Source organism: Marinobacter daqiaonensis (genome assembly GCF_900115285.1).
GTDB classification, from domain to species: Bacteria; Pseudomonadota; Gammaproteobacteria; order Pseudomonadales; family Oleiphilaceae; genus Marinobacter; species Marinobacter daqiaonensis.
Map to the genome: position 1 here is coordinate 1,318,156 of NZ_FOYW01000001.1, position 367,703 is coordinate 1,685,858.

Consider the following 367,703-nt stretch of genomic DNA (forward strand, 5'->3'; position numbering starts at 1 on the left):
GCGCCCTAATCAAGCATCTGCAGATACTGACGCAGGACCACTGCGTTGTTGTGCTCCTCATCCTTGGAGCTGAACAATAACGTCACCGTCGATGAGTCAGCCCGCTTTGCCAGGGGCCGTAGTGTCTCGCGATGCTCCTTGAGCTCCATGAGATAGGCCCTCCGGAACTCGTCCCAGGACAGGTCGCCGGCATGGAAGTCCTTGCGAAGCTCGTCAGAGGGGGCAACGTCCTTCAGCCACTCATCCGCCTTCAGTTCGTCCTTGGCGACACCCCTCGGCCACATACGGTCCACGAGTACCCGGTACCCGTCACTCTTCGAGGGTTCTTCATAGGCTCGCTTGGTTTCTACCGTCATTACTGCCTCCGATTCCTTCAGGTGATTCTCTCTACCTTGGCCATCAGCTTGGGCCAGGCAACCGGCAATGCCTGTTCCAGGTCGTTCAGCCGCGGCGATTTCGGGTCCATGGGCGCCACCGGCTGCCGCGACGCATAAAGAACAGTGTTGTTGGTCTTGCTGGTAAACGCCATCAGCGTAGCAAACCGGCTCGCCAGATAGCGGATCAGGCGACTGTCACGGTCCGGTGGCCGGTGATAGTTCAGCACCAGCCAGCCATCATCGGACAGGGCCCGAAGGCAGAGGTCCATGAAGTGGCGCCTGGACTGGGCAGGACTCATCCGGTCCGCGCTGTACAGATCCGCGAGAATCAGGTCGGTACTGCCTGGCGGCAGCTCCTCCAGGGCACGGCGTGCGTCATTCACCCGGGTTTCCACGCGGGATGACTCCGGGAGACTGAAAAACTCGCGGGCGACCTGCAGAACCGCCTCCCGCAGATCAACCGCCAGCAGCCTGCATCCCGGCAGCAGGTGGTGAATGGCGCTTACCAGGGTTCCCCCACCCACACCAAGTACCGTAGCGTGAACCGGGGTTTGCCATGCCAGGGGCAGGAGCATCGCGCGGTTGTATTCATGAACCGGAAGCCAGGGCCGGCGGCGGTCGATCTTGCTCTGCTCGAACACCGAATCGAAACTCAATACCCGGTGCCTGCGATGGTCAATGACCATGATCGGACCCAGCCTGTCCCGGGTATGAAACACCACATCACCGGATATGGAAGGTGTCAGCATGTAAACATCCGCCCCTCATGGTGGAATGACGGCCGATGGCCTGCGGCCATAATTCGACCGTATATGGGGTTTAATTGCTACGCTTCAGTACAACATAGGGCATGAGAGAGAGCCAGGTTCCCTCTCACCCCCCTTCATTTACCAGCAGACAGAGCACGGAGGACACCATGAAAGTCGTTCACCTCAGCAGTCCCGGCGGCCTCGAGAAGCTCCGCGTTGATAACGAGGACGAACCGGGCACCCCCGGTGCCGGGGAAATCCGGGTACGGATCCACGCCAGCTCCCTGAATTTCCACGATTACGGCGTGGTCAGCGGCCGGATGCCCACGGAAGACGGTCGCATCCCCATGTCCGACGGCGCCGGGGTGGTGGAAGCCGTGGGCGAGGGCGTGACGGAATTCAGGACCGGCGACCATGTGGTGTCCACCTTCTTTCCCCAGTGGCTGGATGGCCCGGCGCGAGTGGCGGACTTCACCACCACCCCTGGCGATGGCGTCGATGGTTATGCCCGGGAGCAGGTGGTGCGGCCCGCCACCTGGTTCACTCACGCCCCTGAAGGCTACAGCCACGCCGAAGCCGCCACCCTCACCACGGCGGGGCTGACCGCCTGGCGTGCACTGGTGGTGAACGGCGGCCTGAAAGCCGGGGATACCGTGCTCACTCTCGGCACGGGCGGGGTTTCCGTATTTGCCCTGCAATTCGCCCGCATGATGGGAGCCCGAGTCATTTCCACCTCCTCTTCGGACGAAAAGCGGGACCGGTTGCTGGAGCTGGGTGCCGAGCACACCATCAACTACAAGGATGACGAGGAATGGGGCGCCACCGTCCGGAAGCTAACCGATGGCCGGGGTGTTGACCATGTGATCGAGGTGGGTGGCCCGGGCACCCTGCCCCAGTCCATCGACGCGGTGCGTATCGGCGGCCACATCGCCCTGATCGGTGTGCTGACCGGTCGCGAGGGGGAGATTCCCACCGCCAGGCTGATGGCCAAACAGGCCCGCCTCCAGGGCCTGATCGTTGGCAGTCGCGCTCATCAGCAGGCAATGGTCCGTGCTATCAACGCCACCGGCGTGAAGCCCGTGCTGGACCGCTCCTTCGCCCTCGAGGAGATCGCTGACGCATTCAACCACGAGATCGCCGGCAAGCACTTCGCCAAGATCATCCTGGAATACTGATACCGGGGAGGCAATGGTGCCTCCCCCTGACCTCCAAGGGAAGCCTCATGACGACTCTCAAGATCGACATTGTTTCTGATATCGCCTGCCCCTGGTGCGCCATTGGCTACGCCAGGCTGAGCAGGGCCATGGAAGAACTGGAAGGAGAAATGGATTTTGACATCGAGTGGCACGCCTTTGAACTGAACCCGGACAAGTCCGGTCAGGGCCAGCCGATCATCGAAGCCCTCAGCCAAAAGTATGGCCGCAGTCCCGAAGAGATGGAGGCGGCCCAGGCCGACATGATCCGGATCGCCACGGAACTGGGCCTTAACTTCGGGAAAATGCAGGAGCGCTACACCCATAACACCTTCGACGGCCACCGGCTGGTGAAATGGGCCGGCGAACAGGGCCGCCAGACGGACATGAAAATGGCCCTGTTCGACGCCTATTTCGGGCATGCCGAAAACATCGCGGACCATGACGTCCTGATTCGCTGCGTGGAGTCCACCGGGCTCGATGGCAACGACGCCCGCGAGGTCCTCGAATCCGGCCAATACGGCGAGGCGGTAAGGGAAGACGAAACCCGCTGGCAGAATGCCGGTGTGTCCGCTGTGCCAGCCTTCATCCTCAACGGCAAATACATGATCCCGGGAGCCCAGGAACCGGACACGCTGGTCCAGGCCCTGCGCAAGGTCGCCGCCGCCTGAACGGCATCCGGGGGACGATCAGGCCTCATCTGCGGGGAGCAAAAAGGTTTCTATGAAACCAGTTGCACGTTTATCGGGTCCTTGGTAATTTTATGCAACTGGTTGCTGATCGCCAACCACCCTTTGTCTGATCGACTCGACCCCCCTTCCCCTGCGGCCGGGGGGTCTTCTTTCACCAGGAGCCACCATGTCATTACCGGATATACTCAAAGGCCTGTCACTGCCGGCCGTCGCCTCGCCGCTGTTCATCATTTCCAACCCGGACCTGGTCATTGCCCAGTGCAAGGCCGGCATCGTGGGTTCTTTCCCTTCCCTGAACGCCCGGCCGGCCCACGTTCTGGAGGAGTGGCTGGAGCGGATCACCACCGAGCTGGCAGAGTACAACGCCCAGAACCCGGACAGACCCGCGGCTCCCTTTGCGGTCAACCAGATCGTCCACAAGTCCAACGACCGGCTTGAGCACGACCTGGAGCTCTGCGCCAAATACAAGGTACCCATCATCATCACCTCCCTGGGCGCCAGGGAAGACCTGAACGATAAAGTCCACTCCTGGGGCGGCATCACCCTCCATGACATCATCAACAACCGCTTCGCCCACAAGGCCATCGAAAAGGGCGCCGACGGCCTGATCGCCGTGGCGGCCGGTGCAGGCGGGCACGCCGGAACCCAGTCGCCCTTCGCTCTTGTCCAGGAAATCCGGGAATGGTTCGATGGCCCGCTGCTGCTGTCCGGCTCCATTGCCAATGGCAATGCCGTGCTGGCCGCCCAGGCCGCTGGCGCCGATCTCGCCTATATCGGCTCAGCCTTCATCGCCACCCGCGAAGCGAATGCCGACCAGGGCTACAAGGACATGATTGTCGACAGCACCGCGGAGGACATTGTCTACTCCAACCTGTTCACCGGCATTCACGGCAATTACCTGAAGAAGAGCATCGAGAAAGCCGGTCTGGATCCCAACGCCCTGCCGGAATCCGACCCCTCCAAGATGAATTTCGGCTCTGGCAGCGGATCTGAGAGCAAGGCCTGGCGGGACATCTGGGGTGCTGGCCAGGGTGTCGGCGCGGTCAAGGAAGTGGGGGATGTGCAAAGCCTGGTGACGCGGCTGAAGAAGGAATACGCCGAGGCCCGGGCCCGACTTGGTCTCACCGAAACCCGCAAGGACGCCCAGCCGGCCTGATCGGTCGGGCGTCCACAAACCACTGCCGGGCGACCATCCTCCGCACGGCAGTGGCCTTCACAGCTGGCACCGGCAAACTCCGGCCATCAGACCATCGGCAAAGTCTCCCGCGCCCACGCCAGCCACTCTTCCTCGGAGGAGATGCCCTTGAGCAGTACCCGATGTTGCAGACGCTGGGCCCGGCTCGGACTGTCGGTGGAGAAATCCCGCGCTTCGATATCGCGATAGGTCGCCAGCCGCTCCTCGTGCCAACGGATAAGGCGCTGCAGCTCCCTGCGGACACCAATGGGTCCCAATACCGCTTCCGCACGGATCTTGACCATGAGTGCCTCGTTGCTCTCCCCGGAGCTTCCCGGTTCCTCTACCCACCGCACCAGCTCGTCCCTGCCCGCCGGTAATACGTGGTAGACCTTGCGCTTGCGTCCACCCTCCTCACCTTTTTCCTCAATCTCCACCCAGCCGGACGTGGCCATGCGTCGCAGCTCCCGGTAGATCTGTTGATGGGTCGCCTGCCAGAAGTGGCCAATGGAACGGTCAAAGCGTCGGGCCAGCTGGTAGCCGGTGGAGGGTTTTTCCAGAAGCGAGGTGATCAGGGCGTGTTGAATGGACATGGGGAGGATTCTATCCCCATTGGCCCCAATCGCCAATTCGCCATTACCGGACTGCTCATGGAAAAGACAGCAGATGCCTTAATCCCGGTCCTGAGGCGCGCCGGGTCATGCCGCCGGCCAGGCGGAGTGAACCGACACCGTTAAAGTGCTAAAACATGAAAGCGGTCTTTCGGCCAGAGAAATACAATAGTGGACCCGTGCCGCTTCAACCCGCCGGAAATGTCTTCGGGCCGAGCAATGACAAACAAGAACAATGCAATCAGTGGATGCCTGAGGACACCCAGGCTTTTGGTCCATAGCCGTGAACTGCTCTTCCTGGGGACCTGCTTCGGACGCCAGGAGGCCCACCGGCGGACCCAGGACGTGCTCTATGTCGCTCTCAAGGGAAGCCTGAGGCTGCGGACGGGCCGTGGCCGCCCGACAACCGTGCGCACCTGTCTGGTGCCCACCGGCTTGTGGATCGACGAGTCCATCCTCAGCACCAGCCAGGCAGTGGTTGCGGTGTACTTCCTCGCGCCCTTTTCCCAGGACCACCCGGCACTGGCCAGCCTGATGGCGGAGGCGCTGCCGGGAATATTCTGTAACCATCCCCATGAAGACGACGTTGTCTCCGCCATGGTCGAGGTTCGACGGCAGCCCGATATCAGCGTGGGAACGGCCCTGTCCCGGGTCCGGGAACCACTCTTCCCGGACCATGTGAGAAACCTGGAATTCCGCGAGTACGATCCCCGCGTTGTCCACGTCGCCAGGCGCATCCGGGAATCCCTGACCGCCAACATGACCCTGGCTGAACTGGCGGAGGAGGTGCACCTGTCCGAATCCCGCCTGGAGAAGCTGTTCAAGGAGCAGGCGGGGCTTCCTGTCACCCAGTACCGCATGCGCTACCGGGTCTTCATCAGTACCATCATCATGGCATTGGGTTACTCAGTGACCGAAGCGGCGCTGCTGGCCGGCTTTTCCAGCTCGGCCCATCTTTCCCGCTGCTACCGTGCCATCAACGGCATCACCCCCTCGGCCACCTTCCTGCAACCTCCCTATGTGCACGCCGTTCTGGCGCCCTCGGCCTACCGCCTTGTCGAGCCCCTGCTTGAGAGCCAGTCGGTGGTTTGAAACCCTGACACCCGGTTACCAGGGCAAGGCATCGCCATTGCTGTGCCAGAACGAGCCGGTATTTTCCAGGCTCAACTGGTCAATGCGTTCCGCCAGCCCCCGGGCGGCCTCCTGGGGCGTGATCAGGCCACCGAAGTTCACCATCCGGGTCTTGACGTAGCCGGGATGGAGCTGGGCCACGGCGATACCCCGGGGCTTCAGGTCCATGGCCGATGCCCCGGTTCGCCCCCGTGATAACCAAGTGTTGCATACCGCCTCCTGTGTGCTGCTAAGGTTAGAAAGACAACATGCAGGATAGGAGACGAATGTGGAGGATCCAACCGTCATATCGGGTGACCTCAGTCCGAAACAGGCTATTCAACTGCAGAAAGACGCGGCCAGCCAGGTGATCACCTACGACGACCTGCCCACCGTAAAAACGGTTGCGGGGGTGGATGTGGGTTTTGAGAACAGGGACGTTGCCCGCGCCGCCGTCGTGGTGCTGCGACTGGATGACCTGACACCGGTGGAATACGCCATTGCCCGCCAGCCCGTACGCATGCCCTACATTCCGGGCCTGCTGTCGTTTCGGGAGTGTCCGGCCATTCTTGATGCCCTGAACCAGCTCAACCGGAAGCCGGACCTGCTGCTGTGTGATGGTCAGGGTATTGCCCACCCCCGCCGGCTCGGCGTTGCCTCCCACCTCGGCATTCTCACCGGCATGCCCACCATCGGCGTGGGCAAGAGCCGCCTGACCGGTACCCACGGGCCAGTCCCGGACATCAAGGGACAGTGGACGCCCCTGGAGGACGACAGCGAGGTGATCGGCGCTGTACTGCGCACCCGTCAGGGGGTAAAACCCCTCTACATTTCGTCGGGCCATCGCGTCAGCCTGCCCACGGCCATCGAATACGTGATGGCCTGTGTTACCCGCTACCGGCTGCCGGAAACCACCCGCTGGGCGGACGGCATCGCCTCGGACCGGGGGCAGAACTGGCTCAGGGCAATCAAAACTGACCGTTCCTGACCCGGCGTTGCCTGACGTAGCCACCTCGTCTCACTGACCCGCCTTTCCCGGCCTTTCCAGCCATTCCAAAAGCCGACTCCGGGAGGAAACCGGAAGGGCGGGTGCAACACTGCTCAAAACCTGACCTGCCAAATACCCTCTCCGGGAAGCTTTCGTGACATACCTTGCGGGCGCGTTCGTGACCCACGCACGAAGGAGTGCCATTTCGTGAAAGCCGCGGGAGATTCGGGAGACTAACGTTCGGGTGAGGGCAAAGAGCCTCCACAACACTTACAACAAAAGCACCAGAACAGGGAAAAACAACATGTTCAGAATCCTTGGCAAGAAAACAGCACTTTCTCTCCTGGCGGCCGGCAGCCTTATGGTCTCCGCGTCCGCTTTTGCCATCAGTGGCGGCGGCGACGATGGTGGCGGCGACAACGGCGGCGGCTGTGAAACCGATTGTGGCTACGAGCGCGGCCCGGATCCGTCAGTCTCCCTGCTGGAATCCTCCAGCGGCCCCTTCAGTGTTCGCACCAGCAACGTATCGAGCTTCGTTTCCGGCTTTGGCGGTGGCACCATCCATTACCCCACCGGCACGACCGGAACCATGGCCGCCATCGTGGTCATCCCGGGCTTCGCATCGGCTGAGTCCTCCATCGCCTGGTGGGGGCCGAAACTGGCCTCCCACGGTTTCGTGGTGATGACCATCGACACCAACAGCGGCTTTGATCAGCCGGGCAGCCGGGCCACCCAGATCAACAACGCCCTGGATTACCTGATTGACCAGAACAGCAGCTCCAGCAGCCCCATCAACGGCATGGTCGATACCAGCCGCCTGGGCGCGGTAGGATGGTCCATGGGCGGTGGCGGTACGCTCCGCGTCGCGGCCGAGGGTCGCCTCAAGGCGGCCATCCCCCTGGCGCCCTGGGATTCCTCCAGCACCCAGTTCCGCAGCATCACCGCGCCGACCCTGATCTTTGCCTGCGAGAACGACGCCATAGCGCCAGTGCGCAGCCACGCGGATCCGTTCTACAACGCCATTCCGTCCAGCACAGACAAAGCCTTTTTCGAGCTCAATGGCGGAAGTCATTACTGCGCCAACGGCGGCAACAGTTACAACGATGAACTGAGCCGCCTCGGTGTCTCCTGGATGAAGCTGCACCTGGACAAGGACCAGCGCTACAACCAGTTCCTTTGTGGCCCGAATCACGAGTCCGACTGGAACATCTCCGAGTACCGCGGCACCTGTCCTTACTGAGGTAGCAGGTTGACCTGAAAACAGAACGGGGTGCCCGCCTGCCGGCACCCCGTTTGTCATTCACCGGCCCCGTCGCCACCCCCCTGGCCGACCGATACACCGTGTTACCCGGCGAACGCCTGATATAATGCCGGCACCGTTAACCGGCGAACAGATAACCTCCCATGAAACTCTCCCGCATCCTAAGCAATCAGGCCGACCTCAGCCGGCAGCAGGCGAATCAGCTGATTGCCTCGGGAAGAGTTCGCGTGGATGGCGGGGTCTGTCGGACAGCGGCAACCGAGGTTTCCCGCTTCCAGGCAGTGACCGTTGATGATCGAATCCTGCAGCCCCCTCAACCGGCCCATTATCTGATGCTGAACAAGCCCGGGGGTTATCTCAGCGCCACCCGGGATGATGTACACGCAACCGTGATGGATCTGGTTCCCCGGGAATTCGGTGAAGACCTGCACATCGCCGGCCGCCTCGACCGGGCCAGTACCGGCCTGCTGATCCTGACCAACGACGGCCACTGGTCCCGGCGCCTTACCGAGCCGGTGATCAGGGTGCCCAAGGTCTACCGGGTGACCACGGCGGCTCCCATCGCGGGACATACGGCACAACGGTTCGCGGAGGGGATCTGGTTTGCCTATGAAAAACTCACCACTTCACCCGCCATACTGGAGCAGCTGGGCGCCTGCGAAGCCCGGGTAACGATCTTTGAAGGCCGCTACCACCAGGTAAAGCGGATGTTCCACGGGGTCGGCAACCGGGTCACCAGCCTGCACCGTGAACGCATTGGCGAAATCGCCCTGCCGGTGGACCTCGCACCGGGCGACTGCAGGGCGCTGACCGCCCGGGAAATTCAGTGGGTACCCGCGGCCTGAGAGAAGTGCTCCAGGATGTTGTCAGCCACCCGCTGGCCCATGGCAAGGCGGGTTTCAATGGTGCCGCTGGTGTAATGGGGGGTCAGCACCACGTTTTCCATGGCCAGCAGCTCCTCCGGCACGTGGGGCTCGTCCTCAAGCACATCCAGGGCCGCCGCCCGGATCCTGCCCTGCTGGAGCGCGCGGATCAGTTCCGGCTGATCCACGGTACTGCCACGCCCAACATTGACCAGGATTCCTTCCGGGCCCAGGGCATCCAGTACATCGCCGTTCACCATGTTCTCGGTAGCAGGTCCGCCGGGTACCACCACGACCAGGAAGTCGCTGGCGGCAGCCAGGCCAATCAGGGAGTCGTAGTAGCTGTAGGCCACGTCGGGGTTACGGTTACGCTGATGATAGGCGATGGGCATGTCGAAAGCCTCGGCCCGCTTCGCCACCGCCTGCCCGATCTTACCCAGGCCGAGGATGCCCAGACGCTTGCCGGTGACACGATTGCCCAGGGGCATGTCCTTCAGCCAGCGGCCGGCCCGGACGTTGCGTTCGGCCTGCATCAGGCGCCGGGACGAGGCCAGCATCAACGCGATGGCACCGTCAGCCACATCCGCTGTCAGCACGCCGGGGGTGGTGCCGACGACAATTCCCCGGGGTTCCGCTATGGGCACGTTCAAAGCGTCGGTGCCAACCCCGGAGGATGAGATTATTTCAAGGTTTGGCAGGGCGCGGAGCAACCACTCCGGCGCGCCCTGGGCCGCATTGGTGAGCAGGCCGCGGATAGAGGGGCCGATGTCCGCCAGCAGGGCCTCGGCTTCCCGCTGATCGGCGGGAAGTGTATGCAGGGCAAAGCGATTTTCGAGCTGTGGCACCACATTGGGGGGCAAACGTCCGGCGATCAGAAGGTTGATGGCCATTGCCGGTTTTTCCTCTGTGTTGTTTCAGGGGGAGATTCCGTGCTTCAGTCTAGACTGAAATCCGCCGGAGCGCAGGCTAATGGACCTGCACTCCCGGAACCGCTCTTTTCCACAGCGCTGCCACCTATTCCTTATGCCCGTCCCAGGAACCTCCGCTCCTCGACATTGACCTTGATACGGTCGCCCGTGGAAATATGCTCCGGCACCTGGACAACCAGGCCGGTGGACAGTTTCGCCGGCTTGGTGCGCGCGGTGGCCGAGCCACCCTTCACTGAAGGGTCCGTCTCCGCTATGTCCAGATCCACCGTGGGCGGAAGGTCCAGAGCGACCGGAGCATCGCTCAGGAGAATCACCATGATGCCCTGGGTTTCTTCATCGATGAACAGAAGCTCATCCTCGATGCTCTCCCGGTTCAGGCTGTACTGGGTATAGTCCTCCGTATCCATGAAGACGTATTCCTCGCCGTCCGAGTACGAAAAGGCCGCCGGACGGCGCACCAGATCGGCCAGGTTGAGCATGTCGGAGTCTTTGAAGGTCTCGTCAAGCTTGGCATTGGTGACGACATCGTACATGCGCATCCGATAGAGGCTGCCACCAGCCCTGCCCTGGGGCACGGAGCGCTCGATGTCCTTCACGAAATACACGCGGCCATCATACTCAATGGCCTGGTTCTTCTTGATTTCACTGGCTTTTGGCATTGCACTTCATCCTGACAGAAAAAGGGGTGAAAACAGGGAGCTGATATACCACGTTGGCCAGGAACAAGCGATAGTGCAATTTCCCATACCGGGCGTAATTCACCCTGATTTTACAAACCCGCAGCGGTTACTCCGCTGGGCCCTCAGCCGACCGGCATGTCCGGGCCTTCCTGGAAAAGAGCCGCCACCACGCCGGGCTCAGAGACTCGCGAGTGCCTCGGCAATACCGTCCTCGCCGGAGAGCACGTCAAAAGTGACCCGACGGGTATTATCGGCGTCGAGCGCGTACAGCAGTACAGTGGCCACGTCCTCCCTGGGAATCGACCCGGTGCGTTCAAGCTTGCCGCTGATTTCGACCCGTCCGGTACCCGCATCGTTGGTCAGCGGTCCCGGACGGACGATGGTGTAATCGAGGCCACTGGCACGCAGGTGCTCATCCGCCTTCTGCTTCGCCCGAAGGTAATGGTGGATCTTCTCGGGGGCATTCTCCGGGTTGTCCGCCCGCATGCTGCTCACCATCAGAAAGCGGGATACGCCGGCGGCCCGGGCGGCGTCCACCAGGCCAATCGCGCCATTCTGATCGATGTCGATGGTCTTGTCCGGACCGGTATGGGGACCGGAGCCGGCAGTGAAGACCACCGCGTCGCAGCCCCCGAGAGCATGACTGCAGTCACTCTCCAGATCCGCAACCACCGTCTCCCCTGCTCCCAGCTCCTTCATCACCGAAGCCTGGGATTCGTCCCGGATCATGGCCCGGGCCGTGTGGGGACTTTCCGCCATCTGCCTGACCAGGTGCTGGCCAATCTTGCCGTGGGCTCCCGCGATAAGAACGCGCATAAGTCATCTCCTTCAGGTTTGGTGACGTTGTTCTCCTGACCTGTGTCCCGAGACCCGTGCTTTCAAGCCTTTCCCGGGGGAGCAGGAACACTTCCCCGGGAAATCCTCGCCCGCAGGACTATTCACGAATGCCATCTATAGTGGATCGTAAAACCCACTCCGGTCAGAATAGCTCAATCCTATGCGAGGCAGTCAGGGGGCAGTATGAAAGTATCGGTAATCGGTCTGGGGAGTGTCGGCTCCAGCCTTGCTTTTGTTCTTGCGATCAGGAACTTCGTCAGGGAACTGGTCCTGGTCGGCCGCACCCGGGAGTCCGTCATGGGGGATGTGCTGGACCTTCGCCACGGCCAGCTGTTCGTGGAAAGCCCCACTCAGATAACCGCCGGCACCGTCACCGAGACGGCGGGTTCCGACATCATCGCCGTGTGCGCCTCGGTTCCGACCCCGAAAGGCCTTCGTAACCGGCTGGACCTGGCCAAAGGCAACGTCGCACTCATTCGTGACCTGATGCCCGAGCTGGCAAGGCTGTCGCCGGACAGCAAGATCGTCATGGTCTCGAACCCGGTGGATGTGCTGGTGCACTATGCCCTGGAGTTCACCGGTTTTCGGGCAAATCAGGTCCTGGGTACCGGCACCCTGGTGGATTCGTCCCGCTTTCGCCAGCTTCTCGCGGAGGAAGTCCGCATCCACTCGGAGGATATACGGGCCTACATCCTGGGCGAGCACGGCGACAGCCAGTTCCCGGCCATGAGTTGCGCCGAGGCCGGTGGCGAACCCCTCGATCCCACCCCTGCCCGGTACGCCCTGGCTGACCAGGCTTCCCGCGCGGGCTATGAGGTAGTCCTGCACAAGGGCCATACCAATTACGCCATCGCCCTGGCCGCTGCGGAGATCATTCACTGCATTGCCCATGACGACAAGCGCACGATGCCGGTAAGCCTGCGGGTGGACGGGTTCCTGGGAGTGAATGATGTGTGCCTGAGTCTTCCCGCCGTCATCGGTGGCAATGGCATCGAGCGGGTGCTTCACCCCCGTCTTGACGAGCGCGAACAGCAGGCCTTCCTCGCCAGTGCCGAGGTGGTCCGCAAGGCTATTGCCTCTGCCAGACCCGACTGAAGCTCTCCGGAAACAGGCTGACTCCGAATCAGTGTCCCTCCGACAGCTTTTTCCGGGTCGACAGACGCCCTTCCCGGCGGATCTCGGCATTGTCGAAACGCCGCTTCTGCTCATCGGTTTCCGGCACCACTGACGGCACTTCGACCGGTTTGCCGTCGTCTCCCAGCGCCACAAAGGTGAAAAACGCCGACAGGATGTGGCGGACCTCGCCGGTGTAACTGTTCTCCGCCTCCACCCTGGCGCCTATCTCCATGGACGAACCCCAGCTGCGATTGAGGGAGAGGTTGAACAACAGCGTGTCGTTGCCTTTGGCCGGTGCCCGGAAATGGATCGAGTCCACCGCCGCGGTCACGCAGACATGGGCCGAATGTCGCTCCGCCACCACAAGGGCCAGGCGATCACACTTGGCCATGATCATGCCGCCAAACACCGTATTCATGGCATTCATGTCGTTGGGAAAGACCTTGTAAACGTGCTTATCAATAGCCGACGCCGACACGGGTCTGGATTTTCTGGCTTCCATGGCTCGTTTCTCCCGGGGGTGTCCAGTGGTATTTCGTTACGCTAAGGGAGTAACCCTTTAAAAGCCAGAGCATGCACACAAAAGGTGATCACGGATAAGAGTGCCTGCCCAACGTCGCCGGGGGGGGGGGGGTGAAAAGGCTTCCGCCAGCACGGAGTCGCCATTGCCACCACACCGCCCCGTTTGCCGGGGCCGGGTGCAGGAACTACGCTTCTTGGAACACACATTCAAGTCAAGGAGGCAAACATGGCTTCTAACGATCCTGTCACCGCGATTGAGGCCGCCCTGGAGCGGAATCCGGATATCAACCTGCACCAGTTCCCGGTGGAGGTCTCCCACGACAGCCGCAACGACGCCATCCGGCTTGAGGGTACCGTCGAGGATATCATCGCGCTCCGTAAGATCATGGAGCTGGCAAAGGCGGAGGCGGGTACAGCCCGTCTGGTGGAGGACCTGCACATCCAGACCAGCGTCGATGTCACCGATGACCAGCTGCAGGACAAGGTGGTTGAAACCCTGTCCGGAGAACGTCTCTTCCGTGACGTCCGGATCGGTTCCGGCTCCGAAGGGGCACCCGCCAGCACCGCCCCGGAGGCTGACTGGATAGTGGTGAGTGCCTCCGGCTCATCCGTGCACCTGGAGGGCAGGGTCCACAGTCTGAGCCACCGGCGCCTGGCGGAAGCACTGACCTGGTGGATTCCCGGTACCTCCCGGATCGAGAACCGCATCCAGCTGGAACCGGCGGAAGAGGATTCCGACGACGAGCTTTCCGATGCCATCGGCCTGGTACTGGAGCGGGACCCGTCCCTGGACGCAAGCCAGATACAGGTCACTGTCAAGGACAAGGCCGTGGTACTGGAGGGTGGCGTCACCAGCGATGTCAATCGGACCATCGCCGCCCGGGACTGCTGGATGGTTCCCGGCGTCCACTGCGTGGAGAACCGCATCCAGGTACTTGGCTGACAGAGGATTTGTTATCCCTCATCAACGGCACCGGCTCAGGCAATCATCTGAGCCGGTCCGGTTCGCCGGTCATATCGAGTAGTCGGCGGCGAGTGGTATCCCGCAGCCTGGTGGCTGAAGACCAGTCATCCCCCTCCGGATCAATCGCCTCACCGACAATCACCTCTATCGGCCCCGGCCGGGGATTCCAGCGGTCTGCGGGCATCTTCTCCCGGGAACCGATGATCGCCACCGGAATCACCGGTTCATCCAACAGCGCCGCGGTCATGAAGGCGCCCATATGGAAGGGACGCAGCCCCGGAGCCGCATCGAAGCTGCCTTCGGCGAAGTACACCAGGCGCTGACCCCGGGCCTGTTCCGCAACCTTCCTGGAACCCCGGACGCTGCTCTGCTCACTGGAGCGATCAATGGTGTGCACCCCCATCAGCCTGAGAAACCGGCGCAGAACAGCAAACCGGTTCAGCTCGGCCTTGGCGACGAAGTGAACGGGTACGGGCATCAGCGCGGTCATTACCAGGGCGTCGGTATAGCTGGAGTGGTTGGCGACAATCACGCAGCTTTCCGGCAGTTCCCGCAGGCGCTGCTGCCCTTCGATGTGCAATCCCGTTCCGGTAAGCAGGCCCAGCAACCGGGCGCCTCCATGGCACAGTTGCCACCGCCAGCTCAGGCGGGGCAGCAGGTTGACCAGCACCACCACCGGCAGGCTGACCAGGCCCAGCGCCGTCCAGGCCCAGCCGGCATAGAGCCAGCGGCCAGCCTGTACGCCCATGCGCCGGATCTGCTGGGGCCAGCTGCTGCGGGCCAGGCGGGCCAGCTGTCGCCAAACCGGTACCTCCTTTCGCTCCAGCTCTCCCCGCTCGTACCGAAGGCGGCAGTCATTCCGCCGGAGCTTGCCACTGGAGGTCTTGGGAACGGTGTGGGGCTTCGCGATAACCACCTCGTCCACATCGATACCCAGGGAGTCCCGGGTGATGCGGGCGATCTCCTGTTTCAGCCGGTCGTGAACCGTTTCATCGGTTTCCCGCGTCTCCGCGACCACCACCAGCTTTTCTCCCTCCCGTTCCCCCATGCCGGCGGCAAAGGCCGCCACGCAGCCGCTGCGAATCTGGTCCAGTGCGCCCACCGTTTCCTCGATTTCCCCGGGATAGATGTTCCGGCCGCCGCGAACAATCAGGTCCTTGTTACGGCCGCTCAGATAGAGTTCGCCGTCGGCGATGTAGCCCCGGTCGCCGGTATTGAGCCACTCGCCGTCGAACAGCTCTTCGGTTTTCTCCGGGCTGCGGTGATAGCCCCGGGTGGCGGAGGGGCCGGTGAACTGCAGCGAGCCCTCTTGCCGCTCCGGCAGCTCTTCACCCCGCTCATCCACAATCCGGATCCGGTGGTGGGGAATGGGCTTGCCACAGGAAACCATACGCAGTGCGCCGGACTGGTCGGCGTCCACCGGCCTGGCCTCCCCCTGTTCCTGGAAGCGGTCCCGGTCGATGGTGTCGATAACGGGTTTCCTGGGCTCCTCCGGCAAGGTCAGGGCCACGCAGTTTTCCGCCAGGCCATAGACCGGCGCCATGGCCTCCGGTCGGAACCCCAGGGATTCGAAACGCCCGGTGAATCGTTCCACCGTATCCGGACTGACCGCCTCGGCGCCATTGAAGGCCACCCGCCAGGAACTCAGGTCCAGTCCTTCCAGGTCCTCATCCTCCAGCCGGTTGAGACACAGCTCGTAGCCGAAGTTGGGGGACGGTGACAGGGTGCCACCGAACTGATGGATGGCCCACAGCCAGTAACGGGGCTTGGTCAGGAACAGCAACGGCGACATGATGACCAGGTGCAGGCCATACCAGAGGCTGGACAGGCAGGTGCCGATCAGGCCCATGTCATGATAGAGCGGCAGCCAGCTCACAAAGACATCGTCCTGGTCCACCTTCAGCACCTCATTGCCGGCGCCCATGTTGGCGAACAGGTTGGCATGGCGCAGCTCCACACCCTTGGGGGTCCCCGTACTGCCGGAGGTGTACTGGAGGAAGGCAATATCATCGGTCTCCGGACCACTCACAGGGCGGTCCATGGGCTTGGCCCAGAGTTCGTCGGGGGTCACTACATGCTCGAGACCGGGCACCAGCCCCTTGATCAGCGACGACAGCCTGCATACCTCCGGAACCGTAATCATGACTTTTGCCCGGGCGTTATTGAGAATACTGGCCTGGCGCCGGAGATGCTCTTCCAGCTGGGACATTCGCATAGGCGGGTACATGGGAACAGGAATGGCATTGCCATAGAGTGCGCCGAAGAAGCCGTAAAAATAGTCATGGCCGGTGGGCAGCATCAGGGCTACCGTATCCCGCTGCTGGAGATCATGCTGGAACAGGCCATTGGCGACCCTCAGGGCGCCCTTGTGGAGATCGCCGTAGGTCAGGGGCCTGATCTCGTCGTAGGACTTGACCCAATGCAGGTAGGTCCGTCCCGGATGCTCCCGGTTATGCCACTGGAGCGCCTCCTGGAGGGTTTCGAAATCCGGGACCTCGAAGCGCTCCCGGTCCGCCTCGGTGTCCTCCAGCCCTTCCGAAGAACCGCGGTCGCGGTCTGAAGTGGGCTGCTCACCCCGTTGCCGGGCAACGGCATCGAGTATATCCCGGGGGGTGTCGGCCTCGCTCAGCAGCTCCTCGGGCAGCTGCACACCAAAGCGCCGCTCCGCGTTCACCAGCAGCTCCGCCCGGCTCAGGCTGTCCAGTCCCAGGTCCATGTCGAGACGACTGTCGAGGGTGATCTCGGGCTGCTGATCGCCGTCTTCCGAATCGCCATGGCGCAATGTTTCCTTGACCGCTGCCACCATGGTTTCAGTCATCGGGTCGTTATTGTCTGATTCCGCCATGGATACCCCTGTTCCCGGATTCGGGCTGGAACTCTCTTACTTCCCGGCTCTCACCGGACTCATCCCTCCAGGGTTTTCTTCAGCTCCCTGAGCAGCGACGCATAAATGTCGTGGCAGAAGTCCGCGGCGTCCTCGTCGTTGCCCTGCCAGCTGGAGTACCACTCCACAAAGCTGCCCTCTTTGCTTTCGGTCACCGGTCTCACCCTGACAACACCCTGGTAGTTGCTCACCTCCTTGCTGGAGACCGGCGAGGGGCCGTCGTCAATGCTGTATTCCAGTTCGGATTCGGCATCGTTAATTTGCCGCAGTGTTTCATGGAAGGCGTCGTTCAGTATCCGCTTCGCTCCCACCGTATCGCCCGGCGTGTCGCCGACGGCCTCCGCCTTCTCGATGCTTTTGGGCGCCCAGCTCAGGTCGTGGAAATTGCGCAGCTTCTCCCAGACCTGTTCCGCCGGCTTATCAATAACGATGGATTGGTAGGTTTTTCCCATGGCGACCTCCTCCTTTTCTGTTGCCTGAATATCCAGTCTGGCAACGGCATCGGTATCGTTCAATTTTCAGCCTGAAAAAACCGCTCCGTCGGAACCTCCTCGTCCACCCGCCTGGGCCTGATCCCCAGGCTGTCGAAACCCGGCATCCCCGGATGCACAACGTTGTCCTCCTCCATAAGTATCAGCTGGTCACGGGTCAGGGGCGGCGAATCCATAAAGGAGACCAGGGTGGCCCCCAGATACCAGAGCGCAAAGGGCACCGGCAGCATGGGCCGTCTGCGGCCGCAGCGCCGCAGGACCAGACGCACGAGTTCACGGTAACTCACAACCTGGCCTCCCCCCAGTTCGTAAAGGGTTTCCGAGCTGTCCGGGTTTGCGATCACCGTTACCACCGCCTTCGCCACGTCCTCCACGTGGGTGGGCTGAAGCCGTGTCAGACCCCGACCGAAAAGCGGTACTACCGGGAAACGACAGAGGACCTCCATGGTGGAGAGTGTGCCTCCGTCCGCGCCGAAGAGGGTGCTGGGCCGCAGAATGATGGCGCCAGGGAAGGCTTCACGGACCCGATGTTCTCCCCGCCCCCGGGCACTGACATAGGCCGAGGGGGAGCGGGGGTCCGCGTTGATGCCGGAGATATGCACCAGGGCAGACAGGCCCGCCTCACGACAGCACCGGGCCAGGCGTTCTGCACCCTCGACGTGGATGGTATCGAAGGTCAGGGGCGGCTTTTCACTGTAGAGGCTGACCGCATTCACGGCGCCGTGAGCGCCTTCCAGGGCGCGCCGGACGTCGTCCCTGTTGCGGATGTTTGCCGGTTGTTTCTCCACCCTCGACGCGAGCCCGGGCGGTATCCGCACCTCCGGCGTGCGGGCGACCACCCGCACCCGGTTGCCCGCCTCAGCCAGGGCCTGGACGATGTGGGACCCCAGGTAGCCACTGCCGCCGAATACCACGATCAATGAATCACTCATGGCCCAAAGCGTAGCCGGTGATGCCCCCACGGCAAGGCCGGACACGGTTTTCGGTGCCTGTGGGCAGGCCGGTACGATGTTTTCCCTGGCCAGCCCTCAGCTGAGAAACCGCCCCTCAAACCGTTTGGCCGTGACCGGCTTGCCAAAGTAAAAGCCCTGGGCATATTCGCAACCGTTTGCGCAGAGGTAGTCCACCAGGCCACTGGTTTCCACGCCTTCGGCAATGACCCTCAGGTTGAGACTCTGCCCCATCCGGATGATCGCATTGACGATGGCCGCCTTGTCAGGATCCGACGCCAGGTCGTGAACAAAGGTCTGGTCGATCTTCAGTTCGTCCACGGGCAGGTCCTTGAGGTAACTCAGTGACGAGTACCCGGTACCGAAGTCGTCGACGGAAATCCGCACGCCCATCTTCTCCAGGGACCGTATCCGGTCCGCGGCACCGGCGACATCGCTCATCAGCACGGATTCCGTCAGCTCCAGCTGCAACTGGTTCGGAGGCAGCCGGAATCGGTCCAGGACATCGGCAACATGATCCACCAGGCTGTCACCCCGCAGCTGGACCATCGACACGTTCACCGAGACCCGCACAGGCGGGTACCCCGCATCGAGCCAGGCTCTCGCCTGGCGGCAGGATTCCTCAAGAACCCAGTCACCGATACTGATCATCAGCTCCCGGCGCTCCTCGGCCACCGGAATGAAGCGATTGGGTGAAACCGAGCCCAGCCGGGGATGGCGCCATCGCAACAGGACTTCCGCCGCCAGCACCTTGCCGGTGGCAAGTTCAACCTGGGGCTGGAAATGCAGGGAAAGCTGCTTCTCCGCAAGGGCCTTGCGCAGCTCCCTCTGAAGTTCCCGGCGTTCCCTGGCCCGTCGGTTCATTGCCGGCGCGAAGAACTGCATATTGTTGCGGCCCAGGGCCTTGGCCTGGTACATGGCCGTATCCGCGTGGCGGATAAGACTGTCCGGATCGTGGCCGTCGTCAGGAAAGACACTGATACCGACGCTGGTGGATATCTCGACGGTGTGACCCTCCAGTTCGAAAGGCTCCCGGAGGGTGTCGGACACTTTGCTTCCCAGTTCATTCAGGCTGGCCATCTCGCCAAACTCGGTCAGCAGCAGGATGAACTCATCGCCACCCACCCGGCATACCGTATCGGAGCGTCGCACGCAGTTCTTCAGTCGTTCGGCCACCTCCACCAGAAGATCGTCGCCGGCGGTGTGGCCAAGCATGTCGTTGACCTCCTTGAACAGATCAAGATCCAGGTACATGAGGGCCAGCCGCTCACCATGGCGCTCGGCGTGGGCGACCTCCTGCATCAGCCGGTCCTTGAGCAGGGCCCGGTTGGGGAGACCGGTCAGCGGATCCCGGGTGGCCAGGTAACCAAGCTGGGCCGTCAGGGCGCGGACATTGCTGACATCGCGAATGGTGACCACGACTCCCAGGAACTCACCGCCGGAATCCCACAGGGGCGCGGCAGCCTCTTCCACCGGAACCTGCCTGCCGTCCTTGCGCTCCAGCAGGATGTCACTTCGGTGCGCGGACTGATCCCGGGTCCTCAAGGTCAGTTCGCTCATGCTTTCGACCGGCTGGCCGCTGGCTTCATCAAGTACCGCCACGACCTCCCCGACCGGTTTGCCAATCGCATCCTCCCCACTCCAGCCGGTGATTCGCTCGGCTGCCGGGTTGAGGTAATGGGTCAGGCCGTCCGCGTCCGTGCATATCACACCGTCACTGATGTTTCGCAGGGTAACCTGGAGTCGTTCCTGCTCGGACTCGCGCTCCTGGTTGGAGATGGCAACATAGGTGCCGACGCTCTCGACAATGGCGCCATCGAGGGACTCGAACAGAAACCTCAGCTCCTTTTCCGAGAGCTCGGAAATGCGGTCCGATAATGTCTGGACGATGGCGCTGCGCAGTATCCCGTACTCGCGGGCAACTTCCTTGAGGCTGTAGCCCCGGCGCCAGCGAAGTTGGGCATGGTTCCTGGCGGCATTCACGGAAAGCTTTGCAATACTTTGCCCACTGAGGGCCTCGTCCGCATGATCGGCCATGGTCTTCAGGAGTTCCGGCAGGTTATTGCGGAGCTCCCGGCTGGGCAGCCTGCTCGCACAATCGGCGGCTTTCCTCGCGTCGACTTCCCAGACCTCGAAAATGGACTCCGCCTCCCGGCGGAAAAATTCCGAAAGGGTGAACGATGACTGTTCTCCCGAGGGGGCTCGCGTCATGGGCTGACTTCCTGTTAGCTCGGCGATAAAGGAAAAGCGGAACCCTGAATTACCGTTATCTGGTATCCACCTCTTTTCAAGCAGTGTAGTCCGAATTTCCGGCCCTGCCCGAACCGCTGGCGGGGTACCACCTTGAAATCACTACCGGCTGGCATAAGCTCTGTAAGTGGGTAAGACACTTTTCCATCATGAATTCACCACCTATCCATTGCGGAGAAAAACATGGCAGGGGCAAGCGAGAGTTACCACGAGCCTATTGAGCAACTATCGGAAAAGACCCGGGACATGCATCGCGCCCTGGTCTCGGTCCAGGAAGAGCTTGAAGCCGTCGACTGGTATCAGCAGCGCGCGGACGCCACCGACGATGAAGAACTCAAGGGCCTGCTGCTTCACAACATGCGGGAGGAAATCGAACACGCCTGCATGGTGCTGGAATGGTTGCGGCGCAACCATCCGGATTTCGCCGAACAGATGAAGATCTACCTGTTTACCGAAAAGCCGATTCTCGAGGCGGAAGAGGAAGACGCGGATCTCAGCGACGCCTCCCGGTCCGGCCCCACCAAAAGCCTGAACAAATTCACCATTGGTTCTATGAAGGGTGAGTCAAAATCATGAGCTATCTCAATCGTGGAAACGCCTCCTTCTCCAAAGACATCTGGGAAAACATTGATCAAGCGGCGGTCGGAGCCGCCCGGGAAGTTCTCACCGGGCGCCGGTTCCTGGAAGTGGACGGCCCCTATGGTGTGGGCCTGACGGCCATCGAGGCGGGCGAAGAAGGATACTGCCGCCAGCCGAAGCCGGATGAGGCCGGTGCCGTGCTCAGCCGGGCCAGCGCGATTCCGATGCTGCGCAAGGGCTTCGGACTGAGCGTGCGCCGCATCGAAGGCTACGAGTCCATGGGCCAGCCCCTGGACCTGCGGTCGGTTGAGGACGCGGCGGAGGCCGTGGCCCGGCGTGAGGAAGAGTTCATCTACTACGGCCAGCCGGATTTCGGTCTGGAGGGACTGCTGACGGCAAAGGGCCGCAATGAGGTCCAGTGCGAGGACTGGAGCAAGATCGAGCAGGCCCTGGAGAACGTACTCACCGCGGTCAATCATCTGGATGACAATGGCTTTCACGGGCCTTACGCCCTGGCACTGTCACCAACCTGGTACAACCTGCTGTTCCGCCGTTACGAAGGCACCGACATGCTGCAGCTCGAGCATCTCAAGCGCCTGTGCGAACTGGGCGTCTTCAAGGCGGAAATCGAGGGTGCCGTACTGGTGGATGCCCGGGTTGGCCGCATCATTATCGGCCAGGACCTGATGACCGGATACTCCACCAACGACGGCATCCACCACCAGATGTTCGTCAGCGAGAGCCTGGTATTGCGGGTCGAGGAACCCGGCGCCATCTGCACGCTTACCAAGAAAGCGTAAGCCGTTATGGCCGCCGATTCCGATATTACCCGGACGCGCCAAAGCGCCCGCCAGTCCCTGGTGGAACTGGAGGATCTGAGCCGGCGCCAGCGGGAGTGTGGCGATCAACAGCTGCGCTCCACCCTTGCTGGCATCAACCGGCGCAAGTCTGCCCAGACCTGGCGACTGCTGGAATGGCTGCGGCGACAGGAAACCGGTGCCGGTGCCGGTGCCGAAGCTCCGCCGCTGACAGGCGGGTCAGATCCGGCCAGCGCAGATGATGGCAACGGTGAGGCGGCGCCCGCGCCGGAAGCCGAACCCGGGCCGTCACAGACCGGCGCCCTCACCCGGCCGGCAACCACCGCCGAAGGCGTGGCGGTGATGGAACGCCGGGATGTGACTCCGGATCTCATCATTTTCAGGGTGCCCCGGCCCCAGGACTTCCAGTTTGTGGCCGGCCAGTCGGTCAAGGTGGGCCTGGGCGGCATCACCCGTTCATACTCCATCGTCTCCGCGCCCCACGAACCGTTCCTGGAGTTTTTCGTGGAGCTGGTGCCCGGTGGCCGCATGTCCGAGAAGATGCGCCAGATGCGGGCAGGAGACCCCGTGACACTGGGCACGCCGAAGGGCGGCCTGCGGTTTGATGAAAGCTACCCCCATCAGCTGATGGTGGCCACAGTGACGGGCATCAATCCGTTCGTGAGTATGCTGCGGGACTACCTGCACCGGGGGAAGAGCGGCCACCATTTTCACCTGCTGCACGGGGCCAGCTACCAGAGAGAATACGGCTACCGGGAAGAGCTCGAGGCACTGGCCGCGGCCCACCCCGACCTGCTGACCTACGTGCCCACCGTGAGCCGGCCGGAGGAGGCCGCCAACCAGGGCTGGACCGGGGCTACCGGGCGGGTGGACACCCTGGTGGAAGAGTATCTGTCCCGACACAACCTGACCAGTGGCAACACGCTGATCTACGCCTGCGGCCATTCCGGCATGCTGGCCGCCGTTGGCCAGTATGTGGCGCCTCTGGAGTTCCAGCTGAAAACGGAAAGCTATGACTAGTGTAGTGTCCCGGACGGGATACTAGTGTCCCGGCCGGTTAATTCGCTGACCTATTGCTTGCCGCTGGCGACTCTGGCCAAGGCGTCAGTCCGCAGGTGTGGTGGTTCCACATCAAGGGCTGACAACACAGGTCCAGAGTCGCCAGCGGCAAGCTTTCAGGGGCTCAGTAGGTCAGCGAATTAACCGGCCGAGACACTAGGGCAACGATGCAGACGACGGGTGCGGGTCAGCCAGCAGCAGCTCACTCACCGGCTGCTCAAGGTAGCACCCGTCGAAACCCGCCACTGTCTCCAGGCCCTCGATGTCCAGCAATACCACATGGGAGTTGCCGGTTTCCAGCAACCCTTCCGTCCGGAATTCCTGGAAAGTACGGCTCACGTGCACCGCGCTGAGCCCGAGGGCATCCGCCAGCACACCCTGGCTCAGAGGCAGGGAAAGGTGATTCTCCACCTGGGCGTTGGTGCGCTGCAGGCGATGGGAGATTTCCACCAGGAAATGGGCCAGCTTCTCCCGGGCGGAACGGCGGCCGAGGTTCACGAGCCTCTCCAGCAGAATCGCCTGATCCCGTGCGGTAATCATGAAGATGGTGCTGCACAGCGTCACTGAGCTGGCGAAAACCTGGGCCAGATGGGACTTTGGAAAGGGGCAGAGTTCGGCATCACTGAGGGCGATCATACTGGAGATGCGGGTCTGGAAGGCGAATTCCCGCAGGCCCACGATGTCGCCGGGCACATAGACATCCAGCACCTGGCGGGTGCCGTCCTGCAGGTCACGGAAGGCGCAGACCCAGCCTTTCCTGATGGTGTAGAAGCCGTCGGATTCGTCTCCCTGGCTCCAGATAATGGCGTTCTTGGTCCAGGTGCGCGGGCCGTCCTCCAGCGAGAGTAAAAGTCGCCTGTCCTTTTCGCTCAGTTCTGCGTAAGACTCAAAATGCCTGACGATGCAACTCTCTCCAACACCACTGCTCATTTCCACTCCCTTAAACACACCCGGCAGGATCGCCGCGCCCGTGGGAAGTGTGAATGCTTTCGCGCTCTTACTCCTACAACCTAAGTTATCGCTTATCAAAACTCCCGGTAGTTACTTTCTCGGAGCATTCAGGAGGACCGGAACAACCTGTCCGGGCCACTCTGGAGTCAACCCTGCAGTTTCTCAAGAAACCAGTCAGCGGCGAGCCTGGAGACCTCCTCCAGTTTACCGGGCTCCTCGAACAGGTGGGTGGCCCCGGGAACAATCTCCGTCTGCACGTGACACTGCATCTCCCTGGCGGCGCCCCTGTTCATCTCGATAACCGGTGTGTCTTCGCCGCCCACAATGAACAGGGTGGCGGCTTCCACCCGGGGCAGGGCCTCCCCGGCCAGATCCGGTCGCCCGCCTCTCGAGACCACGGCGGAGGCGCGCTCCGGGCGATCGGCGGCGGCAATCAGGGCCGCGGCTGCACCGGTGCTGGCGCCAAACAGACCCACCGGCAGGCTTTGCAGCTGCGAATCCCCACCCAGCCAGTCCACGGCATCCGTCAGGCGACCGGCCAGCATCGGGATATTGAACCGCAACTCCCGGGTGACCTGGTCTTCCCTCTCCTCCTCTTCCGTCAGCAGATCCAGCAGCACCGTGGCGAGGCCTCGGTCAACCAAAGCCTGGGCCACCTGGCGGTTACGGGGGCTGAGCCGGCTGCTGCCGCTGCCGTGGGCAAAGAGGACGACGCCGACGGGCTGATCTTTGGGCATGGTGAGATCCGCATTGAGACGACGCCCGTCCGCTTCAATGACAACGCTGTGGGATTTTCCGGGGGCATAGGAGGAGTCAGCCATCGATACCTCGCGCTTTTACCGTGAGTGCATGGTGAAATACAGTCCTTTCAGCCTAGACCCGGAAGCGTCCCCAGGCCAGGTGCAGACACCGGCACACCGATTCTGGCGCATTCAGTCAGCACGCTGTCTGTCTGTCTGTCTGTCTGTCTGGGCCAGTAAGCAGGCCGGCGGTTGATTCCAGGTAAAAATCATCAAAACCCGCCACCGCTTCCAGACCTTTGATATCCAGCAGCTTGACGTGAGCGTTGTCCGTGCTCACCAGCCCTTCCAGGCGAAACTCCCGGAAGGTACGGCTTACGTGCACCGCGCTGAGGCCGAGGGCGTCTGCCAGTACCCCCTGGCTCAGGGGCAGGGACAGGTGACTCTCCACCTGGGCATTGGTGCGCTGCAGGCGGTGGGAAATTTCCGCCAGGAAATGGGCCAGTTTCTCCCGGGCGGACCGGCGGCCGAGATTCACCAGCCGCTCCAGTAAAACCGCCTGGTCCCGTGCGGTAATCATGAAGAAAATGCTGCTCAGTGTCCGCGACCTGGAAAAAATCTCGGCCAAATGGGACTTTGGGAAGGCGCAAAGCTCGGCCTCCCTGAGGACGACCACGCTGGTGATGCGTTTCTGAAAGGCAAATTCCCGCAGGCCCACTATGTCACCCGGAACATAGATATCCAATACCTGCCGGCTGCCGTCCTCCAGGTCACGGAAGGCACAGACCCAACCCTTTTTCAGGGTGTAGAAGCAGTCCGATTCCTCGCCCTGATTCCACAGGATGGCATTTTTTGACCACTCGCAAGGCCCATCTTCAAGGGAAAGTAAAAGTCCCTCGTCTTTTTGGTCAATCTCGCCATAGGATTTGATGTGTCTGACGATACAGCTTTCGTCTGAATTATTTGTCATTTCACTTCCCTCAAGGGAACACGTCGGTATCGCCGCGTTCATCGGGCAGTGTGAATGCTTCCGTGCTCCGCCCCTATAACCTGCGTTATCTCTTGTTGTAACTCCCCATGATAGCGTCGTTGGAACATTCACCGTAGCAAGTTTATTGGGAGACTGAAAAGACAGTTGCTGGCCATGGCTGTAGTTGCCCCCGCCCCCTTTTGTATCCTTACACGGCCCAGCACTTGGAAAAAGCGCCGATAAGACCTACACCTATAGGTGACAATCAGCGAAAGGGATCGATATGCCACGAAAGAAAATCAAGCTTGAGCATTCCATCGAGTATCTTTCGATTCTTGATGAAAAGGGCAAACCCGACAAGGACCTTGACCCCAAAATCGATAAGGACACCCTGCTTCGCATGCATCGGACCATGCTGCTGAGCAGGCGCTTCGACGAATACCAGTTGCGATGGCAGAAGCAGGGACGCATCGGCACCTTCGCCCCGGCCAAGGGCCAGGAGGCGAGCCAGGTCGGCTCCATCGCCGCGGTGGAAGACGACGACTGGATGGTGCCCAGTTTCCGGGAGACGTCGGTGGCACTCTGGCGCGGCACGCCCATGAGCGGCCTGCTGCTGTTCAATGCCGGCTACAACGAAGGCGGCGAAATCCCGGAAGGCCAGAACGACCTGCCCATCTCCATTCCCGTGGCCTCCCAGATCACCGAAGCCGTGGGCATTGCCTATGCCATGAAGATGCAGAAGAAGGACCGTCTGGTGGTGTCCTACTTCGGCGATGGCGCCACCTCGGAAGGGGATTTCCACGAAGCCCTGAACTTTGCCCAGGTCTTCAACACCCCCAACATCTTCATCTGCCAGAACAATCAATGGGCGATTTCCGTTCCCCGTGAACAGCAGACCGAGTCCCGGACCCTGGCACAGAAGGCGCTGTCCTACGGCATGCCCGGTATTCAGGTGGATGGTAACGACCCCCTGGCGGTCTACACCGCGACCCGTGAGGCGGCCGAACGGGCCCGCAAGGGCGATGGCCCGACACTGATCGAATGCGTCACCTACCGTCTCTCGGTTCATACCACCGCGGACGACCCGGGCAAGTACCGGGACGAGGAGGAAGAGGAAAAGTGGGAGGAGTGGGATCCGATCCCCCGCTTCCAGCAATATCTGAAGGACCGCAGGATATTGCGCAAGAAGGACATCGATTCCCTCGAGGAGGAGATCGACGACGAAGTAAAATCCGCGTGGGACGAGGTCGAGGAGCAGATCGAATCCCTCGGTGACCCTCTGGTCATGTTCGATCATCTGTTTGAGGAGCGACCTGCCTACCTGGAGGAGCAGCGGCAGACCATGAAGCAGTACCGGGAGGACAAAAATGGCTGAGTTGACGATGGTGCAGGCCATTAACCTGGCCCTGGAACAGGAAATGGAAAAGGATGACAGCGTCCACGTGCTGGGCCAGGACGTCGGGGTTGACGGCGGTGTCTTCCGGGTGACCGATGGTCTACTGAAGAAATTCGGCGAAGACCGTGTCATGGACACACCACTGGCGGAGTCCGCCATCGTGGGCATGTCGGTTGGCATGGCCATCGCGGGCCTGAAACCGGTGTGTGAACTCCAGTTCTCCGGGTTCAGCTACTTTGCCTTTCACCAGCTCGAAGGCCAGGCCGCGAGGATGCGCTGGCGTACCCGGGGACGCTACAACGTGCCCATGGTGTGCCGCATGCCCTATGGCGGCGGTGTACGGGCCCTGGAGCACCACTCCGAAAGCCGGGAAGCCTACTACGCCCATACCCCGGGCCTGAAAATGGTGATTCCCTCCGGGCCCCGCAATGCCCGCGCCCTGCTGGTGAGCGCCATGCGCGACCCGGACCCGGTGATTTTCTTTGAGGGCAAGGCCATTTACCGCGCGTTCAAGGAGGAAGTGCCGGACGAGGAGGAGACCATTCCCCTGGGGGAGTCACAGATTGCACGGGAAGGCGATGATCTGACCATTATCACCTACGGCGCCATGACGCATCGGACCCTGGAGGCGGCGGAAAAGCTGGCTGAGGAAGATGGCATCGAGGCGGAAGTCATCGATCTGCTGTCCATTTCGCCCCTGGACGACGAAAAGCTGAGCGAGTCGGTCCGCAAGACCGGCCGCGTGGTCATTGTTCATGAAGCCCATCGCAGCTTTGGCCCGGGCGCGGAAATCATCGCCCGTATCAACGAGAAATCCTTTTATTACCTGGAAGCGCCGATCCAGCGGGTTACCGGTTACGACGTGATCACCCCGTATTTCGCCCGGGAGCAGGATTACATTCCCGATGTCGCCCGCATTGTCACAGGCGCACGCCAGGCCATGGCCGACTAGGAGTCATTGTTCATGTCGAAAGAGTACAGGCTTGAAGACCCCGGCGAGGGCATTACCGAAGCGGATGTTGTCGAGATCCTGGTGAGCGAAGGCGACAGGGTCGAGGACGGTGACCCATTGCTCACCGTGGAAACCGACAAGGCTGCCAATGAGATACCGGCCAACTTCGATGGCACGATCGAGTCCGTTGAGGTCAGCGAGGGAGACACCATCAAGGTGGGCCAGGTGCTGGTCACCTACAGTGATGGTGAAGACGACGACGGCAAGGATTCCTCCGACGGGGAAGACGTTGAGTCCGGCAGGGAAGACCGCAAAAGCAAAAAGTCGGACAGGAAAAAAGAAGACAGCAAGTCTCGTGGAAAGTCCCGGGAAGAGTCCGATGAAGATGCCGGGAAGGAGTCCGAAGAAGATGGCGAAAAGGATGAGGAGAACTCAGCAGAGGACGATGAAGAGTCTTCTCATGAAACCCGGGAGAAGTCCGGTGACCGGAAGAAGCACGGAAAGAAACGGCAAAAGCCCGGATCGAAAGACCGGGACACGTCATCGGAGCAGCCGGTGCCCGCCGCCCCCGCCACCCGCAAGCTGGCAAGAGAGCTTCACGTTGACCTCCACGAGGTGGAAGGCTCCGGCCCCGACGGCCGGGTAACCAAGGAAGACGTTGAGGAGTTTTCCGAGGAGGCGGCATCGAAGGAATCCTCAAGAGCCGGCGGGGAGTCGCCGGAACTGCCGGACTTCAGCCAGTGGGGTGAGACCCGGAGGGAGCCCCTGGAGGCCATCCGCAAGGCCATCGCCCGCAACATGAGTTTGTCATGGCAGGAGATTCCCCATGTCATGCACCAGAGCATTGCGGATATCACGGAGCTGGAACGTTTCCGCGGCCGTCACCAGGACGAGGTGGCAAAGCGCGGGGGCAAGCTGACCATGACGGTGCTGGCAATCAAGGCCCTGGTGGCGGCGCTGAAGCAGTTCCCGAGGTTCAACTCGAGCCTGGATGTGGACAACGACGAGCTGATCTACAAGGACTACTACGACATCGGCGTTGCCGTGGCCACCGACGCGGGTCTGCTGGTACCGGTGGTTCGCGGGGCGGACCGCAAGGACACCATCGAGCTGGCCACCGATCTGGCCCGCCTGGCGGACAAGGCCCGGGAGGGAAAACTGACGAAGCAGGAAATGGAGGGCGCCACCTTCAGCCTCACCAATCCCGGACCTATCGGTGCGACCAGCTTCACCCCCATTATCAACCACCCCGAAGTGGCCATTCTCGGCATGGGCAGTGCGCAGCTGGAGCCGGTGGCGACGGGAAATATCGACAACTACAGGCTGGAAGCCCGCCTGCGCATGCCCCTGTGCCTGGGCTATGACCACCGGGTCAACGACGGCGCCGATGCCGCGCAGTTCCTTAAAACCATCGTCGATATTCTGGAAGATCCGGAGACCCTGATGCTCTCGTCCTGAACGGAGCGATGCATTGGAGGAAGGTTGGAGAAATAAGCGGAAGAAAAGGATACGCCGGGCTGTCACCAGCCCGGCTTTTTTCTGGCCTGATCAGCACCAGCCCCGGGCGAGCACAGCCTCCTCGATACGCTTGAGGGCGTGAATCCACGCGCCCAGGCGCACGGACTTGATGCCATGCTCCTCGGCGATCTCCGCGGCTTTCTGGTAACTGTGGACCAGCCGCCTGCGACGCTGCTCGCTGATGGTTTCCGCGCCCCAGTAGTCGTCAGACAGCCCCTGGGTGCGCTCCATCTGACACAGGTGCACACTGCCGGCATTGGCCAGCACGTCCGGCACGACGGTCACACCCCGCTCCAGCAGAATCTCGTCCGCCTCGAGGGTTGTTGGCGAGTTGGCGGCCTCCACAACCATCCGCGCCTTGACGTTCTCAGCGACTTCTTTGGTAATCACGCCCTGAAGGGCAGCCGGCACGAGTACGTCGCAGTCACAGGTCAACAGGTCCTCGTTGGAGATGGAGTCCGCATCCGGGAAGTCTTCCAGTGAGCCGTTTTCCTCCCGGTATTCCAGCAGCTTGTCGATGTCCAGGCCATCCTCCGAATAGACGCCGGCATCGATTTCACGAATGGCTATCACCTTGCAGCCGGCATCCTGGAAAGCCTTTGCAGCCACTGACCCGACCTGCCCGAAACCCTGGATGGCGACACGGGCGCCTTCCAGCTTGAAGTCGATTTGCTCCGCCGCAGCCTCGAACACCTCGAACACACCGAGACCGGTTGCCTCGTAACCGCCCAGAGTGCCGCCGAGAATAGGCGGCTTGTCATTGACCGCCGCCGGGGCATGGTGGCCGGTGATCTGCTCGTACTCGTCCAGCATCCAGGCCATGCTCTGCATGTCGGTGCCCACATCGGCGCCCGGCACGTCGCAATCGGGACCGGAGGGCCGCAGGTAACGGATATAGGCGCGGCACAGGCGTTCAAACTCCTGCTTGCTGAGCTTCCCCGGATCCGCCGCAATGCCCCCCTTGCCGCCGCCCGCGGGTATGCGCCCGGCAGCGTGCTTGATCGACATCACCAGGGCCAGGGCCTTGCATTCGTCGAGGTTCAGGTCTGGTGAGATACGGGTACCGTCCCGGGTCGGGCCTAGGGCGTCGGTATGACAGACCCGGTAGGCGTCGAACACACGACTGCTGCCGTCGTCCATCTTCAGGGGAATGCGAAAGGCAATGAGGCGCCCCGGCCCCGACAGTAACTCGACGACATCCGGGTTGATCTCACCGATCTCGGCGGCCTGTTTCATCAGGCGGGTACTTTGCTCGAGAAAATCGTAGGCCATAAGTCTCCCTCTGTCGGTTTACCAAATCGTTACCTCAAGCTTGGTAGAACATCGGGCTCCCTGCAAACCGGGCTGGGTTTCCATCCGTCGGGGCGACAGGAAAAGCGGCGTCAGCCGGCACGGCTTTAACGACTGGATTCCGCTGCATTTTTCCCATCGGCACGTTTTCCATCCGCACTTCTCGCCTCAGCACTTCTCCCATCAGCACCTTCCCCGTCCTTACTCTCCTCACTGACGCTCCCGCCGCTATCCACCAGGCGGGCCCGCAGACGGGGCAGCTGAGCGGGATAGTTCTGCTGGATAAAGGTCACCAGCCCCTCCCGCACGGCACATCTCAGCTCCCAGTTCCGGCTCGAGTCCGGCGCACTCATCAGGAAACGGACCTGCATGGCCTGCTCATCCGAATCCGTCACCTGCACCAGCTCCACCTTCCCGTCCCAGTGGGGTGAAACCTTCAGCAGGCGGGAGAACTCCTGGCGAAGTGGCTCCACCGGCATGGTGTAGTCAACCCAGATAAAGACGGTTCCCAGCAGGTCCGCATTTTTGCGGGACCAGTTCTGAAACGGATTTTCGATAAACCACTGCAGCGGCACAATGAGTCGGCGCAGGTCCCACACCCGCAGCACCACGTAGGTGGCGGTGACCTCTTCCACCCAGCACCACTCCCCCTGTACAAAAAGCACGTCATCAATGCGGAACGGCTGGGTCAGGGCAATCTGCATTCCCGCCAGCAGGTTGCTCAGAACCGGACGGGCCGCGAACCCCAGGATGATGCCGCCGACACCCGCCGAAGCAAGCAGGCTGGCGCCCAGTTTCTGCACCGGCTCGAAGGTCATCAGGGCCGCGCCGAGACCGATAATCACCACGAGGATGTTCAGGCAACGGACCAGGAAACGGGTCTGGGTCTCCACCTTGCGGGCCCGTTGCCACTGCCCTTCCAGGACGGGATTCAGCAGCACGATCACCTCGCCGATCACCGAGGTCAGGCGGACCACGGCCCAGGTCAGCGAGAGTATCAGCAGCAGTGTGACCATCTGCCTGACCGCTGCAAGATAGGGCAGGTCCTCTGGCGCGGCGGCAAGTGTGCCATTGAGCACCAGCAATGACAGGGCAACGCCCAGGGCGCGGGCGGCGGCATCCAGGAACAGCCGGGGGACGGTCCTCGACTCGGAGAAATGGCGGACCAGCGCCAGGGTGAAGCGGTAGATGACATAGGTCGCGGCCACGGCGAGAAGCGCCGACAGTCCGGGTATCAGCCATGCTTTAAGGCCAGCCTGCAGAGATTCCAGCATTGTGGGTTCCCGATATGGTGAATCAATACCATCAAAACTAACCGATGGGGACTCCCGGCGAAAGACTCAGACCTGAAGGAACTCCGCTGGCCAATCGCCCGGGTTGCAAGCCTAAAACCGGATGCCAGCGCGACGGGTTTCGGCGTCGGTCAACTAAACACATATTTTCCGGTCCCGCTTTGTCGATACCTGGCCACCAGGGGCCGCAGCCCACAGGCCGCTGATCTGGGAGCCTGAACCGGCGGGCCCCCACCGATCGTCATGGCGCCTGCCAACCAACTCAAGCGACATAGCCAGCACCCCAAAGTTTTCAAGGAACTAGGTCACATCATGAAAATCGGGGGCGTCAGCCTTTGTCAAGAATAGCAGCCAGGGTCCTTACCCCTGTGGAGGCGCTGGTCTGCTGCCGGTCCCCGGGGTCGACCGACGCCCCCACCTACACGTAAAGCGAATAACGCTGTCGATCAGGTTTGCCCGACGCCCCTCCCCCGCCAGAGAAGGCTACTGTTCTTTCGTTTATTTCACTGTCGGCATGATTATCGCTTCATGAGGGGTGTCGCCAGGGTCCGGCGCGCAAACGCCGGCCCTGGATGGGAACAATTACCAAGGATCTCAGACGTGATGATGTTGAGACAGCCTGGACGAGATGGAATTTGTGCCAAACAAGGGGAAGAACATCATGAATATGAAACTCATCGTCACAGCGGTTGCCCTTGCCTCCTGGGCAGGCTCCGCCAACGCTATCTTTGTCAGCGATGCCACTGGTAACGGGCTGCAAACCGTACTGGACAATATCACGGTTGGACCGGTGGCCGGTGATTCGTCGGTGGACGTCAATGCGGATCAGATTTCTGACGATTCGGACACGTACTGGGAGACATTAGGGGCTGGTAGTGCAACCACTCTGGTGTTCGAACTGGCGAACAAGAAAAACAGCAACACCTTCGGTATTTACGATCAGGCGGATCCGACCAACTACGTTCAGCTTTTCGCTGGTGGCGATTCGCCAGATACCCCGGAAGCCCAGCGCCTGTTATCAGTGGCCGGAGATGGCACCGTCTCCATTGATGGGTTCGATACCGGCGTTCAGTTCAGCTCGAGCTCCTTCGGCCTGTACCTTGGTCGTGCCGAGCCACTGTTTTACTCGGACAGCAGTCTGAACAGAGCCGGGGCCGACCAGATGGCGGCCCTGAAGGGTAAGGGAGACACCGTCAATCTCGCGGGACTCGGTGAAACGACCTGGGACGAGAACAGCCACATCATCGCCTGGGAAGACCTCGCCTATGACCGGTCGGACAGGGATGTCAATGACCTGGTGTTGTTCGTCAGTTCCATCACCAACGTTCCCGAGCCTGGCACTCTGGCTTTGCTGGGTCTGGGCCTGGTGGGTCTCGGTGCGGCCCGGCGGCAGAAGGCCTGAGATATCGGCAGCAAAATCCTGCCATGTCCCTGAAGAATCATAGAGCCCAGCTCTATGGTTCTTCTGTTCAGGACGCATCGGCATCAGTGGTGGTTTTCCCCGGTGAAAACCGAAGCGGGCCGGATTGTTCAACACCGAACTGACGCTCCAGATCCTCCTTGAGCAGTCTTGTGTTGCGGACATTGGCCTTGTACATCACATCAAAGGCGTCCCCCAGCACCGGCACCGAGCCGACAAGGGCGTCAATCAGGAAGTTCTTGATCATGTGGGCCTTCACCCGGCGGCTGGCCCCCGCCCGCTGCGCTTCCGCAAGGACGTAACCCGAGATCAGCAGACCAGCAAAGTCGCCGACCACGGGAATCAGGCCAATCACCGGTTCAATACCCACGGAAATGCGGGTGAAAGGGATCCGCACCGCACTGTCGGTCAGCCGGCTGAAGCGTTCCAGCCGCTTCAGGATCGCCTGCCGGTCCTCATTGGTAACGGGTTTTCCCTCTGGTGAGCTCATTGGCCGACCTGACTCCGGTCTATTTCTTCGCAATGACCCACACGGCGTGGACGATACCGGGAATATAGCCCAGCAGTGTCAAAAGGATGTTAATCCAGAAATGCTTGCCAATGCCGACCTGGAGAAACACGCCCAGCGGCGGCAGCAGAATCGCTATCAGTACTCGTATCAGATCCATCGTCCACTCCTTCGTCCGTAACAACTGTACCCCACAGGATAGCAGCTCCCCCGGAAACGGGGGTTACAGGACGGACAGGCCCGGACTTTCCTCCGCCCCAACTGTGGATCATCGGCTGTCGTGCTAGGCTGTAATGGATTGCCCTGTCCTGTAAGCTCCAACCCGATGACCATGCCCTGGCATGCCGGGTGCGGGAGCAGACCGACCATCAGAGGAGAGAACCCTTATGACGCTTCACCTTGACCTCGCCCCGCTGATCAGTATCGCGGCCGGTATCGGCATCCTGGTGTTTCCCCGCCTGCTGAACTACATCGTCGCCGGTTACCTGATCATCTTCGGTGTCCTGGGCCTGCTGGGTCACGTCTGACCCCATGCCCTGCCCCCGGTGACCGGAAGTGGCCAGAGCCATCGTATAGTTCCGGGGCCGCTCCGGAATAACCGGGGACAGGTCCGACCCTTCACTTACCCAGGTACGCTGTATGACCGAGGACAGACACTTCTACCAACCCGCCGAGGGCCACGGCCTGGCCCACGATCCGTTCAACGCCCTGGTGGCGCCGCGCCCCATCGGATGGATATCGTCCCGTGACCGGAACGGCGTGCTCAACCTGGCACCCTACAGTTTCTTCAACGCCTTCAACTACCATCCCCCAATCGTCGGATTCTCCAGCATCGGCTACAAGGATTCGGTGCGGAACGCCGAGGAAACCGGTGAGTTCTGCTGGAACCTGGTGACACGATCCCTGAGTGAGGCGATGAATGAAACCTGCGCCCACGTCGGGCCGGAAGTGGACGAATTCACCCTCTCGGGACTGACTCCGAAGCCATCGCGGGTCATCTCAGCGCCCCACGTTGCGGAGAGTCCGGTTACGCTTGAGTGCCGTGTGTCCCAGGTATTCCAGCTTACCGGTGCCGACGGGCAGAAGGCAGACACCTGGATGGTGTTTGGCGAAGTGGTTGGCGTTCACATCTCCCGCCACCTGATCCGGGATGGAATCTACGACACCGCCGCCGCCGAACCGGTGCTCCGCGGTGGCGGGCCGGCTGACTACTTCACCGTGGGGCCGGAACAGAAATTCCAGATGCACCGGCCGAAACCCTGATCCCGTCATGCCCCGCTGTCCGGAGCCTCCTCCTTGATAAGTCCGTGTGACGCCCCTAGTGTCAGAAGGAAGTCACTGCACAAAGTGCACTCGTTCTTTACTGTCCAGACGACAACCAGACGGGGGTAACATGGACACCGACACCATCAGTGATCACATCGCAGCTGTCTCCATCCCATTCGAGTCGGCCACATCCCTTCCCCTGGAAGGGATTCTGGAACGCATCGGCGACGCCCGCGTGGTACTGATTGGCGAGGCCTCTCACGGCACCTCGGAGTTCTACGTGGCCCGGGAGCGGATCACCCGGGCACTGATCGAGCAGAAGGGCTTCTCCTTCGTCTCCGCCGAGGCGGACTGGCCCGACGCGTCGCGGGTTGACCACTACGTTCGCCATGCCGAGTACCCGCCCGGGGAATGGACCGCCTTCGCCCGCTTCCCCACCTGGATGTGGCGAAACCAGGAGACCCTCGATTTCGTGGAGTGGCTGCGGCGCCATAACGCGGAACTGGACTTCGACGACCGGGTCGCCTTCCATGGGCTGGACCTTTACAGCCTTTTCAGCTCCATCAACGAAGTTCTTTCCTATCTCGATCAGGTGGACCCGGAGACCGCCGCCATTGCCCGGCAACGCTATGAATGCCTTGCCCCCTACCGCCATGAGCCGGTGGAATATGCCAGGGCGGCCCTGAGCCCCCGCTTCCAGGACTGTGAGCCGGATGTCCTGCGCATGCTTTCGGAGCTTTACGAGCGGAGGGCGAAACTGGAAGCAAAAGACGGCACCCGCTTTTTCAACGCCATGCAGAACGCCCGCCTGATTGCCAACGCCGAGGAGTACTACCGCACCATGCTGTTCGGCACCCACAGCGGCTGGAACCTGCGGGACACCCACATGTTCGAGACTCTGGAAAGCCTGCTGGAACATTATGGAGAAAACAGCCGCGGCGTTGTCTGGGCCCACAACTCCCATATCGGGAACTCGGCCGCCACCGACATGAGCCGGCGGGGCGAATTCAATATCGGGCAGCTGTGCCGGGAAAAGTTCGGCAGCAAGATGTACAGCATCGGCTTCGGCACGGACAACGGCACCGTCGCCGCCGCCGACGACTGGGGCGACCCGGTGGACATCAAGCAGGTGCGGCCATCCAGGGAGGACAGCTACGAATACCTGTGCCACCGCTCCGGGGTTCCGAACTTCACGCTGCCCCTGCGCGGTGGTGACCCGTCACTGGTCAAGGCGCTGGAAAAGCCCCGCCTGGAGCGGGCCATCGGGGTGATTTACCGGCCCCTCACCGAGCGCCAGAGTCACTACTTCGGTGCCAGCCTGCCTCGCCAGTTCGATGAATACATCTGGTTCGATACCAGCCAGGCGGTCAGTCCGCTGGGCACGCAGCCTGTGGATGGCGTGCCGGATACCTACCCGTTCGGAGTCTGACCTTCCGCTCTACAGGGGGAGCCGGCGGATCAGCGCCGCGCTCCTCCGCCGAAGTCCTCAGGTTCAGAAGTTCGACAGATCCTCCTGCAGATCCCGCTTGAGTTCTTCCGGTTCGGTAATCCAAAGGGTATCGTCCAGACCGGGGAAAACGCCCACCTCCAGACCGTCTTTGCTGAGGCCCGGCACCCACTTCCGGAAGAAGTCGGGCAGGGAAATGCTTTTCGGAGAGAGGTCGTCCGAACCCACCCCATACTGGGCGGCAAAATCCGCCGTGGGCCATACCGGCACGTATTCGATATCACTGTCCTCGGATACGATCTTCAGGAAGCGATTATCGGTGTTGACCAGTATCCAGATCTCCCGGTCTTCAATCACCTGGCTCAGGAAGTAGTCGTATCTCTCTTCCCCATTCAGCTCAAGCACGCTTTGCAACTGGTCGTCGGTCATAGTCTGGCTCACTGTTCCGCTTGTGTTTCCGGCCGGTCCGGCCCATGAGTGCCATTCTACAGAAAGCGGGCCATTCACCCTGCATCGGACTATGCGTACTAGTGCTGCTATGGCGATTGTGGCGGCCTGCTATGCTGCTGTTCGCGCCAGGGGATAGGCCCCCAGGTGGCGCATCATCATCACGAACTGATGGGTCCGGACATGAGTAAAGAGCAGAAGCGCATCAAGGAAATCAAGAAAAAGCCACTGTTAACCCCGAAAGAGAAAAAAGCCGCCAAGCGCGAGAAGCAGAACGCGACAGGCTGACGGGACAGCTCGACGGGCCCCTGCCTGCGACCCGCCGGCAGGGGCCAGGGGCGTCACGACTTCTTCGCCATGGCATCCCGGAGCCCGGCGAACGGATTGTGAGTGGCCGGCTCCCGCTTTTTCTCGGCAACACTTCCGTAACGCACGTCGTTTACCGCCTTGCGATGCTCCTCGTCATGACAGTACACGCACAACAGCTCCCAGTTGCTGCCGTCCGACGGATTGTTGTCGTGGTTGTGATCCCTGTGATGCACCGTGAGTTCCCGCAGATTGGCACGGGTAAACTCCCGGGTGCATCGCCCGCAGACCCACGGATACATCTTCAGGGCCCTCTCCCGATACCCTGCCTCACGCTCGGCGATATACTGACGCTGGGCGGCCAGTACCTTGTCCAGCTTGCTTCTGTCCCCGTTCACGAACCTTCCCTCAGCTGTTGTGGCGCTTTGACTGTATCAGTATAGCCTGCTGGCCAGCCATGGCGACGAGGCCCGGGCAACCGCTCCGGACACAACCCTCACTCCCGAACAGAGCTATCCCACCAGATAGCGGACCAGCCCGGCGGCGGCAATACCGACGGCGATGGCCGGCAACGTCTTCTGCGTGGCAAGCATGATCACGGCCGTGGTTGCCAGGGCGGCGATCGCCCCCGCATCGCCACTGAATGCCATGGGGACGATGATCGCAATAAGCACGGAACTGGCCATGGTATTGATAAAGCTCTCGATCCGAGGGCTGATCCGTACGAAGGACATGGCAAAAACGCCGCCAAAACGGGTCACCACGGTAACCAGTGCCATCAGTGCAATAATCACCAGAATGCCGGCGGTGGAGGTTTCCACGGTCATTGGTCGTTCTCCCCGGATGCGGGCTCAGGCCCCTGATGGCGCTCCAGCCAGAAGAAGCCGACCGCACCGCCCGCCAGTGCTCCGGCCACCACGTGCATGTTGGCTGGCAGCCACCGCCACGCGGCCAGCGAGGCAATCGCGGCCACGGCCCAGGCCAGGAGCGTGCGGGGGGATTTCTTTCCGCCCAGGGCCATGGCCAGCAGGAAGCATCCCAGCACCATGTCCAGCCCCAGGCTTCGTGGGTTCTGCAGCAGACCGCCGAAGTAGACGCCTATTCCTGTCCCCAGCACCCACGCCAGCCAGAGCACCAGCCCGCCCCCGAGAATCACCTCCAGATTTTTCCGGCCGCTCTGATATTGCTGGGCGGACACCGCCCAGTTGGCATCGGTAAGCAGCAGCAACAGGCCGTAACGCCTGCCCGGGGGCATCTCCCGCAGCATGGGGTAAAGCGAGGCGCCCATCAGCAGGTGCCGCGAGTTGATGGCGAACACCACAGCCAACAGCGGGACCAGCGATACCTGGCCTCCCCACATATCGACGGCCGCGAACTGCGATGCACCGGCAAACACAACCGCACTCATCAGCAGTGCCTGCAGGGGCTCCAGCCCTTTCTGTACGGCCGCCAGACCGAAGGCAGCACCAAACGCCACCACGAACAACGAGATGGGCAGTAACCGGAAAAACTCAGCACGCACTCTGGCGGGCTGAAACTGGTAACGATGGGCATCGGCAGGCATCGTAGGAATCTAACAGAATCTGACGACCTGATGCGAGACCCATCTGCGTTTCGCCAGGGTCCGGGGAGGAACCCTGACGAGGCCTTAGAAACTACCGGAAATACGAAAAACGACCGTCCGGTCGGATCACCGGCATCACGGCCCTCCCCTGACACCTTTCTCATCTCATCATGGAGGACCTGGTCTTCCGTGAGCGCTTTGCCGGTAATCCGGCCCCCGGGGCCCGCCCCCCCGGGGATGGCATTTTCTAGCGGTTCGCTTTCCTGGCAGGCGGCATCGTTCTCAACGTGCAGAAGGAGGAACTGCCGGAAGAAAGAAAAAGCCGTTTCTGGCCCTTCGTCTTTGGCATCATTGGCTACTCCGGCCTGCTTCTGGCAATCTGAGGAAAGGCGGACACAAACCTTCCGGGCGGCGTCGACATGTACCACCAGCCGGCCGGTGCCACTGGCCTGCCGAAGCGTTGAAAACTCCAGGGTGACCAAGGCAAATGATCCTTCTTTCCAAACGACGCCATGTATCCTTCCGCAATCTTCTGCTCCTGACCCTAGCGGCCATGGCCCTCGTGGGGTGTGCGAGCTATAACCCTCCGGCCCCTCTCACCAGCGCGGGCTGCACCACCTCATGGGTGGATGTCGGGCAGCGGCTGGACCAGGCTGGCATCAGGGACGCCCAGGGAACGGAAATTCCCGGCTACCCCTACCTCAGAGTCAATCGCACACTGATGGATTTCGACCTGGACACTCTCACCCCGGAACAGAAGCGGGAATGGCTCGAACATGCCCTGGATAACGGTGAACGGGCACTGCGCGCCCGGCTGAAAAGGCTCGACAGTCATCACGGCTTCGACCCGGCCTGGCTGATGCATTGCGCCCGCCAGCAGGTGGATGCCCTGGTTTCCGATTCAGATCAATGGCAATCACTGGCAGCCTGGGCCCATCAACCGGACGCCTACCTGGACTGGCGCCGGGTGGTCGGGGCCTATCCCCTGGTGCGCCCGATACTGGCTTACCAGGTAAGGCAGCTTCAGGAGGAGCAGGCGGAGCTTTTCGGTACCCCGGTGGACGGACCGGAAGCCCGCCTGTTCGCCCCGGCTTTACCGGCATCCGACCCGGCGGAAGCCGAGGCCATTCTCGGTCGTGAGGGGGCATGGGGCCCGCTGGGGTTGCCTTCGTTGACTCCTCAGGAAACGGCACGGCTGCTGGCCCGGCACGCACCCTACCTGATGATGGCCAGTGGCGAGCGGTACGACCAGCCAGGCACCCCCTTCTGGAAAAACGGCGAGTGGCGGATCGAGCCTCCCGCCCGGGCCTACACCCTGCTCTCTCAAGTCCGTTGGCAGGACCAGTGGCTACCCCAGCTGGTCTATGTCTTCTGGTTCGACAAACGCCCGAAGCCCCATCCCCTGGACCTTTACGGCGGTCGCCTGGACGGGCTGATCTGGCGGGTGACGCTGGATCATGATGGCGAGGTGGTCCTGTACGAAAGCGTGCATCCCTGTGGCTGCTACCTCCAGTGGTACCCCAACCCGGACCGGCTCCAGCTCAACCCTGACGCCGTGGGCGACGAGATCATGACCGTTCTGCCCCTGGAACCGCCGTCCGGTGACGCCGACGAGGCCCGGCCCACCATCCACCTGGAAAGCGGCACCCACTACGTCAGCGATGTGCGTTTCGGGTCTGCTCCGGAGCCCGGAAAAGCCGCAACATCCTACGGGATGGTTCACTATGACCGGCTTCGGGCACTGCCGGATGGCACCGGAAAGCATCGCAGCCTGTTCCTGCCCAACGGCCTGGTGCCCGGCACCGCCCGCCTGGAGCGGTTCCTGCTCTGGAACACCGGGGTACTGTCGCCCGGAGGAATGCGTCAGTGGGGACACCATGCCACCGCCTTCATCGGCAAGCGCCATTTTGACGATCCGGACCTGCTCAACCGTTATTTCAACCCGGCTCCGTAAACATCGGTAGTGGCCCGGCTGTGGTACCAGGAACTGAACGCCTCCGGATCCAGCGGCCTGGAGATGGCGAAGCTCTGGGCCTCGTCGCACCCCAGCTCGGAAAGCGTCATTCCCATGTCCGGGGGCTCGAACCCCTCGGCGACGGTCTGGTAGCCCATGCCATGGGCGAGGTCGATCATCGCCTTGAGCATCATCGTCTGTGATTCCCGTCGCTTGCTGCGGCGGGCTGACGTGAATGCCCGGTCGATTTTTATGATGTCAGCCGGAACATTGAGAAGGTAGGCAAGGTTACTGTAGCCGGTACCGAAGTCATCGATCGCCAGGCGGATACCTGCACCGGAGAGCGCCTTGAGCTGCTTGCGGACGGCCAGGCTGTTACCCACCAGGGCGCTTTCCGTCAATTCGAGTTCAAAGCGGTCGGCTGGTACTTTGTCCAGATGCAGCCGGCTGATCAGATGATCGGTAAAGCCGGCCTCCTCGAAGTTCGAGGCCATGACGTTGGCGGACACCCGCAGCGGCATGCCCTGATCGAACCAGGTGGACGCCTGCGCAATGGCGGCATCGAGTACCCAGCGGGTCAGGTGCTTCGCCACGGGTGTATTTTCGATCAGGGGGATAAATTCCGAGGGCGAAATATCGCCAAGTTCCGGATGATGCCATCGCACCAGGGCTTCGGCGCCGACGCAGCGGCCTGAAGCCAGCGCCACCCGGGGCTGGAAAACCAGGCGAAGCTGCTCCGCGCCGTCCTGAAGCAGGTGGTGCATGTCGTTCAGCAACCGGAACCGGCGTTGCTGCTCGGTATCCATGGAGGGCGTGAAAACGGCGAGGGAGGATTCCCGAAAACGCGCGGTCTGGCAAGCGCTCTGGGCGAGACGGATGATATTGTCGGCCACCGCGTCTTTCGGTAAAAACGAGGCGATGCCAATGCGTGGCCTCACGATTATGGCCAGGTTGCGCCACAATGAAGAGCGGCTTAACTGGCGTCCCAGTTGCTCCGCCTCGGCCTTCAGCAGTTCTTGGTCCTCCGTGTCACGCAGGAAAAGATACTGGCACATGCCGACGGAGTACAGATCTCGATGCCTCCCGACCAGTTCCTCCAGTTGCCGGGCTCCCTCCCGTGCAAGCAGGTCCACCTGGCCACCGCCCAGAACACGAGTCACCGTGTTGAGCTGGACCACACTGGCCAGCTCGACAAAAAGCCCATGGTACGGCCGGTCGGGATGGTCCCGGGCGAGGTCTTCCAGATCATCGCCAAACTGGCTCCGGTTTGGTAGCAGGGTCACCGGATCGGTACGCCCCAGGGCATGGCGCAACTCAATCTGGGCCATCACCATGTTGCTGAGATCCATCAGGCTTTCGAGCTCGTCCTCGGAGGCGGTCCGCGGCTCCGGGCCCAGTACGCAGAGCGTGCCGAGGGTATATCCGTCCCGGGTTGTGAGGGGCGCACCGGCATAAAACCGCATGCCAAGCTTCGCCTGGGGGCTATCGCGATAGAAGTCGGTGGCCAGCAGGTCCTCCACCACCTCCAGTTCCGAAGTTGCCGATACGTCGCTGCAGGGGGATTTGTAGCGGGCAACCTCGGTCACCCCGGTGCCAAGGCGGGACTTGAACCACTGCCGGTTTTCATCGGTCAGGGACACGGCCGCCACGGGCAGGTCAAATATCCTGCAGGCCATGCGGGTGATGCGATCGAACGCCTCGGAGGGCGGTGTATCCAGTATGTCCAACTGCCGCAGCGTGTAAAGCCGTTGGCGCTCATACTCTGACATGGGAGCTATCCTTTTCCCACAATGAAGACCGGCACTCCCACGATGGGACCGTGCGGCGTTCACAACAAGTGGACTGTTCCCCCAAAGCGTAGACGAAGCTTCCGGTTAATGCGCGGGCCTACCCACCCCACGGCTCTTGGGTTATCGTATCAACATGACTGGCAAGGCAAAGATTCGTAAACAGCTGGAACAACAACTCGCCGAAGCCCTCTCCTTCGAGCAGTGGTACGAGGTCGCCCAAAAACTGGACGAACTCGACGGCGGGTTGCGATGGCGTGAGGAAGGCGAAACCCGGATGTTGCACGAGTCGTTGATTCGCGAGCATATCCGGCTCATGAGGCAGTACCGGGAGCGGGGCCGGATCGCTGATCTGACCCAGGTGCTTCAGGAAAGCCTTTACCGCCACCTCGGTGAGCTGTCCAATCCCGACCTCTACGGCGTCGCCCGCACTGGCACCAAGCTCATCGTGTCTGAGTTCCTCGATGAAGTCCGGTACAGCATGAACTACCTCTGCGATCAGAGGGAGCCGGATGTCTCCGCGGAGCAGAAGCTGCAGATGTTCCGGGATGCGGAGAAGGTATTCGGCCATCCGGCGCTCATGCTCAGCGGTGGGGCTGCCTTTGGCATCTACCACGTGGGCGTCACCCGTGCGCTCTGGCGGCGGGGTCTGCTGCCGGAAGTCATTGCCGGCTCCAGCATGGGAGCGATTGTGGCGGCATCGATCTGCTGCCGGAACGACGCTGAGCTCCAGGAATTCTTCGAACATCCGGGCCGGGCCCATCGTGATGCCCTGCACTGGCTCAGCCCCGCGGATATGTGGCGCAAGGGCTATGTCATGGACCAGGACCGGCTTCATCACCACATTCGTGTCAATATCGGCAACCGCAGTTTCCGCGAAGCCTACGAGCACAGCGGCCGGACCCTGAACATTTCCGTATCCCCCACCCGAACCCGGCAGAAACCCCGCCTGCTGAATGAACTGGCATCACCCAATGTCACGATTGATTCCGCCGTGCTGGCGTCCTGTGCCGTACCGGGCATATTCCCGCCGGTCACCCTCAAGGCCCGGGACCGTTCCGAGGGGGGCGACGATGAAATCCCCTACATGCCCACGGAAACATGGATAGACGGCAGCCTCCATGGCGACCTGCCTCAGATGCGCCTGGCACGCCTCCACAACGTCAACAAAACCATTGTCAGCCAGGCGAATCCCCACGTACTCCCCTTTATAGGCCACCGCTTTGAACAGGGTTATCGCGCCTCCCTCAAGCAGGCGGCTTCCTCGATCGTCCATGCCCATGTCGCCAGTCTCCTGGAGCTGACCCGCAATACCTGGTCCTCATCCGTGGTCCGGCCTCTGATCGAACAGGCCCACGCCATGGCCACCCAGACCTACATCGGCGATATCAATATCCAGTTTCCCTTCCAGCCGTCGCTCTATCGCAAGGTCCTCTCCAATCCCACCCTGGAGGACCTGGACATGTTCCTTCGCATCGGGGAGCAGGCCACATGGCCAAAAATGGCAATGATCGAGGATCAGACCCTGGTAAGCAGAACGTTCCGGGAATGCATACAGCGGCTGAAGGAGCGGGCCGGGGCCGAGCGGCAGCAGGTGGAACCCATTGACTCCCGGCAAGTCTGAAGCACCACTGTACCGGTTCAGGGCCCGGCGACTGTACTTCCCGTGCTGCAAGTGGTTATGGCATGCTGCCCTCCTCTGCCACGCCACCCGACAGTGAACCACCCATGACCACCACCGGAGACAGTATCTGGATACGGCTGATGCCGGCCACCTTTGTCCTGCTCTGGAGCACGGGATTCATCGGCGCCAAGTTCGGGCTGCCCTATGCCGAGCCGTTCACCCTGCTCTTCTACCGAATGCTGCTGACCCTGATGTGCCTGGGACTGCTGGCGCTGGCATTGCGGGCCCGCTGGTCCGGAAGCTGGCGCCAGGCCGGTCACCTGGCGGTGACCGGCCTGCTTGTCCACGGTGCTTACCTTGGCGGGGTCTTCACCGCGATCAATGCCGGCATGCCGGCGGGCCTGACAGCTCTGGTGGTGGGCCTGCAACCTCTGATCACGGGGGTGCTTGCCGTGCTGGTCCTGAAGGAAACGGTTTCCGGACGGGTCTGGACCGGCCTCCTGCTGGGCCTTGCGGGCGTGGTTCTGGTACTGGCGGAAAAGCTCGCGCCGGGATCCGGCAACCTGTTCGAGGGCTTCCCCCTCTGGGCCGTGTTCGCAGCCGTGGCCTCCCTGTTCGGTATTTCCATGGGCACCCTTTACCAGAAGCGCTTTTGCGGCGGGACAGACCTGATCAGCGGCGCCTTTATCCAGTACTGCGCTGCCGCAACCGCTTTCGGGATACTCTCATTCAGCATCGAAACCCGGCAGGTCCACTGGACGCCGGAGCTGATCTTCGCCCTTGGCTGGCTGGTGCTGGTGCTGTCCCTCGGGGCCATCAGCCTGTTGCTGGCTCTGATACGCCGCGGGGCCTCCGCCCAGGTGGCCAGCCTGTTTTACCTGGTAACCCCCGTTACCGCCCTGGAGGCATGGCTGCTGTTTGACGAGCGCCTCGGCCTGATCGCCGTGGCGGGCACTGCGGTAGCGGTGGCCGGGGTATACCTGGTGATCACCCCCGGCCGTGCGGGCCGCGCCAGTTCCTGAACAACCAGCAACCGTGCCTTCACTTGCGGGCCGCGGCCACCAGCATCTCGCAGGGCCCCTCGAAAGCGCCATTGCGTTCGAATTGTCCCAGGGACTCCTCTATTTCAGCCCAGGCGTCGGCCTGCTCGACAGGTGAGAGAGCGCTGAGCATCTGGTGCAGTGCACCAAAGGACTCTTTCTCGAACTGCAGGCACTCATGGGCCGACGTCATCTTGAGCGGCGCTGCCACTCGTTCGATTTCAACATCACGAAAGCCCGATTCCCGGAACAGAGCGGAAAGCACGTCAGGATTTCCCAGACTGAATGGTCCCGGCTGCCCTGGAAGGGGCGGCGGCAGTGCCGCACGACGTCTTATGATGCCAACAGGCAGCGAGAAGAAAGGATTGGCTTCTGCACTTCCATACACCATCGCACCGACATATCCCCCGGGTTTGAGCCGGGAATGCATGCCTTTCAGCGCTTTTACCTGATCAGGGAAATAGATGAGACCCACCCTGGAGATAACCGCATCGAAAGGCTCCGTTTCCAACTCTCCCAGCTTCTCGCCATCAACAACTTTGAACTCAATCTGGGAGTGCCCTGCCCTGACAGCGTTCTCGGCAGCCAGAGCCAGTATCTTCGGTGAAAAGTCGGTAGCCAGGACGTAGCCGTCCGGGCCGACCCGACGGGCAGTAGCGAGGGTCTGTTCACCAGCACCAGCGGCAACGTCCAGCACACGGCTGTTTTTTGACACATGGGTCATGTCCAGCATGGTTTCCGTCGCCGGACCGAGCCAGCGGGTCAAAAATGCTCCCCACTGATTCCAGGCGGCAGCGGCATTATCCCACTGCTGCAAAGTGGTGGCCTTGAATATCGCCGGATCAAATGCTGTCAGGGGTTGAGATTGGGTAAGGGGCATGGTCGTTTCCTCGTCAGATAAGCAATATTTGCTTGTCTCCAGCATGCTCCGGGACTACTGTTGACTCAATTCGCAAAAAATCGACACCTGATGTGCAGGAATGCGCGCAAGGGGAGCTCGTGATGCACTGGGATGACCTACGGGTATTCCTGGCCGTCGCCCGGGAAGGGTCCATTACCGGTGGCGCCAGGCGTCTGAATGTTCAGCATTCAACGGTTTCCCGACGCCTGATGATGCTCGAAAAATCCCTGGGCACCCGACTGCTGGAGCGAAAATCATCCGGTTACGAGCTCACCGACGCGGGAGCGGAACTTCAACGCTCCGTCTCGCGGATCGAGATGGAGCTCATTGCCTTTGAAGGAGCAATGGGCAATCAGGAAAGCCAGCTTGCGGGCGACTTGCATGTGAGCGCCATCAACAATATGGCCTCCAGTGTCCTCATGCCACTGTTCGCCCGTTTCAGCAAGACATACCCTGACATCAAACTTCACGTCCAGGTTTCCAACAAGTACGTCAGCCTGGCGGATCGACAGGCTGACGTAGCCATTCGACTGACCAATACCCCGCTGGACACCCTCATTGGAGCCAGGCTGACAACGGTCGCTTCTGCCGTCTACGGGAGCAAGACCTACTTGGCGGGTCTGACCGGCACCACAACACCACCGAGATGGCTGGGCGTGGATTGCTGCGACTTCCACCATGCCTGGACCGATAAAGCCTGCCCGACGCACGATCACTGTTTCTTCGTTGATGACACTCTGCTTACTGTCGCCGCTCTGGAACAAGGGCTGGGGCTGGCCTATCTGCCCTGTTTTATGGGCGATTGTAACCCACTACTTGCCCGCTTCAGCGCGCCCGAGCCGGAGCACGACCTGGGCCTCTGGCTGCTTTATCACCCAGACCTCAGGGAATCCCGGCGGGTACGGGTATTTCGGGACCACATGAAGCTGGAGGTTGCGGCCCAGACTGCCCTGTTCCTGGGGGCTCTAGCCGCTCCGGCAGCCGGTGGATGATATCGATGCGGTAACAGGCCTGGCCCTTTCAGATCGTCTCCACTACCTTCACCAGATAACCACCCGGAATCTTTTTGGGGCTATCATCAGGAGACAACCATGATCGACGAGACCGACATGAAACACCTGGACCGCTGCGTCGAGTTGGCCGCCGCGGCCCTGGAAACCGGTAACCCACCTTTCGGTTCGGTACTGGTGGATGAGGCCGGGGCGATCAGGTACGAAGGCCACAACGAGACCTCCGGTGGTGACAGTACCCGGCACCCCGAGTTCGAAATCGCCCGCTGGGCGGCCGCCAACATGACCCCGGACGAGCGGGCCGCAGCCACTGTCTACACCTCAGGGGAACACTGCCCGATGTGCGCGGCGGCCCACGGCTGGGTGGGGCTTGGACGGATCGTCTACGCCAGCTCCTCGCAGCAACTGGCAACCTGGCTCAACGAGATGCACGCAGAGCCGTCACCCGTGGCCATGCTATCGATCAACGAGGTGGTGCCCGGCCTGCCGGTGGAGGGACCTTTCCCGGTTCTGGCCGAAGCCGTTCGCGAACTGCAGAAGCGGTATCACAGGCGCCAGGCCTAGCGTCCCTTTGTACAACTTTCTCGGCTGTCAGCCCCCTTACTGGGCGTTTGCGGAGGTGCGTCACCACCTCTGCATAAATCCTCCGTCTTGGGCGCCCCATCGCTGACACCGAACCTGGCCCCACTGCGCTTTGACATTATTTTGCATTCTTCTTACCAAAAGAAACATTTCCGATACCCATCCTCTCGATCTCACTTGTCCCGACTCACGTATAAGCCTTTCAAGATACCAATGGGTTGCATGATGATCACGGCGATTCCCATGCGGCTCCGAACTGCCGGCGACCCCCGCTGAGTAGGGGCGTCATTTCAGAACAATAAGACGCTAACAGAGAATTTGACCACTATGCTCCTACTACTATCCCGTTTGTTTTCCGGTTCCCGACCCGCCCTGACCCTGGAAAAGGCCCCCCACGCTGTTCTGATGGTCAATCAGCGCAACCAGATCACCTTTTTCAATGCCTGTGCAGAGCGCCTCTGGGGATCCGGCCGGGACAGGGTGCTGGGCCAGCCGGCCTCGACGCTGCTGCCGGAGTCCGTGATGAACCGGATAACCTCAGGCCAGGAGGAGTCACTGGAAGTTCAGCTCAGAACCGCCGATGGCCGTGAGTTCTGGGCTCACCTGACGACCGCCAGCGTCCGGGCCGGGGGCACCACGGAAACCACCGTTTTTATTCGTGATATCAGCGAGGAGCGGTACGCCCGTGAAATGATGAACCAGACCCTGGAACAGGCCATGGACGCCGTCGTGTCCATCGACCAGCACAACAACGTCACCTTCTTCAATAAAGCCGCTGAAGACATGTGGGGTTACCATCGCGACGAGGTTCTCGGCCGGAATGTAAAAATGCTCGTCCCCGAAGCCCTGCGCAGCCAGCACGACGGCTTTATCAATCGCAATCGGGACACCGGCCAGAACCGGATCGTTGGCAGTTACCGTGAACTCACGGTGGAACGCAGGGGCGGCACCCGCCTCTGGGGCCAGGCCGCCATCAGCAAGATAGAATTCGACGGCCGCATAACCTACACCGCGTTCATCAAGGACGTCACCGAGGAAGTGGAAAAGCGGGAGAAGATGGAGATGCTGTCCATGGTCGCAGACCATGCCAACAGCGGCATCATCATTACCGATGGCGACGGCAGGATCGAGTACCTCAATGCCGGTTTTGAAAAGCTGACCGGGTACACCCTGGACGAGGCAAGGGGCAAAAAGCCGGGCCCCATGCTCCAGGGGGAGGGAACAAACCCGGAAACCGTCCGCCAGATCCGGGATGCCCTGAATCGTCAGGAGCCGTTTTACAGTGAGATCCTGAACTACCATAAGGACGGCACGCCTTACTGGGTATCACTCTCGATCGCACCGGTTTTTGATGAGAACGGTCGGGTGAAGCGGCTTATTTCTGTTGAGGCGGACATTACCGAGAGCAAGCAGCAAACGGTGGACTTTACCCGTCGCATGGAAGCCATCGAGCAGTCCATGGCCATCATGGAGTTCAATCCGGACGGAAGCTTCCTGGCCGCCAACAAGCTGATCCAGGAAAAATATGGCAGCGGCGACAAAGTTGCCCAGAGCGCCCGGGAGGTCTGGTCCCGGCTGAGCCGTGAAGACCTCGAAACACTCCGCTCGACCGGGGAATTCAGCGGCAAGGCGTCAATTGAACTCCAGGGCATGCCGACGCTGGCCCTGGATTACCAGATCGTGGCCCTGAAGCAATTCAACGGCGATGTCCGCCGCTATGTGCTGTTCGGCATCGACATCACCAACCGTCACGTTGCCCTCAGCGAAACCCAGCAAGCCATGGATTCCGTCCTGCAGGTCAGCAACAGGATCAGCGGGATTGTCTCCACCATCAACGACATTGCCGACCAGACCAACCTGCTTGCCCTCAATGCCGCCATCGAAGCCGCAAGGGCCGGTGAGGCAGGCCGCGGGTTCGCAGTAGTCGCCGACGAGGTTCGCTCCCTGGCCCGGAAATCCAGCACCTCCGCGGGGGAGATCGACAACCTGGTGGGGGAAACCAATCAGCGGGTGGAAGCGCTGGCGAAGTCGCTCAGTAAAATCGAGGGCTGAAGAATGCTAGGCGGCTTTGCGCCGGGCCTGCTTGACGCTGTACATATCGGCATCGGCGCGGGCCAGCAGGGCTTCGCTGCCGGATTCGTCCGCAGCTGAAGTGGCGACCCCAACGCTAGCCCCGACGTAGTTGATGGTCCTGCCGTTGACGTCAAAGCTTCCCGAGGTGAGGCTCTCCAGGCGTTGGCGAATGGCCCGACGACTGGCCTCCGGATCATCTGCACAGGCGGGACCAAAGACAACGAATTCGTCACCACCACAGCGCGCGACGAAGTCTCCGTCCCGAACACCCCCTCTGAGCCTTTCGGCAACCTGGATCAGGAACCGGTCTCCGGCGTCATGACCATATCGGTCATTGATTTCCTTGAATCCGTCCAGGTCGATGAACGCCAGATTCACGCGCCGTCCATCGCGGCGGCAATTGGCCAGAGCCCTCGCCAACTCCTGTACCAGCGCCCGTCGATTGGGGATGCCGGTCAGGGGATCGGAGAGAGCGTAATGGCTGTAAACCCTGTTTTCATGCCGCAACTGCTCCAGCAGCCTTTCGCGCTCCAGCTGGCGGGCAATAATCTGGGCCAGCATGGCGAGCAGTCGCCGTGCCTCCGGACTGACCGGAACCCGTGACCCACTGGCACCGCAAAGGGTTCCGAAGAGCTCACCATCGCCGACGCGAACCGGTTCGCTGAAATAGGTGGCGATACCCAATGCCCTCGCCGCTTCCGAGTCACCCCAGCAGCTGGCCACGTCGTCGGTGTAGGTGCGCTGTTCCTCCAATGCTCGTTTGCAGAGCGTATCGTTCCAGTCAACCGACAGTCCTTCGGGGATATCGAGGTGGCTGGTGTTATGAGAAAACAGGATCCGCTGAACACCCTCGTCCTCGTCGACACGGGTCAGGTAAGTCGATTCCAGCCCCGTCACCGCTTCGAGAATCTCAAGAAAAGGCCGAACCATGCCCTCCAGATCATCGCTTTGGGTTACGGCTGTTGCCAGCCTGTCGAGGACATTGTCGATCCCCATCGTCATCGAGTCACCTTTCATGAGCTGCGTATACCGGCGAATATACTGAGAGAATGCAACTATATTGACAGACTAGCAGATGGGCCCGCTCGGGACCATTAGGCGGGTCGTTCGTTTGCGCCCGCATGATACCGATGATGTGAGGGATGAGAAAGAGGCCGCTGCCCCGTGTCAGGAATTGTCGTTCCTGAGGATGACGCTGATATTGCCGCTGCGCTCAAGGCATGCCTCCCTGACCTGGGACACGTCGTTGACGCTGGAGGTTTCCCGCAGGGCGCTCATGAGATCCTTTTCGCTGATATGGGTTTTCTTCATGGCATCCCACTGGATATCGCCATCACGGACCAGTACGCGTGCCTTGCCCTTCACCAGAGTACCAAACGGGTCCCAGTGAAAGGCGGCGCCGGCGAACAGTGAGTGCATCAAGGTAAGGGCAACTGCCGCGACGAGGTGGGGAATAAAGTCTTCCGGCACCATGATGGCGCGGCTGAGGATCGACCCGATCATGATCGCCATGATGATATCGAAGGCCGAGAACTTGCCTACGAAGCGTTTTCCACCCAGGCGCACCAGAATGATGCCCAGGATGTAAACCAGAACGGCCCGCAGGATCACGCGCCATATGGTGAGGTCCTGCCCTTCCAGGCCAAGCGCCCAGCTCGCCCAATACCAGATGGATTCCATCGCTTCCTCCCTGGAATGCTTAGTCTATGTCCGGTCACCGGCGGTGCCGGTTTCTCTGCTTCCAGCCATCCTAGCCCATGGAGCGTGTCATTGCTGGCGGAGGGCCATGGATCTTTTACGGTGAACGTCAGAATTCCAGATAATGCTGGCCCGCCCGGAGACCCTGCCGGTACCCCAGCTCAAGCTTGTCCGGATCTGTCGTCAGGCGACTGACGGGAAAATCATGGGGCGGCGCGATAACCCGGACACTGCAGTCAGCCGGCGGGTTATCGATAAAGGAAAGCGCCTGGTTATATTGCTCGCCCCGGGCCATCACCGCCTGGGCCAGAGCCGGGCGGTCCCGGAACAGCGTACGGATCAGGGGCGTGAAGGTGACTGGGGCCTTGCGATAACGGGCAGGCCGTGAAAGCACTACGGTGATGTCACGGGCACCCCGCCGGTAGGCTTCCTGTACCGGAATCGAGTCCGCAATACCGCCATCACTCATGGCCTCTTCCCCCACCATCGGGTAATCCCGGTACGCCAGAGGAATGGAGCAGGACGCGGTGAATACATCGTGGAGATTGTGGTCGTCCACCATGAAGTAGCGGGGTTCGCCGCTTTCGGCGGAGGTGGTCGCAACCCACAGGCGGGTATTGCCCTCCATGTAGCGATCCAGCCCGAGGGGAACATCCCGCCAGGACTGGTGCCACAGCCAGTGCACGTCGCACAGGTGACCGCCGCCGAGGAATCGCTTCCAGTTGATGAACTCGGGCCGGCAGGCATGGTCGGTAATCACCTGGCGATTGCGCCCATAATCCCCGCAGAGATATCCGATCAGGGTGGTGGACCCGGCGGAGACACCCCAGGCCGACGAGAACGGCTGAAAGTGCGCTTCCAGAAAGGCATCCAGCACGCCCGCCGCAAAAATGCCCCGCATCGCGCCGCCCTCAACCACCAGGGCCGGATTCGTATTCGTCGAATTCTTCTCAGGCATGGCGAGCCGCCTTTCAGACGATTGATAACCTCACCCCTAATGATCGGAAAGGCTGTGGGTTTTTACAAATCGCTGATGGGGCCGTGTTGCGCTACTGCGAACCAGTAAAAAACGGATTTGGCTCTCGACGGGATTGATCAGTATCGGTGTCAGGTCCGGCCATCGACCAGCTTGCCAGACCCGGAAATAGCAGAACCGTTCAACTCCCCTTCTACTTGCCAGGTGGCAAGCAACGTCCCAGGCTGACTCCGCCCGCTGCGACCGTCCATCAGTCCCCCCGGCACGAGCTCAGCCTGGTCTACATCTGATCTGACAGGTTGCGTCAGCCTTTGGTGGACTTTTCAAATTTTTCCACCTGCTTTTCGGCTTCATCACGGCTGATGCCGTAGGCCTCCTGGATCTGTCCCACCAGCTTCTCGCGCTTCCCGGATATAACATCCAGATGATCGTCAGTGAGCTTGCCCCAATGGCTTTTTATGTCACCCTTGATCTGCTTCCAGTTGCCTTCAATGGTATCCCGGTTCATATCGATACTCCTTCTGTGAGGTGATAACGGTCTTCCGGTCGTCTCACAGGACGGCCAGAAGAAACCCCTGCCGTGCCCGCCTGCGGCAGCACGCGACGGCAAGAAAGCCCGATCGGCTGCTGTAAGCAAAGATGATCAACTGAGGCTAGTCAAGGCGGCACACCACCCCGGAAGGTTCCGGCACGGCTGTCTACAAAACCACCCCGCGGCCGCGCAGACCGGGAATCTGCTCCGGTGGCAGTGGGCGGGAGAACAGAAAGCCCTGACCGTACGTGCACTGATGGCCGTGCAGAAATGCCAGCTGCTCCGGCTTTTCAACACCCTCGGCAACCTGATCCAGCCCCAGGGCCCGGGCCATCTCGATAATGGTGCGGGTAATCGTCGCGCCGTCTTCCCGGGCCGGCAGACCGTCCACGAACGAGCGGTCGATTTTCAGGCTGCTCACAGGCAAGCGGCGAAGGTACGACAGGGACGAGTAACCGGTACCAAAGTCGTCGATATTGATCTCAATGTCACGGGCCTTCAGCTGTACCAGATTCTGTTCCACGGCCTCATTGTCCCGCACCAGGGAATGCTCGGTGATTTCAACCCGCAGCAGCTGCTCGGGGACCTGCGAGGACGTCAGCTGGTCGAGCAGTTCCTCCGCGAACGTCGGCTGTGCCAGTTCAACCGGAGAGACATTCATCGCGACGGTGATATCCCAGTCAGGGTCCGAACACCAGACCTGTAACTGCCTGCACACTTCCTCGCGAACCCATCGGCCGATGGGCACGATCAGGCCACTTTGCTCTGCCAGAGGAATAAAACGATCCGGGGAGACCTGGCCAAGCTCGGGACACCGCCAGCGCAGCAATGCCTCGACGCCTGTCATCCTGCCAGTGCTCAGGGAAAATATCGGCTGGTAGAGCATATAGAGTTCATCTCCCGCCAGCGCCCCCTTCAGACAGGACTCGATTTTCAGTATCTCGGCGAACGCATCCGAGTGGGCAAGATCGAAATAGTGCACCGGCTCTGCCAGGCTTTCGGGGCTCACCCGAATCGCGGCGGACGCCTGTTCAATCAGGGCCTCGGCACTGTCTCCCTGGTCGGGAAACAGGCTTCCGCCGATCTGGACCCTAAGGTAATGCTCCCGGCCCTGACAGTGATAGGGCCGCTCGAGGGCCCCGTGGATCCGGCGGGTGGCCTCCTGACGCTGGCTCTCACAGTGGACCGGAAACACCAGCACCAGCTCATCGGCCTGCAGGCGTGCGGCCGAACCACCTTCGGGACAATTCTCCCGCAGCCGCCCCGCCAGTTGCTGCAGCAGTTCATCGCCTCCCCGGGTACCCAGACTCTGGTTGATCAGGCGCAGCCCTGTCACGTTGAACAGCAGCACCTCCACCTGCATGGACTCCATGGCTGCCAGCCTGACCAGTTGGCCCAGACGGTCCATCAGCAGCTGCCTGTTGGGCAGCTGGGTCAGGGGGTCGTAATAGGCGAAACGTTCGATGGAGCTTTTCAGGGCCAGCAGATCAGCAATGTGAGCAATTTCATTCTCGACCAGGTCGGCAAACTGGCGAAGGTGGGCGCGGTGCGCCTCATCGAAGTGTCGGGGCTGGTGATCCAGCACGCAGAGGGTACCCAGTGGCTGCCCTGTCGGGCCCCGCACGACGGCGCCGGCATAAAAGCGGATGTGAGGGTCCCCGGTGACCAGGGGGTTACCGGCAAATCGCGGGTCCTCCAGCGCGTCGGGCACAACCAGCATTGAATCCTGGTTTATGGCATGGCCGCAGAAGGAAATGTCACGGGGGCACTGGGTCTGATTCCAGCCGAGCCTGGACTTGAACCACTGCCGGTCCCGGTCCAGCAGCGTGATCAGGACGATAGGAAATCCGAAGATGCCCGCCACCAGGCTGGTATAGCGATCAAACCTCAGCTCCGACGCCGTGTCCAGAAGCCGAAGGCCGTACAACTCCTCCAGGCGCGCCGCTTCACCCTCGGTCACCTCTGGCGGTATGTATGCGATCTGATTCATGTCGGTCCGCCCCGTCCCGGAACTCCCTTTTTTCCCCATTGTAGAGGATCAGACAGCTGTTACCAGACCGGAAACATCAGGAAACAGATTCTTGCGGAGGCCCGGGGGGCAGGCCGCCCTCTGCCCGCAGGTCCGCGCGGCCACCAGAAGATGGCGGCTTCTGGCAGTTTGGTCCAGACTGGGATTTGAACGGGAGTTTCACATTCAGCCGGGCATCAAGGACCAGCCATGATAAGGATGCATGGAGAGTATCGCCGGCATTTGAGATCCGGGATCAGGGTCCCGGTAGTCCTGAACTATGCCAACCACACCATCGAAACCAATACGCTGAACGTATCCGCCAGCGGGTTACGCCTGAAAAGGCCGGATGGGGTGTATATCCGCCCTGGTGAGGTCATCGATGTGGATTTCCCCGACAGGGCCGATCTGGACGTTGCAGCAAAGGTAACGCACACCGGCAGGTCCCATATTGGTGTGCAGTTCCATCGACGGCGTTTTTCCGAAACCGAACTGAACACGCTCTATCGTGCTGCCCCCGCCTGGCAGCGCCTCACCGCCAGAAGCAAACGTGCGCTCTGGAAGAACAGTCGCCGGATTGCGGTGTTTTCGGCCAACACCTATCTGCGCCCCCTCATTCATGCCGCGGCCAGGCCGCATTTTCTGTTTGCCGTGTACGGCAACCAGCAGCAGGCCGGCTCCTATTTCACACCCCGCATGGCAAAGCGCATGCCGTCCAATCTGGTGCTTGGTTTCATCCGCAACCAGGACATGCGGGGCCTGCTGGTGGCGTCGCAGTTCCTTGAGCATGAACTGGAGGAGGACTCCGAAAAGGTCCGCCTTTACCTGGACCAGTTGCAACGGGATTACCCGAATGTGCGGAGAATAGCTCTTGTCGGACGGCTCCCCAATTTCGCTATGAAGGCGGGTGTCGAGATGACCGGACCGCTGGTGGAGGGGAGTCTGGGAACGCGATATATGATCTGGGACGTGGCGCGGCAGATGGGCGAACGACCCCAGTACTGCCAGCAAACCAGCATTGTCGTGCTGGGCGGCGCCGGACGCATTGGCAACGCGGTATGCCGGGATCTAACGGGCCTGTATGACAGGGTGATCGGGTTTGACCCACGCTATGAGGCCGACCGGGAACTGACCACCGAGCAGGGCACGGTGCTACAGACCTCTTCACTGTCCCATCTGAAGGACGAGAAGCTCTACATTGGCTTGACCCACCAGGGCGATGCGGTGCTGGAGCTCCGGGACCATATAACCCCGGGCGCCCTGATCGCGGATGACACCCATCCCTGCATCAGCCTGGCGGCCCGGGAAAAACTGCAGGAAAGGCAGATCGCGGTGGAAAAGGTGGTCCTTTCCCACGAGGAGTTCCTGATGTGGCCACGCATGCCGGACTGGAGCAACCGGGACATACCAGGGTGTCTCGTCGAAGCCCTGGTTCTGCTTCGCCAGCCAGGCGTCGGGGAGGGCAACTTTTCCGAGTTTTGCCAGGAAGCCGAATTTCTCGGCTTTACCGGCCGCCTGATCAGACCCCTGGACGAATAGGGGGCAGGAATGGACCATGATAAAAGGCAACCAATGGACAGCGGGGTTACTGGCGATATCGCTTTTATTCGCCCTTACCGTCAGTGGCAGTGAGCTGACGGTTAAGGGCGACGCTGGTCATTATCGCCTGAACAGTCAGATCGAGTATTTCCTGGACGGGGCACTCAACCTTGACGAGGTACGGCAACGGGAACAGTGGCGAAAAAAGCACGACGACAGCGTGCTGAACCTGGGGTTCACCGACCGGTCGGTGTGGGTCAGGACCTCCCTTGCCATCACGGAACCCCTGACCCGCCAGTGGTACCTGGTGATTCCCTATCCACTTCTGGAGGAGGTGGATCTCTACATCGTGCGGGACGGGCAGGGGCCGGCAATCTACCACACCAGCCGCCGGGAGACCGAAATCCGGCGGGACCTGGCCCACAGCTACCAGGTGGCGCTGCCCTTACCCCTTGACCTTAATGGCCAGGTGGAACTCTTCCTGCGGGCTCAGTCAACGACTTCACTGCAGGTGCCGGTTGAGCTTTGGCGCGAGGACCAGCTGCTGATCCGGTTTTCCCAGAGGAGTCTCTACTGGGGCGCGTATTTCGGTGTGATGTGCGCGCTGGTTATCTACAACCTGTTCCTGTTCCTCTCCATCAGGGACCTGGCCTACGGCTATTACGTGCTGTACATCGGCTCGATCAGCCTGCTGGTACTCTGTATCTCCGGGGTGGGGAACGCCTGGCTCTGGGCCGGGCAGCCGTTACTGCCCCGTTATGCGCTGCCCATCAGCACCGCACTTGGGTCCCTGTTTGCCCTGATGTTCACACGCAGCTTTCTCAAGTGGCAGGACATCTCCCCCCGCTGGGATCACAGCATGAAGATCGCGGCTGGCCTGGCGGGCGTGCTCATTGTCTACACCTGGGCCGATCCCATAAACGGGACGCTGTTCGCCGGCCTGCTGGGTTTCCTGGTGATTCTCCTGCTCATCGCGGTGGGGCTGGCAGGCCTTAGGGCCGGTGTCGTCATTGCCCGTTTTTTCGTGCTGGCCTGGACGACCTTTGCCCTGGGGGCCGCCGTGTATTTACTGAGTGTTTTCGACCTGCTGCCGGTAAATCTCATCACCAATCACGCCATGCAGGTCGGCTCTGTCGCCGAGGTGCTGCTGCTCTCCTTTGCCCTCGCCCATCGCATCAAGGATGAACGGTCACGCAAGCTGTCTGCGCTGCGGAGTCAACAGATGGCCGAGCGGCAGGTCCGGGACCTGGAAATGCAATCCCTCGAACAGGCCATGTACGATTCGACCACCAGGATGCCCAATGCCGCCCTCCTCAATCAGCAGTTACAGACAATGATGGGTCAGAGCAGGCGGGTCGCACTCGTGCTGGTCCACTATCCCCAGGTCAAGGACATTGCGTCCAGCATGGGCCACCGGCTGGCGGAGGAGATGTTCTGCCAGCTGATGAACAAGCTCAACCATACGCTGGCGGGACTTGACGGCGTGGTCCGCCTTGAAAGCCGGCAGCCCGCCTACCTTGCAATTCCCGAATTCGGTTCGGCCTCATTCCTGATTGAGGTCGAACAGCTGGAAGGCCCGCTGACCCCCTTTATCGAACAGACAGTGGGGCACCATGAAATCTTCGTCCAGGCCGTCCGCCTACGTGTGTTCATGAATCTGCACTGCGGCGTGGCGATCGCCCCGGAACACGGGGAAACCACGGAACTCCTGTATCAGCACGCCTCGGCGGCACGGGACCGTAGCGAATCCCGCAAGGTTCCGGTGCAGGTCTATAACGAGGAGATCTCAGGTTTCGCCCGACGCCGCCTGGATCTGGTGACGGCCCTGCCGCCAGCCATTGAGGCCGGGGAACTGGAGCTTTACCTGCAACCGCAGATGAACAGCGACGGCCAGAAGCTGGTGGGTGCGGAGATACTGTTGCGGTGGCACAGTCCGCGTTTCGGACCTGTACCCACCGGGGAAGTAATCGAGATCGCCGAGCATGCAGGCCTGATGGACCTGCTATCGCGCTACATCCTGATCGAGGCCTGGAGAATCATGCAGGTGCTTCAGGAACGGCAACTGAACATCACCTGCAGCATCAACCTGTCGGTCCAGAACCTCACGGATAGTCACTTTGTGTCCTTTGCTCTGGCGGGAATCAGGAAACACGCCATTCCAATGAACCGCGTGATCTTTGAAGTGACGGAAACCTCCATGATGCACAACATGGAAGCGGTGATCGGATCCCTGCTTCAGATTGCCAACAGCGGCTGCAGGATCGCCCTGGACGATTTTGGCACGGGTTACTCCTCCCTGGCCTATCTGAGCCGCCTGCCCATCCACGAGCTGAAGGTCGACCGTTGTTTTGTAAGCCAGATGTATTCCAACCAGAACGACCTGGGAATCGTCCAGAACATCCTGAAACTGGCACATACCCTCAACCTGGAAGCCGTCGCCGAAGGCGTGGAGGACAATAACACCCGGGAGCTCCTCACCCAGCTGGGCTGTCACCGGCTGCAGGGTTATCTTTTCGCGAGGCCGATGCCCCTGGACAGGTTCTGCGACTGGGCGAAGGGGTAAGTTATCGGAGCAGATGCAATCATCAACCGGTCCACCCTATTTCGCCATATGCCCCACGTAGGCGGTGATAAAGGCGGTCTCCTGAAAGGCCTTCAGGCCGGTCTCGGCAAACGGTACCGGCAGCGGATGAGCGGCCAGGGTGGACTTGATCAGCGCCGATGGCAGCAACCGCACCTCCAGCCCGTCATTGTCGATCAGCTGGATAGCCGCCTCCAGCTTGAAGCTGATGGCACCACCGGCGAATTTGCCCTTCGGCATCCGCTCCTTGATGGCAACACCGGTCACCCCATACTCCGCCATCAGGCCGGCAAAATCAGACTGGAACCGCTTCAGGTCTGCCCGGGTGTGGTTCCTGCTCAGCGACAGCTTGCGTATCTTGCACTCCGGCAAGCTGAACTGTCCCCGGTCGAGATTCAGTAGGCACACCACCGCGTCGCTGCCGGTGAGTTCAACTCCGCAAATAATCATCGTACTCCTGGCCTTGAGCCATCCGTAATACCTGGAACAGGTCCCGTCCCAATCCGCGCACCTTACAGCATCAGCCCGTTGCGGCGTTATACCAGCGAAACACCCGCATGGGTGGTATGTTCCGCATTTCCAGGGTGCAGCTCTCCGGGGGGCCCATGACCGGATTGGTGAACCGGGCCACATCGCCGCGAAACTGATAGGCGATGAAACGTCCGTTCTCTGCGAGGTTGTCCTTCACCGCCTTGGCAACCCTGGTGGCGACGGGTTCCGGCATTTTCGAGAAGGGGATGCCGGAGATCACCACGTCTGGTTGCTCCATGTGATGCAGCGCCAGAATATCCGCCAGGTCTTCCGCACTCCCCAGGTGATTGGTGAAACGGGGGTCCGTGATATCACCGAGCAGTTCGTGGAAAAAGGGACTCAGTTCGATGGAGATCAGGCGTGCATCCGGGCTGAGGTGCCGCAGGAAGGTCTGCGTCGTGCCGCCGGTGCCGGGTCCCAGCTCCACTACCCGGCGGGCGCCAGCCAGGCCGGCTGCATCCACAATCCGACGCTCGAGGAATCGGGAACTGGGGATGACCGAGCCAACCTGGCGGGGCTCACGCAAAAATCCACGGAAAAAGGCTGCCGGACTGGTTCTCCGGTTTGTACTGTCTTCCGAGCCAATACTTTCCCCGCCCATATTGCTCCCTCAACCTGGTCGTATGAATTATTGATCAGACCTAACAATGAGACCTGTATGCACCGCCGTCAATCACTATCCGCCTCCACTGACCGGATTACAGGCCCGGCCCTGAATGACCGGAGGTCCATGACGAACTCGTGCGGTGCTATCAGGGACATGACGATCTGCTTTGTACTGATGGGTCCACGTTCCAGAATAGCAGTGCCCCGGGTGTCATCCCATGGCATCTGGACTTACGTATTCATCCCCTGCATCCTGCATCCATCCAGCTGACTTGCGAGGCACACTCCCGATGACCGACGAAGACACTCTCAACGCCCTGAAAACCGCCTTCACCTTCATGCCCCAGCCGGTGGAAATAAATCGCTTTGAGTACGGCGACGATGCGGACAGAATTCTCGCCCAGGTAAATTTCGTGAGGGAGGTTCTGGTAAGCCACGGCATTGACCCAGACGAAGTGGCCGGCGAAATCAATCCGGATTCGTCACCGAATTCCTGCTACTGAAACGGAGCGACAGACTTCTCCGCCGGTCAGTAGTCCGGTATACCGGGACGGGCGTATTTCTGCAGCGTCCTCCAGCCATTGGCAGAGGACTCTGCTACCCTGCCTATTCCACGGATGCGAACGGAGTACCTGCATGATCACAGTCCATCACCTGAACAACTCCCGCTCACAACGCGTTCTCTGGATGCTGGAGGAGCTGGAAGTGCCCTACGAGATCCGGTATTACGAACGGGATCCCAAAACCATGCAGGCGCCTCCAAGCCTCAAGAAAGTACACCCCCTTGGCAAGTCACCGGTGATCACCGACGGCGACCTGGTGGTGGCGGAATCCGGCGTTATTATCGACTACCTTGCCCGCACCTACGGCAAGGACACCATGCCCCCGCCGGGCAGCGGCCAGGCGTGGCTTGACTACACCTACTGGCTGCATTATGCCGAGGGCTCCCTGATGCCGCCACTGCTGATGCGCCTGGTGTTCGAAAAGGTAAAAACCAGCCCGATGCCGTTTTTTGTCAAGCCAGTGGCAAAAGGCATCGCGAACAAAACCAATCAGACGTTCATCGGACCGATGATCGACACCCACATGGATTTTGTCGAATCCCACCTCTCGAAGAGCACCTGGTTCCTGGGCGACAACCTCAGCGCGGCGGATTTTCAGATGAGCTTTCCGCTGGAGGCCTCCGTGGCCCGGGGAATTGTCGGTAAAAACCGGCCTCACATCACCGAGTGGGTGGAACGGGTGCACGCCAGGCCCGCTTACCGGAGGGCCCTCGAGAAGGGCGGAGAGTATGCTTTTGCGGACTAGTCTCCGGTCCGGTTGATTCGCTGATCCACTACGAATCAACTGGACGGGGCACTGGGTTGCCGAGCGGGTTCATGCCCGGGCGTTTGCGATGAGAGCGCAACCACGGATGTCGAGAAGGCATCAAGCGCCGCCTCCGCCATCTCGTCGTCACGATCTGCCAGCCAGCCCAGAACCAGCCCGTCCATCCCGCTGCTCAACAGCCGGGCGAGTACCGGCCGCGGAACCGTCCAACCGGTACCGGTAGCCGCTTCAATGGCCTGAGCCAGCCTCTCGCCCTGCTCCGCATACTGGCGGTACTGCCATGACGCCAGGTCCCTCAGGTCCTTATCCCGAAGCATGAAAGTGGTCAGCTCATAGGCTGCGAGCTGCCGGTCGGGGTTTTCCGTGGCATGTTTCCACACCCGTAAAAGGCTCATCCGAATGCACTGTTCCGGGTCACCGCCAAAGTCGGGAACGGTCACCGCGGCATCCACCATGTCGACCACCATTACCCGGATCAGCTCCCGGTACAGCTCCTGCTTGGACCGGAAGCAGTAGTGGAATATCCCCTGCTGCATGCCAGCTTCCCCACAGATGGCGCGGGTTGTAGCCCGACGTATTCCCAGTCGGGCGATGGTGCGAAAAGCGGCCTCCACAAGTTCCTGGCGTCGCTGATCCACTGGTACTGGAGCCATTTCCGTCCCCTTTTCACTCGGTAACGATCCGAGCCTTGATCACTTTTTTTACCGGAAACCGGGATGTTGCCGCTTCGGACCTCATCCAGTCTACAGCATCTTATTGGTCAATCGACTTGGTCAATTGACAAACTTCTGCCCGCAACCTATGTTCAAGGACAGGCTTGCGACGTCCGGAGGGGACAGAGCGCAGGCACTATTCCCTGATCGCAAGAAGGAGAACCCATGTCTGTCATCGACCGCAGTGACACCGTTTGTGTCGTTGGCGCCGGGCCCGCGGGCCTGGTCGTCGCCCGCCAGCTTCGCCAGGCCGGCATCCCATTCGAGGTTTATGAACGCCACAGCGATGTTGGCGGTATCTGGGACCCTGAAAACACCGGCAGCCCGATGTATCGGAGTGCCCACTTCATCAGCTCCAAGTACAGCAGCGGATTCGTGGGGTTCCCCATGCCGGAGGAATTCCCGGACTACCCCTCCTGGCGGCAGATACTCGGATACATTCGCGATTTTGCCCGGGCCGAGGATCTCTATCAGCACATCACGTTCGACACAGAAGTTGAACGCGCCGTCCCCCTGGAAAATAACCTCTGGCGAGTCACCATCGGCAATCAGCAGTACGATTACCGGGCTCTGGTAGTGGCACCGGGTGTGACCTGGCATCCGAGCCGGCCAAGGATAGCAGGAGAAGAGCGGTTCACTGGTGAAATCATTCATTCATCGGAGTACTTTGAGCCTTCCACCTTCAGGGACAAGCGGGTTCTCATCGTTGGTGCGGGCAACTCCGGTGTCGACATTGCCTGCGACGCGGCAGCAAATGCCGAAGCTGCTTTCCTGAGTGTGCGGCGGGGTTACCGCTTCCTGCCCAAGCATGTGTTCGGTGTTCCCCTCGACGTCTTCATCAACCATGGCGGTCAGCCCCCCGCAGGCATCACCATACCGGAGGACCCGAACGAACTTGTCGATGCCCTGGTCGGCGACCTGACACGCTTCGGGTTACCGGCACCGGACCACGACGTTCTGAGTTCTCACCCGATTGTTAATGACCGGATCATTCATCACTTCAACCATGGCGATATCAGTGCCAGGCCCGACATCACCCGTCTGGACGGTCAGGACGTGGTGTTTGCCGATGGCAGCCGGGAGTCCATTGACCTGATTGTGTTGGCGACAGGTTATGAGTATCGCGTTCCGTTCATCGACGAGGACCTTTTCGAGTGGTCAAGCGGGCATCCACAGCTCTACCTGAACATTTTCCATCGCAACCTCCCCACCCTGTCGATCGTCGGCTTTATCGAGTTTGCCGACGCCGCTTACGAGCGCTTTGAGGAAATGGCACAGCTGGTTGCCATGGATCTTTCACTGAAAGGCAGTGACCTGGAAAGGTTCACCGAAATGAAGCGCAGCCACCGTCCGGATTTACGTGGCGGCGCGGAATACATCGATACACCACGGCACGCCAACTATGTGGAGACTCATACCTACCAGGCGGTGCTCGCCGGTATCCGTGAGCAGTTTGGCGTGGCTTCGCTTTCGCCCACTCGGGCCAACGCAGCGTGAGGTAGCTGGTCACTCAAGGAGGGTTCCTGGGTTATCAGAAGCCCCGAAGACCGGATCGACATCCAGCCTTCGGGGCCCGGTTCTGCGGCGCGGGACTGCCTTCCCTGGCGGACCGGAACCTCAGCGGTGGAGGTCGAAGCGGTCGTTCTCCATGACCTTGACCCAACCCTTGACGAAGCGGTCGATCATTCTCTCCTCACCGCCGCTGGCGGCGTACTCCTCGGCGATGGCGCGAAGCTGCGAGTTGGAGCCGTAGACAAGATCGACCCGTGACGCGGTCCACTTCTTCTCGCCCGTCCCACGGTTACGGCCCTCGAACCGCTCCTCGTTCTCATCGATCGGTTCCCAGACGGTACCCATGTCGATGAGATTGACGAAGAAGTCGTTCGTCAGCTGGCCCGGGCGATCAGTGAGGATCCCTGACTGGTCATCACCGACATTTACGCCCATGGCCCGCATGCCCCCGAGGAGCGCCGTCATCTGCGGTACGCTGAGGTTCAGCATGAAGGCGCGATCAACCATCAGGTGCTCGGCCGGAATGGCGGTCGTCTGGGTCTGCGCGTAGTTGCGGAACGCGTCGTGCTTCGGCTCGAGGTGGGCCTGGGTATCCACCTCGGTCATTTCCTGGGTCGCATCGGTGCGGCCCGGAGTGAACGGCACCGTGATATCGTGGCCAGCCGCCCTGGCCGCCATCTCGACCCCGACACTGCCGGCCAGAACGATCATGTCCGCCAGCGAGATGTTGGCCTCGGAGGCGCTCCTGATCTGCTCGAGCTGGTCGATCACCTCGGGCACGCCTGAGCGCACGTTAACGTCCCAGCCGGCCTGCGGCTCGAGACGAATGCGCGCGCCGTTGGCGCCGCCGCGATGGTCGGTCTGGCGGTAGGTGCAGGCCGCGGACCAGGCGGTTCCCACCAGTTGCCTGACCGTGAGGCCGGAATCGGCGATCTGACTCTTGAGTTTGGCAATCTGCTCATCGCTCACCAGCGGCCCCTGGTGCTCGGGTACCGGATCCTGCCAGACAAGAACCTCATCGGGCACCTGCGGACCGAGGTAGCGGGCGCGGGGCCCCATATCGCGATGCAGCAGCTTGTACCAGGCCCGGGCGAATTCGTCGGCGAGAACGTCGGGATTCTCGTGATACTCCTTCGAAATCTTGAGGTAGTCCGGATCGGTGATCATGGCGATGTCCGCAGCGGTCATGACCGGCGGATTCTTCTTGCCTTTAACGTGGGCATCGGGAACCCAGTAGCCTTCCTTCACCTCCACCGGTTCCCACTGGTTGGCGCCGGCGGGGGATTTCTTGACCTCCCACTGGTGGGCGAAGATTGTGTCGAGGTACTTGTTGTCCCACTTGGTCGGCGTCGGAGTCCACGCACCTTCAAGGCCCGACGTGATGGTGTACTCACCGAGGCCGGTCTCGTGCTTGTTGGCCCAGCCCAGCCCCATCTCATGGACTTTCGAACCCTCGGGGGCCTCGCCCACGGCGTCCGCGGGGGCATTGCCGTGCATCTTGCCGAAGGTGTGACCGCCAACGGTCAGGGCGACGGTCTCACGGTCGTTCATCCCCATGCGGCCGAAGGTTTCCCTCACATCCTGCGCGGACTTCATCGCGTCCGGAACGCCGTTGGGGCCCTCCGGGTTCACGTAGATCAGCCCCATCTGCACTGCGGCGAGTGGGTTGTCGAGGACACGGCTGCCATCTTCCCAAGTGCCGGTGTAACGCTCTTCGTTGGTCGAGAGCCACTCGGTCTCGGGCCCCCAGTAGATGTCATCCTCGGGCGCCCAGATGTCGGAGCGACCGAAACCGAAACCAAAGGTGCGGAACCCCATCGTTTCGAGGGCCCGGTTACCGGCGAAGACCATCAGGTCCGCCCAGGAGATCTTCTCGCCATACTTCTTCTTGATCGGCCATAACAGCCGGCGCGCCTTGTCCAGGTTGCCGTTGTCCGGCCAGCTGTTCAGAGGCGCGAAGCGCTGGGCACCGGTGCCGCCACCACCGCGGCCGTCCATCGCCCGGTAAGTTCCGGCCGCGTGCCACGACATGCGAATGAAAAACGGGCCGTAATGACCCCAGTCCGCCGGCCACCAATCCTGTGAATCCGTCATCAGCGCATCCACATCAGCGGAGAGTTCGTCGACGTCAAGCTGCGAGAACGCGTCGGCGTAGCTGAAATCGGGTCCGAAGGGGCTGGCGTCCGGGTGCTTCTGGTGCAGCACATTGAGGGTAAGCTGGTCCGGCCACCAATGTTCGTTACCCTGCAGTTTCGGTGTGGTTCGTGCGCCCCACTCCGGGCGTTGAGGCTTGATATCAGACACATTATCCTCCTAGGCGAAATAGTGGCCTAAAGAGCGTTTTCAGCCGGCGACTCTGAATCGCCCCGTGCTTTGCAAACACCTTCGGGCCCTGGCGGAACGCGTTATGGGAACCATAAGCGTCAGGAACAGGGAACCGTTCCTGTCGAAGCCGTCAAGCAGGCAGGTACACCGACGATTTGGCCTCGCTTCAGGAATACGTATAGTCTTGTTAGCGAACCTTGGCCAATAGAGACCTGCCTATAGCCTGCATAGATTTAACGAATTACAGAGGAGCTGAGGTTCGACGACCCCGTCTTTTCGCAGGGTTGCTCATGGACAGCCCCCGCCACAGGGCGAACATCATCGAGCAGAAACGACAGCCCCATTTGACATGGCCTGAGCTTCGCCGAAGAATAAGACAGTATGACCAAAGCCAACAACGAATCCGAAAATCCCGATAAAGGCGCGCCAGATGAGCTCTTGGCGGCACTTGACGGGGCGATCGACCGCCTGGCTGAAATCAATGCCATTGAGGGCGTCTCGCCGGTATTCGAGGTGATCGACGCGGCCAGACCCCTGATGTTGAGCCCTGCAGGCCTGGAGGCGCTCTACGAACGCGTTCCGGCCATTGAATCAGCCGGATTCTTTCGTGGGAGCGACTGGGACTACCCCCAGACACTGGTGCCCTCCCTGGCTGCGCGCACGATTCGCCACGGCGAACCGACCGCCACACTGGTTGAAAGCCTGAGCCAGATTCGCCTTCTGGCGGTGGCCAAAGGCGATTACACCCACGTTTCCATCTCGGCGGAACATGCCCATCACTTTCTCGCCCAGGTACTGGCGATGAATCTCGACCTGGTGGTCGGTGATCTGCATGAGAGCGACCGGCTGCGGCCCGAACAGATCGGCTACGCCGTTCAGAACCTGTATCACTACCTGCTGCGGCATCTCGGCTACGAAAACCTCCTGGAACACCTGGTGGCCGAGGTCTGGCGGATTCTCGAGCAGCGCCCTGTCCAGGTAGAAGGTGTCAAACACATGGTGACCCAGATAGCGGTCTGCCTGGAAAAACCGGACGCGCTGGGTGGCGAAGCCAGCGACGACGCCGTGCAGCTGATCCATGCCGTGTTCAGCCCCACCGAGGGGTGCCGTGAAGACCCCGGCCTGGATGTCTATGGGGAACGACTGGCGGAAATGGACGATGCCACCCTGCTGCAGGAAGCCATCGCTTTTGCCCGGGCCATGCACAGTACCGGCCTGGTATCGCCGTACATGCCGGTATTCATACGCTACCTGCGTGGCCGTTGGAACGAGCTGATTCCCACCGCCCTGGGGCTGAGCTACACAGGTGCCGATGCTTTTCACTGCTACCCCGCGTTGATCCATCGCCTGATTGACGAAGCTCTGTTTCCGGAGACCAGTCAGTGTGCCTATGGCCTGGCCATGATGCTCGAGCGGGGCATTCTCTACGCGCCTCCCGTGGCGCCGTCCCTGTGGCGCCAGATACGCCTGACGCTGTGCGACGCCGCGGCCGAGAAAATCGTGACCGTCTTCGGGAGCAGTCGTCCCCCCGAATGCTTTTTGCTCGCCGACGTGCTCAACGTACTCGGGCGCCCGCTGGGCATCGGTCAGGGGAACTACCCCACCTGTCAGTCGACGCGCGCCCTGTCCATGTGGGCCTACAACATGCCGGCGGAACTGCTTCGCATCCTTGCCTGGGCGGCACGGGACGATGAAATCGTGATGCGCTTTGAAGGTAACAGCATATCGTCGCGGGAACTGGGCACCGGGCTGGCGACCGAGCCTCCGGTGGATGTGGATGCGGTATCCCTGCTGACCGTGCCGCACCTGGATCGCATCTATTTTGAAATGGGCCGGCGCAGCATCGGGCGCGGAGAAGATCCACACAAATGGGTCAACGCAGAATTCCATGGCGATCATGTCGGTCACGGATTCCGCATCGCCGTGGATGTGTTCACGGGAGGCCTCAAAGACTTCGACGGGTTTATTCGCGATTTCTATGCCGCCTATCACCCTTTCTACAACGGCGACATCCCGGTCATCAATCCGCAGCCGGCCGGTATTGCGGTGACAGACAGCGCCACCCGCTTTCTTGGCTGGCACGCCATCACAATCCAGCGGCTTGCGCTGGACGCGGACAAAACCATGCGGGTCTACTTTTTCAACCCGAACAACGACAGCGGGCAGAACTGGGGCCAGGGGATCGTCACCTCAACCCACGAACACGGCGAGCGTTTTGGTGAAGCCTCGTTACCCGTGGCCGAGTTCGTCTCCCGCCTGTATGTATTTCATTATGACCCCATCGAAAAGGGTGACCCGAGTGCCATTCCGACCGAGGAAGTCAATCGGGCCAGGGAATTGGCGAAAGGCAGTTGGGCGGCGGGGCGCTAGAGGTTTCATGATACCGGATCCAGGTTGAAAGCCATTTCCATCAGCCGACCGAGCTGAAGCCGCAGGTGCTTGGGCGGGTGGATATGGGGCATTTGAGCAAGAGAGTGCGGGAGATACTGGCCGGCTGATCGGAAACCTCTGCTCCGGCGATCGCTACACCTACGATATAAGCCTACAGATACCGGCCGCCAGCCCCGATCGCCACCACGATCAGCCCAAGAATCAGGTTGGTGCCCACCAGCTTGCGGATCTGGCCCACCTGGCGGCCGCCCTCCTGCGGATCCTGATTGGCAACGGCCTGCTTCAGCCTCCGGAAGGGGGCAAAGTAGACGTGAAAATAGAGCAGGATCATTACAATCCCCAGCCCCTGCATGGCGTGGATATGCCAGCCGGCACCGGCCATGCCACCAAACACGCTGAAGATCATCCAGTAACCGGTCACCAGCAACAGGATTACGGCCGCCCATACCCACCGGAAAAACCGGGACAGGGTGTGACACCAGAGTGCGCCCCGCTGGGACGCATCAATCACCTCGACCACCGCCGGACGCATGGCCATGTAGGCGAAAAACATGCCGCCAACCCAGATCACGGCAGACAGAACATGCAGTGCGACAGCCAGACTCATAATGCGACTCCTGGATGGGAAATGGGTGTGATCAGCATAGGCTAAACGACAGGGCCTGTTGCAAATCGTCGTGTCCAAATGCGCAAGCCGTTTCCAAGGTCTCCCTATTGCTCAACAGGCCAGACAGGCTGATCGGCCCCGCTATCCCCGGGAATGGAGTCACAGAGTTGCTCAAGCCTTATATCATTTTCCACGGCGATCAAGGGCTTCGATATTACCTCCCCTGTTTCGCGATCTACCGCGTCGACAGAGAGAATTGATTTCAACGGAGTATAGTCGGCGTTCTTCTTTTCATACACGAAATACTCCCTCCGGGTGGCCGACGACACGCCAGTCTCCACGTGGGCTTTTACAACGGGAATGGCATAGTTTCCGTGCCTGCAGGAAAGAGCGATAACTTCCTCCAGGTCGAGATCCTTTGCACCGTCCAGGTAAACATGGACGCCACCCGTATCCTGGTCAGGGGGCGTCAGAATAAACTCGTCACCTTCATCAAAACTCAAGTCAAACGAGCCGGTGCAGGCACTGGAGGGCACTGCCAACAAACCAATCAGCCCCGCCATGACCAGCCTAGAAAACACCATCAAAGACTCCGTTCTTCATGAATTCCGAAAAGTTGTCGTGCCTGACAGAGTAACTCGAGGTATGCCGGTTAACGACCCGGGTAATGGCATCGGTGACATCTCGATCGATGCCCCGATCCGCCACCTGGTAGAGGCCGTTATCGACCCAGAACGCCAAAGCGGACCGCAGGCTATATTTTGGCTGCAGCAGGAGATCGGGATTTTCGAGACAGTCCGTACCATCCGGCCAGAGCCTGCTGTATACAGACTGGAACCTGGTGTAGTTGGCCCGCCCCGTCAACTGGATCATGCCCCTGCCCCGATAGCGCCAGCCGTCACCAGAAGAGGCGTTGCCGTTGCCTATGCGGTTGGCATAAGCGTGATTGGCTATGGCTTCTTTGTCTGCGCTTTTCCCCTTTGCCCGATCGTATCCATGTGCATCGGCCAAGGCAGGATTGTTCTTGTAAAAGAGGAAGATTTTTTTGAGAACGTCCGGCCGGTAATTGAGATTCTCCTCCAGCAGAAACCGGGGGCCGACCTCCTGCCTTACCTGGGCAAAGAAATGACAGATTCGTAGCTCGGAATCTATCTTTCCAACGGCAAGGCTCGAAGTTACTTCGTTTGCGATCTCTGTCAGAAAATCATCGCCAACCCACTGACGGTTTGACCAGATTTTTCTGAGGTGCTGAACATCGATTTTCCCTTTCATTCGGTTCCTCCTTGGAGAAACGGCGAAAACCTCCGGCTTTTTCTTGCTTCCGGGGGGAACAGGTCACCATTCCATGCCTTCGGGTGCTCCCTGGTTATTCCTGTTATTAATGATGCTCCGATTCCTTACCGCGGGAAACCGGAAAAGATCCATTTTTCACCGATCTGTTTTTACCTCAGATGTTGCGGCATTTCGTCGCCCGTTCAGAAGTACCCCAGGAACCTGCCTAAGATCAGCACACTGATCCAGACGCCCAAAGACAACGCGGCCCCTGCCCGTAAAGCCAAAGGCATGCGGGCCCTCATCGGGAGGCTCTGTATATCCATGCGCTTGAACGTCCGGCCGAGAATCAAGGCGTTCAACACACCCAACAGCACAAGCGAGATCTTCGCCTGGAACAGCGGCGACCCGACGTAGTCCACGGCCGCTGTGGCAAACAGGAGTGCGCCAAAGAGAATGGCCAAACCCAGACCAACCGCCGATGTCACTCGAAGCACATCGACAAACACCATCACAGGGTAGTTGCGCCAGAGACCCAGCAAACGCAGATCCAGTGGCACAATGCCGCCAATCAACATCGAAATCCCGAGAATATGCCCGGCGTTTACTAGCGGATACATGAATGTGGAGTTGCGCAGGGCCGAAACAAAGGCCAGCTCCTCGACGAAGACCAGCAGCTGCTCAGTCATCGCCGGGATCAGGAATCGCGACCCGGATACAGATTGTAGTCCTTGCCGTCGATCACGACCCGCTCAGCCTTGACCTTCCGCATGTCCTCTTCGGCAGCGCGATGACCGTGCACGGTAATTTCCCGGCCCGGGCTCAACATCTCCTTGGTGAGCCCGACACGGTCGTTACGCCAGGGCTGACCCACTTCCACAACCCATTCCTCGCCATCCACGGTTATGGTGACCCTGCCGTGGGGATTACCCAGGCGCACAGACTGGATGACGCCTGTGATTTCAAACTCCTCGTCCGATGCCCAGGCCCAACCGTGATGAGCGTGGACCGCAGAGGTGGCGAGGAAAGCGGCAAAAACCGCAAAACAGAGCAGACAGGTAAAACGAAGCTGAAGCATATCCAATTTCCTTATCGCGATTTTGTCGGGGCAATCACCCAAGCACTCTTCAAACTCATGGAAATGTACGAGCTTTCCATTACACCAGTCTAGAACAGGTCAACCAGAGAAGCCTGGCATCACGTCGACCACTTCCTGGTCAACGCAGAAACGTTTAGGTCGCTGAAACAGGCCTTTCCTTCTTCATCAACTCACTTAAAAATCGTTGCATGACCCGAGTTCACTACGATCATAAACAGCGAAAAAACAAAGGCCGGGCTGAGTCCCGTATACTCGTGGCTGGCTGGCGAAACCAAGCCAGAGTCGATCCTTTTATTGACCCATACCAGAGCCCACTGACTCATCCGCACCTTCCGCGACGCCACCCGGCTGGAAATTGATTTCTGGGAGATGGGGCTAATGCTGAGCGATTGATTCAGTGGGCCGCTACCTGGGTGAAACCGGGGCTCGGATCTTGCCCTTTGCCCGGTTCAAACCGGCAGTTCGATGATTTCACCCGCCACACGGTCCTCGTTCACCTTCAGCCGCCCTACCGTGATCGGCAGAGTAAAGCGGCGGGGCCCGGCGCCACCCGGGTTGAAGTAAAGCACGTCGCCGATCCACTCGTTACGGGGTTTGTGGGAGTGGCCCGCGATCACCACGCGGTAGCGACCTTGTGGGTCCGTGTCGAGGGTTTTGACGTCGTGGAGCATATGGAAAGCGTGGCCGAGGAATTCCAGATCCAGAACATCGGGAAGATTCCCAGCGCGGCCTGTCTTGTCGATATTGCCGCGAATCGCAACCACCGGCGCAATCGCCTCCAGCGCATCCAGAACCTCGTCCCGCCCGACGTCACCGGCGTGAAGGATCAGGTCCGAGCCTTTCAACACGTCCAGGGCTTCGGAACGCATTTTGCTGTGGGTGTCTGCAATGACGCCAATTTGCATGCTTCAGCCTTATATCGTTCTTTCCCATGAAGAATGAGTCTTTGACCTTCAATACACCTCATTCGCCTTACGATAGTGACCCTGATAATCGAAAATCCGTTCCTGCACCCGCCAATAGTGCTTTTGCTTTCGGGCAATCTCAAAATCCGGTGCAGGCAGCAAGGCCTGCATCTCCAGCACCTCGTCAAGCCTGCTGAACGCTTTCGGGGCCTGACTGTTGGCAAAACGGCGCCCGAACAGCCGGTTAAAAACGGAGCGCTGCGCCGGCTTGCCGAAATCAAACGACTCGCTGAGCTCTTCCCCATCCTCACCGTGATAGGTGATCTCCAGTTTGCTCCCGTTCACACTCGACGTGATGCCGGCGCAACGGATCACCATGGCATCCTTGAGTTTGAGTGCATCCCTGAGCTGATCGTCCGGGTCGATGATGGCTTTCCGACATTGCTGGCAGTTACGGGCAGCAATATCGTTCTCGCCACCGCAGTGGGGGCACTCCTTGAACCGGAAGCGGTAATCGCACTGTTGAGGGCGCCCATTCTGCGCTGCAGGTTCACCCCCTTCCCCAGGCTCCAGCAGCCCCTGGCAACGGCGGCCGAAGTGCTCGATCACTCGGCCCTCACCGTCGGTTTTGCCCCAGAAGATATTGGCAAAACCACAGCCCGGGCAGAATACCTGCACCGGCTCACTGTCGGAATTCGGTTTCGGCTCCCCCACTTCCGGGTGATGCAGATTCACATGGTTGCCCGCATAATCTACCACCAGACAATCCTGTTTATCGTCATCCAGACGAAGACCGCGGCCCACAATCTGCTGATACAGACTGACCGACTGGGTAGGGCGGAGAATGGCGATGAAGTCCACATGGGGCGCGTCAAAGCCCGTGGTGAGCACGGATACGTTCACCAGATACTTTAACTGCCGTAGCTTGAAGCGCTGAACCAGCAACGCCCGTTCATTCAGGTCGGTCGCACCGGTCACCAGGGCTGTCTCGTGGTCTGGCAGATAGCCGGCGATTTCCCGCGCGTGATCCACCGTTGCCGCAAAGATCATCACCCCCTTGCGCTCAACGGCCAGCTCCATCACCTGCTCAATGATGGCCCGGGTGACACGCCGATGTTTGCTCAGCAGCTGGTTGACCTCTCTCTCGGCGTATTCGCCAAAGCGGTCCTGAGACAGCGCGGAGAAATCGTATTGCGTCACCGCCGCATTCACCAACTCAGGCTTGGTGAGATACCCCCGGTTGATCATATAGCTCAACGGCAGTTCGTAGATGCAATGCCTGAAGGGTTTGTCCTGCTCTTCACTGGAGCCACGAACAAAACCCCGGTAGTGATAGCGGTAGATCCAGCCCATGGCCAGACGATAGGGTGTGGCGGTCAGTCCGAGCACTTTCAGGGAGTCGTTCTGCTGTCGCAGCAGTTCGATGATCCTTTGATACTGACTGGTTTCATCACCGCTGACCCGATGGCACTCATCAATGATGACCAACGAGTATTCATGCCTGAAGTGATCCAGGTTCGCCGATACGGACTGCACGCTGGCGAAGGTCACCTGATGGCGGTTTTCCCTGCGCTTCAGCCCGGCGGAGAAGACGCCGGCCGTTAACCCATAGCTCTGGTATTTGGCGTGATTCTGCTCCACGAGCTCTTTGACGTGGGTGAGTACCAGAATCCTGCGCCGGGCAAGACGGGCCAGCTCGGCAATGACCAGGCTTTTACCCGCGCCGGTTGGCAGCACGATAACAGCTGACTCGTCAGATTGGCGAAAATGCCTCAACGTGGCATCAACCGCTTCCTGCTGGTAAGGCCGCAGCTTGAAAGGCGCGTTCATTTGCAGGGCTTGATCGTTCAGTGATGCCCGCCCGGTCCATGGGCGTGGCCATGGGCGATCTCTTGCGCATCGGCAGCGCGTACTTCAATGATGTCGATATCGAAGGTCAGGGTTCTGCCGGCCATAGGGTGGTTGGTGTCGACATCGGCAAACTTGTGGCCGACCTTGGCGACAACCACATGGCGTGGGCCCTGCTCGGTTTTCACCTGGGCGATCATGCCCGGCTTCCAGCGCTTGGCGCCCATCAGGTGCTTGATCGGCACGCGCTGGATGGCATCGGGATTGCGCGGACCGTAGGCTTTTTCGGGCGTGACGGTAACACTGAAGCTTTCGCCGGCGTCACGACCCTCCAGAGCTTCTTCCAGGCCCCGGATAATACCGCCATGGCCATGCAGGTAGGCGTTCGGCTCGCCGTCACGGGAGTTTTCAACGACGTTGCCCTGTTCATCACTGACGCTGTAGTGAAACAGGACCACTTGATTCTTTTCGATGGGCATAGGGTTCTCTGCGATGGATTAAAGACCACCATTATAACCGGGGGAGGCTCTGGCTGCAGTGGCCCCTGCGGTCAGGCCGGCTCGAACCGTTCCTGCAGCCACGCCTTGATCTCGGCAGACTCGTACAGCCATTGCACACTGCCATCATCCTGACGAATCTTCAGGCAAGGTACCTTGATGCGACCGCCGCCAGCCTCCAGTGCTGCCCGATGCTGTGGGTCATGCTGGGCATCGCGGGTTTCGATATTCAGACCCAGCCGGGCGATTTCCTTGCGCACCTTGATGCAGAACGGGCACGCGCTGAACTGGTACAGAGCGAGATCTTTGCTGGCCTCGTCGACCAGGGCCTGGTCTTCAGCGGCGCGGGTCATGCCCTTTGGTGTGCTGAACTTTTCGCTGAGCAGCATGAAGGGTGTCAGGACGAGGCGCAGGGTGCGGAAAAAATAACGAATAATTACTCTCATGGGTAAGACTCAAACTCCGGATTGAAGTGATTTGCCGGGCGGCGATGTTGTGGATTGAATGGCGTATTTGACAGCGGGGTGTGAGGATATCACTTTACAGGAACGGGCGAACCCGGCGCGACTGGCCCTGGTTCTGCCGAAACGTCACCGGGAGCGGATGGAGACAGGAGCGCTGGCACATACTCAGCTTAACCAGAACCAGACGGCAGCAAGCGCAACAAGCATTACCAGGACATGGACCATCAGGCTTTTCCGGGACGTTGGAGCGGGCGTTTCAGGAAAACGGAAGTAATCCTCATCAAACAAACCTGTCCCACAGCGCTCACAGTAGTTTCTTGAGTACGAAACCCTGAGTGCAGAGGGCTCAAACCTTTTCCGGCAGCTGTAACAACTGGGCTTGATCATAATGACTGGCGCATGATGTGTTCAATGGTATCCGCTGGCAGAACAACGGGATTGGCTTTTACGGAGAAGAAGCTCACCGCTACCCGGGAGGCTTCCCTGGTCATCGAACCCGCTCCAGTCGGGTCACCTGTACCGCCACAGTCAAGGTCAGTTCGGTCAGGGCCGCGGCCCGGGCACGACCCTCGGCATTTGCGCGATAGAGGTGGGGCGTCATTGCCAGCAGGTCGGCAATGGCGCCACTGTCGTCTAGCACCAGCGGAAAATCGACCGCTTCGGTCGCCAGCTCCCGGAATCCTTCCGGCGCCTCCGATCGTTGCTGACGTTCCGGTTTCAGCTCGGGGTAGACGATCTCCCGCAACTGCCGCAGGTGCTCCGGCCCCGCGCCCACCCGCAGTAGCTGCCCGCCCGGTTTCAGGACCCGGGCAAACTCAGGATACACCGGGAACCCGAACAGGCAGAGCAGCCGGTCCAGGGAGCCACTTTCCACCGGCAGGTTGGCGTTACTTCCCACCACCCAGCTGGGCCGCTTGTCCTGACCGGCGGCCGCCTGCACCGCCCATTTGGAAATATCGAGCCCCAGCAGTGACAGGTCGGGCCCCTTGGCGGCCGCATCGGCCAGCTCCCGCAGGTAATAGCCTTCGCCACAACCCGCGTCCAGGCAGCTGAGGGCATCTCCCCCTCGCGCATCAGCCAGTACAGCCTTCGTCACCGCAAGGGCAATGGGCCGATAATACCCTGCATTGAGAAATCGCCGGCGGGCCGCCACCATGTCCTTGCTATCGCCGGGATCCCGGGAGCGCTTTTTCTGAACCGGTAACAGATGGACATAACCCTGACGGGCAATGTCGAAGCTATGGCCGTCGCTACACCGCCAGGAGCCCTGCTCCTGGCGCAACGGATGGTTGTCGAGGGGACAGCGAAGGCGGTCGAAAGGGTGGATAGCCATTTACGTCTTCTACAGCTCAGGGAAATCGAAAGCGACCGTTCCCTCAAGGAGTTTCAGCCGCAGCACTTCTTGAACTTCAGGCCACTGCCACAGGTGCAGGGGTCATTACGGGAAGGCGCTTTTGAGGTGGTCACCGTCGCCCCTTTGCCCGAGAGTGCAGTCAACTCGCTGATGGACTCCACCGCCCCGTCGCGGGTATCCACCGTGATGTTCGCATGCAGCCTGGCCCTGGTCACCTGGGCTTCAAGTTCCTGCTTGCGCGCCTCGCTAGTGACCACCAGCGTCAGCGGGTATTTCCTGCTGCCCGCCTTCTTGCTGGCCCGGGTGTCGAAGCCGCCGTAAGCGGTGTGGTGCTGGCGCGCGTCCTGCCGGCCCTTGTAGAAAAACTTGTCTGACATGCTGACATCCTGATGAACGAAAGAATACCGGGGGCGGCTCGACTGCGGCCCACTGGGCGGCGACGTTTTAGCATGCTTCGGGGATCGGCGATATAGGGAGAAACGGAAAAGCCAGGCGGAAGGCCAGTTCCGCCAAAAACCAGCCCCTTCTTTCCCTGGGCTACCTGTCGCAATCCCCTTCGTAATGGTTGCCAGATCCGGATCGATGCCATCCGTAACAAATACGAGTGTTCAGTGTCTCAGAGTTAGCCTGTTACCCGAAAAGGAAGGTGCCATGGACCGACTTCTCACATTCATCACGATAACACTGCTTTTTGTTGGCAATGCATTGGCGGGAGAACCGCCCGTGTATACCAGTCTGCTGAGCAATACCGGTGCCGGAGGATACGACACCGTGAGCTACTTCGAATCCGACGCTCCGGTGAAAGGCTCTGCCCGACACACGACGGAGTACAAGGGCGCAACCTGGCGCTTCGCCAATGCCGATAACCTGGCAAGATTCGAGGCAGATCCGACACGCTACGCTCCGGCTTACGGAGGTTATTGTGCCTGGGCGGTAAGCCAGGGCTACCTGGCCAAAGGCGATCCGAAACACTGGGCCATCAGAGACGGACGGCTTTTCCTGAACTACGACGAGGCAGTACAGCAAAAGTGGCTGAAAGACCCTGAAGGCTTTATTCGCCAGGCAGATGCGAACTGGCCGACCGTGCTGGAGTGAGGCCGGCAACGATCAGGAATATCTCCTGTCGTTAAGGCCCTGATGCCGGAAAAGAGGATCTGAAGTCCGGAGTTGCTCAGGGCCGGTTGCCGAACCCTTACTCCTGCGCGGTCGCACGACCCGCCTCAAATAGCGCACGGTAAGGTCGCTCCACCGCGCCTCGTATCTCGCCAAGGGAGAACACCCGGACAAACTCTGCGAACCGCTGCCCCTCGAACCAGAGCTGTACTACCGGCAACGAGAAGATGCCCCGGCAGGCGCACAGGACGCCAGCGGTTTCCTGGCAGTCGATATAGGCAGTGACCAGCCCTGGAAACTCACCGGTGGCCAACGTTTCGAGCTGGGGTTTGACAGCCTGGCAAACGCCACAGTGCCGGCCGCCGAAAAACAACAGCACGGCGGCCTCGGTTTGTAGCAACTCCGTCAGGCTTTCTTCAGAGGTTATGTTTTTCATCCAGCCTCATAGCGAAACATCCGCCGCTCTATTCCCAAACCGCAAGTAGAAAAATGCCGCGTCCCTGTCCATCAGCTCAGCGTCAACGGCTTTCCGTAACCTTTTCCAAAACCGGGAGATTTATCTGCGATGAGGGAAATCAATCTGCCCCGGTTTTCAGCAAACGCCAGCCGGTGACAATCCCGTTAGCAGGAGTAAATCTTTTTACTTTCTCTCCGGAAGACTCAAGCAGTCTGCGCTGGCATCGCCCAGTTCAGTGCCACCGTCCACCGTCAGGATGGTCCCATTCACATAGGCGCCAAGATCCGAGCATAAATAGATCGCCGCATCGGCAATGTCCTTCTTCTCGCCAACCCGGCGCGCAGCGATTTGCTGAATCATGCGCTCCCGAGCTGGGCCTTTCGGGGCCAGACGGTCCAGCCCTTCCGTCTCATCGATAGGGCCCGGGGAAATGCCGTTGACTCGGATACCTGCCGGCCCCCACTCAAGAGCCAGGCATTTTATCAACATATTGATGCCTGCTTTGGCGGCACACACGTGGGCCTGAAAGGCCATTGGATTTACCGCCTGAGGCGCGGTAATCGCGATCAGTGAGGCGCCCTTGTTGCAGTGTTTAAAGCCGAGGTGAAATACGTTGTAAGTGCCGAGGAGGTCGATGTCCACCACACTTTTAAACCCTTTCGGAGAAATTCCTATCGCCGGCGCGGGGAAATTTCCCGCTGCACCCGAGATCAGTATATCCAGCTGACCCAGTTCCTTGACGGCATCGGCGAGGGCCTGCTCGACCTGCTCCGGGTCACGCACGTCAGCGGAGAAGGCCAGGGCTTTCGAGCCCGTTTCGTCACTTATTTCTTTGGCGGCAGCTTCAGCCTTCGCTGAGTCCCGGCCGAGCACCGCGACTTTCGCGCCGACTTTTGCAAGGCCCTTGGCAATTCCCAGGTTGATGCCGCTGGTGCCGCCTGCAATGAACGCCACTTTGCCACTTAGAGTGTCATCTTTGTACATGTCCGATCCCTCGTAATACAGTTCTTTCGACTCGAGCGGTTGCTGCAAGCAGCCGTCTTCTCAGGTCATCGTGGCCAGGGGCGCCTGACGGCATTGCCAAACCCGAGGATTCGACCTGCCTGGCTGATTTCAGGAAGCTTAGCAAAACCAGAAGAGTGTAGCTCACGATTTAATCGATATTGTCGCAGTTGGCAATGCCTCTCCCGACTCCTGCGAAACGTTATCGCCCGGTTAGCGCCGGTACTATCGCGGGGGTTTATAGCGGTTTTTGTGCTTTAGCCATCGCCCTGGTCGGTATGGAAACCGTAAAAACCGGGACAGACCTGTTTTTTGTCCCGGATTTCGAAGGTTGCCGGAGTGACCAGCTTTCAGTGTAGCGACATCAGTTTGTCTGCCACCTCAACAAGAGTATCGCCAGTGACGTCGGGGGCCAGAAAGACATCGCCAGGCTCGTACTCAAGTCGCGAACACCAGCCCGTAAGTGCACCAGCCCGTTTCGCACCATGGCAGTCCCACGCATGCACGGCCACCAGCGCCAGGCGATCGATCGGCGTACCCAAACGTTTTGCCGCGAAACGGTAGATTTCCGGGTGAGGCTTCCAGACGCCCGCCTCCTGGGAGGTGACTACGTGATCAACCAACCCGGCAAGCCCTGCACCCTCGAGGAAGCGGCGTGTCTTGTCGGGACTGTTGACGGTAAGGCATCCAACGGATGCGCCGGCCTGAGAAATTTTCTTCATGGCCGGCGCGGCATCGTCGAAGGCAGGCAGCGTGGAGAACCCTTCCACCACATACTCAATATCACCTTCACTGAGAGTATGTTTCGTTTCCGTGCGGAGTGATTCCCGTGCTACAGCGTCGAAGGGTGCCGTTTCACCGGCAAGGGTCAGGGCCATGGCATCCCGTTGAAAGCGCAGAAACCAGGGCTGTAGAACAGTCGCGGGCTGGCCAACCTCTTCCAGCCGAGCCGCCAGCGGATCCAGATTGATCAATGTCTCAAGGACATCAAATAAAACTACGTTCGGTCGGACAGCCATTTCGAGAGCCTCCCTATACCGGTGTCGGTTCACTGGAAGTATAGTTCAGGTCATTGCTGCGTGCTGATTCGTGGAATATCCAGTACCAGAGCCGGGGCAGATGTATATTTCTAAAGGTGACGAATAGATCCGTCCCGGTTTTCGGTCTTTAATGGCGGTCAACAGGAGGTTCCGATGAAGCTGATGATTCTTGGAGCAACAGGTGCCGTGGGCAGCCAGGTTTTGGCACAGGCCCAGAGGGATGACAGGTTTGAAACCATCTTCGTTCCCACCCGTCGGCCTCTAGGGTCGCCCGGAAAGGCCCATAACCCGATCATTCCCTTTGATTTGCCGTTGCCGGAGACCGACTGGTGGGCGGTGGATGCCGTTATCTGCTGCCTTGGCACAACCCTCAAACAGGCCGGCTCAAAGCAGGCCTTCTACCGGGTTGATCACGACCTGGTGCTTGCCTGTGCAGAGCAGGCCCGAGGGGCAGGCGCCAGCGTATTTGTCCTGAACTCGGCCCTCGGGGCCAACCCGCAAAGCCGGAGCTTTTATTTGCGGACCAAGGGAGAGGTGGAATCCGCTGTAGCCCGGATGGGCTTTGAGCGAGTAGTACTGGCAAGACCGTCGCTGATTGACGCCGAACGGGAGGAAACCAGGCCAGCCGAGAAACTGGGCCTGATGGCCGGCCGTCTGCTGGCACCCATTATCCCGAAACGTTATCGCCCCGTTAGCGCCGATACCATTGCGGCCACCCTCTTACGGGAGGTGACGGGCAGGCCCGGCGTGATCACTTTGGAATCCGAACAGATGAGGCACGACTAGGCTCCGCAACACTTGATGATGCTCTTTCTACCCTATGACGTCCCGCAAGGACTGCTCAATCTGACCACCACAGTAGGCCTTGCCCAACTCCCTTCGCTGATTGTCAAGAAAGAGCCTGATCGACGGACGATCTTCCACTCTCCGGCAAAGACTCGCGACTCGGGGAGCGTTGTGTTCCAGGTCCGCGGCGAGTTCCGGAAAGCTGTGGACCAGTGTGCCAAACAACGCGGTAGTCGCGATATCGGCCGCCGTAAGGCTGGAGCCCAGCAGATAGCCCGCGTCCGGTTTGAGGCGATGCGCCCGGCCGGTCTTTTCGAAAATCGCCATCCAGTCGGCCAGGCGATGAGTCCGGAATTCGGTCCATGAATCCTGATCCCACATCACGGTGCCATTGTAGTTGGTGATTTCCATGAGAATATCATGGCAGTCCAGCACCACCTTCAGGGCCAGAGTGTGTTGCTCGGGCTCGTCGGGAAGAAAATGGCAGGCCTTCGCCAGATGCATGAGAATCGCCGACATCTGTGCGAACCAGACCTGGGCCCTGCAGTCGTAAAGATACGGCGGTGCCATGCCCGGGTACTGAATGTTCAGGTTCCTGCCAGGGTAGAGCTCGCTGGCATCCAGCTTTCGGTAATCCGCCCGGACCTCCTCCAGAAAAAGCTGGATAAAATTCCCTCGAAAGGGCAGGCCCCAGTAATAGAGTTCGTAGTCCTGCATTGTGGTTCTCCCCTACTGACGGGTGAGTTTGTGGGTCACGTAGAGTCTCCTGCACCAGACTCGGCCGCTGCGGTCGCTGGACCGGTTGTTGGCCTTTCACCACCTGTGATGTCGTGCTGGCTGGTGACCACCACCTCCCTCGGCCACCATTCGGGGTGGTTGTCGCGGATGAATCCCAACAGCTTTTCACGGACATTCATTTCTGCTTCCCAGCCGGCAAAGGGTTCGGAGGTCATGAGGTAGAAAGACATCGTCTGGGCCGCAGCGGTCTGCGCGGTGACGTAGCAGCAGAGCTTGTGGTGCTCGATGACGTTTTCCTCTGCCTCGGCGAACTCTATGAACTTCTCCCTCAGGCATTGGATATCCGCATTCAGGTGAAGCGCCAGCTCTATCATTCTGTACATCTTGGCAGTCTGGACCGACAGATTCTCGAAGGGTTTGGAGGTGAAGTACTGGACGGGTACGACGAGACGGCGTTCATCCCAGGTTCTCAAACGAATGAACGTATAAAAGATGCCGTCCACGTAACACCATTGATCCTCGAAGATGATCAGGTCACCGATGCGTATGGGCTTGGCGAGCGATACCTGAAATGAGGAGAAGATATTGCCCAGCACAGCCTGACCGGCGATACCCAGCAGGACGGTGAGAACACTGGCCGACGCCAGCAGAGTCAGGCCCAGCGTCTCGAAGAGCTGGATCTGCGAGAGTATGTAAATGCCGACCGCGACAACCGTCACCAGAATGATGCCCCGACGCAACGCCTGCAGCGTCGTCAGGAGCTGGCGTTCATCCCGGGGTTTGGTGTCATCGATTTCGCCCACGAGACGTCGCTTCACCTTCAGCAAGATGACGTCCACAAAACGCAGCGCGATCAGTCCAACGCTCCAGGCCATGCCGGTGATCAGCAATATGCGGAAAGACGTCGTCGCCACAGCCGAGAAGGAGACCACGTAATTGAGCAGAATCTGGGCCACAACCGTCATGAGCGCCAGGGCCAATGGCAATTTAATCTCGGAGGCGAAGATGCTGGGAGAGCCGGAAGGTAACCAGCGTGCCACCAGCCCGACCAGACCATAGACGAGCCAACCCACCAGGCCCGTCCCCAGCAGGAAAACAGGAATGGCGATCCACTCCCAGATCTGGAGCATGCCGAAGTTTGATTTGAGACTTTGCGGTAGACGCTCTTCCAGCCAGGAGGGCCCGTATTTTTCGTAGAGCAGAGGAGCTGGAGTCAGACTGTCCGGCGTGAACAACCAGACGGGATCCTCATCGCTCACACGATAACGGGCCAGACGAATAGCATAGGCTCGACCTTCGGCCTCCAGGGATGCGATCCGGAGGTTGCGTCTTGGCCGCCCTGCCTGGGGATTCTGCCCCGACGGATCTTCAATCACGGCATCCTGTCGTGCCGGCAGGTCGGAGATATCCATCCACTCGCCACGCCTGAGCACCGCGGCCAACTGCCTGGCTAACTCAGCCCCCTTCTCACGCTGTTCTGCATCGCTCAGCTCGGAAAGATTGAGAAGATGGGCCGCTGCCGAGAACTTCCGCTGCTTGGTAAGCTCGAGAAAACTACGGACCGAATCCCGTGGCGTCTTTCGACTGACCGCCTCGGGGGGCGTACCGAGCCCGGTGTTCAGGGAATCGATGGAAAACCATCGCATCTCTTTGTCTTCCGACTCTCCCGAGGTCTGCGCCATGCACAGACTGGAAAACAGCAGGAGAATTGCCCACAACCCCCTTGTCGTGTGTTTTGTCATTCGTGCCTCCCTGACATCTGCAACACCACGCTCTTCACATCGGTGAAGCCGTCGTTTTTACAGGTAAAGCATAGGAGGCCGGGAGGCACACAGCCAAGGGTGAGTATGTTTACTTCGCAAGGGTGCGTGGATCAGGGGCCCGCCTTTGCCCCCCTCCTCGCAGGCGGAAACGGCTCAAATAGTGGGGGCTTTTTTGCCTATACCTGTCCAGAATGCCTAGTTGGATAGATTTTTGCTAAGTGCTACATTCCGAACTCTGAAAGTGAACTCCAAGGATGAAGTCACGCTCGACCCGAGAAGTGAGTCTCGCCGGTTAAGCCCACGAAAAGGAATTTATTATGCCAGATATACTGCTCTCCAGTACCTCCTCTGACGCTCGTACTGCACTCAACCAATGTGACTCGACAAACGCCCTGCTCTACGACCGGAGCTGCCAGCCTGCGAGCAACGGGCCAACAAAAAAACCCGCCCCAGCCGGAGCCAGGACGGGCAAAACCGTCAAAACAGTTTTAAACGAAACAGGCTGAGCTGAGCCCAGCCTTATTCGTCCCGATTCCGCTTATAGAGAACCAAGCCGTACACGGCTGCAACAACGACAGCGCCGGCGGCAAACAGATACTCAACATGCAGCCCATCGCCAATGGCTTCGTGGCCGGGATGACCCGGGGCAACGCCGGAGGCGGCCAGCAGGGCGGCAGTGGTAAATAACTTGGATGTCAGTGTCATGGTGTTACTCCTGGTTATCTGAATTCGTATCCCGGCTTACGCGGAGGCGGTCAGCTTTTCCGGACGCCGCTCGGGCAGCATGCCCCGGTCCAGAATGAAGCTGATGATCGTCTCCAGCCCTACCCCGTCGTACAGATTGGTGAAGACGAAGGGGCGCTCACCGCGCATTTTCTTGCTGTCCCGGTCCATGACTTCCAGGGAGGCGTGCACCTGTTCGGCGATGTCGATCTTGTTGATGATGAGCATGTCGGATTTGGTGATGCCGGGGCCGCCTTTGCGGGGGATCTTGTCGCCGGCGGAGACGTCGATGACGTAGAGGGTCAGATCGCTGAGTTCAGGGCTGAAGGTGGCGCTCAGGTTGTCGCCGCCGGATTCCACCAGTACCAGTTCCAGGTCCGGGTGGCGGCTCTGGAGGTCGTCGATGGCAGCCAGGTTCATGGAGGCGTCCTCACGGATGGCGGTGTGGGGGCAGCCGCCGGTTTCTACGCCGAGGATTCGGTCTGCCGGCAGGGCCTCGTGTTTGAGGAGGAAGTCGGCGTCTTCTCTGGTGTAGATGTCGTTGGTGACTACTGCGATGTTGTAGTGGTCTCGCAGGGCCAGGCACAGTTGGCGCAGCAATGCGGTTTTGCCGGAGCCTACTGGGCCTCCTACTCCTACTCTCAAACAGTGTTTCATGGTTGTTGCTCCCAATAATTATGGTGATCGTTGTTCGAGCTTCGGGGGCGGAGTCGATCGGGTAGGTCCTTCCGGGACACGCCGTGAATACGTCCCTGTAGGCTCGAAAAAAACATCCCTGTTTTTTACGGTTCCGGAAAGACCTACCCGACCGCCTCCTTTCATCCCCAGTGCGGCCCTCTAGGGCTTAACTCCTGAAAAGCCGCGAATACTGTGTTTCATGCAGGGCGCTGGCCAGGGCCAGGCCCGGTAAAATTGGTCCGAGTTCTTCGTCGGTTCGTGCCAGTGCCTCGTCTACAGCCACCACCAACTGAGGCCGTAACCGTTCTGTTAACCGTTGGGCTGCCGTGTGGCCCAGGGGTAGTGCTTTACAAGCGACCGCCAGCTGGTTTTCCAGCCAGGACCAGGCGAAGCCGAGCATTGTCTGGCGAACCGGGACCTGCCGCTTGTGGCCGGCCCAGGCGAAGAGGGTGACGTAGCCCGGGGTGGCCGGCAGTGTGTCTGGTGCCGTGGCCAGGTCCAGGCTTTTCAATAGTGTCAGGAGCGCGGCGCCCAGGCGGGTGTCTTCGTCCACCAGTTCGGCGGTTTCCCGGGTGGCGTGGAGCCACTGGTTCCAGTGGGCTACTGCGCCTGCGTCCCCTTCCGCCCAGGCGGCCTGTAGCCGGATAAGTAGCGGCAGTTCGCAGCGGCTTAGGCCGTCGTCCAGTACGCCTTCGAGCCATTCGCCCAGCTCAGCCTCGTTGTTGACCCAGCCCAGTTCGAAGGCGCTCTCCAGGCCCTGGGACCAGGCGAAGGCGCCGATGGGTAATGCCGGGCTGACCAGTTGCATCAGGCCCAGCAGTGCCAGGTCGGACTGGTGGCTGGTGTCAGTGGGCATGTTCTTCACCCGGCTCATGGCTATGGCTATGGGAGTGCCCGTGGCTGTGACTAGAGTGCCCGTGGGAATGGCCGTGGTTGTGGCCGCTCTCCCGGCCCGCCTTGTCGTAGGCGCCGGGTTCGGGGTCGAAGGGGGCTTCGTGGTGTTCCAGCGTGGCGCCCAGGCGTTCGGCCAGTTCTTCCAGCACGTGGTCCGGCGGGAAACGGACCCAGCCTTTGCTGGCGCCCTCAACGCCGATGGACAGCTGCACGTGGCGGTTGCCCAGGTGGTAGCAGAGTTTTGCCAGGGGCAATCCTGTCTCGATGTGAGCGGTTACTACCGGCTCGTCCGCTGCTTTTACGCGGATGATTTCGCCGGTGTTGGCCTGCAGGCAGTCGCCGCTGCGCAGGACCGGGCCGCGGTCGAGGAACAGGCCGACGTCGTGGCCGGTGTCGGTGGTGGCCCGCAGGCGGCCGCGGATGCGCAGTTCCAGGGGCAGGGTCAGGGTGTCGTGGATTTCTGCCTGCTCCGTGGGTTCGATGCGTTGTGTCAGTTCCAGCATGGTTCTCTCTTCCTCACTTCCTCAGAACAGGTGGTAGCGCTGGGCCAGGGGCAGTTCGGTGGCCGGTTCGCAGGTGAGCAGTTCGCCGTCGGCATGCACTTCGTAGGTCTGCGGGTCCACGGTGATGTGGGGGCAGGCGTCGTTGAGTTTCATGTCGCTCTTGCGGACGCCGCGCACGTTCCTGCAGGCGGACAGTGGGCTGTGCAGGCCCAGTTCCTTGCCGATGCCGGCATCATAGGCGGCCTGGCTGACGAAGCTGACCCGGGTGGCGCTGGCGGCCCGGCCCAGGGCGCCGAACATGTAGCGATAGTGCACCGGTTGCGGCGTGGGGATCGATGCGTTCGGGTCACCCATGGGGGCGGCGGCTATCATGCCGCCCTTGATGATCATGGCGGGTTTGACGCCGAAAAAGGCCGGGTCCCACAGCACCAGGTCGGCCATTTTGCCCACTTCCACGGAGCCGACGTCGTGGGCAATGCCGTGGGTGATGGCGGGGTTGATGGTGTACTTGGCGATGTAGCGTCTGGCGCGGTAATTGTCGGCGCCCCGCTCTTCGTCTTCCGGCAGCAGGCCGCGCTGCACTTTCATTTTATGGGCGGTCTGCCAGGTGCGGCAGATGACTTCGCCCACCCGGCCCATGGCCTGGGAGTCGGAGGCGATCATGGAGATAACGCCCATGTCCTGGAGGATGTCCTCGGCGGCGATGGTCTCCCGGCGGATGCGGGAGTCGGCGAAGGCCACGTCTTCCGGGATGTTGGGGTCCAGGTGGTGGCAGACCATGAGCATGTCCAGGTGCTCGTCGATGGTGTTGACGGTATAGGGCCGCGTCGGGTTCGTTGACGACGGCAGTACATAGTCCTTGGAGCAGGCGGTGATGATGTCCGGTGCGTGGCCACCGCCGGCGCCTTCGGTGTGGTAGGTGTGGATGCACCGTTCCTTGAAGGCGGCCAGGGTGTCTTCCACGAAGCCGGACTCGTTGAGGGTGTCGGTGTGGATGGCGATCTGGACGTCGTACTTGTCCGCCACGGTCAGGCAGTTGTCGATGGAGGCCGGGGTGGTGCCCCAGTCTTCGTGGAGTTTGAGGCCCATGGCGCCGTATTTGAGCTGCAGTTCCAGGGCTTCCGGCAGGCTGGCGTTGCCCTTGCCGAGGAAGCCGATGTTCATGGGCATGTCGTCCACGGCCTGGAGCATTTTGCCGATGTGCCAGGGGCCCGGTGTGCAGGTGGTGGCGTTGGAGCCTGTAGCCGGGCCGGTTCCGCCGCCTAGCATGGTGGTGATGCCGCTCATGAGGGCTTCTTCCACCAGCTGGGGGCAGATGAAGTGGATGTGGGCGTCGAGGGCGCCGGCGGTGAGGATTTTGCCTTCGCCGGCGATGATTTCAGTGCCGGGGCCGATGACGATGTCGACATCCGGCTGGGTGTCTGGGTTGCCGGCTTTGCCGATGGCGGCGATTCGGCCGCGCTGGAGGCCGACGTCGGCCTTGACTATGCCCCACCAATCAAGGATCAGGGCGTTGGTGATGACGGTGTCCATGACGGTGTCATCGGCCCTTTGGCTCTGGCCCATGCCGTCGCGGATGACTTTGCCGCCGCCGAATTTGACTTCATCGCCGTAGTGGGTGGCGTCGCTTTCCACTTCGATCCACAGTTCGGTATCGCCCAGGCGGACGCGGTCCCCGGTGGTGGGGCCGTACATGTCGGCGTAGGCCTGTCTGCTGATTTTCATGTTAATGCCTCACGTTCTGGATTCCGGGGAAAGGGAGCCGGCCGGGTAAGGCTTTCCGGGACACGCCGTGAATACGTCCATGTAGGCTCGGAAAAAACATCCCTGTTTTTTACGGTCCCGGAAAGCCTTACCCGACCGTCTCCCCCGGTCTTAGTTGCTGGCCTCACAGCTTTCCCATTACTTCAGCTCTAAAGCCGTAAATTTCTCTTCCGCCGGAGTACGGGATTAGCGTGACTTCCCTCGTCTGGCCGGGTTCAAACCGGATGGCGGTGCCTGCGGCGACGTCGAGTCGATAGCCTCGCGCCTTTTTGCGGTCGAACCGGAGGGCCGGGTTGGCTTCCGCGAAGTGGTAGTGGGAGCCGATCTGGATCGGGCGGTCGCCGGTGTTGGCGACTTCTACCGTGATGCGTTCGCGGCCTTCGCAGAGTTCGATGTCGCCGTCTTTGAGCTGGTATTCGCCGGGTATCATAAATAGCCTCCTTGAAAGGCCTTTGAGAAGCGTTGGCGAGGCAGCCGATGCAAGCGGAACGCCGCCCGGGCAAAAGAAACCGAAAAAAGCGCAGTTTATGTATGAATAAATGAGCATTTTGAGGTTTCTTTTAACGCCGCAGCGGCAACGCAGGTAGCTTCTCATAGGTCTTTCACACGATTGGGTTGTGGACCGTGACTAGCTTCGTGCCGTCCGGGAATGTCGCTTCCACCTGTACTTCGTCCACCATTTCCGCCACGCCTTCCATGACGTCATCCCGGGTGAGAATTTCTCGGCCGGCGCTCATCATGTCGGCGACGGTGCGGCCTTCCCGGGCACCTTCCATGATTTCGGCGCTGATCAGGGCGACGGCTTCCGGATAGTTGAGTTTCAGGCCCTTGGCTTTTCGCCGTTCCGCCAGCAGGGCGGCGGTGAACAGCAGTAGCTTGTCTTTGTCTCTAGGTGTGAGTTCCATTGGCCTTCCTTCTGTGTGTTCGTTACTGGTCGGGTCTGGTGCCCGGGCCTGTGGTTCTGGTGGTGCCTTCTTCGCCAGCAGGCTGGCTCCTACAGGGACTCCCCGGGCCCGCCAGGTTTCTGTAGGAGCTTGCCTGCAAGCGAGGACCTGGACTCCGGTGCCTGCCTTCTTCGCCGGCAGGCCGGCTCCTACCGGTTTTGCTCATGTCAGCCAGATTCTTGGTACGTGGGCTGGCTGGCCGGTCAGTCCTGGTCTGAGGATTTCCCAGGCCTGCTGGCAGATGGCCCAGGCTTCGTTGCGTTCGTTGCCCAGGTAGCGCAGCAGGATAACGCCGCCCCGGCGGGTGACGGCCCAGCGGGGGTTGTCCGGGAGGTCCGCTCTCAGTTGTTCGATGGCGTCCGCTTCGTCTTCCAGGCCGACGGTCCAGAGGGTGGCCTGGACGGTGTTGCCGCCCTGCCCCCATTTGCCGCGGAAGCGGCGGTGTCCGGGATCGAGGATCTGTTTTTCCTGCCACACGGGCTGGCCGTTGCGGGTCAGGCGGAAGCCCTGTTCCAGGTGGCCGGTGGCGAACGGCAGTTCGCTGGCGGGGCGGCCAAGGGCGAGGATTTCCCAGCTGATGGTGCGGGCGTGGCTGCCCAGTTCGATGGTTGTGGTCTGCTGTCCCCGGGAGCCGTCGAAGGCGAGGGTTTCCTGGGGGAGGTATTCCAGGGTGCCACCGTCTTCCACCCTCAGCTTTGTGTGCTGGGCCCAGGCGACACCGTGGCTGTCGGCTTTGTAGAGCTTTGCCGCCGCTGGCGTGGTGAGCAGGGCGTGGGCGCCGGGACCGACCTCCGCGCTGATGGCCAGGGCGTCGCCGCTGACCAGTCCACCCGGCGGGTGCAACAGGTAGACGTGGCAGCAGCCGTGCCGGCCCTCCGGATAGAAGGGCCTTTGCACCCGCAATGGTCCACTGTGCCGTGCCCTGGTCAGACGTGTGACCGGTCGGCCATCCTGCTGGCGGCCTTCGAAGGCCAGGTCCAGGCTGGCAGCCCAGTGGCGGTTCTGGTCGAAGCGGTGGCCGGAGTCGGCCACTTGCGGTAGCGGCTGATAGATGGTCATACCGTCAGGTACTGCCGGATGAGTTGGTCGGACAGCTCGCTGATCTCGCCTTCGGCCATGCGGCGGCCCCGGTCGATGATGGCGAAGCGGTCGGCGAATTTGCGGGCGAAGGGCAGTTTCTGCTCCACCAGCAGCACCGTCAGGCCGTCTTCGGCGATCAGCCGGCGGATGACTTCGCCGATCTGGGTGACGATGTTGGGCTGGATGCCCTCCCCCGGCTCGTCCAGGATCAGCAGCCGGGGTTCCAGCACCAGCGCACGGCCAATGGCGAGCTGTTGCTGCTGGCCACCGGAGAGGTCGCCACCGCGGCGGTTCTTCATTTCCTTGAGCACCGGGAACAGTTCGTAGATGCGCTCGGGGATGGTTTTCAGGCCATCGCCCCGGGATGCGAGACCGGTGCGCAGGTTTTCCTCCACGGTGAGCAGCGGAAAGATCTGCCGGCCCTGGGGCACGTAGCCGATGCCCAGGCGGGCACGTTGTTCCAGGGGCTGCTTGGTGAGTTCCACGTCGCCGGCGAATCGGATGGAGCCATCGGCGACCTTTTCCTCGCCCATGATGCATTTCATGAGGGTGGTCTTGCCCACGCCGTTACGGCCCATCACGCAGGTGCACTGGCCCTGGGGTACGTCCAGGTCCAGGTCCCACAGGGTGTGGCTCTCGCCATAGTACTGGTTGAGCTTTTCGATCTGCAGCATTCAGGCTTCCTCCCCCAGGTAGACCTTGATGACTTCCGGGTCGTTGGAGACCTGGTCCATGGTGCCTTCCGCCAGCACGCTGCCCTGGTGCAGTACCGTCACCTTGCGGGCGATGGAACGGACGAAGCCCATGTCGTGTTCCACCACCACCACGGACTGCTTGCCCGCCAGGCTGGTGAGCAGCTCGGCGGTGCGCTCCATCTCCTGCTCGGTCATGCCGGCCACCGGCTCATCCACCAGCAGCAGACGGGGCCGCTGCATCAGCAGCATGCCGATCTCCAGCCACTGCTTCTGGCCGTGGGAAAGGATGCCGGCGGGGCGGTGCATCAGGTCCTTGAGGCCGATGGTTTCCAGTACCTCGCCGATGCGGTCCCGGTATTCCGGCTTCATGGTGGCGGTCAGGGTGGGAAACACCCGCTTGTCGGTGGCCATGGCCAGTTCCAGGTTCTCGAAGACGGTCAGGGCCTCGAATACCGAGGGCTTCTGGAACTTGCGACCGATGCCCAGGCTGGCAATCTCCGGCTCGCTCATGGTGAGCAGGTTGTGGCGGCTGCCGAACCAGACGGAGCCGGTGTCCGGTGCGGTCTTGCCGGTGATGATGTCCATCATGGTGGTCTTGCCGGCGCCGTTGGGCCCGATGATGCAGCGCAGTTCGCCGTCGTCGATGGTCAGGTTCAGGTCGTTGATGGCCCTGAAGCCGTCGAAGCTGACGGTGACGTCCTCCAGGTACAGAATGGGCCCGTGGCGGACGTCCACCGGGGAGTCCGTCGGGGTCAGGAAGTTGAAGACCCGGTCCCGGTTGGCCAGTTCGGTCATGATGCTCATGCAGTGGCCTCCGCAGTGGTTGGGGCATCGGACGGCCCGGAGCCGTCATCGGTGGTCTTACGGCGCTTCCTGAGCAGGCCGGCGATGCCCTGGGGCAGGAACACGGTGACCAGCACGAACAGGGCACCGAGGGCGAACAGCCAGGCGTCCGGCATCACGCCGGTGAAGACGGTTTTGGCGTAGTTCACCAGAATCGCGCCGATCACCGCGCCGTACAGGGTCGCCCGGCCACCCAGCGCCACCCACACCACGATCTCGATGGAGAAGATGGGGGAGAACTCACTGGGGTTGATGATGCCCACCTGGGGCACGTAGAGCGCACCAGCCACACCCGCCAGCATGGCGGACACCACGAACACGAACAGTTGCACCCGTTCCACCCGGTAGCCCAGGAAGCGCGTACGGGCCTCGGCATCGCGGCAGGCCACGCTGACCCGCCCCAGCTTGCTGGTGACGATGCCCCGGCAGACCACGTAGCCAATGGCCAGGGCGATGCCGGTGGCGATGAACAGACCCAGGCGGGTGGCGTCACTGCGCAGGTTGAAGCCGAGGATCTCCCGGAAATCGGTAAGGCCGTTGTTGCCGCCAAAGCCCATCTCGTTGCGGAAGAAGGCCAGCATCAGGGCGAAGGTCAGCGCCTGGGTGATGATGGACAGGTAGACCCCGGTCACCCGGGAGCGGAACGCCAGCCAGCCGAACACCAGTGCCAGGGCACCGGGCACCAGCAGTACCATGGCGAAGGCGAACCAGGCCATGTCGAAGCCATACCAGTACCAGGGCAGCTCCTGCCAGTTCAGGAACACCATGAAGTCCGGCAGCACCGGGTCACCATAGGTGCCCCGGTCGCCGATCTGGCGCATCAGGTACATGCCCATGGCGTAACCGCCCAGGGCAAAGAAGGCGCCATGACCCAGGCTGAGAATGCCCAGGTAACCCGAGACCAGATCCACGGCCACCGCCAGCAGGGCGTAGCACAGGTACTTGCCCAGCAGGGTGACGGTGTAGGCGGACACATGCAGCGGGTGCCCTTCCGGCAGCGCCAGGTGCAGCGCCGTTACCGCGATCAGTGCAAGGAACAGGATACCCAGGAACAGTTGGGTCGAGCGCTCCTGTAAGGGTCTAGCAAGCCACATAACGTATCCCTTCAATCGGTTTTTCAGATCCACTGGGGGTTACGGAATCCACAAGGTGCAACACGCCTAACCCTCCGCAGCCCGGCCCTTCTGGGGGAACAGTCCCCGTGGGCGCTTCTGGATGAACAGGATGATGAATACCAGAACGATGATCTTGGCCAGCACGGCGCCCGCCCAGGGCTCCAGCAGCTGGTTGATGGTGCCCAGGGTCAGGCCCGCAACGAGGGTGCCCCAGAGATTGCCGACACCGCCGAAGACCACCACCATGAAGGAGTCGATGATGTAGTTCTGGCCCAGGTTCGGGCCCACGTTGGTGAGCTGGGACAGGGCCACGCCCGCCAGCCCGGCCACACCGGAGCCCAGGGCGAAGGTCATGATGTCGACGCGGGTGGCCTTGATACCCATGGAACGGGCCATGGCCCGGTTCTGGGTTACTGCGCGCACTTCCAGGCCCAGGCGGGTCCTGCGCATGATCAGCATCAGGCCGGCGAACACCAGCAGGGCAAAGCCCAGCACGTACATGCGGTTCAGGGTCAGGGACAGGGCGTCGTTGATCACCAGGGAGCCGCTCATCCACTCCGGGGTCACCACGGTGCGGTTCAGGGGCGATATCACCGTGCGCACCAGCTGCTGGAGGATCAGGCTGACGCCAAAGGTGGCCAGCAGGGTTTCCAGGGGGCGGCCCTTGAGAAACTGGATGACACTGCGCTCGATGGCAATGCCCGCCAGGGCCGCCACCAGGAAGCCGGCGGGTATGGACAGGATCAGCGCCAGGCCTGGCTGGCCCGGCAGCAGTTGCTGCATGCCCCAGGTGGTGTAGGCACCCAGCATGATGAGTTCGCCATGGGCCATGTTGATCACACCCATCACGCCGAAGGTGATGGCCAGGCCGATGGCGGCCAGTACCAGCACGGAACCGAGGGAAAGGCCGAAGTAGAGGGTTTCGGCGGCCCGGTTCATTTTCAGTTTCTGCTCCACCGAGAGCAGGGCTTTCTGGGCCGCGGCCTTCAGGGCCGGGTTTTCTGAAGCCACTGCGGAGTTGAGGGCGGCTCGGGCGCGGGGGTGAAGGCTGCCGGCGAGCACGTCCACGGCCTCGATACTGCCCTCCTGCTCCACCCGATAGATGGCGACCGCCTGCTCAAGGCGATTGCGCACGGCGGCGACAGGCTCTTCGTCCAGGCGTCCGATGAGAGGATCCAGCACCGCTTCATCCACCTTGCCCATCAGGTCGCGGGCAGCCTCTTCGCGCACCTCCGGGTCTTCCGCGTAGAGATCCAGCATGGCCAGTACACCGGCCAGTTGTCGACGAACGGCGTTGTTGATGGCGATGCGGTCCAGGTCACGGCGGGACATCTCCCCGAGATTTTCGCCGGTGACGGCATCGGCCACGGTCCAGTCGCGGCCACGGTTGTTCAGAACGATGACGATTTCGCCGGTGTCTTTCACCCGGCTGAGACGGTTATTGCCGTAGGCTTCCAGCCAGGCCCGGGCCCGTTCGTGGCCACTGGCGGCGATGGCCTGGAGGGCTTCTTCCGTGCTGGCGGGCGACGCATCGGCGAGCTGCTCCAGCAGTTTCTCGCCGGAGCCGTCGTCCTGCTGGGCCATGGCGGTGCCGACAGGCGCCATCAGCAGGACGAACAGAAGCATTGTGAGCAATCGCGGGATGCTCATGATCGGGTCCTGTGGTATCGGAATGAATGGAAGGTCGGGGAAAGGTAACCGGGGGCCAGCTCCAGGCACCCCGGTCACCGGTCTTCTTACTCGGCGGCGGCCTTGGCCTGCTCGCCAGCGGAAGCACCACACTTGCCTTCCTTGACGTTGAAGTTGCCGCAGCTCATGGGCGCACGCCAGTCGGCGATCAGGTCACGGGAACCCGGCAGGAAGTCGGACCAGGCATCACCGGCCACGGTGGACGGCGTCTGCCAGACGATGGCGAACTGGCCATTGTCCTGGATTTCCCCGATCAGCACCGGCTTGGTGATGTGGTGGTTGGGCATCATGGCGGCGTAACCACCGGTCAGGTTAGGCACGGTCACGCCGATGATGGCGTCCTTGACCGCGTCCACATCGGTGGTCTCGGCCTTCCTGACCGCCTCGACCCACATGTTGAAGCCGATGTAGTGGGCTTCCATGGGGTCGTTGGTCACCGCCTCTTCGTCACCGGTGTACTCGATCCACTGGTCGATGAAGTCGTAGTTGGCGTCGGTGTCCACGCTCATGAAGTAGTTCCAGGCAGCCAGGTGGCCAACCAGGGGGCCGGTGTCGATACCGGAGAGCTCCTGCTCACCCACGGAGAAGGCCACCACCGGAATGTCCGTGGAGGAGATGCCCTGGTTACCCAGTTCACGGTAGAAGGGAACGTTGGCATCGCCGTTGATGGTGGAAACCACCGCGGTCTTCTTGCCGGCGGAACCGAAGCGCTTGATGTCGGAGACGATGTTCTGCCAGTCGGAGTGACCGAACGGGGTGTAGTTGATCATGATGTCTTCTTTCGCCACACCCTGATCCATCAGATAAGTCTCGAGGATCTTGTTGGTGGTGCGGGGATAGACGTAGTCGGTGCCCGCCAGCACCCAGCGCTCGACGCCGATGCTGTTCATCAGGTAGTCGACGGCGGGAATCGCCTGCTGGTTGGGGGCGGCGCCGGTGTAGAAGACATTCTCGGAGGACTCCTCACCTTCGTACTGAACCGGGTAGAACAGCAGGCCGTTGAGCTCTTCCACCACCGGCAGTACCGACTTGCGGGAGACCGAGGTCCAGTTGCCGAAGATGACATCCACTTTTTCCTGGGCCAGCAGCTCCCGGGCCTTCTCCGCGAACAGCGGCCAGTTGGAAGCCGGGTCCACCACCACCGCCTCCAGCTGGCGCCCAAGCAGGCCGCCCTCGGCGTTCTGCTTTTGAATCAGCATTTCGACGGTGTCTTTCAGGGCGGTCTCACTGATGGCCATGGTGCCGGACAGGGAGTGGAGAACGCCGACCTTGATGGGACCTTCCTGGGCAAGCGCCACGGTAGCTCCCGTACCCATTGCAGCAGCCAATACAACACTAGCCAGACGATTCTTGAATGTTGTCACGTGTATTTCCTCGCTTTTCAGATGTTTGATGCGCTTCTTTGGCGCGGGGCGATTAATGTGCGTTCGCCTTGTGCACTGAGTTTTGCAAGGGGTGTGCCAGGAAGGGACACCAAATTTTCTTCATTTAAATTCAATATGTTAACGGAGTGCATAGAGCAATATGGGGGGGGCGCAGAGCTATTGTGGTGCGTCGGCAACAAGGACATGCACTTATCGGGCGCACGCTTTCACGGGAACGGGCACTTTTGGTGCGCTAAACCAGCAGCGTGTATCAGAGCGGTGCTTTCCCCTAAAACCACACGTCGTAAATTGAATTTACTTTAACAACATAGAGTTAACTGCACGACAGCAGCCTCCGCCGAAGAAGCTTGCCAAGGCACCGACGCTTGGATAGTCTTTTTTTGGCATATGTCCGTATTTCATGGATGAGGTGAGAGTACAGAATCCGTTGACTCGGTAGCCCGCACCCAGCGGGCCTTGAACGGAGTGCCAGTGCCCTATGTTGCTAGCGGTGTTATCCGGATTCCTGCTTGCTGTCCTGACGCCAGCGATCCACCGCGTCGTCGGACACACTGTGGGCTGGGTCCTGGCGATTCTGCCCGCCAGCCTGGCGGTCTACTTTGCATCGCTGATTCCGCTTATCAGCGATGGCGGGGCCGTGGTGAAGGAGTTTGCCTGGCTGCCAGGGCTCGGTGTCACCCTGGGTTTCCTGGTGGATGGCCTTTCCCTCGTCTTCGCGCTGCTGATCAGTGTAATAGGCACCTTCATCCTGATCTTTGCCGGCGCCTATCTCAGGGGGCATCCGTATCTGGGGCGCTTCTTTGTCATCATGCTCTCGTTCATGGCCTCCATGCTGGGTCTTGTCCTGTCGGATAACCTGCTGACGCTGTTCATGTTCTGGGAACTGACCAGCATCACCTCCTATCTTCTGATCGGCTTTGACCACGAAGACTCGAATGCCCGCAAGTGCGCCCTCCAGGGCCTTTTTGTCACCACCGCCGGCAGCCTCGCGCTGATGGCGGGACTGATCCTGCTGGCGGTCATGACTGGCACTTACTCGCTCAGTGGGATACTGGCATCCAGCGACCCTCTCCATGAGCACGCGTTCTATCTGGGCGCAGTGATCTGTGTACTTGCGGGCGCATTCACCAAGTCCGCCCAGGTTCCGTTCCACTTCTGGCTGCCCAATGCCATGGCCGCGCCGACACCGGTTTCTGCCTATCTCCACTCGGCGACCATGGTCAAGGCCGGGATCTACCTGATGGCCAGGCTCAATCCGGCTCTGGGCGAAAGCATGCTCTGGAGCACACTGCTGGTGCTCTTCGGCAGCGTTACCATGGTGGTGGGGGCCTGGTTCGCCTTCAGCAGCTCCGGCATCAAGAAGGTGCTGGCCTACTCCACCGTCATGACGCTTGGCACGCTGACCATGCTCATTGGTGTCGGCACCGAGCTGGCGCTGACGGCGTTTGTCTGCGTTCTGGTCGCCCACTCTCTCTACAAGGGCGCTCTGTTCATGATTGCCGGTATTCTGGACCATGAGACCGGCACCAAAGACCTCCGCCGGATGGGCGGTCTGGGAAAGACCATGCCGCTGACGGCTCTGTTCGCCTGCCTTGCCGCCCTGTCCCTGGCCGGGATGCCGCCACTGTTTGGATTCATTGCCAAGGAGTTGATGCTGGAGGCACTGCTGAAGGCTTCGTTCTGGTCGCTGGGTCTGACCGTGGCAGCGGTGGTAGCGTCCATGCTGGTGGTCGGCGTTGCCGGACTGGTGGCGGTCAGGCCCTTCTTCAGCGCGTTCTTGGAAACGCCCAAAAAGCCCCACGAAGCGCCACCGGGCATGCTCGCCGGTCCCGCCTTCCTGTCAGTGGTCGCACTGGTGTTCGGACTGGCACCATATCTTCCTGAAACCGCTGTTCTACAGGCGGCCATGACCAGCGTCGCGGGCACGCCAGTGGACTCCTACCTCGCCCTCTGGCATGGCGTTAATGCGCCACTGGTCCTCTCGGGACTGACCCTGGTAACGGGTATTACCCTGTACCGTCTGTGGCCGACGCTTCAGCCCAACCTGTCCGCCGTCAATACCGCGGCTGCCCGGATCGGGCCTGAAGCCATCTATTTCAGATTCATGGAGGGCATCACGCACATTGCCGGATGGCAGACACGGGTTCTGCAGAATGGTGTGCTGGGACATTATCTTCTGGTTCTGGTCGCCGTTACGTTTGGCCTGGCGGGTTTCACCCTGGTGGCCCGACACGAAGTCCACCTTGCCCTGGACCTTTCAGGAAGTCGTTTTTACGAATGGGGCATCGCCGCGTTGCTGGTGGCCGCCGCCGTCTTCTCGAGCATCACCCGCTCGCGTCTGGGGTCGGTGGCGTCCCTGGGGGTACTGGGGTTTTCGGTCGCGCTCATTTTCATTCTGTTCAGCGCCCCTGACCTGGGCATCACCCAGCTCCTGGTGGAAACCCTGACGGTTGTTCTGCTGGTGCTGGTGCTCTTCAAACTGCCGGAATTCGTCAAACTTTCTTCTCCTCTGGAGCGATTCCGCGATCTTGCCGTTGCGATCGTGGCGGGCACTGTGATGACCCTGCTGATACTGGCGGGACTCGAGGTCCAGTACTTCGAATCCATCTCTGCCTACTACAGCGAGAACTCGGCACCCCTGGCCCAGGGCCGCAATATCGTCAATGTCATCCTGGTGGACTTCCGTGCCCTTGACACCCTGGGCGAGATCTTCGTGCTCGCCCTGGCGGCGATCGGCATTCACAGCATGCTCAAGCTCAAGGCGGAGGACCAGTACAAGCCATGAAGTCCAACACCCTGATCCTCCATACCGCAGCTCTGTTCATCGTGCCGCTGCAGCTCATGTTCTCGGTTTTTCTGTTGCTGCGAGGCCATGACGAACCCGGGGGCGGCTTTATCGGTGGTCTGGTTGCGGCCAGTGCCTTCGTCATCCATGCCTTTTCGTTCGGCTCGGAGGCAACCCTGAAGGTCATGCGGATATGGCCCGGGGACTTCCTGGCCGCGGGATTACTGCTGGCGCTGGCGTCCACCCTGCCGGCGATTGTCGCCGGCCAGCCCATTCTCACGGCGCACTGGTGGCAGATTCCCCTGCCGGGGGGTGACTATTTCAAGATGTCGTCCGTCCTGATTTTCGACGTCGGAGTCTACCTGACGGTCCTGGGCACCATATCCATTTTCGTGATCGGGTTGATGGAGGCGGAAGATTGAATCTCCGTGGCAGGCGACCCTCACCGGGGAAACGCCACGTCATCGACCGGTACAGCTGGAGGTATTCATGGAAAGCCTGATGGCCTATGTGGTGGGCATACTTTTCGCTGCCGCCATCTACATGATGCTACGTCGCTCCATCGTCAAGCTGGTTATCGGACTGATTCTGCTGAGCAACTCTGCCAATCTGCTCATTTTCGTGATGGCGGGCATGACCCGCGGCGCTCCGCCGCTGATTCCGGATGGAGCCCAGGCACCATTGGGAGCGGTGGCCGACCCCCTGCCCCAGGCATTGATTCTGACAGCCATCGTGATTGCCTTCGGTGTTCTGGCGTTCTCCGTGGTGCTGATTCGCCGCGCCTACGAGATCGTGAAGACGGATGACCTGGACCAGATGAAGGATACCGATACTTGATTCCGGAACTTGCACTCCCGATCCTGATACCCCTGGCGGCAGGCGCCCTGTCGCTTGCCCTGTGGCGGTCGGTCCGCTTTCAGCGCCTGTTGGCGGTACTGGCCACCCTTGCCATGTTCGCCAGCGGTATCTGGCTGCTTCGCAGCACGATGGACCACGGGTTCCTGGTCATGGAGATGGGCAGCTGGCCGGCGCCTTTCAGTATCGTGCTGGTGGCGGATGTGTTCGCAGCCATCATGGTGGTGCTCAACGGCATTATCGGGCTTGCCATTGCGATCTACTCGCTGGCCTCAACGCCCCGCGGACATGAGAAGTTCGGTTACTATCCGCTGATGCACCTGTTACTGGCGGGCGTTGGTGGCGCCTTCCTCACCGGTGACATCTTCAACCTGTTCGTGTGGTTCGAGGTGATGCTACTGGCGTCCTTCGCCCTTCTGACCCTGGGTGGCGAAAAGGCGCAGATGGAGGGAGCGATAAAGTACGTCACCCTGAACCTGTTCTCTTCAGCCATCTTCCTGTCTGCGGTGGGTCTGCTGTATGGCACCATCGGCACACTCAACATGGCCGATATCGCCCGCAAGGTCGCGACACTCGAAGATGCCGGCATGATTACCGTCATTTCGATGATGTTCATGGTGTCGTTCGGCATCAAGGCAGCCGCGTTCCCGCTTTTCTTCTGGTTGCCGGCCTCCTATCACACGCCCCAGGTGGCGGTGTCGGCACTTTTTGCGGGACTGCTCACCAAGGTGGGGGTCTATGCTCTGTTCCGCGTATTCACCCTCATCTTCACCCAGGATACCGGCTATACCCACACTATTCTGCTCTGGGTCGCGGCGCTGACGATGGTCACAGGTGTACTGGGGGCGGCAGCACAGTTCGAGTTTCGCCGGATCCTGTCATTCCACATCGTCAGCCAGATTGGCTACATGATACTGGGGCTGGCGCTATACACCCATCTGGCCATAATCGGTGGCATCTTCTACATCATGCACCACATCATTGTGAAGACGAACCTGTTCCTGGTGAGCGGTATCGTCTATCGCATATTCGGCAGTTACGAGCTCAGGGACCTGGGCGGTGTCTACCGCCACAAACCACTGCTGGCGGTGCTGTTCCTGATTCCTGCCCTGTCACTGGCGGGTGTGCCGCCATTGTCGGGTTTCTTCGGCAAGCTCATTCTTATTCGCGCCAGCCTGGAAAGCGGGGAGTGGGTGGTCTCCGGCATCACGCTGCTGGTGGGGCTGCTGACCCTCTACTCCATGATCAAGATCTGGGCGGAGGTCTTCTGGAAGCCGGTACCTGACCACATCACCGACACCGCCAGGCTCGAGGGGTCGGAGAAACTCGCCAAGCATTCCTGGGCCTACTATTTTCCCGTGATCGCCCTGGCGACCTGTACCGTGCTGATCGGCGTCTGGGGACAGCCCATTTATGAACTGGCGGAAATGGCCGCGGACCAGCTCACGAATCCCGGGGGCTATATTCAGGCGGTCATGGGCGAACAGGGGATTTCCGGAGCGATGCAACCATGATTGGCTTTTTCTGCAATGTCATGCTGGCACTGGCCTGGGTGGCCCTGAGCGGGTCTTTGACAGCCATGAACTTCCTGGCAGGTTTCGTGTTCGGCTTCCTTGCGCTGATGGCCCTGCAGAATCAGGTGGCGGTTCTGGACGGATATGGCAGGCGCCTGCTCCGGTTCATTGCTTTCATATTCTATTTCATCATTGCCCTGTTCAAGGCCAATTTCCGTGTTGCCTATGATATCGCCACCCCGGTCTGGTATATGAAACCAGGCGTTATCGGCCTGCCCCTGGCGGCCCGCACCGACACCGAAATCATGTTCCTTTCAAGCCTGATCTCGTTGACCCCCGGGACGTTGAGTCTGGATGTATCGGATGATCGAAGAGTGCTGTTTATCCATGCCATGTTCCTGCAGGATGAGGAGGCTCTGCGGTCAGAACTGAAGGATCTCGAACACCGCCTGCTCAGGATCATGCGCTAAGGGGGCCGCCAGTGCTGACCATTACCATCAACATCGTCTACATCATGCTGTCACTGTCCTTGCTGATGGCCTTTGTCCGCCTGACCCGAGGGCCCTCGTTACCGGACCGGGTGGTATCCCTTGAGCTGATTGCCTCCATTGTTGTGGCGTTTGTCGGTGTGCATGCCGTTGATACCGGCGTGGCCAACCTGCTCGATGTAGCCATCGTGATTGCCCTGACATCGTTCCTGGCCGCAGTGGGATTCGCCCGCTTCCTTGAAAGGGGAGGACCGAGATGACTGACGGAATCGTAGCCATCTTTTTACTGGCCGGGGCCACCTTCGTTCTGCTGGCGGCGGTTGGAATTGTCCGTCTGCCCGACCTGGCGACCCGCATGCATGCCTCCACCAAGGCGGGGGCCCTCGGTGCCATGATGATCATGGCCGGTGTTGCGACCCACTTCTTCGAGCAACCGGAGGTCATTACCCGCGCCATCGCGATCGTCGTCTTCATCCTTCTTACGGCCCCGATAGCCGCCCACGTTATTGGCCGGGCAGGCTATTTCCTGGGAATACCCCTGTGGGACGGCACCATCAAGGATGAGTTGCGGGATAGTTACGACCAGAAGACCCACGTTCTGAAAAGCGGTTTTGAAGACAACTCCCCAGGCAAACCCCCGTCAGAGCGGGGCGATACCCACAAAGACCGGACCGAAAACTGATTCAGTGGTGGCGCCCCTGAAGACCTCGATCACCCACCCTCCCGGAGAAAACTTGACCTGTGCCGGTCGCCACGTATGATCGGTGGCTTCAGTTTTTCGTGGAGCCCTGATGTTTCTCAAGCCCCGTTCTGCCATCCTCTGTTCACCAGGTAGGAACCCGGCCCTGGCATTTGTTCCCGCTGCCTGCAGAAGCGATCGCCTGCCCTATTTCCCGGACCCGCCCACCTGGCTCTGACCCGTGCAGTCGGTGGAGAAACTGCTCCCGGGCTGTAATACTGGCGTTCAAGATGCGCGCAGAGAGTACCAGGCGGGGGAGCCTACTGCTGCCCCACCAAATCCAAAAGAACGAAAGACGAGGTTGCGATGACACTGTCGCTGGTGGTGTTATTACCATTTCTGGGTGCCATAGCCGCACCGCTGTTCGCTCAGGCGGGGCGAACAGCAATCGCCATAGCCTCATCGGTGCCTGCCCTGATTGCCCTGGCCATCCTGTTTCCCAAGTGGGGCACACTGGCAGATGGTGGCGTCATCGTCCAGAGCCTGGAATGGCTGCCCCAACTGGGCATCAACCTGAGCTTCCGTCTGGACGGCCTGTCGCTGATGTTCGCGCTGCTGATCCTGGTGATCGGCCTGCTGATCATTCTCTATGCCCGCTATTACCTGAAACCCCAGGAAAACATTGGCAAGTTCTACGCCCTGCTGCTGTGCTTCAAGGGCTCCATGCTGGGCATTGTGCTTTCCAGCAACCTGTTGGTTATGATGGTGTTCTGGGAGCTGACCAGCCTGACCTCGTTCCTGCTGATCAGCTTCTGGGATCACAAACAGGACGCGCGCCGCGGCGCACGCATGGCCCTGGCGGTCACCGGTGGAGGTGGCCTGGCCCTGCTTGCCGGTATTCTGATGATAGGGCAGATCGTCGGCTCCTATGAGCTGGATGATGTCCTCGCGGCCGGCGACCAGATCAAGGCCCACGCCCTTTATCCCTACGCCCTGACGCTGGTTCTGCTGGGCGCATTCACCAAATCGGCGCAGTTTCCGTTCCATTTCTGGCTACCCCATGCCATGCAGGCGCCGACCCCGGTCTCCGCCTACCTGCATTCCGCCACCATGGTGAAGGCGGGCATTTTTCTTATGGCACGGCTGTACCCGGCCCTGGCCGGCACCGAGCAATGGTTCTTCATGGTCAGCTTTACCGGCATGATCACCTTGCTGGTGGGGGCCTATGTCGCCCTTCTCAAGCATGACCTGAAGGGGCTGCTGGCCCACTCCACCGTGAGTCACCTGGGCCTGATCACCCTTCTCCTCGGCATGGGGACCAAGCTCGCGGCGGTCGCTGCGCTGTTCCATATCATCAACCACGCCATTTTCAAGGCCTCCCTGTTCATGGCCGCCGGGATCATCGACCATGAGACCGGCAGCCGGGACATGCGGCAACTCAACGGTCTCTGGCACTACATGCCTCACACCGCGACCCTGGCCATGGTGGCTGCTGCCTCCATGGCCGGGGTGCCGCTGCTGAACGGCTTCCTGTCCAAGGAAATGTTCTTTGCCGAGTCTCTGAGCCTGAACCTGCCGGGCATCTGGGCCTGGGTGCCGCCCATTGTGGCCACCCTCGCGGGGATCTTTGCGGTCGCCTACTCGGCGCGATTCATCCACGACGTCTTTTTCAATGGCAAGCCCCGGAACCTGCCGATCTACCCGCCCCACGAACCGCCCCGGTACATGAAGATACCGGTGGAAATCCTCGTCGTGGCCTGCATCCTGGTGGGTCTGTTCCCGGCCTTCTCCGTGGGCCCGCTTCTGCACGCAGCCGCCTCAGCGACCCTCGGGGGACAGGTGCCCGACTATGGCCTGGAGGTATTCCATGGTTTTAACCTGCCACTCATGATGAGTGTCGCGGCCTTCGTTGGTGGCCTGATCATGTACAGCCAGCGCCAGAGGTTTTTCGACTTCCATGCCAGGTTCAGGGAAATGGACGAGAAAGCCATATTCGAGCGTGCAATCACCTGGGTGGTGGATCGGGCCAACGGCCTCACCGGACGCCTCGAGAACGGCTCCCTGCAACGGTATACCATGCTGTTGATGGTCAGTGCCCTGGTGGTTGCAGCGGCACCCATCGCCAGCCTGGGGATCTCCATTGGCAGCAATGGCCTGACCCCGGTTGACCTGCCCACCGCCATCGCGGCCGGCATCCTGATCTTCAGCGCCTTTGCCACCGTCTACGTCCACCGGGAACGGCTGACAGCGCTTATCCTGCTGAGCGTGGTCGGGCTGATGGTGGCACTGACCTTCGCCCGGCTTTCCGCACCGGACCTGGCCATGACCCAGCTTTCCGTTGAGGTGGTGACCATCGTGCTGATGATGCTGGCACTGTTTTACCTGCCGCCCTGGACTCCCAGGGAGATTCCCAGAACCCGCCTTGCCCGTGATCTGTTGATTGCGGGGGTCGCGGGCATTGGCATGACAGTGGTCACCCTTGCCATGCTCACCAGCCCGTTCAGCTCGATTTCCGACTATTTCCTGGAGAACAGCAAGCCCGGTGGCGGCGGCACCAACGTGGTCAACGTCATTCTGGTGGACTTCCGGGGCTTCGACACACTCGGTGAAATCACCGTGCTGGCCATAGCGGCCCTCGGCATCTTCGCCATGCTCCGTAACCGTAATCTGCAGGCGCCCCCCACAGACGGCCAGGGCCATCCCTGGGCGTTCGATGCCCATCCCACCATGCTCAAGCAGATGTCACGGGCACTGCTTCCGCTGGCCCTGATGGTGTCGGTGTACATCTTCCTCCGGGGCCACAACATGCCGGGTGGCGGCTTCATTGCCGGGCTGCTCACCGCGATTGCCCTGTTGATCCAGTACATTGCCAGCGGTGTCCACTGGGCGCAGGCGAGAACCAAATTCCGTTACCACGGTGTGCTGGCTCTCGGTCTGCTTTTCGCCACGGTCGCCGGAACCGGCAGTCTTCTGTTTGGCTACCCGTTCCTGACCTCCACCTTCACCTACCTGGACTGGCCCCTGGTCGGTAAATTCGAAGTGGCCTCCGCCCTGGTATTCGACCTGGGGGTCTACCTGGCCGTGGTGGGTGCCACCCTGCTGATACTGGTGAGCCTCGGCAAACTGACCCCGGAAGGTCGGCCGCTCACCCGAACAGAAGCGCGGGAGGAGTCGTAAATCATGGAAATCACCTTTGCACTGGTTATCGGTTCACTGACATTCTCCGGCGTCTATCTGATGCTGCGCGCCCGAACCTTCCCGGTAGTGATGGGTCTGACGATGCTCTCCTATGGCGTCAACCTGTTCCTGTTCTCTTCCGGAAGACTGGTGAGCGGGGGCCAGCCCATTATCGGCAGTACGGACACCTATGCGGATCCCCTGCCTCAGGCATTGGTGCTGACCGCCATTGTCATCGGTTTTGCCATGACCGCTTTCCTGGTCGTGCTTTCCCTGCGAGCCAAGGCGGACACCGATGAAGACCATGTCGACGGCAGGGACCACGGTGAGAGACCGGAAGATCCGCCCGGCGCTGAACGGCTTCGGGAGGAGTCCAACTGATGAATCATTGGCTTATTGCCCCGATCCTTATCCCGCTGATTGGCGGATTTCTTCAGGTGTTCATGGGCTATGCCCCGCTGAACCTGCGGAGAACCCTCGGCCTGGCCACCACCGCGATGCTCGTGGTCACCACCTTTTTCCTGCTGATGATGGCGGATGACGGCAACTACCGGGCCTACGCGTTCGGCAACTGGGCTCCGCCCTTTGGTATCGTGATGGTGCTGGACCGGCTGGCGGCCCTGATGCTGTTCGTGACCGCCGTGCTGGCGCTGTTTGCCCACCTGTATTCCATCGGCCGCACCGACGTCAGCAGCCGTCAGTTCCATGCCCTGTTTCTGTTCCAGCTGCTGGGTCTGAACATTGCGTTCCTCACCGGCGACCTTTTCAACCTGTTCGTGGCCTTCGAGGTGCTGCTGATTGCCTCCTATGGCTTGCTGCTCCACGGTGAGGGTACGCGGCGGACCGTTCCGGGGCTCCACTACGTGGTGCTCAACCTGGTGGGGTCGGCCCTGTTTCTGATCAGTGTGGGGATGATCTACAGCGTAACCGGCACTCTCAACATGGCCGATCTTGCAGTCACGGTTCGGCAGCTTCCCGCTGAAGACCTGCCCCTGGTGGAAGCGGGCGGAATGATTCTGCTGGTGGTGTTTGCCCTCAAGGCAGCATTGCTGCCCCTGACCTTCTGGTTGCCAGCGGCCTATGCCACGGCCACGGCTCCGGTGGCCGCCCTGTTTGCGGTAATGACCAAGGTGGGGGTCTACGCCATTATCCGGGTTTACACCCTGATCTTTGGGGAGAACGCCGGAGCCCTGTCCAATCTGGGAATGGACTGGGTGTTTCCGCTGGCCCTTCTCACCATGGTCATGGGCATGATCGGTATGATCGGGTCCGGTGGTGTGCGGACCCTGATTGCCTGGCAGGTGGTGGTGTCCGTAGGCACGATCCTGGCGGCGTTTGCCTTGATGAACGAGGCCGGACTGTCTTCCGCCCTGTTCTACCTGATCCATACAACCTGGGTGGCTGGTGGCCTGTTCCTGGTCGCCGACATGATTGCCGGTCAGCGCGGTTCGGTCGAGGATCGCATCGTTACCGCCCCGCGCATGCGTAACCGCACCTTCATCAGTGTGATGTTCATGCTCGGCGCCGTTGCCGCGGCAGGACTCCCTCCTCTGAGCGGGTTCTTCGCCAAGGTACTGATCATGAAGTCCGCGGTACCGGGCGTGGAAATGGCCGCCCTCTGGACGGTGATTCTCCTGTCGGGATTCATTTCATTGCTGGCGTTCAGCCGTGCCGGCAGCATCGTATTCTGGCGTAATGTGGAAGGCCATATCGAGCAACCGGAGCGATTGATCTTCCCCCACACTGTGGGTGCCGGCGCGCTGATTGCCCTCAGCGTGGCAATCGTGGTGGCGGCCGGGCCGGTCAGCGATTACACCGACGCCACCGCCAAACAGTTGCGGGACACGTCGGCCTATACCAGCATCCTGGAAATGACAATGGTCGGGGAGGAATAATCATGACAGCTGAACGCTTTGGCTTTCCACAACCCTGGCTGTCCCTGACCCTGTTCGTGGTGTGGCAGGCACTGTCGGATGGTGTATCGGGTGGGAGCGTGGTGCTCGGCGCCATTCTCGCCATCATCATCCCCCAGATCACTCACCGGTTCTGGCCGGACAGCCCCACCCTCCACCGGCCCTGGGTTTTTATCCGCTTCCTGGCAATTGTCTTCTACGACATCATCGTGGCCAGTTTTGCGGTGGCCGTGCTGATCATCAACACCCGTGAACCACGGCCGGCATTCGTCTCCTACCCCCTGACGCTGAAACACCCCCGCGCCATCACCATGCTGGCCAGCACGATCTCGCTGACACCGGGTACAGTGAGTGCGGATGTCAGCGACGATGGCAAGCTGTTGCTGATCCATGCCCTTGACGTTGACGACGATGCCGAACTGATCCGCAACATTCACCATCGCTACGAGAAGCCGCTGCTGGAGGTGTTCCAATGATGATCTTCGCCCTCTACATCTCCATTGCCATGGTCATGGCTGCGGCAGTGCTGAACATGTACCGGCTGATAATCGGGCCCGACGCGCCGGACCGGGCCCTGGCGCTGGACACGCTGTACATCAATGCCATCGCACTGATCATTCTGCTGGACTTGATCCTGGGGACGCGCTTATACCTGGAATCCGCCCTCCTGCTGGCGATCATGGGCTTTGTGGGCACTGTGGCCCTGGCCAAATACCTCAAGCGCGGCAGCGTGATCGAATAAGGAGCTGACACCATGGAATCCCTGCATCCCATAGCGGAAGTCATTATCAGCGTGTTGCTGGTCACCGGCGGTTTCTTCACCCTGGTGGGAGCCCTGGGCCTGGTCCGCCTGTCGGATTTCTATTCCCGGCTCCATGGCCCCACCAAGGCGACCACCGTGGGCGTGGGCAGTATCGTCGGCGCCTCCATGATCTACTTTTCCATGAAAGACTGGAAACTGGCCATTGCCGAGATACTGATCATGCTTTTCCTTTTCCTGACCGCGCCCATCAGCGCCAACATCCTGGCCAAAGCGGCGATGCACCTGAGGGTTCGGCGCTCCGAAAACACCCGCGGCCAGCCCTGGGACCAGTAGCCATATGCCAGCAGGCCTTCGCCGGCGCCCAACAACCCCTGTAGGAGCTTGCCTGCAAGCGAGGACCTGGACTCCGGGGGAGCCCTCTTCGCCGGCAGGCCGGCTCCTACAGGGACTCCCGGGGCCCGCCAGGACTCTGTAGGAGCTTGCCTGCAAGCGAGGACCTGGACTCCGTGGATGGCCTCTTCGCCGGCAGGCCGGCTCCTACAGGGTTACGAGTGGCTACAGGTTGGTGAACTCGAAATCCAGTTCCGGGCGCTTTCCGGTCATTATGTCCGCCAGCGCCGCTGCCGAACCACAGGAGTGGGTCCAGCCCAGGGTGCCGTGCCCGGTGTTGAGGTAAAGATTATTCAACGGGCTGCGGCCGATATAGGGCACGTTGGAGGGTGTGGCGGGACGGAGGCCGGTCCAGAATTCGGACTGGTCCCAGTAGGCACCCTCCGGCATGATCTCCGCGGCACGGCGAACGATGGCGTTGCAGCGCACCAGGTTCAGGTCGCGCTCATAACCATTGAGTTCCGCCGTCCCCGCCACTCTCAGGCGATTGCCCAGGCGGGAATAGACCAGTTTGTACTCGTCGTCGGTCAGGCTGACCTGAAAGGCGGCTTTCTCGTCCTTTACCGGGGCGGTGATGGAATAGCCCTTGGCCGGATAGATGTTGAGGAAGAACCCCAGCTTGCGGGCATACCAGGGAGAGTAACTCCCCATGCTGAGGACGTAGCTGTCCATCCTCAGGGTCCTGTGGCCGCCGTCCTCGCCAATAATGCCCACACCAAGCACACGGTCCCGGGTATTCTCGAAGCCCACCACTTCGGTGTTGTAGAGAAATTCCACACCGGCTTCTTCCGCCTTCCTGGCGAGGGCCTGGGTGAACTTGCGGGCATCTCCGGACTCGTCCTCGCGGGTATAGGTGGCGCCGGCGATACGGTCGCGGATGGGTTCCAGGGCCGGCTCCAGCTTCAGGGCCTCCGCCGGCTCGATGATCTGGCGGTCACAGCCCAGCTCCCGCATGATCCGGGTCGGTTCGTGGGCCGCCTCGAACTCCTTGTCGCTGGTGTAGAAGTGGAGGATACCTTTTCCCAGGTAATCGTAGTCCAGGTCGAGGTCCCTCCGCAGGGCCTGCAGCCGCTCGCGACTGTAGGTGCCCAGGTTGACCATCTGGCGGATGTTCCAGGCGGCCTTGCCGGAGGTGCACTGGGTAAGGAACTTCAGCCCCCAGAGCCACTGGGCCGGGTCCAGGCGCAGGCGGAACAGCAACGGCGCATCGGGCTGCGCGAGCCATTTGATGAGCTTGAAGGGTGCGGAGGGGTTGGCCCAGGGCTCGGCATGGGATACGGAAATCTGGCCCCCATTGGCGTAGCTGGTTTCCAGCCCTGCCCGGCTCTGGCGGTCCACCACGGTCACTTCATGGCCGGCCTGTCGCAGGAACCAGGCGGAGGTAACCCCCACCACACCGGCACCCATCACCAGTACATGCATTGCCATTCCCCTGTGTGCGTTGTCGCGCTGAAAAATCGGAGTTGTGCGGGCGTGCGGCGCTCAGCCGCCGGAGCGTTTCACTGTCCAGCCCTTCTCTTGCAGGATCGGGACCAGGATGTCGCGCTGGTCCCCCTGAATCTCGATGGTATTGTCCTTGACCGTGCCGCCAGTGCCGCATTTGGCCTTGAGCACCTTGGCAAGGGCCTTGAGTTCGGCCCCTGACAGCGGCACGCCGGTCACCAGGGTGACACCCTTGCCCTTGCGCCCCTTGCTCTCCCGACTGACCCTTACAATGCCGTCCCCCGCGGGGGCGGGCTGCTCCGAACAGGTGCACTGGTCAACCGGGTTTCTGCAATCGGGACACATTCTGCCCTGTTCGGTGGAAAACACCAGACCACCCGTTCCACGTTTCTTCACTGGTTCTCCTTTGCGCAATTCAGGTCATTTCCCGGGAGGGTAACGGCTGAACATTTCCGTAACCACCTCGTTGATGAGTTTCTTGCGGGTCTCCGGTGACTGGTCCTGGTTCAGGTAGCGCTTGCTGGCTGCCCGCCAGACGACCCGGTCGGTTTCGCTGTCCACCAGTTCCAGGACCAGCTGGCCTTCCTGTATCTCCCGCGCCGGAGGTCTGGTGGCAAGGCCCCAGCCAAAAGCGCCGCCCCCGAAGCCAAGGCCGTAGGAAAAGCCGCTGGTATCCAGGCGCTCCACCTGCTGTATGCGGTAGCTGAGCAGCAGGTCCGCCTCGTCCTGACTTGCCTTCGTCAGCGCCTCACCGGCCAGCTCCCTCTCGACCGCCGCTTCGATACGGGTCGCATCCAGGGACTGATAGTCCTTGTCGTCCCGGGGCGCGAAGGCCCAGGTGTCGTACTGGCCAAAGGCAACACTTTCGTCGTAATCAGTGACCACATTGGCGGCACACCCACTGAGCAGCAGTGCCATTAACAGTAATGGGCCCAGTGGGCCGGTAACAGTCCGGTTCATGATGCACCTCCGGGTCAACGGGAATTCAGTGGCCATCTATCCAATACGTCGTCAAAACGCTACGGTTCTGCGCTAACCGCCGGCCTTCCCGTAATGGTAATTCAGTTGATTGGCCTCACAAAATGCGACCAGGGGCCCGATGGCCGCCTCCGGCAGCTGAACCCTCATGGTCACACCCTCACCATAGCTGGCCTGGGCCGGGTCTGCACCGTGCTGTTCGCACCAGTGCCTCAGGGGCTGCTCCATGGCGAAGGGCAGTTCAACAATCACTTCCTCCATGGGCTGGTTCACTACACGCCCGACAGCTGACAGCACGGACTCGGCGGCGCCGGCATAGGCCCTGACCAGGCCACCCGCCCCCAGCTTGATGCCGCCGAAATAGCGGATCACGATCACCGCCACATCCCCCATGTCCTTATACTGGATGACATTGAGAATGGGCTTGCCAGCGGTACCGGATGGTTCGCCATCATCGTTCATGGCCGCTTCGGCGGCCGAGCCGGGCGGACCGACCTGATAGGCCCAGCAGACGTGGCGGGCATCCGGATGATCCGCCCAGGCCTGGCTGACCAGGGCCCTGACGTCATCCCGGCTGTGAACCGGTGCGACCCGGGCGATAAACCGGCTCTTGCGAACCTCTGTTTCCCGTTCGAGCTGGCCGGCCGGCACCGGATAGGCCCGGCTCACCGGCCTCTCCCCGCTTCCGCCTCACCCAGGGAGGGATCATCCGGACCCGTGAAGACCGGTAGCCAGAGGGTCACCTGCAGGCCGCCCCCGGGAGCGTTGGCGGCGTCAATACGGCCGTCGTGGGCGAGTACGATGTCTCGGGCAATGGCCAGCCCCAGGCCCCAGCCCTTGCCGCTGCGGGCCTTGTCGGCCCGGTAGAAGGGCTCGAACAGGTGCGGGATCTCCGCTTCCGGAGCCCCGGGACCCTGATCCGTGATACGGCAGCGCAGCCAGTCCCCCTCGCGCTGCAGCCCGACGGTGACGGATTTGCCCGGCGGGGTGTAGTCCAGGGCATTCTGGAGGATATTATCGAGGCCACGGCGAAGCAGCTCTCCATTGGCCAGCACGGTGACCTGCTGGCAGTCGGGACCGGCCTCGAAATGGCAGTCCACCCGCTGGTGTTCGGCGTAGTCGGCCGCGTCCAGCAACACATCGTGAATGGCCCGGATCACCGGAACCGGCTCCCGGGTGATGCCATCGCCGGCGGATACCCGGTACAGGGTCAGGATCTGCCCGGTCATCTCTTCCAGGCGCTCATTCTGGCGCTGGATGCTTCTGATCAGCTCGAGCTCGACGCCGTTATCGGCCGCCAGCTCGATGGCAACACGCTGGCGGGCAAGCGGCGTCCGCAGGTCGTGGGAGATGTCCCGCATGAGCTGGGTCTGGCGATCCAGCAGATTGCACAGGCGTTCCGTCATGGCGTTGAAGGAGCGCGCCATCAGCCCGATCTCGTCACGGCGGCGGGCGATCCTTTCGTTGACCCGCAGGCTCAGGTCACCGCCGGCAATGGCCTGGGCGGTGCTTTCCATGTGCCTGAGCGGGCGTGACACCAGCCGGGCTATCCACCAGCAGGCGATGGTCAGCAGGATCAGCCCCAGGGACAGCTCCAGGATCCGGGCCATGGCCGGTGATATCCTGCCATCCCGGTCGGAACGCGGCCAGGCCACCAGGCGCTGGGTGTCGCTCACTTCAATCACTGCCGGTTTGCGGTGGTACCAGGACCGCATCCGCTCCCGGACGGAGTCCGGCAGCTGTTCCCGGGCATCGTCCACATCCACCAGCATCAGGTGCAGGTCCAGGCGCTCACCCTGGCTTCGCAGGTAGCGCCAGAATTCCCCCTGGTTATCGCCGCGACGCAGTCGGGCTGCTTCCACCGCCACATCACGCAGTCCTTCCAGCCGCTCGATTGCCTCCCGCTCCCGGTCCATCAGTTCCCGCGTGGCCAGGTTACTGACCACGATGGCGGTCGCCAGAGCCAGCCAGATCAGCAGGAATATCCGCCAGAACAGGGGAAAGGTGACCCTTTGTTTGTCCGATATCTTCAAGTGAACTCCTGAGGCTCAGCGAACGCCGGTGATGCGGTAGCTGTAGCCCAGTCCGCGAATGGTTTCGATCCGGGAGGGATCTTCCGGGCCCAGTTTTCGGCGCAGGTTGCTGATGTGCATATCGAGCGTACGGTCATGAGCGGCCAGACGGCGTCCCAAAGCCCATTGCATCAGGTCGGTCTTGCGCACCGCGCTGCCGGCGTGGGCCAGAAGCACCTGCAGCACCTCGTACTCGGTGGCGGTGAGGTCCAGTGGCTGTTCCCGCAGAAACACGCGACGCTGATCCTGCTCGACCCGCAGGTCTCCGAAGACCCCGTCGGGCGACGCCTCCGCCTGATGATCCCAGGCTACCCGCCGCAACACGGCGTGGATTCGCGCCACCAGCTCCCGGGGATTGCAGGGCTTGGGAATGTAGTCATCCGCCCCCACCTCGAAACCGACAATCCGGTCGGTCTCGTCACCTCGGGCGGTCAGCAGGATAACCGGCAGATGATTGCGACCCCGCAGCTTCCGCAGGACCTCAAGCCCGGAAACATCCGGCAGCATGATGTCCAGCACCACGATATCCGTCAGCCCCTCGGCGGCCAGGGCCAGGCCATCGCCACCGGTGGCGGCTTCCCGCACCTCGAAACCCTGTCCGCCGAGATAACGGGCCAGGAGCATACGCAACTCGTCATCGTCTTCAACCAGTAATACCCGGTTCTGCATCCGGAGATCCTTAGTCAACTTTCAGCCATTGCATGCAACCATACCAGCCGGGGACGTGATCGGGCGACGCTTTCTGTCGTACAGTAGCAGCACATTCCGAACCAACGCCGTGGCCGTATGGCCGCCGCTTTCATGTTGCTGGATCCTATGGCAGAACACCCCGCGCCCATCGGGCTCGATATTACCACCGTCAACGACATCCGCGAGATCGGCCGGGAGGACTGGCAGCGCTTCGCCGGTGAGACCAACCCGCTGGTAGGCTACGACTTCCTTGAAGCACTGGAGGCCAGCGGCTGTGTCACCCGTGAAACCGGCTGGCAATCGAGTCACCTGAAGCTCTACCGGGACGGTCGCTGGATTGGCGTCGCCCCGGCGTATCGCAAGTACCACTCCATGGGCGAATACGTATTCGACTGGGCCTGGGCCGATGCCTGGCAGCGTCACGGCGTGCCCTATTATCCCAAGTTACTGATCGCCGTCCCTTTCACGCCCTGCCAGGGCCCCCGGCTGCTGTTATCCGACGCCGACCGTGACAGTCTGGATGGCCAGCAGCTGCACCAGGTTCTGGATACCCTGCTGGAGCGCCTGCAGGTGCATTCCTGGCACCTGCTGTTTCCGGACCAGCGGGATCAGGAAATCCTGGCAGCACCCGGAAGCCTCCGGCGCACGGGCTGCCAGTTCCATTGGTTCAACGACCACTATCGTTCGTTCGATGACTTCCTGGCCCGCCTCACCTCCCGCAAACGCAAGTCCATCCGCAAGGAGCGTCGACTGGTGGCTGAACAGGGGATCGGTTTCCGGGAATGGCGGGGCGACGAGCTGCCGGATGACGTGCTGGATGACTTCTTCCTGTTCTACAGCGCCACTTACCTCAAACGGGGTCAGCGGCCCTACCTCAACCTGCTTTTTTTCCGCCTGCTGGCGGAACGGCTGGGTCCGCGCCTGCGAATCCTGACGGCGACCAGGGGCGGCCAGCGGATTGCCGCCGCTCTTTTCATCATGGGAGAGGATACGCTGTTCGGCCGTTACTGGGGCTGCCTTGAGGAATACAGCCACCTGCACTTCGAGACCTGCTATTACCAGGGCATCGACCTGGCCATCCGGGAGGGGCTGGCGCGGTTCGATGCCGGCGCCCAGGGCGAGCACAAGCTGGTTCGCGGGTTTGAGCCGGTGATCACCCACTCCTGGCACAATGTTGCCCATCCCGGCTTCCGGGAAGCGGTCGCCCGGTTCTGCGAGGAGGAGGCATCGGAGGTCCGGGCCTACCGCGAGGCCGCCCTGGAGGCGCTGCCGTTCCGGCAGGAAGACAGCTGAGGCGGCTCCAGCGGCCTGCCCTGCTATTTCTTTCTGTTCTCTTCCTGTATACGCTCGATCCGGCTCAGGGTCTGCTTCTGGGCCTCGGTGAGCCGGTCGCTGAAGGAAACAGGATAGGGCTCGTCCGGCTCCTCCAGGCTCTGGATCCGGTCCGGCAGTGACCCGAAAGCCCGCCGGGCATGCTCCACCTGGTCTTCCAGGGGAGCAATCGCCCCCTCCACCAGGGCGCCGTTCTCCATCAGGGGCTTGAGCAGTGGATCGCCTTCGGCGGTTTCCTCTTCAAGTGTGATGATGTCCCCCGCCATGCGACCGGTGTCGTCGTAACGCCGGAAAACCTGCTTCGGGCACGGCCAGGAGGTCTTGCCGGTGGACTTTTTCATCCTGGGCTCGCCGTCGTAGGCGGTGAGCTTGAAGGCCAGTTCGATGGCAGGAGAGTCCTTGGCCGCACCGATGGCGGTGCCCACACCAAAGCCATCGATGGGCGCGCCGGATGCGACCAGCTCCTGAATCTCGTACTCGTCCAGGCCACCACTGGCCATGACCTTGATATCCTTGAACCCGGCTTCATCGAGCATGGCCCGGCAATCACGGGCTTCCTCGCCTAGGTCGCCGGAATCCAGGCGGATACCACCGATGTCCACATCGGGATTTTCCTTCATCCAGCGGATGATGTTGCCAACCGCGGTCCGGGTGTCGTAGGTATCCACCAGCAGGATGGTGCCGGGGTACAGCTCGGCGTAGAGCCGGAAGGCCTTCATTTCATCTTCACAGGCCTGGATGAAACTGTGGGCCATGGTGCCTTTTATGGGCAGTCCGAAATCGCCGCCGGCCAGGACATTGCTGGTACCGGCCAGCCCGGCGAGCCGGTAGGCGCGAACGCCACGCCAGGCGGAATCCAGGCCATGCATGCGCCGCATGCCGAAATCCACCACGGGGCGGCCGTCCGCGGCATGCACCAGGCGCACGGCCTTGGAGGCCAGGGTCGATTCCAGATGCACATAGTTCATCACCAGACTTTCAAGGATCTGGGCCTCCGCCACCGGTGCGCAGACTTCCAGCAACGGCTCCTGGGGAAACACCGGCGTACCCTCGGGCACGGCCCGCACGGTGCCACTGAAGCGGAAGTCGCGGAGCCAGTCCAGGAAACCGGAGCTGAACTGGTCGAGTTCCTCCAGGCGCTTTATGTGGTCGTCGCTGAAACGCAGGGACTCGATGACCCTGGCTAGATGCTGCTGGCCGCAGGCCAGTACGAAGTTACGATGATCCGGCAGTTTGCGGAAAAACAGGCTGAACACGGCATCCCGGTCCATACCCGCATGCCAGTAGGCCTGGGCCATGGCAAGCTCGTAAAGGTCGACCATTAACGAGAGATCCTGCTCCCCCGGTATCAAAGGCTGATCTTTCATGGACATACTGCTCCCGTCAATTCCAGTGTCACTCATGCCTGCGCCGTTGCTTGAGCTGCTGTGGGCTACGCGGCCTCGCGGACAAGGTTAGCGCCCTTTTCCTCCAGCTCGGACAGCACTTTCGAGCCCTTGTCCCTGTCCACAGCGCGGGTGCCCTCAACGAGCAGGTCAACCTCGAAACCGTGTTCCAGGGCATCCCTGACCGTCGCCTGGACACAGACATCAAGCGCCAGGCCGGCCACCACCACGGTGCGGATGCCATGACGCTTCAGGTACTGGTCGAGTTCGGTGCCGTCAAAGGCCGAATAGCGGTCAGTCTCAAAGGCGGTGCCCTTGCTGACCCGGACCGCCTCGGCGGGAAGCTGCATCCTGGGGTGGAACGTTGCCCCGGGGGTATCCTGCACACAGTGCTCGGGCCAGGGGCCGCCGCGCTCCTCGAAACTGCAGTGCTCTTTCGGGTGCCAGTCGCGGCTTGCGATAACGGGCCAGGCGTTATCCTGAGCACGTTCTATCCAGCGATTGACGGTGTCGAAAATGGCGTCGCTCTCCGGCACCTCCAGGGCGCCGCCTTCACAGAAATCATTCTGTATGTCCACAAGCAGCAGGGCTGTGTTCTTATCCTTCACGGAACCTCCTATCCGGCAACAGCCGGCATCAGCGCGTTCGGGTTTTATCAACTGCTACCCTCAACTCTGGGGATGCAATCCAGTATAGACAAGGCCATTTCACCCCGAGGACAAAACATTAAGATTGCGTTATTCTTGCGTCAGTGAGACAACGAACAGCTTGCCGCTGAGGCAAAAACCAACAACCAGAATCCATAACCCGGCACGCTCCAATGACGCTCCAGCCCAGCAAATGTGGCCGCTTCCTGACTGCAATGACAGTGCTGTGCATGCCCGCTTTTGGCGCGGCGCAGACCCAGCCGGACGCAGCTTTTGATCTTGCCCTCGATTCCGAAGAAGCCATGCCCCAGGTCCTCACCACCACCAAGCTGCGCCAGCCCAAGTCGCGGGTCCCAGCCACAACAACGGTGCTGACCGGCGAGCTGATTCGCGACCTGGGCATTCGACACCTCTGGGAAGTGTTCCGACTGGTTCCGGGCATGACTGTGGGCTATGTGCAGAGCAACAAGCCCGTGGTGAGCTATCACGGCACTGTGGCGGATGAGCAGCGGCGGCTTCAGGTCCAGGTGGACGGCCGCACCGCGTACCGCCCCAACATCGCCGACATGGACTGGCACGCCATGCCGGTAGCCATTGAGGATATCGAACGGATCGAGATCACCCGGGGCCCGAACTCCGCCGCCTACGGCATCAACGCCTTCCTGGCGACCATCAACATTATTACGTTTTCCCCGGAGGACACTCACGGTTCGCGGGTGTCTCTGCGCGCCGGAGACCTCGGCTACCGTCAGGCCTATGGCTCCGTGGGCGGGGGAGCGGACCAGCACGACTGGCGACTGTCGGTTCAGCGCCGGGAGTCCGATGGCTTTGACTACAGGTTTGAGGATGAGGGCGACTCTCAGGACAAGTCAGAGGTCAGAAAGCCATTTGATGACAGCTACCGCTTCAACATCATCAATTACAGCTCCACTTACGATCTGACCGATCAGGATGCCCTGGACCTGCGGCTGGGGTATGTCGAAGTCTACGATGAGGAGGATGCCGCCCAGTACGGCAAGGCCTTCGGTATTGTCGGCGTACCGGCGGAAACCGGAGACGACTTCTACGGCCAGCTCAAGTGGACCCACAGCTTCAGCGACTCCCACCAGGTTCACATCCAGGCGGGCCACCAGACCTTCAACCGGCGCCAGCGATGGCGCAGTCTTGTGGATCCCGAGGACCTGGGACAGCCAGAGGGACTTCCCGAGCTCGGCACTGATGTAAACCAGGACATCAAGGAACAACGGCTGGAATTCGAAATCCAGGACACCCTGTCGGTGACCGAGGATCTGCGGATGGTCGCGGGGGTTGGCTACCGCGAGGACCGTTTCGAGTCAGACACGTTCTTCAACGGTTCCGGCAGCAATTACCAGACCCTTGTTTTCGGCAACCTGGAATACACTCCCTGGCACCGCCTGACCCTCAATACCGGCGCCAGCTGGGAGAAGACCACCAGCGTCGACGACAGCTTTTTCTCTCCCCGTGTGGCGGCCAACTTCCAGCTCACTGACTACCAGACCCTTCGGCTGGTCTACTCGAGAGCGGTGAGGACACCGGACGCCTTCGAGCAGAACGCCGACTGGGGTTACCGTGGCAGCAACGTCACACCGGAAGCCCTGTACGGTGGACTGGAAGGCCAGCGACTCCTGGAGTTCGTTGCCCCCGGCAATCTCGACGAGGAGCACATCACCTCGCGGGAAATCAGCTATCTGGGGCAGTTCCGGATGGGCCAGGGAATGCTCTTTACGGAAGTGAAGCTGTTCAGCGACAAGCTTCGCGATGTCATCAGCGGCCGCATTGCGGTGGATCGGGAGACCGTGGAGCTGCCCGACGGCAGCACCGTGACCCAGCCCCGCTGGAATCTGGACAACGTCCTGGCCATTGACCAGAAGGGCCTGGAAATCGAGGGCATGGTGCAATATCCCGACACCACTGTCCGGCTTACCTATGCCTACCTGGACCAGGACACCGAGTACCGGGGACCAGCCAACAAGCCGGCGAACGAGATCCGGCTATACAAGCGGCTGCAGGGTCGTCTCAGCGCCGAACATTCCGGCAGCCTTGCCTGGATCCAGCGCTATCCGGGGGATATATCGTCAGCCGCGGCCTGGTACACAGCCCATGACCTTGGGGAGTACCCCTATAATCGCGTTGACCTGCGCCTCGCCAAGGCGTTCTACCTGCCCCGCTTTAACTGGGAAGTGGCCGCCCGCCTGGAACATTACCCCAACGGTGGCCCTATCATGTTCTACGACAACAACTACAACGACGACACTCACTACTTCTTTGATATTTCGGCGAAATTCTAGCATCCGGACACGATTCCGGGCCTCCTCCGGCAGAGGCTTACAGGTTTGTAAGCCTTATCTCACAGGCCGCAGCAACAATGTCTGATTTCCCCGCATCTCCCGATCCGTAGAATGGCTCCTGTACACGGAAGTCACCAAGGGAATGCAATGGACTGACCAGCGTAGGGAAAGCGTAGTCAAGGAGTGAGGGCTACTGCAGGGAGTGTGGCAGCGGATTCATCAGGGATTGTGGTAACCGGTGGCCAGGACGCCCAATGGTACAGGGATGCTTCAAGGGAATACTGGCAAGGATGTCGCCCAGGGAATGGGCAGTGTCGAAGGAATCGGCATCGGGTCTGGTCGCGGACAAGGGGGCTACAGGGAACAGTAGCCCCAGCCCGTGCACCTGACCACTTCTTTGTTGCCCATCGGTTTGATCTGCACGTTCTCTTCCCGTTTAGATGCACATGGTTGGCAGCCTCTTGAGGCGGTTTTTGTCGTGGTTCCGTGGTTTCTGGCCCAGGGTAATCTGCCTGGGCCGCTGGTCAGCCCGCATTAACGTAACCAACAAACCAGCGACAGAGAAACCATGAAAAAGACACGACAGTTTTTTACTTCACTTGCACTGATTCTGAGCCTGTTTCCGGTCACCGCACAGGTCTGGGCCGAGGAACCCGCGCAGCAGGAAGCCAGCGTAGTCAATATCAACACCGCCACCGCAGCTGAGCTTGCGGTACTGGACGGCATTGGCGAAAGCAAGGCCCTGGCCATCGTGGCGGACCGTAATGCCAACGGTCCGTTTGAATCCGAGGACGATCTGACTCGGGTGCGTGGAATTGGCGATGCGACCGTGGAAAGCAACCGCAATCGCATCACCACCCGCTGACCCTTCCGCCCCGCCTGCCGGTGGGGCTTTTTTCGATTCTCCGGAGCGTGGCAGCTCCCCTCCCACCAAAGTCGTCTGGACACAGCCACCCGCTACCCCTATCGTTACCTTCAACGATTCCCTGATTCTGTACCGGATCCCATGGCTGACACCATCAAGCTCTATCCGCCAAAGCCCGACAAGGTCTATTTCTACGGCACCTGCCTGATCGACCTGTTTTATCCGGATGCCGGCATGGCGGGTATCCAGCTCCTGGAACGGGAAGGTATCGAGGTCGTGTTTCCGGAGGACCAGACCTGCTGCGGACAACCGGCCTGGACCTCTGGCTACCACGACGAGGCCCGGAAGGTGGCCCGCAGCCAGCTTTCCCTCTTCCCGGAGGACTGGCCCATCGTAGTGCCATCGGGCTCCTGTGGCGGCATGATGCGCAAGCACTACCCCCAGCTGTTCCGGGATACCCCCGAGGCACCCCTGGCCGCGGAAGTGGCCGGCCGGGTCTGGGAATTGACCGACTTTCTCCTCAACGTCTGCCACATCAAGCTGAAAGACCTTGGCTCACCTGCCACCGTTGCCATGCACACGTCCTGCTCCGCGCGGCGGGAGCTGGGCCTTGCGGAAACCGGGCCCAGGCTGCTCGCCCAGCTGGAGCAGGTGACTCTGGCGGAACAGGTGCGCCCCGAAGAGTGCTGCGGCTTTGGCGGCACTTTTGCGGTTCGTCACGGCGACATATCCGGTGCCATGGTGGCGGAAAAAGTGGAAGCCCTGACGGATTCCGGCGCCAGCACCTTCGTAACCACCGATTGCGGCTGCCTGATGAACATCTCGGGCTACGCCGAAAAGAACCGAAAGCCCCTCCAGGGCCAGCATATTCTCAGTTTCCTGTGGGAACGCACCGGCGACAAACCCGAGGGATCATCATGAGCCAGCAGACCGGGGCATCCCCCTCCGACGTCCGCCAGTTCCACCCCAGGGCCAGGGCGGCGATCGAGAACCCGAAGATCCGCAGGAACTTCCGCAGTGCCATGGATGGCCTGATGAGCAAGCGCCGGAATGCCTTCTCCGGGTGGGACCTGGAAGCGCTCCGGGATCTGGGCGCCGCCATTCGCCAGAATGCCCTTGCCCAACTGCCGGACCTGCTTGAACAGCTGGAGGCGAAGCTCACGGAAAACGGGGTCAGGGTTCATTGGGCGGAGGACGGCGAGCAGGCCTGTCGCATCGTTCTGGATATCTGCCAGGCCAGGAAGGCCAGAAGCGTGATCAAGGGAAAGTCCATGGTCTCCGAGGAAATGGACCTCAACCATTACCTGGAGGCGCGGGATATTGAAGCCCTGGAATCCGATCTCGGTGAGTACATCGTCCAGCTGGCTCACGAGACACCGTCCCACATCATCATGCCGGCCATCCACAAGAATACCGGTGAAATCTCGGAGCTGATGCACGAGAAAACCGGCACCGAGCGCTCCGATGATGTGGAGTACCTTACCGCCAGCGCCCGCCAGCAGCTGCGGGAAAAGTTCATGGCGGCGGATGTCGGCATTTCCGGAGTCAACTTTGCGGTAGCCCAGACCGGTACCCTTTGCCTGGTGGAGAACGAAGGCAACGGCCGCATGACCACCACGGTCCCGCCCTGCCACATCGCGGTCACCGGTATCGAGAAAGTGGTGCCGACCCTTGAGGATGTCACCGCCCTCTTGGCACTGCTGACCCGCTCGGCCACGGGCCAGCACATCACCACCTACGTCAACATGATTTCCGGGCCCCGCAAGACCGAGGAACTCGATGGTCCGGAAGAAGTACACCTGGTGCTGGTGGATAACGGCCGTTCCGGCATTTACCAGGACGATCAGCTGCTGGATACCCTGCGCTGTATCCGCTGTGGCGCCTGCATGAACCACTGCCCCGTGTATACACGGATCGGCGGCCACGCCTATGGCACCACCTATCCGGGCCCCATCGGCAAGATCCTGATGCCCCACCTGCTGGGCCTCGATGAAACCCGGCACCTCCCGTCGGCATCCAGTCTCTGCGGCGCGTGCGGGGAAGTCTGTCCGGTAAAGATCCCCATACCGGATCTGCTGGTACGCCTGCGCCAGGAGTCGGTGAACGGTGACCAGCTGCATCCGGCGCGGGTCCGGGGCCATGGCAGCAAGCGACACGCCGGAGAGGCCCTTGCCTGGAAAACCTGGCAATGGGTTCACGCCCATCCGGCGGCTTACCGGATGGGTACCGCCCTGGCCAGTCGCTTCAATCGCCTGCAGCCCGGCAAACTGGGCGCCTGGACCCGGTTTCGCACCGCCCCCCGGCTCGCCTCCAAAACCCTTCACCAGCGGTTGAAGGAGCGCGACTCATGAGCGCCCGGGATGCCATCCTCAACCGGCTCCGGCATCGCTCCGGAGGCGAGCTGACGGCGCCGGCAAGGGACTTCTCTGTGCTGGAACGGCCGCAATGGAGCACCGGGGAGAAGGTCCGAAGGTTCCGGGAAGCGATCGAGCCGGTTCATGGCGAGGTTCACCAGTGCCCGGCGGATAACTGGATCGATTGCCTGGCGGAGATACTTGCGCAAAAGGGGACCCGCAAGTTGCTCGTCGGCAACGCCGGCGATCCGGGCGACAGCCTGCGGCAGGCGCAGCGGGGTGACCTGCCGGAACTGATGATCTACGACGAGCCGATTTCCAGCTGGCAGGCGCACCTCTTTGAGGAAGTCGACGCCAGCCTCACCTCGACCCGGGGCGGCATTGCCGAGACCGGCTCGCTGATCCTCTGGCCAACCGTGGCGGAGCCGCGTCTGATGAGCCTGGTGCCTCCGGTTCATATCGCCTTGCTACGGGCGGACCAGCTCTACACCACCCTGCACGAAGCGATACGGGAACAGGACTGGTCCGCCGGTATGCCCACCAATGCCCTGCTGGTCTCAGGCCCCTCCAAGACCGCCGATATTGAGCAGACGCTGGCCTACGGGGTTCACGGCCCCAAAGAGCTGATAGTGCTGATACTGGAATGATCCGGGGCGTCCTGCTGATTGCCCTGGCCTCCATGCTCTGGGCCACCACCGGTATTGTCGCAAAATTCCTGTTCGCCACCACGGAACTGGAGGCCATTACGCTCGCCCTGCTGCGGCTGGTTGTGGCCCTGCCGTTTTTCTGGCTGTTGATGGTGCGGGAACTGAGACAGATAAGTGCCGGTGGTGCCGGCCAACCCGGACGCCACCTGCTGCCCCGGCCCGGACCCACTGCGCTGCTGGTACTGGCGGGGCTGGGGATGTTCCAGGCTTTCTATCAGGGCAGCTATCTGCTTGCCGTTGATCTGACCGGCGCCGGCATCGCCACGCTGATATCCCTGTGCCTGCCCCCGGTGTTCGTGGCCATCCTGGCGGCACCGTTACTGGGGGAGAAGCCCCGCCTGATCACGGTACTGAGTCTGGTCTCCGCCATCGCCGGTACCGCCATGCTGGTGGCCAGCGATATGGACACCACCGGTACCCTGCGGCTGACAGGCATACTGATGGCATTGCTGGCCGCATTGGTGTACACCGGCTTCACCCTCACCAGTCGTTACAATTCCGCCGGCACCCCGGTTTATACCACTGCCTTTATCTGCTTTCTGGTGGCAGCACTGCTGTTGTTGCCGGTGGCCTGGCTGTCCGGCGGTTTTGCGGGTCTTGGCACCCTCAAACTGAAACATTGGCTGATGGTGACCTATATTGGGGTAGTGCCCACCTGTGTGGGCTACCTGTGCTTTTTCACCGCGATGAAGACCACACCGGCAACGCTGTCCAGTATCATCGTCACCCTGGAGCCTCTGTTCGTGGCCCTGCTGGCCTGGCTGATCCTCGGAGAAGTTCTGGCCAATATCGGCATTGCCGGTGCTATCATCCTGACGGTGGCGGTGATCATCGCGTCCGTCAGCAGCCAGTCCCAATCCGCAAGCAAGGAGAATCAGTCCTGACCATGCAGGCACAACCTGAGAAGGAAAACCAGGCCCTGGGCATCGCCTTTCCCCGGAAAGCCGGCAGTGGGCGGCGCAGCACCTCGGAAGCATCACGGGTCATTCTTACCGCCGCCGCCGGGGCCGTGTCGGAAGACGCCGCCAATGCTGTCCAGGGCACCCGCAACTGGCGCAAGGAGTACGTCACCCATTTCCACCACCTGGTGGAGCTCGGCCTGGCAAGCCCGGAGAATGCCCTGGGCATCGCCCGGACCGGTCTGGCGGAGACCCATCGGCAGTTCGTGTTCAGCACACAGCAGGGGGATGCGTCCCTCGATGAAGCCATGGCCCAGCCGGACACCCCCTTCGGGACGCTGACCATCAACGGGCGCAGTCCCGATGGCCCCGCGCCCTGGGCGGTCCCCGTCAATGGCGAGCAACTTTCCGGAGAACGGCTGAGGGTCCAGCTGGAACGCTGGGTGGTTCGTGGCGTCATGGAGCCATCCGCGGCGGATGCACTACACCGCTGCCTGGACAACCCACACTGGTTCGACCTGTCCGATCGCACCTTCGCCCTGCTGGGTGCGGCTTCCGAAGCGGGACCGCTGAGCTGGCTGACCCGGTGGCGGGCCCGCATTCTTGCGGTGGACGTGCCGGCCTCGGCGCCCTGGCAGCGCATTCTGCAACTGGTCCGTGAGGGCAATGGCGTGCTCCATGCGCCGGTGGAGGCCGACAGCGAGCTGACGGAAGCCAGCATTGAGAGCGGATGGCAACCGGGACTCGGGGCCAATCTGTTGACCAGGACGCCGGATATTGCACACTGGCTGGCCAGCTTCGGCAAACCCCTGGATGTGGGCTGCCTGGCCTACCTCCATGGTGAAAAGCATACCCGGGTTTCCGTCGCCATGGATGCCATCGCCAGCCGGCTGCAGCAAGCAGACCCGGCAACCAGCATTGCCTACATGGCCACCCCTACCGACAGCTTCGCCGTGCCTGAACAGGTGGCGGAACGGGTAATGAGCGCCTGGCAGAACCGGTCCCTGCTGACCCGCGCCTGCCAGTGGCCGCTCGGTCCCCATGCTTTCGCCCCGGGTGTCACGCGCCTTTACGAAAGCGACAACGGCAAACGCTACGGCATTGTCGACAGCACCATTCCGCAACAGGGGCCTAACTACGCCCTGGCCAAGCGCCTGCAGCAGTGGCGGGCCACGGTATCCCGGGCTGAGGGTCGGTACGCGGTCATGAATATCGCGCCGTCAACCACGACCCGTTCGGTTGTCAGCAACCTGTCACTGGCAGCAGGATTTGCCGGCGCCGACCTGTTCGATGTGGAGGTGTTCGCGCCGGAAACCACCAATGCTCTGATGGCGGCTCTCTGGGTGCATGAACTGCGGTACGACAAGGCCTGTTCCCGGCCTGACACGCCACTGGATCACCCCTACGAGCTGTTCATGGACAATGCCATCCATGGCGGCCTGTGGTCGGTTCCGTACCTGCCCCGCACCGCTTTGCCCTTTGCGGCCGCGGCCGGCTTCGTCCGCCGCTTCCTGCCCGGCGGGAAACGCTGATAGCGTCCCGTCCGGGTAATTCGCGGACTACTGCTTGCGCTGCTTTTCCAGCATGTCCGGCTGCAGGATCTCGATCCAGTAGCCATCCGGGTCCTTGATAAAGGCCAGCCCCTTCATCTTGCCGTCGTCCGGTTTCTTGACGAACTCCACGTCCAGCTCCGCAAAGCGGTCGCAGGCCCCATAGACGTCCGGGACCGCCACGCCGATATGACCGAAGCCCTGAGGCTCGTCGTTGCCATTGTGGTAAGCGAAGTCCGGGTCGTTTTCGGTGCCCCAGTTATGGGTCAGTTCCAGCATGGCCTCGCGGCCGAAGGTATAGGTGGTGCGGTGAGCGTTGTCTTCCGGAACCCTCTGGGCCTCGCGATCATCCAGGTAACCCAGGAAATAGAGGGTGAACTTCATTTCCGGAAATTCCAGCTTGCGAACCAGGCGCATGCCCATCACCCGGGTGTAGAAATCCAGTGACCGCTCCGGGTCCTTGATGCGCATCATGGTCTGGTTGAAGACGTAGCCTTCGGTTTCGGGTACCGCGGCGTCATACAGACCCGGGGCCTGCTCAAAATGTCGGGGCATTGGGGGAGCTCCTCTGCGGTTGAAGAAATGCATTTGCCACAACCGGTATACCTGCGTGCCGTCCGGTCGGATTTCAAGACCGTGAATATTCGGTTTCCCGGTGGCAACTCGCCTTCACGCAAGGATAAACTGTGGCCTGTTTTCAGCGGGCAACAGGATCACGATGAAATCTCAGCGATGGGCATCCACTTCAGGCAAGAGACTGGCGCTCTTTTCGCTGTTGTTTGTTGGCCTGACCGCCGCGGGCCTGTGGGTGGTCTATCGACAGTTCGCTGACCGCAGCCTGACCTTCGACTGGCGCCTGCTCGACCCCGGAGCCATCGCCGCAATCGCCGGACTGCTGCTTGTCTACTTCTCCAGCGACGGTCTGCGCCTCTATTTCACGCTCCGCGCCCTGGGCTACCGGGTGCGGCTGAAGGCAATCGCCCGGCTGGTTTTTATCAATATTTTCTTCTCCAATATCACGCCCATGGCCACCGGTGGGGGATTTGCCCAGATCTGGTATCTTCAGCGGGAAGGTGTGCCGGTGGGCTATGCCACGGCCGCCACCACCATCCGGACCGTACTGGCCGTGATCTTCATATTTTCCCTGGCGCCGATTTTCCTGGTTACCCTGCCGGCTCTGCAGGAGCAACCCCTGCTCGGTGACATCAGCTGGATCCTGGCCATCCTGATTGTGCTGTACCTGGGGTTCTTCACGGTGGTTCTGTTCCGCGCCCGCTGGCTGATCCCGCCTCTCAGTGGCTCTCTGACCCTGCTGGATCGCTGGCACCTGATCAGCCCGCAGCGCCACCGGCGCTGGCAGTTCAAGGCGCGGAGGGAGATGATGAGGTTTTCCCGGAGTTTCGGCTATTATATTCGGGGTGAACGGCGCTATGTCGGGCTATCGGTCGTGTTCACCGCCCTTTTCCTGACCAGCCTGTTCAGCTTTCCCTGGGTGCTGATCACATCCCTCGGATACGACGTTTCCTGGCTGAACACGCTTGGGCTGCTGGTGGTCACCACCTTCATCATGTACTTCTCCCCAACGCCCGGGGCATCGGGCATCTCCGAAGGGGTCTTTGGCAGTTTTTTCCGGGGTCTGCTGGGGGGCGACCATCTGGTGCTGGTAACCGTCGCCTGGCGGGTGGTCACGATCTATCTCGGCATGCTGATCGGCCTGTTGCTGTTGCAGAGGGACCTCACCAGGAGTCACAAGCGATGACCCGCAATCCACTCAAAGTCCTGTTCTACCTGAACGTCATCGTGGTTGTCCTGTTGCTGGGCTACAAGGCGTACCTGAATTATGTCCTGCCGGAATTCGAAGGCGTTCATACAGACCAGCTCGAACGGATCCATGAGCGCCTGGAGGGCGATGAGAGTTTCCGGTTCGCTGTGGTGGGCAATATCAGTAACTCGGTGGGCATGTTCGAAAAACGCATCATTCCCCATATCAACAACAGTGATGCCCGGTTCATGGTCTCCGCGGGTAACGCCGTCAGTAATGGCGGTGAAGACAAATACCAGGCACTCTACGGCACGCTCCAGCACCTCGACATTCCCTACCTGCTCACCTTCGGCGACAACGAGCACAGCACCTTTGGCAGTTATCGCTTTTACGAGCACTTCGGTCCCCATTTCTTCAGCTTCCGGACCGGCGATACCCGCTTCATCTTCCTGGACAGCACCGGAAAGACGCCCTGGCAGTGGCAGGTGCGCTGGCTGAGCGACCTGCTCTCCCAGGACAGCTCCGGGCACCGCGTGGTCTTCCTGGGTCATCCACTGTTTGAGGTGGATGACCCCCTGCTGTTCGAGGCGAGGGATGACTACGTTCAGCCGGAAGCCTTCCGCAATGCCCTGCTGGAGCTTTTCAGGCAGTATCGGGTGGATATGGTGTTCTCCGCCAACCTCGCCACCTGGGCGGAACGGGAAGTGGCCGGCACCCGTTTCATCACCACTGGCGGGGCCGGCGGCCTGGTACTCAATACCGACAGCAGTTTCTACCACTACGTCATGGTCACGGTCACGCCGGAGGAGATCCGCGCCGAACTGGTGCCACTGGAGAGCAGGCAGCATCCGGTACTGCGCCATCTCGAAAGCCTTTGGTTTGTCGTCTACTCCATCTTTTACACCGGCTTTCTGAACTTCATCCTGGTCGTCAGCGTGCTGACGATACTGGCGATCAAACTGTACACGCGGGTTTTCAAGGACCGGGATTACTATCCCAACTACGACCTGGACCCCACCCCCTGGCTGGACAGGCCGCTGCGGGTGGCGATGTTCACCAACAATTACCTGCCCTTTATCGGCGGGGTGCCCATTTCCATCGAGAGGCTGAGGCAGGGGCTGGTGAAACTGGGCAATCAGGTCCTGGTGATCGCTCCCCGCTACCAGAACCAGCCGGAAGAAGAGTTTCACGTGGTTCGGGTGCCCTCCCTGCTGTCGGTGGGCGCGAAGCGCGAGTTCCGCATGGCCAACATATTCCTCCGGCGCATCCGTACCCAGGTACGCAAGTTCCGGCCGGACGTGATTCACCTTCATCACCCTTTCTGGCTTGGTTCCCTGGGGCTGTTCCTGGCCCGCTGGCTCAACGTGCCCGCCGTGTACACCTATCACACCCGCCTGGAGCACTATGCCCACTTCGTGCCACTGCCGGGGCTGCTGTTCCGTAACCTGATTTCCCATGCCCTCATCAAGCGCTTTGCCAACAAGTGTGACGGTGTCATCGTGCCCACCTACTCCACGGAGGAATACCTCAGGATGATCGGGGTGAAAACACCCACGTTCGTCCAGCCCACGGGCATCGAATTCGGGAAATTCCGGGAGGTTCCCGATGCGGACATTACCGCGTTGCGGGAAAAACTCGGCATCAGGAAAGAGGAACGGGTGTTCATCAGCGTGGCCCGGCTCTCCAACGAGAAGAACATCGACTTCATGATCGAGTCCCTCAGTGAGCTTCGCTTGAAGACCGAGCGGCCCTTCCGTTTCCTGATGATTGGTGACGGGCATCAGCGTGACCGGCTGCAGGACCGCATAAACGAGCTTGAAATGGCCGACTGCATCACCCTGGTGGGGGCCGTTCAACCCGGAGACATGGCCACCTGGTATCGCCTCGGCGACGTTTTTCTGTTTGCGTCCAAGTCCGAAACCCAGGGCATGGTTATCCTGGAAGCCATGGCGGGAGGCATGCCCGTGGTGGCGGTGCGCTCAAGCGGTATCGACGATGTGGTCCAGCAGGGGCACAACGGCTACAAGACGCCGGAGCGGGAAGATCTCTGGCGACAGCGCGTCCAGATGCTTCTGGAGGACGACACCCTGCGCAAGGAACTGTCAGCCAATGCCCTGGCCTTTGCCAGGGATCATTCCGTGGAAAACTTCGCCGGCAGGGTGAAGGAAATCTACGCCCACCTGCTCGCAAGCCGGGCCGATAACAGCTCCTGAAGTTGCCTTCGGGAGTCATCGATAACCGCCGGACTGTCGTATAAGGTAGAGTATAAAGGTTCATCAGGTTATCCACGGGAGCCCGCACCCATGAGTCAGATCCCTGTAGGCATCAGCACCTGTCTTCTCGGCAGGGAAGTTCGCCACGATGGTGGCCACAAGCACTCCCGCTTCTGTACCCAGGTGCTGTCCCGCTATTTCGATTTCCGCTCCATCTGTCCGGAACTGGAGGCCGGGCTGGGTGTGCCGCGACCGGCCATCCACCTGCGGGAACATACCGATGGCCTGCACCTGGTGGAAGTCAAAGGCGGCGAAGACCACACCGGCGCCATGCAATCGTTCATCGATGATATCCTGCCCTCCCTGAGAAATCTCCGGGGCTATATCCTGATGGCCAAATCGCCGTCCTGTGGCATGGAGCGGATCAAGGTGCACAATCCGGAGGGCAATGTTACCCGTCGGGATGGACGCGGCATGTTTGCGGAGGCCCTGATACGCCACTATCCGCTGATGCCAGTGGAAGAGGAAGGCCGCCTCAATGATGACCAGCTCAGAGAAAACTTCATCGAGAGGGTCTTCGCCTATGACGACTGGTTACAGAATGTGGCCGGGGAAAAACTGGCGCCCCAGGCCCTGATCGAGTTCCACACCCGCCACAAGTTCCAGCTTCTGGCCCACTCGGAGCGGATCTACCGCCAGCTGGGGCCATTACTGGGAGACCTGAAGGCGGAGCCCCTTGAAGATATAGCGGAGCGTTACATCACCCTCTTCATGGAGGCCATGACCAGGCGCGTCACCCGGGGTTCCCACGTCAACGCCATGCAGCACCTGATGGGATACCTGCGGGATTCCATGGGCGAAGAGGACCGCAAGGTCCTCATGGAGCAGATCGAGGCCTACCACCGGGGTGAGGTGCCGTTGATCGTGCCCATGACGCTACTGAGAATGGCCCAGCGCCGCGAGCCCATCGATTACCTCGACACCCAGCATTACCTCGCACCCTATCCCGACGACCTCGGCCTGAGGAATCGGATCTAGTGTCCCGTCCGGGACACTGGAATTCCTTAAGCGGGAGGCAGAGACTATAGTAGTGGCGTAAACGCCGCCACGAGCCCCTCCAGATGCCGATAATTCGCGCTCTCGCTGCCCTGGTGCTGATGGTCGGACTCAGTCCGGCCCATGGCGAGGATGCGCCGATTCCGGAGACACTGGTTTTCAACATCAGTACCGGTGGGTACCCGCCCTTTACGATCATTCATGCCGACGGCCGGATTTCAGGGATTTTCTGGGACGTTCTGGCGGCGATCACGAACCGCCACGACATCGGACTTCAGGCCATCCAGTTACCACCCAAGCGCGTCGACAGCCTGCTCCACGAGGGCCATGCGGATGTCACCATGCGCGCCATTGAATGGACCGACGACCCGGACGCGTTTCTGTTCACGGAACCCGTCATGATGACCCGCGACGCTCTGTTCGTTCACAAGGACAGAGCCAGAGAGATCGATTCCGTCCACGACCTTGAAGGTACGCTGCTGACACGACTGGGCTTCCACTATCCCTGGTTGCAACAGAAACTACGGGAAGGCTCTGTGGATATTATCCCGCTGCAGGAACAGCGCGCCCTGTTCAAACGGCTTTACCAGGGCGGGGACCGGTTTACAGGAGCGGTCAGCAACCTCCACGCTGGCTACTGGGTTCTGAAGAATAACCCCCGCTGGGCCGACAGCCTGGAGGAAGCGCCCATCCGTTTTGATGAGGTCGCCTATCGCCTGATGTTCCCGCCCCGTCACGCCCCTATGGCAGCCCTGGTCAACCAGGAGCTGGAGCGCATGCGGATCTCGGGGGAACTGGAGCGGATCATCCAGGCCTACCGGTGACAAAGCGGCAGCAATAGCCGCTTTGTCACCACCGGATCAGAAGCCGTAGAGCAGGGAAAGCGAGGTTTCAGTGTCGGTCTTTTCGGAAGCCGGGGGCGCGTCGGAAACGTGGTACACCCGGTAGGCCGCCTTCATGGAGAGGTTACCGGCAATGCCGGCCTGCACCGACGTCGCCGATTCGGTGATCACGTTATTCTCTGTCAATCCGAATTCCGTGCTCAGCTCCTGGCGAAACAGTGCGTTTTCCGACAGGGCGTAGTCGAACTGGCCCGCCAGCCGGCCGATAACCGCATCTTCATCCCGGTTACCATCCTGATCGGGAACCTCCAGCTTGTTGAAGCGATAACCCACACCGGCGGACAGGTCCAGGAATGAACGGTCGCCGGATTCCCAGACCCGGTGGCCATAACCCGTGGTGACGGATGACTGGAAGTCGTAGCCGGAGAACCGGTCATCCTCGAAGTAGCCACGGACAAACCAGTACTGGAACTCGGAAAACTTGTAGTCGGTCTCGCCTTCAATCCGATAGCGCTCCGAAGTGGTTTCATCATCCGCTTCGGTATAGGCCGTGCGGAATTCCCCGCTATTGCGCCACTGGCTGGTTTCCTGGAGCAGGCCAAGTCGGCTCTTGAGATTGGTTTCCTCAGAGTTGCCAGTGGTCACCAGCAGCCCCAGTTCGGCCTCGCCCGTCCAGTTACGGTCCTGTGCGGTGACGGCCACGGGCAGCAGCAGCGCCGCTGCCATCGTATATCGGGTAAGACCCATTCTACCTCCGGGCTATGAGTGGTCTGATGTCGCCTCGCCTTGCCGGCTCTGAAGGGCCTGGCGGGCGCGCTCGGCTTTCTTGCGGGCCTTTCGCTGCGCAATAACCCGGGCCGCTTCACCTCCCACGTGAACCTCGCCCCGCTCCCGGGCCAGGCGAATCTGCCGCTCTCGCTCCGCAAACCGGGCCTTTTGCTCTTCGGTCATAAGGTCCGCGCAGTGGTGACAACTCACTCCCTGTTCGTATTCCGGCCTTTGCTTGTCTTCCTCGGTAATGGGGCGACGGCAGGCATGACACTGATCGTATCCGCCCCGTTCGAGGTTGTGGTTGACGGTCACGCGATCATCAAAAACGAAACACTCGCCACGCCACAGGCTTTTCTCGGGGGGCACTTCCTCCAGGTACCTGAGAATGCCGCCCTTGAGGTGATAAACCTCCTCGAAGCCCTGTTCCCGAAGGAACGCTGTGGATTTCTCACAGCGAATGCCGCCGGTGCAGAACATCGCCACTTTCCTGTGTTTTTCCGGGTCCAGCTGCTTCGCGACATAGTCGGGAAATTCACGGAAGGTGTCGGTTGCCGGGTTCTTCGCGTTCTCGAAGGTTCCGATTTCAACCTCGTACTGGTTCCGGGTATCAATCAGCAATACGTCGGGGTCGGAAATCAGATCGTTCCAGTCCCCGGGTTCCACATAGGTCCCTACGATGCGCTTGGGATCGATTCCCTCCACGCCCATGGTGACGATTTCCTTCTTGAGCTTCACCTTGGTGCGTTTGAACGGCTGGATATCCACATGGGATTCCTTGTAGTCGATACCGTCAAAGCGTTCATCCCGGCCAAGCCAGGCCCTGATCGCATCGATTCCCCCGCGGCTTCCGGCGATGGTGCCATTGATACCTTCCCGGGCCAGCAGCAAAGTGCCGTGGACGTCCCTGTCGAGCATCAGGTCCAGCAGGGGCTGGCGTAACTGCTGGTAATCATCCAGCGCTGCGAACTTGTAGAGTGCGCAGACAACAATGTTCTGGGTCATGGTGTCTCCTGCGGGCCGGAGCGTAAATCCGGAGCATGGTTCTGAAACAGGGCGGCACCAGCTTCGGAAAGCCGGTGCCGCGAAATCGGGCGGATTTTAACCAAATGGCGGCGCGATGGCCAATCAGCGACTCAGCTCACGCTCCACCACGGCCGACAGTTGCGCCCAGCCGGGGCGATTGAGGGGGATGTTGTTCACCAGCACGGTGGGTGTGCTGGCAACCTTCAGCTGCATGGCGACCTGGCGGCTGTTCTCGATATCTTCGAGGTGGAGCTCGGAGTCCATGCAGCGATTGAACCGGCGCGTATCCAGTCCCAGGTCCTCGGCGTATTCCGAGAACATCTGCTGTGGGTTGTCACTGGTTTCCCAGGCCGACTGTTCGGCGAACAACCGGTCATGCATCGCCCAATACTGGTCCTGGTCGCCCGCACAGCGCGCCGCCATGGCGGCTGGCACCGCATTGTTGTGCTGACGAAGGGGCAGATCAAAAAACACGAACCGCACCTTGCCGGGCTCCACGTACTCTTCCTTCAGGCGCTGAGCGGCCTCAGCGAAGCGGGCGCAGGCGGGGCACTGATAGTCGGCGAATTCACGGACCACCACCTTGGCGTCTTCCGGCCCCACTGAAACTCCGAACCGGTCCAGCTCCTGGGGGAACGATGGTGTGTCTGCAGACACCTGCGGCAGTTCTCCCGAACCCGGCGCCGGGGGCCTGGTCAGGTAATACAGGCCTGTCACAATAGCGACCAGCAGGAAGGCCAGCCCGATAAGTACCGAGACCTTGCGAGACGGCTTTTCCTTTGGCGCCGGTGCCCCCTCTTTCTTTCTTCGCTTGGCTTCGCCCATGATATCTCCCTGGTCAGTCGCAGTTGTGTGGATGGCACTTAAAGAAGGCTATTGTGAGGTGTTTTGGAGCGGCGAACAACGGTGACACCAGCAGCAACCCGGCGGGCTTGTGAACCCGACGTGAAACCCAACGTAGAAGATAATGAACCAGAGGAATACCAAACACACAAAACCTGGAAACGATCATGTTCGGATTTCTCAAGAGCGACCCGAAGAAGAAACTGCAGAAAGCCTACGAGGAAAAGCTCGCCAAGGCCCTGCACGCCCAACGCAACGGCGACCTGCGGACCCACTCGACCCTGATGGAGGAAGCGGAGGCGCTGTACCGGGAGATACAGGCCCTGGAGAAGAAATGACGGGGGTTTGCCGCGGAATCCGCGGAAGGACGCGGAAGAAAAGATAAGAGACGGATTGGCCACGGACGACACGGAAAAGGACGGACGAAAAGACAGAGTCAATCTTTTCCAGTTGTCCGTGCAAGTCCGTGAGTGTCCGTGGCTGAAGTTCTTTCTTTCCGTGTCCTTCCGTGGATTCCGTGGTAAAAAACGTCAGTCGGTAATGAACTGATCCAGCAGGCGGTTCAGCCGGTCGACTTCCCGGCGCATGTCGCGCACCTCGTCCAGCAGGTCCAGGGACATGGCCAGGCCCGGCAGGTTGATCTCCAGGTCGCGCTGGAGCCGCCGCGCCCGTTGCAAACGGGCAAGGTTTGGCAAGTCGAAGGTCCAGTCCAGGGCGTTGGGGCTGTCCTCGATAGGGGAGATGACCCCGTGACTCACCAGCTTTATCACAAACTCCGCGTGGCATTCGCCGCGCTCGCAGATTTCCCGGAGGGTGAAGGTGCCGGCCGGGTCATCCAGTTCTACCGTCACAATGGTTTCTTTTCTGCTCATCCTACCCTCTGTCACACATCAAGCTTGCTGCGTGGATCAAAATGCTCTTCGGCTTCCGCAAGCTGTTTATAAAGCTTCTCGGCCTCTTCACTGTGGCTCTCCGGCATGACTACCTGCAGGACCACGATCTGGTCCCCCGGCTCTTTGCCTGGCAGCCCCTTGCCCTTCAGGCGCAGCTTCCGGCCACTGCTGGATCCCTTGGGAACCTTGAGACTCACCTTGCCGCCCACAGTGGGAACGGTAACGCTGGCCCCCAGTGCCGCCTCCCAGGGGGCGACGGGTACGGTAATCAGGAGGTCCCGTCCATCCACACTGAACTGCGGATGGGGCGCAAGTTCCACCTCAATCAGGAGGTCGCCGTTTTCGCCGCCACCAATGCCCGGTGAACCCTGGCCCTTCAGGCGAATATGCTGGCCGTCCCGCATGCCGGCAGGAATCTTCACCTTCAGGTTTTTCGGCCGGGAGATCACACGGCCGTGATCGCCCACTTCCTGAACGGTGTATTGAACCTGCTTTTCACAACCATGATAGGCCTCCTCCAGGAACAGCGCCAGCCGGGCATGAACGTCTTCGCCGCGCCGGCGCATACTCTGACGAGAGCCGCCAAAACCGCCACCACCGAATCCGCCGGCCCTTCGGCCGCCCCCGAAGATTTCCTCGAAAAAGTCACTGAAGTTACTGGAGTCGGCGCCGGTATAACCACCTCCGCCAAAACCAGCGCCACTTTGCCAGCCGGGTGGCGGTTCAAAAGAGCCATCGCCCCGGGCCCCATACTTGCGCAGCTGATCGTATTCAGCCCGTTTTTCCGGGTCTTTCAGAACTTCGTAGGCCTCGCCCACATCCTTGAACTTCGTGTCGGCGTCCGCCTCCTTGCTGACGTCCGGGTGATATTTACGAGCCAGCTTCCGGTAGGCTTTCTTGATTTCCTCGGGCGTGGCGGATTCGCTCACACCGAGAACGGCATAATAGTCCTTGAAGTCCATCGAACTCCTCGCATCTGGTCAAAGAGTGATCTCTGACTCTATATTTGACGCGAAAAACAAAATTACAAGGTGGTTAGGGGGGAGAATTGACGGGGATCAGCGGTACTGAGGAAAAACGTTGTTGGCCACGGAATCCACGGAAGGACACGGAAAGAAAGAGCTTCAGCCACGGACACTCACGGACTTGCACGGACTTGCACGGACAACTGGAAAAGATTTTCTCTGTCTTTTCGTCCGTGCCTGTCCGTGGCTGATCTTTTTTCTCTTTTCTCTTTTCTTTTTCCGTGTCCTTCCGTGGATTCCGTGGCCAAAAAAGGCGTTACCGGACCTTGGGATCCAGCTCTCCCGCCTCGTAGCGCAGGTACATGTCCTCCAGGTTGATCGGCTTGATCCGGCTGGCGTTGCCGGCGGTGCCGAAAGCTTCGTAGCGGGCCACGCAGATTTCGGTCATGGCCTTTACCGTCTCCTTGAGGAACTTACGCGGGTCGAACTCGGCCTTGTTCTCGGCCAGGAAGCGACGCACGGCACCGGTGCTGGCCAGGCGCAGGTCGGTGTCTATATTCACCTTGCGAACGCCATGCCTGATACCCTCGACGATTTCCTCGACCGGTACGCCGTAGGTTTCAGGGATTTCACCACCATATTTGTTGATGATTTCCAGCCAGTCCTGGGGCACGGAGCTGGACCCGTGCATGACCAGATGAGTATCCGGAATACGGGCGTGGATCGCCTTGATCTGGTCGATGGCCAGGATGTCACCTGTCGGGGGACGGGTAAACTTGTAGGCGCCATGGCTGGTGCCGATGGCAATGGCCAGGGCATCAACGTGGGTCCTCTTGACGAAGTCCGCCGCTTCCTCCGGATCCGTCAGCATCTGGCTGTGATCCAGGGTACCTTCCGCACCAATGCCGTCCTCTTCACCGGCCTGACCGGTTTCGAGGGACCCAAGGCAGCCGAGCTCGCCCTCTACAGACACGCCACAGGCATGGGCCATTTCAACGGTACGGCGGGTCACATCCACGTTGTACTCATAGTCCGTGGGAGTCTTGCCATCCTCGCCGAGGGAGCCGTCCATCATGACCGAGCTGAAGCCCAGCTGGATGGAGCGCTGGCACACGGAGGGGCTGGTACCGTGGTCCTGGTGCATGACCACCGGTATATGGGGCCACTCCTCCACCGCCGCCAGGATCAGGTGGCGCAGGAAGGGCGCTCCGGCGTACTTGCGGGCACCGGCGGAAGCCTGGACGATAACCGGGGAGTCGGTCTTGTCCGCCGCTTCCATGATGGCACGCATCTGTTCCAGGTTATTCACGTTAAAAGCGGGTACACCGTAACCACGCTCGGCGGCATGGTCCAGCAGCTGCCGCATCGAAATCAGAGCCATGGATTTTCTCCTTGATAATATGTATTCGTCGAGGCCGGTCACATTGTACCGGAGCCAGGGAGGGGGGAGGCTTTCCGGGACCTTCGAAAACAGGGACGTTTTCGAAGAGCCTCCATGGACGGATCCACGGCGTGTCCCGGAAAGCCTCACCGCTCCCTGGCGGCTGGCACCAAATCAGGCGCCCCGTTCTTCCAATACTGCTACTGCAGGCAGAGTCTTGCCTTCCACGAACTCCAGGAAGGCACCACCGCCGGTGGAAATATAGGAAATCTTGTCAGCTACACCATACTTGTCAACCGCCGCCACAGTATCACCGCCACCGGCAAGGGAGAAAGCGTCGCTCTCGGCTATCGCCTCGGCCAGGGCCCGGGTGCCGTTGCCGAAGTTGTCGAACTCGAAAACACCCACCGGGCCGTTCCAGAGAATGGTCTTGGCGTTTTTAAGCAGCTGGGCAAATTCGCCTGCGGTTTCCGGGCCAACGTCAAGAATCATGTCGTCTTCCGCCACATCCGAGGTGTTCTTGACCGTCGCCGTGGCGTTCTCGTCGAATTCCGGCGCGACCACCACGTCCACAGGAAGGGGAATCTCAACCCGTGACGCGATTTCCCTGGCGGTATCCACCAGGTCATGTTCACACAGGGACTTGCCTACCGGCTTGTTCGCCGCCGCCAGAAAGGTGTTGGCGATACCCCCGCCGACAATGATCTGGTCGCACACTTTCTCAAGCGCGTTGAGCACGTCCAGCTTGGTGGACACCTTGGAGCCGCCCACGATGGCCACTACCGGTTTGGCGGGGTTGTCCAGGGCCTTGCCCAGGGCGTCGAGCTCCGCTGCCAGCAAAGGGCCGGCACAGGCTTCGGGCGCGAATTTCGCCACACCGTGGGTGGAGGCCTGGGCACGGTGGGCAGTGCCAAAGGCGTCCATTACATAGACATCACAAAGTGCGGCGTATTTTTTCGCCAGCTCTTCATTGTCCTTCTTCTCGCCCTTATTGAAGCGGACATTCTCGAACAACACCACTTCCCCTTCGGCCACATCAACACCGTCGAGGTAATCCCTGATCAGGCGGACCTCCTGACCGAGCAGCTCCGAAAGATGCTCCGCCACCGGTTTCATTGAGGAAGCCTCGTCGTAGACGCCCTCCTCCGGCCGGCCCAGGTGGGACATCAGCATGACTTTAGCGCCGGCGTCCCGTGCTGCCTTGATGGTGGGAAGAGAGGCGCGGATACGGGCATCACTGCTTACCTTGCTGTCCTTGACGGGCACGTTCAGGTCTTCCCGGATCAGCACCCGCTTACCGGCAAGATCCAGATCGGTCATTTTCTTGATGGCCATAGTCTGTTTCCGTTGTTTCAGGTTAAAGACAGAGATTTTTTGCCGCGGAATCCGCGGAACGACGCGGAAAAAACAAAAGAAAAACTTGCCACGGAAGACACGGAACGCACGGAAAAAAGAAGGAAAACATTGGTTGCGGGCACCCGCCGCACCAGAGGCATTCCGCAACAAAGAGCTCTTTTCTTTTTTCCGTGTCCTTTCGTGTCTTCCGTGGCTAATCCGTCTTTTTATCCTTTCTTCCGCGTTCTTCCGCGGATTCCGCGGCCAATAAATTCTTTATAAAGACAGCCATCGCCGGCTGACATCCAGCATGCGGTTGGCGAAGCCCCATTCGTTGTCGAACCAGCACAGCACTTTTACCATGGTACCACCGGTGACGCGGGTCTGGCCGCCGTCCACGATGCCGGAGTGGGCGTCGTGGTTGAAGTCGGAGCTGGCAAGCAGTTCGTCGGTATAACCGAGGATGCCTTTCAGCGGTCCGCGGGCGGCGCGGGCCAGCAGCTCGTTGACCGCCGCCACCGTGGTCTCCTCCCGTACATTTACCACCATATCGATGGCGGAGACGTTCAGGGTCGGCACCCGCATGGCCACGGAGCTGAAGCGCCCTTCCATATGGGGCAGCAGCCTCTCGATACCCTTTGCCAGGCCCGTATCCACCGGCACAATGTTGTGCAGGGCACTGCGGGTACGGCGAAGATCCTGGTGATGGTAGGCATCGATCACAGGCTGATCATTCATCGCCGCATGGATCGTGGTCGTGCTGCCCTGCACCACCCCGAGCGCATCATCCAGAGCCTGGATCACGGGAACGATACAGTTGGTGGTGCAGGAGGCCGCCGCGACAATACGGTCGCCGGTTTCCAGGCTCTGATCGTTGATCCCGAAGACCACCGTGCGATCCACGTCCGCCTCCGCCGGCTGGGAGAACAGCAGCCGGCGGGCGCCGGAGGCCAGGTGCTGCTCCGCTGTCGCCCGGTCGCTGAAGGAACCGGAGCACTCCAGTACCAGATCGATGTCCAGATCGCCCCAGGGCAACTCAGCCGGGTCGGCACAGCGCAACACCTCGATCCGGTCGCCGTTCACCACCAGCGCCTCCCCATCCGCCCGGACATCGCCCCGGAACCGGCCGTGGGTGGAGTCGTAACGGGTCAGGTGGGCGATGGTGTCCAGATCCGCCAGCTCGTTAATCGCCACCACCTGCAACTGGTCGCGGTAGCCGTTTTCGTAGAGTGCGCGCAGCACACTCTGACCAATCCGGCCATAGCCATTGATCGCGACTCGCGCAGGAGCACCCGGTGCCATCAGTTATCCAGCAGGTCGAGGGCTGTTTCGACAATGTTCTCGACGGTGAAGCCGAACTCCCGGAACAGTTCGCCGGCCGGTGCGGATTCGCCAAAGCTGCTCATGCCGATCACCCGGCCGTCGAGACCCACATACTTGTACCAGTAGTCCTCGATGGCGGCCTCAATGGCAACCCGGTTGGTGACATCCAGCGGCAACACCTTCTGCTTGTACTGGGCGCTCTGGGCATCAAACACATCCGTGGACGGCATCGACACTACGCGCACCTTGTGGCCTTTCTCCCGCAACTTTTCCGCGGCGTCCTGGGCCAGTCCAACTTCCGAACCGGTGGCGATCAGGATCAGATCGGGTGTTCCTTTGCTGTCCGAGAGGATGTAGCCACCGCGGGCGATATTGGCCAGCTGCTTCGCGTCCCGCTCCTGATGGGGCAGGTTCTGCCGGGAGAACACCATCGCAGTGGGGCCATCCTTACGCTCAAGGGCCGTTTTCCATGCCACCGCGGACTCCACGGTGTCCGCCGGACGCCAGGTGCTCATGTTGGGCGTGGTGCGCAGACTGGCCAGCTGCTCGATAGGCTGGTGGGTGGGGCCATCCTCGCCCAGGCCGATGGAGTCATGGGTGAAGACCATGATGGCCCGCTGCTTCATCAGTGCAGCCATGCGCACGGCGTTGCGGCAGTACTCCATGAAGATCAGGAATGTGGCGCCGTAGGGAACGAAACCGCCATGGAGGGCGATGCCGTTCATGATGGCCGCCATGCCGAATTCACGCACGCCATAATAGACATAGTTGCCGCTGGCGTCGTCCCGGGTCAGCCCCTTGCTGCCTTGCCAGATGGTGAGATTGGAGCCCGCCAGGTCGGCGGAGCCGCCCAGCAGTTCCGGCAGCAGCGGGCCATAGGCGTTCAGGGTGTTCTGGGACGCCTTGCGGCTGGCGATGGTCTCGCCTTTCTCCTGACACTCACGGATATAGGCATCGGCCTTATCCGCGAAGTCCGCCGGCAGGTCACCCGCCATGCGGCGTTTGAACTCAGCGGCCAGTTCCGGCTCGGCTTTCTCATACTCAGCGAAGGCATCGCTCCAGGCTTTCTGGGCGGCGGCGCCCTTCTCCCTGGCGTTCCAGGCGGCGTAGATGTCCTCCGGCACCTCGAAGGGCCCATGATTCCAGCCCAGCTTCTCCCGGGTCAGCTGGATCTCGTCGTCCCCCAGGGGGGCGCCGTGGCAACCTTCGGTGCCCTGCTTGTTGGGGGAACCGAAGCCGATGATGGTCTTGCAACAGATGAGGGTTGGCTGCTCCGTATTGGCGCGGGCACTCTCGATGGCTGCCCGGACCGCGTCGGCGTCATGGCCATCTACCGCTGGAATCACCTGCCAGCCGTAGGATTCAAAGCGCTTGGGCGTGTCGTCGGTAAACCAGCCCTCGACTTCACCGTCGATGGAGATGCCGTTGTCGTCGTAAAAGAAGACCAGTTTGCCCAGACCCAGGGTGCCGGCCAGGGAGGCCACTTCATGGGAGATGCCCTCCATCAGGCAGCCGTCGCCCAGGAACGCATAGGTGTAGTGATCAACAATGTTGTGACCCGGACGGTTGAACTGGGCCGCCAGCGCCTTCTCCGCCAGGGCGAAACCAACCGCGTTGGCAATGCCCTGACCCAGCGGCCCCGTGGTGGTTTCCACCCCCGGCGTGTAACCGTATTCGGGGTGCCCCGGGGTGCGGGAGTGCAACTGACGGAAGTTCTTGAGGTCGTCGATGGAAACGTCGTACCCGCTCAGGTGCAGCAGGGAATACTGCAGCATGGAGCCGTGCCCGTTGGACAGCACGAACCGGTCGCGATTGGCCCACTGGGGGTCGGCCGGGTTATGGCTGAGGTAATCGTTCCACAGCACCTCGGCGATATCCGCCATACCCATGGGCGCACCCGGGTGGCCGGACTTGGCTTTCTGAACCGCATCCATGCTCAGCGCGCGAATGGCGTTGGCGAGATCATTACGGGACGGCATTGACGTTTCTCCAGTATTTGTCAGCAAACATGAGGTCAAAAGGAAAGGCGCGTATTTTCGCCGATTAGTGGCCATGGGAGCAAATCAGCTTCGGCCTTTTGCGAACGCTACAAATCGCCTCGCCCAAATCCTATATCAATATTTTTTGATATAGATCTTGATCAAACCCCGGACAGCCACTAATATCCGCTCCATGACCAGCCTGACCACTACGACTCCACATCAGGGCCTCGACGCCCTCGCTCCGCTCTACAAGGCCTGCGGCGACCCGCTGCGCCTGGAGATTCTGAGGGTGCTGCGCCGTGACACCTTCGGGGTGCTGGAGCTGAGCCAGCTTTTCGACATGCGTCAGTCAGGAATGAGTCACCATCTCAAGGTGTTGCACAAGGCCGGGTTGCTGGAGCCCCAGCGGGAGGGCAATGCGATTTTCTACCGACGGCCGCTGCACCTGGAATCGGAGGCCGCCGGGTTGCCGGACGCTGCTGTGCGACAGATCTTCCAGACCATTGACAGGGTGCCGGTCACCGGTCAGCTGCAGGAGAGGATCGAAGCCATTCGGCAGCAGCGGGCGGATCAGTCACAGGTCTTTTTTGCCCGCCATGCCGAGCAGTTCCGGGAGCAGCAGGAGCTGATTGCGGCGTTTGATCTCTACGCACAGCCAACCGCCGAGCTGATCCAGGCCCGGGCGGCCCGGAATCACTGGCGGACCGCCCTGGAGATTGGCCCGGGTGAAGGAGCTTTCCTGCCGGTACTCGCTGACATCTGTGAACGGGTTGTGGCAGTGGACAACTCCGCCGACATGCTGCGAAAAGCCCGCCAGACCTGTGAGGAGCTGCGACTGGACAGCGTGGAATTGATCGAGGGAACGACAGCCGCCCTGAAGGGTCGGCCCGAACGCTTCGACCTGGTGGTGGCCAACATGGTGCTGCATCACCTTCCCAGCCCGGCAGACGTCTTTCTGGAAGGCAGCGAGCTGCTCCGACCCGGGGGCTACCTGGTCATCAGCGACCTGCGCAGCCATGACCAGGACTGGGCCCGGGAGAACTGCGGCGACCTGTGGCTGGGCTTTGAGCCTGAGGAACTGAATGCCTGGGCGGCCGACGCTGGCCTGGAGACCGGCGAATCCCTGTTCATTGGCCTGCGCAACGGCTTCCAGGTCCAGGTACGGGAGTTCCGGAAACCTGAAAATACTGCCCGGGAAAAGAACCCGGGGAAGAATATCAAAAGTTTTTGATATAAAATCCGATACCATTGCAAAACGTATTGTAAGACAACGAATACCAACCAACTCTATCAATGAATACGGGCACGACTCTGCCCACCCAGCTCAAGAGGAGCCTGCGCATGTCTGACTACAGCATCTTCACGTCCGAGTCGGTTTCTGAAGGCCATCCGGACAAACTGGCCGACCAGATCTCTGATGCGGTGCTGGACGCCATCCTGACCGAGGACCCCCACGCCCGTGTGGCCTGCGAAACCCTGGTAAAAACCGGCGTCGCCATCGTCGGTGGTGAAATCACCACCAGCGCCTGGGTGGACCTGGAAGACCTGGTGCGCAACGTGATCAAGGACATCGGCTACACCTCCTCGCGGGTCGGTTTTGACGGTGATACCTGCGGCATTATCAACATCATCGGCAAACAGTCCGTGGACATTGCCCAGGGCGTCGACCGTCAGAAGCCCGAAGACCAGGGTGCCGGCGATCAGGGCCTGATGTTCGGTTATGCCAGCAACGAGACCGATGTTCTGATGCCTGCCCCGATCACCTTTGCCCATCGTCTGGTGCAGCGTCAGGCGGAAGCCCGCCGCAGCGGTCTGCTGCCATGGCTGCGCCCGGACGCGAAGAGCCAGGTCACCTGCCGCTACGAAAATGGCAAGGTCGCCGGCATCGACGCCGTGGTGCTGTCCACCCAGCACGATGAGGACGTAACTCAGGAAGACCTGAGGGAAGCGGTCATGGAGCTGATCGTCAAGAACGTGCTGCCGGCCGAACTGCTGCACAAGGACACCCAGTTCCACATCAACCCGACTGGCAAGTTCGTCATCGGGGGCCCCGTAGGCGACTGTGGCCTGACCGGTCGCAAGATCATCGTCGATACCTACGGTGGCATGGCCCGCCACGGCGGCGGCGCCTTCTCCGGCAAGGATCCGTCCAAGGTGGACCGCTCCGCCGCCTACGCCGGTCGCTACGTGGCCAAGAACATCATTGCCGCCGGCCTGGCGGAGAAGTGTGAGATCCAGGTGTCCTACGCCATCGGCGTGGCGCAGCCCACTTCCATCTCCATCAACACCTTCGGCACCGGCAAGATCAGCGACGACAGGATCATCAAGATCGTGCGGGACCAGTTCGACCTGCGGCCCTATGCCATCACCAACATGCTCGACCTGCTGCACCCCATGTACCAGCAGACCGCCGCCTACGGCCACTTCGGCCGCGAGCCCTTCGAGATGACCTCCCGGGGTGACAGCTTTACCGCGTTCCCGTGGGAGAAGACCGACCGGGCGGCTGCACTGAAGGACGCGGCTGGGATCTGAAGACCTTTTTTAGCCACGGAATCCACGGAAGAACACGGAAAAAAGAGAAAGAAAGGACGAGGGACAAAGAGGCGCGAACAACACGGACGAGCACGGGCAATGATTAAAGAACAAAGATTTTAATCTTTTCTTCCGTGTCCTTCCGTGGATTCCGTGGCTGAAACAGTCTTTCTTCCGCGTTTTCCGTGGATTCCGCGGCCAAACCATCTTTACGAATTGACAGGAGAACACCATGAGCACTCCGGCAGAGCAACTGAACAGCTTCGATGACTACAAGGTTCGCGACATGTCCCTGGCCGACTGGGGACGCAAGGAAATCAACATCGCTGAAGGCGAGATGCCCGCCCTGATGGCTCTGCGCAACAAGTACAAGGCAGAGCAGCCCCTCAAGGGAGCCAACATCATGGGCTGTATCCATATGACCATCCAGACCGCGGTTCTGATCGAGACTCTGGTGGAGCTGGGTGCCAACGTGCGCTGGTCCTCCTGCAACATCTTCTCCACCCAGGACCAGGCAGCGGCAGCCATTGCGGCCAAGGGCATTCCGGTCTTTGCCTGGAAGGGCGAAACCGACGAAGAGTACGACTGGTGCCTGGAGCGCACCGTGGGCGCTGACGTGGAAGGCTGGGCGCCCAACCTGATCCTGGACGACGGCGGTGACCTTACTGCTCTGCTGCATGAAAAATATCCGGACATCCTCTCCAGGTGCCATGGCGTTACCGAGGAGACCACCACGGGTGTACATCGCCTGCAGGAAATGCTGCGGGAAAACACCCTGAAAGTACCGGCGATCAACGTCAACGACGCCGTGACCAAGTCCAAGAACGACAACAAGTACGGTTGTCGCCACAGCCTGAACGACGCCATCAAACGCGCCACCGACCACCTGCTGGCCGGCAAGAAAGCCCTGGTCATTGGCTATGGTGACGTCGGCAAGGGTTCCGCCGCCTCCCTGCGCCAGGAAGGCATGATCGTCAAGATCACCGAAGCCGACCCGATCTGCGCCATGCAGGCCTGCATGGACGGGTTCGAAGTGGTGTCCCCTTACCACAACGGCGTCAACACGGGCTCCGGGGAAAGCATCGACAAGGGACTGCTGGGCAACACCGACCTGCTGGTCACCACCACAGGCAACATGAACGTGTGCGACGAGCACATGCTCAAGGCCCTCAAGAGCGGCGCCGTGGTCTGTAACATCGGTCACTTCGACAATGAGATCGACACTGCCTTCATGCGCAAGAACTGGGAGTGGGACGAGGTCAAGCCGCAGGTGCACGTGGTGTATCGCGACAAGGCCAGCAACGACCACCTGATCCTGCTGTCCGAAGGTCGCCTGGTGAACCTGGGCAACGCCACCGGACACCCTTCCCGGATCATGGACGGCTCTTTCGCAAACCAGGTCCTGGCCCAGATGTATCTGTATGAACGCCGTTTCGGCGAGCTGCCCACCGCCGAGAAAGCCAACGGCGTCTACGTCAAGGTCCTGCCCAAGAAGCTGGACGAGGAAGTGGCCCGTGCCATGGTGGAAGGCTTTGGTGGTGTGATCACCCAGATGACCCCGGAACAGGCCAAATACATCGGCGTACCGGTCGAAGGCCCGTACAAGCCGGAAAGCTACAAGTACTGATCGGATCGTAAGATGGAATCGCAAAAACAGTTCAAACGGCGCTTCAGCTTCGAGTTCTTCCCGCCCAAGACCGACCAGGGCAAGGAAAAGCTCCAGGTGGTGCGTGATCGTCTGGCGGAGGTCAATCCGGATTTCTTCTCGGTGACCTTCGGCGCCGGTGGCTCGACCCGTGATCGAACCATCGAGACGGTGCTTAGCCTGCACGGCCAGGGCATTTCCACCGCTCCCCACCTGTCCTGCGTGGGGGGAACCCGGGAGAAGATCGCCGAGCTACTGGATATCTACAAGGAGAGCGGCGTCAGCCGCATCGTTGCCCTCAGGGGTGACATGCCCTCGGGCATGGGTGCCGCCGGTGAGTTGCGCTACGCCAACGAACTGGTGGCCTTCATCCGGGAGTACAGCGGTGACGCTTTCAACCTGGAGGTGGCCGCCTATCCGGAGTTCCACCCCCAGGCCCGCAACGCCGAGGAAGACCTGAAGAACTTCGCCCGCAAGGTGGAGGCTGGTGCCAACAGCGCCATCACCCAGTACTTCTTCAATGCGGACAGCTACTTCTATTACATCGACCGGCTCGAAAAGATGGGCATCACCATACCGGTGGTGCCGGGCATCATGCCCATTGTCAACTTCTCCAGCCTGGTGCGCTTCTCCGACATGTGCGGCGCAGAGATCCCCCGCTGGATCCGCAAGCAGCTGGAAGCCTACGGGGATGACTCCGACAGCATCCGCAAGTTCGGCGAGGAAGTGGTAACCGACATGTGCGAGAGGCTGCTGGCGGCCGGAGCACCGGGACTTCACTTCTATACGCTGAATCAGGCGGAAGCGAGCCTGAATATCTGGAACAACCTGGGCCTGGCCAATCGGGACAAGATTTCGTTTTAGGGACTGGTTGGCCACGGAACGACACGGAAAGTAAGGAAGGGCGGGCGGACACGGATGGTGCGCCCTCATCTATTCAAAAGACCTGGTCCACGGTACTGCCCCCATCCCCTCTGCAAAGGACGCGTCTTCACCCCTTCGGATGCCCTGAAGAGTTCCACCCGGGGCCCTTTCCCTCTCTGTTCATGAAAATTCTCCTCACTTGGTCTATGCTCAAATTCGTATGTCCCTAATCTGAAAGGAGATCCCATGAACACCAACTGGCTGAGAACCCTTGGCGTCGCGGCTGCGCTGACATTTACTGCCAATGCGGCGTCCGCGGAAGAGCTGAAAGTGGTGACTGACCCGAGCTTTGTGCCCTTTGAAATGATGGATCAGGAAACCGGCGAGATGGTCGGGTTCGACATGGATATCATTGCCGAAGTCGCCAAGCGGGCCGGTTTCGATTATGACCTCCAGACCATGGACTTTAACGGTATCATCCCGGCCCTCCAGACGGGCAACGTGGATATCGCCATCGCCGGCATCACCATTACCAAGGAACGGGAGGAGATCGTGGACTTCTCCGACCCGTACTACGACTCCGGTCTGCGCATCCTGGTGCGTGCCGACAATGAGGATATCAAGACGCTTGAGGATCTTGAGGGCAAGAAGATCGGCACCAAGATCGGCAGCACAAGCTACGACTTCCTGGTCAGTGAACTGGACAAGGATGACGGCGTGACGCCCTATCCGGGCAGCTCCGACATGTACATGGCCCTGATGAGCCGCGCCATTGACGCGGTATTCTATGATGCCCCGAACGTTGGCTACTTTGCCAAGACCAAGGGCGAGGGTCGGGTGAAAACCGTAGGTCCACTGTACGAGGGTCAGGAGTACGGCATTGCTCTGAAAGAAGGCAGCGAGTGGGTGGACGACGTCAATGAGGCACTTGCCGCCATGAAGGACGACAGCACCTACGCCGAGATCTACAAGAAATGGTTTGGTGAGCTGCCGAAAGAAATGTAACCGGCTCGGGTAAACCAGAACCAGCGTCGGGGTCGCACACGGGCTCCGGCGCTTTTTCATTGAACTGAACGGAGAAGCAGAACGTGGAGTTCCAGTTCCAGTTCGATTGGCAGGCAGCCTTTGATGCCATCCCTTTCCTGCTCAAGGGCCTTCCATACACCCTCCTGATTTCCTTTGGCGGCCTTGCCATTGGTTTTGTGCTGGGTATTTTTTTCGGGCTGTTGAGCATCAACAAGCACTGGTTCCTGCGCTGGCCCGCGACGGCCTATATCGAGGTTTTCCGGGGTACGCCTATCCTGGTGCAGGTGCTGTTCATCTTCTACGGCCTTCCCGACCTTGTGGGTGCTCCCATCGACCCACTGACCGCCGGCATTGCCGCCATTGCCCTGAACTCCGGAGCCTACATCTCCGAAGTGGTTCGCGGTGGCGTGCAGTCCATCGACAAGGGGCAGAAAGAGGCGGGCCTTTCCCTGGGCTTGTCCCGCACCCAGACCTTCTGGACCATCATCTGGCCTCAGGCATTCCGCCGCATGATTCCGCCCCTGGGCAACCAGGCCATTGTCTCCATCAAGGACACGTCCCTCTTCTCGGTGATTGGCGTGGGGGAACTGGTTCGTCAGGGCCAGGTTTATATCGCCAACACGTTCACCGCTTTCGAGGTGTACTTCGTTGTGGCGATTCTGTACCTGATCATCACCCTGTCCCTGTCACTGATTCTGCGCCTGATTGAGCGGCGCGGGCTGACGTCGGTTTAAGGAGCGGAAATCATGAGCCAGATTGTGAAGATGCAGGGCATGAACAAATATTTCGGCAAGCTCCATGTCCTGAAGGATATCAACCTGACGGTGGAGACCGGCGAAGTGGTGGTGATTATCGGCGCCAGCGGTTCCGGCAAGTCGACCCTGATCCGCTGCGTCAATGGCCTTGAAGGATTCGAGTCGGGAAAACTGGAAGTAGACGGCCATCCCCTTGAACCCAGCCGCAGCAATCAGAAATCCCTGAATGAGATCCGCAAGGAAGTCGGCATGGTATTCCAACAGTTCAACCTGTTCCCTCATCTGACGGTGAAAAAGAACATCATGCTGGCCCCGATGAAGGTGAAGAACGAATCCCAGGTCGTCGCGAATGGCACGGCGGAACGCCTGCTACAGCGAGTGGGCATCGCCGATCAGGCGAATAAATATCCCAGCCATCTCTCCGGTGGCCAGCAGCAGAGGGTGGCCATCGCCCGGGCGCTGGCCATGGAGCCCAGGCTAATGCTGTTCGACGAACCCACATCGGCCCTGGATCCGGAGATGATCGGCGAGGTGCTGGATGTGATGCGGGAACTGGCGAAGGAAGGCATGACCATGATGGTCGTCACCCACGAAATGGGCTTTGCCCGGGAGGTGGCTGACCGGGTTATCTATATCCACGAGGGCCAGATTGTGGAGGAAGGAAAGCCTGAAGATGTGTTCGATAACCCCCAGAATGAGAGAACACAGTCCTTCCTTTCCCGGGTACTGAAACACTAGAGGAGTTCGGTCTTGCTTGCCCTCAGCTTATGGGGGCTGGACCGGAGGTGGGTGACGATTTCTCCGCTGCAATTCACGGTCCTTCCCTGGACCGACCTTGCACCGCGCCATCCATGGCGCTGCTGCGAAAGCGTCACCCACCCCCACCCCACACGGCCAGACTGCCAAGCCAGAAATCCTCTTTCGATGCACTTTCACTATATCCGCTGTTAACTGTATCATCCTCTCTGGTTAACAGAGACCCGCAAACAACCAAACCGGAGCCCCCAATGCGCAATGCCGACCTGATCGCCCGTGACCTGAAATCTGTCTGGCACCCCTGCACCCAGATGAAGGACCATGAAAGTCTGCCACTGATTCCCATCAAGCAGGCCAGAGGCGTATGGCTGGAGGACTTCGAGAACAATCGCTATATCGACGCCATCAGCTCCTGGTGGGTCAATCTGTTCGGCCACGCCAACCCCCGCATCAATGGCGCCATCCGGGACCAGATCGAGAAGCTGGAGCACGTCATTCTGGCCGGGTGCACTCATGAGCCGGTGGTCAACCTGTCGGAACGTCTGGTGGAAGTGACGCCCGAGGGCCTGAACAAGTGCTTCTACGCGGATAACGGATCGTCCGCTATCGAAGCGGCCCTCAAGATGAGCTACCACTACTGGAAAAACCACGGCAAGCCCAGCAAGAAGAACTTCGTCAACCTGTCCAACAGCTACCACGGCGAAACACTCGGCGCCCTGGCACTGGGCGACGTGGCGCTTTACAAGGACACCTACCAGCCACTGCTGATGGAGGTTCTGACGGCCCCTTCCCCTGATGCCTACAACAAGGAAGCCGGCGAGACCGACGAAGCCTACGCCCTGCGCCAGTTCGAGGCCATGGACAGACTGCTGGCGGAAAAGCATGATGAAATCTGCGCGGTGGTGGTGGAGCCATTGATCCAGTGCGCCGGCGGCATGCGCATGCATCACCCCATCTATCACACCAGGCTTCGCGAGGCCTGTGACCGTTATGGCGTGCACCTGATCGCCGATGAAATCGCCGTCGGCTTTGGCCGTACAGGGACCATGTTCGCCTGCGAGCAGTCCGGCATTACCCCCGACTTCATGTGCCTCTCCAAGGGCCTGACCGCTGGCTACCTGCCGCTGTCCGCAGTGGTCACCACCGATGATGTCTACAACGCCTTCTACGACGACTACGAAACCCTGCGGGCGTTCCTGCATAGCCATTCCTACACCGGCAACCCTATTGGCTGCGCGGTGGCACTGGCAACCCTGGACATCTTCCGGGATGATGATGTGATCAACGCAAACCGGCACCTCTCACGCGTCATGGCAGACTCCGTCGCGCACCTGGCGGATCACCCCAACGTGGGGGATATCCGCCAGCACGGCATGACCCTTGCCATCGAAATGGTGAAGGACCGCAAGACCAAAGAGGCTTTCCCCTGGCAGGAGCGTCGTGGCATCCGGGTCTACCAGCATGCCCTGACCCGCGAGTCCCTGTTGAGGCCCCTGGGGAATGTGGTCTACTTCATGCCGCCCTACGTGATCAACGAAGAACAGATCCGTCATCTGGCCCAGGTAGCCTCCGAGGGCATTGATATCGCCGTGAAGGACTGATCAGGACCCGACACCGTGCGCAATCCGAGAATCTACACCGAGGCCTCCCTCCAGGCAGGCCAGACAGTGCCCCTTGATGAAAATGCCGCCCATCATGTGGGCAAGGTGCTGAGAATGCAGCCGGGGCAGCCACTGGTCCTTTTCAACGGCGATGGCCACAATTACCCCTCTGAACTGGAAGAAGTCGGTAAGAAGGCGGTGACGGCAAGGGTTCTTGACTGCCGGGAAAGCGGTTGCGAGCCGTCCCTCAGGATCGTGCTCGGCCAGGTGATTTCCAAGGGCGACCGTATGGATTACGCCGTCCAGAAAAGTACCGAACTGGGAGTGGACACCCTGGTTCCCCTCACCAGTGAACGCTGTGATGTAAAACTCCGGGGCGACCGGGAGGACAAGCGCGTGCGGCACTGGCAGCAGGTGGCCATAAGCGCGGCCGAGCAATGCGGCCGGGCCACCGTGCCGCGGGTGGCCGGTCTGGCCAGCCTGGAGGAATGGTTCGGGCTGGCCGCCGACTGCGACCTTCGACTGGTACTCCACCACCGCACCGATCAGCCCCTGGACACTCTGCAGCGACCCCATGACGGCATCGCCCTGCTGATTGGTCCGGAGGGTGGACTGACCGGCGACGAAATTGCCGTCGCCCGCGAGGCGGGTTTTCATCCGGCGGCGATAGGGCCGCGGGTGTTACGCACGGAAACCGCTCCCGTTGCCGCTATCACCCTCTGCCAATGGCTCTGGGGAGACTTCAGGGGCTGATCACCACCCCACCCTCCTACTTTCCTCCACCTTGCCTTTAATAAGGTTAGCAAGGCATTATATCCGGCAGTCTACTCATCAGCATGGCTGAGTCCTGATTGACCCCTCCCGTCAACCAGCTGTTTTCAAGGAGCAACACCGGATGTCAGGTATTCTGGCCTGGATTTCAGGCAAGCTATTCTCCGGCCGGCATGCGCCCCCTGACACGGTGAGCCGCAAGACCCCTGCTCCGGTGCCAGATTCCGGAACGAGGGGAGACACAAAGGATCAGGGCCCTCTGGAAAAGCTGGAGGACCACCTCTACTGCTGGCTGCTCGATACAGGCCCCAGGCAGCTGAATGAGCCATCAGACCTGACGGCCAGAGTTGTCCGTGAGATCGAGTCACGGCTTGAGAACAACGCCCTTGAAGAATTGCCCCGTCAGCCCCTCACACTGCCAACCCTGATGCGAACCCTGGGTAACGAGTCCACTACCCGAAAGGAAGTTGCCGGCATCATCCTCAGCGATTCCGCCCTGACCAACCAGGTGTTATCGGTCGCCAACAGCCCGTTTTTCAAGGTGGGCGACCAACCCGTCGAGACCGTCGAGCAGGCGGTTTTCCTGCTGGGCCTGGATGGAATCCGAAATGTGGCGTCGGCCTCGGTCATGCGTCCCATGCTGGCTGCGCGCAACTCGTCAGAGGCGCTGTTTACCCAGCGTGTATGGCGATGGGGACTGACCTGCTCCCGGGCCTCGGAGCTGATTGCCCTGACCCGCCACGAGGAAAGCACCAGCTACTTCATGGTCGGGCTGCTGCCGGCGCTTTCCTACCTGATCCTTCGCCGGGAAGTTCAGCGGATTTTCAAGCGCAAGTTTCCGGACAGGACGCCATCCGCCCACACCTATCACGAGGTGATGCGGACGTTCCAGTGGCAAACCGCCCGGAAAGTGGCCAGGGCCTGGCACCTGCCGGCACGGTATCATGCGCTGCTACTGAAGAACCCGGGGTATCCGGATCCGGATGCGGCGAATTCACCCCTGAGGGATGGCATCATCCTGGGTACCCGGGAGGCCCTCAGGGACGCGCACCAGCGCAATCTCGGCGACGATGAGTTGCGGGCCCTGCTGTCCCTGGAACCGAAACAGCTCGAGAAAGTACGCCACATTCTGGTCCGGCTACTGTCGGAGGGGCTGGGGAGCCGCTGAAGCGAGCCGATGTTACTCAACGAGTTCCTGAGGAGCCACTGAAGCCGACGAGGGTTTCAGCAGTTCGGCGAAAGTCCTGTCCCGGGCGCCGACAACGTAGGCGGACAGTTCCTTGGGCAGAACGTGGGGGAGGCTGGGCACAAGACCCTCCTCGTCTTTGCGGGCCGCATCCAGCACGTCTCCCACCCGGATAAGCTCCAGGGCGCGCCCCGGCACCAGCCGGTCCCCGGAGGAGCCCGCGAGGTTCAGCAGCCCCTGGCGAATCAGCTTGTCGGAAATACGCCGGGTGACTTCTCCCGGGACCCGCATCTCCTGCTCCAGTTTCTCCTGCTGAGGTGCCTTGTTGCCCTCACTGAAGGGTTTACACACTTTCCACATCAGCACCAGCGCCACCTGTTCCTGGAGTTCCGGCGACAGATCCACCTCCCGTCGTTTGGACACGCTGCCCGGGTTCTGGAGATAGAACGCAATGCTGGAGCCCAGCAGCAGAATCATCCAGTTGATGTAGAGCCAGATGAGCAGGATGATACCGATGGCAAAGCTGGAATAGATGGCGGCGTACTTGGCGGAGCCCGCCACGAATGACGCGAAAACCAGGCCCGCGGTCTGCCATGCCACCCCTGCGATAAGCCCGCCAATCAACGCATATCGCAGTTTCACATTGGTGTTGGGAATCAGGACGTAGGCGAAGGTGAACGCCCCCACCACCAGCAGCACCGGCATCAGCCGGCTGATCATAAGCACCGCGGTACCAAAGGGTTCGATCGCGATCAGTTGCTGAACCACCGCCGAGGAAAAGATGGTGGCGGAAATCCCGATGGCGGACACCATCAACAGCGGACCAATCATGATCACGCTGAGATAATTACTGAAGCGCTCCCCCAGAGAGCGCATGTCCGGTACCCGCCAGATCATATTGAACGAGCGCTCGACCTTCTGCACCAGAGCAACCACCGTGTAGACCAGCAGCGCCAGGCCCACGGAACCCAGCACCCCAACCTTCACATTGTCGACAAACGTCAGCACCTTATCCGCCAGCTCCACGCCTTGCGGGCCAAGTGGCTGAAAGAACTGATAAAGAAAAGGCTCGATCCGCTCGTGAACCCCCAGGGCCTTGAGTACTGAAAAACTCAGGGCCATCAGCGGCACAATGCTGAGCAGGGTGGTATAGACCAGGCTCATGGCATGGAGGGTGAGCTGGCCACTGACGACGTCGCGACCAACCGCGTAGAGGGTCCTGGCTGACGTGTACAGCCAGGTCCAGGGCCGGCTTTTCGGGGGGTCGGGGTTTTCGAGAATCCAGCGCTCAGTCTGGCTTAGCCGGTCTTTGAGTTGAAGTGAGGCCACACACGATCCTTTTCCGATGCCAGTTTTCAGCAGGTTACCGACAGTATGGTCGAAACGGGCCAGCGGGGAAAATCATTCGCCCGGACCACCCTATGCTGTAGCCCCTGTTATTGCGCAACCGCCGACAGATTCCTGGCGGTGATCTCCACAATCCGCTGCCTTGCCTCCCGACTCGCCCAGGCGCTGTGGGGGGTGACGATCAGGTTGGGGATATCATCCTCCAGCAGCGGGTTACCGTTGCGGGGTGGCTCTTCGGTCAGCACATCGAAACCGGCGCCACCGATAGTACCGCTGCGCAAGGCGTCGGCCAGGGCCTGCTCATCCACCAGGCCCCCACGGCTGGTATTGATGACAAGTGCGGAATCCTTCATCTGACTGAGTTGTACGGCGCCGATGAGGTTGCGGGTTTCATCCGTGAGCAGACAGTGAAGGGACAGCACATCCACCTGCGGCAGCAGATCATCCAGAGGCAGCCGTGGATAGCCATCCACCTCCCCGGGCTCCTGCCCCGGCCGGCAGCCGAGCAGGATCTTCATGCCGAAGGCCTTCGCCCGTTCGGCCACACCCTGTCCCAGGTCGCCGTAGCCGATGATACCAAGGGTCTTGCCCTCGAGCTCCATTATGGGATGATCCATGAGGCAGAACATGTCGCTCCGGGCCCATTTGCCGTCCCGCACATCCCGGTTGTAGTCCAGCAGCCGGGTGGCCAGGGCGAGGATAAGGGCCAGGGTATGCTGGGCCACCGTGGACCGGCCGTAGTGGGTAACATTGAGCACCCTGATGCCCTGGGCCTCGGCGGCTTTCCGGTCAATATTGTTCAGGCCCGTGGCGACCACTGCGATGGTTTCCAGTTCAGGGCAGGCCTCGAAGTGCTCCTGACCCAATACCACCTTGTTAACCAGTACTGTGTCAAAACCACGGATCCGCTCGATCACCTGGTCCGGTGTGGTACGGGGATGGCAGGTCAACGGCCCGGTGACCCTCTCGATGGGTTCCAGGGTGACATCACTGCCCAGGGTACTGGCATCCAGAAACACGGCTTTCACTGGCGACACTCCTGTTTTATCCTCAATGATCTGCATATCGAACAACGGGGACACGCATTATGGAGCATGAATTCTGGCACACCCGCTGGCATAAGGGCGAGATCGGATTCCACGAAGGCACTGTGAACCAGTACCTGTATGACCACTGGCCGGAATTTGCAAAAGACAGCACCGAAACCGTTTTTGTACCGCTCTGCGGCAAGGCCCATGACATGTGGTGGCTCCACGATCGCGGCCATCCGGTGATCGGGATCGAATTGAGCGAAGTCGCCTGCAAGGACTTTTTCGAGGAAGCGCAGGAAAAGGCCAAGGTTCATCCGGGCGAGCCTTTCACGACCTTTCAGCACGGCGAACTGGAGATCCTGTGTGGTGACTTCTTCCAGCTGGTGCCGGATGACCTCAGGCATGTCCGGCTGGTCTACGACCGCGCCGCACTCATCGCCCTGCCCCCGGAAATGCGCCGGGACTACGTGGAGCATCTTACCGCGGTGATTCCGGACGGAGCGCGCATGCTGTTGATCACCCTCAACTATGACAACGGCGAGATGAAAGGGCCTCCTTTCAATGTCAGTGATGCGGAAGTCTTCGACCTGTACCAGAACGACTACGAGATCCGCCATATCCTGACCCAGGACCTGGCACCGGACAGCCCCTTCGCCAAGCGCAAGGGCCTGCAGAAAGGGGCTACCGAGAGCATTTTTTATCTCAAAAAAAACTAAGCTGAGTCCGCCCTGAATTTGTTTTTTGTTTTTATGATGTTACCTTCGCAAATGGACGTGCCTCCATCGGGCCCCGTCCATTTGCGTTTGTTTTTCGTACATGTTTGACCATGCTGGTGGTTGCACCCCCGTAACAAAAATTTACATAGAGGGAACTAACCATGCCAGCACGACTGTTATACCTCCCTGTTGTTTTTTTCATTGCCTTGCTTGCCCTGCCATACCAGGCACTGGCCGAAAACCCCCATTACTCACTGGAGATTCTGTCGAGTGAACCCGATCAGGTTTCGGGTGACGATGTCCTAGTCCAGGTCCAGTTCAAGGATCGCGCCATCAAGTCGAAACCTGCACGGGCCTCATCGCTACGGCATCTCGAGTTCTGGCTCAATGGTCAGCCGATAGAGCCCGAGATACGTTACGGCCGGGCCGGCCATGAGGTTCTCGTCAGCGGGCTGACTCTGGGACCAAACCGCCTGGAATTGCACCACCGGCGCCAGGGGCCACTGGCCTCCCTTGAGCTGGTTTCCCACCCCATCACCGGACCCATATTCTCCGGCCCACAGCAGTATCCGTTTGTCTGCACCGTCACGACGGAACTGGGCAAGCAGCCGCTGGTGGACACCGACGGCGACACCGGCTTTCCCGTCATGGATGATCAGGGCAACCAGATCGGCCTGAGCCGGGACTGCTCTATCGAGCCCTACGTCACCTTCGTGTACCGGACCACGGACGGGAACTGGGCACCCCTGCCCGGTGATGGCAGCCGCCCGGCGGATATGGCCACCACCGAGCTGACCGATGGCCGCACCGTGGACTTTATCGTGCGCCAGGAGCGCGGCACCATCAATCGCTTCATCTACAGCTTCGCCACCCTGGCTGAACAGGGGGACGAGCCGTGGGAAGCATCCACCAATAACTGGAACGGCCGCCTGCTGTTCCACTTTCAGGGCGGTGTCGGCATTGGCCACTCACAGGGGCGCATCAGTAACGGCCGGGCGCTGCAGCCGGACACGCTACAGAAAGGCTATGCCGTAATCTATTCCACCGGCACCCGCACCAGTCCCCACTACAATCTCCAGGTTGGCGGCGAAACCGCACTCATGGTCAAAGAGCATTTCATCAAGCGCTTTGGGGTGCCGGACTACACGGTAGCGATCGGCGGTTCCGGAGGGGGCATCCAGCAGTATGTCTACTCCCAGAACCACCCGGACCTGCTGGATGGTGGAGTCCCCCAGTACTCCTATCCCGACATGGTCACCCAGACCATCCACATCGGTGACTGCGAGCTGCTTGAGTACTACATGGACGCCACTGACCGAAGCAATACCAGGTGGCAGACCACTGCCAACCGGAGCCTGCTGGTTGGCCTCAATTCTACCGCGAGATACCCCGACCCGTTTGCCGGGCTCAAGCAGATGCTGGGCTACAGTACCGCTCCGGGCATGACCGAGTGTGTTCCCGCCTGGCGCGGGCTGACGCCCCTGGTGATGAATCCGCTCTACGGCAGGGCCCGCAATCAGGAGCTGATGCAGCCTGACGGGGTCATGGACGATGTGCGATGGACCCATTACTCAGACGCCAAGAACATCTATGGCGTGGATGAAAACGGGGAGCCCCGTACCCTGTTCGACAATGTCGGCGTACAGTACGGCCTCAGGGCCCTGGTGGAAGGCAACATCACCAAGGAGGAATTCCTCAAGCTGAACGCTCAGGTGGGGGGCTGGAAGCAGCCTTCGGAAATGGTTCAGGAGGGATTTCCGTTCCTGGGCTCACTCTCCGATGTGCTGGCGGACCCGTCATTCTTTGACCCCTGGAGTTCACGCAATATGAACCTCAGCCCGGATGGCGGCACCACACCAGCGCCCAGAACCGAAGGTGATCTTCTCGCCATACAGGCGGCTTACACTTCGGGCCTGGTATTCGACGGCCAGTTGAACATGCCGGTCATCGATTGGCGGCACTACCTGGAAGAGGTGCTGGACATGCACAACAGCCACCAGTCCTTTTCCGCCCGCCAACGCATCATCAACCGGATGGGGGATGCGGGCAATCAGGTGATCTGGTTCACGGATGCCCGGCCGACGGACTATTCCGATCCGGATGAGCCCGAACCACGGGAGGAGTACAACCAGACCTGGATGGCGCTGGAGGTGTTGCACGAGTGGATCACCAACATCCAGCAGAATCCGGAACTTGGCATCGCCGGGAATCGGCCAACTGAGGCGGTAGATGCCTGTTTCAACACCGATGGCTCCCTGATCGATGCGGGGGAAGGGGTATGGAACGGTATTCTGGATGATGGCGCCGAGGGGGCCTGCACCCGGAAATTCCAGACCTACACCACCTCCCGGATAGAAGCGGGCGGACCCATTGAAGGCAGCATCTTCAAGTGCAGCCTGAAACCGGTGGCGGCCGCATTGGCAGACGGCACCTACGGTCACACTTCCTTCACTGAACAGGAGGTTGGCCGCCTGAATGAGATTTTCCCGGACGGTGTCTGCGATTACAGCCAGCCCGATCAGGGCAGGCCTGCAGGCTGAGCTCCAGGACAGTCGCTGCGGCGCCCTTGCCGGGTGTCGCGGCGATTGCTTTACTGCGGCGTGCCTGCCGGTACAGTCCAACAGGGCTGAGTTGATGAGTACGTCGCGAAACGGTGCACAACATCCCGCTACGGGTTACAAAATCCCCCCCAAAAAACCAAAGAATTTAACCGAACTGTGTGACACCTCGCCTGTCCAACCTCCAAACCGTGGGCTAAGCTGAAAATCAGAGGGTCCGAAACAGGACTCCGCCGGAAACCGGAAACAGCTCCCCGGCGTATATCCGGCAAAACAGCAGTATCCACTTCCATCCAACCATTAACCTGAAACGTCCACCCGCGGCGTCCAACAACGGGGAAATTTGTGTGTAGTTTGAGCTGATTCATTAGCAAGCGAGGGTCACCCATGAGCATATTGCAGCACTTCAAAGACCGGTATGACCAAACCCAGGAAGAGGAATACTCCCTGGAGGAATATCTGGAGATCTGCAAAAAGGATCCATCCGCCTACGCCACCGCCGCCGAGCGGATGTTAATGGCCATAGGCGAGCCCACCTTTATTGACACGTCGAGAGACCCGCGCCTGTCGCGCATTTTTTCCAACAAGGTCATCAAGCGCTACCCCGAGTTTTCTGAGTTCTACGGCATGGAAGACGCCGTGGAAAACATTGTCTCCTTTTTCCGCCATGCAGCTCAGGGCCTGGAGGAGAAAAAGCAGATCCTGTACCTGCTGGGGCCAGTGGGTGGCGGCAAGTCCTCCCTGGCGGAAAAGCTCAAGTACCTGATGCAGAAAGTGCCCTTCTACGCCATCAAGGGCTCGCCGGTGAACGAATCCCCTCTGGGCCTGTTCGATCCCAACGAGGACGGTCAGATACTGGAGGAGGAATATGGCATCTCCCAGCGCTACCTGAAGTCGATCATGTCGCCGTGGGCGGTCAAGCGCCTGCATGAGTTCGGCGGTGATATCAGCCAGTTCCGGGTGGTGAAGAAGTACCCCTCCGTGCTGGACCAGGTGGCCATCTCCAAGACCGAGCCAGGGGACGACAACAACCAGGACATCTCCGCCCTGGTGGGCAAGGTCAACATCCGCATGCTGGAGGATTATTCCCAGGACGACCCGGACGCCTACAGCTTTTCCGGCGGTCTGTGCAAGGCCAACCAGGGCCTGATGGAGTTTGTGGAGATGTTCAAGGCTCCCATCAAGGTTCTGCATCCGCTGCTGACGGCCACCCAGGAGGGCAATTACAACACCACCGAAGGCATGGGGTCGGTACCCTTTGACGGTATCATCCTGGCTCACTCCAACGAGTCGGAATGGCAGACCTTCCGCAACAACAAGCACAACGAGGCTTTCCTCGACCGGGTCTACATCGTCAAGGTCCCGTACTGTGTTCGGGTTTCGGAAGAAATCGAGATCTACAGGAAACTCCTGCAGAACAGCTCCCTGGCCGGTGCCCCCTGTGCGCCCGACACCCTCGACATGCTGTCCCAGTTTTCGGTGCTGTCCCGCATGAAGGAGCCGGAAAACTCCTCGGTCTACTCCAAGATGCGGGTGTACGACGGCCAGAACATCAAGGATACCGACCCCAAGGCCAAGTCCATCCAGGAGTACCGGGATGCCGCGGGGGTCAACGAGGGCATGGAAGGACTCTCCACCCGCTTTGCCTTCAAGATCCTGTCCAAGGTCTTCAACTTCGACACCACGGAAGTGGCGGCCAACCCGGTCCACCTGCTGTATGTGCTGGAAAAGCAGATCGAGCAGGAGCAGTTCCCGGCTGAAGTGCAGGACCGTTACCTGCGCTACATCAAGGAGTTCCTGGCCCCCCACTATGTGGAGTTCATCGGCAAGGAGATCCAGACCGCCTACCTGGAAAGCTACAGCGAGTATGGCCAGAACCTGTTCGACCGCTACGTGACCTATGCCGACCTGTGGATCCAGGACCAGGAGTTCCGCGACCCGGAGACCGGCGAGATCCTGGACCGGCCAGCCATCAACGACGAACTGGAGAAGATCGAAAAGCCGGCGGGCATCAGCAACCCGAAAGACTTCCGCAACGAAGTGGTCAACTTCGTGCTGCGGGCCCGGGCCAACAACCAGGGGGAAAACCCTTCCTGGCTCAGCTACGAGAAGCTGCGTAGCGTGATAGAGAAGAAAATGTTCTCCAATACCGAAGACCTGTTGCCGGTGATTTCCTTCAATCCGAAGGCCAGCCAGGAAGACCAGAAGAAGCACAAGCAGTTCGTGGAGCGGATGGTGGACCGCGGCTACACCGAAAAGCAGGTGAGATTGCTGGCGGAATGGTATCTGCGGGTACGCAAGTCCCACTGAGCCTGTTCTGACCTGACTGGAGTGACACTATGGGTATGACCCACATCGTTGACCGTCGTCTGAACGGCAAGAACAAGAGCGCGGTGAACCGGGAACGGTTCCTGCGCCGGTATCGCCAGCACATCAAGAAAGCGGTGGCGGATGCGGTGCAGAGGCGATCGATAACCGATATCGAGCGGGGAGAGAGCGTAAGCATTCCGTCCCGGGACATCGAGGAACCGGTGTTCCACCATGGCCAGGGCGGCAAACAGGAAATGGTCCACCCCGGCAACGAGGAGTTCGTGACCGGTGACGAGATCGCCAAGCCCCCCGGTGGCGGGGGCGGCGGCTCTGGCTCCGGCCAGGCCAGCCCCGATGGTGAGGGCATGGACGAGTTCGCATTCCAGATTACCCAGGAAGAGTTCCTGGACTTCCTGTTCGATGACCTGGAGCTACCCAACCTGGCCCGCAAGAAGCTCAAGGATACCGAAGCCTTTACCTACAGCCGGGCGGGCTTCACCTCCCAGGGCGTGCCGGCCAAGCTGGATGTGGTGCGTTCATTGCGGGGCGCCCACGCCCGGCGCCTTGGTCTTGGCGGTTCCAGGCGCAAGAAGATCCGTGAACTGGAGGAGCAGCTCGCGGCCCTGAAAAGTGCCCCGGAGGATCTGGACGCCGCCTTCAGCCATGCCGACCAGATCGAGGCTCTGGAAGCGGAAATTGCCAGCCTGAAGTCCAACATGCGGCGCATTCCGTTTATTGATGAGATCGACCTGCGGTACCGCCAGCACATCAAGAAACCCAAGCCGGCCACCAGCGCGGTCATGTTCTGCCTGATGGATGTGTCCGGGTCCATGACCCAGACCCACAAGGACATCGCAAAGCGTTTCTTTATCCTGCTGTACCTGTTCCTGAGGAAGAATTACAAGAAGATCGACGTGGTCTTCATCCGCCACCACACCAGCGCCAAGGAAGTGGACGAGGAGGAGTTCTTCTACAGCCGTGAAACCGGCGGAACCATTGTATCCAGCGCCCTGAAACTGATGAACAAGATCATCGAGTCCCGCTACTCACCGGATGAGTGGAACATCTACGCCGCCCAGGCCTCTGACGGCGACAACTGGAACGACGACTCCCCGGTCTGTGGCAAGATCCTGGCGGAGCGCATTCTTCCCCTGGTGCAGTATTACGCCTATGTGGAGATCACTCCACAGGACCACCAGATGCTCTGGTATGAGTATGAAAAGGTCATGGAGCACGCTCCCCAGAGTTTTGCCATGCAGCAGATCGCCGACCCGGGGGAGATCTACCCGGTGTTCCGCCAGCTGTTCGAGAGGAAAGCCGCATGACTGATACCATCGACCGCCCCAACCTGCCGGACACCGAGCCCGCGAAACGGATACCCATTTCCACGGGCTCGGAGTGGACCTTCGAACTGATCGGGAAATACGACGAGGAAATTGCCAGGTGCGCCGCGGAATTCGGTCTGGACACCTACCCCAACCAGGTCGAGGTGATCAGCGCCGAACAGATGATGGATGCCTACAGCTCGGTGGGCATGCCTGTCGGCTACCATCACTGGTCCTTCGGCAAGCAGTTCCTGAACACCTCCAAGGGGTACCAGCGGGGCCAGATGGGGCTGGCCTACGAGATTGTCATCAACTCCGACCCCTGCATCGCCTACCTGATGGAGGAAAACACCCTGCCCATGCAGGCGCTGGTCATCGCCCACGCCTGCTACGGCCACAATTCCTTCTTCAAGGGCAACTACCTGTTCCGCACCTGGACCGACGCCAGCGCGATCATCGACTACCTGGTGTTTGCCCGGAACTATGTTGCTGAATGCGAGGAGCGACACGGGGTGGACGCAGTAGAAGAGATCCTCGACTCCTGTCATGCCCTGATGAACTACGGTGTTGACCGTTACAAGCGCCCCGCCCCCATTTCCGCCGCCGAGGAACGGCGCCGGCAGAAGGACCGGGAGGAATACCTGCAGAAGCAGCTCAATGACCTCTGGCGTACCATCCCCAGGATGGGAGAGGACGAGGAGACCGTTCGCCGCAAGCAGCGCTACCCGGCCGAGCCCCAGGAGAACATTCTCTACTTTATCGAGAAGAACGCCCCCCTGCTGGAAACCTGGCAGCGGGAACTCATCCGAATCGTGCGCAAGCTGGGCCAGTATTTCTATCCCCAGCGCCAGACCCAGGTGATGAACGAGGGTTGGGCCTCCTTCTGGCACTACACCCTGCTGAACCGGATGTACGAAAAGGGACTGGTGACCGACGGTTTCATGCTGGAGTTCCTCCAGAGCCATACCGCCGTGATTTACCAGCCCCCCTTCAACAGCCCCTGGTACTCGGGCATCAACCCATACACCCTGGGTTTCTCGATTTTCTCGGACCTGAGGCGCATCTGCGAGAACCCGACGGACGAGGACCGGGAATGGTTCCCGGAGATCGCCGGCAGTGACTGGGTGGAAACGCTTCACTTCGCCATGCGAAATTTCAAGGACGAGAGCTTTATCCAGCAGTTCCTGTCGCCGAAGGTGATGCGGGACATGAAATTCTTCTCCATCGAGAACGACGACCAGGAAGACGTCTACCGGGTGACTGCCATTCACGATGATCCCGGCTACCGGCCCCTGCGGGAAAAACTCGCCCGCCAGTACAACCTCAGCTACCGGGAGCCGAACATCCAGGTCTGGAATGTGGATGTGCGTGGAGACCGGTCACTGACCCTGAGGCACATACCCGTGGACCGTGTCCCGCTCGGGAAAAGCGCCGACGAGGTCCTTCGGCATGTTCACCGGCTCTGGGGGTTCGACGTTCATCTGGAGAGCGCCGACGACAGCGCCGTAATGGCGGCCTATCACTGCCCGCCACGTGACCCGGAAGGTGAATAGAAGACGGCCGGCGGGGCTCAGGCCCGCTGGGTGACCTGGGTCTCGCCGTACAGGGCCCAGGTATTCTTGCCCTTGTCCTTGGCAACGTACATCGCCAGATCCGCGGCCTTCATCAGCGCCCGCTGGTTACGCCCGTGTTCCGGGTAAAGACTGATACCGATGCTGAGAGTTACTGTGAATGGCTGCCCGTCCACTATGACGGGCTCACTTGAAGTCGCCAGCAGCTTTTCTGCTACTCGAACCGCGAGTTCGGGGCTGTCGATATTCTGAACCAGCACCACGAATTCGTCGCCCCCGAGCCGGGCCAGCACATCGTGTTCCCGCAAAACCTCCCGCAACCGATTGGAGACCTTTTGCAGAACCCCGTCTCCGGTATCGTGCCCCCAGGTGTCGTTGATTTCCTTGAACCGGTCCAGATCAATGAACATGATGGCCGGGTTGTGACCGGTGCGGCCGGCCGAGGCGATGGCCTGCTCCAGCAAGGCCGATAACAGGTTACGGTTCGGCAGTCCGGTCAGGGCACAGTGGGTGGCCAGGTAGTGGGCACGTTCCTCTGCCTGACGTCGCTCCTCCTCGTGTTCGAAGTTTTGCAGGGCAAAGGCAAGATTGTCAGCCATGCGTACCAGAAGGCCAATAATCTCATCGTCGAACGCTCGCCGCTCCCGGGAGGAGAGATATAGTGCACCCACCGAGCGGCCATCGCGGACGATGGGTACGGAAGCAGCTGACTTTATCTGGGTGCGGTCCCGCACCAAAGTGTGCCAGTGGGCAGTGCGTGAGTCCTTGAGATAGTCGTCGGTGACACAGGGCTTGCCGGTGCGGAAAGCCTTGCCGATGAGTCCGCGACCCTCCGGTCGCTGAGGATCGACCGAGATCACTGCGACCTCCATAGTCTCGCGCCCGAGACCCGCCATGGCCTTAAGCTCCATCAAATCGGAGCCGGCTCCGGGCATAACCATGGCTGCCGTGGTCATGCCCCCACTCTCAATCGCTGCGTCGCAAACCGCCTGGAACAGTTCTTCCGGGGATGTGCTGCGCATGATCGCTTCATTGGTCGCGCTGAGAGCAGCATAGATCTTCATGGCCCGGCTCGCGGCCCGCTCGGCCAGGACCCGGCGGGTTACCTCACGGGAGACGATCACCACCACGTCACGCCCGCCGATCACCTTGAACCTGAAATGGCCTTCCCACCATCCCCGCCGGGACCTGTCCTTGCTGAACATCAGCCGGGGCTCGTCGGTATAGCCGGCCTCACCGGCCGCACGAGCCAGTTCGTGGATTTCGCTGACTGCCTCCCGGCTTTGCTCCGTGAGCTCGGAGGACTGCATGGACAGCAGTTCCCGGCGGTCATACCCGGTCATGAGACAGGACGTATGATTTACATAGAGGTAACGGTGGGTCCTGAAGTCGCAGACCAGAATGCAGTCCGGCGAGGAGTCGAGGAACTCCCGGAAATCCCTTTCCAGATCCTTGCCGAAGTCTTCCTCAACCATTCAAGCCTCCAGTGAGCACTGAACTGCCCTTTTATTATGTTTTGGCAAGACTAAAGGTTAGCTTGGTTAACTCTCTAGTGAAATACAAAGATGTTCTTTTGACACCCTTTTACAGTCTGGCCGTCGCGGCAGCGGTCGTCCGGCACGAAAGCCGGAGTACCAGCCCGTCGGGGCCATGGAAAGCCGTCAACGGAACAAAGTATAGTTCAAGGGAACAAAGTAAATCGTCCATCTCGGTCACACATGTTCGGGCAAGCACCAAGGGGATAAAGGACAATCGGGTCTCCCCTGGACGGAGAGAGCAATGTCATTTCCACCATCACAAACGGTCGCCGTGTACGGCACACTGAAACGGGGACAAACCAATCACGCGCTGCTGGCGGACAGTCGGTATCTGGGCAGGGATCGGTTGGAGGGCGTGGCCCTCTACCATCTGGGCGGATACCCGGGCGCAGTCGAGGAGCACTCCGGCAGCGTTGCGGTCGAGGTGTACGAGGTCAGCGCCCGAACTCTTCGGTCACTGGACAGGCTGGAGGACTTTGATCCGGAAAACCGCCGGCAGAGTCTGTTCCTGAGGAAGGAACGGAAAACCCGGTTCGGAGCCACCTGGGTCTACCTGTACAATCGTCCGGTTTCCCATAAACGACGCCTTTCCGGAAACTGGCCTCCATCGTAGGAGAGAAAAGAGCTTAGGTTATTCGTACCGCAACAAATTACCCCCCGAGCCTAAACCTGAAAACAGGCCTACGGAATGCGCGCGAGAACTTAAACCGGACCTAGAGCCCCATCAGCGCTACCAGCCAGGGCAGGATCAGCGCTGTCGCAAAGGCCGACAGAGCCATTGCCAACCCCGAAAAAGCCCCCATCTGCTTGCTGACCTGAAACGCCCTCGCGGTACCGATGCCGTGGGCGGCAACGCCCATTGCGATACCCCGCACGCTTTCGTCACGAATGCCGAACAGCTCGAACAGCCGCGTTCCCAGCACCGCGCCAACAATGCCAGTCACCACCACCAGTACCGCCGTCAGGGACGGCAACCCTCCGATGGTATCGGAGATTCCCATGGCCACCGGCGCTGTGGCGGACTTGGGCGCCAGGGACAGCTGGGTTTCCACCGACGCCCCCAGGAGCCAGGCCAGGCCAATGGAACTGCCTGCTGCAATAATGACTCCGGACACAATGGCGATGCTTACCGGCAACCAGAGCTGGCGAAGACGGGACAGTTGCTGGTAAAGAGGCACCGCCAGCGCCACGGTGGCGGGGCCGAGGAGGAAGTGAACGAACTGGGCCCCCTCGAAATAATCCTGGTAGGGGATGCCGCTGAGCAGCAGTACCAGAATGATCATCACAACCGCCACGACCACGGGATTGACCAATGGCGACGAACCCGCCCGCTGATACAGGTTAAACGCCAGGATGTAGGCGGCGAGGGTCATGGTCAGGCCAAGCAGTGGCGACGCGGACAGATAGACCCAGATGTCGGTGAGGTCCGGCTCAATCATGGTTCTGCTCCCGGCTACGGTAGTCCGGCACCAGCCACCGGGTCGCGATCATCATGATGCCGGCGGTCGCCACCATGGTAAGCAGGGTGGTTACCAGCAGGACCGCCACGATGGGCAGCCACTCCGCCATCAGACGGTCAAAATGCACCATGATGCCCACTCCGGCCGGTACGAACAGCAGTGACAGATGGCCGAGCAAGCCGTTGGCGGCGGTATCGAGAAACACCGGCACCCGCCTGAAGGCCAGCAACAGGGTGAAAAGCAGGATCATCCCCAGTACCGGGCCGGGGATCGGCAGCCCAAGCAGTCGTGTTATCACCTCACCAATAAGCTGGCCTACCAGCAATAACGTGATGCCATTGAGAAACGTCATAAAGAGCACCCATTACAAATGAGAAGAACTTCTACTATCCCGTTGATTAAACATGTGCGCAAGCGCGCTTCAACCTGAGGATTCCCCTACCTCTGAACGGACACATCTCCTCCAATAACCCCCCTAACAAAATCGATAACCATTACCATTTAGGTTGATTAATGAGAATCATTATTGTAAATTTTGCCGATCCTTTTGGTTCAGGTTGCCGGATGATCAGCTCGCGTGAATCTCGGCAGTATTACTAATTTTCAGGAGTTTTCTTTATGAGCATGCGCAAGGGCATAACGGCGGGGTATCTTGTGGCCGCCTGTTTCAGTGGCACGGCTATCAGCGCTGAGCAGAACCCTTCTGACAGTGACAGCCGGGAGAATGCCGCCAGTCTACCAACTCTGGAGGTTACCGGCGCCGAGCTTAAAGACTACCAGGATACCGACGAGACCTATCTTCCAGAGACGAGCAAGGCCGCTACCGGACTCACCTTGTCACAAAAGGAAACTCCACAGGCCATCTCTGTCGTCACGCGTGAGCGTATAGAGGATTTCCAGCTCAACAACATCAACAGCGCCTTCAGGGACGTCAATGGCGTGACGGTGGAAAGCGTCGAAACCGATCGTACCTATTTCACCTCGCGCGGCTTTGATATCCGCAATTTCCAGTTCGATGGCGTCAACATGCCACTGGTCCGTGACAATATCGTGGGTGACCTCGATACGGCCCCCTATGACCGGATCGAGGTTGTACGTGGGGCGACCGGCCTTCTCACCGGCACCGGTGACCCTTCGGCGGCGGTCAACTTCGTTCGCAAGCGCCCGACCGGGAAGAACGAAGGCGGAATTGACCTGACCTATGGCAGCTGGAACGATGCCCGTATCGAAGCCGATGCCTCTGTGGGTACTGGCGCCGTACAGGGCCGCGTGGCCGTCGCCAGTCAGGACAGGGACTCCTACCTGGACCGCTACGAAATGAAGAAGGACGCCTTCCATGCGGTTATTGAGGGCCACCTGAGCCCCCAGACCATCCTGACGGCCGGTTTCACCTACCAGGAATCGAACGCCGACAGCCCGCTATGGGGTGCTCTGCCTCTCACCTACGTGGACGGCAGCCAGGTCGACTATAGCCGTGACACCAGTACCTCCGCGGAATGGTCCTTCTGGAACACGGAGCGCCGCAACGCTTTTGTCGAACTCGTTCACACGCTGGACAATCAATGGCAGATCAAGGGCGTCATGACACGGATCGAGAACACCTCCGACGCCAAGCTGTTCTATGTGTATGAGGATCTCACAACACCGGAACCGGAACTGCTCGCCTATCCGAGCCTTTATGAGTACGACAACGACATGCGGATCTTCGACCTGTCCGCCAGCGGCCCCTACCAACTTTTCGGCCGCACCCATGAGGCGGTTATCGGCGCGAACTATTCCCGGTCCGACCTGTTCGACCTGTCACATTACGGCCGCGGCATAGGCACCGAGCTCGTAGGCGATCAGCCGTTTGACGGCAGCTACCCCGAGCCCCAGTTCGATGCTTTCCAGAACGGCAGTGACTGGAAGGACGAGTGGAAGTCCCTCTACGGCGCTTCCTGGTTTAATGTCACCAATCGGTTCAAGGCCATCGCAGGTGCGCGACTGACATCCTTTGACAGCGAAGGGGCCAGCTACGGCGTCTCAACGAACACTTCGGTGGACGACGAGGTTACCCCCTTCCTTGGCCTCGTCTATGACGTTACCCCTAATATTTCAGCTTATGCCAGCTATGCCGATATCTTTGAGCCACAGACCGAGGTGGACCTCAGCGGCGATCGCCTGGACCCCATTACTGGCCAGACCGTTGAGGCGGGCCTGAAAAGCGAGTGGTTCGGCAACCGCTTCTATGCCGCAATGGCGGTATTCCAGACTGAGGAAGACAATGTCGCTGAACAGGCGGGCCTGATCCCCGGAACCGCCCTGCCTTTCTTCACCGGCGTGAAGGGACTGGAAAGCGAAGGATTTGAAATCGACCTCGCAGGCGAGCCACTGCAGGGCCTGGAACTGGCAGGAGGTTTCACTTACGTAAACATCGAGCAGGACGGCAACGACGCCCTCACATACATCCCCAGCCGGATGGCTCGTGTCTCTGCGGTTTACGAACTTCCACCGGTCCAGGGTCTGAAGGTTGGCGCCAGCGTAAACTGGCAGGATGACATCGAGGAAACAGCCCCTGCGGGTGGCCGGGTCGAACAGGAGTCTTACGCTCTGCTTGACCTTATGGCGCGTTATGAATTCAACGAAAACTGGGCTGTCCAGGCCAACGCTTTCAATGTCACGGATGAAAAGTATCTGGCGAGTCTGCGTTGGGCCGGCAGCAGTGGTCAGGGATTCTACGGCGCACCGGCTAACGGCAGCGTCACCCTGAGCTGGAACTACTAGTTCCCCGATGAAGCCGGACCAAGGCAAAGTAGCAACTTACTGACCCGATAAACTCCGGTCGCCATCCAAAAAAAACCCGCCAGTCCGGCGGGTTTTTTTGTTTACAGGGCAGAACCGCCTCACACAGAAGGCAGCCCCGACAGTGCCATGCCAAGCTCGGCATCATCGTACTCGTAATCCCCCAGCTCACCGGCGAAGTAAGAGGTGTAGGCTGCCATGTCGAAGTGGCCGTGGCCACACAGGTTGAGCAGGATGACCTCAGAGGTACCCTCACGCTTACAGCGCAGGGCTTCCTCTATGGCGCCCTTGACCGCGTGGTTCGCTTCCGGTGCCGGCACAATGCCCTCGGCCCGGGCAAACAGCACTCCCGCCTCGAAACACTCCCGCTGGGTATAGGCCGTTGCTTCAAACAGGCCAAGCTCCTTGGCGTGGGACACCATGGGTGCCATACCATGATAGCGCAAACCGCCGGCGTGGAAGCCCGGCGGGGTGAATTGCGAGCCCAGGGTGTGCATCTTCGTCAGCGGGGTCATTTTGGCGGTGTCGCCGTAATCGTAGGCAAACTTGCCCCGGGTCAGGGTCGGACAGGCCGAGGGCTCCACCGCTACAATCCGGGATTTCTGACCGCCGCGGAGGGCATGCCCCATGAACGGAAATGCTATGCCGGCAAAGTTGGAGCCGCCGCCGGTGCAGCCCACGATGACGTCCGGCCATTCATCCGCCATCTCCATCTGCTGCATCGCTTCCAGCCCGATGATGGACTGGTGAACCAGCACGTGGTTGAGGACAGAGCCCAGGGCGTATTTGGTATTCGGATCCTGCACCGCCAGCTCCACGGCTTCGGAAATGGCAATGCCGAGGCTCCCCGTATGGTCCGGGTTCTCCGCAAGCACCTTGCGGCCAAACTCGGTCATATTGGAGGGTGAGGCCACGCATTTCGCACCGTAGGTTTCCATGACGGCCCGGCGATAGGGTTTCTGGTCGTAGGAGACCCGGACCTGAAACACGTTCACGTCCATGTCGAACAGGGAACCGGCAAAAGCCAGGGACGTACCCCATTGGCCTGCCCCGGTTTCGGTGGTCAGTCGATTGATGCCTTCCTGCTTGTTATAGAAAGCCTGCGGAATGGCGGTATTGGGCTTGTGGCTGCCCGCCGGGCTGACCCCTTCGTACTTGTAGAAGATCTTGGCGGTTGTGCCGAGGGCCTTTTCCAGGCCGTGAGCCCGATACAGTGGCGCCGGGCGCCACATCTTGTAGACCTCCCGCACGGGCTCCGGGATCTCGATCTCCCGCTCAGTGCTGACCTCCTGTTCGATCAGTGCCATCGGGAACAACGGCTCAAGGTCGGAGGGTCCTACCGGCTCCTTGGTCACCGGATGAAGAACGGGCGCCATGGGCTCGGGGAAGTCGGCCTGGATGTTGTACCAGGTTTTGGGCATCTGGGTTTCGTCAAGGAGGTATTTTGTTGTCATTTGGTTCGCATTCCTTCAAACACATCATTGGAGAACAGGAACATTACCATACTGGCTGTTTTACGAAACGGATTCGTATCAAAACCTGGCCTGCCGACGACCGTGAACATGGCCGCTTCATTAACAATCTGTCGGGCCTTCCCGGTTTTGCTTCTGTTAACATTTGTTTCAGTTTCCAAGGGGAAACCGGAACCCAATTGATAACCCAACAGGTGCAGTATGAAAAATGGAATTCGTGGGCTGACAGCAGCCGCAATGCTTCTGCCGGTTGCGGCCATGGCAGAGAGCCTCAGTTACTCTTACCTTGAGGGCGGCGTGGCACTCTACCCCGACTTCGAGTCCGAGGACTTTATCGGTCTCGATACCCGTGGTTCGCTGGCCCTCAACGAGAACGTGTTCGTTTTTGGCGGCCTCAAGTACCTCACCGATGATGTGGACCTCACCGCGCTCCACGTCGGCGGCGGCTATCGCCATGGGCTGGACGCCAGGACCGACCTGTGGGGTGGCGTGACCCTGGAGTATCAGGAACTGGACTGGAACAGCGCCGAAGTGGATGACACCGGCCTTGGCATTCGCGGCGGATTGCGTCACCAGTTGACCAATGAGCTTGAGGTTGGCGTCGGTGGCCGGGTTATCACCGGCGACCTGGATTACGTTGGTTTCACCGGCACGGCCCGGTACGCCATAGAGCGCGACTTCAAAGTGTTTGCAGAGCTGGATGTGTACGACGGTGAGCCCGGCATCATCGGTGGTGTGACCTTCGAGTTCTGAGTAAATCCCGGCCAGGAACCTCCCTCTGCCAGGGAGTCCTGGCCTTAAGGCCCCGCCTTCTTCACCGCCCTTCCAGCCACTGCCAGTCCATGGCCTGACGTTTTTTTGGACAACCTGCGTCGCCCAGGGGCCTCAGGCATGGATTTTTCCCGCCGCCAGGGCGTAAACTGCAGAACAGGGTTTCACAAAACAACCACAACAAGGCACCCTCAACGCAGCGCCTACCCCCAGGTACCATGGGCTGCGAAATGAGGTGCCACCGTCTGCTGATGGGGAGTTCAGACATGAGTGACATGACCATGGGCGCCAGTGACCGCGCCACCTTTACTGACATGAAGGAAAGCACCCAGGAAGACTGGGAGAAGATCGGCGGCTGCTACCGTGAGTTTGCCAAGGGCCACCCGGACCGCATCCTGGAGCACCTGAAACTTCTTGCCGGTGACTTCGGCGGTTTCAAGGTGGACCGCCTGACCCACTGCCTGCAAACAGCCACGCTGGCCCACCAGGATGGCAAGGATGAGGAATACGTGGTGTGCGCACTGCTGCACGACATCGGCGATACGCTTGGCGCCTTCAACCACGCCGACATCGCCGCCGCAATCCTTGAGCCCTTCGTCTCCGAGGAGAACCATTGGCTGGTCAAGCATCACGCCATTTTCCAGGGCTACTACTTCTTCCATCACCTGGGCATGGACCGGAATCTGAGGGAACAGTACCGGGATCACCCCTACTACGAGCGCACCCTGGAGTTTGTCAGCAAGTACGACTCCCCGGCTTTCAACCCGGATGGCGAGATCCTGCCTCTGGAGTTCTTCGAGCCCATGGTGCGGCGGGTGATGGCCAAGCCCAAGCGCTCCCTCTATAAGAACATTTCCAGTGAGGCGGAAGCCTGAGGCGGCGGTCGCTGTACAGTTAAAAAAAGCCCGGCCAACAGGCGTTGACCGGGCTTTTTTATGAGCTGAGGTCCGTCAGGCTATCTGCAGCAGCCTCAATAGCTGGGGCTTATGCCGTTCAGGCAGAATATCCTCGAGGGTATATTCGTCGAGGGCCTCAAGAAATGCCTGCAGGGCATGGGCGAAAGCCCCTTTCAGTCCACACACCGGAGTGATTGCGCAGTTCCCCTCCGAAGAGAAACACTCAACCAGATTCAGGTCCTGCTCTGTTTCCCGAACCAGTACGCCAATATTGATGGTGCGGGGGTCCCGGTGCAGCCTCATGCCGCCGCTCTTGCCGCGAACCGTTTCGATGTAGCCTTTCCGGTTGAGCTGGTGAACGACCTTCATCAAATGGTTCTTGGAAATCTGATAGCTATCGGCGATTTCCTGAATGGTGGACAGGCGATCTCTCTGGACCGCAAGATAAATCAGCACCCGCAGGGAGTAATCTGTGTAACGCGTAATATGCATCTGGGACTCCTGAACCCTTACTTCAGGGGCGGTACCCCTGTAACTTCATCCTGTGGGCCGTGTCATCAGAAATAACAACAGGCCCGAAAAGAACACTCCCGCCACAACCAACAGGATCGGGGGGGACCCCAACATCAGCAACATCGTCCAGCTGGACGTGAGCAGCACCGCCGCCGCCAGCTTGGCCCTCATGGGCACCGCCCGCCTTTCACGCCAGTTCTCTATGATCGGCCCAAAGGTACGATGCCCCAGAAGCCACTCATTGAACGCCGGCGAACTCCGGCTGGCCAACCATGCCGCCAGCAGCACAAAGGGCGTCGTGGGAAGCAGTGGCAAAGCAATGCCCGCAACCCCGAGTCCTAGGCTGCAATACGCCAGAATGCGGTAAACGGTTCTGCTCAACGGCCGCCTCCACCGTAAAGATGTGAAAAAAACACCGCACTGCCTTTCCTGTCGTGGGGTCTCAGGCCCCGCAAACCTAGTGGGGGGCGTAACTCCGCGAATACCGCCTGAAATCTGGTTCGGTAATGCAACTAATATCGTACCGGATTTCAATGCACAGGTCTCCCCAGATTCTTCAGGGATATCAGTCTGGTCACATAGGAGAGCTTGAGCCCGGTGGCAAAAACCAACGTGCCTATGTGGGCGGCGATCTGGGCCGGGAGGGTCAGCCAGTCGGCCAGCGGATAGGCCAGAGCCACCGTCATTACCGTACCCAGCACGCTCAACAGCAACGCGGTATTGGCGAAGCGCAACAGTTGTTCCATGAGCGGATCTGTCGTTCCCATAACTTCCTCCACTTAAACATCTATTTCACATAAATCTACTAAAGCACAGCGTAAAGATTTATTCAATATGATTGTTATGTCCTGACTCCAACCGAATCAGGCTCTGATACCCTTTTGGGGGTACCCACAAATTCTTGATCCATTTCAATGATTTTTAAAGATTCATTTTTTATACTTGTTTTTGAAAAAAACCAACCTCCTATCAACGGAAGCCCACGGAGACCCAACACATGGCAAACTACCGCCGACTCTGGCTTACCCTGATCGCCATACTGGCGATCACCTTTGTCCTGCTCGGATATTTTGGGGCGGAGGTCTATCGGGCAGCCCCCCCGATTCCCGCAAAAGTCGTCACAACCGACGGCGAAACCCTGATGACAGAAGACAGCATCCTCGATGGCCAGACAGCCTGGCAATCCGTTGGCGGCATGCAGCTGGGATCCATCTGGGGCCATGGCGCCTACCAGGCCCCGGACTGGACTGCTGACTGGCTCCATCGAGAGCTCACCACCTGGTTGGAGATTGCCGCCCGGGAGGAGTATGGGAAAAACTGGCACGATCTTTCCGGCCAGCAGCAGAATGCCCTTGAATACCAGCTGAAACAGGCCTATCGGACCAACGGCTACACGCCGGAAACCGATACTCTCGTGGTGGAAGAGCGCAGGGCCCTGGCCATTGCCGAGACCGCTGACTACTACAGCCGTCTGTTCAGCGACGACCCGCAACTCCAGCCAACCCGCGAAAATTACGCCATGAAGGAGAATACGCTGCCCAGCGCAGAGCGTCGTGAACGCATGACCGAGTTCTTCTTCTGGACCGCCTGGGCGGCTGCGACCGAGCGTCCCGGTAGCGATGCCACTTACACCAACAACTGGCCTCACGAACCGCTGATCGACAACAAGCCGACTGCCGAAAACGTTGTCTGGTCAGTCATCAGTGTCATCCTGCTGATCGCAGGGGTGGGGGGCCTGATCTGGGCCTGGGCCTTCCTGCGCAGACATGATGAGGAGGAGCCCGCCGCACCAATGAAGGACCCCCTCACCAGCTTTGCTCTTACGCCCTCACAGCGGGCCCTGGGCAAGTACCTGCTGCTGGTCGTTGGTCTGTTCACGTTTCAGGTGATGCTCGGTGGCTTTACTGCTCATTACACGGTGGAAGGCCAGAGCTTCTACGGTATCAATGTATCGGAGTGGTTCCCCTACTCCCTTGTCCGCACCTGGCACATCCAGGCGGCGCTGTTCTGGATCGCCACCGGTTTCCTGGCCGCGGGCCTGTTCCTGGCGCCCATTATCAACGGTGGCACGGACCCGAAGTTCCAGAAACTTGGTGTGGACATTCTGTTCTGGGCGCTCTTCGTGGTTGTCGCCGGCTCCTTCATCGGCAATTACCTGGCCATCGCCCAGATCATGCCGGAGCACCTGAGCTTCTGGCTCGGCCACCAGGGCTATGAATATGTCGACCTGGGGCGTTTCTGGCAGATTGGCAAGTTCATCGGCATCGTGCTCTGGCTGGTGCTGATGCTCAGAGGCATCGTGCCCGCGCTGCGCCAGCCCGGGGACAAGCACCTGCTGGCCCTGCTCACGGCATCGGTGGTGGCCATCGGGCTGTTCTACGGCGCCGGCTTCTTCTATGGCGAACGCACCCACATTTCCATCATGGAGTACTGGCGCTGGTGGATCGTCCACCTCTGGGTTGAAGGCTTCTTCGAGGTATTCGCCACCGCCGCACTGGCCTTCATCTTCTGCAGCATGGGCCTGGTCTCCCGCACCATCGCAACGTCCGCCAGCCTGGCCTCTGCCAGCCTGTTCATGCTCGGTGGCGTGCCCGGCACCTTCCATCATCTGTATTTCTCCGGCACCACCACCCCGGTGATGGCCGTGGGCGCCACCTTCAGTGCCCTGGAAGTGGTCCCGCTGGTGGTCCTCGGCTATGAGGCCTGGGAAAACTGGCGCCTGAAGAACCGCGCCCCCTGGATGGAAAACATTCGCTGGCCGTTGACGTTCTTTGTCGCGGTGGCCTTCTGGAACATGCTGGGTGCTGGCGTCCTCGGCTTCATGATCAACCCCCCGATTGCGCTCTACTACATCCAGGGACTGAATACCACGCCGACCCACGCCCATGCGGCTCTGTTCGGAGTCTATGGTTTCCTTGCACTGGGCTTCAGCCTGCTGATCCTGCGCTATATCCGTCCCCAGATCGTGTTCGACGAGCGCCTGATGAAGATCGGTTTCTGGTGGCTGAACATCGGTCTTGTGCTGATGCTGTTCACCAGCCTATTGCCTGTGGGTCTGATCCAGTTCGTCGCCAGCGCCAGCGAAGGCCTGTGGTACGCCCGCAGCGAAGCCTTCATGCAGAGCGATCTGCTGCAGTTCCTGCGCTGGTTCCGCACCGTGGGCGATGTGGTCTTCATTGTTGGCGCCCTGGCTGTTGCCTGGCAGGTGGTGAAGGGCGTTCTCTCTCCCACTCTTGTCACTCCGGTGATCGGCGAGTCAGACGAAGCGCATGGCAGCCAGTTACAGGCCTGAACGAGAAATGGCCGGTCAGGGACGACCTGCCCCACCCCGAACCGATAACCAGTGAAACCGGAGTTTGATCATGACGACACAAGCATCCCTCGAAAGCACCAGCAATGAAGAGCTGATCGAGCACATCCTGACCCGTTTCCACGACACTCATCGTGAGCAGCTACCCGAGCTGATCCAGCTTTCCGAGCGTGTGGAGCGGGTCCACGGTGGCCACCCGGACTGCCCGGCCGGGCTTTCGGCACACCTGCGCAACGTCAGCGAGGAACTGGAGACCCACATGGCGAAGGAAGAAAAAATCCTGTTCCCCATGATCACCCGCGGCATGGGTGCCATGGCTGCAGGTCCGGTATCGGTCATGCGGAGCGAACACGAAGAGCACTCAGCGGCCCTGGAGAGACTCCACACCCTCACCAACGGACTGACCCTCCCCGAGGGGGCCTGCCGCAGCTGGCAGCGACTCTACTCCGGTCTGACCGCATTTTGCGATGATCTCAGGGAGCATATCCAGCTGGAAAATGGCCTGCTGTTCAGCCGCATTGACGGTCAGAGCTGATCGGGATACTCCCGCAGGGGTATCGGATTCGATGCCCCGGTTTGCCATACTTGCACTATCCTCTAGGGACAGATACGCACACCGAAGCAACAGGAACGACGCCAATGCCCAACTCCAAGCTGACAGACCGTTTTGGTCGCACCGTCAACTACGTGCGCCTGTCCGTCACTGACCGTTGCGACTTCCGCTGCGTCTACTGCATGGCCGAGGACATGACCTTTCTGCCCCGCCAGCAGGTACTGACCCTGGAAGAGATAGCCCGCCTGGCCCGCACCTTCACGGAACTGGGCACCGAGAAAATCAGGCTGACCGGCGGCGAGCCGCTGGTACGCAGAGACATCCTGGAACTGGTCAGGGAAATCGGCAGCTACGGCCTGCGTGACTTCGCCATGACCACCAACGGCAGCCAGTTGCCCACCATGGCCGATGACCTGCGCCGGGCGGGCATGCACCGGCTCAACATCAGCCTGGACTCACTGGATCCGGACAGGTTCCGGCGCATTACCCGTACTGGCAAGCTGTCCCAGGTACTTGATGGCATCGACGCATCCCGGGAAGCGGGCTTTCGCGGCATCAAGCTCAACACGGTGGTGCTGAAGGGCCGTAACGATGACGAGGTGCCTGAACTGGTGGATTTTGCCCGCCGCAAAGGGGTCGACATCACCTTCATCGAAGAGATGCCCCTGGGAGAGATCACCGAGCATGACCGGAGTGTGGCTTTCTGCAGCAGCGATGAGGTCCGGGGTATTATCCGCCAGCACCATGACCTTGTTCCCGCCACAGAGGACTCGGGAGGTCCGGCCCGTTACTACCGCATGCCCGGCAGCCAGAGCCGGGTTGGTTTCATTTCTCCCCATTCCCATAACTTCTGTTCCACCTGCAACCGGGTCCGGGTGACCGTTGAGGGCCGGTTGTTGCTTTGCCTCGGCAATGAGCATTCGGTGGATCTGCGGCGGGTGCTGCGGGGCAACCCCGTTTCCGACGACAAGCTCAGGCAGACCATTATTGACGCCATGGAGCTGAAGCCCGAGAAGCATCACTTCGAGGTTGGGGGGGATGTTCAGATTCTTCGGTTCATGAATATGACTGGCGGCTGAAGCCTGCTGGTTCTGGTGGCTGGCGGTGGGGTAAGGGGGAGCTTTCTCCGCCGCAATTCACGGCCCATCCATCGGCCGGCCTTGCTAAAGCGACATCCCTGTCGCAGCTGCGAAAGCTCCCCCTTACCCCACCGCCGACGTGCATTTCTGCCAGCCTCCTGTCGACAAAAAACAACTACTCAACAGCTTAGTCAGGATAAGGCCAGACCTGAGTTCGAGCGAATCTTGCGGTGTCGGAAAAGTCTGAGGTGGGCTGTCCCTGGGAGGTCTTTCAGAGCAGGGCCATGGATGGCCCGGTAGCAAGCCCGGCCAGGGATGGCCGTGAATTGCGGCGGCGAGAGACCTCCCAGTGCCAGCCCGCCACCACCAAACTCACCAGGCCCGCTCAAAAAACTACATGGCAGCCCCGAAACTAAGGTGCTCCATGGTAATCCCATCAAACGGCACCACCTCGCCACCGTACTGCCCGGCAAAAGTCTCGGCATCCGACTGAGCCGCAAAAGAGGCCAGGGTGGGGCCCATGGCGCCGGTCCGCTCAGAACCCACAACAAACCAGGCCTCCCGGGCATCAATCAGGGCCGTATCATCCGGATGCTCCCAGTCAGTCTGGGCCATGTCATGGACATAGAGTGTGTAATCCCGATTGATGTTCTCCGGCTGCATTGCCCACGAGAACATGTCGCGAGTGGAGCAGAATTTACGAACCTGCGACTCCTCACCCGAAATCGCCTGGCCCTTTGGGCCGGGGAAGCGGGTAATGGCCATGCCGCAAACATGGCATTCATCGCCGGACTCGAAATGAACCGGATCTGGCCTGGCCTGCGCCGTCTCCTCCGAACCCGAGCAGGCCACCAGGATGCTGGTCAGAATCAGGATCAGACCGGTACGTATAAGGGGTAACATATTCATCGACAGACTCCAGATCAGATACGACGGTTTCGGAAAAGGGCCCAGGCGCCCGCCAGGGGGACCACGAACCAGACCACCAGGGCCGCCCAAAGGCCGGCGGGGCCCATGGGCAGGTCCGCGCCCAGGCTCAGCACACCGGTCAGCCGGGCACCCCCTTCAAAGGCGACAATGTTCAGCAGACGGTAGATATCCGTGGGGTTGAGCAACAGCAGCCAGGGCAGAAGGTCGGGGTTCAACCTGCCCTCGCTGGCCACGAGGATGCCCAGCAACACCAGGTCGAAAATCAGAACGAAGAAGAACCAGATCGCCAGAGCCAGACCCGCGGCCAGGGGCTTCTCGCTCACCCGGACGCTGACGAGGTACGCGAGGGCGATAAAGCCCCAGCCCAGCAGGATTGTCGACAGGATGAACCGGAACATGGCCACCGCCAGAGCGCCGACAGCCACTTCGTTAACAAGGAGGGCGATCGCCACTCCAGCCACACCGAAACCGATCAGGGTCGCCAGTGCCAGGGTCAGGCCATGGCCCAGGAACTTGCCGAACAGGAGCTGACCCCGGCTCAGGGGATAGGTCATCAGCAACAGCAACGTGCCGCCCTCTTCCTCCCCTACAATCGCATCGTAGGCCAGCAGCAATGCAATCAACGGGATCAGGAAGATACCCAGGCTGGCCAGACTGGCGATGGTCGCAGGCGTGGATGCGTAACCCACCGTACCCGACGCCGCCGCACCGAACCATGCGATGCCCAGGGCCAGGGTGGCGAAAACGATGGCAATGGCGATCAGCCAGCGATTGCGGAGGCTGTCAGCCAGTTCCTTGCGGGCGATGGTCCAGATACTGTTCATTGGACACCTCCCCGATGAGCCAGACCACCGGATCCGATAAAATGCACGTAGATGTCCTCCAGGGTGGGTTCCGAGATATCCAGATCCCGTACTTCGCCGGTCGCCAGCAGACGCCGGACCATCGCCATTTTCTGCAGCGGGGCCACTTCGATCCTCAGGCTGCCATTCCTCTTTTGGGTCACACTGGCGTTCAGGCCGGAACCCATGACGGCCGCTTCCAGCTGATGGTTTCCATCCGCCGGAATAACCGAAAGCACCACCGGCATGTTGGCCTGGCGTCGCAACGCCGTCAGGTTACCGGCGGCCTTGAGCGTGCCTCCGGTCAGGATGGCAGCGCGATCGATATAGGGCTCCACCCCTGGCAGCACATGGGAGCACAGCACGATGCCGGTGCCGGCGTCCCGCAGGGTGCGCAGCAGACGATAAAGATCGGCGGTGGCCACGGGGTCCAGGCCGACGGTCGGCTCGTCCAGCATCAGCAGCTTTGGTTTTCCCAACAGGGCCTGGGCCAGGCCAAGTCGCTGTCGCATGCCTTTGGAGTAGGTCTTGACCCGCGAGTGGAGTGCGTCCGCCAGGCCCACCTGCTCCATCAACCGGGGCACCTGCTCCAGGGAGGCCCCTTTGAGGCGGGCAAAGTGGTTGAGGATCTCGCTACCGGTCAGTTGCGGGTAGAACATGACATTCTCGGGAAGGTAACCGATGTGCTGGCTGACCTCCGGGGCACCGGCCGTGCCGCCCAGCACAGAAACCGTGCCCTGCTGTGGTGTCATCAGGCCCAGGATCAGCTTGATGGAAGTGGTCTTGCCGGCGCCATTGTGACCAAACAGCCCAAGGATTTCTCCGGGCTCCAGCGCCAGGTCAATGCCGGTCAGCACCGGCGATCGACTGTAACGATAACTCACGTTTTCAAGACGAAAACAGCTCATGGCTTCTCCCCACGCAGGGTTTCAGGTAGGTGCATCAGGGGATAGGAGTCACTGACGCCGGCGGCCTTGACCACCGGGAAGGCCTCCTGCACCCAGCGCAGCGTATCCACCGCCGGGCTATGCATCAGAATCCGAGCCTCCGGATAGGTCCACAGGAGCCGGTCCACATTGTCGTTGGGTTCATAGGGCACATCCCCCAGACCATCCTGGTCCCGGTCCCAGCCCAGGTAATCGCTCCAGTAGTTGCCGCGGCCGTCCTTCGACCACTCCTGGGTGCGGGTGGCCACGTATTTCACCTGGTGCTGGTTATTCACGAAGGCGTTGCCGAATACCTCGTTCTCCTCGGAACCGGCGGTCAGATGGATACCCAGGTTGCTGTCCGCAAAGACATTGTTTTCAAAGGTGTTGTAGAGAGAATTGTAGATAAACACCGCCTTGCCCTCAGCCCCGGAAATGGCCACCCCGCCGGTCTGTCCCTGGGACACGCCGGTGACCACGTTGCCCCGCAGGGTTGAGTGGGTGATGAAGTTCATCAGAATGCCGTAGTTCTGGTCATTCTCGGATCGGTTGTTGATCACCTTCAGCCGCTTGCTCTGCATCAGCGCATAACCGGTCCGGGTGCCAGACGTGACGTTGCCTTCCAGCAGATTGTCCATCGAGTACATGTAATGGATGCCATAGCGCAGGTCCGCCATGGTGTTGCCACGAATGATGTTGTTGTTGGCAGTCTCGATGTAGATGGCATCGCGGGTCTGCCGGATGTCATTGTCTTCGATGAGAGCACCGGTGGTGTTGAACAGGTGGATGCCATTGCCCCGGTCCTGGGACCGCAGGCGGACATCGCCCCGCACCAGGTTATTGCGCACGACCACATCCGGGGCTGCATCCAGCCAGACACCAAAGGCCGGGCCATGCAACCGGTTGTTCTCCAGAACCGCGCCGGTGGCCTCCCGGGCCACAAAAACTCCCGCATCCAACTGATTCAGATCCCTGCCCCAGTTACGGATATCACAATCCGCCAGGGTAATGCCCGGTGCCCGGATATGGACGGCGCTACCAGAGCCACCGCCATCAATCACGGTTTGCGGAGCACAGGTTACCGTTACATCCGGCACTCTGATGGTCAGTGGGGGGAGCTGATCCGCTGGCAGCTCAAACGATGCGCCGGACTCCAGCGCATCAAGCTCCTCCTGCAGGTCCGCGTTGGCGGTCAGAGCGAACAGAGCGACTGTCAGGGCCACTCCATAACGCGATAGTTGAAGCATCAGGGTTTCTCTGGAAATAACTGTGTGGCGACTTGCACCAAAGCCGGAACAAGCCAAGGGGAGAGGGCTTTCCTGGACCGTGCGGAGCCATGGATGGCGGAGCCCGAGCGACACAGGGACGTGCCTTTGGGAGCGTGTCCAGGAAAGCCCTCTCCACTTGGATTGTGGCTCCCAAGCAGACAGGCTGGGGCCCAAATAAGGAACCCCAGCCAATTCAGCGCATCAGGCCTTCTCAACCAACATCCGTCCGCCCATCTCCATATGCAGAGCGTGGCAGAACCAGTTGCAGTAGTACCAGTACACCCCGGGCTTACCGGCGGTAAAGGTCACGGACGCCGTCTGCTGCGGGCTGATTTCCATGGAGACGCCATGGTTTACCATACAGAAGCCGTGGGTCACGTCCTCGATGGTGTCCAGGTTGGTCACGTACACAGTCACCTCGTCCCCTTCCTTCACCTTGAACTCGGTCACGCCGAATTGAGGCGCCACCGAAGTCATATAGACCCGCACCTTGTTGCCATCGCGGATCACCGTGTTGTCGGCCTCAAGGGTGACGCCGTCCTGCTCGGCCTGCTTGCGGCAGCTGGCAAAGTACGGATCGTCACGATCATAGATTTTCTTCGTCTTGATCTGGTCACGGCGCACCAGGATGCAGTCATGGGGCTCGGCATACGTGGGGCCATCGTGAACCAGCTTCATCTCCTCACCGGAGATGTCGATCAACTGATCGTTCTCGGGATGCAGCGGCCCCACCGGCAGGAAGCGGTCCTTGGAGAACTTGGAGAGCACGACCAGCCACTTGCCGTCAGCGTCCCGGGACTCGGTCAGTGACGCGTGGTTGTGGCCGGGCTGATAATGTACGTCCAGCTTCTGGCGGATGTAGTTGACGTCTTCGCCGTTGTAATGTCGGATGGCGTCGGCAATGTTCCACTTGCACACCTGGCTGTCGATGAACAGCGTGGTGTAGCCATTGCCACGACCGTCAAAGGTGGTGTGCAGCGGACCGAGGCCCAGCTCGGGCTCGGCTACAATGGCATCACGCAGCTCGATCCTGTCCGCAAAGATATCGTCCAGTTTCTCGATGGCGATCACCGAGACTGTCGGTGACAGCTTGCCGTTGGCGATGAAGTATTTACCGTCCGGAGAAGTGTTCAGGCCATGGGGGTTCTTCGGAACCGGGATATAACGGGTCAGCTCAGAACCCTTGCGCCCGTTGACCACTGGCACCTTCGAATCGCCGATCGTCCTGAAGTCACCATTACGTACAGCTGCTTCAATTCGTTCGATATTGAACACCACGACCCAATCCCTGTCATTACGCATGGTGCCGGCAAGATCGACGGCCTTCTCGGAGTTGTAACAGGTGGAGGCGGCGTACTTGCCCGTGTAGTCGGCGTCGGCGTTGTCCAGGTTACCGTCCACAAGCACCTGCCACGCAACCTCCATGGTATCCGCATCAATGGCGCTGAACATGGTGTAGCTCTTGTCCAGGCTGTATTCACTGCCATCATTGGGCTGCGGAATCACGAATTCGGCATTGCAGAACACGTAATTGGTGCGAGGCACCTTCTGCAGGCGCAAACCATGAATCGCCTGGACGTTGGGCACGTGGGTCACCTTGTCGGTCTTCATGATATCCAGACGGATACGGGCAATCCGGGTGTTGGCCTTGTCGTTGATGAACAGGTACTTGCCGTCGTAGCGACCGTTTTCCATGGAGACATGGGGGTGATGGCAGTCGCCGTTCAGGTACTGCCGGTCACCACCAAGGATTTCCTTGCTCTCATTGGTGATACCCCAGCCGCTGGCGGAGTCCACGTTGAACACGGGGATACGCATCAGTTCCCGCATGGAGGGCACACCGAGGACACGCACCTCGCCCTGGTGACCGCCACTCCAGAAGCCGTAGTACTCATCCAGTTCACCGGGGGCAATGTGGTACTTGCTCTTGGCCTCGTTGACCGCTGCCGCCCAGGACTCCCGCGTCATGACCGCGCCGCCCAGTCCCGTCGCGCCGACAGCACCCGCCAGGGCCGTGGCACCGAGAAACTTGCGACGACTCAGGCCGCTTTCCGGGATGGCTGATTCAAGTTCTTCTCTTTTTTTCATAACATCCGACTCCGTCATTGGTAGTGGCAATCTCATTACTCTTTTCACTGCTTTTTTCACGTCACCTGGGTCACTGGAATCTGATCCGGCCGGCCCGGGGAATTCTGGCCACGACGCTTGCCGCGGCGCTTGACGATCAGTGGCGGACACTTGTGGTCGTCGAAGTAGGTCATCTGGCAGTCCAGGCAGTAGTGGCACTCCTGGTAATTGATGGTGCCGTCGGGATGGATCGCCTGAACCTCACACTCTTTCTCACAGAGACGGCAGGGGTGGCCGCACTCCTTGCGTCTCTTGAGCCAGTCGAACACCCGGATCTTGGTGGGCAGGGCCAGGGCGGCACCGAGAGGACACATGTACCGGCAGAACACCTTGCGTGTGAAGATATTCACCGCCACCAGCAGCACCGCATAGGTGACAAAGGGCCAGCTGCGATCGAAGCGCAGGGTTATGGCTGTCTTGAAGGGCTCCACTTCCGCGAGTTTTTCGGCGGTGGCCATGGAGTCCAGTGAAACCCCGAACAGCACCAGCAGAATGATGTACTTGATGGCCCAGAGCCGCTCGTGGATTGCAAACGGCACCGTGTACTGGGGCACTTTGAGCTTTCGGGCAATCTCGTTGACCAGCTCCTGCAGGGCACCGAAAGGACACAGCCAGCCACAATAGACCGCCCTTCCCCAGAGCAGAATGATGCCGGCCACCACCGCCCACAGCACAAAAATGACCGGATCAATCAGGAAGGTTTCCCAGGTGAAGCCGCTGAACAGGCTGTGCACGAAAGTGAGCACATTCACCACCGACAATTGCCCCAGGGCATACCAGCCGATAAAGAACAGGGTGTAGGTCAGAAAAGCGTGTCGGATCCAGCGGGTAACCTTCGGCTTTTTTACCAGCCAGTCCTGGAAGAACAGGATGAATAACAGGAAGATCAGGCCTGCACCCAGTACCGCCACCTGGAACCGCTTTTCGTACCAGACCTGCACCCACATGGGCTGTTCCTCCAGCCACTGCTCACGGCTGAGCTCAACTTCCGGGCGTGTGAAATACCTGTCCGGCAACTGGTAGGAGAGCGGGAAAACCTGGAATTCGCTGTCCAGGGGGCCGGTCTGGCGCTTGACGGTCAACTCAAGGGTCCACTCGGTGCCCGGGTCGAATTTGTATTGCTGGCGGATGATGAAAATTGCCAGTTCCGAAAATTCCGGCATCCCCCGGGCATAGACATCGCTCAACCGGTAGTAGTCGAGGTCCCGGAAATTGAAGGTATCGCCGAACTGTCGGATCTGGATCCGGTCGAAAATACCCCCCCGGACATAGCCGGATCCCTTGAAGGAGTATTCGCCCCTGGCCATTACGGCAATGGCGTGCTCCCCTTCCTTCAATTCGTCCATGAGCCACTGGTACTGCTTCTCGCCCAGCAGGTTACGACCGATGGTGGGTACATTGAGATAGGTGGTATAGAGGTCGATCAGAGGCTCGTCGCGCTGATCCGCCGGGACGGTGTCAACCCCCTCTGCGTCGGTGCCCTCGAAGGAATCATCCACCTGGCCGTGGGTGAGCAGCAGGCGCCGGACGGATCCGTCACCGGTGAGTTCCTGCCAGCTCTTCTCTTCAAAGGTATCCGTTTTCACCTCCGACACGGGCGGGCGGGCATCTCCGGCACCTTCCACAAGGCCCAGTTCGTTTCCGACCCGGTGGGCACTCTTCATGATGACTTCGTTGATCACCATGACGGTGACCGTCGCGCCGGAGAGTCCATCCACCGATACCCGGGTGTCAGAGGATTTGCCCCCCACAGTGACCCGCTGATCGGCAGCAAGCCCGGTATACTGGTCTGTGAACTCGTGCATCTCACTTTCGGGGATGCCGATCAGCAGGATGGGTTCGTCGTGGTGAATGACCCGGGTGGCGCGGATTTCGCCTTCGGTGTCCAACACGACGGTGGCGTCCAGAGGTTTGCCGGAGTACGCCGGTGTCTGCAGGAAGTCCAGTGTCTGGTAGGTGTAGCCAACCAACTCATCGCCCGCCCGAAGTTCCTTGATGGCCCGGTTACCGTCGACCGGGGTGACGTCGGTTACCGCCGGGAAGGCGCTGGTGATCACCTGACGGGCCTTGACGGGCTCATAGCTGCTCAGGGGCATGGCGGCCACCGCTCCAGCCGCAAAGGCCCAGAGCCATAGGACAACGCGGATCATTCGTTCGACTTCCCGGGTAAAACGGTGCTTTGGCACAACCCCTCCGAACATCGATGCCACAACATTCATTTATATGACATATATGTTATAAGTCATCCCGAAGAACGGATTTGATATTGTTCAAGTTCGAAGCTCTGTTGGAAAAAAAACCGGCGGACCGGCAGCAGGACCGGGCTCTATCAGCCCAGGTCAATCCCATTGCCGGCGCGATCGAGAGGCAGGTAGCCGCCCACATGCCCCAACCGGATGGACTCCACCATCATGGTCAACGGCTGCTGGGCTTCGTCCGAGGAAGGCGACACACCGCCCCGACCGGACATGGCCGCTACGAACACCATGTCCCAGTCCTGGCCGGTCTCCTGGGATTCCTTCACCAGGGCTCCAAAACCCGATACCTCGTCAGGCGCCTTGTCGACGCAGATCACCGGGGTCAGTGCACCACCTTCCCCACGCTCGAACGCCGCCTTCTCCTCCGCACTGGCGTCATCCGGCAGTTCGGAACGGCAGAACACGAACAGTAGTCGCTGGGGCTCGTCCTGTTGTTGAACGGCCTGCATCAGGTCGGCGTAATTTGTAATCATCGGAACATCCTTCAGGGAGCAGGTAAAACTGAAAAAGAGCCGCCCCGCGGGGCGGCCAGGTCAGGGAGAAGCGGGCTCGTCACGGCGGGCCAGGACGGTCCGGCAGACCTCATCTACCGAGTCGTCGTCATAACTCTTGCCGTAGCGTTTCTTGAATCCGTAGTCATACAATCTGACGTGATCGTCCGGTTCCACGCCAATATTCTCCAGACACGCCTGGGCACAATGCAGGGGGCAGCCATCGATCACCGTGATGTGCCGCCCGGAGCGGGCAGTCTTCACCAGGGCCGGTACCCTGCCGCCCACGCCCGAGATGCAGGACATCTCGTACTCACCGGCATGATCCAGGCGGACAGCGGCGTTGTTCGCCAACTGGGCCACGTCGGAGCAGCCGGAGCAGGAGTAAATCAGTGGTCTCTGCTTGCGTGCGGTCACGGTTACCTCCTTCGAGGTTTCCAGGCAGTTGATTACTGGCTGATCTGTGTCAGTCGAATCGGATCCGAGATGAACAGTTTGCTGCGGTTCACCCGCACCAGGCCGTTGGACTTCAGGTCTGCCAGAATCCGGGAAAACGTCTCCGGCTGCATGGCCAGGCGCGATGCCACCAGGCACTTGGGCAAAGGCAGTTCCACCTCGCCCCCCTGGTTGCGTGACTCCTCCGGCAACAGGTCGATCAGGTAGCGGATCAGGCGATCACGGGCGTTCTGCACGGTCATGATCTCAAGGTCATGGAACCGGCTGACGGCCCGCATGGCATAGTGCTGCAACGCCGCCCGGGCGTAGACTGGCTTGCGATCGAGCAGGTCCTGATAGACGCTCACGGGAATCATCAGCACTTCACTGTTCTTGAGGGCCTCGGCGTAGCAGGCGTAACGGGGTGGATCCGCATAGATCATGACTTCTGCGAAGCAGTCTCCCGGGAGCAGGCTGTCCAGGGTGCGATCGATGCCCGACGCATCAAGGCGATAGAGACGCAGACGACCGGAGATCACGAAGAAGAAGTGGTGTGCCGGCATATCCTGGCGGTACAGCAACTGGTGGTGCCCCAGCCGGACCCGGCGGGAATGCTGAAGTACATGGTCCAGGTCCTGGGGCTCCAGTGATGAGAACAGGGCGTGATCCTGCAGAGATGCCAGCTCGCCATCTGCCTCGAAAGGCCGGTTGGCGGCGAGTAGAACCGGTTTCTCATAACGCTTCTCTGAAGCCTGTGCGAGTGCCATGGTCAGATCCTCATTTATTCATTCTATATGATGATTTAGATGGTAGATCTGCGGGGCCTGAATTGCTGTCCCCCTATGGGGGTATTCGGAAGGTTCTTGGTGAGTAATTGATTTACCTCAACGGGTTTGAGGCTAACTATCTTTGCGGTTCTAATTGGGAGTTAAGGCCGGGAGCGGGGACCTCCCGGCACTGGAGTTGCTCTCATTGCCAAAGTTAATGGTGGGGGAAGTAATTACTGCATCAAAGGTGAATCCGGCAACTCCAGATCAACACCTTCCACTCCGGTTTCTGCGGCGAGTACCTGGAGGTACTGCCGGAAGGCCCGGCGGGTGACGCTTTCGCTGAGGTACTGGCGAATCTGGGGTTTGACGTACTCGTAGGGCAGCTCCTCGCCGTCGATGCGCTGGTCCACCCTCACGATGTGCCAGCCGTAGCGGCTTTCGATGAGTTCCGGATTAAGGCCTTCCTGCAGATTCAGCACGGGCCGTTCGAATTCCTCCACGGTCTGCCCCTTACTGATCTGGCCGAGGCTGCCGTTCTGGTGGCGGGACTCGCAGACGGAATACTGCTTTGCCAGAGCCGCGAACTGGGCACGACCGTCCAGCAGCGAGGACAACAGCTGACGACCGACCTCCTCCTGACGGATGCGCTCCTGGACATCGTCCGGGGCGGCGGCGAGCAGGATGTGGCTGACCGCCATCAGGGTGGGGCTGCGGAAGCGGGCCGGATTGGCGGCGTAGAAGCGTTCGCAGTCTTCCTCGGAAGGATCGGGGATGTCCAGTTCCTGTTCCAGGATGCGGGCTATCCGGTCTTCCTCGTCCAGGGACTCAGGCAGCTGCATGCGCCTGGCCTGCTGCAGCAGCAGTTCACGAATGACCAGGCTGCGGGCAGCCTCGTGCCATGCCTCGGCCACTTCCTCCGCCGGGTGGTGCTGCATTTCCCGGGCGATATCGTCTTCCGGGATCAGCGTGTCGCCGACATAGACCGGCGGGAACTGGTTCCTGGGCTTTCCGGCGTCGCCGGTTGGGATCAGTTGCATGGTGATGGTCTCCAAAAGCATTTTTTTGCCACAGAATCCACGGAAGGACACGGAAAAGAAAAGCGTAAAAGCGCTTGTGGCGGCGGGTACCGCCAGGTCCGGAGATTACCCGCCACCCTATTTTTTGGTTTTTCTTCCGTGCGTTCCGTGGCTAATCCTTGTCTTTTCTTCCGCGGCTAACCAAAATCAGGCGCGCTTGCGTACCACCTGGTAGCTGCGGGTGAAGTACTCCACCGGTACGCTCAGCATGTGCACCAGCCGGGTGAACGGGAACAGCACGAAGATGGTCAGGCCCAGGAAGATATGGGTCTTGTAGATCCAGTGCACGTCCGCGATGTAGCCGGCAACACCCCCCTGAAGGGTCACGATACCTTGCGCCCAGGCGGAGAACTTGAGCATGGTGGCGCCATCCAGGTGGCCCATGGTGGGCAGGATGGTGAGCAGACCCAGGGCCAGCTGGGCCACCAGGATCAGGATGACCAGGTTGTCGGCTATGGTGCTGCTGGCCTTGACCCGGGGATCCGTCAGCCGGCGCCAGGCGAGCATGCTGCCGCCAATCAGGGCCATGATTCCGGCAATACCACCCACCACGACCGCCAGTACCTGCTTGGTGCCAGGCGTCATGAAGGGTTCATAGAGCGCATGGGGGGTCAGCAGACCCACCAGATGGCCGAAGAAGATCACCAGGATACCCACATGGAACAGCACGCTGGCCATCACCATGTTCTTCTTGCGAAGCATCTGGGTGGAGTGGGCCTTCCAGGTGAACTGGCCGTGGTCATAGCGCGCCCAGGTGCCGATTACCATGATGGCAATGGCAATGTAGGGATAGACTCCAAACAGTAACGTATTGAGATAGGACATTTTCATTTCCTCCTGCGCCCTCAGGCGCGCCCGGCCTGACGGGGCGTAGCATCCGTCATCAGCTGATCACTCAGGTGAATGGTCTGGATCTGCTCCAGCTCCCGGCGGCGTTGACCAACCACACCGCCAGTACTGCAGGAACCGCCCTGGTCATCCACGAATTTCACCATTTCCTCTTCCCAGACTTTATCCAGCGCCTCGGGCGTATCGTCGCGCTCCTCGGAAGCCACGATTCTGGCCAGCTCCTGCCGGTCGGCATTCCGGCCGGAAAGTACCAGCAGTGCATCCATCACCACGTGATAGAGGCTCTCCCGCTGGTAGAGTCGCTCACCGAGCAGGCCCAGGATGTGGTGGATATCCTCCAGCCAGCTGCGGACTTCATCCCAGGGTCGTGTGGACAGATACTCCAGAAACAGGGGCAGGTAATCCGGCAGTTCACGGGCATCGATCTCCAGCCCATTTCTGCTGTATTCCTCCATCAGGTCCACCATGGCCTGGCCGCGGTCCCGGGATTCCCCGTGAACATGTTCGAACAGCAGCAGCGAGGTTGCCCGGCCCTTGTCGAAGGTACCCACGTAGCTCTCCTGCAGATCCATCAGATCACCGCTGCAGAGCAGGTCAACGCACCGAAGCAGCTGTTCCTTGTTCTTCAGCGGCAGTCGATTGTCCTCGAGGACAATCGCCACCAGAGCATCCTTGGAGGCCTGGAGGTCTTCCGTGGGGTATTCGAGAACTCTTGCCATTACCTTTAGAAGTTGCATCTTGGCCTCCTCATTCCTGCAGCTGTTTCGGGTCAACCTGCTTCACGGTGGTCAGCTTCTGCACCATGGTGGTGGTCTGCTTGCGGCCACCGAACAGGCTGAAGTCGCTGTCACCGCCGTTGCAGCCATCACCGAAGCTGAAGCCGCATCCGCCACGCTCGGCGTAAGCGGTGATGGTGGCGTCCGGGAAGGCTTCCTTCGCCAGCTCACGATGGCTGGTGGGGATAACGAACCGGTCCTCGTAGTCGGCAATGGCCAGGTAACGGTACATCTCGTCAGCCTGGGCCTTGGTCAGTCCACACTCCTCCAGGGCCCGAAGGTCTTCCCTGCCCTCCACGGTCTCGGCGCGCTTGTACAGGCGCATGGCCATGATCCGCTTGAGGGCCCGGACAATGGGCTTCTCGTCACCGGCGGTCAGCAGGTTGGCCAGGTACTTGACCGGAATCCGCAGGCTTTCGATCTTGGGCAGCACGCCGTCAAACTCCACCTTGCCAGCCTCGGCGGCGGACTGGATCGGGCTCAGGGGCGGCACGTACCAGACCATGGGCAGGGTGCGGTATTCCGGGTGCAGCGGCAGGGCCAGTTTCCAGTCCACCGCCATCTTGTAGACCGGGCTGCGCTGGGCCGCCTCGATCACGTTCATGGGAACGCCATCCTTCTTCGCCTGCTCGATCACTTTCGGATCGTTCGGGTCCAGGAAGATCTCCAGCTGCTTCTCGTACAGTTCATGCTCGCCCGGTGTGCTGGCCACTTCCTCGATGCGGTCAGCATCGTAGAGCAGCACGCCCAGGTAGCGGATCCGTCCGACACAGGTCTCGGAGCAGACCGTGGGCATGCCGGCCTCAATGCGCGGATAGCAGAAGATGCACTTCTCGGACTTTCCGGTCTTCCAGTTGAAGTAGATCTTCTTGTAGGGGCAGCCGGAAACACACATCCGCCAGCCACGGCACTTGTCCTGGTCGATCAGGACAATGCCGTCCTCTTCCCGCTTGTAGATGGCGCCGCTTGGGCAGCTGGCCACGCAGGTGGGGTTGAGGCAGTGCTCGCACAGGCGCGGCAGGTACATCATGAAGGTGTTTTCGAACTGCCCGTAGATGTCCGCCTGCACCTGGTCGAAGTTCTTGTCCTTGCGGCGCTTGGCGAACTCTGTGCCCAGGATTTCCTCCCAGTTGGGACCCCATTCGATCTTCTGCATGCGCTGGCCGGAGATGACCGAACGCGGCCGTGCCACCGGCTGGTGCTTGCTGTCACCGGCGGTATGCAGGTGCTGGTAGTCGAAATCGAACGGCTCGTAGTAGTCGTCGATCTGCGGCAGATCCGGGTTGGCGAAGATGTTCGCCAGAATCCGGAAGCGGCCGCCGATTCGTGGACGGATCTTGCCGGAGCTGTCCCGCATCCAGCCGCCCTTCCACTTGTCCTGGTTTTCCCATTCCTTCGGGTAGCCGATACCGGGCTTGGTCTCGACGTTATTGAACCAGGCGTACTCCATGCCTTCACGGCTGGTCCAGACGTTCTTACAGGTGACTGAACAGGTGTGACAACCGATGCACTTGTCCAGGTTCAGCACCATGCCGACTTGGGAACGGATTTTCATTTTACAGCCTCCTGAACAGTGTCGTTGCCTTCACCATCGAGCCAGTCGATGTTGTGCATCTTGCGCACCACCACGAATTCGTCGCGGTTGGAGCCCACGGTGCCGTAGTAGTTAAAGCCGTAGGAATACTGGGCGTAGCCGCCAATCATATGGGTCGGCTTGGGGCACACCCGGGTGACCGAGTTATGGATACCACCCCGGGTACCGGTGATCTCGGAGCCAGGCACATTCACGATCCGCTCCTGGGCGTGGTACATCATCACCATGCCGGGCATGACCCGCTGACTCACCACCGCCCGGGCCGCGATGGCGCCGTTGGCGTTGAACAGTTCGATCCAGTCGTTATCCTCGATGCCCATTTCCTTGGCGTCGTCCTCGCTCAGCCAGACGATGGGACCGCCCCGGGAAAGCGTCAGCATCAGCAGGTTGTCGCTGTAGGTGCTGTGGATACCCCACTTCTGGTGAGGGGTGATCCAGTTCAGCGCCTTCTCCGGATTGCCGTTGCTGCGCTGATTGAGCATGCTTCCCACCGCCTTGGTGTTGATGGGCGGCCGGTAAACCAGCAGGCTCTCGCCAAAGGCGCGCATCCACTCATGGTCCTGATAGAACTGCTGGCGACCGGTCAGGGTGCGCCAGGGGATCAACTCATGGACGTTGGTGTAGCCGGCGTTGTAGGACACGTGCTCATCTTCAAGGCCGGACCAGGTGGGGCTGGAGATGATCTTCCGCGGCTGAGCCACAACGTCCCGGAAACGGATCTTTTCCTCTTCCTTATTGATGGCCAGGTGGGTGTGATCCAGGCCCGTGATGTCGGACAGCGCCTGCCAGGCTTTCACAGCTACCTGGCCGTTGGTTTCCGGCGCCAGGGAGAGGATGACCTCCGCCGCATCGATGGCACTCTCGATCTTGGGACGGCCTGCGTTGGCACCCTCGAGATGCCTGTGGTTCAGGTCTCCGAGGAACTTCACTTCCTTTTCGGTGTTCCAGTTGATGCCCTTGCCACCGTTACCCAGCTTGTCCATCAGCGGACCGAGCGAGGTAAAGCGGGCGTAGGTGTTGGGGTAATCCCGCTCAACAGTAACGAAGTTGGGCGCGGTCTTGCCCGGAATCAGCTCGCACTCGCCTTTCTTCCAGTCCTTCACGTCAAAGGGCTGACCCAGCTCGGCCGGCGCATCGTGCAGCAGTGGCAGGGTAACCACGTCCTTCTCAACACCCAGATGACCTTCCGCCGCCTTGGAGAACGCCTTGGCGATCCCCTTGTAGATTTCCCAGTCACTGCGGGCTTCCCAGGCCGGGTCAGTGGCCGCGGTCAGCGGGTGAATGAACGGGTGCATGTCGGATGTATTCAGGTCGTTCTTCTCGTACCAGGTAGCGGTCGGCAGAACGATGTCGGAATACAGGCAGGTGGTGGACATGCGGAAGTCCAGGGTCACCAGCAGGTCGAGCTTGCCTTCCGGCGCCTCGTCGTGCCATTTGACCTCTTCCGGCTTGGCGCCGCCTTCGTGTCCCAGGTCCTTGCCCTGCAGGCCGTTGGTGGTTCCCAACAGGTACTTGAGCATGTACTCATGGCCCTTGCCGGAGGAACCCAGCAGGTTGGAGCGCCAGATGAACAGGTTGCGCGGGCAGTTCTCGGGCGCTTCCGGATCCTCGCTGGCGAAGGCCAGGGTGCCATCCTTCATGGATCTGGCCACGTAATCGGCCACTTCCATGCCGGCTTTTTCGGCCTCGGCGGCGATACCCAGGGGGTTGCGGTTCAGTTGCGGTGCGGACGGCAGCCAGCCCATGCGCTCGGCGCGGACGTTGTAGTCGATGAGGCTGCCACCGAACTTGGACTTGTCCGCCAGGGGCGACAGGATTTCGTCCACGCCCAGCTTCTCGTAGCGCCACTGGCCAGAGTGGGCGTAGAAGAAGGAAGTCGAGTTCATGTGGCGCGGCGGACGCTGCCAGTCCAGGCCAAAGGCCAGGGGCTGCCAGCCGGTCTGCGGACGCAGTTTTTCCTGGCCGACATAGTGGGCCCAGCCGCCACCGCTCTGGCCGATACAGCCACACATGATCAGCATGTTGATCAGGCCACGGTAGTTCATGTCCATGTGGTACCAGTGGTTCATACCGGCACCGACGATGACCATGGAACGGCCTTTTGTCTTGTCGGCGTTGTCGGCGAACTCGCGGGCGATGCGGATCACTTTGTCGGCGGGTACGCCGGTGATCTTTTCCTGCCAGGCCGGGGTGTAGGGCTTCACTTCGTCATAGGAGGTGGCGCCATCGTCATCGCCCAGGCCACGGCTGATGCCGTAGTTGGCCACCATCAGGTCATACACAGTCACCACACGACCTTCTGAGCCATCCGCCAGCTGAACCTTGCGGCTGCCCAGCTTGTGCTTGAGGATGTCGTTGATCTCGACGTGGTTGTAGTGCTCGTGCTCGATACCACCAAAGTACGGGAAGGCAACGTCGACGACTTCGTCGTGCTTCTCCACCATGGACAACTGCAGGTTGACGTCCCTGGTGTTGGCGGTCTGCTTCAGGTTCCACTTGCCCTTCTCACCCCAGCGGTAACCGATGGAGCCGTTCGGAGCTGTCAGTTCACCAGAGGCCTCATCAATGGCGATGGTTTTCCACTCGGGGTTGTTTTCCTCGCCCAGGCCGTCCACCAGGTCGGCGGCACGCAGGAAGCGGCCCGGTGCGTAGCTGCCATCGTCGCGCTGCTCCAGCATGACCAGGTAGGGCATGTCGGTGTAGCGGCGCACGTAGTCGGTGAAGTACTCGCTGGGCTTGTCGACGTGGAATTCCTTGAGGATCACGTGCCCCATGGCCATACCCAGAGCGGCATCGGTGCCCTGCTTCGGGTTCAGCCACTCGTCGGAGAGCTTGGAGACTTCCGCGTAGTCCGGGGTAATGGCGACGGTCTTGGTGCCCTTGTAGCGCACCTCGGTGAAGAAGTGGGCATCCGGAGTCCGGGTCTGGGGCACGTTGGAGCCCCAGGCGATGATATAGCCGGAGTTGTACCAGTCGGCGGATTCCGGCACGTCGGTCTGCTCACCCCAGGTCTGCGGGGAGGCCGGCGGCAGGTCGCAGTACCAGTCGTAGAAGCTCATGCAGACGCCACCGATCAGGGACAGGTAGCGGCTGCCGGCAGCGTAGGACACCATGGACATGGCGGGGATCGGCGAGAAGCCAATGATGCGGTCCGGGCCGAACTTCCTGGCGGTGTAGACGTTGGAGGCGGCGATCAGTTCGTTGACCTCGTCCCAGCTGGAGCGCACAAAGCCGCCCATGCCGCGACGGGGCTTGTACTCGGCGGTCTTCTTGGGGTCTTCCACGATGGAGGCCCAGGCATCCACCGGGTCGTTATGCTGGGTCTTCGCGGCCCGCCAGAGTTTCATCAGATGCTTGCGCATCAGCGGGTACTTCAGACGGTTGGCACTGTACATGTACCAGGAATAGCTGGCGCCACGGGGACAGCCACGGGGCTCGTGGTTGGGCAGATCCGGGCGGGTACGGGGGTAATCGGTCTGCTGGGTTTCCCAGGTGACCAGACCGTTCTTGACGTAGATTTTCCAGCTGCAGGAGCCGGTGCAGTTCACGCCGTGGGTGGAGCGCACGACCTTATCGTGCTGCCAGCGGTGGCGATAGCTGTTTTCCCAGTCGCGGTTGACGTTATGGGTCTCTCCATGGCCGTTGGCAAACGGCTCCCGCTTTTTCCTGAAGTAGTTCAGTTTGTCGATCAAATGACTCATGGTCTCTCTCCGCTTGCCGGATCGTTGTTCCGATTTGAGACCATTGTGTGGGAGACAGGCCCTGAAATCTGCGTGGTTACCCCGTCATAACCCTTCTCTACCACCCCCGGGGTAGATGGCTATATCCCCCCGCGGAGCAGGGTCAGGCGTTCTTCACGACGGCAGGCGCTGGCGAAGAGGATCAGGCTGCAGGCGAGCAGCAGGAAGAGGATCATGAACACGGCACTGCGAACACCGAGCCACTGGTTCACCGCACTGAACAGCACGGGCAAAATAAAGGCGACGGAACAGGCGCTGACAAGCAGGATACCGGCGGCGAAGCCGGCCAGACGCCGGTTCTGGACCACCATCATCCGTTGCAGGCCCGCCATGGCACAGCCAAGGGCAACTCCGAGCAGCACCATGAAGCCTCCGGCCAGCAACAGAGGCAGCATAAACTCAATCTCTATGCGACCGTTTTTACCCTCCACGTACAGGGTCATGGGCGGGTAGGAAAGCACGAACAGCGCCACCAGGCAGACTCCCAGCGCCCAGGTCACCACCCTTGGCGATCCGTGCCGGTCCGCCAGGTATCCGCCAAGTACCTGAGCGGCGGCACCAGGGAGTACGAACCACTGCGCCATGCCGGCACCATGTCCGACCGGCAGATCGTAGTGAGAAGCCAGGTAATCCGGCAGCCACAGTGCCAGGGCGAAAAAGCTTCCGGCCACTACACCGAACCAGCCTGCAATCTGCCACAGGCGAAAACGAACAAGCGCATGCAACGCCCCAAGGACGGTTGTTTCAGGAGACGCTTCGGATGACGGATCTTCGCGATCGGTCAACAGCACCAGCAGCACGAGAATCAGCAGCAGCACAATCAGGTAGGCAAGCGGAACGACGCGCCATGCGAATGCCTCCAGGATCAATGGCACCAGGTAATAACTCAGGCCTATTCCGGTAATACCGCCCCCAAAGATCCCTAGCACCCGACCCATGTGTCGCGGCGAAGCGTGTTGGGTAACAAACTCCAGCCCGGCACTGTAATAACCCGCCGCCAGTCCGAGACCGGCGCCGGCGAACAGAAAACCGGCGAAGGTGTCGGCCTTCATAAGCAACAGCATGCTTACCGCCAGCCCGCCCAGACAGAGGATCATGATGCGCACCGAGCCGAACTTCTGGGCGGCCAGGCCCGCTGGCACCGCCAGCAAGGCTCCGGATGCCATGGGCAGGGCAAGCATCAGGCCGAACTGCACACTGGTCAGCGCCAGGGCATCCCGGATATGGACACCGGCTACCGCGAACAGTGACCAGCAGCCGGCCGCCACGATGAAGCCGGCAAGCGCCAGGGGCAACGCGATCGCCAGTGAATTCAGATTGTCTTCTTCGTCCGGGGGCACCCAATGAACCATAGTGAAGTCCTGCAAAAGGCAACTTCTAGTGTCCGTCTTTGCCCGGGAAACCGTCAAAGATTACAATGGAAGATAACCCAATGGGGTAATCCACTATCCTTAACGGGGTATACGTTCCGGCCAGGTTAGCGCAGAATAGTCCCGTTAAGCCGATCTCATCTTGGGCCCTTATGACAACCAGCAGTCCTCTTGTCAGACGAATCGCCATTGTCGTCGGCGCGATTGTGCTTACGGCTGTCGTCAGTATGGCGACGACACTGGCCGTTTCCCAAAGCATTGAAGGCAATGCCACCGCCATTAACCAGGCCGGCGCATTGCGCATGGGGGCGTTCGAGTTGCTGGCAGGCTCGGCCAGCATTGGAGGTGAGGAAGCCCGGAGTTTCGCCAGCCAGATGGAAGATTATGAGCGCCGGCTCTCCCAGACTTCTCTGATCCGTACCATCCCCAGCGCCAAGGATCACCCGCTCCACCTGCAGTACCAGACCGTGATGGAGTTCTGGTCGGACCGTCTTCGCCCGGTACTCGAAGCCCATACCGAAGGCCGGCCGGTATCGCTGGCATTGCTGGACACAACAAAAGCCTTTGTCGCCGAAGTCGATGCTCTGGTAAGCATGCTTGAGGCGAGGACCGAGGCCAGGATAGACCTGCTCCACGTTATCCAGATCATCAGCCTGGTGTTTTCCATCCTGATCGCACTGGCTCTGTTCGTCGACCTGAAGAAGCGGGTACTGCAACCGCTGCGCAAGCTGGTCGGCATTGCCACCGCGGTTGGTGAAAAGGACTTCTCCCGGAAGGCCAACCTCCAGGGCGCGGACGAACTCTCCCGTCTGGGCGCCGCCTTCGACCAGATGACCACCGAGCTGGCCCTCAGCTACCACGAACTGGAAAGCGAGGCCCGCACAAAGACGCGGGAGCTGGAAAAAAGCCACCAGGCTCTGGAACTGCTCCACAGTGCCAGCCGCACCCTGTTCGCCAGTCACGACCTTTGCAGTGGCGCCATTCCGATGCTTCAGGACCTGGAGCAGCTCCTGGGCGTCGGCCCCATCCGGCTGTACCTGCATGACAAGAACAGTAATGGGCCGGTGGAGGCCGTGACGACCTCCACTTTGGAGCGCCCTTTCTATTGCCGGGACCACCACTGCACCGCCTGCCTGGTAACGCCCGAGGTATACGACGAACTACCGGTGGAAGAAAACGACGGTCGCCGCCTGCTGCTGCCGATCCGGACACCCGGTCAACTCCTGGGCACACTGGAAGTCTGGTATCCCGCCGACAAGGGCCTTTCCGACACGGCGCGCCGGCTGCTGGAGACTCTGAGCGACCAGCTGGCCACTGCGATCTTCCTGGAAAAACAGATTACCGAGGAACAGCGCCTCACCCTGGCGGAAGAGCGGGCCGTCATCGCCCGGGAACTGCACGATTCCCTGGCCCAGTCCCTGTCCTATCTGAAAATGCAGGTGGCCCGCCTGCGCCGTCTGGAGATAACCGGCGAGCAGGAAAAGGCCCATAACGCCATCCTCGAAGAGCTCAGCACCGGCCTCAACAGCGCCTACCGTCAGCTGCGGGAGCTGCTTACCACCTTCCGCCTGAAGCTGGATACACCGGACCTGGCCACCGCGCTGCGGCAAACCGTGACAGAGTTCAGCGAACGTCTCGGCGAAGACGTACGTCTTGACTATGATTTGCCGCCCAACACATTATCCCCGAACGAAGAGATACATACTCTGCAGATCGTGAGGGAGGCGCTTGCCAATGCCGTCAAGCACTCGCAGGCTACCGAGGTGCGGGTGCAGGTTCTGTTCGAATCCCCGAAGGTACAGGTGCGGGTACTCGACAATGGTATCGGACTTCCCGGAGGCGACCAGCCATCCCAGCACTACGGGCTGATCATCATCCAGGACCGGGCCCGCACGCTCGGTGGCAAGGTCAGCGTTCAGAACCGGCCCACCGGCGGCGTGGAAGTGGCCCTGAGCTTTATCCCCAAGAGCCGCCACATGATTCTGACCCAGCAGGCCAGCGCCGGTTAGGCGCTGATCTGCTGACTATTTCAGCATAACGACGGATTGAGAGAGACCATGTCTGACGCACCCGCAAGTATCCTGCTTATTGATGACCACCCGCTGCTGCGCCAGGGCATCAAGCAACTGATTGATATGGAAGACGACATGCAGGTGGCGGGCGAAGCCAGCAATGGCCCGGATGGCATCCAGCGTGCCGTTGAGCTGGAGCCGGATCTGATCCTGTTGGACCTGAACATGCCGGAGATGAACGGCATCGAGGTTCTCAAGAAACTCCGGGAGCAGGGAGTCGCTTCCCGCATTATCATTTTCACGGTGTCCGACCACGAGGATGATGTTGTGGATGCCCTCAGAGCGGGCGCGGATGGCTACCTGCTGAAGGACATGGAACCGGAGGACATGATCGCGCAGCTGCAGCAGGCCGCCGTCGGCAAAATGGTCATCAGTGATCGGTTGACGGCGTTGCTGGCCCAGGCGCTCCGCTCCCAGAAGCCCCAGCAGTCATCCCGCCCCGACTTCGACAGCCTCACACCCCGCGAGAAGGATATTCTCCGACTGATCGCCGAGGGCCTCTCCAACAAAATGATCGGCCGCAAACTCGATATCAGTGATGGCACGGTCAAGGTGCACGTCAAGCACCTGCTGAAGAAACTGAACCTTCGCTCCCGGGTCGAAGTGGCGGTCTGGGCTGTGGAGGAAGGCCTCCACAAGGCCTGAATCCGGTAGGGCGCTTGCCGGCGAACAGTCAGGTGCCGGGAGGGAAATTGACAATCAGATCAACCATGTCGAAGGACTCCAGGGCTATCCACAGGATGAACGCCGCATAAATCATGAGAAGGCTCCAGGATTCCTTCCGGCTCAGTATCATGTGGGTGCGCATCATCAGGAAAAGAATGATCGTACCCAGCGTCAGTACTGCCATCATCGGAGCTGCAACGGAGTAGTTGATTACAACGGTGCCCGCGATCAGCACACCGATCGGAATGCAGCAAAGAAGATCGAAGATATTGCTTCCCAGCACGTTGGCGGTACTGGTTACGCTTTTGCCATTACGGGCCGCGCGGACAGACACAAAAGCGTCCGGAACCGAGGTGCCCGCGGCCACGACGGTGATGCCCCAGAGAAAGCTGGGAGTGCCGAGGATATCGCCGAAATTGACCGCCGCCCGGACCAGCCCCTCCACGCCAATCAGGATAAGCCCGAGACCCGCCGCCAGCCGGCCCCATTCCCGGGCGGGCCGGACATGGAAGACATCGGCATCGGACTGATGGTCCTTGGTGTCCTGGTACTGGACGAAGACATAGACCCCGTACAGCAGCAATGGCGCAAGGGCCATCCCACGGGTCAGTTCCCCCCGGAGCTCACCTCCGTTTGTTTCGACCGGGTTGTAGATAACCGCGAACGAAAACATCAGCAGCAACGCTGCCACTGAGATCATGTAGAACTGCGCTTCCTTGTAGACCAGGTCCCGGTTGGTGGCCAACCGATTCCTGACAGCGAGGCCGCAAAGCGCCGGAATGATCAGGATATTGAACAAGGCCGAACCGACGATGGCCGCCACCCCCAACTCGAACTCACCGTGAATCAGAGTGGACACGACCACTGTGGCGAGCTCCGGGAAACTGGAGCCGATCGCCACAACGATCGCTCCCTGAACGATGTCGGGTAACTGGTAATACCGGGATAGCCGCTCACTGGAGCGTTCCAGCAGACCACTACCTTTCCACACCACAGCGGTGCCGGCAACAGCGATCATTACCCAGAACAGAAACTGAAGAATATGCCCTCCTCAGGCAATCCCTGAACAGGGATGCCGACAAGCCGGAAAACGAAATTCGTCGGCCTGGTTCCTTACCGGCGCCACCACCGTTCTTCAACCGCCAGCAGATTCATGGATCTGCGCGAACATTGGCTTAAGTCAATCCGTTGGCAGGCCGTAACCCTTAGTATAGTTGCGAGATTCCAGTCTGGAGATGGCCATGGCCTTTGCATTGCTCCGCGCACCTCATCTTCGCCCCGCGCGCCTTCTGCCCACACCGGGCCCACTCGCCCGGCAATGCCTGGACGTCGTGCGGGACCTCGCCCCACCCCCTCGCCCGTTCCTGGAAGCCGTCGAAGCGAGCGTCCCCCTTCCCCTCAAACAGCTGGTCGCCGAGGCTCCCCTGAACCACAAGTTCCGGCAGGCCATTTCAGAAGGCGAATTCGATGACTTTGAAGGCCGTCTTATCCGGCTTGAGATCGAAGGCGGAGGGCCCGGCATCACCCTGGGCTTCTGGCAGCGCCGGCTAAGGGTGGTGAACGGTCCCGGCGAAACCACCATCCGCGGCTCCTGCGGCGCTTTCAGGGCCCTGGCTTCGAAAGAACTGGACCCGGACCAGCTGTTCTTCCAGCGGCGGCTGATGATCGAGGGTGACACCGAACTCGGGCTGGCTATCAAGAACCTACTTGACAGCCTGGCCTGACCAGGCAGGAGAAGAGACCTCAGGAATCCCATTGCTCCATAACAACAAACTCAAGAGGATTGAGCATGTCGGGTGCAAGCCAGCTACCGCCCGCTGTCCCGTCGCCGGAATCAGTCTCGCATTACCGGAAACCTGTCCGGAGGCCCCGCCTGACCCTGGGTCGCAAGCTGCTTCTGGTCACCCTGGGCTTCGTGCTGATCTGGTCGGCGTTTATCGGCCTGAGTCACCTGAGCCGCACCCATACCGCTGCTTTCACCATCCAGATAAACGAAGCGGGCAAGCTGCGCATGTTCAGTCAGCGCATCGCGTTCATCATCTCCGTCTGCCACGCCGGGCCGCCTGATTCAGGACGCTGGCAACTCTGCGATGCTGCGACCCTCGAAAAGACGATCAATGACTACAACGCAAGCCTGGAACAGGTGGAGAGAACTCCCTTTTCGCTGTTCCTGGAGGAGGATCGCAAGGAACTGAGACAGGCCATTCGTTCGGTCCGGCAGAGCTGGGAACAGTACAGCACGTCCGCGCGCCTGGTGGCGGGCCTGGTAACGGGACCGGAGACGGCGGCCCTGGAGTACGTTGAGGAGCAGGCGGAGCCGTTGCTGAAGGAAACCCGGGCCATGGTCCAGCTGCTGGTCGACAGCCAGCTTCGTGCCCAGGCATGGCGGGATTCCGCCCAGAATGCCCTGCAGATCGCCGCTGCACTGCTGTTGGCTGGCGTGGCCACTACGGGGTACCGGCACGGCGTCAGGCCCTTGCGTAACCTGGTGGAACTGACAAGACTCGCCGGGCGTGGCGATTTCCAGGGGCGGATCGACTATCACTCCCGTGACGAAATCGGCGAACTGGCGGAGGCCTTCAATGAAACCAATGCCCGCACCCAAAGGCTGATTGCCGATCTCCAGTCGGAAGCGACGGCTGCCCGCCGCGCTGAGGAGGTATCCGAAAGCCTGTTTGAGGCGGCCGCGGACGGGATTCTCATCAGCGACCCCGGGGGCCAGATCATCAAGGTCAACCGGGAAGCGGAACAGATATTTGCCTACAGGCGGGAAGAGCTGCTTTCCCGGAACGTGGATGACCTTCTACCCGAACCGCTTCGCCAGCAACATCGCCGATATGTCGACAGTTATTCACTCGATCCCAGGTCACGCTCCATGGGGCGCGGATCCATCGTGCTTGGCCGCCGCAGCGATGGCAGCGAAATTCCCCTCGAGATCAGCCTTAGCCCGGTTCTGATCGATCCCGACCAGCGGGTCATCGCCGTGGTCCGGGATGTCTCCGCGCGAATGCGGGCCGAGGCGGATCGCCAGCGCCTGATAACGATACTCGATATGACACCGGACGTGACAGCGACCTTCGCCACCAACGGTGCCCTGATCTATCTGAATCCGGCCGGACGCCACCTGCTGGGCATAACTGACGAGGCCCCACTGGCGGGATGGGAGTTTGAACAGCTGCTCACGCCTCTGGCCGGCAAGATTCTGAGATCAGAGGCCATCCCCACTGCCCTGGAATGTGGCCTCTGGCATGGCGAGATGAGTCTCAGGGACCGCAAAGGGACGGAAGTGCCTGTCTCCCAGCTGCTGATCGCCCACCCGGAGAATGGCGAGGACCCACAGGTCCTTTCAACGATCGCGCGGGACATCAGCGAGCGCAAGGAGCATGAGGCAGAACTGCTGCACCGTGCCACCCACGACTCCCTTACGGGGCTCGCCAACCGTGTTCTGTTCAAGGACAGGCTGAAACAGGCCATCCGTCATGCCGAGCGGGACGGTCACCTGGTCGCCATCATGTTCATCGACCTCGACAACTTCAAGCTGATCAACGATACCATGGGCCACGGCACGGGTGACATGTTGCTGTGCGAGGTTGCCCGACGGCTTCAGGTCAGGCTGCGCAGTATCGACACCAAGGCCCGACTCAGCGGCGACGAGTTCGCGGTGATTCTGGAGAACCTGAAAAAACCGGAAGATGCGGCCTCCATAATTCAGGGACTGGCCGAGGCCCTTCACGAACCCATCAAGTTGCCGGGCCGGGATCACGTTATCACCAGCAGCATGGGCGTCAGCCTCTACCCGACCAACGGAACCGATGCCGAAACCCTGCTGATGCAGGCGGACAGCGCCATGTACCAGGCCAAGGCCTCGGGAAAGGCCTGCTACCATTTCTATAATCGGGAAATGAACCTGCGGGCAACACGGCGCCTGGAGATCGAACGGGAGTTGCGGCACGCCCTTGAACGGAACCAGCTCACGCTTTATTACCAGCCCATCGTCAATGCTGTGACGGCGACTCTCGAGGGCTGCGAGGTGTTGTTGCGCTGGCAACACCCGGATCGGGGTCTGGTCTCCCCCGCTCACTTTATACCGGTGGCCGAGGAAACGGGACTGATCGTTCCCATCGGGGAATGGGTGCTCAGGCAGGCCTGTAAGCAGGCCCAGAAATGGCGAACCGCGGGACTGGGGCTCAATTTCATTTCAGTGAACATTTCCGCCAATCAGCTTCGGGGTCACTCCCTGGTATCACTGGTGCGTGGGGCACTGGAGGAGAGTCAACTCCCTCCCGGGGCTCTGGAGCTGGAACTGACCGAGGGCAGTCTGCTGCCCAACACCCTCACGGCCAGGGATGTGCTCGAGGAAATCCGGGCCATGGGCGTTCGCCTGGTCGCCGATGATTTCGGTACCGGCTATTCGAGCCTGAGCTACCTCAAGATCTTCCGTTTCGACAAGATCAAGATTGACTGTCAGTTCGTCCGGGACATGCTGGAAGACGCCGGCGACGCCGCCATTGCCCGGGCCACCATTGCCATGGCCCATGCCTTCGATGCCAAGGTGGTGGGCGAAGGGGTCGAAACCCCCCGCCAGGCGGAGGAGCTGGCGAGATATGGCTGTGACCAGCTTCAGGGATATCTGTTCGACAAACCCCTGCCCGAACCGGAGTTTTCTCAACGGCTGCCGGGGCAGAGGGGCTAAAAGTCCATGCGCCGGCGGGTCAGGTCAGAGAAGTGGTACCACATGCCGGCACTGGTGATGATCCAGGTGCCCCAGGCCAGCCAGATGGTGACGCCGGGTATGACCAGGAGGAAGTTCAGATCCAGGGCTTCCACCAGACGGGTGGTGCCAGTGGTGTACATGGCAAGGGGGAAGACCACACTCCACAGCTGGGGGTCGTAACTCAGTCTGTGGCGCTGGATGAGATGGCGCCACAGCGTGAGTCCGATCAGCAACGGAATCCACCAGCTGGCGACGGACCAGAAGAACAGGGTGAACCCCCGCAGGAAAGGCAGGAAATCCGCCAGCAGGTTACCCTGCTCTCCCCTGATAATCAGGGTGGAGCCCGCCAGAGTGGCGATGGCCACCGCGCCCATATTGATCCAGTAGGGCGGGCTGAGGGTCTCGGCGCTCAATCGCAGGAACGTCAGCCGGTAGAAGATCAGGGTGATGATGGCGAGATACAGCATGCAGCCGATCATGAACATGCACAGGCCAAGGAACAGGCGAAGGTCCTCCGGGCCGCTCCAGGGCACCAGCGCAGTGAGCACGGCCAGAGACTGGGTACTGACCGACGCCAGTAGCCATGCTCCGTTGATACCGGCATCCAGCGCCGGCTTCTCCCGACGGGTGGTGACCGCGATGAAGAACAGATACATGATGATCGACCAGAGCGCCAGACCGGCCCACCAGAACGCAATGGCCACGCCGGACCAATCGAGCAGAACCTGGAACTGGGACCCCAGGATGCACGTGCCGGCCACCAGCGTGAAGAAGCCGGGCCCGCGGGCATGGTCCACCATGTCGTTGACAATGGACCGCGGAAAGCGGATGACCCGTACCAGTGTCAGTACGCACAGGAGAAGATACGCCAGGCAGTTGGCAATCAGCAGAAACAGCGCAATATACCGGTATCCCAGAAGGCTGGAGGCAATGGAAGTGGCCCCCGTGGCCATGACCACGGCGAAGTAGCCGGGGAACAGACCCTTGGCAGCGGTGGCGAGCAGGGCCACCAGTTGGCCCGGGAGTGCCTTCAGGTTTGACATTGTTCACTCATGGGAGTTGCTCCGAACCACAACAGCGTCTGTCAGTCTGCATTCAGGTTAGCATGCCCGCCGGCTCTCAGGCCCAACCGCCTGTCAGCGAATCGTTGGAAGCCTCGGCAAGCGGCTTCCCCACGATTTTTCTGATCAAGAACCGGGCCCGCTGCCGATCCGGTATTTGATCACAACATTTGCAAGTCCCGCATGTTGCCGCCACAATAAAAGTAATCAATTACTTTCTTTAAAGAGATACCATGGCAACCCGGGCGAATGGAATCAAACGTACCTACCAGAATACCGAACAGCGACAGTCCACTATTGTTGAAGCGGTAGTTCATCTGTGTGGGGAGCAGGACCCCTCCACCCTCACCACCGCCCGAATCACTGAAGAAGTAGGACTATCCCAGGGCGCCCTGTTCAAGCACTTTCCCAGCAAGAGTTGCCTGTGGGAATCAGTCGCACGCTGGGTCTCCGAGCAGCTTGACCAGCGGGTTTTCAGTGTTGCCGACGAACATGAACGAGCGGATAAAGCACTGGAAGCCATGTTCCTGGCTCATATCCGATTCATTGCCCGGAACCCGGGGATTCCCCGCCTGATGCTGGGGGAACTCCAGAAGCCGGGTAACCGTCCGGCCAAACGCATCGTCCGTCAGACCCTGTCCAACTACCGCCAGAAAGTCATCACCCTGATTAACCGTGGTGTCGGACAACAATGCATTACCGCAACCATCGATACCGAGGCGGCAGCGGTCCTTTACCTGGGGGCCATCCAGGGTCTGGTGGTTCAGGCCATGATAGGGGGCGACATTCAGAGCCTCGAGCAAACCGCGCCACGCATTTTCAGGCTTTATAGTGCCAGTTTTCAGGAGGTTTCCGATGCACCGCAGGCGTAAGCTCATCCTCATCCTGACCCTGATTGCCGGCATCGTCTTTGTGATTGTCATGGTAAAACTCAGGCAGCCGCCGGAGCGTATGACGGAACAGCTAACGGCAACACCGGTCAGGTTTCTTGATGCCAGGCCCCTCACTGTGCACACCGAAGCCCGTGGTTTTGGTCAGGTATTACCCGCCCGAACCTGGCAGGCCGTGGCCAGCGTCGGAGGCCGCATTGTCTGGAAAAATCCGGACCTCGAAAGCGGTAGGCTGATCCCTGAAGGAACCCGCCTGCTGCAGATTGACCCGACCCGTTACAAGCTGGCGGAAGCCTCAGCCAAAGCCGATATCGCTGGTGTCGAGGCGGAACTGAGACAACTGGACCAGGAGAAGCAGAACACGGAGGAGTTGCTGAAGCTGGAGAGCCGCAGGCTCACCCTGGCCCGGCGGGAACTCGAGCGGGCACGGGTGCTCGCAGACCGGGGCGCCCTGTCCGAAACCCGGCTGGATGAACAACAGCGGGCAACACTGCAACAGCAGCAGGCAGTGCAGTCCCTGAGAAACCAGCTCAACCTGATTCCGGCGAAGCGGGATATCCTGAGGGCCCGACTGGCCCGGAGTGAATCCACCCTGGCGAATGCCCGGGAAGACCTTGAAGATACCCGTTTTGAAGCCCCATGGGACCTGCGTATCCACCGATCCGACATTGAAACCAGGCAACAGGTAAGTCCCGGACAGACCCTCTTTGTGGCCGACAGTATTACCGGCGCCGAAGCTACCGTTCAGCTGGAGATTTCCGAACTTCGCAATGTGCTGTCCCAGATACCGGACGCGCTGGACCCGGCAGGTGATAACGATGCGGCCACAGGCTTTACCGATTTTCACCGGCGACTGTCACTGGATACCTTGACCATATGGGTACAGCCGACGAACGTTCCTGACAGCCGCTGGGAGGGCAAGCTTAGCCGGGTGACCGGCAGCCTTGACCCGACTACCCGTACGGTTCAGGCGGTGATCACCGTAGATGAGCCCTACCGCAAAGCCAATCCGCCCTCCCGGCCACCGCTGATCCGGAACATGTTCGTGCAGGCGACTATCTCAGCACCAACACCGGAGCCGGTGCTGATAGTACCCGCCAGTGCCATCCATCAGGGAGTGATATATCTTGCCGATGACAGTGATCACCTGAAACGCCAACCGGTCAGTATAGGCTGGGAACAGGGTGAGCTTGCGGTCATCAGCGATGGCCTGGAGCCCGGAGACCGGGTGATCCTGGATGACCTGGTTCCCGCTATGGCGGGCATGCCCCTGAACCCCCGATACGATGAGCAAACGGCTCAATGGTTGCAGGAAATGGCCAGAGGAGAGCAGCCATGATCCGCTGGTTTGCCGGTCATCCCACCGCCGGCAACCTCCTGCTGATTCTGATTCTGGCTGCGGGTTTGTTCGCGGCGCCAAACCTGATCCGGGAAACCTTTCCGGATTATCTGCCGCCGGAAGTCAGCATCACGATGGAATACCGGGGTGCCACTGCAGCGGATGTGGAGGAAACCATCTGCCAGCGCCTGGGAGAAGCCCTGCAGCGGGTGGACTACATGGAGGAAATTTCGTGCACGGCCCGGGACAACCAGGCCAGAACGATCGCAAGCATGGCGCCCCAGGGCGATATGGGCCGCTTTCTGGATGACATACGCACTGAAATCGAAGCCCTGACCGACCTTCCGGACGAGGCTGAGGAGCCAATTATCCGAGAGATGTACCGCTCTGACCTGGTGGCAGCCATCGCGGTATATGGCCCTATGAGCTTCCCTCACCTGGAATCTTACATCAACGAACTGGAAGACCGGCTTTTCGCCCTGGGTACGGTCGCCGACGTGATCCCGGCTGGATTGTCCCAGCGTCAGTGGCACGTTGAGGTACCCCGGGACCTGCTGCGTCAGTACGGTCTCGGAGTGCAGGATATTGCCCACGCCATCACCAGCCAGAACCTGGACATGCCTTTGGGCACTATTGAGGCCAGCCACCAGGATATCCAGTTAAGATTTGTGGATGAACGGCGCTCGCTGCAGGCCCTGGCGAAACTTCCGGTAATAGGCGGGGAAGCCGGTGCCGTGCTGACCCTCGGAGACCTCGCGACCATCACCGAAGCCTACGAACGGGAAGAGGAACGGGTGGAATTCAACGGCCAGCGCGCCATCGTTCTCGAGATTCACAAGAACAGCAGCGAGGATGCCCTGCGAGTGATGGACTCGCTGCAGGCTTTTGTGGACAAAGAAAAGGCCCGTCTCACCGGCACTGTGGAGCTGAAGATCACCCAGGACAGGACCTCAATCGTCGAGGATCGGCTCCGGATGCTGGTGGGCAATGGTATTACCGGCCTGGTGTTGGTGGGTCTGGTGATGGCACTGTTTTTCCGGCCCCGGCTGGCATTCTGGGCCCTGTTCGGCCTGCCCGCAGCCTTCGCCGGGGCTTTCGTAATGATGGCCCTGACCGGTCTCTCGCTCAACATGATCACTCTGGTTGCACTGCTTATGGCTATCGGCATTGTCATGGATGACTCTGTAGTGATAACAGACAACATTGCCCAACGGGCTGCCGAGGGCCAGGCCCCCCTGGAAGCTGCGGTAACAGGTACCCAAGAAATTCTGCCCGGGGTGCTGTCGTCCTTCCTGACCACGGCCACGGTGTTCACGCCCCTGGCATTTCTTGCCGGGGAACTTGGTTCGGTTCTGGAAGTGTTGCCGGTGGTTCTTATTGCCGCCCTCGTTGCCTCCCTGGTCGAAGCCTTCTGGGTACTGCCGCACCATCTCAAAAACGGCCTTGGCAAGAAACAGGAAAAAGCACCGTCACGGTTTCGTGCCTCGTTCGACAATGGTTTTGAAACAGTCCGTGAAAAAGTCGGGCAACTGGCCGATATCGCCATCCATTTCCGTTACGGCGTGCTGGCAGTCATGATTCTGGTATTACTCGGCTCGGTGGGGCTGATGGCTGGCGGGCATGTACGTATGGAAGCCATGCCGGAAATCGAAGGTGACGTACTGGAAGCACGGGTTCTGATGCCCCAGGGTACGCCTCTTCACCAGACCAAGGCTATTACCGACCGCATTACCGAGGCGATGCAGAGACTCAACGGAGAGTTCACTTCCGAACAGCCAGGCGAGCAGACTCTTGTGCGAAACATCCAGACCCGCTTCAACCAGCACGCCGGCACCGGGGAACAAGGTGCACACGTTGCCACAGTGATGGCGGACCTGCTGACCGCAGAGGTCCGCACAGTTGGCCTGGAGCTTCTCACCGAACGCTGGTATCAGGAAATCGGGGACATTCCCGGCCTTATTACCCTTAACATCCAGGAACCGGGTTTCGGCCCCGCGGGCATTCCAATAGAAGTCCGTCTGCAGGGCACCAATCTGACCGATCTGAAGGCCGCGGCACGTTATCTCGCCAGTGAAGTTGCCAGCTATAAAGGCACCTTCAACGTGCTGGACGACCTTCGCCCCGGCAAACCCCAGCGTATCCTGAGGCTGAATGAGCATGCTCTGTCTCTGGGCCTGAATGCGGCCGACGTCGCCAGTCAGATTCGTACCGGTCTGCTCGGCGACATCGTGGACACGGTTCAGATCGGTGACCAGCATATCGAAATACTGGTTCGTCAGACTGGCGCCGAGCGCAACACCCGCCGGTTTCTGCAGGATACGGTGATCACCACCGCGAAGGGCCGGATGGTTCCCTTGAGGGAAGTGGCCACAATTACCGAGGACCGGCAGTGGTCACAGGTTACCCGGATTGACGATCTCCGCACGGTGACTGTCTCCGCAGACGTGAGGGGCCAGAACACCAACGCAAATGCCATCGTCACCAACCTGCAGAACCGTGTGTTTCCCGAGCTTCACAAGCAATGGCCTGGTATCACAATACAGGTGGAAGGCCAGACCGCCCGCTCCCGGCAAACCGGACAGTCCATCGTTCGGGGGCTGCTTATGGGCCTGCTGGGAATTTTCCTTATCCTGTCGTTCCAGTTCCGCAGTTACCTTGAGCCGATCATTGTAATGTTGTCGATCCCGGTGGCCTTTATGGGTGCGGTCTGGGGGCATTTGGCAATGGGCTACAACCTGTCCATGCCCTCGTTAATCGGCGCAGCCTCACTGGCGGGCATCGTTGTTAACAACGCCATTCTGCTAATGCAGTTCATAAAAAACTTCCGGGCACAGGGCATGAGCGCTCAGGAGGCAGCGGGGGCTGCCAGCCGCGCCCGCTTCCGAGCCATCCTGATCACCACCAGTACCACCGTCGCCGGCCTTTTGCCGCTATTGGCCGAAACCAGCACCCAGGCCATGGCAGTCATTCCGCTGGTGATCTCAGTGGTATTCGGTCTGCTGGTGTCCACCATTCTGATACTGCTGGCGTTGCCGGCTCTCTACATCATTCTTCAGGATCTTGGCTGGACGAAGGCACCTGTTCGGGCAAAGCCCTAGTGTCCCTTAACCGGTTGGATTTACATTCGTTGCTTACAAGCTCCAGCCATCTCAGGTGCTGATTCCAGATCTCGTCTTTAATATGCTCAGGCTTGCTGCAAGTCATTACGACCTCCGTATTGCCAAGAAAATGAGAACAGTTCTTGACACCCATTAAAATGTATTTTATATATATCTTAAGGTAAAGAAGGAGGATCAGCAATGAACTATCAGGACATTCTCGGCAGCTGTCATGAAACCACGCTCGGCCAGTTGGCCAGCCGATGCCCGAAGACTCTGGAGGTATTTCGCCGGTACATGCCCGAAGCGGAAAATCACCGCCAGGCGACCCTTGATATGGTTGCGTCCATCGCTGGTGTCGATCAGGAAGCCCTTTGCCGGGAGCTTTTCGATACCGTGATGGAACAGACACCGCTGGAGGAACTGGATACCGATGTGCTCATCGAGCTCATATTGCAGGGTTATGATGCAGGCCATCTCGAGCAACTGCCGAAGCTTCACCGCCTGGCCCGCAAGATCGAGGCAATTCACCGGGCACATCCGGCCGTTCCCAAAGGAATCACCCTGGCGATCAAGGAACTCGAGCACAGCCTCAGTGACCATATCGAGAAAGAGAACGCCTACGTCCTCAAGCGCATGGAGCATGACCCGCCGCCAAACCCGGACACGCCCATTGCCCAGATGAATGAAGAACACACCATGATCAAGAGTCAGCTCCATCGGCTACGGGAAATGACCGGAAACTACCGGTTGCCCGAGTCTGCGTGCCGCTCCTGGCGCCGGTTTTATCGGGAACTCAGGAAACTCGATTTCAGGTTGTCGGAGCAGATCTACCTGGAGCGGGACATTCTGTTTCCGAGGTTCCAGTTCTGACGGGCCCTGCCCCCGCATCCGCCGGGGGCTCAGCCTATGGTGGGCAGGAGGTGTCCACCAGAAAGCGGCGCTACCCCGGCAAACCATCCTCTCGGGCGGAGAGCAGAAACCGCGCATAGCCGGCCACATAGAGCAGGTAGGTTATCGTCCATAGCAGGAAGGACAACCCGACACTGGCCAGCAGGTAATGTTCGGGCCACCAGACAGGCACCAAGGTACGTAGTGCGACAGTCGTCATGATGCACCTCATCCAGCGTAGCGAAGGCGCGCCTCCAGGGGCAAGGGTGTTGCTGTCGCCATTACCGGTATCGAAGAGGAAACCCTGAAGGGAGTTGTTGGATATTCGGGGAACGACTAACTTTTTAGGAGACGTCTTGACGGAATTTGCGGCGACAGCAGCCAACAAACCACCATTTCCGGAGGTATGTTATGGCACAACGTTTCAAGGTAGGGGATCACGTCACCTGGAATTCCGAAGCCGGACACGTGAGCGGCCGAATTATTCGGGTCCATACGAGCGATACCACCTATAAAGGACATAACCGTCGCGCCAGCAAGGAAGAGCCGCAGTATGAGATTAAAAGCGACAAAACAGACCACATCGCCATGCACAAGGATTCGGCACTGAGTCAAGTCGACGAGTAGTCCCCCCGAAAACTGCCCCGTGACAGTCGCGAGCTGTTTTTCCAGATGCTCCGCCTTGGCGGGAATGCTGTGGGAAATGACAGGCAGCTCTGTGAGCTCGAGCAGCGCTTGATCGAACACTGGAATATTGGCGGGCCAGAAGAAAACACCCGCAAGGTCGAACTCCAGACGGGTGAAGATGATCTGGATCCGGATGATGAATCCGGCCAATGATGACCGTCAGGCCAATTTGAACCTCCTCAAAAAAACGACGCCTCCCATGAGTGATATTCTGTATTTAAAATGATACTTTCGGAAAAATACTGATGAGAAGCTGTCACAAGTGAGGAGGCCCGTCATGTCCGATTTCATGGTTCGGCTGTTCCGCTACAACCCGGAACAGGACGACGTACCCTACAGCCAGGACGTCCAGGTAGACGCTGACTTCCGCAACCGGATGGTACTGGACGTACTGGAACATCTGAAAACCCGCGACCCCACTCTCAGCTTTCGACGGTCCTGCCGGGAAGGAGTGTGCGGTTCGGATGGAATGAACATCAACGGTCGCAATGGGCTGGGGTGCATCACGACAGTAGAGGAAATGCTGGGTAAGAACGATGTGCTGGAAATACGGCCACTTCCCGGCATGCCGGTAATCCGTGACCTGGTGGTGGACCAGACCCTGTTCTTCGAGCAGTACAAGCGGATCCAGCCCTGGCTGATCAATGACAGTCCGAGACCAGCAATCGAACGCCTGCAGAGCCCGGAAGACAGGGAAAAACTGGACGGGCTCTATGAGTGCATCCTGTGCGCCTGCTGCACGTCCGCCTGCCCATCCTGGTGGTGGAATCCGGAAAAATACGTGGGACCTTCGGGGCTGCTGCAGGCCTACCGCTTCCTGCTGGATTCAAGAGATACCGCGACACAGGAACGACTGCAAAGTCTGGAGGATCCCTTCAGCGTTTTTCGCTGCCGCGGCATAGGCAACTGCACGGCTTACTGCCCCAAGGGCCTGAATCCCATGAGAGCCATCGGCCGCATCAAGGCCATGCTGTTCCGGGCCGAAGTCTGATGGCCGCCGCTGCGACTAATTGACCGGGCAGCTCGGGGTGGCCGGACGCCACCGTGCCTCCCCCGGGAACCCATAGGCCCGGCAACCGGTGGCAGTCCCCATGAAAAGAGCCTGCCACCACTCTCCTTACTTCCAGTAATTGTTGGCCGCAGCCACTGTCTGGAAATGAATCGCGACAACCTCTGAGGCATGAATCAGCGCCTCGCCATCCTGAGAGTATTCCGCGCGTTCGCGGAACAACACATCCTTGTCAGGCTGGGTACTTTTCACGCCCATCCGTGAGAGTTTGAGGGCAAGCTCGAATCCTTCCTTGGGAGTTTCCGTCTGAAGACTGGGAAGCCAGCTCTCGGATTTTTGACCTTCTTCGGCCTGCGCAGCAAGAGGCAGTCCGATGAGGGTAACAGCCAGAATCACCAGTATCCTGCTCGTTATGGAACTCATTTTCTCCTCCTTTTCCCATCAGGTATTGTCTTCCGGACCTCGTTTATCGGATTCGGAAAAATTCGATAAACCTCCAACCGGAGGTTTATCCATTTAGGACCATTAATCCATTATTTTCAATGAATCTTTAGAAGGAAAGTGTGGTCAGCAGCCCGGCAAAAAGCCGGGCCAGGTCTCTGTAGATAGTGATTTCGGAACCTGATCAGGACTGAACCAGTGCCATGCCCGGCTCGCCGTACCAATAACCGTTGCAGGGGGGAGCTTCCACCAGATGGAGAGGGTCAGTAGCGGGTATCTCGCCCCGGCGAACCTGGTCGAAGCGGTCAACCACGTCGTCCATGCCCTGGTGTTCCGGGCTCAGCCGGACGGTGGAGACGCCCATCCGCTCCATATCCGGCATTTCCCGCATCAGGTCATAGCGGGAGCCCGAGAGGGTTGAAATGCCGTTCAGCCGGAACAATTCCTGGGATTCCCTGGAACGCACCTCCATGCCATCGGGGTGCTGGAGGCAACGAAACTCGCAGTTGTCTTTCGGCAAATTGTAATGGCGGGCGGTAAAGCATCGGGATGACCACGCCAGAGGCAGAAAACCCCAGCCAAACACTTCCGCCGGCAGATCGAGACCCTCTTCATTCAGGCCCCTGATGAGCTGCTCCAGGGTTTCCCTGCCCAGCTCCACGGGCAGATTCCAGCCCTTCAGCCCCTGCTTCGCCAGTACCTTTAATGTGGCGACGTTGTAGACATTCATTGAGGGGCCCGTGACGAAGGGAATCTCGTTACGGATGGCAACCTGCAGGGCGCTCTGGTCGTTGGCTTCCACCATGAACTCGTGCTGGTCACAGATCCGGCGCAGGCGTCGCAGATCTGCTTCTGACTCGATCAGGGTCTGGGTTGAGAGCACCACGTCCTTGCCACAGGCACTGAGATCGCGGGCCAGGCTGAACCAGTCGTCGGGTTTGAGCTCCCGGCGTCGGGAACACACGGCTTCGCCCAGGTAAATGGTATCCACCGGCCAGTCGGCGGCATTGCCATAGAAGTCAAAGACGGTTTGCTTGGACCAGAACCAAAGGATCGGTCCCAGGGACAGTTTCATCATACTTTGTTGACCCTTATTTCCACTTGCGGTGATAGGCGCCCAGGGTGGTTAGCCCTCCTTCGGAGAGGCCGGAAAGCGTTGACTGCCAGGCGGGGTCCACCGAGAACCCGGAAGAACAATCCACCCGGTCCAGCGCCTGGCGCCAGGTGCGGGCCACATCGGCGATATAGGCAGGACTGCGCTGGCGGCCCTCGATCTTGACGGCGCTGATCCCCAGGGCCTTCAGCTCCGGCAGAAGGTCCAGGGTATTAAGGCTGACCGGCTCTTCAATGGCGTGATACACATCCCCTTCCACTTCAAATCGCCCTTTGCACAAGGTCGGATAGCCGGCTGCCTCGCCCCGGCTGTAGCGGTCGATCAGCACACCATTGAGCCGGGATTCGAGGGCACCGTCGGCGGTCTCTTCCCAGCGGACGGCCTTGGCAGGCGAGCAGGCGCCCTTGCTGTTGGGAGACTCATCGGTGAGATAGGAGGACAGGTAGCACCGACCCTCGGCCATGATGCAGAGGCTGCCAAATGCAAAGACCTCAAGCTCTACCGGGCTGTGTTTCGCGACGCCCCGCACCTGATCCAGGGACAGCACACGCGGCAGAACGGCGCGGCGGATGTCGAAGTTGTCCTTGTAGAACTGCAGGGCCTCGTAGCTCGTGGCCGATCCCTGCACAGAAAGATGGCGGGGAATATCGGAATGGCGGTTGGCGGCGTATTCCAGCAATCCCATATCCGCCAGGATGATCGCATCCACGCCCAGAGCGGCGGCCCGGTCCACGGCGGCTGTCCATTGTTGCCAGCCCTGGGGCTGGGGATAGGTGTTTATGGCGCAGAAAACACGAACGCCATGCCTGTGGGCATATTCGATACCCTCGGCGGCCCGCTGATCATTGAAGTTCAGGCCAGCAAACTGACGGGCGTTGGTGCTATCCCGGAACCCGAAATAGACCGCATCGGCACCGTTATCCACGGCTTTTTTCAGGGCCGGCAGGCTGCCCGCGGGACATACCAGTTCCATAGCTTTCCTCCGGAGATTGAGTCAGCCAGCCTATCGCTCTACTCGACTGCGTGCCTTGACCGTTATCAGCACCCTCGGCCCGCCGGAGCCAATACCCCTTTCGCAGTACTCATCAGTAATTCCCGCACTTCAGAAAAAACACCAACAAAACAATAGATTAACATGTAAAAACATATTGTTACAGGTTGCCACTTACCTCTTTTTTACCCCGTAATGTCAATGGTGGGGCCCGGTCGTCTTCGTCAGACTACAACCAACAACTTTCCCAGCGAGATCCACCCATGCCTTTTATCAATCACCTTTCCATGCGAGGCAAACTTGCCGTTCTGTTGCTGCCGGCGTTGCTGATGCTGCTCTACTTTGCGGCTGCAAGCATCACGGACAGCTACCGGGATTTCAGGGACATCCGTTCGCTGCAGGAACTGGCCAGACTCGCGGCCGCAGGTGATCCGCTGATTGAATCCCTTCAACGGGAACGCGGCCGGACAGCGGTGTATCTGGCCAGTGGACGGGCAAATGACGCCCGCAACACGCTCACTGCACAACGTCAGCAAACTGACAGCCAGATCGATCAGTACCGTAAGCGGGTATCGGCGCTTCTGAATAACACCTCCATGGACCAGGGTTTGCGAGCATCAGCCAGCGCCGTGGACCGGGCGCTGGGTGAACTCCCGTCCCTGAGAAAGTCGATTGACGGCGGCCAGGTGGACTCGAAGCAGGCCATGGCCCGATACACCGGCACAGTCCGCGAATTACTGGACCGCATCACCCTGATCGTCCGCCGGGCCAGCGAGCCGGAGCTGGTACGGCAGATAAATGCCTACTACGCCCTGGCTGAAGCAGCCGAAAGGGGCGGCCTGGAACGGGCCGCCGGCGCGGCCCTGATCCGTAGGGGTGAATTCAGTCTGCCAGGCCTCCAGCGGATCGCCGCACTCGCAGGCGCCCAGAAAGCAGATATGGATATCGCCCTCGCCATGCTCTCCAGAGAGAACCAGCAGCGCCAGTCCCTCGAGCGCCTGGTCAGCACGAGCTATTCTTTAAGCGGGCTCCGTGAAATCCTGTTCAGCAGCGAATCAGGCCTGAACTCCCTCAAAGCCACTGACTGGTTCGACCAGGCAACGGCCCGCCTCGGCGACCTGAATCAGACGCGGACGACCCTGTTGAGCGGCGTGCTTGCACTTACTGAAACCCTGGCCGCTGATGAGCAACGGGGGCTCATCGTGACCGCCACCGTGGCGGCATTGGCAGTGGTCCTGGTTATTGTTCTCGCCCTGATCATCATGAGTTCCATCAACCGTCAGGTCTCCGGGTTGCTGACCACCGTCCAGGAGGCCATGGACAACAAGGACCTCAGCCGCCAGATTCCGGTGACCTCCAATGACGAACTCGGCCGCATCGGCCTTGCCATCAACCAGCTCTTTGACCGCTTCGGCCAGGCGCTGCGGCAGATCGACCGGTCCAGTGTGCAGCTGGCCACGGCGACGGAAGAAACCAGCTCTACCGCGAACCAGAATGCGGCCCAGGTCCGGAGCCAGCAGCAACAGATCGAGCAGGTGGCGGCCGCTAGTGAGGAAATGTCCGCCACCTCGGAGGAGATTTCAGGCAATACACAGCAGGTGGCGGGCGCGGCCCGGAGCGCGACCGAAAAGAGCCGGTCCGGTGAACATGTGCTTCACTCCAGTGTGAGCCGGATTCGTGAACTGGCCACATCGGTTCAACAGGTGAACGATGTGATCACGGAGCTGGAGGAGAAAAGCGGCACCATCAGCGAAGTGGTGGATGTTATCCGCAAGGTCGCCGACCAGACCAACCTGCTTGCACTGAATGCCGCGATCGAGGCCGCGAGGGCCGGCGAACACGGGCGGGGCTTCGCGGTGGTTGCTGACGAGGTTCGCTCCCTGGCCCGGCAGACCCATGATTCCACAACGGAAATCGAATCCATCGTCAACGGCTTCCGGGAGATTACCGGCCAGGCCAGCCGCTCCATTATCACCAGCCACAAGCTGGCCCGGGAAACCAGTGATCAGACCTCGGAACTGGAGCAGACCTTTGCCGATATCCTCTCCGATGTCGGGTCCATATCGGACATGGCCACCCAGATAGCGGCTGCCTCGGAACAACAGGTGGCAACTACCCGGGAACTGGCGGGCAATATGGAAAGCGTCAGCGAGGCGGCCATTCTTACCCTTACCGGCTCCCAGGAAATTACTCAGGTTACGACCGAACAGGCCCGCCTTGCCCGGGCACTGCAGGACCTGGCGAACGAATTCCGGGTTGCTTCCTGACCGGCGGTGTGTTCGGGTCTGTTGCCTTGGGAAGCTCGCAAAACCTGAAGAGGACTTTTGGACTGGGAGTCTGGCGGTGGGGTAAGGGGGAGCTTTCTCCGCCGCAATTCACGGCCCATCCATGGGCCGGCCTTGCTAAAGCGACATCCCTGTCGCAGCTACGAAAGCTCCCCCTCACCCCACCCCCGACGAGCACTCTGCTGGCCGCAAGTAAAAAGCCATGCCTGGAAAGGGCGGGGTGTAAGGGACTTTAGCGATATCGCCCGAATCGGGGAGCGCGGGATCCCTGGATGGTCTTTCAGAGCAAGGCCATGGATGGCCTGGTAGCAAGGCCGGCCCAGGGATGGGCCGTGAATTGCGGCGGCGAAAGACCACCCAGGGGTCCCGTGCCGCCCCCTGAGTGACAGGCTAGCGAGTTCAGGACCAAGGCCTGGTCTTTTTAAAAGTGGATCGTCGGATGAATCAGATAATGCGTGAAAATCGCTGGGAAGCCCCTTCCTTGCGGTACAGATCGAAAATCTGACAGATCGCCCGAATCAGCAACCGGCCAGCAGGTTGGACCTGAAGAACCTGCCCGTCATCCGCAATCAACTCGTCCTGTATCATGGGCCGCAACCGGCGCAGCTCGTCGGCGAAATAGCCATCAAACTCGCCACCCCACGCCATCTGGAATTGCTTCCGGTCAAGCCGGAACTGGCAGATCAGCTGGCCGATGACCCAGCGGCGAACCTGGTCATCACGGGTCAGCTCCACACCTCGAACGGTGGCCAGCTGGCCGGCGTCGATAGCCTGCTCCCAGGCCGGCAGGTCGTGATTGTTCTGGAAGTAGGCGTCGTCGGTCTGACCGATGGCGGATACGCCAAGAGAAACCAGGTCACAGTCCGAATGAGTGGTGTAGCCCTGGAAGTTCCGGTGAAGGCGTCCTTCCCTCTGGGCAATCGCCAGGGAGTCATCCGGCTTGGCGAAATGATCCATGCCGATGTATTCGTAGCCGGCCTCAAGCAGGCGGTTAATCGTATTGTGGAGAATCGTCAGCTTCTGCTGCGGCGACGGCAGGGTATCACCCTGGATACGGGTCTGGGGATAGAACCGGTCCGGCAGGTGCGCGTAGCTGAACACGGACAGCCTGTCCGGCGACATTTCGATCACCGAGTCCAGGGTTTCCGCAAAGCTCTCGGGAGTCTGGTACGGCAGGCCGTAGATCAGGTCCAGATTAATGGAGCGAAAGCCGATCCGGCGAGCTTCGTTGAGTACGCTCTCCGTCATTTCCCGGGGCTGAATCCGATTGACTGCTTTCTGCACCTGCGGGTTCACATCCTGCACACCCAGGCTGATGCGGTTGAAACCCAGCTGCCAGAGGGTGGGCAGGGTGTCCTGATCCACCTCCCTCGGGTCAATCTCAACACTGTAATCCCGCTCGTCGCCGGCCTGCAGATTAAACAGTTCACCGTAACCTGCCATCAGGTATTCCATCACATCCTTCGGCAGGAAGGTGGGAGTTCCGCCGCCCCAATGCAGTTGCTGAACCGGACGGTGGGCACCGAACAGCTCCGACTGCATCGCCGCTTCCCTGAGAACCCTCTCAACATAGGGCATGGCCTTGTCACGCTTCTTGGTGATGACCTTGTTGCAGGCGCAGTAGTAGCAGAGGTGGGCGCAGAATGGCAGGTGGGTGTACAGGGACACAGGGCCACCGGCGACCCTGCTACGCTCCGCTGCCTTTATCATGTCCCCGGGCCCGAAGTCCGCGGTGAATTCCACGGCCGTAGGGTAGGAGGTATACCGCGGTCCGCTCAGGTCATAACGCCGAATTAGGGTTTCGTCCCAGATAAAGGCGGGGAGTGTGGTATCGGCAACAGCCAGGGGAGAAGACATAGCAGGTACTCGGTTCAGGCAGATTCGCGCGCAGTGTAATACAGTCAGGGGCGCCGGCTTTTGATTCTGATCAGCCTCATTGTATCCGATGCCCCCGTGAACCACCCTTGCGCCGATGGCGTACCTCCCCTATCACCTTTGAGATACCCGGAACGACACCATGGCCAACCTGATTCTGATTCTTGGGGACCAACTCTCCCACCACATAAGTGCCCTGGAAGGTGCCAATCCGGACGAAGACAGAATCGTCATGGCCGAAGTTCATGACGAAGCGAGCTATACCAACCACCACCAGAAGAAGCTGGTGCTGATTTTCAGCGCCATGCGACATTTTGCCCGGGAGCTGGAGAAGGCCGGCTGGCAGGTCTGCTACCACCACTATAACCGGGACAGCAGGTGCACCAGCCTGGAACAGGCCGTGGCTGAGCAGGTGCGGGAATTCCGGCCAGACAGACTGATCACCACCGAGTGTGGTGAATGGCGACTGGACTCGCAGATACGCCAGTGGCACAAGGGCCTCGACATTCCCGTGGAGATTCGTCCGGACAGCCGCTTTTTTGCCAGCAAAAAAGAGTTTGCCGACTGGGCGAAAGATCGCAAGCAGCTACGCATGGAGTTCTTTTACCGGGAAATGCGTCGCAAGACCGGACTTCTCATGACGGCCGATGATGAGCCCGAGGGCGGTCAATGGAACTTTGATGCCGACAACCGCCGCAAGTGGACCGGCAAGCCCCCGGCACCAGCGCCCTTTCGGGTGGAGCCGGACGAGGTCACGCGGGAAGTCATCAAGCTGGTGAATGAAGAGTTCGGCGAGCACTTCGGCACCACCGACGATTTCCACTTTGCGGTCACCGCCGATGACGCCCGGGCAGCCCTGGAGCATTTTATTGAATTCGCCCTGCCCTGTTTCGGTGACTACCAGGACGCCATGTCAGACACCGAGGACTGGCTGTTCCACTCTATTCTTTCCCCTTACCTCAACTGTGGTTTACTGGAACCGTCGGACGTCTGCGAGGCGGTCGCCCGTGCCTGGTATACGAACCAGGCACCAATCAACGCCGTGGAAGGCTATATTCGCCAGATACTCGGGTGGCGGGAGTTCGTGCGGGGCATTTACTGGCTGAAAATGCCGGATTACGCCCGGGAGAATCGTCTGGGCAATGAGCGCTCACTGCCGGAATTCTACTGGAGTGGAGACACCGGGATGCGTTGCATGCAGCGCACCATCGGCAGCACCCGGCGCAACGGGCACGCCCACCATATCCAGAGGCTGATGGTCACTGGCAACTTTGCCCTGCTGGCAGGCGTCCGCCCTGAAGAGATTTGCGACTGGTATCTGGCGGTTTACGTCGACGCCTACGACTGGGTGGAGTTGCCGAACACCCTGGGCATGGTGATGCACGCCGATGGTGGTTACCTGGGCTCGAAACCCTATGCCGCCAGTGGCAAGTACATCCACCGAATGTCCGACTATTGTGGCCAGTGCCGGTACAACGTCAACCGCACCACCGAGGAGGATGCCTGCCCCTTCAACTCCCTGTACTGGCACTTTATTGACCGTCACCGGGATGATTTCGCACGCAACCCCCGAATGGCTCTGATCTATCGAAACTGGGAGCGGCAGGACAATAGCCGCAGGAAGGCCACCCTTGAGCGGGCATCCCGGGTTCTGGAAAATATTGAGAAACTTTAGGGCCTCGCGAACAGCTCGCATTCGCGGAACGATCTTACAATGAATCATCGACATCGCCAGAGGGGACACTAACCGGGCTTGTCGGCTTTCTCCAGCCGCTGCACGCGGCCGTTGCGAAGAATCACCACGCGGCGGTAGCGGTTGTCGCCGAATTCGTACAGCCATTCCTGGACTGGCACAATGCCCTGGAGGGGAGCCGTTATGTTGCCGGCCTCGCCGGCAGACAACACCCTCCACTCCACCCTGCTGCCCAGCGGTTCGCCACAGCGGGCCACCAGCTCGAATTCACTGGTGCCAGGGCCAATGGCCTCCGGCGAGCAGGGGCCCGGAGTAGTACCGGCGAAGCCGTAACCAAGCGTTTCCACCCGCTGGAGCCTGTCATTACGAAACTCGAGGCGGCGAATGAACTGTTGTGGCCCCCGGTTGTAGTACCAGTGCTCGATCTCCTCCACCACTCCCACCCCGGGTATGGTGGTCCCGGGATAGGAAGCGACGTAGTCCGGCTCTCCGCAACTTTCCTTTACTTCCAGCGGCCACTCACCGATCTCCACCAGGGAGCTTCCGCAGCGAACACCCGCGCTCGCCATGGTGGTCCCGGAAAGCCCGATTAGCACCAGGCATATCTTCGCCAACCATTCCATGGACCTTCCTCCTTGATCAGGCCTCAGGGTTTCGCCTGACCGCCCCCGGCAGGGCCTTCAATGGATGCCCTCTCGGCCGCCGCCTTTTTCTGTTCATCGTCGGGAATGGCCATGCCGCGCTGCACGGCTGGCCTCTCTCCGACCCGGGCGAGCCAGTCCAGCAGAGGAGCCAGGCCGGCAACGGCTTCGGCATCCTCATTCGCCAGCTCGTCGCTCGCCGCCTTTGCCCAGGCATAGCTGGCCACATCGGCAATGCTGTAATCCGCGCCGCCAAGATAAGGCACCTCACCCAGCCGGCCATTCATGACCTCCAGCAAGCGCAGGGATTCCTCCCGGTAGCGGGAGATGGCCATGTCGCTTTTTGCCGGGGCGGCATTCTTGAACCAGTGCCATTGCCCCACCATCGGGCCCAGGTGGGCCATCTGGAAAAACAGCCAGCCCAGGGTCTCGGTTCTGCCCTCGCCGGAGGCCGGCAGCAGCATTCCGGTCTTTTCCGCCAGATAGACCAGTATGTTGCCGGATTCGAATACCCGTCGTGGCCGGCCGTCAGCGCCCTCTGCTTCGTGGTCCACAATTACCGGGATCTTGCCGTTGGGACTGAGGGCCCGATACTCCGGATCATGCTGCTCTCCCTTGCTGATATCCACGGCCGTGACCCGGTAGGAGAGGCCCACTTCCTCCAGCATGATGGACGCTTTTCTGCCGTTTGGCGTGCTCCAGGTGTACAGATCGATGGTCATGAATTCCCCTCCTGTCGTCGATTGGGTGCCAGTATGCTCTCAAGGGTCCGAGCGAATACCGGAAGTCAGGTACCCCTGAGCGTAGCAGTCACCACCGACTTCTGGTGTGGCAAAGATCGGGCGGTGCTCACGGCGGGCCTTCCTCACAGGCCAGTACCAGGGCCCAGAACTCCGAGAAATCGTTCACCACCACATCCGGCTTGTCCGGGTGCTTGTGGGTGCCGGGAAAAATCTTGTTGAGCCAGGGCTGGTCCCATTGGGCGCCGTTGAAGAAGACTGCCGTCATGCCCGCCCGCTTGGCAGCAATAACATCGGTGGTGCTGTCGCCGACATACCAGACACTGGGGTCCGGCGGGTAATCCAGCTTCTGGATGGCCAGCAGCAACTGGTCCGGATGAGGTTTGCGCAGAGGCGTGTCGTCACCGCAGACATCCACCTCAAACAGTTCGGTCCAGCCGGTACCATCCACCGCTGCAAGCTCGTGCTCGAAGAACTCCCGGTCGCGGTTGGTGATCACTCCCACCTGGATGCCCATTTTCCCCAGGCCGACGAGCACATCCCGTACCCGGGGTTCGAAAGCCTTCACGGTTCCGAAGTGCTCCCGGTAATGGCGATTGAAGACGGTATGGGCAATATGCTTGGCCTCCTGGTCCTCGCCAAACAGCACCTCGAAGATATCGGTGCGGGAAATCTTCCTGTCCGCCCGCACCTTCGGGTGCAGGCGGGCAAACTCCCTCACATAGCCCACCAGCCGGGCATCTTCCGGGGTTTTGCTGTCTTCCGGGGAAAGCATGCGCTCCATCAGGCCCAGTTCCTCGAACTCCGGCAGCATGTCGTCCACGGCGTGGTACATGGCGTCCAGGGTGTCCACCAGAGTGGCATGCCAGTCGAACAGCACCACCGCCGGCCGGATCAGCTTCACCACCGCCGGGTGCCAGTCCGGCTCGATTCTAGGTGCCGGCCGCTCAGGCGGCGGAAAGGGCCGGGGCCGGGTTTCCGCGGGGGTGGCACCGAAGTCTTCAGGGTGACTCCGCTCCAGAAGGGCCAGCAGGTCCATCAGATCCTCGAAACTGTCCAGGATCGCCGCCGGCGCGTCCCGGTGGCTGAACCAGCTGTCAATGCGGCCCGACTCCCAGCAGGCGCCGTTGTAGAAGACCCCGGACACACCGGCCCTGTTGGCGGTCAGCATGTCCACGTAACTGTCCCCCACGTACCAGGCCCGCCCGTCCACCGGGAGGTCGAGCTTCTCCAGAACCTTCAGAATCACCTGGGGGTCGGGCTTGTACTCGGTCACATCGTCGGCGCACACGGTCGCGTCGAACAGATTGGCCCAGCGGCCTTCGTCAACGGTCCTCAGCTCCTTGTCCAGGAACTCCCGGTTGCGGTTGGTGGATACCGCCAGCCGTATACCCATGGCCCGCAGGGCTGACAGGTACTCGTAAGCGCCGGGCTGGAACGGTTTCACCTGGCCGAAGTACTTGCGGTAGCAGGCGTTGTAGGCCTTGTGGGCAATCAGTTTGGCATCGCGGTCATCGCCAAATATGGCGTTGAAGATATCAGTGCGGGACACGCGGCGCTCCGCCAGGATTCTCGGGTGCAGACGGCGGAAGATGCGAATATAACGAACCAGACGGGCATCCTCCGCGGTACGGCAGCGATCCTCCGGCAGCAGCCGGTCCACCAGTTTCAGGTCCTCCAGCTGCGGCAGCACCTCTTCCATCGCGCTGAACATGGCATCGTGGGTGTCCACCAGTGTGCCGTGCCAGTCGAATATCAGTACCAAGGGTGGTGGCAGGCAGTCGCTGAATCGCGCCATCGAAAAAATCTCCTTGCTGCGGTTCTACAGACCCGTTGCCGGGAACTGAACGTAAGGGACTGTTGTCTCTCAGTAAAACCTATTGCAGGGCCATGCACAAAAAAACCGGATTACCCAGCAGGATCTGTCCCGTGTGTCAGCGACCTTTTAACTGGCGAAAGAAATGGGCCCGCGAGTGGCACCGGGTTCGCTATTGCAGCGAACGCTGCCGCCGTCAAAGAACGATCGTCAGGAACACGACCCCATGACCACTGTTGTCTGGTTCAAACGCGATCTGCGTACACACGACCATGGGCCACTGCTGGCGGCCGCTGCAAAGGGTCGCCCGGTGATTCCCCTGTACGTGGTGGAGCAGGAGTACTGGGGATTGCCGGATACCAGCGCACGGCACTGGGATTTCATCCGCGAGTCCCTGGAGGATCTTGACCGTCAACTCCGCAAACTGGGGACCAGGCTGGTGGTGCTGCACGGTCGGATCCTGGATGTGCTGGCAACGCTCCATGCCCACTACGGTATTGGCCGGATCTTCTGCCATCAGGAGACCGGTGGGCAATGGACCTACGACCGGGACCGCACCGTGACCGGGTGGTGCCAGAGCCACGGTATAGAATTCCGGGAATGGCGTCAGTTCGGCGTTGTCCGGCGGCTGCCCGACAGGGACCTCTGGGACGGGGCCTGGAGCGAGCTGATGGCACAGCCGGTTCTGTCGCAGCCGGAGCAGTTACCGATGCCCCAGGACCGGTTCGCCGGCTGGCCGGACTGTCATTCTGTGGCCAGACCGGATATCTCCCATGACGAGGCGTGTCCTGACCGCCAGAGTGGAGGCAGCGCCCAGGGTAACAAGTTGCTGTCTTCGTTCCTGGAACGTCGGGTGGTCGGTTACCAGTACAACATTTCCAGTCCCAACACGGCTCCCCATGCCTGCTCCCGCCTCAGTCCTCACCTGGCCTATGGTACCGTAAGCCTGCGGGACGTCTATCAGCGGTCCAAAGCCGTTGGCGCCCACAGGAACACCCTCCCCCGCCGACAGAAGAGCCTGACCAGCTTCCGTTCCAGGCTTCACTGGCACTGTCACTTCATCCAGAAGCTGGAAGACGAGCCGGAACTGGAATGGCGGGCGATCCACCGGGATTTCGAGTCCCTGAAAACCGGACTGGACAACAGCGAGCGCCTGCAGCGTTGGCAGGAGGGCCAGACCGGCTGGCCCCTGGTGGATGCCTGTATGCGAAACCTGCATCACACCGGCTGGATCAATTTCCGGATGCGGGCAATGTTGATGGCGGTGGCAAGCTATCAGCTGTGGCTGCACTGGCGCGAACCGGCGCTGCACCTGGCCCGGCTGTTCACCGATTTCGAGCCCGGCATCCATTATCCCCAGGCCCAGATGCAGTCCGGGCTTACCGGTATCAATGCCCTTCGTATCTACAATCCGGTTCTCCAGAGCCGGAAATTGGACCCGGAGGGAGCGTTCATCCGTCGCTGGATACCGGAACTGGCGGGCGTTCCAACCGATCTGATCCATACGCCGTGGCTGATGACACCTGCCCAGCAGCAGCGCTTTGGCGGCAATACCTACATCAGCCCGGTGGACGACCATGAACGGGCCGCGCGGCGGGCGCGCAAGGCCGTTGGAGCCTTCCAGGCGCAGCACGTGCGGGCGGAGGAAACCGCCCGTGTCCTCAAGCGGCACGGCAGCCGCAAGGGCCCGAGACAGACCCGGCCCGGCGCCCCGAAGTCCTCGGACACCGATACGCAGCTGTCTCTCTTCTAGTGTCCCGTCGACGTCAGGGTTCCGGTGGGCTCCCGTTGTTGTTATTCTCGATCATCCGATGGATCGCTGTTCCAGACAATTCAGACAAAGAAGGCAGGCACCGATGCATGAAACCATGCCGTTCCAGAAGCATTACACAACGGTTGACGGCAAGCGCATTGCCTATGTCGACGAGGGTTCCGGCGAGCCCATCGTGCTGCTCCACGGAAATCCCACATCGTCTTTCCTCTGGCGTAATGTCATCCCGGAACTCACCGGGTCAGGCCGCGTCATCGCCCCGGACCTGATCGGCCAGGGGGACTCGGAAAAACTGCCCGCCAGCGAGGGCCCCGACCGTTACGGTTTCCAGACCGCCTACCATTACCTGGACGGCCTGCTGCAGGCCCTGGATCTGGGCGACCGGATCACGCTGGTCATCCATGACTGGGGCAGCGCCCTGGGATTCCACTGGGCGCGCCAGCATCCGGAGCGGGTCAGGGGTATCGCCTACATGGAGGCCATTGTCATGCCGGTAACCTGGGACGACTGGCCGGAGAGTGCCCGGGGCATCTTCCAGGGCTTCCGCTCCAGCAAGGGCGAGAGTCTGATTATTGACCGGAACATGTTCATTGAAGCTGTTCTGCCCGGCTCGATCATCCGGTCCCTTACTGACACGGAAATGGAGGAATACCGCCGACCGTTCCGGGAACCGGAGGACCGTCGGGTCACCCTGAGCTGGCCCCGGGAGCTGCCCATCAACGGGGAGCCTGAATCCGTGGTAAAACTGGTGGAGGACTACGGCCAGTGGCTGGCCTCAGAGCAGTCGCCGCCCAAACTCTTTATCAACGCCGACCCCGGCTCGATCCTTGTAGGGCGGCAGCGGGAGTTCTGTCGGAGCTGGCCTAACCAGACCGAGGTCACCGTCAAGGGCACCCATTTCATCCAGGAGGACTCTCCCCGCGAGATTGGCCGGGCGGTCGCCGACTGGCTGAAGACCCCTGGCTGAACCCCTCAGATAACCAACCCTGTCTGAGCCGTAATTCCAGAATGGCCACCGGTAGTCCACAATAAAAGCTGAGTGTCCCGCCTGGTTAATTCGTTAATCCACCGCGCCCCGTAAGGCGAGGCGCAGGCGCCTTGCAGCAAATCAACGAATCAACCAGGTGCGACACCAGATGCCCAGGCCGCATTCGAGAATTACAGGGAGGCTGTCTCACCCATGCGCCGCTCCATCCGATCCAGTCTATTGATGCTTGTGGGGCCTTTCGCCCTGACTTTCCCCCTGGCGGCCTGGGTGATTCACAGCCGGCTGGGGCCGGCACTGGACAGGCCCCTGATTTCCAATTGTACGGAACGTGGCTATTCCGCGACCCTGTGTGCCATCCAGGCCGACATCCTGCCATGGGCGGTTCTCGGGGCCGGCATTCTCGTCCTCTTGCTGGCCACCACATTCCTCGGCCTGGTATCGGTCCGCACAGCCCTGAGGGGCCTGCAGGCAGACCTTCTGGATTACCAGAAAGGTCACCGCAGCAGCCTCTCCCAGGATGTGCCGCGGGAGATGGAGCCCCTGGTCCAGCAGCTTAACCGGATCCTGGCGGCAAATCACAGAGCCCCCGGCATGACCATGAACACCACCCTCAAGAGCTCCGGCGAGGCCCCGGCCGGCACGGTAACCGCGCGCCAGCAGCCGGAGGAAGCTCCGGAGGATTTTGACTCCGCACTCTTTGAGCTGGACGCTGTCCTGGGGTCCCGGGAAACGGAATCCGCCGTCCTGACGCCCTCCCCCGAGCCCCGGTACACCCCACCAGAGCCCCCGGCGAAAGAACCAGAGAAACCGGCCGCTCCGGAAGCGCCCCAAGTGCCGGAAACGGACGCCGAAGAGCCTGCTGGGACACCGACGCCCGCCCCCTCCCGCAAAAACATTGCCTTCCCGGTCCGTAAATGCCGGAAGATCATTGCCATGCTCGAACAACGGCACCCGGACGTGAACTTCGAACTCATCACCGATGTGGGTGAGGATGTATCCTGGAGCATTCGGGAAGCGGAACTGACCGGAATCTTCGGCCAGCTGCTGGACAATGCCGGCAAATGGGCCAACTCCCAGGTCAATGTCTTCCTGGCCATCAAGGGCAACATGCTGGTGTTCGGGGTCGCCGATGATGGCCCCGGCGTTCCGCCGGAGCTCACCCCAAAACTCGGCGAAGCGGGATTCCGGGGTGACGGGGAAAAGTCTGGCAATGGCGTGGGTCTTGCGCTGGTCAGAAGGGTCATGGACAGCCACGGTGGCTCTCTGGCATTCGACCGCAGCCGGCTGGGCGGCCTGGAAGCCATCATTGCCCTGCCGGGAGCGCCCGTGCCGAGGCATTCCATGGAAGCCGGCCTCTATCACTGAAACGGGCTCTTACCTCCGCACTCAACCGCCGACACATTCCGTCAAAGTGGATGGGCTCCTCCTGAAAACCGCGCTAAGCTTATAAAACGGAGTTACCGCCCACCAGCCTCCTGTGGACACTCTGCTTCTGACAGTTTTCGACAGTATCCAACAGACGAAGGAGGTCATGCATGGCCTTTCGCAAGCTGCTGATCGCTAACCGCGGCGAGATCGCGGTACGTATCGCCCGCGCCTGTCACGAACTGGGGGTGAGATCCGTTGCCATCTACTCGGAAGCGGACAAGTACTCGCTCCATGTCAAAAAAGCCGATGAAGCCTATCGGATCAGTCAGGACCCCTTATCCGGTTACCTGAACCCCCACCACGTCGTGAACATGGCCGTGGAAACGGGGTGTGATGCACTCCACCCGGGTTACGGCTTCCTGTCGGAAAATGCCGAACTGGCCGCCATCTGCGCCCAGCGCGGGGTTGCCTTTGTCGGGCCCTCCGCCGAGGCTATCGCCGCCATGGGCGATAAGACCCGGGCCCGGCAAACCGCCATCGCCGCCGGGGTGCCGGTTACCCCGGGCTCCGAAGGAAATCTCGAGAACGTGGAGGATGCCGTTCACCAGGCCGGCGAAATCGGTTACCCCGTCATGCTGAAAGCCACGTCCGGCGGCGGTGGTCGCGGCATTCGCCGTTGCGACAATGAGAAGGAACTTCGCCAGAACTACGACCGGGTGATTTCCGAGGCCACCAAGGCCTTTGGAAGTGCCGAGGTTTTCCTCGAGAAATGCATCATTGACCCCCGCCACATCGAAGTCCAGATCCTAGCGGACAACCAGGGTAATGTGGTGCACCTGTACGAAAGGGACTGTTCCATCCAGCGACGCAACCAGAAGCTGATCGAGATCGCCCCTTCCCCGCAGCTGGAAGACCAGCAGCGTGAGTACATCGGTAATCTGGCGAAGCGGGTGGCGGAAGGCTGCGGCTATGCCAACGCCGGCACCGTCGAGTTCCTGCTGGACCATGACGGCAGCTTCTATTTCATGGAGATGAACACCCGGGTCCAGGTTGAGCACACCATCACCGAGGAAATCACCGGCATCGACATCATCAAGGCCCAGATCCGTATTGCGGCGGGGGAGACGCTTTGGCTCCGGCAGGAGGATATCGCCTACCGTGGCTTTGCCGCCCAGTTCCGGATCAACGCCGAGGATCCGAAGAACGGCTTCCTGCCCAGTTTCGGCCGTATCAGCCGTTACTACTCGGCCGGCGGCCCCGGTGTACGCACCGATGCCAACATGTACACCGGCTATGAGATACCACCCTACTACGACTCCATGTGCGCCAAACTGGTAGTCTGGGCCACGGAGTGGCCGGAGCTGATTGCCCGCTCCCGCCGGGCGTTGAACGACATGGCCATCTATGGCGTGAAGACCACGATTCCCTACTACCAGCAGATTCTGGGTCACCCGGATTTCCAGGCGGCCAGTTTCAACACCGGCTTCGTGGAGCGTAATCCCCAACTGCTGGAATACAGTACCAAGACCCGCCCCGAATCCATTGCCACGGCCATCGCCGCCGCCATTGCGGCCCAGGCGGGCCTGTAGGCGAAGTCCGGAGAGACGCCATGACCAAGCGCAAGATCCACATCACCGACGTTATACTGCGGGACGCCCACCAGTCGCTCATTGCGACCCGGCTGCGCACCGAAGACATGCTCCCGGCCTGCCAGTGGCTCGACCAGGCCGGTTACTGGTCCCTGGAATGCTGGGGTGGCGCAACCTTCGACGCCTGCGTGCGCTTCCTCAAGGAAGATCCATGGGAACGGCTGCGAACCCTGCGCAAAGCCCTGCCCAACACCCGCCTGCAGATGCTGCTGCGGGGCCAGAATCTGCTGGGTTACCGCCACTACGGCGATGATGTGGTGGAGGCCTTCGTAGCAAAAGCCGCCGAGAACGGAATGGACGTGTTCCGCATCTTCGATGCCCTCAATGACGTCCGCAACCTGGAAACCAGCATCAGGGCTGTGAAAAAGTCCGGCAAGCATGCCCAGGGCACACTCTGCTACACGGTAAGCCCGGTGCACAACACCGACGCCTACCTGGCCCAGGCCAGGACCATGGCCGATATGGGGGCCGATAGCATCGCCATCAAGGATATGGCCGGTCTGCTGACACCCGCGGTCACCGCAGAGCTGGTTTCCGGCCTGAAGGACAGCCTCGACCTCCCGGTTTTCCTGCACTCTCACGCCACCTCCGGCATGGCACCCATGTGCCAGTGGGCGGCCATGGAGGTCGGCGTGGACCATATCGATACGGCACTTTCCGCCTTTGCCGGCGGCACCAGTCACCCGCCCACCGAATCCCTGGTCGCCGCACTTCATGATGCCGGCTACGAAACCGGGCTGGACCTGGCATTGCTGGACAGGGCCACACATCACTTCCGGGAGGTGAGAAAGAAATATCACCAGTTCGAAAGCGAGTACAACGGCGTGGATACCGGCGTCCTGCTGTCCCAGGTGCCTGGCGGCATGATGTCCAACCTGGCCAACCAGTTGAAGGAACAGGGCGCGCTGGACCGCATTCAGGAAGTATTCGAGGAGATACCGAGGGTACGGAAGGACCTGGGCTTCCCACCCCTCGTCACTCCGACCTCACAGATTGTGGGCACCCAGGCGGTGATCAATGTGTTGTCCGGAAAACGCTATGACACCATCACCAATGAGGTGAAGAAATACCTCCAGGGCTGGTACGGCAAGGCACCTGCCGAGGTCGACCAGGAGCTCCAGAGACGCGCGGTGGGCTCCGAGGACCTGATAGAGGAACGACCGGCGAACCTGATTCCCAGGGAACTGGATGATCTGCGTAAACAGGTGGCGGATTTGGCGGAAACAGAAGAAGATGTACTCACCTACGCCATGTTTCCGGACCAGGCCCGCAGCTTCCTGCAGCAGCGCCGTGATGGCACGCTCCAGCCCGAACCGCTGGAGCCGTTGCCAGGCAAAGGCTCCACGGGACCGGTATCGACCCAGTTCCGGATCACGGTGCACGGTGAAAGCTACGACATCCACGTCACGGGCGCCAACCCGGCCGATGAAAGCAAGCGCCGTTTCTACATGACCGTGGACGGCGTGCCGGAGGAAATCGATCTGGAATCCACCGGCCAGGAAGGCGGGGCCTCCGCCAGTGGCCGTGGCCGGGCCACCAGCCAGGGCCATGTCACCACGAGCATGCCCGGCAACATCGTCGATGTGATGGTGAACGAAGGTGACAGGGTGTCCGCCGGCGACCCTGTTTTGATCATCGAAGCCATGAAAATGGAGACCGAAGTCAAGGCAACGGTGGCCGGTCTGGTTAAAGCTGTCCATATCAGGAAGGGCGACCGGGTAACTCCCGGTGAAACCCTGATAGAGATCGAGTAATTCCCCCCGGCTTCGGCCGGGGTTCCCCCCTACCCCCGGAGCAAAAAAAAGGAAATGAGAAAAGCACTGTTGTTGCCAGCAGCGGGACTGTTGTCGGCAGCTGGCCCTGTATGGGCCGAAAGTCAGGGACAGACGTTAAACCTGATCCACCACCCGGTGGGTTACCTGGCCATCGCCATTTTCGTAGCCGCCTACATCCTGGTGATGATGGAAGAGAAAATCCACCTCCGCAAGTCCAAGCCCATGCTTCTGGCCGCGGGCCTGATATGGGTGCTGTTGGCCATTGTTTACCGGAATTCCGGCGCGGAAGGCGAGGTGGAAGATGCAATCCGCCACAATTTTCTGGAATACGCAGAGCTGTTTTTCTTCCTGCTGGTGGCGATGACCTACATAAACGCCATGCTGGAGCGGGGCGTATTCGATCAGCTTAGAATCTGGCTGCTGGGCCGGGGTTACGGCTACCGGCGGCTGTTCTGGATTACCGGCACGCTCGCCTTCTTCATCTCGCCGGTTGCCGATAACCTCACCACGGCACTGATCATGTGTGCCGTCGTCATGGCGGTGGGCCGGGACAGTCCCGCGTTCGTGTCACTGTCGTGTATCAACATAGTCGTGGGAGCCAATGCCGGTGGCGCCTTCAGTCCCTTCGGTGACATCACCACACTGATGGTATGGCAAAAGGGCATCCTGCCCTTCCAGGATTTCTTCCAGCTTTTCCTGCCCAGCGTTGTGAATTTTCTGATTCCCGCTTTCCTTATGCACTGGGCCCTGCCAAAGGGATACCCCATGGCACCGGAGTCCCACGACAATGTGCTGAGGCCGGGTGGCCTGGTGATCTGCGGCCTGTTCCTTGCCACAATTGTGACCGCCATCAGCTTTCACCAGTTCCTGCACATTCCGCCGGTGTTCGGCATGATGACCGGGCTGGCCTACCTGAAGCTCTTCGGATACTTTCTCAGGCGCCAGGAGGAGTCTCAATGGGACGAGAGCTCAGAAACTCCTCCCGGCGATGCGTCCCAGGGCCACGGCTTTGACGTCTTTGCCCATATCGCCCGCTCCGAGTGGGATACCCTGTTCTTTTTTTACGGGGTCATTCTGGCCGTAGGCGGCCTGGGTTTTATTGGCTACCTGGGTCTGGTGTCCAACATTCTCTACGTTGACCTCGGACCCACAGCGGCCAACGTCATGATCGGACTCATCTCGGCGCTGGTGGATAACATTCCGGTGATGTTCGCTGTGCTGACCATGAACCCGGACATGCCGGACGTGCAGTGGCTGCTGGTAACCCTGACCGCCGGCGTGGGCGGCAGCCTGTTGTCGATAGGCTCCGCGGCGGGGGTTGCCCTCATGGGGCAGGCCCGCGGCCAGTACACCTTTTTCAGTCACCTGAAGTGGACCCCGGCCATCGCCCTGGGCTATGGCGCCAGTATCTGGGTACACTTCCTCGTCAATGGATAAAGAGGCGCCTCGCGGAGGAGCAGGGTATGAAAATCGGCGATATGGCGGAACAGACCGGTATTCCGGTGGAAACCGTGCGCTACTACGAGAAGATCGGCCTGCTTCCGGCCCCGGACCGGCAAGCCAATGGCTATCGGCGTTACCGGCAGTCCCATCTGGACCGCCTGCTGTTTATCAGGCGCTGCCGCAACCTGGACATGGCCCAGGACGAAATTCGCGAGCTGGTTCGCCTGGCGGACCAGCCCGAGGCAGACTGTACCCAGGTGGATGCCCTGCTGGCACGCCACCTAGAACATGTCAGGCAGCGGCTCGCGGAACTGCGGCAGCTGGAACGGACCCTGAGCCACTTGCAGCAGGCCTGCTCGGAGGGCAGAACCGTGGCGGAGTGCGGCATTCTGGGCGGGCTGTCCGATGATCTGCCTTCGGAACCGGCACCGACCGGCCATAATCACATACCGGGTAGCCATGGCACGCGATAGGGGGCGGAAGGCGTAACGAGGGGGCTCGCAAAAAAACACGGACCGGAGCTTGACCCTGTAGCAACTACAGGCATGGTAATGACTTCACTCAGTCAGGAGGGAGTGATTATGAGCTGCTGTTCCGTACCAGACCCAAAAACGCCTTCACCAGGGTTCAAGCAAGCCCTATGGATTGCCCTTTGGGTCAACCTCTCCATGTTCCTGGTGGAAGGCGTTGCCAGCTTCCAGTCCGGCTCGGTCTCCCTGATGGCGGACGCCATAGACTTCTTCGGCGACAGCGCCAACTACCTGTTATCCCTGTCCGTGCTATCCATGGGTATGGTCTGGCGGGGGCGTGCCGCCCTGGTTAAAGGCGTCACAATGACTGTCTTCGGGCTGGCGGTACTCGGACGGGCCGTCTGGGTTGCCCAGAGCGGAATGATCCCGGAAGCAATGACCATGGGCGTAATCGGGTTCCTCGCCCTGGCCGCCAACATGGGTGTGGCCTGGATGCTTTTCCGTTTCCGCAGCGGCGACTCCGATATGCGATCCGTGTGGCTGTGCAGCCGAAATGACGCCATCGGCAATGTGGCAGTCATCGCAGCGGCTCTGGGAGTCGTCGGCACCGGTAGCGCGTGGCCGGACCTCACCGTCGCCGCGGTCATCGGAGGCCTGGCCGTCACCTCTGGCATCAGCGTGATGCGCCACGCCCGAAGCGACATTGCCAGCGCCCGGGTCCTCGACGGTCACTGCCAATAAGCCTGCACCGCAAGCCAGCCCGCGTTCATTGCCGTATGATGGGGTCTTACCTACTGTCATACATAACAAAAGGTGAACGCCCATGAGCAATGCCATACGTTTTTCCCGGACCGGCGGCCCGGAAGTACTGGAGTGGACCGAGGTTTCCACTCCCGAGCCCGGCAAGGGAGAGATTCGCGTACGCAATCACGCCATCGGCCTCAACTACATAGAGATCTATTTCAGAGAAGGCGTCTACCCGGTGCCCTCCTTGCCCTCGGGGCTGGGTACCGAGGCCGCCGGCGTCGTTGATGCCGTTGGCCCCGGCGTTTCGGAATTCCGTAAGGGTGACCGGGTGGCTTACGCCCAGGCCCCCCTGGGAGCCTACGCAGAACTCCACGTTCTGCCTGCCGAGAAGGCCATCCACCTACCTGAGGATGTGGACTTCGAGACCGCTGCAGCCACCATGCTCAAGGGGCTGACGGTGCAATACCTGTTGCGGCAGACCTACCCGGTGATGTCGGGCCAGACCATTCTGTTTCATGCCGCCGCCGGCGGCGTCGGCCTGATTGCGTGCCAGTGGGCGAAGGCCCTGGGCGTAAAGCTGATCGGCACAGTCAGCACCCCGGAGAAAGCCAGGCTGGCCATGAACAATGGCGCCTGGGCCACCATCAACTACAGGGAAGAGAACATCGTCGAGCGGGTTCGGGAGCTGACCGATGGCGAGATGGTGCCGGTGGTCTATGACTCCGTGGGCAAGGACACCTGGGAAACCTCCCTGGACTGTCTGCAGAAACGCGGCATGATGGTCAGCTTCGGCAATACCACCGGCCCGGTGACCGACGTCAATATCGGCATCCTGAACCAGAAGGGCTCCCTGTTCGTCACCCGGCCAAGCCTCGCGGGCTACGCCGACACCCGCGGCCGCTTCGAGGCCATGTGTGGCGAACTGTTCGAGATGCTGAGCAGCGGCGCCATCAAGGCCGATATCAACCAGCGTTACCCATTGAAAGACGTCGCCAAAGCCCACGAGGCGCTGGCAGGCGGAAAAACAACCGGGTCAACGGTATTGCTGCCCTGACTCAAAAAAATGGCGGAAGGGTATGGGAGTCGAACCCACCAGGCACGCGTTGCGCGCCTCACCGGATTTGAAGTCCGGGCGCTCCACCGGGAAGCGATCCCCTTCCGTGTTGAACTGAGTGATAACGCTCAGGCAGTGTAACCGGTTTCCTCCGGTTTGCGGAGGGCGGCCGCTGCGGCCCGACGGTAGGCGGGCTGCAGTCGGCGCTCGTCGTTGATGAAGGCGGTGACCCCCGCCCGGTCCAGGTACTCCAGTACGCTGACGGTGAGGCGACGGCCGATGCCGGAGCGATCCCGGTAGGCGCGGGCGTCGAAGGCGCCGGTAGGAGACTCCTCCGCCAGGTCCACGGCTATCGCCACCAGTTCGGTTACGGTTTCCGGCCGGTAGAAGCGATTGGGCGCCACCGCCACCAATACACCCCTCCGGTGCATGCGTCCCAGGAATGCCAGCATATCTTCACGATCCTGCCCCAGGGATTCAGCCAATTCGCCGACGATGGGCGGCTTCAGGCCAGTGCCTTCCAGCGCCGCCATGACCCGATCCAGCAATCCCTGATCGTCCGCAGCCAGCCGGGGCTGATGCCCGGGCAGGTGAACACAGAAGCCGTGCCGGACTATGCACCGGCTGTCGATCAGCGACTGCAGCAGCAGATGGCGAAGTGCCTGATCCAGATGAACGCCCCGCAACTGGGGCAGATCCTGTTCGCCGGGACCCAGGCTGTCGGGATGGTCGACATGCCATTGCTCCAGACGCTCAAGCAGCGCGACTTTCAGGCTTTCCCAATGATCGCTTCGAACCGCCACATCACCATGGCTGCCTGGCAAAATCATCAGCCCCCGGTCCGCAATCAGGTTGGTCACTGACTCCGGTTGCAGGTTGTAGACGCGGGCAAGCCGCTCCAGTGACACGCCCTCAGGCTGCGCCTCAATCAGCACAGTCAGCTGGTCGTTCAGGCTATCCAATTCGGTCAGCTTCTCCAGCACGGCTACCCGCGCCTGCCGCGAACGACCGCGCCTGAGTCCAAACGGATCCAGCACCCGGCCACCGGCCAGCGTCCGGTTCGAGGCCGGGTCCCTCAGGATAAGCCGGTCACCGGCACAGGCCTGAACGGGCTGGTCCAGCATGAGCTGCGCCAGAGGCGGGCTCCCTTCCCTTGCCGTGCCATCCAGGACCACGGCCCGGCAGTTACGAACCGCCGCCCCCAGGTGTACCTGCAGGTTGCCGCGGTGCAGGCGGGCGGAGGGCAACAGCGTCAGCACCACATCAAGCCGGTCAGTGGGATGGTGAAGCGGTGCCGCCACCAGCCAGTCACCCCGGCCCACCGAATGGCGGCTGATGTCGCCTGCCAGATTGAGGGCGCAACGTTGGCCGGCCTCCACCGACTCCACCCCAGTCCCGTGAATTTCCAGACCCCGCAGCCGAACCCGGTGGCCCGCCGGGCAGGCGACCAGAGTGTCATGCCGGCTGAGGGTGCCGGCGATCACTGTTCCGGTGACCACACAGCCGGATCCGGTGATGGAAAAGCTTCGGTCCACGATCATTCTGGGATAACCGCTGGCCCTGTCCTGTGGTTGCCCGGAGCCAGCAGTGCTCTCAAGCCATTGCCTGAGGGCGGGCACCCCCTGGCCCGTCAACCCTGAAACCGGAAACACCGGCGCCCCGGCGAGCCCGGATTCCTGCAGTAGCTGGTGTACTTCTTCGGTAGCCTCGCTGCACCTCTCTGCGCCGACCCGATCGGTTCGGGTCAGCGCCACGATGCCCCTGCGAACACCCAGCAGATCCAGGATTGCCAGATGCTCCCGGGTCTGGGGCATCGGGCCATCATCCGCCGCCACCACCAGCATCACCGCATCCACCGCTGATACACCGGCCACCATATTGCGGATGAATTTCTCGTGGCCCGGCACATCCACAAAACCCAGCCAGTTCCCCTGCTCCGTATGGGTCCAGGCGAAGCCCAGGTCGATGGTCAGGCCCCGGCGCTTTTCCTCCGCCAGCCGGTCGGTGTCCTCACCGGTCAGGGCATGAATAAGAGTGGTCTTGCCATGGTCCACGTGGCCGGCGGTGGCAATGATCACGGCTCGCTCTCCGCCACGTCGAGCTGGGCGATAAAGGGCGCGGAATCTTCCAGGCAGCGGCAGTCCAGTAGCAGGGCATCCTCTGAAATTCGCCCGACGACCGGGACGGGTAACCGGCGCAGGCGGGCAGACAGCGCCTTGAGTTGCCGGCCGCGCTGCCGCTTGTTTCCGGTAAGCGGTGTCAGGCGTACTGCGGCGCTGGCCAGCAGGTCCAGGGGCAGCGATCCGCTGCCAATCTGGCTTTTGGCCGGCGTCACTGCCACTTCCCAATCTGCCCCCACCCACAGAGCCAGGGGCCCGGCGATGTCTCCGGCGGTCTGATGGATGGCTGATTCCGGGCGGGTCAGTAACCGCAGGGCCGGCACACGCTCGGCGACGCTGTCCGGGTTGCTGTAGAGCCGCAATACCGCCTCCAGCGCGGCCAGGGTCTGCTTGTCACAACGAAGGGCCCGTTTGAGGGGATTTTTCCGGATACGCCGGATCAGGTCGGCACGGCCGGCGATAATGCCGGCCTGGGGACCGCCCAGCAACTTGTCACCGCTGAAGGTAACCACATCCGCCCCCTTTTCAAGGGTTTCCCGGACAGTAGGCTCCCGGGGCAGGCCCAGGGCGGTCATGTCGATCAGGCTGCCACTGCCCAGATCAACCACCAGCGGAAGCCCGTATTCACGGGCGATATCTGCCAGCGCCGGCTCCTCCACCTCCGCCGTGAAGCCCTCGATCCGGTAGTTGCTGGTGTAGGCCTTCATCAGCGCGGCGGTTTTACTGCTCACCGCTTCGCCGAAATCCCCTGGATGGGTCCGGTTGGTGGTGCCCACCTCCCGCAGTTTGCAGCCGGCGCGGGCCATGATGTCCGGCAGCCGGAAAGCGCCCCCGATCTCGATCAACTCGCCCCGGGAGACAACGACCTCCCGGCGCAGGGCCAGGCTATTGAGAGTGAGGAGAACAGCGGCGGCGTTGTTGTTGACCACAGTGGCTGCCTCGGCACCGGTGTGCCGGCAGACCCAGGCCTCCACATGATCGTCCCGGTCCCCCCGCTTACCCTTGTCGAGGTCGAATTCCAGGTTGGTTGCCCCTGCCGCCACCGCGACCATGGCCTCAATGGCTTCCCGGGGCAGCGGAGCCCTGCCGAGGTTGGTGTGCAGTACGGTGCCTGTCAGGTTGTACACCGGCCGGATGGAGGGAGCGACCATGGCCAGCACCCGCTGCTCTACCCCTTCGGTAAATGCGGTCGCGTCAAAAGGCGCGTCGACCTCACGCCATTGCTCGAGCCCGGCCCTGACCGAATCCAGAACAAGTGAGCGGCCGTGGATCGCCGACAGCCGGGAAAGAACCGGCCACGCCAATATGCGATCCACCGATGGAGGACGCAGGCTTGTGGCCCGGTCCGGAAAAACTTCTGGAAGATTCATGGGTACCGCCATCCCTGGCGGCGCCAGGGTTCAGTCCGTCTTTGTCAGAGCGTCGACAACGGCCGCCAGGGCCTCATCCGCCAGGGCCCGCATCTCGTCATCGGTACGGTCCTGTATGGGGTGAGCCACGAACACCATGGCAGGCTCAAAGCCAAGGGTCTTCGACTGGGCCGCGGCCGCCTGGATAAATTCCGTGGAGGCGACACCTACGCCCGGGATATTCCGACCTTCAAGGTCTGCGATGTCATGTGTACAACACGACGTGCAGGAGCCTCAGTCGGCCAGGCCTTCCACCACCAGGTCCACTTCACCGGCGATCTGCTGCTTCAGCTCGGTGGGGGCGACCCGGGTGAATGTGGGTTTGCGGTAGCGCTTGACGGTTACCTCCATGGCCGTCAGCCGTTCCTCGAGCCGGTCGAGGAACACATCGCCCCGGGGTTTGGAGATATCCAGCAACCCGACGGTTTTGCCCGCCAGGCTATCCGGCCGGGCCAGCCGGGCCCGAATTGCCGGTGACAGCTCGCCCGTTGGGTCGAGCATCACATTCGTCTGGGTCATACCTTTACCTCTCTGGTTACAGAAGTGGAGCCCACCGGGCCGGAAGCGGCCCAGCCGGCAATCACGGCGGAAAACAGGCCAGCCGTACCGCCAGCCCGCACAATCAGCAAACCGCCGGGGCGGAACTTGGAAACGGTCTTGTCCCGGAACTGCTCCGGGATACCCTCGGCAATACCACCGGCGCCGGCCACCATTTCCTCGCCCGGGAACTTCAGCAGGCTCTCCAGTTCCTCCAGCAGGCGGGCCTTGGACCAGCCCGCCTCAATGAATACCCGGCTGTGCTCCGGCGATACAACCAGTACCGCGTCACCTGCCATCGCCATCTTGGGATGGTCCACTGCCCGCAATGCCAGGGCAAAGGATTTCGCCAGGGACTCGGGATCGCGGGATTTCTGGTCGACGATGCCCTGAACACCCTCGGCGGCGAAGAGAGTGACCGCCGACCTGCCGGCGGCAATTCCACGCTCCTGGGCCAGGGGCATCCATTCGCTGTCTTCCGCCTCGGCAAAACAGAAGGTGTACTTTCCCGGCGTGCCCAGGGTGGCCCGGTCGATCTCGCCGGGGCGGCCACCGCCGACATTGCGGACGATCAGTTGCAGAGCCCGGCCAATGGTGGCATTGGCCCGGTTGCCCTGGCCCAGGGCATTGCCGCCGGAATTCATCCCGATGGCTTTCGTCACGGGGCCGTTGGCAATGATCATGGGGCCGGCAAACATGGTGGTACAGAGCAGGCCATGCAGACCGAACTCATCCGTCAGAGCCGCCTCCAGGGCTGCCAGCACCACCGGCATGTATTCGGGTTTGCACCCGGCCATGACGGCGTTGATGGCGACTTTCTCAACGGTACAGGGTGCCAGGTCGGGAGGCACCAGCCCCACTTCTTCCGCCGGATCCCGGTCGGTACCCTTGAGCATTCGCAACACCCGTTCCGGTGTCGGCGGCACCACGGGCAGGCCGTCACTCCAGCCACGCTCGTAACAGGCCTCGATCAGGTCGTCGGCATCGGTCTCGATGGATCTGGCGCCCAGGCGGGTATCGCCGAACTTCAGTTCGAGCTTTTCAGCCACCCCCGGCTCCAGGGTCTTCGAGCCACACCCCGGGCGCATCAGAGGCAGGTCGGCGCCAAGATCATCAAGGCCGGTCAGCCGCTGCCAGTCCTCCCGGTGCCAGCCGTAGGTGCGCTCCACCTCCTTACCGTTTTCCATGCGGATCAGCGTGGGCACGAACTCGGCGTTCAGGCGGAAAGAGTGTTCAAGGGAGTTATCGTAGTGGGAGTCCCTGACTTCCGAGCCGAAGCCGGGATCATCCTGGGAATAGACCGTCAACGGGCCGCTTCGCCGGTCGATGTCCGCCAGCAGGGGCTCGATCAGCTGACAGGTGGGGCAATCGCGCTTGGCGATGACGATCAGACCATGTGGCAATGCAGTCATAAGAGGATTCCGCCCGCTTTCCGGATCTTGTTTTCGATTCTGAGGGTAGGCTCAGAATAGCAGGCGTTCCGGAAAAATCGAGCATGCGCCCGAAAAACAGCATTCAAGGCCGGTGCCCATCCGGGCTATTCGGCCCTCTCCGAGTCCGCCCGCGTCCAGGTCGATGTGCGCCCGAACAGGGGAGCTCCCACATACCCTCTCAGGGACAGGGTATCCTGATCTTCCAGGGTGATTCTGGCGTTGTAGGTCTTGCCACTCTCCGGATCGTAGACCTTGCCGTCTTTCCAGGACTCACCGTCACCGGCGCCCTGCAGGCCCCAGACGATCTTCAGGCCTTCGATCGGACGGTCACGCAGTTCCGGCTCCGGGTTTTCGGCATCCGCGACCGGGTTGCCCTGGTCATCGGTGGGGTTCTCGAGCCAGACAATGCGACCGCACAGCTCGTCGCCGCAGGACTCGAGTTGAACCTGGGCGCTGTCGTCTTCGGTGTTCCACAGGCCACGGGGATCGGCGTAAGCTTCACGGACCGCCAGAAAAGAAAGGACAACCGCCGTCGCGGTCAGCAGGTTAAGCTTGGTTCGCATGGATCAGTACTCTCTTGTTGTTGTTATGCCGCGTTTCCGGCGCGGTACCTTGAAAGCATATCGGTACCGCGCCTCCCAGGCCAGAGCCTGTGCCATCAATCGTGAATAAACTCCCGGTAGAGAAGCTTACTGCAACGATGCCCTTACCACGGTGTTGGTGTCGGTACCAAACCAGAAGCTGCGGGTTTCCGGGTCGAACACCATGTGACGGACGGTGCCACCACCGCTGGGAACGGCTGCCGGATCGGAGAAACGTTCCGACTCAGGATCAAAGCCGATCAGCCGGTTGGGGCTGGGGCCGGTTTCCACGAACCAGGGCCGGCCCTGGTCATCCAGCGCCATGGCATAGGGATAGGCGTTCGGGCCGCCGGGCACGGGCCATTCCAGGATCTCCCCGCTGTTCGTGTCCAGGCGCCCGAGAAAACCTCCGGAGTAGTCCACGTACCACAGGATTCCCTTATCGGTGATATCGAGCCGCCTGGGACGGGCGTCATCCCTTGGCAGGCGAATTTCCCGAAGCTGGCCTTCCCGGTCCACCGTAGCCAGCCTGTTGGTACCGAACAGGGTTGCCCAGGGACGATCGTCGGGGCCCACCACCAGGCCATAGGGCCTCGCCGACTCGCTCTTGACCGGATACATGCGGAAATCGTATTCGTCCACTTCCAGCCTGCCGATCCGGTTGCCGGCCTGCTCGGTAAACCAGATGTCGCCGTTGCTGTCGAACGCCATGGTATGAACATCCCTCGGGCCGTCCCCTTCCAGCCTGAACTTGCGGGTGTTGCCGCTGTCCGGGTCAATCAGGCCGATATGGCCATCCAGATTCCCGGCGTAGAAGGCACCGCGCTCATCGGCAATCACATTATGGGGCCCGGTCCCCGGATCAAGCCGGTAGCGCTTGAGACCGCCGGTTTCCGGGTTCAGGGTCGCCACATAATCGCCGGCCTGACCCACGAACCAGACGCTATTGCCCGCCGGGCCGACGAAGGGATCCCGGGGGCGGGTGTTCTCCCAAGGGACCTTCCACTCCTTGAGGCCTGGTTTTGCCGGAGCGTCCGCATGGACCGGGGTTGATGCCAGGGCCAGCAGCAGAGCGGCAAGGAGTGGGTAGAGAGACTTCATGACGGTGCTCCTTGAACAGGGTTCGGCGTTGCAGGTCCACTATAGTACGACAGTTCTGCCTCAGGACAGGATCATGGCAACCATGAAGGGAATGTAAACCAGTGCGAACAGGGTACTGAGCAGTGCGGTGCCCGCCGCCTGCCGGGGAGCGGTATCCAGCAGGGTGGCAATGACCACCGTATTGGCGGCGATCGGCGTGATGGAGATCAGGAAGATGGCCTTGTGAACCGCCGCGTCGTAGATACCCAGGACGGTGGCATCCAGCCACCAGAGCCCCAGAGCCACCAGCGGCCAGACCAGGAATTTGCCGGCGAAGGCCAGGGCGGTGAAGCGGACATTGCCCGCCAGGCCCCGGAAACTGAGAATCCCCATGCCGATGATCATCATGCCGAGGATGCTGTAGGCACCACGCAGGTTGTCAAACAGGGGTGTCAGAACCTCCGGAATGTGGAGGCCGGACAGATTGAGCAGCACCGCCAGCAGGAAGGCGTAAACAGACGGCAGCCGTGCTACCCGCACCAGCGCATCGCGGATACTGTATCGCCCTCGTGCGGCCAGGTAAAAGCCCACGGAATTCTCGAACAGGGTGGTACCCAGCATGCAGACGATGTACAGCGCCAGCCCCTCTTCACCGAAAAGCAGCAGCGCCACCGGGATGCCGAAGTAGCCGGTGTTGCCGGTGCCCACCGCCAGCGGAATGATGCTGGCACTGCCATCATGGAGAAGCCGCCGCGCCAGCCAGAGGTGGGCCACACCGATCAGTGAACACAGGGCGAAGGTCAGGAATGGCAGCAGGATCACTTCCGGCGTCAGCGGCGCCGCCATCACCCCGGCAAAGACCACCGAGGGGGTGACGATGTAGAGCATGATGCCGGCTATGTGCCGGCCGCTGGCTTCCAGGTAACGCCCCGCTATCCAGCCCAGGATAACGGTGATGTAGAGCGGCAGAAGCTTGTACAGAAAGGCAAAGGCGGCGGTCATGGCGTCTCCTGGTTGCGCGCCATTGTACCTTCACCCGTCCTTTACAGACACCGGCGGGTCAACCCTTCGTGTTGTCTCCGTCGCGGGCGGCCTTGAGCTGTCGCAGTTCTTCTTCAGCGGCCCGTCGTGCGGCCCGTTCCTTCATCAGTTGCACTGCACTGTTGGAGAGCTTGCCGTAGATCTCCAGGATGGCCTGCACCATCACGGCGGAACCACCGCTGAGGGTCTTGTCGGCCTCATCAGCGGCTTCTTCAATGGAATGGCCGGTTCTGATGGAGAAGGTCATCATGGCCATACGCCGGTCGGATTCCAGAATATGAAACGCCAGCCACCGGGTCAGGAAGTCGAACATATCCGGCAGAGTGTGGGTATCGCCCTGTTGCCGACGGGCTTCGTAGTGACGGATCTGCTCAAAGAAATGCTCGTGGCCTTTATGGTGGTTGGCCTCAATGCTGCTACCGGCAAAGAACTGCTTCCAGATGGCCTCTTCGGAACGGAAGTGGTAGCTGGCGTAATCCAGTAACTCCTGCAGGATTTCACCAGCCTGCAGTTCGTCGTCCTCCGCGGAGAGGTGCCAGGCAAGCCGGTTGAGTATTTCCACCAGCTTCTGGTGCTGAACGTCGATCTGCTCAATGCCGGTCTCGAACTGGCTGTTCCAGGGAAACAGCTCGAAGTCCGGCTGGCTGCTGTGGGGACCAGACATGACACCCCCTCTTATCCAGTGGGAACGTTCAATTTAACAGGGCACATCAAGTGCCTCCTTGAGATCGGACAAGTACCACGCCGGGTGGCGATGCAATTGTGGCAATGACCTGAGGACCTTTTCCCACTATTGGTGCCGCCTGGAGCCGAAGCAACCCAGAGGACTCTGGATGACTTATGTCATTTAACAAATATTCTGAATAATGGAATAATGATTACCTGTCCAAAAGCAGGGTGATGTCCACTATGAGCAGCTATTCAGAACGGATCGGGCCCAATCTTCCGGCTTCATCGCCGTGCCTCCTGGACTCACTTGAGCCGGAGATTCTGCCGCGACCGGAGCCGGCGCCCTCATTGGCTTTATTAAACGGATTGAGCCGGGTATTCGGAATCCGCTTTGACAGCGAGCGGGGCGACACGCCCGAAGCCCGTTTTCTTAAGGAACTGGCCCAATTGTTCCAGCCGCGCCGGGTAGAGGCGGAAGCCACCCTGGAAGCCCACGACAGACCCTGGGGACAGGTCTATCTGATACAGTATGGAGTCATGCGCCTTTATCGCGAGGCACCAACCGGTCGGATCGCCATCCACCACTTCTTTTCCGAGGGCGACCTGGTATGGCCGGTGTTCGGCCGGACCCGCACCAAGCGCAACACCCTGTGCCTGACGGCCGTCACCAATTGCACCGTGTGGACGGCGAATTTTTCGGCCTTTCGGGCAGCGGTCAGCAGCCGCGGTGAGGACACCTGGGCGCGCTTTGCCCTGTCCCTCATCGAGGAACTGGCGGAACTCACCAGCATGCGGGAATTCCGCAAGCAGACCATGCCGGCGAAGGAACGCTACCACCTGATGCTGGAAGAGTATCCTGAACTGGTGAAACGTGTACCGGACAATCAGCTGGCCGCCTGGCTGGGTGTGGTGCCGGCGACGTTTTCCCGTCTCAAGAACGGGAAAACGAATTAACCAGAATGAACGTGTTCAGGCTCTCTTACGCTGGAGGTGGGTCCGGAGGCGTCCAGGGTATTTTCTTCACCGGCATTCACGGTACCTCCTGTACCGGCCTGCCTCCGCGCCATCCATGGCGCTGTTGCGAAAATACCCTGGACGCCTCCGGACCTTCGAACTTCTTGCCGTCCGAACGTCGGTATCGCAAACAGGGGTTCTCGTTATTTGCGTACAGGTGTACGCTCAATACCCTGATACTCTTGTTCTGAGCCAGTCATAATCAGCGGGCAAAGCCCCAGGGACGACAATTTCTGATGACCACAGCGGAATCCAGCGCCATCTCGGGCCACGCGCGTATTGAAGAATGGTTGAACAGTATCACCCACGGACTCGGCGCACTCCTGAGTGTGGCGGGCACCATTGCCCTGATCGTCGGCGCCGGTCAACTGGGCGATGCCTGGAAGATCGTGAGTTTCAGCATCTTCGGTGCCTCACTGATCCTGCTATACCTGGCATCCGCGCTTTATCACGGCAGCCGCACCCCTCGCCTAAGGGCCGCCTTCAAGACCCTGGACCATTGTGCCATCTTCCTGTTGATTGCCGGCACCTATACGCCGTTCCTTCTGGTGAACATGCGGGGGACCGTGGGCTGGACCCTGTTCTCCATAATCTGGTCACTGGCGTTTACCGGGGTCGTGCTGAAGGCGATCTTCGGGCACCGCTTCAGGCTGGCGCGGGTAGGCATCTATCTGGGCATGGGCTGGCTGATCGTCTTCGCCTCTGCAGATCTGATGAACAACCTGAGCGAACCCGCACTCCATCTGACCATCGCCGGCGGCCTGGTGTATACGGTGGGCGTGATTTTCTACCTGATGGACCGGATCCCCTATATGCACGCCATCTGGCACCTGTTCGTGATTGGCGGAAGTGCCTGTCACTTCGCCGCCATCTACTACGGCGTACTGCCCTACGCGGTGCAGGTGTAAGGCACGAAGCTCACCGGCACTGTTATCCGGCTGGCACAGAACCACCAGTGTTTTTTTGATGGGCAATACAAAACCATTCCATTCATTCTGGCTCTTCTTCCCGGCGGCCGCGATCTGGGCGGCCCTCGTCGTTCCCTTATCCCTTTACGCAGCGCTTTCTGGTTCCGGCTGGCCGCCCGGTCTGCTGGGGGCCGGTCACGGCCATGAACTGATCTTCGGCTTTGCCCTGGCCCTGATTGCCGGTTACACCCTCGGGCCTCAGCCCTGGCGCATTCTTGCCCCGCTTTTCCTGCTCTGGCTCAGCGCCCGATTAGGCTGGATGTTCGCTCCGGAAAACACAGTCGCACAGCTCCTCAGCCCGGCTTATGCCCTGTTGCTTGCCCGCCACGTTGTGCCGCGGTTCCAGGCCGCCAAGAAGTGGCGAAACAAGGTCGCGGGGCCCCTGATCCTGGTCCTGTGCCTGTTATCCGTGGTTTTCTGGTTTGCCAACACCACGTGGCCATTTCCACCGATGCCAGGCAGCCGTCGCATCATGGTGGCCGCGATCATTGGCCTGTTACTGCTCATGACCTTCATGGGCGGCAGGATCATCGCTCCGGCAGTGGCGGGAACTCTGGAAAAAAGGGGGGTTCCCCTCGAAGCAAGGGTGCAACCACGTATCGAGGGCACTCTCCTGGTATGCCTTCTACTGGCAATGTTCCTGTCGCTCGCGCCGTCCGCGGATATCGGGACTGGCGCTGTGCTGATGGTCTCAGCGGCGCTGATAATGATCCGGTCCATTCGCTGGAAGCTGTGGCATTGCGGGCACCGGCCGGACTTGCTGGTTCTGTCGGCCGGTTATCTCTGGCTCGCCATCGGTGCGGGCATGACAGGCCTTTCCTTTGTCGGTGGAACCGATCCGCTGCCCTCACTCCACGTGGTCACCATCGGCGCGCTTGGTACCCTGTCCGCCAGTGTGATGCTGCGCCTGGGCTGGCAGCGGGCACGTCGCTCTTTTCCACCATCCTGGCAGGTTCTCGCCATCGCCATCGCCGTGGCAGCGGCAGCCATGCTTCGGCTATCGGCGGGGCCCACACCTTTTGCTCACCCCGAGGCGCTCTGGACGTCCGCCCTCCTCTGGTCTTCCACCTACGTACTGGTCGCAATACAGCTTATCGGCCTGTTTCGACACAGGCCGGCCCCCCGGAAATGATTGGCTACCTCCACTGCGCCGAACGTTAAAAGATGTACTCACTTAGAAATACAACCATTGCATCCGCTTGATTATAAAGGACTTTAAAGCCAGTCTCGCCCACCCGGAACAGAGCGTAAATCCGACTCCCATCATCCCGCAAATGTCCTTGATAAACATCAGGAATGAACTGCCCCCCTACTTTGCAAAATGGTCCCGAAATGTCCGGGGCTGCGGCTCACGCAGTGCAGGACGTATTAACCGAGGGAGTCAAAACCATGGCCAAAACAAACGCCGACATCGAACACTGGGATGTCGAAAACGAAGATTTCTGGGAACGGAAAGGCAAGCGCATTGCCACCCGCAACCTCTGGATTTCCATTCCCAGCCTGTTGATGGGTTTCGCGGTCTGGCTGATGTGGGGAATGATCACCACCCAGATGAAGAACCTGGGCTTTCCCTTCACAATTGATCAGCTGTTCACTCTGAGCGCCATCGCCGGCCTGTCGGGTGCCACCCTGCGGATCCCCGCCTCGTTCATGATCAAGATCGCCGGCGGTCGCAATACGGTGTTCCTGACCACCGCCTTGCTGATGATTCCGGCGGCGGGAACCGGCATCGCCCTGATGAACCCGGATACACCGTTCATTGTTTTCCAGGCACTGGCCCTGCTATCCGGCATCGGCGGCGGCAACTTCGCCTGCTCCATGAGCAACATCAGCACCTTCTACCCCAAGAGCAAACAGGGCTATGGCCTGGGCATGAACGCGGGCCTTGGCAACTTCGGGGTAACCACCATGCAGGTGGTGATTCCCCTGGTGATGACTGTCGGCATTTTCGGCGCCATCGCCGGTGATCCCATGCAGCTGCAAAGCCCCAGCGGGACCCTGATCGGCCGTATTGAGGCGGGGACTGACACCTGGATCCAGAATGCCGGCTTTATCTGGCTGGTCTTCCTGATCCCCCTGGCGATCGCCAGCTGGTTCGGCATGAACAACCTGAAGGTTGTGACCCCCAACCCCGGCCACCCGCTGTCGGCCTTCGGCAGAATCCTTGGCCTTTATGGCGTTGGCCTGCTGACATCCATTGCCGGTGTCTGGGCTCTGCAGGTGCTGAACATGTGGCTGGCGCTGCCGCTTACCATCATCATCACCCTGGCCCTGCTTCGGCTGATCCCGGGTGACATCAGGCCGAACATCAAGAATCAGTTCGCCATTTTCAGTAACAAGCACACCTGGGCGATGACGGTACTGTACATTCTTACCTTCGGCTCCTTCATCGGGTTTTCTGCCGCGCTGCCACTGTCGATCAGCGTCATCTTCGGCAACATGATGGAAGCAGGCGCGGACGGGACCTTCGTTCGAGTCGTCAATCCGGATGGACCCAGTGCTCTCACCTGGTCATGGATCGGACCCTTCGTGGGCGCCCTGATCCGGCCCGTGGGTGGCTGGATCTCAGACAAGGTTGGCGGTGCCATCGTTACCCAGATCATCTCGGTCGTGATGGTGGTAGCTTCTGTGGCCACCGGCTACGTCATGATGCTGGCCTACAACAGCACTGACCCGAACGCCTACTTCGCGCCCTTCCTGACCCTGTTCGTCATCATGTTCGCCGCCAGCGGTATAGGTAACGGTTCCACCTTCCGCAGCATCGGCTTTATCTTCAACCAGCAGCAGAAGGGACCCGTTCTGGGCTGGACCTCTGCGGTCGCCGCTTACGGCGCCTTCATCGCCCCACGGGTCATGGGTCAGGAGATCCAGGCGGGCACACCGGAAATCGCCATGTACGGTTTTGCCGTCTTCTATGCGGTCTGCCTGGTGGTGAACTGGTGGTTCTACCTGCGCAAGAACGCCTACATCAAGAATCCGTAAATCCTGCTCATCCAGCGAGGCCTCCTACGGGAGGCCTTTTTTGTGCTTTGTCTTTCGGGGGCTGGGACAGGGGCGGTACCCCCTGTTCTCAGACAATGGCCCGAGACGCCTGGCCCCGAATAATGAACTCGATCACAGTATCGCAGGGGAATAGCCTGAAAATATCTGCTTGAGTAATTCTCTTGGCAAGGAGCCACACGTCATGGAATGTCCTTCAATCACCAACCTCAGACTCAACAAGCGCGATATCGAGACACTGGAACAACCCCGGAAGAAGATCCGCAACATGGACTGGATCTCTTTGGTTATGGCCACTAGCGTCTCGGCCGGTTAATTCGCTGACCTACTGAGCCCCTGAAAGCCTTGAGAGCAAGGCGCGGTGTCGAAGGTTTGGTGGTTCCAAATCGAGGCGCCGCAACACAGCTCTCAAGGCTTTCAGGGGCTCCCGGAGGGCTTGCCGCTGGCGACTCTGGACCTGTGTTGTCAGCCCTTGATGTGGAACCACCACACCTGCGGACTGACGCCTTGGCCAGAGTCGCCAGCGGCAAGCAATAGGTCAGCGAATTAACCGGCCGAGACACTAGCGTACTGAACAATATTTTCACCAAAAACAATATCGTCGGCGCTTCGTATAACGTTTCCACGTTCGAATGGCGGGGTTTTGCCAATGCAATGGCACATATTCCGTCGGTAAAACGGGGGCTTCGTCCAAAGAGCGGCCGGCCTTCGGGCAATGGATGTCGCGATCACCTATCAGCAGAAACAGTTCTGGAAAGCAGTATACGAAGGATGTGAAGTGGAGGAGGTTTTGTGACTGCCTTTAGAACTTCGCTTCTACCAGGCCTTATGGTATTGGCCATCCCGGTATTCGCCGACAGCTCCTACCACGCCCACTTCCTGCGCACTTTCGCTGATTATGGCAAGTCAGTCGAACGTTGCCAGACTATTCGCGCCAATGCTGCCCCCCAGGCCAGGAGGTTATCGCACAGATAAAGGACAAGGATCCTGCTCGCTTACGGGTATTCCTGATATATCACGAGTTCGCCCGGCAGGACGAATGTGCCAGCGAGGAAACGGCGGCGATGCTTTATGCACTCGGCTCTCTCTCCCGCGCGGAAAATGTACCGGCCGAAACCCTGGAAGCCGTTGAAGCGCTTAGCGAGAATATGTTCAGTGGCGATCACCCGGCGATGGAAATGCGATACCGTGATCTTCCCTCCGACTTCATAAAAGAGCTGGAGAACATCACTTATTTCCACTCACCTTTCAGCGCATTTGAGGTAATGGAAAAGCTTGAAAGAGCGGACTGAAAGGAGGCTAGAATTCCCGAGCGCCGAACACAAAAAAACCGGCCAGGGTTGCCCCTGGCCGGTTTTTTTAGACAAAATCGTTGTCAGCTGACGGCAGGGCCAGCCTGCCGACGACGCTCCTCCTCTTCGATCTGAAGGTCCACGGAAGAAACATAGTACTCCTCCGAAAAGCCGCTTTCTGGCTCCTTCAGCCACATCACACACAGCAGCCAGCTGATAAAGGCACCGCCTGCGATGATGTAGAAAAACTGCGTTGGGGTGACAAAGGTGTAGATGGTGAGGTAGACCACCGCCCCGACGTTGCCGTAGGCCCCGGCCATACCTGAAATCTGGCCGGTCAGCCGGCGCTTGATGGAGGGAATGATGCCGAAGGTGGCGCCCTCGGCGCCCTGTACGAAGAAAGAGGTGAACACGGTAATCGCCACCGCGATAATCAAAGGCCAGTTTGAGTTCAGCAGGCCCATCAGAGCAAAGCCCACAGAGATACCGAACATATAGCTGAGCATGACAAAGCGGCGGTTACCCATACGGTCAGACACCAGTCCACCCATGGGGCGTGCAACCAGATTCACGAACGCGAAGGAAGCGGCGATCAGTCCGGCAGCGGTGGCGCTCAGACTCCAGGTTTCCTCAAAAAACATCGGAAGCATGGACACAACCGCCAGTTCGGCACCGAAATTGGCGAAATAGGTACTGTTAAGGGCGGCCACGCTGTTGAAAGGATACTTATCGTCCTCCGGCACCCCTTTTTTCAGGATGGGAATGTTGACCCGCAGGATCTGGACAATCTGGTAGCACACAATGGCGACGATAACACCGTAACAGACCAGTGCCCAGGTAGTGCTGAGGTACCCCATGACCTGGATACGCCAAACCAGGATACCCAGAACCCCCACCAGGGGAATGGTCCACAGGATCAGCTTGATCATGTCACCCCAGGAGCTGACTTCCAGGGCTACCGCCTTGCGGGGCTTGCGGTGCACAGTTCCCTCTGGGCCGTCGGTCATGGCAAACCAGTAGTAGACCCCGTAGCCGGCCATCACGATGGCGCTCTGGGCGATGGCCCAGCGCCACCCGTCTTCACCACCATACATGTGCAGTGCGATGGTGGGCAGGGTGATGGCGGCGGCGGCCGAGCCGAAATTGCCCCAGCCGGCGTAGAACCCCTCGGCAAAGCCAATGTCCTTGGGCTTGAACCACAGGGCGGTCATGTGAATACCCACCACGAAGCTGGCACCGATGGAACTCAGAACCAGGCGGCTGACCAGCAACTGGGTCATGGTGTTACCGAAGGCGAAAACCAGTGCGGGAATGGCCATCACCACCATAAGCACCGAGAACACCCGGCGGGGACCAAACCGGTCCAGGGCCATGCCCACCACGATGCGGGCGGGGATGGTCAGAGCCACGTTGCAGATGGCGAACAGGCGCAGGTCATCCGCCGTCAGCCAGTTCACGCTCTTGAGCATGCTCGACGCCAGTGGCGCCATATTGAACCAGACATAAAAGGTAATGAAGAAAGCAATCCAGGTCAGGTGTAACGCCCTGATTTCCGGATTGCGGACGCGGAATACGTCAGCGACTTTCATGGCAGCCTCCTCGGGCTATCAGCAAACATGGGGCCGCATTTTCAGCGGCTGGGAAGAATCAGGAGCGGGCACTGGACCCGGCGTGCAAGGAACGAACTCACACTGCCGAAGGTCATGTAATCCAGCTCATCAACGAAGTAGGTCAGGGAGCGGGCGATGAATCCGCCATCCGGCTCGTTGCTGTGGCGGGCGATCACCAGCATGTCCGGCTGAAATTTCTTCTCGGTGGCGTAGAGGAGCATCTTGCGGGCATCCCCTTCGAGCAGCAGGCTTTCGGAGACTATTCCCTCGCTCTCGCACACCTCCAGCGCCTCCTTGAGGTGCTGCTTGAGATCCGCTATCTCCTGCTGGAACAGATCCTCATTTCCCGACGTGATATCGCGGGGATTCTCGGCAACCGCCACCAGCGCCAGCTCGGGCTTGAGGTCGCGGAACATGGTGATGGTCTGGGCAAGGGCAAGCTTTGCGTTCCTTGATCCATCGTAGGCAAGCATGATTTTCATGGCGGACTCCAGGTAACTGAGGTTCATATATGCGACCATTACCCCATACCCGATGAACCCCATAATTGACTGAAATCAAAGGATCTTTCCCATACCCCAACAGAGGAATGGCAAGCTACCACCGTTCCTGACCACTCTATCGGGCAGGTACCCCTGTTGCGCCACGGAGAGTACCTCCAATGCGCCGCCAGCCCGTGCAGGCTTCTGATAGGCTTGTCCGGAAAGGACTATTGGCAGGCAGAGACCCTGCCTGGCCGGACAGATTTCCGAGATGACGAGGGAGCCCCCATGACCTCCATTGCCTCCAGGGCAGAACAGAACAGAGCACTGGGCCTGTCGACCCTTGCCTTCACCCTGTGCTTTGCCGCCTGGACAATTTTTTCCATCATCGGAATCAGCATCCGTCAGGAGTTCGGGCTGTCGGACACCCAGCTGGGCTTGCTGATGGCCACCCCCATTCTGACCGGCTCCGTCAGCCGGCTGTTTCTCGGCCTGTGGACGGACCGGTTCGGAGGCCGCTGGCTGTTTGGCACCCTGATGCTGACCACCGCGGCGTTCGTGTACCTGCTGACCTATGCCGTTTCCTATCAGATGCTGCTGCTGACAGCCCTGGGAATGGGGTTCGCCGGCGGGGCTTTCATGGTTGGTATTGCCTATACGGCAACCTGGCTGGAGCCGGAACGTCAGGGCAGAGCCTTCGGCATTTTTGGGGCCGGCAATGTGGGCGCCGCAGTCACTCATCTGGGCGCGCCCTTTCTGCTGGTTTCCATGAGCTGGGAAGATACGGCGAGGGTTTATGCGGCAGTGCTGGCGATCATGGGGGTGCTGTTCATCCTGCTCGCCAGGGAAAACCCGGCGGGTCGGTCCCGGACCGGAACCCTGCCGTTTATTGAGCAGATGTCGCCAGTAAAGGACCTGAGGGTGTGGCATTTCGCGCTTTACTATTTTTTCGTGTTCGGTGCCTTTGTGGCCCTTGCGCTGTGGCTTCCGTATTACCTCGTCGGGGTTTATGGGCTGGATATGACAACCGCAGGTCTGATCGCCGCGTTCTACAGCATTCCGGCCTCGCTGCTCCGCATCCTGGGAAGCCGTGTATCGGATCGCTATGGGGCCCGCCGGGTCATGTACTGGACCTTTATCGCATCGGTTATCTGTACGTTTCTGCTGAGTTATCCGCCGACGGCGTACGTGGTGCACGGCATCGACGGCGACGTGCGTTTCGTTCTTGAAGTGGGGCTGATTCCCTTCGTGGTGCTGATGTTCGTCCTCGGGTTCTTCATGTCACTGGGTAAGGCTGCGGTCTACAAGCACATCCCGGTGTACTACCCGGGGGATGTGGCCGCCGTCGGCGGGGTAGTCGGCATGATTGGCGGGCTGGGCGGTTTCTTTCTTCTCCTTGCCTTTGGAATACTCACCGACCTCACCGGCGTCTGGCAAAGCAGCTTCATGATGCTATTTGCGATTGCATCTGCCGCACTGCTCTGGATGCACCATGCCATCCGCAAGGCGGAGCGGAATGAGTGGGCCAATCACCAGACCAGGACCGACCTCCCGGAGCTGGCCTCTCCACAACTGTTTCATCCGCAAAAAAAACCTCCGGAGCGCAATGCCAACATGGCGGACAAAAACAGCTATCACCATTCCTGACCGGCCGGGGGAAGCGGAAGCGTTTTCGGTATACTGGAGGTTCAGAAATCGACAGGAGAGCAAAGCGTGGCACGGTGGCTGGTGAAAACAGAACCGGATGAATGAAGTCCACAACGGCGCTGCAGAGCATGCCACTGGTACGCAAGGGCAACCGCCTGTCAGTCATGCCGGTGGACGATGCCGAGTGGCAGACCATCCGTGGTCTGTGTGAACAGTAAAGGTGCGAGCTCAGAACAGAACGGGCTTGGCCATGGCCAGATGGAAAATGGCGGTAATCTGAACCAGCGCAAGGACGGCAGCCAGTACCCGCCAGTGCCGGGCCACCGTCTGCCTCATGGCGAACACGCCCGCCACGATGTAACCGATCAGCAAAAGGATCTTCAGCGTTATCCAGCCGTGAACGAAAGGCATCCAGGGGGTGACGAACAGCAGGCCGATGGCAGCAGCCAGAAGGATGGTGTCGTTGGCATGGGGGATCCAGCGCAGAGGCGTCCGGCGCCAGCCTGGCCGCCCGACCAGGTCAAGCAGCAGCCTCAGGGCGAAAAGCACCACCGTCAGATAGGCTGTGGTCATGTGAAGGTGCTTGAGCAGTACGTAAGCCATGGTTTTCAGTCCTTTTTGCATCAGCGTGACGGCGGCATTGTACGTCAATCACCGCGCAAATACCTCCACACGGGTATGGTGTGACGCCTCCCCCTGACGCTAAGATACACTTCAAATATATTTTTATCGGAGGTCAGCCATGCAGGCCACACCCACATCCCATCAGGAGACATCCGCCAGCATGGGCCAGCTGTTCAGCTACCCGTTCAGGATATTCTTCCTCTCCATGACCGTGCTCGCCTTGCTCGCCATCCCCCTTTGGGTGATGCAGCTGACGGGCATGACGCAGCTGCCACTGGCACTGCCCGGGCTGTTCTGGCACCAGCACGAGATGCTGTTCGGCTTTCTCTCGGCAGCCATTGCGGGCTTCCTTCTGACAGCCGTGTGCGTCTGGACCGGTACCGAACGCACCCACGGACTCAGGCTGCTCCTGCTGTGGGGCGTATGGCTTGCCGGCCGGCTGCTTCTGGCTACCGGTGAGGGCCTGCCCGGGTGGCTGGTCCAGGGCATTAATCTGGCGTTCCTGCCCCTGGTTATGCTGGATGCCGGTTGGCGAATCTGGCATGCCCGGCAGAAGCGTCAGTTCATGATCCTGATGGTGCTGGGGCTGCTCTGGCTGATGCAGGTCGGATTCGTGCTAAGGCTGGACCCGCTATACGCCAAGGGCGCCCTGATCATGGCCATGGCCCTGATCAGCATCATCGGCGGCCGTATCACGCCCGCATTCTCGACAGGCTGGCTGCGTCAGCGGGGACTGGAGTCAGACCGGATCCGCATGGTACCCGCGCTGGACCTGGCGAACCTCGCTGCACTGGTATTGCTGCTGGCTTCGTTTCTGGCAGGGCCGGATATCGCCACTGCGGCACTCGCCCTGCTGGCAGCTGCGCTGATGCTGGTCAGGCTCTATAACTGGAAGGGCTGGCTGGTTCGCCGGGAACCCCTGCTCTGGATCCTGCACCTGTCCATTCTGTGGGTACCGGTTTCGCTGCTGTTGCTGGCGGGCAGCCTGCTCGCCGGCTGGCCCACCTCGGCATGGAGCCACGCGGCCGGAACCGGTGCCGTCGGCGGGCTGATCCTGGGTGTGATCGCCCGGGTGTCCCTGGGCCATACCGGGCGGCCACTGATCCTGCCCAAAGGCATGGTTCTGGCCTTTGTCGCCATTCACCTGGCGGCGGCGGTACGCGTCGTTACAACCTTCGATCTGCTGCCCTGGCACGCCGGGGTGCTGGTCAGCGGCCTGCTCTGGGCTACGGCGTACGCGGTCTTCCTGGCAAGGTACACCGGCATCCTGGCAAGCCCCCGCGCTGACGGCAAACCCGGATGATCCAAATACTTTTTTGTTAACCTGTCACAACTCATCATGACTTTCCGGAGCCCGCTATACCGGGCTCCGGAGGTTACCCGAGCAACCAGCAGTCAAAAAACTACAACCATCGGTCAATAGCTTTTTCCTGAGTAAACGGTAAAGTGTAAGGTACATGCAAAAACGGAACTACCCTCAACCATGAAGCCAGACCATTTTGACAAAGCCGACCTGATCGAATGCGGACATGGTCGCCTGTTCGAGGGCGACATGCGCCTGCCGCTCGATGAGATGCTGATGCTGGACCGCATCATCCACATCAACGACACAGACGGTGCCTACGGCAAGGGCAGCCTTGTCGCGGAACTGGACATTGACCCGGACCTCTGGTTCTTCAAGGTTCATTTCGAAGGGGACCCGGTAATGCCCGGATGTCTGGGGCTGGACGCCATGTGGCAGCTGGTGGGTTTTTTCCTTGCCTGGTCCGGTGGTCAGGGCAAGGGCCGGGCGCTCGGCGCCGGCGAGGTGAAATTCTTCGGCCAGGTACTCCCCGAAAACAAGCTGGTCCGCTATCATCTTGATATCAAAAGAATGGTCAAGCGCAAGCTGACCATGGCCATTGCCGATGCCCGGATGGAAGTGGACGGTCGTGAGATCTACACTGCCAAAGACCTTCGGGTTGGCCTTTTCACTTCAACCGATAATTTCTAGGAGCCCGGACCATGCGTCGAGTCGTCATCACCGGGATGGGAATAGTCTCAAGCCTCGGTAACAACAAAGAGGAAGTCACGCAGTCTCTGCGTGATGTGAAGCCCGGCATTCGTTTCAGCCAGGAAGCCAAGGACGCCGGTCTGCGCAGCCATGTCTGCGGAGACATCGATCTGGACTACAAGGAACTGATCGATCGCAAACTGCTTCGCTTCATGTGTCCGGCTTCAGCCTACGCCTACCTGTCCATGAAGGAAGCCATCGAGCAGTCCGGTCTGACCGACGAGCAGATCAAGGCCGACAGCACCGGTATCATCATGGGCACCGGTGGCGCTTCAACTGTCGAGCTGATGGACTCCATCGACACCCACCGTGATCGCGGCATCCGTCGCGTCGGTCCCTATCGGGTTCCGCGCACCATGGGCAGCGCTATCAACGCTTCCCTGTCCACCGCCTACGGCATCCGGGGCGTGAACTACAGCATCACTTCAGCCTGCGCCACCAGTGCACACTGCATCGGCCACTCCGCTGACCTGATCGCCATGGGCCGCCAGGACATCATGTTCGCCGGCGGCGGCGAAGACGTCCACTGGAGCCTGAGCCTGCTGTTCGATGCCATGGGCGCCCTGTCCACCAAGTACAACGACACGCCGGAAACGGCATCCCGCACCTACGATGCCAATCGCGACGGCTTCGTGATCGCCGGCGGTGGCGGTGTCGTGATCCTGGAAGAACTGGAACACGCCAAGGCCCGCGGCGCCAACATCATTGCGGAACTGGTCGGCTTCGGCGCCACTTCCGATGGCGCGGACATGGTTGCCCCGAGTGGCGAAGGCGCCGTGCGCTGCATGCAGCAGGCGCTGAAAAATGTCGACGGCGAGCTGTCCTACATCAACACCCACGGCACCTCAACCCCGGCCGGTGACGTCACCGAGCTGAAGGCCATCAAGCAGGTGTTCGGTGACAAGATCCCGCCGCTGGGGTCCACCAAGCCGCTGACCGGTCACTCCCTGGGCGCCGCCGGCGTGCATGAAGCCATCTATACCCTGCTGATGCAGCAGAACGACTTCATCACCCCGTCCGCCAATATCGAGACTCTCGATGAAGGCGCTGAAGGTTACCCGATCATTCGCGAGCTGCAGAATACACCGACCGAGTTGGTCATGAGTAACAGCTTCGGGTTTGGTGGGACCAACGCTTCTCTGGTGTTCAGAAAGTACAAGGGCTGATCCTTGGCCTAAGCGCCTGGCAGCTTTCTGGCTTGGTGCCAGGAGCGCCAGGCCGGGATTGTTTTTCCGGACACGCCCCGCAAGTACATCCCTGTAGGGCTCGACGAATGCCATCCCTGGCATTCGACGGTCCGGAAAAACAACCCCAACCTACCGCTCTCGAACTTTGTCGATATATCAGCAAACCCTATCCCTTGAGATAAAGCACTGCCGTCAGAGTTCCAAACCTAGCGCTATCGAATAGCTAGAGGGGCAGATGAGCCGGGGGAACTTTTCTGGACCGTCGAAAACCAGGGACGGTTTTCGTCGAGATCTATGACCGCCAAGGATGGCGGAAATGCCGGTTTTGCAGGAGAAAAAACCGGCCAGGGACGTACTCGCGGGCGTGTCCAGAAAAGTTTCACCGGTTCAGCTGGCCCTGCCCCCAAAATTCAGGTCAAAGCCATGTATAAACGGCAGCGTCAACAGGCTGCCCGAAATTCCGCCGGCGACTTACCCATCCAGCGCTTGAACGCCCGACTGAACGCACTCAGCTCGGAAAACCCCAGCAGCTCCGCCACCTCCGACAGGGTCCGGTTCCGGTCCCGCAGGTATTTCAGCGCCTGCTCACGCCGGACATCCTCCAGCAGACCGGCAAAGGTCAGGTTTTCCTCCTTGAGTTTCTTGTACAGGGTGTGACGGCTCATATTCAGTTCCGCCGCCACGGTTTCCACCTTCACCTTGCCCCGGGCGAGCTGCCGCGCAATCAAAGGCCGAACCTGACGACTGAAGGCGATGGAGGGCAGAAGCCGGGTCTGGATCAGCTGCCAGAGGCGCTGCATCTGCGAGGGCGACAGCCGGGTCTGGGGCTCCGCGAGCTCCTCTGCTGACAGTCCCGCATAACGGGCCAGCTCCCCCCGGGAGAATCCGGAGGACTGAAGATATTGCATCATGGCGACGACAAGCGCCCCCAAAGCATCCGACCTCATGGGCTGGAAACCTCGCTTCGTTTCGGTTGAGTTCCTGATATTTTTGAGCGCACAGATGTTAGCTCAAAATTTATCGCATTAACATTGAGGCGGGTCAATGCTTTCTGCCCGTCAGGGCGGCAAACTCCCGCCGAACCTGTAACAGCCGGATGCCCTACCCATGCCCACGCCCGAACTGCTTGCCCCTGCCGGCACTCTCGACCACCTCAGGACCGCATTCGCCTACGGCGCCGACGCCGTGTATGCGGGGCAGCCCAGATACTCGCTGAGAGTGCGCAACAACAGTTTCAAGGATGTGACAGCCCTGGCCGAGGGTATAGCCGAGGCTCACAGACAGAACAAGGCGTTCTACCTGGTATCCAATATCGCCCCGCACAACGACAAGGTACGCAGCTACCTCCGTGACCTGGCTCCGATCCTCGAGCTGAAGCCCGATGCCCTGATCATGTCGGACCCGGGGCTGATCATGCTGGTCCGGGAAACCTGGCCGGACCAGCCGATTCATCTCTCTGTACAGGCCAATGCCGTCAACTGGGCTACCGTGGAATTCTGGCGCCGACAGGGCATCAGCCGGGTCATCCTGTCCCGGGAGCTGGCCCTCAGCGAAATCCGGGACATTCGCGAGCACGTGCCCGAGATGGAGCTGGAAGTCTTCGTTCATGGCGCCCTGTGTATGGCTTACTCAGGCCGCTGCCTGCTGTCGGGCTACATGAACCACCGGGACGCAAACCAGGGCGCCTGCACCAATGCCTGCCGCTGGAACTATCGTCCGGTGGCGCACCAGCATGATCACACCGGCGACCTGATCGCCAGCAGCTGTGGGACCGGGACAAACACTGAAGAGCCAAAGGAAATCCTGCTGGAGGAACCCAACCGGCCCGGGAGTTTCATACCCGCCTACGAGGACGAGCACGGCACCTACATCATGAATTCCCGCGACCTCCGGGCTGTGCAGCATGTGGCGGAACTCTGCAGAGTGGGGGTCCACTCCCTGAAGATCGAAGGCCGTACCAAGAGCACCTATTACGTCGCCCGCACCACTCAGGTATACCGCCAGGCCATTGATGACGCCATGGCCGGAAGGAAGTTCGACATGGGCCTCATGGATCAGCTGGAGGCGCTGTCCAATCGCGGCTACACGGAGGGCTTCCTGCGCCGGCACCTGCCCCAGGAATACCAGAGCTACGAGCAGGGCTCGTCCTTTCTTGGCACCCAGCAGGTGGTCGGCTCGGTGGTGGATCGCTCCGACCGCTGGCTCACCATTGACGTGAAGAACCGCTTTGCGCCGGGGGATCAGCTGGAACTGCTGACAACCAGTGGCAACCTTCGCTTTATCGCCGAACGCATCGAATCCGCGGACGGCAGGCCCATGGGCCTGGCTCCCGGTAGCGGATACGTCGTTCGCATTCCCCGTCCGGACCAGACTCCCGGGGATCTCTCTCACAGCTTCCTGACCAGGGTTGATCATCCCTGAGCTTCGACTCCGGAATCAGCCACATATCGCCGCGGTTGTCGCCCTGATAGCCGCCACTTTAGTGCCCCACCCCTTGATTGGGGTATAATCCAGCCAGTCACGAAATAATACCTGACTAAAATACTCTGATATTGTACAATCACTCGTCATAAGCATGATGGTGAGGCTCCAGCCAGAGCACTATTTCCGACGCGGAATGGCTGACCTGTCATCCAACAATCGATTGCGGGGCGTACTCAACGGAAGAGCGACCACCGCAACAGCCGAGTCGAAATACCGCCTCCCGGGCCGGACCCGGTCGAAGGCAACACCAATGGGCCAGGTGCCCACGATGAGAGAATTACGGAGCGACGATCATGGCGACCACCGATAAAGAGGTGAAAGAGCTGATCAAACGGGAATACGAACACGGCTTTGTGACTGAAATCGAAGCCGATACGTTCGAGCCCGGACTGAACGAAGATGTTATCCGCCGCCTGTCAGCGATCAAGCAGGAGCCGGAGTTCATGCTCGAGTGGCGTCTGAAGGCCTATCGTCGCTGGCTGGAGATGGAAGAGCCCGACTGGGCCCACGTGGGTTACCCCAAGATCGACTATAACTCGATCTCCTACTACTCCGCGCCCAAGCGCAAGGAAGACATGCCCCAGAGCCTGGACGAAGTTGATCCGGAGCTGCTGAAGACCTACGAAAAGCTGGGCATTCCCCTCCACGAGCGGGAGAAACTGGCCGGTGTCGCCGTGGATGCGGTGTTTGACTCCGTCTCCGTGGCCACCACCTTCAAGGAGCCACTGGCCAAGGCCGGTGTTATCTTCTGCTCGATTTCCGAGGCGGTTCGTGATTACCCGGAACTGGTCCAGAAGTACCTGGGCTCTGTGGTACCCGCTGGTGACAACTTTTTCGCCGGCCTGAATGCTGCGGCCTTCTCCGATGGCACTTTCGTATACGTGCCCAAGGGCGTGCGCTGCCCCATGGAGCTGTCCACCTATTTCCGCATCAATGCGGCCAACACCGGCCAGTTCGAGCGCACCCTGATCATTGCCGATGAAGGCTCCTACGTCAGCTACCTGGAAGGCTGCACCGCCCCCATGCGGGACGAGAACCAGCTTCACGCGGCGGTGGTCGAACTGGTGGCGATGGACGATGCCCAGATCAAGTATTCCACGGTCCAGAACTGGTATCCCGGTGACGAGGAAGGCAAGGGTGGCATTTTCAACTTTGTGACCAAACGGGGCACATGCCTCGGCAGGAATTCGAAGATTTCCTGGACCCAGGTGGAGACCGGCTCTGCGGTCACCTGGAAATACCCCAGCTGCATCCTGCGGGGTGATAACAGCGTGGGTGAGTTCTATTCGGTGGCGCTGACCAACAACTACCAGCAGGCGGATACCGGCACCAAGATGATTCATCTGGGCAAGAACACCTCCAGCACGATCATCTCCAAGGGCATTTCCGCCGGCCGCAGCTCAAATGCCTATCGCGGCCTGGTGAAGTTCCAGCCCGGCGCCGAGGGGGCCCGTAACTTTACCCAGTGTGACTCACTGCTGATCGGCGATCAGTGCGGGGCCCACACCTTCCCCTACATCGAGAGCCGGAACAAGTCGGCCATCGTGGAGCATGAGGCGACCACGTCCAAGGTTTCCGATGAGCAGATGTTCCTGTGCCGGCAGCGGGGAATCGACCCGGAGCAGGCGGTGTCCATGATCGTGAACGGCTTCTGCAAGGAAGTGTTCAAGGAGCTGCCGATGGAGTTTGCCGTGGAGGCCGGGAAGTTGCTTGAGGTTAGCCTTGAGGGGTCTGTTGGCTGATCGGTTTGACCTTATTGTCTGCTGGCTTGGGTGAAAGGCCAGCACTCGGGTGGGACTTTCCGGGACACGCCGTGAATCCATCCGTGGAGGCTCTTCGAAAACGTCCATGTTTTCGAAGGTCCCGGAAAGCCCCACCCGATCACTGGCCCCCGGCTCCGAGTAAATTCCGGTGAGGCCAGACGCAAATGAATATGAACGTCTTGACGAGAGAGAATCCGACAAATGCTGAGTATCAAGAACCTGCACGCATCCGTTGAGGGCAAAGAGATCCTCAAGGGCATTAACCTGGAGATCAAGGCCGGGGAGGTCCACGCCATCATGGGGCCGAACGGTTCCGGCAAGAGTACCCTGTCCCAGGTGCTGGCGGGTAACGAGGCATTTGAGGTTACCGAGGGGGAAGTCACTCTCAACGGTCAGAATCTGCTTGAGCTGGAAACCGAGGATCGGGCGCTGGAAGGTATTTTCCTGGCGTTCCAGTATCCGGTGGAGATTCCCGGCGTGAGCAACCTGCAGTTCCTGCGCACCGCGGTGAACGCCGCGCGCCAGCATCAGGGTCAGGCAGAGATGAATGCCGCCGAGTTCATGAAGCTTGCCAAGGAGGTCTCGAAGCAGGTGGACCTGGATCCGGCATTTCTGAAGCGGGGCGTGAATGAGGGCTTCTCCGGTGGCGAGAAAAAGCGCAACGAGATCATGCAGGCCCTGCTGCTGCAGCCGAAACTGGCCATTCTGGACGAGACCGACTCCGGTCTCGACATCGATGCCCTGAAAGTGGTTTCCGATGGTGTCAATGCCCTGCGGGCGGAAGACCGCGCGATCCTGATGGTGACCCACTACCAGCGTCTGCTGGATTACATTGTCCCCGACTACGTGCACGTGCTGGCCGGCGGCCGGATCATCAAGTCCGGCGGCCGCGAGCTGGCGCTGGAACTTGAGGAGCGTGGCTACGGCTGGCTGGGCATCAAAGACGAAGAAGCAGCAGCCAACTGATCGAGGAGGTCGCGGAATATGAAATCAGCACCGACGCTTTCCAGCGCCTTCCTGAAGCCGGCCGGGGAATCCCTGCCGCAACCCCTGCTGGCACTTCGCAAGGAGCGCGGCAAGGCCCTGGTGGACATGCCCCTGCCGACCCGAAAGACAGAGAACTGGAAATATTCCAGCCGCCATCTGAAGTTGTCGGATGAGCTGGCGAACTCGCTACCCGCCGGCGGCGCCACCACCGACGCCGCTGCGGGCGGCTACCGGATTGTTATTCGCAATGGCGTGGTGGATGCCAGCACCAGTGTGCTGCCCCAGGTCGAGGGCCTCTCTGTCCAGCGGTTCGCGGACCTGACGGATGAGGACGCGGCTGAGCTTGCCAGGTCGCTGGACAGCACCCTGGATACCAGGGCAACCCAGATGGCGAGGCTGAACTCGGCGCGGTTTGAAGATGGCCTGCTGATTCGGCTCAAGCCTGACACTGTGGTGGACCAGCCACTGTTCGTGATTCACGAAGTGACCGCCACCGCCGCCGGCTCCGCTTTTCCGCGGATTTACGTGGACGCAGGTCGTCACAGCGGGATGACCCTGGTGGAAGAGTTCCTGTCCAGCGGTGATGAGTCCGCCATGGTGGATGCCGTTACCGAATTCACCCTTGCTGACGGTGCCCGGATCACTGGCGTCCGGCTCGTTGCGGAAGGCCAGAATATTCAGCACATCGGCGCCACTGGTGTCCGCCAGCTCCGCAGTTCGCGGTTTGAAAGCCATTGCGTGGGCTTTGGCGGCCCGCTGCGGCGTCACGATCTGCGGGTGCGCCTTGAGGGGGAAGGGGCCGAGTGCAAGCTCAATGGTGTCGTGGTGACCCAGGACAAACAGCACTACGACAACCATACCTGCATCGACCACATGGTGCCCAACTGCAACAGCGAGGAGACTTACCGCAACATTGCAGCGGATGAGTCCCATGCGGTCTTCAACGGACGTATTCATATTCACAAGGACGCCCAGAAGTCCAACGCGAACATGAACAACAAGAACCTGCTGCTATCAACCGGCGCTGAAATCGACACCAAGCCGGAACTGGAAATCTACGCCGATGACGTCAAGTGTGCCCACGGCGCCACCATCGGCCAGCTCGACGACACCTCGCTGTTCTATCTGGTGTCCAGGGGGATCGCCCGCCGTGAAGCCAGCGTATTACTGACCATGGCGTTCATCAACGAACTGGTGGCGCAGATTCCGGTGGAGCAGGTTCGAAACAGCGCCAATGAGCGCCTGAACCAGTTCTTTGACGACGCATTCAGGGAGGCCTGATCCGGTATGACCGATCTCTCCGTGGCAAACAGTGCCAGTAAAGCCAGCTTCGACGTTGAGGCCGTGCGCCGGGACTTTCCGATCCTGTCCGAACAGGTCAACGGCAAGCCCCTGGTGTACCTGGACAATGGCGCCTCGACCCATAAGCCTCTGGCGGTCATGGAAGCCATGGATGGTTATTACCGTCATATGCATTCCAACGTTCACCGTGGCTCTCACACCCTCGGCGATCGGGCCACCATGGCCTTTGAGGGTGCCCGGGAGACAGTGCGGCGGTTCCTGAATGCCGGCAGCACCCGGGAAATCATCTGGACACGGGGCACCACCGAGGCCATCAACGTGGTGGCCAATGGCCTGGCACCCAGGCTGAGGCCGGGCGACGAGATCCTGGTCAGTCATATGGAGCATCACTCCAACATCGTGCCCTGGCAGATGGTGGCGGAACGCACCGGCGCCAAAGTTGTGCCGGTTCAGGTGACGCCGGAGGGGGAACTGGATCTGGATTCCTTCAACAGCCTGCTGGGCGAGAGAACCCGGATACTGGCCATCACCCATGTGTCCAACGTACTGGGTACAGTGAACCCGGTGGCGGCTCTCATCGAGCAGGCCAGGGCCCGCGGGGTGATTACGGTTCTGGATGGTGCCCAGGCGGTCCCCCATTTCAAGCCGGATGTGCAGGCGCTGGGCTGCGATTTCTATGCCTTTTCGTCCCACAAGCTGTTCGGGCCCACCGGCATTGGTGTCCTCTACGGCAGGGAGCAACTGCTCGAGGAAATGCCTCCGTTCCAGGGCGGCGGCGAAATGATCGAGCGGGTCTCCTTCGAGCGCACCACCTGGAGCACCCTGCCATACAAGTTCGAGGCCGGCACTCCGGCCATCGCCGAGGCGGTGGGACTGGCAGCAGCCATTGACTACCTGGACAGGCTCGACCGCCGGGCCATGGAAGCCGCGGAGAATGCCCTGCTCGTGCGGGCCAATGAGCTGGTAGCGACGGTGCCTGGGATGAGCGTGATCGGCACCGCGGTCCGAAAAATGCCAGTGATGTCCTTTAAAATCGAGGGATTACACCCCAGTGATATAGGAACCCTGCTGGACCAGCAGGGCATTGCCGTGCGCACTGGTCACCATTGCGCCATGCCGCTGATGGATTTTTACGGGGTTCCCGGTACAGCCCGGGCGTCCTTTGCGTTCTACAATACGCTGGAAGAGGTGGACACCCTGTTCGCCGCTCTGCAGAAGATCCAGCGCCTGTTTGCCTGATGGAGGTGGACCCATGAAAACTGAAACCTTCACGCCGACCATTGGCGTCACAATGACCCCTACTGCGGTCAACCATGTACGCAAACAACTGGCGAAAAAGCCCGAAGCCCGCGGCATCCGCCTCGCCATCAAGAAAAGCGGCTGCTCCGGTTTCAAGTATGAGACCCAGTGGGTCGAAGATACCGGCGCGGACGACGAAGTGTTTTCCGTGGACGGCGTGGACATCTACGTAAAGAAAGAACACCTGCCCATGGTGAACGGTACCGAGATCGATTTTGTCACCCAGGGCGTCAACTCCATGTTCGAATTCCGCAACCCCAACGCCACGGCGGAGTGTGGGTGTGGTGAGAGCTTCACTACGGCTTAAAAGACCTTTTTTGCCACGAAATCCACGGAAGGACACGGAAAAAAGAAAAGGAAAAGGGAAAAGATAAAGAGCTTTAGCCAGGGACGACACGGATAATCACAAATGAAAAGATTGAAAACCGAAAGAATCTTTTGTTTTTTGTCCGTGTCGTCCGTGGCTAGATTTTTCATTTCTTTATTTTTCCGTGTCCTTCCGTGGATTCCGTGGCTAACCAAACGAAAGCGAGGCCAGTACAGGCATGCAAGAACGGGAAGTGGTCCTGACCAAACGCGAGGTGGAAGCGCGCCTTGTTCCCACCGGAACGGAAATCATGATTCCGTCGGATACCTTCGTGACCATTACCCAGTCACTGGGTGGCACCTTCACCGTTGCGGTCAACGGCAACCTCGCCCGCATTGAAGGCCACGATGCTGACGCCCTGGGCAAGCAGCCCCTGGAAAGCAGCTTTGAGACCCCGGCGGACGGCACCATTAACGAAAACCAGGTGTGGGAAGCACTGCGCAACTGCTACGACCCGGAGATTCCGGTGAACGTCGTGGACCTGGGCCTGATCTACAACTGTCGGATAGAGAACGACACCGAAGAGGGCAACCATGTCTACATTCTCATGACCCTCACCGCCGCCGGCTGCGGCATGGGGCCCGTGATTACGGATGACGTGAAGCGCAAGGTGGAGCACGTCCCCAACGTGGACAAGGTCACCGTGGAACTGACCTTCGATCCGCCCTGGAACAATGACATGCTCACCGACGAAGCCAAACTCGAATTGGGCATGCTTTAACGGCTATTTTTGGCCACGGAATCCACGGAAGGACACGGACAATCACAGACGAAAAGACTAAGTACTAAACGATCTTTTTGTATTCGTCCGTGTCGTCCGTGGCTAAACTGTCTTTAAAGAAGTCGCCCAGCGGCCAAACCCGAACCACAGACCTTGCAGGTTTATGACAGCGACCAAACAGCAGTTCCTGGAAAACCCCCTCGGCACCGATGTCACCCTGGACGACGTCAGGGAAGCCTTCGAACTCCTGGGCGACTGGGAGGAGCGGTACGCCTACATCATCGACCTGGGCAAGCAATTGCCGACGTTCCCCGATGACGAGCGACTGGAAGAGAACTTTGTTCACGGCTGTCAAAGCCAGGTCTGGCTCATCCATCATTATGACGAAGACAGTGGCAAACTGTTCCTGCTGATCGACTCGGACGCCATGATTGTCCGTGGCCTGGCCGCCATCATCCTGGTGGCCCTGAATGGCAGGACACCCCGGGAGCTGCTTGCCACCGACGTGGACGAGCTCTTTGAACAACTGGACCTGTTCCGACACATCTCCCCGACCCGGGGCAACGGCCTGAGGGCCATGGTGGGCAAGATCCGCGACATTGCGGCGCAGTATGTAACTACCTGATTTTTGCCACGGAATCCACGGAAGAACACGGAAAAATAAAGAGCTGAAAAAAGATTAGCCACGGACTTGCACGGACAAAAACAAAAGATATTTTCAGGTCATTAATCTTTCGTCCGTGATTATCCGTGGCTAATAATTCTTTTCTCTTTTCTCTTTTCTTCCGTGTTCTTCCGTGGATTCCGTGGCAAACCCTCTTCTTTTCAGTACTTACCAGACAATCGCAATATCCCCCCGCTGGATATTCTCCAGAGAGCCGTACTCCGGCATCAGGCCATTGGCATACTCCGGGAATACGCTGTCCAGGGTGACCCTGGCGTCCGCGTTCAGCAGTTCGGGGGCCGCGCCCGGGCTGTCGAAGTGGGTATAGCTGCGGTACAGCGACAGCTTGTCACCAGGGCGCAGACCAGCGGTGGCGCCGGATTCAAGGGTAACCTTTCTCCCCTCCACCCGCATGACCCGGGTCATGAAGGGCTGGCAGGCCAGTGCCTGCTGAATGTCTGAACGCATGGCGTCAATCACCCGCCCGACCTCCTGGCCGAACTCGGTTTCCTGGAAGCCCACGGAGCCGAAGCCCACAGAAGCCCCCTTGCCTGCATTCCAGCGACCCTGGGTCTGGAATCGCTTCTGGTAGACCGGCGAGCCACTGAAACCGTCAAAAACCATAAGATCGGCAACGAATCGCCGGTTCTGATTACTGGTCCCTATACCCCGACCAATCCTGTGGAGAACCGAACTGCCCCAGGCAGAGGGATCTTCCACTGCAATATCCCGGATAACACCCGTCACCACGAACTGGGCGCCCATTTCGCTGGCAATCCGGGTTACGTTGGTCAGCCGGTTATCGAACTGCTGATGGGTGGGCGCGGTCGTCACATTATCGAACAGCTGAAGATTGGAAGCGCCAAGAGTCTGGAGGTTGCCCTGGGCCTGAAGCCGGGCCTGGAGCAACTGCGGCAACACCTGTCCAGCATCCTCGAGGCGGCCATGGCGGGCCTGTCCGGGATGCTCCAGGGTGAATCCGGCTATGGCGACCCGCTTCTTGAGACCCGCGGCATCCCCAACCTGGCATCGGCCCGCGCCTTCGGACACGTCGGCCCTGAGGGTCAGCCGCAGGGTATTACCCAGTTGGCGCTCATCCAGAATCTCCACGTGCCGGGCCCGCGCGCTGGATGCCACGGTCAGGCGTGAGTCCGTCACCACGCCATTCTCCATGGTGTCCTCACTGCTGATGTGGGCGTCATATTGCAGCGCCAGATCCCGCATAGCAGCCTGGCGGGCATCCTCTCGAGCCGCCTCAATATCACCGGCGCGGATCGTGGCCATCCCCGTGCCCTCCAGAACCACGCCATGAATCTGGCCCAGGGAAAGCATCGACAGGCCAAGAAGCGCCGCCAACCTGAAAATTCCTCTGCTCATGGAAATACCCGGTCAATCGAGATAATAAAGGGAGTCGGTGCCTTCACCGGCGACCACATCGCCCATGGAATCGTTGACGCGAGGCATGGGCATCGGACAAAGGGCGCCGACATCCCGGTCACTTACCCGCGAGACACACTGACGGAAACGGGGCTCGAGTTTCAGCTCCATCACGGTTTCCACCACGCCGTCGCTGTGTTCATTCACCGCGACCAGCTTGGCGCCCCGCAGGTAGCTGTCAACGTAGGTACGGAACATATCGTTCCGGGCCACGAAATCGTTGACGGTGGAGCTGCCATAGACCACCGTGCCGTATACCCGTTCCGCCAGATTGCGGTAAGCGTCCAGTTGCGAGGCCCGCCGGGCCATCAGGCGCTTGCGCGTATCCAGGCGGTCGCCCCGGGCGTCCTCATAGGTACCGAAACCGCTGACCCTCACCACAATGGGATCGAACTTCCCGTCCGGTTTCTCCAGCTGCCCCTGTTCTTCATAGCGGTAATAGCCGGTAGGCGCGCAACCGGCCAGGGCTACGGCCAGCAGAATTAGGATCCAGTATGACTTCATGGGTTTCTCCGACATTCACGAACGGCGATTCAAACATTTCCGGTTACCATGAAAAAAACGCGCCAACAATTCCATCCATCTGTTTCTGCTTTGGTTTCCCTCCCCTGCAGCTTGCATATTCTCAAGAACGGCAAGAATCCGCCGCCCTTAGGATGCCCTTGCGCCGGTTTTACAAATCTCGAACAGTCCGTTACCCGATCAACGCAGAACTGCGTCACATTATCCAATACCCTGCTTCCCTTCCCCTGATTTTTCTGGCCGCTGAGCCATCAACAACACCCGTACCGGAAGTCTGATCCTATGAAGCTGTCTCGCCTCGCACTGGCCATTGGCCTGTCCACCGCATCCACCGTTGCCCTGGCCGCGCCCCAGTCATTCAACACGGCCCGCTCCTTTGCCATGGGCGGCACCGGGGTTGCCATCGCCCATCCGACAACGGCCAACAGCGCCAACCCGGCCATGCTGGCTGCCGATCACCATGAATGGTCCGACGATCTGGGACTGATCCTCCCCTCGGTCAACGCGCGCTACGCGGATGAGGAGGAAGTGATCGATCAGGTTGATGGTATCCAGACAGTCATTGATGAATTCAACAGCCTCCAGCAACAGCTTGAGACGAATCCCACGGTCGAGAATGCCGACGCCCTGGGCGATGCGGCGGGAGACCTCCGCGACCGACTGCTCGCTTTTGACCGGGACACCGTCCGGATCGATGCGGCAGCGGGCCTGAGTCTCGCTGTACCAGGCCAGAAGCTGGCGGTGGGGGTATTCACCAACGGCAACCTGCGCGCCACGGTGCGGGGCGAGCTGTCTGACGATGACATAGCCTTCCTTAACGACGTGGTGGACGCGGCCCGGAATCAGGATCCGAACGCCATTGATAATCTCCTGGCGACGCGCACGAACAGCAATGGTGATATCGAGTTTACCTCCCGCGGCAGAGTCCTGGCGGCGGGTGTGGTTGAGGCAGGGGTCAGCCTGGCCCGTCCCTTCAATCTGGGCCTTGAACATCCGGTACAGCTGGGCGTTGCCCCGAAGTACGTGCAACTCCGAACCTTCCAGTACACCGCCATCGTCAATGATTTCGACGAAGAAAATGCGTCCGAGGGCAACTACGAAACCACCAAGAGCGGCTTCAACCTGGACCTGGGGGTCGCCTACGCTTTTGGCTCCGAGCGCCAGTGGAACTCAGCCATCGCCGTCAAGAACGTGATTCCGATGGAACTGGATTCCGCCTACGACCTGACCAAAGGCGAGGAAGAGCGTACCCTGGAGCTGAACCCCAAGGTCACCGTCGGCATCGCCCACACCGGCAGTTTTCATGTGCTGACGGCGGAAGCCGACCTGACCAAACAGGAAGCCTTCGGCTATGAGGACGACACCCAGTGGATCGCCGTAGGCGCTGAACTCGATGCCTGGCGCTTCGCGCAACTTCGCCTGGGAGCCCGTCACAACATTGCCAGCAATGACGATAGCAACGGCATTGAAGAGAAAACACAATTCACCGCCGGCCTTGGTCTTTCGCCGTTCGGTGCGCGCCTGGATGTTGCTGGTCTGGTGAGCGACGCCGACGTAGGCGCCGCCATCGAGCTTGGTTTCGCTTTCTGAGCGCCATCCCGTAACCGAAAAGCCCGCCTGACTTCCCTCGGCGGGCTTTTTCTTTGCCCGAACGCCACCCGACCCGGATAATCACCCGCACACACTCTGGCAGGCTGACGAGGCTATGGAAATCTATCTGGTGGGCGGTGCGGTTCGGGACGAGCTTCTGGGCATTCCGGTGAAAGACCGGGACTGGGTAGTCGTCGGTGCAACCCCGGAAGACATGCTTGCCCGCGGTTTCAAACAGGTGGGCGCGGACTTCCCCGTATTCCTGCACCCCAGAACCAAAGAGGAATACGCACTCGCCCGCACCGAACGCAAGCAGGGCCATGGTTATCATGGTTTTACCGTCTACAGCGCCCCGGATGTCACCCTGGAGGACGATCTGGTACGACGGGACCTTACCATCAACGCCATGGCAAGGGCTGAGGATGGCTCACTTGTGGATCCCTTTGGCGGACAGCGGGACCTTGAAGACCGGTGCCTTCGCCATGTATCCGAGGCCTTTGCCGAAGACCCCCTGCGCATCCTGCGCACCGCACGCTTTGCCGCCCGGTTTCACCACCTGGGTTTTGGGGTGGCCGGGAAAACCATGGCTCTCATGAAGCAGATGGTTGCTGACGGGGAGGTGGAACACCTGGTGCCGGAACGGGTCTGGCAGGAAGTCCAGCGGGCCCTGCATGCAACCACGCCAAGGGCATTTTTCGAGGTGCTTCGCGATGCCGGAGCGCTTGCGGTACTGATCCCGGAACTGGGCGATAAACACCATTTCCGGACGGCGATGGCTGCCCTCACCTGTACCATTGAACGAAATCTGGCAACGGCGGGCCGGTTTGCCGCCCTGCTCTCGCCTCTGGCTTCGGACGTAGCCGAAGCCAGAGCAGGCGCACTCAAGGCCCCTAATGACTGCAGGGAACTGGCTCGACTGGTTGGCGAGCTTTTCCCGAAGTTCCATGAAGGCGAGTTATCGGCCAAAGAGGCCCTGGAGATATGCAACCAGGCGGATGCCTGGCGCCGGCCAGGCAGGTTCCGCGAGCTACTGGTCACAATGAGGTGCCTGCAGGGAGGACCTTCCGCCAAGGAAATTCAGGACCTCGGCGATGCCGTGGCCGATGCCCGGTCGGTGGATGCTCACACATTGATGGCCCAGGGGTTCAAGGGCAGGGAGCTGGGTGAGGCCATCCGGCGGGAGCGACTTCGCTGCTTCGAGGCGCGGTTTCCAGACGAATCCGATTAAAGCCTTGCCCCGGGGCCCGGAGGCGCCAGGGGTTTTCCCTGGCCTGAGGGTGAAGATGCCATGAGGCGCTGGATGGTCCTGTTTTCCCCACCGCAATTCAGGGGCCTTCCCTGGCGGCCGCCTTGCTCCGCGCCATCCTTGGCGCTGTTCCGAAAACAGGACCATCCAACACCTCCTCATTGGCTTACGGGATATCGCCTTTCGGGCGGTTCGGTCTCTCTCGGGCTGATATCAATGCTTGCGATGCTACGGCTGGGTTGGGTCAACAATTTCGGATAGAATTGTCAGTCCTCTCAGTGCGGATACCACACAGGTCTGACCGGTATCCGGTGGGGGTGCTTCCGCAGCAGCGCCAGGGATGTCGTGGTACAAGGTCGGCACAGGATGTGCCGTGATTTATGGCGGAGGAAGCGGCCCCTCCGGATACCGAGCCCCCAGGTTCGATATCCGGGGGCAACAAACATTCAACCGGAGATCCCCCCATGCAAGACGTAGTCATCGCAGCCGCTAAACGCACCGCCATCGGCACCTTTGGCGGAGCCCTGTCCAGCCTGCGGGCGGACCAGCTCGGCAGTGCCGTCATCAAGGCCCTGCTGGAGGAAACCGGCGTCGCGCCGGAGCAGATCAACGAAGTCATCCTCGGTCAGGTCCTGACCGCCGGTAGCGGTCAGAACCCCGCCCGTCAGGCATCCATCAATGCCGGCATCCCCGCCTCCGTGCCGGCCATGACCATCAACAAGGTCTGCGGCTCCGGCCTCAAGGCCGTGCACATGGCGGTCCAGGCGATCCAGCTTGGTGATGCCGACATGATTCTGGCCGGCGGCCAGGAGAGCATGAGCCAGTCGCCCCACGTGGTACCCAACAGCCGCAATGGTCAGCGGATGGGCAACTGGACCATGATCGACACCATGATCCATGACGGTCTCTGGGATGCCTTCAACGACTATCACATGGGCATCACCGCCGAGAACATTGTCGAGAAGTACGGCATCACCCGGGAGGAGCAGGACGAATTCGCCGCCGCCTCCCAGCAGAAGGCCGCAGCCGCACGGGCTGAAGGGCGCTTCAATGCGCAGATCGTCCCGGTTCACGTGCCCCAGCGTAAGGGAGAGCCCGTGGTGGTGGCACAGGATGAAGGCCCGCGCGACGGCACCACTGCCGAAGGCCTGAGCAAGCTCAAGGGAGCCTTCAAGAAGGATGGCACCGTTACTGCCGGCAATGCCTCAGGGCTGAACGACGGCGCTGCTGTCGTTCTCGTCTGTAGCGCGGCCAAGGCAAAGGAACTCGGCCTGACACCGCTTGCCACCATCAAGGCCCATGCCAGTGCCGGGGTGGACCCCCAGATCATGGGCACCGGGCCAATCCCCGCAAGTCAGCGCTGCCTGGAAAGAGCTGGCTGGACGGTGGATGACCTGGACCTGATTGAAGCCAACGAGGCTTTTGCCGCCCAGGCCATTTCCGTGAACCGGGACATGGGCTGGGACACCAGCAAGGTAAATGTGAACGGCGGCGCCATCGCCCTGGGTCATCCCATCGGCGCTTCGGGCTGTCGGGTGCTGGTCACGCTACTCCACGAGATGCAGCGCCGCGACGTGAAAAAGGGCCTCGCCACCCTCTGCATTGGCGGAGGCATGGGCGTCGCCCTGGCTGTCGAGCGCTGATACCCCGGTGTTCAACATCGTGCTCTATGAGCCGGAGATACCGCCGAACACCGGCAATATCATCCGGCTCTGCGCCAATACCGGCTGCCTGTTGCATCTGATCGAGCCCCTGGGGTTCACCCTGGAGGACAAACAGATGCGGCGGGCCGGTCTGGACTATAGCGAGTACGCCCGGGTGAAGGTGCACCCCGACTATGCCGCCTTCCTGGAGACCGAGCAGCCGCAGCGGCTGTTCGGCCTGACCACCAAGGGAAGTCGGCCCTACCATGAGGTCAGCTACCAGGCTGGCGACTACCTGATGTTCGGCCCGGAAACCCGCGGTCTTCCGGAGAATGTTCGAGAGGGTCTCGCAGAGGGCCACCGCCTGCGCATCCCGATGCTGCCCCACAGCCGCAGCCTGAACCTTTCCAATTCCGCTGCGGTGGTCGTCTACGAAGGCTGGCGACAGCTGGGATTCCCAGAAGCAACCTGAAACAGGATTGGCTGTAGAGTCGGCCTGCTGGCAAGTAGGATAGCCGCATCAGCGGAGGTGTATTCTTCGCTGGCAGGCCAGCTCCTACAGGGGGGGGGGCGTGACCGGAATTTCGGGGGTGGCCTGATAACTGACCGCTATTTCTCGGATAGCCTGATAACTGACCGGAATTTCCGGGGCTGCCTGGCAACTGTAGGAGCCAGCCTGCTGGCGAGGACCGGACCTCACCATATGAGGCCGCCTCTTCGCTGGCAGGCCAGCTCCTACAGGGGAGCGTAACCGGAATTTCGGGGGGTGACCGGATAACTGACCGCTATTTCCCCGGTGGCCTGACAACTGTAGGAGCCAGCCTGCTGGCGAGGCGGTCAGCCGCAGAACTGGCGGGTGCCATCTTCGCCAGCAGGCTGGCTCCTACAATGTATGACTGAGCGTGAGCTCCGGGATCAGTGAGTCTGCTGACCCTCAGGGGAGGCATCGCCCTGGGCCTTGCCCTCCTGCTCCTGCTGCTTGCGCTTCACCGCCTGGGCGAAGATGGCGTCGAAGTTCACCGGCGCCAGCATCAGGGCGGGGAAACTGCCCTTGGTGACAACGTTGTCGATGGTTTCCCGGGCATAGGGGAACAACAGGTTCGGGCAATAGGCGCCCAGCATCGGAGGCACCTGCTGATCCGGGAATCCGTTCAGCAGAAAAACGCCGGCCTGCTGGATTTCCACCAGGTAGGCAACCTTCTCCTCCACCTTCGCGGTGATGGTAATGGACAGCACCACCTCATACTGGGTGTCGCTGATCTTGTTGTGGGAGGTATTCAGGTCCATGTTGACCTGGGGCTTCCACTGCTCCTGGAAGACCAGGGGAGCATTCGGTGACTCGAAGGACAGGTCCTTCACATAGATACGCTGCAGCGCGAACTGAGGCTGGTTTGCGTTCTCGTTGCCGGCAGCGGCCTGCTGATTGTTCTCAGCCATGATCTTTCCCTTTTGTGTTCAGAGTGTGTCGTTATTTTTTCACCAGCGGAAGGTTGGACGCCCTCCAGTCGCCGATACCACCGCTGAGGCGCACCACATTGTCGTACCCTTCAGCGTTCAGCTGCTTCACCGCCATGGCGGAATGCTGGCCCATCTTGTCGACCACGATAATGGTCTTGTCCTTGTGCTTTTTCAGCTCACCGGCACGGTCCTTGATGGCATTCAATGGAATGTGGACGGAGCCGGTAATGCGGCCCTCATTGAAGTCTTTCCGATCCCGGATATCCACCACCACGGCCTCGTCACGGTTGATCATGTTCACGGCCTCCTGGGCGGAAACCTTTTTTCCGCCGCGGCGGCTTTCCAGGAGCACCAGTGCTATCAGCAGTGCAGCGAAAACGGAAACCAGAATGTAATGATTTACAACGAACTCGAACAACCGTTCCATGAACCTGTCCCGAAAAAATAATTTGGGCGGATTATACACACCCTCCGCCGGTGACAGAAGGCGCGTTCCGTAGCCCAAGGTGCCTAAAACAGGTTAGAATCCTCGTTCAAATTTCCAGGCGCCTCCGCAGACCCGGGGCTCCGCAACCACACCGGATTGAGCAATGACCAGCACTCGCAAGACGACGGCACTGATCATACTGGACGGCTGGGGACATCGCGACCCGGCGGACGACAACGCCATCAGCAATGCCAATACCCCGTTCTGGGACAAGGCCTGGGCCGAGCAGCCCAAAACACTGATCAACACCTCAGGCATGTTTGTCGGGCTGCCCCAGGGGCAGATGGGCAATTCGGAGGTCGGTCACATGAACCTGGGGGCCGGCCGGGTTGTCTACCAGAGCCTGACCCGGATCGACAAGGATCTTGAGGACGGCACCTTCCAGCAGAACCCCGCCATGTGCGCGGCGGTGGACAAGGCGGTGGCCAATGGTGGCGCCGTTCATCTGCTGGGACTGCTGTCACCCGGTGGCGTTCACGCCCACGAGGATCACATCCTGGCGGCTGCCGAGCTGGCGGCCCACCGGGGCGCCAGACGAGTCTACATCCATGCCTTCCTGGATGGTCGTGACATGCCACCGCGCAGCGCCCGCCCTTCCCTGGAAAAGGCGGATGCCAGGATGAAATCCCTCGGTGTCGGGCGCGTCGCGTCCATTGTGGGCCGCTACTTCGCCATGGACCGGGACAACCGCTGGGACCGTGTCGAGCAGGCCTACAACCTGCTGACCCTTGGAGACGCGGAATACACGGCACCGAACCCCCTGGCGGCCATTGACGAGGCCTATGAGCGAGGCGAGAACGACGAATTCGTCAAAGCCACCCGCATTCAGGGCGACAAGGAGCCGGACGCCACCATAAACGATGGTGACGCAGTGCTCTTCATGAACTTCCGCGCGGACCGCGCCCGGGAGATTACCCGCTGCTTCGTGGACGAGGATTTCGACGGTTTCCGCCGCCGGAAACATCCTCGCCTGGCGGACTTCGTCATGCTGACCCAGTACGCAGCGGATATCGACACCTCCTGCGCCTATCCGCCGGAGCAGCTGGCGAATGGTCTCGGCGAGTACGTTTCGGCCCAGGGCAGGACCCAGCTGCGAATCGCAGAAACCGAAAAGTACGCCCACGTCACCTTCTTCTTCAATGGCGGGAAAGAAACGCCCTTTGAGGGTGAGGACCGCATCCTGGTGCCCTCACCGCAGGTGGCCACCTACGACCTGAAACCGGAAATGAGCGCCCCCGAGGTGACCGACAGGCTGGTGGAAGCCATCAGGAGCCGCAAGTATGACCTGGTGGTGTGCAATTATGCCAACGGCGACATGGTCGGCCACACCGGCAAGCTGGATGCCGCCATCAAGGCCGCAGAGTGCGTGGACCAGTGCGTTGCCCGCATCGCAGAGGCTCTTGAGGAAGTGGGTGGTGAAGCCCTGATCACCGCCGATCACGGCAACTGCGAACAGATGACCGATCCGTCCTCGGGACAGGTCCATACTGCCCACACCATTGGCCCTGTTCCTCTGGTCTATCTTGGCCCGCGCGAGGTTTCCCTCAGGGATGACGGCAGTCTCAGCGACGTGGCACCGACACTGCTCAGTCTGATGGGAATGGACCAGCCCCGGGAAATGACCGGCCACAGCCTGGTAGAGCTCAGCAACCGCTGAGCGATATAGCCGGCAATGTCTCCGACGTCTCCAGTCGCCACGCTGACCAGAAGCGCCACCGGAATTCTCCGGCTGGCGCTTTTTTGCGTTCTTCTGCTGGCAACGGGAATGGCCGGTGCCGAGCAGCAGGTGACTCCGGCGCAGGTGGAGGCCCTCAAAAAGGAAATTGAAAAGATTGACCGCTGGCTGTCCGATGCCGAAAAGGACCGCAGCCAGCTGGAACGCACCCTGGCTCAGACCGAAAAGGACATCAGCCGCCTGACCCGGGAGCGCAGGGAGCTACAGGACCAGCGCCGGCAACAGGAGCAGGAGCTGGCGACGCTGCAAAAAAGCGAGAAGATCCTCGAACAGACGCTCAGCCAGCAGAAAACCGCACTGAAGAAACAGCTGCGGGGCGCCTGGATGGAGGGCAAGGCGCCCGCCATCAAGGTACTGCTCAACGAAGCCAGTCCGGAAGAAATCGCCCGGACCATGACCTACTACGAGTACCTCAGCGGCGATAACCTTCAGCGCCTGGAGACCTTCAATGCCACCCTGGCGGAACTGAAGCAGACCCGCCAGCAGAAGCTGGAAGCCAGGAGCAACCTGGTGCGGCTGGAAGAGCAGGTTGCCAGTCGACAGAAGGAGCTGAAGGGTCAGCAGGCGAACCGGGAGCGAACCCTGGCGGCCCTGAAACAGGACATCGATGAGCGCCGCACCGAGCGGGGCGTCCTCGAAGCGGACCGCGAACGCCTGGAAAAACTGCTCCGGGAAGTGGAAGAGGCCATAGCAAGCATTCCCTCCCCCACCGAAACCGAGCCCTTCCAAAAACGCCGGGGGAGCATGCCCTGGCCGGCGAAGGGCAACCTGGCGGCAGCCTTCGGCGGTGCCATGGCCCAGGGTCATCTTCGTCGCAACGGTATTCTGCTGAACACCGCCGAAGAAGCTGACGTTCAGGTGGTCCACTACGGCCGTGTCGTCTTTGCCAACTGGCTGAGGGGGTTCGGCATGATGACCATCGTCGATCACGGTGATGGCTACATGACGCTCTACGGCCACAGCTCGAGCCTGCTGACGAGTCCCGGCGACTGGGTCCAGGCCGGTGAGACCATTGCCCTGGCCGGTCGGTCCGGAGGCACCGAGGATCCCGCTGTATATTTTGAACTGCGTCACAACGGCAAGCCAAAGAATCCCATGGGGTGGTTCGGCAAACGCTAACTGACCGTTTCTGCGGCAAAACCGTGGCTGACAAACACAGTGCGTGACGCCATACTGGCAGCAATGCCAATGAATCCAAGCCTTCAAGACAGGAATGCTGAATGAAACGGGTTATCCAACGTCGTAAATCCAGAGTGCTCGGCGGTGTACTGTTTTTTCTTTGCCTGCAGGGAGCCGTTGCCCAGGGCCAGGAAGCCGTCAGGGCTGAGTCCGCTCCCGGTGCTGCCGTAGACGAACAACCGGCCGCCCTGCCGCTGGATGACCTGCGCAAGTTCACGGAAGTGTTCAGTCGTATCAAGGATGCCTATGTCGAGGACGTGACAGACCAGCAGCTGCTGGAGAGCGCCATCAAGGGCATGCTCTCCGGGCTTGATCCCCATTCCGCCTACCTCGAACCTCAGGAATACGAGCAGCTGGAGGAAAGCACCACCGGCGAGTTTGGCGGCCTTGGCATCGAGGTGGGCACCGAGGACGGCTTCGTCAAGGTCATTGCTCCCATCGATGACACCCCGGCAGAGCGGGCGGGCGTTCAGGCGGGGGATCTGATCATCAAGCTGGATGACGAACCCGTAAAGGGCATGTCGCTGCAGGATGCGGTCAGCCGGATGCGCGGCAAACCCGGCACCACCATTACCCTGACCATCATCCGGGATGGCGAGAGCGCGCCCCTGGAAATCGAAGTGGAACGGGCCGTCATCCAGGTTACCAGCATCAAGTCGCGGATGCTTGAGCCAGGCTATGGCTATATTCGCATCACCCAGTTCCAGGACGAGACCGGCAGACAGTTCATTGACGCGATAAAGGCCCTGATGTCAGAGCACGGAGGCACCCTCGACGGCCTCATTGTCGACGTTCGCAACAACCCGGGCGGGATCCTGCAGGCTGCGGTGGCAACCTCCGACGCACTGCTGGATGAGGGCCTGATTGTCTACACCGAGGGTCGCATACAGAGCTCCCGGCTGCGCTTCAGCGCCAAGGCTGGCGATGTCTCCGAGGGAACCCCCATCGTCGTGCTGATCAACGGCGGCTCCGCCTCCGCTTCCGAGATTCTTGCCGGAGCATTGCAGGATCATGAGCGCGCCGTGATCATGGGCACACAGTCCTTCGGCAAAGGTTCGGTTCAGACCGTTATTCCCCTGGACGAAACTCATGCCATCAAGCTGACCACGGCCCGCTACTATACGCCGGACGGACGCTCCATCCAGGCCCGTGGCATAGCGCCGGACATCGAGGTTCGCCCCGCCACCCTCACTGAAATGGAGGGCGGCCCCATGTTCAGCGAAGCGAGCCTGAGCGGTCACCTGGAGAATGGAGAAGATGGCGCTTCCGGGAAAGGGCGCCAGCAAGGCGGTAACACCGAAGTGAGAAACGACTATCAGCTGCGCTCGGCCCTGAACCTGCTCAAGGGCATGAACATTCTGGGCAAGCGGGGAGCCGACATCGAGTGAGTCTTTTTGCAACGCTGCTGGGGCTTGCCCTGCTGGCCCCGGCCCTGGCACTGGCGGATATCAGCGCAGAAGGGGAAAGCGCCCTCCAGCCCACCATCGCCATCATTATTGATGACATGGGCCACAACCCGGTGGAGGGCGCTCGGCTGATCGGACTGGAACAGCCCCTGACACTCGCCTTCCTGCCCTACCGCCGATACACCACCCGCCTCGCCACCCTGGCCCATCGCCATCACAAGGAAGTCATGCTCCACGCGCCCATGGACAACACCCGGAAGATCGGCCTGGGGGCCGGTGGCCTGACAGCGGAGATGGACAGGGACGACCTGATCCGGACCCTACGGCGCTCCCTGCAGTCCGTCCCCCATGTCCGGGGCGTCAACAACCATATGGGCAGCCTGCTGACGCAAATGCCGGAGCCCATGGCCTGGATCATGGAAGAACTGCACAATTACCCGGTCTATTTCGTGGACAGCCGGACCATTGCCAGCTCCGTCGCCGGCCGGACCGCCGCTCTGAATAACATCCCCACGGTCACACGGGATGTCTTCCTCGATCACGAACAGACCGAAGCCTACATCGACGCCCAGTTCAGACTCCTGGTCGAGAAAGCGCGCAAGAACGGGACGGCAATCGGTATCGGCCACCCCCACACGGTTACGGTGGATTATCTGGAGAAAACCCTGCCGGAACTGGATGAAGAGGGCATCGCGGTGGCCACGGTGAGCGCGGTCTGGGCGATACGCAACGGAAACCGCCGTATGTTTGCGGAAGGCGAGAAGCAGGAGATCGTGCCTGCCATGGCGTCCAAACAGGACTGAATTTTTTGCCACGGAATCCACGGAAGGACACGGAAAGAAAAGATAAAAAACGGTTGGCCACGGACGACACGGATAAAGCAAAAGATTATTTTGATAATTGATCTTTTTCGTCCGTGAATGTCCGTGGCGTTCTTTGCTGTTTTTTCCGTGTCCTTCCGTGGATTCAGTGGCTAACCGGAAATCAGTCCCGCACTTCAATGCCCTGGGCTTTCATGAAGGCCTTGGCCTCGGGAATGGTGTGCTGACCGAAGTGGAAAATGGACGCCGCCAGGACCGCATCGGCGCCACCCTGAAGTACACCGTCAGCCAGGTGCTGCAGCTCCCCCACCCCGCCGGAGGCAATCACCGGAACAATCACTGCGTCACTGATGGCTTTTGTCAGGCCCAGGTCAAACCCTATCTTGGTGCCGTCCCGGTCCATGCTGGTGAGCAGCAACTCGCCCGCACCCATGGCGACCATCTTACGGGCCCACTCCACGGCATCCAGGCCGGTGGGCTTGCGGCCGCCGTGGGTGAAGATTTCCCAGCGGGGTTCTTCATCCCCCTCACTGACCCGCTTGGCGTCGATGGCGACCACGATACACTGGCTGCCGAAACGCTCTGCCGCTTCCTTCACGAACTCGGGGCTGAACACCGCGGCGGTGTTGATGGACACCTTGTCGGCACCGGCGTTGAGGAGTTTGCGGATGTCCTCGACGGTTCGCACCCCGCCCCCCACGGTGAGGGGAATAAACACCTCCGCCGCCATGCGCTCGACGGTTTCGTAGGTGGTGTCGCGGCTTTCGTGGCTGGCGGTGATGTCGAGGAAGGTAATCTCGTCGGCGCCCTGCTCGTTGTACTTGCGGGCCACTTCCACCGGGTCACCGGCGTCGCGGATATCGACGAAGTTGACGCCCTTGACGACACGCCCCTTGTCCACGTCCAGGCAGGGAATGATTCGTTTTGCCAGTGCCATGGGTAGCTCCTCAGGATCTCTTCAGGCTATCGCAGTAGGCCTGGGCTTCGGCCACGTCCAGGGTGCCTTCGTAGATGGCGCGGCCGGTGATGGCACCCAGAATGCCTTTGTCGGCCACTGTGGCGAGGCGTTTCAGGTCGTCCATGTTGGTGACACCGCCGGAGGCAATCACCGGGATGCCGCAGGCTTCCGCCAGGGCGGCGGTGGCTTCCACGTTGACGCCCTGCATCATGCCGTCGCGGCTGATGTCGGTATAGACGATGGCCTCCACTCCGTCATCCGCGAAGCGTCTGGCCAGGTCGGTGGCCATGACTTCAGAGACTTCCGCCCAGCCGTCGGTGGCAACCCGGCCGTCTTTGGCGTCCAGGCCAACAATGATGCGTCCCGGGAACTGCTTGCACATCTGGGTGACGAAGTCCGGCTCCTTGACCGCCTTGGTGCCGATGATCACCCACTGCACCCCTGCCCGCAGATAGGCTTCGATGGTGTCCGCGGAGCGGATGCCCCCACCGATCTGGATGGGCAGGTTGGTATACCTGGTGGCGATGGCACGAACGATTTCGCCGTTGACCGGCTCGCCGGCGAAGGCGCCATTAAGATCGACCAGGTGCAGGCGGCGGGCGCCGGCCTTTACCCAGCGTTCGGCCATTTCCACCGGATCGTCGCCGTATTGGGTGGAGTCGTCCATTCGCCCCTGGCGGAGGCGAACGCATTTGCCGTCTTTCAGGTCGATAGCGGGGATGATCAGCATGGATTTTTTCCTTTGGCTCTGGGCCTTTAACCTTGGGGCTTTTGCCGCCCGTGCTCTGGCAGGTGGAAGCCCTTTCCGGGACACGCCGTAGATACGTCCCTGTAGGCTCTTCAAAAACATCCCTGTTTTTGAAGGTCCCGGAAAGGGCTTCCACCCACCAGATCACTACCTTTGGCGGGGCCCGCTTGATGGTCGGATCAGTTTCCGGACCAACCAGCAAAGTTTTTCAAAAGCTGCAGTCCCGCCCGGGCACTTTTCTCCGGGTGGAACTGCGCCGCAAAAATGTTGTTTCTTGCCACTGCGGCGGCAAGGTCGACCCCATAGTGGGTGCGGCCGGCGATGTCTTCGTTGCCGGCGGATTCAACGTAGTAGCTGTGAACAAAGTAGAACCGGTCGCCATCGTCGATGCCGTGCCACAGGGGATGATCGATGGTCTGCCAGACCTGGTTCCACCCCATATGGGGCACTTTCAGGCGTTCGCCGTTCTCGGTCAGGTTATTGCCGAAGAAGCGGACCTCGGAGTCAAACAGGTTGATGCAGTCCACGCCGTTGTTTTCTTCGCTGCGGGACATGATGGCCTGCATGCCCACGCAGATGCCGAGGAACGGGCGGTCCACGGAGACCTCCCGTACCAGCTCGTCCACGCCCAGGCGGCGGATTTCAGCCATGCAGTCACGGATGGCGCCTACGCCGGGCAGGATGACCCGGTCCGCCTCGCGGATTTCGTTGGCGTTGCCGGTGACCAATACTCTTGTGCCCGGGGCGACATGCTCCACAGCCTTGCGGGCGGAATGAAGGTTGCCCATGCCGTAGTCGATTATGGCGACGGTGTTCATAACGGAGTTATCGGTCCAAGAAGGTTCAGGGCCGCTTACAGCGACCCTTTGGTGGAAGGCATGATACCTGCCATGCGCTCGTCCATTTCGATGGCCATGCGCAGGGCGCGGCCGAAGGCCTTGAACACCGTTTCGACCTGGTGGTGGGTGTTCTGGCCCTTCAGGTTGTCGATGTGCAGGGTCACCATGGAGTGGTTGACGAAGCCGTGGAAAAATTCCGAGAACAGGTCCACGTCAAAGCCACCGACCGAACCACGGGTGTAGGGCACGTCCATAACCAGTCCCGGGCGACCGGAGAGGTCGATGACCACCCGTGACAGGGCTTCGTCCAGTGGTACATAGGCATGGCCGTAGCGGCGGATACCTTTCTTGTCGCCGACAGCCTGCTTGAAGGCCTGACCCAGGGTAATACCGATATCTTCCACGGTGTGGTGGTCATCGATGTGCAGGTCGCCAGTGGCCTTGATGGTCAGGTCCACCAGGCCGTGGCGGGCGATCTGGTCCATCATGTGCTCAAGGAACGGCACACCGGTATCGAAACTGGATTTGCCGGTACCGTCGAGGTCGATTTCAACGGTAATCTGGGTCTCAAGGGTATTACGCTCTACCCGAGCCTTGCGGTCGGCCATGGAAACTCCGGAAGTTGCAACGAGTGCTCAATGAAAACAGAGCGCCATTATACCCGCAAAGGATGGCGCCGTCCTGCCTCTGGGCCTATGACGTTCATAGCAGGCTCCGACACGGAGCTGGTCAGAACGCCTTTTTGAGATTGTTCATGTAGGTGTCCACCAGGCCGTTGAACTCATGCTTGACCACCGGGCTGATGGCCAGCTTGAGCAGGCCTGGTAGCGGCAGGCTCAGTTCGGCACTGGTCTGGAATCTGGCCCGGGTGGTGTTATCGTCCACGGAGGTTATGGTCCAGCTGCCACGGACCAGACCGTTACCTTCACCCCTGACCGGTTCCCAGGTCACCTTTCCAGCGTCTTTGTCTGCACGATATTTGCAGGCGTAGGCTGTCTGGATGGAGTACTTGTCGACACCGATCTTTTCCATTTCCCAGCGATAGGTGTTATCGCCCAGGTCCACGAGCTGGTCGACCTTGGGAAAGTGGCTGACCGACCTTGGCACATCGGAGAGCAGCTCAAACACCTCATCATAGGAAGCGGCCAGCTCGATTTCTCGATTCAATTCGATGGATACCGTAAAAGCCACGCCATTGTCCTCCAGTCTTCAACCACCGGTTTTGTTTTTGGTTCCCCGGTAAGCGGTCTATTGTGGCGAAACCCTGCCATTTTGTCATACTTGTCGCGCTTTTATTTTGTAATCTGTGCGTTAGGCTTGGTGTAAGAACTCTGCCGTGCCGGCACCGATTCCCGAACCGGACGACTTTAAAAGGACCCTTCACCATGAAAGCTGTTCGCTACATCATTCTGGCTATTATAGGTCTGATCGTGCTGGCCGCTATAGCGGTCGCGGTTGCCATCTTCGTTATCGACCCGAACACCTACAAGCCCCAGATTGAGCAGGTGGTGGAGAGAGAGACCAACCTTGAACTGGAGCTTGCCGGAGATATCGGCTGGTCTATTTTCCCCCTTGGGCTGGAGCTCAACGACGTCGGCGCCACGCTCGACGGCGAACGCTTTGTTGCGCTGGATCAGCTGATCGCCAGGGTGGACTTCTGGTCGCTCGTTGCCATGTCGCCGCAGGTCCACACCTTTGTGCTGGACGGCCTGGATGCGCGGCTGGTTGTTAACAAGGATGGTTCCGGCAACTGGACCCGGATCATGCCTGAAGGCGACACCGCCGCCACCGGGGCTGCTGCCGAAGAATCCCCGCAGCCTGCCGCCGAGGAGACCTCCGGCGCGGCGCTGGAGTTCGCGGTTGAGAAAGTACAGATCACCAATGCCAGTGTTCAGTACGAGGACATGCGCACAGGCCAGAGTGTGGTTCTTCAGGATTTCAGCCTGCAGGCCAGCCAGATTGCCCTGGGCACGGAATTCCCTCTTGAGATCGCTTTCCTGGTGAATACCGCCGAGCCCGAGATGGCCGTGGATGGCGACATCAGCATGCGAATCAACGCCAATGAGACCCTGGACCAGTTCGCCGTGAATGGCCTGGACGCCCAGTTCGCCCTTTCCGGTGAACCGTTCAGCGGAAAAACCGTCCAGGCCCGCATTAACGGTAGCGCCAAGGCGAACCTCGAGAACGAAACCGCCACACTCGAGAATCTCAGGGCAACCCTGGCCAACCTGGAACTCACCACCAACCTGACCGTGGAAGGTTTTGGTGACAAGCCCAAGCTTACAGGCGACCTGAAAGTGGCGGAGTTTTCGCTGCGGGGATTCCTTGAGACTCTCGGCATGGGTGCAGTAGAGACAGAGGACTCCGACGTACTTACCCGTCTGAGCCTTGAAACCAGACTCACCGGCCCTGCCGGCGTTGCCGAGCTCAGCGACCTGCGCATCGTGCTGGACGAGACCACCTTGAAGGGCGGAGGCCGCTACAATCTTCAGTCCGGGGCCCTTGTGTTCAACCTGGAGGGCGACGCTATCAACGCCGACCGCTATCTGCCCCCCGCCAGCGAAGAAGACGGGCAGCAGCAACAGGCAGAGGCCGGTGCCGAGGGCGACCTGCTGCCCCTTGAAACCCTTCGCGGCCTGGACCTGGACATTGACCTCGGCCTGGGCGAGCTGATCATCAGCAACCTGACCATCACCGACATCAAGACCGCCATTGACGCCAACGGCGGTCAGCTGAAACTGAGCGACTTCAGCGGCAAACTCTACAACGGTGGCTTCCAGTCCAACGTGACCATCGATGCCCGCACCGACAACCCGGCCTGGAACATGCGCGCTGACGTCAACGGTGTCGAAACCCGGGCACTGCTCAACGACCTGGCGGAGCTGGACATGCTCGCCGGTGCTGCGAACATCAATGTAAATGCCAGCACCCGGGGCAACCGGATACCGACTCTGCGAAGCAACGCCGATGGCGAGGTCACCTTCAATCTCGCGGAAGGGGAGTTTACCCGCATGAACCTCACCCGCATGGCCTGCCAGGGTATTGCCGTGGTAAACCAGGAGCAGTTGACCGCCAGTGACTGGACCAGCACCACGCCCTTCAACGACATGAAGGGCACTCTCAAGATCAATGGCAATACGCTCAACAACACCAGCCTGGTTGCGGCCATGGCCGGGATGCGCCTGGAGGGCAGCGGCACGATAGACCTGGCCGAATCCCAGCTTGATTACGAGGCGGGGCTTCGCATCGTCGGGGAGGTCCACCGGGACGAGGCCTGCCGGGTCACAGAGATTGTGGAGAATGTGGTGATCCCTGTGGAATGTCGCGGTGACTTCGCGGAAGACCCCGCGGGGCTGTGCTCCTTCGACGGTTCCCGTTTCAAGGACACCCTCAAGGACATCGCCGCCAATGCCGCCCGCGCCAAGGTTCGCGAGGAAACCGACGAGGCCAGGAAAAAGGTGGAGCAGAAGGCCCGGGAAAAGGTTGAGGAGCGGCTCCAGGGCGAGGGCGGTGAAAAGGTCAAGGATGCCATAAAGGGCCTGTTCGACCGATGAGTGACCGCTTTGCCGAGCGGCTTCTGGCATGGTATGACAAGCACGGCAGGCACGACCTGCCGTGGCATCACAACCGCAACGCCTACCGGGTCTGGGTTTCGGAGATCATGCTGCAACAGACGCAGGTGACCACCGTCATCCCCTATTTCCTGGCCTTCATGGAACGCTTCCCCTCCGTCAGGGAACTCGCCGGGGCCCCCGTGGACGACGTGCTGGGCCATTGGTCGGGGCTTGGCTATTACGCCCGGGCCCGCAACCTGCAGAAGGCGGCGATCCGGGTTGTGGAGGATCACGGCGGTGAATTCCCGGTCGACCAGGAGGCACTGGAAGGCCTGCCCGGCATCGGTCGTTCCACCGCGGCGGCCATTATCGCCCAGGCCCATGACAAACGCGCTGCCATCCTCGACGGCAACGTCAAGCGGGTGCTGGCCCGCTACCATGCCATACCCGGCTGGCCGGGCCAGACCAGCACCCTGACCCGGCTCTGGCAATACGCCGAGGCCCATACCCCCGATGAACGGGTGAGGGACTACACCCAGGCGATTATGGACCTGGGCGCCATGGTCTGCACCCGCTCCCGACCGGTGTGCGAACGCTGTCCTCTCAATGAAGACTGCATCGCATTCAGGCGCGGCGAGACTCACCTCTATCCTGGCCCCAAAACCAAAAAGGAAAAGCCGGAGAAAACCACCTGGATGGTGATACTCGAGGACGAGAACGGTCGCATCATGCTGGAACGCCGCCCACCCACCGGGATCTGGGGCGGCCTGTGGAGCCTGCCGGAACTGGACCCTGCCTATGGGCCGGAGGAACTCCGGGAGGCCTGTGAACAGACACTGGGGCTGGACTGCGGTGAACCGGACCTGATCAGTGGCTTTCGTCACACCTTCAGTCACTACCACCTGCACATACAGCCTGCGCGTCTGCCGGTCGCCAAAGGGATCCTGATCCAGGACCGCCCGGACCGGCGCTGGGTCCACCGGGACGAGGCCCTTGGCCTGGGGCTGCCCGCGCCTATCCGTACACTGTTGACCCGGCCCGGACAAACCACCCTGCTCTGATCTGTTATCATTTCCCCGAAACCAAGACCCAATGGCGAGAGGAGCCGACATGAGCCGCACCGTGTTCTGCCGCAAATATCAGAAAGAAATGGAAGGCCTCAACCATCCCCCCATGCCCGGCCCTAAAGGCCAGGACATCTACGAGAACGTCTCGAAGCAGGCCTGGGAGGAATGGCAGGCCCAGCAGACCATGCTGATCAACGAAAAGCACCTGAGCCTGATGGACCCTAATACCCGCAAATACCTGCAGGCCCAGATGGACCGGTTCTTCAACAACGAGCCTTTCGACAAGGCCGAAGGCTACGTGCCACCGGAGAATTAACCCTGCCTGATCAAGGTTTAGCCAGCCTTGAGAGGCTCATAATTTTTTCTCCGGCAGCCTTGACTCAACATCCCTAAACCGGTTTAATAGCGCCCCGTTGCAGCGCACTACCGCAACGATGCCCGGATAGCTCAGTTGGTAGAGCAGGGGATTGAAAATCCCCGTGTCGGTGGTTCGATTCCGCCTCCGGGCACCATCAGATTCAATGACTTAGCCCGCCCCGTGCGGGCTTTGTTGTTTCTGGAATAGCGATTTGTAAGCAACATGTAAGCAGATTCTAGAAATGCTGATTCTCTCCCAATGGAGCTATCGGTCTACCGGAAATCCCGAGGAAGACCAGTAAGCTTCTGCACCGCCCATGGGGCGAACCTTAAACATCGAAAGCGTAGTGTCTTCTGTCTCGACGGATGGGAGATGGCCCTTTTCAATCATGCCCCTGACCTGCCCTTCGCTGACTCCGGTCAGTTGAGCGAATCGCTCCTGGGTCATAACCGAGGTTGCTGACAGGAAGATTTGTTTCTTCTCGTCCACTGTTTTGCACTCTGCTACACTATTGAACACAAGATGCTTCTGATTATGTGCATTGCACTATCTACAATCTCAGGCTAGATAGCAATATTAACAAATTACTCATTGCAATGATAAGAGAGCGCCTGATTAATTTCTTTAATGCCTGTAACGTAACTTCAAGAGAGATGGAGAAATTGACAGGCATAGATCGAGACAAGTGGAATGCTGTTCGCGCGCGTAGACGACGCGTAAACGAAGATGACATTGAAGCCTTCAATGGGGCCTTCCCACAATTTGCCTATTGGCTAACAACCGGGAAAACAATTCCATCAGCAGGGCAGATAAAGCCTGAAAGAAAGAATTCAGGAATAGACGTACCTAAAGAATAGTCATGAGGTGACCGTGCAAATACTTGGGAATGATGCCTGGAGAGAATTCAGGGGGATACCAGGAGAAAAAGGGATAAACGATAGCTCTCATCTCGCTAAAGTAGAAGACAGCTCAGGGAGATTGCATAGTTGCTTTGTAAAACTACTTAATCCAGGTTGCCCTGCTCTCATCTGCGAGGCAATTGGGTGGATTTTGGCCAAAAATTCCGGAACTCCAACTGTTTCATTTGCGGCAATCACCCCTATTCCCAAGGAAAAGCTTAAAGGAAAGGTTCCCCTGCCCGACTGGACTGAAAATTTCGATTTTTGCCCAGCCTGGTGCAGTGAAATAGTTGATGGGAAGTCCGTAAAACAAATTTACACTTGGAAATTCTTCACGGGACGACTGGCTTGCCTCAAAAGCAAAACAACGAGACAAATCGCAGCACTTGATGTATGGACCGATAACAAAGATAGAAACTATGGAAACGTCATCAAGTCAAAATCAAACGAATATATTGCTATAGACCACGAGACCTTGCTCCATGACTTACTCTGGCTACCAATGGGCATCTGCTACTCGGAACGGAGTCTCTTAAAAGAAGCAGAGGCACACCTTGGTCCAAAAGAACATGAAGCTTTCGTCTCCGATGTGGTCGGTTACGGTGAAGGCCATAAAAATGCCTTCAATAACTCGAAAAGTCAGATAGAGAATTTAATCAATACATTATACCCGGGAAATACTAGCTTATCCGATGCCGTCATCAGTCACCTAGACACTAGATCTGACAAAGACTGGATCAACAACCAGCTAGGATTAATGATATGAATTTTTTCACCCAGGAAATCGGTGACCTAGCAGTAAACTCATTAATTAGTTCCGGAACCCAAACTCAACGAGATGGTTTTGAAGGCATCTGGTACTCCATTGAAATTCAGCCAGATGTGTTTGTTCCGCAATGGTTCAACGTTGGAGTAGCAGTTCAAAACGTCAGCGGAAAACTAGAATTCCAAATCCTTGATTATTTCAAAAAATTTGAGTGCATTTACGGTAAAAAATTTAACAGGAATTCTTTTTTCGAAATAAGAAGTCATGCCCAAGAAATTCTAAGGAATGCTGAGAGAGACCGAATCCCTCTAAATTGTATTCACTTCGAAACTACAGCTCTTCGTATTTCCGAACAGGGATATACGTCAGGAATGGACATTACATCAACAACTAATAGACTATTCCGAGAAATCGTAGCACTAGAAAAGAACGAAAGCGACTCAAAAAGCAATTTTGAATCAATAGATACGTCTAAAGCACGAAAGCTCGTTTCTAAGGAACTGAAACGCATCGCCAATATGGACTACGAAAAAATAGTCAACAAAGAAAACACAAAGCGCGGCTTCGAGATTGAATACAACGAAGAGAAGCATTTTCTAGATGTCGAGCTACTCACCAGAAAAGCTTGTGGGAATATAGTCTCCGCTGTTTATAAATCCCCTCAAACTATTGAGCTAAATCTGTTAAAATCGAGCAGGGACCTAACCACGTTCTCAAAAATAAGAGGCATCAACGACATAGGGTTATTTTTACTCTTGCCCCACGAAGGCACAATGTCTGAAAAAGAGTTTAGGTCGATCGATCAGCTCCTTAAAGAACAGGAGTGGAAACTTGAAAGAGATGGTTTCAGAGTGGTCAGTCTGCCATCGGAACAAGATCTCGCGAAAGAAATATATGATTGGGCAAGACCATCTATCGTGTAGCTGGCCCAAAAAGATTCAGGTAACCAGAAAAAATCATCAACTAGGGGGAAACTTATTTTCTCAAAGAACACTACACATCCAAACAAATCGGCGCTGGAGAAATCAAAGGTCTTTAAATTTGAGTGCGCTCTGAGCTGGCCTTGTATTTAAATACTTACACTCTTTCTCGATCAGGCGTATTTTATGATCGTTTGGAACCACCTTACAAACCGATCTTGCGATCTCACAGATGATGAGGCTTTGCAATGGGACCTCTCCTGCACAGCCTGGACCATCGTAAAGCCTAGTATCAGCAGGTCAACCATCAATCCTTCAGATTATAAGCTAGAAAACGTTGTGCCTGAATCACTGAACCTTTTCTGGAATAACAATCTTGCTTTTACTAGATCAGTAATGATTGCAAGAGCACTGGCATCTTCACTACATCAATTTGAAATATCAAACATCATCTGGACGCAGTCTGTAAATAATTCCTATATGATGGCTGTAATCGAATGGTGCAAGGCTTTCGGTTCAAACAATGAAGAGGTCCACTGGAAGCGAGTCTTCGGCGAAAACTCTCCGTACATGAGTGATCTTCTATCTGAATTAGACCTAAGCCACGACGAATACGAGCAGTACTGGAAGAAAATGACAGATGCGCGTTCTAAGAGAATCGCGCACTCAAATCTTGACGGAGAAAAGGTTATTGAGTTGCCTGAACTTGATACAGCAATCTTCATGGCCCGGTCCACTCATCGGATTCTAAACCTGCTTTTGCCTCATCTCTCCAAGGTAAAAGGCGAACTATTCACACTAAACCCCATCTGCTTTGATGTTTGGAAAGACAACTTCGAAAATTCGTTGGGGGAGACGATTTCACCCGCTATAGCGACTGCTAAAGGCCCAGATTATCCCAGTTAGACCCTAAAACCTTTTGAAACCTGGTTACAGACCTATAGCCAATCAGATCGAAGCGTTTGGTAAAGCAGCTCACAATGATTCGATGACTAACGAGGAGTGACAATAGATCAGTCAGACTCCGAGCGTTCAGTCTTCAACAGTTGCAAAATCTCTTCCTGACAAGTCACACCATTGGGCAGGTATCGCTTTCGCTTGGTATCCGTTACGAGCGAAGCCCTAGCTTAAACAGGGTTTTTAGAGGTGAGAAGCGCCATGGTTGACGACACAAAACCAAAGGCAAACCGAGTACGTTTTAAGAGAGAAGTGCCTTTAGCTCATCCATCGAAAGTGTCTGATTGGGTCTGCGATGGACCATCGCATGACAGTTGGCACAGAGCGGAACGAGATCCATACTTGGGTCTACCTGCTTCTTACCATTGTATTCAGAAACAGGCACAACGTGATGAACATGAATGAAACCCTGACCATGTTGCCCGTAGGCCTCACCGAAGTTGAAACCGCAGGCTTTGCAGCTATCACCGTGAATCTGTATCGCCGCGTCTCGGAGTTTTTTGTCTCGTTCGTAGCGAGTTGAATAGACCTGTTTCTTACCTCCCTCCTCCCGGAAAGACGAAAAAGAATAGTCGTCACCCAACTGGCCTTTCTGTTCGATTCCTGGAAGCCCGGCTAAGCCAACAATTCGCTCATAAACTGACTTGGAGGTGGGCCGCACACCATCTCGCCAATGATTACTAACGCGATTCGGCAATACTTCCTCGATGTAATCGCCGGTCTCTGGGTCTTTGATGTTAATCGGTGTATCGAATGGCGTGAAGTTCTCGATTTTGACGAATAAATCACCTTTGTCGCTGCTATTATCTTCAAAGGGTGGTGTTTCTATAGTAGCCACACCGAAGTAGTGAGGCGCGTCAGACAGACGGTGTGGGCGAAAGGAAGTGTCTTTAAGCTTGCCCTTGTAGTACACCACCACCGTTTCCGGTGTGAGGTGCTTGGCATAGCGTTTGGGAAAGTGATACTCAGCGCCGGTCTTGTCTAACCATTGGGAAACGTCGTTTTCAGTGATGACTGTATAATTCATTTACCTTCCTCTTCATTTTCTAATCACTCGCCTCCTCGGGCACCTCATCTTCTTTACAATAAGCAGCCTATATAGTTTGAAACAAACGTAAATCCAATATAAAGACTTCAAAGAGTGAGCCGGCATAATTAGCCATTCTGCTGCAGGATAGCGGAATCACCAATCGGTAGAAGTTTTCGGCACTTCGGGTATCGAGAGCAAGCTAGGATTTCTGTTCCTGCATACTTTCCGGAACGAACCCGTTTTTTTACCATCGGAGCATAGCACCGTGGGCAAAGCGTTCGCCCCTCCTGTTGGTCGGAGTAAGCAGTAATAGACTCTTGCTCTCTCTCTGTCGCTGGCCCATCGGAGGAAATAGCCCCATCACTAGCGCTAGGAATGCCGTCCAGGCCCAAAGCTGCTTGTATGTCGGACCTGGTATAGCTCCGCTTAGTTTTGAAACGTAAGAGAGGAAGGCCTGCAGCGTCAAAGGCATTATCCAGAAATAAGTCTCGTTCCTTCCTCCTGGTCGAGTTGTGAGATTTATCGTCCAGCTCGATCGCCCAAACTGGCTTAAAGGTTTTGCGTTCAACTACAACAATATCAATGTGTCGGCTTTTGATTCGATTACGGGACGACTGCCAGGTTTGACGATCCAATCCCCTCTTCACGGAGATGAGATCTTCGACCCGAACCTTACCAAAAAGCCTGTAACGACCTTCCGGTAACGCGAGTTCAAGGACCTGGTAAAACGATCCCTCAGCTTCTGTCATCAGACGGTCGCAGCGCTGATAGGGGAACTCGATTACCACCTTTTTCGCAAGAGGCGAATTAGGAGAAACGAGCAGAAAAAATAATGCCACAAGCACTATTAGCGGAATCACATACATTAATCCGTCGAACACAGGAGCGCCTAACCCTCTTCAGTTCATCAAGGCTTCGATAGTACCCTATATTTCTTCTTGATCGCCACCCGAACCGAGCAGGTGTCAACATTGCGTCCACCGTTTTGCGGTGGCCTGTGGTTTTTAAGTGGGGTTCTACTTTTGCGAGTCTATGTTTCGACTTTAATGTTTTTTCTGCGTTGCTTAAAAAGCGTGAGTCATCAGGTTCAATTCACGCGAGCGCAAGAAAGGCGATGTCCACAGTACAGGGCGCGCAACACTTAACCGCCGCGCCCTACATCGGCAAGGCCTCGTATCGACACCATAGTGTAATTCTGTCGAGCAATAGCTTCGGGTCCTTCCCAGCACAAATTCATCACCGCGGGGATCGCTGAGCGCGGTTTTCATCTAATTTCACATTCGCTCTGACGCCACAATTCCAGGAAATAGCACCGATGGGTATGCCCCCTGAAAAAGTAATAACTGGTAAAACCATAAAAACCGGTAAAAGTGATCAGACTCCGCAGCTCCAACGGCTCCCACCGGTGGCACGTCCCATTTGAGGCAGAATCAGGTTTCACTTTTACCGGTATGTTCGCTATTCACTTTTTCAGGGGGCGAATAAGATGGGTAAAAGTGCTGAAACACAGAACGACTTCCTTCTGGGATTTCCACAGTCCATACAGGCCATCAAAAGGAGTATTTACATACCCACCAGATTGACGTTCGCCTCCCCCCGCGCCAGGGCTTTCACACGGAATTAACACGTCCCCTAAAAACTAGGCCTCTTTTTTTACTCTTACGCAAACAGAGATGGTCGCCGTTTTCTCGCCTGGGTGGCCTTCAGCGGCATCGAGAAAAATTCACAAGGCCTACGAGATCGTTCTTCGTTTGCTGCTTGCCAGGCACATTTCGCAGGTCGTATTTTCTCTGCCAGCTTTCGTGACGGAAGATTTTCCTGATCAACGATCACATCCACTTCCACCTCTTGGTCTGTGAACTCACCACGCCGACTAGGCCCGAACTTTTCCAAAAATCGATCAAAATATTCTAAACTTTGATTCACTGCGGCCAGCCCTCGGCCCTGTCCTCTCAGCTTGGGAGCAACCGCGTAACCCAAAGTGAATCGAAGCGGCATCATAAGGTTGACGTTGGTAAAAATCACCAGCGTTTGGACTTCCTGCTTTCCGCCTAGTTCAAAAAACACCACTGCGGTATACAACTCTTCATGCGGATCACCAACAGCGAAAAATCCGTTCGTAGGGTCATCTGCCATAAACTCGTACGACAAGCTTTTGTCATCGATCCTCTGTTGAGTCTCCTTCAGAACACTCTCCATATCATTAAGGTCTCGAAACAGGTCGTCTTTGCCATGCTCTAGTAGGTTAAGCCAATTTGGGAGGTTAATTGCCATTCTGGTGCCTCTCGAAGAGTTCATTCATCGGTTTAATAACGACGCTTCTTGCCATTGTAACCATCCCCTAAAATCGGTGCATGCGTAATTAGAGTTCTCCGGCCTACAATGAGGCAAACGGAGAACAGCATGAAGAAATCACGGTACAGCGAGTCACAGATCGTCAAGATCTTGAAGGAGGTCGAGGGCGGTCGCCTGGTCAAGGAAGTGTGTCGGGAGTACGGCATCTCCGATGCGACCTACTACAACTGGAAATCCAAGTACGGCGGCATGGAGGCCTCTGATGTGAAGCGCCTCAAAGAGCTTGAAGAGGAAAACCGCCGGCTGAAGCAGATGTACGCCGAGCTGAGCCTGGATCACAAATTGCTGAAGGACGTGATCAAAAAAAAGCTGTAAAGCCAGCCGTTCGACGAGAACTGGTGGATTACCTCAAGCAGGCTCACGGCGTCAGCATCCGCAGAGCCTGCCGAATCGCTGGCATCAGTGACTCTGTGTACCGGTATCGGCCGGACACCTCCCGGGATGAACCGGTGATTGCAGCACTTCAAAGCGCGACTGAACGCTATACCGCCTACGGCTTCAGCAAGCTGTTCAAGGTGCTGCGACGCTGGGGCCATGGATGGAATCACAAGCGGGTACACCGGCTGTATTGTGCACTCAACCTGAATGAACGACGACGGGGCAAGAAACGACTCCCGACACGAAACCCGGAGCCATTGAGCGTGCCAGCCACCGTTAATCGATGCTGGTCCATGGATTTCATGAGCGACAGCCTGTTCTGTGGTCGCCGGTTCCGGACGTTTAACGTGGTGGACGACTTTAACCGGGAGGTACTGGCTATCGAGGTTGACCTGAACCTGCCAGCACCGAGGGTCATACGGGTTCTGGAACGCATCATCGCTTGGCGAGGCTACCCGGCCAAACTACGCATGGATAACGGTCCTGAATTCATCTCGATTGCCTTGGCAGATTGGGCTGAGCAACACGGTATCGAGCTGGAGTTTATCAAGCCGGGCACACCAACTCAGAATTCGTATGTTGAGCGCTTCAATCGGACTTACAGGGACGAGATCTTGAATATGTATGTCTTCCGGAATCTCACCGAAGTCCGAGAACTGACCGAATCCTGGATGACGGAATACAACGATGAGCGCCCCCACGATTCACTGGAAGACTTGACGCCATGGGAATACCTGGCGAAACACCAACGGGCGGAAAACTCTAATCAGCGGTGCAACTGAAACAGGGGTGTTTCCAGTGACGACTTGCCCAGAAAATGCCGGTCCATTCTGACGAAGCATCGCAATATACCAGCCGAGAGTTGCGGGACCTCCTTGCAGATCATCGTCTCAAACCCAGCTGAAGCCACCGAGGTTAATGCCGTGAGAATGCGGTTGCTGAAGGGCTCTTGTCGTAGCTGAAAACCGAGCGAGTGAGGCGAAAAATCTACGGACATCGAGAAGCCGCTCGGCGGGATATCTTCGACTACATCGAGAGGTTCTATAACCCGGTTCGCCGCCATGGGAACAATGGCGGACCGTCCTCCGTGGAAATCGAAAATAGATTTTTGTACAGCTGGCAGGCGCCTATAAAGTCGAAAACTTGCCAATGGGTCACTTGGCGTTTATCTTTGCTGCTGGGTTATCTACTGCCACCTCGGCCCAGATGATGCTTACCCAAATGGACTGTTACTCAGGATTTTCAAAAAAATGGATAGGGATCACATAGAGCGATAGAAGAATAAGATCTTCATTGCAAGCTGGAGGCATTAATGAGGGCAACAGCAAACCTATCGGTTAAAGGAACTCGATACTACAGGGCCTCTGAACTATTTCAGAAAGGATCCCTATACTCGGGATTACCAATAAGGATGGAGCATCAACCACATAACCCCCACGATAGCAATGCTGTCGCCTTTAAGATCCGGAGCAATGGAGCAATGCTGGGGCACGTAGCCCGGGACTTGGCACCGAAGTATGCCCGGCTCCTCAAAGAGGATATGATTATCGGTGCCAAAATTTTCTCTATCAAAAGAGATGGTGCCGACATAAACATCGATGTCCAGGTCGCATATGAGCTTTCGGATAATGCGCTCTCAGAAAAACATCGATCGCGCCTTTGGCGGTCTTCTATGTCCATGCCAATGGGTCCAGGTATTTACGCAATAACAAACAATGTTACTGGCAGACAATATATTGGTTCATCCTATAACTTAAAAGATCGAGCTCGAGATCACATCAAACAGTTATCCCAAGGATGCCATGCAAACCACCTTCTTCAATCAGACTTTTCCGGTCTCGGCCCAAATCAGTTTGAGGTGCGTGTCCTTGAATCGCCAGTACGGCCATCGGAGACTGCCATACTCGAGGAAAAACACATTGCCTCATTACTGCTCTCTGGCGCTAAATTATATAACCTCACCGGCGATGGACAAGGTATAGGTTACCGGCCAACTAGACATATTAGGTCAGAATCGGTTTCAGATCGATTGATTCATCAACCCTTGGAAGAGGAGCAAAGGTTAAGAGATCGAACGCTTGCCGAGAAAAAAAAGATCGTTGCCGATTACTTCGATCCAAAACTTGAAGCGATGCTTCCGCTGGATAGCTTCTGGGTTTATTTGGTAACCTGCTTTTTCGGCGCCTTAGCAATTTGCGCCATTTTTTTTCCGGATACAATTAAAGGGGTCGGACTGGTTGTATCAGTGATCACTGCAATTGTGGTTGCACCCATCCTCATTGATTACCGAACGCGGAAGGTACAGCGCTCTGATAGCTTTCAGCAATTGCTCAAAGAGCGTAGCAAGCAGTTAAGTGCAATAGAATCTGAGCATCAAGCCTCTCGCAATCTTTAGTGTATGGCTCATAGGGAGACTCCCGGTCAGTACAGAGTCGACCCAGCAGGTAGTTAGAGCTAATATGGGTTCGTTTGTTATCTGGAGAATTGTATGGAACCAATTGAAAAGCTTCAGGAAAAGCTCAGCGCTTTTGCGAAAGATAGAGACTGGGAGCAATTTCATAGTCCTAAGAATCTCGCAATCGCTCTGTCTGTGGAAGCGTCCGAATTACTTGAACACTTCCAATGGTTATCTACGGATGCTTCAGAGCGAAAATGTCTGAGCGATGCCACAATCAAAGAAGTCGAAAACGAGATCGCGGATGTCTTTCTCTACCTTCTAAGACTTTCTGACCGGTTAGAAGTTAATATCGTGGACGCAGCAGAGAATAAGCTTGCCATTAACGCCAAGAAATACCCTATCTCTCTATCCAAAGGTAACGCTGTTAAGCACTCACGTCGTATCAGAGAAGAAAAATGACAAGAATTGCGTATCAACCATGTTCTGATCCAGATTCACAAAAAAATCTTATTGCATCGATTCATACACCAGTTTCGCTTGAGCACCTATCAAAGTTCTTGTCTGATGCCGACATGACGGTGTTACATGCCAAGTATCCAGAAGGCAAAGCGTATGTTTGGGGTGTGACTCCCAATCAGAACGCATTGCCAGCCTGGGATCAGCTCTCGGAAGGCGACATTTCGATCTTCAACATCAAGACGCTATTTTCTATAGCCGGGGTTGTCACTCACAAAACGCGAAACAAAGATCTGGCCACCAATCTCTGGGGCTGGAAAGACAAAAATGCGTCATACACTTGGGAATGTCTGTATTTCCTAGATCAAGTAACCCGCATTTCTGTTCCTTATGGCATTGCGATGGATGGTTCGTCTTCCCAACCTAAGATGGCCTTTAACCTTCTAAATGAAAGTAACAGCGAGATCGTCCTCGATAATATGGATATAGGTAGCCTTATCGCTGGCGCTTGGAGTACCCCAGATATTAGCACCGTGCGTTCTGAAATAGAGGACGACACCGAGTCAGTAGACGGGTCGACAGAAACCCCAACCCGAAAAGAGCACCGTTACATCGTAAATCATATTTTTGGAACGAGGACTGAGGCAGAATGTTCAATGTGCGGTAGAATGTTTCCCCGGGGGTATCTCGTAGCAGCGCATATTAAGAAGCGCTCACGATGCACCCTCAAAGAAAAGAAAGATATTGAAAACATTGCCACACCCATGTGTGCGTTCGGCTGTGACACACTATTCGAGAACGGTTTTATCAGCGTCAATGATAGTGGAAACGTAATGACCCATCCTTACAAAATCGAACACGATGCTATTTTTGATTACGTCAGAAAAATAGAAGGCAACAGTTGTCCTGCCTTTACGGAAAAAACCAAGAACTACTTTAAATGGCACAGAAAAGAACATGGGTTTGAGGCGATCTGACCAGTTCCCGGATTTCTAATCCATCCTAATTTTAGAGAGATTCGGGCTCAATTGGCTTGTCTGGTCTACAGTCAACCGGAATCTGAGTTGGCTATCGAGCTTTGCAATCGGACTTATCTTGTTGACAGAGCATGAGAGCTACTCATTATGTGCGGTGATCCTAGAAAATTAACTGCTTGGCGATTTAAACTTGGTGTTTTCGTAGCGTTAAACTCTTAAATCAACCGCGGTGTTGTGGAGAGAGCTTACGGACAACCCCATCAGGCCGCAGCTCACAGTTCTACGTTTAAGGAGAGTTACGTGGATGAACATAAAGGTGCGGACCATGTCATTCGAGGCTTCAACCCATCCACAATATTTGCAAATGGCTTTAGCCTAGGCTCTGCCGATCTGATCCAGGGTGGCTCACTTCGGGTAGTTGGCCGCACCGTTTCCGCTCTCCTTCAGCACGTTGTCGACGAAGAGGGAGGTCGCGCTTTCACGGGCGCAACGATAATCCTCCCTCCAATCTCTGCGACCAAGGACACCGAAGTGTCGGTGTTCAATGCCTTGATTCAAGCAACAGAAGAGCTTCGGGGCTACGAACTTGATGAACTAGAAAGGCCCATTCTCCCTCGGCTTGTGCGTATCCTACATAGCCCGTCGCTCAACATTGACGACCTGTTAGCCACTGCTCAAAAGCAGGGGAAGCGACGGCTAGTCGCGATCGCTAGTGCCAGCCAGTATCGAGATCCCAAGCTCGAGCTAATCCCGACCTTCGGCATTTCCTCAGTCCGGATGAACGAAGACCGGTGGACTCCTCACGTCACTTCGCTTTGTCGGTTACTAGTTCCTATTGTTGAAGAACTGGATGGTTATGGTCTGGTTCACGTCATGGAAGCACCCGCGAAAAGACCGTCTAATTCAGAGCAGCTCGTTTCTGTGGACAACTGCTATGTCACAGCCCTATTTAGCGAAACTGATCTCGAGGGGGAGTTTAATTTCCAAACGCAGAAATTGAAGACCATGATTCTCCAAGACAGACTGCTTGAGGTGATCACTGAACTTGACGACTTAGGATTGGCAAAGGGAGCGCAACTTCATGCTCTCGCCCAACTACTAGCGGGGACGGGAAGAGATAGAGAAACGCTCAAGATTATTGAGGAGTTGCTCCTCTAAATTTGAAAAGGTTAAAACCTATTCAACGGCTGGTCATCATACGGGCACCTTAATAGTTCAGCTTCATCAAACTGTCCAAATTCCTTCAATCTCTCGGCTAAAGTCTCGCTCTCCCATTCCTCGATTTCTTCATCCTCCCTCGTTCTCATGAGCACAAGGCCCACTTGCTGCAGGCAAAACGTACTGAATGACGTTGGGCGCCGGCCGGCACTGCGACATGAGTCAACCAAAATACCGTAGCTCCGAGTCATTTCACGCTCAATATTCAAAAGCGATGAATTGTCGCGGGCAAAAACCTGCCGCATGTGGCTGCTAACGGTTTCATCGTAGAGTGTTTTGAATTCTTTATCGATAAAGATTGGGAAACCAATTTCTTGACAGAGGTCAGCGTTGCGGTGGATGAACCAAGCTTTGACTTGCTCCCAAATTTCTTGCCTATGTTTTTCGTAGAGTTGGAGGCAATAACCCCTGATCGCATCGCCGTGAGACAGCTGTTTAAAACTCTTATATGCGGTGGACGCCCATTCTTTCAAAGAAATTTCTCGAACAGTAGCGGTGTTTTCCGTAAGTTCCACAATTAGTCGGTAGCTGCACTCATCACTTTTTTTATCCAGAAAACGCGGATTTCTGACAATGTATGTTCCTTGTCCATTCACACCTGCCCACAAAGTGCTGACGTCACTATCATCGAGCGAAGACGCCAAATCTATATCCCATACACGAGATCGTTCAACTGATTCATGATAGACCTCGCGCACACTTCTTTTAGTATTTAGGTCAACAAAGGCACGTAAAAGATTTTCTGGTTCCGCAACCACTTCTAATCTTTCAATTAGGCAACTTCGTCCTAGCGACAGAAAGTGGCTTAGAACTCGCTCGTTAAGTCGTGGCCGAACTCGCTCAAGAATCTCTCCGTCTATTACCAGATGTATGGCACGCTGATCGGATTCTGGCAGAGGCAACGAAGCAAACCGTAACCGTTTTTTACGCCACTCCTCTAACTGGCGCTTCAGATCGGTCAAAGACGTCCCGTTAATTAAAGTCATGTAGAATGGCAACGGTTTCTCCATCGTCCGGGCTAGGCAAGAATGACTACGAAAATCTTCCGTACTAACGCTAAAAGTGACACCATTCAATAATACGACTGCAGATTCCTCTAGCTCTTTTTCATTAAAATTTTCGTAGTCGGCGGATACGGTTTGGGGATTTCTAAGGAGTTCATTAGCTGGCACCCTCGTCTGTGTTTCCCTAGGACTTTTAACAGTGTCTTCAATGGAACCATCGTCGCGTTTAGTTCTGGAAAACGCGCCTAGGATCCAATCTAGCCCCACAACCAAAATCAGAATTACTAAAATAGGAACGATGGCATCCATGACTAATATCCTTGCCTCTTATTTTATCAACGCGGCTAAACGGAGCAAGCCAACTGCATCCAGTGTAATAGAATCTGGTTAAAGCATAGAAGGAAACACCATTAGTAGCCAATCTCACAACCTAGAGCTCCAATAAGAATAGGTCCCTAACGGACTACAGTGTCACCGAAGCACAGCAACGACCCATGCTCTCTATGGCAGTCGACTATGCCGGACGTAGTTTTGGTTTTTTCCTGACGCCACAATTTCAGGAAATAGCACCAGTGGGTATGCCCCCTGAAAAAGTAATAACTGGTAAAACCATAAAAACCGGTAAAAGTGATCAAACCTTACAGCCCCATCGGCTCCCACCGGTGGCATCTCCCATTTGAGGCAGAATCAGGTTTCACTTTTACCGGTTTTTCCACTTTTCCAGGTTTGTTCGTTATTCACTTTTTCAGGGGGCGGACTTGCATTACACGCTCCCTATGCGGGGACTTCGTCGAACACGTCTACCAGACGATAGATTTTCGCGTTGTTCGTCTCTCCCTCGGATTCCAACCACAACACGGTGCTGATTGTTCGATTCTTTTGAGAGTATCTTTGGATGCAACGCCGCACTCGTCGATGCGAAAGACCATGCTCCTTGCAGTAGCTGAGTAGCTCAGACTGTTTCGCCTCGCCTTGCTGCAACCGTTCTTCAATCCGTTCAATCACATCCTGATCCGTAGCAATCTGTTCCCGCTCTTTGCGCCGCGTCAGCACGTCTTCATAGCTTTCATGCAATCGGACATTCCGGTGCTGATCAATTTCCCAGGTGATCTTATCTATTGCCGCCCTTGTCTTATTTGGAAGCGTGGAAACAACCATAGAGCCGTCTGACCGTTTCTCCGGCAGCAAGTAAATCAGTTCATCACAGTCATTCCGCAGGTCCACAGTGCCTTCATATACCGGCAACCCGTCATCCCCTTTGTATTTGTTGGTATGAGCCAGGAGAATGATAGTCATCCCTCTGGCGGTGAGCGCCCTCAGCGTCATAAACACGTTCTTTGCATCGCGCTTGCTGAGAACATCACACATCTTCTTCCAGGTATCGAAAATGAACACGTAGTCGGAATAGTCACCCTCCGCCAGTCTCATTTTTTCAAGCATTTTCACTACATCATCCATGGACTTGCCGACCTTCATGTCTGGCAACAACAACCGAATACCCTTTTCTTTCGCCATAGCGTGATAGGGTTTGGCATCACCACCCGATACATCAGCATTCACGTAAACCACGGTGTAACCTTTCTGGACCATCTCCCCGGCGAGATGGAAAAATATAGTGGTTTTCCCCCCGTTGGCCTCCGCCACCACTGCTACCAAATGACCGCGCACGATCAGCCCATCAGCAATGAACTCAGAATTCTGAATCTCGTCCATTTCGTCATCACTCACCTCGAAGCCTCCTATCCAGCCCAACGGATCATCACCAGAAACCGAAACATCATCATCAAACTCATCAGCAAGCCCCCGACTTTTCGCCAGCACTTTTGCCAGAGTGTATTTCCACACCCACTCCATTGCGGATTTCTTATCGTCTCCCCGCCGGTCTATGGCAGCGCTTGCCAGAAAGAGCTCCTTATCAGTGAGCACCGTCAGGATTGATTCAACGTTCACCCCCGCACTCACCATTTCCTGACACACCGCAAACAGTGCTTTAGAGCGGTCAGGGTTGCCCTCTGAATCGAGGTATTTCTCCATCCCTTCACCGTCCCTGACCAGGGCTTTCATATGCCCGCTTACTCCCATATCATCCAATGACACCAGCGGTGCATCATCATCCCAATCCAGATCACCGACAGTGAGACTTGCGTCAGTGCTGGCGGATTCTCCGAACCAATCCGAATACAATGTATTGAGGGCGGCGCCGCCTGCCTTAACGGTGCCCAATCCTTCCACCACGTCAGCCGTTATCGTGAAGAACCGGCCTTCCTGATACATTTCCCTGCCTGCCTTGCTGTCGCAATGGCCTTTGCCGGGCAGCTTCCCCTTGCAGATAATGTGCAGCCCTTTTCCAGACGGTGATCTTTCGGTGAATGATTGCAGCTCATCCACTGCCCGCCGTACGTCATCCCGCAGGTTCCCCGACTCGTCAAAGCAGTTATCCAGGTCCACCCCTACGAACGGGTCATCCGCGGTGAAGACAAACCCGATTCCGGCATAACCTCCCATCATGTAAGCCATGCAAACATCGTCAAAGGTGCCCCAGTGTTCCCGCTTGCTGGTACTGGCCTTCTTTCTAGTCTTAGGGTTGTAGGGGACCTTGGTGACTTTCTTGGTGCCATCCCGCTTTGTGATCGTTACGGCCTTCCAGGGTACCCATTGCGGGTACTCCTGAAGCTCCATTGGCACCGCTGACCACTTTGGTTCTGGTACCTCCGGTGGTATATCCGGGACCATCTGTTCAGTGCTTGCCGAAGACATCGGGCACCCTCCTTATCACTTTTATCTGCACCAACTTGCCGGGCAGCTTTTCCGCCATTCCGGTGTAAAACCTCACAGGTACATCCGCGGGAATTATCTTCCTGATGTTCGGTAAACACGCATCAGGCCAGGCATCAGAGAACAACCAATTCAGGCTTATGAATATCCGTCCGTGCAGTTCATACACCGGCTGACCATCCGCCTCTGCCTTCCTCATAGCGCGGGTATCTGAGACACACGCACCACGGGGTGTAATGAACAAACGGCCTTCCTGGTCCCTCAGAACAAGCCGCATGCTTTCCGACAACGGCCAGGACAGCGGCGCTTCAAACGCTTCAACTTGAATGACAGACATGATCGATCCTCCCTCACGCTTGCTGGCTTTCGGTAGTGTTTTGCGGCTGAGCCAGCAACTGATCTACAGCGTCAGCAGGCCAAGCCAGAAGGCGGTTCGGAAGCTTTATCGGGCGGATACCACACCAGTGGCCTTTCCGACAAAGGGAGGCTCGGATTGAGCCAGGCTGGACACCGTGACGGAAAGCAACTTCCTCGGTGGAATACGCCGAAACAGCGTCACGGGCACGGTTTAGGATTTCACATTGTTGGTTTTTGACTCGCATGGTTATACCCCTTCGTTTTGGTCATCGCGAGTCACGATGATAGAAGGGGTATTTTCAGAAATAGGACAAAAAGTATTTGCCCCTATTCGTCTGTCTTCTTCCCTTTCGGTCTACCTCTTTTGATGGTCCACCCCTTGATATCGGCAGCATCTTTACGGTCATTGTTTACAGCCTTCAGCAGTGCACCGGAAGTTTTCCACTTATCAGGCCAAGGCAACGAGGCATCATCGGAAAAATGGAAACCGTCCTTTCCCTCAGCCAGCGCTTCAACAACCTGTTCAATGGCGCCGGGCACAGTCAGTTCCTCCCCTTCTTCCTGTTCGTGCAAATACCGCAGTCCGTGAACCGTGTTCACCAGGTAGTCTTTATCCCCCCGGTTTTTCTCTCTCCCGCGCGTACCATCGAATGCCCGGTATCCAAACATAAAGGCCAGCCAGTCATCCGTTACCTCAGCCAATTTGAGAGTCTTCCGCGGCGTGGATGATGCCTGCCAGGCTTGCTTCCAATCCTCCGGCACAAACGACAGCGGTTTCCCATCGGTGAGAATGAACCGAATCCCCTCCGGCGAGAACTCGACATCAGACACCAGGAAATAGCCCTCAGGTGTGCGGCTCTGCTTTATCGAATCCGCAGTGCCGTATAACGCAGCATCGGCAGGGAGCGTAAAAGTTAGAGGGCGGTGACGGGAAGCCCACTCGTCGTTCATCACAATATGGATGGGCTTACCCATCAAACGCAGGAACCAGGTCACTATTACCCCCGCATCCCTTCCAGGCGATTCACTGCTGCTTCCATAAGATCAGCCACCCTCCGGTGTGCTTCCAGGGCTTCCAGCAGATCCGCCAGCGAGTCGGTCTTATACAGCGGGTCATGCTTCGTTTCTTCCTGAATATCACTGTCGGTCTGCATCATCACGGTGAAGGCACCGAGTCTGCCTGACCGGGTTTCCTGCATTGCCTGTTCAAGCTGGCGGGCTTCCTGTTCGGTGATAACACCGGCTTTGGTGTACTGCATCATCGGTCCTTTCTCCCATTGTTCCCGGCTGGCAGGTTCACTGTTTCACGGCTCGCAGGCGCTGGCCTGCCACCGGTGGTTCAAACTTGATTCCGGCCTGTTCCAGAATCCAGCTTTCTATTTTCGTGTGCCACTGCTTCAACAGGTCTAGCGGTCTCTGGCGGTAGTGCTTTTCAACGGTGGCGCTGGGCTTGTGCCCCTGGATTTGTGCTACGATTCCGGCGGGCACCTCTACCCATTCCGACAGAGTTCCGAATGACCGCCTGAGACCATGCAGGGTTAGCCCCTCAATGCCTGCCACCTTTAGGGCGCGGGTATGTTGTGCCCGTGGCTCGACAAGGTGCCCACTCTCCGCAGTGGGGCTGGAAAATACCCATTCATTCCGGCGGGGCAACGATTCAATCAGGAAGGCTACATAAGGAGTCAGCGGAATCGCCCGTTCTCCTTCAACCTTGTCACGGATTGCCAGACTTCCCCACCTTGTATCAACGTCTGCCCATTGCAGGGTTGATAACTCTCCCCGCCGGGCACCGGTGAGCAACAGGATTTGCAGGTAAGCAGCAATGACCGGGTTATGGATTTTCTGGACAGCATCAAACCAGACGGGCAACTGTTCCCGTTGCAGGCAATCCGCCTTCACTCCTTTGCGAGGTAGGGTTTGTTTCGCCAGCCGGGTAGAGCAGGCATCAGGCCTCGCCAATCCCCGATAACGGGGTTGATCGTCGCACCAGTGCAGGAAGGCCCGCAGAAGTGCAAATGCTAACCGGGCTTGTGTGGGCCGGTCCTTCGCTTCCTTCTGCAACCACTGCCCCACGGTGTGACTATCTATGTCCGCCAGCTTCACGGAAAGCAACGGGGTCAGCACTCCGGGTTGTGTTTTTCCCTTTCCACGTTTGCGGGGTTCGCCACCGGGCTTGCTGATCTTCAGGTGGTCTTTGCGGTGGTGCTCACCCCAACGGGGCGTCCGGGCTTCAATGTAGTCTGACCAGGCATCAGCCACGGTGGCATCAGCCCGCTTTGATTCCTTCTGGGCTTCCCTGACCTCCGCCAGCCTTTGTTTCTTTTCCAACCGGGGGTCTATGCCCTGATCCACCAGCGTGCCAAGCTTACGGGCTTCAGCGCGGGCATCATCAATGCCCCAGGTCTTCACGTCACCGATAGTCACCCGCAGGGCTTTACCGTCTATCCGGCCCTGATAGATGAATGCTTTGGTCTTTGCGGTGGCACGAACTGCTAACCCTGGCACCGTGGAATCCCACAAGAACGCTTGCTTGCCATCAGCACCGGGGGTAAACCCGTCTACCCTGCCCGCTGTCAGATTTACCCTCATCCCTGCCACCCCTCGAAACGTGTAAGCAATATGTAAGCAGATTTCGAGAATACGAGTAAATTTCGATCAATACAATAGGAAGACAGAAATTCAACTAATAGTTGAATTTAAAGGGTTTTAGTGGGTTTTTGGAAGGGTCGATCAATGCGGAAAAACGCAGATTTTTAGGGATTGAAAATCCCCGTGTCGGTGGTTCGATTCCGCCTCCGGGCACCATCATATTCAATGACTTAGCCCGCCTCGTGCGGGCTTTGTTGTTTCTGCACCGTCATCAGCCGTTCAGGCAGGGAGCATACACGCGGAGGTGCGCTCAAACTGTTTCACTAATCGCTGTCCTCCTCATTTATCTATGGCAGCCGGTCCAATCTTAAGATGTGCTTTGTCGGTGGGGCTCCACACAAACAAAAAAGGCCAGGCACGAGGCCTGGCCATAAGGTGCGGGAGACCGCTCCAAGCCTTCAGTCCCCAAGATTTCCGAGACGGCCTGCCTCAACAATTTCAATCCAGTAACCGTCAACATCCTTGATGAACGCTACATCCCTCATCTTGCCATCTTCCGGACGCTTCACGTAGGTGACCTCGTTGGCGTCAAACCAAGCGATGGCAGCGTCCAGATCCGGCACTGAAATGCAGATGTGACCGAAGCCCTGAGGTTGGGCGTTGCCATCGTGATAGCTGAAGCCCTCCTGATCTTCCGTTCCCCAGTTATGAGTCAACTCAAGGATGCCTGTCTGACTGAAGGTCCAGACCGTCCGATCGCTTTTGTTGTCCGGCACTGAGTGCTCTGCGGCTAATGGAGTCAAAAAGTACAGTGAGAACTGCATCTCTTCAAAGTCGAGACGTCGCAGCACGGTCATGCCCAGAACATGCGTATAAAAGGCCAGGGATTTCTCTGGATCTTTTATCCGGAGCATCGTGTGATTCAAACGGAAACCTGCCGAATCTTTCGTTGGTGACTTCACGCCTGGGTAGTTTTCACCGGAAAAGCTCATACTCTATTTCTCTTGCTGGTTGGTGGTTCGCTTAGCGGGAGCGACTCAGACTGCTCCCTGCTTTAACATCTGCCCCATCTTCTCGGACTGCCTCAGTGCCAGGGCGACGATTGTCAGAGTCGGGTTTTCCGCCGCCGAAGTCGTGAACTGGCTGCCGTCAGAAATAAACAGGTTCGGGATATCATGGGTCTGGCCAGTGCCATTGCAGACCCCATCCTCGGCCTTCTGGCTCATCCGGCAAGAGCCGAGGTTGTGAGTGGACGGGTATGGCGGGGTACGGATAGTCTCCAGAGCACCCACAGCCCCGTATATGGCTTCGCCCCTCTCGAAAGCATGCTCGCGCATGGCAATGTCGTTTGGATGGTCGTCGTAATGCACGTTGGCAACCGGCATGCCATAGGCGTCCTTGACCTCCGTATTGAGCGAAATGCGGTTGGATTCACGAGGCATATCCTCGCCTACAAGCCACATCCCCGCCATATTGTCATATTGGTCCATTGCCCGCGTGAAGTCCTTTCCCCAGGCTCCAGGGTTGAGAAACGCAGCCATGAACGGCAGTCCGAGTGAGAGAGTTTCCATTTCATAGCCGCCCACGAATCCACGGGAGGGATCATGATGGGCCTCGTCCGAGATGATTCCGGCCATGGTAGTACCACGATACATGTGAACCGGCTTGTCGAAGGTGGCGTACACCGAGCCCGTCATGTGTCGCATGTAGTTTCTTCCCACCTGGCCTGAGCTGTTGGCCAGACCATCGGGGAACATCGAAGAAGCGGAGTTCAGCAGAAGCCGCGGAGTCTCGATGGAGTTCCCCGCAGCAGCCACAACACGAGCTTTTTGACGCTGCTCTTTGCCATTTTTATCAAAGTAGACAACGGCATTCACCCGACCTTTCTTGTCGTGTTCAATCCGGGCCACGTGGGACTCGGGCCGGATCTCGAGATGCCCCGTAGCAATACCCTCAGGTAGTTCGGAATAGAGTGTTGACCACTTGGCTCCGAAGCGACACCCCTGAAAGCAGAAACCACGCTGCTGGCAGGCCAGTCGACCGTTCCGGGGCTGACTGTTGATGGCCATGTGGCCGGTGTTACAGTTGTAGCCCAGCTTCTTTGCGCCCGCGTACATCACTTTGAAGTTATTGTTGCCGGGCAATCCGCCAATGCCGTTCGTCCGGGTAACACCCATCCGGTCTTCGGCAACTGCATAGTAGGGGGCCAGCTCGTCATAACCGACGGGCCAGTCAAGCAGGTTGGCGTCTTTGACCGGGCCGTAGTGGGTCAGCGCCTGGAACTCATGAGGTTGGAACCGCAGACTCGCGCCCGCCCAATGAATGGTGGTACCACCCACTGCTTTTACAATCCAGGCCGGAAGCCCGGCAAAGTCCGTAGCCAGGCGAAAGCTGCCTGAAGTTGTTCTGGGGTCGAGCCAGGCGAGTTGGGAAAATGACGCCCACTCGTCTGCCAGAAAGTCGGCCGTGGTGTGTAGTGCACCCGCCTCCAGAACCACAGTGTTGATACCCTGTCGGGCAAGGCCGTTGGCCAGGGTGCCGCCGCCGGCACCGGATCCGATGACCACTACAACGTCGTCGTCATCATGGGAGAAGGTTGCCTGTTTTTCAGTCAATGACATGGGATTTCTCCAGACTGTTTTTTATAGGAATTATCAAATGGAGCAATTTAGAATCAGCCTGGTAAGCGTGGCTTGATTCCGCTGTCTGCCGGCGCAGGGTCTGGCAACCACTCAAGATCGTTAAAACCGGCATAGAGGTAACCACCATCACCCTTGGCACCCTCATAGCCGAAGTGTGCGAAGGCCAGTTCATTGTTATAAAGTGAGACCACCGCAGTGCTACGGATGGTTTCGAAGAACTGGGTACCGGCAATTGCCTCGACATGGCGGAATTGTTCCTCAGAGTCTAAAGCAAGCCAGTCACCACCAGCCCGCCGGTTGAGGTCCTTCAAGCCAGTGTCCATTAGTGAATGCGTAGCCGGGTTTTTGTCGAGATCTCTGACCACAAACGCATAGACCGCGTCTTCAAGAGTCTCGTGTGGAAAGATGTGCCGGGTAAGTTTGAGGAGTGTCTCGGCCTCGGTCGTGGTGAGCATTTGCAGCGGCAACGACCAGGCTCTCGATGGAGCGAGTAACGCAATGGCTCCATTGCTGAATGCCAGGGCTCCGATCAGGGCGTTACGGCTGTTTCTGAGAAAGTTTCTGCGGGATAATGACATGGTGACTCCCCCAAAAGGCGTACGACCTCCTAATGTTCAGCAGTTCGGCGCCTTCATCTTGTTGTTGTGGTTTTATTGCGCTTTCGGCAAGTAGAGTCAGGGTAATCAGGCAGAAGCCTGCCTGGTAGGAAAAATTCTGGCTTTCTAAATTCCGGAAAATGGAACAATGTCGTCTATGCTGACGAGACCGTGCCCCCGGAGAGATCCATGTACGATCGCTTTCGCCTGCTCAAGATCTTTGTTACCACAGCCCATTCCGAAAGTTTCCGGGATGCCGCTTTCCAGTTGGGAACCTCGCCCCAGACCATCAGCCGGGCCGTGAAAGAGCTCGAGGACCAATTGGGAGAGCTGCTTTTCCATCGAAGTACGCGACAGATCCAGATCACGAAATTTGGCGAGCAGTTTCTGAGTGAATCCAGCAGCCTGATGGCTGAGCTGGAGCTTTTATTCGAACAATCGGACACGTCGGACAATCAGCGATATGCAGGGCGGGTCGGAATTACAGCACCCCACTCAGTGGGCAGGAGGCACATTCTCCCTTTGCTGGAACCGTTGATCAGGGCCGCGCCCGAGTGCCTGATCGACCTGCGTCTTGAAGATGAGGTGACCGACACTGTCGGAGCACAGATCGATATAGGAATCCGGGTTGGAGCCCTCCTCGACAATCGGTTTGTCGCCCGGGAGGCGGCAAAGGTCCCTCTTATGGTGGTGGCAACTCCAAAACTGATCGCTAGGGTTGGGGAGCCTAAGCGAATTTCGGACTTGATGACACGCCCTGTTTCCGGACGGATCGACCGTAACTCTGGCCGGGTCTGGCCGTGGCGATTCAATGGCTTCACCCATACGCCACACGCTCCAAGGTTTTTATCGGACGATCCTGAGGCCGAGCTGCAGGCGGTAATGAATGGCTGGGTATTTGGACAGATTGCAGCGTTCCTTGTCATTCCCTATATCCGCGAAGGCTTGCTTGTGCCCGTCCTGAGGGAATTTGAACCCCCACCACTCTCGCTTTTCGTTTACAGGCCACAGCGGGGACCGGTGCCACCCAGGGTCAGGCGAGTCTTCGACACGCTGTCAGAGAGCTTTGCCGATGAAGAGCAGTTCCCCTCCCTGCTTTAAGCCGATGAAGACCTCATGTAGCCTTTGGGCTCAAGAGAATTGCATAGACAAATGCGCGTTCGCGGTTACCAGCAGGTATGAGTCGTCGATGGAGGCTATGCCTTGTTCTGCAAATAGCACTCAAGATCGGCCAGGCCTAGCGGATAACTGAACCAGTAACCCTCTGCGAGCTGGCAGGACTGTCGCCGCAAAAACTCTAGTTGCTCGGCGGTTTCTATACCCTCCCCCACAACCCGGAGGTCCAGCATCCGGGCCAGCCCGACCAATGCCGAAACAATAGTGGCCGCTTCCGTCGTGGTTGGCGCGGCCTGGATGAACTGGCGGTCGATCTTGATCGCATTGACCGGCAACGAACTGAGATAGACCAGGGAGCCATAGCCGGTACCGAAATCATCGATTGAAATGTGGACACCAAGTTCGGCAACGTCGTGAAGCGCGAGATGCGGGAGGTCGTCCTCGCGAGCCTGCCTGCGCTGAATTTCCTGCAAAAGCCTTTCTGGAAAGCATCGGTAACGATATCCAGCGACCTCTGCAATCTGCAATCCAGCTAATCTTCGCCTGACGGCGAACCCTATGCTGCCCTTGCCTGCTACCGGTGGTTCGATTTCCTCTCCGGTCACCCTTGAGGGGTACGGGCCATTTGCTCACAATAATGATGCAATCTTTCAGGTAGATCCGTCGGACATACACCACACTGTTTATTCCCCGGAACCGCATAGTCGATGAATTTGGGATACGCGAGATCGAGCCTGTCCATGATCTCCCGAAACTCCTCAAGGCTTTTTCCCTGACCCAATCGGATATTGCGATCCTTCTCCTGACCAATTTTCGAAATGCGCCGTTGCTTGTAATCATGGGCCGGATAGACCAGATAGTCCTCCGGTAGGGTGAAAAGCTTTTCAGTTACGGACCGATAGAGGGCATCAGTACTGCCGTTCTGAAAATCCGTTCTGCCGCAACCTTCGATCAGGAGAGCGTCGCCCGTAAAAATACGGTCGTCCAGGCGGTAGGCGAAATGGCCGTCGGTATGGCCCGGCGTATGAATAGGCTGCAGGCTGAGCCGGCCTACCTGCAACGGTTTCCCCTCTTCAACTCCCAGGTCCGTGCAGGGCAGGCAGTCCATGGCGGGTGCCGCGATTTTGCTGCCCGTTTTCTGTTTCAGCTCTCGGGCGGAGGTGATGTGATCGGCGTGGATGTGGGTGTCCAGAGTGTATTCCAGCTTAAGCCCCAGCCTGGCCAGCTCTGCAAGGTCACGCTCGATCGAGTTGACGACCGGATCGATCAGGACCGCTCGCCCGGTTTCCTCGCAGCCCAACAGATAGGTGTAAGTGCTGGATACGGGTTCAAACAGCTGTCGAAAAATCATCGGCTACTCCCTGTCGGCGTGTGTTTCTCCTCAAACTCTAGCCTAATTTCCGGGACAACCCCCAACTCAAACTTCAGGTGAAACGGTCTCCCCAGCCATCACCGCCACCCGGTTACGGCCATTCGCTTTGGCATGGTACAGAGCCTGATCCGCCTCTTTCATCACTTCAGTAATATCCATCTCCGTCTTCAGGGTTGCAACACCAACACTGACCGTAAAGATGATCACGTCGCCATCATGCGTGACGCTGGCATGCTCCACGGCCTGTCGAAGGCGCTCGGCAAGTATCTTCGCACCGTCCCCTGTGGTGTAAGGAAGAACAGCAACGAATTCCTCCCCACCCAGACGGCCGAAGATATCCCCGGTCCGACAGGTTTCACGAATAATCCCGGCGAGTCGCCGCAGCACCTCATCGCCGCCGGCATGTCCGAAAGTGTCGTTGACCTTCTTGAAGTGGTCACAGTCGATCATCAGCAGCGAGAGCGGGTGATGATGGCGGCGGGCGTTGGCAATGTGGCTCTCCGCCTGTTCGATTACGGCGCGCCGGTTATTCAGGCCCGTCAACTGATCCGTGTTGGCCGCAGTCTTGAGTGCGGCCTCAGCCTGCTTGAGTTCCGTGACCGACTCATGACTGACCACCACTCGACCGCTACCATCGCTCATTGGCAGCACCTTCATCCGGTACCAGCGCTCGCCACCCGGGCCAGGGCAGGGATAGACGTGTTCGAACTCCTTACTGGTTCCGGTGATCACCGCGGACAGGCCCTCAGCGACCAGGTCCGCACCTTCGGCATGGTCGCCTTCGGCACCCTGGCAGGTACTGAGGTAGTTCTGTCCGATATGGCTGGTCGAGTCGCTGGCACCATTTTCCTGGCCAAACCGGCGCCACGCGGCATTTACACTGATAATCTCCCCCGTGGGAGATACGATCGCAATCGCCGGCGAAACGGAATCCAGCACCCCCTGGGCAAATCGCTGACTCTGACGGACCCGGTCATAGGACAACGCTGTTCGCTCCAGCGCCCGCAACTGAACGAGCATCATCGTCGCCATCAATGCAAGGACCAACGCCAACACCCCCGTCGACTGCACAAATCGGCGCTCGAAAGGCATGATCACACTGTTCATTCCCATCACGGTATTGATCACGAAAGGAAGACTGTCAGAGGCGAGATAGTAGGCAAGCTTCTGCTCGCCATCATAAGGTGAGTACCCCACGAAAGTTCCCGCAGGGCTCTGGTGGATGAGGCTGGTGTAGATGGGATGCCGGGTGAGATCCTGTTCGGCAATATCCGGCAGCAATGGCGCCCGCATCAGGAGCTCGCCGTCACGCCGGAACAATCCGACCGCCGCCCCCGGGCCCAGGTCGAGTGACCGGTAGAACGCCTGGAAATAGCCGATCTCCAGCGATGCGAGCACCACCCCTGCGAAGTTCCCATCACTATCATCGAGACGACGGCTATAGGTGAATATGGGCTTGCCGGATGTACCTGCGGCCACCAGTTCACCCAGATGCCGCGTTGCACCGGCTTTATGGGCCTCAAAGTAGTCGCGGTGGCTGTAATTGCCGCCAGGTGGCGGAAACTGACGGCTGAACAGGCGGAAGTCGCCCTGGGCGTCAAGGATTATCAGGGCACTGACCTGAGGGAGCGATTCGGCGGTTGCCCTGAGGTTTCGCCACTCCTCTCGGGACTCAGTGATCGAACCAAGGCCACTGGTCCTGGCTTGCCTCGCAACCTCACCGAAAACCAGGTCGATGGGATCGAAACTCCGGTAGACATGCTCCTCGAGTACGCGGGAAAGGTTCGCCGCCAGCTGCTCGGCATCCTTCCGGACCGCCACGCTTTCCTCATGGTTGAAGTGGGCCCATCCCAGTATGCAGATCACGACCATGAGACCGTACGAGCCAAGGACCAGGCCGGGAGCCTTGCCTGGAGGTTTTTTGAGCCTGTGAACGAGGTGGCCAAGCAACGCCAGGGCAAGGAGCGCCTGAAGAGCCGCACTCTGTGGAGGCATGGAAAGCAGCAGCACGCGGCCCGAGGGGTCCTGGAACCAGTAGGCATAAACCACGAGCTTGTAAATGCAGACCAGAAGGGCGCACAGCGCCGCCACACCTGTCGCTACCACCTGCAACTGGCGGGTGGCGCGAAGGCTCAGCATGCCGACGGCCAACAGCAGGAAGGTGGCAGCTGACGGCAATGATAACGGCGCGGCATCCAGCGGGAGCCCTTTCGGAAACCCACCGACCAAGCCCCACAAGGCGAGGACCAGGACAACGGTTCCTGCAGCGGGCGATAACCACCGCCACTGACCGGACATGAACACCGTCGCCGTCGATATTCCACCGAAGAGCAGAGCAAAGCCTCCGATGGCCCCCACATCCGAACGGTCGGGCAGCGGTACGGGCAGGATCGGTATGGAACCCCACCACCCGAGTACAATCAGCAAGCCTCCGGCCGCGGCAACGAGGGAAAGAATGACCGCCAGGCGGAATGCGAGTTGCCGGATTTTCGGAGCAGGAGACATGGGCAGGGCTACGGGAATCACAGAGCTATTGGGATGGGCGTTTCAGACACACGATCCATGCGGGCCGTGGGCAAAAATTGGCAACGTCCCTGAAGCGACGCGGGAGTCTATACAAGACTGTTCCGAGCTACAAGCCTCAGGGAAGTAAAGAAAGGATGATGGCGATGCGTGATCAGAGCTCCCGGGCTGGCCGCAAAGCCTCCCGGTCAACAGCACCAGGTGCCCCCACCGCCAGAACCACCGCCCCCAGTATACAACCGGCCATGATCAGCACGATGGGGAGCAGGGCATCGCCGGCGTAAATGGCCGACAGGGCACTGACAATACCGGCAACAGTAAACTGTGTAGCGCCCAGCAGCGCCGAGGCTGTTCCGCCGAGATCGGGAAAGTACTCCAGGGCATTGGCCATGTTGTTGGGAATGATGGCCCCCATGCAACCAACGGCCAGAATAATACAGCCGGCAACCACCCAGTAGGGCGCCGCCAGCGCCGCACTTGCCAACAGCGCGAGCATGGCAGCGAACTGCACCATGACGCCGATCCGCAACAGCACCACGGACTGGATTCTGAGCAACAGCCGCCGGTTGAGCACGTTCAGCAGGGCCATCATGCCGACGTTGGCGGCGAACAGAGCTGAAAAGTGGGCGCTGGAAAGACCGAACCACTCCTGATAGATGAACGAGGCATGGGTAATGAATACCAGCATGGCGCTGAAACACGCCACCTGGATGCCAATAAAGCGCATGGTCGTGGCGTGCCTGAGAACCAGGCTGTAATTGGTGATCAGTGTCTTCACCGGAGTGGAGGCCGGAGTCCAGGGTGGCAAACGGCTGAAAAGCAGCAACTTCAGGACCACCCCGAGCAGCATCGCGTAGCCGGTCAGCATCAGGAAAATGGCAGGCCAGTCCCACGTGGCCAGTAACAGAGCCCCCATGGACGGCGCCACGGCAGGGGCGATGAACATAATAAGCCCGATCAGGCCAAACAACCGGGCGGCATCCTGGCTGCGGGTCGTATCCCGCACAATGGCCGGCACCGATACCGCGCAGAAAGCACCGCCTATGCCCTGAACCACCCGCCACAGCAACATCTCGTCAAGGCTCGCTGCCCTTGACACCATGAAGGCAGCAGCCCCGAAAATCAGTAATCCCCCCAGCAGGATGACCTGGCGGCCATACCGGTCGGACAGGGGCCCGCCTACCAGCTGAGCCAGACCGAGCGCCCCAACATAGGCACTCAGGGTCAGCCCGACGTCACCCATGCCAACCCCGAGATCAGCCGAAATCGCCGGAAAAGCCGGCAGGTACGCATCCAGTGCCAGTGGGCCCAGGGCGACCGTCATACCGAGCAAAAGCGCAAGCTGGAAATGGGACAAGGGCAACCTCCTGAAGAAGGTAGACAGCTAACCGTATTTCAAGCCGATGCGCAACTGCGGTGAGGATGGAACATATCAGAAAGTCGAAAGTTGGCGGCCTGTCACCTACCCTGAAGAAGATGGTGTCTGAAGCCGGCGGCCGATTAACGGCTCCACCGGGCCGGAAAAGTCTGTTCAGGGAGTGGGTAGACCATCGACACGGTCGCTTCCCCTTCGAGGGCGCCGAGATTCACCCGGAATTACCTGTCGAAATAAAGGAGGAACGGATGATCAGACTAACGATACTCACGAGTCTGGCTTTTATGCTCTCTGCCTGCGCCGGCATGATGCAGGAGGAAAAGTCCCTTGAAGAAGTTGAGCAACAAACGTTCACTTACGACTATCAGGTGGCGGGAGCGGACCGGCAAGAGCTGTGGCGCCGTGCCAGGAATTACTTCGATGCTACCCTCGATGACCGGCAATCCGAATTTGAGATTGAGAACCAGGAGGCAGGCACCCTGACCGGCCGGGGGCTGGCCAGCTGGCGGATTGCCAGAGAGTACTGCTCCGCCGAATACCACATCCGGTTTCAGAGTCAGGACGAAGCGGCCCGGCTGGAACTGCAACTGATCGAAGATATTACCCCTTTCCGTGAATGCTCCGGTTTCGGCTGGCCCAGCAAAGATGCGGAAGATGTCATTGTTTCCCATTTCAACGACCTGTCGGCAGGTCTTGAGGAGGCGCTCAGGGAAGACTGATCAGCCCTCACGCAGGGGAACACAAACGCTGCGGATGTGTCTCAGGGAAGAGGCATATTCCTGCCCTGAGAGGGCATCTTTGGCTGAGTATCGATTTGACAGGCACAACTCCCCAGCAGGTTCCCACCCGTTGCTGGCACGGGCTCGACGACGGCCGCATCCAGTGTGATCTTTGCCCCCGGCACGGCAAACTGAAGGAAGGCCAGCAGGGCCTCTGCTTCGTCCGGGCCCGCCATGATGACCAGGTCGTGCTGACCACCTGGGGCCGCTCCTCGGGCTTCTGCATCGACCCGGTGGAGACGAAACCCCTGAACAACTTCCTGCCGGGCGTCATTGAGGCCCAGCCGGGGCGGTGGGGAAGAAAGCGCCGGCCAATCGCCATCCGTGCCGCCTGACAGGCGCCGACAGCCCCATCGCCGGGATGCCACCCCGGCCTCAACGCCGCCAGCCCAGCCAGCCCGGTATCCGGCTCAGCAGATACACCAGGAAAGCAGCCGCCAGCCCGGGCAGCAGCTTGAAGATGTCATCGTTAAAGGGCGACAGATGCCACGCCAGTACGGTGCCAAACCCTGTGAACATCATCGCGACCGCGGTTCCGGTGGAAAAGGGCAGCTTGAAAATCCGCAGCAACAACACCGAGCCAAGACTCGCGGCGAGGGCCGACCAGGCAATCAGAACCAGCCCGAAGACGCCTTCCGGGGCGTACAGCGCCACCAGTAACGCCAGGGTCGCGATGGAAATGGTGGCCACCTTGGAGGCAATGTAGGAGTCTTTCCAGCGCGGCTGCACATCCTGTGTGACGGAGCCGGAACAGACGATCACCTGGGAGTCCGCGGTAGACATGGTCGCGGCAAAGAGACCGGCGAGGGAGATGCCCACGAAAAACGCCGGCAGCATTTCCATGGTCATCAGGGGCAACGCCAACTCCGTGGGCTGGGTGACGCCTTCGGCGATCTGCATATTGGGCAGGTCGGGGAGGATTGCACGACTGTACAGCCCTACCCCCACCGAAGCCGCGAAAAACGGTACGAACCAGACGAAATACCAGACCCGTGCCCGCTTGATGGCCTCCACTGATTCGATTGCCATGAAACGGACCATGATCTGGGGCTGCCCCATGGACCCGAAGCCCCCTGACATCATGCCCAGCAGGTAGAAAAGGATTCCGAACTCAAGATTATCGGGAAAAAGCGACATCAGGGCCGGATCCTGCTCCCGGAGATTGTCGAACAGAGCCGGCAGCCCGCCAATGGTCTGCCAGGACATGATCAGAATCATCCCCATGGACCCGATCATCACCAGGCTCTGGGCCGCATCGGTCCAGATGGTCGCGCGGATGCCCCCGGCAAAGGAGTAGATGATGACAACGATCATGGCGATAACGATACCGACCCACATGTCCCACCCGAACAAGGCGTGAAGCGCCAGGCTGCCGGCCTTGAACTGACCGGCGGAATAGACCCCTAGGAATATGAAGGTGATGACACCACCCAGGACAATCAGTACCCGGTCTTCCTTGCCGTTATGAGTGCCGACGAGAGTCGCAAGGGTCTTGGCCTTGATGCGCCCGGACTGCTCCCGCACCCTGGGATGGACGAACAGCCAGGCGGTCAGGTCCCCGAGGATCCAGCCGATGGCCATCCAGATAGACTCAAGCCCCACCCGGTAGGAAAAAGCGATCATGCCGATGAACATGAAACCGCTGTTGTTGGTGGCAACCGCCGAAAGGGCCGACAGCCAGGGTTTTACCTGGCGGCTGGCCACCAGATAGTCACCAGTGGTGCGGCGCCTGCGAACAAATGAGAATGCGCCCGCCAGGGTAATCAGAATAAGCAGAATGCTGAATGACCATATCGCTGGCTCCATAGGGAATCCTTGATTGTCGGTACGTTCGCTGTCTTATCTGTCCGCGCCGGCGCCTCAACGCAACCGGCCTTTATAATCAGGGAAATTCAATCATTTGCCGATGTGCCTGCCCCTAACTGTAGCAAGCCGGGCCGAAACTTTCCTGACGGCCTCCCCGCCTGTCAGCCAGCGACACGCTCTGAAGCTGCTAGAATCTAGCCAGAACAGTAGAGCCAGGAGCGTATTTTTGGACCAGCTGGAGTCATGGCTTCGAAAGACATCGGATTTTCTCTGGGGCGCGCCCCTGATCTTTATCATCGTGGGTGGGGGTCTGTTCTTTGTGGTTTACTCCCGGGCCCTCCCCTACCGCTATTTCGGCCACGCCATCAACATTCTGCGGGGCAAATACGACCGTGACGACGACCCCGGCGATATCACCCATTTCCAGGCCCTGTCGGCCGCCCTGTCGGGCACGCTGGGCCTTGGCAACATTGCCGGCGTGGCATTCGCCGTCAGTTACGCCGGTCCCAGCGCGCTACTGTGGATGTGGATAACCGCGCTGCTCGGCGTGGCCACCAAGTTTTTCACCTGCACGCTCTCGATCATGTACCGCGGCCAGGACAGTCGCGGCAATGTCCAGGGCGGCCCCATGTATGTCATCCGGGAAGGTCTGGGCGGCCGATGGATGCCCCTGGCGGTTTTCTTCTGTCTGGCGGGGCTGATTGGTACCCTGCCCGTATTCCAGATCAACCAGCTTACCGAGACTATGCGCGAGTCCGTCCTGCTCCCCTTTGATGTTATTTCGGGGGATCAGGTGGCGACCTTCAACCTCTGGTTCGGACTCGCCATCGCCGCTCTGGTGGGCCTCGTCATTTTTGGCGGGGTGCGGCGGGTGGGGTATTCCGCCGCCAGGCTGGTGCCGTCCATGGTTGTGCTTTACCTGTTCTTCGTGGTGGTCATTATCGCCATCAATATCGAACAGGTGCCGGCAGCCCTGGCCTCCATTTTCACCCATGCCTTTGAGAGTGACCTGTCCGCCGTGGCTGCCGGTGGCCTGATGGGCGTGGTGATAACCGGGGTCCGCCAGGGGGCATTTTCCAACGAAGCCGGTGTGGGCACGGAAGTGATGGCCCATGGTGCCGCCCGCACGGATGAGCCGGTGCGGGAAGGCCTGGTGGCGATGATGGGGCCGGTGATCGATACGCTGGTGGTCTGCACCCTCACCGCCCTGGTACTGATCACCACCGGCGCCTGGAAAGCCGGCACCGATGTGGCCGGCGCCGCGCTGACCGCCAGGGCGTTTGAACAGTCCCTCGGTCCAATCGGGCCCTGGATCATCATGCTGCTGGTGACCGTGTTCAGCATGAGCACCATGTTCACCTTCTGGTACTACGGCGCCAAATGCCTGGGCTTCCTGATCGGTGCCGAGCGCCAGCACTGGTACAAGTATGTCTATGTCGCCCTCATTGTCCTGGGCGCGGTGATCTCCCTTCAGGCCGTCATTTTCCTGATCACCATCGGCTATGCCCTGATGGCGATTCCCACCATGATTGCCAGTTTGATACTGGCGCCAAAGGTGATGGAGGCGGCTCGGGAGTATCTCAAACCCTGAGGCCGTGGCGGAACCCGCCCTCACGACAGAAAGGCGCGTCACCACCTGATACCAACACCCCGCCCACGTTGCACTTCGGGAGACCACTTCTAGACTGTCAGCACTGGCAATGGGGGAGGACGGATAACATGGCTGAGGCCTCTACAGAGCAGCGTACATCCTGGCATGCGCTTCCCACGGATGAGGTCCTTGACCATCTTGACAGTTCGTCCGACGGACTGGAGGACGCCACTGCGAAGGAACGTCTCAGGGAAACCGGACCCAACCGACTGGAAGACTCCGGCGGACGGCCCTGGTGGCGCCGGCTTCTGGACCAGTTCAACAACATCCTGATCATCATCCTCCTGATCGCCGGCATCACCGCGGGCATACTGGGGCAATGGGTCGACGCCGCCGCTATTTTCGCGGTCGTCCTGATCAACGCCGCCATCGGTTTCATCCAGGAGGGCAAGGCCGAGAAAGCCCTTCAGAGCATCCGCAGCATGCTGTCGCCTGAAGCCACCGTTCGCCGTGGCGGAAACCGGAAAACCATACCCGCCGAAGAGCTGGTCCCCGGCGACGTTGTCCTCCTTGAAAGTGGGGACGGCGTACCGGCGGACCTGCGTCTCCTGTCCGCCAGGCGCTGTCGTATGGAAGAAGCGGCACTGACCGGGGAGTCCGAGCCTGTCGGCAAGCAGACCGACGCCCAGCCGGAGGACGCTGACCTAGCTGACAGGAGCAGCATGGCCTACGCCAGCACCCTTTGCGTGCATGGCACCTGTGAGGGTGTGGTGGTGGCAACCGCCATGGACACCGAGATTGGCCATATTTCCAGGCTGATAGAAAGCGTCGACACCACCCAGACCCCCCTGCAGCAACAGCTGGACCAGTTCGCCAAGGTGCTCGCCGGCGGCATCCTTGCGTTGGCGGCGGCCATGGGCGCCTTCGGCGTACTCGTCCACGAGCGGGGAATCCAGGACATGTTCATGGCCGGGGTTGGCCTTGCCGTGGCCGCCATCCCCCAGGGACTGCCGGCCATCGTCACCATCACCCTCGCCCTGGGGGTCCAGGCCATGGCCCGTCGGAATGCCATCATTCGCCAGCTCCCGGCGGTCGAAACCCTGGGTTCCGTATCCACCATATTCACTGACAAAACCGGCACCCTTACCCGCAACGAGATGACGGTCAATGCCATCGCCATGGCCGACAACGACTTCCATGTCAGCGGAGTGGGCTTCACACCCGAAGGCCGCTTTTCCCGCGGACGAAACGCCGACGAGGATGGCACCCCCGTCGAACCGGAAAATGAGGATCTTCTTGGCCGCCTCCTGACCGCCGGCGTGCTCTGTAACGACGCCGCCCTGCGCCAGCAGGATGATACCTGGACCATCGATGGTGACCCGACCGAAGGCGCGTTGCTGGTGGTCGCCGCCAAAGCCGGACTGGCACCGGACGATGTCCGCCAGGAGTACTGCCGGGTGGACGACATTCCTTTCGAGTCCGAGCGTAAGTACATGGCAACGCTGGACGAGCCGGTGGATGGCGGTGACCCGGTCATTCACGTCAAGGGCGCGCCCGATGTCCTGCTGGACATGTGCGACCGGGCCGTAGGCGGGGACAACAATGGCGAGCTCGACCGGGACCGCTGGCATGAGCGAATCGAAGACCTGTCTTCCGGCGGTCTCAGGGTGCTGGCCCTGGCCAGCAAGCCGGCAGACACAGCCGATACGCTGGAAGAAGCGGATGTCGAGAGTGGATTGACCCTGCTGGGGCTGGTCGGGATCATGGACCCGCCCCGGGACTCGGCGGTCTCCTCCGTTCGGGAATGCCAGGACGCCGGTATCCGGGTCAAGATGGTGACCGGTGACCATGCTCTCACCGCCCAGGCCGTGGCCACAGAAATCGGTATCGCCGGAACCGGCGGCACTCTTACCGGCCACGACATCGAAGAGGCCTCCGACGAGGAGCTTCGCGACAGGGTGCTGGACATCAATGTGTTCGCCCGGGCGGCCCCGGAGCATAAGCTGCGCCTGGTTGAAGCCATCCAGGACCACAAGCAGGTCTGCGCCATGACCGGCGACGGCGTTAACGATGCGCCCGCCCTCAAGCGAGCCGATATCGGCGTTGCCATGGGCGTCCAGGGCAGCGAGGCATCCAAGGAAGCGGCGGAGATGGTGCTGGCGGACGACAACTTTTCCACCATCGTGGCGGCTGTCAGGGAGGGCCGCCGGGTGTATGCCAATATCCGCAAGACGATTACCTTCCTGCTGCCCACCAACGGCGCGGAAAGTCTCGCCATCATGATCGCCATCCTTGCAGGCACCCTGCTGCCCATCACGCCGGTGCAGATACTCTGGGTCAATATGGTCACGGCGGTAACCCTGGGCCTGGCCCTGGCCTTTGAACCAGCCGAGCCCGACATCATGCAGCAGCCACCGAGGGACCCGAAGGAACCCATCCTGAGCCTGTTCCTGCTGTGGCGTGTGCTGTTCGTGTCGGTCCTGCTGGTGGCACCGGTCTATGGGCTGTTCCTCTGGCTGCAGCAGTGGCAGGGCGCGTCCGTGGAACTGGCACGAACGGCGGCGGTGAACATGCTGGTGATCGGGGAAGTGGTCTACCTGCTCAACACCCGCCGCCCCCTCGCCAGCGCGCTGTCCTGGAACGGCCTGTTCGGTAGCCGGAGGGTGTGGCTGGCCATTGGCCTTGTTCTGCTGATCCAGCTGCTGTGGACCTATACGGGGCCCATGCAATGGCTGTTCGCCAGTGATGCCCTGAGCCTGGCCCATTGGGGGCTGATCTGGCTGGCCGGCGGCATCATTTTCCTGATGGTTGAGATCGAGAAGGCGATCTTGCGAGCCATGAAGACCTCAAAATCGGAGTCCGTCACCTCAGCCGCTGCCAGGAGAGCTGATTGAGCCGACGGCCGGTTCAGCGGTCGGACCAGGGCCGCAGCCGGAACCGGCCGTCTGCACCGGCACGTGTCAGATGGCGTTCCGAACGCAGTCCCAGGTAAAGGCTGAAGCAGATGGCGATCAATAGCATGGACATGAAGAAGCCCAGGGAAATGGATGCGTTCTGGATGGCCTTCAGGCCCCCGACAATGAGCAGCGTCGCCGCAACAGAACCTTCGGAGACAGCCCAGAAAATCCGCTGGATCCGGGACGGATTGGGATGACCGCCCGAGGTGACCATATCATCCACCAGGGATCCCGAGTCCGATGAAGTAATAAAGAAGATGACCACCACCAGGGTGGCCCACATCATCGTAAGCCGCGCCAGTGGCAGTTCCTGCAACAGCGCATGGAGGGACACCGAGACGTTCTCCTGTACGGTTCTGGCCAGCCCGCTTTCTCCGAAGAGCTCGATGTTCAGGGCGGTGCCACCAAATACCGCCATCCAGGCAAAGGTTACCAGAGTGGGCACCAGCATCACCGAGACAACGAATTCCCGGATGGTCCGCCCCCGGGAAACCCTCGCCACGAATATGCCCACAAACGGCGACCAGGAGATCCACCAGCCCCAGTAGAACAGGGTCCAGCTCGCCTGCCAGTCACTATCCCGGGAAAAGTCCACAAACAGACTCATCTTGGGCAGGTTCTGCAGATAGACCCCCAGCGAGCCCACCAGCACCTCCATGATGTAGACGGTCGGTCCGGCCACCAGGACAAAAAGCATCAGTATGAAGGCCAGTGAGATGTTCAGCATGCTCAGCCTGCGGATACCGGCCTTGATTCCTGCCACCACCGAAATCGTGGCCACCAGGGTGATTGCGGCGATGATCGCCACCTGGATCGAGACGTCCTGAGGCACGTCCATAAACTGGGCGATACCGCTATTGATCTGCATGGCGCCAAGGCCCAGGGAGGTGGACACCCCAAGCAGCGTTCCAACCGTACAGAGGATGTCCACGCCGTGGCCAATGGGGCCGTGTATGCGTTTACCGATCAGAGGGTGAAGAATCGACCTGGGAGCCAGGGGCAGCTCATGCCGGAAATGAAAGTACGCAATCGCCACCCCGAACAGGATGTAGATCGCCCATGGATGCAGCCCCCAGTGGAAGAAGGTGTACTGCATCGCCTCCCGGGCGGCGTGAGGAGTGTTCGCGTCGGCGAACAGCGGGTTGCCGTAATGGTAGAGGGGCTCCGCCACCCCCCAGAACACCAGCCCCGTTCCCATGCCCGCACTGAACAACATGGCGAACCAGGAGGCGTAACCGAATCGTGGGCGGGCATCAGGGGGCCCGAGCCGGATACTGCCGTAGGGACTCACCAGCAGCCACAGGGCGAACACCACGAAGGCGGTTACGGCAAGCGAGTAATACCAGCCGAAGTGGATGGTGATCCAGCTTTGCAGCCCGGTAAAGGTCCGTGTAGCCGTCTCGGTAAAGACACCACCAAAGACACAGAAGGCGATGACGCACAGTGCCGATCCGAAAAAGACCGGGGGCGACATCCTGCTGGTCAGTTTGCGCCACCCCTGAGATAACCATCCAGACAAAGGCTTCATGTCTACCAGCGTAGTAGCCGAGGGCCGAATGAAACAGCGTCCGATTCCACTAAAGGACGCGAAGACCCCAGATCCGGCTCATCATGTCGGGTCCGATAAGGCAGGCGGTTATTCATCCTCACGGACGGACTGGTCGGACTCCTCCGACTCCGTGCTGCCCCCGCGCTGCGGATGGAGCTCTCCCTCCAGCCAGCGACGGACCTCGTGGCGGTCCCGTCGGCGGGTCAACTGCTCACTGTGAATGTTGCGCGGGAAAATCCTGGTTTCCCCTTCATGCTGCAGAAGAAAGCGCCGCCTTACCCCCACCGGATAGCGGCTGGGCCCGTGTATCACGGCGGCACGAAGCACAATGTCGGTAATGTCCTCGAACAGGTAGTCGGTCTCCTCTTCCTCTTCATCCTCGCTGCGCCGCCCGAGAATGATATTGCGAAAGGAGCCCAGCACCAGGTAGCCGCCAGGTTCAAGGGGCCCCTGGCGCAATACCTGATGGATGTTCTGGTCGTCCGGCCCCAGGCGCCGGTAATCGGTGACGGTCAGTATCCGTTGCTCGCCGTCCCTCGAGAAAACCACCACCTGGACACACTGGACATGCACGGTCTCCTTGCTCATGTTCACCAGCAGGCAGAGGGCGTCCGGATTCTCATTCTGGGCGTGATGGATGACGAGGTAGGGCCGGCTGTTGCGCTTGTACTGAAAAAAAAAGACCTGGAAATAGATAACCCAGACAAGTGCCATGATGGCCGTGCTGATTGCTCCCAGGTACTCCATGCCCCCTCCACCTTGGTCTGAATGCAGACAAGTCTAGCCTGCCCCGGACCAGGGTAAAGGAGAAATCCTCCCGAAGACGAATGGTCGACCACATAGCGGTCTTTTCACGGCCAAGGTGGCTTTAAACCGGTTCGACGCCTGCGGGCCGCCATCGATCGGGTTCGACAAATCCTCCCTGATTCATGCATTATTCCAGCACACTACCGCCGACGCTTATAGCGTGATTTTTTTACACAGATCATACAAGCCGTCTTCGATGCCTCCCTGCTAACGAACTGACTTTCAGGAGTTTTTATCAGTGGAGCAACCGGGACCGGCAAACAGGCTGCCGAGATTTTCATTGAATATCTTCACGGACACACCCATGACACCGAAATCGCTTTTCCTCTCCCTCCTTGCCCTGACAGCGCTGACACTCACCGGCTGCAGCGATCCGGAAACGCCGCAGGAGGTCACCAGGGCCTTCTGGGACGCTGTTATCGAGGGCGATGCGGAAACCGCCGCCGAACTCTCCACCCTGGTGGAGGAGTCCGGATTCGATGCCTATTCACTGAACTGGGAGGGAGCCAGCGTGTCCTGGGGGCGGGTAACCGTGGACGCCGGACAGGCCCGGATCGCCACCGAAATCAACGGCCTGAAGGCTCTGGACGGTTCCGCCCTGGAGACCACGACCCATGTCATACAGATAAACGATCAGTGGCTGGTGGATTATCACCGCACCGGGGATGAAATCGCATCAGATGCAAGCATCGGACGCCTCATGGGTCAGTTCCGTGACTTCGGCGAAAAACTCCGCTCCCGGTTTGCCGACGAATCGGACCGCGCCGCCCGGGAACTGAATCGGCTTGCCGATGACCTGGCGGCTCTCTCGGACCAGGCGGAGAAGGAGATGTCGGGGCTGATACGGCAGTACGGGGAAGATCTGGAAGCGAAGATGGAAGAGCTGTCCCGCTCCCTGGACGAGGCCCTGGAACAGAACCGTGACGCCAGCCCCGAAGACCGGAAAAAACTTGAGGAAGCCAGGAAGGAACTGGAACGCCAGCAGGAACGGCTGGATGAGTCCGAGGCGGATTCGGTGGCGGGTGTGAGTCAGCAACTGGCCCGTATCCAGCAGCAGCTGTCGGAACTCTCCGGCCAGACGTTCGAAGCCTTTCAGCAGGAATGGCAGCGCTGGTCGGAGAATCTGAGCCGGGACCTTGAACAGCTGAACAGGGAGTCCCGCAAACATCATCCGGACAGCATATGAGAGGGCAGGAAGATCAGGGGACTTTCGTAAAACCGCCTCAGGCGGCCTTGCGGAAATCCTCTGACCTTGCCTGGCCGTCGCGGCTGCGCTTGTACTTCGTCCTGTCCTCGACAATTCGCATCTGGTACTTGGGTGTTCTAAGGTCCCGCTGCACCGCGCTGTGATTCGTGGGCTTCGCCCGCTTTTTCGCCATGAGGCCTCCCATTGGCTGGTGATTTAACACCCATTAGTGTATCACCCCCCTGTTAAACGAGAGGGTAAGGAATGTCACTGACAGTCTGGTTAACGTTCCTGGTGGCGCAGTTCCTTGTTGCGGGCGCGCCCCACGACCAGAAACGCAGGAGCCGTATCTTCGGCGGCCTGTTCGTGGCCGCAGCTACCGCCCTTGCCAGTTTTCGCAGCGCGTAAAAAACCGGGAGCCTCTACTCCGCAAGCTGGTAACCATGCAGACTTTCGCTATCATGGTGCCGCCGTTTCTGTCCTGGAGCCTGCTGTGAATCTGAGTCGCATCGTCATCCTGTCGCTGCTGTGTCTGACGACGCCCCAACTGTCAGCCGAAGGCATTCCGGCGGTGGATATCAGTGTGACCGGCGGCGCTTCCCCGGAGCTTCTGGCGGACTTCCGGCAGGCACTGAAGCGGGCTGCCAGCCGCCAGCCGGCGACGGGATCTGGTGAGGCCACCGGGCCGGAGATCACCCCGGAAAGAGTGGACCTGGATCAGTTCTGGAAAGTGGACAGGAATGTACCCTACACCAACAGCAATAACCCCAGGCAGCGGCTGGATATTCTTTACCCTTTTGAAGGTGAGCCCCCTTACAGGACGGTGGTCAACTTTCACCGCGGTGGTCCGACCGACCGCAGGGACACCGCCTCAAACGCCGCTGTTTTCCGGATCATCTATCAGGGGTATGCCCTGGTGACCGTGGATTACCGTCCTCCAGAGGAGGCCCTCTGGCCGGCGCAACTTTACGATGCCAAGGCCGCCATCCGCTTTATCAGGGCGAACGCCAACCAGCATGAGCTGGACGCCGACAGCCTGGTGGCCTGGGGCAGCTCCGCCGGGGCTCACCTTGCCCTGATGCTGGCAGCCACCAATGGCGACAGTGGCGCGGAGGACCCGGAAATGGGGCAGCCAGCCAGTTCCTCCGAAGTGCAGGGTGTGGTCTCCTGGGCCGGCATATCCGATATCACCACTCTCGCCCCTCTTGGCCAGCCCCTGGCGGACAGTCTGATGGGCTATCCGGCCTATGAGAGCGACCTGGCTCTCGAGGCCAGCCCGGTCGAACATATCACCCCCGCCTACCCGCCCGTCCTGCTGGTGCACGGAACCCATGATGAAGTGGTGCCGTTCGAGCAATCAGCGCGAATGGCCCTCCGGGTAAACGCCATCACCGGCGAACCACGGGCGCGGCTGAAGCTGCTGATCAATGTTGGCCATGACGGCGACTGGAGCAGGAGCCCCGACAATCTGGTGGATGTCCTGGATTTCGTGGATTCGATCCTGTTCCCGGAAACGGGAAATCCCAACAGGTCCACTTTCTTCCCCCCCATACAGACCCGGCCGGCGGAGTGACCGCTCCTTTCCTTTCCGTTTCCCTCACTCTTGTTCACCCCAGGATGCATTCCCGACTGAGCCGGCCGCTGAGATCGCGCCGTCGGGCCCGCAGCCGGTTTCCGTGGGCATTGCTGTACCCTGCCCTGAGCTGGCTCTGGATTTTCTCCAGCTTTTCCCGGTACTGCTCGCAGCGTTTTTGCTGACGGGCCCTGTTTACGTCTCTGGCTCGGGCTGACGGGCCATCTCTCTGAGGGGTCCCGAGGGATTTCCGGATGGCCTCGGCGGCTTTTACATTGGAACCCATGGGCATCACGGAGGGTGCCGGCGGGGAGACCGTATCCGGCCGTTCGCCAGCAGGGCGCCGGTCCGTGAAATGGACAACGCCGTCACCGTCGGTCCAGGTAAAGATTTCCGCCATGGGGGCAGTGGTGGCAAGCGTGAAGAGGAAAAACAGTGCAACCGTCCTGGTTGGCATCCTATGACATCCTGTGCTGGTGATTCGCCGGATCCGATGAAAGCTGCCCTGCATCACTGTCAGGACGAAAACCGTCACATTCCGGGCGTCGTGATCATTTTTTTACTGAATCTGTTATCCATTGACGATGTTTTGATCTATTCTCGGGAGAAGCCGTATTTCTTGACATACATCAAAACAACAAGCGAGAGCAGGCTATGAGAGTGGTAAAACGTATGGATCTGATCGTTCCCGCCTGGTTACTGATCCTGACCGGATCGGGTGCATTCCTCTATTGCGCCTATGCGGGGCTGCTGACGCCCTGAACGGGATCACCCCTGGTCAAGATATGGGGTTCAGGGGGCGCCCGGAGCGGGCGGCTCCGGAGTTTCCGGCCCACCTTCACCGTCGGCCCCGGAGGAACCGCCGTCATTCTGAGCCTGCTGCATGAAGGCAGCACCACTCTGCAGGATCATTGCCCTGACCTTGGGGTCGGTCTGTCCAAACAGGCCCAGCGCAAAGGCCCCCAACGCCGCTTCCAGGGGGTTCTGTCGAATCATATCAGCCAACCGGTCCTGCATTGATCTGGGCTCTGCGCCTCCCTCATCACTATGGGATGACGAGGTTTTCAGCAGACGCCAGAAGAACAGCCCCAGCAAGAGGAAACACAGGCCGCCGGAAATACCCAGCGCCCCCGCCTGCCCTACATGGGGTGTAAGACCCTCTGTCAGCGCCCACAACAACAGAACAATGCCACCTAGAAGAAGGGCTGTCAGCAAGGCCATTGTCAGCATAAAGCCGATAACGGCTGCGACGGCCTTGCGCGCCAGCCCTTCCAGTTCCTGCTTGGATACCATACTCAGCGGTCGAGAAGCTTACCGACCACCAGACCGGCCAGGAACATGATAATGACCGTCAGGAAGGGGCGCTCCTCAATACGGTGCTCCACATCCTGCACCGCCTTTTCCCCGGAGGCTTTGGCGTAGTCCAGGTATTCGTCGCCACGCTTGCGCGCCCGCTCCAGGGCTTCCTGGCTTTCCCGACGGATTTCGTCCCGAAAGCTGGTAATGTTGCTCTTCTGGCCGTCCGCCACGGATTTGCTGAGTTTGGCCAGATCCTCCCTCAGCGCCTTCAGATCCGCCTTTACCTGCTCGTAATCGTCCTTCTGTGCTTTGGCTTCCATATCAGCCTCCTACGCTCGGTGTATTTACTGAACATTCTTCAGTCAGGCTCTTTCACTGTAGCACAAACAATCAACTCTGCAGGTTTCACAGGGGTCAGGCCCGGTCAAGCAGCTCGATCCAGTGGCGGACAGGCACCGGGGAACGGGTTTCCAGATGAAGCTGGCAGCCAACGTTGGCTGTTACGATCTCGTCCGGCTGGTCAATGGTCAGGGCCTCGAGCTTGTTGGTCAGTAAGCGCTGACTCATCTCTGGCTGGAGAATCGAGTAGGTACCAGCGGAACCGCAGCACAGGTGCTTGTCGGTTGTGGCTGCCATGGGAACGCCCGCCTTCTCGAGAACCTGCTCCACCACACCGCTCTGCTTCATGGCGTGCTGCAGGGTACAGGGGCAGTGGAACGCCACCTTGCCGGCATTGCCCTCAAGCTTCAGCTTGCCAAGGTCCTCTCCCAGCATAAAGGTACCGATATCCACGGTGAGTCCGCTCACCCGCCTGGCCTTCTCGGCGTAGGCGGGGTCGTCCTTGAGGGCATGCCCGTAATCCTGCACCATCGCACCACAGCCGGACGCGGTCATCACGATGGCTTCTGCCCCATCCTGAATCGCCGGCCACCAGGCGTCGATGTTCCGGCGCATCTGGTTGAGACCATCGTCATGCTGGCCCAGGTGATAATTCACGGCGCCGCAGCAGCCTGCCTGGGGGGCTTCCACCATGGTAATGCCGAGACGGTCCAGCACCCTCGCCGCCGCCGCATTGGTGTTGGGGGTTGCGGAAGGCTGCGCGCAGCCCGCAAGGGCCAGGACCCTGCGATTATGGCTGCCGGACGGCCAGGGACTGGCCTGCTTCCTTGGTGGAATCTTGGTGCGCAGTGGTTCCGGCACCATGGGTCGCAACAGCTGACCCGTGCGCAGCAGCAACCCGAACAGGCGCCGGTTGGGCAACACCCGGGTCAGTCCCCAGCGTAGCCACCTCTCACGGGCGGGGCGGGGCAGGCGCTCCTCCATCAGGCCACGGCTGATGTCCACCAGTCGACCATACTGCACGCCGGAGGGACAGGTGGTTTCACAGGCACGGCAGGTCAGGCAGCGGTCCAGGTGAGTGCGGGTTTTCTCGGTGGTTTCCTCGCCCTCCAGGAACATCTTCATCAGGTAGATGCGCCCGCGGGGCCCGTCGCGCTCATCCCCCAGCTCCTGGTAGGTGGGACAGGTAGCGGTACAGAAGCCACAGTGCACGCAACTGCGAAGGATGGCTTCCGCTTCCTCGCCTTCAGGGGTGTTCTTGAATTGTTGAACAAGGTTGGTCTGCATAGAATTCCTGCTATCACATCCAGGTATAGAGTCGGCCCGGGTTGAAAATGGCATCGGGGTCAAAGGCGTGCTTGAGGCGCTGCTGAACGGCCTTCAGGGGTGCCGGCTGCCGGTGCATGACTTCACCGCTCCGATCACCGCCGCGGAACAGGCTGACCTGACCGCCGGCCTGGACTGCCAGGGCCTCCATCCCCGAGAGCTGAGCCTCGCCACGGTACCAGCGCTGGGCGCCGCCCCAGTCCACAAGCCAATCGCCCTTGATGTCCGGGTTAGCGGCGGTGGGATTGACCGAGAAGCGCCAGAGGGGTTCGTCGCCGGCAAAAAAATCACTGGTGTGATCCCGGAGTTCCGCCCAGAAACGATCGCCGTCTTCCAGCAATTCTCCCTGCCATTGCCTCGCGGTTGCGTCCACCGCAGACCGGGCTCCGGAGAGCCGCAGGTAAAGCTTGCCATCCAGCCAACAGGCACCTGTCAGGGGCTTTGGTTCGGCAGCACGACGGTTCATCACTTCAATGGCGTCGACAAGGGGCAACTCACTGACCAGCGTGGCCGTTGCCGCAGGCCGGGGCAGTACCTTGAGACTGATCTCGGTAATCAGGCCAAGGGTGCCCATGGCACCGGCCTGCAGCCGGGACACGTCGTAGCCCGCCACGTTTTTCATCACCTGTCCGCCAAACCGCAGGTGTTCTCCCTTGCCGTTGATGACGCGGGTCCCCAGTACCTGGTCACGCACAGAGCTGGTCCATGGCCGGCCGGGGCCGGACTGGTTGCAGGCCAGGGTGCCGCCAATGGTTGCCTTGTCCGTAAATCGCGGCGGCTCGAAAGACATCATCTGATTGTTTTCGGCCAGGGCGGCTTCAATATCGGTCAGCAGGGTTCCGGCACGAGCAGTGAGCACCAACTCAACTGGCTGGTATTCCACAATGCCGCTATGCTCACCAACATGGAGGTCATCGGCATTTACCTGACGACCCATGAAGGCCTTGCTGCCGCCGCCGACAATTCTGAGTTTACGTTTTTCATCACGCGCCGCGAGAATCTGCTCCTGCAGGCGTCCGGTAATATCCGCCATATCAGGCTTCCACCTTATTGGGTTCGGATTGGTTTTGTGGCTGGCGCTCCAGCGCCCGGTATTCCTGGCACTGGCGCAGAGTGGGTACGCCCTTGCCCGGATTCAGAATGCCTTCGGGGTCAAAGGCAGCCTTGAGCGCATTGAACTGCTCCAGTTCCCGGTCGTCGAACTGCACCGCCATCTGACGGATCTTTTCGACCCCGACACCATGCTCGCCGGTGATGCAGCCTCCCACCTCGACACAGAGCTTCAGGATGTCGCCACCGAACTGCTCCGTGCGTTCAAACTCGCCCGGTACGTTGGCATCGAACAGGATCAGGGGGTGCAGGTTGCCATCTCCTGCGTGGAAGACGTTGGCCACCCTCAGACCGTAGCGCTCGGACATCCGCTGCATCTCGATCAGTACATGGGCCAGCTGCCGTCGCGGAATGGTGCCGTCCATGCAGTAATAGTCCGGCGAAATCCGGCCTACGGCGGGAAAGGCCGACTTGCGACCCTTCCACAGGAGCGCCCGCTCATGATCGGTCTGAGAGGTGCGCACAGAAGTGGCCCCGTACTTCCGGAAGAGGTTCTCTGCCTGCTCGATGTGTTCCTGCACTTCTTCGGCGGTGCCATCCACTTCACACAGCAGCAGTGCTTCGGCTTCCCTGGGATAGCCGGCCTGGGCAAAATCCTCGGCGGCAGCAATGGCGAAGCCATCCATCATCTCCAGACCACCGGGAATGATGCCCTCACCAATAATTCCACCCACCGCATCGCCCGCGTTCTGAATACTGTCAAAGCCCGCCATGACCACCTGAGCCTTCTCGGGTCTGGGCAGGAGCTTGACCTGGACTTCGGTGATGATACCAAGCAGGCCCTCCGACCCGGTCATCAGCGCCAGCAGATCCATGCCGCAGCTGTCGAGGCCATCACTGCCCACCGTCACCCGATCACCCTCGACGGTCACCATCTCCACACTGAGAATGTTATGGACGGTCAGGCCATACTTGAGGCAGTGGACGCCACCGGAATTCTCCGCCACGTTCCCACCGATGGTGCAGGCGATCTGGGACGAGGGATCGGGACCGTAATACATCCCGTACTGCAACGCCTTTTCGCTGATGGCCAGGTTGCGAACGCCGGGCTGCAGACGCGCGGAACGGGCTTTGGGGTCTATGCTGAGGATCTTGTTGAACTTGGCGAGGGACAGCACCACTCCCTGGGCATGGGGCATCGCGCCCGCGCTCAGACCCGTACCGGCCCCCCGGGCGACCACCGGCACATGGTGGCGGTGGCAGATCCGCATGACCTGCTGCACCTGGGCCACGGTTTCAGGCAGCACCACGAGCATCGGCATTTCGCAGTACATGGACAGGCCGTCACACTCGTAAGGCCTCATGGTTTCTTCATCCGAGATGACGTACTCGGGATGGATGAACTCCCTGAGCTTTTCGGCCAGCTCGGATTGGCTGATGTCCGGGGCTGCAGTCTGATTCATAACGTTGCTCCGTAACAGGCGGGGTACACAGTGATATGGCTATGACTGTGGTCAGGCCTGCTGGTTCAGAAAATGGTCGATTCCGGCCTGGGCGCATTCCATGTCCTGCTGTGGCGTTCCGGAACTCAGGCCGATACCTCCGACCACCTGTCCGTCCACTGTCACTGGCAGGCCACCGCCAACAACACAGAGCCTTCCGCCCATCGAGGTGTGTATGCCAAATACAAGGTTACCCGGAACGCAGGCCTGGTTGTACTCGTGAGTGGCCTTGCGGGCAGCCGCGGCTGTAAATGCCTTGTCCTGGGCCACGGTGACACTGGTAATCTTGCCGCCGTCCATACGCTCAAAGGCGATCAGGTTGCCGGACTCGTCCGTTATCGCAATGCACATGGGCACGCCGATCTCCCCGGCCTTGCGGGCCGCACCTTCGATCAGCAGACGGGCATCATCCAGGGCCAGACGCTTGATGGATAACATGATGATTTCTCCTTACAGACGCTTTTAATAATGTCAGCCGGCGACACCACAGGGCGTCGCCGGCACATGATCAGCCATACACCAGGTTTGGCAGCCAGGTGATGATGCCGGGGAAGACGACGCACAGTGTCAGGCCAATCGCCTGCATGGCCAGAAATGCCAGCGACGACTTGAAGATGGTGCCCATGGAAATCTCCGGCGGGCACACTCCCCGGATATAGAACAGTGCGTAGCCGAACGGCGGACTCAGGAACGACATCTGCATGTTCACCAGGTAAAGCACACCGAACCAGAGCACCACATCTTCGCCCGGCACCGCCGGCAGGCCGAACAGGCCATCGAAGGTCAGCGCCTCGACGATAGGGATGAAGATGGGCACCGCCAGAAGCAGGATACCCACCCAGTCCAGGAACATACCCAGCACCACCAGCAGCAACATCAGCAGCAGAAGCACCATGTACGGTGACAGGCCAATACCCAGGATGGTTTCGGTGATGAAATCCTGTCCGCCCTGGAGAATGTAGAAACCCACGAACACCGACGCGCCAAACATGATCCAGAGCACCATCGCCGATGCCTTGGCGGTGGTGACCGATGCTTCCCGCAGCGACTTGATGGAGAAAGCCCGGTGCTTCATGGCGACGAGGATAGCGCCGAAGGAACCGATGCCGGCGGCTTCAACCGGTGTGGCGATACCTCCGAACAGCAGACCGAGCACCAGTCCCACCAGCACCAGCGGGGCAATCAGGTCTTTGAGCAGCAGGAGCTTTTCGCCAAGGGAAATGCGGTCCTCCTTCGGTACGGGCGGTCCGAGTTCCGGCTTGAGCCAGGTCCGAATCAGTACATAGGTGATGTACATGCCCGAGAGCAGCAGACCGGGAACCAGCGATCCCAGATAGAGCTCGCCAACGGATTGCTGAGCCACAACGGCATAGAGAATGGCCAGTATCGAGGGTGGAATCAGGATACCCAGGGTACCGCCGGCCATGATGGAGCCCAGGGCAATCTGAGGATCATACTTGCGCTTGAGCATGGCAGGCAGCGCGATGATGCCCATGGTCACTACTGCTGCCCCGATAACTCCCACCATCGCCGCCAGGATGGTCGAAGCGAGGATGGTCGCGGTCGCCAGGCCACCGCTCAGCCCCCCCATCCATTTGTAGACCACCGTAAACATCTCCTCGATCAGGCCCGCGCGCTCCAGCATGGCCGCCATGAAAATGAACAGTGGAATCGCAGCCAGGTCCGAGTTGGTCATCATCGGGAAGATGCGGCTTGGCACGATGTTGAGCATCATGCTGTCGCCCACCAGATAGATGAACACCACACCCAGGCCCCCGGTCACAAAGGCAAGGGGCAGGCCCATCATCAATGCCACCAGCAGGGAACCGAACATGAGGTACGTCAGCGGACCGATGTCGACCTCACTGAGGCTGCCGGACAGGCGAAACAGGAATCTGTCATCGCTCCAGGGGTCATAGAAAAGGATGTTGACGACTTCAACGAAGATGATGAACCCAAGCGACACCGTGGCCAGGATCATAAGCCAGGTGCCGAGCTTGCCGATCATCGCCTTCGCAGTGCCCGGAGCGGACGCGGAACTGACAGTATTGGTGGTCATCTTGCGCCCTCCTGCCCCAGGCGGATGAACAGGGCGATGTCCTTGATCAGCTTGGAAACACCGGCCAGCAGGATCAGGGCCGAGCCCAGCACCATCATGGCCTTTACCGGCCAGTACTGGATGCCCCAGGTCTCAACCGTGGTTTCGTTCATTGAGTACGAGTTCATGAAGAAGGTCCAGGAAGTAATCAGAAGCGCGAGCGCGAAGACGAAAAAGAACATGGACGTGAAGATATCCATGCCCACGCGGCCGCGCAGGGGAAGCAGGTTGTACATCACATCCACCCTGACATGGGCACCGTGGAGCATCGCAAAAGCACCGGCCAGCAGGTACTGCATGCCCAACAGAAGAAAACTGGCCTCATGGACCCAGATGGTGGGCATGTTGAAGACATAACGCATGACCACCTCGAAAAAATAGAAGCAGACGGCGTTCACGGTCCAGAAAGACACAAACAGACCGGACTTGTCGCTGATCCAGTCAATGGCCCGGGTGAACCAGTTCACGCCGACATCCTTGTACCGCATGAGGGGATCTTCTTGCTCGGACTGGAATTCACCGACGGTTGTGGCCGCTTCCTCCTTGACCGGCTCTGAGGTTGAGGCACGCCAGCGATCGAGCGCCATCATGATCAGGGGCATCACCGCCAACCAGCCCCAGTAAGCCCAGTGGGGCAGAACGAAGCCGAAGCCTTCGAGATCAGACATGTTGATTTACCTTTGCCATTGAGAAGGGAGAGCCGAAGCTCTCCCTGTTTTTGATGCTGTCGTGGCTTACATGCCTTCGATGTCTTCCGGCTCGATATAGCCCACCGTCTCGTTCATCATGTAGTCCAGTTGCATATCAAAAATGGCTCGGGCGTCCTCGTCCTTGTTGGCCCACTTGAACCAGATCGGGATGGCGGCCTTGCGGAAGGTCTCCAGGTCTTCCTGGCTCAACCGGGTAACCGTGTCGCCGGCCTGCTTGAATTTCTCCATGGCTTCGATGTTGCGCTTCTGGATAGTCAGGTAATGCTTCTGGGAGAAGATACGGACTTCGTCCTCCACCAGCTGCTGCAGTTCGGGCGAGAGCGCCCGCCATGCACGCAGGTTCACCGTCAGGTCCATCAGATCCACCGGCTGGTAGATGGACATCACACCGGGAGGTCCGAACATGATGTAGTCGGTCACCTGGGAAAAGCCGAGCTCGTAGTTCACGGCCGGACCGACATAGTCCGCCGCGTCGATGGTGCCTTTCTCCAGGGCCGGGAAGATATCCGAGCCAGGCAGAGAGACCGTTGATACCCCGAATTGCTGGAACACCTCGGCTACCATGCCGCCGGGCACCCGGATCTTCATGCCCTTGAGGTCTTCGAGGCTGTTGACCGGTTTCTTGGAGTGGATGATGTTGGCATCGTGCTGGATCGGGCCTACGTAGAAGAGGCCGACTTTCTCATAGATCTCCCGGGTTTTTTCCAGCATGCCCAGGGAATAGAACATGGTGTCCCACTGATGGGGCTGGTCGGGACCCGCAGGATAGGATGACAGGAACACGGAGGCTGGAATCTTGCCTGACCAATAAAGCGTGAAGGGATTCATACCCTGGAGCACGCCATTGCGCACCGCATCAAAGAGGGCGTTATTATCGGCAGCCACCGCCTTGGCGGGGAAACAGCGGAACTTCAACTCGCCGCCGCTCTTGGCTTCAATACTGTTACACCATTCCTCGAACAGGTCGTAACCCACGGTACCGGCGTCCCACACCGACTGGATCTTCCAGGTCGTGGCAGCGGCTGCCTGACCAGCCCCCAGGGCAAACGCCCCTGCAAGCGCGGTGGACATCGCCAGGGTTTTGAGGAATCCACGCCGTGGGCGTGCCTTACCGATGTTGCTCTGTATGTGGTGCATCGATCAGTCTCCAGCTTATTTGTTTTTGTTTAGCTTTTTTCGTAACACATGAACTTGGTGTTTCACTATCGTCGGAGAGCAGCAGGGGCGCGGTTGCGCAAGGAATGAGCTGTCCCCGTATTGCCGGATGATCGTAGCGCCATGATTTCAAGTCCAGCAAAATGGCAACTGGTCAGACCACTTTATGAAGCCATTTCTATGGACCTTGAACAGCCAATACCTGATAGTTACCGGAACTTGCAGAGGAAAATCCCCCGATGCCAACTTCACCAGCGAGGGGCTGGTCTGACCAGTAAAAACCGATGAATCAGAAATCCGTGCCCGTGGCAAAAGCCATCGCCGATCGGATCGAGCGCTTGATCCTCGACGGCGGTCTTGCCCCCGAAGAAAAGATCCCCTCCGAGCGTCAGCTGGCCCTGCGAATGGGGGTTTCCCGTTCCATTGTCCGCGAGGCGCTGCATGAACTGCACGGGCGGGGCGTGATTGAGACCCAGCATGGAAGGGGCTCCTTTGTCGCCCACATCGTGCCGGAACCGGGCATGGAAACGCCTTTGATGCGGCTATTCACCGGTCACACCCGTACCCTCTATGACCTGCTGGAAGTGCGCGAACAGCTGGAGGGCCAGGCGGCCCGACTGGCAGCGCAACGGGCCACCTCCAGGGACCGCCATCGTATAACGAAGGCCTACGACGCCATGCAGGCGGCCGATCCCCTCACCAACGCCGGACTCGACCATGCGTTTCATCTTGCAATTGTGGAAGCCTCCCACAACCCGGTACTGGTGCATGTGCTCGACAGCCTTAAAAGCCTGATGCTGATGACGGTACAGGCCTCTGTGACGAACCTGAGTCCCCGGGAACCCTTCAAGAAACAGATCGATCAGCATCATCGCAAGATCTATCAGGCGATCATGAAGGGTCAGCCACAGGCCGCGCAGCGCGCAGCCACAGCCCATGTCCGCCATGTCTCGGAATCCATGCGGGAGATTGAAGAAAATGAACACCCTATTATCCGGTCAGGGCCGGTAAGCCGTCATAGCCACCAAAATGGTTGATTTAAGGAAGCCTCTCCGTAAAACTGTGCGCCACCGTGACGGCCACCGGGTTGGTGCCAATCACAGGCGTTCACTTTATAGCGACACAGGGTGACCGGGACGGACTCCCCAAAACCCGTCAGCCGTTTACCAAGTTCCGGGAGTGCCAGATGGCGGATATCGCCCCCCTTATCTGCAGGGACATCCACAAGACCTTCGACCAGAATGAAGTGCTCAAGGGTATTTCCCTTGAGACCCGTAAAGGCGACGTGGTGTCACTGATCGGTAGTTCGGGATCCGGCAAGAGCACCTTCCTGCGATGCATCAACCTGCTGGAAACCCCCACGTCGGGCGACATTATCGTGCAGGGCGACCCCATCCGCTTCAAAACGGATCGCAGGGGCGAGCGTGTTCCCGCGGACAACAGGCAGGTGGAACAGATTCGCGCGAAACTTTCCATGGTGTTCCAGGGATTCAATCTCTGGTCCCACATGACAGTGCTGGAAAACGTCATCGAGGCGCCGATCCATGTGCTGAAAGTGCCCCGGAAGGAGGCAATCGAGCGCGCAGAGGCCTATCTTTACAAGGTAGGCATCTACGAGCGCAAGGACTATTATCCGGCTCAGATGTCGGGAGGACAGCAACAACGTGCCGCCATTGCGCGGGCCCTGGCCATGGAGCCGGACGTCATGCTGTTCGATGAACCGACCTCCGCCCTGGACCCCGAGCTGGTGGGAGAGGTGTTGAGGGTCATGCAGGGGCTGGCCGAAGAGGGGCGAACCATGATTGTGGTCACCCACGAGATGGCCTTTGCCCGTGACGTGTCCACCCAGGTCCTTTTCTTGCATCAGGGTGTGATCGAAGAACAGGGAAGCCCTGACAAGGTCTTCGACAACCCGGATTCGGAGCGCATGCAGCAGTTCCTTGCGCCCCGGTTCTGAAAACCGGAAAAAACCGACAAACGATAACCCCTGAAATCGCAACCACTGGAGAAACCCGATGAAAAAACTGATTGTTGCAGCGGGATGCGCCCTGGCCATGATGGCCGGCACGTTACAGGCCAAGGAATGGGACACGATCCGAATCGCTTTTGACGTGCCCTACGAGCCCTTTGAATACCGGGACGAGGACGGCAACCTGACCGGCTTCGAAGTGGAGCTGGCAGAAGCCATGTGCGACGAACTCAAGGCCGACTGCGAATTCGTGATCCAGGCCTGGGACGGCATGATTCCCGGCCTGCTGGCACGCAAGTTCGACGCCATCATGTCCTCCATGTCCATCACCGAGGAGCGGGCCGAGCGGGTTCTGTTCTCGGAGCCCTACTACAACACCCCGGGCGGATGGTTCGGCCGTGAGGGCTTCGCCGTTGACGTGACCGACAAGTCCGCGATGGAAGGCAAGACCGTGGGCGTGCAGCGTGGCACCACCATGGACACCTACGTCACCGAGGAGCTCGGCGGCACTGTGACCATCAAGCGTTATACCACAGCCGATGACATGGTTCTCGATCTCGAAGGTCAGCGCCTGGACGTGGTCTTCGTGGACTACCCGGTCGGCGAGCAGACCATTCTCACCAAGGAAGGCTTCAAGGAAGTGGGCGAGCCAGTCAAGCTGGGACAGGGCGTTGGCGTTGCCATGCGCAAGCGTGACCAGGGCCTGGCGGACATGGTCAATGGCGCCCTGCGCAAGCTCAAGAACGATGGCACCTACGATGCCATCATGCAGAAGTATTTCGAATACGACATCAAGATGTAAGCCATCTGGGGTGGCCGGCAACCTCGCCGGCCACCGATGACTGGATTTCCCCGCATGATCGACCTGAAAGGCTACGGCCCGGCACTCGCCGAAGGTGCCGTTGTCACTATTGAGCTGGCTCTGCTTTCACTGCTGCTTGCCCTTGTTCTTGGGTTGGCCGGAGCCGTCGCCAAACTCTCCCGGAACCGACTCGCCAAGGGCATCGCCACCACCTACACCACCATCATACGTGGGGTGCCGGACCTGGTGATGATGATGCTTTTCTACTATGGCGGCCAGGTCGCGGTGAACATGCTGTCCGACTGGCTCTATATCCAGTTCCAGATTGACTGGTTCCTGCAGTTCGACCCGTTCATTTCCGGCGTACTCACCATTGGCCTGATCTTCGGCGCCTACATGGCGGAAACCTTCCGCGGCGCCTTCCTGGCGGTGGAAGCCGGGCAGATCGAAGCGGCCAGGGCTTATGGATTCAGCCGCTGGCACACCTTCCGCCGGATCATGGTGCCGCAGATGCTGCGCCATGCGCTGCCCGGTCTCGGCAATAACTGGCAGGTACTGCTCAAGACCACGGCGCTGGTGTCCATTATTGGTCTGACCGACATGGTCCGGGTTGCGGAGGAAGCCGCCAAGGCGGAGCGCTCCCCCTTCCTCTTCTTTATCCCGGTGGCCGCGGTGTACCTGGCCCTCACCGCGGTATCCGAACTCTTCATCAAGTGGCTGAACCGGCGCGCCAACGTCGGTGTGGTTCAGGGAGGTGGCTGAGATGCTGGAGACCATCACCTCCTGGCTGGACCAGAACGAGATTTTCACCACCATGACCATGCTGGAGTACTGGCAGGGGCTGGTGAACACGGTGCAACTGGTATTCCTGTCCCTGGTGATCGGGCTGGTGGTGGCCATACCCCTGGCAATCCTGCGCACCAACCGGCATTGGTGGATATCCGGGCCGGTGTGGTGCTACACCTACCTGTTCCGCGGTACGCCGCTGCTGATTCAGCTGTACATCATCTATTACGGCCTGGCCCAGATTCCCGGCATCCAGGAAACCTTCTGGTGGGCGATCTTCCGGGAACCGTTCTACCCGGCCCTGCTGGCGTTCACACTCAACACCGCCGCCTACACCACGGAGATTTTCCGCGGTGCCATCGCGGCAACACCCCAGGGTGAAATCGAGGCCGCCAAGGCCTATGGCATGAGCTGGTTCCTGCGACTGCGCCGCATTGTGCTCCCCAGTGCCGCGAGGCGGGCGGTGCAGGCCTATTCCAATGAGGTCATCTTCATGCTCCATGCCAGCGCCATTGCCAGCGTGGTCACCATCGTCGATCTGACCGGTGCCGCCCGCAACATCTACTCCCGCTTTTACGCTCCCTTTGAAGCCTTTATCGCCGTGGCACTGATCTACATGGCCCTCACCTTCCTGCTGGTCTTCGCCTTCCGCAAGCTGGAGAACCACCTGCTCAGGCACCAGCGGCCAGCGGGGAACTAGAGTGATGGACCGGGCCAGGGATCTGTTTGACGGCCAGCCCGACTGGCTGGCTCACACCCTTGCCCTGGGAGCTGCGGATTGTTCCGTTCTAACCGTGACACTCTCCCAAGGTGACCAGGTGCACCGGCTGGGCACCGGCCTGCTGGAGATACGCCCGGCCGCGCTGGTACAAAAGGGCCCTGCCCTGATTCTGTCCGCCGGCATCCACGGCAACGAAACCGCCCCCGTCGAACTGCTGAACCGCTTTGTGGGCGAACTGCTGCAGGGCGCGTGGTGTCCATCGGTTCCGGTACTGCTGGTCCTCGGCAATCCGCCGGCCATGGTGGTGGAAGAGCGCTTCCTGGAGCACAACCTGAACCGTTTATTCACGGGCGCCCACCGGCAGGCAGCAGCCGGGTATGAAGCCCGGAGGGCAGCACGCCTGGAAGGGGCCTGTCTCAGCTTTCACAAGGCCTTCCCCGGGCCTGTGCAGCATTACGACCTGCACACAGCGATACGCCCGTCGAAGCGCGAGAGGTTCGCGCTCTACCCGTTTGTTGAAGGTCGCCGGGTTCCGGAAACGGAGCTGGCCTTTCTCGGGGAGGCAGGGATAGGCACTCTGGTGCTGCAACACAGGCCGGCCACCACGTTTTCCTCCTTCACCGCCGCGGCGCTGGGGGCAGAGAGCTTCACCCTGGAGCTGGGCAGGGTAAGGCCGTTCGGTCAGAACGACCTGTCCGGCCTGGACGCCCTGGGAACAGCGCTGGAACGGCTGGCAAGCGGCCAACCCTCACCGCGGATTCCCGAGACTGACTGGCCGGAGAGGTTCGAAGTGATTCACGAAATCCTCAATACCGGAGAGGGGTTCCGCTTCCACATCGCCGACGATGTGGCCAACTTTACCCTCTACCCTCCGGGCACCCTGATCTGGGAAGACGACACCACCCGGTACCGGGTCGGTGCCGAGCCGGAGGCCATTGTCTTCCCGAACCCGAGAGTGCCGGTGGGGCACCGTGTCGGGCTCATGATCCGCTCGTGTACCTGTGACCACTAATGCTGGAAATCGTAAATGGACCCCAGCCCGAGAATGCCCGTCAGTTCGTCCAGGGCGTGGCGGGATTCCTGCAGTAGCGCGGGGTCGGACAGGTCCGCCGGTAAAAGCTGCTCCCTGTAGTGGCCCTGGACCCAGGCCACAAGACGGTCATAAAGTTCGTCGGTCAGCAGTACCCCGGGATTCATGGCAGCCACGGCTTCACCCGGCAGGGCCACCCTCAGCCGAAGGCAGGCGGGGCCTCCGCCGTTTCGCATGGACTGGCGCAGATCAAACGTCTCGATAGCCGTCACCGGATTGTCCGCCGCCAGCAGACGGTCGAGATAACGGTTCACCGAGGCCACCTCCCGGCACTCCCCCGGCACCACCAGCAGCATCCCCGCCTCCGTCGTCAGCAGCTGGCTGTTGAACAGATAGGAAGAAACGGCGTCATCCAGAGGCACCTCCGCCGACGTCACCCGGATGGTTTCCAGGGGGACCTCCCCCAGCTTTTCCCGGATTTCTGCCAGTAGGGGCTGCTCGTTCAGAAACGCCTGCTCGTGGTAGAACAGCAGGTTCTCATTGCCCACCGCAATGACGTCGTTATGGAACACCCCGGCATCGATGGCGGCGGGGTTCTGCTGGGCAAACACTGCCCGCCCCGGCTTGAGCCCGTTCAGCCGGGCCACGGCCCGGGAGGCCTCCAGTGTCTGGCGCGCGGGATATCGCTTCGGACGGGCAGCCCGGCGGTCAAACGCCACCTGGCCGTAGCAGAACAGCTCCACACCCGGCGAACCATGACTGCCACACAACCGGGTGTGGTTGGCGGCACCCTCGTCCCCGAACTGTGGCATCGCTGGCAAGGCCGGATGATGGGTAAACCACGCCTCGTCGGTAAACACCGAGCGCAGGATGCGGCCGGTCGTTTCCGCCTCGAGGGAGCGATGAAAACTCGATGCGAGATTCGCAGGGGTGAAATGTACCCGGTGGTCCACGGTATCCGGCACCGGCGACACGGTCGCTGCATTGGCGGTCCACATGGAGGACGCCGAACTTACCGCCGCAAGCAGCTCGGGGGCTTCGCCGTCCACCTGGGCCAGGATCATCCTGTCCGAACCGCTATAGCCCAGTCTGCGCAGGGTCGGCATATGGGGCCTTTCCTGGGGCGGCAGCACGCCCTGCAGGATGCCCCTGTCCGAGAGTGCTTTCATTTTTGCCAGCCCCTGCAGGGCAGCTTCCCTGGGGCTGGAGGGCTGGTTCGCGTTGGCGCCGGAGGCAAGGTTCCCCCGGGCGAGCCCGGCGTAATTGTGGGTGGGCCCGACCAGACCATCGAGGTTGAGCTCGCGGGCGGGCATCTCGACATGCCTGGCCGCAGGCGGATCAAACATATCCATACAACTCCACTCCCGGATGGCCTCAGAGAAAGTGACTGCGAAGGGGGCCCTGTTCGACCGACAGGGTCATCAGAGCTCGACCCCCGGAGCCAGTGCCTCCGGCAGGGCCACCCGGTCTGACTCCAGCGAAGCCATGGGCCATGCGCTGTAATCCGCGGCGTAGTATGCACTGGGGCGATGGTTTCCTGAATCGCCGATACCTCCGAAGGGAGCCTCGCTGCTGGCACCTGTAAGGGGCCGGTTCCAGTTTACGATGCCGGCACGGGCCTCCTCCAGCAGCCGGTCGTACAACTCGCGGCGATCCGACAGGATCCCTGCCGCCAGGCCGAACCGGGTATCATTCGCCAGCTCAAGGGCCTCATCGAAGTCCTCATAGCGGTAGACCTTGAGCAGGGGACCGAAATATTCTTCGTCCGGTACCTCGGCGACACCGGTAAGATCCAGGATACCGGGAGTGAGGAGCCCTGTGCCGCTTTTATGGGTCATCTCCAGCATCTGGCGACCTCCCGCGGCACTGAGTCTGTGCCAGGCCTCCATTATCCGGCTCGCGGCCTCCGGTGAAACCAGGGCCCCCATGAATGGCTGTGGGTCATCGTCGTACTCTCCCACCGTCAGCCTCGCGGCGGCTTCCACCAATTGCTCCAGGAACCGGTCGCCCTCCTTTCCCCTGGCAACCAGCAGGCGACGGGCGCAGGTGCAACGCTGCCCCGCTGACAGGAAAGCGGACTGCAGGGTGTTATACACCGCTGCCCTGGTGTCTTTGACATCCTCGACGATCAGTGGATTGTTGCCCCCCATTTCCAGGGCAAGGATCTTGTGGGGCTGGCCGCCAAATTTTTCATGAAGCTGCTTGCCAACGGATGCACTGCCAGTGAAAAACAGGCCGTCGATCTGCCCGTGGCCGGCCAGGGCCCGACCTGTGTCGGACTGACCCTGGATAAGGTTAAGCACTCCGTCCGGCAGACCGGCCCGCTGCCATAGCCTGACCGCATACTCCGCCACACCCGGGGCCAGCTCGCTGGGCTTGAACACCACCGTGTTGCCGGCCAGCAGTGCAGGCACAATATGGCCATTGGGCAGGTGGCCGGGAAAATTGAAAGGGCCGAATACGGCAACCACCCCATGGGGACGATGGCGGAGCACCAGCCGGCCATCGGACAGTTCACGCTCCCGGAGTCCGGCGCGCTCCTTCCGGGCACGCACAGAGATATCGATCTTGCCGATCATCGCGGAAACCTCGGTACGGGACTCCCACAACGGCTTGCCTGTTTCCCGGCCGATCTGATCCGCGAGGGCTTCCCGGTGCTCCTCCAGAAGCTCCCCGAACCGACGAACAATGGCTTCGCGCTCTTCAGCCGGCTTCCTGGCCCAGGCCGGAAAGGCAGCACGGGCTTCCATCACGGCGGCGTTCACATCGTCCATACTGCCGCCCTCACCGCTCCAGACTATCTCTCCGGTAACCGGGTGGCTGGATTCGATCATTTCACCATGGCCTTCCGCCCACAGACCATTAATGAACAGTTCTCCGGTTAGCGTCAGACTCACTGCGTACCTCCTGGTCCCGATATCTGGTTCTTCCATTAGGTATTGGTCAGAACAGCGGGTCTTTCAAGGGGGCGAGGCGAACCTGGTCCCCTTCCGATACCCCCAGAGCCTCCATGATCGGGCCGGGAATCTGGACCTCTTCATCCCTGATGGCCTGGCGCGGCAGGGTGCCGACCCTGAAGTCCTCAAAAGCGCGATTGGACACCATGACCCGGTCCGACGCTGAAAGGTTGTCCAGCAGGGGCCGGTCGACCCGCTTCACCGGTCGCAGGATACTCTGGCGGATGGTGCGGATATTGTGCAGAAACGCCTCGACCACCGGTCCACCGTCGAAAATATCCACCAGCCCGTTGAAGTTGAATCCTTCGGCCTGAAGCATATTCAGGGCCGGGCGGGTGTTGGTGTGGACCTCGCCAATAACCTCGCGGGCGCTGTCCGGCAGCAGTGAGAGGTAGATCGGGAACTGCGGCATCAATTCGGCGATAAAGGATTTGTTACCCCTGGCGGAGAGCCTGTCCGCGGCCACATAGTCCATATCGAAGAAGCGACGCCCGAGAGCCTCCCAGAGGGGGCTCTGGCCTGCCTCGTCCGAGACGCCCCGCATTTCCGCAAAGATCTTGTCGGAGAAGTGCTGCCGGAATTCATCCAGGAACAGGAAACGGCTCCGGGAGAGCACCAGACCGTTGCCGCCGCCCCGGTGACTTTCGGCCAGCAGCAGGGAGCCGATCTCAGTGGAATCGGTCATGTCGTTGGTGAGGTACAGGGTGGGCGTGCGCACGTGAACACCCAGTTCACGACTGTCCCTGACGGTGATACTGAGCCGATAGTTGTAGAACACTTCGTTGAGGCCCACCCGGGCCTGGATACCGCTGATGCCGACACACCGCTTGAGACTGGTGTCTTCCAGGGCAAACAGGTACAGGCCGGCGTCTGGCTGGCAGCGCCCCTCAAAGGTGTCGCGGGCTTTACGGATTTTGCCCTCAAGGAGTTGCCGGTCGGGGGGCAGAGTGGTCAGGCCATTGCCGGCGGAGGCGGCCATGTTGTGGAGGTCATCGAGATCGTTTTCTTGCAGTGGCCGGATGATCAGCATGGCTGGCCCTCTTTGGAGACTGGAGTTCAGGAGCAGGGGGCGGACCTCCCCGAAAACCTTGGAGGCTGGCTCCTACAGCTTACGCCCGGTCCTACCTGTAGGAGCTGGCCTGCCAGCGAAGAGGGTATCCCGGAGGATGCGGTGCCCGCCCCCCTCGCCAGCAGGCTGGCTCCTACAGACACGCCCCCCTCTCGACTCTACCTGTAGGAGCTGGCCTGCCAGCGAAGAGGGTATCCCTGAGGATGCGGTGCCTGCCTCCTCGCCAGCAGGCTGGCTCCTACAGGTCACGCCCCCCTCTCGACTCTACCTGTAGGAGCTGGCCTGCCAGCGAAGAGGGTATCCCTGAGGATGCGGTGCCTGCCTCCTCGCCAGCAGGCTGGCTCCTACAGTCACTCCCTACTTCGTCAGTGTAGCCACTGCCTTCTCGAATCGCTCAAGGCCCTCCTCGATATCGTGTTCCGGAATGATCAGAGAGGGCGCCAGGCGGACCACGTCACCGCCGGCCACCAGCACCAGCAGGCCTTCTTCCTGGGCGGCGGCCACGAAGTCCTTGGCCCTGCCCTTCCACTCTTCGGTTAGCACACAGCCCAGCAGCAGGCCCTCGCCTCTGACATGGGTGAAGATGCGGTGTTTTTCACCGATGGCCATCATGCCCTTGCGGAGCTTGTCGGAGCGGGCGCGGATGCCCTTGAGGATGTCTGGCTGGCTTATGGTGTCGATCACTTTCTGTGCCACGGCACAGGCCAGTGGATTACCACCGTAGGTGCTGCCGTGGGTGCCAACGCCAAAACTCTGGGCCACGGCATCCGTGGTCAGCATGGCGGCCACCGGGAAACCGCCGCCCAGGCCCTTGGCGCTGGTGAGGATGTCCGGGGTGACGCCATAGTGCTGATAGGCATAGAGGTACCCGGTACGGCCGGCGCCACTCTGGACCTCATCAAACACCAGCAGGGCGTCATGGTCGTTACAGAGCGAGCGCAAGCCCTTGAGGAACTCCGGGTCCGCTGGCAGCACACCACCTTCGCCCTGGATTGGCTCCACCACCACGGCGCAGGTCTTCTCCTTCGAGATCAATGCCCTGACCGAGTCCAGGTCGTTGTAGGTGGCGTGATGGATGCCGCCCGGAGCCGGCTCGAAACCTTCCAGGTACTTGGGCTGGCCACCGACGCTGACGGTGAAGAGGGTGCGGCCGTGGAATGAGTTGGTAAAGGCAATGATTTCGTGCTTTTCCGGACCGTGCTTCAGCCAGCTGTGGCGCCGTGCCAGTTTGAAGGCGGCCTCGTTGGCCTCGGCACCGGAATTGGCGAAGAACACTCTCTCGGCGAAGGTCAGCTCCTTCAGGGAGCGGGCGAGACGGAGAGCCGGTTCATTGGTGAGCACGTTGGAGACATGCCAGAGCTTCTCGGCCTGTTCATGCAATGCGCCGATCAGGCCCGGGTGGGCGTGGCCCAGGCTGTTGACGGCGATCCCGCCGGCAAAGTCGACGTACTCCCGGTCGTTCTGGTCCCAGAGTCGGGAACCCTCACCTCGAACCGGAATCATGGCCCCGGGGGCGTAGTTGGGTACCATGACGTCGTTGAAAAGTTCGCGGGTGACGGGATCTCTGTTCATGTAGTCCTCTCTGGCATGGCTGATGCCGGCCTGGGCCGGACCGGCGACAAAACCCTATGATACGTCAGTCAACGAGCGTCTGGAAAACTAATGGCTGGTGTCAAGCATAAGAACCTCCGGCCTGCCCACCGGCGACAGCGGCAGAACTTTCAGCCCTGGCACGCCCTTGCCAGACAACGCCTTGACCACCAGCTTGTAGGAATCCATGTCGAAAGTCACGGCCTGCCCCCGCAGGCTAAGCTCTGCGAATTCCTCTTCCGAATGCACCGTGGCCACGTGCATCCAGTTGTAAATCACCAGAATGTCCATGCGCCCGGTCTTCGGATTAAGCTCCATAACGCCGATGGGGCCGTCCCAGGGCCAGGTTTTCAGGCGCAGGCTGTGGAAGGCAATCTGGACGCGCAGATTATAGCGAGTGACGTCTTCTACTCTCTCGCAGGCGCCCCTGCAGCGCCCCAGGGTCCGCTGGAAGCAGGGCCCTGTCTGCTCCGGCGGCTCCAGTCCCAGCAGGCGGTTGCACAGCTCGTTTTTGGCTGCGATGCCGGTCAGCGCCCGCTGGGCGTCCCGCTTGCTACGGAAAAGTCCGAAATAATCGCCCAGGCGATGGGGCTCGACTTCCCGGGTCAGGCTGGCCTGCAGGTAGCCACCGGGGCCGGTGGTCAGCTCGATGCTCCATAGGGTCTTGGCGGGTCGGGAACGGCGGTTGTAGAGAGGCCTGAGCTTTTTGATCTGTTTCAGTTCCAGCAGCAGCGCCCCCAGTTCACCGGCGGTTTCCGTCCATTCCACCCGGCGCAGGCTCTCGGACATCCGCACACCGCGACTGGAGTTATGGTCACCGGAGAAATGGGAGGCGACGCGCTGCGCGATACTGGTGCTCTTCCCCACATAAAGCAGGACATCATTCTCACCGTAGAACCGATAGACTCCGGGCACGGCGGGTAGGCCATCCATTATGTCCGGCGGCAGATGAGAGGGCACGCTGGGCCTTTGCAGCAGTGTCCGCACCGCCTGTTCAACCGTTTCCGATCCGTGCTCCCCAAGGGTGTGACGAAAGAAATCCAGCATGGCTGATACGTCTCCCATGGCCCGGTGACGCTGAACCTGGCCCAGGCCATGACGCTGAATCAGAGCGTCCATATTGTGGCGGCGGTGCTCGGGGTAGAGCCGCCGCGACAGTTTCACGGTACACAGGACCTTCGCCGAAAACGCCTGCCCCAGGCGTCGGAACTCGGTCTTCACAAAGCCGTAGTCAAAGCGCGCGTTATGGGCGACGAACACCGCACCGTCGAGCTTTTCCCTGAGTTCGTCCGCGATCTCGGCAAACCGGGGCGCCGTCGCAACCATGGCGTTGGAGATCCCGGTAAGGCGTTCGATGAAAGGTGGAATGCTGGTCTCCGGGTTGAGCAGGGTCTGCCATTCATCCACCACCTCGCCGTCCCGCCAGAATCGGATGCCGATCTCGGTGATACGGTCGTGGCCAGTGGAGCCACCCGTGGTTTCCAGGTCCAGAAAAGCGAAGGTCGCCGATTCAAGAAACATCAATTTCTACCCGAATACGCCATGTGAAGGAGGATACGACAGGAACGGGCTGTTCGACGACTGATCGGAACGAAGGTTCCTCACTTTCAGGCTGTGACAGACTTAATGGGCCGGATCACGGGCGCGGGACAGACTGGAGTACCGCCGGGCTGATGCCAGCGACAGTTGTGAAGCCGGGGCCTCAAGCCTATGCTGGGTCACTTTCGTAACCACGGACAGGTATTGATCATGATCTCAGCCAGATCCTCCCTGCCGGGCCTTGTGGCCCTTGCCGCCCTCCTTGTCCTGACGAGCGGTTGCGCCACCACGTCCACCGACGATGCCAGGCCGGAGACCTTTGCCTTCGAGAATCTCGGCCAGACCATTGTGCTGCCGGTGGACCTTCTGCGGGGCTCAACGGTCATGCAGGAGACCGGGGTCGCGATTCTCACACCCGACGGGCGCAGCGTCACCCTCGACACACGGACCCACGATGACTTTGCCGAACCGGTGCCGCTACCGCGCTACCCCCTTTACGTGATGGCGCTGGAAGAACCCTCGACAGAGGACGGGCTGACCGAAACCACTGTGGAGGACCTCCTGCAGGCCCGCGAGATCGTCATGTATGGCGAACAGGAGCCCAAGAAGGTAACGCGGTTCGACACCAGGCACGGCAAGGGCTACGCCGCCATCACCGACGGCGAAGCCTTCATATACCTGGTAACCGACGGCTACGACGCCGGCATAACCGAGGTTTATCTGTGGGGCTTCACGGCGAATGAAGTGGAGACCTGGATCGCCCAGGGCCGCATCAGATAACCGAAACCCTGTAGGAGCCAGCCTGCTGGCGAGGAGGCAGGCACCTCGTCCGCAGGGATACCTTCCTCGCTGGCAGGCCAGCTCCTACACTGGGCCGCGATTCCGAGGATGGCCCCGAAACCCTGTAGGAGCCAGCCTGCTGGCGAAGAGGCTGGCACCTCGTCCAGAGGGATACCCTCTTCGCTGGCAGGCCAGCTCCTACACTGGGCCGCGATTCCGAGGATGGCCCCGAAACCCTGTAGGAGCCAGCCTGCTGGCGAGGAGGCAGGCACCTCGTCCACAGAGACACCCTCTTCGCCGGCAGGCCAGCTCCTACATTGGGCCGGTAACCCGAGGATGGGTCCGCAACCCTGTAGGAGCCAGCCTGCTGGCGAGGAGGCAGGCACCTCGTCCACAGAGATACCCTCTTCGCTGGCAGGCCAGCTCCTACACTGGGCCGCAATTTCGAGGATGGCCCCGAAACCCTGTAGGAGCCAGCCTGCTGGCGAAGAGGCTGGCACCTCGTCCAGAGGGATACCCTCTTCGCTCGCAGGCCAGCTCCTACCAGTTTCTCCCTACAGCAGCAGCCGGCGGATATCTCCCAGAACGTCGCTCAACAGGCTGGTGAAACGGGCCGCGTCGGCACCGTTCACGGCCCGGTGGTCATAGGACAACGACAGCGGAAGCATAAGCCGCGGCTGAAAGGCCTCGCCGTCCCACACGGGCTTCATATCGGCCCGGGAGAGGCCAAGAATCGCCACTTCCGGCGTATTCACAATGGGCGTGAATGCCGTTCCGCCGATTCCCCCCAGGCTGGTTATGGAGAAACAGGCCCCCTGCATCTCCGCGGGCTTGAGCTTCTTGTCCCGGGCCTTGCCGGCCAGCTCCTGGGCTTCCTCCGCCAGCTGCCAGAGCCCCTTCCTGTCCACGTCCCGGATCACCGGCACCATCAGGCCGTGGGGCGTGTCCACCGCAATGCCGATGTGAATGTACTTCTTGCGCACCACTTCCTTGCGACCCATGTCCAGGGAGACATTGAACTGCGGCAGCTCCGCCAGGGCGGTGGCACAGGCCTTGAGGATGAACGGCAACGGTGTCAGCTTGACGCCCTTCTTCTCGCCGGCCTGCTTCTGCCCCTTGCGGAAGGCCTCCATGTCAGTGATGTCCGCCTCGTCGAACTGGGTGACATGGGGCACGTTCAGCCAGCTCCGTTGCATATTGGTGGCGGTGGCCACCATCATGCGGGACATGGCCTCTCGTTCCACCTCGCCGAACTGGCTGAAATCCGGCAGCTTGATGCCCGGGATGCCGGGCCCCTCGACAGCCCCGCCTTCCTGGGCTTTCTTCAGGTTCTGGCGAATGTAGCCCTCCACATCCTCCTTGAGGATGCGGTCCTTGGGACCTGAAGGCTTCACCCGGGTCAGGTCGGCCCCCAGTTCCCGAGCCAGTTTGCGAACCGCCGGCCCGGCGTGAACCCTGGTGCCCGGTGAGGGCATCTCATAGGTACCGCCACCACGATCCTCCTCGCCGGCAGGCTTCCCGCCCCGCTCGGGGGATTCCGCTTTCTCCCCTTCATCTTTCCCGGCTTTTTCCCGGGGCTCTTCGCGGGTGCCTTTCTTCGCGCCGGCTCCGGAACCCTCCTCGCCTTCCTCCTCGACCGTCATCTCCAGCAGGTCGTCCCCCTCGGAGAGCTTGTCGCCCTCCTTGACGAGAATCCTGCTGATTCTGCCAGCGTAAGGCGAAGGGATCTCCATGGTGGCCTTGTCGGATTCGACGGTCACAAGAGGGTCATCTTCCCCGACGGTATCCCCTTCACTGACGTTGATCTCAATGACCGGAACATCGTCGAATCCGTCCAGGGCGGGAACTTTCACTGTCTCCTTGCGGCTGCCGCCCGAGGCCTTCCCCGTTTCGGTTCCGCTCTTTGTCCCGGAAGGGGCCGGCGTTTCGTCACTCTTTTGATCCTGCTCACCGCCTTGCGCTTCCCTGGTCTCCTGGTCCTCGGCGGCTTCACTTTTCTCATCTCCTCCGGCATCACCACCTTCCGAATCCATGGTGCCGACCACATCGCCTTCCTTGAGCCTGTCGCCCACTTTCACAGTGAGCCTGGTGATCCTGCCGGCCGCCGGGGCCGGCAGCTCGACCGAGGCCTTGTCGGATTCCACCGTCAGTATCGGGTCCTCCTCCTGAACGGTGTCGCCCTCACTCACCAGCACCTCGATGACCTCGACCTCATCCGCGCCGCCGAGGTCGGGAACCTTGATGTCCTGTTCACTCATTGCGGCCTCCTCAGCTCAGCACCGGATTGGTTTTATTGCGGTCGATGCCGTACTTGCGCATGGCTTCCAACACCTGGTCGTTTTTCACCTCGCCGTCCTTCGCCAGGGCGGAGAGGGCCGCCACGACGACGTAGTAACGATCCACCTCGAAGAAGTGACGCAGCTTCTCCCGGGTGTCACTGCGGCCAAAACCATCCGTGCCCAGGGTGAGGTAGGTCTTGGGAATGTAGGCCCGCAGTTGCTCGGAGTGCAGCTTGATGTAATCCGTGGAGGAAACCACCGGACCTTTCTGCGGCTCCAGGCACTGGGTGACATAGGCCTGCTTGGGGGTGTCGTCCGGATGCAGGCGGTTCCACCGCTCCACATGCATACCCTCTCGCGCCAGCTCGTTGTAACTGGTCACGCTCCACACGTCGCTGGCCACATTCCAGTCGTCCTTCAGCATCTGGGCCGCGGCACGCACCTCATTGAGAATGGCGCCGGAGCCAAGCAACTGGACCCGGGGGGCTTTCTTGCCACTCTTGGCCTCCACCGACTCGAACAGGTACATACCCTTGATGATGGCTTCCTCGATGCCTTTCTGCTCGGGCATGGCAGGCTGCTGGTAGTTTTCGTTCTCGATGGTCAGGTAATAGAAAACGTTCCGGTTGTCCTCGAACATCTCCTTGATGCCGTGCTGGACCACAACCGCCATCTCGTAGCCGAAGGCCGGGTCGTAGGCGCGGCAGTTGGGCACGACATTGAACAGCACATGGCTGTGACCATCCTGGTGTTGCAGGCCTTCGCCGTTGAGGGTGGTACGGCCGGCGGTGCCGCCGATGAGGAAGCCCCGGGCCTGCATGTCACCAGACGCCCAGACCAGGTCCCCGACCCGCTGATAGCCGAACATGGAATAGAACACGTAAAAGGGAATCAGGGGGAAGTTGTTGTGACTGTATGAGGTTGCTGCGGCCATCCAGGCGGCCATGGCACCATCCTCGTTGATCCCTTCCTGGAGAATCTGGCCTTTCTTCTCTTCCCGGTAGTACATGATCTGATCCCGGTCCTGGGGCACGTACTTCTGCCCTTCGGACGTGTAGATACCGAGCTGCCTGAACATGCCTTCCATGCCGAAGGTACGGGCCTCATCCGGCACGATGGGAACCACCCGTTTGCCTATCCGCTTGTCCTTGACCAGGGCATTCAGCAATCGCACGAAGGTCATCGTGCTGGACACCTCCCGGTCGCCGGAGCCCTCGAGCACACTCTTGAATACCTCCAGCTCTGGTACCTTGAGCGGCTGACTGTCCTTGCGGCGCTTGGGGTAGAATCCGCCCAGATCCTGCCGCCGCTTCTTCATGTAGACCATTTCCGGGCTGTCCGGTGCCGGCCGGTAATAGGGGATCTCCTCCAGCTCATCATCTTTCACGGGGATGCCGAAGCGGTCCCGGAACGCCTTGAGGGCATCGATATCCAGTTTCTTCAGGGAGTGGGCCGTGTTCTGGGCCTCGCCTGCGGCTCCAAAGCCGTAGCCCTTGACGGTGTGGGCGAGGATCACCGTGGGTCGGCCTTTCGCCTCATTCACCGCCTTGTGATAGGCCGCATAGACCTTGTAAGGGTCATGACCGCCACGATTGAGCTTGTTGATATCCTCGTCCGACAGGTCCTCCGCCATCTTGGCCAGTTCAGGGTACTTGCCGAAGAATTCCTTGCGGGTATAGGCGGGACCCTGGCTGCTGTAGTTCTGCAGGTCGCCATCGCAGATCTCATCCATGGCCCTCTGCATCGCCCCATCCTCATCCTTCTCGAACAGCGGGTCCCACATGCGGCCCCAGACCACCTTGATCACGTTCCAGTCGGCGCCGCGGAAAATGCCCTCCAGCTCCTGGATGATCTTGCCGTTGCCTCTCACCGGCCCGTCCAGTCGCTGCAGGTTGCAGTTGACCACAAACACGAGGTTGTCGAGTTTCTCGCGGCCGGCCTTGGAAATGGAGCCCAGGGTCTCCGGCTCGTCACACTCGCCATCGCCGACGAAGCACCAGACCTTGCGATCACCCATGTCGATCAGTTCCCGGCTGTGCAGGTACTTCATGACGTGGGCCTGATAGATGGCCTGGATCGGGCCCAGACCCATGGACACCGTGGGGAACTGCCAGTAATCGGGCATCAGCCAGGGGTGCGGGTATGAGGACAGGCCATTGCCGTCCACCTCTTCCCGGTACTTGTCCAGGTGCTCCTCGTCGAAGCGCCCCTCCAGATAGGAGCGGGCGTAGATACCCGGGGCGGCATGGCCCTGGAAGTACACCAGGTCCGATTCGCGCTTTTCGTCGCCGCCATGGAAGAAATAATTGAAACCCACATCGTAGAGTGTGGCGGCGGAGGAAAAGGTGGAAATATGGCCACCGAGTTCGCCGGGGCGCTTGTTGGCCCGGACCACGGTGGCCATGGCGTTCCAGCGAATCAGGGAGCGTATCCGTCGTTCCATGAACAGGTCCCCCGGCATGCGGGCTTCATTCCTTGGGGGAATCGAGTTACGGAATGGTGTGGTGATGGCATACGGCAGCTCGGTACCTTCACGGCTGGCACGCTCGGAAAGCCGCTCAAGAATGAACTTGGCGCGCTCCACACCTTCGTTTGCAATGAGTGATTCCAGCGCATCCAGCCATTCACTGGTTTCAGTGGGATCTTCGTCCTGGTACATCGAACCCTCCGGTTGTCGGATTGGGCGACCTTTGGTCGCGTCGTTATCGGTGCCACCGGATAACGGGTGCCACCAGTCCTGCGAAATACTCTAGCCAAAGCATAGAACAGGTTGTGTCGATTGGCCGTTTCTGATGCCCTTCGGAGATGTTGCCAAATTACTACAATTCCGGCAATAGTCATTAGACCAACGTACTATTTAAGTAGTTTTTATAAAATTCAATCAGTCAGCTTCCTCTTCATGATGACTGGCGCCACCCATAAACAAGCTGGTGCGAACGACCTGCACCAGATAAAGCTTTCCGCACTAAAGGACACACGCCCCCTGCCTGATCACAGCGGCCGGAGCAATCGGATGATCGTTCAGCATGTTCGCCGAAAAACCCATAAATTCACGTGCTTCAGAAACATTTCCGATAAAGGCTCTCAGGCGGCGCCAAAGCTCCACGCATTTTTTTAATTAGAGCTGAAAATGTTGAACTTTTTCCGGTATACTCGCTTGCCCGATTTTTGAACAGTGGTGGCAGATTCGGTCCGGTCAGCCACCTGCCATTTCACTCAGACAGAGGGCGATTCATGAATTCCATCGTCACCTTCCCGAACCGGATTCCGACCGTCGAGTTTGAAGAACGTCGTTTTCAGGTTTACACCGACCGTCAGCTCGACAAGATCGAGGTCATCCAGAACCTTCCCGAAGAGACTCTGTTCGAAATGAAAGTCGTGGCCAGTGTGCTGCCCTTTCGTGTTAACGAGTACGTCATCAATGAACTTATCGATTGGGACAAGGTGCCCAACGATCCTCTTTATCAGCTGGTATTTCCGCAGAAGGGCATGCTCAGGGATGAACATTACGAGCGCATGGCCAAACTCCATCGTGAGGGTGCCGACAAGAAGCTGATCCAGAAGGTCGCCAAGGAAATCCGCGATGAGCTGAACCCGCACCCGGCGGGCCAGATGGAAATGAACCAGCCCATGCTGGACGGCGAGCCCCTCGAAGGCCTGCAGCACAAATACCGCGAGACCGTCCTGTTCTTCCCAGCCCAGGGCCAGACCTGCCACTCCTATTGCACTTTCTGCTTCCGCTGGGCGCAGTTCGTCGGTGACAAGGACCTGAAAATGGCCAGCACCGATGCCGACAAGCTCCACGGCTACCTTAAGCAACACCCCGAAATCAGCGACCTGCTGGTGACCGGCGGTGACCCCATGGTGATGAAGACCAAGAACCTGGTGCAGTACCTGGAGCCACTGCTGGAGCCGGAGTTTGACCACATCCAGACCATTCGTATCGGCACCAAGGCCCTCACCTTCTGGCCGTACCGGTTTGTCACCGACAAGGATGCGGATGAGCTGATCGAACTCTTCGCCAGACTCGTGGATGCCGGCAAGCACGTGGCGATCATGGCCCACTACAACCACTGGCAGGAAATCACCACCGACATCGCGGAAGAGGCTATCCGCCGCATCCGCTCCACCGGTGCCGAAATCCGCGCCCAGGGCCCGCTGATCAAGCACGTCAATGACAATGCCGACGACTGGGCAAAGCTGTGGAAAAGGGAAGTCAAGCTGGGCATCATCCCCTACTACATGTTTGTGGAGAGGGATACCGGGGCCAAGAACTACTTCGAGGTCCCCCTGGCCCAGGCCTACGAGATCTACCGGGAGGCCATGAAACAGGTTTCCGGCCTGGCCCGCACCGCCCGGGGGCCCTCCATGAGCGCCGGCCCCGGCAAGGTGGAGATACAGGGCATCGCCGAGATCAAGGGCGAGAAGGTATTCGTCCTGCGCTTCCTCCAGGGCCGCAACCCGGACTGGGTGCAGCGCCCCTTCTTCGCCAAGTACAGCGACACCGCCACCTGGCTGCATGAGCTCGAACCGGCTTTCGGGGAGGAGAAGTTCTTCTTCGAGGACGAGTATGAGGAAATGCGGAAGGGGAATGGCTGACAGGGTCGGTCAACGTAAAACCAACAGGCAGCCAATTGGCTGCCTTTTTTCTGCCTGAAACCGATTCACAAACACTCGCCGCCCGGATCTCATCACTGATCCCCCGATTCAGGCCTGCCATTGACCTTGATCAATTTCGATTCAAATTCCCTTATTTAACATTATTTTACGCAAACTAAGTTGCTCGCTAACAAAATATTACCTAGTTTAGTCCCGCTCCCGGATCTGGGAGTAAACCCCTGCGCGCCCTTGATCGGCTTCTCCGGATAAAAGGAAACCGATACCTGAACCTCTTTTCGGATTTCTTTCAGGGAATCAGATGACCCGACATCTGACTGCAGCAGGGTTCACATCAAAAAAAGCATGGACCGATAAATGTTCGAGAAAAAAATTCTTCTACGCGCCATTATGGCAGCCACTCTGGCATCAGGACTCACCGCTTGCGGCGGCGGCTCATCCAGCTCCACCTCCAGCGAAACCCCCGCAGATTCGCCCGACGGATCCACTCAAACATCAACCGGCCAGTTTGTGGATAGCCCTGTGAGCGGTCTGGAATATTCCGCCCAGCCTTCCGGCACTGCAGGAATTACAGATGATGACGGCTACTTCCAGTATGTCGAAGGCGATGAGATCACATTCAGTGTCGGCGCATTCAACCTTGGAAAGGCCAGCGGAGGCTCAGTAATAACTCCGGTGGAGCTCACCGGCGATGTCGCCGATAAAACCTCGAACATTGCCCGTTTTCTTCAGACGCTTGACGATGATGGCGTCCCCGGTAACGGAATCACTATCACTGCAAGCACTCGGGAAACAGCAACAAATCAGAACCCGACCGACGTAGCGGATGCCGACCTCGGTAATTCCACCCTGGCAGATACCATTATCGGCCTCACCTCCGAAAACACTGTACCCCAGACTACAATTGTCAGCACCGAAGACGCTACCGATCACCTGAGCGGCACACTGGATCAACTTGAGCCAATAGAGAGCTGTTTGGACGAGCGCGCCGTCGCAGTGACCGAAGACAGACTTGCTGACAAAGTATTCGGGTTCATAAGAGCAGATGAGCAGGGAATCTTTCACTTCCTGCCCGATGGCACGCTTGCCGAGTTCAGTTACGATAGCCAGCGGACCGTCGTGCTCCGCGATGGCGCCCAAGACACCTGGGCACTTCTGAATGGTGGTACCGAGATCCAGTTTGGCCGGGAAGACAGTCCCCTGACTGCGTGCGCGACAGACAATTCCCTTATCTTTGAGCTGGGTGACGAGATCGCGAGATTCTACGACATCAAGGCGTTCGCTCTGCCGTCCTCATCCCAGTCGTTCCTCATTGGGGAGGCACCAATGGATCCCAAGGCTATCCTCACGGTAAATCCGGACGGCAGCCTGGGCTACTTCCCCACGGAAACTCCGATCAGTGAAAATTCCAAGGCCACCGTCGCCACTTCCGGCGTACTGAACCTGGATTTCGATGAAGGCGATGTCATCGATAAGATCTTCTTCCTGGCCGGCCAGAGCAACCGCATCGGAGTGCATCTGGATTACAGTGAGACCGGTTCGCTTCTGCATGTTGGCACCGCTGAAATGATTGCCAATGCCAGCAGCGTGGCCGAAGAAGCCCTGAAAGGGAGTGTTCGAGTATTCCATGATGCGGAGAGCAACGAGACTGTCATCCTGCGCTTCAACGGAGACTACACGCTGGAGGATTTCGCCAACGATTATTACTCTGGAGAAACCCAGGAAACTTATTACTCCAAGGGCTCCTGGAGTCTGCAGGGCGATAAACTGACCATGACCGATGACCAGCAGATGCAAGAAGTCTTTCAGGTGCTTGACGCTGGCACTGCCACCTACTTTGCCACACCCGGAACCGAGGAAGAGAACCTGTACAAGCTGCGCAAGACACAGGCAATCACTGAGTCAGCCTTCCTGGGCACTTATACCGTCAGTGTTCCCACCGAAAACACCGTCGAGAGGGAGTTGGTTGTGCAAGCGAATGGCGTATGCACCTACTCCGGCACGGACTGCACCTGGACGATTGACGCTACTGGCAAGGCTGAGCTCAATTTCGGCAGCAACGAAACCGGAACCGTTGAAATCTGGCAATTGGCGGGCAGCAATGATCAGTTTGCCCACCTTATCACCCACTCAAACGATGTGACTGACATCGAACCGGGCTTCATGACCCGTAACTGATCGCTCTTAATAAGCCCATATCACTTGCCGGTGTCTTTTCGCCGGCAAGTGATTCACCTCTTCTTCGGAACAAACCCCTCCGGCTTGTCCCTCAGCCATTCCACAAACGTCTCCAGCTCCTCCAGCTCAAGCAACGCCTCCCTGGTGTTGTAGCGCATCCCCAGCTCATATTCCGACGCCGCCCGATGGATGGCATTGTGGCAGGGCCGACAGACCCAGAGGGTTCGGGTGATCATGTCCTCCCGGTCGAACAGCTTCTGGAAGCGCTTCTTTCGGTGCAGGCGTTTGGGAATCAGGTGGTGGCGGGTCAGCCTGGCGACAGGGCGCTGGCAGAGTTCGCAGTGATCGGGTTGCGGGGGTAGCTTGAGCATTTTTTAGCCACGGAATCCACGGAACGACACGGAAAACGAAACGAAAAGACAGCACTGAGCCACGGAATTACGCAGACGAAGGAAAAAAGATCTCAGAAATATTGAGTCTTTTCCGTCCGCGTCGTCCGTGGCCCATTACGTTTTCGGTTTTTTCCGTGTCGTTCCGTGGATTCCGTGGCAAACCCGGGATCAGTGCATCATGGTGTAAAGCTTGCGCCGATAGGTACGAACGTCCGGGTTGGCGTTGCCGAGTTTTTCGAAGAGTTCCACCAGGGTCTTCTTGGCCACGCCATCCCTGTACTCAGGGTCGACCTGCATGAGCCGGATGAGCAGGTCCATGGCTTCGGCGTTACGATCGTGCAGAGCGTACTGGATGGAGAGCTGATAGAGGGCGTCCGGATCTTTCGGGTCCTGTTCTACAGCCATTTCCAGGTCCTTGACCGGAGGCAGCTCCCCCGCCTGGCGCAGGAAATTGAGACGGGCGATCAGCTGCTTGGCCTTGGGCTGCAATTTTTCTTCCGGGGGCAGGCTGTCGAGGACCTGCTGTGCCGTGTCCAGGTCTCCCAGTTCCGCCTTGAGCTGGGCCACGTCGATGAGCACCTTCATGTCGTCCGGGTTCTGCTGGTTAAGCTCGGTGAACATCGCCAGCGCTCCCTCCAGGTCACCTTCCTCCCAAAGGCGGTGGGCGGCCTCGTAAGGGTCTTCGCTCTCTTCCGGCTTTTCAACGTGCTTTTCGAGGATCTTGCGCACTTCCCCTTCCGGCAGGGCGCTGTTGAACCCGTCCACCGCCTGACCGTCTTTCACCAGCACAATGGTGGGCAGGCTGCGAACACCCAGGCTGGCCGTCAACTGCTGCTGCTCATCGGCATTGACCTTCGCCAGAAGGAATCCGCCCTGATATTCGTTGGCCAGCTTTTCCAGTATCGGCATCAGTTGCTTACAGGGCGCGCACCAATCGGCCCAGACATCCACCAGCACCGGTGTGGTCGCGGAGGCGTCCATGACCTTTTCCTGGAAGTTATCAATGGTGGCTTCAAAAATGTAGGGGGAATCGTTCATGGAAGACTACCTGTCTGATCCGGAAAATAATGGGTTGCGAATGGAATTACCCAGTACATGGTGCCAATGAACGCAAATTCAAGGCATTCCCGGGCGCTGGCATCCAAGCCTTGAATTCCCGGCTCTCGCCGCTACATAGCATGAAAGACCGCTATAAGCGCCGGGCCAGATCGTGCACCCGCCCGGCCCTTTTTCCAACCGAGGACGCGAGGAGTTCCATGGCCGACGAAAAACGCAACGAGGCGCCGGAAGACGATGTTACCGAGTTCATCGGTCGCGACGAAAACACCAGCAAGGAGCTGATCCTGCCCGGTCAGCCACGACCCCGACGGATGTATGTTATTCCGGTATCCAACCGACCGTTTTTCCCGGCTCAGGTACAGCCGGTCCTGGTCAACCAGGATCCCTGGCAGGAAACGCTGAAGCGGGTGGGCGATACCGACCACCGGATGCTGGGTATCTGTTACGTGGAAAACGCCGATCCGGACAGCCAGGTTCCCGCCAGCGGTGAGCTGGAAACCATGGGCTGCGCCGTAAGGGTGCATCATGCCCAGCAGGACGATGGCAAGCTCCAGTTCATTGCCCAGGGGGTTACCCGATTCCGCATCACCCAGTGGCTGCGCCGGCGGCCGCCTTACCTGGTGGAAGTGGAATACCCTGAGGAGCCGGAGGAGCCGGCCGATGAACTCAAGGCCTACACCCTTGCCATTATCAGCGCCATCAAGGAACTGCTCCGCTCGAATCCCCTTTACGGCGAAGACGTCAAGCAGTATCTGTCCCGTTTCGGGCCGGACGACAGCTCCCCCCTCGCGGATTTTGGTGCCTCCATGACCAGTGCACCCGGCCGTGACCTGCAGGATGTTCTGGACACGGTGCCCCTGCTCCGGCGCATGGAAAAGGTGCTTACCCTGATGCGCAAGGAGCAGGAAGTCGCCCGACTCCAGGAGGAGATCAACGAACAGGTCAATGACAAGGTCCAGAAGCACCAGCGGGAGTTTTTCCTGCGGGAGCAGCTCAAGGTCATCCAGCGTGAGCTTGGCATGGCCAAGGATGACAAGACCGCGGACATCGAGCGCTTCGAGGCCCGCATGCAGGAGCTGAAGCCCACCGAGGAGGTGCAGGCCAAGTTCAAGGAAGAAGCCCAGAAACTCCAGGTGCTCGAGCAGGGCTCTCCGGAATACGGCGTGACCCGCAACTACCTGGACTGGCTGACCCAGGTACCCTGGGGAGTGACCTCGGATGACCACTTTGATCTGGGCCATGCCCGCACGGTACTGGACAGGGACCATGACGGACTGACCGACGTCAAGGACCGGATCGTGGAGATCCTGGCGGAAGGCAATTTCAAGGGCGAGATGTCCGGGTCGATCCTGCTTCTTGTCGGCCCGCCCGGCGTGGGCAAGACCTCCATCGGTCGCTCGGTCGCCGACGCCCTTGGCCGTGAATTCTACCGCTTCAGCCTGGGCGGCATGCGGGACGAAGCCGAGATCAAGGGACACCGCCGTACCTACATCGGTGCCATGCCCGGCAAGTTCGTGCAGGCGCTCAAGGACGTCAAGGTGTCCAACCCGGTAATCATGCTGGACGAAATCGACAAGATTGGCTCCTCATTCCAGGGGGATCCCGCCTCCGCGCTGCTGGAAACCCTGGACCCCGAACAGAACCGGGACTTCCTGGATCACTACCTGGACGTACGCCTGGATCTGTCGAAGGTACTGTTCATATGTACCGCCAACCAACTCGACACCATTCCCCGGCCCCTGCTGGACCGGATGGATACCATCCGCCTGTCCGGCTATATCACCGAGGAAAAAGTGGCCATCGCCAAGCATCACCTGCTACCCAAGCTGCTGAAGCGGGCGAAACTGATGAAGAAGCAGCTCAACATCACCGATGCCGCCCTGCGCCAGGTGATCGAAGGCTATGCCCGGGAGTCGGGCGTGCGTAATCTGGAGAAACAGCTCCACAAGATTATCCGCAAGGGCATTGTGAAGTTGCTGGATAATCCCGATAAGCCGGTGCGGGTTGGTGTCTCGGACCTCGAGGGCTACCTCGGCCAGCCGGCGTTCCGGAAGGAAAAGGCCCTCAAGGGCATGGGCGTGGTTACCGGCCTTGCCTGGACCTCCATGGGCGGCGCCACGCTGAGCGTCGAGGCATCCCGCATCCACAGCAACCAGCGGGGATTCCGCCTGACCGGTCAGCTTGGCGATGTCATGAAGGAGTCGGCGGACATCGCCTACAGCTATGTGTCATCGAACCTGAAACGCCTGAAGGCGGACACAACATTCTTCGACAAATCCTTTGTCCACCTGCACGTGCCGGAGGGCGCCACACCGAAGGATGGCCCGAGTGCCGGTGTCACCATGGCGACGGCCCTGCTGTCCATTGCCAGGAAGGAGGCCCCGCTGCAGAACATCGCCATGACCGGCGAACTCACCCTGACCGGCCAGGTGCTGCCCGTGGGCGGCATTCGCGAAAAGGTCATCGCCGCCCGTCGCCAGAAGATCACCACCCTGATCCTGCCGGACGCCAACCAGGGCGACTTCAACGAGCTGCCGGAGTACCTCAAGGAAGGGCTGACAGTGCACTTCGCCAAGCACTACAACGACGTGTACCAGATATGCTTCGGCGACAAGCCCAGGAAGGGATCAAGCGTGCACTGAATCAGGGATGTTCCGACTGTAGGAGCCAGCCTGCTGGCGAGGAGGCGGACCGCATC

Annotated in this window: 336 protein-coding genes, 2 tRNA genes and 1 pseudogene; 162 read left to right on the plus strand and 177 right to left on the minus strand. The window is 59.8% G+C overall.

The annotated features are described in order from the left end of the window. Positions 1-5: 5 nt before the first annotated feature. Together BM346_RS06065 and BM346_RS06070 are read right to left on the minus strand one after the other, a co-directional pair. A complete protein-coding gene (locus BM346_RS06065) occupies positions 6-356 on the minus strand; it encodes a DUF488 domain-containing protein (RefSeq protein WP_092009793.1) in 351 nt (116 codons plus the stop codon). A gap of 17 nt (positions 357-373) precedes the next feature. Further along, a complete protein-coding gene (locus BM346_RS06070; RefSeq protein WP_092009795.1) occupies positions 374-1,126 on the minus strand; it encodes a spermidine synthase in 753 nt (250 codons plus the stop codon). Between the two features lie 167 nt (positions 1,127-1,293). Between BM346_RS06070 and BM346_RS06075 the strand changes: the two genes are divergently transcribed. The 3 genes from BM346_RS06075 to BM346_RS06085 all read left to right on the plus strand — a co-directional run bounded on the left by BM346_RS06075 (position 1,294) and on the right by BM346_RS06085 (position 4,167). Then, positions 1,294-2,301 (plus strand): zinc-dependent alcohol dehydrogenase family protein, encoded by a 1,008-nt coding sequence (locus tag BM346_RS06075; protein ID WP_092009797.1) that lies wholly within the window; start codon positions 1,294-1,296, stop codon positions 2,299-2,301. Positions 2,302-2,348: 47 nt separating this feature from the next. After that, positions 2,349-2,990 (plus strand): DsbA family oxidoreductase, encoded by a 642-nt coding sequence (locus tag BM346_RS06080; RefSeq protein ID WP_092009799.1) that lies wholly within the window; start codon positions 2,349-2,351, stop codon positions 2,988-2,990. Positions 2,991-3,177: 187 nt separating this feature from the next. Continuing rightward, the gene (locus BM346_RS06085; protein ID WP_092009801.1) at positions 3,178-4,167 is read left to right on the plus strand and encodes an NAD(P)H-dependent flavin oxidoreductase; all 990 of its coding nucleotides are present in this window, start codon (positions 3,178-3,180) and stop codon (positions 4,165-4,167) included. An 86-nt stretch (positions 4,168-4,253) separates the two neighbouring features. On the opposite strand, the gene BM346_RS06090 is transcribed toward BM346_RS06085, so the two are convergent. Next, positions 4,254-4,778, minus strand: coding sequence for a PadR family transcriptional regulator (locus BM346_RS06090; RefSeq protein ID WP_092009803.1), 525 nt, complete (start codon positions 4,776-4,778; stop codon positions 4,254-4,256). A gap of 237 nt (positions 4,779-5,015) precedes the next feature. Between BM346_RS06090 and BM346_RS06095 the strand changes: the two genes are divergently transcribed. Then, positions 5,016-5,888 (plus strand): helix-turn-helix domain-containing protein, encoded by an 873-nt coding sequence (locus BM346_RS06095; protein ID WP_167812632.1) that lies wholly within the window; start codon positions 5,016-5,018, stop codon positions 5,886-5,888. Positions 5,889-5,903: 15 nt separating this feature from the next. On the opposite strand, the pseudogene BM346_RS06100 reads toward BM346_RS06095, so the two are convergent. After that, a pseudogene (locus tag BM346_RS06100) lies at positions 5,904-6,098 on the minus strand (short-chain dehydrogenase); the annotation flags it as partial. 97 nt (positions 6,099-6,195) lie between these two features. Here BM346_RS06100 and nfi point away from each other — a divergent pair. The 3 genes from nfi to BM346_RS06115 all read left to right on the plus strand — a co-directional run bounded on the left by nfi (position 6,196) and on the right by BM346_RS06115 (position 9,000). Next, positions 6,196-6,894: a deoxyribonuclease V gene (gene nfi / locus BM346_RS06105; RefSeq protein ID WP_174805150.1), complete on the plus strand. Its 699-nt coding sequence runs from the start codon at positions 6,196-6,198 to the stop codon at positions 6,892-6,894. Positions 6,895-7,198: 304 nt separating this feature from the next. Continuing rightward, entirely contained in the window at positions 7,199-8,134 is a 936-nt protein-coding gene (locus tag BM346_RS06110; RefSeq protein ID WP_092009807.1) for an alpha/beta hydrolase family protein, read from the plus strand. A 164-nt stretch (positions 8,135-8,298) separates the two neighbouring features. Beyond that, on the plus strand, positions 8,299-9,000 hold the full coding sequence (locus BM346_RS06115; RefSeq protein WP_092009810.1) for a pseudouridine synthase: 702 nt from the start codon (positions 8,299-8,301) through the stop codon (positions 8,998-9,000). Here the strand turns inward: BM346_RS06115 and BM346_RS06120 are convergent. From BM346_RS06120 to BM346_RS06130, 3 genes are all read right to left on the minus strand, one after another. Then, entirely contained in the window at positions 8,979-9,908 is a 930-nt protein-coding gene (locus BM346_RS06120; RefSeq protein WP_092009812.1) for a 2-hydroxyacid dehydrogenase, read from the minus strand. The two genes, BM346_RS06115 and BM346_RS06120, sit on opposite strands and share 22 nt — an antisense overlap. Before the next feature lie 131 nt (positions 9,909-10,039). Beyond that, on the minus strand, positions 10,040-10,606 hold the full coding sequence (gene efpL / locus BM346_RS06125; protein WP_092009814.1) for an elongation factor P-like protein EfpL: 567 nt from the start codon (positions 10,604-10,606) through the stop codon (positions 10,040-10,042). A 198-nt stretch (positions 10,607-10,804) separates the two neighbouring features. Beyond that, positions 10,805-11,443 carry an SDR family oxidoreductase gene (locus tag BM346_RS06130; RefSeq protein ID WP_092009816.1) on the minus strand — a complete coding sequence of 213 codons (639 nt, stop codon included), beginning with the start codon at positions 11,441-11,443 and terminating at the stop codon, positions 10,805-10,807. A 204-nt stretch (positions 11,444-11,647) separates the two neighbouring features. Here BM346_RS06130 and BM346_RS06135 point away from each other — a divergent pair, with 204 nt between their 5' ends. Beyond that, a complete protein-coding gene (locus tag BM346_RS06135; protein ID WP_092009817.1) occupies positions 11,648-12,559 on the plus strand; it encodes a malate dehydrogenase in 912 nt (303 codons plus the stop codon). 28 nt (positions 12,560-12,587) lie between these two features. Here BM346_RS06135 and BM346_RS06140 read toward each other — a convergent pair whose 3' ends face one another. Further along, entirely contained in the window at positions 12,588-13,082 is a 495-nt protein-coding gene (locus BM346_RS06140) for an acyl-CoA thioesterase (protein ID WP_092009819.1), read from the minus strand. A gap of 246 nt (positions 13,083-13,328) precedes the next feature. Between BM346_RS06140 and BM346_RS06145 the strand changes: the two genes are divergently transcribed. Next, the gene (locus BM346_RS06145; RefSeq protein ID WP_092009821.1) at positions 13,329-14,045 is read left to right on the plus strand and encodes a BON domain-containing protein; all 717 of its coding nucleotides are present in this window, start codon (positions 13,329-13,331) and stop codon (positions 14,043-14,045) included. 43 nt (positions 14,046-14,088) lie between these two features. On the opposite strand, the gene BM346_RS06150 is transcribed toward BM346_RS06145, so the two are convergent. The 4 genes from BM346_RS06150 to BM346_RS06165 all read right to left on the minus strand — a co-directional run bounded on the left by BM346_RS06150 (position 14,089) and on the right by BM346_RS06165 (position 20,602). Further along, positions 14,089-16,911, minus strand: coding sequence for an AMP-binding protein (locus BM346_RS06150; protein ID WP_092009823.1), 2,823 nt, complete (start codon positions 16,909-16,911; stop codon positions 14,089-14,091). A gap of 59 nt (positions 16,912-16,970) precedes the next feature. Continuing rightward, complete coding sequence (locus BM346_RS06155) at positions 16,971-17,402, minus strand: SRPBCC family protein (RefSeq protein WP_092013394.1); 432 nt, start codon at positions 17,400-17,402, stop codon at positions 16,971-16,973. Positions 17,403-17,461: 59 nt separating this feature from the next. After that, a complete protein-coding gene (locus tag BM346_RS06160; RefSeq protein WP_092009825.1) occupies positions 17,462-18,373 on the minus strand; it encodes a complex I NDUFA9 subunit family protein in 912 nt (303 codons plus the stop codon). Positions 18,374-18,469: 96 nt separating this feature from the next. Beyond that, positions 18,470-20,602 carry an EAL domain-containing protein gene (locus tag BM346_RS06165; protein WP_092009827.1) on the minus strand — a complete coding sequence of 711 codons (2,133 nt, stop codon included), beginning with the start codon at positions 20,600-20,602 and terminating at the stop codon, positions 18,470-18,472. A 222-nt stretch (positions 20,603-20,824) separates the two neighbouring features. Between BM346_RS06165 and BM346_RS06170 the strand changes: the two genes are divergently transcribed. From BM346_RS06170 to BM346_RS06180, 3 genes are read left to right on the plus strand one after another with little or no spacing between them, the layout of a single operon-like run. Continuing rightward, positions 20,825-21,217, plus strand: coding sequence for an encapsulin-associated ferritin-like protein (locus tag BM346_RS06170; RefSeq protein WP_092009829.1), 393 nt, complete (start codon positions 20,825-20,827; stop codon positions 21,215-21,217). Continuing rightward, positions 21,214-22,020 (plus strand): family 1 encapsulin nanocompartment shell protein, encoded by an 807-nt coding sequence (locus tag BM346_RS06175; protein WP_092009831.1) that lies wholly within the window; start codon positions 21,214-21,216, stop codon positions 22,018-22,020. Before BM346_RS06170 ends, BM346_RS06175 begins: the two co-directional genes overlap by 4 nt. 6 nt (positions 22,021-22,026) lie before the next feature. Then, positions 22,027-23,058: an FAD-binding oxidoreductase gene (locus BM346_RS06180; RefSeq protein WP_092009832.1), complete on the plus strand. Its 1,032-nt coding sequence runs from the start codon at positions 22,027-22,029 to the stop codon at positions 23,056-23,058. Between the two features lie 195 nt (positions 23,059-23,253). Here the strand turns inward: BM346_RS06180 and BM346_RS06185 are convergent, their stop codons facing one another. From BM346_RS06185 to BM346_RS06195, 3 genes are all read right to left on the minus strand, one after another. Continuing rightward, the gene (locus BM346_RS06185) at positions 23,254-24,027 is read right to left on the minus strand and encodes a Crp/Fnr family transcriptional regulator (protein WP_092009834.1); all 774 of its coding nucleotides are present in this window, start codon (positions 24,025-24,027) and stop codon (positions 23,254-23,256) included. A 167-nt stretch (positions 24,028-24,194) separates the two neighbouring features. Then, positions 24,195-24,869: a dienelactone hydrolase family protein gene (locus BM346_RS06190; RefSeq protein ID WP_092009835.1), complete on the minus strand. Its 675-nt coding sequence runs from the start codon at positions 24,867-24,869 to the stop codon at positions 24,195-24,197. 115 nt (positions 24,870-24,984) lie between these two features. Beyond that, positions 24,985-25,758 (minus strand): Crp/Fnr family transcriptional regulator, encoded by a 774-nt coding sequence (locus BM346_RS06195; RefSeq protein ID WP_092009837.1) that lies wholly within the window; start codon positions 25,756-25,758, stop codon positions 24,985-24,987. 283 nt (positions 25,759-26,041) lie between these two features. On the opposite strand from BM346_RS06195, the gene pdhA reads away from it, so the two are divergent. The 3 genes from pdhA to BM346_RS06210 are packed head-to-tail and all read left to right on the plus strand — an operon-like array spanning position 26,042 to position 29,564. Continuing rightward, the gene (gene pdhA / locus BM346_RS06200; protein WP_092009839.1) at positions 26,042-27,133 is read left to right on the plus strand and encodes a pyruvate dehydrogenase (acetyl-transferring) E1 component subunit alpha; all 1,092 of its coding nucleotides are present in this window, start codon (positions 26,042-26,044) and stop codon (positions 27,131-27,133) included. Continuing rightward, positions 27,126-28,106, plus strand: a complete 981-nt coding sequence (locus tag BM346_RS06205; RefSeq protein WP_092009840.1) for an alpha-ketoacid dehydrogenase subunit beta — start codon at positions 27,126-27,128, stop codon at positions 28,104-28,106. The genes pdhA and BM346_RS06205 overlap by 8 nt, the downstream gene beginning before the upstream one ends. Before the next feature lie 12 nt (positions 28,107-28,118). Next, positions 28,119-29,564 carry a dihydrolipoamide acetyltransferase family protein gene (locus BM346_RS06210; protein WP_092009842.1) on the plus strand — a complete coding sequence of 482 codons (1,446 nt, stop codon included), beginning with the start codon at positions 28,119-28,121 and terminating at the stop codon, positions 29,562-29,564. A 90-nt stretch (positions 29,565-29,654) separates the two neighbouring features. On the opposite strand, the gene BM346_RS06215 is transcribed toward BM346_RS06210, so the two are convergent. Together BM346_RS06215 and BM346_RS06220 are read right to left on the minus strand one after the other, a co-directional pair. Further along, positions 29,655-30,896: a Glu/Leu/Phe/Val family dehydrogenase gene (locus BM346_RS06215; RefSeq protein ID WP_092009844.1), complete on the minus strand. Its 1,242-nt coding sequence runs from the start codon at positions 30,894-30,896 to the stop codon at positions 29,655-29,657. Positions 30,897-31,021: 125 nt separating this feature from the next. Continuing rightward, positions 31,022-32,188 carry a mechanosensitive ion channel family protein gene (locus BM346_RS06220; RefSeq protein WP_092009845.1) on the minus strand — a complete coding sequence of 389 codons (1,167 nt, stop codon included), beginning with the start codon at positions 32,186-32,188 and terminating at the stop codon, positions 31,022-31,024. Between the two features lie 679 nt (positions 32,189-32,867). On the opposite strand from BM346_RS06220, the gene BM346_RS06225 reads away from it, so the two are divergent. Further along, positions 32,868-33,608: a PEP-CTERM sorting domain-containing protein gene (locus BM346_RS06225; RefSeq protein WP_092013397.1), complete on the plus strand. Its 741-nt coding sequence runs from the start codon at positions 32,868-32,870 to the stop codon at positions 33,606-33,608. Between the two features lie 67 nt (positions 33,609-33,675). Here the strand turns inward: BM346_RS06225 and BM346_RS06230 are convergent, their stop codons facing one another. Continuing rightward, positions 33,676-34,116: a DUF4112 domain-containing protein gene (locus tag BM346_RS06230; RefSeq protein WP_092009847.1), complete on the minus strand. Its 441-nt coding sequence runs from the start codon at positions 34,114-34,116 to the stop codon at positions 33,676-33,678. 19 nt (positions 34,117-34,135) lie between these two features. Beyond that, positions 34,136-34,294, minus strand: coding sequence for a YqaE/Pmp3 family membrane protein (locus BM346_RS06235; protein ID WP_092009849.1), 159 nt, complete (start codon positions 34,292-34,294; stop codon positions 34,136-34,138). A gap of 226 nt (positions 34,295-34,520) precedes the next feature. Between BM346_RS06235 and BM346_RS06240 the strand changes: the two genes are divergently transcribed. The 3 genes from BM346_RS06240 to BM346_RS06250 all read left to right on the plus strand — a co-directional run bounded on the left by BM346_RS06240 (position 34,521) and on the right by BM346_RS06250 (position 36,829). Next, the gene (locus BM346_RS06240) at positions 34,521-34,661 is read left to right on the plus strand and encodes a DUF3096 domain-containing protein (RefSeq protein ID WP_092009851.1); all 141 of its coding nucleotides are present in this window, start codon (positions 34,521-34,523) and stop codon (positions 34,659-34,661) included. A 112-nt stretch (positions 34,662-34,773) separates the two neighbouring features. Next, positions 34,774-35,397, plus strand: coding sequence for a flavin reductase family protein (locus BM346_RS06245; RefSeq protein ID WP_092009853.1), 624 nt, complete (start codon positions 34,774-34,776; stop codon positions 35,395-35,397). A gap of 130 nt (positions 35,398-35,527) precedes the next feature. Beyond that, complete coding sequence (locus tag BM346_RS06250; protein ID WP_092009854.1) at positions 35,528-36,829, plus strand: erythromycin esterase family protein; 1,302 nt, start codon at positions 35,528-35,530, stop codon at positions 36,827-36,829. Between the two features lie 63 nt (positions 36,830-36,892). On the opposite strand, the gene BM346_RS06255 is transcribed toward BM346_RS06250, so the two are convergent. Further along, positions 36,893-37,276 carry a DUF2750 domain-containing protein gene (locus BM346_RS06255; protein WP_092009856.1) on the minus strand — a complete coding sequence of 128 codons (384 nt, stop codon included), beginning with the start codon at positions 37,274-37,276 and terminating at the stop codon, positions 36,893-36,895. A 165-nt stretch (positions 37,277-37,441) separates the two neighbouring features. On the opposite strand from BM346_RS06255, the gene BM346_RS18055 reads away from it, so the two are divergent. Further along, positions 37,442-37,582 carry a hypothetical protein gene (locus BM346_RS18055; protein ID WP_167812576.1) on the plus strand — a complete coding sequence of 47 codons (141 nt, stop codon included), beginning with the start codon at positions 37,442-37,444 and terminating at the stop codon, positions 37,580-37,582. Between the two features lie 53 nt (positions 37,583-37,635). Here BM346_RS18055 and BM346_RS06260 read toward each other — a convergent pair whose 3' ends face one another. The 3 genes from BM346_RS06260 to BM346_RS06270 form a co-directional block, all read right to left on the minus strand. Further along, a complete protein-coding gene (locus BM346_RS06260; protein WP_092009858.1) occupies positions 37,636-37,998 on the minus strand; it encodes a YajD family HNH nuclease in 363 nt (120 codons plus the stop codon). 114 nt (positions 37,999-38,112) lie between these two features. Next, on the minus strand, positions 38,113-38,427 hold the full coding sequence (locus tag BM346_RS06265; protein WP_092009860.1) for an AzlD family protein: 315 nt from the start codon (positions 38,425-38,427) through the stop codon (positions 38,113-38,115). Further along, positions 38,424-39,164: an AzlC family ABC transporter permease gene (locus BM346_RS06270; RefSeq protein ID WP_092009862.1), complete on the minus strand. Its 741-nt coding sequence runs from the start codon at positions 39,162-39,164 to the stop codon at positions 38,424-38,426. Before BM346_RS06270 ends, BM346_RS06265 begins: the two co-directional genes overlap by 4 nt. A gap of 487 nt (positions 39,165-39,651) precedes the next feature. On the opposite strand from BM346_RS06270, the gene BM346_RS06275 reads away from it, so the two are divergent. Next, positions 39,652-41,118: a hypothetical protein gene (locus tag BM346_RS06275; RefSeq protein ID WP_092009864.1), complete on the plus strand. Its 1,467-nt coding sequence runs from the start codon at positions 39,652-39,654 to the stop codon at positions 41,116-41,118. Here BM346_RS06275 and BM346_RS06280 read toward each other — a convergent pair. Beyond that, positions 41,097-42,887, minus strand: coding sequence for a sensor domain-containing diguanylate cyclase (locus BM346_RS06280; protein WP_092009866.1), 1,791 nt, complete (start codon positions 42,885-42,887; stop codon positions 41,097-41,099). The genes BM346_RS06275 and BM346_RS06280 overlap by 22 nt on opposite strands. A 154-nt stretch (positions 42,888-43,041) precedes the next feature. Between BM346_RS06280 and BM346_RS06285 the strand changes: the two genes are divergently transcribed. Together BM346_RS06285 and BM346_RS06290 are read left to right on the plus strand one after the other, a co-directional pair. Beyond that, positions 43,042-44,529 (plus strand): DUF3336 domain-containing protein, encoded by a 1,488-nt coding sequence (locus BM346_RS06285; RefSeq protein WP_092013399.1) that lies wholly within the window; start codon positions 43,042-43,044, stop codon positions 44,527-44,529. A gap of 140 nt (positions 44,530-44,669) precedes the next feature. After that, a complete protein-coding gene (locus BM346_RS06290; protein WP_228704320.1) occupies positions 44,670-45,551 on the plus strand; it encodes a DMT family transporter in 882 nt (293 codons plus the stop codon). Between the two features lie 19 nt (positions 45,552-45,570). Here the strand turns inward: BM346_RS06290 and BM346_RS06295 are convergent, their stop codons facing one another. Next, positions 45,571-46,449: a class I SAM-dependent methyltransferase gene (locus BM346_RS06295; RefSeq protein ID WP_092009868.1), complete on the minus strand. Its 879-nt coding sequence runs from the start codon at positions 46,447-46,449 to the stop codon at positions 45,571-45,573. Positions 46,450-46,571: 122 nt separating this feature from the next. Here BM346_RS06295 and BM346_RS06300 point away from each other — a divergent pair, with 122 nt between their 5' ends. From BM346_RS06300 to BM346_RS18375, 3 genes are all read left to right on the plus strand, one after another. Continuing rightward, a complete protein-coding gene (locus BM346_RS06300; protein WP_092009870.1) occupies positions 46,572-47,462 on the plus strand; it encodes a LysR family transcriptional regulator in 891 nt (296 codons plus the stop codon). A 99-nt stretch (positions 47,463-47,561) separates the two neighbouring features. Further along, a complete protein-coding gene (locus BM346_RS06305; protein WP_092009872.1) occupies positions 47,562-48,044 on the plus strand; it encodes a nucleoside deaminase in 483 nt (160 codons plus the stop codon). Positions 48,045-48,389: 345 nt separating this feature from the next. Continuing rightward, positions 48,390-50,114 (plus strand): PAS domain S-box protein, encoded by a 1,725-nt coding sequence (locus BM346_RS18375; RefSeq protein ID WP_092009874.1) that lies wholly within the window; start codon positions 48,390-48,392, stop codon positions 50,112-50,114. 6 nt (positions 50,115-50,120) lie between these two features. Here BM346_RS18375 and BM346_RS06315 read toward each other — a convergent pair whose 3' ends face one another. The 5 genes from BM346_RS06315 to BM346_RS06335 form a co-directional block, all read right to left on the minus strand. Beyond that, entirely contained in the window at positions 50,121-51,137 is a 1,017-nt protein-coding gene (locus tag BM346_RS06315) for a sensor domain-containing diguanylate cyclase (protein ID WP_206675683.1), read from the minus strand. Positions 51,138-51,302: 165 nt separating this feature from the next. Beyond that, entirely contained in the window at positions 51,303-51,815 is a 513-nt protein-coding gene (locus BM346_RS06320) for a DUF421 domain-containing protein (RefSeq protein WP_092009876.1), read from the minus strand. Positions 51,816-51,942: 127 nt separating this feature from the next. Beyond that, the gene (locus BM346_RS06325; RefSeq protein WP_092009878.1) at positions 51,943-52,791 is read right to left on the minus strand and encodes a patatin-like phospholipase family protein; all 849 of its coding nucleotides are present in this window, start codon (positions 52,789-52,791) and stop codon (positions 51,943-51,945) included. Positions 52,792-53,113: 322 nt separating this feature from the next. Then, positions 53,114-53,317 carry a CsbD family protein gene (locus tag BM346_RS06330; RefSeq protein ID WP_092009880.1) on the minus strand — a complete coding sequence of 68 codons (204 nt, stop codon included), beginning with the start codon at positions 53,315-53,317 and terminating at the stop codon, positions 53,114-53,116. A 190-nt stretch (positions 53,318-53,507) separates the two neighbouring features. Continuing rightward, a complete protein-coding gene (locus BM346_RS06335) occupies positions 53,508-55,331 on the minus strand; it encodes a sensor domain-containing phosphodiesterase (protein WP_167812631.1) in 1,824 nt (607 codons plus the stop codon). A gap of 228 nt (positions 55,332-55,559) precedes the next feature. Between BM346_RS06335 and BM346_RS06340 the strand changes: the two genes are divergently transcribed. Further along, positions 55,560-56,888 (plus strand): PilZ domain-containing protein, encoded by a 1,329-nt coding sequence (locus tag BM346_RS06340; protein ID WP_092009883.1) that lies wholly within the window; start codon positions 55,560-55,562, stop codon positions 56,886-56,888. Between the two features lie 16 nt (positions 56,889-56,904). After that, a complete protein-coding gene (locus tag BM346_RS06345) occupies positions 56,905-59,451 on the plus strand; it encodes an EAL domain-containing protein (protein WP_092009885.1) in 2,547 nt (848 codons plus the stop codon). 36 nt (positions 59,452-59,487) lie between these two features. Here the strand turns inward: BM346_RS06345 and BM346_RS06350 are convergent, their stop codons facing one another. Then, a complete protein-coding gene (locus tag BM346_RS06350; protein WP_092009886.1) occupies positions 59,488-59,919 on the minus strand; it encodes a DUF3010 family protein in 432 nt (143 codons plus the stop codon). 70 nt (positions 59,920-59,989) lie between these two features. Next, positions 59,990-60,601 (minus strand): class I SAM-dependent methyltransferase, encoded by a 612-nt coding sequence (locus BM346_RS06355; RefSeq protein ID WP_092009888.1) that lies wholly within the window; start codon positions 60,599-60,601, stop codon positions 59,990-59,992. Between the two features lie 295 nt (positions 60,602-60,896). Here BM346_RS06355 and BM346_RS06360 point away from each other — a divergent pair, with 295 nt between their 5' ends. Both BM346_RS06360 and BM346_RS06365 read left to right on the plus strand, forming a co-directional pair. Then, a complete protein-coding gene (locus tag BM346_RS06360; protein WP_092009890.1) occupies positions 60,897-61,109 on the plus strand; it encodes a penicillin-binding protein in 213 nt (70 codons plus the stop codon). A 133-nt stretch (positions 61,110-61,242) separates the two neighbouring features. Then, a complete protein-coding gene (locus tag BM346_RS06365; protein WP_092009892.1) occupies positions 61,243-61,914 on the plus strand; it encodes a glutathione S-transferase in 672 nt (223 codons plus the stop codon). A 35-nt stretch (positions 61,915-61,949) separates the two neighbouring features. On the opposite strand, the gene BM346_RS06370 is transcribed toward BM346_RS06365, so the two are convergent. Then, on the minus strand, positions 61,950-62,588 hold the full coding sequence (locus tag BM346_RS06370) for a TetR/AcrR family transcriptional regulator (protein WP_092009894.1): 639 nt from the start codon (positions 62,586-62,588) through the stop codon (positions 61,950-61,952). A gap of 225 nt (positions 62,589-62,813) precedes the next feature. Between BM346_RS06370 and BM346_RS06375 the strand changes: the two genes are divergently transcribed. Continuing rightward, complete coding sequence (locus BM346_RS06375; protein ID WP_092009896.1) at positions 62,814-64,145, plus strand: flavin-containing monooxygenase; 1,332 nt, start codon at positions 62,814-62,816, stop codon at positions 64,143-64,145. 120 nt (positions 64,146-64,265) lie between these two features. Here the strand turns inward: BM346_RS06375 and katG are convergent, their stop codons facing one another. Then, positions 64,266-66,455, minus strand: coding sequence for a catalase/peroxidase HPI (gene katG / locus BM346_RS06380; protein ID WP_406812897.1), 2,190 nt, complete (start codon positions 66,453-66,455; stop codon positions 64,266-64,268). A 411-nt stretch (positions 66,456-66,866) separates the two neighbouring features. Here katG and BM346_RS06385 point away from each other — a divergent pair, with 411 nt between their 5' ends. Continuing rightward, entirely contained in the window at positions 66,867-68,855 is a 1,989-nt protein-coding gene (locus tag BM346_RS06385; RefSeq protein WP_092009900.1) for a hypothetical protein, read from the plus strand. Positions 68,856-69,027: 172 nt separating this feature from the next. Here BM346_RS06385 and BM346_RS06390 read toward each other — a convergent pair whose 3' ends face one another. The 11 genes from BM346_RS06390 to BM346_RS06445 all read right to left on the minus strand — a co-directional run bounded on the left by BM346_RS06390 (position 69,028) and on the right by BM346_RS06445 (position 77,299). Further along, positions 69,028-69,483, minus strand: coding sequence for a CopD family protein (locus BM346_RS06390; protein WP_092009902.1), 456 nt, complete (start codon positions 69,481-69,483; stop codon positions 69,028-69,030). 104 nt (positions 69,484-69,587) lie between these two features. Then, the gene (locus BM346_RS06395) at positions 69,588-70,067 is read right to left on the minus strand and encodes a hypothetical protein (protein WP_092009904.1); all 480 of its coding nucleotides are present in this window, start codon (positions 70,065-70,067) and stop codon (positions 69,588-69,590) included. Beyond that, entirely contained in the window at positions 70,054-70,755 is a 702-nt protein-coding gene (locus BM346_RS06400; protein WP_092009906.1) for a glycoside hydrolase family 19 protein, read from the minus strand. The genes BM346_RS06395 and BM346_RS06400 overlap by 14 nt, the downstream gene beginning before the upstream one ends. A 203-nt stretch (positions 70,756-70,958) precedes the next feature. After that, complete coding sequence (locus BM346_RS06405) at positions 70,959-71,444, minus strand: hypothetical protein (RefSeq protein ID WP_092009908.1); 486 nt, start codon at positions 71,442-71,444, stop codon at positions 70,959-70,961. An 8-nt stretch (positions 71,445-71,452) separates the two neighbouring features. After that, positions 71,453-71,833: a DUF6152 family protein gene (locus tag BM346_RS06410; protein WP_092009910.1), complete on the minus strand. Its 381-nt coding sequence runs from the start codon at positions 71,831-71,833 to the stop codon at positions 71,453-71,455. Between the two features lie 470 nt (positions 71,834-72,303). Further along, a complete protein-coding gene (locus tag BM346_RS06415) occupies positions 72,304-72,759 on the minus strand; it encodes a metallophosphoesterase family protein (RefSeq protein ID WP_092009912.1) in 456 nt (151 codons plus the stop codon). 48 nt (positions 72,760-72,807) lie between these two features. Beyond that, on the minus strand, positions 72,808-74,589 hold the full coding sequence (locus BM346_RS06420) for a DEAD/DEAH box helicase (protein ID WP_092009914.1): 1,782 nt from the start codon (positions 74,587-74,589) through the stop codon (positions 72,808-72,810). 17 nt (positions 74,590-74,606) lie between these two features. Continuing rightward, positions 74,607-75,086 (minus strand): FKBP-type peptidyl-prolyl cis-trans isomerase, encoded by a 480-nt coding sequence (locus BM346_RS06425; protein WP_092009916.1) that lies wholly within the window; start codon positions 75,084-75,086, stop codon positions 74,607-74,609. 71 nt (positions 75,087-75,157) lie between these two features. Then, positions 75,158-75,550: a glutaredoxin family protein gene (locus BM346_RS06430; RefSeq protein ID WP_092009918.1), complete on the minus strand. Its 393-nt coding sequence runs from the start codon at positions 75,548-75,550 to the stop codon at positions 75,158-75,160. A 505-nt stretch (positions 75,551-76,055) separates the two neighbouring features. Continuing rightward, on the minus strand, positions 76,056-76,901 hold the full coding sequence (locus BM346_RS06440) for a putative RNA methyltransferase (protein ID WP_092009922.1): 846 nt from the start codon (positions 76,899-76,901) through the stop codon (positions 76,056-76,058). A gap of 53 nt (positions 76,902-76,954) precedes the next feature. Continuing rightward, positions 76,955-77,299: a PBPRA1643 family SWIM/SEC-C metal-binding motif protein gene (locus BM346_RS06445; RefSeq protein WP_092009924.1), complete on the minus strand. Its 345-nt coding sequence runs from the start codon at positions 77,297-77,299 to the stop codon at positions 76,955-76,957. Between the two features lie 274 nt (positions 77,300-77,573). On the opposite strand from BM346_RS06445, the gene BM346_RS06450 reads away from it, so the two are divergent. After that, positions 77,574-78,017, plus strand: a complete 444-nt coding sequence (locus BM346_RS06450; protein ID WP_092009926.1) for a YHS domain-containing (seleno)protein — start codon at positions 77,574-77,576, stop codon at positions 78,015-78,017. A gap of 97 nt (positions 78,018-78,114) precedes the next feature. Here BM346_RS06450 and BM346_RS06455 read toward each other — a convergent pair whose 3' ends face one another. The 3 genes from BM346_RS06455 to BM346_RS06465 all read right to left on the minus strand — a co-directional run bounded on the left by BM346_RS06455 (position 78,115) and on the right by BM346_RS06465 (position 80,513). Continuing rightward, positions 78,115-78,471 carry a thioredoxin family protein gene (locus BM346_RS06455; protein WP_092009928.1) on the minus strand — a complete coding sequence of 119 codons (357 nt, stop codon included), beginning with the start codon at positions 78,469-78,471 and terminating at the stop codon, positions 78,115-78,117. Positions 78,472-78,675: 204 nt separating this feature from the next. Next, positions 78,676-79,476: an SDR family oxidoreductase gene (locus BM346_RS06460; protein WP_092009930.1), complete on the minus strand. Its 801-nt coding sequence runs from the start codon at positions 79,474-79,476 to the stop codon at positions 78,676-78,678. 368 nt (positions 79,477-79,844) lie between these two features. Next, positions 79,845-80,513 (minus strand): HAD family hydrolase, encoded by a 669-nt coding sequence (locus tag BM346_RS06465; RefSeq protein ID WP_092009932.1) that lies wholly within the window; start codon positions 80,511-80,513, stop codon positions 79,845-79,847. A 174-nt stretch (positions 80,514-80,687) separates the two neighbouring features. Here BM346_RS06465 and BM346_RS06470 point away from each other — a divergent pair, with 174 nt between their 5' ends. Beyond that, the gene (locus BM346_RS06470; RefSeq protein ID WP_092009934.1) at positions 80,688-81,320 is read left to right on the plus strand and encodes a Rossmann-fold NAD(P)-binding domain-containing protein; all 633 of its coding nucleotides are present in this window, start codon (positions 80,688-80,690) and stop codon (positions 81,318-81,320) included. Between the two features lie 27 nt (positions 81,321-81,347). On the opposite strand, the gene BM346_RS06475 is transcribed toward BM346_RS06470, so the two are convergent. From BM346_RS06475 to urtA, 15 genes are all read right to left on the minus strand, one after another. After that, a complete protein-coding gene (locus BM346_RS06475; protein WP_092009935.1) occupies positions 81,348-82,037 on the minus strand; it encodes a glutathione S-transferase in 690 nt (229 codons plus the stop codon). A gap of 35 nt (positions 82,038-82,072) precedes the next feature. After that, positions 82,073-83,800 (minus strand): mechanosensitive ion channel family protein, encoded by a 1,728-nt coding sequence (locus tag BM346_RS06480; RefSeq protein ID WP_092009937.1) that lies wholly within the window; start codon positions 83,798-83,800, stop codon positions 82,073-82,075. A gap of 540 nt (positions 83,801-84,340) precedes the next feature. Next, the gene (locus tag BM346_RS06485) at positions 84,341-84,526 is read right to left on the minus strand and encodes a hypothetical protein (RefSeq protein WP_092009939.1); all 186 of its coding nucleotides are present in this window, start codon (positions 84,524-84,526) and stop codon (positions 84,341-84,343) included. Between the two features lie 36 nt (positions 84,527-84,562). Beyond that, positions 84,563-85,201, minus strand: coding sequence for an urease accessory protein UreG (ureG, locus tag BM346_RS06490; RefSeq protein ID WP_092009941.1), 639 nt, complete (start codon positions 85,199-85,201; stop codon positions 84,563-84,565). Between the two features lie 187 nt (positions 85,202-85,388). After that, positions 85,389-86,096, minus strand: a complete 708-nt coding sequence (locus BM346_RS06495; RefSeq protein ID WP_406812883.1) for an urease accessory protein UreF — start codon at positions 86,094-86,096, stop codon at positions 85,389-85,391. Then, the gene (gene ureE / locus BM346_RS06500) at positions 86,068-86,619 is read right to left on the minus strand and encodes an urease accessory protein UreE (protein ID WP_092009944.1); all 552 of its coding nucleotides are present in this window, start codon (positions 86,617-86,619) and stop codon (positions 86,068-86,070) included. The genes BM346_RS06495 and ureE overlap by 29 nt, the downstream gene beginning before the upstream one ends. A gap of 21 nt (positions 86,620-86,640) precedes the next feature. Continuing rightward, positions 86,641-88,344, minus strand: coding sequence for an urease subunit alpha (gene ureC / locus BM346_RS06505; RefSeq protein ID WP_092009946.1), 1,704 nt, complete (start codon positions 88,342-88,344; stop codon positions 86,641-86,643). 163 nt (positions 88,345-88,507) lie between these two features. Next, positions 88,508-88,813 (minus strand): urease subunit beta, encoded by a 306-nt coding sequence (locus tag BM346_RS06510; protein WP_092009947.1) that lies wholly within the window; start codon positions 88,811-88,813, stop codon positions 88,508-88,510. 172 nt (positions 88,814-88,985) lie between these two features. Further along, positions 88,986-89,288 carry an urease subunit gamma gene (gene ureA, locus BM346_RS06515; RefSeq protein WP_092009948.1) on the minus strand — a complete coding sequence of 101 codons (303 nt, stop codon included), beginning with the start codon at positions 89,286-89,288 and terminating at the stop codon, positions 88,986-88,988. A 201-nt stretch (positions 89,289-89,489) separates the two neighbouring features. After that, the gene (locus BM346_RS06520) at positions 89,490-90,386 is read right to left on the minus strand and encodes an urease accessory protein UreD (protein WP_092009950.1); all 897 of its coding nucleotides are present in this window, start codon (positions 90,384-90,386) and stop codon (positions 89,490-89,492) included. Next, the gene (gene urtE / locus BM346_RS06525) at positions 90,383-91,081 is read right to left on the minus strand and encodes an urea ABC transporter ATP-binding subunit UrtE (protein WP_092009952.1); all 699 of its coding nucleotides are present in this window, start codon (positions 91,079-91,081) and stop codon (positions 90,383-90,385) included. The genes BM346_RS06520 and urtE overlap by 4 nt, the downstream gene beginning before the upstream one ends. Next, positions 91,082-91,897: an urea ABC transporter ATP-binding protein UrtD gene (gene urtD / locus BM346_RS06530; protein ID WP_227662929.1), complete on the minus strand. Its 816-nt coding sequence runs from the start codon at positions 91,895-91,897 to the stop codon at positions 91,082-91,084. A gap of 5 nt (positions 91,898-91,902) precedes the next feature. After that, positions 91,903-93,039: an urea ABC transporter permease subunit UrtC gene (gene urtC / locus BM346_RS06535; protein ID WP_092009956.1), complete on the minus strand. Its 1,137-nt coding sequence runs from the start codon at positions 93,037-93,039 to the stop codon at positions 91,903-91,905. Positions 93,040-93,105: 66 nt separating this feature from the next. Continuing rightward, positions 93,106-94,710, minus strand: coding sequence for an urea ABC transporter permease subunit UrtB (gene urtB / locus BM346_RS06540; protein ID WP_092009958.1), 1,605 nt, complete (start codon positions 94,708-94,710; stop codon positions 93,106-93,108). A gap of 86 nt (positions 94,711-94,796) precedes the next feature. Further along, positions 94,797-96,065 carry an urea ABC transporter substrate-binding protein gene (gene urtA / locus BM346_RS06545; RefSeq protein ID WP_092009960.1) on the minus strand — a complete coding sequence of 423 codons (1,269 nt, stop codon included), beginning with the start codon at positions 96,063-96,065 and terminating at the stop codon, positions 94,797-94,799. A 547-nt stretch (positions 96,066-96,612) separates the two neighbouring features. On the opposite strand from urtA, the gene BM346_RS06550 reads away from it, so the two are divergent. The 13 genes from BM346_RS06550 (at position 96,613) to BM346_RS06610 (ending at position 108,641) form a co-directional block, all read left to right on the plus strand. Further along, entirely contained in the window at positions 96,613-98,919 is a 2,307-nt protein-coding gene (locus BM346_RS06550; protein ID WP_092009962.1) for a putative monovalent cation/H+ antiporter subunit A, read from the plus strand. Continuing rightward, positions 98,916-99,341 carry a Na+/H+ antiporter subunit B gene (locus BM346_RS06555; RefSeq protein ID WP_092009964.1) on the plus strand — a complete coding sequence of 142 codons (426 nt, stop codon included), beginning with the start codon at positions 98,916-98,918 and terminating at the stop codon, positions 99,339-99,341. Before BM346_RS06550 ends, BM346_RS06555 begins: the two co-directional genes overlap by 4 nt. A gap of 67 nt (positions 99,342-99,408) precedes the next feature. Continuing rightward, a complete protein-coding gene (locus BM346_RS06560) occupies positions 99,409-99,756 on the plus strand; it encodes a Na+/H+ antiporter subunit C (RefSeq protein ID WP_092009966.1) in 348 nt (115 codons plus the stop codon). Next, positions 99,753-101,288 carry a Na+/H+ antiporter subunit D gene (locus tag BM346_RS06565; protein WP_092009968.1) on the plus strand — a complete coding sequence of 512 codons (1,536 nt, stop codon included), beginning with the start codon at positions 99,753-99,755 and terminating at the stop codon, positions 101,286-101,288. Before BM346_RS06560 ends, BM346_RS06565 begins: the two co-directional genes overlap by 4 nt. Continuing rightward, positions 101,285-101,758 (plus strand): Na+/H+ antiporter subunit E, encoded by a 474-nt coding sequence (locus BM346_RS06570; RefSeq protein WP_092009970.1) that lies wholly within the window; start codon positions 101,285-101,287, stop codon positions 101,756-101,758. Before BM346_RS06565 ends, BM346_RS06570 begins: the two co-directional genes overlap by 4 nt. A gap of 11 nt (positions 101,759-101,769) precedes the next feature. Next, complete coding sequence (locus BM346_RS06575) at positions 101,770-102,036, plus strand: monovalent cation/H+ antiporter complex subunit F (RefSeq protein WP_092009972.1); 267 nt, start codon at positions 101,770-101,772, stop codon at positions 102,034-102,036. Next, complete coding sequence (gene mnhG, locus BM346_RS06580) at positions 102,033-102,458, plus strand: monovalent cation/H(+) antiporter subunit G (RefSeq protein WP_092009974.1); 426 nt, start codon at positions 102,033-102,035, stop codon at positions 102,456-102,458. The genes BM346_RS06575 and mnhG overlap by 4 nt, the downstream gene beginning before the upstream one ends. Positions 102,459-102,821: 363 nt before the next feature. After that, positions 102,822-105,632 (plus strand): monovalent cation/H+ antiporter subunit A, encoded by a 2,811-nt coding sequence (locus BM346_RS06585; protein ID WP_092009976.1) that lies wholly within the window; start codon positions 102,822-102,824, stop codon positions 105,630-105,632. A gap of 3 nt (positions 105,633-105,635) precedes the next feature. Next, positions 105,636-106,013, plus strand: a complete 378-nt coding sequence (locus tag BM346_RS06590; RefSeq protein ID WP_092009978.1) for a Na+/H+ antiporter subunit C — start codon at positions 105,636-105,638, stop codon at positions 106,011-106,013. After that, entirely contained in the window at positions 106,013-107,527 is a 1,515-nt protein-coding gene (locus BM346_RS06595; RefSeq protein ID WP_092009980.1) for a monovalent cation/H+ antiporter subunit D, read from the plus strand. The genes BM346_RS06590 and BM346_RS06595 overlap by 1 nt, the downstream gene beginning before the upstream one ends. Positions 107,528-107,529: 2 nt before the next feature. Further along, positions 107,530-108,021 (plus strand): Na+/H+ antiporter subunit E, encoded by a 492-nt coding sequence (locus tag BM346_RS06600; RefSeq protein ID WP_092009982.1) that lies wholly within the window; start codon positions 107,530-107,532, stop codon positions 108,019-108,021. Next, entirely contained in the window at positions 108,018-108,287 is a 270-nt protein-coding gene (locus BM346_RS06605) for a K+/H+ antiporter subunit F (RefSeq protein WP_092009984.1), read from the plus strand. The genes BM346_RS06600 and BM346_RS06605 overlap by 4 nt, the downstream gene beginning before the upstream one ends. 12 nt (positions 108,288-108,299) lie before the next feature. After that, the gene (locus tag BM346_RS06610) at positions 108,300-108,641 is read left to right on the plus strand and encodes a Na+/H+ antiporter subunit G (RefSeq protein ID WP_167812630.1); all 342 of its coding nucleotides are present in this window, start codon (positions 108,300-108,302) and stop codon (positions 108,639-108,641) included. A gap of 222 nt (positions 108,642-108,863) precedes the next feature. Here the strand turns inward: BM346_RS06610 and BM346_RS06615 are convergent, their stop codons facing one another. The 6 genes from BM346_RS06615 to BM346_RS06640 all read right to left on the minus strand — a co-directional run bounded on the left by BM346_RS06615 (position 108,864) and on the right by BM346_RS06640 (position 113,860). Continuing rightward, entirely contained in the window at positions 108,864-110,120 is a 1,257-nt protein-coding gene (locus tag BM346_RS06615) for a D-amino acid dehydrogenase (protein WP_092009986.1), read from the minus strand. Between the two features lie 60 nt (positions 110,121-110,180). Beyond that, positions 110,181-110,537 carry a translation initiation factor Sui1 gene (locus BM346_RS06620; RefSeq protein WP_092009988.1) on the minus strand — a complete coding sequence of 119 codons (357 nt, stop codon included), beginning with the start codon at positions 110,535-110,537 and terminating at the stop codon, positions 110,181-110,183. 24 nt (positions 110,538-110,561) lie between these two features. Then, a complete protein-coding gene (locus tag BM346_RS06625) occupies positions 110,562-111,101 on the minus strand; it encodes a DUF4136 domain-containing protein (protein ID WP_092009990.1) in 540 nt (179 codons plus the stop codon). A 72-nt stretch (positions 111,102-111,173) separates the two neighbouring features. Then, positions 111,174-111,788, minus strand: a complete 615-nt coding sequence (locus tag BM346_RS06630; protein ID WP_092009992.1) for an IMPACT family protein — start codon at positions 111,786-111,788, stop codon at positions 111,174-111,176. Further along, the gene (locus tag BM346_RS06635; protein WP_227662874.1) at positions 111,785-113,152 is read right to left on the minus strand and encodes a sensor histidine kinase; all 1,368 of its coding nucleotides are present in this window, start codon (positions 113,150-113,152) and stop codon (positions 111,785-111,787) included. The genes BM346_RS06630 and BM346_RS06635 overlap by 4 nt, the downstream gene beginning before the upstream one ends. A 15-nt stretch (positions 113,153-113,167) precedes the next feature. Next, entirely contained in the window at positions 113,168-113,860 is a 693-nt protein-coding gene (locus BM346_RS06640; protein WP_092009994.1) for a response regulator transcription factor, read from the minus strand. Between the two features lie 147 nt (positions 113,861-114,007). Between BM346_RS06640 and BM346_RS06645 the strand changes: the two genes are divergently transcribed. After that, positions 114,008-115,174, plus strand: a complete 1,167-nt coding sequence (locus BM346_RS06645; protein ID WP_092009996.1) for a GNAT family N-acetyltransferase — start codon at positions 114,008-114,010, stop codon at positions 115,172-115,174. A 23-nt stretch (positions 115,175-115,197) separates the two neighbouring features. On the opposite strand, the gene BM346_RS06650 is transcribed toward BM346_RS06645, so the two are convergent. Continuing rightward, positions 115,198-116,580: a nicotinate phosphoribosyltransferase gene (locus tag BM346_RS06650; protein WP_174805149.1), complete on the minus strand. Its 1,383-nt coding sequence runs from the start codon at positions 116,578-116,580 to the stop codon at positions 115,198-115,200. Between the two features lie 65 nt (positions 116,581-116,645). After that, positions 116,646-117,206, minus strand: coding sequence for an isochorismatase family protein (locus tag BM346_RS06655; protein WP_092010000.1), 561 nt, complete (start codon positions 117,204-117,206; stop codon positions 116,646-116,648). 212 nt (positions 117,207-117,418) lie between these two features. Between BM346_RS06655 and BM346_RS06660 the strand changes: the two genes are divergently transcribed. The 7 genes from BM346_RS06660 to BM346_RS06690 all read left to right on the plus strand — a co-directional run bounded on the left by BM346_RS06660 (position 117,419) and on the right by BM346_RS06690 (position 125,911). Beyond that, entirely contained in the window at positions 117,419-119,554 is a 2,136-nt protein-coding gene (locus tag BM346_RS06660) for a TonB-dependent receptor plug domain-containing protein (RefSeq protein ID WP_092010002.1), read from the plus strand. 568 nt (positions 119,555-120,122) lie between these two features. Then, positions 120,123-120,419, plus strand: a complete 297-nt coding sequence (locus BM346_RS18380; RefSeq protein WP_092010004.1) for a ComEA family DNA-binding protein — start codon at positions 120,123-120,125, stop codon at positions 120,417-120,419. 141 nt (positions 120,420-120,560) lie between these two features. After that, the gene (locus BM346_RS06670) at positions 120,561-121,340 is read left to right on the plus strand and encodes a (Fe-S)-binding protein (RefSeq protein ID WP_092010006.1); all 780 of its coding nucleotides are present in this window, start codon (positions 120,561-120,563) and stop codon (positions 121,338-121,340) included. Further along, positions 121,337-122,770 carry a LutB/LldF family L-lactate oxidation iron-sulfur protein gene (locus tag BM346_RS06675; RefSeq protein ID WP_092010007.1) on the plus strand — a complete coding sequence of 478 codons (1,434 nt, stop codon included), beginning with the start codon at positions 121,337-121,339 and terminating at the stop codon, positions 122,768-122,770. The genes BM346_RS06670 and BM346_RS06675 overlap by 4 nt, the downstream gene beginning before the upstream one ends. Beyond that, entirely contained in the window at positions 122,767-123,420 is a 654-nt protein-coding gene (locus BM346_RS06680; RefSeq protein ID WP_092010008.1) for a LutC/YkgG family protein, read from the plus strand. Before BM346_RS06675 ends, BM346_RS06680 begins: the two co-directional genes overlap by 4 nt. Then, a complete protein-coding gene (locus BM346_RS06685; RefSeq protein WP_092010010.1) occupies positions 123,417-124,364 on the plus strand; it encodes a DMT family transporter in 948 nt (315 codons plus the stop codon). The genes BM346_RS06680 and BM346_RS06685 overlap by 4 nt, the downstream gene beginning before the upstream one ends. Positions 124,365-124,366: 2 nt before the next feature. Next, the gene (locus tag BM346_RS06690; RefSeq protein WP_206675682.1) at positions 124,367-125,911 is read left to right on the plus strand and encodes a hypothetical protein; all 1,545 of its coding nucleotides are present in this window, start codon (positions 124,367-124,369) and stop codon (positions 125,909-125,911) included. Positions 125,912-125,938: 27 nt separating this feature from the next. Here BM346_RS06690 and gloA (BM346_RS06695) read toward each other — a convergent pair whose 3' ends face one another. Further along, positions 125,939-126,484: a lactoylglutathione lyase gene (gene gloA / locus BM346_RS06695; protein ID WP_092010012.1), complete on the minus strand. Its 546-nt coding sequence runs from the start codon at positions 126,482-126,484 to the stop codon at positions 125,939-125,941. 163 nt (positions 126,485-126,647) lie between these two features. Between gloA (BM346_RS06695) and BM346_RS06700 the strand changes: the two genes are divergently transcribed. From BM346_RS06700 to BM346_RS06715, 4 genes are all read left to right on the plus strand, one after another. Next, positions 126,648-127,688: a lysylphosphatidylglycerol synthase transmembrane domain-containing protein gene (locus BM346_RS06700; RefSeq protein WP_092010014.1), complete on the plus strand. Its 1,041-nt coding sequence runs from the start codon at positions 126,648-126,650 to the stop codon at positions 127,686-127,688. After that, a complete protein-coding gene (locus tag BM346_RS06705; protein WP_092010016.1) occupies positions 127,685-129,904 on the plus strand; it encodes a glycosyltransferase in 2,220 nt (739 codons plus the stop codon). The genes BM346_RS06700 and BM346_RS06705 overlap by 4 nt, the downstream gene beginning before the upstream one ends. A 90-nt stretch (positions 129,905-129,994) precedes the next feature. Next, on the plus strand, positions 129,995-130,942 hold the full coding sequence (locus BM346_RS06710) for a YbgA family protein (RefSeq protein WP_092010018.1): 948 nt from the start codon (positions 129,995-129,997) through the stop codon (positions 130,940-130,942). A gap of 83 nt (positions 130,943-131,025) precedes the next feature. Then, complete coding sequence (locus tag BM346_RS06715; RefSeq protein WP_092010020.1) at positions 131,026-131,784, plus strand: substrate-binding periplasmic protein; 759 nt, start codon at positions 131,026-131,028, stop codon at positions 131,782-131,784. Positions 131,785-131,820: 36 nt separating this feature from the next. Here BM346_RS06715 and BM346_RS06720 read toward each other — a convergent pair whose 3' ends face one another. The 3 genes from BM346_RS06720 to BM346_RS06730 all read right to left on the minus strand — a co-directional run bounded on the left by BM346_RS06720 (position 131,821) and on the right by BM346_RS06730 (position 134,421). After that, positions 131,821-132,549: a DUF481 domain-containing protein gene (locus tag BM346_RS06720; protein WP_092010022.1), complete on the minus strand. Its 729-nt coding sequence runs from the start codon at positions 132,547-132,549 to the stop codon at positions 131,821-131,823. Between the two features lie 12 nt (positions 132,550-132,561). Further along, on the minus strand, positions 132,562-133,575 hold the full coding sequence (gene trhO, locus BM346_RS06725; protein WP_092010024.1) for an oxygen-dependent tRNA uridine(34) hydroxylase TrhO: 1,014 nt from the start codon (positions 133,573-133,575) through the stop codon (positions 132,562-132,564). Between the two features lie 123 nt (positions 133,576-133,698). Beyond that, positions 133,699-134,421 carry a DsbA family protein gene (locus BM346_RS06730; RefSeq protein WP_092010026.1) on the minus strand — a complete coding sequence of 241 codons (723 nt, stop codon included), beginning with the start codon at positions 134,419-134,421 and terminating at the stop codon, positions 133,699-133,701. Between the two features lie 185 nt (positions 134,422-134,606). On the opposite strand from BM346_RS06730, the gene BM346_RS17905 reads away from it, so the two are divergent. After that, a complete protein-coding gene (locus BM346_RS17905) occupies positions 134,607-134,777 on the plus strand; it encodes a DUF6435 family protein (protein ID WP_139229910.1) in 171 nt (56 codons plus the stop codon). A gap of 192 nt (positions 134,778-134,969) precedes the next feature. Here the strand turns inward: BM346_RS17905 and BM346_RS06735 are convergent, their stop codons facing one another. The 6 genes from BM346_RS06735 to tkt all read right to left on the minus strand — a co-directional run bounded on the left by BM346_RS06735 (position 134,970) and on the right by tkt (position 142,315). Beyond that, positions 134,970-135,311, minus strand: coding sequence for a chaperone modulator CbpM (locus tag BM346_RS06735; RefSeq protein WP_092010028.1), 342 nt, complete (start codon positions 135,309-135,311; stop codon positions 134,970-134,972). A gap of 11 nt (positions 135,312-135,322) precedes the next feature. Then, positions 135,323-136,294: a DnaJ C-terminal domain-containing protein gene (locus tag BM346_RS06740; protein WP_092010029.1), complete on the minus strand. Its 972-nt coding sequence runs from the start codon at positions 136,292-136,294 to the stop codon at positions 135,323-135,325. Positions 136,295-136,613: 319 nt separating this feature from the next. After that, positions 136,614-137,678, minus strand: a complete 1,065-nt coding sequence (gene fba / locus BM346_RS06745) for a class II fructose-bisphosphate aldolase (protein WP_092010031.1) — start codon at positions 137,676-137,678, stop codon at positions 136,614-136,616. 174 nt (positions 137,679-137,852) lie between these two features. Further along, on the minus strand, positions 137,853-139,013 hold the full coding sequence (locus BM346_RS06750) for a phosphoglycerate kinase (protein ID WP_092010033.1): 1,161 nt from the start codon (positions 139,011-139,013) through the stop codon (positions 137,853-137,855). 276 nt (positions 139,014-139,289) lie between these two features. Next, positions 139,290-140,315, minus strand: a complete 1,026-nt coding sequence (locus tag BM346_RS06755; protein WP_092010035.1) for a type I glyceraldehyde-3-phosphate dehydrogenase — start codon at positions 140,313-140,315, stop codon at positions 139,290-139,292. Next, entirely contained in the window at positions 140,315-142,315 is a 2,001-nt protein-coding gene (gene tkt / locus BM346_RS06760) for a transketolase (protein WP_092010037.1), read from the minus strand. Before tkt ends, BM346_RS06755 begins: the two co-directional genes overlap by 1 nt. 193 nt (positions 142,316-142,508) lie before the next feature. Here tkt and BM346_RS06765 point away from each other — a divergent pair, with 193 nt between their 5' ends. From BM346_RS06765 to BM346_RS06810, 10 genes are all read left to right on the plus strand, one after another. Beyond that, a complete protein-coding gene (locus BM346_RS06765) occupies positions 142,509-143,549 on the plus strand; it encodes a metalloregulator ArsR/SmtB family transcription factor (RefSeq protein WP_092010039.1) in 1,041 nt (346 codons plus the stop codon). Between the two features lie 110 nt (positions 143,550-143,659). Beyond that, the gene (gene metK / locus BM346_RS06770) at positions 143,660-144,850 is read left to right on the plus strand and encodes a methionine adenosyltransferase (RefSeq protein ID WP_092010041.1); all 1,191 of its coding nucleotides are present in this window, start codon (positions 143,660-143,662) and stop codon (positions 144,848-144,850) included. Positions 144,851-145,082: 232 nt separating this feature from the next. Continuing rightward, positions 145,083-146,477, plus strand: coding sequence for an adenosylhomocysteinase (gene ahcY, locus BM346_RS06775; RefSeq protein ID WP_092010043.1), 1,395 nt, complete (start codon positions 145,083-145,085; stop codon positions 146,475-146,477). A 12-nt stretch (positions 146,478-146,489) separates the two neighbouring features. Continuing rightward, complete coding sequence (metF, locus tag BM346_RS06780) at positions 146,490-147,359, plus strand: methylenetetrahydrofolate reductase [NAD(P)H] (protein WP_092010045.1); 870 nt, start codon at positions 146,490-146,492, stop codon at positions 147,357-147,359. 246 nt (positions 147,360-147,605) lie between these two features. After that, positions 147,606-148,364, plus strand: a complete 759-nt coding sequence (locus BM346_RS06785; RefSeq protein ID WP_092010047.1) for a transporter substrate-binding domain-containing protein — start codon at positions 147,606-147,608, stop codon at positions 148,362-148,364. Positions 148,365-148,447: 83 nt separating this feature from the next. Continuing rightward, entirely contained in the window at positions 148,448-149,119 is a 672-nt protein-coding gene (locus BM346_RS06790; RefSeq protein WP_092010049.1) for an amino acid ABC transporter permease, read from the plus strand. A 12-nt stretch (positions 149,120-149,131) separates the two neighbouring features. Further along, entirely contained in the window at positions 149,132-149,878 is a 747-nt protein-coding gene (locus BM346_RS06795; RefSeq protein WP_092010050.1) for an amino acid ABC transporter ATP-binding protein, read from the plus strand. A 269-nt stretch (positions 149,879-150,147) separates the two neighbouring features. Next, on the plus strand, positions 150,148-151,497 hold the full coding sequence (locus BM346_RS06800) for an adenosylmethionine--8-amino-7-oxononanoate transaminase (RefSeq protein WP_092010051.1): 1,350 nt from the start codon (positions 150,148-150,150) through the stop codon (positions 151,495-151,497). Positions 151,498-151,512: 15 nt separating this feature from the next. Beyond that, positions 151,513-152,250 (plus strand): 16S rRNA (uracil(1498)-N(3))-methyltransferase, encoded by a 738-nt coding sequence (locus BM346_RS06805; RefSeq protein ID WP_092010053.1) that lies wholly within the window; start codon positions 151,513-151,515, stop codon positions 152,248-152,250. A gap of 142 nt (positions 152,251-152,392) precedes the next feature. Then, positions 152,393-153,436: an HDOD domain-containing protein gene (locus tag BM346_RS06810; RefSeq protein WP_092010055.1), complete on the plus strand. Its 1,044-nt coding sequence runs from the start codon at positions 152,393-152,395 to the stop codon at positions 153,434-153,436. 12 nt (positions 153,437-153,448) lie between these two features. Here BM346_RS06810 and BM346_RS06815 read toward each other — a convergent pair whose 3' ends face one another. Continuing rightward, a complete protein-coding gene (locus tag BM346_RS06815) occupies positions 153,449-154,783 on the minus strand; it encodes a YihY/virulence factor BrkB family protein (protein ID WP_092010057.1) in 1,335 nt (444 codons plus the stop codon). Between the two features lie 107 nt (positions 154,784-154,890). Next, positions 154,891-155,829 (minus strand): D-2-hydroxyacid dehydrogenase, encoded by a 939-nt coding sequence (locus tag BM346_RS06820; RefSeq protein ID WP_092010059.1) that lies wholly within the window; start codon positions 155,827-155,829, stop codon positions 154,891-154,893. 59 nt (positions 155,830-155,888) lie between these two features. Between BM346_RS06820 and tmpT the strand changes: the two genes are divergently transcribed. The 5 genes from tmpT (at position 155,889) to BM346_RS06845 (ending at position 164,294) form a co-directional block, all read left to right on the plus strand. Beyond that, entirely contained in the window at positions 155,889-156,548 is a 660-nt protein-coding gene (gene tmpT, locus BM346_RS06825) for a thiopurine S-methyltransferase (protein ID WP_092010061.1), read from the plus strand. A 161-nt stretch (positions 156,549-156,709) separates the two neighbouring features. Continuing rightward, on the plus strand, positions 156,710-159,088 hold the full coding sequence (locus BM346_RS06830; RefSeq protein ID WP_092010063.1) for a DUF6351 family protein: 2,379 nt from the start codon (positions 156,710-156,712) through the stop codon (positions 159,086-159,088). 405 nt (positions 159,089-159,493) lie between these two features. Then, positions 159,494-161,416, plus strand: a complete 1,923-nt coding sequence (locus BM346_RS06835) for a PrkA family serine protein kinase (protein WP_092010065.1) — start codon at positions 159,494-159,496, stop codon at positions 161,414-161,416. A gap of 35 nt (positions 161,417-161,451) precedes the next feature. Next, positions 161,452-162,741: a YeaH/YhbH family protein gene (locus BM346_RS06840; RefSeq protein ID WP_167812650.1), complete on the plus strand. Its 1,290-nt coding sequence runs from the start codon at positions 161,452-161,454 to the stop codon at positions 162,739-162,741. After that, positions 162,738-164,294 (plus strand): SpoVR family protein, encoded by a 1,557-nt coding sequence (locus BM346_RS06845; RefSeq protein ID WP_092010069.1) that lies wholly within the window; start codon positions 162,738-162,740, stop codon positions 164,292-164,294. Before BM346_RS06840 ends, BM346_RS06845 begins: the two co-directional genes overlap by 4 nt. A gap of 17 nt (positions 164,295-164,311) precedes the next feature. Here the strand turns inward: BM346_RS06845 and BM346_RS06850 are convergent, their stop codons facing one another. Continuing rightward, complete coding sequence (locus BM346_RS06850; protein WP_092010071.1) at positions 164,312-165,787, minus strand: sensor domain-containing protein; 1,476 nt, start codon at positions 165,785-165,787, stop codon at positions 164,312-164,314. A gap of 304 nt (positions 165,788-166,091) precedes the next feature. Between BM346_RS06850 and BM346_RS06855 the strand changes: the two genes are divergently transcribed. Next, complete coding sequence (locus BM346_RS06855) at positions 166,092-166,463, plus strand: gamma-glutamylcyclotransferase family protein (RefSeq protein WP_092010073.1); 372 nt, start codon at positions 166,092-166,094, stop codon at positions 166,461-166,463. A gap of 100 nt (positions 166,464-166,563) precedes the next feature. Here the strand turns inward: BM346_RS06855 and BM346_RS06860 are convergent, their stop codons facing one another. Continuing rightward, positions 166,564-167,289, minus strand: coding sequence for an LrgB family protein (locus tag BM346_RS06860; protein ID WP_092010075.1), 726 nt, complete (start codon positions 167,287-167,289; stop codon positions 166,564-166,566). Beyond that, complete coding sequence (locus BM346_RS06865) at positions 167,282-167,662, minus strand: CidA/LrgA family protein (RefSeq protein WP_092010077.1); 381 nt, start codon at positions 167,660-167,662, stop codon at positions 167,282-167,284. The genes BM346_RS06860 and BM346_RS06865 overlap by 8 nt, the downstream gene beginning before the upstream one ends. A 266-nt stretch (positions 167,663-167,928) precedes the next feature. Here BM346_RS06865 and BM346_RS06870 point away from each other — a divergent pair, with 266 nt between their 5' ends. Then, a complete protein-coding gene (locus BM346_RS06870; RefSeq protein ID WP_092010079.1) occupies positions 167,929-170,073 on the plus strand; it encodes a TonB-dependent siderophore receptor in 2,145 nt (714 codons plus the stop codon). 119 nt (positions 170,074-170,192) lie between these two features. Here the strand turns inward: BM346_RS06870 and BM346_RS06875 are convergent, their stop codons facing one another. Further along, complete coding sequence (locus BM346_RS06875) at positions 170,193-171,545, minus strand: TrpB-like pyridoxal phosphate-dependent enzyme (RefSeq protein ID WP_092010080.1); 1,353 nt, start codon at positions 171,543-171,545, stop codon at positions 170,193-170,195. Next, a complete protein-coding gene (locus BM346_RS17910) occupies positions 171,542-171,823 on the minus strand; it encodes a hypothetical protein (protein ID WP_139229911.1) in 282 nt (93 codons plus the stop codon). The genes BM346_RS06875 and BM346_RS17910 overlap by 4 nt, the downstream gene beginning before the upstream one ends. Between BM346_RS17910 and BM346_RS06885 the strand changes: the two genes are divergently transcribed. Further along, positions 171,822-172,316 (plus strand): hypothetical protein, encoded by a 495-nt coding sequence (locus tag BM346_RS06885; RefSeq protein WP_139229912.1) that lies wholly within the window; start codon positions 171,822-171,824, stop codon positions 172,314-172,316. The two genes, BM346_RS17910 and BM346_RS06885, sit on opposite strands and share 2 nt — an antisense overlap. 284 nt (positions 172,317-172,600) lie before the next feature. After that, positions 172,601-173,209, plus strand: coding sequence for an HD domain-containing protein (locus BM346_RS06890; RefSeq protein ID WP_092010086.1), 609 nt, complete (start codon positions 172,601-172,603; stop codon positions 173,207-173,209). A gap of 75 nt (positions 173,210-173,284) precedes the next feature. On the opposite strand, the gene BM346_RS06895 is transcribed toward BM346_RS06890, so the two are convergent. The 3 genes from BM346_RS06895 to BM346_RS06905 form a co-directional block, all read right to left on the minus strand. Then, positions 173,285-173,722, minus strand: coding sequence for an Rrf2 family transcriptional regulator (locus BM346_RS06895; RefSeq protein WP_092010088.1), 438 nt, complete (start codon positions 173,720-173,722; stop codon positions 173,285-173,287). Positions 173,723-173,767: 45 nt separating this feature from the next. After that, the gene (locus BM346_RS06900; RefSeq protein WP_092010090.1) at positions 173,768-174,124 is read right to left on the minus strand and encodes a YbaN family protein; all 357 of its coding nucleotides are present in this window, start codon (positions 174,122-174,124) and stop codon (positions 173,768-173,770) included. Positions 174,125-174,273: 149 nt separating this feature from the next. Beyond that, complete coding sequence (locus tag BM346_RS06905; RefSeq protein ID WP_227662873.1) at positions 174,274-174,510, minus strand: hypothetical protein; 237 nt, start codon at positions 174,508-174,510, stop codon at positions 174,274-174,276. A gap of 230 nt (positions 174,511-174,740) precedes the next feature. Here BM346_RS06905 and BM346_RS06910 point away from each other — a divergent pair, with 230 nt between their 5' ends. The 3 genes from BM346_RS06910 (at position 174,741) to moaA (ending at position 178,685) form a co-directional block, all read left to right on the plus strand. Further along, on the plus strand, positions 174,741-177,035 hold the full coding sequence (locus tag BM346_RS06910; protein ID WP_092010094.1) for a nitric-oxide reductase large subunit: 2,295 nt from the start codon (positions 174,741-174,743) through the stop codon (positions 177,033-177,035). A gap of 70 nt (positions 177,036-177,105) precedes the next feature. Further along, positions 177,106-177,588 (plus strand): hemerythrin domain-containing protein, encoded by a 483-nt coding sequence (locus BM346_RS06915; protein ID WP_092010096.1) that lies wholly within the window; start codon positions 177,106-177,108, stop codon positions 177,586-177,588. 104 nt (positions 177,589-177,692) lie between these two features. Further along, positions 177,693-178,685 (plus strand): GTP 3',8-cyclase MoaA, encoded by a 993-nt coding sequence (gene moaA / locus BM346_RS06920; protein ID WP_092010098.1) that lies wholly within the window; start codon positions 177,693-177,695, stop codon positions 178,683-178,685. Between the two features lie 393 nt (positions 178,686-179,078). Here moaA and BM346_RS06925 read toward each other — a convergent pair whose 3' ends face one another. The 15 genes from BM346_RS06925 to BM346_RS06995 form a co-directional block, all read right to left on the minus strand. Then, on the minus strand, positions 179,079-179,594 hold the full coding sequence (locus BM346_RS06925; protein WP_227662872.1) for a nitrous oxide reductase accessory protein NosL: 516 nt from the start codon (positions 179,592-179,594) through the stop codon (positions 179,079-179,081). A gap of 14 nt (positions 179,595-179,608) precedes the next feature. Next, the gene (locus BM346_RS06930) at positions 179,609-180,439 is read right to left on the minus strand and encodes an ABC transporter permease (protein ID WP_092010100.1); all 831 of its coding nucleotides are present in this window, start codon (positions 180,437-180,439) and stop codon (positions 179,609-179,611) included. Next, the gene (locus tag BM346_RS06935) at positions 180,436-181,365 is read right to left on the minus strand and encodes an ABC transporter ATP-binding protein (protein WP_092010102.1); all 930 of its coding nucleotides are present in this window, start codon (positions 181,363-181,365) and stop codon (positions 180,436-180,438) included. The genes BM346_RS06930 and BM346_RS06935 overlap by 4 nt, the downstream gene beginning before the upstream one ends. Beyond that, positions 181,362-182,630, minus strand: a complete 1,269-nt coding sequence (locus tag BM346_RS06940) for a nitrous oxide reductase family maturation protein NosD (RefSeq protein ID WP_092010104.1) — start codon at positions 182,628-182,630, stop codon at positions 181,362-181,364. Before BM346_RS06940 ends, BM346_RS06935 begins: the two co-directional genes overlap by 4 nt. A gap of 222 nt (positions 182,631-182,852) precedes the next feature. Next, complete coding sequence (gene nosZ, locus BM346_RS06945) at positions 182,853-184,739, minus strand: TAT-dependent nitrous-oxide reductase (protein ID WP_174805148.1); 1,887 nt, start codon at positions 184,737-184,739, stop codon at positions 182,853-182,855. A gap of 56 nt (positions 184,740-184,795) precedes the next feature. Then, positions 184,796-186,874 (minus strand): transcriptional regulator NosR, encoded by a 2,079-nt coding sequence (nosR, locus tag BM346_RS06950; RefSeq protein ID WP_228704321.1) that lies wholly within the window; start codon positions 186,872-186,874, stop codon positions 184,796-184,798. Positions 186,875-187,107: 233 nt separating this feature from the next. Continuing rightward, positions 187,108-187,509, minus strand: a complete 402-nt coding sequence (locus BM346_RS06955; protein ID WP_092010110.1) for a ribonucleotide reductase subunit alpha — start codon at positions 187,507-187,509, stop codon at positions 187,108-187,110. A gap of 60 nt (positions 187,510-187,569) precedes the next feature. After that, a complete protein-coding gene (locus BM346_RS06960) occupies positions 187,570-187,944 on the minus strand; it encodes a putative zinc-binding protein (RefSeq protein ID WP_092010112.1) in 375 nt (124 codons plus the stop codon). 32 nt (positions 187,945-187,976) lie between these two features. Further along, on the minus strand, positions 187,977-188,729 hold the full coding sequence (locus BM346_RS06965; RefSeq protein ID WP_092010114.1) for a Crp/Fnr family transcriptional regulator: 753 nt from the start codon (positions 188,727-188,729) through the stop codon (positions 187,977-187,979). Positions 188,730-188,962: 233 nt separating this feature from the next. Then, positions 188,963-189,769, minus strand: a complete 807-nt coding sequence (locus BM346_RS06970) for a peptidylprolyl isomerase (protein WP_092013418.1) — start codon at positions 189,767-189,769, stop codon at positions 188,963-188,965. Between the two features lie 186 nt (positions 189,770-189,955). Continuing rightward, complete coding sequence (narI, locus tag BM346_RS06975; RefSeq protein ID WP_092010116.1) at positions 189,956-190,633, minus strand: respiratory nitrate reductase subunit gamma; 678 nt, start codon at positions 190,631-190,633, stop codon at positions 189,956-189,958. Positions 190,634-190,653: 20 nt separating this feature from the next. Further along, a complete protein-coding gene (gene narJ / locus BM346_RS06980) occupies positions 190,654-191,394 on the minus strand; it encodes a nitrate reductase molybdenum cofactor assembly chaperone (protein ID WP_092010118.1) in 741 nt (246 codons plus the stop codon). A gap of 10 nt (positions 191,395-191,404) precedes the next feature. Beyond that, complete coding sequence (gene narH / locus BM346_RS06985) at positions 191,405-192,988, minus strand: nitrate reductase subunit beta (protein WP_092010120.1); 1,584 nt, start codon at positions 192,986-192,988, stop codon at positions 191,405-191,407. After that, positions 192,985-196,728 carry a nitrate reductase subunit alpha gene (locus BM346_RS06990; RefSeq protein WP_092010122.1) on the minus strand — a complete coding sequence of 1,248 codons (3,744 nt, stop codon included), beginning with the start codon at positions 196,726-196,728 and terminating at the stop codon, positions 192,985-192,987. Before BM346_RS06990 ends, narH begins: the two co-directional genes overlap by 4 nt. A 119-nt stretch (positions 196,729-196,847) precedes the next feature. Next, positions 196,848-198,119: an MFS transporter gene (locus tag BM346_RS06995; protein WP_092010124.1), complete on the minus strand. Its 1,272-nt coding sequence runs from the start codon at positions 198,117-198,119 to the stop codon at positions 196,848-196,850. Between the two features lie 170 nt (positions 198,120-198,289). On the opposite strand from BM346_RS06995, the gene BM346_RS07000 reads away from it, so the two are divergent. Together BM346_RS07000 and narL are read left to right on the plus strand one after the other, a co-directional pair. Further along, entirely contained in the window at positions 198,290-200,146 is a 1,857-nt protein-coding gene (locus BM346_RS07000; RefSeq protein WP_092010125.1) for a histidine kinase, read from the plus strand. Positions 200,147-200,194: 48 nt separating this feature from the next. After that, positions 200,195-200,854, plus strand: a complete 660-nt coding sequence (gene narL, locus BM346_RS07005) for a two-component system response regulator NarL (RefSeq protein ID WP_092010127.1) — start codon at positions 200,195-200,197, stop codon at positions 200,852-200,854. Between the two features lie 28 nt (positions 200,855-200,882). On the opposite strand, the gene BM346_RS07010 is transcribed toward narL, so the two are convergent. Beyond that, entirely contained in the window at positions 200,883-201,893 is a 1,011-nt protein-coding gene (locus tag BM346_RS07010) for a sodium:calcium antiporter (RefSeq protein ID WP_092010129.1), read from the minus strand. Between the two features lie 223 nt (positions 201,894-202,116). Here BM346_RS07010 and ubiT point away from each other — a divergent pair, with 223 nt between their 5' ends. Together ubiT and BM346_RS07020 are read left to right on the plus strand one after the other, a co-directional pair. Next, positions 202,117-202,599, plus strand: a complete 483-nt coding sequence (ubiT, locus tag BM346_RS07015) for a ubiquinone anaerobic biosynthesis accessory factor UbiT (RefSeq protein ID WP_092010131.1) — start codon at positions 202,117-202,119, stop codon at positions 202,597-202,599. A gap of 65 nt (positions 202,600-202,664) precedes the next feature. Next, complete coding sequence (locus tag BM346_RS07020; protein WP_092010134.1) at positions 202,665-205,568, plus strand: bifunctional diguanylate cyclase/phosphodiesterase; 2,904 nt, start codon at positions 202,665-202,667, stop codon at positions 205,566-205,568. Here the strand turns inward: BM346_RS07020 and BM346_RS07025 are convergent. Then, on the minus strand, positions 205,565-206,632 hold the full coding sequence (locus BM346_RS07025; RefSeq protein ID WP_206675681.1) for a tellurite resistance/C4-dicarboxylate transporter family protein: 1,068 nt from the start codon (positions 206,630-206,632) through the stop codon (positions 205,565-205,567). The two genes, BM346_RS07020 and BM346_RS07025, sit on opposite strands and share 4 nt — an antisense overlap. A gap of 251 nt (positions 206,633-206,883) precedes the next feature. On the opposite strand from BM346_RS07025, the gene BM346_RS07030 reads away from it, so the two are divergent. The 4 genes from BM346_RS07030 (at position 206,884) to BM346_RS07045 (ending at position 212,850) form a co-directional block, all read left to right on the plus strand. After that, positions 206,884-207,522: a TetR/AcrR family transcriptional regulator gene (locus tag BM346_RS07030; RefSeq protein WP_092010136.1), complete on the plus strand. Its 639-nt coding sequence runs from the start codon at positions 206,884-206,886 to the stop codon at positions 207,520-207,522. Beyond that, complete coding sequence (locus tag BM346_RS07035; protein ID WP_092010138.1) at positions 207,506-208,879, plus strand: efflux RND transporter periplasmic adaptor subunit; 1,374 nt, start codon at positions 207,506-207,508, stop codon at positions 208,877-208,879. Before BM346_RS07030 ends, BM346_RS07035 begins: the two co-directional genes overlap by 17 nt. After that, on the plus strand, positions 208,876-211,977 hold the full coding sequence (locus BM346_RS07040) for an efflux RND transporter permease subunit (RefSeq protein WP_092010140.1): 3,102 nt from the start codon (positions 208,876-208,878) through the stop codon (positions 211,975-211,977). Before BM346_RS07035 ends, BM346_RS07040 begins: the two co-directional genes overlap by 4 nt. Before the next feature lie 201 nt (positions 211,978-212,178). Further along, complete coding sequence (locus tag BM346_RS07045) at positions 212,179-212,850, plus strand: hemerythrin domain-containing protein (RefSeq protein WP_092010142.1); 672 nt, start codon at positions 212,179-212,181, stop codon at positions 212,848-212,850. 70 nt (positions 212,851-212,920) lie between these two features. Here the strand turns inward: BM346_RS07045 and BM346_RS18060 are convergent, their stop codons facing one another. After that, positions 212,921-213,088: a hypothetical protein gene (locus tag BM346_RS18060; RefSeq protein WP_167812629.1), complete on the minus strand. Its 168-nt coding sequence runs from the start codon at positions 213,086-213,088 to the stop codon at positions 212,921-212,923. Between the two features lie 191 nt (positions 213,089-213,279). On the opposite strand from BM346_RS18060, the gene BM346_RS07055 reads away from it, so the two are divergent. Together BM346_RS07055 and BM346_RS07060 are read left to right on the plus strand one after the other, a co-directional pair. After that, positions 213,280-213,495, plus strand: coding sequence for a hypervirulence associated TUDOR domain-containing protein (locus BM346_RS07055; RefSeq protein ID WP_092010146.1), 216 nt, complete (start codon positions 213,280-213,282; stop codon positions 213,493-213,495). 337 nt (positions 213,496-213,832) lie between these two features. Continuing rightward, a complete protein-coding gene (locus tag BM346_RS07060) occupies positions 213,833-214,546 on the plus strand; it encodes a succinate dehydrogenase iron-sulfur subunit (protein WP_092010148.1) in 714 nt (237 codons plus the stop codon). Between the two features lie 126 nt (positions 214,547-214,672). Here the strand turns inward: BM346_RS07060 and BM346_RS07065 are convergent, their stop codons facing one another. From BM346_RS07065 to ubiU, 3 genes are all read right to left on the minus strand, one after another. Then, positions 214,673-214,987, minus strand: a complete 315-nt coding sequence (locus tag BM346_RS07065) for a hexameric tyrosine-coordinated heme protein (protein WP_092010150.1) — start codon at positions 214,985-214,987, stop codon at positions 214,673-214,675. Between the two features lie 202 nt (positions 214,988-215,189). Further along, positions 215,190-216,083: a U32 family peptidase gene (locus BM346_RS07070; RefSeq protein WP_092010152.1), complete on the minus strand. Its 894-nt coding sequence runs from the start codon at positions 216,081-216,083 to the stop codon at positions 215,190-215,192. 13 nt (positions 216,084-216,096) lie between these two features. Continuing rightward, positions 216,097-217,092: a ubiquinone anaerobic biosynthesis protein UbiU gene (gene ubiU / locus BM346_RS07075; RefSeq protein WP_092010154.1), complete on the minus strand. Its 996-nt coding sequence runs from the start codon at positions 217,090-217,092 to the stop codon at positions 216,097-216,099. Positions 217,093-217,373: 281 nt separating this feature from the next. Between ubiU and BM346_RS07080 the strand changes: the two genes are divergently transcribed. Beyond that, entirely contained in the window at positions 217,374-219,377 is a 2,004-nt protein-coding gene (locus BM346_RS07080; RefSeq protein WP_092010156.1) for a methyl-accepting chemotaxis protein, read from the plus strand. Between the two features lie 462 nt (positions 219,378-219,839). Here the strand turns inward: BM346_RS07080 and hemN are convergent, their stop codons facing one another. Beyond that, entirely contained in the window at positions 219,840-221,252 is a 1,413-nt protein-coding gene (gene hemN / locus BM346_RS07085; protein ID WP_092010158.1) for an oxygen-independent coproporphyrinogen III oxidase, read from the minus strand. A gap of 160 nt (positions 221,253-221,412) precedes the next feature. Here hemN and BM346_RS07090 point away from each other — a divergent pair, with 160 nt between their 5' ends. Further along, the gene (locus BM346_RS07090) at positions 221,413-222,945 is read left to right on the plus strand and encodes a cryptochrome/photolyase family protein (RefSeq protein ID WP_092010160.1); all 1,533 of its coding nucleotides are present in this window, start codon (positions 221,413-221,415) and stop codon (positions 222,943-222,945) included. Between the two features lie 68 nt (positions 222,946-223,013). Here the strand turns inward: BM346_RS07090 and BM346_RS07095 are convergent, their stop codons facing one another. The 3 genes from BM346_RS07095 to BM346_RS07105 form a co-directional block, all read right to left on the minus strand. Further along, complete coding sequence (locus tag BM346_RS07095) at positions 223,014-223,586, minus strand: DUF2845 domain-containing protein (RefSeq protein WP_167812628.1); 573 nt, start codon at positions 223,584-223,586, stop codon at positions 223,014-223,016. A gap of 23 nt (positions 223,587-223,609) precedes the next feature. Continuing rightward, the gene (locus BM346_RS07100; RefSeq protein ID WP_092010162.1) at positions 223,610-224,326 is read right to left on the minus strand and encodes a glutathione S-transferase N-terminal domain-containing protein; all 717 of its coding nucleotides are present in this window, start codon (positions 224,324-224,326) and stop codon (positions 223,610-223,612) included. Between the two features lie 127 nt (positions 224,327-224,453). Continuing rightward, entirely contained in the window at positions 224,454-226,142 is a 1,689-nt protein-coding gene (locus BM346_RS07105; protein WP_092010164.1) for an HAD family hydrolase, read from the minus strand. A 92-nt stretch (positions 226,143-226,234) separates the two neighbouring features. On the opposite strand from BM346_RS07105, the gene BM346_RS07110 reads away from it, so the two are divergent. From BM346_RS07110 to BM346_RS07155, 10 genes are all read left to right on the plus strand, one after another. Continuing rightward, positions 226,235-226,390 carry a DUF2256 domain-containing protein gene (locus tag BM346_RS07110; protein ID WP_092010165.1) on the plus strand — a complete coding sequence of 52 codons (156 nt, stop codon included), beginning with the start codon at positions 226,235-226,237 and terminating at the stop codon, positions 226,388-226,390. After that, the gene (locus tag BM346_RS07115) at positions 226,387-227,913 is read left to right on the plus strand and encodes an FAD-binding domain-containing protein (RefSeq protein ID WP_092010167.1); all 1,527 of its coding nucleotides are present in this window, start codon (positions 226,387-226,389) and stop codon (positions 227,911-227,913) included. The genes BM346_RS07110 and BM346_RS07115 overlap by 4 nt, the downstream gene beginning before the upstream one ends. Before the next feature lie 103 nt (positions 227,914-228,016). Further along, positions 228,017-228,898, plus strand: a complete 882-nt coding sequence (locus BM346_RS07120) for a haloalkane dehalogenase (protein ID WP_092010169.1) — start codon at positions 228,017-228,019, stop codon at positions 228,896-228,898. A gap of 213 nt (positions 228,899-229,111) precedes the next feature. Next, complete coding sequence (locus tag BM346_RS07125; protein WP_092010171.1) at positions 229,112-230,284, plus strand: ATP-binding protein; 1,173 nt, start codon at positions 229,112-229,114, stop codon at positions 230,282-230,284. 170 nt (positions 230,285-230,454) lie between these two features. Then, positions 230,455-231,876, plus strand: coding sequence for an acetyl-CoA carboxylase biotin carboxylase subunit (locus BM346_RS07130; RefSeq protein WP_092010173.1), 1,422 nt, complete (start codon positions 230,455-230,457; stop codon positions 231,874-231,876). Positions 231,877-231,896: 20 nt separating this feature from the next. Then, positions 231,897-233,690, plus strand: a complete 1,794-nt coding sequence (gene oadA / locus BM346_RS07135) for a sodium-extruding oxaloacetate decarboxylase subunit alpha (protein WP_092010175.1) — start codon at positions 231,897-231,899, stop codon at positions 233,688-233,690. Positions 233,691-233,744: 54 nt separating this feature from the next. Continuing rightward, entirely contained in the window at positions 233,745-235,148 is a 1,404-nt protein-coding gene (gene nhaD / locus BM346_RS07140) for a sodium:proton antiporter NhaD (protein WP_092010176.1), read from the plus strand. A 26-nt stretch (positions 235,149-235,174) separates the two neighbouring features. Beyond that, complete coding sequence (gene cadR / locus BM346_RS07145; RefSeq protein ID WP_092010178.1) at positions 235,175-235,627, plus strand: Cd(II)/Pb(II)-responsive transcriptional regulator; 453 nt, start codon at positions 235,175-235,177, stop codon at positions 235,625-235,627. Positions 235,628-235,735: 108 nt separating this feature from the next. Then, entirely contained in the window at positions 235,736-236,365 is a 630-nt protein-coding gene (locus BM346_RS07150) for a cation diffusion facilitator family transporter (protein ID WP_092010180.1), read from the plus strand. 82 nt (positions 236,366-236,447) lie between these two features. Next, a complete protein-coding gene (locus BM346_RS07155; protein ID WP_092010182.1) occupies positions 236,448-237,425 on the plus strand; it encodes an NADPH:quinone reductase in 978 nt (325 codons plus the stop codon). A 10-nt stretch (positions 237,426-237,435) separates the two neighbouring features. On the opposite strand, the gene BM346_RS07160 is transcribed toward BM346_RS07155, so the two are convergent. The 9 genes from BM346_RS07160 to BM346_RS07205 all read right to left on the minus strand — a co-directional run bounded on the left by BM346_RS07160 (position 237,436) and on the right by BM346_RS07205 (position 246,290). After that, positions 237,436-237,531, minus strand: a tRNA-Sec gene (locus BM346_RS07160). Positions 237,532-237,553: 22 nt separating this feature from the next. After that, positions 237,554-239,503: a selenocysteine-specific translation elongation factor gene (gene selB, locus BM346_RS07165; RefSeq protein ID WP_167812627.1), complete on the minus strand. Its 1,950-nt coding sequence runs from the start codon at positions 239,501-239,503 to the stop codon at positions 237,554-237,556. Further along, positions 239,500-240,915, minus strand: coding sequence for an L-seryl-tRNA(Sec) selenium transferase (gene selA, locus BM346_RS07170; RefSeq protein ID WP_092013427.1), 1,416 nt, complete (start codon positions 240,913-240,915; stop codon positions 239,500-239,502). Before selA ends, selB begins: the two co-directional genes overlap by 4 nt. A gap of 30 nt (positions 240,916-240,945) precedes the next feature. After that, complete coding sequence (locus BM346_RS18385; RefSeq protein WP_320083004.1) at positions 240,946-241,473, minus strand: UGSC family (seleno)protein; 528 nt, start codon at positions 241,471-241,473, stop codon at positions 240,946-240,948. Further along, positions 241,470-242,903: a thioredoxin family protein gene (locus BM346_RS07185; protein WP_092010190.1), complete on the minus strand. Its 1,434-nt coding sequence runs from the start codon at positions 242,901-242,903 to the stop codon at positions 241,470-241,472. The genes BM346_RS18385 and BM346_RS07185 overlap by 4 nt, the downstream gene beginning before the upstream one ends. A gap of 125 nt (positions 242,904-243,028) precedes the next feature. Next, positions 243,029-243,487 (minus strand): DUF2147 domain-containing protein, encoded by a 459-nt coding sequence (locus BM346_RS07190; protein ID WP_092010192.1) that lies wholly within the window; start codon positions 243,485-243,487, stop codon positions 243,029-243,031. 126 nt (positions 243,488-243,613) lie between these two features. Beyond that, positions 243,614-244,606, minus strand: a complete 993-nt coding sequence (locus BM346_RS07195) for a Vgb family protein (protein ID WP_092010194.1) — start codon at positions 244,604-244,606, stop codon at positions 243,614-243,616. Between the two features lie 60 nt (positions 244,607-244,666). Further along, complete coding sequence (locus tag BM346_RS07200; protein WP_092010196.1) at positions 244,667-245,587, minus strand: AEC family transporter; 921 nt, start codon at positions 245,585-245,587, stop codon at positions 244,667-244,669. 58 nt (positions 245,588-245,645) lie between these two features. Then, complete coding sequence (locus tag BM346_RS07205) at positions 245,646-246,290, minus strand: bacteriohemerythrin (RefSeq protein WP_092010198.1); 645 nt, start codon at positions 246,288-246,290, stop codon at positions 245,646-245,648. 245 nt (positions 246,291-246,535) lie between these two features. Here BM346_RS07205 and BM346_RS07210 point away from each other — a divergent pair, with 245 nt between their 5' ends. The 6 genes from BM346_RS07210 to BM346_RS07230 all read left to right on the plus strand — a co-directional run bounded on the left by BM346_RS07210 (position 246,536) and on the right by BM346_RS07230 (position 252,569). Next, entirely contained in the window at positions 246,536-247,249 is a 714-nt protein-coding gene (locus BM346_RS07210; protein ID WP_092010200.1) for a Crp/Fnr family transcriptional regulator, read from the plus strand. A 296-nt stretch (positions 247,250-247,545) separates the two neighbouring features. Further along, complete coding sequence (trhA, locus tag BM346_RS07215) at positions 247,546-248,217, plus strand: PAQR family membrane homeostasis protein TrhA (RefSeq protein ID WP_092010202.1); 672 nt, start codon at positions 247,546-247,548, stop codon at positions 248,215-248,217. A gap of 58 nt (positions 248,218-248,275) precedes the next feature. Continuing rightward, positions 248,276-249,409 carry an NnrS family protein gene (locus tag BM346_RS07220; RefSeq protein ID WP_092010204.1) on the plus strand — a complete coding sequence of 378 codons (1,134 nt, stop codon included), beginning with the start codon at positions 248,276-248,278 and terminating at the stop codon, positions 249,407-249,409. A 257-nt stretch (positions 249,410-249,666) separates the two neighbouring features. Beyond that, positions 249,667-251,259: an MFS transporter gene (locus BM346_RS07225; protein ID WP_092010206.1), complete on the plus strand. Its 1,593-nt coding sequence runs from the start codon at positions 249,667-249,669 to the stop codon at positions 251,257-251,259. Positions 251,260-251,461: 202 nt separating this feature from the next. Continuing rightward, positions 251,462-251,593 carry a hypothetical protein gene (locus BM346_RS18345; protein ID WP_265013560.1) on the plus strand — a complete coding sequence of 44 codons (132 nt, stop codon included), beginning with the start codon at positions 251,462-251,464 and terminating at the stop codon, positions 251,591-251,593. Between the two features lie 748 nt (positions 251,594-252,341). Continuing rightward, a complete protein-coding gene (locus BM346_RS07230) occupies positions 252,342-252,569 on the plus strand; it encodes a hypothetical protein (RefSeq protein ID WP_092010208.1) in 228 nt (75 codons plus the stop codon). 83 nt (positions 252,570-252,652) lie between these two features. Here the strand turns inward: BM346_RS07230 and BM346_RS07235 are convergent, their stop codons facing one another. Together BM346_RS07235 and BM346_RS07240 are read right to left on the minus strand one after the other, a co-directional pair. Next, complete coding sequence (locus BM346_RS07235; RefSeq protein WP_092010210.1) at positions 252,653-254,158, minus strand: MFS transporter; 1,506 nt, start codon at positions 254,156-254,158, stop codon at positions 252,653-252,655. Positions 254,159-254,199: 41 nt separating this feature from the next. Beyond that, positions 254,200-254,661 (minus strand): universal stress protein, encoded by a 462-nt coding sequence (locus BM346_RS07240; protein WP_092013430.1) that lies wholly within the window; start codon positions 254,659-254,661, stop codon positions 254,200-254,202. Positions 254,662-254,949: 288 nt separating this feature from the next. On the opposite strand from BM346_RS07240, the gene BM346_RS07245 reads away from it, so the two are divergent. Beyond that, positions 254,950-256,308: an MFS transporter gene (locus BM346_RS07245; protein ID WP_092010212.1), complete on the plus strand. Its 1,359-nt coding sequence runs from the start codon at positions 254,950-254,952 to the stop codon at positions 256,306-256,308. 101 nt (positions 256,309-256,409) lie between these two features. After that, complete coding sequence (locus BM346_RS07250) at positions 256,410-256,526, plus strand: EVE domain-containing protein (protein ID WP_092010213.1); 117 nt, start codon at positions 256,410-256,412, stop codon at positions 256,524-256,526. A 10-nt stretch (positions 256,527-256,536) separates the two neighbouring features. Here the strand turns inward: BM346_RS07250 and BM346_RS07255 are convergent, their stop codons facing one another. Further along, entirely contained in the window at positions 256,537-256,911 is a 375-nt protein-coding gene (locus tag BM346_RS07255; RefSeq protein ID WP_092010215.1) for a SirB2 family protein, read from the minus strand. A gap of 139 nt (positions 256,912-257,050) precedes the next feature. Between BM346_RS07255 and BM346_RS07260 the strand changes: the two genes are divergently transcribed. The 3 genes from BM346_RS07260 (at position 257,051) to fabB (ending at position 260,151) form a co-directional block, all read left to right on the plus strand. After that, on the plus strand, positions 257,051-258,235 hold the full coding sequence (locus BM346_RS07260; protein WP_092010217.1) for an NnrS family protein: 1,185 nt from the start codon (positions 257,051-257,053) through the stop codon (positions 258,233-258,235). Positions 258,236-258,415: 180 nt separating this feature from the next. Beyond that, positions 258,416-258,925 (plus strand): bifunctional 3-hydroxydecanoyl-ACP dehydratase/trans-2-decenoyl-ACP isomerase, encoded by a 510-nt coding sequence (gene fabA, locus BM346_RS07265; RefSeq protein WP_092010219.1) that lies wholly within the window; start codon positions 258,416-258,418, stop codon positions 258,923-258,925. A gap of 11 nt (positions 258,926-258,936) precedes the next feature. Continuing rightward, positions 258,937-260,151: a beta-ketoacyl-ACP synthase I gene (gene fabB, locus BM346_RS07270; RefSeq protein WP_092010221.1), complete on the plus strand. Its 1,215-nt coding sequence runs from the start codon at positions 258,937-258,939 to the stop codon at positions 260,149-260,151. 461 nt (positions 260,152-260,612) lie between these two features. Here the strand turns inward: fabB and BM346_RS07275 are convergent, their stop codons facing one another. Beyond that, positions 260,613-260,972, minus strand: coding sequence for a helix-turn-helix transcriptional regulator (locus BM346_RS07275; RefSeq protein WP_092013433.1), 360 nt, complete (start codon positions 260,970-260,972; stop codon positions 260,613-260,615). A gap of 307 nt (positions 260,973-261,279) precedes the next feature. Between BM346_RS07275 and trhP the strand changes: the two genes are divergently transcribed. The 8 genes from trhP (at position 261,280) to BM346_RS07315 (ending at position 269,720) form a co-directional block, all read left to right on the plus strand. Beyond that, entirely contained in the window at positions 261,280-262,593 is a 1,314-nt protein-coding gene (trhP, locus tag BM346_RS07280; protein ID WP_092010223.1) for a prephenate-dependent tRNA uridine(34) hydroxylase TrhP, read from the plus strand. A 356-nt stretch (positions 262,594-262,949) separates the two neighbouring features. Then, the gene (gene sufB, locus BM346_RS07285; protein WP_092010225.1) at positions 262,950-264,398 is read left to right on the plus strand and encodes a Fe-S cluster assembly protein SufB; all 1,449 of its coding nucleotides are present in this window, start codon (positions 262,950-262,952) and stop codon (positions 264,396-264,398) included. A 222-nt stretch (positions 264,399-264,620) separates the two neighbouring features. Beyond that, a complete protein-coding gene (gene sufC, locus BM346_RS07290; RefSeq protein WP_092010227.1) occupies positions 264,621-265,385 on the plus strand; it encodes a Fe-S cluster assembly ATPase SufC in 765 nt (254 codons plus the stop codon). Between the two features lie 18 nt (positions 265,386-265,403). Beyond that, on the plus strand, positions 265,404-266,687 hold the full coding sequence (gene sufD / locus BM346_RS07295; protein WP_092010229.1) for a Fe-S cluster assembly protein SufD: 1,284 nt from the start codon (positions 265,404-265,406) through the stop codon (positions 266,685-266,687). Between the two features lie 6 nt (positions 266,688-266,693). Beyond that, entirely contained in the window at positions 266,694-267,947 is a 1,254-nt protein-coding gene (locus tag BM346_RS07300; protein ID WP_092010230.1) for an aminotransferase class V-fold PLP-dependent enzyme, read from the plus strand. A gap of 13 nt (positions 267,948-267,960) precedes the next feature. After that, positions 267,961-268,314 carry a HesB/IscA family protein gene (locus BM346_RS07305; RefSeq protein WP_092010232.1) on the plus strand — a complete coding sequence of 118 codons (354 nt, stop codon included), beginning with the start codon at positions 267,961-267,963 and terminating at the stop codon, positions 268,312-268,314. A gap of 238 nt (positions 268,315-268,552) precedes the next feature. Continuing rightward, positions 268,553-269,095: a putative Fe-S cluster assembly protein SufT gene (gene sufT, locus BM346_RS07310; protein ID WP_092010234.1), complete on the plus strand. Its 543-nt coding sequence runs from the start codon at positions 268,553-268,555 to the stop codon at positions 269,093-269,095. A gap of 163 nt (positions 269,096-269,258) precedes the next feature. Then, positions 269,259-269,720 carry a SufE family protein gene (locus BM346_RS07315; RefSeq protein ID WP_092010236.1) on the plus strand — a complete coding sequence of 154 codons (462 nt, stop codon included), beginning with the start codon at positions 269,259-269,261 and terminating at the stop codon, positions 269,718-269,720. 207 nt (positions 269,721-269,927) lie between these two features. Here BM346_RS07315 and BM346_RS07320 read toward each other — a convergent pair whose 3' ends face one another. Both BM346_RS07320 and BM346_RS07325 read right to left on the minus strand, forming a co-directional pair. Beyond that, on the minus strand, positions 269,928-271,136 hold the full coding sequence (locus tag BM346_RS07320) for a flagellar assembly protein T N-terminal domain-containing protein (protein ID WP_092010237.1): 1,209 nt from the start codon (positions 271,134-271,136) through the stop codon (positions 269,928-269,930). 12 nt (positions 271,137-271,148) lie between these two features. Next, positions 271,149-271,700 carry an LPP20 family lipoprotein gene (locus BM346_RS07325; protein ID WP_092013436.1) on the minus strand — a complete coding sequence of 184 codons (552 nt, stop codon included), beginning with the start codon at positions 271,698-271,700 and terminating at the stop codon, positions 271,149-271,151. Between the two features lie 300 nt (positions 271,701-272,000). On the opposite strand from BM346_RS07325, the gene traF reads away from it, so the two are divergent. The 4 genes from traF (at position 272,001) to trmL (ending at position 276,669) form a co-directional block, all read left to right on the plus strand. After that, positions 272,001-273,308, plus strand: a complete 1,308-nt coding sequence (gene traF, locus BM346_RS07330; protein ID WP_092010239.1) for a conjugal transfer protein TraF — start codon at positions 272,001-272,003, stop codon at positions 273,306-273,308. A gap of 115 nt (positions 273,309-273,423) precedes the next feature. After that, positions 273,424-274,536 carry a multifunctional CCA tRNA nucleotidyl transferase/2'3'-cyclic phosphodiesterase/2'nucleotidase/phosphatase gene (locus BM346_RS07335; protein WP_092010241.1) on the plus strand — a complete coding sequence of 371 codons (1,113 nt, stop codon included), beginning with the start codon at positions 273,424-273,426 and terminating at the stop codon, positions 274,534-274,536. Between the two features lie 482 nt (positions 274,537-275,018). Continuing rightward, positions 275,019-276,197, plus strand: coding sequence for an acetyl-CoA C-acetyltransferase (locus tag BM346_RS07340; RefSeq protein ID WP_092010243.1), 1,179 nt, complete (start codon positions 275,019-275,021; stop codon positions 276,195-276,197). Between the two features lie 7 nt (positions 276,198-276,204). Then, entirely contained in the window at positions 276,205-276,669 is a 465-nt protein-coding gene (gene trmL / locus BM346_RS07345) for a tRNA (uridine(34)/cytosine(34)/5-carboxymethylaminomethyluridine(34)-2'-O)-methyltransferase TrmL (RefSeq protein ID WP_092010245.1), read from the plus strand. A 443-nt stretch (positions 276,670-277,112) separates the two neighbouring features. Here the strand turns inward: trmL and secB are convergent, their stop codons facing one another. Then, complete coding sequence (gene secB, locus BM346_RS07350; RefSeq protein WP_092010247.1) at positions 277,113-277,634, minus strand: protein-export chaperone SecB; 522 nt, start codon at positions 277,632-277,634, stop codon at positions 277,113-277,115. Positions 277,635-277,665: 31 nt separating this feature from the next. Beyond that, positions 277,666-278,082, minus strand: coding sequence for a rhodanese-like domain-containing protein (locus tag BM346_RS07355; protein WP_092010249.1), 417 nt, complete (start codon positions 278,080-278,082; stop codon positions 277,666-277,668). A 163-nt stretch (positions 278,083-278,245) separates the two neighbouring features. Between BM346_RS07355 and gpmI the strand changes: the two genes are divergently transcribed. The 4 genes from gpmI (at position 278,246) to BM346_RS07375 (ending at position 283,265) form a co-directional block, all read left to right on the plus strand. After that, positions 278,246-279,799, plus strand: coding sequence for a 2,3-bisphosphoglycerate-independent phosphoglycerate mutase (gene gpmI / locus BM346_RS07360; protein WP_092010251.1), 1,554 nt, complete (start codon positions 278,246-278,248; stop codon positions 279,797-279,799). 15 nt (positions 279,800-279,814) lie between these two features. After that, positions 279,815-280,996, plus strand: a complete 1,182-nt coding sequence (locus tag BM346_RS07365; protein WP_227662868.1) for a murein hydrolase activator EnvC family protein — start codon at positions 279,815-279,817, stop codon at positions 280,994-280,996. A 101-nt stretch (positions 280,997-281,097) separates the two neighbouring features. Continuing rightward, complete coding sequence (locus tag BM346_RS07370) at positions 281,098-282,444, plus strand: S41 family peptidase (RefSeq protein WP_092010255.1); 1,347 nt, start codon at positions 281,098-281,100, stop codon at positions 282,442-282,444. Beyond that, the gene (locus BM346_RS07375) at positions 282,441-283,265 is read left to right on the plus strand and encodes a divergent polysaccharide deacetylase family protein (RefSeq protein WP_174805147.1); all 825 of its coding nucleotides are present in this window, start codon (positions 282,441-282,443) and stop codon (positions 283,263-283,265) included. Before BM346_RS07370 ends, BM346_RS07375 begins: the two co-directional genes overlap by 4 nt. Before the next feature lie 181 nt (positions 283,266-283,446). Here the strand turns inward: BM346_RS07375 and hisF are convergent, their stop codons facing one another. From hisF to BM346_RS07400, 5 genes are all read right to left on the minus strand, one after another. Next, complete coding sequence (hisF, locus tag BM346_RS07380; protein ID WP_092010257.1) at positions 283,447-284,220, minus strand: imidazole glycerol phosphate synthase subunit HisF; 774 nt, start codon at positions 284,218-284,220, stop codon at positions 283,447-283,449. Positions 284,221-284,230: 10 nt separating this feature from the next. Continuing rightward, on the minus strand, positions 284,231-284,971 hold the full coding sequence (gene hisA, locus BM346_RS07385) for a 1-(5-phosphoribosyl)-5-[(5-phosphoribosylamino)methylideneamino]imidazole-4-carboxamide isomerase (RefSeq protein WP_092010259.1): 741 nt from the start codon (positions 284,969-284,971) through the stop codon (positions 284,231-284,233). Positions 284,972-285,168: 197 nt separating this feature from the next. Then, positions 285,169-285,807 (minus strand): imidazole glycerol phosphate synthase subunit HisH, encoded by a 639-nt coding sequence (gene hisH, locus BM346_RS07390; protein ID WP_092010261.1) that lies wholly within the window; start codon positions 285,805-285,807, stop codon positions 285,169-285,171. A 35-nt stretch (positions 285,808-285,842) separates the two neighbouring features. Beyond that, positions 285,843-286,436: an imidazoleglycerol-phosphate dehydratase HisB gene (hisB, locus tag BM346_RS07395; RefSeq protein ID WP_092010263.1), complete on the minus strand. Its 594-nt coding sequence runs from the start codon at positions 286,434-286,436 to the stop codon at positions 285,843-285,845. 121 nt (positions 286,437-286,557) lie between these two features. Continuing rightward, on the minus strand, positions 286,558-287,019 hold the full coding sequence (locus BM346_RS07400) for an SRPBCC family protein (protein ID WP_092010265.1): 462 nt from the start codon (positions 287,017-287,019) through the stop codon (positions 286,558-286,560). A gap of 194 nt (positions 287,020-287,213) precedes the next feature. Between BM346_RS07400 and BM346_RS07405 the strand changes: the two genes are divergently transcribed. From BM346_RS07405 to BM346_RS17920, 7 genes are all read left to right on the plus strand, one after another. After that, positions 287,214-289,382 (plus strand): AsmA family protein, encoded by a 2,169-nt coding sequence (locus BM346_RS07405; RefSeq protein WP_092010267.1) that lies wholly within the window; start codon positions 287,214-287,216, stop codon positions 289,380-289,382. Then, positions 289,379-290,443, plus strand: a complete 1,065-nt coding sequence (gene mutY / locus BM346_RS07410; protein ID WP_092010269.1) for an A/G-specific adenine glycosylase — start codon at positions 289,379-289,381, stop codon at positions 290,441-290,443. Before BM346_RS07405 ends, mutY begins: the two co-directional genes overlap by 4 nt. A 49-nt stretch (positions 290,444-290,492) precedes the next feature. Next, positions 290,493-290,765 (plus strand): oxidative damage protection protein, encoded by a 273-nt coding sequence (locus tag BM346_RS07415; RefSeq protein WP_092010271.1) that lies wholly within the window; start codon positions 290,493-290,495, stop codon positions 290,763-290,765. A gap of 120 nt (positions 290,766-290,885) precedes the next feature. Then, positions 290,886-290,961 (plus strand) — tRNA-Phe (locus tag BM346_RS07420). Between the two features lie 716 nt (positions 290,962-291,677). Next, positions 291,678-292,472, plus strand: coding sequence for a HipA family kinase (locus tag BM346_RS17915; protein WP_139229913.1), 795 nt, complete (start codon positions 291,678-291,680; stop codon positions 292,470-292,472). Further along, positions 292,469-293,395, plus strand: a complete 927-nt coding sequence (locus BM346_RS07435) for a hypothetical protein (RefSeq protein WP_092010280.1) — start codon at positions 292,469-292,471, stop codon at positions 293,393-293,395. The genes BM346_RS17915 and BM346_RS07435 overlap by 4 nt, the downstream gene beginning before the upstream one ends. Positions 293,396-293,578: 183 nt before the next feature. Next, the gene (locus BM346_RS17920; protein WP_139229914.1) at positions 293,579-294,298 is read left to right on the plus strand and encodes a hypothetical protein; all 720 of its coding nucleotides are present in this window, start codon (positions 293,579-293,581) and stop codon (positions 294,296-294,298) included. Between the two features lie 292 nt (positions 294,299-294,590). Here the strand turns inward: BM346_RS17920 and BM346_RS07445 are convergent, their stop codons facing one another. From BM346_RS07445 to BM346_RS07455, 3 genes are all read right to left on the minus strand, one after another. Beyond that, the gene (locus BM346_RS07445; protein ID WP_092010287.1) at positions 294,591-295,376 is read right to left on the minus strand and encodes an HNH endonuclease; all 786 of its coding nucleotides are present in this window, start codon (positions 295,374-295,376) and stop codon (positions 294,591-294,593) included. Between the two features lie 128 nt (positions 295,377-295,504). Further along, positions 295,505-296,245, minus strand: a complete 741-nt coding sequence (locus tag BM346_RS18450; protein WP_092010290.1) for a DUF2726 domain-containing protein — start codon at positions 296,243-296,245, stop codon at positions 295,505-295,507. A gap of 793 nt (positions 296,246-297,038) precedes the next feature. After that, positions 297,039-297,653 (minus strand): GNAT family N-acetyltransferase, encoded by a 615-nt coding sequence (locus tag BM346_RS07455; protein WP_092010292.1) that lies wholly within the window; start codon positions 297,651-297,653, stop codon positions 297,039-297,041. Between the two features lie 129 nt (positions 297,654-297,782). Between BM346_RS07455 and BM346_RS07460 the strand changes: the two genes are divergently transcribed. The 6 genes from BM346_RS07460 (at position 297,783) to BM346_RS07485 (ending at position 303,101) form a co-directional block, all read left to right on the plus strand. Further along, a protein-coding gene (locus BM346_RS07460) for an IS3 family transposase (RefSeq protein WP_227662867.1) occupies positions 297,783-298,894 on the plus strand; the annotation gives its coding sequence in 2 pieces (ribosomal slippage) (positions 297,783-298,035 and positions 298,035-298,894; 1,113 coding nt in all). Between the two features lie 176 nt (positions 298,895-299,070). Beyond that, entirely contained in the window at positions 299,071-299,322 is a 252-nt protein-coding gene (locus tag BM346_RS18455) for an IS3 family transposase (protein WP_139229936.1), read from the plus strand. Positions 299,323-299,424: 102 nt separating this feature from the next. After that, the gene (locus tag BM346_RS07470) at positions 299,425-300,507 is read left to right on the plus strand and encodes an HIRAN domain-containing protein (protein WP_092010299.1); all 1,083 of its coding nucleotides are present in this window, start codon (positions 299,425-299,427) and stop codon (positions 300,505-300,507) included. Positions 300,508-300,600: 93 nt separating this feature from the next. Next, positions 300,601-300,969 (plus strand): nucleotide pyrophosphohydrolase, encoded by a 369-nt coding sequence (locus BM346_RS07475; RefSeq protein WP_092010302.1) that lies wholly within the window; start codon positions 300,601-300,603, stop codon positions 300,967-300,969. Continuing rightward, a complete protein-coding gene (locus BM346_RS07480) occupies positions 300,966-301,943 on the plus strand; it encodes a hypothetical protein (RefSeq protein WP_139229916.1) in 978 nt (325 codons plus the stop codon). The genes BM346_RS07475 and BM346_RS07480 overlap by 4 nt, the downstream gene beginning before the upstream one ends. Positions 301,944-302,243: 300 nt before the next feature. Further along, on the plus strand, positions 302,244-303,101 hold the full coding sequence (locus BM346_RS07485) for a hypothetical protein (protein WP_092010308.1): 858 nt from the start codon (positions 302,244-302,246) through the stop codon (positions 303,099-303,101). A gap of 11 nt (positions 303,102-303,112) precedes the next feature. Here BM346_RS07485 and BM346_RS07490 read toward each other — a convergent pair whose 3' ends face one another. The 9 genes from BM346_RS07490 to BM346_RS07535 all read right to left on the minus strand — a co-directional run bounded on the left by BM346_RS07490 (position 303,113) and on the right by BM346_RS07535 (position 313,106). Next, complete coding sequence (locus BM346_RS07490) at positions 303,113-304,474, minus strand: hypothetical protein (protein WP_092010312.1); 1,362 nt, start codon at positions 304,472-304,474, stop codon at positions 303,113-303,115. Between the two features lie 465 nt (positions 304,475-304,939). Further along, positions 304,940-306,922: a hypothetical protein gene (locus tag BM346_RS07495; protein ID WP_139229917.1), complete on the minus strand. Its 1,983-nt coding sequence runs from the start codon at positions 306,920-306,922 to the stop codon at positions 304,940-304,942. Continuing rightward, a complete protein-coding gene (locus BM346_RS07500; protein ID WP_092010318.1) occupies positions 306,903-307,277 on the minus strand; it encodes a hypothetical protein in 375 nt (124 codons plus the stop codon). Before BM346_RS07500 ends, BM346_RS07495 begins: the two co-directional genes overlap by 20 nt. 347 nt (positions 307,278-307,624) lie before the next feature. Continuing rightward, on the minus strand, positions 307,625-308,293 hold the full coding sequence (locus BM346_RS07510) for a hypothetical protein (RefSeq protein ID WP_092010324.1): 669 nt from the start codon (positions 308,291-308,293) through the stop codon (positions 307,625-307,627). 2 nt (positions 308,294-308,295) lie between these two features. Further along, complete coding sequence (locus BM346_RS07515; protein WP_139229918.1) at positions 308,296-308,559, minus strand: hypothetical protein; 264 nt, start codon at positions 308,557-308,559, stop codon at positions 308,296-308,298. Between the two features lie 34 nt (positions 308,560-308,593). Further along, complete coding sequence (locus tag BM346_RS07520; protein ID WP_092010329.1) at positions 308,594-309,886, minus strand: tyrosine-type recombinase/integrase; 1,293 nt, start codon at positions 309,884-309,886, stop codon at positions 308,594-308,596. A 458-nt stretch (positions 309,887-310,344) separates the two neighbouring features. Further along, positions 310,345-310,878 (minus strand): lactoylglutathione lyase, encoded by a 534-nt coding sequence (gene gloA, locus BM346_RS07525; protein ID WP_092010332.1) that lies wholly within the window; start codon positions 310,876-310,878, stop codon positions 310,345-310,347. A 45-nt stretch (positions 310,879-310,923) separates the two neighbouring features. Continuing rightward, positions 310,924-312,507, minus strand: a complete 1,584-nt coding sequence (locus tag BM346_RS07530; RefSeq protein WP_092010335.1) for a GMC family oxidoreductase — start codon at positions 312,505-312,507, stop codon at positions 310,924-310,926. A gap of 53 nt (positions 312,508-312,560) precedes the next feature. Continuing rightward, a complete protein-coding gene (locus tag BM346_RS07535; protein ID WP_092010338.1) occupies positions 312,561-313,106 on the minus strand; it encodes a hypothetical protein in 546 nt (181 codons plus the stop codon). A 207-nt stretch (positions 313,107-313,313) separates the two neighbouring features. Between BM346_RS07535 and BM346_RS07540 the strand changes: the two genes are divergently transcribed. Continuing rightward, a complete protein-coding gene (locus BM346_RS07540) occupies positions 313,314-314,225 on the plus strand; it encodes a LysR family transcriptional regulator (RefSeq protein ID WP_092010341.1) in 912 nt (303 codons plus the stop codon). A gap of 95 nt (positions 314,226-314,320) precedes the next feature. On the opposite strand, the gene BM346_RS07545 is transcribed toward BM346_RS07540, so the two are convergent. From BM346_RS07545 to BM346_RS07560, 4 genes are all read right to left on the minus strand, one after another. Further along, on the minus strand, positions 314,321-314,713 hold the full coding sequence (locus tag BM346_RS07545) for an EAL domain-containing protein (RefSeq protein ID WP_265013559.1): 393 nt from the start codon (positions 314,711-314,713) through the stop codon (positions 314,321-314,323). A gap of 128 nt (positions 314,714-314,841) precedes the next feature. After that, positions 314,842-315,591: an MBL fold metallo-hydrolase gene (locus BM346_RS07550; protein WP_092010348.1), complete on the minus strand. Its 750-nt coding sequence runs from the start codon at positions 315,589-315,591 to the stop codon at positions 314,842-314,844. Between the two features lie 66 nt (positions 315,592-315,657). Next, positions 315,658-318,117 (minus strand): diguanylate cyclase, encoded by a 2,460-nt coding sequence (locus BM346_RS07555; RefSeq protein WP_139229919.1) that lies wholly within the window; start codon positions 318,115-318,117, stop codon positions 315,658-315,660. A gap of 172 nt (positions 318,118-318,289) precedes the next feature. Continuing rightward, the gene (locus BM346_RS07560) at positions 318,290-319,492 is read right to left on the minus strand and encodes a Bcr/CflA family efflux MFS transporter (protein WP_092010354.1); all 1,203 of its coding nucleotides are present in this window, start codon (positions 319,490-319,492) and stop codon (positions 318,290-318,292) included. A gap of 266 nt (positions 319,493-319,758) precedes the next feature. Between BM346_RS07560 and BM346_RS07565 the strand changes: the two genes are divergently transcribed. Continuing rightward, complete coding sequence (locus tag BM346_RS07565; protein ID WP_167812625.1) at positions 319,759-320,229, plus strand: DUF4468 domain-containing protein; 471 nt, start codon at positions 319,759-319,761, stop codon at positions 320,227-320,229. A gap of 95 nt (positions 320,230-320,324) precedes the next feature. Next, entirely contained in the window at positions 320,325-320,624 is a 300-nt protein-coding gene (locus tag BM346_RS07570; RefSeq protein WP_206675680.1) for a hypothetical protein, read from the plus strand. 40 nt (positions 320,625-320,664) lie between these two features. On the opposite strand, the gene BM346_RS07575 is transcribed toward BM346_RS07570, so the two are convergent. Continuing rightward, positions 320,665-322,095: a sodium/proline symporter gene (locus BM346_RS07575; protein WP_092010359.1), complete on the minus strand. Its 1,431-nt coding sequence runs from the start codon at positions 322,093-322,095 to the stop codon at positions 320,665-320,667. 226 nt (positions 322,096-322,321) lie between these two features. Between BM346_RS07575 and BM346_RS07580 the strand changes: the two genes are divergently transcribed. Both BM346_RS07580 and BM346_RS07585 read left to right on the plus strand, forming a co-directional pair. Continuing rightward, positions 322,322-323,686, plus strand: coding sequence for an alanine/glycine:cation symporter family protein (locus BM346_RS07580; protein WP_227662866.1), 1,365 nt, complete (start codon positions 322,322-322,324; stop codon positions 323,684-323,686). 128 nt (positions 323,687-323,814) lie between these two features. Then, the gene (locus BM346_RS07585; RefSeq protein ID WP_092010365.1) at positions 323,815-326,580 is read left to right on the plus strand and encodes a cation-translocating P-type ATPase; all 2,766 of its coding nucleotides are present in this window, start codon (positions 323,815-323,817) and stop codon (positions 326,578-326,580) included. A gap of 13 nt (positions 326,581-326,593) precedes the next feature. Here BM346_RS07585 and BM346_RS07590 read toward each other — a convergent pair whose 3' ends face one another. Both BM346_RS07590 and BM346_RS07595 read right to left on the minus strand, forming a co-directional pair. Beyond that, complete coding sequence (locus tag BM346_RS07590) at positions 326,594-328,117, minus strand: BCCT family transporter (RefSeq protein WP_227662865.1); 1,524 nt, start codon at positions 328,115-328,117, stop codon at positions 326,594-326,596. A gap of 162 nt (positions 328,118-328,279) precedes the next feature. Then, positions 328,280-328,939: a hypothetical protein gene (locus BM346_RS07595; RefSeq protein WP_092010371.1), complete on the minus strand. Its 660-nt coding sequence runs from the start codon at positions 328,937-328,939 to the stop codon at positions 328,280-328,282. A 364-nt stretch (positions 328,940-329,303) separates the two neighbouring features. Between BM346_RS07595 and BM346_RS07600 the strand changes: the two genes are divergently transcribed. Then, on the plus strand, positions 329,304-330,185 hold the full coding sequence (locus BM346_RS07600) for a hypothetical protein (RefSeq protein ID WP_092010373.1): 882 nt from the start codon (positions 329,304-329,306) through the stop codon (positions 330,183-330,185). Positions 330,186-330,222: 37 nt separating this feature from the next. Here BM346_RS07600 and BM346_RS18065 read toward each other — a convergent pair whose 3' ends face one another. Beyond that, positions 330,223-330,378 (minus strand): hypothetical protein, encoded by a 156-nt coding sequence (locus tag BM346_RS18065; protein WP_167812624.1) that lies wholly within the window; start codon positions 330,376-330,378, stop codon positions 330,223-330,225. A gap of 71 nt (positions 330,379-330,449) precedes the next feature. Between BM346_RS18065 and BM346_RS18070 the strand changes: the two genes are divergently transcribed. Beyond that, positions 330,450-330,593 (plus strand): hypothetical protein, encoded by a 144-nt coding sequence (locus tag BM346_RS18070; RefSeq protein WP_167812623.1) that lies wholly within the window; start codon positions 330,450-330,452, stop codon positions 330,591-330,593. Positions 330,594-330,678: 85 nt separating this feature from the next. Beyond that, the gene (locus BM346_RS07605) at positions 330,679-331,758 is read left to right on the plus strand and encodes an alpha/beta hydrolase (protein WP_167812622.1); all 1,080 of its coding nucleotides are present in this window, start codon (positions 330,679-330,681) and stop codon (positions 331,756-331,758) included. A gap of 34 nt (positions 331,759-331,792) precedes the next feature. On the opposite strand, the gene BM346_RS07610 is transcribed toward BM346_RS07605, so the two are convergent. The 10 genes from BM346_RS07610 to dctP form a co-directional block, all read right to left on the minus strand. Further along, a complete protein-coding gene (locus tag BM346_RS07610; RefSeq protein WP_167812621.1) occupies positions 331,793-332,215 on the minus strand; it encodes a DUF4124 domain-containing protein in 423 nt (140 codons plus the stop codon). A gap of 335 nt (positions 332,216-332,550) precedes the next feature. Further along, entirely contained in the window at positions 332,551-333,051 is a 501-nt protein-coding gene (locus BM346_RS07615; protein ID WP_174805146.1) for a hypothetical protein, read from the minus strand. 2 nt (positions 333,052-333,053) lie between these two features. Next, positions 333,054-333,377, minus strand: a complete 324-nt coding sequence (locus BM346_RS07620) for a DUF883 family protein (protein ID WP_092010383.1) — start codon at positions 333,375-333,377, stop codon at positions 333,054-333,056. Between the two features lie 94 nt (positions 333,378-333,471). Further along, the gene (gene glcF / locus BM346_RS07625; RefSeq protein WP_092010386.1) at positions 333,472-334,683 is read right to left on the minus strand and encodes a glycolate oxidase subunit GlcF; all 1,212 of its coding nucleotides are present in this window, start codon (positions 334,681-334,683) and stop codon (positions 333,472-333,474) included. 13 nt (positions 334,684-334,696) lie between these two features. Further along, the gene (glcE, locus tag BM346_RS07630) at positions 334,697-335,755 is read right to left on the minus strand and encodes a glycolate oxidase subunit GlcE (RefSeq protein WP_092010389.1); all 1,059 of its coding nucleotides are present in this window, start codon (positions 335,753-335,755) and stop codon (positions 334,697-334,699) included. Position 335,756: 1 nt separating this feature from the next. Then, a complete protein-coding gene (locus tag BM346_RS07635; protein ID WP_092010392.1) occupies positions 335,757-337,235 on the minus strand; it encodes an FAD-linked oxidase C-terminal domain-containing protein in 1,479 nt (492 codons plus the stop codon). Positions 337,236-337,286: 51 nt separating this feature from the next. Then, positions 337,287-337,712, minus strand: coding sequence for a GlcG/HbpS family heme-binding protein (locus tag BM346_RS07640; protein WP_092010395.1), 426 nt, complete (start codon positions 337,710-337,712; stop codon positions 337,287-337,289). A gap of 70 nt (positions 337,713-337,782) precedes the next feature. Further along, entirely contained in the window at positions 337,783-339,333 is a 1,551-nt protein-coding gene (locus tag BM346_RS07645; protein ID WP_092010398.1) for a TRAP transporter large permease, read from the minus strand. Continuing rightward, positions 339,330-340,040 carry a TRAP transporter small permease subunit gene (locus tag BM346_RS07650; protein ID WP_092010401.1) on the minus strand — a complete coding sequence of 237 codons (711 nt, stop codon included), beginning with the start codon at positions 340,038-340,040 and terminating at the stop codon, positions 339,330-339,332. Before BM346_RS07650 ends, BM346_RS07645 begins: the two co-directional genes overlap by 4 nt. A 66-nt stretch (positions 340,041-340,106) precedes the next feature. Next, positions 340,107-341,219 (minus strand): TRAP transporter substrate-binding protein DctP, encoded by a 1,113-nt coding sequence (dctP, locus tag BM346_RS07655; protein ID WP_092010405.1) that lies wholly within the window; start codon positions 341,217-341,219, stop codon positions 340,107-340,109. A 302-nt stretch (positions 341,220-341,521) separates the two neighbouring features. Here dctP and BM346_RS07660 point away from each other — a divergent pair, with 302 nt between their 5' ends. The 6 genes from BM346_RS07660 (at position 341,522) to astE (ending at position 346,527) form a co-directional block, all read left to right on the plus strand. Then, a complete protein-coding gene (locus BM346_RS07660; protein ID WP_174805145.1) occupies positions 341,522-342,274 on the plus strand; it encodes an FCD domain-containing protein in 753 nt (250 codons plus the stop codon). Between the two features lie 149 nt (positions 342,275-342,423). Further along, complete coding sequence (locus tag BM346_RS07665; protein WP_092010408.1) at positions 342,424-343,194, plus strand: ABC transporter ATP-binding protein; 771 nt, start codon at positions 342,424-342,426, stop codon at positions 343,192-343,194. Between the two features lie 58 nt (positions 343,195-343,252). Then, on the plus strand, positions 343,253-344,008 hold the full coding sequence (locus BM346_RS07670; RefSeq protein ID WP_092010411.1) for a transporter substrate-binding domain-containing protein: 756 nt from the start codon (positions 343,253-343,255) through the stop codon (positions 344,006-344,008). Positions 344,009-344,062: 54 nt separating this feature from the next. After that, positions 344,063-344,770 carry an ABC transporter permease gene (locus BM346_RS07675; protein ID WP_092010414.1) on the plus strand — a complete coding sequence of 236 codons (708 nt, stop codon included), beginning with the start codon at positions 344,063-344,065 and terminating at the stop codon, positions 344,768-344,770. Position 344,771: 1 nt separating this feature from the next. Next, positions 344,772-345,494 (plus strand): ABC transporter permease, encoded by a 723-nt coding sequence (locus BM346_RS07680; protein WP_092010417.1) that lies wholly within the window; start codon positions 344,772-344,774, stop codon positions 345,492-345,494. 4 nt (positions 345,495-345,498) lie between these two features. Beyond that, complete coding sequence (gene astE, locus BM346_RS07685) at positions 345,499-346,527, plus strand: succinylglutamate desuccinylase (RefSeq protein ID WP_092010420.1); 1,029 nt, start codon at positions 345,499-345,501, stop codon at positions 346,525-346,527. Here astE and astB read toward each other — a convergent pair. From astB to BM346_RS07710, 5 genes are all read right to left on the minus strand, one after another. Next, entirely contained in the window at positions 346,524-347,858 is a 1,335-nt protein-coding gene (gene astB, locus BM346_RS07690; protein WP_092013444.1) for an N-succinylarginine dihydrolase, read from the minus strand. The genes astE and astB overlap by 4 nt on opposite strands. A gap of 108 nt (positions 347,859-347,966) precedes the next feature. Further along, on the minus strand, positions 347,967-349,379 hold the full coding sequence (astD, locus tag BM346_RS07695) for a succinylglutamate-semialdehyde dehydrogenase (RefSeq protein ID WP_406812896.1): 1,413 nt from the start codon (positions 349,377-349,379) through the stop codon (positions 347,967-347,969). A 109-nt stretch (positions 349,380-349,488) separates the two neighbouring features. Then, complete coding sequence (gene astA / locus BM346_RS07700) at positions 349,489-350,532, minus strand: arginine N-succinyltransferase (RefSeq protein ID WP_092010426.1); 1,044 nt, start codon at positions 350,530-350,532, stop codon at positions 349,489-349,491. Positions 350,533-350,928: 396 nt separating this feature from the next. Further along, positions 350,929-352,143: an aspartate aminotransferase family protein gene (locus tag BM346_RS07705; protein ID WP_092010429.1), complete on the minus strand. Its 1,215-nt coding sequence runs from the start codon at positions 352,141-352,143 to the stop codon at positions 350,929-350,931. Positions 352,144-352,230: 87 nt separating this feature from the next. Beyond that, a complete protein-coding gene (locus BM346_RS07710; RefSeq protein ID WP_092010433.1) occupies positions 352,231-353,682 on the minus strand; it encodes an exonuclease domain-containing protein in 1,452 nt (483 codons plus the stop codon). A gap of 228 nt (positions 353,683-353,910) precedes the next feature. Here BM346_RS07710 and BM346_RS07715 point away from each other — a divergent pair, with 228 nt between their 5' ends. Next, entirely contained in the window at positions 353,911-354,480 is a 570-nt protein-coding gene (locus BM346_RS07715) for a hypothetical protein (RefSeq protein ID WP_139229921.1), read from the plus strand. A gap of 554 nt (positions 354,481-355,034) precedes the next feature. On the opposite strand, the gene aceF is transcribed toward BM346_RS07715, so the two are convergent. Together aceF and aceE are read right to left on the minus strand one after the other, a co-directional pair. Continuing rightward, the gene (aceF, locus tag BM346_RS07720; protein ID WP_092010439.1) at positions 355,035-356,738 is read right to left on the minus strand and encodes a dihydrolipoyllysine-residue acetyltransferase; all 1,704 of its coding nucleotides are present in this window, start codon (positions 356,736-356,738) and stop codon (positions 355,035-355,037) included. Between the two features lie 10 nt (positions 356,739-356,748). Continuing rightward, on the minus strand, positions 356,749-359,418 hold the full coding sequence (aceE, locus tag BM346_RS07725) for a pyruvate dehydrogenase (acetyl-transferring), homodimeric type (RefSeq protein WP_092010442.1): 2,670 nt from the start codon (positions 359,416-359,418) through the stop codon (positions 356,749-356,751). Between the two features lie 575 nt (positions 359,419-359,993). Here aceE and BM346_RS07730 point away from each other — a divergent pair. Both BM346_RS07730 and BM346_RS07735 read left to right on the plus strand, forming a co-directional pair. Next, positions 359,994-361,358 (plus strand): KamA family radical SAM protein, encoded by a 1,365-nt coding sequence (locus tag BM346_RS07730; protein ID WP_092010445.1) that lies wholly within the window; start codon positions 359,994-359,996, stop codon positions 361,356-361,358. A 375-nt stretch (positions 361,359-361,733) separates the two neighbouring features. Continuing rightward, on the plus strand, positions 361,734-363,554 hold the full coding sequence (locus BM346_RS07735) for a hypothetical protein (protein ID WP_092010448.1): 1,821 nt from the start codon (positions 361,734-361,736) through the stop codon (positions 363,552-363,554). A 53-nt stretch (positions 363,555-363,607) separates the two neighbouring features. Here the strand turns inward: BM346_RS07735 and BM346_RS07740 are convergent, their stop codons facing one another. Next, positions 363,608-363,925 carry a hypothetical protein gene (locus BM346_RS07740; RefSeq protein WP_092010450.1) on the minus strand — a complete coding sequence of 106 codons (318 nt, stop codon included), beginning with the start codon at positions 363,923-363,925 and terminating at the stop codon, positions 363,608-363,610. A gap of 189 nt (positions 363,926-364,114) precedes the next feature. After that, on the minus strand, positions 364,115-364,984 hold the full coding sequence (locus BM346_RS07745; protein ID WP_092010453.1) for a thioredoxin family protein: 870 nt from the start codon (positions 364,982-364,984) through the stop codon (positions 364,115-364,117). Positions 364,985-365,202: 218 nt separating this feature from the next. Between BM346_RS07745 and lon the strand changes: the two genes are divergently transcribed. Further along, positions 365,203-367,647, plus strand: a complete 2,445-nt coding sequence (gene lon, locus BM346_RS07750) for an endopeptidase La (RefSeq protein WP_092010456.1) — start codon at positions 365,203-365,205, stop codon at positions 367,645-367,647. Positions 367,648-367,703: the final 56 nt, after the last annotated feature.

Bases quoted from the DNA above. Each gene is read 5' to 3' on its own strand.
- BM346_RS06065 (WP_092009793.1), bottom strand. From the start codon at position 356: ATGACGGTAGAAACCAAGCGAGCCTATGAAGAACCCTCGAAGAGTGAC.
- BM346_RS06070 (WP_092009795.1), bottom strand. From the start codon at position 1,126: ATGCTGACACCTTCCATATCCGGTGATGTGGTGTTTCATACCCGGGAC.
- BM346_RS06075 (WP_092009797.1), top strand. From the start codon at position 1,294: ATGAAAGTCGTTCACCTCAGCAGTCCCGGCGGCCTCGAGAAGCTCCGC.
- BM346_RS06080 (WP_092009799.1), top strand. From the start codon at position 2,349: ATGACGACTCTCAAGATCGACATTGTTTCTGATATCGCCTGCCCCTGG.
- BM346_RS06085 (WP_092009801.1), top strand. From the start codon at position 3,178: ATGTCATTACCGGATATACTCAAAGGCCTGTCACTGCCGGCCGTCGCC.
- BM346_RS06090 (WP_092009803.1), bottom strand. From the start codon at position 4,778: ATGTCCATTCAACACGCCCTGATCACCTCGCTTCTGGAAAAACCCTCC.
- BM346_RS06095 (WP_167812632.1), top strand. From the start codon at position 5,016: ATGACAAACAAGAACAATGCAATCAGTGGATGCCTGAGGACACCCAGG.
- BM346_RS06110 (WP_092009807.1), top strand. From the start codon at position 7,199: ATGTTCAGAATCCTTGGCAAGAAAACAGCACTTTCTCTCCTGGCGGCC.
- BM346_RS06115 (WP_092009810.1), top strand. From the start codon at position 8,299: ATGAAACTCTCCCGCATCCTAAGCAATCAGGCCGACCTCAGCCGGCAG.
- BM346_RS06120 (WP_092009812.1), bottom strand. From the start codon at position 9,908: ATGGCCATCAACCTTCTGATCGCCGGACGTTTGCCCCCCAATGTGGTG.
- efpL (WP_092009814.1), bottom strand. From the start codon at position 10,606: ATGCCAAAAGCCAGTGAAATCAAGAAGAACCAGGCCATTGAGTATGAT.
- BM346_RS06130 (WP_092009816.1), bottom strand. From the start codon at position 11,443: ATGCGCGTTCTTATCGCGGGAGCCCACGGCAAGATTGGCCAGCACCTG.
- BM346_RS06135 (WP_092009817.1), top strand. From the start codon at position 11,648: ATGAAAGTATCGGTAATCGGTCTGGGGAGTGTCGGCTCCAGCCTTGCT.
- BM346_RS06140 (WP_092009819.1), bottom strand. From the start codon at position 13,082: ATGGAAGCCAGAAAATCCAGACCCGTGTCGGCGTCGGCTATTGATAAG.
- BM346_RS06145 (WP_092009821.1), top strand. From the start codon at position 13,329: ATGGCTTCTAACGATCCTGTCACCGCGATTGAGGCCGCCCTGGAGCGG.
- BM346_RS06150 (WP_092009823.1), bottom strand. From the start codon at position 16,911: ATGGCGGAATCAGACAATAACGACCCGATGACTGAAACCATGGTGGCA.
- BM346_RS06155 (WP_092013394.1), bottom strand. From the start codon at position 17,402: ATGGGAAAAACCTACCAATCCATCGTTATTGATAAGCCGGCGGAACAG.
- BM346_RS06160 (WP_092009825.1), bottom strand. From the start codon at position 18,373: ATGAGTGATTCATTGATCGTGGTATTCGGCGGCAGTGGCTACCTGGGG.
- BM346_RS06165 (WP_092009827.1), bottom strand. From the start codon at position 20,602: ATGACGCGAGCCCCCTCGGGAGAACAGTCATCGTTCACCCTTTCGGAA.
- BM346_RS06170 (WP_092009829.1), top strand. From the start codon at position 20,825: ATGGCAGGGGCAAGCGAGAGTTACCACGAGCCTATTGAGCAACTATCG.
- BM346_RS06175 (WP_092009831.1), top strand. From the start codon at position 21,214: ATGAGCTATCTCAATCGTGGAAACGCCTCCTTCTCCAAAGACATCTGG.
- BM346_RS06180 (WP_092009832.1), top strand. From the start codon at position 22,027: ATGGCCGCCGATTCCGATATTACCCGGACGCGCCAAAGCGCCCGCCAG.
- BM346_RS06185 (WP_092009834.1), bottom strand. From the start codon at position 24,027: ATGAGCAGTGGTGTTGGAGAGAGTTGCATCGTCAGGCATTTTGAGTCT.
- BM346_RS06190 (WP_092009835.1), bottom strand. From the start codon at position 24,869: ATGGCTGACTCCTCCTATGCCCCCGGAAAATCCCACAGCGTTGTCATT.
- BM346_RS06195 (WP_092009837.1), bottom strand. From the start codon at position 25,758: ATGACAAATAATTCAGACGAAAGCTGTATCGTCAGACACATCAAATCC.
- pdhA (WP_092009839.1), top strand. From the start codon at position 26,042: ATGCCACGAAAGAAAATCAAGCTTGAGCATTCCATCGAGTATCTTTCG.
- BM346_RS06205 (WP_092009840.1), top strand. From the start codon at position 27,126: ATGGCTGAGTTGACGATGGTGCAGGCCATTAACCTGGCCCTGGAACAG.
- BM346_RS06210 (WP_092009842.1), top strand. From the start codon at position 28,119: ATGTCGAAAGAGTACAGGCTTGAAGACCCCGGCGAGGGCATTACCGAA.
- BM346_RS06215 (WP_092009844.1), bottom strand. From the start codon at position 30,896: ATGGCCTACGATTTTCTCGAGCAAAGTACCCGCCTGATGAAACAGGCC.
- BM346_RS06220 (WP_092009845.1), bottom strand. From the start codon at position 32,188: ATGCTGGAATCTCTGCAGGCTGGCCTTAAAGCATGGCTGATACCCGGA.
- BM346_RS06225 (WP_092013397.1), top strand. From the start codon at position 32,868: ATGAATATGAAACTCATCGTCACAGCGGTTGCCCTTGCCTCCTGGGCA.
- BM346_RS06230 (WP_092009847.1), bottom strand. From the start codon at position 34,116: ATGAGCTCACCAGAGGGAAAACCCGTTACCAATGAGGACCGGCAGGCG.
- BM346_RS06235 (WP_092009849.1), bottom strand. From the start codon at position 34,294: ATGGATCTGATACGAGTACTGATAGCGATTCTGCTGCCGCCGCTGGGC.
- BM346_RS06240 (WP_092009851.1), top strand. From the start codon at position 34,521: ATGACGCTTCACCTTGACCTCGCCCCGCTGATCAGTATCGCGGCCGGT.
- BM346_RS06245 (WP_092009853.1), top strand. From the start codon at position 34,774: ATGACCGAGGACAGACACTTCTACCAACCCGCCGAGGGCCACGGCCTG.
- BM346_RS06250 (WP_092009854.1), top strand. From the start codon at position 35,528: ATGGACACCGACACCATCAGTGATCACATCGCAGCTGTCTCCATCCCA.
- BM346_RS06255 (WP_092009856.1), bottom strand. From the start codon at position 37,276: ATGACCGACGACCAGTTGCAAAGCGTGCTTGAGCTGAATGGGGAAGAG.
- BM346_RS06265 (WP_092009860.1), bottom strand. From the start codon at position 38,427: ATGACCGTGGAAACCTCCACCGCCGGCATTCTGGTGATTATTGCACTG.
- BM346_RS06270 (WP_092009862.1), bottom strand. From the start codon at position 39,164: ATGCCTGCCGATGCCCATCGTTACCAGTTTCAGCCCGCCAGAGTGCGT.
- BM346_RS06275 (WP_092009864.1), top strand. From the start codon at position 39,652: ATGATCCTTCTTTCCAAACGACGCCATGTATCCTTCCGCAATCTTCTG.
- BM346_RS06280 (WP_092009866.1), bottom strand. From the start codon at position 42,887: ATGTCAGAGTATGAGCGCCAACGGCTTTACACGCTGCGGCAGTTGGAC.
- BM346_RS06285 (WP_092013399.1), top strand. From the start codon at position 43,042: ATGACTGGCAAGGCAAAGATTCGTAAACAGCTGGAACAACAACTCGCC.
- BM346_RS06290 (WP_228704320.1), top strand. From the start codon at position 44,670: ATGCCGGCCACCTTTGTCCTGCTCTGGAGCACGGGATTCATCGGCGCC.
- BM346_RS06295 (WP_092009868.1), bottom strand. From the start codon at position 46,449: ATGCCCCTTACCCAATCTCAACCCCTGACAGCATTTGATCCGGCGATA.
- BM346_RS06300 (WP_092009870.1), top strand. From the start codon at position 46,572: ATGCACTGGGATGACCTACGGGTATTCCTGGCCGTCGCCCGGGAAGGG.
- BM346_RS06305 (WP_092009872.1), top strand. From the start codon at position 47,562: ATGATCGACGAGACCGACATGAAACACCTGGACCGCTGCGTCGAGTTG.
- BM346_RS18375 (WP_092009874.1), top strand. From the start codon at position 48,390: ATGCTCCTACTACTATCCCGTTTGTTTTCCGGTTCCCGACCCGCCCTG.
- BM346_RS06315 (WP_206675683.1), bottom strand. From the start codon at position 51,137: ATGACGATGGGGATCGACAATGTCCTCGACAGGCTGGCAACAGCCGTA.
- BM346_RS06320 (WP_092009876.1), bottom strand. From the start codon at position 51,815: ATGGAATCCATCTGGTATTGGGCGAGCTGGGCGCTTGGCCTGGAAGGG.
- BM346_RS06325 (WP_092009878.1), bottom strand. From the start codon at position 52,791: ATGCCTGAGAAGAATTCGACGAATACGAATCCGGCCCTGGTGGTTGAG.
- BM346_RS06330 (WP_092009880.1), bottom strand. From the start codon at position 53,317: ATGAACCGGGATACCATTGAAGGCAACTGGAAGCAGATCAAGGGTGAC.
- BM346_RS06335 (WP_167812631.1), bottom strand. From the start codon at position 55,331: ATGAATCAGATCGCATACATACCGCCAGAGGTGACCGAGGGTGAAGCG.
- BM346_RS06340 (WP_092009883.1), top strand. From the start codon at position 55,560: ATGATAAGGATGCATGGAGAGTATCGCCGGCATTTGAGATCCGGGATC.
- BM346_RS06345 (WP_092009885.1), top strand. From the start codon at position 56,905: ATGATAAAAGGCAACCAATGGACAGCGGGGTTACTGGCGATATCGCTT.
- BM346_RS06350 (WP_092009886.1), bottom strand. From the start codon at position 59,919: ATGATTATTTGCGGAGTTGAACTCACCGGCAGCGACGCGGTGGTGTGC.
- BM346_RS06355 (WP_092009888.1), bottom strand. From the start codon at position 60,601: ATGGGCGGGGAAAGTATTGGCTCGGAAGACAGTACAAACCGGAGAACC.
- BM346_RS06360 (WP_092009890.1), top strand. From the start codon at position 60,897: ATGACCGACGAAGACACTCTCAACGCCCTGAAAACCGCCTTCACCTTC.
- BM346_RS06365 (WP_092009892.1), top strand. From the start codon at position 61,243: ATGATCACAGTCCATCACCTGAACAACTCCCGCTCACAACGCGTTCTC.
- BM346_RS06370 (WP_092009894.1), bottom strand. From the start codon at position 62,588: ATGGCTCCAGTACCAGTGGATCAGCGACGCCAGGAACTTGTGGAGGCC.
- BM346_RS06375 (WP_092009896.1), top strand. From the start codon at position 62,814: ATGTCTGTCATCGACCGCAGTGACACCGTTTGTGTCGTTGGCGCCGGG.
- BM346_RS06385 (WP_092009900.1), top strand. From the start codon at position 66,867: ATGACCAAAGCCAACAACGAATCCGAAAATCCCGATAAAGGCGCGCCA.
- BM346_RS06390 (WP_092009902.1), bottom strand. From the start codon at position 69,483: ATGAGTCTGGCTGTCGCACTGCATGTTCTGTCTGCCGTGATCTGGGTT.
- BM346_RS06395 (WP_092009904.1), bottom strand. From the start codon at position 70,067: ATGGTGTTTTCTAGGCTGGTCATGGCGGGGCTGATTGGTTTGTTGGCA.
- BM346_RS06400 (WP_092009906.1), bottom strand. From the start codon at position 70,755: ATGAAAGGGAAAATCGATGTTCAGCACCTCAGAAAAATCTGGTCAAAC.
- BM346_RS06405 (WP_092009908.1), bottom strand. From the start codon at position 71,444: ATGACTGAGCAGCTGCTGGTCTTCGTCGAGGAGCTGGCCTTTGTTTCG.
- BM346_RS06410 (WP_092009910.1), bottom strand. From the start codon at position 71,833: ATGCTTCAGCTTCGTTTTACCTGTCTGCTCTGTTTTGCGGTTTTTGCC.
- BM346_RS06415 (WP_092009912.1), bottom strand. From the start codon at position 72,759: ATGCAAATTGGCGTCATTGCAGACACCCACAGCAAAATGCGTTCCGAA.
- BM346_RS06420 (WP_092009914.1), bottom strand. From the start codon at position 74,589: ATGAACGCGCCTTTCAAGCTGCGGCCTTACCAGCAGGAAGCGGTTGAT.
- BM346_RS06425 (WP_092009916.1), bottom strand. From the start codon at position 75,086: ATGCCCATCGAAAAGAATCAAGTGGTCCTGTTTCACTACAGCGTCAGT.
- BM346_RS06430 (WP_092009918.1), bottom strand. From the start codon at position 75,550: ATGAGAGTAATTATTCGTTATTTTTTCCGCACCCTGCGCCTCGTCCTG.
- BM346_RS06440 (WP_092009922.1), bottom strand. From the start codon at position 76,901: ATGGCTATCCACCCTTTCGACCGCCTTCGCTGTCCCCTCGACAACCAT.
- BM346_RS06445 (WP_092009924.1), bottom strand. From the start codon at position 77,299: ATGTCAGACAAGTTTTTCTACAAGGGCCGGCAGGACGCGCGCCAGCAC.
- BM346_RS06450 (WP_092009926.1), top strand. From the start codon at position 77,574: ATGGACCGACTTCTCACATTCATCACGATAACACTGCTTTTTGTTGGC.
- BM346_RS06455 (WP_092009928.1), bottom strand. From the start codon at position 78,471: ATGAAAAACATAACCTCTGAAGAAAGCCTGACGGAGTTGCTACAAACC.
- BM346_RS06460 (WP_092009930.1), bottom strand. From the start codon at position 79,476: ATGTACAAAGATGACACTCTAAGTGGCAAAGTGGCGTTCATTGCAGGC.
- BM346_RS06465 (WP_092009932.1), bottom strand. From the start codon at position 80,513: ATGGCTGTCCGACCGAACGTAGTTTTATTTGATGTCCTTGAGACATTG.
- BM346_RS06470 (WP_092009934.1), top strand. From the start codon at position 80,688: ATGAAGCTGATGATTCTTGGAGCAACAGGTGCCGTGGGCAGCCAGGTT.
- BM346_RS06475 (WP_092009935.1), bottom strand. From the start codon at position 82,037: ATGCAGGACTACGAACTCTATTACTGGGGCCTGCCCTTTCGAGGGAAT.
- BM346_RS06480 (WP_092009937.1), bottom strand. From the start codon at position 83,800: ATGACAAAACACACGACAAGGGGGTTGTGGGCAATTCTCCTGCTGTTT.
- BM346_RS06485 (WP_092009939.1), bottom strand. From the start codon at position 84,526: ATGACACTGACATCCAAGTTATTTACCACTGCCGCCCTGCTGGCCGCC.
- ureG (WP_092009941.1), bottom strand. From the start codon at position 85,201: ATGAAACACTGTTTGAGAGTAGGAGTAGGAGGCCCAGTAGGCTCCGGC.
- BM346_RS06495 (WP_406812883.1), bottom strand. From the start codon at position 86,096: ATGAGCCGGGTGAAGAACATGCCCACTGACACCAGCCACCAGTCCGAC.
- ureE (WP_092009944.1), bottom strand. From the start codon at position 86,619: ATGCTGGAACTGACACAACGCATCGAACCCACGGAGCAGGCAGAAATC.
- ureC (WP_092009946.1), bottom strand. From the start codon at position 88,344: ATGAAAATCAGCAGACAGGCCTACGCCGACATGTACGGCCCCACCACC.
- BM346_RS06510 (WP_092009947.1), bottom strand. From the start codon at position 88,813: ATGATACCCGGCGAATACCAGCTCAAAGACGGCGACATCGAACTCTGC.
- ureA (WP_092009948.1), bottom strand. From the start codon at position 89,288: ATGGAACTCACACCTAGAGACAAAGACAAGCTACTGCTGTTCACCGCC.
- BM346_RS06520 (WP_092009950.1), bottom strand. From the start codon at position 90,386: ATGACCATCTATCAGCCGCTACCGCAAGTGGCCGACTCCGGCCACCGC.
- urtE (WP_092009952.1), bottom strand. From the start codon at position 91,081: ATGCTGCAGATCGAAAAGCTCAACCAGTACTATGGCGAGAGCCACACC.
- urtD (WP_227662929.1), bottom strand. From the start codon at position 91,897: ATGACCGAACTGGCCAACCGGGACCGGGTCTTCAACTTCCTGACCCCG.
- urtC (WP_092009956.1), bottom strand. From the start codon at position 93,039: ATGTGGCTTGCTAGACCCTTACAGGAGCGCTCGACCCAACTGTTCCTG.
- urtB (WP_092009958.1), bottom strand. From the start codon at position 94,710: ATGAGCATCCCGCGATTGCTCACAATGCTTCTGTTCGTCCTGCTGATG.
- urtA (WP_092009960.1), bottom strand. From the start codon at position 96,065: ATGGGTACGGGAGCTACCGTGGCGCTTGCCCAGGAAGGTCCCATCAAG.
- BM346_RS06550 (WP_092009962.1), top strand. From the start codon at position 96,613: ATGTTGCTAGCGGTGTTATCCGGATTCCTGCTTGCTGTCCTGACGCCA.
- BM346_RS06555 (WP_092009964.1), top strand. From the start codon at position 98,916: ATGAAGTCCAACACCCTGATCCTCCATACCGCAGCTCTGTTCATCGTG.
- BM346_RS06560 (WP_092009966.1), top strand. From the start codon at position 99,409: ATGGAAAGCCTGATGGCCTATGTGGTGGGCATACTTTTCGCTGCCGCC.
- BM346_RS06570 (WP_092009970.1), top strand. From the start codon at position 101,285: ATGATTGGCTTTTTCTGCAATGTCATGCTGGCACTGGCCTGGGTGGCC.
- mnhG (WP_092009974.1), top strand. From the start codon at position 102,033: ATGACTGACGGAATCGTAGCCATCTTTTTACTGGCCGGGGCCACCTTC.
- BM346_RS06585 (WP_092009976.1), top strand. From the start codon at position 102,822: ATGACACTGTCGCTGGTGGTGTTATTACCATTTCTGGGTGCCATAGCC.
- BM346_RS06590 (WP_092009978.1), top strand. From the start codon at position 105,636: ATGGAAATCACCTTTGCACTGGTTATCGGTTCACTGACATTCTCCGGC.
- BM346_RS06595 (WP_092009980.1), top strand. From the start codon at position 106,013: ATGAATCATTGGCTTATTGCCCCGATCCTTATCCCGCTGATTGGCGGA.
- BM346_RS06600 (WP_092009982.1), top strand. From the start codon at position 107,530: ATGACAGCTGAACGCTTTGGCTTTCCACAACCCTGGCTGTCCCTGACC.
- BM346_RS06605 (WP_092009984.1), top strand. From the start codon at position 108,018: ATGATGATCTTCGCCCTCTACATCTCCATTGCCATGGTCATGGCTGCG.
- BM346_RS06610 (WP_167812630.1), top strand. From the start codon at position 108,300: ATGGAATCCCTGCATCCCATAGCGGAAGTCATTATCAGCGTGTTGCTG.
- BM346_RS06615 (WP_092009986.1), bottom strand. From the start codon at position 110,120: ATGCATGTACTGGTGATGGGTGCCGGTGTGGTGGGGGTTACCTCCGCC.
- BM346_RS06625 (WP_092009990.1), bottom strand. From the start codon at position 111,101: ATGAACCGGACTGTTACCGGCCCACTGGGCCCATTACTGTTAATGGCA.
- BM346_RS06640 (WP_092009994.1), bottom strand. From the start codon at position 113,860: ATGCAGAACCGGGTATTACTGGTTGAAGACGATGACGAGTTGCGTATG.
- BM346_RS06645 (WP_092009996.1), top strand. From the start codon at position 114,008: ATGGCAGAACACCCCGCGCCCATCGGGCTCGATATTACCACCGTCAAC.
- BM346_RS06650 (WP_174805149.1), bottom strand. From the start codon at position 116,580: ATGAAAGATCAGCCTTTGATACCGGGGGAGCAGGATCTCTCGTTAATG.
- BM346_RS06660 (WP_092010002.1), top strand. From the start codon at position 117,419: ATGACGCTCCAGCCCAGCAAATGTGGCCGCTTCCTGACTGCAATGACA.
- BM346_RS18380 (WP_092010004.1), top strand. From the start codon at position 120,123: ATGAAAAAGACACGACAGTTTTTTACTTCACTTGCACTGATTCTGAGC.
- BM346_RS06670 (WP_092010006.1), top strand. From the start codon at position 120,561: ATGGCTGACACCATCAAGCTCTATCCGCCAAAGCCCGACAAGGTCTAT.
- BM346_RS06675 (WP_092010007.1), top strand. From the start codon at position 121,337: ATGAGCCAGCAGACCGGGGCATCCCCCTCCGACGTCCGCCAGTTCCAC.
- BM346_RS06680 (WP_092010008.1), top strand. From the start codon at position 122,767: ATGAGCGCCCGGGATGCCATCCTCAACCGGCTCCGGCATCGCTCCGGA.
- BM346_RS06685 (WP_092010010.1), top strand. From the start codon at position 123,417: ATGATCCGGGGCGTCCTGCTGATTGCCCTGGCCTCCATGCTCTGGGCC.
- BM346_RS06690 (WP_206675682.1), top strand. From the start codon at position 124,367: ATGCAGGCACAACCTGAGAAGGAAAACCAGGCCCTGGGCATCGCCTTT.
- gloA (WP_092010012.1), bottom strand. From the start codon at position 126,484: ATGCCCCGACATTTTGAGCAGGCCCCGGGTCTGTATGACGCCGCGGTA.
- BM346_RS06700 (WP_092010014.1), top strand. From the start codon at position 126,648: ATGAAATCTCAGCGATGGGCATCCACTTCAGGCAAGAGACTGGCGCTC.
- BM346_RS06705 (WP_092010016.1), top strand. From the start codon at position 127,685: ATGACCCGCAATCCACTCAAAGTCCTGTTCTACCTGAACGTCATCGTG.
- BM346_RS06710 (WP_092010018.1), top strand. From the start codon at position 129,995: ATGAGTCAGATCCCTGTAGGCATCAGCACCTGTCTTCTCGGCAGGGAA.
- BM346_RS06715 (WP_092010020.1), top strand. From the start codon at position 131,026: ATGCCGATAATTCGCGCTCTCGCTGCCCTGGTGCTGATGGTCGGACTC.
- BM346_RS06720 (WP_092010022.1), bottom strand. From the start codon at position 132,549: ATGGGTCTTACCCGATATACGATGGCAGCGGCGCTGCTGCTGCCCGTG.
- trhO (WP_092010024.1), bottom strand. From the start codon at position 133,575: ATGACCCAGAACATTGTTGTCTGCGCACTCTACAAGTTCGCAGCGCTG.
- BM346_RS06730 (WP_092010026.1), bottom strand. From the start codon at position 134,421: ATGGGCGAAGCCAAGCGAAGAAAGAAAGAGGGGGCACCGGCGCCAAAG.
- BM346_RS17905 (WP_139229910.1), top strand. From the start codon at position 134,607: ATGTTCGGATTTCTCAAGAGCGACCCGAAGAAGAAACTGCAGAAAGCC.
- BM346_RS06735 (WP_092010028.1), bottom strand. From the start codon at position 135,311: ATGAGCAGAAAAGAAACCATTGTGACGGTAGAACTGGATGACCCGGCC.
- BM346_RS06740 (WP_092010029.1), bottom strand. From the start codon at position 136,294: ATGGACTTCAAGGACTATTATGCCGTTCTCGGTGTGAGCGAATCCGCC.
- fba (WP_092010031.1), bottom strand. From the start codon at position 137,678: ATGGCTCTGATTTCGATGCGGCAGCTGCTGGACCATGCCGCCGAGCGT.
- BM346_RS06750 (WP_092010033.1), bottom strand. From the start codon at position 139,013: ATGGCCATCAAGAAAATGACCGATCTGGATCTTGCCGGTAAGCGGGTG.
- BM346_RS06755 (WP_092010035.1), bottom strand. From the start codon at position 140,315: ATGGCACCGGGTGCTCCTGCGCGAGTCGCGATCAATGGCTATGGCCGG.
- tkt (WP_092010037.1), bottom strand. From the start codon at position 142,315: ATGCCGTCCCGTAATGATCTCGCCAACGCCATTCGCGCGCTGAGCATG.
- BM346_RS06765 (WP_092010039.1), top strand. From the start codon at position 142,509: ATGACCAGCCTGACCACTACGACTCCACATCAGGGCCTCGACGCCCTC.
- metK (WP_092010041.1), top strand. From the start codon at position 143,660: ATGTCTGACTACAGCATCTTCACGTCCGAGTCGGTTTCTGAAGGCCAT.
- ahcY (WP_092010043.1), top strand. From the start codon at position 145,083: ATGAGCACTCCGGCAGAGCAACTGAACAGCTTCGATGACTACAAGGTT.
- metF (WP_092010045.1), top strand. From the start codon at position 146,490: ATGGAATCGCAAAAACAGTTCAAACGGCGCTTCAGCTTCGAGTTCTTC.
- BM346_RS06785 (WP_092010047.1), top strand. From the start codon at position 147,606: ATGAACACCAACTGGCTGAGAACCCTTGGCGTCGCGGCTGCGCTGACA.
- BM346_RS06795 (WP_092010050.1), top strand. From the start codon at position 149,132: ATGAGCCAGATTGTGAAGATGCAGGGCATGAACAAATATTTCGGCAAG.
- BM346_RS06800 (WP_092010051.1), top strand. From the start codon at position 150,148: ATGCGCAATGCCGACCTGATCGCCCGTGACCTGAAATCTGTCTGGCAC.
- BM346_RS06810 (WP_092010055.1), top strand. From the start codon at position 152,393: ATGTCAGGTATTCTGGCCTGGATTTCAGGCAAGCTATTCTCCGGCCGG.
- tmpT (WP_092010061.1), top strand. From the start codon at position 155,889: ATGGAGCATGAATTCTGGCACACCCGCTGGCATAAGGGCGAGATCGGA.
- BM346_RS06830 (WP_092010063.1), top strand. From the start codon at position 156,710: ATGCCAGCACGACTGTTATACCTCCCTGTTGTTTTTTTCATTGCCTTG.
- BM346_RS06835 (WP_092010065.1), top strand. From the start codon at position 159,494: ATGAGCATATTGCAGCACTTCAAAGACCGGTATGACCAAACCCAGGAA.
- BM346_RS06840 (WP_167812650.1), top strand. From the start codon at position 161,452: ATGACCCACATCGTTGACCGTCGTCTGAACGGCAAGAACAAGAGCGCG.
- BM346_RS06845 (WP_092010069.1), top strand. From the start codon at position 162,738: ATGACTGATACCATCGACCGCCCCAACCTGCCGGACACCGAGCCCGCG.
- BM346_RS06850 (WP_092010071.1), bottom strand. From the start codon at position 165,787: ATGGTTGAGGAAGACTTCGGCAAGGATCTGGAAAGGGATTTCCGGGAG.
- BM346_RS06855 (WP_092010073.1), top strand. From the start codon at position 166,092: ATGTCATTTCCACCATCACAAACGGTCGCCGTGTACGGCACACTGAAA.
- BM346_RS06860 (WP_092010075.1), bottom strand. From the start codon at position 167,289: ATGATTGAGCCGGACCTCACCGACATCTGGGTCTATCTGTCCGCGTCG.
- BM346_RS06865 (WP_092010077.1), bottom strand. From the start codon at position 167,662: ATGACGTTTCTCAATGGCATCACGTTATTGCTGGTAGGCCAGCTTATT.
- BM346_RS06870 (WP_092010079.1), top strand. From the start codon at position 167,929: ATGAGCATGCGCAAGGGCATAACGGCGGGGTATCTTGTGGCCGCCTGT.
- BM346_RS06875 (WP_092010080.1), bottom strand. From the start codon at position 171,545: ATGACAACAAAATACCTCCTTGACGAAACCCAGATGCCCAAAACCTGG.
- BM346_RS06885 (WP_139229912.1), top strand. From the start codon at position 171,822: ATGGCAGAGAGCCTCAGTTACTCTTACCTTGAGGGCGGCGTGGCACTC.
- BM346_RS17910 (WP_139229911.1), bottom strand. From the start codon at position 171,823: ATGGCCGCAACCGGCAGAAGCATTGCGGCTGCTGTCAGCCCACGAATT.
- BM346_RS06890 (WP_092010086.1), top strand. From the start codon at position 172,601: ATGAGTGACATGACCATGGGCGCCAGTGACCGCGCCACCTTTACTGAC.
- BM346_RS06895 (WP_092010088.1), bottom strand. From the start codon at position 173,722: ATGCATATTACGCGTTACACAGATTACTCCCTGCGGGTGCTGATTTAT.
- BM346_RS06905 (WP_227662873.1), bottom strand. From the start codon at position 174,510: ATGGGAACGACAGATCCGCTCATGGAACAACTGTTGCGCTTCGCCAAT.
- BM346_RS06910 (WP_092010094.1), top strand. From the start codon at position 174,741: ATGGCAAACTACCGCCGACTCTGGCTTACCCTGATCGCCATACTGGCG.
- BM346_RS06915 (WP_092010096.1), top strand. From the start codon at position 177,106: ATGACGACACAAGCATCCCTCGAAAGCACCAGCAATGAAGAGCTGATC.
- moaA (WP_092010098.1), top strand. From the start codon at position 177,693: ATGCCCAACTCCAAGCTGACAGACCGTTTTGGTCGCACCGTCAACTAC.
- BM346_RS06925 (WP_227662872.1), bottom strand. From the start codon at position 179,594: ATGAATATGTTACCCCTTATACGTACCGGTCTGATCCTGATTCTGACC.
- BM346_RS06930 (WP_092010100.1), bottom strand. From the start codon at position 180,439: ATGAACAGTATCTGGACCATCGCCCGCAAGGAACTGGCTGACAGCCTC.
- BM346_RS06935 (WP_092010102.1), bottom strand. From the start codon at position 181,365: ATGAGCTGTTTTCGTCTTGAAAACGTGAGTTATCGTTACAGTCGATCG.
- BM346_RS06940 (WP_092010104.1), bottom strand. From the start codon at position 182,630: ATGCTTCAACTATCGCGTTATGGAGTGGCCCTGACAGTCGCTCTGTTC.
- nosZ (WP_174805148.1), bottom strand. From the start codon at position 184,739: ATGAAAAAAAGAGAAGAACTTGAATCAGCCATCCCGGAAAGCGGCCTG.
- nosR (WP_228704321.1), bottom strand. From the start codon at position 186,874: ATGCCCCTGAGCAGCTATGAGCCCGTCAAGGCCCGTCAGGTGATCACC.
- BM346_RS06955 (WP_092010110.1), bottom strand. From the start codon at position 187,509: ATGATTACAAATTACGCCGACCTGATGCAGGCCGTTCAACAACAGGAC.
- BM346_RS06965 (WP_092010114.1), bottom strand. From the start codon at position 188,729: ATGGCACTCGCACAGGCTTCAGAGAAGCGTTATGAGAAACCGGTTCTA.
- BM346_RS06970 (WP_092013418.1), bottom strand. From the start codon at position 189,769: ATGCAACTGATCCCAACCGGCGACGCCGGAAAGCCCAGGAACCAGTTC.
- narI (WP_092010116.1), bottom strand. From the start codon at position 190,633: ATGTCCTATCTCAATACGTTACTGTTTGGAGTCTATCCCTACATTGCC.
- narJ (WP_092010118.1), bottom strand. From the start codon at position 191,394: ATGCAACTTCTAAAGGTAATGGCAAGAGTTCTCGAATACCCCACGGAA.
- narH (WP_092010120.1), bottom strand. From the start codon at position 192,988: ATGAAAATCCGTTCCCAAGTCGGCATGGTGCTGAACCTGGACAAGTGC.
- BM346_RS06990 (WP_092010122.1), bottom strand. From the start codon at position 196,728: ATGAGTCATTTGATCGACAAACTGAACTACTTCAGGAAAAAGCGGGAG.
- BM346_RS06995 (WP_092010124.1), bottom strand. From the start codon at position 198,119: ATGGTTCATTGGGTGCCCCCGGACGAAGAAGACAATCTGAATTCACTG.
- BM346_RS07000 (WP_092010125.1), top strand. From the start codon at position 198,290: ATGACAACCAGCAGTCCTCTTGTCAGACGAATCGCCATTGTCGTCGGC.
- narL (WP_092010127.1), top strand. From the start codon at position 200,195: ATGTCTGACGCACCCGCAAGTATCCTGCTTATTGATGACCACCCGCTG.
- BM346_RS07010 (WP_092010129.1), bottom strand. From the start codon at position 201,893: ATGATCGCTGTTGCCGGCACCGCTGTGGTGTGGAAAGGTAGTGGTCTG.
- ubiT (WP_092010131.1), top strand. From the start codon at position 202,117: ATGGCCTTTGCATTGCTCCGCGCACCTCATCTTCGCCCCGCGCGCCTT.
- BM346_RS07020 (WP_092010134.1), top strand. From the start codon at position 202,665: ATGTCGGGTGCAAGCCAGCTACCGCCCGCTGTCCCGTCGCCGGAATCA.
- BM346_RS07025 (WP_206675681.1), bottom strand. From the start codon at position 206,632: ATGTCAAACCTGAAGGCACTCCCGGGCCAACTGGTGGCCCTGCTCGCC.
- BM346_RS07030 (WP_092010136.1), top strand. From the start codon at position 206,884: ATGGCAACCCGGGCGAATGGAATCAAACGTACCTACCAGAATACCGAA.
- BM346_RS07035 (WP_092010138.1), top strand. From the start codon at position 207,506: ATGCACCGCAGGCGTAAGCTCATCCTCATCCTGACCCTGATTGCCGGC.
- BM346_RS07040 (WP_092010140.1), top strand. From the start codon at position 208,876: ATGATCCGCTGGTTTGCCGGTCATCCCACCGCCGGCAACCTCCTGCTG.
- BM346_RS07045 (WP_092010142.1), top strand. From the start codon at position 212,179: ATGAACTATCAGGACATTCTCGGCAGCTGTCATGAAACCACGCTCGGC.
- BM346_RS18060 (WP_167812629.1), bottom strand. From the start codon at position 213,088: ATGACGACTGTCGCACTACGTACCTTGGTGCCTGTCTGGTGGCCCGAA.
- BM346_RS07055 (WP_092010146.1), top strand. From the start codon at position 213,280: ATGGCACAACGTTTCAAGGTAGGGGATCACGTCACCTGGAATTCCGAA.
- BM346_RS07060 (WP_092010148.1), top strand. From the start codon at position 213,833: ATGTCCGATTTCATGGTTCGGCTGTTCCGCTACAACCCGGAACAGGAC.
- BM346_RS07065 (WP_092010150.1), bottom strand. From the start codon at position 214,987: ATGAGTTCCATAACGAGCAGGATACTGGTGATTCTGGCTGTTACCCTC.
- BM346_RS07070 (WP_092010152.1), bottom strand. From the start codon at position 216,083: ATGATGAAACTGTCCCTGGGACCGATCCTTTGGTTCTGGTCCAAGCAA.
- ubiU (WP_092010154.1), bottom strand. From the start codon at position 217,092: ATGGAACTGGTATGTCCCGCGGGCAGCCTGCCGGCCCTGAAAAAAGCC.
- BM346_RS07080 (WP_092010156.1), top strand. From the start codon at position 217,374: ATGCCTTTTATCAATCACCTTTCCATGCGAGGCAAACTTGCCGTTCTG.
- hemN (WP_092010158.1), bottom strand. From the start codon at position 221,252: ATGTCTTCTCCCCTGGCTGTTGCCGATACCACACTCCCCGCCTTTATC.
- BM346_RS07090 (WP_092010160.1), top strand. From the start codon at position 221,413: ATGGCCAACCTGATTCTGATTCTTGGGGACCAACTCTCCCACCACATA.
- BM346_RS07095 (WP_167812628.1), bottom strand. From the start codon at position 223,586: ATGGAATGGTTGGCGAAGATATGCCTGGTGCTAATCGGGCTTTCCGGG.
- BM346_RS07100 (WP_092010162.1), bottom strand. From the start codon at position 224,326: ATGACCATCGATCTGTACACCTGGAGCACGCCAAACGGCAGAAAAGCG.
- BM346_RS07105 (WP_092010164.1), bottom strand. From the start codon at position 226,142: ATGGCGCGATTCAGCGACTGCCTGCCACCACCCTTGGTACTGATATTC.
- BM346_RS07110 (WP_092010165.1), top strand. From the start codon at position 226,235: ATGCACAAAAAAACCGGATTACCCAGCAGGATCTGTCCCGTGTGTCAG.
- BM346_RS07115 (WP_092010167.1), top strand. From the start codon at position 226,387: ATGACCACTGTTGTCTGGTTCAAACGCGATCTGCGTACACACGACCAT.
- BM346_RS07120 (WP_092010169.1), top strand. From the start codon at position 228,017: ATGCATGAAACCATGCCGTTCCAGAAGCATTACACAACGGTTGACGGC.
- BM346_RS07125 (WP_092010171.1), top strand. From the start codon at position 229,112: ATGCGCCGCTCCATCCGATCCAGTCTATTGATGCTTGTGGGGCCTTTC.
- BM346_RS07130 (WP_092010173.1), top strand. From the start codon at position 230,455: ATGGCCTTTCGCAAGCTGCTGATCGCTAACCGCGGCGAGATCGCGGTA.
- oadA (WP_092010175.1), top strand. From the start codon at position 231,897: ATGACCAAGCGCAAGATCCACATCACCGACGTTATACTGCGGGACGCC.
- nhaD (WP_092010176.1), top strand. From the start codon at position 233,745: ATGAGAAAAGCACTGTTGTTGCCAGCAGCGGGACTGTTGTCGGCAGCT.
- cadR (WP_092010178.1), top strand. From the start codon at position 235,175: ATGAAAATCGGCGATATGGCGGAACAGACCGGTATTCCGGTGGAAACC.
- BM346_RS07150 (WP_092010180.1), top strand. From the start codon at position 235,736: ATGAGCTGCTGTTCCGTACCAGACCCAAAAACGCCTTCACCAGGGTTC.
- BM346_RS07155 (WP_092010182.1), top strand. From the start codon at position 236,448: ATGAGCAATGCCATACGTTTTTCCCGGACCGGCGGCCCGGAAGTACTG.
- selA (WP_092013427.1), bottom strand. From the start codon at position 240,915: ATGAATCTTCCAGAAGTTTTTCCGGACCGGGCCACAAGCCTGCGTCCT.
- BM346_RS07185 (WP_092010190.1), bottom strand. From the start codon at position 242,903: ATGACTGCATTGCCACATGGTCTGATCGTCATCGCCAAGCGCGATTGC.
- BM346_RS07190 (WP_092010192.1), bottom strand. From the start codon at position 243,487: ATGCGAACCAAGCTTAACCTGCTGACCGCGACGGCGGTTGTCCTTTCT.
- BM346_RS07195 (WP_092010194.1), bottom strand. From the start codon at position 244,606: ATGAAGTCTCTCTACCCACTCCTTGCCGCTCTGCTGCTGGCCCTGGCA.
- BM346_RS07200 (WP_092010196.1), bottom strand. From the start codon at position 245,587: ATGACCGCCGCCTTTGCCTTTCTGTACAAGCTTCTGCCGCTCTACATC.
- BM346_RS07205 (WP_092010198.1), bottom strand. From the start codon at position 246,290: ATGTCTGGTCCCCACAGCAGCCAGCCGGACTTCGAGCTGTTTCCCTGG.
- BM346_RS07210 (WP_092010200.1), top strand. From the start codon at position 246,536: ATGAGCAGCTATTCAGAACGGATCGGGCCCAATCTTCCGGCTTCATCG.
- trhA (WP_092010202.1), top strand. From the start codon at position 247,546: ATGACCACAGCGGAATCCAGCGCCATCTCGGGCCACGCGCGTATTGAA.
- BM346_RS07220 (WP_092010204.1), top strand. From the start codon at position 248,276: ATGGGCAATACAAAACCATTCCATTCATTCTGGCTCTTCTTCCCGGCG.
- BM346_RS07225 (WP_092010206.1), top strand. From the start codon at position 249,667: ATGGCCAAAACAAACGCCGACATCGAACACTGGGATGTCGAAAACGAA.
- BM346_RS18345 (WP_265013560.1), top strand. From the start codon at position 251,462: ATGGAATGTCCTTCAATCACCAACCTCAGACTCAACAAGCGCGATATC.
- BM346_RS07230 (WP_092010208.1), top strand. From the start codon at position 252,342: ATGCTTTATGCACTCGGCTCTCTCTCCCGCGCGGAAAATGTACCGGCC.
- BM346_RS07235 (WP_092010210.1), bottom strand. From the start codon at position 254,158: ATGAAAGTCGCTGACGTATTCCGCGTCCGCAATCCGGAAATCAGGGCG.
- BM346_RS07240 (WP_092013430.1), bottom strand. From the start codon at position 254,661: ATGAAAATCATGCTTGCCTACGATGGATCAAGGAACGCAAAGCTTGCC.
- BM346_RS07245 (WP_092010212.1), top strand. From the start codon at position 254,950: ATGACCTCCATTGCCTCCAGGGCAGAACAGAACAGAGCACTGGGCCTG.
- BM346_RS07250 (WP_092010213.1), top strand. From the start codon at position 256,410: ATGAAGTCCACAACGGCGCTGCAGAGCATGCCACTGGTACGCAAGGGC.
- BM346_RS07255 (WP_092010215.1), bottom strand. From the start codon at position 256,911: ATGGCTTACGTACTGCTCAAGCACCTTCACATGACCACAGCCTATCTG.
- BM346_RS07260 (WP_092010217.1), top strand. From the start codon at position 257,051: ATGCAGGCCACACCCACATCCCATCAGGAGACATCCGCCAGCATGGGC.
- fabA (WP_092010219.1), top strand. From the start codon at position 258,416: ATGAAGCCAGACCATTTTGACAAAGCCGACCTGATCGAATGCGGACAT.
- fabB (WP_092010221.1), top strand. From the start codon at position 258,937: ATGCGTCGAGTCGTCATCACCGGGATGGGAATAGTCTCAAGCCTCGGT.
- BM346_RS07275 (WP_092013433.1), bottom strand. From the start codon at position 260,972: ATGCAGCGCCTCTGGCAGCTGATCCAGACCCGGCTTCTGCCCTCCATC.
- trhP (WP_092010223.1), top strand. From the start codon at position 261,280: ATGCCCACGCCCGAACTGCTTGCCCCTGCCGGCACTCTCGACCACCTC.
- sufB (WP_092010225.1), top strand. From the start codon at position 262,950: ATGGCGACCACCGATAAAGAGGTGAAAGAGCTGATCAAACGGGAATAC.
- sufC (WP_092010227.1), top strand. From the start codon at position 264,621: ATGCTGAGTATCAAGAACCTGCACGCATCCGTTGAGGGCAAAGAGATC.
- sufD (WP_092010229.1), top strand. From the start codon at position 265,404: ATGAAATCAGCACCGACGCTTTCCAGCGCCTTCCTGAAGCCGGCCGGG.
- BM346_RS07300 (WP_092010230.1), top strand. From the start codon at position 266,694: ATGACCGATCTCTCCGTGGCAAACAGTGCCAGTAAAGCCAGCTTCGAC.
- BM346_RS07305 (WP_092010232.1), top strand. From the start codon at position 267,961: ATGAAAACTGAAACCTTCACGCCGACCATTGGCGTCACAATGACCCCT.
- sufT (WP_092010234.1), top strand. From the start codon at position 268,553: ATGCAAGAACGGGAAGTGGTCCTGACCAAACGCGAGGTGGAAGCGCGC.
- BM346_RS07315 (WP_092010236.1), top strand. From the start codon at position 269,259: ATGACAGCGACCAAACAGCAGTTCCTGGAAAACCCCCTCGGCACCGAT.
- BM346_RS07320 (WP_092010237.1), bottom strand. From the start codon at position 271,136: ATGAGCAGAGGAATTTTCAGGTTGGCGGCGCTTCTTGGCCTGTCGATG.
- BM346_RS07325 (WP_092013436.1), bottom strand. From the start codon at position 271,700: ATGAAGTCATACTGGATCCTAATTCTGCTGGCCGTAGCCCTGGCCGGT.
- traF (WP_092010239.1), top strand. From the start codon at position 272,001: ATGAAGCTGTCTCGCCTCGCACTGGCCATTGGCCTGTCCACCGCATCC.
- BM346_RS07335 (WP_092010241.1), top strand. From the start codon at position 273,424: ATGGAAATCTATCTGGTGGGCGGTGCGGTTCGGGACGAGCTTCTGGGC.
- BM346_RS07340 (WP_092010243.1), top strand. From the start codon at position 275,019: ATGCAAGACGTAGTCATCGCAGCCGCTAAACGCACCGCCATCGGCACC.
- secB (WP_092010247.1), bottom strand. From the start codon at position 277,634: ATGGCTGAGAACAATCAGCAGGCCGCTGCCGGCAACGAGAACGCAAAC.
- BM346_RS07355 (WP_092010249.1), bottom strand. From the start codon at position 278,082: ATGGAACGGTTGTTCGAGTTCGTTGTAAATCATTACATTCTGGTTTCC.
- gpmI (WP_092010251.1), top strand. From the start codon at position 278,246: ATGACCAGCACTCGCAAGACGACGGCACTGATCATACTGGACGGCTGG.
- BM346_RS07365 (WP_227662868.1), top strand. From the start codon at position 279,815: ATGTCTCCGACGTCTCCAGTCGCCACGCTGACCAGAAGCGCCACCGGA.
- BM346_RS07370 (WP_092010255.1), top strand. From the start codon at position 281,098: ATGAAACGGGTTATCCAACGTCGTAAATCCAGAGTGCTCGGCGGTGTA.
- hisF (WP_092010257.1), bottom strand. From the start codon at position 284,220: ATGGCACTGGCAAAACGAATCATTCCCTGCCTGGACGTGGACAAGGGG.
- hisA (WP_092010259.1), bottom strand. From the start codon at position 284,971: ATGCTGATCATCCCCGCTATCGACCTGAAAGACGGCAAATGCGTTCGC.
- hisH (WP_092010261.1), bottom strand. From the start codon at position 285,807: ATGAACACCGTCGCCATAATCGACTACGGCATGGGCAACCTTCATTCC.
- hisB (WP_092010263.1), bottom strand. From the start codon at position 286,436: ATGGCCGACCGCAAGGCTCGGGTAGAGCGTAATACCCTTGAGACCCAG.
- BM346_RS07405 (WP_092010267.1), top strand. From the start codon at position 287,214: ATGAAAGCTGTTCGCTACATCATTCTGGCTATTATAGGTCTGATCGTG.
- mutY (WP_092010269.1), top strand. From the start codon at position 289,379: ATGAGTGACCGCTTTGCCGAGCGGCTTCTGGCATGGTATGACAAGCAC.
- BM346_RS07415 (WP_092010271.1), top strand. From the start codon at position 290,493: ATGAGCCGCACCGTGTTCTGCCGCAAATATCAGAAAGAAATGGAAGGC.
- BM346_RS07435 (WP_092010280.1), top strand. From the start codon at position 292,469: ATGAATTTTTTCACCCAGGAAATCGGTGACCTAGCAGTAAACTCATTA.
- BM346_RS17920 (WP_139229914.1), top strand. From the start codon at position 293,579: ATGATCGTTTGGAACCACCTTACAAACCGATCTTGCGATCTCACAGAT.
- BM346_RS07445 (WP_092010287.1), bottom strand. From the start codon at position 295,376: ATGAATTATACAGTCATCACTGAAAACGACGTTTCCCAATGGTTAGAC.
- BM346_RS18450 (WP_092010290.1), bottom strand. From the start codon at position 296,245: ATGTATGTGATTCCGCTAATAGTGCTTGTGGCATTATTTTTTCTGCTC.
- BM346_RS07455 (WP_092010292.1), bottom strand. From the start codon at position 297,653: ATGGCAATTAACCTCCCAAATTGGCTTAACCTACTAGAGCATGGCAAA.
- BM346_RS07470 (WP_092010299.1), top strand. From the start codon at position 299,425: ATGAGGGCAACAGCAAACCTATCGGTTAAAGGAACTCGATACTACAGG.
- BM346_RS07475 (WP_092010302.1), top strand. From the start codon at position 300,601: ATGGAACCAATTGAAAAGCTTCAGGAAAAGCTCAGCGCTTTTGCGAAA.
- BM346_RS07480 (WP_139229916.1), top strand. From the start codon at position 300,966: ATGACAAGAATTGCGTATCAACCATGTTCTGATCCAGATTCACAAAAA.
- BM346_RS07490 (WP_092010312.1), bottom strand. From the start codon at position 304,474: ATGGATGCCATCGTTCCTATTTTAGTAATTCTGATTTTGGTTGTGGGG.
- BM346_RS07495 (WP_139229917.1), bottom strand. From the start codon at position 306,922: ATGTCTTCGGCAAGCACTGAACAGATGGTCCCGGATATACCACCGGAG.
- BM346_RS07500 (WP_092010318.1), bottom strand. From the start codon at position 307,277: ATGTCTGTCATTCAAGTTGAAGCGTTTGAAGCGCCGCTGTCCTGGCCG.
- BM346_RS07515 (WP_139229918.1), bottom strand. From the start codon at position 308,559: ATGATGCAGTACACCAAAGCCGGTGTTATCACCGAACAGGAAGCCCGC.
- BM346_RS07520 (WP_092010329.1), bottom strand. From the start codon at position 309,886: ATGAGGGTAAATCTGACAGCGGGCAGGGTAGACGGGTTTACCCCCGGT.
- gloA (WP_092010332.1), bottom strand. From the start codon at position 310,878: ATGAGCTTTTCCGGTGAAAACTACCCAGGCGTGAAGTCACCAACGAAA.
- BM346_RS07530 (WP_092010335.1), bottom strand. From the start codon at position 312,507: ATGTCATTGACTGAAAAACAGGCAACCTTCTCCCATGATGACGACGAC.
- BM346_RS07535 (WP_092010338.1), bottom strand. From the start codon at position 313,106: ATGTCATTATCCCGCAGAAACTTTCTCAGAAACAGCCGTAACGCCCTG.
- BM346_RS07540 (WP_092010341.1), top strand. From the start codon at position 313,314: ATGTACGATCGCTTTCGCCTGCTCAAGATCTTTGTTACCACAGCCCAT.
- BM346_RS07550 (WP_092010348.1), bottom strand. From the start codon at position 315,591: ATGATTTTTCGACAGCTGTTTGAACCCGTATCCAGCACTTACACCTAT.
- BM346_RS07555 (WP_139229919.1), bottom strand. From the start codon at position 318,117: ATGTCTCCTGCTCCGAAAATCCGGCAACTCGCATTCCGCCTGGCGGTC.
- BM346_RS07565 (WP_167812625.1), top strand. From the start codon at position 319,759: ATGATCAGACTAACGATACTCACGAGTCTGGCTTTTATGCTCTCTGCC.
- BM346_RS07575 (WP_092010359.1), bottom strand. From the start codon at position 322,095: ATGGAGCCAGCGATATGGTCATTCAGCATTCTGCTTATTCTGATTACC.
- BM346_RS07585 (WP_092010365.1), top strand. From the start codon at position 323,815: ATGGCTGAGGCCTCTACAGAGCAGCGTACATCCTGGCATGCGCTTCCC.
- BM346_RS07590 (WP_227662865.1), bottom strand. From the start codon at position 328,117: ATGTCGCCCCCGGTCTTTTTCGGATCGGCACTGTGCGTCATCGCCTTC.
- BM346_RS07595 (WP_092010371.1), bottom strand. From the start codon at position 328,939: ATGGAGTACCTGGGAGCAATCAGCACGGCCATCATGGCACTTGTCTGG.
- BM346_RS07600 (WP_092010373.1), top strand. From the start codon at position 329,304: ATGACACCGAAATCGCTTTTCCTCTCCCTCCTTGCCCTGACAGCGCTG.
- BM346_RS18065 (WP_167812624.1), bottom strand. From the start codon at position 330,378: ATGGCGAAAAAGCGGGCGAAGCCCACGAATCACAGCGCGGTGCAGCGG.
- BM346_RS18070 (WP_167812623.1), top strand. From the start codon at position 330,450: ATGTCACTGACAGTCTGGTTAACGTTCCTGGTGGCGCAGTTCCTTGTT.
- BM346_RS07610 (WP_167812621.1), bottom strand. From the start codon at position 332,215: ATGCCAACCAGGACGGTTGCACTGTTTTTCCTCTTCACGCTTGCCACC.
- BM346_RS07615 (WP_174805146.1), bottom strand. From the start codon at position 333,051: ATGGTATCCAAGCAGGAACTGGAAGGGCTGGCGCGCAAGGCCGTCGCA.
- BM346_RS07620 (WP_092010383.1), bottom strand. From the start codon at position 333,377: ATGGAAGCCAAAGCACAGAAGGACGATTACGAGCAGGTAAAGGCGGAT.
- glcF (WP_092010386.1), bottom strand. From the start codon at position 334,683: ATGCAGACCAACCTTGTTCAACAATTCAAGAACACCCCTGAAGGCGAG.
- glcE (WP_092010389.1), bottom strand. From the start codon at position 335,755: ATGGCGGATATTACCGGACGCCTGCAGGAGCAGATTCTCGCGGCGCGT.
- BM346_RS07635 (WP_092010392.1), bottom strand. From the start codon at position 337,235: ATGAATCAGACTGCAGCCCCGGACATCAGCCAATCCGAGCTGGCCGAA.
- BM346_RS07640 (WP_092010395.1), bottom strand. From the start codon at position 337,712: ATGTTATCCATCAAGCGTCTGGCCCTGGATGATGCCCGTCTGCTGATC.
- BM346_RS07645 (WP_092010398.1), bottom strand. From the start codon at position 339,333: ATGACCACCAATACTGTCAGTTCCGCGTCCGCTCCGGGCACTGCGAAG.
- BM346_RS07650 (WP_092010401.1), bottom strand. From the start codon at position 340,040: ATGTCTGATCTCGAAGGCTTCGGCTTCGTTCTGCCCCACTGGGCTTAC.
- dctP (WP_092010405.1), bottom strand. From the start codon at position 341,219: ATGCACCACATACAGAGCAACATCGGTAAGGCACGCCCACGGCGTGGA.
- BM346_RS07660 (WP_174805145.1), top strand. From the start codon at position 341,522: ATGAATCAGAAATCCGTGCCCGTGGCAAAAGCCATCGCCGATCGGATC.
- BM346_RS07665 (WP_092010408.1), top strand. From the start codon at position 342,424: ATGGCGGATATCGCCCCCCTTATCTGCAGGGACATCCACAAGACCTTC.
- BM346_RS07670 (WP_092010411.1), top strand. From the start codon at position 343,253: ATGAAAAAACTGATTGTTGCAGCGGGATGCGCCCTGGCCATGATGGCC.
- BM346_RS07675 (WP_092010414.1), top strand. From the start codon at position 344,063: ATGATCGACCTGAAAGGCTACGGCCCGGCACTCGCCGAAGGTGCCGTT.
- BM346_RS07680 (WP_092010417.1), top strand. From the start codon at position 344,772: ATGCTGGAGACCATCACCTCCTGGCTGGACCAGAACGAGATTTTCACC.
- astE (WP_092010420.1), top strand. From the start codon at position 345,499: ATGGACCGGGCCAGGGATCTGTTTGACGGCCAGCCCGACTGGCTGGCT.
- astB (WP_092013444.1), bottom strand. From the start codon at position 347,858: ATGCCCGCCCGCGAGCTCAACCTCGATGGTCTGGTCGGGCCCACCCAC.
- astD (WP_406812896.1), bottom strand. From the start codon at position 349,379: ATGATCGAATCCAGCCACCCGGTTACCGGAGAGATAGTCTGGAGCGGT.
- astA (WP_092010426.1), bottom strand. From the start codon at position 350,532: ATGCTGATCATCCGGCCACTGCAAGAAAACGATCTCGATGACCTCCAC.
- BM346_RS07705 (WP_092010429.1), bottom strand. From the start codon at position 352,143: ATGAACAGAGATCCCGTCACCCGCGAACTTTTCAACGACGTCATGGTA.
- BM346_RS07710 (WP_092010433.1), bottom strand. From the start codon at position 353,682: ATGTTTCTTGAATCGGCGACCTTCGCTTTTCTGGACCTGGAAACCACG.
- BM346_RS07715 (WP_139229921.1), top strand. From the start codon at position 353,911: ATGATCTCAGCCAGATCCTCCCTGCCGGGCCTTGTGGCCCTTGCCGCC.
- aceF (WP_092010439.1), bottom strand. From the start codon at position 356,738: ATGAGTGAACAGGACATCAAGGTTCCCGACCTCGGCGGCGCGGATGAG.
- aceE (WP_092010442.1), bottom strand. From the start codon at position 359,418: ATGTACCAGGACGAAGATCCCACTGAAACCAGTGAATGGCTGGATGCG.
- BM346_RS07730 (WP_092010445.1), top strand. From the start codon at position 359,994: ATGAATTCCATCGTCACCTTCCCGAACCGGATTCCGACCGTCGAGTTT.
- BM346_RS07735 (WP_092010448.1), top strand. From the start codon at position 361,734: ATGTTCGAGAAAAAAATTCTTCTACGCGCCATTATGGCAGCCACTCTG.
- BM346_RS07740 (WP_092010450.1), bottom strand. From the start codon at position 363,925: ATGCTCAAGCTACCCCCGCAACCCGATCACTGCGAACTCTGCCAGCGC.
- BM346_RS07745 (WP_092010453.1), bottom strand. From the start codon at position 364,984: ATGAACGATTCCCCCTACATTTTTGAAGCCACCATTGATAACTTCCAG.
- lon (WP_092010456.1), top strand. From the start codon at position 365,203: ATGGCCGACGAAAAACGCAACGAGGCGCCGGAAGACGATGTTACCGAG.